This window comes from Nocardia sp. NPDC088792, assembly GCF_044750615.1.
Classification (GTDB): Bacteria; Actinomycetota; Actinomycetes; order Mycobacteriales; family Mycobacteriaceae; genus Nocardia.
Genome location: NZ_JBIVKC010000003.1, coordinates 284,994 through 743,158, shown reverse-complemented (window position 1 = coordinate 743,158; position 458,165 = coordinate 284,994). Strand labels below are relative to the sequence as shown.

General features: G+C 67.9%; 399 protein-coding genes, 2 tRNA genes, 1 pseudogene and 1 riboswitch (2 of these 403 cut by a window edge). Of the genes and pseudogenes, 183 read left to right on the top strand and 219 right to left on the bottom strand.

Going from position 1 to position 458,165, the window contains the following annotated elements; genetic code table 11:
- Together ACIP5Y_RS21105 and ACIP5Y_RS21100 are read left to right on the top strand one after the other, a co-directional pair.
- Positions 1-810, top strand: the 3' portion of a protein-coding gene (locus ACIP5Y_RS21105; protein WP_400351944.1) for an FAD-dependent monooxygenase. Its footprint begins 774 nt before the window's first position; 810 of the gene's 1,584 nt are visible here — the last part of the coding sequence; the start codon falls outside the window, past its left edge; it ends in the stop codon at positions 808-810.
- Positions 811-969: 159 nt separating this feature from the next.
- A complete protein-coding gene (locus tag ACIP5Y_RS21100; protein ID WP_400351943.1) occupies positions 970-2,166 on the top strand; it encodes a DUF418 domain-containing protein in 1,197 nt (398 codons plus the stop codon).
- Here ACIP5Y_RS21100 and ACIP5Y_RS21095 read toward each other — a convergent pair.
- The 4 genes from ACIP5Y_RS21095 to ACIP5Y_RS21080 all read right to left on the bottom strand — a co-directional run bounded on the left by ACIP5Y_RS21095 (position 2,127) and on the right by ACIP5Y_RS21080 (position 4,902).
- A complete protein-coding gene (locus ACIP5Y_RS21095) occupies positions 2,127-2,966 on the bottom strand; it encodes an NAD(P)H-binding protein (RefSeq protein ID WP_400351942.1) in 840 nt (279 codons plus the stop codon). The two genes, ACIP5Y_RS21100 and ACIP5Y_RS21095, sit on opposite strands and share 40 nt — an antisense overlap.
- Positions 2,967-3,098: 132 nt before the next feature.
- The gene (locus ACIP5Y_RS21090) at positions 3,099-3,458 is read right to left on the bottom strand and encodes a VOC family protein (RefSeq protein WP_400351941.1); all 360 of its coding nucleotides are present in this window, start codon (positions 3,456-3,458) and stop codon (positions 3,099-3,101) included.
- Entirely contained in the window at positions 3,455-4,321 is an 867-nt protein-coding gene (locus tag ACIP5Y_RS21085; protein ID WP_400351940.1) for an alpha/beta fold hydrolase, read from the bottom strand. The genes ACIP5Y_RS21090 and ACIP5Y_RS21085 overlap by 4 nt, the downstream gene beginning before the upstream one ends.
- Entirely contained in the window at positions 4,318-4,902 is a 585-nt protein-coding gene (locus ACIP5Y_RS21080) for a TetR/AcrR family transcriptional regulator (protein WP_400351939.1), read from the bottom strand. Before ACIP5Y_RS21080 ends, ACIP5Y_RS21085 begins: the two co-directional genes overlap by 4 nt.
- A 152-nt stretch (positions 4,903-5,054) precedes the next feature.
- Here ACIP5Y_RS21080 and ACIP5Y_RS21075 point away from each other — a divergent pair.
- The 3 genes and pseudogenes from ACIP5Y_RS21075 to ACIP5Y_RS21065 all read left to right on the top strand — a co-directional run bounded on the left by ACIP5Y_RS21075 (position 5,055) and on the right by ACIP5Y_RS21065 (position 7,160).
- Positions 5,055-5,602: pseudogene (locus ACIP5Y_RS21075) on the top strand (carboxymuconolactone decarboxylase family protein).
- Positions 5,603-5,688: 86 nt separating this feature from the next.
- On the top strand, positions 5,689-6,516 hold the full coding sequence (locus tag ACIP5Y_RS21070) for an alpha/beta fold hydrolase (RefSeq protein ID WP_400351938.1): 828 nt from the start codon (positions 5,689-5,691) through the stop codon (positions 6,514-6,516).
- 152 nt (positions 6,517-6,668) lie between these two features.
- The gene (locus tag ACIP5Y_RS21065; RefSeq protein WP_400351937.1) at positions 6,669-7,160 is read left to right on the top strand and encodes an FBP domain-containing protein; all 492 of its coding nucleotides are present in this window, start codon (positions 6,669-6,671) and stop codon (positions 7,158-7,160) included.
- 227 nt (positions 7,161-7,387) lie between these two features.
- Here the strand turns inward: ACIP5Y_RS21065 and ACIP5Y_RS21060 are convergent, their stop codons facing one another.
- Entirely contained in the window at positions 7,388-7,711 is a 324-nt protein-coding gene (locus tag ACIP5Y_RS21060; RefSeq protein ID WP_400351936.1) for a hypothetical protein, read from the bottom strand.
- Positions 7,712-8,140: 429 nt separating this feature from the next.
- Between ACIP5Y_RS21060 and ACIP5Y_RS21055 the strand changes: the two genes are divergently transcribed.
- The 3 genes from ACIP5Y_RS21055 (at position 8,141) to ACIP5Y_RS21045 (ending at position 10,939) form a co-directional block, all read left to right on the top strand.
- Positions 8,141-8,659 carry a DUF6879 family protein gene (locus ACIP5Y_RS21055; protein WP_400351935.1) on the top strand — a complete coding sequence of 173 codons (519 nt, stop codon included), beginning with the start codon at positions 8,141-8,143 and terminating at the stop codon, positions 8,657-8,659.
- Positions 8,640-9,494 (top strand): helix-turn-helix domain-containing protein, encoded by an 855-nt coding sequence (locus ACIP5Y_RS21050; RefSeq protein WP_400351934.1) that lies wholly within the window; start codon positions 8,640-8,642, stop codon positions 9,492-9,494. The genes ACIP5Y_RS21055 and ACIP5Y_RS21050 overlap by 20 nt, the downstream gene beginning before the upstream one ends.
- 551 nt (positions 9,495-10,045) lie before the next feature.
- A complete protein-coding gene (locus ACIP5Y_RS21045; protein ID WP_400351933.1) occupies positions 10,046-10,939 on the top strand; it encodes a TIGR03560 family F420-dependent LLM class oxidoreductase in 894 nt (297 codons plus the stop codon).
- Here ACIP5Y_RS21045 and ACIP5Y_RS21040 read toward each other — a convergent pair.
- The gene (locus tag ACIP5Y_RS21040; protein WP_400351932.1) at positions 10,936-11,652 is read right to left on the bottom strand and encodes a TetR/AcrR family transcriptional regulator; all 717 of its coding nucleotides are present in this window, start codon (positions 11,650-11,652) and stop codon (positions 10,936-10,938) included. The genes ACIP5Y_RS21045 and ACIP5Y_RS21040 overlap by 4 nt on opposite strands.
- Before the next feature lie 50 nt (positions 11,653-11,702).
- Between ACIP5Y_RS21040 and ACIP5Y_RS21035 the strand changes: the two genes are divergently transcribed.
- Positions 11,703-13,265 (top strand): FAD-dependent monooxygenase, encoded by a 1,563-nt coding sequence (locus ACIP5Y_RS21035; protein WP_400351931.1) that lies wholly within the window; start codon positions 11,703-11,705, stop codon positions 13,263-13,265.
- Between the two features lie 7 nt (positions 13,266-13,272).
- Here ACIP5Y_RS21035 and ACIP5Y_RS21030 read toward each other — a convergent pair whose 3' ends face one another.
- Together ACIP5Y_RS21030 and ACIP5Y_RS21025 are read right to left on the bottom strand one after the other, a co-directional pair.
- Complete coding sequence (locus tag ACIP5Y_RS21030; protein WP_400351930.1) at positions 13,273-14,103, bottom strand: SAM-dependent methyltransferase; 831 nt, start codon at positions 14,101-14,103, stop codon at positions 13,273-13,275.
- A gap of 27 nt (positions 14,104-14,130) precedes the next feature.
- The gene (locus tag ACIP5Y_RS21025) at positions 14,131-15,036 is read right to left on the bottom strand and encodes a helix-turn-helix domain-containing protein (RefSeq protein WP_400351929.1); all 906 of its coding nucleotides are present in this window, start codon (positions 15,034-15,036) and stop codon (positions 14,131-14,133) included.
- 153 nt (positions 15,037-15,189) lie between these two features.
- On the opposite strand from ACIP5Y_RS21025, the gene ACIP5Y_RS21020 reads away from it, so the two are divergent.
- The 3 genes from ACIP5Y_RS21020 (at position 15,190) to ACIP5Y_RS21010 (ending at position 17,272) form a co-directional block, all read left to right on the top strand.
- Positions 15,190-15,387 (top strand): hypothetical protein, encoded by a 198-nt coding sequence (locus ACIP5Y_RS21020; RefSeq protein ID WP_400351928.1) that lies wholly within the window; start codon positions 15,190-15,192, stop codon positions 15,385-15,387.
- A gap of 89 nt (positions 15,388-15,476) precedes the next feature.
- Entirely contained in the window at positions 15,477-15,977 is a 501-nt protein-coding gene (locus ACIP5Y_RS21015; protein ID WP_400351927.1) for a GtrA family protein, read from the top strand.
- Between the two features lie 122 nt (positions 15,978-16,099).
- Entirely contained in the window at positions 16,100-17,272 is a 1,173-nt protein-coding gene (locus tag ACIP5Y_RS21010; RefSeq protein ID WP_400351926.1) for a serine hydrolase domain-containing protein, read from the top strand.
- On the opposite strand, the gene sigJ (ACIP5Y_RS21005) is transcribed toward ACIP5Y_RS21010, so the two are convergent.
- On the bottom strand, positions 17,273-18,163 hold the full coding sequence (gene sigJ / locus ACIP5Y_RS21005) for an RNA polymerase sigma factor SigJ (RefSeq protein WP_400351925.1): 891 nt from the start codon (positions 18,161-18,163) through the stop codon (positions 17,273-17,275).
- A 129-nt stretch (positions 18,164-18,292) separates the two neighbouring features.
- On the opposite strand from sigJ (ACIP5Y_RS21005), the gene ACIP5Y_RS21000 reads away from it, so the two are divergent.
- The gene (locus ACIP5Y_RS21000) at positions 18,293-18,760 is read left to right on the top strand and encodes a YybH family protein (RefSeq protein ID WP_400351924.1); all 468 of its coding nucleotides are present in this window, start codon (positions 18,293-18,295) and stop codon (positions 18,758-18,760) included.
- Between the two features lie 10 nt (positions 18,761-18,770).
- On the opposite strand, the gene ACIP5Y_RS20995 is transcribed toward ACIP5Y_RS21000, so the two are convergent.
- From ACIP5Y_RS20995 to ACIP5Y_RS20925, 15 genes are all read right to left on the bottom strand, one after another.
- Positions 18,771-19,088: a hypothetical protein gene (locus tag ACIP5Y_RS20995; protein WP_400351923.1), complete on the bottom strand. Its 318-nt coding sequence runs from the start codon at positions 19,086-19,088 to the stop codon at positions 18,771-18,773.
- A 45-nt stretch (positions 19,089-19,133) separates the two neighbouring features.
- Positions 19,134-20,753, bottom strand: coding sequence for an NADH-quinone oxidoreductase subunit NuoN (gene nuoN / locus ACIP5Y_RS20990; protein ID WP_400353837.1), 1,620 nt, complete (start codon positions 20,751-20,753; stop codon positions 19,134-19,136).
- 14 nt (positions 20,754-20,767) lie between these two features.
- Entirely contained in the window at positions 20,768-22,384 is a 1,617-nt protein-coding gene (locus ACIP5Y_RS20985; protein WP_400351922.1) for an NADH-quinone oxidoreductase subunit M, read from the bottom strand.
- Positions 22,381-24,252, bottom strand: coding sequence for an NADH-quinone oxidoreductase subunit L (gene nuoL, locus ACIP5Y_RS20980; protein ID WP_400353835.1), 1,872 nt, complete (start codon positions 24,250-24,252; stop codon positions 22,381-22,383). The genes ACIP5Y_RS20985 and nuoL overlap by 4 nt, the downstream gene beginning before the upstream one ends.
- Positions 24,253-24,271: 19 nt before the next feature.
- Complete coding sequence (nuoK, locus tag ACIP5Y_RS20975; protein ID WP_400351921.1) at positions 24,272-24,571, bottom strand: NADH-quinone oxidoreductase subunit NuoK; 300 nt, start codon at positions 24,569-24,571, stop codon at positions 24,272-24,274.
- Positions 24,568-25,461, bottom strand: a complete 894-nt coding sequence (locus ACIP5Y_RS20970; protein ID WP_400351920.1) for an NADH-quinone oxidoreductase subunit J — start codon at positions 25,459-25,461, stop codon at positions 24,568-24,570. Before ACIP5Y_RS20970 ends, nuoK begins: the two co-directional genes overlap by 4 nt.
- Positions 25,458-27,218 carry an NADH-quinone oxidoreductase subunit NuoH gene (gene nuoH, locus ACIP5Y_RS20965; protein WP_400353833.1) on the bottom strand — a complete coding sequence of 587 codons (1,761 nt, stop codon included), beginning with the start codon at positions 27,216-27,218 and terminating at the stop codon, positions 25,458-25,460. Before nuoH ends, ACIP5Y_RS20970 begins: the two co-directional genes overlap by 4 nt.
- Before the next feature lie 11 nt (positions 27,219-27,229).
- Positions 27,230-29,698: an NADH-quinone oxidoreductase subunit G gene (locus tag ACIP5Y_RS20960; protein WP_400351919.1), complete on the bottom strand. Its 2,469-nt coding sequence runs from the start codon at positions 29,696-29,698 to the stop codon at positions 27,230-27,232.
- A complete protein-coding gene (gene nuoF / locus ACIP5Y_RS20955; protein WP_400351918.1) occupies positions 29,695-31,014 on the bottom strand; it encodes an NADH-quinone oxidoreductase subunit NuoF in 1,320 nt (439 codons plus the stop codon). The genes ACIP5Y_RS20960 and nuoF overlap by 4 nt, the downstream gene beginning before the upstream one ends.
- Positions 31,011-31,706 carry an NADH-quinone oxidoreductase subunit NuoE gene (gene nuoE, locus ACIP5Y_RS20950; RefSeq protein ID WP_400351917.1) on the bottom strand — a complete coding sequence of 232 codons (696 nt, stop codon included), beginning with the start codon at positions 31,704-31,706 and terminating at the stop codon, positions 31,011-31,013. The genes nuoF and nuoE overlap by 4 nt, the downstream gene beginning before the upstream one ends.
- The gene (gene nuoD, locus ACIP5Y_RS20945) at positions 31,703-33,034 is read right to left on the bottom strand and encodes an NADH dehydrogenase (quinone) subunit D (RefSeq protein WP_400351916.1); all 1,332 of its coding nucleotides are present in this window, start codon (positions 33,032-33,034) and stop codon (positions 31,703-31,705) included. Before nuoD ends, nuoE begins: the two co-directional genes overlap by 4 nt.
- Positions 33,034-33,789: an NADH-quinone oxidoreductase subunit C gene (locus ACIP5Y_RS20940; protein WP_400351915.1), complete on the bottom strand. Its 756-nt coding sequence runs from the start codon at positions 33,787-33,789 to the stop codon at positions 33,034-33,036. The genes nuoD and ACIP5Y_RS20940 overlap by 1 nt, the downstream gene beginning before the upstream one ends.
- On the bottom strand, positions 33,786-34,340 hold the full coding sequence (locus ACIP5Y_RS20935; RefSeq protein WP_397009809.1) for a NuoB/complex I 20 kDa subunit family protein: 555 nt from the start codon (positions 34,338-34,340) through the stop codon (positions 33,786-33,788). The genes ACIP5Y_RS20940 and ACIP5Y_RS20935 overlap by 4 nt, the downstream gene beginning before the upstream one ends.
- 74 nt (positions 34,341-34,414) lie before the next feature.
- Complete coding sequence (locus ACIP5Y_RS20930) at positions 34,415-34,795, bottom strand: NADH-quinone oxidoreductase subunit A (protein WP_400351914.1); 381 nt, start codon at positions 34,793-34,795, stop codon at positions 34,415-34,417.
- A 337-nt stretch (positions 34,796-35,132) separates the two neighbouring features.
- Positions 35,133-35,552 (bottom strand): hypothetical protein, encoded by a 420-nt coding sequence (locus tag ACIP5Y_RS20925; RefSeq protein ID WP_400351913.1) that lies wholly within the window; start codon positions 35,550-35,552, stop codon positions 35,133-35,135.
- Positions 35,553-35,690: 138 nt separating this feature from the next.
- Here ACIP5Y_RS20925 and ACIP5Y_RS20920 point away from each other — a divergent pair, with 138 nt between their 5' ends.
- The 3 genes from ACIP5Y_RS20920 (at position 35,691) to ACIP5Y_RS20910 (ending at position 38,842) form a co-directional block, all read left to right on the top strand.
- The gene (locus ACIP5Y_RS20920) at positions 35,691-36,866 is read left to right on the top strand and encodes an FHA domain-containing protein (RefSeq protein ID WP_400351912.1); all 1,176 of its coding nucleotides are present in this window, start codon (positions 35,691-35,693) and stop codon (positions 36,864-36,866) included.
- A gap of 75 nt (positions 36,867-36,941) precedes the next feature.
- The gene (locus ACIP5Y_RS20915) at positions 36,942-38,324 is read left to right on the top strand and encodes a dihydrolipoyl dehydrogenase family protein (RefSeq protein ID WP_400351911.1); all 1,383 of its coding nucleotides are present in this window, start codon (positions 36,942-36,944) and stop codon (positions 38,322-38,324) included.
- 89 nt (positions 38,325-38,413) lie between these two features.
- Complete coding sequence (locus ACIP5Y_RS20910; protein WP_400351910.1) at positions 38,414-38,842, top strand: CBS domain-containing protein; 429 nt, start codon at positions 38,414-38,416, stop codon at positions 38,840-38,842.
- Between the two features lie 113 nt (positions 38,843-38,955).
- Here the strand turns inward: ACIP5Y_RS20910 and ACIP5Y_RS20905 are convergent, their stop codons facing one another.
- The 4 genes from ACIP5Y_RS20905 to ACIP5Y_RS20890 form a co-directional block, all read right to left on the bottom strand.
- Positions 38,956-39,438, bottom strand: coding sequence for a MarR family winged helix-turn-helix transcriptional regulator (locus ACIP5Y_RS20905; protein WP_400351909.1), 483 nt, complete (start codon positions 39,436-39,438; stop codon positions 38,956-38,958).
- 3 nt (positions 39,439-39,441) lie between these two features.
- A complete protein-coding gene (locus ACIP5Y_RS20900) occupies positions 39,442-41,211 on the bottom strand; it encodes an MFS transporter (protein WP_400351908.1) in 1,770 nt (589 codons plus the stop codon).
- Positions 41,212-41,405: 194 nt separating this feature from the next.
- Positions 41,406-42,449, bottom strand: coding sequence for a fused (3R)-hydroxyacyl-ACP dehydratase subunits HadA/HadB (locus ACIP5Y_RS20895; RefSeq protein ID WP_400351907.1), 1,044 nt, complete (start codon positions 42,447-42,449; stop codon positions 41,406-41,408).
- Positions 42,450-42,530: 81 nt separating this feature from the next.
- Entirely contained in the window at positions 42,531-42,914 is a 384-nt protein-coding gene (locus tag ACIP5Y_RS20890) for a MerR family transcriptional regulator (protein WP_400351906.1), read from the bottom strand.
- Between the two features lie 130 nt (positions 42,915-43,044).
- On the opposite strand from ACIP5Y_RS20890, the gene ACIP5Y_RS20885 reads away from it, so the two are divergent.
- Together ACIP5Y_RS20885 and ACIP5Y_RS20880 are read left to right on the top strand one after the other, a co-directional pair.
- Complete coding sequence (locus ACIP5Y_RS20885; protein ID WP_400351905.1) at positions 43,045-43,710, top strand: class II aldolase/adducin family protein; 666 nt, start codon at positions 43,045-43,047, stop codon at positions 43,708-43,710.
- Positions 43,707-44,099, top strand: a complete 393-nt coding sequence (locus tag ACIP5Y_RS20880) for a carboxymuconolactone decarboxylase family protein (RefSeq protein ID WP_400351904.1) — start codon at positions 43,707-43,709, stop codon at positions 44,097-44,099. Before ACIP5Y_RS20885 ends, ACIP5Y_RS20880 begins: the two co-directional genes overlap by 4 nt.
- Here the strand turns inward: ACIP5Y_RS20880 and ACIP5Y_RS20875 are convergent.
- The gene (locus ACIP5Y_RS20875) at positions 44,094-45,062 is read right to left on the bottom strand and encodes a LysR family transcriptional regulator (protein WP_400351903.1); all 969 of its coding nucleotides are present in this window, start codon (positions 45,060-45,062) and stop codon (positions 44,094-44,096) included. The genes ACIP5Y_RS20880 and ACIP5Y_RS20875 overlap by 6 nt on opposite strands.
- A gap of 65 nt (positions 45,063-45,127) precedes the next feature.
- Between ACIP5Y_RS20875 and ACIP5Y_RS20870 the strand changes: the two genes are divergently transcribed.
- Entirely contained in the window at positions 45,128-45,754 is a 627-nt protein-coding gene (locus tag ACIP5Y_RS20870; RefSeq protein ID WP_400351902.1) for a TetR/AcrR family transcriptional regulator, read from the top strand.
- A gap of 70 nt (positions 45,755-45,824) precedes the next feature.
- Positions 45,825-47,291 (top strand): MDR family MFS transporter, encoded by a 1,467-nt coding sequence (locus ACIP5Y_RS20865; protein ID WP_400351901.1) that lies wholly within the window; start codon positions 45,825-45,827, stop codon positions 47,289-47,291.
- A gap of 8 nt (positions 47,292-47,299) precedes the next feature.
- Here ACIP5Y_RS20865 and ACIP5Y_RS20860 read toward each other — a convergent pair whose 3' ends face one another.
- Positions 47,300-49,291 carry an ArnT family glycosyltransferase gene (locus tag ACIP5Y_RS20860; RefSeq protein ID WP_400351900.1) on the bottom strand — a complete coding sequence of 664 codons (1,992 nt, stop codon included), beginning with the start codon at positions 49,289-49,291 and terminating at the stop codon, positions 47,300-47,302.
- Between the two features lie 171 nt (positions 49,292-49,462).
- Entirely contained in the window at positions 49,463-50,191 is a 729-nt protein-coding gene (locus ACIP5Y_RS20855) for an SDR family oxidoreductase (RefSeq protein WP_400351899.1), read from the bottom strand.
- A gap of 50 nt (positions 50,192-50,241) precedes the next feature.
- On the opposite strand from ACIP5Y_RS20855, the gene ACIP5Y_RS20850 reads away from it, so the two are divergent.
- Positions 50,242-50,697: a MarR family winged helix-turn-helix transcriptional regulator gene (locus ACIP5Y_RS20850; protein ID WP_400351898.1), complete on the top strand. Its 456-nt coding sequence runs from the start codon at positions 50,242-50,244 to the stop codon at positions 50,695-50,697.
- A 3-nt stretch (positions 50,698-50,700) separates the two neighbouring features.
- Here ACIP5Y_RS20850 and ACIP5Y_RS20845 read toward each other — a convergent pair whose 3' ends face one another.
- Positions 50,701-51,489: an alpha/beta fold hydrolase gene (locus tag ACIP5Y_RS20845; protein ID WP_400351897.1), complete on the bottom strand. Its 789-nt coding sequence runs from the start codon at positions 51,487-51,489 to the stop codon at positions 50,701-50,703.
- A 92-nt stretch (positions 51,490-51,581) separates the two neighbouring features.
- Between ACIP5Y_RS20845 and ACIP5Y_RS20840 the strand changes: the two genes are divergently transcribed.
- Complete coding sequence (locus ACIP5Y_RS20840; protein ID WP_400351896.1) at positions 51,582-52,442, top strand: helix-turn-helix domain-containing protein; 861 nt, start codon at positions 51,582-51,584, stop codon at positions 52,440-52,442.
- A gap of 2 nt (positions 52,443-52,444) precedes the next feature.
- Here ACIP5Y_RS20840 and ACIP5Y_RS20835 read toward each other — a convergent pair whose 3' ends face one another.
- From ACIP5Y_RS20835 to ACIP5Y_RS20820, 4 genes are all read right to left on the bottom strand, one after another.
- Complete coding sequence (locus ACIP5Y_RS20835) at positions 52,445-52,963, bottom strand: pyridoxamine 5'-phosphate oxidase family protein (RefSeq protein ID WP_400351895.1); 519 nt, start codon at positions 52,961-52,963, stop codon at positions 52,445-52,447.
- 309 nt (positions 52,964-53,272) lie between these two features.
- The gene (locus tag ACIP5Y_RS20830; protein WP_400351894.1) at positions 53,273-53,956 is read right to left on the bottom strand and encodes a VC0807 family protein; all 684 of its coding nucleotides are present in this window, start codon (positions 53,954-53,956) and stop codon (positions 53,273-53,275) included.
- A complete protein-coding gene (locus tag ACIP5Y_RS20825; protein WP_400351893.1) occupies positions 53,953-54,585 on the bottom strand; it encodes a TetR family transcriptional regulator in 633 nt (210 codons plus the stop codon). The genes ACIP5Y_RS20830 and ACIP5Y_RS20825 overlap by 4 nt, the downstream gene beginning before the upstream one ends.
- Positions 54,586-54,669: 84 nt before the next feature.
- Positions 54,670-55,545: a LysR family transcriptional regulator gene (locus tag ACIP5Y_RS20820; RefSeq protein WP_400351892.1), complete on the bottom strand. Its 876-nt coding sequence runs from the start codon at positions 55,543-55,545 to the stop codon at positions 54,670-54,672.
- A gap of 124 nt (positions 55,546-55,669) precedes the next feature.
- Here ACIP5Y_RS20820 and ACIP5Y_RS20815 point away from each other — a divergent pair, with 124 nt between their 5' ends.
- Genes ACIP5Y_RS20815 through ACIP5Y_RS20795 form a run of 5 tightly spaced genes read left to right on the top strand, consistent with a single transcriptional unit; the run spans position 55,670 to position 60,631 of the window.
- The gene (locus ACIP5Y_RS20815; RefSeq protein ID WP_400351891.1) at positions 55,670-57,118 is read left to right on the top strand and encodes a form I ribulose bisphosphate carboxylase large subunit; all 1,449 of its coding nucleotides are present in this window, start codon (positions 55,670-55,672) and stop codon (positions 57,116-57,118) included.
- 24 nt (positions 57,119-57,142) lie between these two features.
- Entirely contained in the window at positions 57,143-57,565 is a 423-nt protein-coding gene (locus ACIP5Y_RS20810) for a ribulose bisphosphate carboxylase small subunit (RefSeq protein ID WP_400351890.1), read from the top strand.
- Between the two features lie 25 nt (positions 57,566-57,590).
- A complete protein-coding gene (locus ACIP5Y_RS20805) occupies positions 57,591-58,643 on the top strand; it encodes an AAA family ATPase (RefSeq protein ID WP_400351889.1) in 1,053 nt (350 codons plus the stop codon).
- A gap of 16 nt (positions 58,644-58,659) precedes the next feature.
- Positions 58,660-59,736, top strand: a complete 1,077-nt coding sequence (locus tag ACIP5Y_RS20800; RefSeq protein WP_400351888.1) for a class 1 fructose-bisphosphatase — start codon at positions 58,660-58,662, stop codon at positions 59,734-59,736.
- A 16-nt stretch (positions 59,737-59,752) separates the two neighbouring features.
- A complete protein-coding gene (locus ACIP5Y_RS20795) occupies positions 59,753-60,631 on the top strand; it encodes a phosphoribulokinase (protein WP_400351887.1) in 879 nt (292 codons plus the stop codon).
- A gap of 75 nt (positions 60,632-60,706) precedes the next feature.
- Here ACIP5Y_RS20795 and ACIP5Y_RS20790 read toward each other — a convergent pair whose 3' ends face one another.
- Together ACIP5Y_RS20790 and ACIP5Y_RS20785 are read right to left on the bottom strand one after the other, a co-directional pair.
- Positions 60,707-61,297 (bottom strand): HdeD family acid-resistance protein, encoded by a 591-nt coding sequence (locus tag ACIP5Y_RS20790; RefSeq protein ID WP_400351886.1) that lies wholly within the window; start codon positions 61,295-61,297, stop codon positions 60,707-60,709.
- Between the two features lie 82 nt (positions 61,298-61,379).
- The gene (locus ACIP5Y_RS20785; protein ID WP_400353831.1) at positions 61,380-62,060 is read right to left on the bottom strand and encodes a YoaK family protein; all 681 of its coding nucleotides are present in this window, start codon (positions 62,058-62,060) and stop codon (positions 61,380-61,382) included.
- Between the two features lie 209 nt (positions 62,061-62,269).
- On the opposite strand from ACIP5Y_RS20785, the gene ACIP5Y_RS20780 reads away from it, so the two are divergent.
- The 3 genes from ACIP5Y_RS20780 (at position 62,270) to ACIP5Y_RS20770 (ending at position 65,853) form a co-directional block, all read left to right on the top strand.
- The gene (locus tag ACIP5Y_RS20780) at positions 62,270-63,436 is read left to right on the top strand and encodes a thiolase family protein (RefSeq protein ID WP_400351885.1); all 1,167 of its coding nucleotides are present in this window, start codon (positions 62,270-62,272) and stop codon (positions 63,434-63,436) included.
- A 63-nt stretch (positions 63,437-63,499) separates the two neighbouring features.
- On the top strand, positions 63,500-64,609 hold the full coding sequence (locus ACIP5Y_RS20775) for a winged helix DNA-binding domain-containing protein (RefSeq protein ID WP_400351884.1): 1,110 nt from the start codon (positions 63,500-63,502) through the stop codon (positions 64,607-64,609).
- Positions 64,610-64,713: 104 nt separating this feature from the next.
- On the top strand, positions 64,714-65,853 hold the full coding sequence (locus tag ACIP5Y_RS20770) for a serine hydrolase domain-containing protein (protein WP_400351883.1): 1,140 nt from the start codon (positions 64,714-64,716) through the stop codon (positions 65,851-65,853).
- A gap of 4 nt (positions 65,854-65,857) precedes the next feature.
- On the opposite strand, the gene ACIP5Y_RS20765 is transcribed toward ACIP5Y_RS20770, so the two are convergent.
- Positions 65,858-66,388 (bottom strand): NUDIX domain-containing protein, encoded by a 531-nt coding sequence (locus ACIP5Y_RS20765; RefSeq protein ID WP_400351882.1) that lies wholly within the window; start codon positions 66,386-66,388, stop codon positions 65,858-65,860.
- A 44-nt stretch (positions 66,389-66,432) separates the two neighbouring features.
- Between ACIP5Y_RS20765 and ACIP5Y_RS20760 the strand changes: the two genes are divergently transcribed.
- On the top strand, positions 66,433-66,885 hold the full coding sequence (locus ACIP5Y_RS20760) for an SRPBCC family protein (protein ID WP_400351881.1): 453 nt from the start codon (positions 66,433-66,435) through the stop codon (positions 66,883-66,885).
- 24 nt (positions 66,886-66,909) lie between these two features.
- Here the strand turns inward: ACIP5Y_RS20760 and ACIP5Y_RS20755 are convergent, their stop codons facing one another.
- Positions 66,910-67,548, bottom strand: a complete 639-nt coding sequence (locus ACIP5Y_RS20755) for a hypothetical protein (protein ID WP_400351880.1) — start codon at positions 67,546-67,548, stop codon at positions 66,910-66,912.
- 405 nt (positions 67,549-67,953) lie between these two features.
- Between ACIP5Y_RS20755 and ACIP5Y_RS20750 the strand changes: the two genes are divergently transcribed.
- Positions 67,954-69,396: an MFS transporter gene (locus ACIP5Y_RS20750; RefSeq protein WP_400351879.1), complete on the top strand. Its 1,443-nt coding sequence runs from the start codon at positions 67,954-67,956 to the stop codon at positions 69,394-69,396.
- 9 nt (positions 69,397-69,405) lie between these two features.
- Here the strand turns inward: ACIP5Y_RS20750 and ACIP5Y_RS20745 are convergent, their stop codons facing one another.
- Positions 69,406-69,858 carry an Lrp/AsnC family transcriptional regulator gene (locus ACIP5Y_RS20745; protein ID WP_400351878.1) on the bottom strand — a complete coding sequence of 151 codons (453 nt, stop codon included), beginning with the start codon at positions 69,856-69,858 and terminating at the stop codon, positions 69,406-69,408.
- Positions 69,859-69,966: 108 nt separating this feature from the next.
- Between ACIP5Y_RS20745 and ACIP5Y_RS20740 the strand changes: the two genes are divergently transcribed.
- Positions 69,967-70,587 carry a LysE family translocator gene (locus ACIP5Y_RS20740; RefSeq protein WP_400351877.1) on the top strand — a complete coding sequence of 207 codons (621 nt, stop codon included), beginning with the start codon at positions 69,967-69,969 and terminating at the stop codon, positions 70,585-70,587.
- On the opposite strand, the gene ACIP5Y_RS20735 is transcribed toward ACIP5Y_RS20740, so the two are convergent.
- The 4 genes from ACIP5Y_RS20735 to ACIP5Y_RS20720 form a co-directional block, all read right to left on the bottom strand.
- A complete protein-coding gene (locus ACIP5Y_RS20735) occupies positions 70,516-70,809 on the bottom strand; it encodes a hypothetical protein (protein ID WP_400351876.1) in 294 nt (97 codons plus the stop codon). The genes ACIP5Y_RS20740 and ACIP5Y_RS20735 overlap by 72 nt on opposite strands.
- A 35-nt stretch (positions 70,810-70,844) precedes the next feature.
- Positions 70,845-71,624 carry an HNH endonuclease family protein gene (locus ACIP5Y_RS20730; protein ID WP_400351875.1) on the bottom strand — a complete coding sequence of 260 codons (780 nt, stop codon included), beginning with the start codon at positions 71,622-71,624 and terminating at the stop codon, positions 70,845-70,847.
- A 78-nt stretch (positions 71,625-71,702) separates the two neighbouring features.
- Complete coding sequence (locus ACIP5Y_RS20725; RefSeq protein ID WP_400351874.1) at positions 71,703-72,200, bottom strand: hypothetical protein; 498 nt, start codon at positions 72,198-72,200, stop codon at positions 71,703-71,705.
- Between the two features lie 100 nt (positions 72,201-72,300).
- Positions 72,301-73,299 carry a sigma-70 family RNA polymerase sigma factor gene (locus ACIP5Y_RS20720; protein WP_400351873.1) on the bottom strand — a complete coding sequence of 333 codons (999 nt, stop codon included), beginning with the start codon at positions 73,297-73,299 and terminating at the stop codon, positions 72,301-72,303.
- 275 nt (positions 73,300-73,574) lie between these two features.
- On the opposite strand from ACIP5Y_RS20720, the gene ACIP5Y_RS20715 reads away from it, so the two are divergent.
- Positions 73,575-73,823 carry a dihydrofolate reductase family protein gene (locus ACIP5Y_RS20715; RefSeq protein WP_400351872.1) on the top strand — a complete coding sequence of 83 codons (249 nt, stop codon included), beginning with the start codon at positions 73,575-73,577 and terminating at the stop codon, positions 73,821-73,823.
- 60 nt (positions 73,824-73,883) lie between these two features.
- On the opposite strand, the gene ACIP5Y_RS20710 is transcribed toward ACIP5Y_RS20715, so the two are convergent.
- The 3 genes from ACIP5Y_RS20710 to ACIP5Y_RS20700 all read right to left on the bottom strand — a co-directional run bounded on the left by ACIP5Y_RS20710 (position 73,884) and on the right by ACIP5Y_RS20700 (position 76,138).
- Positions 73,884-75,005 carry an NAD(P)H-dependent flavin oxidoreductase gene (locus ACIP5Y_RS20710; protein WP_400351871.1) on the bottom strand — a complete coding sequence of 374 codons (1,122 nt, stop codon included), beginning with the start codon at positions 75,003-75,005 and terminating at the stop codon, positions 73,884-73,886.
- Positions 75,006-75,125: 120 nt separating this feature from the next.
- The gene (locus tag ACIP5Y_RS20705; protein ID WP_400351870.1) at positions 75,126-75,542 is read right to left on the bottom strand and encodes an NUDIX domain-containing protein; all 417 of its coding nucleotides are present in this window, start codon (positions 75,540-75,542) and stop codon (positions 75,126-75,128) included.
- 35 nt (positions 75,543-75,577) lie between these two features.
- On the bottom strand, positions 75,578-76,138 hold the full coding sequence (locus ACIP5Y_RS20700) for a TetR/AcrR family transcriptional regulator (RefSeq protein WP_400351869.1): 561 nt from the start codon (positions 76,136-76,138) through the stop codon (positions 75,578-75,580).
- 39 nt (positions 76,139-76,177) lie between these two features.
- On the opposite strand from ACIP5Y_RS20700, the gene ACIP5Y_RS20695 reads away from it, so the two are divergent.
- Positions 76,178-77,422 carry a KasA/KasB family beta-ketoacyl-ACP synthase gene (locus ACIP5Y_RS20695; protein ID WP_400351868.1) on the top strand — a complete coding sequence of 415 codons (1,245 nt, stop codon included), beginning with the start codon at positions 76,178-76,180 and terminating at the stop codon, positions 77,420-77,422.
- A 9-nt stretch (positions 77,423-77,431) separates the two neighbouring features.
- On the opposite strand, the gene ACIP5Y_RS20690 is transcribed toward ACIP5Y_RS20695, so the two are convergent.
- From ACIP5Y_RS20690 to ACIP5Y_RS20675, 4 genes are all read right to left on the bottom strand, one after another.
- Entirely contained in the window at positions 77,432-78,199 is a 768-nt protein-coding gene (locus tag ACIP5Y_RS20690; protein ID WP_400351867.1) for a MerR family transcriptional regulator, read from the bottom strand.
- On the bottom strand, positions 78,199-79,041 hold the full coding sequence (locus ACIP5Y_RS20685) for an alpha/beta fold hydrolase (protein WP_400351866.1): 843 nt from the start codon (positions 79,039-79,041) through the stop codon (positions 78,199-78,201). The genes ACIP5Y_RS20690 and ACIP5Y_RS20685 overlap by 1 nt, the downstream gene beginning before the upstream one ends.
- A 61-nt stretch (positions 79,042-79,102) precedes the next feature.
- Positions 79,103-79,516 (bottom strand): hypothetical protein, encoded by a 414-nt coding sequence (locus ACIP5Y_RS20680; protein WP_397009707.1) that lies wholly within the window; start codon positions 79,514-79,516, stop codon positions 79,103-79,105.
- The gene (locus ACIP5Y_RS20675) at positions 79,513-79,794 is read right to left on the bottom strand and encodes a hypothetical protein (protein ID WP_397009705.1); all 282 of its coding nucleotides are present in this window, start codon (positions 79,792-79,794) and stop codon (positions 79,513-79,515) included. Before ACIP5Y_RS20675 ends, ACIP5Y_RS20680 begins: the two co-directional genes overlap by 4 nt.
- A gap of 340 nt (positions 79,795-80,134) precedes the next feature.
- On the opposite strand from ACIP5Y_RS20675, the gene mtnA reads away from it, so the two are divergent.
- The 3 genes from mtnA to mtnC are packed head-to-tail and all read left to right on the top strand — an operon-like array spanning position 80,135 to position 83,078.
- Complete coding sequence (mtnA, locus tag ACIP5Y_RS20670) at positions 80,135-81,802, top strand: S-methyl-5-thioribose-1-phosphate isomerase (RefSeq protein ID WP_400351865.1); 1,668 nt, start codon at positions 80,135-80,137, stop codon at positions 81,800-81,802.
- Between the two features lie 20 nt (positions 81,803-81,822).
- Positions 81,823-82,398, top strand: coding sequence for a 1,2-dihydroxy-3-keto-5-methylthiopentene dioxygenase (locus tag ACIP5Y_RS20665; protein WP_400351864.1), 576 nt, complete (start codon positions 81,823-81,825; stop codon positions 82,396-82,398).
- Complete coding sequence (mtnC, locus tag ACIP5Y_RS20660) at positions 82,395-83,078, top strand: acireductone synthase (protein ID WP_400351863.1); 684 nt, start codon at positions 82,395-82,397, stop codon at positions 83,076-83,078. Before ACIP5Y_RS20665 ends, mtnC begins: the two co-directional genes overlap by 4 nt.
- A 150-nt stretch (positions 83,079-83,228) precedes the next feature.
- On the opposite strand, the gene ACIP5Y_RS20655 is transcribed toward mtnC, so the two are convergent.
- Together ACIP5Y_RS20655 and ACIP5Y_RS20650 are read right to left on the bottom strand one after the other, a co-directional pair.
- Positions 83,229-83,627: a hypothetical protein gene (locus ACIP5Y_RS20655; protein WP_400351862.1), complete on the bottom strand. Its 399-nt coding sequence runs from the start codon at positions 83,625-83,627 to the stop codon at positions 83,229-83,231.
- A complete protein-coding gene (locus ACIP5Y_RS20650; RefSeq protein ID WP_400351861.1) occupies positions 83,624-83,923 on the bottom strand; it encodes a hypothetical protein in 300 nt (99 codons plus the stop codon). Before ACIP5Y_RS20650 ends, ACIP5Y_RS20655 begins: the two co-directional genes overlap by 4 nt.
- Positions 83,924-84,091: 168 nt before the next feature.
- On the opposite strand from ACIP5Y_RS20650, the gene ACIP5Y_RS20645 reads away from it, so the two are divergent.
- Together ACIP5Y_RS20645 and ACIP5Y_RS20640 are read left to right on the top strand one after the other, a co-directional pair.
- Positions 84,092-84,679: a maleylpyruvate isomerase family mycothiol-dependent enzyme gene (locus tag ACIP5Y_RS20645; protein WP_400353829.1), complete on the top strand. Its 588-nt coding sequence runs from the start codon at positions 84,092-84,094 to the stop codon at positions 84,677-84,679.
- A gap of 59 nt (positions 84,680-84,738) precedes the next feature.
- Positions 84,739-85,563, top strand: coding sequence for a G1 family glutamic endopeptidase (locus ACIP5Y_RS20640; RefSeq protein ID WP_400351860.1), 825 nt, complete (start codon positions 84,739-84,741; stop codon positions 85,561-85,563).
- A 70-nt stretch (positions 85,564-85,633) separates the two neighbouring features.
- On the opposite strand, the gene ACIP5Y_RS20635 is transcribed toward ACIP5Y_RS20640, so the two are convergent.
- From ACIP5Y_RS20635 to ACIP5Y_RS20605, 7 genes are all read right to left on the bottom strand, one after another.
- Positions 85,634-86,224, bottom strand: coding sequence for a GTP-binding protein (locus ACIP5Y_RS20635; protein WP_400351859.1), 591 nt, complete (start codon positions 86,222-86,224; stop codon positions 85,634-85,636).
- Positions 86,205-86,582 carry a DUF742 domain-containing protein gene (locus ACIP5Y_RS20630; protein ID WP_400353827.1) on the bottom strand — a complete coding sequence of 126 codons (378 nt, stop codon included), beginning with the start codon at positions 86,580-86,582 and terminating at the stop codon, positions 86,205-86,207. Before ACIP5Y_RS20630 ends, ACIP5Y_RS20635 begins: the two co-directional genes overlap by 20 nt.
- The gene (locus tag ACIP5Y_RS20625) at positions 86,582-87,007 is read right to left on the bottom strand and encodes a roadblock/LC7 domain-containing protein (protein ID WP_397009675.1); all 426 of its coding nucleotides are present in this window, start codon (positions 87,005-87,007) and stop codon (positions 86,582-86,584) included. Before ACIP5Y_RS20625 ends, ACIP5Y_RS20630 begins: the two co-directional genes overlap by 1 nt.
- Positions 86,985-89,537, bottom strand: a complete 2,553-nt coding sequence (locus tag ACIP5Y_RS20620; protein ID WP_400351858.1) for a nitrate- and nitrite sensing domain-containing protein — start codon at positions 89,535-89,537, stop codon at positions 86,985-86,987. Before ACIP5Y_RS20620 ends, ACIP5Y_RS20625 begins: the two co-directional genes overlap by 23 nt.
- A 101-nt stretch (positions 89,538-89,638) precedes the next feature.
- Positions 89,639-90,223, bottom strand: a complete 585-nt coding sequence (locus tag ACIP5Y_RS20615) for a GTP-binding protein (RefSeq protein WP_400351857.1) — start codon at positions 90,221-90,223, stop codon at positions 89,639-89,641.
- An 8-nt stretch (positions 90,224-90,231) separates the two neighbouring features.
- Positions 90,232-90,639 (bottom strand): roadblock/LC7 domain-containing protein, encoded by a 408-nt coding sequence (locus tag ACIP5Y_RS20610; protein WP_400351856.1) that lies wholly within the window; start codon positions 90,637-90,639, stop codon positions 90,232-90,234.
- Between the two features lie 2 nt (positions 90,640-90,641).
- Positions 90,642-91,238: a hypothetical protein gene (locus ACIP5Y_RS20605; RefSeq protein WP_400351855.1), complete on the bottom strand. Its 597-nt coding sequence runs from the start codon at positions 91,236-91,238 to the stop codon at positions 90,642-90,644.
- Positions 91,239-91,493: 255 nt separating this feature from the next.
- On the opposite strand from ACIP5Y_RS20605, the gene ACIP5Y_RS20600 reads away from it, so the two are divergent.
- Together ACIP5Y_RS20600 and ACIP5Y_RS20595 are read left to right on the top strand one after the other, a co-directional pair.
- Entirely contained in the window at positions 91,494-92,996 is a 1,503-nt protein-coding gene (locus tag ACIP5Y_RS20600) for an alkaline phosphatase (RefSeq protein ID WP_400351854.1), read from the top strand.
- Complete coding sequence (locus ACIP5Y_RS20595; protein ID WP_400351853.1) at positions 92,993-93,499, top strand: hypothetical protein; 507 nt, start codon at positions 92,993-92,995, stop codon at positions 93,497-93,499. The genes ACIP5Y_RS20600 and ACIP5Y_RS20595 overlap by 4 nt, the downstream gene beginning before the upstream one ends.
- A 279-nt stretch (positions 93,500-93,778) precedes the next feature.
- On the opposite strand, the gene ACIP5Y_RS20590 is transcribed toward ACIP5Y_RS20595, so the two are convergent.
- Positions 93,779-94,744, bottom strand: a complete 966-nt coding sequence (locus ACIP5Y_RS20590) for an AEC family transporter (protein WP_400351852.1) — start codon at positions 94,742-94,744, stop codon at positions 93,779-93,781.
- A 266-nt stretch (positions 94,745-95,010) separates the two neighbouring features.
- On the opposite strand from ACIP5Y_RS20590, the gene ACIP5Y_RS20585 reads away from it, so the two are divergent.
- From ACIP5Y_RS20585 to ACIP5Y_RS20575, 3 genes are all read left to right on the top strand, one after another.
- Positions 95,011-95,904, top strand: a complete 894-nt coding sequence (locus ACIP5Y_RS20585; protein ID WP_400351851.1) for a patatin-like phospholipase family protein — start codon at positions 95,011-95,013, stop codon at positions 95,902-95,904.
- A gap of 203 nt (positions 95,905-96,107) precedes the next feature.
- Positions 96,108-97,661, top strand: a complete 1,554-nt coding sequence (locus ACIP5Y_RS20580; protein ID WP_400351850.1) for a succinic semialdehyde dehydrogenase — start codon at positions 96,108-96,110, stop codon at positions 97,659-97,661.
- A gap of 91 nt (positions 97,662-97,752) precedes the next feature.
- Positions 97,753-98,568: a class I SAM-dependent methyltransferase gene (locus tag ACIP5Y_RS20575; RefSeq protein WP_400351849.1), complete on the top strand. Its 816-nt coding sequence runs from the start codon at positions 97,753-97,755 to the stop codon at positions 98,566-98,568.
- 51 nt (positions 98,569-98,619) lie between these two features.
- On the opposite strand, the gene ACIP5Y_RS20570 is transcribed toward ACIP5Y_RS20575, so the two are convergent.
- The 3 genes from ACIP5Y_RS20570 to ACIP5Y_RS20560 all read right to left on the bottom strand — a co-directional run bounded on the left by ACIP5Y_RS20570 (position 98,620) and on the right by ACIP5Y_RS20560 (position 101,918).
- A complete protein-coding gene (locus ACIP5Y_RS20570) occupies positions 98,620-99,027 on the bottom strand; it encodes a DUF779 domain-containing protein (protein ID WP_400351848.1) in 408 nt (135 codons plus the stop codon).
- Positions 99,028-99,075: 48 nt separating this feature from the next.
- Complete coding sequence (gene adh, locus ACIP5Y_RS20565; protein ID WP_400351847.1) at positions 99,076-100,593, bottom strand: aldehyde dehydrogenase; 1,518 nt, start codon at positions 100,591-100,593, stop codon at positions 99,076-99,078.
- A 110-nt stretch (positions 100,594-100,703) separates the two neighbouring features.
- Positions 100,704-101,918: a transcriptional regulator gene (locus ACIP5Y_RS20560; protein ID WP_400351846.1), complete on the bottom strand. Its 1,215-nt coding sequence runs from the start codon at positions 101,916-101,918 to the stop codon at positions 100,704-100,706.
- Between the two features lie 181 nt (positions 101,919-102,099).
- On the opposite strand from ACIP5Y_RS20560, the gene ACIP5Y_RS20555 reads away from it, so the two are divergent.
- Genes ACIP5Y_RS20555 through ACIP5Y_RS20545 form a run of 3 tightly spaced genes read left to right on the top strand, consistent with a single transcriptional unit; the run spans position 102,100 to position 104,004 of the window.
- A complete protein-coding gene (locus tag ACIP5Y_RS20555) occupies positions 102,100-102,981 on the top strand; it encodes a TIGR03621 family F420-dependent LLM class oxidoreductase (RefSeq protein WP_400351845.1) in 882 nt (293 codons plus the stop codon).
- A gap of 57 nt (positions 102,982-103,038) precedes the next feature.
- Positions 103,039-103,605, top strand: coding sequence for a hypothetical protein (locus ACIP5Y_RS20550; RefSeq protein WP_400351844.1), 567 nt, complete (start codon positions 103,039-103,041; stop codon positions 103,603-103,605).
- Positions 103,606-103,614: 9 nt separating this feature from the next.
- Positions 103,615-104,004: a hypothetical protein gene (locus tag ACIP5Y_RS20545; RefSeq protein ID WP_400351843.1), complete on the top strand. Its 390-nt coding sequence runs from the start codon at positions 103,615-103,617 to the stop codon at positions 104,002-104,004.
- On the opposite strand, the gene ACIP5Y_RS20540 is transcribed toward ACIP5Y_RS20545, so the two are convergent.
- Positions 103,965-104,411, bottom strand: a complete 447-nt coding sequence (locus tag ACIP5Y_RS20540; protein WP_400353825.1) for a nuclear transport factor 2 family protein — start codon at positions 104,409-104,411, stop codon at positions 103,965-103,967. The two genes, ACIP5Y_RS20545 and ACIP5Y_RS20540, sit on opposite strands and share 40 nt — an antisense overlap.
- A gap of 140 nt (positions 104,412-104,551) precedes the next feature.
- Between ACIP5Y_RS20540 and ACIP5Y_RS20535 the strand changes: the two genes are divergently transcribed.
- Positions 104,552-105,106, top strand: coding sequence for a TetR/AcrR family transcriptional regulator (locus ACIP5Y_RS20535; protein WP_400351842.1), 555 nt, complete (start codon positions 104,552-104,554; stop codon positions 105,104-105,106).
- On the opposite strand, the gene ACIP5Y_RS20530 is transcribed toward ACIP5Y_RS20535, so the two are convergent.
- Positions 105,097-105,780, bottom strand: a complete 684-nt coding sequence (locus ACIP5Y_RS20530) for a hypothetical protein (protein ID WP_400351841.1) — start codon at positions 105,778-105,780, stop codon at positions 105,097-105,099. The genes ACIP5Y_RS20535 and ACIP5Y_RS20530 overlap by 10 nt on opposite strands.
- Before the next feature lie 115 nt (positions 105,781-105,895).
- Here ACIP5Y_RS20530 and ACIP5Y_RS20525 point away from each other — a divergent pair, with 115 nt between their 5' ends.
- The 4 genes from ACIP5Y_RS20525 to ACIP5Y_RS20510 all read left to right on the top strand — a co-directional run bounded on the left by ACIP5Y_RS20525 (position 105,896) and on the right by ACIP5Y_RS20510 (position 109,816).
- On the top strand, positions 105,896-106,549 hold the full coding sequence (locus ACIP5Y_RS20525) for an ATP-binding cassette domain-containing protein (protein ID WP_400351840.1): 654 nt from the start codon (positions 105,896-105,898) through the stop codon (positions 106,547-106,549).
- Positions 106,550-106,613: 64 nt separating this feature from the next.
- Positions 106,614-107,399: an ABC transporter permease gene (locus tag ACIP5Y_RS20520; RefSeq protein ID WP_400351839.1), complete on the top strand. Its 786-nt coding sequence runs from the start codon at positions 106,614-106,616 to the stop codon at positions 107,397-107,399.
- 120 nt (positions 107,400-107,519) lie between these two features.
- On the top strand, positions 107,520-108,500 hold the full coding sequence (locus ACIP5Y_RS20515) for a hypothetical protein (RefSeq protein WP_400351838.1): 981 nt from the start codon (positions 107,520-107,522) through the stop codon (positions 108,498-108,500).
- Between the two features lie 179 nt (positions 108,501-108,679).
- The gene (locus ACIP5Y_RS20510) at positions 108,680-109,816 is read left to right on the top strand and encodes a polyprenyl synthetase family protein (RefSeq protein ID WP_400351837.1); all 1,137 of its coding nucleotides are present in this window, start codon (positions 108,680-108,682) and stop codon (positions 109,814-109,816) included.
- A 67-nt stretch (positions 109,817-109,883) separates the two neighbouring features.
- Here ACIP5Y_RS20510 and ACIP5Y_RS20505 read toward each other — a convergent pair whose 3' ends face one another.
- Positions 109,884-110,375, bottom strand: coding sequence for a MarR family winged helix-turn-helix transcriptional regulator (locus ACIP5Y_RS20505; RefSeq protein WP_400351836.1), 492 nt, complete (start codon positions 110,373-110,375; stop codon positions 109,884-109,886).
- A 79-nt stretch (positions 110,376-110,454) separates the two neighbouring features.
- Here ACIP5Y_RS20505 and ACIP5Y_RS20500 point away from each other — a divergent pair, with 79 nt between their 5' ends.
- Positions 110,455-111,348: a VC0807 family protein gene (locus ACIP5Y_RS20500; protein ID WP_400351835.1), complete on the top strand. Its 894-nt coding sequence runs from the start codon at positions 110,455-110,457 to the stop codon at positions 111,346-111,348.
- Between the two features lie 33 nt (positions 111,349-111,381).
- Here the strand turns inward: ACIP5Y_RS20500 and ACIP5Y_RS20495 are convergent, their stop codons facing one another.
- The 4 genes from ACIP5Y_RS20495 to ACIP5Y_RS20480 all read right to left on the bottom strand — a co-directional run bounded on the left by ACIP5Y_RS20495 (position 111,382) and on the right by ACIP5Y_RS20480 (position 115,950).
- Positions 111,382-112,665 (bottom strand): MFS transporter, encoded by a 1,284-nt coding sequence (locus tag ACIP5Y_RS20495; protein ID WP_400351834.1) that lies wholly within the window; start codon positions 112,663-112,665, stop codon positions 111,382-111,384.
- A 148-nt stretch (positions 112,666-112,813) separates the two neighbouring features.
- Positions 112,814-113,716 carry an RNA polymerase sigma factor SigJ gene (gene sigJ / locus ACIP5Y_RS20490; protein ID WP_400351833.1) on the bottom strand — a complete coding sequence of 301 codons (903 nt, stop codon included), beginning with the start codon at positions 113,714-113,716 and terminating at the stop codon, positions 112,814-112,816.
- Entirely contained in the window at positions 113,716-114,495 is a 780-nt protein-coding gene (locus ACIP5Y_RS20485) for an SDR family oxidoreductase (protein WP_400351832.1), read from the bottom strand. Before ACIP5Y_RS20485 ends, sigJ (ACIP5Y_RS20490) begins: the two co-directional genes overlap by 1 nt.
- Before the next feature lie 9 nt (positions 114,496-114,504).
- A complete protein-coding gene (locus ACIP5Y_RS20480; RefSeq protein WP_400351831.1) occupies positions 114,505-115,950 on the bottom strand; it encodes an MFS transporter in 1,446 nt (481 codons plus the stop codon).
- 131 nt (positions 115,951-116,081) lie between these two features.
- Here ACIP5Y_RS20480 and ACIP5Y_RS20475 point away from each other — a divergent pair, with 131 nt between their 5' ends.
- Positions 116,082-117,692, top strand: a complete 1,611-nt coding sequence (locus ACIP5Y_RS20475; RefSeq protein ID WP_400351830.1) for an MFS transporter — start codon at positions 116,082-116,084, stop codon at positions 117,690-117,692.
- Between the two features lie 69 nt (positions 117,693-117,761).
- On the opposite strand, the gene ACIP5Y_RS20470 is transcribed toward ACIP5Y_RS20475, so the two are convergent.
- The 3 genes from ACIP5Y_RS20470 to ACIP5Y_RS20460 all read right to left on the bottom strand — a co-directional run bounded on the left by ACIP5Y_RS20470 (position 117,762) and on the right by ACIP5Y_RS20460 (position 122,655).
- Entirely contained in the window at positions 117,762-118,856 is a 1,095-nt protein-coding gene (locus ACIP5Y_RS20470; protein ID WP_400351829.1) for a DUF475 domain-containing protein, read from the bottom strand.
- A 200-nt stretch (positions 118,857-119,056) separates the two neighbouring features.
- The gene (locus ACIP5Y_RS20465) at positions 119,057-121,870 is read right to left on the bottom strand and encodes a molybdopterin-dependent oxidoreductase (RefSeq protein ID WP_400351828.1); all 2,814 of its coding nucleotides are present in this window, start codon (positions 121,868-121,870) and stop codon (positions 119,057-119,059) included.
- Positions 121,867-122,655 (bottom strand): FAD binding domain-containing protein, encoded by a 789-nt coding sequence (locus tag ACIP5Y_RS20460; protein WP_400351827.1) that lies wholly within the window; start codon positions 122,653-122,655, stop codon positions 121,867-121,869. Before ACIP5Y_RS20460 ends, ACIP5Y_RS20465 begins: the two co-directional genes overlap by 4 nt.
- 187 nt (positions 122,656-122,842) lie before the next feature.
- Between ACIP5Y_RS20460 and ACIP5Y_RS20455 the strand changes: the two genes are divergently transcribed.
- Together ACIP5Y_RS20455 and ACIP5Y_RS20450 are read left to right on the top strand one after the other, a co-directional pair.
- Complete coding sequence (locus tag ACIP5Y_RS20455; protein ID WP_400351826.1) at positions 122,843-124,357, top strand: PucR family transcriptional regulator; 1,515 nt, start codon at positions 122,843-122,845, stop codon at positions 124,355-124,357.
- A gap of 214 nt (positions 124,358-124,571) precedes the next feature.
- Positions 124,572-125,312, top strand: a complete 741-nt coding sequence (locus ACIP5Y_RS20450; RefSeq protein ID WP_400351825.1) for a glutamine amidotransferase — start codon at positions 124,572-124,574, stop codon at positions 125,310-125,312.
- A gap of 4 nt (positions 125,313-125,316) precedes the next feature.
- On the opposite strand, the gene ACIP5Y_RS20445 is transcribed toward ACIP5Y_RS20450, so the two are convergent.
- On the bottom strand, positions 125,317-126,210 hold the full coding sequence (locus ACIP5Y_RS20445; RefSeq protein ID WP_400351824.1) for a LysR family transcriptional regulator: 894 nt from the start codon (positions 126,208-126,210) through the stop codon (positions 125,317-125,319).
- A 117-nt stretch (positions 126,211-126,327) separates the two neighbouring features.
- Here ACIP5Y_RS20445 and ACIP5Y_RS20440 point away from each other — a divergent pair, with 117 nt between their 5' ends.
- A complete protein-coding gene (locus ACIP5Y_RS20440) occupies positions 126,328-129,513 on the top strand; it encodes a cytochrome P450 (protein WP_400351823.1) in 3,186 nt (1,061 codons plus the stop codon).
- Between the two features lie 9 nt (positions 129,514-129,522).
- Here the strand turns inward: ACIP5Y_RS20440 and ACIP5Y_RS20435 are convergent, their stop codons facing one another.
- Positions 129,523-130,704 (bottom strand): hypothetical protein, encoded by a 1,182-nt coding sequence (locus tag ACIP5Y_RS20435; protein WP_400351822.1) that lies wholly within the window; start codon positions 130,702-130,704, stop codon positions 129,523-129,525.
- Positions 130,705-130,786: 82 nt separating this feature from the next.
- Complete coding sequence (locus ACIP5Y_RS20430; RefSeq protein ID WP_400351821.1) at positions 130,787-131,215, bottom strand: DUF6636 domain-containing protein; 429 nt, start codon at positions 131,213-131,215, stop codon at positions 130,787-130,789.
- 54 nt (positions 131,216-131,269) lie between these two features.
- Between ACIP5Y_RS20430 and ACIP5Y_RS20425 the strand changes: the two genes are divergently transcribed.
- A complete protein-coding gene (locus ACIP5Y_RS20425) occupies positions 131,270-131,710 on the top strand; it encodes a PaaI family thioesterase (protein WP_400351820.1) in 441 nt (146 codons plus the stop codon).
- Positions 131,711-131,713: 3 nt separating this feature from the next.
- On the opposite strand, the gene ACIP5Y_RS20420 is transcribed toward ACIP5Y_RS20425, so the two are convergent.
- The 4 genes from ACIP5Y_RS20420 to ACIP5Y_RS20405 form a co-directional block, all read right to left on the bottom strand.
- Entirely contained in the window at positions 131,714-132,577 is an 864-nt protein-coding gene (locus ACIP5Y_RS20420) for an SDR family NAD(P)-dependent oxidoreductase (protein WP_400351819.1), read from the bottom strand.
- 125 nt (positions 132,578-132,702) lie between these two features.
- A complete protein-coding gene (locus ACIP5Y_RS20415; RefSeq protein WP_400351818.1) occupies positions 132,703-133,818 on the bottom strand; it encodes a HoxN/HupN/NixA family nickel/cobalt transporter in 1,116 nt (371 codons plus the stop codon).
- A gap of 168 nt (positions 133,819-133,986) precedes the next feature.
- Positions 133,987-135,267, bottom strand: a complete 1,281-nt coding sequence (locus ACIP5Y_RS20410) for a glycosyltransferase 87 family protein (protein ID WP_400351817.1) — start codon at positions 135,265-135,267, stop codon at positions 133,987-133,989.
- 78 nt (positions 135,268-135,345) lie between these two features.
- Positions 135,346-136,539 carry a PucR family transcriptional regulator gene (locus ACIP5Y_RS20405; protein ID WP_400351816.1) on the bottom strand — a complete coding sequence of 398 codons (1,194 nt, stop codon included), beginning with the start codon at positions 136,537-136,539 and terminating at the stop codon, positions 135,346-135,348.
- Positions 136,540-136,643: 104 nt separating this feature from the next.
- Between ACIP5Y_RS20405 and hpnC the strand changes: the two genes are divergently transcribed.
- The 9 genes from hpnC to ACIP5Y_RS20360 are packed head-to-tail and all read left to right on the top strand — an operon-like array spanning position 136,644 to position 147,545.
- Positions 136,644-137,492, top strand: a complete 849-nt coding sequence (gene hpnC, locus ACIP5Y_RS20400) for a squalene synthase HpnC (protein ID WP_400351815.1) — start codon at positions 136,644-136,646, stop codon at positions 137,490-137,492.
- On the top strand, positions 137,489-138,400 hold the full coding sequence (locus tag ACIP5Y_RS20395; RefSeq protein ID WP_400351814.1) for a phytoene/squalene synthase family protein: 912 nt from the start codon (positions 137,489-137,491) through the stop codon (positions 138,398-138,400). The genes hpnC and ACIP5Y_RS20395 overlap by 4 nt, the downstream gene beginning before the upstream one ends.
- Positions 138,397-139,413, top strand: a complete 1,017-nt coding sequence (locus ACIP5Y_RS20390; protein WP_400351813.1) for a polyprenyl synthetase family protein — start codon at positions 138,397-138,399, stop codon at positions 139,411-139,413. The genes ACIP5Y_RS20395 and ACIP5Y_RS20390 overlap by 4 nt, the downstream gene beginning before the upstream one ends.
- A gap of 2 nt (positions 139,414-139,415) precedes the next feature.
- Positions 139,416-141,332, top strand: coding sequence for a squalene--hopene cyclase (gene shc / locus ACIP5Y_RS20385; RefSeq protein WP_400351812.1), 1,917 nt, complete (start codon positions 139,416-139,418; stop codon positions 141,330-141,332).
- Positions 141,329-142,216 (top strand): hypothetical protein, encoded by an 888-nt coding sequence (locus ACIP5Y_RS20380; RefSeq protein WP_400351811.1) that lies wholly within the window; start codon positions 141,329-141,331, stop codon positions 142,214-142,216. The genes shc and ACIP5Y_RS20380 overlap by 4 nt, the downstream gene beginning before the upstream one ends.
- Positions 142,217-143,218: an adenosyl-hopene transferase HpnH gene (gene hpnH / locus ACIP5Y_RS20375; protein ID WP_400351810.1), complete on the top strand. Its 1,002-nt coding sequence runs from the start codon at positions 142,217-142,219 to the stop codon at positions 143,216-143,218.
- Between the two features lie 15 nt (positions 143,219-143,233).
- Positions 143,234-144,997 (top strand): 1-deoxy-D-xylulose-5-phosphate synthase, encoded by a 1,764-nt coding sequence (locus ACIP5Y_RS20370; protein ID WP_400351809.1) that lies wholly within the window; start codon positions 143,234-143,236, stop codon positions 144,995-144,997.
- Positions 144,998-145,015: 18 nt separating this feature from the next.
- Entirely contained in the window at positions 145,016-146,143 is a 1,128-nt protein-coding gene (ispG, locus tag ACIP5Y_RS20365; protein ID WP_400351808.1) for a flavodoxin-dependent (E)-4-hydroxy-3-methylbut-2-enyl-diphosphate synthase, read from the top strand.
- On the top strand, positions 146,133-147,545 hold the full coding sequence (locus tag ACIP5Y_RS20360; protein ID WP_400351807.1) for an aspartate aminotransferase family protein: 1,413 nt from the start codon (positions 146,133-146,135) through the stop codon (positions 147,543-147,545). The genes ispG and ACIP5Y_RS20360 overlap by 11 nt, the downstream gene beginning before the upstream one ends.
- Here ACIP5Y_RS20360 and ACIP5Y_RS20355 read toward each other — a convergent pair.
- Together ACIP5Y_RS20355 and ACIP5Y_RS20350 are read right to left on the bottom strand one after the other, a co-directional pair.
- Positions 147,542-149,152, bottom strand: a complete 1,611-nt coding sequence (locus tag ACIP5Y_RS20355; RefSeq protein WP_400353823.1) for a sulfatase-like hydrolase/transferase — start codon at positions 149,150-149,152, stop codon at positions 147,542-147,544. The two genes, ACIP5Y_RS20360 and ACIP5Y_RS20355, sit on opposite strands and share 4 nt — an antisense overlap.
- A 74-nt stretch (positions 149,153-149,226) precedes the next feature.
- Positions 149,227-150,150 (bottom strand): haloalkane dehalogenase, encoded by a 924-nt coding sequence (locus tag ACIP5Y_RS20350; RefSeq protein WP_400351806.1) that lies wholly within the window; start codon positions 150,148-150,150, stop codon positions 149,227-149,229.
- Positions 150,151-150,207: 57 nt separating this feature from the next.
- On the opposite strand from ACIP5Y_RS20350, the gene ACIP5Y_RS20345 reads away from it, so the two are divergent.
- Entirely contained in the window at positions 150,208-150,786 is a 579-nt protein-coding gene (locus tag ACIP5Y_RS20345; protein ID WP_400351805.1) for a hypothetical protein, read from the top strand.
- Here ACIP5Y_RS20345 and ACIP5Y_RS20340 read toward each other — a convergent pair.
- Entirely contained in the window at positions 150,771-151,274 is a 504-nt protein-coding gene (locus ACIP5Y_RS20340) for a hypothetical protein (RefSeq protein WP_400351804.1), read from the bottom strand. The genes ACIP5Y_RS20345 and ACIP5Y_RS20340 overlap by 16 nt on opposite strands.
- A 262-nt stretch (positions 151,275-151,536) precedes the next feature.
- On the opposite strand from ACIP5Y_RS20340, the gene ACIP5Y_RS20335 reads away from it, so the two are divergent.
- The 5 genes from ACIP5Y_RS20335 to ACIP5Y_RS20315 all read left to right on the top strand — a co-directional run bounded on the left by ACIP5Y_RS20335 (position 151,537) and on the right by ACIP5Y_RS20315 (position 159,640).
- Complete coding sequence (locus ACIP5Y_RS20335; protein WP_400351803.1) at positions 151,537-153,726, top strand: MMPL family transporter; 2,190 nt, start codon at positions 151,537-151,539, stop codon at positions 153,724-153,726.
- A gap of 53 nt (positions 153,727-153,779) precedes the next feature.
- Positions 153,780-155,009, top strand: coding sequence for a sensor histidine kinase (locus ACIP5Y_RS20330; protein ID WP_400351802.1), 1,230 nt, complete (start codon positions 153,780-153,782; stop codon positions 155,007-155,009).
- Positions 155,006-155,701, top strand: a complete 696-nt coding sequence (locus ACIP5Y_RS20325; RefSeq protein WP_400351801.1) for a response regulator — start codon at positions 155,006-155,008, stop codon at positions 155,699-155,701. The genes ACIP5Y_RS20330 and ACIP5Y_RS20325 overlap by 4 nt, the downstream gene beginning before the upstream one ends.
- A gap of 189 nt (positions 155,702-155,890) precedes the next feature.
- On the top strand, positions 155,891-157,297 hold the full coding sequence (locus ACIP5Y_RS20320) for a family 2B encapsulin nanocompartment shell protein (protein ID WP_400351800.1): 1,407 nt from the start codon (positions 155,891-155,893) through the stop codon (positions 157,295-157,297).
- 108 nt (positions 157,298-157,405) lie between these two features.
- Positions 157,406-159,640, top strand: a complete 2,235-nt coding sequence (locus ACIP5Y_RS20315) for a germacradienol/geosmin synthase (protein ID WP_400351799.1) — start codon at positions 157,406-157,408, stop codon at positions 159,638-159,640.
- 2 nt (positions 159,641-159,642) lie between these two features.
- On the opposite strand, the gene ACIP5Y_RS20310 is transcribed toward ACIP5Y_RS20315, so the two are convergent.
- Complete coding sequence (locus ACIP5Y_RS20310; RefSeq protein ID WP_400351798.1) at positions 159,643-160,056, bottom strand: nitroreductase/quinone reductase family protein; 414 nt, start codon at positions 160,054-160,056, stop codon at positions 159,643-159,645.
- Between the two features lie 79 nt (positions 160,057-160,135).
- On the bottom strand, positions 160,136-160,927 hold the full coding sequence (locus tag ACIP5Y_RS20305) for an SDR family NAD(P)-dependent oxidoreductase (RefSeq protein ID WP_400351797.1): 792 nt from the start codon (positions 160,925-160,927) through the stop codon (positions 160,136-160,138).
- Positions 160,928-161,027: 100 nt separating this feature from the next.
- Between ACIP5Y_RS20305 and ACIP5Y_RS20300 the strand changes: the two genes are divergently transcribed.
- Positions 161,028-161,975, top strand: coding sequence for an RNA polymerase subunit sigma-70 (locus tag ACIP5Y_RS20300; RefSeq protein WP_400351796.1), 948 nt, complete (start codon positions 161,028-161,030; stop codon positions 161,973-161,975).
- On the opposite strand, the gene ACIP5Y_RS20295 is transcribed toward ACIP5Y_RS20300, so the two are convergent.
- Complete coding sequence (locus ACIP5Y_RS20295; RefSeq protein ID WP_400351795.1) at positions 161,972-162,355, bottom strand: hypothetical protein; 384 nt, start codon at positions 162,353-162,355, stop codon at positions 161,972-161,974. The two genes, ACIP5Y_RS20300 and ACIP5Y_RS20295, sit on opposite strands and share 4 nt — an antisense overlap.
- A 140-nt stretch (positions 162,356-162,495) precedes the next feature.
- Between ACIP5Y_RS20295 and ACIP5Y_RS20290 the strand changes: the two genes are divergently transcribed.
- The 4 genes from ACIP5Y_RS20290 (at position 162,496) to ACIP5Y_RS20275 (ending at position 170,085) form a co-directional block, all read left to right on the top strand.
- Complete coding sequence (locus ACIP5Y_RS20290) at positions 162,496-165,387, top strand: CHAT domain-containing protein (RefSeq protein ID WP_400351794.1); 2,892 nt, start codon at positions 162,496-162,498, stop codon at positions 165,385-165,387.
- 51 nt (positions 165,388-165,438) lie between these two features.
- Entirely contained in the window at positions 165,439-166,656 is a 1,218-nt protein-coding gene (locus ACIP5Y_RS20285) for an SEFIR domain-containing protein (RefSeq protein WP_400351793.1), read from the top strand.
- A gap of 109 nt (positions 166,657-166,765) precedes the next feature.
- Entirely contained in the window at positions 166,766-169,039 is a 2,274-nt protein-coding gene (locus tag ACIP5Y_RS20280; RefSeq protein ID WP_400351792.1) for an NB-ARC domain-containing protein, read from the top strand.
- Positions 169,040-169,356: 317 nt separating this feature from the next.
- On the top strand, positions 169,357-170,085 hold the full coding sequence (locus tag ACIP5Y_RS20275; protein ID WP_400351791.1) for a hypothetical protein: 729 nt from the start codon (positions 169,357-169,359) through the stop codon (positions 170,083-170,085).
- An 11-nt stretch (positions 170,086-170,096) separates the two neighbouring features.
- On the opposite strand, the gene ACIP5Y_RS20270 is transcribed toward ACIP5Y_RS20275, so the two are convergent.
- Positions 170,097-170,888, bottom strand: a complete 792-nt coding sequence (locus ACIP5Y_RS20270) for an SAM-dependent methyltransferase (protein ID WP_400351790.1) — start codon at positions 170,886-170,888, stop codon at positions 170,097-170,099.
- A 433-nt stretch (positions 170,889-171,321) separates the two neighbouring features.
- Between ACIP5Y_RS20270 and ACIP5Y_RS20265 the strand changes: the two genes are divergently transcribed.
- Positions 171,322-172,146, top strand: a complete 825-nt coding sequence (locus tag ACIP5Y_RS20265; protein WP_400351789.1) for a hypothetical protein — start codon at positions 171,322-171,324, stop codon at positions 172,144-172,146.
- Positions 172,147-172,275: 129 nt separating this feature from the next.
- Here the strand turns inward: ACIP5Y_RS20265 and ACIP5Y_RS20260 are convergent, their stop codons facing one another.
- The 3 genes from ACIP5Y_RS20260 to ACIP5Y_RS20250 form a co-directional block, all read right to left on the bottom strand.
- Positions 172,276-173,679, bottom strand: a complete 1,404-nt coding sequence (locus ACIP5Y_RS20260; protein ID WP_400351788.1) for an MFS transporter — start codon at positions 173,677-173,679, stop codon at positions 172,276-172,278.
- A 426-nt stretch (positions 173,680-174,105) separates the two neighbouring features.
- Positions 174,106-174,193: transfer RNA gene (locus ACIP5Y_RS20255), tRNA-Leu, on the bottom strand.
- Between the two features lie 97 nt (positions 174,194-174,290).
- Entirely contained in the window at positions 174,291-174,605 is a 315-nt protein-coding gene (locus ACIP5Y_RS20250) for a hypothetical protein (protein ID WP_400351787.1), read from the bottom strand.
- Positions 174,606-174,763: 158 nt separating this feature from the next.
- Here ACIP5Y_RS20250 and ACIP5Y_RS20245 point away from each other — a divergent pair, with 158 nt between their 5' ends.
- A complete protein-coding gene (locus ACIP5Y_RS20245) occupies positions 174,764-177,052 on the top strand; it encodes an ATP-binding cassette domain-containing protein (RefSeq protein WP_400351786.1) in 2,289 nt (762 codons plus the stop codon).
- A gap of 67 nt (positions 177,053-177,119) precedes the next feature.
- On the opposite strand, the gene ACIP5Y_RS20240 is transcribed toward ACIP5Y_RS20245, so the two are convergent.
- Entirely contained in the window at positions 177,120-177,947 is an 828-nt protein-coding gene (locus ACIP5Y_RS20240; RefSeq protein ID WP_400351785.1) for a tetratricopeptide repeat protein, read from the bottom strand.
- A gap of 251 nt (positions 177,948-178,198) precedes the next feature.
- On the opposite strand from ACIP5Y_RS20240, the gene mihF reads away from it, so the two are divergent.
- Both mihF and ACIP5Y_RS20230 read left to right on the top strand, forming a co-directional pair.
- On the top strand, positions 178,199-178,513 hold the full coding sequence (gene mihF, locus ACIP5Y_RS20235) for an integration host factor, actinobacterial type (RefSeq protein WP_397009491.1): 315 nt from the start codon (positions 178,199-178,201) through the stop codon (positions 178,511-178,513).
- 137 nt (positions 178,514-178,650) lie between these two features.
- Positions 178,651-178,735: transfer RNA gene (locus ACIP5Y_RS20230), tRNA-Leu, on the top strand.
- Positions 178,736-178,807: 72 nt separating this feature from the next.
- On the opposite strand, the gene ACIP5Y_RS20225 is transcribed toward ACIP5Y_RS20230, so the two are convergent.
- Both ACIP5Y_RS20225 and ACIP5Y_RS20220 read right to left on the bottom strand, forming a co-directional pair.
- Positions 178,808-179,569 (bottom strand): ABC transporter permease, encoded by a 762-nt coding sequence (locus tag ACIP5Y_RS20225; protein ID WP_400351784.1) that lies wholly within the window; start codon positions 179,567-179,569, stop codon positions 178,808-178,810.
- Positions 179,566-180,330: an ABC transporter ATP-binding protein gene (locus ACIP5Y_RS20220; RefSeq protein ID WP_400353821.1), complete on the bottom strand. Its 765-nt coding sequence runs from the start codon at positions 180,328-180,330 to the stop codon at positions 179,566-179,568. The genes ACIP5Y_RS20225 and ACIP5Y_RS20220 overlap by 4 nt, the downstream gene beginning before the upstream one ends.
- A 156-nt stretch (positions 180,331-180,486) precedes the next feature.
- On the opposite strand from ACIP5Y_RS20220, the gene ACIP5Y_RS20215 reads away from it, so the two are divergent.
- Positions 180,487-180,915 (top strand): DUF4189 domain-containing protein, encoded by a 429-nt coding sequence (locus tag ACIP5Y_RS20215; protein ID WP_400351783.1) that lies wholly within the window; start codon positions 180,487-180,489, stop codon positions 180,913-180,915.
- On the opposite strand, the gene ACIP5Y_RS20210 is transcribed toward ACIP5Y_RS20215, so the two are convergent.
- Entirely contained in the window at positions 180,902-181,942 is a 1,041-nt protein-coding gene (locus ACIP5Y_RS20210; RefSeq protein ID WP_400353819.1) for an NAD-dependent epimerase/dehydratase family protein, read from the bottom strand. The two genes, ACIP5Y_RS20215 and ACIP5Y_RS20210, sit on opposite strands and share 14 nt — an antisense overlap.
- A 334-nt stretch (positions 181,943-182,276) precedes the next feature.
- Here ACIP5Y_RS20210 and ACIP5Y_RS20205 point away from each other — a divergent pair, with 334 nt between their 5' ends.
- From ACIP5Y_RS20205 to ACIP5Y_RS20150, 12 genes are all read left to right on the top strand, one after another.
- The gene (locus ACIP5Y_RS20205; RefSeq protein WP_400351782.1) at positions 182,277-183,590 is read left to right on the top strand and encodes a lysine N(6)-hydroxylase/L-ornithine N(5)-oxygenase family protein; all 1,314 of its coding nucleotides are present in this window, start codon (positions 182,277-182,279) and stop codon (positions 183,588-183,590) included.
- Positions 183,587-184,636, top strand: a complete 1,050-nt coding sequence (locus ACIP5Y_RS20200; protein ID WP_400351781.1) for an NAD(P)/FAD-dependent oxidoreductase — start codon at positions 183,587-183,589, stop codon at positions 184,634-184,636. Before ACIP5Y_RS20205 ends, ACIP5Y_RS20200 begins: the two co-directional genes overlap by 4 nt.
- Complete coding sequence (locus ACIP5Y_RS20195; RefSeq protein WP_400351780.1) at positions 184,633-186,615, top strand: class I tRNA ligase family protein; 1,983 nt, start codon at positions 184,633-184,635, stop codon at positions 186,613-186,615. The genes ACIP5Y_RS20200 and ACIP5Y_RS20195 overlap by 4 nt, the downstream gene beginning before the upstream one ends.
- Positions 186,612-188,171, top strand: a complete 1,560-nt coding sequence (locus tag ACIP5Y_RS20190) for an AMP-binding protein (RefSeq protein ID WP_400351779.1) — start codon at positions 186,612-186,614, stop codon at positions 188,169-188,171. Before ACIP5Y_RS20195 ends, ACIP5Y_RS20190 begins: the two co-directional genes overlap by 4 nt.
- Positions 188,168-188,761, top strand: coding sequence for a GNAT family N-acetyltransferase (locus ACIP5Y_RS20185; protein WP_400351778.1), 594 nt, complete (start codon positions 188,168-188,170; stop codon positions 188,759-188,761). Before ACIP5Y_RS20190 ends, ACIP5Y_RS20185 begins: the two co-directional genes overlap by 4 nt.
- Before the next feature lie 18 nt (positions 188,762-188,779).
- On the top strand, positions 188,780-189,511 hold the full coding sequence (locus ACIP5Y_RS20180) for an alpha/beta hydrolase (protein WP_400351777.1): 732 nt from the start codon (positions 188,780-188,782) through the stop codon (positions 189,509-189,511).
- Positions 189,505-190,461: a cupin-like domain-containing protein gene (locus ACIP5Y_RS20175; RefSeq protein ID WP_400351776.1), complete on the top strand. Its 957-nt coding sequence runs from the start codon at positions 189,505-189,507 to the stop codon at positions 190,459-190,461. The genes ACIP5Y_RS20180 and ACIP5Y_RS20175 overlap by 7 nt, the downstream gene beginning before the upstream one ends.
- The gene (locus ACIP5Y_RS20170) at positions 190,458-191,651 is read left to right on the top strand and encodes an ATP-grasp domain-containing protein (RefSeq protein ID WP_400351775.1); all 1,194 of its coding nucleotides are present in this window, start codon (positions 190,458-190,460) and stop codon (positions 191,649-191,651) included. The genes ACIP5Y_RS20175 and ACIP5Y_RS20170 overlap by 4 nt, the downstream gene beginning before the upstream one ends.
- A complete protein-coding gene (locus ACIP5Y_RS20165; RefSeq protein ID WP_400351774.1) occupies positions 191,648-192,895 on the top strand; it encodes an MFS transporter in 1,248 nt (415 codons plus the stop codon). Before ACIP5Y_RS20170 ends, ACIP5Y_RS20165 begins: the two co-directional genes overlap by 4 nt.
- 50 nt (positions 192,896-192,945) lie before the next feature.
- Positions 192,946-194,283 (top strand): S8 family peptidase, encoded by a 1,338-nt coding sequence (locus ACIP5Y_RS20160; protein ID WP_400351773.1) that lies wholly within the window; start codon positions 192,946-192,948, stop codon positions 194,281-194,283.
- A 10-nt stretch (positions 194,284-194,293) separates the two neighbouring features.
- Positions 194,294-194,542, top strand: a complete 249-nt coding sequence (locus ACIP5Y_RS20155; RefSeq protein WP_400351772.1) for a hypothetical protein — start codon at positions 194,294-194,296, stop codon at positions 194,540-194,542.
- 107 nt (positions 194,543-194,649) lie between these two features.
- Complete coding sequence (locus ACIP5Y_RS20150; RefSeq protein ID WP_400351771.1) at positions 194,650-195,276, top strand: acetate uptake transporter; 627 nt, start codon at positions 194,650-194,652, stop codon at positions 195,274-195,276.
- A gap of 40 nt (positions 195,277-195,316) precedes the next feature.
- Here the strand turns inward: ACIP5Y_RS20150 and ACIP5Y_RS20145 are convergent, their stop codons facing one another.
- On the bottom strand, positions 195,317-196,087 hold the full coding sequence (locus ACIP5Y_RS20145; protein WP_400351770.1) for an amino acid ABC transporter ATP-binding protein: 771 nt from the start codon (positions 196,085-196,087) through the stop codon (positions 195,317-195,319).
- Positions 196,084-197,880, bottom strand: a complete 1,797-nt coding sequence (locus tag ACIP5Y_RS20140; protein ID WP_400351769.1) for an ABC transporter substrate-binding protein/permease — start codon at positions 197,878-197,880, stop codon at positions 196,084-196,086. Before ACIP5Y_RS20140 ends, ACIP5Y_RS20145 begins: the two co-directional genes overlap by 4 nt.
- 118 nt (positions 197,881-197,998) lie before the next feature.
- On the opposite strand from ACIP5Y_RS20140, the gene ACIP5Y_RS20135 reads away from it, so the two are divergent.
- Positions 197,999-198,637 (top strand): DedA family protein, encoded by a 639-nt coding sequence (locus ACIP5Y_RS20135; RefSeq protein WP_400351768.1) that lies wholly within the window; start codon positions 197,999-198,001, stop codon positions 198,635-198,637.
- A 47-nt stretch (positions 198,638-198,684) separates the two neighbouring features.
- On the opposite strand, the gene ACIP5Y_RS20130 is transcribed toward ACIP5Y_RS20135, so the two are convergent.
- Both ACIP5Y_RS20130 and ACIP5Y_RS20125 read right to left on the bottom strand, forming a co-directional pair.
- Positions 198,685-199,647: an aldo/keto reductase gene (locus ACIP5Y_RS20130; RefSeq protein WP_400351767.1), complete on the bottom strand. Its 963-nt coding sequence runs from the start codon at positions 199,645-199,647 to the stop codon at positions 198,685-198,687.
- A gap of 5 nt (positions 199,648-199,652) precedes the next feature.
- A complete protein-coding gene (locus tag ACIP5Y_RS20125; protein ID WP_400351766.1) occupies positions 199,653-200,531 on the bottom strand; it encodes an aldo/keto reductase in 879 nt (292 codons plus the stop codon).
- A gap of 144 nt (positions 200,532-200,675) precedes the next feature.
- On the opposite strand from ACIP5Y_RS20125, the gene ACIP5Y_RS20120 reads away from it, so the two are divergent.
- Together ACIP5Y_RS20120 and ACIP5Y_RS20115 are read left to right on the top strand one after the other, a co-directional pair.
- Positions 200,676-201,878 (top strand): lipase family protein, encoded by a 1,203-nt coding sequence (locus ACIP5Y_RS20120; RefSeq protein ID WP_400351765.1) that lies wholly within the window; start codon positions 200,676-200,678, stop codon positions 201,876-201,878.
- A 40-nt stretch (positions 201,879-201,918) separates the two neighbouring features.
- Positions 201,919-202,389 (top strand): nitroreductase/quinone reductase family protein, encoded by a 471-nt coding sequence (locus ACIP5Y_RS20115; RefSeq protein ID WP_400351764.1) that lies wholly within the window; start codon positions 201,919-201,921, stop codon positions 202,387-202,389.
- Here the strand turns inward: ACIP5Y_RS20115 and ACIP5Y_RS20110 are convergent.
- Positions 202,386-204,053 carry a PucR family transcriptional regulator gene (locus tag ACIP5Y_RS20110; RefSeq protein ID WP_400351763.1) on the bottom strand — a complete coding sequence of 556 codons (1,668 nt, stop codon included), beginning with the start codon at positions 204,051-204,053 and terminating at the stop codon, positions 202,386-202,388. The genes ACIP5Y_RS20115 and ACIP5Y_RS20110 overlap by 4 nt on opposite strands.
- Before the next feature lie 188 nt (positions 204,054-204,241).
- Between ACIP5Y_RS20110 and pruA the strand changes: the two genes are divergently transcribed.
- The 3 genes from pruA (at position 204,242) to ACIP5Y_RS20095 (ending at position 208,505) form a co-directional block, all read left to right on the top strand.
- A complete protein-coding gene (pruA, locus tag ACIP5Y_RS20105) occupies positions 204,242-205,915 on the top strand; it encodes an L-glutamate gamma-semialdehyde dehydrogenase (RefSeq protein ID WP_400351762.1) in 1,674 nt (557 codons plus the stop codon).
- Positions 205,915-206,874, top strand: a complete 960-nt coding sequence (locus ACIP5Y_RS20100; RefSeq protein ID WP_400351761.1) for a proline dehydrogenase family protein — start codon at positions 205,915-205,917, stop codon at positions 206,872-206,874. The genes pruA and ACIP5Y_RS20100 overlap by 1 nt, the downstream gene beginning before the upstream one ends.
- 191 nt (positions 206,875-207,065) lie before the next feature.
- Complete coding sequence (locus ACIP5Y_RS20095; protein ID WP_400351760.1) at positions 207,066-208,505, top strand: amino acid permease; 1,440 nt, start codon at positions 207,066-207,068, stop codon at positions 208,503-208,505.
- A gap of 90 nt (positions 208,506-208,595) precedes the next feature.
- Here ACIP5Y_RS20095 and ACIP5Y_RS20090 read toward each other — a convergent pair whose 3' ends face one another.
- Positions 208,596-208,970 carry a VOC family protein gene (locus ACIP5Y_RS20090; protein ID WP_400351759.1) on the bottom strand — a complete coding sequence of 125 codons (375 nt, stop codon included), beginning with the start codon at positions 208,968-208,970 and terminating at the stop codon, positions 208,596-208,598.
- A 72-nt stretch (positions 208,971-209,042) separates the two neighbouring features.
- Positions 209,043-210,371: a winged helix-turn-helix transcriptional regulator gene (locus ACIP5Y_RS20085; RefSeq protein WP_400351758.1), complete on the bottom strand. Its 1,329-nt coding sequence runs from the start codon at positions 210,369-210,371 to the stop codon at positions 209,043-209,045.
- 275 nt (positions 210,372-210,646) lie between these two features.
- Here ACIP5Y_RS20085 and ACIP5Y_RS20080 point away from each other — a divergent pair, with 275 nt between their 5' ends.
- A complete protein-coding gene (locus ACIP5Y_RS20080; RefSeq protein ID WP_400351757.1) occupies positions 210,647-211,132 on the top strand; it encodes an Lrp/AsnC family transcriptional regulator in 486 nt (161 codons plus the stop codon).
- A 182-nt stretch (positions 211,133-211,314) separates the two neighbouring features.
- Here ACIP5Y_RS20080 and ald read toward each other — a convergent pair whose 3' ends face one another.
- The 6 genes from ald to ACIP5Y_RS20050 form a co-directional block, all read right to left on the bottom strand.
- Positions 211,315-212,421, bottom strand: a complete 1,107-nt coding sequence (gene ald / locus ACIP5Y_RS20075) for an alanine dehydrogenase (RefSeq protein ID WP_400351756.1) — start codon at positions 212,419-212,421, stop codon at positions 211,315-211,317.
- 189 nt (positions 212,422-212,610) lie between these two features.
- Complete coding sequence (locus ACIP5Y_RS20070) at positions 212,611-212,922, bottom strand: DUF3349 domain-containing protein (protein WP_400351755.1); 312 nt, start codon at positions 212,920-212,922, stop codon at positions 212,611-212,613.
- 32 nt (positions 212,923-212,954) lie between these two features.
- Entirely contained in the window at positions 212,955-213,257 is a 303-nt protein-coding gene (locus ACIP5Y_RS20065; protein WP_400351754.1) for a DUF3349 domain-containing protein, read from the bottom strand.
- Between the two features lie 4 nt (positions 213,258-213,261).
- Positions 213,262-213,552 carry a hypothetical protein gene (locus tag ACIP5Y_RS20060; RefSeq protein ID WP_400351753.1) on the bottom strand — a complete coding sequence of 97 codons (291 nt, stop codon included), beginning with the start codon at positions 213,550-213,552 and terminating at the stop codon, positions 213,262-213,264.
- 14 nt (positions 213,553-213,566) lie between these two features.
- The gene (locus tag ACIP5Y_RS20055; protein WP_400351752.1) at positions 213,567-214,754 is read right to left on the bottom strand and encodes an anion permease; all 1,188 of its coding nucleotides are present in this window, start codon (positions 214,752-214,754) and stop codon (positions 213,567-213,569) included.
- Between the two features lie 227 nt (positions 214,755-214,981).
- The gene (locus ACIP5Y_RS20050) at positions 214,982-216,112 is read right to left on the bottom strand and encodes a glycosyltransferase (RefSeq protein ID WP_400351751.1); all 1,131 of its coding nucleotides are present in this window, start codon (positions 216,110-216,112) and stop codon (positions 214,982-214,984) included.
- 228 nt (positions 216,113-216,340) lie between these two features.
- Here ACIP5Y_RS20050 and ACIP5Y_RS20045 point away from each other — a divergent pair, with 228 nt between their 5' ends.
- From ACIP5Y_RS20045 to ACIP5Y_RS20025, 5 genes are all read left to right on the top strand, one after another.
- Positions 216,341-217,066, top strand: a complete 726-nt coding sequence (locus tag ACIP5Y_RS20045; RefSeq protein ID WP_400351750.1) for a FadR/GntR family transcriptional regulator — start codon at positions 216,341-216,343, stop codon at positions 217,064-217,066.
- A 279-nt stretch (positions 217,067-217,345) separates the two neighbouring features.
- On the top strand, positions 217,346-218,380 hold the full coding sequence (locus tag ACIP5Y_RS20040) for a hypothetical protein (protein WP_400351749.1): 1,035 nt from the start codon (positions 217,346-217,348) through the stop codon (positions 218,378-218,380).
- Between the two features lie 10 nt (positions 218,381-218,390).
- Positions 218,391-220,757, top strand: a complete 2,367-nt coding sequence (locus ACIP5Y_RS20035) for a GMC family oxidoreductase N-terminal domain-containing protein (RefSeq protein WP_400351748.1) — start codon at positions 218,391-218,393, stop codon at positions 220,755-220,757.
- 121 nt (positions 220,758-220,878) lie between these two features.
- The gene (locus ACIP5Y_RS20030; protein WP_397009396.1) at positions 220,879-221,100 is read left to right on the top strand and encodes a hypothetical protein; all 222 of its coding nucleotides are present in this window, start codon (positions 220,879-220,881) and stop codon (positions 221,098-221,100) included.
- A gap of 3 nt (positions 221,101-221,103) precedes the next feature.
- A complete protein-coding gene (locus ACIP5Y_RS20025) occupies positions 221,104-222,327 on the top strand; it encodes a hypothetical protein (RefSeq protein ID WP_400351747.1) in 1,224 nt (407 codons plus the stop codon).
- 7 nt (positions 222,328-222,334) lie between these two features.
- Here the strand turns inward: ACIP5Y_RS20025 and ACIP5Y_RS20020 are convergent, their stop codons facing one another.
- Positions 222,335-223,219 (bottom strand): NAD(P)-dependent oxidoreductase, encoded by an 885-nt coding sequence (locus tag ACIP5Y_RS20020; protein ID WP_400351746.1) that lies wholly within the window; start codon positions 223,217-223,219, stop codon positions 222,335-222,337.
- Positions 223,220-223,362: 143 nt separating this feature from the next.
- Between ACIP5Y_RS20020 and ACIP5Y_RS20015 the strand changes: the two genes are divergently transcribed.
- Positions 223,363-223,719 carry a winged helix-turn-helix transcriptional regulator gene (locus tag ACIP5Y_RS20015; protein WP_400351745.1) on the top strand — a complete coding sequence of 119 codons (357 nt, stop codon included), beginning with the start codon at positions 223,363-223,365 and terminating at the stop codon, positions 223,717-223,719.
- A gap of 76 nt (positions 223,720-223,795) precedes the next feature.
- Here the strand turns inward: ACIP5Y_RS20015 and ACIP5Y_RS20010 are convergent, their stop codons facing one another.
- Positions 223,796-225,340, bottom strand: coding sequence for an FAD-dependent monooxygenase (locus ACIP5Y_RS20010; RefSeq protein ID WP_400351744.1), 1,545 nt, complete (start codon positions 225,338-225,340; stop codon positions 223,796-223,798).
- A 315-nt stretch (positions 225,341-225,655) separates the two neighbouring features.
- Between ACIP5Y_RS20010 and ACIP5Y_RS20005 the strand changes: the two genes are divergently transcribed.
- From ACIP5Y_RS20005 to ACIP5Y_RS19995, 3 genes are all read left to right on the top strand, one after another.
- Positions 225,656-226,873, top strand: a complete 1,218-nt coding sequence (locus ACIP5Y_RS20005) for a hypothetical protein (RefSeq protein WP_400351743.1) — start codon at positions 225,656-225,658, stop codon at positions 226,871-226,873.
- 149 nt (positions 226,874-227,022) lie between these two features.
- Positions 227,023-228,372, top strand: coding sequence for a M20/M25/M40 family metallo-hydrolase (locus ACIP5Y_RS20000; RefSeq protein ID WP_400351742.1), 1,350 nt, complete (start codon positions 227,023-227,025; stop codon positions 228,370-228,372).
- 16 nt (positions 228,373-228,388) lie between these two features.
- Positions 228,389-228,925, top strand: coding sequence for a YbhB/YbcL family Raf kinase inhibitor-like protein (locus ACIP5Y_RS19995; protein WP_400351741.1), 537 nt, complete (start codon positions 228,389-228,391; stop codon positions 228,923-228,925).
- A 136-nt stretch (positions 228,926-229,061) separates the two neighbouring features.
- On the opposite strand, the gene ACIP5Y_RS19990 is transcribed toward ACIP5Y_RS19995, so the two are convergent.
- Positions 229,062-229,613 (bottom strand): TetR/AcrR family transcriptional regulator, encoded by a 552-nt coding sequence (locus ACIP5Y_RS19990; RefSeq protein WP_400351740.1) that lies wholly within the window; start codon positions 229,611-229,613, stop codon positions 229,062-229,064.
- A 128-nt stretch (positions 229,614-229,741) separates the two neighbouring features.
- Here ACIP5Y_RS19990 and ACIP5Y_RS19985 point away from each other — a divergent pair, with 128 nt between their 5' ends.
- Positions 229,742-231,046, top strand: coding sequence for a hypothetical protein (locus ACIP5Y_RS19985; RefSeq protein ID WP_400351739.1), 1,305 nt, complete (start codon positions 229,742-229,744; stop codon positions 231,044-231,046).
- A 264-nt stretch (positions 231,047-231,310) separates the two neighbouring features.
- On the opposite strand, the gene ACIP5Y_RS19980 is transcribed toward ACIP5Y_RS19985, so the two are convergent.
- The 5 genes from ACIP5Y_RS19980 to ACIP5Y_RS19960 form a co-directional block, all read right to left on the bottom strand.
- Positions 231,311-233,140, bottom strand: a complete 1,830-nt coding sequence (locus ACIP5Y_RS19980; protein ID WP_400351738.1) for an AMP-dependent synthetase/ligase — start codon at positions 233,138-233,140, stop codon at positions 231,311-231,313.
- A gap of 169 nt (positions 233,141-233,309) precedes the next feature.
- Positions 233,310-233,858: a GTP cyclohydrolase II gene (locus ACIP5Y_RS19975; RefSeq protein WP_400353817.1), complete on the bottom strand. Its 549-nt coding sequence runs from the start codon at positions 233,856-233,858 to the stop codon at positions 233,310-233,312.
- 128 nt (positions 233,859-233,986) lie between these two features.
- Entirely contained in the window at positions 233,987-235,492 is a 1,506-nt protein-coding gene (locus ACIP5Y_RS19970; RefSeq protein WP_400351737.1) for a carbohydrate kinase family protein, read from the bottom strand.
- Positions 235,493-235,731: 239 nt separating this feature from the next.
- A complete protein-coding gene (locus ACIP5Y_RS19965; RefSeq protein ID WP_400351736.1) occupies positions 235,732-236,598 on the bottom strand; it encodes a GTP cyclohydrolase II in 867 nt (288 codons plus the stop codon).
- 129 nt (positions 236,599-236,727) lie between these two features.
- Positions 236,728-238,110 carry a carbohydrate kinase family protein gene (locus ACIP5Y_RS19960; RefSeq protein ID WP_400351735.1) on the bottom strand — a complete coding sequence of 461 codons (1,383 nt, stop codon included), beginning with the start codon at positions 238,108-238,110 and terminating at the stop codon, positions 236,728-236,730.
- Positions 238,111-238,672: 562 nt separating this feature from the next.
- Here ACIP5Y_RS19960 and ACIP5Y_RS19955 point away from each other — a divergent pair.
- Both ACIP5Y_RS19955 and ACIP5Y_RS19950 read left to right on the top strand, forming a co-directional pair.
- Positions 238,673-238,957 (top strand): hypothetical protein, encoded by a 285-nt coding sequence (locus ACIP5Y_RS19955; protein ID WP_400351734.1) that lies wholly within the window; start codon positions 238,673-238,675, stop codon positions 238,955-238,957.
- Positions 238,958-239,051: 94 nt separating this feature from the next.
- Entirely contained in the window at positions 239,052-239,567 is a 516-nt protein-coding gene (locus tag ACIP5Y_RS19950; RefSeq protein ID WP_400351733.1) for a hypothetical protein, read from the top strand.
- A gap of 257 nt (positions 239,568-239,824) precedes the next feature.
- Here ACIP5Y_RS19950 and ACIP5Y_RS19945 read toward each other — a convergent pair whose 3' ends face one another.
- The 3 genes from ACIP5Y_RS19945 to ACIP5Y_RS19935 are packed head-to-tail and all read right to left on the bottom strand — an operon-like array spanning position 239,825 to position 242,192.
- The gene (locus tag ACIP5Y_RS19945) at positions 239,825-240,904 is read right to left on the bottom strand and encodes a quinone-dependent dihydroorotate dehydrogenase (protein ID WP_400353816.1); all 1,080 of its coding nucleotides are present in this window, start codon (positions 240,902-240,904) and stop codon (positions 239,825-239,827) included.
- 17 nt (positions 240,905-240,921) lie between these two features.
- Positions 240,922-241,185: a DUF5703 family protein gene (locus ACIP5Y_RS19940; protein WP_400353814.1), complete on the bottom strand. Its 264-nt coding sequence runs from the start codon at positions 241,183-241,185 to the stop codon at positions 240,922-240,924.
- The gene (locus ACIP5Y_RS19935) at positions 241,185-242,192 is read right to left on the bottom strand and encodes a YncE family protein (protein ID WP_400351732.1); all 1,008 of its coding nucleotides are present in this window, start codon (positions 242,190-242,192) and stop codon (positions 241,185-241,187) included. Before ACIP5Y_RS19935 ends, ACIP5Y_RS19940 begins: the two co-directional genes overlap by 1 nt.
- A gap of 221 nt (positions 242,193-242,413) precedes the next feature.
- Here ACIP5Y_RS19935 and ACIP5Y_RS19930 point away from each other — a divergent pair, with 221 nt between their 5' ends.
- The 3 genes from ACIP5Y_RS19930 (at position 242,414) to ACIP5Y_RS19920 (ending at position 245,519) form a co-directional block, all read left to right on the top strand.
- A complete protein-coding gene (locus ACIP5Y_RS19930; protein WP_400351731.1) occupies positions 242,414-242,767 on the top strand; it encodes a hypothetical protein in 354 nt (117 codons plus the stop codon).
- Positions 242,768-242,886: 119 nt separating this feature from the next.
- Positions 242,887-243,417: a hypothetical protein gene (locus ACIP5Y_RS19925; protein ID WP_400351730.1), complete on the top strand. Its 531-nt coding sequence runs from the start codon at positions 242,887-242,889 to the stop codon at positions 243,415-243,417.
- The gene (locus ACIP5Y_RS19920) at positions 243,417-245,519 is read left to right on the top strand and encodes an MMPL family transporter (protein ID WP_400351729.1); all 2,103 of its coding nucleotides are present in this window, start codon (positions 243,417-243,419) and stop codon (positions 245,517-245,519) included. Before ACIP5Y_RS19925 ends, ACIP5Y_RS19920 begins: the two co-directional genes overlap by 1 nt.
- Before the next feature lie 35 nt (positions 245,520-245,554).
- Here the strand turns inward: ACIP5Y_RS19920 and ACIP5Y_RS19915 are convergent, their stop codons facing one another.
- The 4 genes from ACIP5Y_RS19915 to ACIP5Y_RS19900 form a co-directional block, all read right to left on the bottom strand.
- Positions 245,555-246,406, bottom strand: coding sequence for a heme ABC transporter ATP-binding protein (locus tag ACIP5Y_RS19915; RefSeq protein WP_400351728.1), 852 nt, complete (start codon positions 246,404-246,406; stop codon positions 245,555-245,557).
- On the bottom strand, positions 246,403-247,419 hold the full coding sequence (locus ACIP5Y_RS19910) for a FecCD family ABC transporter permease (protein WP_400353812.1): 1,017 nt from the start codon (positions 247,417-247,419) through the stop codon (positions 246,403-246,405). Before ACIP5Y_RS19910 ends, ACIP5Y_RS19915 begins: the two co-directional genes overlap by 4 nt.
- A 476-nt stretch (positions 247,420-247,895) precedes the next feature.
- Positions 247,896-248,933 carry a hemin ABC transporter substrate-binding protein gene (locus tag ACIP5Y_RS19905; protein ID WP_400351727.1) on the bottom strand — a complete coding sequence of 346 codons (1,038 nt, stop codon included), beginning with the start codon at positions 248,931-248,933 and terminating at the stop codon, positions 247,896-247,898.
- An 82-nt stretch (positions 248,934-249,015) separates the two neighbouring features.
- Entirely contained in the window at positions 249,016-249,975 is a 960-nt protein-coding gene (locus ACIP5Y_RS19900) for an aldo/keto reductase (protein ID WP_400351726.1), read from the bottom strand.
- A 351-nt stretch (positions 249,976-250,326) separates the two neighbouring features.
- Here ACIP5Y_RS19900 and ACIP5Y_RS19895 point away from each other — a divergent pair, with 351 nt between their 5' ends.
- The 5 genes from ACIP5Y_RS19895 (at position 250,327) to mshC (ending at position 254,831) form a co-directional block, all read left to right on the top strand.
- A complete protein-coding gene (locus tag ACIP5Y_RS19895; protein WP_400351725.1) occupies positions 250,327-251,262 on the top strand; it encodes an undecaprenyl-diphosphate phosphatase in 936 nt (311 codons plus the stop codon).
- A 16-nt stretch (positions 251,263-251,278) separates the two neighbouring features.
- On the top strand, positions 251,279-252,013 hold the full coding sequence (locus tag ACIP5Y_RS19890) for a histidine phosphatase family protein (protein ID WP_400351724.1): 735 nt from the start codon (positions 251,279-251,281) through the stop codon (positions 252,011-252,013).
- A gap of 25 nt (positions 252,014-252,038) precedes the next feature.
- Complete coding sequence (locus tag ACIP5Y_RS19885; protein ID WP_400351723.1) at positions 252,039-252,632, top strand: DUF3090 domain-containing protein; 594 nt, start codon at positions 252,039-252,041, stop codon at positions 252,630-252,632.
- Positions 252,633-252,634: 2 nt separating this feature from the next.
- Complete coding sequence (locus ACIP5Y_RS19880; RefSeq protein WP_400351722.1) at positions 252,635-253,417, top strand: SCO1664 family protein; 783 nt, start codon at positions 252,635-252,637, stop codon at positions 253,415-253,417.
- Positions 253,418-253,592: 175 nt separating this feature from the next.
- A complete protein-coding gene (gene mshC, locus ACIP5Y_RS19875) occupies positions 253,593-254,831 on the top strand; it encodes a cysteine--1-D-myo-inosityl 2-amino-2-deoxy-alpha-D-glucopyranoside ligase (RefSeq protein WP_400351721.1) in 1,239 nt (412 codons plus the stop codon).
- Positions 254,832-255,085: 254 nt separating this feature from the next.
- Here the strand turns inward: mshC and ACIP5Y_RS19870 are convergent, their stop codons facing one another.
- Together ACIP5Y_RS19870 and ACIP5Y_RS19865 are read right to left on the bottom strand one after the other, a co-directional pair.
- Complete coding sequence (locus ACIP5Y_RS19870; protein WP_400351720.1) at positions 255,086-255,568, bottom strand: SRPBCC family protein; 483 nt, start codon at positions 255,566-255,568, stop codon at positions 255,086-255,088.
- On the bottom strand, positions 255,565-255,933 hold the full coding sequence (locus ACIP5Y_RS19865) for an ArsR/SmtB family transcription factor (protein ID WP_400351719.1): 369 nt from the start codon (positions 255,931-255,933) through the stop codon (positions 255,565-255,567). The genes ACIP5Y_RS19870 and ACIP5Y_RS19865 overlap by 4 nt, the downstream gene beginning before the upstream one ends.
- Before the next feature lie 157 nt (positions 255,934-256,090).
- Between ACIP5Y_RS19865 and ACIP5Y_RS19860 the strand changes: the two genes are divergently transcribed.
- Both ACIP5Y_RS19860 and ACIP5Y_RS19855 read left to right on the top strand, forming a co-directional pair.
- Positions 256,091-259,087 carry a crotonase/enoyl-CoA hydratase family protein gene (locus tag ACIP5Y_RS19860; protein ID WP_400351718.1) on the top strand — a complete coding sequence of 999 codons (2,997 nt, stop codon included), beginning with the start codon at positions 256,091-256,093 and terminating at the stop codon, positions 259,085-259,087.
- A gap of 488 nt (positions 259,088-259,575) precedes the next feature.
- The gene (locus ACIP5Y_RS19855; protein WP_400351717.1) at positions 259,576-260,481 is read left to right on the top strand and encodes an alpha/beta fold hydrolase; all 906 of its coding nucleotides are present in this window, start codon (positions 259,576-259,578) and stop codon (positions 260,479-260,481) included.
- 78 nt (positions 260,482-260,559) lie between these two features.
- Here ACIP5Y_RS19855 and ACIP5Y_RS19850 read toward each other — a convergent pair whose 3' ends face one another.
- Positions 260,560-262,122, bottom strand: coding sequence for a multicopper oxidase family protein (locus tag ACIP5Y_RS19850; RefSeq protein WP_400351716.1), 1,563 nt, complete (start codon positions 262,120-262,122; stop codon positions 260,560-260,562).
- A 204-nt stretch (positions 262,123-262,326) separates the two neighbouring features.
- Between ACIP5Y_RS19850 and ACIP5Y_RS19845 the strand changes: the two genes are divergently transcribed.
- Both ACIP5Y_RS19845 and ACIP5Y_RS19840 read left to right on the top strand, forming a co-directional pair.
- A complete protein-coding gene (locus ACIP5Y_RS19845; RefSeq protein ID WP_400353810.1) occupies positions 262,327-263,502 on the top strand; it encodes a sensor histidine kinase in 1,176 nt (391 codons plus the stop codon).
- On the top strand, positions 263,499-264,134 hold the full coding sequence (locus ACIP5Y_RS19840) for a response regulator (RefSeq protein ID WP_400351715.1): 636 nt from the start codon (positions 263,499-263,501) through the stop codon (positions 264,132-264,134). The genes ACIP5Y_RS19845 and ACIP5Y_RS19840 overlap by 4 nt, the downstream gene beginning before the upstream one ends.
- A 134-nt stretch (positions 264,135-264,268) precedes the next feature.
- On the opposite strand, the gene ACIP5Y_RS19835 is transcribed toward ACIP5Y_RS19840, so the two are convergent.
- From ACIP5Y_RS19835 to ACIP5Y_RS19800, 8 genes are all read right to left on the bottom strand, one after another.
- Positions 264,269-264,922: an enoyl-CoA hydratase-related protein gene (locus ACIP5Y_RS19835; protein ID WP_400351714.1), complete on the bottom strand. Its 654-nt coding sequence runs from the start codon at positions 264,920-264,922 to the stop codon at positions 264,269-264,271.
- 22 nt (positions 264,923-264,944) lie between these two features.
- Positions 264,945-265,538 carry a TetR/AcrR family transcriptional regulator gene (locus ACIP5Y_RS19830; RefSeq protein WP_400351713.1) on the bottom strand — a complete coding sequence of 198 codons (594 nt, stop codon included), beginning with the start codon at positions 265,536-265,538 and terminating at the stop codon, positions 264,945-264,947.
- A gap of 72 nt (positions 265,539-265,610) precedes the next feature.
- Positions 265,611-267,059, bottom strand: coding sequence for an amidase (locus ACIP5Y_RS19825; RefSeq protein ID WP_400351712.1), 1,449 nt, complete (start codon positions 267,057-267,059; stop codon positions 265,611-265,613).
- 232 nt (positions 267,060-267,291) lie between these two features.
- Entirely contained in the window at positions 267,292-267,789 is a 498-nt protein-coding gene (locus ACIP5Y_RS19820; RefSeq protein WP_400351711.1) for a hypothetical protein, read from the bottom strand.
- 22 nt (positions 267,790-267,811) lie between these two features.
- Positions 267,812-268,432, bottom strand: a complete 621-nt coding sequence (locus ACIP5Y_RS19815; RefSeq protein ID WP_400351710.1) for a hypothetical protein — start codon at positions 268,430-268,432, stop codon at positions 267,812-267,814.
- Positions 268,429-269,172 carry a hypothetical protein gene (locus tag ACIP5Y_RS19810; protein WP_400351709.1) on the bottom strand — a complete coding sequence of 248 codons (744 nt, stop codon included), beginning with the start codon at positions 269,170-269,172 and terminating at the stop codon, positions 268,429-268,431. The genes ACIP5Y_RS19815 and ACIP5Y_RS19810 overlap by 4 nt, the downstream gene beginning before the upstream one ends.
- Positions 269,173-269,330: 158 nt before the next feature.
- Positions 269,331-271,136, bottom strand: a complete 1,806-nt coding sequence (gene fadD11, locus ACIP5Y_RS19805; RefSeq protein WP_400351708.1) for a fatty acid--CoA ligase FadD11 — start codon at positions 271,134-271,136, stop codon at positions 269,331-269,333.
- A 148-nt stretch (positions 271,137-271,284) separates the two neighbouring features.
- On the bottom strand, positions 271,285-272,667 hold the full coding sequence (locus ACIP5Y_RS19800; RefSeq protein WP_400351707.1) for a hypothetical protein: 1,383 nt from the start codon (positions 272,665-272,667) through the stop codon (positions 271,285-271,287).
- Positions 272,668-273,180: 513 nt separating this feature from the next.
- Here ACIP5Y_RS19800 and ACIP5Y_RS19795 point away from each other — a divergent pair.
- Complete coding sequence (locus ACIP5Y_RS19795) at positions 273,181-273,636, top strand: Fur family transcriptional regulator (RefSeq protein ID WP_400351706.1); 456 nt, start codon at positions 273,181-273,183, stop codon at positions 273,634-273,636.
- On the top strand, positions 273,629-275,854 hold the full coding sequence (katG, locus tag ACIP5Y_RS19790) for a catalase/peroxidase HPI (protein WP_400351705.1): 2,226 nt from the start codon (positions 273,629-273,631) through the stop codon (positions 275,852-275,854). Before ACIP5Y_RS19795 ends, katG begins: the two co-directional genes overlap by 8 nt.
- Positions 275,855-275,957: 103 nt before the next feature.
- Here the strand turns inward: katG and ACIP5Y_RS19785 are convergent, their stop codons facing one another.
- From ACIP5Y_RS19785 to ACIP5Y_RS19745, 9 genes are all read right to left on the bottom strand, one after another.
- On the bottom strand, positions 275,958-276,458 hold the full coding sequence (locus tag ACIP5Y_RS19785) for a hypothetical protein (protein WP_400351704.1): 501 nt from the start codon (positions 276,456-276,458) through the stop codon (positions 275,958-275,960).
- Between the two features lie 42 nt (positions 276,459-276,500).
- On the bottom strand, positions 276,501-276,716 hold the full coding sequence (locus ACIP5Y_RS19780; protein ID WP_400351703.1) for a ferredoxin: 216 nt from the start codon (positions 276,714-276,716) through the stop codon (positions 276,501-276,503).
- A complete protein-coding gene (locus tag ACIP5Y_RS19775; RefSeq protein WP_400351702.1) occupies positions 276,716-277,948 on the bottom strand; it encodes an NADH-ubiquinone oxidoreductase-F iron-sulfur binding region domain-containing protein in 1,233 nt (410 codons plus the stop codon). Before ACIP5Y_RS19775 ends, ACIP5Y_RS19780 begins: the two co-directional genes overlap by 1 nt.
- Positions 277,945-278,643 (bottom strand): ferric reductase-like transmembrane domain-containing protein, encoded by a 699-nt coding sequence (locus ACIP5Y_RS19770; protein ID WP_400351701.1) that lies wholly within the window; start codon positions 278,641-278,643, stop codon positions 277,945-277,947. The genes ACIP5Y_RS19775 and ACIP5Y_RS19770 overlap by 4 nt, the downstream gene beginning before the upstream one ends.
- On the bottom strand, positions 278,643-279,032 hold the full coding sequence (locus tag ACIP5Y_RS19765; protein ID WP_400351700.1) for an FAD:protein FMN transferase: 390 nt from the start codon (positions 279,030-279,032) through the stop codon (positions 278,643-278,645). The genes ACIP5Y_RS19770 and ACIP5Y_RS19765 overlap by 1 nt, the downstream gene beginning before the upstream one ends.
- The gene (locus tag ACIP5Y_RS19760) at positions 279,029-279,286 is read right to left on the bottom strand and encodes a hypothetical protein (protein ID WP_400351699.1); all 258 of its coding nucleotides are present in this window, start codon (positions 279,284-279,286) and stop codon (positions 279,029-279,031) included. The genes ACIP5Y_RS19765 and ACIP5Y_RS19760 overlap by 4 nt, the downstream gene beginning before the upstream one ends.
- Positions 279,287-279,429: 143 nt before the next feature.
- Positions 279,430-281,490, bottom strand: coding sequence for a heavy metal translocating P-type ATPase (locus ACIP5Y_RS19755; RefSeq protein WP_400351698.1), 2,061 nt, complete (start codon positions 281,488-281,490; stop codon positions 279,430-279,432).
- Positions 281,491-281,570: 80 nt separating this feature from the next.
- Complete coding sequence (gene mmuM / locus ACIP5Y_RS19750) at positions 281,571-282,461, bottom strand: homocysteine S-methyltransferase (RefSeq protein ID WP_400351697.1); 891 nt, start codon at positions 282,459-282,461, stop codon at positions 281,571-281,573.
- Positions 282,458-283,339: an endonuclease/exonuclease/phosphatase family protein gene (locus tag ACIP5Y_RS19745; RefSeq protein ID WP_400351696.1), complete on the bottom strand. Its 882-nt coding sequence runs from the start codon at positions 283,337-283,339 to the stop codon at positions 282,458-282,460. The genes mmuM and ACIP5Y_RS19745 overlap by 4 nt, the downstream gene beginning before the upstream one ends.
- A gap of 36 nt (positions 283,340-283,375) precedes the next feature.
- Here ACIP5Y_RS19745 and ACIP5Y_RS19740 point away from each other — a divergent pair, with 36 nt between their 5' ends.
- The gene (locus ACIP5Y_RS19740) at positions 283,376-284,227 is read left to right on the top strand and encodes an alpha/beta fold hydrolase (RefSeq protein WP_400351695.1); all 852 of its coding nucleotides are present in this window, start codon (positions 283,376-283,378) and stop codon (positions 284,225-284,227) included.
- A gap of 4 nt (positions 284,228-284,231) precedes the next feature.
- Here the strand turns inward: ACIP5Y_RS19740 and ACIP5Y_RS19735 are convergent, their stop codons facing one another.
- Positions 284,232-284,978: a hypothetical protein gene (locus ACIP5Y_RS19735; RefSeq protein ID WP_400351694.1), complete on the bottom strand. Its 747-nt coding sequence runs from the start codon at positions 284,976-284,978 to the stop codon at positions 284,232-284,234.
- A 182-nt stretch (positions 284,979-285,160) separates the two neighbouring features.
- Here ACIP5Y_RS19735 and ACIP5Y_RS19730 point away from each other — a divergent pair, with 182 nt between their 5' ends.
- Entirely contained in the window at positions 285,161-285,871 is a 711-nt protein-coding gene (locus tag ACIP5Y_RS19730) for a metal-dependent hydrolase (RefSeq protein ID WP_400351693.1), read from the top strand.
- 13 nt (positions 285,872-285,884) lie between these two features.
- Positions 285,885-286,379: a phosphoribosyltransferase gene (locus ACIP5Y_RS19725; RefSeq protein WP_400351692.1), complete on the top strand. Its 495-nt coding sequence runs from the start codon at positions 285,885-285,887 to the stop codon at positions 286,377-286,379.
- 83 nt (positions 286,380-286,462) lie between these two features.
- Here the strand turns inward: ACIP5Y_RS19725 and ACIP5Y_RS19720 are convergent, their stop codons facing one another.
- The 6 genes from ACIP5Y_RS19720 to ACIP5Y_RS19695 form a co-directional block, all read right to left on the bottom strand.
- The gene (locus ACIP5Y_RS19720) at positions 286,463-286,954 is read right to left on the bottom strand and encodes a peptidylprolyl isomerase (protein WP_400351691.1); all 492 of its coding nucleotides are present in this window, start codon (positions 286,952-286,954) and stop codon (positions 286,463-286,465) included.
- A gap of 223 nt (positions 286,955-287,177) precedes the next feature.
- Positions 287,178-287,564 carry a VOC family protein gene (locus ACIP5Y_RS19715; protein ID WP_400351690.1) on the bottom strand — a complete coding sequence of 129 codons (387 nt, stop codon included), beginning with the start codon at positions 287,562-287,564 and terminating at the stop codon, positions 287,178-287,180.
- A 133-nt stretch (positions 287,565-287,697) separates the two neighbouring features.
- Positions 287,698-288,591: a fructosamine kinase family protein gene (locus ACIP5Y_RS19710; protein ID WP_400351689.1), complete on the bottom strand. Its 894-nt coding sequence runs from the start codon at positions 288,589-288,591 to the stop codon at positions 287,698-287,700.
- A gap of 52 nt (positions 288,592-288,643) precedes the next feature.
- A complete protein-coding gene (locus tag ACIP5Y_RS19705) occupies positions 288,644-289,435 on the bottom strand; it encodes a helix-turn-helix domain-containing protein (protein ID WP_400351688.1) in 792 nt (263 codons plus the stop codon).
- Between the two features lie 186 nt (positions 289,436-289,621).
- Positions 289,622-290,488, bottom strand: a complete 867-nt coding sequence (locus ACIP5Y_RS19700; RefSeq protein ID WP_400351687.1) for an NAD(P)H-binding protein — start codon at positions 290,486-290,488, stop codon at positions 289,622-289,624.
- 126 nt (positions 290,489-290,614) lie between these two features.
- The gene (locus ACIP5Y_RS19695; RefSeq protein ID WP_400351686.1) at positions 290,615-292,567 is read right to left on the bottom strand and encodes a CocE/NonD family hydrolase; all 1,953 of its coding nucleotides are present in this window, start codon (positions 292,565-292,567) and stop codon (positions 290,615-290,617) included.
- 231 nt (positions 292,568-292,798) lie between these two features.
- Here ACIP5Y_RS19695 and ACIP5Y_RS19690 point away from each other — a divergent pair, with 231 nt between their 5' ends.
- The gene (locus ACIP5Y_RS19690; protein ID WP_400351685.1) at positions 292,799-293,635 is read left to right on the top strand and encodes an SDR family NAD(P)-dependent oxidoreductase; all 837 of its coding nucleotides are present in this window, start codon (positions 292,799-292,801) and stop codon (positions 293,633-293,635) included.
- Positions 293,636-293,695: 60 nt separating this feature from the next.
- Here the strand turns inward: ACIP5Y_RS19690 and ACIP5Y_RS19685 are convergent, their stop codons facing one another.
- On the bottom strand, positions 293,696-294,253 hold the full coding sequence (locus ACIP5Y_RS19685) for a sugar O-acetyltransferase (RefSeq protein ID WP_400351684.1): 558 nt from the start codon (positions 294,251-294,253) through the stop codon (positions 293,696-293,698).
- A 94-nt stretch (positions 294,254-294,347) separates the two neighbouring features.
- On the opposite strand from ACIP5Y_RS19685, the gene ACIP5Y_RS19680 reads away from it, so the two are divergent.
- The 3 genes from ACIP5Y_RS19680 to ACIP5Y_RS19670 all read left to right on the top strand — a co-directional run bounded on the left by ACIP5Y_RS19680 (position 294,348) and on the right by ACIP5Y_RS19670 (position 296,945).
- The gene (locus ACIP5Y_RS19680; protein ID WP_400351683.1) at positions 294,348-295,247 is read left to right on the top strand and encodes a TIGR03619 family F420-dependent LLM class oxidoreductase; all 900 of its coding nucleotides are present in this window, start codon (positions 294,348-294,350) and stop codon (positions 295,245-295,247) included.
- Between the two features lie 25 nt (positions 295,248-295,272).
- Positions 295,273-295,626, top strand: a complete 354-nt coding sequence (locus tag ACIP5Y_RS19675) for an iron chaperone (RefSeq protein WP_400351682.1) — start codon at positions 295,273-295,275, stop codon at positions 295,624-295,626.
- A gap of 146 nt (positions 295,627-295,772) precedes the next feature.
- Positions 295,773-296,945 (top strand): hypothetical protein, encoded by a 1,173-nt coding sequence (locus ACIP5Y_RS19670; protein ID WP_400351681.1) that lies wholly within the window; start codon positions 295,773-295,775, stop codon positions 296,943-296,945.
- Between the two features lie 5 nt (positions 296,946-296,950).
- On the opposite strand, the gene ACIP5Y_RS19665 is transcribed toward ACIP5Y_RS19670, so the two are convergent.
- The 3 genes from ACIP5Y_RS19665 to ACIP5Y_RS19655 form a co-directional block, all read right to left on the bottom strand.
- A complete protein-coding gene (locus tag ACIP5Y_RS19665) occupies positions 296,951-298,684 on the bottom strand; it encodes a DUF4153 domain-containing protein (RefSeq protein WP_400351680.1) in 1,734 nt (577 codons plus the stop codon).
- Positions 298,685-298,760: 76 nt separating this feature from the next.
- Positions 298,761-299,747 (bottom strand): ATP-binding protein, encoded by a 987-nt coding sequence (locus ACIP5Y_RS19660; protein WP_400353808.1) that lies wholly within the window; start codon positions 299,745-299,747, stop codon positions 298,761-298,763.
- Positions 299,748-299,947: 200 nt separating this feature from the next.
- The gene (locus tag ACIP5Y_RS19655) at positions 299,948-300,637 is read right to left on the bottom strand and encodes a response regulator (protein WP_400351679.1); all 690 of its coding nucleotides are present in this window, start codon (positions 300,635-300,637) and stop codon (positions 299,948-299,950) included.
- 120 nt (positions 300,638-300,757) lie between these two features.
- Here ACIP5Y_RS19655 and ACIP5Y_RS19650 point away from each other — a divergent pair, with 120 nt between their 5' ends.
- Both ACIP5Y_RS19650 and ACIP5Y_RS19645 read left to right on the top strand, forming a co-directional pair.
- A complete protein-coding gene (locus ACIP5Y_RS19650) occupies positions 300,758-300,913 on the top strand; it encodes a hypothetical protein (RefSeq protein ID WP_400351678.1) in 156 nt (51 codons plus the stop codon).
- Between the two features lie 61 nt (positions 300,914-300,974).
- Complete coding sequence (locus ACIP5Y_RS19645) at positions 300,975-301,310, top strand: YnfA family protein (RefSeq protein ID WP_400351677.1); 336 nt, start codon at positions 300,975-300,977, stop codon at positions 301,308-301,310.
- Positions 301,311-301,370: 60 nt separating this feature from the next.
- Here the strand turns inward: ACIP5Y_RS19645 and ACIP5Y_RS19640 are convergent, their stop codons facing one another.
- On the bottom strand, positions 301,371-302,024 hold the full coding sequence (locus ACIP5Y_RS19640; RefSeq protein ID WP_400351676.1) for a TetR/AcrR family transcriptional regulator: 654 nt from the start codon (positions 302,022-302,024) through the stop codon (positions 301,371-301,373).
- A 119-nt stretch (positions 302,025-302,143) separates the two neighbouring features.
- Here ACIP5Y_RS19640 and ACIP5Y_RS19635 point away from each other — a divergent pair, with 119 nt between their 5' ends.
- Positions 302,144-303,589, top strand: a complete 1,446-nt coding sequence (locus ACIP5Y_RS19635) for an MFS transporter (protein WP_400351675.1) — start codon at positions 302,144-302,146, stop codon at positions 303,587-303,589.
- Positions 303,586-304,362 (top strand): SGNH/GDSL hydrolase family protein, encoded by a 777-nt coding sequence (locus ACIP5Y_RS19630; RefSeq protein WP_400351674.1) that lies wholly within the window; start codon positions 303,586-303,588, stop codon positions 304,360-304,362. Before ACIP5Y_RS19635 ends, ACIP5Y_RS19630 begins: the two co-directional genes overlap by 4 nt.
- A gap of 93 nt (positions 304,363-304,455) precedes the next feature.
- Here ACIP5Y_RS19630 and ACIP5Y_RS19625 read toward each other — a convergent pair whose 3' ends face one another.
- Positions 304,456-304,806 carry a hypothetical protein gene (locus ACIP5Y_RS19625; RefSeq protein WP_400351673.1) on the bottom strand — a complete coding sequence of 117 codons (351 nt, stop codon included), beginning with the start codon at positions 304,804-304,806 and terminating at the stop codon, positions 304,456-304,458.
- A 210-nt stretch (positions 304,807-305,016) separates the two neighbouring features.
- Here ACIP5Y_RS19625 and ACIP5Y_RS19620 point away from each other — a divergent pair, with 210 nt between their 5' ends.
- On the top strand, positions 305,017-305,997 hold the full coding sequence (locus ACIP5Y_RS19620; protein ID WP_400351672.1) for a glycosyltransferase family 9 protein: 981 nt from the start codon (positions 305,017-305,019) through the stop codon (positions 305,995-305,997).
- Here the strand turns inward: ACIP5Y_RS19620 and ACIP5Y_RS19615 are convergent.
- Positions 305,979-306,305 carry an ArsR/SmtB family transcription factor gene (locus tag ACIP5Y_RS19615; RefSeq protein WP_400351671.1) on the bottom strand — a complete coding sequence of 109 codons (327 nt, stop codon included), beginning with the start codon at positions 306,303-306,305 and terminating at the stop codon, positions 305,979-305,981. The genes ACIP5Y_RS19620 and ACIP5Y_RS19615 overlap by 19 nt on opposite strands.
- Before the next feature lie 177 nt (positions 306,306-306,482).
- Between ACIP5Y_RS19615 and ACIP5Y_RS19610 the strand changes: the two genes are divergently transcribed.
- Positions 306,483-307,163, top strand: coding sequence for a M23 family metallopeptidase (locus ACIP5Y_RS19610; RefSeq protein ID WP_400351670.1), 681 nt, complete (start codon positions 306,483-306,485; stop codon positions 307,161-307,163).
- Positions 307,164-307,368: 205 nt separating this feature from the next.
- Complete coding sequence (locus tag ACIP5Y_RS19605; RefSeq protein ID WP_400351669.1) at positions 307,369-308,469, top strand: hypothetical protein; 1,101 nt, start codon at positions 307,369-307,371, stop codon at positions 308,467-308,469.
- Here ACIP5Y_RS19605 and ACIP5Y_RS19600 read toward each other — a convergent pair.
- Positions 308,441-308,767, bottom strand: a complete 327-nt coding sequence (locus ACIP5Y_RS19600) for a hypothetical protein (RefSeq protein WP_397009235.1) — start codon at positions 308,765-308,767, stop codon at positions 308,441-308,443. The two genes, ACIP5Y_RS19605 and ACIP5Y_RS19600, sit on opposite strands and share 29 nt — an antisense overlap.
- A gap of 196 nt (positions 308,768-308,963) precedes the next feature.
- Between ACIP5Y_RS19600 and ACIP5Y_RS19595 the strand changes: the two genes are divergently transcribed.
- Positions 308,964-309,299 carry an RNA polymerase-binding protein RbpA gene (locus ACIP5Y_RS19595; protein WP_400351668.1) on the top strand — a complete coding sequence of 112 codons (336 nt, stop codon included), beginning with the start codon at positions 308,964-308,966 and terminating at the stop codon, positions 309,297-309,299.
- Positions 309,300-309,355: 56 nt separating this feature from the next.
- Here ACIP5Y_RS19595 and ACIP5Y_RS19590 read toward each other — a convergent pair whose 3' ends face one another.
- The 11 genes from ACIP5Y_RS19590 to ACIP5Y_RS19540 all read right to left on the bottom strand — a co-directional run bounded on the left by ACIP5Y_RS19590 (position 309,356) and on the right by ACIP5Y_RS19540 (position 336,451).
- Positions 309,356-310,939, bottom strand: coding sequence for an MAC/perforin domain-containing protein (locus tag ACIP5Y_RS19590; protein WP_400351667.1), 1,584 nt, complete (start codon positions 310,937-310,939; stop codon positions 309,356-309,358).
- A 96-nt stretch (positions 310,940-311,035) separates the two neighbouring features.
- Positions 311,036-311,833 carry an ABC transporter permease gene (locus ACIP5Y_RS19585; protein WP_400353806.1) on the bottom strand — a complete coding sequence of 266 codons (798 nt, stop codon included), beginning with the start codon at positions 311,831-311,833 and terminating at the stop codon, positions 311,036-311,038.
- Positions 311,834-311,901: 68 nt separating this feature from the next.
- A complete protein-coding gene (locus ACIP5Y_RS19580; RefSeq protein ID WP_400351666.1) occupies positions 311,902-312,882 on the bottom strand; it encodes an ATP-binding cassette domain-containing protein in 981 nt (326 codons plus the stop codon).
- Positions 312,879-326,516, bottom strand: a complete 13,638-nt coding sequence (locus ACIP5Y_RS19575) for an amino acid adenylation domain-containing protein (protein WP_400351665.1) — start codon at positions 326,514-326,516, stop codon at positions 312,879-312,881. The genes ACIP5Y_RS19580 and ACIP5Y_RS19575 overlap by 4 nt, the downstream gene beginning before the upstream one ends.
- A 395-nt stretch (positions 326,517-326,911) precedes the next feature.
- On the bottom strand, positions 326,912-328,570 hold the full coding sequence (gene lnt / locus ACIP5Y_RS19570) for an apolipoprotein N-acyltransferase (protein WP_400353804.1): 1,659 nt from the start codon (positions 328,568-328,570) through the stop codon (positions 326,912-326,914).
- 238 nt (positions 328,571-328,808) lie between these two features.
- The gene (locus ACIP5Y_RS19565) at positions 328,809-330,404 is read right to left on the bottom strand and encodes an amidohydrolase (RefSeq protein ID WP_400351664.1); all 1,596 of its coding nucleotides are present in this window, start codon (positions 330,402-330,404) and stop codon (positions 328,809-328,811) included.
- 169 nt (positions 330,405-330,573) lie between these two features.
- The gene (locus ACIP5Y_RS19560) at positions 330,574-331,071 is read right to left on the bottom strand and encodes an FxsA family protein (protein WP_400351663.1); all 498 of its coding nucleotides are present in this window, start codon (positions 331,069-331,071) and stop codon (positions 330,574-330,576) included.
- 96 nt (positions 331,072-331,167) lie between these two features.
- Positions 331,168-331,830: a response regulator gene (locus ACIP5Y_RS19555; protein WP_397009222.1), complete on the bottom strand. Its 663-nt coding sequence runs from the start codon at positions 331,828-331,830 to the stop codon at positions 331,168-331,170.
- A 29-nt stretch (positions 331,831-331,859) separates the two neighbouring features.
- Positions 331,860-333,257 carry an MFS transporter gene (locus tag ACIP5Y_RS19550; protein WP_400351662.1) on the bottom strand — a complete coding sequence of 466 codons (1,398 nt, stop codon included), beginning with the start codon at positions 333,255-333,257 and terminating at the stop codon, positions 331,860-331,862.
- 46 nt (positions 333,258-333,303) lie between these two features.
- Positions 333,304-335,037: a thiamine pyrophosphate-dependent enzyme gene (locus ACIP5Y_RS19545; RefSeq protein ID WP_400351661.1), complete on the bottom strand. Its 1,734-nt coding sequence runs from the start codon at positions 335,035-335,037 to the stop codon at positions 333,304-333,306.
- 91 nt (positions 335,038-335,128) lie between these two features.
- The gene (locus tag ACIP5Y_RS19540; protein WP_400351660.1) at positions 335,129-336,451 is read right to left on the bottom strand and encodes a sensor histidine kinase; all 1,323 of its coding nucleotides are present in this window, start codon (positions 336,449-336,451) and stop codon (positions 335,129-335,131) included.
- Between the two features lie 71 nt (positions 336,452-336,522).
- On the opposite strand from ACIP5Y_RS19540, the gene ACIP5Y_RS19535 reads away from it, so the two are divergent.
- Positions 336,523-337,290 (top strand): TSUP family transporter, encoded by a 768-nt coding sequence (locus ACIP5Y_RS19535; RefSeq protein WP_400351659.1) that lies wholly within the window; start codon positions 336,523-336,525, stop codon positions 337,288-337,290.
- A 61-nt stretch (positions 337,291-337,351) separates the two neighbouring features.
- On the opposite strand, the gene ACIP5Y_RS19530 is transcribed toward ACIP5Y_RS19535, so the two are convergent.
- Entirely contained in the window at positions 337,352-338,494 is a 1,143-nt protein-coding gene (locus ACIP5Y_RS19530) for a TetR/AcrR family transcriptional regulator (RefSeq protein ID WP_400351658.1), read from the bottom strand.
- A 186-nt stretch (positions 338,495-338,680) separates the two neighbouring features.
- Here ACIP5Y_RS19530 and ACIP5Y_RS19525 point away from each other — a divergent pair, with 186 nt between their 5' ends.
- Together ACIP5Y_RS19525 and ACIP5Y_RS19520 are read left to right on the top strand one after the other, a co-directional pair.
- A complete protein-coding gene (locus ACIP5Y_RS19525; protein ID WP_400351657.1) occupies positions 338,681-340,207 on the top strand; it encodes a TldD/PmbA family protein in 1,527 nt (508 codons plus the stop codon).
- Between the two features lie 22 nt (positions 340,208-340,229).
- Complete coding sequence (locus ACIP5Y_RS19520; RefSeq protein WP_400353802.1) at positions 340,230-341,627, top strand: metallopeptidase TldD-related protein; 1,398 nt, start codon at positions 340,230-340,232, stop codon at positions 341,625-341,627.
- Positions 341,628-341,663: 36 nt separating this feature from the next.
- On the opposite strand, the gene ACIP5Y_RS19515 is transcribed toward ACIP5Y_RS19520, so the two are convergent.
- Entirely contained in the window at positions 341,664-342,224 is a 561-nt protein-coding gene (locus ACIP5Y_RS19515) for a TetR/AcrR family transcriptional regulator (protein ID WP_400351656.1), read from the bottom strand.
- Positions 342,225-342,427: 203 nt separating this feature from the next.
- Here ACIP5Y_RS19515 and ACIP5Y_RS19510 point away from each other — a divergent pair, with 203 nt between their 5' ends.
- Positions 342,428-343,744, top strand: coding sequence for a tetratricopeptide repeat protein (locus ACIP5Y_RS19510; RefSeq protein WP_400351655.1), 1,317 nt, complete (start codon positions 342,428-342,430; stop codon positions 343,742-343,744).
- A 137-nt stretch (positions 343,745-343,881) separates the two neighbouring features.
- Complete coding sequence (locus ACIP5Y_RS19505; protein WP_400351654.1) at positions 343,882-344,637, top strand: aspartate/glutamate racemase family protein; 756 nt, start codon at positions 343,882-343,884, stop codon at positions 344,635-344,637.
- Positions 344,638-344,651: 14 nt separating this feature from the next.
- Here the strand turns inward: ACIP5Y_RS19505 and ACIP5Y_RS19500 are convergent, their stop codons facing one another.
- Positions 344,652-345,359, bottom strand: coding sequence for a GntR family transcriptional regulator (locus ACIP5Y_RS19500; RefSeq protein WP_400351653.1), 708 nt, complete (start codon positions 345,357-345,359; stop codon positions 344,652-344,654).
- Between the two features lie 110 nt (positions 345,360-345,469).
- Here ACIP5Y_RS19500 and ACIP5Y_RS19495 point away from each other — a divergent pair, with 110 nt between their 5' ends.
- The 3 genes from ACIP5Y_RS19495 to ACIP5Y_RS19485 all read left to right on the top strand — a co-directional run bounded on the left by ACIP5Y_RS19495 (position 345,470) and on the right by ACIP5Y_RS19485 (position 347,522).
- Complete coding sequence (locus ACIP5Y_RS19495; protein ID WP_400351652.1) at positions 345,470-346,003, top strand: YbhB/YbcL family Raf kinase inhibitor-like protein; 534 nt, start codon at positions 345,470-345,472, stop codon at positions 346,001-346,003.
- Positions 346,004-346,131: 128 nt separating this feature from the next.
- A complete protein-coding gene (locus tag ACIP5Y_RS19490) occupies positions 346,132-346,932 on the top strand; it encodes an alpha/beta fold hydrolase (RefSeq protein WP_400351651.1) in 801 nt (266 codons plus the stop codon).
- A complete protein-coding gene (locus ACIP5Y_RS19485) occupies positions 346,929-347,522 on the top strand; it encodes a dihydrofolate reductase family protein (protein ID WP_400351650.1) in 594 nt (197 codons plus the stop codon). Before ACIP5Y_RS19490 ends, ACIP5Y_RS19485 begins: the two co-directional genes overlap by 4 nt.
- 216 nt (positions 347,523-347,738) lie before the next feature.
- Here ACIP5Y_RS19485 and ACIP5Y_RS19480 read toward each other — a convergent pair whose 3' ends face one another.
- The gene (locus ACIP5Y_RS19480) at positions 347,739-347,981 is read right to left on the bottom strand and encodes a hypothetical protein (RefSeq protein ID WP_400351649.1); all 243 of its coding nucleotides are present in this window, start codon (positions 347,979-347,981) and stop codon (positions 347,739-347,741) included.
- A 110-nt stretch (positions 347,982-348,091) separates the two neighbouring features.
- Here ACIP5Y_RS19480 and ACIP5Y_RS19475 point away from each other — a divergent pair, with 110 nt between their 5' ends.
- The 3 genes from ACIP5Y_RS19475 to ACIP5Y_RS19465 all read left to right on the top strand — a co-directional run bounded on the left by ACIP5Y_RS19475 (position 348,092) and on the right by ACIP5Y_RS19465 (position 351,469).
- On the top strand, positions 348,092-349,021 hold the full coding sequence (locus tag ACIP5Y_RS19475; protein WP_400351648.1) for an SGNH/GDSL hydrolase family protein: 930 nt from the start codon (positions 348,092-348,094) through the stop codon (positions 349,019-349,021).
- Positions 349,018-350,235 (top strand): acyltransferase family protein, encoded by a 1,218-nt coding sequence (locus ACIP5Y_RS19470; RefSeq protein ID WP_400351647.1) that lies wholly within the window; start codon positions 349,018-349,020, stop codon positions 350,233-350,235. Before ACIP5Y_RS19475 ends, ACIP5Y_RS19470 begins: the two co-directional genes overlap by 4 nt.
- A 331-nt stretch (positions 350,236-350,566) precedes the next feature.
- The gene (locus tag ACIP5Y_RS19465) at positions 350,567-351,469 is read left to right on the top strand and encodes a S1C family serine protease (protein ID WP_400353800.1); all 903 of its coding nucleotides are present in this window, start codon (positions 350,567-350,569) and stop codon (positions 351,467-351,469) included.
- Between the two features lie 15 nt (positions 351,470-351,484).
- On the opposite strand, the gene ACIP5Y_RS19460 is transcribed toward ACIP5Y_RS19465, so the two are convergent.
- Entirely contained in the window at positions 351,485-351,754 is a 270-nt protein-coding gene (locus ACIP5Y_RS19460) for a helix-turn-helix transcriptional regulator (RefSeq protein ID WP_400351646.1), read from the bottom strand.
- A gap of 78 nt (positions 351,755-351,832) precedes the next feature.
- On the opposite strand from ACIP5Y_RS19460, the gene map reads away from it, so the two are divergent.
- Entirely contained in the window at positions 351,833-352,597 is a 765-nt protein-coding gene (map, locus tag ACIP5Y_RS19455; RefSeq protein ID WP_400351645.1) for a type I methionyl aminopeptidase, read from the top strand.
- Here map and ACIP5Y_RS19450 read toward each other — a convergent pair whose 3' ends face one another.
- The 6 genes from ACIP5Y_RS19450 to ACIP5Y_RS19425 form a co-directional block, all read right to left on the bottom strand.
- Positions 352,598-353,845: an alpha/beta hydrolase gene (locus tag ACIP5Y_RS19450; protein WP_400351644.1), complete on the bottom strand. Its 1,248-nt coding sequence runs from the start codon at positions 353,843-353,845 to the stop codon at positions 352,598-352,600.
- Positions 353,846-353,929: 84 nt separating this feature from the next.
- Entirely contained in the window at positions 353,930-354,319 is a 390-nt protein-coding gene (rbsD, locus tag ACIP5Y_RS19445) for a D-ribose pyranase (RefSeq protein ID WP_400351643.1), read from the bottom strand.
- 134 nt (positions 354,320-354,453) lie between these two features.
- Positions 354,454-355,407, bottom strand: a complete 954-nt coding sequence (locus ACIP5Y_RS19440; protein WP_400351642.1) for a ribokinase — start codon at positions 355,405-355,407, stop codon at positions 354,454-354,456.
- Positions 355,404-356,171, bottom strand: a complete 768-nt coding sequence (locus ACIP5Y_RS19435; RefSeq protein ID WP_400351641.1) for an ATP-binding cassette domain-containing protein — start codon at positions 356,169-356,171, stop codon at positions 355,404-355,406. The genes ACIP5Y_RS19440 and ACIP5Y_RS19435 overlap by 4 nt, the downstream gene beginning before the upstream one ends.
- 9 nt (positions 356,172-356,180) lie before the next feature.
- A complete protein-coding gene (locus tag ACIP5Y_RS19430; RefSeq protein WP_400351640.1) occupies positions 356,181-357,155 on the bottom strand; it encodes an ABC transporter permease in 975 nt (324 codons plus the stop codon).
- Positions 357,152-358,171, bottom strand: a complete 1,020-nt coding sequence (locus ACIP5Y_RS19425; RefSeq protein WP_400351639.1) for a substrate-binding domain-containing protein — start codon at positions 358,169-358,171, stop codon at positions 357,152-357,154. The genes ACIP5Y_RS19430 and ACIP5Y_RS19425 overlap by 4 nt, the downstream gene beginning before the upstream one ends.
- A gap of 160 nt (positions 358,172-358,331) precedes the next feature.
- Between ACIP5Y_RS19425 and ACIP5Y_RS19420 the strand changes: the two genes are divergently transcribed.
- Both ACIP5Y_RS19420 and ACIP5Y_RS19415 read left to right on the top strand, forming a co-directional pair.
- Complete coding sequence (locus ACIP5Y_RS19420) at positions 358,332-359,336, top strand: LacI family DNA-binding transcriptional regulator (protein ID WP_400351638.1); 1,005 nt, start codon at positions 358,332-358,334, stop codon at positions 359,334-359,336.
- A gap of 74 nt (positions 359,337-359,410) precedes the next feature.
- Complete coding sequence (locus tag ACIP5Y_RS19415; protein WP_400351637.1) at positions 359,411-360,073, top strand: TetR/AcrR family transcriptional regulator; 663 nt, start codon at positions 359,411-359,413, stop codon at positions 360,071-360,073.
- 131 nt (positions 360,074-360,204) lie between these two features.
- Here the strand turns inward: ACIP5Y_RS19415 and ACIP5Y_RS19410 are convergent, their stop codons facing one another.
- Positions 360,205-360,915, bottom strand: a complete 711-nt coding sequence (locus ACIP5Y_RS19410) for a glyoxalase (protein WP_400351636.1) — start codon at positions 360,913-360,915, stop codon at positions 360,205-360,207.
- A 115-nt stretch (positions 360,916-361,030) separates the two neighbouring features.
- Here ACIP5Y_RS19410 and ACIP5Y_RS19405 point away from each other — a divergent pair, with 115 nt between their 5' ends.
- Positions 361,031-361,411 carry a PPOX class F420-dependent oxidoreductase gene (locus tag ACIP5Y_RS19405; RefSeq protein ID WP_400351635.1) on the top strand — a complete coding sequence of 127 codons (381 nt, stop codon included), beginning with the start codon at positions 361,031-361,033 and terminating at the stop codon, positions 361,409-361,411.
- 118 nt (positions 361,412-361,529) lie between these two features.
- Here ACIP5Y_RS19405 and ACIP5Y_RS19400 read toward each other — a convergent pair whose 3' ends face one another.
- Both ACIP5Y_RS19400 and cobN read right to left on the bottom strand, forming a co-directional pair.
- Entirely contained in the window at positions 361,530-362,069 is a 540-nt protein-coding gene (locus tag ACIP5Y_RS19400) for a hypothetical protein (protein WP_400351634.1), read from the bottom strand.
- A gap of 317 nt (positions 362,070-362,386) precedes the next feature.
- The gene (cobN, locus tag ACIP5Y_RS19395) at positions 362,387-366,241 is read right to left on the bottom strand and encodes a cobaltochelatase subunit CobN (protein ID WP_400351633.1); all 3,855 of its coding nucleotides are present in this window, start codon (positions 366,239-366,241) and stop codon (positions 362,387-362,389) included.
- A riboswitch (adenosylcobalamin-variant (AdoCbl-variant) riboswitch) is annotated at positions 366,231-366,362 on the bottom strand. Its footprint overlaps the gene before it by 11 nt.
- Positions 366,363-366,505: 143 nt before the next feature.
- Between cobN and ACIP5Y_RS19390 the strand changes: the two genes are divergently transcribed.
- The 4 genes from ACIP5Y_RS19390 (at position 366,506) to ACIP5Y_RS19375 (ending at position 369,283) form a co-directional block, all read left to right on the top strand.
- Positions 366,506-366,823 (top strand): hypothetical protein, encoded by a 318-nt coding sequence (locus ACIP5Y_RS19390; protein WP_400351632.1) that lies wholly within the window; start codon positions 366,506-366,508, stop codon positions 366,821-366,823.
- 256 nt (positions 366,824-367,079) lie between these two features.
- The gene (locus ACIP5Y_RS19385) at positions 367,080-367,310 is read left to right on the top strand and encodes a hypothetical protein (protein WP_397017421.1); all 231 of its coding nucleotides are present in this window, start codon (positions 367,080-367,082) and stop codon (positions 367,308-367,310) included.
- Between the two features lie 59 nt (positions 367,311-367,369).
- Entirely contained in the window at positions 367,370-368,566 is a 1,197-nt protein-coding gene (gene cobG / locus ACIP5Y_RS19380; protein WP_400351631.1) for a precorrin-3B synthase, read from the top strand.
- A 168-nt stretch (positions 368,567-368,734) separates the two neighbouring features.
- Entirely contained in the window at positions 368,735-369,283 is a 549-nt protein-coding gene (locus ACIP5Y_RS19375; RefSeq protein WP_400351630.1) for a hypothetical protein, read from the top strand.
- On the opposite strand, the gene ddaH is transcribed toward ACIP5Y_RS19375, so the two are convergent.
- A complete protein-coding gene (ddaH, locus tag ACIP5Y_RS19370; protein ID WP_400351629.1) occupies positions 369,252-370,124 on the bottom strand; it encodes a dimethylargininase in 873 nt (290 codons plus the stop codon). The two genes, ACIP5Y_RS19375 and ddaH, sit on opposite strands and share 32 nt — an antisense overlap.
- 135 nt (positions 370,125-370,259) lie before the next feature.
- Between ddaH and ACIP5Y_RS19365 the strand changes: the two genes are divergently transcribed.
- The 4 genes from ACIP5Y_RS19365 to ACIP5Y_RS19350 all read left to right on the top strand — a co-directional run bounded on the left by ACIP5Y_RS19365 (position 370,260) and on the right by ACIP5Y_RS19350 (position 373,692).
- Entirely contained in the window at positions 370,260-370,697 is a 438-nt protein-coding gene (locus ACIP5Y_RS19365; protein WP_400351628.1) for an Lrp/AsnC family transcriptional regulator, read from the top strand.
- An 85-nt stretch (positions 370,698-370,782) separates the two neighbouring features.
- Entirely contained in the window at positions 370,783-371,418 is a 636-nt protein-coding gene (locus ACIP5Y_RS19360) for a precorrin-8X methylmutase (RefSeq protein ID WP_400351627.1), read from the top strand.
- A complete protein-coding gene (gene cobJ / locus ACIP5Y_RS19355) occupies positions 371,415-373,109 on the top strand; it encodes a precorrin-3B C(17)-methyltransferase (protein ID WP_400351626.1) in 1,695 nt (564 codons plus the stop codon). The genes ACIP5Y_RS19360 and cobJ overlap by 4 nt, the downstream gene beginning before the upstream one ends.
- 37 nt (positions 373,110-373,146) lie before the next feature.
- Complete coding sequence (locus ACIP5Y_RS19350; protein ID WP_400351625.1) at positions 373,147-373,692, top strand: PadR family transcriptional regulator; 546 nt, start codon at positions 373,147-373,149, stop codon at positions 373,690-373,692.
- Between the two features lie 10 nt (positions 373,693-373,702).
- On the opposite strand, the gene ACIP5Y_RS19345 is transcribed toward ACIP5Y_RS19350, so the two are convergent.
- The 11 genes from ACIP5Y_RS19345 to ACIP5Y_RS19295 all read right to left on the bottom strand — a co-directional run bounded on the left by ACIP5Y_RS19345 (position 373,703) and on the right by ACIP5Y_RS19295 (position 387,270).
- Positions 373,703-374,545 (bottom strand): SAM-dependent methyltransferase, encoded by an 843-nt coding sequence (locus ACIP5Y_RS19345; RefSeq protein ID WP_400351624.1) that lies wholly within the window; start codon positions 374,543-374,545, stop codon positions 373,703-373,705.
- A 189-nt stretch (positions 374,546-374,734) separates the two neighbouring features.
- Positions 374,735-375,472 carry a cobalt-precorrin-6A reductase gene (locus ACIP5Y_RS19340; protein ID WP_400353798.1) on the bottom strand — a complete coding sequence of 246 codons (738 nt, stop codon included), beginning with the start codon at positions 375,470-375,472 and terminating at the stop codon, positions 374,735-374,737.
- On the bottom strand, positions 375,469-376,044 hold the full coding sequence (locus tag ACIP5Y_RS19335) for a hypothetical protein (protein WP_400351623.1): 576 nt from the start codon (positions 376,042-376,044) through the stop codon (positions 375,469-375,471). The genes ACIP5Y_RS19340 and ACIP5Y_RS19335 overlap by 4 nt, the downstream gene beginning before the upstream one ends.
- 234 nt (positions 376,045-376,278) lie before the next feature.
- Positions 376,279-377,805 (bottom strand): carboxylesterase/lipase family protein, encoded by a 1,527-nt coding sequence (locus tag ACIP5Y_RS19330; protein WP_400351622.1) that lies wholly within the window; start codon positions 377,803-377,805, stop codon positions 376,279-376,281.
- Between the two features lie 34 nt (positions 377,806-377,839).
- The gene (locus tag ACIP5Y_RS19325; RefSeq protein WP_400351621.1) at positions 377,840-379,021 is read right to left on the bottom strand and encodes a hypothetical protein; all 1,182 of its coding nucleotides are present in this window, start codon (positions 379,019-379,021) and stop codon (positions 377,840-377,842) included.
- Between the two features lie 107 nt (positions 379,022-379,128).
- Complete coding sequence (locus ACIP5Y_RS19320; RefSeq protein ID WP_400351620.1) at positions 379,129-380,952, bottom strand: FAD-dependent oxidoreductase; 1,824 nt, start codon at positions 380,950-380,952, stop codon at positions 379,129-379,131.
- Between the two features lie 3 nt (positions 380,953-380,955).
- A complete protein-coding gene (locus tag ACIP5Y_RS19315) occupies positions 380,956-382,557 on the bottom strand; it encodes a fatty acyl-CoA synthetase (RefSeq protein ID WP_400351619.1) in 1,602 nt (533 codons plus the stop codon).
- A gap of 28 nt (positions 382,558-382,585) precedes the next feature.
- Positions 382,586-384,082, bottom strand: coding sequence for an aldehyde dehydrogenase family protein (locus ACIP5Y_RS19310; protein ID WP_400351618.1), 1,497 nt, complete (start codon positions 384,080-384,082; stop codon positions 382,586-382,588).
- The gene (locus ACIP5Y_RS19305) at positions 384,079-384,393 is read right to left on the bottom strand and encodes an EthD family reductase (RefSeq protein WP_400351617.1); all 315 of its coding nucleotides are present in this window, start codon (positions 384,391-384,393) and stop codon (positions 384,079-384,081) included. Before ACIP5Y_RS19305 ends, ACIP5Y_RS19310 begins: the two co-directional genes overlap by 4 nt.
- Before the next feature lie 38 nt (positions 384,394-384,431).
- Positions 384,432-386,039, bottom strand: coding sequence for a sigma-54-dependent Fis family transcriptional regulator (locus ACIP5Y_RS19300; RefSeq protein WP_400351616.1), 1,608 nt, complete (start codon positions 386,037-386,039; stop codon positions 384,432-384,434).
- An 82-nt stretch (positions 386,040-386,121) separates the two neighbouring features.
- Positions 386,122-387,270, bottom strand: coding sequence for a dihydrodipicolinate reductase (locus ACIP5Y_RS19295; protein WP_400351615.1), 1,149 nt, complete (start codon positions 387,268-387,270; stop codon positions 386,122-386,124).
- A 136-nt stretch (positions 387,271-387,406) separates the two neighbouring features.
- On the opposite strand from ACIP5Y_RS19295, the gene ACIP5Y_RS19290 reads away from it, so the two are divergent.
- Complete coding sequence (locus tag ACIP5Y_RS19290) at positions 387,407-388,027, top strand: TetR/AcrR family transcriptional regulator (protein WP_400351614.1); 621 nt, start codon at positions 387,407-387,409, stop codon at positions 388,025-388,027.
- Positions 388,028-388,088: 61 nt separating this feature from the next.
- Here the strand turns inward: ACIP5Y_RS19290 and ACIP5Y_RS19285 are convergent, their stop codons facing one another.
- Positions 388,089-389,213, bottom strand: coding sequence for a hydroxyneurosporene dehydrogenase (locus ACIP5Y_RS19285; protein ID WP_400351613.1), 1,125 nt, complete (start codon positions 389,211-389,213; stop codon positions 388,089-388,091).
- A 178-nt stretch (positions 389,214-389,391) separates the two neighbouring features.
- On the opposite strand from ACIP5Y_RS19285, the gene ACIP5Y_RS19280 reads away from it, so the two are divergent.
- Positions 389,392-390,000, top strand: coding sequence for a TetR/AcrR family transcriptional regulator (locus tag ACIP5Y_RS19280; RefSeq protein WP_400351612.1), 609 nt, complete (start codon positions 389,392-389,394; stop codon positions 389,998-390,000).
- Between the two features lie 77 nt (positions 390,001-390,077).
- Here ACIP5Y_RS19280 and ACIP5Y_RS19275 read toward each other — a convergent pair whose 3' ends face one another.
- Positions 390,078-390,449, bottom strand: coding sequence for a MerR family transcriptional regulator (locus tag ACIP5Y_RS19275; protein ID WP_400351611.1), 372 nt, complete (start codon positions 390,447-390,449; stop codon positions 390,078-390,080).
- 162 nt (positions 390,450-390,611) lie between these two features.
- On the opposite strand from ACIP5Y_RS19275, the gene ACIP5Y_RS19270 reads away from it, so the two are divergent.
- From ACIP5Y_RS19270 to ACIP5Y_RS19260, 3 genes are all read left to right on the top strand, one after another.
- A complete protein-coding gene (locus ACIP5Y_RS19270) occupies positions 390,612-391,034 on the top strand; it encodes an Hsp20/alpha crystallin family protein (protein ID WP_400351610.1) in 423 nt (140 codons plus the stop codon).
- A 170-nt stretch (positions 391,035-391,204) separates the two neighbouring features.
- Positions 391,205-391,450 (top strand): hypothetical protein, encoded by a 246-nt coding sequence (locus tag ACIP5Y_RS19265; RefSeq protein WP_400351609.1) that lies wholly within the window; start codon positions 391,205-391,207, stop codon positions 391,448-391,450.
- 104 nt (positions 391,451-391,554) lie between these two features.
- A complete protein-coding gene (locus ACIP5Y_RS19260; RefSeq protein ID WP_400351608.1) occupies positions 391,555-392,211 on the top strand; it encodes a TetR/AcrR family transcriptional regulator in 657 nt (218 codons plus the stop codon).
- A gap of 16 nt (positions 392,212-392,227) precedes the next feature.
- Here ACIP5Y_RS19260 and ACIP5Y_RS19255 read toward each other — a convergent pair whose 3' ends face one another.
- Together ACIP5Y_RS19255 and ACIP5Y_RS19250 are read right to left on the bottom strand one after the other, a co-directional pair.
- Positions 392,228-393,007, bottom strand: coding sequence for an antibiotic biosynthesis monooxygenase (locus ACIP5Y_RS19255; RefSeq protein ID WP_400351607.1), 780 nt, complete (start codon positions 393,005-393,007; stop codon positions 392,228-392,230).
- Positions 393,008-393,052: 45 nt separating this feature from the next.
- A complete protein-coding gene (locus tag ACIP5Y_RS19250; protein WP_400351606.1) occupies positions 393,053-394,516 on the bottom strand; it encodes an FAD-dependent monooxygenase in 1,464 nt (487 codons plus the stop codon).
- A 212-nt stretch (positions 394,517-394,728) separates the two neighbouring features.
- Between ACIP5Y_RS19250 and ACIP5Y_RS19245 the strand changes: the two genes are divergently transcribed.
- Positions 394,729-396,276, top strand: a complete 1,548-nt coding sequence (locus tag ACIP5Y_RS19245) for an MBL fold metallo-hydrolase (RefSeq protein ID WP_400351605.1) — start codon at positions 394,729-394,731, stop codon at positions 396,274-396,276.
- Between the two features lie 26 nt (positions 396,277-396,302).
- Entirely contained in the window at positions 396,303-396,905 is a 603-nt protein-coding gene (locus tag ACIP5Y_RS19240) for a TetR/AcrR family transcriptional regulator (protein ID WP_400351604.1), read from the top strand.
- Between the two features lie 1,054 nt (positions 396,906-397,959).
- On the opposite strand, the gene ACIP5Y_RS19235 is transcribed toward ACIP5Y_RS19240, so the two are convergent.
- Together ACIP5Y_RS19235 and ACIP5Y_RS19230 are read right to left on the bottom strand one after the other, a co-directional pair.
- Entirely contained in the window at positions 397,960-398,481 is a 522-nt protein-coding gene (locus tag ACIP5Y_RS19235) for a DUF6232 family protein (RefSeq protein ID WP_400351603.1), read from the bottom strand.
- Entirely contained in the window at positions 398,468-398,902 is a 435-nt protein-coding gene (locus tag ACIP5Y_RS19230; protein WP_400351602.1) for a hypothetical protein, read from the bottom strand. The genes ACIP5Y_RS19235 and ACIP5Y_RS19230 overlap by 14 nt, the downstream gene beginning before the upstream one ends.
- 514 nt (positions 398,903-399,416) lie before the next feature.
- Here ACIP5Y_RS19230 and ACIP5Y_RS19225 point away from each other — a divergent pair.
- The gene (locus ACIP5Y_RS19225; RefSeq protein ID WP_400351601.1) at positions 399,417-399,983 is read left to right on the top strand and encodes a sigma factor-like helix-turn-helix DNA-binding protein; all 567 of its coding nucleotides are present in this window, start codon (positions 399,417-399,419) and stop codon (positions 399,981-399,983) included.
- A gap of 157 nt (positions 399,984-400,140) precedes the next feature.
- The gene (locus tag ACIP5Y_RS19220; RefSeq protein WP_400351600.1) at positions 400,141-401,100 is read left to right on the top strand and encodes an LLM class flavin-dependent oxidoreductase; all 960 of its coding nucleotides are present in this window, start codon (positions 400,141-400,143) and stop codon (positions 401,098-401,100) included.
- Between the two features lie 5 nt (positions 401,101-401,105).
- Here ACIP5Y_RS19220 and ACIP5Y_RS19215 read toward each other — a convergent pair whose 3' ends face one another.
- On the bottom strand, positions 401,106-401,966 hold the full coding sequence (locus ACIP5Y_RS19215; protein ID WP_400351599.1) for a hypothetical protein: 861 nt from the start codon (positions 401,964-401,966) through the stop codon (positions 401,106-401,108).
- 130 nt (positions 401,967-402,096) lie between these two features.
- Between ACIP5Y_RS19215 and ACIP5Y_RS19210 the strand changes: the two genes are divergently transcribed.
- Positions 402,097-403,116 (top strand): hypothetical protein, encoded by a 1,020-nt coding sequence (locus tag ACIP5Y_RS19210; RefSeq protein ID WP_400351598.1) that lies wholly within the window; start codon positions 402,097-402,099, stop codon positions 403,114-403,116.
- A 2-nt stretch (positions 403,117-403,118) separates the two neighbouring features.
- Here the strand turns inward: ACIP5Y_RS19210 and ACIP5Y_RS19205 are convergent, their stop codons facing one another.
- From ACIP5Y_RS19205 to ACIP5Y_RS19195, 3 genes are all read right to left on the bottom strand, one after another.
- Entirely contained in the window at positions 403,119-403,631 is a 513-nt protein-coding gene (locus ACIP5Y_RS19205; protein WP_400351597.1) for a hypothetical protein, read from the bottom strand.
- A gap of 106 nt (positions 403,632-403,737) precedes the next feature.
- Positions 403,738-404,538 (bottom strand): BTAD domain-containing putative transcriptional regulator, encoded by an 801-nt coding sequence (locus tag ACIP5Y_RS19200; RefSeq protein WP_400351596.1) that lies wholly within the window; start codon positions 404,536-404,538, stop codon positions 403,738-403,740.
- A gap of 60 nt (positions 404,539-404,598) precedes the next feature.
- A complete protein-coding gene (locus ACIP5Y_RS19195; RefSeq protein ID WP_400351595.1) occupies positions 404,599-407,328 on the bottom strand; it encodes an ATP-binding protein in 2,730 nt (909 codons plus the stop codon).
- 144 nt (positions 407,329-407,472) lie between these two features.
- Between ACIP5Y_RS19195 and ACIP5Y_RS19190 the strand changes: the two genes are divergently transcribed.
- Positions 407,473-409,080, top strand: a complete 1,608-nt coding sequence (locus ACIP5Y_RS19190; protein WP_400351594.1) for an FAD-dependent monooxygenase — start codon at positions 407,473-407,475, stop codon at positions 409,078-409,080.
- On the opposite strand, the gene ACIP5Y_RS19185 is transcribed toward ACIP5Y_RS19190, so the two are convergent.
- From ACIP5Y_RS19185 to ACIP5Y_RS19175, 3 genes are all read right to left on the bottom strand, one after another.
- Positions 409,049-409,402, bottom strand: a complete 354-nt coding sequence (locus ACIP5Y_RS19185; RefSeq protein WP_400351593.1) for a hypothetical protein — start codon at positions 409,400-409,402, stop codon at positions 409,049-409,051. The two genes, ACIP5Y_RS19190 and ACIP5Y_RS19185, sit on opposite strands and share 32 nt — an antisense overlap.
- 124 nt (positions 409,403-409,526) lie before the next feature.
- Positions 409,527-410,195 carry a permease prefix domain 1-containing protein gene (locus ACIP5Y_RS19180; protein WP_400351592.1) on the bottom strand — a complete coding sequence of 223 codons (669 nt, stop codon included), beginning with the start codon at positions 410,193-410,195 and terminating at the stop codon, positions 409,527-409,529.
- Positions 410,180-410,533, bottom strand: a complete 354-nt coding sequence (locus ACIP5Y_RS19175) for a PadR family transcriptional regulator (RefSeq protein ID WP_400351591.1) — start codon at positions 410,531-410,533, stop codon at positions 410,180-410,182. Before ACIP5Y_RS19175 ends, ACIP5Y_RS19180 begins: the two co-directional genes overlap by 16 nt.
- Before the next feature lie 74 nt (positions 410,534-410,607).
- On the opposite strand from ACIP5Y_RS19175, the gene ACIP5Y_RS19170 reads away from it, so the two are divergent.
- Genes ACIP5Y_RS19170 through ACIP5Y_RS19160 form a run of 3 tightly spaced genes read left to right on the top strand, consistent with a single transcriptional unit; the run spans position 410,608 to position 412,762 of the window.
- Entirely contained in the window at positions 410,608-411,270 is a 663-nt protein-coding gene (locus ACIP5Y_RS19170) for an LppX_LprAFG lipoprotein (protein ID WP_400351590.1), read from the top strand.
- Positions 411,271-411,281: 11 nt separating this feature from the next.
- A complete protein-coding gene (locus ACIP5Y_RS19165; protein ID WP_400351589.1) occupies positions 411,282-412,025 on the top strand; it encodes an ABC transporter ATP-binding protein in 744 nt (247 codons plus the stop codon).
- Positions 412,025-412,762 (top strand): ABC transporter permease, encoded by a 738-nt coding sequence (locus ACIP5Y_RS19160; protein WP_400351588.1) that lies wholly within the window; start codon positions 412,025-412,027, stop codon positions 412,760-412,762. Before ACIP5Y_RS19165 ends, ACIP5Y_RS19160 begins: the two co-directional genes overlap by 1 nt.
- Before the next feature lie 91 nt (positions 412,763-412,853).
- On the opposite strand, the gene ACIP5Y_RS19155 is transcribed toward ACIP5Y_RS19160, so the two are convergent.
- Positions 412,854-413,396, bottom strand: a complete 543-nt coding sequence (locus tag ACIP5Y_RS19155; RefSeq protein WP_400351587.1) for an ester cyclase — start codon at positions 413,394-413,396, stop codon at positions 412,854-412,856.
- Positions 413,397-414,585: 1,189 nt separating this feature from the next.
- Between ACIP5Y_RS19155 and ACIP5Y_RS19150 the strand changes: the two genes are divergently transcribed.
- A complete protein-coding gene (locus ACIP5Y_RS19150) occupies positions 414,586-416,451 on the top strand; it encodes a BTAD domain-containing putative transcriptional regulator (RefSeq protein ID WP_400351586.1) in 1,866 nt (621 codons plus the stop codon).
- Between the two features lie 56 nt (positions 416,452-416,507).
- On the opposite strand, the gene ACIP5Y_RS19145 is transcribed toward ACIP5Y_RS19150, so the two are convergent.
- A complete protein-coding gene (locus ACIP5Y_RS19145) occupies positions 416,508-417,284 on the bottom strand; it encodes a thioesterase II family protein (protein WP_400351585.1) in 777 nt (258 codons plus the stop codon).
- A 193-nt stretch (positions 417,285-417,477) separates the two neighbouring features.
- Here ACIP5Y_RS19145 and ACIP5Y_RS19140 point away from each other — a divergent pair, with 193 nt between their 5' ends.
- Positions 417,478-418,143: a class I SAM-dependent methyltransferase gene (locus ACIP5Y_RS19140; RefSeq protein ID WP_400351584.1), complete on the top strand. Its 666-nt coding sequence runs from the start codon at positions 417,478-417,480 to the stop codon at positions 418,141-418,143.
- Positions 418,144-418,222: 79 nt separating this feature from the next.
- On the opposite strand, the gene ACIP5Y_RS19135 is transcribed toward ACIP5Y_RS19140, so the two are convergent.
- The 8 genes in view from ACIP5Y_RS19135 to ACIP5Y_RS19100 are tightly spaced (at most 49 nt apart) and all read right to left on the bottom strand, a layout consistent with a single transcriptional unit that may run on beyond the window.
- Positions 418,223-419,347 carry an HAD-IIIC family phosphatase gene (locus ACIP5Y_RS19135; RefSeq protein ID WP_400351583.1) on the bottom strand — a complete coding sequence of 375 codons (1,125 nt, stop codon included), beginning with the start codon at positions 419,345-419,347 and terminating at the stop codon, positions 418,223-418,225.
- A gap of 14 nt (positions 419,348-419,361) precedes the next feature.
- Positions 419,362-420,471: an acyl-CoA dehydrogenase family protein gene (locus ACIP5Y_RS19130; protein WP_400351582.1), complete on the bottom strand. Its 1,110-nt coding sequence runs from the start codon at positions 420,469-420,471 to the stop codon at positions 419,362-419,364.
- Positions 420,468-420,743 (bottom strand): acyl carrier protein, encoded by a 276-nt coding sequence (locus ACIP5Y_RS19125; RefSeq protein WP_400351581.1) that lies wholly within the window; start codon positions 420,741-420,743, stop codon positions 420,468-420,470. The genes ACIP5Y_RS19130 and ACIP5Y_RS19125 overlap by 4 nt, the downstream gene beginning before the upstream one ends.
- 10 nt (positions 420,744-420,753) lie before the next feature.
- Positions 420,754-421,623, bottom strand: a complete 870-nt coding sequence (locus tag ACIP5Y_RS19120; protein ID WP_400351580.1) for a 3-hydroxyacyl-CoA dehydrogenase family protein — start codon at positions 421,621-421,623, stop codon at positions 420,754-420,756.
- 29 nt (positions 421,624-421,652) lie between these two features.
- Positions 421,653-427,814: a type I polyketide synthase gene (locus ACIP5Y_RS19115; protein ID WP_400351579.1), complete on the bottom strand. Its 6,162-nt coding sequence runs from the start codon at positions 427,812-427,814 to the stop codon at positions 421,653-421,655.
- Positions 427,815-427,839: 25 nt separating this feature from the next.
- Complete coding sequence (locus ACIP5Y_RS19110) at positions 427,840-438,105, bottom strand: type I polyketide synthase (RefSeq protein WP_400351578.1); 10,266 nt, start codon at positions 438,103-438,105, stop codon at positions 427,840-427,842.
- 49 nt (positions 438,106-438,154) lie between these two features.
- Complete coding sequence (locus tag ACIP5Y_RS19105; RefSeq protein WP_400351577.1) at positions 438,155-450,262, bottom strand: SDR family NAD(P)-dependent oxidoreductase; 12,108 nt, start codon at positions 450,260-450,262, stop codon at positions 438,155-438,157.
- A protein-coding gene (locus ACIP5Y_RS19100) for a type I polyketide synthase (RefSeq protein WP_400351576.1) crosses the window boundary here: on the bottom strand, positions 450,255-458,165 show its 3' portion. 7,059 nt of this gene lie beyond the right edge of the window; 7,911 of the gene's 14,970 nt are visible here — the last part of the coding sequence; its start codon lies off the right edge, out of view — the gene reads right to left on this strand; its stop codon occupies positions 450,255-450,257. The genes ACIP5Y_RS19105 and ACIP5Y_RS19100 overlap by 8 nt, the downstream gene beginning before the upstream one ends.

Genomic DNA, 458,165 nt, shown 5'->3' with positions numbered 1-458,165 from the left:
TTGATATGCGCCGCAGTCGGCGACGACCTTCACGACGTGGAGGTGGTCAGCCGGTTGCCCTGGCGGCCACGCGGATTGGTGGCGGACCGGTTCCACCAGGGCCGCGTGTTCCTGATCGGCGATGCCGCGCACGCCGTTCCGCCGCTCGGCGCCTTCGGGCTGAACACCGGCGTCGCGGACGCCGACAACCTCGCCTGGAAGATCGCCGCGGTGCACCACGGTCATGCGGCCGCCGGGCTGCTGGAAACGTATACGGCCGAGCGCCGTCCGGTGGCGCTCACCACCCTCGATCAGGCCATGAGGCGGCTGGCGGATCCGCGGCTGCATTGGGGCTCGGGGCCGGAGGCAGAGACGGCACGGGCCGCGGCCGGCGTCATGAACGCGCCCGTGGTGCACCTCGGGTACCGCTACGACTCGGCCGCGGTGATCGATCCGAATCCGGAACTGCCGTCGTTCGAGGATGTTTCGCTGGACCTGGATGGCACGCCGGGCTCACGATTGCCGCACTGCTGGCTACAACACGAGGGCCGGCAGGTGTCCATACTGGATCTGATCGGGCCCGGCTGCACGCTGCTCACCGCTGACGAGGAGTGGGAGCGGGCGGGACGACTCGTCGCGGAGCAGTCCGGCTACCTCACCGTGGTACGGATTCGCGTGGCAGACAGTGCGTGGACCGGCAGTGTCGGCATCGGTGCGGATGGCGCCGTTCTGGTGCGGCCGGATCGGTTCGTGGCCTGGCGGGTGCCGGGACTGCCGGGAGATCCTGCCGGTGAGCTACGGGACGCCCTGGGCCGTATCTTGGCGCACTGAACCCGATCCGGCAGTTGCTGCATGATTGCGGTACGTGCAGACCGCCTCTCGGCTCAGGGTTCGTACACCTCCGGGTGGGTGTCAATACCGCTGAGGTCGAATGCGAATCAGGGTCCTCGGCGGATGTGCCGGGTGGTCGGCCAACCGTACCGTGACGATATGTCCGATCAGCTGGAAGCGCCGGTATCCGCGGCGCCCGAGGGGCGGCGCATCGGCGAGGTCGACAGTCTGCGCGGATTCGCGCTTTTCGGGATCCTCGTCACCAATGCACTCATGGCGACCGCGCTGTTCTCGTTCAATGGCACGGGTACGCATGTGCATCCGACCTTCGACGGCACCCAGGACCACTTCGTGGCGGCGGTGCTCGAGGCGCTGTTCCTGGGCAAGTTCTATCTGTTGTTCGCGTTCCTGTTCGGGTATTCGTTCACCTTGCAGATCGCGGCGGCCCGGCGGGCGGACGCGCCGGCGGTGCCGCGGCTGGTGCGGCGCGGTGTGATGCTGTTCGCGATCGGGCTCGCACACGTGCTGTTCCTGTGGATCGGCGACATCTTCACGCTGTACGGCGGCTTGTGCCTGATTCTGGTGCTGCTGCGCAATATTCGGCCCAGGACTGCCCTGATCACCGGCCTGATCCTGTACTTCACCTTCGCGCTGCTCGCCTTCCTGCCGGGCGCCGGCGGGATGACCGGGCTTGGGGACCTTTTCGATTTCCAGGCCATGCATCGCGCCTACACCGGTAGCTTCGTCGATACCCTGCATATTCAGCAGCAGATCGGCCCGAAGTTCATGCTGCTCACCTGGTTCGCGCAGGGCATTCCGGCACTGAGCATGTTCCTGATCGGCATGGCGGCGGGTAAGTATCGCGTGTTCGAGGATCGGGAGCGATTGCAGCGGTGGGTGCCGCGCGCGCTGACGGTGGGTTTCGGAGTGGGCGTGCCGATATCGCTGATCAGCTACGCCTACCTGATGGTCCGCAAGGACATGCCCGCGCATTGGTACGGATTGCAGGAACTGGCCAATCCGTTCATGACCCTCGGCTATATCGGGGGCATCATCTGGCTGACCCGTACCCGTTGGGCGGCCGCGGTCGCCCGGCTGGCGCCGGCCGGGCGCATGGCGGCCTCCAACTACATCGGCCAATCGGTGGTGCTGATGGTCGTCTACACCGGATACGGGCTGGCCTTGGCCGACAAGGTCCCGCCCGCCGGGGTATTCGCCATCGCGGTCGTGACATTCGCCGCGCAACTGGGATTCAGCGCCTGGTGGCTGCGGCGCCACGCCTACGGCCCGGTCGAGTGGCTGCTGCGGGCCGCGACCTATCTGACGGTTCCGGCCTGGCGGAAATCGTCGGTGTGAATTCTGGCCCACTGGGCGAAGGTTCGCGGGGCGCGGCCCGTGACCTCCTCGACGGTCGGGCGCACGATCGATTCGTCGATGACGCCGTCGACATAGAACTCGAAGAAGGCGTCCACGTATTCGGCGGGAGTGTCGGCGAGCATGTCGGCGCGCGCCTCGTCATCACTGAGCTCGACGGAGTGCAGGTTGCGGCCGAGCAATCCGCCCAGCACCGTGACCTGTTCGGCCGGCAGCTGCGCCTCCGGTCCTGTCGGCCACAGTATTTCGCCGCGGTAGGCGGGATCGGCGAAGGCGCGGGCCGCGACCGCCGCCAGGTCGTAGGGATCGAGGCTGGCGGTGCGTACCTGCGGGAAGGTCACGCGCACCGTGTCGCCCGTGGCGAGCTGCGGCAGCCAGCGCAGGGCATTGGAGTCGAAGGCGCAGGGCCGCAGGATGGTCCAGGCCACGCCCGATTCGATGACCTCCTGTTCGGAGGCGGCCATGTACCGGGTGACCGCATTGCCGGTATTGCCGGTGCCCGCGGAGACGCCCGACAGTTGCACGATGTGCTCGACGCCGGCCTTCGCCGCCGCCTGCGCTACGCCGGGATAGCCGGGGAGCAGGAACAGTGCGCGGGCTTCCTCGAATACCGGGCCCAGGGAATCGGGCGAGGTCAGATCCGCCGCGATCGGTTCGACTCCCGGTGGCAGCGCGGCCTTTCCGGGGTCGCGCATCAAGGCCCGTACCGGTTCGCCGGCCCGGGCGAGGGCCCGCACCAATTCGGTTCCGACATTCCCTGTCGCACCGCTCACCACGATCATCGCTTACCCCTTGTCCACACACGGGATCCGCCTGCCGCGGATCCCACGTACCCAGGGGAACACGAATCGTGAAGGGTTAGAACGGGACCTGGTGGATCTTCATATTTCACTCAGGGAAGATCGAGGTAAAACTCAGGTAAGGTCATAGGCGGTCGGGTGTCGCGGCTCATACAGCCCGATTTCGCCTGCTCCCGGCACCTGTAGGTGGGTGATCAGCCCCCAGCGCGCCTCGGTCACCCCCGAGGTGAACTCGACGCCCTTGGCGCCCAGTTCGGCCATGGTGGCATCGAGATCGTCGCACATGAGATACAGCTCGGTGCGGCCGTTCTCGGCCGGTCCGGCCGGGTGCACCGCCAGTTCGGCGGGCGGGGATTCGAAGATCAGCCAGCCATTGTTCGCATCGACGTACGGCAGGCCCAGGACGTCACGGAAGAATGCCCGCGCCGCCTCTGCATCGGTGGCATGGACGATGGTGTGCGCGCCGGTAATCATGGCCCGACGCTAACACCTTCGACCGACGCATTCGGACGGCCGGTCGTGCCGGGCGCCCGCAGATTTTCGAGCAGTAGCTGCGAGAATGCCACGGGTGCATCGGTGAAGCTGTGCCCGCCCGGGAATCGGGTGAGCGTCAGGCCGAGCCGGTCGGCCAGTGCGGCGGCCGGACGAGCCGGCAACTGATCTCCGGTCTCCTCGCCCGCCGCGAGTACCAGCCGGTCGGACACAGTTTTCAAGGCTTCGAGATCGGGCATGTACGAAGTGAACTGGCGCAGTTCATGTTCGAGCATGATCGCAGCGTTCGCGGACAGGCGTTCGAGCATGGCCGCGGCGCGGGCGTCCGCCGGGGCGGGCATGGGCTTCAGGGTGCCGCCGATGCCGGCGAGGAAACGTGCACCGGCTGCGGCGAGGCCCTCGGTGCGGAACAGCGTGTACACCTCGTCGATGAATTCGCGTTGCCGTGCGGCATCGTCGAGCACCGCGAAACAGGGTGGTTCGTGCGCGACCAGGCCGCGGACCGATTCCGGGTGCCGTGCCAGCAGATCCAGGCCGACGATCGCCCCACTGCTACCGCCGAATACCTGGACCGGTTCGTCGGTCAGATGCGTGATCAGGCGGTAGGCGTCGTCGCTCTGCACCTCGACGCGCTGCTCACGCGGTGCATCCGGGTCGAGGGTGCTGCGCGAGTAGCCGCGCGGATCCAGTGTCGCCACGGTGAACTGCGCGGCCAGCGGTTCGATGATCGGGTCGAAGACGGCCGCGTCCCCGCCACCGCCGGGCAGCAGCAGAAGCAGCGGCCCGGCGCCGCGTAGCTCGTAGTAGAGGGTCGCGCCCGGTACCCGCAGGGTGGCGGCGGTCATCGTGTCGTCTCCTTGGTCGGCCACTGCGTCAGCGTGAGGTGCAGGGCATCGAGAATGTGTGCCCACGAGGCGTCGGTATCGCGCGCATGCCCGAATCCGCCGCTGGTCTCGAGGGTGGCGTAGCCGTGAAAAGTGCTGCGCAGCAGGCGCCCCGCATCGATGAGGTCGTCATCGGCGAGGTCGTAGGCGCGCAGCATGGCGGTGGTCAGTTCGACGCTGCGGAGGGATCCGGGCGCGTCGGCGATGGCAGCCGGGTCGAGGCGGCTCTGGGTGGCGGCATAGCGGCCCGGGTGCGCGCGTGCGTAGTCGCGGTAGGCGCCGGCGAAGGCGATCAGCGCGTCCTTGCCCGCGCGGCCGGCGACCGCGGCGGCGATCCGGTCGGTCATCTCCAGCGCGGCCTGCAGGGCGATGCGGGTGCGCAGATCCTGCAGGTTGCGCACGTGCGAGTAGAGGCTCGGGTCCTTCACGCCGAACTTCTTGGCGACGGCCGCGAGCGTGACGTTGTCGAAGCCGATGGCATCGGCGAGTTCGGCCGCCGCGGCGGTGATGCGCTCGGCGGTCAGCCCGGCTCTGGGCGACATCGATTCCCTCCTTCCTATGATGATTAGGTTAAATCCTAATATACATAGGTTCGTGTGGCCCGCAAATCCGCGGAAGCACCTACTACGCGTCGTCGTTGCGGCCTACGATCGAAGCAGGGAGAGCTCAGCGACACGCAAAGGGGAGTGAACGCATGCGTGCAATCACCCGAATCCGGAACTACATCAAGGCATTTCGCCGCGCGCGCCGGAATCAGGCCGACCTCGTCGGCTGGCTGATCCGCCGGCCGCAGGTGCTGATCGGCACCATGGTCGTCGAAACCATGCTCATGCTGTCGAACCGGCTCGATCCGCATCTGAAGGAATTGGCCGAGCTCAAGACGGCCGCGCTGATCAACTGCCAGTTCTGCCTGGATATCGGGTCGACCCTGGCCCACTACGGGGCATCACCGAACAGCAGGTGATCGAGCTGCCGAAGTACGAGACCAGCGACGCCTTCGACGAGCTGGAGAAGCTCGTCGTCGCTTTCGCGGAGGCGATGACGGTCACGCCCGCGGTGGATATCGAGCCGTTGCGCGAGCGATTGCTCGGCACGCTCACCAAGGGGCAGCTGACCGAACTGGCGGCCGCCATCGCCTGGGAGAACCAGCGCGCGCGGATCAACCAGGGGCTCGGCGTACGGGCCACGGGCATGGCCGAAGGCATGGCGTGCGCCCTGCCCGAGCCTCGAAAAGCGGTCTGATCGCGCGCGTTTCGGGGCGATGAGATCGGGGCGGTCGTACCGTCTGTAGTGCTGTCAGTGTCGTATCGAACCGCTGGGAGAAATACATGACCTCGCCCGCCCCAGTCACCTCCGGAACCCTCGCTGTGCCGGATGGCACGCTCTACTACGAAGTGCGCGGCAGCGGCCCGCTGCTCGCCCTGGTCGGCTCGCCGATGGACCATGTGCCGTTCGGCCCCCTCGCCGAACTGCTCGCCTCCGATTTCACCGTGCTGACGCCGGATCCGCGCGGCCACGGTGCGAGCAACGATGTCGACACCACCAAGGATTCGACTCCGGAACTGCGCGCCGACGATCTGGCCCGGCTCATCGGCAATCTCGATGCTGGACCGGCGATCGTGATCGGGTCCAGCGGTGGCGCGATCACCGCGCTCGCCCTGGTATTGACCCATCCCGAGGCGGTCACCACGATCCTCGCGCACGAGCCGCCGCTGCGCGAACTGCTGGACAACCGCGCCGAGTTGCGCGCTATCACAGACGATATCGCCGCCACCTACCTCGCCGGTGATGTGCTCGAAGCGATCCGCAAGTTCTTCGCCATGACCGGGCTGAACCTGCCCGAGGAGGCGATGCTGCAGATGTTCGGCGGCGAACGCGATGCCCGCACGCTGGCCGACGAGCGGTTCTTCTACGAGCACGAACTGCATGCCACCTCCGGTTGGGAGCCGGACCTGGACGGGCTGCGCAAGGCGTCCGGCAAGGTCGTGATCGGTATCGGCGAGGCGTCCGCGGGCCTGTTCTGCGATCGCACCTCCCGGGCGCTGTGCACGGCACTGGGAATCGAACCGGAGATGTTCGCCGGCGGGCACACCGGGTTCGCGGAGGACCCCGAATCGTTCGCCAAGCGGGTGCGGGAGATCCTGCAGGCCAGGTGAATTCACGGGTGGGGGAGGGCCGGGTGTCCTCCTCCGCTGCTGTTCACCTGCGGGGTTGGGTGCATCGATGAAAAATCCGTTGCCTAAGGTAACGGGTCGGTCGTAGCGTCGCTGCGGCTTGTCCACCATCGATGAAGGAGTACTGATCCACCATGCAGCCCATTACCGAGCGCGATATTCGATCGTCGTTCGTGAACTGTTCCAAGGGTGATACCAAGCGCCTGCCGGTGCCGCGGGACCTCGACGATCGCCCCTGGGATGATCTCGACTTCCTCGGCTGGACCGACTCGTCGTTCCCCGGGCGCGGTTACCTGGTCGTCCCGCGGGACGAGGAACTGGTCGGTATCGCATTGCGCTACGAGACCGGCGGATCGGGCAAATCGCAGATGTGCACGATCTGCATGACCACCCATACCGCGCACGGCGTTTCGCTCATGGCGGCGGCCAAGGCCGGGGAGTCCGGGCGGCGCGGCAATACGATCGGCACCCTCATGTGCACCGATCTGGCCTGCTCGTTGTACGCGCGCAACAAGCGACGTCCCGCCCTCGGGCAGCGCTATCGCGAGGACCTGATCACGCCCGAGGAGAAGATCGAGCGCGTGCGGCAGAACATCGCGACCTTCGTGCAGCGGCTCTACAGCTGAACGACTGAACGACTGACTGAATGACCCGCAGCCGCAGTGCTGCCGATGAGAAAGGAGGTAGATGCCATGAGCCGACACTCGACCGCCGTGCCGCACCGCACGCCGCCGCGCCCCGAGTTCCGCACACTCTGCCAAAGAGCCCGGGGCGCACGGGATTCCTCTCCGCTCGAGTAGGCCCGGTGACAAACCGGACCTGCTCATCCGGAGAGGAATCCGCGCCCGGTGGCTCAGTCCCCGGGCGCGACGACCCAGCGCGCGTAGGTGTTTTCCGGATGCACCGTGATGATGTCGGCGACCTGCACGACATCCTCGGGTACTTCGCCGTCGAAATGCGCGAGGCTGGGCGTGATCACGGCGTCGGCTTCCATTCGCGAGATGGCGGTGCGCACGCGCAGGATCGGCCGGTCCGTTTCCGGGCCGAATACCAGTGTTTTACAAAGGTCGTAGCCGAGTCTTCTTGCGAGCTGCTGGATTTGGGCCTCGTCCCACTGCCGTTGTGCTCCGGACACGTCGTGCCGGAGGAATCCGATCGCTGACGGTTGTGGCCGCATTCGCCGCTCTCCTGTGGTTATCGCTCGGGCTGATCACAACGCTATTGCCCGATGGCTCTGCAGCGGAAGCGTGTTGCGAAAAGTTGCGAGTGGCGGATCGGACTGGTCAGCATGGCGTGTCACCGGATCGGAGCAGGCACGATGTGCACTTGACGCCTGGTGCGGGCAGCGTGACGATAGGTGTCTCGCTGAGCAACAGTCCGCAACCACCAGTCAGGGGATCGCTCATGCGGCTTACCTTCATTGCGAAAGATCCTGGTTCGAATCCGTCCGGCTCTCCGACTCTATATCGCACGGACCGGGGCTCGTGGGTGGTTCAAGGGTGGATCGTCACCGATCCGGAAGCTTTGGATCGAATGGATATCCCCCTTGGAGAATCATGTGTCGAAATTCCCGATCGTCTGATTCCGTTCTTCGAACAGGGAGACAGTGGCCTCGATCGGCGATGACGAGTTCGACCGTCTGCTGATCGAATTCGGAACGGAAGCACTTCATCTCGAGATGCGCGATATCTACGGGACCGAAGTGGAATTGCCGCATATGCGGCAATGGTCCCATGGTGAATCCGACGACCTGGAGTGGCTGAGTGCGTGGTGCGCGACCGTGCGGCGGCATGTCGCGGCGGGTCGCACGGTGCGGCGGGTGCGGATCGTGTCCGAACCACTGAGTGAATACCAGCACTGGTCATACGGTATTGCGCATGTCATGGTGGAAGCGGGCGAGGACATTCGATGGGTGCCACGCCGACTGGTCTCCTCGATCGCGCTGCCCGGCAACGACTTCTACCTCGTGGACGGCGAACTGGTGATCTACCTCCACTATTCGGGCGCCGGTCGTGCGACCGGCAAGACCCTCTCGCGCGATCCGGACGATCTCCGCCTGTGCCGCACCGCATTCGAGGCGGTGTGGAAACTGGCGATTCCCCATCGTGACTACCGACCCGTCTAGCGCCGCGCACGACGCGCGCCGTGCACTCGGTGCACGTCTGCGCGAGCTGCGCACGGGCGCGGCACTCACCATCCGGGAGCTCGGCACGGCGACCGGGCAGCATTTCACCCGAGTGTCCAAGATAGAGAACGGCGTTCAGCCGCCCTCCGACCGCGACATCTGGGAATGGTGCAAGGCGTGCAACGCCGATGATCAGGTAGCGGACCTGCTCGCCACCCTGCACGCTGTGGACACGGCGTACCTGGAGTTCCGCCGCGAATCCCGGGCGGGCATGAAGCGGGTGCTCGGGGCGCACACCTTGCGCCGTTACGAGCAGACCACGGTGTTCCGCATCTACGAGCACAATGTGATTCCGGGGCTGTTTCAGACCTCCGACTACTCCGCCGCCATGCTCTCGTTCTGGATCCGATTCCTGGGCGCGCCCAATGATGTCGAGGAGGCGGTCGCGGTGCGGATCGAACGGCAGCGGGTGCTCACCCGCGCCGGTAAACGCTTCGCGGTGGTCCTCGAGGAGCAGGCGCTGCGGACCTGGTTCGGCACTCCGGAAGTCCAGGCCGGTCAGCTGGGCCGATTGCTCGAACTCATGACCCTGCCCAATGTTTCACTGGGCATCATCCCGCTGATGACCGAGCGGGAGGCGGTGGCCTCCGCCGGGTTCTGGATCTTCGACGACGACCTGGTGGCCCTCGAAACGCCCACGGCCAGCATTCAAGTCACGCGGCCGGCCGAACGGGTGCAGTACATCCGCATGTTCGATGTGCTCAAACATTCCGCCGTCTACGGTCGTGAGGCGCGGGCGCTCATTCTCGCCGTGCTGTCCGAACTGGACCGTTGACCGAACGCAGACCGGGGCCGGGTGACAAGCTTTCGTGTCACATCCGGCCCCGGTCGAGCAATCCGCAGCGAATTACCAGGGATCACAACGAGGATCGCGGCGACCATACGAGTCGTTGTCGTTGTCATGCCAGTAACCGTTGCGATCACAGTGCCGATCCCGATCGCCCGGACCACCGTCGCGCCAATCTCGGCCATCCCCTGGCGGGCCACCGGCCGATCCCGGCGGCTGCTGATGCATCGGTACGACCGCGGCACTCGCGGTGACCGCGAGCGGAGCGGAAATCAACATACTCACCGCTACGGCGGCGACGATGCGGCCGAAGATGGTGCGTTTCACCGTATGCCCCTTCCAGTCATTCGAACATTCGAAGGAACGTGCAGACTGCCGAAAAGCACAGACATCATAAGTCGTAGTCGATCTTCGAGGAGGGACTTCGCACCAGAGCCGCCATGCGTACCCGTTCGTTACGCGCCGCGACGGATGTGCGGTCGTAGCGGGCCGACCAGACTTACGAATGTCTCTCTTCGGTCTTCTCAGTGGAGCTCACCATGCGAATCAGCTCGAGTATCACCAACTTCTCGTGGCCCAGCGGCCCGGCCGAGCTACCCGGGGACTTGGAGCGGCTGGTGCGACGCGCCGACGAGGGCCGCATCGACACGGTGTGGGTCGCCGACCATCTGCTCCAGCTCGCCCCGGGAACCGAACCTGACCAGGAGATCCTGGAGTCCTACAGCACCCTCGGCTACCTCGCCGCGCTCACGAATCGGGTCCGGCTCGGCACCATGGTGACCGCGGCGACCTTCCGTGCGCCGGCACTCCTGGTGAAGGCGGTGACCACGGTCGACGTCCTCTCTCGCGGCCGGGCCTGGCTCGGCATCGGCGCGGGCTATCACCAATTCGAAGCGGAAGCGACCGGAATGTTCCTGCCGCCGACCGCGGAACGATTCGAACGCCTCGAGGAGACTCTGCAATTCGCCCTGCAAGCGTGGTCGGGCGACGTGAAACCGTTCCACGGCAAGTATTTTCATGCCGAACAACCGATCAATTCGCCGAATTCCGTAACCCGTCCCCACCCGCCGATTCTCATCGCCGGTTCCGGTGAGCAGAAGACGCTGCGATTGGTGGCCCGGTACGCCCAGGCCTGCAATCTCTACGACATTCCGGACAACGGCAAGACGATCACCCATAAACTCCGCGTCCTCGCCGACCACTGTGCCGCCGCCGATCGGCCGTTCGGGGCGATCGAGAAGACGGTCAACACCCATTTGCGCCCCGGTGAGACAGCAGCCGAACTCGTCTGCCGTGCAGCGGGATTCAATGATCTCGGCATCGATCACCTCGTGGTGATGAAGACCGCCGCGCCGTGGTCACTCGACGACCTCGACCGCCTCGACGAGGTTGCCGAGCAGGTGGACCACCTCCGGCACGCCACGGCCGGTTAGCGGCGGGTGCAGCCGTCGATCATCGCGGCGAGGGTGAAGTCGAAACGGTCGTGGCCTTCGCCGGCGGTGATCTCGGGCGCGTAGCGCGTCGTGTTGGGGAAGGTTTCGACCGGCAGGGCGGTGAAGCGGCGGATCAGTTCGTCGCGGTCCAGCACCCATGCGGCGTCGTCCTGTTCCGATCGCTGGCGGACGACCGCTGCCTCCAGGCAATAGGCGGCCACGTACAGCAACAGGGCGTCGACGGCCCAGGCGGCGGCTTGGGGAGCGATACCGCCCGCGAGCAGGATCGCGAGCATTCCTTCGCTGACGCGCACGATCTCGAGATCGGTGGGGAACATGGCGAGCGCGGCGCGGGAGATGCCCGGGTACTTCAGGTACTGATCGCGGATCTGGACGCAGACGTCGCGGATCTGGTCCCGCCAGGTCGCCGCATCGGGCTCGGGTAGTTCGAGCTCGGAGCACAGCCGGCCGATGAGCAACTCGTCGAGGTCGGCCTTGTTGACCACGTGGGCGTAGAGCGAGGCGGGTCCGGTGTCGAGTGCGGTCGCCAGTTTTCGCATGGTCAGGGCCTCGAAGCCCTCAGTGGCGACGACGTCCAGCGCGGTGTCGACGACCTGCTCGACGGTGATCAAGGCCTTGCGTCCGCGCGTCCTGGGGACGGTGTCGGGGCTCGGCGGCTGATAGCGCGCTGCACGTCGGTCTTTGGCGTTCACCCGGCCACTATACATTGACACGAACGATGTTCGTATGTAGAACAGTGTTCGTGAATACCGACATGAATCAAGACATGGACGTGACCGTGGTCGGCGCCGGACCGGTGGGCCTCGTGCTCGCCGCGGAGCTGGCACTTTCCGGCGCGAAGGTGCAGATCCTCGAGCGACTGACCGAGCCGACCGGAGCAATGAAGGCGGGGGCGATCAATACGCCCGCGGCCGAGGCGCTCGATCGCCGCGGACTGCGACCCGCCGCCGAGCAGGTGCAGCGCGAGATGCTCGAGCGGATGGGGTCCTTCGCTCGCGTGGCCGACGGCGAGCAGTCCGATGACCGACCCGCGCCCGATACCCGGTTCACCGGGCACTTCGCGGGCATGACGCTCGATCCCGGCCTCGTGGACTGGTCCGATCCCGACCTGGCCGCGCACGCCGCGGTCGACGGAGCGAAGTTGGTGCCGCAGCCGCAGTTCGAGGCGATATTGGCCGAACATGTTGCACGACTGGGAATTCCGGTACATCGCGGAGTCGAGGTCACCACGCTCGAGGACACCGGCGACGACGTGGTGGTCGGCACCACCGCAGGCACGCTGCGCAGCAAGTGGCTGGTCGGATGCGATGGCGGGCACAGTGCCGTGCGCAAGCTCGCGGGCATCGAATTCCCCGGCACCGACGCCGAACTCACCGGATACATGGCGGTCGTCGATATCGCCGATCCGGAGCAGCTCGCGAACGGGTGGACGTGGACGACCCAGGGGGTGTACCGGGTCGGCCCGCAGCCCGGGCGGCTGGTCACCGTGGAGTTCGACGGCAGTCCGGCCGACCGCTCGGCGCCGGTCACCCTCGAGGCGCTACAAACCAGTCTGCGCCGGGTCTCGGGCATCGATGTCACGCTGACCGCACTGCGCGGCAATGCTTCTCGCTGGAGTGACAATGCTCGCCAGGCCGCGACCTACCGGTCGGGCCGCGTGCTGCTGGCGGGCGATGCCGCGCATGTGCACTCGCCGTTCGGCGGTCAGGGGCTCAATCTCGGGGTCGGGGACGCGATGAATCTGGGATGGAAGCTCGGGGCCGTGGTCGCCGGGTGGGCTCCGGAAGGATTGCTCGACACCTATGAGGCCGAGCGGCACCCGCTCGGCGCCTGGGTACTGGACTGGACCCGGGCCCAGATCGGAGTGCTGCGCGGGGATTCCAAGTCCGCCGCGCTCCGCGACGTCATCGCTCAGCTGCTCGGCACCCGGGACGGCGCGACCTTCGCGGTCAAGCAGATCTCCGGCGTCACACAGCATTTCGACCTGCCCGGCGATCATCCGCTGGTCGGCCGGTTCGCACCCGATCTGGCTCTGCGGGACGGGTCACGCCTCGCAGATCACGGTCACGGCGGCGGATTCCTGCTGCTCGATCGCACCCCGGACGGCGCCTTCGCCCGGCTCGCCGCGGCCTGGGACGGGCGAGTGACCAGCGTGACCGACGACCATGCGACGCCGGCCGGGGTATTGGTACGCCCGGACGGGGTGGTCGCCTGGGCTTCCGATACAGCCGACAGCACCGGCCTGGACGAGGCCCTGAACCGATGGGCCGGCGCTGCTTCGTTCGTCTCCGATCCCGTGGGCTGAACGGAACTCAGGCCTTGCGGCCGATTCCGGACCAGTACCAGGCACTGTCGGCGTCCTCGACCGCGGCGGGACGGTCGGTGAGGTCGGTGCGCCAGGTGGCCACCGGGGAGATGCCCGGGTCGACGAGGGTGGTGCCTTCGAAGAGCGCGGCGGTTTCGGACTTGCTGCGCGGGTGGAAGTCGATTCCGGACGCCTGCGCCGAGGCGGCGACGCCGGCCATGGCTTCGGGGTCGAAATCGGCTGTGGGGTGGGTGATTACGAGGTAGCTGCCCGCGGGGACAGCGTCGAGGAGAGTCGCGATGATCTCCTCGGGATGATCGTTGTCGTGGAAGTACATCATGATCGCGACGAGCATGATGGCGACCGGCTGCGACAGATCGAGGGTCTCGGCGAGTGCCGGGTGGTCGAGGATCGAGCGCGGGTCGTGCAGGTCGGCATGCAGGAATCGGGTGCGGCCCTGCGGCGTGCTGTCCATGAGCGCGCGGGCGTGCGCGAGCACGATCGGGTCCTTGTCCACGTAGGCGATACGCGCGGCGGGGTCGAGCTGCTGTGCGACCTCGTGGGTGTTGCCGGCGGTGGGGATGCCCGTGCCGATATCGAGGAACTGGGTGATCCCGGCCTCGTTGACCAGGTAGCGGACCGCGCGGCCCAGGAAGGCGCGGTTGGCGCGGGCCATGGTCTTGATGGTGGGGATGTGCCCGGCGATGATGTCGCCCAGCGCCCGGTCGGCCGGATAGTTCTCCTTACCGCCGAGCCAATAGTCGTAGACGCGGGCCTCGTGAGCGATGGTGGTGTCGATCTCGGTGGGCAGCGGCGTGCCAATGCTGTTGTCAGGCATAAGGTTTGTTCTGGCTCCGGTCGTTGATCAGGCGTCGAGTGGGTGGCTGGATCTGATGGCGTCGATGACCCCGAGGGTCTGCTCCGGCGGGGTGGCGCATACGCACAGCCGCGACCAGATCGAGTTGTAGCGGTCGAGGTCGGCGCGCTTGTCGAGGAACTGCGTGCCGGTGGCGTGGTGCAGATGGACGAGGTCGCTGAGTTCCGGTGCGGCGAAACGCAGCACGGTGAAGGGGACGCTGCTGATGGCGGGCCCGCCCACGTAGTCGGGCAGCACCTGCACGGTGATATTGGGTCGCACCGCCAGCTCGGCGAGATGCTCCAATTGGGTTTGCCAGACCTCGTTTCCACCGATCGGGCGGCGCAACGCGGCTTCCTCGATCACGAACCACACCTTGGGTGCGCCCGGACGGGTGAGCAGGTGCTGGCGGCGCATGAGCAATTCGACACGCCGCTGGATGTCGGCGGCCGGTTCCCGGTGCGCGATGACGCTGACGGTGTGGGCGTAGGACGGGGTGCGGATCAGTTCGGGCACCAAACCCGGTGCGTAGCAGCGGATGATGGCTGCCGCGTCCTCCAGCGCGAGGTACGTGTCCTGGCGGAGCGGTATCAGGTCCGCGTCGTTCTCCCAGCGGCCGATGGCGTTCGCGCGGCTCGCGAGTTGCGCGTACTCGGCGCGCACGCCGGGATCGAGGACGCCGTAGAGGGTCAGCAGGTCGTCGATGTCCCTGGCGCGGAAGCCGACCCGGCCGGCCTCCAGGCGGCTGATCTTGGAATGCGAGGCGCGGATGGTCCGGCCGGCGGCGTCCCCGCTGATCCCGGCCGTTTCGCGCAATCGTCGCAGGCGGGCGCCGAGTACTCGCCGCAGGAGTGCCGGGTCCTCGTCCTGACCGGCTCCGTCGGTGAGCACCGCGGCGGCGGTCCGATCGTTCATCACTGCGACTCCCTGTCGGCGCTTGTTTCGCGTACCCGAGTGTGCCACAACCGATTACACCGCGCTCATTCGGCCTCCGCACGTGCCGATGCACGTGCGCTGCGCTATTCTGTCGGTGCGGGGCACGGGGCAATCTGTGGGAGAGCCGTGACTATGACAAGCACCATCGCAATATCGGTCGGAGTCGACCATGGCAGGCGGATCGGGATCGCCAATGTCGTTTCGGACTACGGTCTGGACGCGGTCTACCGCCGCATCGCCCAGTTGCGCGCGACCGGGATGCACTATGCGGCAGTGGCAATCGAACACGAACTCGCGGTCGTGAGCAAGGCCGAGCCGCAAGCGTCCTGACACTACGGGACCTCGACGAGCTTGCCGCGTCAGGTCCGTGACAGGTCCACGACAGGTCCGTGTCAGCGGTAGCGGCGACGGTATGTTCCATGAACAGCACCGCAATCGCCGCTCCCTGGCCGCAGAACACCTTCGGCGCCGGCGCCTTCCCGATGCTGCGCACCGCTCGACCGGCTGGTCTTGCCCGGGTAGGCGAGTACCTGCGCGGTGATCATGTTCTGGCCCAGCTGATCCGTTTCGCGCTGGTGGGCGGCGCCAGCAATATCAGTTACGTGCTGCTGTTCACGGCCTTGAGCGGACTCGATCCGCTGGTCGCCAATATCGCCGGATCGATTGTCAGCACGATCATCGCGAACGAGCTGCATCGTCGGCTCACGTTCAATGCGGCCGCCCAGGTCACCTGGTTCACCGCACAGTGGGAGGCCGGTGGCCTGGCCCTGATCGGCTTGGTCGTCACCACGGGCGCCCTGGCCGCGCTCGATTTCTGGGCTCCCGGCCTCGGCGATCTCGTCCAGGCAACCGCGATGATCGCGGTCATGGCGGCAGTCGGCGGGCTCCGCTTCCTGGCGCTGCGCAACTTCGTCTTCTAGTACGACTCCAGGTGTAGTGAAAGGTCAGGGTGAACTCCGGGGGTTACCGGATGGGCCCGGGCGCTCTACCTCCCTACGGTCGGATGCGAAGGATCTTGGTCGTGTGATGGAGAGGCAACAGTATGCGTGCGAGCACATTTCGGTGGCGTGGCCGGCACAGGGCGGCCCTCGCACTCGTCCTGGGCGCGACACTGCTGGCCACCGTCGGCTGCGGCAAGACCACGACGAATCCGAATCCGACCGCACCGCAACCCGCGGAGGTCTCCGACGCACTGACTGCTCTGGTCCGCTCCGGGATACCCGGGGCGCAGGCTGTCATCACCGGTTCCGATGGTCGGCACACTGTTACGGCGGGCGCCGGTGACCTCGCTACCGGAGCGCCTTACCCCGAGGGCGCGCATATCCGGATCGGTAGCGTTACCAAGACTTTCGTCGCAACGGTTGTGCTGCAACTCGTCGCCGAGGGTGCGGTCGATCTCGACGCCCCGATCGAGCGGTACCTGCCCGGCGTGGTGCAGGGCAATGGCAATGACGGCACCCGCGTCACAGTTCACGAACTGCTTCAGCACACCAGCGGGCTCCCGGACTTCGCTCCCGAAGACGTCTCTCAGAAGCTGCCTCAGCAGCTGGATCAGACATCGGACGGCAAGGCTTACCGCGACTTCACCCCCGCCGATCTGGTCCGCATTGCGATGACCATGCCCCCGCAATTCGAGCCGGGAGCCCAATTCCGCTACACCAACACCAATTACGTACTCCTCGACATGCTGATCGAACATGTCACCGGCCACCCGCTCGCGGCCGAGATCGGCACCCGCATCCTCGACCCGCTGGCGCTGCGCGACACCTACTTCCCCCTGCCCGGCGACACCGCCCTGCGCGATCCGCACCCGCTCGGCTACCACAAGGTCGACGGCAACTGGGTCGACGTGACCGGTATGGAAGCAGCCTGGGCGGGGGCCGCCGGCGCCATGATCTCCACGGGCGCCGACCTGAACCACTTCTTCACCGCGCTACTGTCCGGAAAGCTGCTTCCTCCAGCACAACTCACTCAAATGAAGCAAACCCTGCCCATGACGGCGGAAATGAACTATGGGCTGGGGCTGATCCGCTTCCAAATGTCCTGTGGCAAAGAGTCGAGGGACGTCTGGGGCCACGCCGGCGGGATCCCCGGCTTCAGCACCGTCACCTTCATCACGCCGCAGGGGGCCGCGGTGACCATGAGCGTCAACACCGAAGACCCCAATCCCGGCTTCTCCAACGCGATCCTCGCCATCAGCTGCGCAGTCGCCTGACTAACCGGCTGTCCAGGGCCGTAGTTTCTCCGGGTTCCGGATCGCCCAGATTCGAGTGATGCGGCCGTCCGAAACGTCGAATGCGTAGACGGAGACGATGACGCCGTCGAGTTGCGCCACCAGGCCGGGCTGGCCGTTCACCGTGCGCTCCAGCAGCGTGATCTCGGGGCTGCGCGCGGCGATCTCCATCCAGGCGCGGGCGACTTGCTCGCCACCGCTGATCGGGTCGAGGAAGGCCAGCGCCAGCCCGCCGCCATCGGCAGTGGCGATCGCCCGCGGATCGAGCAGCCCGATCAGCGCCTCGATATCCTTTGTCTCCCAAGCCCGTTTGAAATCCCGGACCACATCAGCACGCTCCTCACTCGACGGCTCCTGCGAGGACTGGATGCGGCGCCGGGCGCTGGACGCGAGCTGACGGCAGGCAGCCGGAGTGCGCCCGACGATCTCGGCAACCTCCGCGAAGGAGTACCGGAAAACGTCGTGCAGAACGAACGCCACCCGCTCGGCCGGCGTCATGGAATCCAGCACAACGAGAAACGCTATGCTGATCGATTCATCCAGGGTGACCCGGTCCGCAGGATCGGCAGCATAGGACCCATCGAGCCACTCGGACCGTCCAGGTATCGGCTCCGGAATCCATTCGCCCACATACTGTTCCCGCCGGGCCCGCGCCGACCCGAGCAGATCCAGACAGATCCGGCTGGCAACAGTGGTCAGCCAAGCCCCCGGCGCCACCACCTCCTGTCGCTGCTCCTCCGACAGCGAGTACCACCGCGTATAAGTCTCCTGCACCACATCTTCGGCCTCAGCCAGCGACCCCAGCAGCCGATACGCGAGATTGATCAACTTCCGCCGCTCACTGATCACAGCGGCCAACTGCGGGTCGGTCATATTCGTCTCCTCCGGTTCCCGTGTCCCTCACCGATTCGACGAATCAGCACCCTGATATGTGAGGCGCCCTGACATTCCCGCCCCTTGCGTCGTCGGAACTAATGACCCCGTCACACAGAGGAGCCGAACATGACCACCCCGAACAGCATTCAATCACCCGCCACCCCCGCCGAGGCGGACGAAGCCCAGCTCCGCCACCACATCGACAAGGTAATGGAAGCCCTCCACGCCAAAGACCTGAAAGCCCTCGAACACCTCTACACCCCCGACGTCGTCTCCTTCGACATCGAGCCCCCACTCCAGCACGTAGGCATCTCCGCGAAGCTCGAGAACTGGACCAACGTCTTCACCTTCTTCGACACCCTCACCTACGAAATCCGCGACCTGACCTTCACCATAGGCACCGACGTAGCCTTCGCCCACGCCTTCGCCCGCCTGACCGGCACTCTCGCCGACGGAACCCCAACCCCCGGCATGTGGGTCCGCGTAACCTACGGCCTCAAAAAGATCGACAACACCTGGCTGATCGCCCACGACCAGGTCTCCGTCCCCCTGGACATCCCAACCGGCAAAGGCGCAACAGACCTCGAACCCTGACAGCCCGCAGTCAGGTCAGGCGATCCGGTGCGGATCGAGGTGGTGCCTCACCCGGAGGCAGCACCTCATCCGCGTCGAGGGATTCGCCGAATATCAGCTCTCCCGCTGCCGCCGCCGACGCCAGTTGTTCAGCGGCGAGGCCCATGTCGATGAATTGGCGGATGGGCATCGAGGGGGTGATGCAGTGGGCGGCCGCTGCCTCTCGGAGACGGTCGCGCATTTCCTTCGGGAGTTTGAGGGAGGTGGTGACCATGCCTCGTTCGATCTGGTCGATCGTGGGGGGCAGTTGCGGCGGGTCGACGGTGTCGTCGTAGACGAGGGGGGACACACCGTGGAAATGGGGCGGCCCGCCGCGGGGGCGGCGGGCCGGGGGTTAGGAGGTGAAGGTTGCGGCGTGTTTGGCGAGGTCGAGGAGGGGTTGGGGGTAGATGCCGAGGGCCAGGGTGGTGGCGGCGGTCAGGGCTATGACTGTTGTTGTCATGGTGGGGGAGACGACTGTGGGGGTGGGGGTTGGGGGGTCGGTGAAGAACATGAGGACGATTACTCGGATGTAGAAGAAGGCGGCTATGGCGCTGCTGATTACGCCGATGATCACCAGGTAGGAGGAGTTGCTGGAGGAGGCTGCCTCGAAGACGGCGAATTTGGCTATGAAGCCGCTGGTGAGGGGGATGCCGGCGAAGGAGAGGAGGAAGAGGGAGAAGATTGTTGCGAGCCAGGGGGAGTGGCGGCCCATTCCGGCCCAGGAGGGGAGAGACGTTGCTTCGTCGCCGTTTTCGTCTCGGACCAGACTCACTACGGCGAACGCGCCCAAGGTGCCCAGGCCGTAGACGGCCAGGTAGAAGAGGACCGAGGAGACGCCGTTGGTGTTGGCCGCCACCAGGGCCGTGAGAATGAAACCGGCATGGGCCACAGAGGAATACGCGAGCATGCGCTTCATGTCGGTCTGGGTGATGGCGAGGATGGCGCCGATGACCATGGTGAGGATGGCTACCGCGGCGAAGATGGGGCGCCAGTCGTTGCGGAGGCCGGGGGCGGCCACGTACAGCACGCGCAACATGGCACCGACTGCGGCAATCTTGGTGGCAGCGGCCATGAATGCGGTCACCGCGGTGGGTGCGCCCTGGTAGACGTCCGGGATCCAGGACTGGAAGGGGACCGCGCCGATCTTGAAGAGCAGGCCCACGGCGAGCATGGCCACACCCAGCAAGGCGAGGGTGTGCGACTTGCTCGAATCACGAGTCACCGCATCGGCGATGCCCGAAAGGCGGACGGTGCCGGCGTAGCCGTACAGCAGGGCCATCCCGTACAGGAAGAAGGCGGACGAAAACGCCCCGAGCAGGAAGTATTTCAGCGCCGCTTCCTGCGAGAGCAACCGCCGGCGCCGCGCCAGCCCGCACAGCAGGTACAGCGGCAGGGACAGCACTTCCAGCGCGATGAACATGGTCAGCAGGTCGTTGGAGGCCGGGAAGAGCATGAGCCCGGCGACCGCGAACAGCGTGAGCGGGAAGACCTCGGTGGTCGCGATTCCCGCTCGGGTGGCGGCGATCTCGTCGGAGCTGCCGGGCATGGCCGAGGCCTGCGGGGCGAACGCGTCGACGCCGCGGGCGGCCGCCACACTCCAGGTGCCGGGTCCTTCGCGCAGGATCGGCTGCCGGTCCGCGCGCCGTTCGGCGATGAACAGCAGTCCGAGGATCGACACCACGAGGATGGTGCCCTGCAGGAACAGGCTCACCCCGTCGATGGCGACGGCCCCGACCATCGCGGTCTCACGGACATTGCGCAGGCCGATCACCGCACCGAGCGCGACGCCCATACCGCCGAGCCCGAGTATCAACTGCATCGGATAGCGGATTCGCCTGGGCGCGAACGCTTCCACGAGCACGCCCGCCACCGCGACACCGAACACGATGAGCATCGGCGACAGGTCGCGGTATTCGATGCTCGGTGCGGGCACCGAGGCGGCGAGCCGCACATTCGATACCGCGGCGAGGATCAGGGGTGTTCCGTTCACTTCTGAGCACCTCCGCTGGGCTGCTGGGCGGCTTCCGGCTGCACTGCCGGCGCCGGATTGTGCTGTCCGATGGTGGTCAGGGTGTTCGCCACTGCCGGATCGACCGCGTTCAGAATGGGTTTCGGGTATACCCCGAGGAACAGCAGTGCGGCGATGAGCGGCACCACCACGACCATTTCGCGCGGCAGCAGGTCGTAGAGCTTCTCATTGCCCTTCTTGACCGGCCCGGTCATCATCCGCTGGTACATCCACAGCACGTACAGCGCGGCGAGCACCAGCGCGCTGGCCGCGAAGATGGCCGCGACCGGGTAGCGCGTGAATGTGCCGATCAGCACCATGAATTCGCTGATGAACGGTGCGAGCCCCGGCAGGGAGAGCGTCGCCAGACCGGAGATGAAGAAGGTGCCCGCCAGGATCGGCGCGACCTTCTGTACTCCACCGAACTCGGCGATGAGCCGCGTCCCGCGCCGCGACACCAGGAAGCCAGCGATGAGGAACAGTGCCGCCGTGGAGATTCCGTGGTTGACCATGTACAGCGTCGCCCCGGTCCCGCCCTGCGTGGTGAGCGCGAAAATCCCGAGAATGATGAATCCGAAGTGCGAGATCGACGTGTAGGCGATGAGCCGCATGACATCGGTCTGCCCGATGGCCAGCAACGCTCCGTAGATGATCCCGATGACCGCCAGCACACTGATCAATGGCGCGTAAGTCGATGTGGCGTGCGGGAACAGCAGCAGGCAGTACCGCAGCATGCCGAAGGTCCCGACCTTGTCGACCACCGCCATCATGAGCACGCCACTCGCCGGTGTCGCGGCGACCGCGGCATCGGGCAGCCAGGTATGCAACGGCCACAGCGGCGCCTTCACCGCGAACGCGAACATGAACCCGAGGAACAGCGCGTTCAGCACCCCCGGCCCCGCCCCGAGGTGCCCGGAGTTGGCGGCCTCCATGACGGTGCGGAAGTCGAAGGTCCCGCCGCCGTCCGTGCCGAGCTTCTGTCGTGCGGTGAGCACGTACAGCCCGATGACGGCAGCCAGCATGATGAGCCCGCCGAACAGGTTGTACAGCAGGAACTTCACGGCCGCCCGCGACCGCTGCTGCCGGATGGTCACGTCCCCGGTCCGCGGTCCGAACCCGCCGATGAGGAAGTACATCGGAATGAGCATGACCTCGAAGAACACGTAGAACAGCAGAATGTCCAAGGAGGTGAACGAGATCAGCACCATGGCCTCGACCATCAAGGTCAGCGCCATATAGGTGTGCGATACCCGCCGCCCGGTCCCGACTTCGCGATCGTCCTGCCAGCCGGCCAGAATCAGCAGCGGCACCAGTCCCGCGGTGAGCAGTACCAGCACCAGCGCGATACCGTCGAGCCCGAGCGTGTAGCCCGCCCCGAATGCCGGTATCCATTCATGGTTTTCGACGAACTGATACTGATCCCCGCCGGGCACGAACCGGGTCGCCAGATAGATCCCGACCCCGAGCGTGCCCAGCGAGACCAGCAGCGCGAACGAGCGTGCCCCGGTCCGCCATTTGGCGGGGAACAGCAGTACCAGCGCGGCCCCGACCAGCGGCGTCACCCACAGCGTTGTCAGCCAAGGAAAGTCACTCAAAACAACCTCACCGCCAGCAGGGCGGCGACCACCAGGGCCGCGCCGGTGAACATGGACAGGGCGTAGGAGCGCACGAATCCGGTTTGCACGCGGCGGATCCGAGCGGACAGGCCGCCGATGATCGCGGCCGTCGAGTTGACCAGCCCGTCGATTCCGCGGGTGTCGACGAAGACCAGCGAGCGGGTCAGGTGCTGCCCGGGACGCATGAACGCGGCCTCGTTGAAGGCGTCGCCGTAGAGGTCGCGGCGTGCGGCCTCGGTGAGCGGTGTTCCCGCGGGCGCGGTTTCGGGGATGGGCTTCGAGGCGTATTGGTCGTAGGCCACCCAGATACCCGCGGCGACCACGGCGAGGGCGAAGAAGGTGATCGCCCAGGTCGGGATGATCGGTTCCGCGTGCTCGATCCCGACGACCGGCGCCAGCCAGTTCTGCAGCGCGGACCCGTACCAGAGCAGGAAGCCGGAGGCGACGGATCCGAAGGCGAGCAGGACCATCGGCCCGGTCATGGAGGCCGGAGCCTCGTGCGGATGGGTGTCTTCCTTCCAGCGCGGTTCGCCGAAGAAGGTGAAGATCATGACGCGGGTCATGTAGAAGGCGGTGATGCCGGCACCGGCCAGCGCCACCAATCCGGTGACGATGCCGCCGAATCCACCGTGCGCGAAGGCGGCCTCGATGATGCGGTCCTTGGAGAAGAAGCCCGCGAACGGCGGAACCCCGAGGATCGCAAGGTATCCCAGCCCGAAGGTCACGTAGGTGATGGGCAGCAGTTTCCGCAGCCCGCCGTAGCGGCGCATATCTGTCTCGTCGTTCATGGCATGCATGACCGAGCCCGCCCCGAGGAACAGTCCGGCCTTGAAGAATCCGTGGGTGAGCAGATGCATGATGGCCGCCGCGTACCCGATCGGCCCGAGACCCGCTGCCAGCACCATGTATCCGATCTGGCTCATGGTGGAGGCGGCGAGCGCCTTCTTGATGTCGTCCTTGGCGCAACCGACGATCGCACCGAAGAGCAGCGTGATCGCACCGACCGCCATGACGGCCGCTCGCGCGCCGGGGGAGAGATCGAAGATGGGGTTGGACCGCGCGATCAGGTACACGCCGGCGGTCACCATGGTGGCCGCGTGGATGAGCGCCGACACCGGGGTCGGACCCTCCATGGCGTCCCCGAGCCAGGACTGCAGCGGTACCTGCGCGGACTTACCGCACGCGCCGATCAGCAGCAGCAACCCGATGATGGTGACGGTCCCGCCGCCCGCATGCCCGACCGCCCCGAACACGGTCCGGTAGTCCACGCTGCCGAAGGTGGCGAACATGACCATCAATGCGATGGCGAGCCCCATGTCACCGACCCGGTTGACCACGAACGCCTTCTTGGCGGCCGCTGCCGCGGTGGGCTTTTCGTGCCAGAACCCGATGAGCAGATAGGAGGCCAGGCCGACACCTTCCCACCCGAGGTAGAGCATCAGGTAGTTGTCGGCGAGCACCAGCACCAGCATGGCGGCCAGGAACAGGTTGAGGTAGGCGAAGAATCGCCGCCGTCCCGGATCGTGGGCCATATAGCCGACCGAGTAGATGTGGATCAGTGATCCGACACCGGTGATCAGCAGCGCGAAGCACATCGACAGCTGATCGAGCTGGAAGGCGAAGTCCGCCTTGAATCCCGCGACCGGCACCCATTCGAACAGCGAATAGTGCACGGCCCGTTGCGCATTCGACCGGTCCAGCATGTCGGAGAACGCCCAGGCCGCGACCCCGAAGGAGGCCAGCGCCATGGCGCAGCCGAGCAGGTGACCCCACTTGTCGCTGAACTTGCCGACCAGCAGCAGGAAGGCGGCGCCGCCGAGGGGCAGCGCCGGCAGCAGCCAGAGCATCATCTGTGCGGTACTCATGTCAGTACCGGAGCAGGTTGGCGTCGTCGACCGAGGTCGAGCGACGGGCGCGGAAGATGGTCATGATGATCGCCAGTCCGACAACGACTTCGGCGGCGGCGACCACCATGGTGAAGAACGCGAACACTTGCCCGTCGAGATTCCCGTGCAGCCGGGCGAAGGTGACGAAGGCGAGATTCACCGCATTGAGCATGAGCTCGATGCACATGAAGACGATGATCGCATTGCGGCGCACCAGCACTCCGGCGGCGCCGATCGTGAAGAGCAGAGCCGAGAGATACAGATAGTTGTCCGGATTCACCGCTGGCCTTCCTCGGGGGAGTCGTTGCCGTTGCGCTCGCCATTGCCGTTGTGACCGTTGCCGTTGTGACCATTACCGTTGTGGCCGTTGCCATTCGCCGGAGCGGCGCCGCCGACGGTGAGCACCACGGCCTCGGTGTGGGCGCGATCGCGGCGGTGCCGCAGGATGGTGCTGACCGACTGTTCCTCGAAGGAGCCGTCGGGCAGCCGCGCCGGAGTGTCGACGGCATTGTGGCGGGCGTACACGCCGGGCGTCGGCAGCGGCGTGACCCGCTTACCTTCGCGGAAGCGCTGTTTGGACTGTTCACGCTGATCCATGCGGGGCCCGAACCGCTCCCGATGCGCGAGCACCATGGCGCCGATGGTGGCGGTGATGAGCAGCGCACCGGTCAGTTCGAACGCCCACACGTAGCGCATGAAGATGAGTTCGGCGAGGGCGCCGATGGTGTCGTTGCCACCCAGTCCCGGCCCGGTCTCGGCGACGCTGTTGGCGCCCATACCGCGGGCAATGCCCGAAATCAGCAGCATCCCGAACCCGAGTCCGACGAACACCACCGACAGCCGGTGCCCGCGCAGCGTCTCCTTCAGCGATTCCGTGGAGTCCACGCCGACGAGCATGAGCACGAACAGGAACAACATCATGACCGCGCCGGTGTAGACGACGATCTGCACGATGCCCAGAAACAACGCGCTCTGCGCAATGTAGAACGCGGACAACGTGATCATGGTGGCCGCCAGGCACAGCGCCGAGTGCACGGCCTTGCGGGCGCACACCATGCCGAGTGCGCCCAGCACCGCCACCACCGCGAGAATCCAGAACTGCACGGCCTCACCGGTGGAGGTGTGTGTGACGACCACATCGTGCGCGCCCTGCGCCAGGTAGCCGATCATCGCTTCGCCCCTTCGGTTCCGGCCAGTTCGCTCGGCGCTCCGGGAACCTCACCGCGGTAGTAGCTGCCCTCGTCGGTGCCGGGGTGCATGGCGTGCGGCGGGGCGATCATGCCGGGCTCCATCGGTGCGAGGAGATTCTGCTTCTCGTAGATGAGGTCGGCCCGGTTGTCGTCGGCCAGCTCGTACTCGTTGGTCATGGTGAGCGCCCGGGTGGGGCAGGCCTCGATGCACAGGCCGCAGCCGATGCAGCGCAGGTAGTTGATCTGGTAGACCCGCCCGTAACGCTCACCGGGAGAGAAGCGTTCGTTCTCGGTGTTGTCCGCGCCTTCGACATAGATGGCGTCGGCCGGGCAGGCCCACGCGCACAGCTCGCAGCCGATGCACTTCTCGAGGCCGTCCGGATGCCGGTTGAGCTGGTGCCGGCCGTGATAGCGCGGCGCGGTCGGCGTCTTGACCTCGGGGTACATCTCGGTGTTCGGCTTCTTGAACATGGTCGAGGCGGTGACGAAGAAGCCGCCGAGCGGTTCCATCAGGCCGGGTTTCGGCCCGGCCGCCGCCGGTTCGGCCGGCATGGGCGGCACCGGGAACTCCGAGTACATCCGGGTCGCGTCCGCGTCCGGTGCGGCCTTGGTGCGGTCGTCACCGGCGTGCCCGGCCCGCAACACCACGCCCAGCAGCAGCGCCGAGACGAGCAGCCCGCCGATCACCATGCCGGCGGTCTGGATGTGAATCCCGTTGTTCTGCAGCACCCGCAGCGTCGCCACGAACATGACCCACGCCAGCGACACCGGAATCAGCAGCTTCCAGCCGAGGTTCATGAACTGGTCGTAGCGCAGGCGGGGCAGCGTGCCGCGCAGCCAGATGAACACGAACAGGAACGTGCACACCTTGGCGACGAACCACAGCACGGGCCACCAGCCAGAGTTGGCGCCCGCCCACAGGCTGATCGGGAACGGTGCGTGCCAGCCACCGAAGAACAGCGTGGTGGCGAGCGCGGAAACCGTTCCCATATTGATGTACTCGGCCATCATGAACATGGCGAACTTCAGCGACGAGTACTCGGTGTGGAAGCCGCCGACCAGCTCACCTTCGGCCTCGGGGAGGTCGAAGGGCGCCCGGTTGGTCTCACCGACCATGGACACCGCGTAGATCAGGAACGACGGCAGCAGCAAGAAGACGTACCAGGTTCCGTACTGCGCCTTCACGATTCCGGAGGTGGACATGGTGCCCGACAGCAGGAACACCGCCGCGAAGCACAGCGCCATGGCGATCTCGTAGGAGATGACCTGCGCGGTGGACCGCAGTCCGCCCAGCAGCGGATAGGTGGATCCCGACGCCCAGCCCGCGAGCACGATGCCGTACACGCCGACCGAGGCCATGGCCAGGATGTAGAGCACCCCGACCGGCATATCGGTGAGCTGCAGCGGCGTGCGGTGCCCGAACATGGACACCGTCGGCCCGAACGGGATCACCGCGAAGGCCATGACCGCCGGAATCAGCGAGATCACCGGCGCCAGAATGAAGATCGGCTTGTCCACGATGGCCGGGATGATGTCCTCCTTGAGGAGCATCTTCACGCCGTCGGCAATGGACTGCAGCGAACCGCGCGGCCCGACCCGGTTGGGCCCGACGCGCATCTGCATGAACGCCACGACCTTTCGTTCCGCGTACACCGCCAGCATCGGGATGAGCAGCAGGAAGATGAAGATCGCGACCGATTTCACGAGGACCAGCCACCACGGATCGTGGCCGAACATACTGAGATCGCTCACAGGTGGTCCTCTCGTCGGATACGTACGAGGTGGCCGGGTGTGGTGCCGAGCTGCACCAGCACGTCCGAGCCGGGAGAATTCATCGGCAGCCACACCACGCGGTCCGGCATCTCGGTAATGACCAAGGGCAAGGTGATGTGGCCGTGGTCGGTGCCGACCGTCACCGGATCTCCTGTGGTGGCGCCGATTTCGGCGGCGGTGACCGGGGAGAGACGGACCACGGGCGTGCGGGCGGTACCCGCCAAGTTGGGTTCGCCGTCCTGCAGCTTGCCGCGGTCGATGAGCATGCGCCACGCCGACAGCACCGCCGCTCCCGAGGCGGGCTGCGCGATCGGATGCGGCCGGTGCACGGGTGTGGTGGCGGCCGGGCCGTCCCAGGCGCCGAGATCGGCCAATTCGGCTCGGGCACTGGCCGCGTCGGGCAGGCCGAGGCGGATGCCCATCTCCTGTGCGATGGCGTCGAGCACCCGGTACTCGGGCAGTGGCGCGGCCTCCCGGCGCACGGTGGCGTCGCGCAGGGCGGCGTCGAACTGGCGGTGACGGCCTTCCCAGGTGAGGAAGGTGCCCGTCTTCTCCATGGCGGAGGCGACGGGGAACACCACATCGGCGCGCTCGCTGATGTCGCTGTGCCGCAATTCGAGTGAGACCACGAACCCGGCGGCGTCGATCGCCGCCAGCGCCGCATGCGGGTCGGGCATATCGCCGACCTCGACACCGCCCACCAGGATGGCGCCCAGGCTGGGCGCCGCGGCGAGGATGGCATTGGTATCGCGGCCGGGCTCGCCGGGCAGTTCGCCGGAGTTCCACGCGGTCCGGACCTGCTGGCGCGCATTCATATCCGCGACCGGCCGGCCGCCGGGCAGCAGCACGGGCAGCGCGCCCGCCTCCAATGCCCCGCGTTCGCCGGCGCGACGCGGAATCCACGCCAGCGCGGCCCCGGTGTCGTCGGAGAGCCGTGCGACGGCCGACAGTCCACCCGGAATATCGCCGAGGCGTTCACCGGCCAGAATCAGCGCGCCGGGTTCCCGCAGCAGCGCGGCGATCTGCCGCATCCACCCGGAATCCACTGCGAGGGAGTCGCTTTCACCGGTCCGGATGGCTTCGAGCAGATGCGGTTCCGCACCCGGCGCCGCCGGGATCAGGGTGCCCGACATACGTTCCAGGCCACGCGACGGGAACGGCGCCATGGAGTAGATCGCGGTGCCGTTCTTGCGGGCCGCCTTGCGCAGCCGCAAGTACACCATCGGCGACTCCTCCTCGGCCTCGAAGCCGACGAGGAGCACGAAGGGCGCCTGCTCCAGTGCCGCGTAATCGACGGTGACGCCGCGGCCCGCGATGCGGGCGGCGAGGAAGTCCGCCTCCTCCGCCGAGTGCGCGCGGGCGCGGAAGTCGATGTCGTTGGTGTTCAACGCGACTCGCGCGAACTTGGCGTACGCGTACGCATCCTCCATGGTCACGCGGCCACCGACCAGCACGCCGGCATTACCGCGCGCGGAAGCCAGCCCGCGGGCCGCGACGAGGATCGCCTCGGACCAGGAGGCGGGCTGCAAGGTGCCGTCCTGCCAATTGCGCACCAGCGGGGTGGTGAGCCGGTCGCGTTCGGTGGCGTAGGCGAAGGCGAAGCGGCCCTTGTCGCAGTTCCATTCCTCGTTCACCTGCGGGTCGTCACCGGCCAAGCGGCGCATGACCTTTCCGCGCCGGTGATCGGTGCGCTGTGCGCAGCCGGAGGCACAGTGCTCACACACCGCGGGGCTGGATACGAGGTCGAAGGGCCGCGCCCGGAAGCGGTAGGTGCTGCCCGTGAGCGCACCCACCGGGCAGATCTGCACCGTATTGCCGGAGAAGTAGGAGTCCATGGGCTCCCCGGCGGCGATGCCGACCTGTTGCAGCGCACCACGATCCATCAGCTCGATGAACGGGTCACCAGCCACCTGCTGGGAGAATCGGGTGCAGCGGGCACAGAGCACGCAGCGTTCCCGGTCCAGCAGAATCGCCGAGGACAACGGAATCGGCTTCGGGTAGGTGCGCTTCTCCCCGTCGAAGCGGGATTCGGCGCGCCCGGTGGACATGGCCTGGTTCTGCAGCGGGCATTCCCCGCCCTTGTCGCATACCGGGCAGTCCAGGGGGTGATTGATCAGCAGCAGCTCCATCACTCCCTCCTGCGCCTTGGCGGCGACGGGGGAGGACAGCTGGGTGTGGATCACCATGCCTTCACTGACCGTCTGAGTGCAGGAGGCGACGGGCTTGCGCTGCCCCTCGATATCCACCAGGCACTGCCGGCAGGCGCCGACCGGGTCCAGCAGCGGGTGATCGCAGAACCGCGGGATCTGGATACCGACGAGTTCGGCGGCCCGGATCACCAGCGTCCCCACGGGCACGGAAACCGTTGCGCCGTCGATGATTACGTTCACCATATCGACGGGCACCGTGCCGCCGCCGGTATCGGGCTTCACTGTCTGTGTCATCGCGCTCCTTCAGCCCAGACGGTTGACCTGGCCGGGTCGAACGGGCAGGCGCCGAGGCGGATGTGCTCGGCGTACTCGTCGCGGAAGTACTTCAGGGAGGAGAAGATCGGGCTCGCCGCGCCGTCGCCGAGGGCGCAGAAGGACTTGCCGTTGATGTTGTCGGCGATGTCCAGGAGCTTGTCCAGGTCGGTCTCGTGGCCGGTGCCCTTTTCGAGGCGTTCCAGCAGCTGGACCAGCCAGTAGGTGCCCTCGCGACAGGGGGTGCACTTGCCGCAGGATTCGTGGGCGTAGAACTCGGTCCAGCGCAGGACGGCTCGTACGACACAGGTGGTGTCGTCGAAGATCTGCAGCGCCTTGGTGCCGAGCATGGAACCCGCGGCGGACACGCCCTCGTAGTCGAGCGGGACATCGAGGTGCTCGTCGGTGAATATCGGGGTGGACGAGCCGCCCGGGGTCCAGAACTTCAGGGCGTGACCCTTGCGGACGCCGCCGGCGTATGTCAGCAAGTCCCGCAAGGTGATTCCGAGGGGCGCTTCGTACTGGCCGGGCCGCGTCACGTGACCGGAGAGCGAGTAGAGGGTGAAGCCGGGGGACTTCTCGCTGCCGAACGACCGGAACCAGTCCACGCCATTGGCGATGATGGACGGCACGGACGCAATGGATTCCACATTGTTGACCACGGTCGGGCAGGCGTAGAGACCCGCGACGGCCGGGAACGGCGGACGCAGTCGCGGCTGACCGCGGCGGCCTTCCAGGGAATCCAGCAGCGCGGTCTCCTCACCGCAGATGTAGGCGCCCGCGCCGGCGTGCACCACGACCTCGAGGTCGAAGCCCGAGCCCTGGATATTGCGGCCGATATAGCCTGCGGCATACGCCTGCTGGACCGCGGCCTGCAATCGGCGCAGCACCGGCAGGACCTCGCCGCGCACGTAGATGAACGCGTGCGAGGCGCGAATGGCGTACGCGGCGATGATGACACCCTCGATGAGGGTGTGCGGGCTGGCCAACATGAGCGGAATGTCCTTGCAGGTACCCGGTTCCGACTCGTCGGCATTGACCACCAGGTAGTGCGGCTTGGTGGTGCCGTCGGGCCCCGGGCCCTGCGGGATGAAGCCCCATTTCATGCCGGTCGGGAAGCCCGCGCCGCCGCGACCGCGCAGCCCGGAGTCCTTGACGGTCGTGATGACTTCGTCCGGCTGCATCCGCAGGGCCTTGGGCAGGGCGCGATATCCGCCCTGCCGCCGGTACGCCGACAGCGTCCAGCCTTCCGGTTCGGCCCAGTGCTTGCTGAGGACGGGCGTGAGGGCAGTGGTCACTTGGTCCCTCCGTCGGTCGAATGCTGTTCGGCCACTTCCAGACCCGCCAGCGTCGCCGGCCCGGCCTCGCCGTCCGTCGCGCCCGGCCGCTGGTCCTCGAATCCGGCGAGAATGCGCGCGGTCTCGCGGAAGCTGCACAGCGGCAGCCCGCTGCGCGATCCGGTCACCTGTTCACCGCGCCGCAGCGAATCCACCATCGCCTTGGCCGATTCCGGGGTCTGGTTGTCGAAGAACTCCCAGTTCACCATCACCACGGGCGCGAAATCGCAGGCCGCATTGCACTCGATGTGCTCCAGGGTGACCGCGCCGTCCGCGGTGGTCTCGCCGTGTTTGATGCCCAAGTGCTGCTTCATCTCCGCGAAGATCTGATCTCCGCCCATAACGGCACACAGAGTGTTCGTGCACACGCCGACGTGAAAGTCGCCGGTGCGGTTGCGCCGGTACATGGAGTAGAAGGTCGCCACCGCGGTGACCTCGGCATCGGTCAATCCCAGCTGCTCGGCACAGAATTCGATACCGGTGCCGGAGACATAGCTCTCCACGGATTGCACGAGATGCAGAAGGGGAAGCAGTGCCGAACGCGAGTGCGGGTAGCGCTCGATGATCTCCTTGGCCTCCAGCGAGAGCCGGTCGTACACCTCTTGCGGGTACGGGATCGGCCGCGCGGTCAGGTTCAGCAGGATCTCCGTCATCGGTCCACACCGCCCATCACCGGGTCGATACTGGCCACGGCCGCGATCACGTCGGCGACCATGCCGCCCTCGCACATTGCCGCCACCGCTTGCAGATTCGTGAACGAGGGGTCGCGATAGTGGACCCGGTAGGGCCGGGTGCCGCCGTCACTGACCATGTGCACGCCCAGTTCGCCGCGCGGGGATTCCACCGCCACGTACACCTGGCCTGGCGGGACCCGCAGGCCCTCGGTCACCAGTTTGAAGTGGTGGATGAGGGATTCCATGGAGGTGCCCATGATCTTGGAGATGTGCTCGGGGGAGTTACCGAGACCGTCCGGCCCGAGCTGCAAGTCCGCAGGCCATGCAATCTTCTTGTCCTCCACCATGACCGGGCCCGGTCGCAGCTTGTCCAGGCATTGCTCGACGATCTTGAGCGATTCCTTCATCTCGTTCACGCGAATCAGGTAGCGCCCGTAGCAGTCGCAGCCGGTGTCGACCTGGACATCGAATTCGTAGTTCTCATAACCGCAGTACGGCTGGGACTTGCGCAGGTCGTGCGGCAGGCCGGTGGAGCGCAGCACCGGACCGGTGATGCCCAGCGCCATGCAACCGGTCAGGTCCAGGTAGCCGACATTGCGGGTGCGGGCCTTCCAGATGGGGTTCTCGTTGAGGAGCAACTCCATGTCCCGCAGCCGTTTCGGCATGAGCTGCAACAATTCCCGGACCTTCTCCACGCTGTCGTGAGCGAGATCCTGGGCGAGGCCGCCGGGGCGGATGAACGCGTGGTTCATGCGCAGGCCGGTGATGTTCTCGAACACGTCGAGAATCAGCTCGCGTTCGCGGAAGCCGAACAGCATCGGGGTGAGCGCGCCCAGCTCCATACCGCCGGTGGCGAGGGCCACCAGGTGCGAGGAGATGCGGTTGAGTTCCATGAGCAGGACGCGAATGACGCTGGCGCGTTCGGGCACGTCGTCGGTGATGTCGAGCAGCTTCTCTACCGCGAGGCAGTACGCCGTCTCGTTGAAGAACGGTGACAGGTAGTCCATGCGGGTCACGAAGGTGACGCCCTGCATCCAGTTCCGGTACTCGAGATTCTTCTCGATCCCGGTGTGCAGGTAGCCGATGCCGCAGCGGGCCTCGGTGACGGTCTCGCCCTCGATTTCGAGAATGAGCCGCAGCACCCCGTGGGTGGAGGGGTGCTGCGGGCCCATGTTCACGACGATGCGTTCCTCGGCGGCCCCGTCGAGGGCGGCGGAGATCTCGTCCCAGTCGTTGCCGACCAGGGTGACGGTGCGTTCCGGTCGCGGGTCGATCTCCGGATGGGACTTCGTATCGATGTCGTTCATTAGCTGTAAGTCCTCCGCTCGTCCGGTGGCGGGATGCGCGCGCCCTTGTACTCGACCGGGATTCCGCCGAGCGGGTAGTCCTTGCGCTGCGGATGCCCGCGCCAGTCGTCCGGCATGGCGATGCGGGTCAGCGAGGGGTGACCGTCGAACAGGATGCCGAAGAAGTCGTAGGTCTCCCGCTCGTGCCAGTCCGTCGTCGGGTAGACGGAGTAGAGCGAGGGGATGTGCGGATCACTGTCCGGTGCGGAGACTTCCAGCCGCACCCGGCGATTGTGGGTGATGGAGTTCAGCGGGTAGATCGCGTGCAGTTCCCGGTCCTTGTCGTCCAGGTAGTGCGCGCCGCTGACACCCAGGCACAGTTCGAAGCGCAGGGCCTCGTTGTCGCGCAAGGTCTTCGCCACCAGCACCAGGTGCTCCCGGTGCACGTGCAGGGTGAGCTCACCGCGGAAGACGATGATCTTCTCCAGCGCCTGGTGGAACGTTTCGCCGAGGGCCAGCCGGAGATTGGCGACGATCTCGTCGAAGTAGCCGCCGTAGGGCGCGGGCGTGCTGCCGGGCAGGCTGATGGTGCGCACCAGGCGTCCGTAGCCGGAGGTGTCGCCGGTGCCGGAGACGCCGAACATGCCCTGACGGACGCCGATGACCTCCTCCGCCGCAGCGGATTCGGTTGTCTCGGCGGCGGTTTCGTCGTTCGGTGGTTCCACGGCGGCGGCCTCCGGTGGGCTCTCCGTGCCGGCGGGGGAATCGAAGGTCATCGCAGCAGCCCCTTCATCTGGATGGTGGTGGGGCTGGCGAGCGCGGCGGCCTCGGCGGCACGCACGGCTTCCTCGCGATTGACGCCGAGCGGCATCTCCTGAATCTTCTCGTGCAGCTTCAGGATCGCGTTCAACAGCATCTCCGGCCGCGGTGGGCAGCCGGGCAGGTAGATGTCGACCGGCACGATGTGGTCGACGCCCTGCACGATGGCGTAGTTGTTGAACATGCCGCCCGAGGATGCGCAGACACCCATGGCCAGCACCCATTTGGGTTCGGTCATCTGGTCGTAGACCTGGCGCAGCACGGGGGCCATCTTCTGGCTCACCCGGCCCGCCACGATCATCAGATCGGCCTGGCGCGGGGAGGCGCGGAACGCCTCCATGCCGAAGCGGGCGATGTCGAATCGCCCGCCTCCGGTGGCCATCATCTCGATCGCGCAGCATGCCAGGCCGAACGTCGCCGGCCAGAGCGAACTCTTACGCAGATAGCCGGCCAAATCTTCCACGGTGCTCAGCAGGAACCCGCTGGGCAGTTTTTCTTCGAGACCCATGTCGGACTACATCTCCCGGATCGGACGACCCCGCTGGTGCGAGGCGTCTTGGTCGAATTTCCCCCTCGCGCCTGTCAATCCCAGCTGAGACCGCCGCGCCGCCACTCATAGGCGTAGGCGACCGAGACGTTGAAAATGAAGAGCGCCATGGCGGCAAGCCCGAACACCCCGAGCGCGTCGAAGTGCACGGCCCACGGGTACAGGAACACGATCTCGATGTCGAAGATGATGAACAGCATCGCGGTGAGGTAGTACTTCACCGGGAAACGTTGTCCCCCAGCATTTCCCGGCCCGCCCCCGACGGAGTGGGGGCTGGGTTCGATACCGCATTCGTAGGCTTCGAGCTTGGCCCGGTTGTTGCGTTTGGGGCCGATGAAGGCCGCCAGGAAAACGGAAAAGATCCCGAACGCGGCGGCTACTGCCCCGAGTACGAGAGTCGGCACCTCGATATTCACTTCAGCACTACCCCTCCTGCGAGCTGGACGACGCAATACGGACGGCAGCTGCCGAGGCGCGGGCTGACATCGTCGTCCGCCGGGCCAGACTCGCCCCTGGGCATCGCTCAGCAAGATGCGGTGGATCGGGGGAGTGAGGCGATGGCGTCATTGATACCGAGGCCCGCGCTCGTGTGAGCTACGGCACAGCCTACAACTCAGACGACAAGATACATGACGATTCGCGATGGTGTTTGATCGAATTCGGAACGGTCTTTTATGACCGAAAAGACGTAATCGCGCACGTCACGTGACAACAAATCGGCCTGCCACCGAGGCGCGGTGGCAGGCCGATTTATCAGGCAGCGATGCGGTTCCTGAGGACGCCGAGCACCGCTTCCGTCAATCGGATCGGGTCGATGGGATGGGAGACCGCGGCTTCCGCACGCGACCAATTCGCCAGCCACGCATCATCGGGACGACCCATCAGCACCACAATCGGTGGGCAGTCGGCAATCTCGTCCTTCAACTGCTTGGCCAGACCCATGCCGCCGGTGGGGGCGGACTCACCATCCAGGATCGCCAGATCGACCACGGCCGCATCCATCTTCTCGACGACGACCGGGCCGGTCGCCACCTCGAGGTATTCGATGGGCGGCAGATCAGGGTGCGGCCGTCTGCCCAGGGCCAGCATTACCTGGCTCCGGGTATCGGAATCGCTGCTGTAAACGAGCACCCGCACCACGGCGGGACGTTTCGCATCGGCCACGCTCCGCATGCTACGTCCCCGGGCCGGAACCGCGCGGCAGCTTCGGCCGAACTCGTGCGCGCGTCGCATGCGGCGGCCGAACGAAACCCCTTCGGCAGTCGATTCGTAAAACTCGAGCTGTAGCATCCGCCAATGAGGGGAGTCTCCATGACCGGACGGGTGGAAGTGGTGCCCGGTGGGCACCTGGTGGCCAGCGTGGACGGCGTGGTCGTGGTTGTCGCACACCGCGATCCGCAGCCGCTCACCGGCGACTCCGATATCGTCGGCGTGCTCGAGACGCTGCTAGGCATGGTGCAGGAGGCCGCCTCCCGCGAAACGCGGCGCACCGGGCGCACTTTCGCGCGGTTGGTGAGCACCTGGCTCATGAATCGAGAGGACGAGGAGCGCGTCGAGTTCGGTGTCCTCACCCCTGGAACACGCGGGCTCGCGATCTTTCTGCACGGCGGGCTCACCGCGGTGCTCGACGGCGCCGACCGGCACGAGGTATTGCACGGGCGCGACGCGGGATTCACGATCGACCGTGTCGTGAGCCCGGCACCGAGCCGTGCGGCCGGCGTCTTCGTCGACGAGGAATCTCCTCGCGAGGACATCCCCGAACCCGGAATCTGGTCCCTCGTCCATGGTCGGATGCCCGGTGGCGGCGCGGTCGTCTGGCTCAACGAACCCGTCGAAATTCCTTCCGGCCGAGGGCCTGTCGAGGCCGTCGTCGAGCCGACCGAGCCGGACAATGCCACCGATGTACTGGACGATGTTCCAGCAGTGGTCGCCGAACCACCTCCCGGCCAACGCGATTCGCAGGTCGCGCCCGCGACCTCCGGGCCGGGCGCGCCGCCGAACCGGGTGGCAGTCGGTGTAACTGTGCGCGGAGTGCTGTGTGCACGCCATCATCTCAACGATCCGCGGCTGCTGTTCTGCACGACCTGCGGGGCGCGCATCGATCAGATGAATGCGCTGTTCGGCGAGGGGATCAGGCCGTCGCTGGGCGTTTTGCGGCTCGATGACGGGACGGCGTATGCCGTCGATGCGGACATGGTGATCGGCCGCGAGCCCGAGCGGTCCGATGCGGTGCGACGCGGCGCGCGGTCCATTCGGATCGCGGATGCGTCCGGGGGAATGTCGCGGGTGCACGCCGAGATACGGTTGACGGAGTGGGATGTCACCGTGCTGGATCGCGGGTCGGCGAATGGCACGCACATCCGGCCGCCGGGGCGGCCGGATTGGATTCGCGCCGCGCCCGGGCATCCCGTCGTGCTGGAATCCGGGAGTCAGGTACTGCTCGGCGGACGGGTTTTCAGTTTCGACGCCCGGCGCGCGCCGGGGTGATGTCAGGGTCTGTTCAGACTCTGCGGGGTCGGCGCCGATTAGCCTGGCTGTGAACCGTTTGCCGAGGAGATTGGGGTGCTTGTGACCGCCGAAACCGTGGATATCGTGGTAGTCGGGATGGGACCGGGCGGGGAGTACGCCGCCACCCGATTGGCGCAGTCGGGGTTGCGGGTGGTGGGCCTCGACGGGCGGCTGCTCGGCGGGGAATGCCCGTACTTCGCGTGCGTGCCCACCAAGGCCATGGTCCGCGCCGCGAGCGCGCTGGCCGAGGCACGCCGCGTGCCGGAGCTCGCGGGAACGGCCGCGGTGCAGGCGGATTGGACCACCGTCGCGACGCGGATTCGCGACGAGATCACTCACAACTGGGACGACACCGCGGCGGTGGAGCGATTCGAGAAGGCCGGCGGGCAATTCGTGCGCGGCTGGGGCCGGATCTCCGCCGCCGGGGAGGTGACGGTTTCGACCGCGGACGGTGAGCGGGTGTTCCGCGCCGAACGCGGCATCGTCCTGAATCCGGGCACGGCTCCGGCGGTTCCGCCGCTGCCGGGTCTGGCGGGGACCCCGTACTGGACCAATCGGGAGGCCGTCGCGGCCACCGCGGTGCCGGAGTCGCTCATCGTGCTGGGCGGCGGTCCGGTCGGCGCCGAGTTCTCGCAGATCTTCGCCCGATTCGGCGCCACCGTGACCAATGTGGCGGGGCGGCGGCTGGTGCCGCGCGATGAGCCGGAGGCGAGTGAACTGCTCGCGAAAGTCTTCGAGTCCGAGGGAATTTCGGTCCGTGCAGGTGTGCGCGGTACGCAAGTAGCTTACGACGGCACCGATTTCACCCTCGAGCTCGACAATGGCGAGACGCTGCGAGCACGGCAGCTGCTGGTGGCGACCGGGCGGCGGATCGATCTCGCGGCCTTGGGAATCGGTGCACTCGGCCTGGACGAGACGGCGAAATCGATTCCGGTCGACGGTCGTATGCGGGCCGCGGACGGTCTCTGGGCCATCGGCGATGTGACCGGCGAGGGCGCGTTCACCCACATGTCGATGTATCAGGCGCGCATCGCGGTGGACGATATCCTCGGCGAACTTGCGGTCGAGGCACAGTATCGCGCGGTGCCGCGGGTCACCTTCACCGATCCGGAGATCGGAGCGGTGGGTCTCACCGAGGAGCAGGCACGTACAGCGGGATTGACAGTTCGGACCGGCTATTCGGACCTCACCCAGTCGACCCGCGGCTGGCTGCACAAGGTGGGCAATCAGGGTTTCATCAAGCTGGTCGAGGACGCGGATCGGGGCGTGCTCGTCGGTGCGACCTCCGTCGGCCCGGACGGCGGTGAGGTGCTCGCTGCCCTGGTCGTGGCAATCCACGCGCAAGTGCCGACCAGTACATTGCGCGAAATGATCTACGCCTACCCGACCTTCCATCGGGCCATCGAGCCCGCCATCGATGCGCTCACATCCGATTAGGCATCGCATCGCAATCGTTGCTGGTCACGCCGGGTGATTCGCGGGATGCTGGTACGCATCGATAGTCCCGAGCGTTGGGCGGTGGACATATGCGTATCTCCGAAATCCTGCGCCGGAAGGGCACCGGCGTCATCACGATTGCACCGAATGCAACGGTGCGCGAACTGCTGAGAGTCCTGTCGGCCCACAATGTCGGCGCCGTGATCGTCTCCCCGGACGGCGCCGATATGGCCGGCATAGTCTCCGAACGCGACATAGTCCGCCGCCTGCACCGCGACGGCGCCGCCATCCTGGACAGCCCGGTCTCCTCCATCATGACCGCCGCCGTGCACACCTGCTCCCCGGACGACCACGTCGAAACCCTCAACGCCACCATGACCGAACATCGAATCCGCCACCTCCCGGTCCTCCGCGACGGCCGCATGGTCGGCATAGTCAGCATCGGCGACGTGGTCAAGAGCCAGATCTCCGAACTCGAGACGGAACGCGAACACCTGGTCCGCTACCTCCACGGCTGACGGGGTTCACCATTCGGGCGCCGGGTCTCGATCGAGCGGAGGTTGTAGGTCATTTCACGGCCACCTTCGTCGGGTCGCGAAGTGCGCGACCGACTTCCAGGGTAGCGGCGAACCTACTGGTCGAGTGCCTCGATCAGGGAGGTCAGGCTCGAGAGCAGCGTCTCGCGCTGCGCCGGCTCCAGATGTTCCATGGCGGCGGCGAAGCGGTGGATGCGGGCGGAGGTGAGGCCGGTGACCAGGTCTTGGGCGCTGGGAGTGGCACTCAGGAGCTGGGCACGGCCATCCACCGGGTCCGCGTCGCGGACCACGTAGCCCGATTTCTCCAGGCTGGTGACGATGCGCGACATCGTTGGCGCGCTGACTCGTTCGATATTCGCGAGGTCGCCCAGCCGCATGGGGCCGGAGCGGGCGAGAGAGGCCAGCGCCGAGGCCGAGCCGGGGCTCAGCGATCCGATATCGCCGGTGTGCCGCAAGGAACGCAGCAGCCTGCTGATGGTGTGGTACAGCTCAGCTGCTTCGGTGAGCTGCTCTACCGCCGCCGCCTCACCGGGCGTATCGACGACACTCGTGGGCTCCAGCGTGGCCTCCTCGATCATCGGTCAGATTCCCTCGCGAGCGGCCTCACGCAGTTCCGCGGCCTCGTCGGGAGCTTTCCCACCGCCGGCGAACCACGACGCCACCGCGCCGATCAGCATCATAATCGCGGCGCCGAGGAACACCACGACCAGGCCCGAGTGGAACGGACCGGAGATCAGGTGCGGGAAGAACTGCTGACCGGTGAGCACGTCCTTGTGCACGCCCGGATGATCCAGCATGCCGGTCGGACCCAGCAGTGCCTGAATCGGATTCACGCCCAGGAACGCCGCGAAGAGGCTGCCCACCGGTGGCAGGCCCGCGACATTGTGGGCCACGTCCGCGGGCACACCCTGGGCCTGCAACCCGGAGTTCATGGCCCCGGGCAGCTTGCTGGACAGGCCGACGATCATGAGCGAGAAGAAGATTCCGATCGACAGCGCCATACCGCCATTGAGCAGCGTGCCACGCATACCGGATGCGACACCGCGCTGTGCGGCGGGCACCGCGGACATCACCTCGGCGGTATTGGGTGAGGCGAACATGCCCGAGCCGAGACCGTTGAGCGCGATGACGAGCGCGAAGACCCAGTAGGAGAAGTCAACTGGAAGGACGACCAGCAGCACGAAGGTGAGGCCGGTGATGAGCATTCCGAGGGTGGCGAACAACCGTGGACCGTAGCGGTCCGAGAGCTTTCCCGAAACCGGCCCGGCCGCAAGGAATCCCACGGTCAGCGGCAGCAGGTAGATGCCCGCCCACAGCGGTGTGGACTCGTAGTCGTAGCCGTGCAACGGCAACCAGATGCCCTGCAGCCAGATGATCAGCATGAACTGCAGGCCACCGCGCCCCAGCGAGGACATGAGCCCGGCCAGGTTGCCGAGGCCGAACGCGCGGTTCTTGAGCAAGGACAGGTGGAACATCGGCTGCGCCACCTTGGTCTCGATGTAGCAGAACAGGCCCAGCACCGCGATACCGCCGAACACCGCCGCCAGGACCCACGGGTTGGACCAGCCGGTATTCGAACCACCGTACGGCTGAATGCCGTACGTGATGCCGGTGAGCAGTGCGGTCAGGCCGACCGCGAAGGTGATGGTGCCGGGAATATCCAGCTTTCCCGGGCTGCGCTGACCGTTGTCGTGCAGCGACCGGTAGGACCATACGGTGCCGAGAATGCCGAACGGCACGCTGACCCAGAACACGGCCTTCCAGTCCCACTGCGCGAGCAGCCCGCCCAGCAGCAGGCCCAGGAACGAACCCGCCACGGCCGCAACCTGATTGATGCCCAGCGCGAAGCCACGTTGCTCGGCCGGGAAGGCGTCGGTGAGGATGGCGGCCGCATTGGCCATCAACATCGCACCGCCGATGCCCTGGATGACTCGCCATCCGATCAGCCATACAGCGCCGCTGCCGTGCGTGAACGGATCGAATGACAACGCCACGGCGGTCAGGGTGAAGACCACGAAGCCGTAGTTGTAGATCTTGACGCGCCCCACGATATCGCCGAGCCGCCCGAACATGACCACCAGCACGGCGGATGCGAGCAGGAAGCCCATCATCATCCACAGCAGGTAGCTGACATTGCCCGCGGCCAGCGGGTTCAGGTCGATGCCCCGGAAGATGTCCGGGAGCGAGATGATCACGATCGACGAGTTGATGGTGACCATGAGCATGCCCAGCGTGGTGTTGGACAACGCGACCCACTTGTAGCGCGGGTGATCGTGCTCGACGCGGAGGCGTCGGCGAATGGTTTGGACGTCACCGGCATCGAGCTCGTCGGTGGTGGGGGCCGCACTCAACTTTTGCCTCCCGAATCGGACATATGAACAGGAGTCCAATATAGTTGCATAAGGCTAACTAATGAAATTGTGTATCTGATCACCGCTGCGACCTGCGCGCTTCCACACAGAAACGCCGAAACGGCGGCATTCCCGGTCTCCACAGAGGGACCGGGAATGCCGCCGAATGCGTTTCGTCGCGTCCGAGCGGGGCGTCAGGCCAGGCGGATGTCCGCGGTGGCGAGGCCGAAGATCTTGCGGCCGGCCGATTTCGCGGTGATGACGAGGACTGCGGTCCTGGTCTCCGGGTCGAGTGATTTGACGCGGCCGGTGAATTCGAGGTCGCCGGCGGTTTTGGCTTCGACGATCGCGTAGTTGGAGAGGCGGACGCCGTAGCGGGTCAATGCGCCCGGGTCACCCAGCCAGTCGGTGATGAATCCCGCGCCCAGGCCCATGGTGAGCATGCCGTGGGCGATCACATCGGGAAGGCCGCTCAGCGCAGCGATCTCGTCGTGCCAGTGGATCGGGTTCGGGTCGCCGGACACGCCGGCGTAGTTCACCAGATCACCGCGGGTCAGGCGCGCTTCGCGGGTGGGGAGCTCGAAGCCGACCGCGAGATCCTCGAATCGGACTGCGGTTTGCGGCTTCCGGGTGCGGCTGAAGTCGGACACGGTTGTCGCGGCCCGAGGAGTCGAATCCGTGGCCTTGCCGTTGGATGCGGCGACCTCCGGGTTCGTGGCCGAGGCGAGGAGTTCGACGCCGTGCATGACGACGCGTGACATGGCGTCGCCGACTTCTGCGGCGACATCCTCGGTGGTGAGGCCGACGACAGTCGTGTGCATGACGTGCACGACCTCACCGTTCTGGTCGGTGAAGGTGTTCTTGACGGTCAGCAGATCCTTGCCCGCGACCTGGCGTACCGATTCGAGCTCGACATCGCTGACCAGCCGGTCCCCGGCGATCAGTGGCTTGTACAGCTCGAAGACCTGGTCGGTCTGCAGGTAGCCGTTGTATCCGGTGATGACGCTCTCGAAGAGCCTGCGATTCGCCAGCATTGCCGGAATCGACACGAAGGTGGTCGGCGCGACCAGACCGCTGTAACCCAGCTCCGCGGCGGCTTTCTCGGTCCAGTGCGCGGGATGGTCCTCCTGTACGGCCCGCGCGTATTCGCGGACCTTCTCCCGCCCCACCTCGTAGTAATCGTCGACCCGGTAGTGATGCCCCACCAGCGCGGTCACATCGTACGTCGCATCCACCAAAACACTCCTCGCTGTTGCTCTCGGACATCGTAAACAGTGCCCGCAGAACCGAATTCGCGAGAGGTGCGTGAACGTGGACGGTCACCGCCGGGCGGGCCGATGCCACGTTGCCATTTGCTCCTGGAATGTCGGGCAGGTCAGGATGTCCTTCTTACTGCACTGGACCGCGTGGGCCAAAAGCGCGTGCGCATGCTCGAGGTCGATCTTGCGCTGTTCGATCTCGGCGAGCTTGTCGCTGAGCATTGCCGCGCGGCGCGGCCGATCCTGCTGGACCTCGGCGATCTCGGCCAGCGTCAGGCCGGCCTGCTGGAATTTGCGCAGCACCATGATTCGCTCCGCGGCCTCCGGCGGATAGCGTCGCTGCCCGCTCTGACGTGCGGGTTGCGGTAGCAGGCCGTGGCGTTCCCAGTACCGGATGGCCGAGGCGGGCACCCCGGTGGTCTCGGCCAGCTGGCCGATCGTCATGGGCATAGGGGTCCTCTCGGGCCGGGTGCGAATTCGGCGCTTGACTTGAACCTTAGTTCAAGGTGGAGGGTCGTCCCTGTACGAAGAACAGCGGTTCACCAGCCGCTGACAAGCGAATTCGGAGGCAGAGATGTCCGATACCCAAGTCGAGAAGGAACTGGCGAACCAGCTGGTCGAGACGGCCGAGCAATTGTTCGCGGCGGGAGTCATGTCGCATTCGGGGCACGCCAATCTGAGCGCACGGCTCGGCGCCGACCGTTTCATGCTGACGCCGGGATTCGTGCGGGGACTGCGGCCCGAACAGGTGGCCGTCCTGGGGCTGGACGGTCAGGTGTCCGGGGGCCGGCTGCAGTCCGCCAGCAGCGAGATCGTGGCCATGCACGGCATCGTCTATCGCGCCCGGCCGCACGTGGGCGCTGTGCTGCACACGCACTCGCGCGCTGCGACAGCTTTTGCCGTGGCGAACCGGCCACTGCCGTGCCACACCGAGCCGATGCTGCGCTTCGGGCAGGCCGAAGAAGTTCCGGTGGTGCCATGGGGACCGCGCGGGTCGGACGTGTCGGTGCGCGGTATCGCGGCGATCCTCGAGGAGCGCCCGACAACCTCGGCGGTCCTGCTGGCCAATCACGGTCTGCTGGTCTTCGGACCGACCCTGACCGACGCCGCCCACCTGCTGATGGCGATCGAAGAGAGTGCCGAGGCCGAGCTCGACGCGGCGGCAATCGGTGGGGCCGTGGACTTTCCCGCGGGTGCCCTCGAGGCCCTGCGCGCCTCGATCGCACGGGCCGCGTCATGACCGGCGATGCAATCACGGAACGCGTTGAGGCCGTGCGGGATCGGTATCGCGCGACCTACGGCGCCGTTCCGCTCAGCGTAGAAGACCGCCTGCGCGTGGCCGGTACGTTCGACCGGCTCGATACCGAGGAGACGTTCGCGGCGCTGCGGCACCTCGTGCTCGCCGAGAATCACCTCGGCGGACGCATTCAGCAGCTCGTCCATTTCGGGCAACTGCTGGCCCTCGGCCACTCCGGTCCCGCGCGCCTGCACGCTCGCGGCGCGCTGCACGCGGGCGCGGATCTCGCCGATCTGGTCGGAGTCGCCGAGACCGCTCTCATCACGGCGGGCGCTCCCGCCTATGCCCTCGGCATCGAGATCATCGCCGAACTCCAGGCCGGCGAGTCATAGGAACAGGGCGCGATCGGCTTCCGGGAACCAGCAGTCCCGTGCGACATCACTGTTGTAGTTTCCGCGCACGTGGCTGATCAGGCCCGGAAGCCCGGGGTGCGTATTGGTGCTGTCCCACAGCAGCGCATGTGGATACGCCGGTGTCGGATCGACGATGGGCACCCGCCGCACATGCGGGTGCCAGGGATTGTGGAACCCTTCGCCGCTGAAGGTGGCCAGCGTGGGGGAGCCCGCGATCCGATCGAACATGGCCTCGACCCCCGAGGGCGCGTCATCGGCGCGGCGCTTGTCGGTATCGATGGTGATCCCGGTGTGCGCGTTGAGATCCCGGTAGAAGTCGGCCCACTCCGAGGGCACCCGTGCGCCCGGCACCCACACGGTGAACGCCCGCAGCTCACCGACGGAGACGGCCGAGCGTCCCGACAACGGATGATCCCTGCCCACCACCAGATGCAAGGGCTCCAAATAGGCTGGAACAGCGGCAATATGGCCGGGCAGCCTGCGAGGTCCGCCGTGATTCCGGGCGAAGGCCGCGTCGGCGCGCCCGCTCATCAGCGCATCCCGTGAGGTGTCGAACGCATTCGACAGCACGATGTCGATCTCGGCTCCGGGGCTCCGATCGAGGTAGAACCGCATCGACTGCATGGCCACGTCGCGCTCGCCGAGTACGGCAACCCGCAGTGGTCCGGCATCGCCTCGCACCGCGACCGCCGCCTCCTCGGCAATGGCCAGCAAGGACCGGGCATGCGGCAACAGTCGCCGCCCGGCGGCCGTCAGCGCGATCCCGCCGGGCAACCGCTCGAACAATGCTGTGCCCAAATGCGTTTCGAGCTTGGCGATCCGCTTGGAGACCGCCTGCTGACTGATCTCGAGCAGATCGCCCGCAAACCCGAACTGCCCTTCATCCACGGCAGCCACGAACGCCCGGACGGCCGCCAGATCGAGATCAGTTCTCACATCCACAGATACAACCACTGATTCCGATCCGGGGGTTGCGCGGGGACCCCGGATAAGTAAACATTTACTGCATGTCCGACAGCAGGGTTTCGCTACTGGCCGCGGCGACCGAGGAGTTCGCGGCGCGCGGCTTGCACGGCACGCGGATTCAGGCCATCGTGCAGCGCTCGGGAGTCAACGAGCGGATGATCTACCACCACTTCGGCGGCAAGGAAGGCCTTTACAAGGCCGTGCTGGGAGACGTCTTCGAGCAGCTGGCGCAGTTGTGGCTGCCGATCGTCGAGGCGGCCGGGCAGATGTCGCCGTATGAGGGAATGCGTTCGGCCCTGGCCGGTTACGCCGATCTGTTCATGGCCCGGCCGGCCTGGCTGGGGCTGTTCATGCACGAGTCGATGAACGGCTGGAAGGCGGCGCCGTTGCCGACCACGGAACAGGTAGCGCCCCTGCGTGACCTCTACGAACGCGGCCAGCAAGAGGGTGTCTTCCGCACCGACATACCCATCGAAATCGCCCATGCCACCGCCATTTCCGCGATCTTCGGCCTGACCGCCTTCGCGCCGCGCGGGGCCCAGCTCGGCTTTCCGGGCGCAGGTCTGCGCACCGAGGAGACCGAAGCGGCCGATTCCGGCTTCGCGGTGACGCGGGACCTCATCATCAGTCAACTTCTCGACGGCATGACCGGACCCCGGTCCAGCTGAAATCAATCCCGCTGCGCATCGAGGCGCAGCTCAGGGCAGTGCAGTAAATATTTACCGAGGAAGTAGAGCCATGCCATTTTCGGCCTCCGACACCCAGCGAACCGACCGGATTCCGCGTCCACTGCTACAGCTCGCGCTGGTCGTGCTGCTCGGGGCGGTGATGATGCAGCTGGACGCGACCATGACCAATATCGCGACGAATACCCTGCTGCGCCAATTCGATACGACCCTGAACACCATCCAGTGGGTGGGCACCGGCTACCTGCTCGCCACGGCCATGGTGATCCCGCTGTCCGGCTGGGCGATGGAACGGTTCGGCGCCCGCACCGTCTGGATGACCAGCCTCATCCTGTTCGTCGCCGGATCACTGCTGTGCGGGCTGGCCTGGTCGCCCGGCAGCCTCATCGCGTTCCGGATCGTGCAGGGACTCGGCGGCGGTATGGTGCTGCCGCTCATGATGGCGATCCTCGGGCAGGCAGCCGGGCCGTTGATGGGGCGGTTGATGGCGGTCATCGGGATCCCGACCATGCTCGGGCCGGTACTGGGCCCGGTCCTGGGCGGGATGATCGTCGACAACCTGTCGTGGCGGTGGATCTTCTACATCAACCTGCCCATCTGCCTGATCGCGCTGGTATTCGCGTGGCGAGTGATTCCGGTCGAGCGCGCCTCGGGAGCCGGCGGCCGGCTCGATCTGCTCGGGTTGCTGCTGCTGTCACCCGCGCTCGCGGCGTTGGTCTATGCATTGGCAGAAGCCGGTCAGCGGGGTGGAGTCGGCCACTGGCAGGTGCTGATCCCGCTGGTGGCCGGGGTGGCCATGCTGCTCGGGTTCGCCCTGCACGCATTGCGGAATTCGTTGCCGCTCATCGATATTCGGCTGTTCGCGACGCGTGCGTTCGGTTCGGCCGCGGCGGCGATCTTCGCCTGCGGGATCGTATTGTTCGGTGCGATGGCGCTGCTTCCGCTGTATTACCAGCAGGTTCATGGTGACAGCGCGGCTCGGGCCGGCTTGGCGATGGCGCCCATGGGGATCGGTATGGCGATCTCGTTCGTGCTCATCGGCAAGGTCTCCAGCCGGGTTTCGCCCCGGACCATCGCCTTGGTCGGGATCATCTGTGCCGCGGTGGGATCGGCGTTCTTCACCCGCCTGGGCTCGGATCCGAGTGCGTATCTGCTCGCGGCGGCGCAGGTGGTCAGTGGATTCGGGCTCGGCGGCACCTTGATGCCGATCATGACCGCGGCGCTGGGAGCGATCGACCGGGCGGCGATTCCGCGGGCCAGCACCGCGATCCGGATCGTGCAGCAACTCGGGTTCTCGGTCGGTAGCGCCGTGATGTTCATCGTGCTCCAGCACGAGATCGGGAATGCGACCGCCCACCCGGGGCACGCGATTCCGCACGAGCTGGCGACTGCCTACGGTCAAACCTTCTGGTGGGTACTGGGATTCGCGGTGCTGGCCATCGTGCCGACGCTGTTCCTGCCCGGCCGCGCCGCTACCGCAGCGGAGTCCGAGGTTGCGACCGAATCCGTCCTGGGCTGAGTCGAGACTCAGTTCTTCGGCTCGGTCAGGTCGTAGACCGCGACCGAGCCGATTCGGGTGGCCGCGAAATTCGCGGTCACCCAGTCGGCGATATCGCGGCGTTCGGCGGCGGTCCACGGCTCGGTACGGAGCGGGGCGTCACCGACTCGCCATGTCGGGGGTAGGTGTAGTTCCTGGGCGAGGTAGTAGGTGACGCGGCCGGTGTGCACCAGGTGCTGGAACTGTTCGAGGGTGGGTGCCGGGTCGGTATTGGCGAAGCCGCCGATGGAGATTACCGGAGTGCGGCTGGCCAGCTCGATGGCGGCGGCGACGGACGAACGTTCCACGGCCGCCGACCAATCGGTGGTGGTGCCGGTCAGCATGGTCAGGATGCGTTGATCGGTGAAGGCGCCGCCGTCGGCGAAACTACGCATCTGGGTTCGGATGATGGCGGCGAAGCCGGTCTCCGGGGGCGGGGGCGGGCCCACCACCGGGCTGCGGCCCGAATGCGCCTGGGGGAGTGTGGCGGCGGTGTAGGCGGCCGGACCGCTCAGTGCCGCGATGATTCCGACGATGAGGAGTATCGCGGTGGCGGGGCGGCGAACTATGGCCGGGATCGGCAGGGTGGTCGCCGCGAGGCCGAGCGCCGCGGCGACGGCTGCGATCACCAGTGTCCCGCGCAGTTCGGGGTGCCAGCTGGGATTGCGTTGCAGCACCAGGAAACCCCAGATGCCGGCCGTCGCGATGACAGCGGCGGCGCCCAACCGGCCGAACACCTCGTCGCGGCGGCGCCACAGTTCGTGGCCGCCGATGACGAGCGTCGCGGCGATCGCGGGCGCGATGGTCACCACGTAGTAGGCGTGTTCGAGTGAACCGGCCAGACTGAACGCGAGCCCGACCGTCAGCATCCAGAGACCGAAAATCAGTGCGCCACTGCGGATCGTGTCGGTACGGGGAGCATGCCGGCGCGATACCAGGGTGAGGCCGAAGGCCACCAGGGCGGCCGGGAGCAGCCAGGAGATCTGAAATCCGCTCTCGCCGTGGAACAGTCGCGCCGGGCCGGCGGGTCCGAAGTCATTGAAGCTCTGTACCAGTTGCGGCGGGATCCGATACCCGGGTGGGAGCGAGATGTGCCCGCCGGTATGTCCGCCCGCACCGCGGCCGAGCATCCGGTCGAAGCCGTTGAATCCGAAGACGACGTTCAGCAGTGAATTGTCGGTCGAGCCAGCCAGGTACGGCCGAGACGCGGCCGGCCACAGCATGGTCAGGACCACGTACCAACCCGCCGAGACGATCAGCGCCAGCGTCGCCCACACCAGATGCAGCAAGCGGCTTCGCAATACCACCGGTGCGGCGATCAGGTAGGCCAGCGCGAACGCGGGCAGCACCATGAGTCCTTCGAGCATCTTGGCCAGGAAGGCGAACCCCAGCGCGACGCCGGCAAACATCAGCCACCGCACATTCGCGGTCGGCACGGCACGCACGACGCAGTAGGCGGCGGCCGTCATCAGCAGGACCATGGCGGCATCGGGGTGGTTGTACCGGAACATCAACGCCACCACCGGCGTAACGGCCAGCACCGCACCCGCCAGCAGGCCCGCACCCCGGTTGCCGGCCACGCGCGTGACCGTCGCATACAGCAACGCCACCGCACCGACGGCCATGAGGGCCTGCGGGACCAGCATGCTCGCGCTCCCGAATCCGAAGACCCGGGCCGACATTCCCATCACCCACAGCGACAGTGGCGGCTTGTCGACGGTGATGAAGTTGCCGGGATCGATCGACCCGAACAGCAGCGCCTTCCAGTCCTGCGTACCGGACCAGACGGCGGCCGCATAGAAGTTGTCCGCCATATCGTTGACGCCGATCCGCCACAGGTAGGCGCCCGCGGTGCCCAGCAGCAGGACGGCGAGCGCGACTCGCTCCCGGACGCGGGCGGGGGCCGGGGCGCCGGTCCCGGGCGAATTCGATCGGATCGAATCGGCATCCGGCCCCGGCTTTGTCGCGAGCAATGCTTCCACCCGGCAGAGTCTCGCGAGGCGAGCCGGCCCTCGCAACAGCTACCTCGTGGCATTCACAGGGTCTTAATCGCCGGTTCAGCGCATCGAGGCGCTGTCTCCCGTCATTGAGCCGCAGGCGAGCGCGCGAAGACGGCCGTTTGCCTACTGGCCATGTGGGCGTTACCTATCGAGTCAGGCGACGCCGCCATTGACGCGCAGGACCTGGCCGTTGACCCAGGAGGCGCCGGGATGCAGCAGGTAGGCGACGGCGGCGGCGATCTCGGCATTGCTGCCGAGGCGGTGCAGCGGGGCCAGGGCCGTGAAGCGTTCGAGATCGGCCTCGGTCTTGCCGTCCCGGAACATGGGGGAGTCGATCAGGCCCGGCGCGATGGCATTGACGCGAATCTTCCTGTTGCCGAATTCTTTTGCGGCCACCCGGGTAAGAGTCTCCACGCCGCTCTTGGCGGCGAGGTAGACGCCCAGCCCGGGTGTGGCGGTCTGTACGGCGGTCGAGGAGATGTTCACGATGGCGCCGCCCTCGGCGAGGCGGGTGGCGGCCTCCTGCATGCCGTAGAGGGCGCCGAGCAGGTTCACGCCGAGCAGTTCCTGGATCAGGTGATCGTCGGTGTCGGCGATGGTTCGCACCTTCGAGACGCCCGCATTGCTGACCAGGGCGTAGGCGGGGCCGAATGTTCTTTCGGCGATGTCGAATACGGCTCTGACGTCGGCGCGGACAGTGACATCGGCTTGCACTACGACGGCCTGCCCGCCCGCGCGCTCGATCTCGGCGACCAGATCCAGCGTGGGTTCTTTCCGGGTGCGGTAAGTGAGTACGAGATCGTGGCCGGCGCGGCTCAGGTGACGTGCGATTGCCGCGCCGATGCCGGCGGATGCGCCGGTCACGATTACTGGAGTTGTCATAGCAACCACGCTACGACGAGTGGGTTGCTATAGCAACTAGAATGTTCCGCATGACAGAGCTCAGCGCCGAGGACATGGCGGTGTGGCATGCCTGCAAACTGCTCGGCGACCAGGTGACGCGGCGGGTTTCGGCGGACATCACGGCGGCATCGGGTCTATCCGGTGCGGACTACGGGGTGCTGTCGCGGCTGGCCGATCTGGGAGACGGACGGCTGCGGCAACAGGTATTGACCGATTCGATGCAGCTGCACAAGGGGGCGATGTCGCATCAACTGTCGCGAATGGAGACCAGAGGGCTGATCAGCCGCGAACGCCGTGGGGGCGGTGTCGAAGTGGCACTGACCGCGGCGGGGGTGCAGGCCCTGGCCGGGTTACGGCCGGTGCATGCCACGGCCGTACGCCGGCATCTGCTGGATCGGCTCGCCGCCGAGGATCGAATTGCCCTGCAGCGCATTGCCGTCACCCTGGAGGGGGAGGGACGCCCGAGCGGCGACCCTCCCGCATGAGCGTCATGCCACCGCGACCGTGCGGGCGAGGAATGCCGCCAAGGGGCCGTTGACCTGATCCGGATGGGTCAGCGAAGGGGTGTGGCCCACACCGGGAATCGTGATCAGATCCTGGGTTCCGGGCAGCGCCGCGGCCAGCGCGCGGCCGGCGGCCAACGGGACGGGCTGGTCTTCCTCGCCGTGAATGACGAGGGCGGGTGCGGTGATCTCGCCGATACGGGCCGAGAGGTCGTCCACATTCATGAGGACGTTCACGGCGCCGGACAGCCGCTCACGAGACTGTGTGCGCCACACCGCCTCCCACTGCGGGTGCAGATCCGCCCGGCCCAGCAGCATGGGCAGCAGGATCGGCGCGACGGCTTCCGGGCCTCCGGCGGTGAACAGATCCCGGATCTGGCCCATTTGCGCCATCGCCTCGGCGGGCCATGCGGTGTACGTGGTATCGATCAGCACCAGCGACGAAACCCGTTCCGGCGCAAGCAGGGCCGCGCGCTGGGCGACGAAGCCGCCCTGCGAGTGGCCGACCAGGGTGGCGCGCTCGATGCCCAGGTGATCCAGGAGTCCCAGCAGGTCCTGGGCGGAACGCCAGTAGGTGTACCGGCTACCGTCGTCCTCGGTGCGGCCTTGCAGGCGCGCGTCCCAGGCGATGGTCCGGTAGCCGGTCAGCTGGTCGAGCTGCGGGGCCCACATCTCGCCGTTCATGAGGTTGCCGTGGCTGAATATCACCGCGGGCGCATCCGCACCGGAGTCGAGGTAGTGGATGCGGGCTCCGTCGATTGTTGCGATAGCCATTGCTTTAGCCTTCTCGATATGGTTGGTTTTTCCTACGCGAACAACGATATCGGCGAAATGCCCGGTGGAATCAGGTCGATTCAGGTCTAGCAATGGTCAATAGTGGACAGCGGGAGATACGGGCGGCGCTGTACTCGAGCCCCGCCGACGCTCCCTACGGCGTCGAAGTGATGAGCTTCGCGCACCTGCGGAGCGCCTTCCCCGGGTCGTGGCGCACGAACCCGCAGCGCACGGATTTTCACGTGCTCGGCGTGGTCACCGGAGGCCGTGGCCGGTATACGGCCGACTTCGTCGGCCACCCGCTGACCGTACGCGCTGCGGTGTGGTTACGTCCCGGAGTTGTTCATCAGTGGGACGACCTCGAGGAAGTCGAGGGCGTGCTGGTGTTGTTCCGGCCCGACTTCCTCAGACCCGGTGCGGCCGCCCGCGCGGCCGCCGACGCTTTCGGTCCCGCAGCCTGGGAGGTATCCGACAAGTCGTGGCCGCGTGTGGAATTGGCCTTGAACCATCTGGCCGTCGAATATCGCGACAGCGACGCGGACCGGCCCGCACTGCGCGCCGAACTGCTCCAGCACCTGTTGCAGACAGCGATCCTGCGCACCCTGCCCGAGGCCGAGCCCCCGCACGCGGCCGATGACCTGTTCCCGCAGTTCCGCGCCGTCGTCGAACGCCACTACGCCGCGCATCGCGATGTCGCCTGGTATGCAAAACAACTCGGCTACGCACCCCGGACCCTGTCCCGGGCGAGTCAGGCCGCCACCGGGATCAGCGCCAAACAGTTCATCGACGAACGCGTGGTCCTGGAGGCGAAACGCCTACTCGCACACGCCGACCTGCCGGTGGCCACGATCGCCCACCGCCTCGGCTTCGACGACACCAACTTCACCAAGTTCTTCCGCCGCCACACCACCCTCACCCCCAAGGCATTCCGCGACCGCGTCCGCGCCGGATAGCGTCAGGAGAAGAGCCACCGTGTCGCCCCGTGCGGATCGGTGAGCGCGACACCGGTCGCGGCGCGCGGCGTGAACCGATACAGATTCCAGGGCCCCGGCCCGGCACTCTGCGCGCTGTACGGAGCCGTGACGGCATCCCCGGAACGCTCTGCCGGCCAACCCGATTCGCGATACTTAGCGGTCACCGCGTCGATCACCGCGGGATCGGTATTCCGGCGCGCGTCTCCTTCGAGCACCAGATCCACCTCGAGCAGCCGATACGAGAGCGTGCACCACGGATTCGCCTCCAGATCCCGTGACTTCCGCGTCCCCGGCCCACTCGTGAAGTAGATGGCCCCACCGACCAAAATGCTCCCGATCCCCGCCGAATGCGGCCGCCCATCCTTACCCACGGTGCTCAGAAACTGCGGCGTCTCGGGCAGCCCGATACTCGCTTCGGCAGCCCGGCTGACCCGGCTCCACGTCAGTACATCGGACCCGTAGATATTCAGATCAGTGGCCTTGATCGGCTCGGGAAGCATGAATCCTCCTCGCGTCATGCGCTGGAACCTGTTCGCCTCCGATCCAGCCTAGGCCCGTCCAGCCGCGGCTGGACCGGTTCCGGAGGCGGAAGCCCACCCGCTCTCGTGTTGCACTGCGCGGTGATCCGCGCCGACAGATCCGGCAGGAACGGCTCGAGATATCCGGGAGTCGGGGGGCTCCGGCCACGGACATGACTCGAGGCCCCGGTTTCAGGGCCTCGGAATGAATGTCCGCGCAGCGTGGTGGGCCCGTCAGTGGGGCATTCTCACCGGCTGGCATGCGGATTCGGTCATGGGACGCAGGGTATCTCAGGCTTTGAGGTCGTGGCGAGTGATATAGACGACGTGGAAGGTGATGAGGATGGCGAGGACGACGAGCCATTGGAGGGTGGTGACGAGGGGGATCGAGTCGAGGGGGAGGGTGTAGGCCAGGCTGACGCGGATGATGGTGTCGAGGAGGAAGCCTGCGCCCCAGACGCCGCTCAGCACGCGGAGGTGGTAGCGGAACCGGGAGTCGGTGTCCCAGCGGGCATCCCATTCCCGGTAGCCGGCTTCGCCGATCTTGGCGGTGACGACGGCGCGGGCGGTGATCCGCATGAAGGGCTGCTGGGTGAACACCGAGCCGAGGGCCCAGAGGCCCAGGAAGCCGAAGATCCAGCTGTCGCGGACCATGAGGGTGCGGGGGTCGCCGGTGATCATCGCCATCACAGTGGCGAGCACGATCATCGCCAGGGTGAAAGCGGCGGCCGTGTCGAGGCGGCGGTGGCGTACCGCGTCGTAGATGAGGAACGGGAGGGTGATCAGGGCGGGCGCGATCAGCGCGAGCCAGGGGCCGACGCCCATGCCGCGCAGGACGTAGTAGCCGCCGATCGGGAGGGCGATCTCCAGGATCACTTGGCGCGCAATGTGTCTGCGGAGGCCGGCGCGCTTCTGCTTGGCGGCGGCATCGAGGGTGAGGGTCTGTTCCGAGGTGGCGGCGTGGGTCACGGTCATGCTTCTTTCCGGGTGGCGCGGTCGAAGAGGTCGGCGAGCTCACGGGCGCAGGCCGCCGAGTCGAAGGAAGGGTCGGCGCCGGCGCGGCCGATGGCGGCATCCATGGCGCTGCGGATGGCCATCACCATGACGACAGGGTCGAAGTCGCGGAACACCCCGGCGCGCTGGCCGTCCCGTATACGCTCGACCTGGACATCGGCGCCGGCCTCGAGCTGGTCGATGAGGCCGTACAGATGCGGGTCGTCCTGGCCGGCATTGACACCGATATTCGAGATCGCTCGCATGTGCTTGGGATATTGCTCGGTCAGGGCGAGGTTGGCGGCGAAGTAGGCCCGCAGGCGTTCGCGGTGGCCCTGCACGGGCGCCAGCTCGGCGACGACGAAATCCATTGCGACGCCCATGACATGCTCGACCACCTCGCGCATGAGATCGCCCTTGCCACGGAAGTGGTAGGAGATCATGCCGGTGCTGCTGAGCCCGGCCTGCTTCGCGATCTTCGCGAAGGACGCATTGCGGTAGCCCTGATCGGCGATGACCTCGATGGCGGCATCCACGATCTGAGTCCGGCGCGCGGCTTCGGTGAAGGTCCGCCCCTCGGATTGCTTGCTCAGGCTGGTTCTTGCTTGCATGAGCAAAACTGTAGAGGCATTTGCTCGACTGAGCAAGAGATAGCTCGAACGAGCTGATTGCGGATAAGTAGCCGAATCGGTCGGCTACGCCGCGCGAAATGCCTTGCCGCCGACTCGATCCGGATCGGTGATGTGCGAGAGGAACAGTCGCGCCGTAGGCGTGGGCGTCCGGGTGGTGACGGCATGCCAGGGCCTATTCAATGGCGTGCCCTCGATGGCGAGTACTTCCAGGTGCCGGCTGCGGAGGTCGTGCTCGATGGCATCGCTGTGGATCAGGGTGATGCCCAGCCCCTCACGGGCCGCGGCCAGCGCCGCACCGTGCGTGCCGAGGGTCAGCGTGGGCGGCCGGATCTGCAGGCGATCGAACAACGCCAGTGTCGTATCGCGGGTGCCCGACCCGGTGCCCCGCAGTAGCCACGTCGCCTCGAACGGATCCGACCACACCCCCGGCGCGCCGACGACCACCAGCTGACTCGGACGCCGGGCCCGCGTCACGAGCCCGGCATCCCGCGGCGGCCGGCCCGCGACCACGAGATCCGTTTCGTGATGGGTCAATTCGAGAAACAGCACATCCCGCGGCTGGATGGACAGCCCCAGCTCGATATCCGGGTACCGCTTGCGGAACGAGGCCAGCAGCCGCAGCAGCACGTACTCGCCGGCGGTCGCCACCACGCCGATCCGCAACCGCCCGGTCTCCGCCTCACGCACCGCCGCATGCGCCTCCTTCATCAACCCGAGGATGCTGCGGCAGTAATCCGCGTATACCCGCCCCGCCTCGGTGAGCGCGATACCGCGCCCCGATTTGGCGATCAGCTTGGCGTCCAACTGTTTCTCGATGTGCGCGACCGCGGCGGAGGCGGCGGCCTCGGTGATGTGCAACTGCGCGGCCGCGCGGCGGATGCTGCTGTGCCGGGCCACGGCGAGAAAGGTTTCCATGCGAACCGCGCTCACCGTACCCATCTTCAGACGGTAGCAAACACGACGAAATGGTTGAGCGAGACCAGAAACAATCGAATTGTTTGTCGTTAACGTCTACCGCATCCTGGGAATCGCAAGTGGCCCAACCCGGTTCGCAGGAGGAATGATGGCCGGATCTGTCGATGATCAGCGTGGCCGGTGGGATCCGGGTGTGCAGACCTATGCGTCGATGGGATATTACGCGCCCGATTATCAACCCAAGGACACCGATGTGCTCGCGGTGTTCCGCGTGACGCCACAGCAGGGCGTCGATCCGATCGAGGCGTCCGCGGCGGTGGCGGGCGAATCCTCCACGGCCACTTGGACCGTGGTGTGGACCGATCGGCTCACCGCGCACAACCGCTACCAGGGCAAGTGCTATCGGATCGACGAGGTGCCGGGCCGGCCGGGTGAGTACTTCGCCTACGTCTCCTACGATCTCGATCTCTTCGAGGAGGGCTCGATCACCAATCTCACCTCCTCGGTGATCGGCAATGTATTCGGTTTCAAACCGCTCAAGGCATTGCGACTGGAGGACATGCGGATTCCCGTGGCGTATGTCAAGACCTTTCAGGGTCCGGCGCACGGAATCGTTATGGAACGGGAATACCTGAACAAATACGGTCGCCCGCTACTGGGTGCGACAGTGAAACCCAAACTCGGGTTGTCGGCCCGCAACTACGGCCGCGTGGTGTACGAAGCCTGCAAGGGCGGACTGGATTTCACCAAGGACGACGAGAACATCAACTCGCAGCCGTTCATGCGCTGGCGTGATCGCTACCTCTACGCGATGGAGGGCGTCAACCGCGCCATTGCCGAAACGGGAGAATTGAAGGGTCATTATCTCAATGTCACGGCCGCGGACATGGAAGACATGTACGAGCGCGCGGAGTTCGCGAAGTCACTGGGCAGCTGCATCATCATGATGGACCTGACGGTCGGCTACACCGCCATGCAGTCGATGGCGAAATGGGCGCGCCGCAATGGCATGCTGCTGCATCTGCACCGCGCCGGGCACTCGACCTATACCCGGCAGAAGACGCACGGGGTCAGTTTCCGGGTGCTGGCCAAGTGGTGCCGGCTCATCGGCGTGGATCACGTGCACGCGGGAACCGTCGTCGGCAAGCTGGAAGGCGATCCGCACACCGTCAAGGGCTTCTATGACACGTTGCGCGACAACCACATTCCGATGAATCCGCAGAACGGCATCTTCTTCGACCAGGACTGGGCAAGCCTGCCGGGCGTCATGCCGGTCGCTTCCGGCGGCATCCATGCCGGCCAGATGCACCAATTGCTGGACCTGTTCGGCGACGATGTCATTCTCCAGTTCGGCGGCGGCACCATCGGTCATCCCATGGGGATCGCCGCGGGTGCGGAAGCCAATCGGGTCGCGCTCGAAGCAGTCGTGAAGGCCCGCAACGAGGGTCGCGATCTGCTCAAGGAGGGCCCGGAGGTGCTGCGCAAGGCGGCCGAAGGCTGCCGGTCGCTGGAGTCGGCCCTCGCGGTCTGGGGAGACATCACCTTCGAATACACCTCGACCGATGCCCCCGACGCCATCCCGACCGCGTCGCGCTGAGCGCCCGGAAGACAGGAAACCGCAATGCATCTGCGCCAGGGCACCTTCTCGCACCTGCCGGATCTCACCGACGCCGAGATCGCGGCGCAGGTCCGGTACGCGCTGCTCAACAACTGGCCGGTGTCCATCGAGTACACCGACGATCCGCACCCGCGGAACTCCTACTGGGAGATGTGGGGTATCCCGCTGTTCGATCTCGACGAACCCGACGGCGTACTCGCCGAGATCAATGCCTGCCGGGCCACGTTCCCGCGGCACTACATTCGCGTCAACGCCTACGACGCCTCCTACACCCGGCAGACCACGGCGCTGAGCTTCATCGTGCAGCGCCCGCCGGTGGAGCCCGGCTTCCGCCTCGACCGCACCGAATCCGACGACCGCCGCCAGCACTACGGCTTCCACGCCTACGCGCTCGACGACCGGCCGGGCGAAAGGTACGGCGGCTGAACGGCTTTCGGAGCAGGAGGATATCGTGAGCGCGGAACGTCCCGCGGACGGCCGGGAGCCTGCAACCCGCCGGCCCGCGGGCGGATTCCAGATGCATCGGCCCGGGGCCACGAACTCCGCGCCGCTGCACGGTACGGCCGTCGACGATCCCCGATCGGAGGACGCGACGGCCGGCCAACTACCCGACGACGCGCTGCTGGATCTCTCCACCGATATCGCGGGCAAGGACGTCGAGGACACCCTGGCCCGGCTCGACGCCGAACTGGTCGGGCTGGCCAATGTCAAACGCCGCGTGCGGGAGATCGCCGCACTGCTGCTCATCGATCGCGCCCGGCAGCGCTTCGGGCTGCAGGCCACCCGCCCGACCATGCACATGAGCTTCACCGGCGGCCCCGGCACCGGCAAGACCACCGTCGCCCTGCGCATGGCCGAGATGCTGCACGCGCTCGGCTACATCCGCAAACCCAAGGTGCACGTCGTCACTCGCGACGATCTGGTCGGCCAGTTCATCGGCCACACCGCGCCCAAAACCAAAGAGGCGCTGGCCAAGGCGGCGGGCGGGGTGCTGTTCATCGACGAGGCCTATTACCTGTTCCGCCCGGAGAACGAACGCGACTACGGGCAGGAGGTCATCGAAATCCTGCTGCAGGAGATGGAGAACGAGCGCACCAGCCTGGTCGTCATCTTCGCCGGCTACCCGGACCGCATGGAGACGTTCTTCTCCGCCAATCCCGGCCTGTCCTCGCGCGTCGCGCATCACATCGAATTCCCCGACTACACCCACGCCGAACTCGTGGCCATTGCCGAACTCATGGTGCGCCAGGAGAACTTCCGCTTCGACGAGGACGCCGTGCACGCCTTCTCCGACTATCTGGAACTCCGTATGGCCCGCCCGCGCTTCGCCAATGCCCGCAGCGTCCGCAATGCCCTGGACCGCTGCCGGCTGCGGCAGGCCAAACGACTCGTGGAGCTGCACCGCCCGGTCAGCCGCACGGATCTGATCACGCTGACCGGCGCCGATGTCTACGGCAGCAGCGTGTTCGCGGACGCCCCCGCAGCGGAGGGGGCCTCCCCATGAGGAATTGAGCAGGAGTATGCCCGAAGGATTGAAGACCCTCACTCGCTACACCATCGAGCAGGAGCACCGGCATCCCGGATCGTCCGGCGAGTTCTCGGCGCTGCTCAATGTGCTCGCCACGGCCACCAAGATCATTGCCAATCAGGTCACCCGGGGAGCGATAGTCGGCTCCCTGGGCGCCGCCGATGCGGAGAACCTGCCGGTTACCGTGCACCGCAAGATGGATGCCATCGCCAATGACATCATGGTGGCCGAATCACAGTGGACCGGACCGCTGTCCGCGCTGGTCTCCGAGCAGATGCGCGGCTGCCATCCGGTGCCCAGCGAATACCGGCGCGGCAAGTATCTGCTGGTGTTCGATCCGCTGGACGGGTCCAGCAATATCGATGTGAACCTGCCTGTCGGAACGATTTTCAGCGTGCTGCGCGCGCCGGAGGACGGGCGCGAGGCGGTGAGCGCGGACTTCCTGCAGCCGGGCGTACAGCAGGTGTGCGCGGGGTTCACGCTGTACGGGCCGGCGACCATGCTGGTGCTCACGACCGGCAATGGGGTGGACGGGTTCACGCTGGATCGGGAGGTGGGGGCCTTCGTGCTCACCCATCCGCGCATGCGAATCCCCGAGGACACTTCGGGTTTCGCGATCAACGCGGCCAATGAGCGGTTCTGGGAGCGGCCCGTGCGGCGGTATGTGCAGGAATGCCTGCAGGGTCTGGACGGGCCGCGGGAGCGGGATTTCAATATGCGCTGGGTGGCGTCGCTGGTGGCCGACACCTTCCACATCCTCACGCGCGGCGGGCTTTACATGTATCCGCGCGATACCCGTCATCCGGCGCGGCCGGGGCGGGTGTCGCTGCTGTACGGAGCCAATCCGATCGCCTTCATCGTGGAACAGGCCGGGGGAGCGGCCACCACCGGGCACGAACGCGTCCTCCAAGTGCGGCCGGAGGAGCTGCATCAGCGCATTCCGCTGATCTTCGGCTCGCGCAACGAGGTCGCGCGGATCGAGCGGTATCACCGGGAACCCGAGGAGGGGCCCAGTTTCGATGCCTCGCTCTTCGGGTCGCGGTCACTGTTCCGTTCGGCCCGCGGCTGACAATCCAGGAGGTGCCATGTCGGTCAAACATCCCGTGGTCGCGATCACCGGGTCGTCCGGTGCGGGAACGACCAGCGTCACGCGAACCTTCCAGGAGATATTCCGCCGCGAGGGCATCAATGCGGCCATCGTGGAAGGGGATTCGTTCCATCGCTTCGACCGCAACGAGATGGCGCTGGCCATGGCCGAGGCCGAACAGAGCCGCAATCTGTTCTTCTCGCACTTCGGACCCGAGGCGAACCTGCTCACCGAACTCGAGGCCCTGTTCCGCGATTACGGGGAGACCGGCGTCGGCGCGGTGCGCCGGTACCTGCACGACGACTACGAGGCGAAACCCTATGGCCAGCCACCCGGCACCTTCACCGCCTGGGAAGAACTCGCACCGGGTAGCGACCTGCTCTTCTACGAGGGCCTGCACGGCGCGGCCGTCTCCGAAGGCGTCGACGTGGGCCAGTTCGCGGATCTGCTGGTGGGCGTGGTGCCGATCGTCAACCTGGAGTGGATACAGAAGGTCCACCGCGACAAGAACGAACGCGGCTACTCCAGCGAGGCCATCATCGACACCATCCTGCGCCGCATGCCGGATTACGTGAAGCACATCTGTCCACAGTTCTCCCGGACCTATGTGAACTTCCAGCGTGTACCAACGGTGGACACCTCCAATCCCTTCACCGCGCGCACCATTCCGACCGCCGATGAGAGTTTCGTGGTGATCCGTTTCGCGGATCCGAAGGTGATCGACTTCCCGTATCTGCTGTCGATGCTGCACGACTCGTTCATGTCGCGGCCCAACAGCATCGTGGTGCCCGGCGGAAAGATGGAACTGGCCATGCAACTCATCTTCACGCCGCTGATCCTGCGCCTGATGGACAAGCGGCCGAAGCGCCTCCGTTGAAAGGTAGTACAGGACAAAAGAAACCGGCGGCCGCCAGGGGAGGCGACCGCCGGTTTCGTTTCGTGAAGGTGCGGACTACAGGCCGGACGGCACATCCTTCGCGCGGCTCTTGACCTGGAAGGCGCTGACCACCTCGAAGATTCCGATGGCGATCAACCAGCAGCCGACCACGACCACCAGGGTGGTGATGGAGGCGAAGGGTTCGATGATCAGCAGGCCACCACCGACGATCAGCACGATGCCGAAGAGGATCGCCCAGCCGCGGCCCGAGCCGGGCATTGCGGGTTCCGACATGGCGGCGACCAGGGATGCGGTGCCACGGAAGATCCAGGTGATGCCGATCCACAGTGCCAGCAGGCCGATCGCCTGGAACTCGTTGCGGAAGCAGAAGAAGCCCAGGATGAACGACAGGATGGCGGTGATGAACGTCAGCACCCGCATCCAGGTACTGACGTGCAGACCGAAGGCAGCAATCAACTGGAAAACACCGGAGATGATCAGATAGATGCCGAACAGGACACCGGCGACAACCAGGGTGGGTCCGGGCCAGACCAGAATCAGAATGCCCAGCACCACCGAGAGGAGACCGGTGACCAGGATCGACTGCCATGCGCTTCGGGCCAGAGCATGAACCGGCCCTTCGAAAACCTCTTTGCTGGTAGTCATGTTTTGGAGGATATGCCCAGCTAGTCCGCTTTACGCGCTTATTCGTCCGGTGTGGTGCGCACTTGTGATGCTCGCCGGCTGGTTACGCGCCCGCTTCACCCCGGCGTTTCTCCGTCCAGCGCACATACCGGATATCGGCCCGCCAGGTGTACATGGCCACCAGCGCCGACCCGATCAAGGCGGCGTCGAGCATGAACCGGCCACTCACCGCCAGACTCACCAGACCACCGATCAGCGCACCCAGGGCAAACCCGCCGTACTGCACGGCGTAGCCCAGCCAGTCGTATACCGAGCCCTTGCCGACGAGATGGCGTTCGATGCCCTGTGTCAGCTTGACCAGGGTGCCGGTCACATAACTGACGGGGATGGACACCTCGCCGTTCTTGACGAAAGAGGTATTCAGCGAGCCCATTCCGAAGGCGACGAACTGAATCGGCAGCAGGCCGATACCGGTCTGGGTGCTCTCCTGGATGTAATCACTGACGCAGGCCGCCAGCAGGGCGAGGGTGGTCAGCATGGTCGCGCCGTGCGGGTGATTGCTCCACCAGAAGCGACGGCACACCGAAGCCACGAACACGCCCAGTACGAAGCTGCCGATGATGTAAGCGGCGCCGCGCGCGATCGTGGAGTCGCCGACGAAGGTGCCGATCACCGCGCGTTCGGTATTGCCGGTCATGAAGGTGACGAAGTAACCGGCGGAGTGGGCATAGGCGGCGGCGCCGACGAAGCCGGCGAGCGTGGACAGTACTACGGACAGGCGCATATCCAGATTCCAGAACGGTTCCCGGGCAGCGCTCTTGGGCGAAGTCACAAGGCAACACGCTAGCAACCATTCCTGAAGGAAACCGGGTGCGAATCCTGAGGGAAACCTGACCGGAAATCACCGGGCTGACCGGCGCGGGACGGTGCGGTACAGTGCGAATGTTAACCGGAATTCTCGTCTGGTCCGGTCCGCGTGAACAAGGAGAAGCCATGACCTCCGCCGTCATCGTCGACGTCGTCCGCACCCCGTCGGGTAAAGGCAAACCCGGTGGTGGACTGTCCGAAGTGCATCCGGCCACCCTGCTCTCCGGGGTCCTTGAAGCACTGGTCGAACGCACTGGAATCGACCCCGCACTGGTGGACGATGTGATCGGCGGTTGTGTCACGCAGAGCGGCGAGCAGGCCTTCAATATCTCGCGCACCGCGGTGCTGGCGGCCGGCTTCCCGGAAGCGGTGCCCGCCACCACGGTGGACCGGCAGTGCGGATCGTCTCAGCAGGCCGCGCATTTCGCCGCCCAGGGCGTCATCGCCGGGGCCTACGACATCGCCATCGCATGCGGCGTGGAATCCATGTCGCGGGTGCCGATGTTCTCGAATGCCCAGGGCAAGGACGCCAATCGGGGCCCGATCGCGCACCGCTACCCGAACGGTCTTGTGCAGCAGGGCATTGCCGCCGAGGTCATCGCGGCACGCTGGAAGTTCGACCGCGCCGCACTGGACGAATTCGCCGCCCGCTCGCACCGGCTCGCGGCCGAAACCGCTGCGGCCGGGGGATTCGAGGACGAAATCGTGGCCGCCGGAACCCTGGCCGCCGACGAGACCATCCGGCCCACCACGACGGTCGAAGGACTCGCGGGGCTGAAGCCCGCCTTCGCCGACGCGGAATTCAAGGCCCGCTTCCCGGAGATCGAATGGTCGATCACGCCCGGCAATTCCTCGCCGCTCACCGACGGCGCTTCGGCGGCGCTCATCATGAGTGCGGAGAAGGCCGCGCAACTGGGGCTGCGGCCGCGGGCGCGCTTTCATTCCTTCGCGGTCACCGGTGACGATCCGCTGCTCATGCTCACCGCGGTGATCCCCGCCACCCGCAAGGTGCTCGGCCGGGCCGGGCTGTCCATCAACGAGATCGACGCCTACGAGGTCAATGAAGCCTTCGCGCCGGTGCCGCTGGTGTGGGCGCACGAGGTGGGAGCCGATGTGGCCAAACTGAACCCGCGCGGCGGGGCGATCGCGCTCGGGCACCCGCTGGGCGCGTCGGGGACCCGCATCCTGACGACACTGGTGAACCACCTCGAACAGAGCGGCGGGCGCTACGGACTGATGACCATGTGCGAGGCCGGCGGACTCGCCAACGCCACGATCATCGAACGCCTCTGAACCGGCGCACGACACCGGCCGGGACGGAAGTGATTGTCGGTGCCGGCTCGTAGGGTGGTGCGGGTGCAGGTCAGCTGGGATCAGGTGTTCGCGTGGCGGATGCGACGGCAGTTCGTCGATCCGCGTGGTGAAATGGATGCCGCCGGGGTGGCGCGGCGCCTGTGCGGGGTGCAGGCGCAGGTGACCTCGTCGGCGGAAACCGCTGTCGCGCTACGGCGTTCGGCAGGGCTGCCGGGCGCACTGGTGGAGGCGCTGGCGGCACGGACGCTAATCAAGACCTGGGCCATGCGCGGGACCCTGCACGCTCTGACACCCGACCTCGCCCCGGCGGCGCTGTCTCTCATGGGTTCGACACGGACCTGGGAGAAAGCCATCTGGCAGCGCAACTTCGGGGCCTCGCCGCAGGACATCGCGGCAATGGTGGATGCCGTCGGGGATATCCTCTCCGATCGGATTCTCACCCGCGAGGAGCTGGTCACCGCGCTGCTCGCGCAGCAGCGTTTCCACCCGCTCGAGGAGCAGCTCCGATCCGGCTGGGGTGCGGTACTGAAGCCGCTGGCCTGGCAGGGTGCGCTCTGCCACGGGCCCGCCGACGGCAACACCGTCACCTTCACCAATCCTGCTCATCTGCTGCCCGATTGGCCGGGCATTCCGGACCCGGACACGGCGGCGCCCGTGCTCATCGACGCCTATCTCGGCGCATACGGGCCTGCCGCACCCGAGACCTTCGACGCCTGGCTCACCCGTGGACAGCTGCGCAAAACCACTGTGCGCAAATGGTTCTCGGAACTCGACGACAGCCTGACCGCGGTCGATGTCGAAGGCCGCACCGGATACATCCGCACCGAGGACGCCGATGACCTGGCCGCCACCGAGCCGTCGTCCTCGGTCCATCTGCTGGGCCCGTTCGATCAGTACGTGCTGGGTCCGGGGACCGCGGATACCGTCCTGCTGCCCGGTGACCATCGGGCCAAGGTCAGTCGCGCCGCCGGCTGGATCTCGCCGCTCGTCCTGGTGGACGGTCGGATTGCGGGCACCTGGGAAGCCACCGGCGATACCGTGGCCGTCTCCATGTTCGACAATGCGCCGGCGCCCCTCGCCGAGTTGAAAGCCGAAGCCGAGCACCTGGCGCGTGCGCTGGGCCGACCGGACCTGTCCATCACCGCCGCGTAGTACCCGCATCCGCCCTGAGAAGGGTTTCCGCCCAGGGTTTCTCAGGGCTGCGCTCAGGGATCGGCCCGGATGTCGGCGGCGGTGCCAGTGCCTACGGTCGGATCATGCGAATCCTGCCGACAGTGACCGTGCTCGCAGTACTGGCCGTCGCGGGGTGTTCCACCGTGCACGACAGCTCACCGAAGTCCGTGTCGAGCACCCCGGTCGCGGTGTCTTCCACAAGAGTTCAGCAGGTCCGGGACGATATCGACGGCCTCACCCGGTCCGGCATGACGGGCGTGATCGCGACGCTCACCGAGAACGGCCAGACGGTCACGCTCGCTTCGGGCCTCGCGGATTCGAGCAAGAACGTGCCGATGCCGATCACCCCGCCGGAGCAGGTGCGCATCGGCAGCATCTCGAAAACCTTTGCCGCCTCGATCATTCTGCAGCTGGTGAACGAGGGCAAGATCAAGCTCGACGACTCCGTCGACACCTATCTGCCCGGACTGTTGAACGGCAACGGCGTCGACGGCCGCGCCATCACCGTCCGCGAGATCCTCCAGCATCGCAGCGGACTGCCCGAACTGACCGACTTCCCCGAGATCGACGAGTACAAGGCCGCGGTCACCGGCCGCAGCTTCACTCCCGCCGAGGAGGTCGCGATAGCCCTGCGGCATCCGGCCCAGTTCCCGCCCGGCTCGCGGTTCAAGTACACCAACACCAACTACATCGTCGCGGGCATGATCGTCGAAAAGGTCACCGGCCGGCCCTATTCCGACGAACTCCAGGGCCGCATCATCACCCCCAACCAGCTGTCCGGCACGTACCTGCCCAATACCCGCGAACTCGACATCCGCGGTCCGCACCCCGAGGGCTATGCCGTCATCGACGGCACCCGCACCGATGTCACTCGCCAGGAACCCTCCGTGGCCTGGACCGCCGGCGCCATGGTCTCCACCGGCTCCGACCTCAACCGCTTCTTCCTCGCCCTGCTGGCCGGCCACATCGTGGCACAGGCACAACTGGACGAAATGCTCGCCACCCAGGACGCACCGGGCATTCCCATGCAGTACGGCCTGGGAATCGGGGCCATCGACCTGGGCTGCGGGGCAAAGTATTTCGGTCACACCGGCGGAATCGCGGGCTTCGTCACCATCTCCGGCGCCTCCGACCAGGGCCGGGCCGTCACCGTCGCCATGACGGGCCCCTTCGACAAGGAGCCCGACTACCTGACCCTGGTGAAGCACGCCTTGTGCCCGTAGCGGTTCAGCGGCCGTGGTGGAGTTCCATTGCCAGGGTCAGCAGTTCGGGCAGGTGCGGGCCGTCGCTGGCGGAGATGCGAACGGCCTCGGCAGCCGGAAAGGCCCGGACTTCCAGGATCTGTTCGGCATCATCGGGATTCGTGGGGGCGCCGGTCAGGACCACGTCGGCGGTGGACCAGAGCCATGCCTTGTGGGGATGCGGCTGCCAGGGGCGGTAGGGGAGCGGGCGGTCCGTGGTGGCGTAGTGGGCGCCGATCCAGTGGATCGGGCCCGCCAGTTCCGCACCGGCCTCTTCGTAGAGTTCACGAACAACGCAGTCGTGCACGGATTCCGCTTCCTCACGGGTGCCGCCGGGCAGCAGCCAGACGTCACGATCATCGCGGCACAAGACGATTCGGTCGCCGACGAAACAGATGACGTGGACGTTGGTGACCAGCTCGTCCGGCGGTAGGTCGGTGGAGAACCGAACGTCGAGGCCGCCCCACTCCCAGCGAGCGGGAGTGTGCAGGACGGGGTAGCGATCAGCGATTGTCATGAGCCGACCGTACGTTCTGGAACCCGTGTCAGTACTGTGCCCTCATGGCCATCGTCATCAACTACAGCGTTGAGATCGAGGCACCTGCCGAGCTGGTCTGGCAGGTGCTCACCGATGTGGACAACTACGGGGAGTGGAACCCCTTCGTTCCCGAGTGCAAGACCACCCTGGAGCCGGGTTCCCCGATCGATATGCAGGTGCGGCTGGGCGGGCCCAAGCCGCGGGCCCAGCAGGAATTCATCCGGACCCACACGCCCGGAAAGGAATTCAGCTACGCCATGAAGCCGATGCCGCTCGGACTGCTGCGCAGCGAGCGCTCGCACACCGTCACGCCGCTCGGCGACGGTCGCGCCCGCTACGACTCGCACTTCCAGCTCGAAGGTCCGTTGAGCCCGGTTGTCGGCGGCCTCATGGGCACGGCACTCCGCAAGGGCTTCCAGGGCATGACCGACGGGGTCAAGCAACGTTCCGAAAGCCTTGCGACCGTAGAGGATTAGGACCCGACGCCGCCTGCTCCGGCGTCAGGGCTTGGGCTGCGCAGCCGCCGGATCCTGGCAATAGGCCGTCGGCGTGGTGCACGGCGACAGAATGGTCGAAAAGTACTGGAACGCGGACCATGCCAGGACCGGTCCGCCCACCAGCATCAGACCGCCGATCGCACCGATCGGGCCGAGAGTTCCCATGCCCACCAGGCAGCCGATCGCGGCGCCGGGCAGCAACCCCGCCAGCAGTGTGGCGAAAGCGGCGGATGTGGCGCCGACAGCCGCACCGAGCAGACAACCCGCTCCGCCGCCGATGATCGCGCCCAGCACCGCGCTGGTGACGCTGCCGACGGTGTCGCGCTGCGAGAGCACCAGCAGCGCCTGCTGATCGCGCTGGTCGAAGGCTTCGGCGACCGAATTCAGCTGCGTGGCGGGCACCATATCCGATGGCCGCGCCGGGTCGGAGACCGCGACGCCGGCGCTGCGCCCGGGGGTGAGGGTGGCCGTATCACCGTCGATGTGCACTGCGATCGGGTAAGCGGTGGCATCCATTCGGTACGCGAGCGGAATGGCCGCGGCGATATTGCCGTCGGCGTCCTCGATGACCAGCTGATTACTCACGGTGGTCAAGTGCGCGCCGGGCGCGGTCAGCACCGCGGAGTCGCCGGACCGGCTCACTGTGTAGTGGATCGCCGCCTGATCGGGGGCTCAGGGGTAGCACCCGCCGATCCGGCGCCCAACCCGACAGCGGCGATGACCGGCAACGTGACCGCGGTGAGAGTCCGCATGCTCATGTGGTGACCTTCCGTGTATCCAACCGACCGCCAGGGAGCTGAGTCGGTGACACGTATGGTCCACATCACACCCGAATTGGATTGAAGCCTGCAGCAAAGACGAAATCCCCGCGCTTGATACGCAGGAATCGTTCACACTCTTGACGACGCTACGAGCCAACCGGCCGTGCCTCCGCGCCGCACTCGGTATCGACGCGACCCGCTGACCGATTCCTGCACGGGCAGAGGTGCTTTCATCGATTGTCTGCATATCGCGGGCAAGCCGAGGAGAGACCGGCATTCTGCTCACGTGTCTGCTTTGCCGCCCACCGCCGAGGAGAACTCCTCGGTAGCGCGCGTTCCCGCCACCGCCGTCATCGTGTCCCTGCTGGTGTTCGACTTCGTCAACGGCATCATGCAGGGTGAAGTCACGCCGCTGCTGCCCGATATCCGGGCGCAATTGCAAACCGGCACTGCCGATCTGAACTGGATCGTGTCCGTTGAGCTGCTGGCCGCGGCCATCAGTGTTCCGGTCTTCGGGCGGCTCGGCGATCTGTACGGGCATCGCCGGATGCTCCGGATTGCGATTGTGGGGCTGGCCGTCGGCTCGATCCTCGTCACGGTCGCACCGAGCATGCCGATCATGCTGGCCGGACGGGTCCTGCAGGGCACCGAGTCGGCCCTCGCGGTGCTGGTCATCGCCCTGTGCCGGGATCTGCTGCCGGTGGAGCGATCTCGGACGGCGATCGCGTGGATCGCGGGGGCGCTGCCGGCCGGAATCCTCGTGGGTGCACTGCTCGTGGGCGGGCTGTCGAAGTCGGTGCATTCGGTGCACTGGGTGCTGGCGGTGCCCACCGTGCTTGCGGTGCTGTGTATTCCGCTGTCGTACACGCGGGTCCTGCCGTGGTCACCGCCGCGCGGGTCCGGCCGGATGGACTGGGTGGGCGCGGCCGGGCTCGCGGTGTCGATGGCAGCGGTCCTGCTGGGCGTCTCGGCGGCCGAACGGCACGGGTGGGGCTCGGGTCGCACCATCGTCCCGATTGTCCTGGGACTGCTGGCGCTTGCCGGGTGGGCGCTGTTCGAACGCCGGGTCCGGCAGCCGCTGGTGGACCTGACAGAACTGCTCGATCGCCGCATGCTGCCGGTGCTGGGCTGCACCTTTATTTTCGGCGTGTTCTACTTCGGCAATCAGGCCGCAGACGCCACCTTCCTGTCGTCGCATGCGCGAATCACCGGATACGGCTTCGGTTTCGACGCGATGGGCATCTCGCTGCTGAGCATCCCGCTGGTCGGCGCCGCCGTGCTCGCCGCCCTGCTGACCACGCGGGTCGCGGCTCGGCTCGGCGGGTTCCAGCGTGCGACGACCCTCGGGTTCGTGCTGGTCGGGGTCGGCTATGTGCTGGTTGCCGGCTATCACGGCGCGGTGTGGATCTTCGTAGTGAGCCACCTGATCGCCGGATTCGGCGGTGGGCTCGCGGTGGCGGCCATGCCGGTGCTGGTCGCCGAGGCCACCCGGCCCGAGCGGATCGGTGTGGCGATCGGGCTCTACACGAACTCCCGCGCCATCGGCGGAGCAGTCGGTGCGGCGGCCGCGGCGTCGGTGCTCAGTGCCATTCAGCTGCCGGGCATCGCGACAGCCCATGCGCGTCAACCGGTGCCGAGCGAACACGCCTACGTGGTGCTGTGGTCGATCATCGCCGTCATCACGTTTCTCGGTGCGGGTATCGCGGCTTCGACTCGCCGGACGGATTGAGCGGCGACGTCAGGTCGGGATGGCGCGGTCCGTCACGACCTGCTTCATGACGAGGGTCGAGTTCAGTCGCTGTACGCCGGGCAGCGCCGAGAGGGTGTTGTCCTCGAGGTCGGCATAGGCGACCAGGTCGCGGGTGCGGACTCGGACGAGATAGTCCGGGTCTCCGAAGAGTCGTTGCGCCTGCAGCACATTGGGGATCGCGGCGAGCGCCTGTTCGAAGGCGAGCAGGGTGTCCCGGTCTTCCTGTCGCATTGTCACGAATACCAGTGCCTCGAAGCTCAGCCCGACCGCCTCGGGATCGATGAGCGCCCGGTAGCCGCGGATCACCCCGGACTGTTCGAGTTCGTGCAGGCGGCGGTGGGTCGGCGACACGCTCAGCCCGATGCGGGACGCCAGCTCGGTGATGGTCACCCGGCCGTTCCGCTGCACCTCGGCAAGAATCTTCCGGTCGACGGCGTCCATCGGGAAGATCCTTCCACGCCGCCGGGTGCGCCGGGCAAAACATGGGAACCTCTTCGGGCGCTTCGGCAATAGCGTCGACAGCATCGTGGCCGGCGTCGGGAGGCACCCGTGAATCCGAATCTGCTGCTGGCCTTCTGGGGCCTGGCGTTCCTGCTGATCGTCGTGCCGGGACCGGATTGGGCGTTCGTCCTCGCGACCGGGACACGGGACCGGACGGTCGCACCCGCGGTGCTGGGCTTGATGATCGGATATCTCGGTCTGACCCTGCTGGTCGCCGTGGGGGTCGGCGCGGTGATCGGCTCGTCGGCCTTGTTCCTGACCGTTCTCACCGTTTCGGGCGGCGCCTACCTGCTGTGGCTCGGTGTTTCGATCCTGCGGAAACCCGGTGCCCTGCATACCGGTTCATCGGGTGCCGCAGGTTCTGCGGCCCGCCGCGTTCTCAGCGGCATCGGCGTGAGCGGGCTGAATCCCAAGGGCCTGCTGGTCTTCCTTGCGATGCTGCCGCAGTTCAGCGACAAGCGTGGAGCGTGGCCGCTGCCGATCCAGCTTGCCGCGCTCGGGCTGGTCTTCGTCGCCACCTGCGGTCTCTTCTATACCGTCATCGGTTTCGGAGCGCGCTATATCCTGGCCGTCAAACCGAGCGTGTCGCGCTGGATCTCACGGGTTTCCGGGATCGCGATGGTCATTGTGGGTCTGCTCTTGCTGCTCGAACGGCTCATCCAGCGGTAATGCCTCGAAGGGCATGACATTGCCCGCGAAATCCCGCGCACCGATCTCCGCTTCGATCGCGGCCACCAGGTCGCCGACCGCAGCCCAGGTCCGGGGCGGCTCACCGTCGAGATTGCCTATGGTCAGCCAGGTGTCGGTGGCGCGATAGCGCACCAACCCCCGACCCAGATCGTCGACGGTGACATCGAGCGCGCCGGACACCGTCCCTTCCTCCTCGGTCATGACGGCAGCCGCGGCGGTGAGCTCGACGATCTCGGCTATTTGAATCCTCCTCGACGGGCGCAGTCGCCCACGGCGGTGCGCAGTGCGGCCTGTTCGGCGGAATCGACGGTCAACGCGTACTTTACTTTGACCTGGACATATCGAGAGATATAGGCGCACCGGAAGTTGCCGGGCGGCAGATAGTTCGCCGGATCCTGATCACCCTTCGACCGGTTGGCGGTCGGATCGGAGACGACCAGGTTGATCGCGTCGTTGGCGATGCGGCGGCGGGTCTCGTCATCGAGGGCGGCGGCGCCCGAGCGCCAGGCTTCGGCCAGCGGGACAATATGATCCGCGTCCATACCCGAGGGGTCGGTCACCCATTTGTACGGCTTCAGCTCGCCGGTCTTGCGGTCGGCGACGCCGTATTGATCGCGCCAGCCGCCGCCGGTGCCGACCGTGAACTCGCAGGTTTTCGGGTCCAGGCGAACCGATCCGACGGCATCGCGCAGCAGCATCACCACGCGGGTGGTGCAGCGACTGTACTGGGCGAACTGGTCACCGAACCCGTGCACGGGCCGGTTGACGTCCCAATGCGGGAACTTGTCGCGGCTGTATCCGGTCATCGAGCCTTCCGCTCCGACAACCAGTTTGGGTAGTAGGGCGGTGACGTCCTGGGCGGGCACCGGATCCTTCGAATCGGGCTTTGCGGCATCCGGCGTCTGGGTGGCGGGCTTGCCGACCACGACCAGCGCGAGGACCGTCAATACCAGTAGCCCGGCAATTGCTATGGGCAGGATCAGTTTCCGTAGGCCTGATGGCTTCTTCTGCAACATATTCCGAACACAGTCGCAATCCGCGGCACGAAACGGCAAGTCGCACGGGAGGATTGGAGACGCGCATCACACTGTCGCTCAGATTTGATGCAGCCAGGCTATGAAAACCGCAATGCTGCCCAGGAATAGCAGCACCGCCAATGGGATCGGCCACCACGGTCCGGTGCGGCCGAGCAGTCGCTGCGTCAGCCGCAATTGCAGCACGCCGAGGCCGGCCACGAGAAACCACCACAGCGGCAGCAGCCCGACCCCGAGAACCGCGTGCACCGCCCAGGCTCCGGCCAAAGTCGGCCCACCCCAGGAAGATTGGTACTCGTGCGCCGCGACGACCGGATACAGCACACCCCGAACTGCCGCCGAGGCCGCCAGAAACACCGCGAACCAGGCAATCAGCCCCACGGCCGCGGCCAGCGTCGAATGCGCCGCGGCACGCCCGGCACCCGGCTCCCGCAATTCGAAACGACTCCGGAACACCCGTCGGGTCACCCGGGCCCGAACCCCCGTCGGCGCGAGGGCATCCGGCAGCCCGAGCAAGGCGTAATACCCTGCTCGCGACACCTTCTGGCCCCAGCCCATGCCACACCGTAGCCCGGCGCCCCGTCCGCTCCCGGCAACCCCGCCGAGTGGGCGCGCAGGCGAACGACACGCCGTGATCGCTCTCCCGGGAAAGCCGCCGCTATCGGCTCGGGAGCGAGCGCGGGAGCCCGAACCACGGGAACGTGCTGCTTTCGAATCGGGTCATGGCGCTGATCCGGTCGCCGGTGAGGGTGATGACGAGGAAACCCGTGCCGTGGCGAACGCCGTCGGGGCCGTGCAGATACAGCCCGAACGCCGGCTGCCCGTTGGCGCGCGTCGGGACGAGATCCACCCGGCGGCCCGCGTCGAACAGCGTGCCGCAGAAGCGGGCGACGACCTCGCGGCCCTGGTATTCGAAGGGCATCGGCGGCATCGAGAGGAAGACGTCGTCGGTCAGCAGGGCCACCAGCGCGTCGATGTCCGCGGATTGGTATGCGCGGATGAACTTCTCGACGATCGCCTCCTCGGCGGGCGAGCCCGGCGCCGGAGCTTCGCCTGCGGCCGCCGGAAGCCGGCGTTGCAGCCCGGCGCGTGCTCGTTTGAGGACGCTGTTGACCGATTCGACGGTCGAATCCAGCATCTCGGCGACCTCGCGCGCGCGGAACCCGAGCACGTCGCGTAGCAGCAGGACGGCGATGTGGCGGGCGGGCAGGACCTGCAGGGCCGTCATGAACGCCAGGGACATGGCTTCGGTCTGCTCATAGCGGGCTTCGGGACCCAAAGGCGCGTCGGCGCCTTCGAGCAAGGCATCGGGAAACGGCTCGAGCCAGGTGATCTCGCCCAGCCGGGTCGGCTCGGGCGCTTCGACGTCGGACAAGGTCCACTCCTTGGCCGGGCGGCGGCTCGCGGCGCGACGCGCGTTGAGGCAACGGTTGGTGGCGACCCGGTAGAGCCAGGTGCGCAGTGAGGCGCGGCCGTCGAACCCGTCCAGGCCCTGCCACGCGGCCAGCAGCGCGTCCTGCAGTGCGTCCTCGCCGTCCTGAAACGAGCCGAGCATCCGGTAGCAGTGCACCTGCAGCTCCCACCGGTACGGCTCGGTCAGCGTGCGGAAGGCCTCGCCGTCCCCGCCGCGGGCTCGCGCCATCAGATCGCCGGTCATCACCGTCGCGTCACCTCTTCCGCATCGTGCGTACGTCCACCGTGTACGGACACCGGCCGGAGGCAGAACTGGGCGGCCCGCGCGCGCCCAGTTTCCCGGTGCCGCGGTTTCTACCTCAGTGATAGTCCGATATCAGTATCGAAGGAGAACCGACATGGGAAGAATCGTGGTCAGCGCGAACGTCTCGATCGACGGAGTCATCCAGGATCCGGCCGGGGACGAGGGATTGGTGCCCGGCGGCTGGTTCGATTTCGGCGAGGATCGTGAAAGATGATGTGGTCGAGGCGGTTTCGAAATTGAGGCAGAACCTGGATGGCGAGATCGTCGCCTACGCCAGTGCCGGGCTGGTACCCACCTTGCTGGCGAACGACCTCGTCGACGAGATTCGGCTGCTCGTCTTTCCGCTGGTGATCGGGGCGGGTACGCGGCTCTTCGGCGATACGGGCGGCCCGAAACCGCTTCGCCGCCATGCCATCCGCGCCGTCGGCGACGCCCTCACGCTGCTCACCTACCGGTTCGCCTGAAACGCCCGGACAGACAACAGCGCCCGCCGCAACCGCGGCGGGCGCCGAATCACGGTCCGGTCAGGCGTTGTTCAGCTTGTTGAGGCGGTCGCACGCCTCCAGGTATTCGGCGATGAGGCGCTGCACGACATCGGCGGAACGCTCGACCTTGTTCATTAGGCCGACGACCTGGCCGACCGGGTTGAAGTTCACGTCCTTGGCGGCCTCGGGGTAGCGGTGACCGCGCTTGACGCCGTCCAGGGCGACCATCATCTGCAGCGGCATGGGCAGCGGGTCGGGGGTATCGGTGCGCTCCCAGGCCTCGGTCCAGTCGTTCTTGAGCATGCGGCAGGGCTTGCCGGTCCAGGACCGCGAGCGCACGGTGTCGAGGCTGGAGGCGTCGATGTAGGTCTGCATCTGGGCGGGCGGCACATTCGCCTCCTCGACCGTCAGCCACAGCGAGCCGGTCCAGGCGCCGGCCGCGCCCATGGCCAGCGCGGCGGCCACCTGACGGCCATTGCCGATACCGCCCGCGGCGAGCGCCGGCATATCGCCGATCGCATCGATGACCTGCGGCCACAGCACGAGTGAGGAGATCTCGCCGCAGTGCCCGCCGCCTTCGGTGCCCTGCATGACCACGAAGTCCAGGCCCGCCCGCTTGTGGTTGAGGGCATGCTTGACCGAACCGCACAGCGCGCCGATGAGGCGGCCGGAATCCTGGATCTGCTTGATCACGTCATCGGGCGGGGTGCCCAGCGCATTGGCGACCAGCTTGGCCTTGGGGTGCTTCAGGATCACGTCGATCTGCGGGGCGACCGTGGTGGCGGTCCAGCCCAGCAGCTGGTTGTGGTGCTCCTCGGCGGGCAGGTGGGGGACACCGTGGTCGTTGAGGAGCTTTTCCGCGAAATCGCGGTGGCCCTGCGGAACCAGTTCCGCCAGTTTGGTTTCCAGCTCTTCGGGGGTGAGGCCGTCGACGCCCTTGCCCTCGTACTTGGAGGGGATGACCAGGTCCACGCCGTAGACGCCCTGCACATGCTCGTCCAGCCACTCCAGCTCCACCTCGAGCTGCTCGGGGGTGAACCCGACCGCGCCGAGCACGCCCAGCCCGCCGGCATTGCTGACCGCCGCGGCCACATCGCGGCAGTGGGTGAAGGCGAAGATGGGGACATCGATGCCCAGGCGATCGCAGATCTCGGTACGCATGGTGTGGTGGGCTCCTCTAACTTTCCGGCACTGGAATGTCGCTCTCACCACACTAGAACATGTTCTACATTCGGACTAGTCCGTCGACGACTACTGGCCGGTCAATGTCAACAACATGTTCTACTTATCGGACTCGGCCAGCAGACCGTCCGCGAGCAGGTCATCGAACAGCAGCTGATCCACCGGCGGTACGTGCGGGCGATCGGCGTAGGTGAACCAGGCGATCTCCTCGATCTCGCTGCTGGGGGCGAGCTCGCCGGAGTAGTCGGCGGTGTAGCAGGCCATGCGCACGATGGCGTCGGGGATCAGCGCCTCGTAGGTACCGACATGCGAAACCGTCTCCGGCAGTAGGGAAACCGTAAGTTCTTCCTCGATCTCCCGGACGAGCGTCTGCAGATCCGTCTCGGCGCCTTCGCGTTTGCCGCCCGGAATATAGAAGACATCCTTGCCGGCCGGGCGGGCGCAGAGGATCCGGCCGTCCTCGATCCGCACCCAGGCCACCGTGTCGATCAGCCGCTGCTCTCGTTCGGTCCGCATGCGCGCAGCCTAGCCGCAGGGGTCCGGCGCGATCCTCAGCCGACGGCGCGGGCCACCAGCATGGCCACGGCGCGATCGACTCGATCGGTGTCGCCGGTGATCCACCAATCCTGGATCAGGCCACGGACTCCGGAGACCATCAAGGTCGCCGACGCCTCGGGGTCGGGCAGCGTCGGATCGATGCGGGCCAGCGCCCGGGCCAGCGCCGTCACCACCACTTCCACCGCTTCCCGCGCGTATGCCTTGAACGGGCTCCCCGGGACCGTCGCGATACCCAGTACCTGAAACAGCACGCGCAGACTCGTTCCGGCCCGGCCGGAGGTGTTCAGCACGACCGAGTGACCGAGCCGCGAGCGGAGGGTTTCCGCATCGTCTATGCCCTCGAAAAGTGCCGCGATATCTGGTCGTTGGGTCTCGAGGGCGGCGATGAGCATGGCCTCCTTGGTGCCGAAGTAGTGGATGAGCATGCGCGAACTGGTGCCCAGATATTCGGCGAGTGGTCGCAGGGACAGTTCCATGAGGCCGTGCTCGGCGATGTAGGTGATGACACCGGCGAGCAGTTCGGCGCGGCGGGCGTGATCGAGAGGACGGGGCACGGGTTGACTGTAGCGGGTGGTACAGGTATCCATATCGGCATGGCTGTAACAACTGGTACAGAAACTCGGCGGTCCGTAGTGGTCACCGCCATGGCGGCCACCACCTGCCTGGGCGCCGACCTCGACACGACCTGGGATCGCCTGCTGGCCGGGGACAGTGGAATCGGGCCGCTCACCGACGATTTCGTGAGCGAGAACGACCTGCCGGTGCGCATCGGCGGGCGACTGGTGTCCCAGCCCGCCGAACAACTCACCCGGATCGAACAGCGGCGGATGTCCTTCGTGCAGCAGCTCGCACTCGTGCTCGGGCGCAAGGTCTGGCGGGACGCGGGAACCCCCGATGTGGAAGCCGAACGCCTGGCCGTGGCGGTGGGCACCGGACTCGGCGGCGCGGAAGCACTGATGCACGCGGTGGACGTGATGCGAGCGGGCGGGTACCGCAAGGTACCGCCGATGACCGTACCCATGGTGATGCCGAACGGCTCGGCAGCCACCATCGGACTCGACGTCGGCGCGAAAGGCGGCGTGTACGCACCGGTTTCGGCCTGCGCCTCCGGCTCCGAAGCCATCGCGCACGGCTGGCGGCTCATCGCTACCGGCGAGGCCGATATGGTCGTCGCGGGCGGCGTCGAAGGTCATATCGACGCGGTACCCATCGCCAGCTTCGCCATGATGCGCGCCATGAGCACCCGCAACGATGAACCCGAGCGCGCCTCACGGCCTTTCGACCGGGATCGCGACGGGTTCGTGTTCGGCGAGGCCGGCGCCATGCTGGTGCTCGAATCGGAAGAGCATGCGCGGGCGCGCGGCGCGCACATCTACGGCCGGGTGCTGGGCGCGGGCATCACCTCGGACGGATACCACATCACCGGCACCGCCCCCGATGGCGACGGCGCGGCGCGCGCCATGCGTAAAGCCATTGCCACCGCGGGTCTTTCGGGAGCGGACATCGAACATGTCAATGCGCACGCCACCGGAACGCAGATCGGCGACGCCTCCGAGGCGAAGGCGATCATGGCCGTCTGCCCGGATGCCTCTGTGTACGCACCGAAGTCGGCGCTCGGCCATTCCATCGGAGCCGTCGGCGCGCTGGAGGCGATCCTGACCCTGCGCACCCTCAGCGCGCAGATCGTGCCTCCCACCTTGAATTTCGAGCACGGCGACCCCGATACGGAACTGGATGTGGTGGCCGACAAGCCACGTCACCAGCATCCGGACTACGCGCTGAGCAACTCGTTCGGATTCGGCGGCCACAATGTGACCGTCGCCCTCGGCCGGGCCTAACCGCGGCGTTCATCGCACGCGTTCGAGCTTGCTCCAACCGGTCCATCCGCGCTGCCGCAACAGCTCGATCAGGCGTCGAGCGGGCGGCGCGGCGGCGAATACCAAGGCATCCAGCAACTCCACGAAGGGCGCCTCGATATCGGCGTCGTCGATGTAGTCCTCGCCCTGCTCGTCGGCGACCTGCGTGATGTAGTCGGCCAACCGGTCCGCCACCTCGAGCAGTCGCGGGTCGTCCTCCGTCCGGTCCAGAGCCTGGCCGAGGGTGAGATAGAAGTCGAGGAACCGGGGGTCGGCGATCTGTTCCCGCTTGCGTGCCATCCATTCGGAGACCCGCTCGGGTGAGTGCGCCGCCAGCGGAATCCACCCCTCGCCTTCGACGCGGACGATCCGCTCGTCGACCCCGAGGGCGCGCAGCCGGTCGAGGAACTCGACCACCTCCGGCGGCAAGGCCAGATTGTCGCCGGCGGCGAGTCGTGCGATCCGCTCGCGATGTCGCTGCCGCTCCCGGATTTCGGCCCGCAACCGCTGGTCGACCTCCGCGATCGCCGTGGCGAACTCCTGCTCGCCGGCCCGCAACAGTTCTCGCACGCGCACCAGCCGCACCCCGGCCTGGGCGAGGGTCCGGATCTTGATCAGCTCGACCACCGCGCCGGCGTCGTATCTCCGATAGCCCGACCGATCCCGTTCCGGTTCCGGCAGCAGCCCTTTCGCGTGATAGTGCCGCACCGCGCGCACCGTCACCCCGGCATACGCCGCCAGCTCGCCGATGGTCAGCATCAAGCCGGTCTTCCGGAACTCCGGTCCGTCAGCGAAACATGCTGAATCACTGGATGTTTCACGCTGCGGATGATGCGGGCGACTTCCGGTGCGTGGGTGGAGACCAGTCGATGGTCGGCATCGACCCAGGTGGTGACGATGTGCGGATGCTCGCGAACGAGCCGCTCGATCCCCGCACGCCAGTTCCGATCACGCCACTCTGCACGCTCATCACCACCTCCACTCGCCATCGCGGCAGACATGATCATGCTGATCGGACAGTCGATCTCGCGGTACCGATCGAGGATTCGGGACCGCACCGCATCCACTTCGATATTCAGGTCGAGGATCTGCTGCGCACCGAGCAGCACCTGACGTACGGTGCCTTCGGCCGCTTCGTTCCATACCGCGAGGGACTCCCACATCGCGCGGAACTCCGGCAGGTCTGCCTCGGTGAGAAACGGTTCCGGTACGGGATTCGCCCCGTCGATGAGCACCAGCTCGGCGACGCTGTCCGGATGTTCGGCCGCATAGTGCACGGCCAGGTCCGCGCCCAATGAGTAGCCCACGAGCACCGGCGGTGAAAGCAGTTCGAGGCGTGGCAGATCCGCCATCACGGCGATGAGATCGCCGAGAAACGCGTCGAAGGTGTAGCGCTCGGCGGCCGAGCTGAGCCCATGACCGCGCAGGTCGAAGGTCAGCACATCGTGGTCGCGGCGCAGCAGCACGATCAGTTCGTGCAGATCGGCCTGGCTCGAACTCAGTCCGGGGCACAAGATCAGCGGTCGCCCCCGGCCACCGCGGGACACCGGGATGGTGACACCGTCGTGGTGGACCTCGAACCGAGTCGTTGTCGTAGTCATGCCTGCCATGCTCCGAGGTTGACGCTGCGTCAGGTCAAGCCGGAACGAAACGCCGTGCGTATCAAGGGAGTTTGTCGGTCTGCACGCGGGGGTCGAGTTTGCGGAGGGTGTCGGGGCGGTCGGTGAGGCAGGGCCAGTCGCGGCTCACCGCCTCGATGGTGGCATGACCGGCGGGGATCAAAGCGTCCGCGTCGGGGCGGTCGGCCAGGGCCGCACCCAGCTGATCACTGGCGGGCCGATCCAGCGGCTGGATAACCGTATTCGGAAGATCCAGCAGCACCGAGAGGATGTCGAGGCGGCCCACCGGAATCAGGGCGCGGGCCGCGGCCAGGGCGGTGGCGGGGACGACGATGGTGTGGCCGGCATCCGCAGTCGCCCACACAACCGATTGCACGTATGCCACGCGGTGGGCCCAGGCGGTCAGCGCGGCTGTATCGAAGACGACGCCACCCAGCGTCGCGCCGGCGAGGGTCATGCCGCGCCGGCGTGGTCGCCGGGCGCCTCCTCATCGGATAAGGGTGGCAAGCCTTGCACGGCTCGGGCGCGGTTGATGAGGTCCAGTGGCGGGCGGCCACCGAACACGGTCTCGAGCCGGGCCAGCGATTCGGCTCTGTTCACGCGGACGCGCACGGATTCGGCGACGAACGCCGAGACGGACTCGATGCGGCCACTGTCGCGCCAATCATCGAGGGTGGCGGCGATCTCCTCCGGCATCGTCACGGTTATCTTGCGGGTGCGACGCTGTCGAGCCATACCGGGATACTAACCCGTACATACCCGAAACGCCGAGGTGACCGCGCGGCGATCTCCACCGGGCCGCTCACGACGCGGTATCGATCCTGGCACGCAGACCTTCCGCGAAGGTGTGCGCCGCCGCCAGATCCGCGGCATTCGGCCGGCCCGTCCGGACACCGCCGAAAATCGAGAACGGATCTCACCGGGCGCACTCGGACATCCCGGAGGTCACGTCGAGGATTCGGATTCGGGTGATCCGAAACCTGCCGGTCGCGGGGTTGGCGGGGTTCGATACCTTTGATTTGTGCCCGCCTGCGAGCGGGCCTGCCGTGTTTGCCGACCCAGAGGACAGTTGTAGATGGATCAGAGTTCGATCGCGTGGGCCGACGGTGTGCTGGTCACCATCGATCAGCGCGCGTTGCCGCACGAACTGCGGGAGCTGCGGATCACGACGGTCGACGAGGTCATCGATGCCATCAAGACATTGGCCGTACGGGGCGCGCCGGCGATCGGCGTGTCGGGAGCGTTCGGTGTGGTGATCGCGGCGCGGGCAGCGACCGTCGACGGTGTGCTGGATACCGCGCAGGTCGAGACCGAGGCCGCGCGGATCGCGGCGGCCCGGCCTACTGCGGTGAATCTGGCGTGGGGTGTGCAGCGGACGCTGGGGAAGCTGTCCGAGGGTGTGCAGGCCATGGAGGACGAGGCGCTGGAACTGCTGGCCGAGGACGGCCGCGTGAATCTGGCGGCCGCCACGCATACCGCGGATCTGCTGCAGCAGTTGTGCGGTGACCGGCCGCTGCGGCTGCTCACGCATTGCAATACCGGGCGGTTGGCGACTACCGCATGGGGGACCGCCATCGGCGCTATTCGGGTGTTGCATCAGCGTGGCAAGGTCGCCGAGGTGATCGTGGACGAGACCCGGCCGCTGCTGCAGGGCGCCCGGCTGACCGCGTGGGAGATGGCGGAAGCCGGTGTGCCGCACCGGCTCACCATCGATTCGGCCGCGGCCTGGGCGATGGGCACGGAGCAGGTGGACGCGGTCATCGTGGGCGCGGACCGCATCACCGCCGATGGTTCGGTCGCCAACAAGATCGGCACCTACATGCTGGCGATTGCGGCCAAGCATCATGGAATACCGTTCATCGTGGTCGCGCCCGAGTCGACCCGCGATATCACCACCGCGCGGGGCGGGGACATCGTCGTCGAACAGCGGGCCGCCGCCGAAGTCACCGGATTCGGTGGTGTGGCAACGGCTCCCGAGGGGACGCAGACCTTCAATCCGGCCTTCGATGTGACCCCGCCCGAGCTGGTCACCGCGGTCGTCACCGAGTTCGGTGTGCTGCGCGATCCGGCCGTGGCCCGGTCGGCGGCCGAGAGCACCGATGCGGTTGCCGCTGATACGGCATCGGCGGGTGCGGAGATCGCGGCCATTGCGCGCGGACTGTACGCGAACGGCTGGATGCCCGGCACTGCCGGCAATATCTCGGTGCGGCAGGGCGATGCGGCCGTGATCACAGCCAGCGGCCTGTCCAAGGGTGAGCTCGGCGCGCGGGACATGGTCACGGTGGCCGTGGCGGATTCCCGGCCCGTGCGCGAGGATTCGCGCCGGCCCTCGGCGGAGACCACGATCCACACCGCCGTGTACCGCACGCGGGGCGCGCAGGCCGTGGTGCACGTGCATCCGCCGCATTCCACCGCGCTGTCGATCCGTGAGTTCGAAGGCGGCGTGCACACCACGCGTTTCGCGGGCTACGAGCTGATCAAGGGCTTGGGCGGGGAGCGCCCGGATGTGATCGACATTCCGGTGTTCCCGAACCATGCCGACGTGCCGCAGATCGGCGTCGATATCGAGAAGTACCTGGTCGAGCATCCGGATGCGCCGCCCGTGCTGTTCATCGCGGGCCACGGGATCACCGCATGGGGTGCGAATCTGGCGCAGGCGCGGGATCGCGCCGAATGCCTCGAGGCCATGTGCGAATTGACGACTCTGACCGGGCGGCGTGAAATTCCGTTGGGCGACAACTAGATCCGAGGAGGATCCTTCCGATGACCTTGCTGCAGATCATGTCCGACCGCGACGCCGCCGACGTCAAGCTGCGCACCAGCGATGACGCGGTGATCGCCGCCGAACTGAACAAGCGCGGCATCACCTTCGAGCGGTGGCCGCTGCTGGCGGGCCTGTCCGGTGACACCAGCACCGAGGACCTGCTGGCCGAGTACCAGTCGCGCATCGGTGAACTCAATGGCGACGGCCGCTACAAGTTCATCGACGTGGCCCGTATCCACCCGTCCGACGACGATCCGGAGTGGCCCGCCAAGGCCGTGGCCGCGCGCACCAAGTTCCTCGACGAGCACCGCCACGCGGAGGACGAGGTCCGTTTCTTCGCGCACGGCCAGGGCTGCTTCTACCTGCACCTGGGTGATGAGGTGCTGGCCACGGTGTGCACCGCGGGCGATCTGGTGTCGGTGCCCGCGGGCACCCTGCACTGGTTCGACATGGGCACCCGCCCCGAATTCGTCGCCGTCCGCTTCTTCGAGGAGGAGGACGGCTGGATCGGCGACTTCACCGGCGACAAGATCTCCGGCGGCTTCCCGACCCTCGACGAGCTGACCGCGGCATGATCAAAGCTGTCGTCCTCGACATCGAGGGCACCACCAGCCCGACCAGTTCCGTCCGCGAGGACCTCTACGGCTACACCCGCGACCGCCTCCCCGGCTGGCTGACCGAAAACCAGGACGGCCCAGCCGATCCCATCATCGAGGCCACCCGCGCCCAGGCCGGCGAGCCCGAAGCCGACGCCGCCCGCGTAGCCGAGATCCTCATCAACTGGCTCAACACCGACGTGAAATCCGAACCCCTCAAGGCGGCCCAAGGCATCATCTGCGCCGAGGGCTTCCGCAACGGCGCCCTCCACGGCGAATTCTTCCCCGACGTCCCGCCGGTCCTCCGCGCCTGGCGAGACGCCGGCCTGGAGCTCTACATCTACTCCTCGGGTTCGGTCCGCAACCAAAAGGATTGGTTCGCCTTCGCCCGCGACGGCGACCTCTCCCCACTGATCAGCGGCCACTTCGACCTCTCCACGGCAGGCCCCAAACGCGAGCCCTCCTCCTACGAGAAGATCGCCGGCGCCATCGGCGTCCCCGCCGACAACATCCTCTTCCTCTCCGACCACCCCGACGAAGTAGACGCAGCCGTAGCCGCAGGCTGGCACGCCCTCGGCGTCACCCGCCCCGGCGAGCCCAACACCCCCCGCCCCCCACACCGCTGGATCAGCGACTTCGCAGACGCCGAACCGAACTAGCCCCTCCGCTACGGAAGGACTCGCGATGCCGCACAGCGCGGCCCTCCCGAGTCCTTCCGTGTCTCCCCGGCGTCGGCACGCTGCGCGCCGATTAGATTGCCATTCAACGCAATATTGCAGGCACCGCCACCGCTCCGGCATAGCCCGGGGTCAAGGCCGCATGTCGACCACATCAACTGGTTGCCCGTGATAAAGCTTCGGCTCGTACGTGAACACAATGGCACTCACCGCACGCGCTTCGTGCACGACGGCTGCGGTCTCCACACCGATGAGTGTCGGTTCGGTAGCGGCCGAACCGATGTCGAGCGCGCTCTCGCCCAACGTCAGCACAGTCAGCGGGCTTTCGGGGTCGTTGAGCAGGAATGACAGCTCCCGCGCATCGTGGCCGAGTTCGGCGGCGGCCGCGGTTACCGACAGAGCGGTGGTCAGCACCAGCCGGCCATCGAGCACGGCGTCGAGGACGATGGTCTGCGCGCGGCGGGTGAGGTCGCGTTCGTAGGCGGTGAGGGTAGTGCTGTCGAGAAGGATGATTCCGGCAGCAGCACTCACGCAGTCTCTCCTCTACGCAGCTGGTCGGCGCGCGCGAGCACAGCACGGGCTTCCACCTGGTTCTTGGCGAATTCGGGCGACTCAGGGTCGATACCTAGGCGGCGCATGGCGCGTTCAGCAAACTCGTCACGGTGTTCGTAGGCGTGGCGCGCACCCGGCAGGTCGGTGTCGAGGGCGGCGCGTAGACGGCTGAGCGCGTATTGGTTCTGTGACATCCCCGCCTGTGCGGCAGCGCGCTGCAGCAGGTACTTGTCCGTTTCGCTGAGCCCACGCAGCGGGAAGTTCGATGATGTCATGACGTCATCTTACGTGAGCTTCCGAGTCAGCGGCCAGATACCGATGCAACAGAGCCGGACAGCAATAGAACGGCACAGACCGAACCATGCGACCGCGTGGTGCGATTAGTTTGGCAAATACCTCACGTAATAAGGAGTGAAACGTTCCTGCGGCGAAGGGCGCTCTGGATGACTGTGGAAGAGCTTCGGGAACAGACCTTTGCTGAGCGGGCTCGGCTGGTGGAGGTGCTGGGTGGGCTGACGGGTGAGCAGTGGCATGCCGACTCGCTGTGTGCGGGGTGGCGGGTGGCTGAGGTCGTCGCGCACATTACGTTGCAGTACCGGACCGGGGCGGCGGCGTTTTTTGCCGGGTTTGCGCGGGCCGGGTTTTCGTTCGATCGGTATGCGGATCGGGCTGCTCGGCGGGATGCGGGGAGGTTCAGTGAAGGGGAGTTGCTGCAATCGCTTGCCGATAATGTTCGGACACCGTGGAATCCGCCGGGAGGTGGGCCTGCGGGTGCGTTGAGCCATGATGTGGTTCATGGGCTGGATATCACCGAGCCGCTCGGGCTCGCGTCGGCTCCGGCGGAGCGGATCGCGCTGGTGCTGGCCAATTCCACTCCTAAGAACCTGGCCTTCTTCGGCGCCGATTTCTCGGGGATCGAGTTCCGGGCGGAGGATGCGGATGTGCGGGTCGGGTCCGGGCGGGTGGTGACGTTGCCTGCGAAGGACATCCTGTTGATCGTCACGGGTCGTAAGCCGGTTCCGCGGGGGTGATCGGGACACGTGGAGCGGGAGTCGTTGGCGCTCAGGGGGAAAGCGCATAGTCTGCGATCGTGAATCGATTCGCGGGCCTCGGTCTTGCCCTGCTCACCTGCTCTATCGGCGGTCTCGCGGCGCCGGCGCATGCCGATGCGCCGGCGCCGTTGTTGTCGCCGGGGCCCAATGTCTACAGCGGTTACGGTGCTGTGGCACCGTCGTTCTCCGTGCTCAGCGCGCATTGGACGCAGCCTTCCGTCAACTGCCCGTCCTCGTTGGAGGGGGCCATCGGGGGACTGTCGAACACCGTGCAGACCGGGTCGTCGATCTTGAAGATTCCGGGGATGGCGGCGCAACCGGATGGGGTGATCGGGACGACGTTCGTTCCCCATGTGGCCACCTGGATCGGGATGGTCGGCATGAATGGCCCTACGGACCGCACCCTTATCCAGACCGGCACCGTCACGGTTTGCCAGGATGGCGTCGCGCATCCGATGGGGTTCTTCGAGACTCCGTCCTTCGATAATCAAGCGGGGGAACCGGATCTGGATGCGAATGTTCCGGACACGATGTGGGGCACCCCGGCCACCGACCCCGGTGACGCGATCGAGGCGACCGTGACCTGGGACGGCAGCTCGTCCTACCGGTTGATCGTCGCGAACACCACGAAGGGGTGGAAGTACGGTGCGACCTTCCACAGTTCGGTGGTCCCGACCGGTGCGCTGACCGTCCTGGAATCGATTCCGTACAACGTCCCCGGGTACAGCCCGGTGACTTTTACCGATGTGACCGCTGATGGAAAGCCGTTCGGCGCGTATGAGACCCACACGTTCAATATCGAGGGTCCGAACATCGCGCCGGGCGCGCTGAACGACAAGTCGTTCACTGTCCCGTCGCCCTGATCCCGCAAAGACGATTCGGGCCCGTTCCCTCGTGGGGAGCGGGCCCGAATTCGGCTGGGGGAGTGGGTGATCAGCCCACTGCGGCCGCGCCTGCCGCGCGCTCGATGAGGTATTCCACCAGGGTCATGAGCACGTTCTTGGATGATCCGCGATCTCGCGCATCGCAGAGCAGGACCGGAATGCGCTCGTCCAGGTCGAGTGCGTCGCGCACTTCGGACGGGGTGTAGAGGGGTGCGCCTTCGAAGCAGTTGACCGCCACCGTGAAGGCGACATTGCGGCGTTCGAAGAAGTCGATGGCCGCGAACGAGCCGTCGAGCCGCCGGGTATCGGCGAGTACGACCGCGCCCAGCGCACCACGCGCCAATTCGTCCCACAGGAACCAGAATCGGTCCTGTCCGGGTGTACCGAACAGGTAGAGGACCAGGTTCCGGTCGATGGTGATGCGTCCGAAGTCGAGGGCGACCGTGGTGGTGGTCTTGCCTTCCACGCCGCGTAGATCGTCCACGCCCGCGGAGAGTTCGGTGATGAGTTCTTCGGTGCGCAGCGGAGTGATCTCACTGATCGCCGACACCATGGTCGTCTTGCCGACACCGAAGCCGCCCGCGATGAGAATTTTCACCGAGGCGGCCATGTGCTGGGTATCAAAGTTTTCGGATGCCATCGAGTACCGCTCGCAAAATGTTGAGGTCACTGGGCGCCGCCTCGGGCGAGGCCGGTGCCCGGAACTTGAGGATATTGTCGGAGATCAGGTCGCCGACAAGGATTTTCGTGACGGCCAATGGCAGTCGCATGGCGGCCGAAACCTCCGCCACGGACAGCGGCAACCGGCACAACCGCACGATGTCGGCGTACTCCGGTTCGACACGTCGCAGCGGCGGGGCCATATTCGGCACCACCACCACTGTGAGCATGTCCAGATCGTGTCCCGCTCCCATGGTCCGGCCGCCGGTCCGTGCGTAGGGACGCACGAGCGGGCCTGCGGCATCGTCGAACCACTGCTGTTCCCCCGGCCGCGGCATCATGACAATCGGGGGTTGACCTGTCCGGCCAGGTGATGGCGCGGGGTGGTGGACAGGTAGGTGCCGACACGTTGCACGGTCAGGTTCATCTCGTAGGCGACCATGCCGAGATTGGCCTGTTCATTGGCTTGCAGGGCGAGGCAGGCGTGACTTCCGGCGGCGGTCACGAAGAGTACTGCGCGTTCGAGTTCGATGACCGCCTGGCGTACGCCGCCGCCGTCGAAACGGCTGCCCGCACTGCGCGCCAGCCCGTAGAGCGTGGAGGACATGGCGCCGAAGTGTTCGGCGTCCTCCCGGCTCATGCCCGAGGATCGACCCAGCAGCAGTCCGTCGGTGGAGTGCACCACCGCATGACGAACACCCGCGAGCCGGTCGACCAGATCGTCGAGTAGCCAGTTGAGATCACCAGCGTTTGAGGTGGTCACCGTCGCCTTCCTGTCTGTCCGAGAATGCCTGTGACTCAGGCGCGAACGAACCGGGTTCGGCTCGGCGGCCCTGCCTGGTTCCGTTTTCGATGGCGGAGAAAAGGTCTCGGGCCTGCTCGGCCGAGCGGGTGGGCTGGTCCGACGATTCGGTGACCGTCTGGTCCTGCGCCAATTCCGGTGCGAGACTTGCCTGCCGGCGCCTACGCGGGAGCGCGGGCCGGGCGTCGGAGCCAGTGTAATGGGCTCTCCCGAATTCGCGAGGCCGGAAGCCGTTTTCCGAGGCCGGCGGCGCCGGTGGTTCCTGGCGGGCGGGGAAAACCGGTTCCGGACGCGAGTGGCGCGGCTCGGTGGGCGGTTCGTAGGGCGGTAGCGGCTGCGACTGGAACGAGGGCAGCAGGGGCTGCGACTGGAAGGACGGCGGCAGCTGCTCGGCCGGTTGTTCGTTGTGGTGCACGGCAATCCCGGTCGAGGTGTCGAACCTGGAGGTCGGTGGATGGTAGGTGGGCAGGGGGGCTTGCAGTTCCGGCAGGGCGGGGCTCGGCTCGAGCTCCGGCATCCGGTCCAGTTGTCGTGTCACCACCGGCATTTCGCCGGTGCGGCCCGCGGGGACCATGAGGCCCGAGGGCACCAGGACGATGGCGCGCACGCCGCCGTAATCGGATTCGGCCAGTCGCACCGAGATGCCGTTCCGCACCGCCAGCTGGGCGACCACGAACATGCCCAGGCGGGAGTCCTCGGACAGCGTGCTGACGCCGAAGTCCGGTGGGTTGCGCAGCATGTCGTTGATGCGGGCGAGTTCGGCCTCGGGCATGCCCATGCCCTGGTCGATGATCTCGATGGCGACGCCCTTGCCGACCACATTGCCGCGCACCTCGACCTGCGACTGCGGGGGCGAGAAGTGGGCGGCATTGTCGACGAGTTCGGCGACGAGGTGCACGAGGTCGGCGACGGCGCTGCCGGCGACGGCCATCTCGGGTAGCCGGGCGATCTTGACGCGCGTGTAGTCCAGGGCCTCACCGACACCCGAGCGCACGACCTCGACCAGCTGCACGGGATTGCGCCACTGCCGGCCGGGCTGACCGCCGGCGAGAATGATCAGGTTCTCGGCGTTGCGGCGTTCGCGGGTGGCGAGGTGGTCGAGCCGGAAGAAGATCTCCAGCAGCGCCGGATCCTCCTGCTTGGACTCGGCCTCGTCGAGCACCTCGAGCTGGCGGTGCACCACGACCTGGCTGCGGTGGGCGATATTGAGGAAGACTGCCTTGACGCCTTCCCGAGTGCGGGCCTCGGTGATGGCGGCGGTCACGGCGGCGGCGTGGGCGTGCGTGAAAGCCTTTGCCACCTGGCCGATTTCGTCGGTGCCGAAGTCGAGCACGGCGGCCTCGGTCTCGGGGTCGACCGGCTGGCCCTCGCGCAGTTTCGTCATCATCGCGGGCAGACTCTCGTCGGCGAGGATGAGGGTCTGGTCACGGAGGCGCTTGAGGCGGCGGATGATCCGGTTCGCCAGTACCAGCGAGACCAGGAAGGCGCCGATGGCGACGACGAGCATGCCGCCGCCGGCGAGCGCGGAGTTGCGGGCATTGTCGTCGGCCACGTTACGGGCGGTGGCCAGCGAGTCCTTGCTCTTCGTGTCCCACAGGTCGAGGAGCGCGTCGTTGACCTTGGTGACCGTGTCGGTCCATTCCTGCGGCGTGAAGGTCAGTGGCGCAACGGTTGCCGTGGTTCCGGCTTTCGGCGGCGCCTGGGTGATCGGATCCAGCGCGCGGGCCATCAGCGTGTTCTCCATGCCGATGAGCTTCAGCCAGTCCGCGTTCTTGACCAGCGCCTGCGCCGCGGCGTCGCCATTGTCGGCGCCGGCCATATTGCCCATATTGACGCGGTAGGCGCCGATCACCCGGGTGAACTCGACCGCCAGGTCCGGCGGCAGGGTGCCGCCGTTGATCAGTACCTCGGCCAGAGCCGCGGCGCGGGAGAGCATTTCGGAGGCGGACACCAGCAGCAGGGTGTCGGCGGTCTGCATGGCGATGTCGGGGTTGGGCGCGGTGGTCTCCACGGCGCGGGTGCCGACGGAGATGAGGTCGAGCAGGTGACCGTAGAAGTTGTAGGCATCCGAGACGGGCAGCGCGTTGCCGTCGACCTGGGTGCGCACCGCGGCCAGCGACTTGCTCAGGGTGAGGAAGCCGCCGACGTCGCCGGTGACGCCCTGCGGGCCCAGATCGTTCATCTGCTGGGTGGTCGACGCCATGCCGCGCAGGGCGGCATCGAGGCGCAAACGGGCCTGCGCCAGGCCCTTCGGGTTCGGGTCGTCCCCGGCCAGCTGGTCCATGGTGAGCTGGCGTTCCTGCTGGGTCGCGCTCACCAACTCCTTGGAGAGCGGTGTGGCGGCGGTGAGCGCATTCGCCCAATCTCGTGCGTGTGTGCCCTCCACCACCAGGTATCCCGCGCCACCCACACCGATCACGAGCAGTGCGAGGCTCGGGACGAGTGCGATGGCAAGAACACGGGTCCGGACCCCGAGCCTCGCTCTGAACATCGGCACAATGTAACGGGTTCACAACCAATTTGCCGAACGGATCCCATTGGGCGGTCCCGGATTTGACGGATTCAGTTATGCATGTTTCGTAATGATGGTAGTCAGCCGCCCGCTCTGGCCAGCAGATATTCGACGAGCGTCAGCAGAACCTCTTTGCAGGAGCCGCGATCTCGTGCGTCACAAGTCATGATTGGGACATGCTCGTCCAGATCGAGAGCGTCCCGAACTTCGCCCGGTGTGTAGACGGGCGCGCCCTCGAAACAGTTGACGCCGATGCAGAATCCGATGCCGCGGCGTTCGAAGAAATCGATGGCCGCGAACGAGGCATCGAGGCGGCGGGTGTCGGCGAGGATGACCGCGCCGAGCGCGCCGCGTGACAGCTCGTCCCAGAGGAACCAGAAGCGGTCCTGTCCCGGCGTGCCGAACAGGTAGAGCACCAGCCCGGGATCGATGCTGATCCGGCCGAAATCGAGGGCGACCGTGGTGGTCTTCTTGCCTTCGATACCGGTGAGATCGTCGATCCCGCTGGAATTCTCGGTGATGACTTCCTCGGTGCGCAGCGGTGCGACCTCGCTGATGGCGCCGACCATGGTGGTCTTGCCGACGCCGAAGCCGCCCGCGATGAGGATCTTGACCGATTGCGCCAGTGGCTGCGCTGCCACCGGCTGGGTCGCGTTACCGAACATGCCGCGGCTCAGCCGAAATCGCCGGGGCGGCGCGGGGAGGTGGACAGGAAGGTGCCGACCCGCTGCACGGTCATGTTCATCTCGTAGGCGACCATGCCGAGATTGGCGTCCGCGCCGGTCTGCAAGGCCAGGCAGGCGTTCGCGCCTGCGGCGGTGACGAACAGGACCGCACGGTCTAGCTCAATGACCGCCTGGCGGACCGCGCCGCCGTCGAAACGGTGTCCGGCACTGCGGGACAGGCCGTACAGGGTGGAGGACATGGCGCAGAAGTGCTCGGCGTCCTCGCGGCTGAAGTTCGAGGAGCGGCCGAGCAGCAGGCCATCGGTGGAGTGCACCACCGCGTGGCGGACGCCCGCCAGTTTGTCGACGAGATCGTCGAGGAGCCAGTCGAGTTCACCAGCGTGGGAGGTGCTCACCGTCATCTTCCTGTCGGTTCGATATGGGTCGATCGAGTGCGCCGGGTTCGGCGCGGCGGCCCCTGACGGGTGCCGTTCTCGATGGCGGAGAACAGGTCTCGTGCCTGTTCGGGGCTGCGTTCCGGGGACTGTGGCGCGCTGCCTCGTGCAACGGCCGGATCATGATCATCAGCCGGAACCGGATCAACTAGCAAGTCCTGCGCAAGTTCCGGCGCGAGACCGGCCTGCCGCCGGCGACGGGGTAGCGGGGGCCGACCTGCAAGTTGTGAGGGCACCACGCGTCCGTTGGCGGGCGGGTCGCTTCGGGGCACCGACATGTCCGCGACGACCGGGCGATGTGCCGTCCGTTCGACAGGGGAGGGTGTGGGTTCGATGTCGATTCGGGCGGCCGGGCGCAGCGGCCGGGGCAGCGCGATGCTCGTGATGTTCGGTGCCAGCAGCGCTTTCGACGGGTGCAGGTATTGCGGTCGGCGCGCGCGCAGCGATCGCCGGGCAACCGGGCTGCCGGCCGAGATCTCACCGGCGATCGCGATGGTCGGCACCAGCACCAGCGCAATTGCGAGAATCCGGGTGCGGCCACTCAGCTTCGGTAAGCGCATTGCGGCGATGTTGCCGCGTTGCGTCCTGGAAATCAGTGTGAGTCCTTCTGTGCGGGAAGGTATTTGACATTCCGGCGGCCGCATGTCCTCGAGTAGCCACTTCCTCGATCATTCCGGATGGAAATAGTTCACCTCCGAGAAAGCTGGGAGACAGCTGGGAGTCGGTAGCGGGCAAACATCCAGCACTAACTTCGGCCGCGCCCGGCACACCGGGCCGCGCGCGCAGTTCCGCGCCGCGATGACGGAGGAGACGAAGTGCAGCACAGGAAACGCGCCTGGTTCGGCGCGGCCGCGACCGCCACGGCCACAGTCGTGGGCGCGACCCTGATCGCGGGATGCGGATCGGATACCAAGGCCGACAACGACGTGCGCAACATCATCTATCTGCTCGGCGACGGCATGGGACGCACCCACGTCACCGCCGCCCGGCAGCGCTTCGCCGGCGCCAACGGGCGCCTGGCCATGGAACAGCTGCCCTACCTCGGCGCCGTCGCCACCTACGCGGTGGAACCCAACAGCGCCAAGCCGTCCCTGGTCACCGACTCCGCCTCCGCGGCCACCGCCTGGGCCTCCGGCGTGAAGACCTACAACGCCGCCATCGGCGTGGACGCCTACGGCAAATCCGTGCCGACCCTCATGGAACAGGCCAAGTCCGCCGGCTTCGCGACCGGCAATGTCAGCACCGCCGAGATCACCGACGCCACCCCCGCCGCCATGTTCAGCCACACCCTGCTGCGCGGCTGCCAGGGGCCGGTCTACAGCGAATCGTCCTGCCTGCCCAAGAAATCCGATGGCAGCTACGAGGCGTCGCCCGCGGACAAGACGCTCATCACGCCGATCGCCGAGCAGATCGCCCGCAACAACACCGCCGATGTGATCTTCGGCGGGGGACTGGCGCGGTTCGAGCCCGATGACCAGAAGGCGCTGCAGGACAACGGGTATCAGGTGCTGGGCAGCATGGGCGATCCGGCCCTGAAGGCGCAGACCGCCGACAGCCAGAAGGTGGCCACCGCGGCGGATCTGAAGTCGGTTGCCGGGCAGAAGGTGGTCGGGCTGTTCAATCGCGGGAATCTGACCGTCACGAACGCCCGCAATGCGCTGCCGGACTCCGCGCCACAGAAGCAGGAGCCGACGCTGGCCGATATGACGACCAAAGCCATCGATCTGCTGTCGAGTCGCAAGGACGGCAAGGGTTTCCTGCTACAGGTGGAGGGCGCCCAGATCGACAAGCGCTCGCATGCCAATGACGCCGCGCAGACACTCGACGAGGTGAAGGCCTTCGACGACGCCATCGCCGCCGCCATGGACTTCGCCAAGAAGGACGGCCACACCATGGTCGTGGTGACCGCCGACCACGAGTGCGCGGGCTTCAACATCATCGAGAAGGGCAGCTTCACCAACGCCGAAGCCGTTGCGCCCCCGGCCAATGCGGACGCCGGTAACTCGGCCAACAACAGCAAGCCGGCGCGAGACGCCAAGGACAATGTGAAGGATCCGGTTCGCTCCGGCGGATTCGTCAATGGCGCGGGCTCCAATGACCCCCGCAACTTCGCCCCGGCCACCTTCCGGACGCCGGATGACCCGGCCGACGTCAAGGACGGCTCGCCCGAGGCGAGCCTGTGGCTGACCTATCTGTCCGGCAACCACACCGGCGCCGATGTGCAGATCTACGCCTACGGCCCGGGCGCGGACGTGTTCGCGACCAGCCAGGAGAACACCTCTCTGTACACCAAGATGCACAAGGCCCTGCTGCCGTGAGACGCACAGCAGCTGCGCGAGTAGCTGTTTCCGCCCCGTTCGTGATCGCGGCCGTCCTCGTGACGGCCGCGGTGCCGGGCTGCGCGCCGTCCACTATCGCCACCCCGACGGTGAGCTCCTACTCGGCGGCATCGCCCGCACCGGTCGCCGCTCCCGCCGCCGCCGTGGCGGCGGCTCCGGGCGAGATACGCCTGGCGCCAGGACCGTTCACTGATCGGGTCGCGGTCACCGCGACCCGGCTCGACGGGCCGACGGTGCGCGGCAAACTCGCGGTAACCACCGAGGTGAGTGAGATTCTGGCGCTGGAAGTGCACGCCGCGTTCTACGACAGCACCGGACACCTGCTGGGCACCGGCATCTTCCAGCATTCCGACGAGGGCCACGCCACCGGCGGCCCCCACGCACCGCACGACGACGGCCTGGACTTCGAGATCACCGCGCCCCCGGCGACCGCGGCCGTATCAGCCGCGGTCCTATCGATTCCGGTGCTGGTGAACGAGTAGTGGCTGACCGTGCGGCCCGACAGCTACCAGGATCCCCAACCGCCCCAATGCCGATGCCATCCCCAGCCCGGGTGCCATCCCCAGCCTGACCACGGCCACATGAACCAGCCGAACATCTCGTGCCTTCTTTCCTGATCTCAACCCTTCCAACCCCTCGCCCCACCGTCCCGTGTTCAGGCGCACGGTCCGATGAATCCAACGCTAACCCGCCTGGTCGGAATGTCCATGCCCCTTACTGCAACACCTCACTTCCCTCGTGGTGAGCGCACCGCTCCACTGTCATCCCCGCTGAACGCCGGGAACGAAGATTGCCCACAGCGGCAGCAGGATCAGGGCCGCGATCGTGGACTTCACCACGGCCGACGCGGCGAGATCGACTTCGGTGTCATAGGTCTGAGCGAAGATGAACAGGTTCTGCGGGCTCGGCATCGCGGCGAGGATCACCATGTACGCGAGCCACGGTCCGGTCAGGCGGAATCCCCAGTGCGCGATGGCGAAAGCCAGCAGTGGGAACGCGAGACATTTGAAGCCGATGAGCCAATATTCGTCGCGGCCGGCGCCGCGCAACCGCAGTCCAGCGCCCCCCAGATGCAGCCCGAGGGCGAACAGCGCCACCGGGGAGGCCGCGGATCCAGCCATGGACAGACTGTCCAGGATCCAGTGTGGAGCGGGTATTTCCGCCACGTTCGCGGCGATCCCCACCCAGCAAGCCAAGACGAGCGGCGTCGTCAAGGCTGCCCATACTCCGCCCGGCACCCCAGCTCTGGTCGATGGAGCGTCGTGGCTGCCGTCGCCGGGCACAGATTCCATGACCGCGATGACGATCGTGGTCAGCACACAAACCTGCAGCAGAATGACCGGAAAGATCGGGGTCACATCACCGAACAACAAGCCGAAGACGGGAACTGCCACATAGGCGGTATTCACCTGGCAAGCAGCCATGATCCGCAACGCCGTCTCCCGCCGGCCATGCCCCTGCAGCCGAGCAACACCCGCGACCACGCCCGCAGAAACGACAGCGGTCGCCGCATATGCTCCGAGCGCAGCCAGGTTGAACACCCGCCGCAGGTCTGCGGCATAGAGACTGCCCATCAGATAAGCGGGAATAGCAAACCGGAACGCGAACTCGCTGAACGCTTTCGACGCCTCCGCCGCGATGATCCCCCGACCCGCGAACACCGCACCCGCGCTGAAAACGAACGCAACAGGGACAAGCTTGCCAACCATCGAAAACAGTCCGGCCACCGCCCCGCCCCGGCCTATCTGTCAGCAGAAAGAGAGTCCTGACAACGATCATGCCTGGTGTACGGGCCTGTTGCCGCGGTATCCGGTGCCGCCCGAGCCGGGCCGGTGGGGGCGTGTTAGGGTTTCGGCGATCGTGAGCTATCGGTAGGAGGTGAGTCCCATGAATGCAGTATCCGTAATGGGTGCTCCCCTGCTGTCCACGATCGCGCGGCCGAGGTAGTCGCTACTGGGAGTGCCCGACAGGCAAATCGCGAAAGGCGACTCCCATGAATACGAACTCTTCTTCACCTCGCGTTGTCGGTGACCGCGCATTGGTCCTCGGTGGTGGCGGATCCGCTGGTAATGCGTGGTTGATCGGTGTTGTCGCCGGTCTCTTGGATGCCGGGGTGGATGTGACCGAGGCGGATCTGATCATCGGTACCTCGGCAGGATCGACGGCTGCGGCGCAGATAACCGGCGCCGGTCCGGCTCAACTGTTCGCCGATATCCTTGCCGCGGTACCTCCGCAGCGGACCGGTCCGGGGGGACCCGTGGCGAACCATATGGAGATAACGGGCGAAATCATTGCTGCGGCAGTGGATCCGGCTGATATGCGCCGCAGAATGGGGGCGGCTGCGCTCGAGATGGATGCGGCGTCGGACGGTTCCAGCCAAGCGCGGTGGCGGGCGACAGTCGCTACGCGGCTGCCCAGCCAGGGCTGGCCGGAACGAGACGTGCTGATCACAGCAGTTGATGCCGATACCGGTGAACCGGTGGCCTTCGGCCGGGACAGCGGGGTCGAGCTGGTGGATGCCGTGGCCGCGAGCACCTCCAATGGTTTCGGTGTCCCGCCCTTCGGTATCGGCGGCAACCGGTACATCGATGGCGGCTACCGGCGCAATGAGAATGCCGATCTGGCAGCCGGATACGAGCGGGTGCTGGTGCTGTCGCCACTCGGTGGCAGGACACGGCATCCGTCGGAGTGGGGTATGCAGCTTGCCGCGCAGGTCGACGAACTCCGCGCGGGCGGCAGCAGAGTCGAGACCATCTTGCCGAACACCGACTCGCTCAACGCATTCGGCACCGATCTGATGGATCTGTCGAGGCGTGCGCCGTCCGCTCGGGCCGGTTACGAGCAGGGTAAGGCCGTGGCCGAGCAGCTCGCCGAATTCTGGTGCTGACGCTCGAACCTCGTCACTGATGGTCAAGCAAGAAGCCGCCCCCGACCGAAAGGTCCGAGGCGGCTTCTTGGCTGCGGCCGCGAGCGACATTTCCGGTCACGAGGCCGGTGTGAGCGGCCGGAATCGGGCGGTCGGCGGCTGATGATCTTGGGGCGGGGTAGATTGTGTGTACCCGACAGTAACTTGTAAACCAGGAGGCGACGATGCCGGTGCCGGCAGCCGCAGTGTTCGAGCGTCTGAGGACGTTCTCGGCGGTGAACGCGAGTAAGGATCACGACGAGCGCGCGATCACCGAGGTGTTCACCGGTAACACGCTGGGGACCGTGCCCGTGGGGACCGCCGCGGATGTCGAGGCGGCCGTCGTCAGAGCTCGGGTGGCGCAGGCGGGGTGGGCCGCGCGGTCGGCCGAGGAGCGGGCCGAGGTGTTCGAGCGGTACCGGGCACTGGTGGTCGAGAATCGCGAATACCTCATGGATGTGGTGCAAGCCGAGACCGGTAAGGCTCGGTGGGCCGCTCAGGAAGAGATCATGGGGTTGATCTTCGCGGCTCGATACTTCGCGCGGGTCGCTCCCAAATTGCTTGCGCCGCACAGCGTTCCGGGGGCATTCCCGCTGCTCAACCGGGCTTCGGTGCGGACCGTGCCCAAGGGTGTGGTCGGGGTGATCGCGCCGTGGAACTATCCGATGCTGCTGTCGGTGGGCGATTCGATTCCCGCGATGCTGGCGGGTAATGCGGTGGTCGTGAAGCCGGACAGCCAGACGCCCTACTCGTCGCTGGCCAATGCCGAACTGTTCGCGCGGGCAGGGGTGCCGAAGGATCTGTTCCAGGTGGTGCCGGGGCCCGGCACGGTGGTGGGCACGGCGATCGTCGAGCAGGCCGACTACCTCATGTTCACCGGATCCTCGGCCACCGGGCGCACGCTCGCCGAACAGTGCGGCCGGCGGCTCATCGGGTTCTCGGCCGAGCTGGGCGGTAAGAATCCGATGATCGTCACGCGGGGCGCGGATCTCGACAAGGCCGCGAAAGCGGCTGTGCGGGCCTGCTTCTCGAATGCGGGGCAGTTGTGCATCTCCATCGAGCGCATGTATGTCGAGCAGTCGGTGGTCGCGGAGTTCACGCAGAAGTTCGTGGATGCGGTCAAGGCGGCGAAACTCGGTGCGGCCTACGACTTCTCGGCCGATATCGGCAGCCTCATCTCCGAGTCGCAGCTGGAGACCGTCGCCAAGCACGTCGCGGACGCGGTATCCAAGGGCGCGAAGGTGCTCGCGGGCGGGAATGCGCGGCCCGATCTCGGCCCGCTGTTCTTCGAGCCGACCGTGCTGTCCGATGTCACCGATGCCATGGAGTGCGGGCGCAACGAGACCTTCGGACCGCTGGTGTCGATCTACCCGGTCGCGGACGTGGAAGAGGCCATCACCCGCGCCAATGACACCGAATACGGTCTGAACGCCAGCGTGTGGGCGGGCAGCAAGGCCGAGGGCGAGCGCATCGCCGAGCGCCTGCACGCCGGAACGGTGAACGTGGACGAGGGTTATGCCCCGGCCTGGGGTACCACCGGCGCGCCCATGGGCGGTATGGGTATCTCCGGCGTGGGCCGCCGGCACGGGACGGACGGTCTGCTGAAGTTCACCGAACCGCAGACGGTCGTGGTCACCCGCTTCATGAATCTGGATGCGCCGGCGTTCCTGCCGCAGGACAAGTGGCAGCCGCTGCTCATGACGATCGCCCGCAGCATCCGTTTCCTGCCCGGTCGCTGATACGGTGCGGTGTGCGGCAATCCGTTGCCGCACACCGTCGTTGGTCCGCCGATCCGGCGTGCGTACACTGTACCCGTCGAAAGGGCGACCAATGCCGCAGAATCCACTGGCCACTCCCGGGCCCTGGGACGCCATCGCCGACGACTACGACGAGGTGACCGCCCGGACGCTGCGGCCGTTCGCCGCGCGAGCACTCGAACTCGCCGATCCCGCCCCGAGCGCGCGCGTGATCGACATCGCCACCGGACCCGGCACCCTCGCACTGCTCGCCGCGCCGAGAGTGCAGGAAGTCGTCGCGGTCGACTTCGCGGAAGCGATGATCCGGCGGCTACGGCACACGGTGATGCGTACGGGCGCCACCAATGTCCTCACCGGCATCGGCGACGGCCAGGACCTGCATTACCCGAGCAACCGCTTCGACGCCGCATTCTCGATGTTCGGCGTCATCTTCTTCCCCGACAAGACAAAGGGTTTCGCGGAGATCCTCCGGGTATTGCGCCCAGGCGGCGTCGCGGTGGTGTCCAGCTGGGCCCCGACCGCGCAGTCACCGCTGATGACCCTGCTGTCCGAGACCTATCGGGCCGGCATCCCCGGATACGTTCCCCGCACGCCGGACCCGAACGGCCTGGAGAACCCCGAAGTTCTCGAAAAGGAGCTCGCCGCAGCAGGTTTCACCGATATCAGCGTGGAACCGTTCAGCGGCTCGTATACCTTCGACTCCGTCGAACAGCTCTGGGACGCCGCCTCCCGGGGCAGCGCGCCGGTCAGCCTGCTGCGTGCCCGCGTCGACGAGGCCACCTGGAAAGAGCAGGAGCAGGCCATGATCGAGTATCTGACCGCGAATTTCACCCCGGGTACGGAGCTGTCCTCGACGGCCTTGCTGGCCAGAGCGCGCAAACCGCTCTGACCGCTGGTTCAGACGGCGCGGCCGGCCCGGAGAAACCGGCCGCGCCATCGCTCATCCGGCCAGGTCCGCGCCGCGCGGCGGAGCGGGAGCCGCTTCCAGCGCTGCCGCTTCGGCATCGGTGAAAAGTCTGGACCGGATGATGAATCGGACTCCCTCGGGTGCTTCGAGGGAGAAGCCGCTGCCGCGGCCGGGCACCACGTCGACGGTCAGATGGGTGTGGCGCCAGTATTCGAACTGGTCGGCACTCATCCAGAACGAGGTGTCCGGGAAGAGGCGGCCGAGCAGGACATCGGCCGCGCCCACCCGGAATTCGCCCAGTGGGTAGCACATGGGTGAGCTGCCGTCGCAGCAGCCGCCGGACTGGTGGAACATCACCGGCCCGTGGTGGGCGATGAGTCCGTTCAGCACCTCGGCCGCGGCATCGGTGATCGTCACCCGCGACACGGAACCTGATTTCATCTCGTCCCCTCGCTCAGGTGCGCACGCTCGGATGGAAGGGGTTGCGGCTCAGAAGAAACCGAGCTTCTTCGCCGAGTAGGAGACGAGCAGGTTCTTGGTCTGCTGGTAGTGGTCCAGCATCATCTTGTGGTTCTCCCGACCGATGCCCGACTTCTTGTAGCCGCCGAACGCGGCGTGCGCGGGGTAGGCGTGGAAGCAGTTGGTCCATACGCGACCGGCCTTGATGGCCCGGCCCATGCGGTAGGCCGTATTGCCGTCACGGCTCCACACGCCGGCGCCGAGGCCGTAGAGGGTGTCGTTGGCGAGAGCGATCGCCTCCGCCTCGCTGTCGAAGCGGGTCACCGACACCACCGGGCCGAAGATCTCTTCCTGGAAGATCCGCATGTCATTGCGGCCCTCGAAGATGGTCGGCTCGACGTAGAACCCGTTCGGGTAGCCCTCGACCTTGCGCATCTCGCCGCCGGTGAGGACCTTCGCGCCCTCTTTGCGGCCGATATCGATGTAGGACAGGATCTTCTCGTACTGGTCGTTACTGGCCTGCGCGCCGATCATGGTCGAATCGTCGAGCGGGCTACCGCCCTTGATGTCCTTGGTGCGCTGGATGCAGCGGGCAATGAAATCGTCGTAGATGGACGAATGGATCAGCGCCCGCGACGGACAGGTACATACCTCACCCTGGTTCAGCGCGAACATGACGAAACCTTCCACGGCCTTGTCCAGGAAGTCGTCATCGTGCGCCAGGACATCGGGGAAGAAGATGTTCGGGCTCTTGCCACCGAGTTCCAGGGTGACCGGGATGATGTTCTCGCTCGCGTACTGCATGATGAGCCGGCCCGTGGTGGTCTCACCGGTGAAGGCGACCTTCGCCACCCGCGGGCTCGATGCCAGCGGCTTGCCGGCTTCCACGCCGAAACCGTTGACCACGTTGACGACTCCGGGCGGCAACAGATCGGCAATGAGCTCGATGACCAGCAGCAGTGAGGCCGGGGTCTGCTCGGCGGGCTTTATCACGACGCAGTTGCCGGCCGCCAGTGCGGGCGCCAGCTTCCAGGCCGCCATGAGGATCGGGAAGTTCCACGGGATGATCTGACCGACCACACCGAGCGGTTCATGGAAGTGGTAGGCGACGGTGTCGGCGTCGATCTCGGAGATCGAACCCTCTTGTGCGCGCACCGCTCCGGCGAAGTAGCGGAAGTGGTCGACGGCCAAGGGAATATCGGCGGCGAGGGTTTCGCGGACCGGTTTGCCGTTCTCCCAGGTTTCGGCGACCGCGAGCTTCTCCAGATTCTGCTCGATGCGGTCGGCGATCTTGTTGAGGATATTGGCACGATCCGTCACAGCGGTGGCACCCCAGGACTCTGCCGCCCGATGCGCGGCCTCCAGGGCCAGGTCGATATCGGGCGCGGTCGATCGCGCCACCTCGCAGAAGATTTCGCCGTCGACGGGGGAGGGGTTGTCGAAATATCTACCCTCTATCGGGGCTTTCCACTCCCCGCCGATGAAGTTGTCATATCGGCGGTTGAAGCTGACAATGCTGCCCTCGGTGCCGGGTTTGGCGTAGATCATGGCGCGGCTCCTGATCGCATCTGCGGTGACGCCGGTCACTATGAACTGCGAAGGTTGGCGGAAGGTTGGCGTTCAGTTGGTGAAATGTTGGTGAGTCAACAGCGATTGGATCAAGATCGCAGCGCGGTGTGCAGACGGGCCGCCGCCAGCGCGCGACGGCTGTCACCGCGGGCCAGCAAATGCAAGGCGTGCTCGTGCACTTCGATATCGTCCGGGCAGCGTTGCCCGAACCGCAGGGCATGGTCCGGATTGCGGTCGGCGAGCACGGCGGTGCGCAGGCAGACATCCAGATGTTCACGCCATTGCACGATGCCGGGCACGTCCGAATCCGGTAGCAGCGGACCGCGATACAGCCGCACAGCAGTGGTGAGGTCGCCCGCTTCCAGCGAGTTCAGCAATTCGACGGCATCGCAGGCGAGGGGCTCGACCAGCATGTAGCGGCGATCCGCGATGCGGCCGTCGGTGGCGCGACGCAGGCGGGAGACATCGGCCTTCAACGTGCTCGAGGAAACCGAGCGGTCACCATATACGGCCTCGTGCAAGCGTTCCGGCGTAAAACCCTCCGGCTCCAGCGCCAGCAGCGCCAGGATCTCCAGTTGCCGTGGCCGCATGGGCAATTGCTTGCCCTCTTTATATAGCCTCGGTACGCCCAGGCACTCCAGCCGCGTGCGGTCGGTGGGCCGCGAAGACTCGCTGTGTAACCGGGATTCGATCGCGGTCACCAGGGCGCGCACAGTAGTAAGGATGAGCGGATGCGAGCGATCCCAATACGTGGATAGGTCCAGCACGCCCAACTGCCGCCCGTCCGCGGCGCGGATCGGCGCGCAATAGCAGACCCAGCCGTGCAGCGCCTCGACCAGATGTTCTGCCGCCCAGACAGTTGCGGGGCGACCGGTATGCAACGAGAGCGCGACGCCGCTGGTGCCCATATACGGTTCGTCCCAGCATCCGCCGGGTGCGAGATTGACCTGCTCGGCCCGCTGCCGTACCGACCGGTCGCCACAGCTGAACAGCACCGTGCCCTCGTCATCGGTCACCACCGCGACCATGCCGGCATCCTCGGTAATGGAGCGCAGTTCACCCGACAGCTCGGTCACCGGGGTGCGCAGGGGCGAATCCGCCCACCGCGCACCCAATTCGTCCCGATCGGTCGCCGGCGCCACCGCCCGCGCCGGATCCACCGTGCGCAGCGACCGCTCCCAGGACTCCACCACCTCATGGCGCAGGACCGGCTCGCCCTGCGCCCGCCCCATGGCCGTCGCCCACCGCGCCCACGCCTTCTCCAACTCCGCACGCTGGGGCGACGGGGCAGGCAGCTGTGTCATGGCGCAAACTCCTCGCAGCGCAGCCGGATCAGCGAATACCCCATGATGGCGCGCCCCTCCCGCCCCGCGTGCCGCATTCGCCACACTGGGTCCGTTAATTCCCCCGATGGCCCTTCGCAGCCTTCGCCCCGGTCCGCCACCGGATCGAATCCACGCCGGATTCGACTGGTAGACAAGAAGGATGGTGCTTCCCTTTCGCTTCGGTGTGAACATGATGCTTCCGCAGTCCCGCAGCGCCTGGATCGAGAAATGCCGCCGCGCCGAGCAACTCGGCTACGACGTCATCGGCGCGCCGGATCATCTCGGCCTGCCCGCCCCCTTCCCGGCCCTCATGCTCGCCGCCGACGTCACCGAACGCGTCCGGCTCAACACCTTCGTGCTGAACACGCCCTTTTACAACCCCGTCCTGCTGGCCCGCGATGTGGCCGGACTCGATCAGCTCACCGACGGCCGCGTCGAACTCGGCCTCGGCGCCGGCTACGTACAGGCCGAATTCGAAGCCGCCGGAATCCCGTTCCCCACCGCGGGCCAACGCCTCACCCACCTCGAGAACACCGTCACGACGCTCCGCCGCCTGTTCACCGACCCCGCGTACCAGCCGCAACCGGCCACCCCCGGCGGCCCGCCACTGCTGCTCGCCGGCTGGGGTGAACGCCTGCTCCGCCTGGCGGCCGAACACGCCGACATCATCGCCTTCAGCGGTGGCGGCACCGCGGACGACGGCCGCATCATCGTCGCCGACTCCGCCACCACCGCCAAGAAGACCGACTACGTCCGCGGCCTGCTCGGCTCCCGTTCCGGCACAGTGGAATTCAATATCCTCGTCCAGGTCGTCGCGACCCACGCCGAGCACGAGGAAATGCTGAATTCGATCAGTGCCCGCTTGCGCGCCGACTTCCCCGACGACCCCGACGGCCTGCCCATCGCCCTCCTCGGCACTCACCAGCAGATGGCCGAAACCCTCCTGGAACGCCGAGAACGCTTCGGCTTCAACTACATCACCGTCCTCGAACCCAACATGGACAAACTCGCCCCGGTCATCGAACTGCTGAAAGGCGTTTGAACCGAGCCGGGTGAGGCATTGCGGTGGGGAATGACGAACTCGGCCAGGAGGAAACGGATGTCGGGCGTAATGACGGTGATCGTTGTCGTGGTGGTGGTCGTGGTGCTGGCGGGGATCGGGCTGGCGCTGCGGCCGCGGCTGCGGAGTCGGCGGCTGCGGGAGAAGTTCGGGCCGGAATACGACCGGACGGTTCAGCAGGCGCCGAATCGGCGGGACGCGGAGCGGGAGCTGACCGAACGCGAAAAGCGGCATCAGCAGCTGGAATTGCACGACCTCTCCGAGGACGAGCGGCAGCGGTACGGGACGCAGTGGGCGATGACCCAGGAGCGGTTCGTCGATGATCCGGCCGCCGCCCTCAGCTCGGCCGACCAGCTCGTCACCCGAGTGATGAGCGAGCGCGGATATCCGACGGACAGTTACGACCAGCAGCTGGCCGACCTTTCGGTCGAGCACGCGCAGCCACTGGCGCGGTATCGGACCGCGCACGAGATCGCGGGACGTGCCGGACACGGGGAAGTGTCGACCGAGGATATGCGCTCGGCCCTGGTGAACTACCGCGCCTTGTTCGTCGATCTGCTCGAGGGAAACCAGAGCAACGGCCGCCACCGGACACAGCAGAACTGAGGACAAGCGATGAACATCGAATCCGGCAACGACACCGAAGCCATGCAGAACACCGTGGCCGCGGAGACCGAAAACGGACAGACCCCCGTCCGTGATATCCCACCGGCCGATGGTGGGGCACCGGGTGCGGGGGAGTTGCAGCGGCTGCGGGAACAGTGGCGAGAGGCGCAGGGCCACTTCGTCGATGATCCACGGGAGGCGGTGTCGCAGGCCGATGAACTCGTCGAGCAAGCGCTGCGGCAGTTGACGGCAAGCTATGCCCAGCGCCGCGAAACCATCGAGAATGGTTGGTCTCACGGCGAAAATACCGATACCGAAGCCCTGCGGCAGGCCCTGCGCGGCTACCGCGACCTTTTCGATCAGTTGGTGGGCACGGCGTCCGGCGCGACGAACATATAGGACTTCTCCTCGACCCGCTGCTCGATCCGCCATTCGCCGGCGACCCGCACGAACGTGTCGAGGTACCAGAGCCCGCAGAGCATGAGATTGCTCTTCCCGTCCGCACCGGTCACCAGCATGGGGTTGTGGCACATGGTGCGGGCGGTGGCGGTGTCGCCGTCCACGCGGATGGACGAATTGCTGATCAAGTGTTGGAAGGCAGCGAAATTCGGCATGACGGTGGCCAGGAACTTCTTGGTGGACGCCAGGTCACCGGCGGGCCCGCCCATCGCGGTGTAGTCGATGTGCGCGCCGGGGGTGAAGATCTCGTCGAGCAGTTCCCACTGCCGGGTGTCGACCGCGTGCGAGTAGCGGACCATGAGGTCCTCGATTTCCAAGCGGTCCGAAATCTCCTGCAGGGACAGCATGCGAGCCTCCGAGTAGTGCTTATTCACAATCTGGAACGGTGCTGAAGCGTACGACGCCGAAGGACTTCGCCGCCGCGGTTCGAGCATTGGTTCAAACGCGCAAGACATACGTCTAAGGCTTCTGCACTAGGGTTGCGGCCATGGGAAATCGCGAGGATCTGCTGGCCGGCGCGCGGGAGTGCCTCTTCGAGAAGGGCTATGCCCGGACCACCGTGCGGGACATCGCGACCGCCTCCGGGGTGAGCATGGCGGCCATCGGCTACCACTTCGGATCCAAGGAAGCGTTGCTCACCGCCGCGCTCGGCGATGCCACCCGGGAATGGGGTGCGGAACTCGAAAAGGCGCTCGAGGACTCCGCCGACGACGACGCGGCCGACCGGTTCGCTGCCCGGTGGGATGCGGTCCGGGAGTCCATTGCCACCAATCGCGGCTTGTGGGCCGCCACCTTCGATGCCCTGTCACATGAGGAGACCCGAGCCCAACTGGCCGGAGATACCCGGGAATCCCGTGCGGGCCTGGCCCGCCTCTTCGGGAGCGCCGAAGACGACACCACCGAGAACGGCGAGGATGCCCGCACGGTCGGGGCCCTCTATCAAGCGCTGCTGATCGGCGTGGCCGCCCAATACCTCATCGACCCCGAGACCGCCCCCACGGGAACCGAACTGGCCGAGGGCCTGCGCCGCGTTCAGCGCTGAAGCCGCCATTCTCCGAGGTAGGTGCTGTTGGTGCCGTCGTCGACGTGCACGCAGTACACCGGTTGCCCGGCGGCATCGACGCCGATCTTGTCCCGCTTGTAGTTGCACAGTTCCTTGGCTTCGTGCGTGCCGGGTGCAACCGGACCCGGGTTGTTCCACGTACCTCCCGAGCAGAGCAGTCGCGTGCCGTCGGGAGCAAAGGTGAAGGTGCCCTGCGCGTCCGCGTCACACGACACACCGACGGCCGGTACCGCGGGGGCATCGGTGGTGGTAGTTGTGGTCGTGGTGGTCGTCGTCGTGGTCGTGGTGGTCCTGGACGGGGTTGTGGTGGTGGTCTTCTGGACCGTCGTCGTCAGCGGCACGGTCGTGGTCGGCAGCAACGGCGCCGAGAGCGGCGCGGTCATGGTGACCGGCACCATGGGAGAGCTGATGATCGGCGCGGCCTTCTGGGTCCCCCGGCGCACCAGCAGGATTCCGGTCGCCGCGACCAGCACCATCAACGTCACCGATAGTCCGATGATCGCGTAGCGGCCCGCCCGCCCCGGTCTCCGCGCGGGCTGCACCCGCTGCACTTCCGCAGGCGACGCAGGAGGTACATAGTCGTCCGGGATCGCCTCGAACACATCGGTGTCCTGCGTCCATATGTCGTCCCACCGGCGATATCCGGGTGGCATCGGCGTCCCTTCTCAATTCACTAGCTCGCCCGCCATCGGTACACCTTCGGCTGCGTTCCGTGCAACATGTGGCCCCGGTGCTGCGCCGGGCCGCGGTGTGCGGCAAGGTGGGCTGGTGCCCAGCATTGCATTGCAGCGAGTGTGCGTCGGACACGGGGACACACGCTTGCTGGCCGATGTGGACGCGACGTTCGCGGCCGCGCGGTGTACCGCGGTGGTCGGGCCCAGTGGCGCCGGCAAGACGACGCTGCTGCGGCTGCTGAATCGGTTCGGCGAACCGGACAGCGGCCGGGTACTGCTGGACGGGCAACCGCTGGCCGAGCTCGATGTCCTGGATTTGCGCCGCCGGGTCGGTCTGGTGCAGCAGCGTCCGATCCTGCTGACCGACACGGTAACCGAGGAGGTCCAGGTCGGACAGCCCCTGGACGCCGAGCTCATCGGTGAACTGCTGGTCCGCGCCGGCTTGCCCGGGGAATTCGGGGCGCGCCGGTGTGCCGAGCTGTCCGGCGGCGAGGCGCAAAGGGTGTGTCTCGCACGGGCACTGGCCGTGCGGCCCGAGGTACTGCTGCTGGACGAGCCGACCTCTGCGCTGGACGGTGACTCCGCGGTCGCCATCGCGGCGCTGATTCGCACCCATGTATCCGATGGCGGCAGTGTGGTGCTGGTCAGTCACGATTCGGCTTTCGTCGCCGAGGTCGCGGACGAAGTGTGGACACTCGCGCAAGGACGCCTGACACGCGGCGCGACGGCGCGAGAGCAACAAGGATGACCACAGCGGCGATCAGCGGGGATGACAATTCAGCGGCCGCTGTGACATTGATGGGAGAGCGGCCGTGACCCAGCAGCTGGCGGTACCCGACTGGCCGGGAGTGGCCGCATCGCTCGTACTGGTGGTGGGTACGGCTGCAATCGCATACCGCGAGCAATTGCATCTGACACGCGATCTGCTGGTCGCTGCGGTACGTGCCGGTGTGCAGCTGGTGGCGGTCGGCGCGATCTTGCTGATCGTTTTCCGGCACACCGGATTACCGGGGGCGCTGGGCTGGGTGGTGCTCATGGTTGTCATTGCCGGTCAGGTGGCGGGACGCCGCGGGGCGGGTTTGCCGCATGCGAACCGGTCGGCCACCATCGGTGTCGCCTTCGGTTCCTCGATCACCCTGGTATCGCTGATTCTGTTGCATGTCATCTCGACTCAGGCGCGGGTGGTGGTGCCGGTGGGCGGCATGATCGTGTCCTCGGCCATGCAGTCGACCGGAATTGCGCTGCGCCGCTTGGTGGAAGACGTGCGCCGGGCGCGCGATGCGGTGGAAGCGCGGCTGGCACTGGGTCTTTCGGCGCACCGCTCGTTCCTGCCGAATCAGCGTTCGGCCTTGCGCACGGCCTTGATTCCCGCGATCGATTCGACGAAGGTGGTCGGGCTCATCAGTCTGCCGGGCGCCATGACGGGTCTGATTCTGGCGGGTGTGGATCCGCTCACTGCGATCCGCTATCAGATCGTGGTCATGTATATGCTCTTGGCGGCAACGACTCTGGCAGCCCTCGCAGCAACCCGGGTGGCGGAGCGCACCTTGTTCGATGGCGCGCAGCGGCTGGTCGTCCTGCCGGATTTGACTCGGTAACGGGTCAGGGGGCGCAACTTCTATCCCGGTCATCAGGTCGCAACCGTGTTGCGGGCGTGTCCGAAATGTCTAGTTGGTTACGATGGGATGGGTAAAATGGTTGAGGGATAGGTAGTTTCGATGGAAGCGATCGAATTCTTCATGCCGTTCGATCCGGAGGGGGTCAACCCGGCGGAGGCCGAGGCCGAAGCGGGTATGTGGGCCTGGCTCGAGGCCTATGACCTGGTCCCTTCCGAATTGACACGGCGTCGAATGGAGCGAACCCGGCCTGCCCGGATGTATGCATTGTGGTGCCCGCGGGCACAATCGGACGAGCTCACGCTGCTGACGCAGTACACCGCATGGGCTTTCATCGTTGATGACCAGTTCGATATCGAAATACCGGACCCGGAGCGCTGTTTGGATGCGGTGCGGTCGCTGGAAGCGGTCCTGGACGGCATCCGACCGGTCTCCGGAGTGCTGGCGGCAGCCTTCGAGGATCTCTGGGAAAGACTGTGCCGCGGAAGGTCTCCCGACTGGCGGGAGAGCGTGCGCAGCGAAATCCGGGCCTGGCTGTGGACCTACTACACCGAGGCCGTGGGGCGACTGTCCGGCAACCTGCCGGACCTGGAGACCTACCGCGCGCATCGCCGAGACGGTGTGGCGCTGTTCGTCTTTCTCGATATCAGCGAAATCGCCGAGGGGGTCGACATGTCCGCCGCCGCCCGGCACCTGCCGGCCATGCGCAGCCTGCGCGAGGCCGCGGTCGAGCACATGGGCCTGTTCAACGACGTGCTCTCGATCGCCTCCGACGAGGCCTCCGGATACCTCTACAATTCGGTACTGCTCGCGGAATACCACTTCGGGCACAACCGGACTCGAGCCCTGGAACTCGTCAACGGCATGCTCACCGAGTGTATCCAGCGCGTCACCGAGGCCTTGGACCGGCTACCGGCGGAGCTGAAGGACGCCGGTCTCACCGGTCGGGAGCGGGACGAGACCCTCGCCACCGCACGCAATTACACGCTTTACGTCAGAGCGAACCACGATTATCACTATCAGGCCGCACGCTATACCAGCGCCCCGCAAGAGGCGCTAGAACATGGACTGCCACTCACCTGAAGTGGCCGAAAACCCGGCGTTGCCGAACTGAAACCCCCACACAACCCCTAGCGTCAGGGTTGCAATGGGACCATGAGCTTCTTCTAAGCACGGTCGTCCGATCGCCGCCACGGGGTTGCGGGGCCGCGCCAGAGAGAGCGGGGCCGATTATGCGAGCATCGAAACCGACCATATCCACTGTGCGACAAGGACCGGACGGCAAACGGCGCTGGGGCCTCTCCCGCGCGGCCGAGGCCACCCTGGCCGGCCACACCGAAACCTGTCCGCGGGCACCGGAATCCACACCGCGCCCGCACGACGGGTCGGTCGAGCACCGGGCGCGCAAGCAGCTCATCGACGCGCGTCGCGCCATCGAACCCATACTGCGAGCCGCCGTCGCCTCCCTGTCCGACCCCCTGGATCGGCTGGCCGGATACCACTTCGGCTGGTGCGATCCGCAGGGTGTGCCGATCGCCGGCGGCACCCAGGGCAAGGCCCTGCGCCCCGCCCTCACCATCGCTGCCGCCACCGCCTGCGGCGGCAGCGCCGAGCAGGCCGTGCACGCCGCCGCCGCGGTGGAACTGCTGCACAACTTCTCACTGGTCCACGACGATGTCATGGACACCGACCCCATGCGGCACGGGCGGCCCACCGTCTGGCGGGTCTGGGGCGAAACCAATGCCACCCTGCTCGGGGACGCACTGCAAGCGCTGGCATTGGCCGTATTGTCCGACGGGGCGCCGGAAACCGTCACCTCCGAAGCCGTCATCCGGCTGGCCCGCGCCACGGTCACGCTGTGCCGCGGGCAGTACGAGGACTGCGCCTTCGAGGGCCGGCCGCTGGTGAGCGTGGACGAGTATCTGACGATGGCGGCGGGTAAGACCGGCGCGCTGCTGGGCTGTGCCTGTGCGCTCGGAGCGTTGTGCGCGGGTGCGGATCATCGGATGGTGTCGGCCATGCACACCTTCGGGATCGAGCTGGGGCTGGTCTTCCAGCTGGTCGACGATGCCATCGACATCTGGGGTGATCCGGCGGTCACCGGAAAACCCGCGCACAGCGACCTGATTCACCGCAAACAGTCGTTCCCGGTGGTCTGTGCCCTGACCTCCGATACCGGACCGGGCCGCGAGCTGGCCCGCATCTATCACGGCCGCCACCCGATGACACCGGCTCGCGCCGCGCGCGCGGCCGACCTCATCGAGGAGGCGGGTGGTCGCCAGCGCACCCTGCGCCGTGCGGCCACCGCGCTGGAGTCCGCGGTCGAAGCGCTGCCCGCCGACACCGCGGCGGACGATCTCATGGCGCTGGCGCACCTGGTGGCCTACCGGGACCGCTGAGCCATACGACCGCAGATCCGTTGCCGCGCAGAGGAATCGCTGCGGCAGCGGATCTGCGCCGGTCTGCTCACCGACGTGCGTCGGCGGTCGACTGCATCTCCGACAGGCGGTGGGTGTTGGCGATCAGCACGTCGGTGACCTTGCGCAACCAGCTCAGGATCGCCCGCAGCTCGTCTGCGCTGTAGCCGACGGCGGCTGCGCCCATGTCCGCGCCGAACGGTCCGAAGATCTCGCCCAGCAGGGCGTCGAGTCGTTCGTTGGGAACGAGTTCGACGATCACCTTGCGTCGATCCTGTGGGTCGCGGATGCGCCGGGCGTAGCCGGTCTTCTCGAGCCGGTCCACCAGACCGGTCACCGCACCGGTGGTCAGGCCGGTGTGCTCGGCGATCACGCCGGCGGGCACGGGCCCGAGCCGGCGCAGGGTGTCGACGCATTTGTGCTCGACCGCACTGAGCCCCATCAGTTTTCCCACCATGTCGTGGAAGTTCACTATCGCGCCGGCGAACTCGCGGCCGAGGTAGGTCGCGGCCTCGGCGTCGAGGGAATCGTCTTGCGTCATGCCCCCAATGTACCTTAGTCTCTGGTTATCTTAGTTACTAAGCCAATCAGGCACTGAGCTAAATCCTGGGGGACTTCCGATGTCCGATATCCGAGCACCCGGCAGAGCCAGAGCGCTCATCACGGCGATCGGCAACATTGCCGTCGACCTGCTGTTGCCGTACATCGCTTTGCTTCTGCTCGCACCGACCGGCTTGTCGGCCGCGCTGCGCTTGACCATCGGCGGCATTCTGCTGGCGGGCAAGGCCTTCGGCGGGCCGCTGGTCCGCGGTCAATTCCGCTGGCGGCTGGCACTGACCGCGACCGTGCTGCCGGTGGCGGTCCTGATCGGCGCGCACGCGGCCGGTCTCCGCGATACCGCCGTCATGCCCGCCGCCGCGGTGGCGAGCGGTGCGATCTGCCTCGGCGATCTGATTCGCACCCGGCTGCGCGACAAGGCGCATCGTGTCGACGGATTGGCCATGTTGATCCTGTCCGAGCTGACGGCCTCCATCATCCTCAGCTCGATCAGCGGCGATGCCCGGTTCGTACTGGCCAGGGCCTCGCTCTACACGGCGGTCGCCGGTGCCTTCTTCCTCGTGAGCGCGGTATCGGCCCGGCCCTTCATGCGGGAGGCATTGAAACCGGTTGCCACCCAGGGCGATCCGATCCGCAGCGCGGCCTTCGATCGATGCTGGTCGATCTCCCGCCCGTTCCGCCTCGTCTACCGGGGTGTCACCGCGGGCCTCGGGTGCGTGCTGCTCGCCGATGCCGTGCTACGGATCGTGATCATCTACAGCCACCCGGCCGGCTCCCTGATTACATCGGGGCTGACCGGGCAGCTGCCGGGCATCGTATTGCTGGTGGCCTGGTTCCTCATCGGCCGCAAGCTGGTGGTGCCGCGGGCGTTGCGCATCCTCGAGACCGAGGTCGCCGGGATGCAGACCGGCAAGGATCACGATCCGCTCGATGGCGATTCGATCATCGCCGCCTGAGGCGGAGATTCCCGCTCATTGAAGTCGATCCGGTTAGGTACCCCCGGCCGCTTGCGGACCGGGGGCCGCCGAGGTATCCGCGGATCCGAATCGAATCCCCTTGGCTTCCTTGCCGATAGCGGTCAGGAAGATGACCGCTACGAAGACCGGGACGGCGGTCACCGCCAAGGCGAAGGGGTAGCCGCGCGATTCGGCGAGCCGCTCCTGGATCGGAAGGTTCAGCGAGGCAAGCAGATTGCCGAGCTGGTAGGTCACGCCCGGATAGAAGCCGCGGATGGCGTCCGGGGACATCTCCGACAGGTGGGCCGGGATGACGCCCCAGGCGCCCTGCACCGCGACCTGGATCAGGAACGAGCCGAGGCACAGCATGGCCGCGGTCTTCGAATAAGCGAACAGCGGCACGATGGGCAAGCCGAGGACCGCGCAGAAGATGATGGTGTAGCGGCGGCCGTAGCGTTGCGAGAGGCTGCCGAAGATCAGGCCGCCGAGGATGGCGCCGATGTTGTAGATGACCGCGATCCACTTGGCCGCCACCGTCGAGAGTCCCGCGCCGCCATGGGAAGTGGCCGACAGGAAGGTCGGGTACACGTCCTGGGTGCCGTGGCTCATCCAGTTGAAGGCGGTCATGAGCAGCACCAGGTAGATGAACCGGCGGATGACGGCCGGGCTGGTGAGGATGTCGCGGACGCGGGTCTGGGTGACGCGCAGCTTCTCCTTGGACTGCTCCCACACTTCGGATTCGCGGACGCGGGCGCGCAGGATCAGGATGATGAGCGCGGGGATGATCGACAGTCCGAACAGCCAGCGCCACGACAGGCCCAGCCAGTTCGAGACCAGCAGCGAGGCCAGCGTGGCGAGCAGGTAGCCGAAGGAATAGCCTTCCTGCAATAGGCCGGAGAAGAAGCCGCGCCGTTCGGCGGGGATCTTCTCCATGGCCAGGGCCGCGCCGAGACCCCATTCACCGCCCATGCCGATGCCGTAGATCATGCGCAGGATGACCAGGACGGTGAAGTTCGGCGCGAAGGCGCACAGGAAACCGACGATCGAATACATGCCGACGTCCACCATCAGCGGTATTCGCCGGCCTATTCGGTCGGCCCACAGACCGAAGAGCAATGCCCCGACGGGTCGCATGATCAAGGTCGCGGTGGTGATGAATGCGACTTCGCCCTTGCCGATGTGGAAGGTTTTGGCGATATCGGCGTAGACGAGGATGACCAGGAAGTAGTCGAAGGCGTCCATCGTCCAGCCGAGTTGTGCGGCGATGAACGAGTTGCGCTGGTCTTTGGTCAGTTTCGTGCGCTGGATCGTCGACATGAGTTCGTGCCCCTCTCGGCGTCGACCACGCTGCGCCACCGAAAGTTCCAACCGGTCCGAACTCACACCGGCGCAGCAAACGCATTCATAGTGGACCTTCAGCGTGGACCCCTGGTGCAGTTTGCCGTAATTTCTGCGCGACCGCCGATCAGCCGAACCAATCCTCCTCACCAGGTGGCGGCACATTGCGAAGTTTGTCCGGATTTCGCACGGCGTGAATGGCGACTATGCGGCCGTCGTCGATGGTGAAGGAGAACACCGCCATCTCCGGACCATCGGCGATCACCAACCCCGGCCGGCCATTGACCGCCACGATCGCGCCGGAACCCCGCGTACCCGCGGGCCGGGCGTGCGCTGAAATCGCCCAGCCGGTGAGCATCTCGGCCACGGCCCGCGCACCCAGCACCGGGTGCAGCACCGCCACCGCCTTGCCACCGCCGTCACCGGTGAAGGTGACGTCCGGATCCAGCACACTCAGCAGCGCACCCAACTCACCCGCCCGCCAGGCGGCGCTGAAGGCCAGCACGACCCGGGCGTGCTCATCGGGGGTGGGCGGGAACCGGGGTGTGCGTTCCCGGACGTGACGGCGCGCACGAGAGATCAACTGCCGCACGGCCACCGGTGAACGGCCCACCACCTCGCCGACCTCCGCCGCGGGCATACCGAAGACCTCGTGCAGGACGAAGGCGGTGCGCTCGGCCGGGGTCAGCGCTTCCAGCACCACCAGCAGGGCGGTGGTCACCCGCTCGTCCTGGGTGACGCGGTCGGCCGGATCGTCCTGGCCCACCGCGGGTTCGGGCAGCCAGTTGCCGGTGTAGCGTTCGCGGCGGGCGCGAGCCGAGGTCAGCTGATCCAGCGCCAGCCGCCCGGTCACGCGCGCCAGCCACGCCTGCAGGTTCTCGATCGCGCCGACATCGCTGCGCTGCAACTTGATCCAGGCGTCCTGCACCACATCGTCGGCCTCGGTGAGACTGCCGAGTGTGCTGTAGGCCAGTCGTCGCAGGTAGGGGCGTTCGCGTTCGAACAGCTCGGCCAGCTCTGCCGCATCCATCAGCGCGCCACCCGATCCGATTCCGCCGCAAGCCATTCGGCGAAGCCGCCGCCCACCGGGCGGCCGGTGTCGTCCAGGCAACCCGCCCCGGCCCGCAAAGCGCGACCGGCCTTGCCCGGTAAGGGGATCCGCAGCGGGACGAGCGTGCCGTGATGCGCTTGCCGCCACTGGTTCGCCAGCTCGGTCAGGGTGCGGGCCTCCGGCCCGCCGATATCGGCCAGCCTGCCCGCCGGGCCGGACTCCACGGCGTGCACAAGTTCGTCGGCGACCGCGGCGATGTCGACGGGCTGGAACAGGGCGCCCGATCGCGGGGTGATGCGCGCCCTGGCGGCGGCCGACAACATCGTGGCCAGGTACCCGTGGAACTGGGTCGCGCGCAGCAAGGTCCACGGCACGGGACCGGCGGTCACGAGGCGCTCCTGCTCGACCTTGGCGGTGTTGTAGGCCATGGGAACAAGGTCGCATCCCACGAGAGAGATCGCCACATGGTGCCCGATTCCGGCCTCCTGCTCGGCGGTCAGAAGCCTGTTCACCCCGTCGACGAGGACCGCGCGGGTCTGCTTCTGCGAGTTCACCGCATCCACCACGACGTCCATGCCGTCGAGGGCCTCGGCCAGGCCCGCACCCGTGGCCAGATCCGCACCGCGATGCTCGATACCCGGCTCGACCCGCTCGGGCCGGGTACGGCTCACGATCCGCACGGGATGTCCGCGATCCACCAGCCGGGCCGCGACCGTCGCGCCCAGACCGCCGGTTCCACCGATCACTGCTACTCGCATGACAAGCTCCTATTCGTTCGTATTCTTCGGCAGTGCAAGGAAACTCACGCCTACTACCAGCAGCAGCGCTGCGGTGTATCCGAGGACCAGGGCGAAACTGCTCGACGAGGAGTGCCGGTGATCGAGCAGGGTGAAGAACACCACGCCCGAAACCGCCACGCCGATCGCCATACCGAGCTGCTGCGCCGTATTGAGCAGTCCGGAGGCCGATCCGGCCACGCCGGCCGGGACCTGACCGAGCAGCAGATCGATGACCGGTGCGACCACCAGACCCAGGCCCAGACCCGATAGCGCCAGCGGCGCGGCCATCTGCCAGGAACTGACGGCCGTCCCGTAATACCAAGCGATCCAGGCGTATACACCGAACCCGGCGGCATTGATCAGCGCACCGGCCACCAAGACGCGGCGACCGAAGCGGGGGACCAGCCGCTCCGCGGAGGTGGCCGCGCCGAGACCCGCGCCGACCGCCACGACGGCGGAGGTGAACCCGGCGTGCATCGGCGACCAGCCCAGCCCGGCCTGCATGTACAGCGTCCACGCCAGGAAGAAACCGCCCAGCGCCAGCCAGAACAGCAGCCACGCGAAAAGCCCGACGGCGAAGGCTCGGGACCGGAACAGGCTCAGTTCCACCAGCGGCACACCGCCGCGTGCCGGCAACCGCCGCTGATGGGCGAGAAAGACCGCGAACACCAGCACCGAACCGGCCAGCATGGCGAATATCCATGCGGGCCAGCCGAGTCGGCGCCCCTCGGTGAGCGGATAGATCAGCAGGAATACCGCCGTGATCGACAGCACCACACCCCACGGGTCGAGGCGCGTGGGGGCGGGCGAACGGGATTCGCGCAGCACGAACCAGGCGGCAATGGTCGCCGCGAGCCCGACGGGCAGGTTGACCAGGAAGATGGTCCGCCACTCCAGTCCGAACAGATTCCATTGCGTCAGCAGACCGCCGAGCAGCTGCCCGCAGACCGTGGCCGAGCCGCCGACCGCGCCGTACAGCCCGACCGCGCGGGCCCGCTCACCCGGTGGGAAGGCGGTCCGCACGATGGCCAGCAGTTGCGGCACCATGATTCCGGCCATGCCGCCCTGCAGGAATCGGGCGCCGATGAGCATGTCCGGATTCGTGCTCAGCCCGGACAGCGCGGAGGCGAGGGTGAAGCCCGCCAGGCCGATCAGCACCATCCTCCGCCGGCCGTGGATGTCGCCCAGCCTGCCCGCGGTGATGAGTACCGCGGCGAAGGCCAGCACGTAGCCCGAGATCATCCATTCGACCTGTGCGTAACCGGCTTTCAGGTCGCGCTGGATGCTGGGTACCGCCACATTGACGATGGTCGAGTCGAGCAGATCCATGAATCCCGCGACCAGCACCACGGCCAGGGCGGACCAGCGGCGCGGATCGGGCGGGGCCTGCTGGGGTGCATCGTGAGCGGGGGTGGTTCGCGTGTCGTATGCCATGGCCGTCCTCGTTCGTTCCGGATTCGGCGAACAGACGGCGCAGGCCCCGAAATCGTGACAGCGGCCGATTCCGCTTCGGCCGGGCGCGAACAAGCGCTCATGAAACTCGCACCGGCCGTACTCTTTCCGGAATGAGCACGACCGAGGGCGAGCAGACCTCCCCGTGGGCGCCCTTGCGCACCGGCACCTTCCGGGCATTGTGGATCGCGTCCATCGCCTCCAATATCGGTTCCTGGATGCATCTGGTCAGTGCATCCTGGCTGATGACCTCGCTGACCAGCAGCGCAGCCCTGGTGGCCTTGCTGTCCACGGCGAGTGCGATCCCGAGTTTCGCGCTGGCCCTGCCGGGCGGGGCACTGGCCGACATCCTCGATCGGCGGCGGCTGATCCTGTTCACCCAGGCCTGGCAATTGCTGGTGGCGGCGCTGCTCGGGGTGCTCACCCTCGCGCACACGGTGAACCCGGCCCTGTTGCTCACGGCCACGCTGCTCCTGGGTATCGGCGCCACGCTGGGTATGCCGGCGTTCACGGCGGTGACCCCCGAGCTCGTGCCGTCCGGGCAACTGCCCGCGGCAATCGGACTCAACTCGATGGGCGTAACCGCCTCGCAGGCCATCGGACCCGCCATCGGCGGTCTGTTGGTGGCGGCGGTCGGTTCCGGTGGAGTGTTCCTGCTGAACGCGCTCTCGTTCCTGGGAGTGCTTGCGGTGGTGTATCTCTGGCGCCGTCCGGTCGCACCGAGCACGCTGCCCCCGGAACATCTCACCACCGCGATCCGCACCGGCCTGCGCTACGTGGCGAACGCCCCCGAGCTGCGGGCGGTGTTGATCCGCACGGCCGCCTTCGTCCTCTGCTACGGCGCGATGCCTGCGCTGCTGGCCGTGGTCACCCGAGTTCGCTTGCACCAGAGCGCATCCATGTACGGCCTGCTACTGGCCGCGCTCGGGGTCGGGGGAGTCTGCGGCGCCCTCGTGCTCCCGCGGGTACGCGGCCGCTTCGATCCCGATGCCATCGCCGTGCTCTTCAGCCTGCTCTACGCGGCCTGCATGCTGACGATCGCGCAGCTCACCACCTTCCCCGTCGCGCTCCCGGTACTTTTCGTCGCCGGGGTAGCGGGCATGGGTGTGATGTCCACCCTCAATATCGCCGCACAATCGGTGCTCCCCAGCTGGATTCGCGGCCGCGGCCTGGCGGTCTTCCAGCTGGTCTTCCAAGCCGGCTACGCCCTGAGCGCAGCGGGCTGGGGTGTAACAGCCACCGCCGCAGGGCTTCCCACGGCCCTGACGCTGGCCGCTCTGGCGCTGGCCGCCCAAACAGTTCTCAGCCGCCGTTACCGCCTGACCGCATCCGAATCGGTGGACGTCCGAAGCGCCCATATCGCCGAGGCCTACACCCCGATCACCCTCGCCCCCGACGACGGCCCCATTCTCCTGACCGTCGAATACCGCATCCCCCAAGACCGCCGGCATGCCCTGAATGCCGCGATCCCCGACCTACGCCGAGCCCGCCGCCGAGACGGCGCCATGCACTGGGCCTGGTACGCCGATCCCACCGACCCCATCCGCCATGTAGAAGCCTTCCTTTCCCCGTCCTGGGTGGAACACCAGCGGTTGAGCCAACGCCTCACCGGCACGGATGCCGCTGCCCTACAAAGGATTCGGTCCCTGCACGACGGAGACGCCGAGCCCGCGATGACCGCGCTGGTGAACTACCGGGCGGGGGAGAAACGTAGTTATCTGTAACCGCCGGTTACGGATACTTTCAGGGATCCCCGGGAAATGGCCGAGCCATTGGAGGAGACATTACACCAGTCACGTCGAATGGAGTTGGTCTACCAGGTCGTCGCTTGGTACCGATCGCTCCCGGCGGTTGCGCAGGACACTGGTGAGGAAGGCCGCGCCGATGATGATTACGCCGATGAGGCCGGTGAAGAGCTGGTCGAGGTGGTGGCCGGTGGAATAGAGGAGCAACAGGGCCAGGGTGCCGATGGCCCAGTGGGCGCCGTGCTCGAGGTAGATGTATTGGGCGAGAGTGCCTTTGCGGACCAGGTAGACCGTGATCGACCGCACGAACATGGCGCCGATGAGGCCGAGGCCCAGGGCGATGATGATCGGATCGGCGGTGATGGCGAAGGAGCCGATGACTCCGTCGAAGGAGAAGGACGCGTCGAGGACTTCCAGGTAGAGGAACAGGAAGAAGGCGGCGCGGCCGGTGGCCAAGGTGGCGCGGGCGGGGCCGGGGGATTCGTCGGTGTCGAAGTAGTTGCCCAGGCCGTCCACGACGAAGTAGGTGATCATGCCGAGGGCGCCGGCGACCATGACCACGTCGGCCTTGTCGTCGGGGGCGATCACGCCGGCGGTGAGGATGAGCACGAACAGTGCCACCACCACGGCGAACATATCGAAGCGGCCGAGGCGGGCCAGTGGGCGTTCCAGCCAGGAGAGCCAGGTGATCTCGCGTTCGGCGCACACGAAGTTGAGGAAGAGCAGTAGCAGGAACATGCCGCCGAAGGCGGCGATCTTGGGATTGGCGTCATTGAGCAGGGTCACGTAGCTGGCCCGGCCGTCGGGGAAGTACGCGGCGCCGTTGGCCGGTGGATTCAAGGCGAGATCGAGCGCCTTGAGCGGATCGAGGTGGGCGCCGATCGAGACGACCGCCAGCGGGAACAGCAATCGCATACCGAAGACGGCGATCAGCACGCCGACCGTGATGAACATGCGCTGCCAGAGCGGGCTCATCCGTTGCAGCACAGTCGCATTCACGACGGCATTGTCGAAGGACAGCGACACTTCCAGTACACCCAGGATCGCGGCCAGCGCCATCGCGTGGGGTCCTCCATAGATCAGCGCTATCAGCAGCGCCACCGCACTGACCACAAACGACAGCCCGAAAACTCGCATGACCACGACGATGCCTTTCGTCCACCACCAGCCTCGGTGACCGCACAGGGACCTGCACCACAAGTGGTCGACGCCGGAGCCCTGCGCTGATTGTGACAGCCCGTCGCGCGCCCCGACAATCGTTCTGGTGTGTCGGGGCAACGTTCGGGCAGCGCTTCGGCGCCCGGGACGGACCGCGCGGTCGCCGGCGAGCGAGCGCGTCGAGGCTAGTCGCGCAGGTCGTCGGCGAGGCCGTCCACGAGTCTGGCCAGGTCCGAGCGGGTGAGGGTGGGATGCGCCGCGGCGAGCGCGGGAGTGGTGCGGCGAGTTTGCTTCTGGTGCAGGGCGAGCCAGATGCGGTCGCGAGTGACGGGAAGCTCTGTGAAACGGATTCCGGTCGCATCGCGGAGGGCATTGGCGAGGGCCGGGCCCACGGGATTGAAGGGGCTCTCACTCATGGATTTCGCGCCCAGCGGGCCGAGTTCGTCGCTGGTGTCGGTGAAGGTCACCTCGGTGCGGGGGACATCCGCGAAGGCGGGCAGGCGGTAGCGGCGGAAGGCGGCGGTGCTCACCGCTCCGGTCTCGTCGATGCGCACGTTCTCGAAGAGCGTCGCGCCCAGGGCTTGCGCGACACCGCCCTCCACTTGGCCGCGGCACTGCATGGGATTCATGACCTTGCCCGCGTCGGCGGAATGCACGCTGCGCAGGATGCGCAGCTCACCCGAGTCCGGATCGACGGCCACCTGGAACAGCTGGCCGTTGAACGCGACCGATCGGGGCGTACCGCCGAAATGCCCGTCCGCGGAGAGGGTTTCGCCCTCGATCGAGGCGATGGCGTGCAACACCGGCAGCCAGACGCGCCGCGTGCCCGCCACCACGGCATGCTCGGTCAGCTGACAGACCTCCGGCGCCACCCCGAGCTGCTTCGCACCCAGTGTCAGCAACCGCGCCGCGAGCGCGCGGCTCGCGAGCAGGGTCGCCTTGCCGGCCACCACGATTCCCGCCGATCCGAACGCGCCGGTGTCGTGACCCACCACATCGGTATCGGATTGGCGGACCTTGACCTGGTCGACGGTGGTGAACAACTCCTGCGCCACGATCTGCCGGTGCACGGTGGTGGTCCCATTGCCGAATTCGGCGGTGCCGACCGCGAGGTCGTAGGTGCCGTCGGCGAGCAGGGTGAGCCGGGCATCGGCGAAATGACCGTTGGGCGGGGTGGTGGCGATCATGGACAGCGCGAAACCGTTTCCGGTGAGCCAGCCTTCGGGCGCGGCGGGGAACGGGTCGGCCAGCGCGGCGCGGATGACATCCAGGCATTGGCCGAGCCCGTAGCTCGCGATGAACAGGTCGTCATCGTGGCCGCCGGGGCAGACCATGTGCTCGCCGTGGCCGATCATATTGCGCGCGCGGAATTCCAGGGGATCCATGCCGACGCGGCGGGCCAGTTCATCCATCACCGATTCCATCGCGAACACGACCTGACCGAGCCCGTAGCCGCGGAACGCCCCGGAGGGAACGGTATTGGTGTAGACGGCGTACCCGTCCACCTTCTTGTTCGGGCAGCGGTACATGCCGAAGGATTCACCGGCGGAGTGGAACATGACGCCGGGACCGTGGTTTCCGTACGCCCCGGTGTCGGAGACGATGCGCGCCTCCAGAGCGGTGAGGCTGCCGTCTCGTTTCGCGCCGGCCTTCACGCGGACGGTGAACGGGTGCCGGGTCGTGGCGCCGTAGAACTGTTCCGCGCGGGTGTATTCCAGTTTGACCGGCCGCTTCAGGTGCATGGCCGCGAGCACCACGATGTCCTCGCAGATCATCTCCTGCTTGCCGCCGAAACCACCGCCGACCCGGCCCGCCAGCACCCGCACGCGATCGTGCGGCAGATCGTAGAGATCGCACAGTGCGCGCCGGGTGAGGAACGGGGTCTGCGAACTGGTGCGCACCACCAGCCGGTCGTCCTCGTCGTAATAGGCCACCGCGCCGTGGGTTTCGAGACTGGCGTGCTGCACCCGCTGGGTGCGGAAGGTCTCCTCGTACACCACCGCCGCGGCGGCGAAACCGGCTTCCACATCGCCGACCTCGCCGTGCACCTCGCCGGCCACGTTGTTCTCGGGACGGGCGATGCGCGCCACGGCGGCGTCCTTGTCGTGGACGATCGGCGCGCCGGGGCGCATGGCCGCTTCGGGGTCCAGGACGTGCGGCAGCACTTCGTATTCGACCACGATCCGGCGGCAGCCCTCCTCGGCGGCGCCCTCGGTGTCGGCGACGACCGCGGCGACACGCTGCCCGATGTAGCGGACGACGTCGTCGAGGACACGGGTGTCGAACGGGTCCTCTTCCGGCCGTTCGTGGCGGGCGGTGGAGAAGAGCTTCTCCGGGGCGTCATGGTGGGTGAAGACCGCGTGCACGCCCGGCACTTCCAGCGCCGGCGTGGTGTCGATGCCGATGATCCGGGCGTGGGCATGCGGGGAACGCAGCAGCTTCAGATGCAGCAGGTCCGGGATGTCGATATCGAAGGTGTAGCGGGCCTTGCCGGTGACGACCAGCGGGCCGGCGGGGGCGCCGAGGTTGCGCCCGATCGCCGCGCCCGCCTCCGGATCCTCGGTGTGCCGGACACCGCGGATCGCGTCTTCGATGGCGCGATAACCCGTGCAGCGGCACAGGTTTCCCTTCAATGAGCGCGGCAGGTCCTGCTGCTGCTCAGCGGTCAGCGCCGAGGTGGTCATGAGGAAACCCGCTGTGCAGAAACCGCATTGGAAGCCCTGCGCGTCGAGGAACCGCTGCTGCATCGGATGCAGTTTGCCGTCCTTGGCCAGACCTTCGACCGTGGTGACGCTGCGCCCCTCGGCGCGGAAGGCCGGAAACAGGCAGCTGTGCACGGGTTTACCGTCGACCTGCACGGTGCAGGCGCCGCAGTCGCCGGCGTCGCAGCCCTTCTTCACGCCGAAGCAGCCGCGGTCCCGCAGGTAGGTGCGCAGGCATTGGCCCGGCCGCGGTTCCGCGTCGAAAGGCTGTTCGTTGACTCGGATTTCGAAGCTCATGCCAGTTCTCTCCTGATCTCCTCGGCCAGCAGCAGGGCCATATGCCTGCGCCATTCCGGGAGTCCGTGAATATCGTCGAACCACTCGCCGGGGCGGACCGCGCTGTCGATCGCCGTCCGGAGCTCGGCTGCGTTCGGCCAGTTGCGGAATCGCACGCGGATCGGGCGGGTGGTGGCCGCGGTGACGGTGATCTCCAGCTCGCCCGCGCGGTCGCGGGTGCCGATGATCAGCGCACCGGAGCGGCCGAGACCATACAGCGACGCTTGCCGGAAGGCGGTGCGCCGGTTCAGCGCCTCCGCGGGAATCGTGACCGAGCGCAACACCTCGCCCGGCCGCAGCACCTTTTTGCCTGCGCCGGTGATGAATTCGTGCACCGACACCCACCGCAGCACGCCGACCGGCGAGCGCAGCAGGATCTCGCCGTCCAAGGCGGCGGTCAGCGAGATCAAGGGCCCCGCGGGCAGACCGTTGCAGAGATTGCCGCCGACCGTGGCCATATGCCAGATCTTCCAGGAGGCCAGGAAGGCATGGCAGCACTGCTCGAACAGCGGGTGATCGGTGAACTCGAACAGTTCGGCCACCGTGCAGGTGCCGGCGATCTCCAGATTGCCGTTGGGCAGCCATCGGATGGGTGTCCAGCCGAGCCGACTCAGATCTATGAGCCGGTTCAGGTGCGGCTGCGGTTCGGAGAACAGATAGGTGCCGCCGCCGACATAGGCATCACCCGTCCGCCAACCCGTGAAATCCCGGGCATCGCACACCTCCAGCACCGTGTTCAGATCCACCGCAGCACTCCTCGAATCGCTGATCGTTTCGATTCAAGTCCGTCGTCACACGGCTGCCATCGGCGTCGGCACACGAAGATCCGGTCCGGCGGCGCGGAATTTCGGATGATCCACCAGCGCTTCGCTCATATCGGGCAAAGCATCTACCATGCGGTGTCGGTAGTCGGGCGTGCGAAAGGAGCAGATCATGCGGGTCGATGAGCTGCTTCGGCTGGAGACGCTCGGATTGCAGCTGGTGTGGGGCGAACCCGACCTGCTGCGGCAGGAGATCAGCGGGGTCACCGCCACCGACCTGCTCGACCCGAGCGAATACGTGCAATCGGGTGAAGTGGTGCTCAGCGGGCTGGTGTGGTGGACCGCCCGCGGCGGGAAGCAGCGGGCCGACCGGTTCGTGACGGCATTACGCCGGGCGGGCGCGGTGGCATTGCTGGCCGGCGTGGTGCGGCACAACGGGCTGCCCGAGGAGATCGTGGACGCCTGCCGGGAGAACGGGATCGTGCTCGCGGCGGTGTCCGCGGAGACCACCTTCCGCACCATCACCGACGAGATCTATCTGCGCCGCTGGGGTGCGCTGACCGCCTCACCGCATTCGTCGCTGCCCGAGCATGTGCGGCGCGCGCTGGATCGGCTGATCCGCGAGCAGGCTCCGCCCGGCGAGGTGCTCGACCGGATCGCGGCTCATCTGGGCGGGCTACCGTGCGCATTGGTCACCGCCAGCGGGCGCACCATCGCGCGGTCCTCGGGCACACCGGCGCAGCCGCCCGCCACGATAGTGCGCGGGTTGCGGCGGGAAGCGGCGAATCAACCGGTGGGATCGGCGGATTCGCCCTATGACACCTGGTATCTGCACCTGCCCGGACCGCAGGCGCCGCCGCGGCTGCTGCAGGAGGTCGCCGGGATGCTGCGGCATTATCGCGATGTCGCGGTGGAGGAACAGGATCGGCGCGATCAGGCCATGCGGGAGCTGGTGACGCAGCTCGATCGCGGCGAGGTCGAAAACTCTTCGGCCACCGTGGTTCTCCCGGATTTCGGCTGGGTGCCGCAGCGCGTCGTCACGGCGGTCACCACACCGCACCGGGCCGGGGCGGCCGCGGCCGCGCTGCGGGAGGTGCTGGCGCATCTCGGCACCGAACCGATCGCGGTCGGCGTGCACGGGCGGCAAGCGGTCGCGGTGGTGCCGGAGATCAAAGACATTGCCGCGCATCTGGTTTCGCTACAAGAACTCGTCCAGTCGTGTGATCCTGAGACGGAGTTGCATCTCGGGCTGGGTGATCCGGCCGATGCGCTGACCGGGTTGCGGGACAGCCTGGTGCGCAGTGCGCACGCGTGCCGGGCGGGAGCACACCTGGGTCGCGCGGTCACCACCGTCGCGGACCTCACCACGCTGGGCGGCCTGCTCGCGGGTGTGCCGCATCCGGTGCGGACCACCTTCAGCCGGCAGGTGCTCGGCGAGCTGCTCGATCCGGATCCGTCCCGCGCCGAACTGCGGGCGACGCTCGAGGCGTTCCTCGACCACAACGGGTCCTGGACCCGCACCGCCGAGGCGCTCTTCCTGCACGTCAATACCGTGCACTATCGGATCGAGCGCGTCGAGAAGCTCACCGGACGCGACCTGTCCCGCCTCGACGACCGCATCGACCTGTACGCCGCCCTGCAGGCCCTCGACGAGGATCAGAGCCGACGGAGCACACCATCCTGCTGACCGGCCTCGGCTACGACGTCCTCGGAACGCGCCGGACTTCTCCAGTTCGATGATCGCCGGCTGCGGTTCGCCGATCACCCAGGGCGCAGTGTCGTTGTCGTATACGGCATTCCGGAATTCGGCTCGAGTCATGCCTGCCGGCCTGCAACCTCGAGTCCACTCGAGGTCGACGATTTCCCACCCGGCAGGCCGCTCACCACTGAGAATGTGAGCCATGGTCAAGCCATGTCTACTGCTGCAGCTGCGACCCGAGCCGGCCGCCTCCGAGCAGGAGTACCACGCCATCCTCGCCGCGAGCGGGCTACGGGCGGACGAGGTGACGCGGGTGGAGATGAACCACGGCTTCCCCGATGTCGAGCTCGACGATTACGCGGCGGTGATCGTGGGCGGCGGGCCGAGCAATGTGAGCAGTCCGGAAGAGAAGAAGTACCCGTATCAGCGGGTGTTCGAGCCCAAGCTCAAGAAGCTGCTCATCGATGTCGTGCGCCGGGACTTCCCGTATCTGGGCGCCTGCTACGGGTTGAGCATGCTCGCCGACGTGCTCGGCGGACGGGTCAGCGGTGAGCGCTACAGCGAGACCCCGGGCGCGCAGACCATCGAATTGGCCGCGGCCGCCGACGCGGATCCGCTGCTGCACGGGCTGCCGCGCAGCTTCCGTGCGTTCGGCGGCCACAAGGAAGCCTGTCAGGATGTGCCGCCGGGCGCGGTGCTGCTCGCCCGGTCGGCGGGTTGTCCGGTGCAGGCCATCCGGGTCGGTGAGCATGTGTACGCGACCCAATTCCATCCGGAACTCGACGGCCACGGACTCGCGTTGCGGATCGAAATCTATCGGAACGACGGCTATTTCGATCCCGCGGAAGCCGATTATCTGACCGAGCTCGGCCACCGCGAGCACATCACCGTGCCGCAGGAGATACTGCGCCGCTTCGTGATTCGCTATCGCGACGGCGCCTGATCGATCAATCCCGCGCCGAGAACCCGGTGACGTAGTCGAGGAACATGGCCGCGGCCGGTGAGAGCGGTGTGGTGCGCAGTGCCACACCGTATTTCAGCTCGAGGCCGGGCTCGAACTGCCGGATCTCCGCGCCGAGCGCGGCCGCCGACTGCGCCGAGTGGCGGGCCAGCAGGGTGCAGCCCGCCCCGGCCAGCACCATCGGAGCGAGCGCGCCGGGGCTCTCGACCGTCACCATCGGCCGGGGCGCGAGGCCATTGCTGCGGGCCTGCGCCATCATCAGCGCCGCGCCCGGGCCGAGGTCCATCGGCATCACCAGCGGCAGGTCCTGGAGCAGGCCGTACGGGACCGTTTCCGGCAGATCCGAGCCCGGAGGCGCGACCAGCCACATCTGCTGCAGGCCCAGCGGCCGCACTTCGATGCCCGGGGTCTGGCCGACGACGCTGTAGTCGGTGAGATAGAGGAAGGCGAGTTCGGCGGCCGATTCGGTGAGCAGTTGCACCACCTGGGTGTCGTCCTGCACCTCGGTGATGACGCATTCGATGAGCGGATGCTCCGAGCGCAGCCTGCCCACCTGGCTCGCCAGCACCTCGAAGGTCAGACCGGCCGGGGCGGCGATATCCAAGCGGCCGCCCTCGAGGCCCAGCACCGCACGAACGCTCTCACCGGCCACCGTGAAGCCGCGCAGGATGCTGCGGGCGGGCTCGACCAGGGCGCGGCCCGCGGCCGTCGGTGCGGTGCCACGCGGGCCGCGCGTGAACAGCGAGCAGCCGAGCTCGCGTTCCAGCGTGCGCACGGTCTGGGAGAGCGACGGCTGCGCCATGTACAGCGCCTCGGCGGCCTTGGTGAACCCGCCGTGATCGACCACGGCCAGGAAAATCTCGAGATGACGTCGCTCCATGAGCACCGATTCTTCCAGCGCTGCGGGCATTTCCAGGTCAAGGCATAGTCCGGGACTATCGGGGTGATAGGAAACCGGACTTTGCGGGCTCTTCCGGGGTGCACGTTCCATGGAGGCATGACCCGTATGACGAGCGAACCCGGTACGGCCGCGCCCACCGACGAGGCACTGCCGAGCCTGGTGGAGGATCCACGGCCTTACGTTCCCGTCGTCGAACCCGATGCTTCGCTGCCCTCCAATCCGACCGAACAGGTACTGGAGTTGGGGCGGCGGCACGGGCCGTTGTTCGCGCGGCGGAATCCGCTCGGGGGCTGGACCGTCTTCGCGGGTTCGCTCGATCTGATCGACGATCTCAGTGACGAGACGCGGTTCTTCAAGCAGCCCGGGCCCGCACTGGTATTGCTGCGGCAGGGCACCGGCGATGGACTGTTCACCGCCTACAGCGACGAACCGAATTGGGCCAAGGCGCACAATATTCTGCTGCCCGCCTTCTCCCTGGGCTCCATGCGCACCTATCACCCGGCCATGCTCACCGTGGCGAAACGACTGGTACGCACCTGGGATACCGCGGCCGAGGACAGTCGCGCGGTGACGGTGACCGGTGATATGACCCGGACCACCCTGGACACCATCGGGCTGGCCGGGTTCGGGTTCGACTTCGAATCCTTCACGCGCACCGAACCACACCCGTTCGTGCAGGCCATGGACCGGAATCTGGCCTACACCCAGCGACTGGTGCAGCAACCCGAGGCAATGGGGGACACCGAGGCCTTCGAGACCTACCAGGCGAGTTCCGGTCAGCAGGCCGACATCGTGGACGACATCATCCGGGAGCGGCGGGCGGCCGGCGACACCTCGACCGACGACCTGCTCGGGCTCATGCTCAACGCGACCGATCCGGCCAGCGGAGAAGCGCTGTCCGACACCAATATTCGCTACCAGGTGATCACATTCCTGGTGGCCGGGCACGAAACCACCTCCGGTGCGCTGTCGTTCGCGCTCTACTATCTCGCCAAGAATCCGGCCGTGCTGCAGCGGGCGCAGGCCGAGGTCGACGCGCTGTGGGGCGCGGATCCCGATCCGGAACCGTCCTACACCGACGTGGGGAAACTGCACTACATCCATCAGGTGCTGGAAGAGTCGCTGCGGTTGTGGCCCACCGCGCCCGGATTCCGGCGCGTGGCCCGCGAGGACACACTGCTGGCGGGCCGGTATCCGCTGCGTGCGGGTGACGGGATCCAGGTCATGACGCCGCTGCTGCATCGGGATCCGGTGTGGGGCGACAATGTCGAGAGCTTCGATCCGGAGCGGTTCACGCCCGAGGCGGTCGCGGGGCGGCCCGGCAATGCGTTCAAGCCCTTCGGCACCGGTGAACGCGCCTGCATCGGACGGCAATTCGCCCTGCACGAGGCGGTGCTGGTGCTGGGTATGCTGGTGCATCGCTACCGGCTCCTCGATCACACCGACTACCGGTTGAGCGTGCGGCAGACGCTGACGGTGAAGCCGGAAGGGTTCACGCTGAAGCTGCGGCGGCGGACCGCCGACGAGCGGCGGCTGCCCGTCGTACCGCCGGAAGCCGCGGTACGGCAGCCGGATTCGGTGCGGCCGACGCGGGTGCGCGCGGGAGTGGCACTGACCGTGCTGCACGGCTCCAATCTGGGCACCTGCCGCGAATTCGCGCGCGATCTGGCCGGGCTGGGGGAGCGGCTGGGCTGCGCGACCACGGTCGCGCCGTTGGACAGCGTCGCCGCGCGGCTGCCCGCTGACGGTCCGGTGGTCATTGTCGCCGCCTCCTACAACGGCCAGCCCACCGATGATGCGGCCGAATTCGTTTCGTGGCTGTCCACCGATCCTGCGATCGCACCGGAGGTACGCTTCGCGGTACTCGGTGTGGGCGACCGCAATTGGGCCGACACCTATCAGCGGGTGCCCACGCTGCTGGACACCCGGCTCGGCGAACTCGGCGGCACGCGGCTGCTGGCGCGCGGACAGGTCGATGTCTCGGCCGATCCCGCCGGCGATCTGGAGGTCTTCCAGGCCGCGCTGACCGAACGGCTGCTCGCGGAGTACGGAGACCCGACCGCCACCGCGGGCACCGATCGGCGCGCCACCGGGCACGGCTATCGCGTGATCGAATTGCGCGGGAGCGCAACCGATACCCTCGCCGCGCACCATGACGTGCAGGCCATGACGGTCACCGAGGCCTTCGACCTGTCGGACCGGCAGCATCCGTTGCGCCGGATCAAGCGCGGCCTGAAGCTGCGGCTGCCCGATGGTGTCGAGTACCGCACCGGCGATCACGTCGCCGTGCTGCCGGTCAATGGTCCCGAAATGGTGGCGCGGGCCATCGCGGCATTCGGGGTTCAGCCGGACAGCCTGCTCGGCATCCAGGCGGAGGGGGCGGCCGGCCGTGCACTGCCGATCGATCGCCCCCTCACCGTGTCCGAATTGCTTTCCCGCTACGTGGAACTCGGCGACCGGCTGTCGCCCGCCCAGCTGCGCACCCTCGCCAGGCACAACCCCTGCCCGCCCGAGCAGGCACGGCTGCTCGCGCTGTCCGGGCAGGGCGGCGCCCTGCCCACCCTCGTCGAGGTCGCCGAGCAGTACCCGGCGTTCCATGGTCAATTGTCGTGGCCGGTCCTGCTGGGTCTGTTGCCGTCCATGCGAATTCGCCATTACTCGGTGTCCTCGACACCCGGCGTGGACGCCCGGCACCTCGAACTCATGGTCTCGGTGATCTCGGACGGCGTGGCCTCCCGCTACCTGGATCGCCTGCGCCCGGGAGACAGTGTCCTCGCGGCCGTCCAGCCCTGCCGCGAATCCTTCCGCATCGCACCGGACACCCACGCCCCGGTGATCATGATCGCGGCAGGTACCGGTCTCGCACCCTTCCGTGGCGCCATCGCCGACAGGTCCTTGTACGCCGCAGCGGCGAATGCCCTGGCTCCGGCGGTGTTCTACTTCGGTTGCGCCGCACCGGATGTCGACTTCATGCACCGCGAAGAGCTCACCGCGGCCGATGCCGCCGGCGTGATCAGCCTGCGCCCGGCCTTCTCGCGCGCCGACCGCGAGTACGTGCAGGACCGCATAACCGAGGACGCCGAGGAGATCTGGAAGCTGCTCCAGGACGGCGCCGCGGTCTATGTCTCCGGCGACGGCCGAGGTATGGCCCCGGCTGTCCGGGCCGCCGTGGAACAGCTCTGTACTCGTTTCACCGGTGCGAGCGCGCAGGAGGCCGCCGCCTGGCGGCAACGGCTGTGCGACAGCGGGCGCTACGTCGAGGACGTCTACGCCGGACGGTGAGCCGGAGCGCTACAGCGTCACGGCGCGCTCGCGCAAGCGGGCGAGGGCTGCGTCATCGGGCCACCGGCGTAGTTCGAAGCGCGGCGGGTGTAGTCCCGGGACGGGGACCAGTCCCAGGATCTCGACCACGGCGTCGAAGGGGACGGTGCAGATGAGGTCGATCTCGCCCTCGTCGTCACGGCGAACGAAGTAGACGTAATCGGTTTCCGGGAGCAGGTATTCGACGCCCGCACCGCACACTGTCGTCGTGGCCGGGCCGCTGGCGGTGTTCCGGAAGTCCACCGGGGCGACGTAGGCGGGTTCGATATCGCTGAACGGCAGCAGGTCCAGGTCGCTGTCGAGTTTCGCGGTGAGGAAACGGGTTTGGGCCACGTACTCGGTGGCGGCGAGGCCGGCTCGGGCGCGCAGAGCGCGGGTCCGGGCCGGGTGGGCAGGCAGTTCGTCGAGGGGGACAACCGTGCCGTGTTCGTCGACGGTGTAGCCCTGCGGAGAGATGTGGCGGGCGGACTCGCGGTATTGCTCCTCGACGGATTCGTAGACCTTCGCGAGCAGGTCCGGGTCATCGGGGACGATCAACAGGGTGTCGTCATCGGGGATGAAAGCCACCGGGCGGTGCCCGTCACCGGCGTAGCTCGCCAGCCAGCCCGGCACCAGCAGCCAGGACCCGAAATACGAGTCGCCGGTATCGATGAAGCGGACGAACTTCGAGGGGTCCGGTACGCCCGGGCGGGCGACCGTGGCCAGGTTCGCGCGGGCCACGGCGAATACCTCCGCCGGGTCGATGTTCCACTCGCGTACGCGGTCGAGTGAGACGTAGGCGCGGGTGCGCGGGAGGTCGAGTACCACGAACTCGCTGACGAAGGGCAGTGCGGGCCGGGACAGCAGGCTCAGGGCGGCGCCGTCGTCGATGCCGTAGGTCGCCGGTCGTAGCACCGGGCGCAGCAGCGGACGGGCCGCCGCCCAATCGTCCGGAGTGATCTCCGAGCCGGTCATGGCCTCGAGGAAACGGTCGATCATCCGTTCCCGGTCGGACTCGGGCGCACCCTCGCATTCGTGGAAGAGGTTGCCCAGGTAGATGTTCCGGCCATCGCCCTGACGTACCGAGAACTTGGCCGGGTCGTATTCCACATCGGCGATGCCGAGTGCGTCGAGCCGTCCCAGCACCACCTCCGCGAACAGTCCGCGTTCCATGCCCGCCCCTCCCGGATTCCTCCGCATCGATTGCCTGCAGAGAATTCTGGCGCAACCCACCGACAAGGAGGGGTGGATGCGGTCAGCTGAGGGTGTAGGAGTCCCGGCTGAGGCGGAAGCCGTGGCCGCCGGGCTGGTTGTCGCGGCATTCGACGTAGTCGACGGTCATGCGGCACAACATGTTTCCGATGGTTTGCTGGTGACCGTAGGCGAGGACCGGGGCGTTCGCCTCGACCGGGCGGTCGGTGTGGCAGTGCAGCTGGGTCGTCGCGCCGGCGTCCACCGAGAACTCGTCGCCCCAATTGCCATGGCAGTCGGCCGGTTTCACCGGGGGCGTGTAGCTGAAGTCGGCGATCTGGCACAGGGCCGACGAGCCGGTCATGAGGCAGGCGATATTGCCGGTCGGCGACTGGAACTCGATGGTTTGCGGGTCGGCGTGCGCTGTCGCGGCGCTCAGTGCGAGCGCCGTGGCCGACAGACACGTCAGGGCCGCCACCCTGGATTCGAACATGGCTACAGGCTGGCAGCAGAACCTTTCGAAACCCTTTCAAAGCACAATGACAGCGTGAACGACTCCTTGAACGCCGACCAGGAAGCGCGGCTGCGCGAGAGCATCGCCCGGCAGACCCTGCTCACCACCCTGGGCATCCGCGTCGCGAGCCTCGCTCCCGGCCGCGTCACCCTGGAACTGCCCTTCCGCGCAGACCTGTGCCAGCAGAACGGTTTCGTGCACGCGGGCGCGATCACCACCCTCGCCGACTCCGCCTGCGGCTACGCGGCCATGTCCCTGCAACCTCCGGGCCGCGACATCCTCACGGTCGAATTCAAGGCCAACCTCATGAGTCCCGCGGTCGGCGACCGCTTTCTCGCCACCGCCACCGTCGTCCGTTCCGGCCGCACCCTCACCATCTGCACCGCCGAGGTCACCGCGGACTCCGACCCCACCCGCCCGATAGCCCTCATGCAGGCCACCATGATGGCCGTCGGCGAACCGACGGCCACGTAGCGCTTACGCCCTTGCGGCCGATGCCGATCCACGTTGTGTGCGGGCGATGATGGCGTCCATCAGGTAGGCGGTTGCTCGTGGTGCGGCGCCGACGAGCCACTGGACCACACGACCAGCCATCGACGGCACGACCGTGACACGACCGCGGGCGGCGCCGATCAACAGTGCTCGCGCGACGGCCTCGGCCGTGATCGGCGCGGTGCCGCTGAGCGCGACCAGCTCGGCGGGTTTGGTGGCGGCTTCGGCGGCCAGTTGCGGGGTGTCCACATCCGGTGGGAGTACCACCGTGACACTCACTCCGCCGGGCTTCAGTTCCTGCCGCAGCACCTCGCACAGTGCACGGACTGCGAACTTGCTCGGACTGTAAGCGCCATAGCCGAAACAGGGCAGCACGCCCGCCATCGAGGAGATGACGGTGATGCTCGCGCGCTCGGCGCTCTGCAAATCGGGCAGGGCGTCTCGAATCACGTGCAACGCACCGAAGTAATTGACCGCCATGTGCTTTTCGAAATCACGGGTTTCGAGCCGCTGGAAGTAATCCGGTTTGGCGATCCCCGCGCACACGATCAATGCTGCGATGCGGCCGTGATGCGCACGCGCGAGTTCCAGTGCTGCCTGCGTCTCGTGCTGCCGCGTCACGTCGGCAGCGAAAACCGCCAGTCTTCCGGTCTCCGCCTCCGCGTGCGACGAGAGTCCTGCGAGCGCGGGATCGGCCAGCGCGACCACACTCACACGGGCTCCCGCCGCCAGTGCCAGCCGCGTCACTTCGAGCCCGATCCCGCTGCTCCCACCGGTGATCACCACATGCCGCCCGGCCCAATACCGCGTCACGTCGACCGGCAGACCATCGCGCCGAATGTTGTTCATCCCCAGCTCCTTTCGCCGTGCCACCCGGGATCCCCGGGCACACCGACCATCCTGGATGGCGCCCGGCAAAGCGGCGGTAGAGCCTTGACAAGATCCCGTAAGAATCCGCGGGCCGGTCGCTGATTTCAGGCGTCGGCGGGGGATTCGGCGATGGCCTCGGCGCTGGGCGTGGTCCAACGCTGTTCGACGCGGCCGAAGCGCCAGACGGCTACGGCGAGAATCCAGACGACGATGAAGGTGCCGGCGATGATGAAGCCGGCCTTGTTGGTGTCGAAGTTGTTCATGAAGTCCCAGAATCCGCCGTCGAGGTGGAGTTGCTGGGAGAGGACCTGGCAGAGTTCGATGGTGCCGATGATGAAGGCCACGAAGATGGACAGGCCGGTGACGATGAGGTTGTAGTAGACCTTGCGGACCGGTTCGGCGAAGGCCCAGCCGTAGGCGACGTTCATGAACATGCCGTCGATGGTGTCGAAGAGGGTCATGCCACCGGCGAACAGCAGGGGCAGGGCCAGCACCGCGTACCAGGGCAGGCCTTGGGTTGCCGCGGTGGCCGTAGCGGCGAGCAGCAGCACCTCGGTGGCGGTGTCGAAGCCGATGCCGAACAGCATGCCGACACCGAACATCTGCCAGGTCTTCGTGATCGATTTCATCAAGCGGCCGAAGAAGCGGTACATCAGGCCACGGGATTGCAGTTGGCGTTCGAGTTCGGCCTCGTCGTATTCGCCGCGGCGCATCGACCGGAAGACCTTGACGATGCCGGCGAGGACGATCAGGTTCAGCACCGCTATCAGGTACAGGAACAGTGCGGCACAACTGGTTCCGATGGTGCCGCCGATCGTCTCGTAGCTCGAATTCGGGTCGACCATCGCGCCGTAGACGGCCTTGGTCGCCACGACGATGCCCGCGCCTACCACGACCAGGATCGACGAATGCCCCAGCGCGAAGAAGAATCCGGTGGCCAGCGGTCGCCTGCCCTCCGACATGAGTTTGCGGGTGACATTGTCGATGGCCGAGATGTGGTCGGCGTCGAAGGCGTGCCGTGCGCCGAGCGTCCACGCGGTGAAGGCCACGCCGAGGCCGACTCCGAGGCCGTCGTACCGGAAGTGGTGGGGCATGATCGCCAGGACGAAGATCCCCCATCCGAGCACGTTCATGGCGAGGATCACCGCGGTCATCACGATCAGCCGGAGCCGTTCGCGCGGGTCCAAACTGCTTTTGAGCGCGGCCAACCGCGAGATCATGGTTGTCCTTCATCCGAGGAGCCTGTGCTGTCGATGGGATCAGGCGACCGGACTCGTCCCCTCGAGCAGGGGCTTCACCGTTGCGGGACAGTACCGGGCTTGCACCGGACTTCGCTGCACCTCATCGGCCGCGGGAATACCCCACGGCAGGGCAAAAGTTAGCAGACGTCAGCTATCGGCGCCGACCGGCACCGGTTCGGGCCGGACGGGGGTGCGGCGCAGGTAGATTGCTGCTGCCGCGAAGAGAGCCAGGGTGAGCCAGATGTAGGCATTGTGGGCGAGGAAGGCCAGGGGAGAGTTGCCCGGGATGTCGAAGACGCTGCCGTAGTGCAGGTCCAGGAGGTCGAAGACGCCGCCGGAGGTGATGAGGAAGACGACGAGCAGGCCGGCGGGGGCGAGGAGGCCGCGGCGGCGGAAGGCGAGGTCACCCAGGTAGATGAGCATGGGTGCGAGCCATACCCAGTGGTGGATCCAGCTGTAGGGGGAGACGACGGTGCTGGTGAGGCCGCACAGGACGATGGCGGGGAGTTCGCGGCCGGTGCGGGAGAGGCGGCGCGCGAGGATCAGGCAGGCGGCGGCGATCATGAGAGCGGCTGCGAACCAGAGCAGTTGGGAGCCGGTGCCCGAGCTCAGCGCGCGGGCGATCATGCCGCGCAGCGATTCGTTCTGCGGGTTCTGCGGCACGCCGACGCGGGCCGGATCGGCGAAGGCGCCGCTCCAGAAGGTCAGCGAATCCTTCGGCAGCACAGCCAGACCCACCACCATGGTGGCGAGGAGCGCGCCGAATGCGGTGGCGGCGGCCCGGAATCGGCGGGTCACCAGCAGGTAGAGGATGAAAAAGGCGGGGGTCAGCTTGATTCCGGCCGCAATACCCGTGAGTATGCCCTTCCACCTGGAAGAGTCGGGCAATGCCATGTCCACCGAAACGAGCAGCAGCAACAGGATATTGATCTGACCGAACGCCATGGTCTCGCGGATCGGCTCGCACAGCATGAGCAGCCCGGTGATGGGCAGCCCCAGCCACAGCAGTCGCCGATCGCGCCGATAGCCGAGGATCGCCAGTGCGGCCCAGACGGATCCGAGCAGCATGGTGGCATTCCCGAGCCCACCGACCCAGGTGAACGCGTCCCCGTGCAGTGACACCAGCGGCACGAACAGCAAGGCCGCGAAGGGCGTGTAGACGAATTCCCAGACGCCGCGGGTATGCCCGCGCAAAGGCGTGTCGTACACCGAGATTCCGGCGGTCACCCGGTGGCCGGCGATCTGATAGGTGCCCAGGTCGACCAGATGCAGCATCGTCCCGCGTGCGGCCAGTACCTGCCCGAGGTAGTACCAGCCCGCCAGCGCGCCCAGTATCGACACCACGCAGATCACCGGCAGCGGTATCGTGCGACGCTGCGGCGCAACCTGATTCGGGGCCGCGACCTGCTCGATCGTCGACAACGACATCCACACCCCCACGAGTCCGGGCTACCGATAACCCGCCCCACCGTAGTGAGGATGGCTGCCGATCGCCACCCGGGGAGGTCAGCTCGCGGGCCTGCTCCACGCGAGCACCAGGAACACCCGGGCACGTTCGCGAGGATCGTCGAGGCGGCCGCCGTAGAGTTCGTGCAGCCGTCCCATCCGGTAGCGGACGGTTTGCGGGTGGATGTGCAATTCCCTGGCCATGGCCTGCCGATCACCCATGTTCCACAGCCAGCTGCGCAGGGTTTCCACCAAGCGGTCACGCGTGCCCTGCGGCACCGCTTCCAGCGGTTGCAGCACCTGGTCCCGCAGCACCTGCAGCAGTCGCTGATCGCGATTGGCGATCACGGTGTCGAGATGCTCGCCCACCCGGACCGGACTGTCGAGCAGTACCCCGGCCTTGCGCAGATCCAGCGCGGTCTCCGCGATGGTGAGCGCGACCGGCAGCAGGTCCAGGGTCAGGAAGCCGCCGACCACGACCGCATGGCCCTTCAGCATGTCGGTGAGGTGGCGGGCCCGCTCATCGGTGACGGGACCGGGCACGATGACACCGGTCAGATCGGGCCGGCGGATGGGCAGCGTGTTCATGTCCAGTCGTTCGATGATCGTGCTCGCCGGGGCGTCGGCGGGATCGGCGAGGACGAGGGCCGCGGTACTGGGTAGCGGCCAGCCCGCGCGTTCGGCCGCCGCGCGCAGTCCGCTGCGGTCGGAGCGCCCGGAGAGCAGTAGTTCGGCCAGTTCGGCGCGGCGATGCTCGCGGGCCATGCTGGACGCGGACTGTTCGAGCACGAAGCCGTGCGCCGAAGCGGTGGAGAACTCGTCGACGAAGTCGAAGACGGCTTCGGCCAGTGCGGCCAGCTGTTCGGGGCCCAGGTCCAGCTTCAATGCGGTTTCGGCCACGTGCCGCCACGCGGCCTTCGCGCCCACCTGATAGGCGCTGAGCAGGTCGGAGAGTTCGCTGCCGTCCTGGAACTGCTGGCGGCCGATCTGCTCGAACATCAAGCGGGCCTGGGTGTGTTCGCGTCCGCGGCCGCGGGCGTGTTCGGCCATATCGAGCAGGCGGTGTACGAACAGCACGCCCGCATCGTCGACCTCGGGATGGTTCTCGTCGAGAAACTGGGCGAACTCGGGCCATTCGTGAACCAGCAGGTCGCGGACTTCGTCGAGGAGATGCGGCATGGTTGCGTCGAGTTCCCTGGCGAGTCGTGCCAGCGCCGCCAGGGTCTCCGGAGATTCGTTCTGTGCCTTGGTCATTCGAATTCCTCCGAACATCATTATCACCCGGTGACAAAATCGACCGACCAAAATCACTCGACTGCTTGAAGATTCGGTCCGGGCAAAACGCTCATCATCGAGTGATGAGCGCGACAGTCGGAACTCGCCGCCTGCGAGCCGCCGAACAAGACGAAAATTTTCCGGTCGCACTGCGCTGCCTGCCCAGGGAACCCCGCCGTCACCTGCACGCAATCTACGCCGCAGCACGCTGGATCGACGATGTCGGCGATCAGGCGGCCGGTGATCGAACCGCTCAACTTCTCACGCTGCGAGCCGATCTCGCGCGTATCTGGGCGGGCGCCCGGCCGCAGCAACCGGTGCTGGTGAACCTGGCTACCACGGTCGCCGACTGCCGGCTGACGCAGGAACCCTTCCAGCAACTGATCGAGGCGAACCTGATCGATCAGCGCGTACACCGCTATGCGACCTTCGAGGATCTCATGGGTTATTGCCGGCTCTCCGCCGATCCGGTGGGACATCTCGTACTGCAGGTGTTCGACCAGTCCACCCCCCAGAACACGGCGCTGTCGAATCGCGTGTGCTCGGCCCTGCAGGTGCTCGAGCATTGCCAGGACGTCGCCGAAGATCATGCCGCCGGGCGCATCTACCTGCCGCAGCACGACCTCGACGAATTCGGGGTCAGCGCGGAGCGACTGGGCACCGGCAAGGATCCCGGCGGTCCGGCGGTGGTGTCACGCCAGGTGGACCGGGCCACCGCATTGCTCGACGAGGGATCGGCATTGACGGGCCGGCTCACCGGCTGGGCCCGGCTCGCGGTCACCGGATACATCGCGGGCGGTTATGCGACGGCCCGGTCCCTGCGCGCCGCGGACGGCGATGTGTGGACCCGCCCGGTGCGGCCGCGCCGCACCGATGTGGTCCGGTCGATGCTGTCGCTGCTCACCAGAGGCAGAGCGGCGGCGATACAGTGAACTCGATCGACACCGCCTACGCCGCCTGCGAGCAGATCACCCGCACGGCGGCGAAGAACTTCTACTACGGCATCCGGCTGCTCCCGCCCGATAAGCGCTCCGCGCTCTGTTCGCTGTACGCGCTCGCCCGGCGCATCGACGATATCGGCGACGGTGACCTGGCGCCCGGCGCCAAGAACGAAGCGCTGGCCGCGGTCCGCAAATCCCTGCACGATCCGGAGACCACCCGCGATCCGGTGATCACCGCGGTCACTCATGCGGCGCAACGCTATCCGGTCCCGCTCGGCGCGTTCGACGAGCTGATCGACGGCGTGCAGATGGACGTGGACGGCGTCGACTACGCCGATTTCGGCGAACTCACCAGCTACTGCCGCTGCGTCGCGGGCTCGGTCGGGCGACTGTGCCTGTCGGTCTTCGGCACCGGCAGCGATCCGCGCGCGCCGCTGTTCGCCGATCAGCTCGGAATCGCCTTGCAGCAGACCAATATTCTGCGCGATATCCGCGAGGATCTACTCAACGGCCGGGTCTACCTGCCACAGGCCGAACTGGATCGATTCGGGGTCCGCCTGGAACTCGATGCCGGTGGCGCGCTGCGGGATCCGGACGGTCGCCTGGCCGCGCTCATCCGGCACGCCGCTGAGCGCGCCGAGGACTGGTACTGCCTGGGCCTGCGGTTACTGCCCGAACTCGATCCACGCAGCGCGGCCTGCTGCGCGGCCATGGCCGGCATCTACCGGCAGTTGAACGCCCGCATCCTGGCGAACCCGGTGGCGGTGTACGACCGCCGGCTCTCCCTGTCCGCCTGGGAGAAGGCCGGGGTGGCTTCGACTGCGCTGCTGCGCAGTTCGGTGCTGGGCGCCACCCGATCGACGAAGTCCCGTACACCCGTTCCGGAGGAGCTCCGATGACGGTCACCACCCTGACAGGAATCGATTCCGGCCACGACGCGGTGCGGACCGCACTGCGCAAGGCCGTGGACGAACTCGACGACGCCATCCGGCCCGTGGTCGCCTATCACCTCGGCTGGTCCGATGAGCACGGCGAACCCGTGATCGCCGACAGCGGCAAATCCATTCGCTCCCGCCTGGTCCTGCTGGCCGCCAATGCGGTCGGCGGCGACGATGCCTGCGCGGTACCGGGCGCGGTCGCGGTGGAGCTCATCCACAATTTCTCCCTCGTGCACGACGATCTGATGGACCGCGATGCCACCAGGCGGCACCGGCCCACCGTGTGGGCGGTGTGGGGCGATGCCATCGCGGTACTCGCCGGCGACGCGATGCTCTCCCTCGCCCACGAAGTACTGCTCGATTCCGGCTCCCCGCATACCGTTCCGGCCGCCCGCATTCTCGGCACCGCCACCCGCGATCTCATCCAGGGCCAGGCCGCCGATGTGGGTTTCGAACAACGCGACGATGTGAGCCTGGCCGAATGCATTCAGATGGCCCGCGGCAAGACCGGCGCACTGCTGGCGGCCAGTGCTCTCGTCGGGGGAGTACTGGCCGACGCGCCACCGGACGCCGTCAGCACCCTGGGTGACTACGGATACAACGTCGGGCTCGCCTTCCAGCTGGTGGACGATCTGCTCGGCATCTGGGGCGAACCCGAGGTGACCGGCAAACCGGTGTTCTCCGATCTGCGGTCGCGCAAGAAGTCGCTGCCGGTGACCTGGACCTTGCAGGCGGGCGGGGACGCGGGAAGGCAACTCGCGCACTGGCTCGCGCGCCCCGGCGAACCGACCGAACAGGAAGTGCAGGAGGCCGCCGATCTCGTCGAGACCGGCGGCGGAAGGCGCTGGGCGCAGGCCGAGGCCCGCCGCCGGGTACGCGCGGCCGCCTATGCGCTGGCCGGTGTGCCGCTGCGCGCCCACTACCGCCGCGAACTGATCGACCTGGCGAACTTCATCATCGAACGGAGTGCCTGACGATGACCGCTACAAGACCTGACCTCACTCCGGCGGATCCCGCCGCCTCCGCCTCGGAGGCGCTGTGGGCGGCCGTCGGCCACCTGCGCGCTCAGCAGCACGAAAAAGGTTGGTGGAAGGGCGAACTCGCCACCAATGTGACCATGGACGCGGAAGATCTGCTGCTGCGGGCTTTTCTGGGCATCTCGACCCCGGAAGTGACCGAACCGGCCGCGCGCTGGATCCGGTCCCAGCAGCGGGCCGACGGCACCTGGGCCACCTTCCACGATGGTCCCGGTGACCTGTCCACCACGGTCGAAGCCTGGGTCGCGCTGCGGCTCGCGGGCGACGCCGCAGAGGCCCCGCACATGCGGACCGCCGCCGATTTCGTGCAGGCCGAGGGCGGGGTGGAGAAGAGCCGGGTGTTCACCCGGATCTGGCTGGCGCTGTTCGGGTTGCAGGCGTGGGACGAGCTGCCCAATCTGCCACCGGAAATGATCTTCCTGCCGTCGTGGTTCCCGCTGAACATCTACGACTGGGGTTGCTGGGCGCGCCAGACCGTAGTACCGCTCACCGTGGTCGCCACCCTGCGGCCGGTGCGACCGCTGCCGTTCGGGATCGATGAATTGCGCAGTGGCGCGGCACGACCCGGACAAGCGCCTATTACCAGCATCGCCGGACTGTTCCAGCGGCTGGACGGCGTGCTGCACGGGTACGCGCGCCGCCCGATCGCGCCGGTGCGCAGTCTGGCCATGCGGCATGCCGCGGAGTGGATTCTCGCCCGGCAGGAGGCCGACGGCGGCTGGGGCGGCATTCAGCCGCCGTGGGTGTATTCGCTGCTGGCACTGCATCTCATGGGCTATTCGCTGGACCATCCCGCCATGCGGGCGGGGCTGGCCGGGTTGGACGGGTTCGTCATTCACGAGGACACCCCCGACGGTCCGATTCGACGGCTGGAGGCCTGCCAGTCACCGGTGTGGGATACCGCGCTGTCGATGGCGGCACTGCTCGAAGCCGGTGTGCCCGGCGATGATCCGGCAGTGCTGCGCGCCACCGAGTGGCTGTTGAGTGAGCAGATCAGCGGCGGCGGCGACTGGCAGGTGCGGCGGCCGAATCTCGAATCCGGCGGCTGGGCCTTCGAATTCGCCAATGACGTGTATCCGGACACCGATGACACGGCCGAGATCGTCATCGCGCTGCACCGGGTCACACCGCCCGACCCGCAACGGCTACGGACAGCGATCGATCGCGCCGCCGAGTGGACGGTGGGCATGCAGTCCCAGGACGGCGGCTGGGGTGCCTTCGACGCCGACAACACCTCGACTCTGCCGACCAAGCTGCCGTTCTGCGATTTCGGTGCGGTGATCGACCCGCCGTCGGCCGATGTCACCGCCCATGTGGTGGAGATGATGGCCGTGCTCGGCCGTGCCGGCGAGGAGTCGTGCCGGCGCGGGGTGCGCTGGTTGCTCGACAACCAGGAGACCGATGGTTCGTGGTTCGGTCGCTGGGGCGCCAACTATGTGTACGGCACCGGCGCCGCGGTCCCGGCGCTGGTCGCCGCGGGCGTGGATCCGCGCTCGAAGTCGATCCGCGCCGCCGCCGATTGGCTTGCGGCGCACCAGAATTCCGACGGCGGCTGGGGTGAGGATCTGCGGTCCTACCGTGATCCCGCCTGGATCGGCCGCGGGGTCTCCACCGCCTCCCAGACCGCCTGGGCACTGCTCGCTCTGCTGGCCGCCGCCCCCGAGGCCGAGGCCGTCGAGCGCGGCGTCGCCTGGCTGATCGAAACGCAGCGGCCCGACGGCGGCTGGGACGAGGACCATTTCACGGGCACCGGATTCCCCGGCGACTTCTACATCAACTACCACATGTACCGGCTCGTCTTCCCGATCTGGGCGCTCGGCCGCTACCTGTCCTTACGACAGGAGCCACGCCTATGAGCAGATCCGGAATCGTCTGCACCCCGCTGCGTTCCGAGCGGGCGACGCTGTGGGGCGCCGTCGCGGCGCCGGTGGTGCGGACCGGGCGCGGGCCGAAACACCGGCCGTCCTGGCCCGACTCGACACCCATCGCGGTCGTGGGCGTGGCGGGCGCACTGAATCACACGCTGCGACCCGGTGACCTGGTCGTCGCCCAGGAGATCCGCAGTGCCGCAACGGTATTGCCGAGCCCGGCCGGGCTCCTACTGCACAGCGCGCTGCGGAGGCGTGGGCTGCGCACCACACTCGGCCCGGTCTATTCCGCCGAGCACGTGATCGACGGCCCCGACCGGGCCCGGCTCGCCGAGACCGGCGCGATCGCGGTCGACACCGAATCGGCTTTCCTCGCCACCGATGCCCCCACCGGGCAGACCGCGGTGGTGCGGGCCATCGTCGATACCCCCGCGGCACCTTTGCTGCGTCCGGGTACGCCGTGGCGCGGGGTGCTCGCGCTCCGGGCGCTCCGTTCCGCGGCCGTCGTGCTCGACGAATGGTCGGCCGCGGTCGGGGAGCACGAGGTGATCTTCGGTGAGTCCGTGCCGGACCTGACGGGCCGCACCGATCTCGTCCTCGTGCTCGGCGCATCGGGCAACCCCGAACGACGACCGGCCGAAGTCGCTGCGGCCGAAGGCGTCCGGGTGCACGCGATCGACAGTGTCGCCGCACTCGAACTGCGCCTGCTGCGCGGCGTGCGCCGCATCGGGATCGTCACCGATGCCGCGGCCCCGCCATTGCTGGCGGAAGAACTGATGAACGCCCTGTCCGGGCTGGGCCCGGTACAGGTCAGCGCGGTCACCGTGACCGACGTGCACAATCGCATCGACCCGCCTCGGGAGGTGAGTTGAATGGCCATGCCATTCCGTCAATCCCTGCGCTTGGGAACCTATCTCGTCAAACAGAAAGTCCTGCGCCGCGAAAAGTACCCCATTCTCGTCGAATTGGAGCCACTCTTCGCGTGCAATCTGAAATGCGCGGGCTGCGGCAAGATCCAGCATCCGCACACCGTGCTCCGCCAGCGCATGCCGGTGGAACAGGCGGTGGGCGCGATCGAGGAGTGCGGGGCGCCGATGGTGTCCATCGCGGGCGGTGAACCGCTCATGCACCCGCAGATCGACGAGATCGTGCGGCAGCTGCTGGACCGCAACAAGATCGTGTTCCTGTGCACGAACGCGGTGCTGCTGCCCAAGCACATTCACAAGTTCGCGCCGCACCGCAATTTCGCGTGGATGATCCACCTCGACGGACTGCGGGAACGCCACGACGCCTCGGTCTGCAAGGACGGCGTCTTCGACGAGGCCGTGGCGGCCATCCGGCAGGCCAAGGCCGCCGGCTTCCGGGTGATGACGAATACCACGTTCTTCGACCTGGATTCGCCGCAGGACGTCATCGATGTGCTCGACTTCCTCAACGACGAGCTCGAAGTCGACCATATGCAGATCTCACCCGGCTACGCCTATGAGAAGGCGCCCGACCAGGAGCACTGGCTCGGGGTACAGGAGACGCACGAGCTGTTCGCGAAGGCGTTCGCCGAGGGCCGGCGGAAACGGTGGCGGCTCAACCACTCTCCGCTGTTCCTCGACTTCCTCGAGGGCAAGGTGGACTACCAGTGCACGGCCTGGGCGATCCCGTCCTATTCGCTCAAAGGCTGGCAGCGCCCGTGTTATCTGCTCGACGACGGGTATGCGGCAACCTATCGGGAACTCATCGACGACACCGACTGGAGCGCCTTCGGCCGCGGCAATGATCCGCGCTGCGAGAACTGCATGGCCCACTGCGGATACGAGCCCACGGCCGTGGTCGCCACCCTGTCCTCGCTGCGGGAAACCATTCGCGCCGCGGTCAGCTAGGCCGAGGAGGACACCATGACGATCGACATCACCGGACCCGAGGACCTCGCCGCCCTGCCCGAGGACCGGCTCCCCGCGCTGGCGGAACAACTGCGTGCACGACTGATCGAGACCGTCACCGCCACCGGCGGACATCTCGGCGCCTCCCTCGGGACGGTCGAACTGACCATTGCCGTGCACCGCGTGTTCCGCTCCCCGGACGACGTCGTGGTGTTCGACACCGGACATCAGGCCTACCCGCACAAGCTGCTCACCGGCCGCAGCGCGGACTTCGACACCATGCGGCAGGCCGGCGGGATCTCCGGTTACCCCAATCGGGCGGAGTCACCGCACGATTGGGTGGAGAACTCGCACGCCTCGGTCAGTCTGGCCTGGGCCGACGGGGTCGCCAAGGCGCTGGAACTGCGCGGCGAGCACGAGCGCACGGTGGTCGCCGTCATCGGTGACGGCGCCCTCACCGGCGGGGTGGCCTGGGAGGGGCTGAACAATATCGGGGCGGCCCGGCGGCCGGTCGTGGTGGTGCTCAATGACAATCAGCGCTCCTACGACCCCACCGTGGGAGCGCTGGCCGCCCATCTGGACCGGCTGCGCAACGGCACGTTCGACGGCGAGAATCTGTTCGAGGCAATGGGTTTCGGGTACCTCGGGCCGATCGATGGACACGATATCGCCGCCGTGTGCGACGCCCTTCGGGAAGCCGGGGCCCGGCGGCGGCCGGTGCTCGTGCATGCGCTCACCGTCAAAGGCCGCGGATACCCGCCCGCCGAGAACGACGAAGCCGATCGCATGCACTCCTGCGGCGTGATCGATCCGGTGACCGGGCGACCCTGCGCCGCCGCGGCGCTCAGCTGGACCGATATCGTCGAGCACGAACTCGCCGTGCTGGCCCGCGATCGCCCGGATGTGGTGGCGCTGACGGCGGCCATGCGGCTGCCGGTCGGGCTGGGGGAGTTCTCGCGTGACGAGGCCGATCGGGTCTTCGATTCCGGGATCGCCGAACAGCATCTGCTCGCCTCCGCCGCCGGACTCGCCTCGGCCGGAATGCATCCGGTCGTCGCGGTCTACTCGACCTTCCTGACGCGCGCCATCGATCAATTGCTGTTCGACATTGCGCTGCACGAACTTCCGGTCACGCTGTTACTCGATCGAGCGGGCATCACCGGTCCGGACGGCGCCAGCCATCACGGCATGTGGGATCTGGCGCTGGGGACCTCCGTGCCGAACCTGCGGATCGCGTGCCCGCGGGATGCGGCGCGGGTGCGTGAACTGCTGCACGAGTCAGTCGGCCACATCGGGCCGACCGCCGTGCGGTATCCCAAAGCCACCGCGGGCGAGGATATTCCGGCATTGTCGCGGATGGACGGCATGGATATCCTGCATCGCAGCCGGAATCTGCCCCTCGATGTGCTGCTGGTGGCTGTCGGCGCGATGGCCACACCCTGTCTGGAGGCGGCCCGGCTGCTCACCGATCGCGGGATCGGCGTGACCGTGGTGGATCCGCGCTGGGTGTGGCCGCTCGAGCCGGCCTTGTGCGCGCTCTCCGCCCGGCATCAGCTCACGGTCTGCGCCGAGGACGGCATCGCCGACAACGGGATCGGCGCGCACCTGATCACCGCGGTCGCGCAGGCCGGCGGGCAGCAGGTGTATGCGCTCGGGCTGCCGACCGCTTTCCTCTCGCACGGTTCCCGCACTCGCATCCTGGCCGATCACGGTCTGACCGGCGACGGCATTGCCGCATCTTGTCTGGAACGGCTGTCCGCCTCGGTGCGGGCCCGATGATCCCGCTGTGAGGACCCCATGACTGTCTTCCTGTCCGAACCCACCGCGCCGGTGGTCAAACGCCGGCGGCACAGCCGGCAGATACAGATCGGGTCGGTGCCGGTCGGCGGCGACGCACCCATCTCGGTGCAATCGATGACCACCACCGTCACCGCGGACGTGGACGCCACGCTGCAACAGATCGCCGAATTGACCGCTGCCGGTTGCGATATCGTGCGCGTCGCCGTCCCCTCGCAGGACGACTGCGATGTGCTGCCGATCATCGCGCGCCGCTCCGCGATTCCGGTGATCGCCGATATCCACTTCAATCCGCGCTACGTCTTCGCCGCGATCGATGCGGGGTGCGCCGGAGTGCGCGTCAACCCCGGCAATATTCGCAAGTTCGATGACAAGGTGAAGGAGATCGCCCGCGCGGCGCAGGCCGCCGGGACGCCGATCCGCATCGGCGTCAATGCCGGATCGCTCGACAAACGCATACTCGAGCGCCACGGCGGCCGGGCCACCGCGCCCGCGCTGGTCGAATCCGCGCTGGGCGAGGCGGCGCTGTTCGAGGAGCACGGGTTCACCGATCTGAAGATCTCGGTCAAACACAATGACCCGCTGGTCACCATCCAGGCCTACCGGCTGCTCGCCGCTCGCTGCGACTACCCGCTGCATCTGGGCGTCACCGAGGCCGGGCCGCTCGTGCAGGGCACCGCGAAAACGGCCGTCACCTTCGCGATCCTGCTCACCGACGGTATCGGGGACACGCTGCGGGTCTCGCTGTCGGCGCCGCCGGTCGAGGAGGTGAAGGCGGGCCATCACATGCTGGCCGGGCTCGGGTTGCGCGCCCGCACCCTCGATATCGTCTCCTGCCCCACCTGCGGGCGTTGCCAGGTCGATGTCTTCGGCCTCACCCAGCAGGTCGAGGCCGCCTTCAAGGGGTTCCCGCATCCCATCCGGGTGGCCGTGATGGGCTGTATCGTCAATGGTCCGGGCGAGGCCCGCGAAGCCGATATCGGGGTGTCGGCCGGCAATCACAAAGGTCAGATCTTCGTTCGCGGACAGGTCGTCCGGACCGTGCCCGAATCGCAGATCGTGGAGGCATTGGTCGAAGAAGCGCTCGCGCTCGCGGCAGAATCGGAACAACCCGGCCATGACATCTGACGAAACATTCACTCCGCCCGAGGGTTTCGACCTCGGAGCACTACTGAAGGCGCGGGGCGGCGAACGCTACGCACTCCAGAACCGCTACCTGAATCCGCAGTTGAACCGCATGCTGCACACCATCGGCTTCGACAAGGTGTACGAGCGCGGCAGCGGGCCCTACCTGTACGACTCCGAGGGCAACGAGTACCTCGACATGCTCGCCGGATTCGGGGTCATCGCGCTGGGGCGCAACCATCCGGTGGTGCGGCAGGCCCTGCACGATGTGCTCGACCTCGAACTGGCCGATCTGGTCCGCTTCACCTGCGAACCGCTGCCCGGCCTGCTCGCCGAGCAACTACTCTCCTACACGCCACACCTGGACCGCGTGTTCTTCGGCAACAGCGGCACCGAGGCGGTCGAGACCGCCCTCAAGTTCGCCCGGTTCGCGACCGGGAAACCACGAATCCTGTACTGCGAGCACGCCTTCCACGGGCTCACCACCGGATCGCTGTCGGTCAACGGCGAGTCCGGGTTCCGCGACGGCTTCGCCCCGCTGCTACCCGACACCGCCATACCGTTCGGCGACCTGGCGGCACTCGACCGCGAATTGCGCCGCGGCGATGTCGCCGCGCTGATCGTCGAACCGATTCAGGGCAAGACCGTCCATGCCACGCCACCCGGCTATCTGGGGGCCGCACAAGAGTTGCTGCACAAGCACAAGGCGCTGCTCATCGCCGATGAAGTGCAGACCGGGATCGGCCGCACCGGCGATTTCTTCGCCTATCAGAACGAGCCCGGCGTGGAACCGGACCTGGTCTGCGCCGCCAAAGCCCTGTCCGGCGGCTACATTCCGATCGGCGCCACCCTCGGCAAGGAGTGGATCTTCGCCAAGGTGTACTCGTCGATGGATCGAGTCCTGGTGCACTCGGCCAGCTTCGGCTCCAATGCCCAGGCCATGGCCGCCGGACTGGCCACCCTGCGGGTGATCGAGGACGAGGACATCGTGGCCAATGCCCGCCGGCTCGGCGATTCGCTGCGGGAACAGCTGGCCGCCCTCACCGACCGCTACGAACTGCTGTCCGACGTGCGCGGGCGCGGCCTCATGATCGGCATCGAGTTCGGCCGCCCTCGTTCGCTCCGGCTCCGAACCAGTTGGGCCGCACTGCAAGCCGCCCGCGTCGGCCTGTTCGCGCAGATGGTCGTGGTGGCCCTCATGCACCGCCACCGCATCCTGACCCAGGTCTCCGGCGACAATCTCGAAGTCATCAAGCTGATCCCGTCGCTGACCATCGGTGAACGCGAAGTCGACCTCTTCGTCTCCGCGTTCACCGATATCCTCGACGACGCGCATCGCGGCACCGGCCTCATGTCGGACTTCGGCCGCGTCCTGATCAAACAGGCCGTGGCCAACCGCGGTTAGTTCGCGCCGATACCATCGCGCAGGAAGTCGCCGAGCTGTTCACCGAACGGTTTGGCGGTCTCGGCGTTGTAGTTGGCCCAGCCTTCGTCCTGCGCCTGCTGCAGATAGCCGGGAAGCGGCTCGTGCAGCTCCGACTCGACCGCGTGGTCGTGCAGGCGGTTCATGGTGTCGCGCAGGGCGCCACCGGTGGCGGCGGTGTTGTCCAGTTCGAGTGCGCCGTCGCGGGTCGAGTAGTCGTAGAGTTCGTACTCCTCGTCCTGGGCGGCGTCGATCTGCGACGAACCCTGCACCCAATGCGAGTACCGGACGAATTTGGCGTCGGCGGTGCGGATTGCGACCAGGTGGCCGGGGGCGTCGTGGTTGAAGCGGACCGCGGCTTCCTCGATGGAGTGCTCGTCGGTGGTGTGGATGATCCAGGGGCGGCCGGGCGCGCCCGGATCACGACTGATCGCGGCGATATCGTGGCGGCCGGCCAGGTGGGTGTAGCGGGCGTCGTTGCGCCAGGCGTTGCCGCCGGAGCCGATCGTCAGCAGCAGGGCGGAAAGGTCGACGCTGGAGGTCAACTGGCTGCGAGTGCCGGGAGACGGCGTGTAGTAGCCGCGCGGGTCGTAGAGGAAGAGCGGGACGTGGATGGCCTCGTCATAGGCCGCGCCGCCCTTGCCGTGCAGGCCGTGGGAGCCCGCGTAATCGCCGTGGTCGGAGGTGAAGATCACCACGGTATTGGCCGCCACCTCCGGGCGGGTTTCCAATTCGGTGAGGACGCGGCCGATCTGGACGTCGACCTGCTGCTGGAACCACAGGTAGAGGTTGCGCAGGTCGATCCAGTCGCGGTCGGCGCCGGGCGTATTGTAGGGCGCCACACCGAAGGTCGCGGCCGAGACCTGCACCAGGGCCATCTGCAGCCGAGGCTTGCGCGAGAGTTGGTCGAGGGTCTCGTGATTGCCGGGTAGGTCGTCCATCCAGCGGGGAATGTTGTTGTCGGCCAGGGTGCGCCGGGTGAAGCGCGGCCACCATTGCACGTCGTGCGGGTTGACCAGGGACACCGTCGTGCACCAAGGGCCCTGTCCCGCATCGTTGTTGAACCAGTCGACGAACTGATCGACGATCCGGCCGTCCATCTGCAGGCCCTGCTCGGGCGCACCGTTCGGGGACGGGTAGGTGCCGCCGTCGAATCCGAAACGGTCCAGGCCGCCCGGGGTGGTGTCCGCGTAGTGGCCGAGATGCCATTTGCCCCACCATGTTGTCCGGTAATCCTGTTCACGCAGCATCGTGCCCCAGGTCGGGAAGCCCGCCGACAGGTCCGAGGTCGAGGTGGACAGGCAGCCGGTCTGGTGCGAGTACAGGCCGGTCAGCATGACGCCGCGGGACGGTGTGCAGTCGTTGGCGGCGGTGTAGTGCTGCTCGAAGGAGACCGACTTGTCGCGCAGCGCGGCGATATTCGGCAGGATGGTGTCGAGGATGGCCCGGTCCGGGAACCACATGGGCGTGCGCATCTCGTCGACGATCACCACCAGGATGTTCGGCTTGTCGGGGTGAGTGTCCATGCGCCGCTGGGCATTCGCCTTCGGGCTGCCGGCCGCCAGGGCGGCGGTCGCCGCGGTGGCCATGGCGCCGCTGCCGAGGAATCCACGTCTGCTGATCGACAAGGTCGTGCCGCCTTCCGGTCGGGTGATTCGGGTGGTCAGGGTGCCGGAGTGGCGGTGATGAAGTCGTTGACCACGGTCGCGAGCTCCGGGCCCTTGTCCTCCTGGAGGAAGTGGCCACCGCCTTCGATCACGGTGTGCGGCCGGTCGGCTGCGCCGGGAATCCGGTCCCGGAGAATGCGGTCGCCACCGGCGGTGATCGGGTCGCCGTCGGAGAAGGCGGTGAGGAACGGCTTGTCGAAACGGGCCAGTTGCTCCCAGGCTTTCGCGTTTGCCGCGGCGGCCGGATCGTCGAGGCCGGTCGGGACGAGCAGAGGGAAGGCGCGGGCGCCGGACTTGTAGGTCTCGTCGGGGAACGGGGCGTCATAGCCCGCCTGCACCTCGCCGGAAAGCGTTGTGCGGCAGCCTCCGCCGACGATCCTGCCGACCGCGAAGGTGGGTGTCTCCTGCGAGAACCGCTGCCAGGCGGCGAAGGCCTTGGTGAGCCGGCCGTCGCCGGTGGGGAGGCCCGTATTGGCCGCGACCACGCGGGCGAATCGGCCGGGATGTTCCCCGACCAGTCGCAATCCGATGAGACCACCCCAGTCCTGGCAGACCAGCGTGATCGCGGACAGATCCAGGTGGTCGAAGAGCGTTTCCCGCATCCATTCGACGTGGCGGGCATAGGTGTAGTCGGCGCGGTCGGCGGGCTTGTCGCTGCGGCCGAAACCGATCAGGTCGGGTGCGATGCAACGCCGCCCCGCCGCGACCAGCACCGGAATCATGGTGCGGTACAGGAAACTCCACGAGGGTTCCCCGTGCAGCAGCAGAACGACCTCACCTTCGGGCGGGCCTTCGTCGAGGTAGTGCACCCGCAGGGGAGTATCGCTGCCGTCTCCGGCGGCGACCTCGGCGTAGTGCGGTGAGAACGGGAAACCGGGCAGGTCCGAGAAGCGTTCCTCGGCGGTCCGCAATACGTGCATGGTGCCGACCCTAGAGTTTTTGCACTAAGCCTGCAAGTTGTTCTATCGTCTGACCTCATGGACGGACGCACCGCACGCTCGGCGAAGAACCGTCAGGCGGTGCTCGACGCCGTACTGACACTCATGGAAGAAGGCAATCTGCGGCCGACCGCACAGGTCGTGGCCGAGCGCGCCGGCGTCGCGACCCGATCGGTGTTCCACCACTTCGCCGATCTCGAATCACTCTATGCCGATGCCGCACAGACCCAGATGACACGGCACTGGGTACCCCTGCTGCGCCCCGTCACCGGCGCTATCGGCGCCCGAATCCACACCCTGGTCGAGCTGAGAGCCGAACTGTACGAACGGATTTCGGGCACCCGCCGGGCGGCCCTGCTACGCGAGCACGAATCCACCGTGCTCGCGGAGCGATTGGGGGAGAGCCGCGGCGCGCTGCGCGCCCACCTGCGCAACAGCCTCCCCGAACTCGACGGCCTCGCACCGGCCGCGCGCGAGGCCGCTTACGCGGCCGCCTCCTGGGAGAGCTGGGAAGTGCTGCGCCGCCACCAGGGCCTGTCCCCGGACGCCGCCCGCGCCGCCGTCGAAACGCTGCTCACCGCCCTGCTCGCCACGGTTGCGGCTCAGGGCAGTTGGTAGCAGGCAATGGGGTGGCGGGTTTCGCCGGTCGCGGATTCGGTGCAGAACGCGGCGTAGGCATTGGTCGGCTGATTGCCGATGACGACCCACGGAGCTATCGGCAGCAGGCAGTTCAACGGGCTGACCTCGTGCACCTCCTCGCCGCCGGCGCGTGGCTTGAAGATGACCCGGCCGGTATTGCACGGCGTGCCCGAGGTGGTGTTGGCGATGAAACCGGCGACCACCGGCGGCACGCCGGGGATGGCGGTCAGATCGCCGCCGAAGAAGTTGTCGAACGTGGGCGTGTTGAAGTGGACGATGCTCGCACCGGCCACACTCGAGCCCAACTGGGTGGGCAGGCTGTAGGCGGAGCCGCTGGTGGATCCACTGTCCGCGCTGCCGGAGTCGAATGCGCCGCCCGCGACGGGGGCGGGGTCCGCGGTCGCGGTCGCGGCGGCGAACACCGAGAGTCCGCAGCTCAGGGTGGCGGCGAAGATCGAACGCTTCATCGAGGCTGGTCCTTTGGTCTGACGGTTGCGAGGCGGGCCGTCCGCGTCGTGTACCGCACAGTACATAGCGATTTCCGGGCAATGAGCAGTCCGAAGGCAATCGGCCGGGGCCTGGCCGCGGATGACAACAAGGTGGCGGAAACCGCCGGACCGGCTACTGCAAATGCAGTAGGCGCACGGCCTGCGCAGAGCCGATGCCGATTACCCGATGAGCCACGAAGGATCGGAGAGTCCGTCCCCGACCCCGATGGGAGCTGCATTCGTGGCCACATTTCTGTACCGGCTCGGCCGGCTGGCCTTCCGGAAAAGACGGTATGTCGCCCTGCTGTGGATAGCGGCACTGGTCGGGCTGGGGCTCGCCGCCGGTGCGGCGCCCAAGGCCGCCGATGACGGTTTCTCGATGCCCGGCACCCAGTCCCAGCAGGCCTTCGACCTGTTGAACCAGCGGTTCCCCGGTTCGAAGGCCGACGGCGCCGGCGCGCGCCTGGTATTCGTCGCGCCGCAGGGTCATCAGGTCAGCGAGCCGCAGTACAAGGCTTTGATCGAGCAGGCGATCGGCGAGGTGTCGGCGGGACCGCAGTTCGGGTCCGCGGTCGATCCCTTTGTGGCGCATGCGGTCAGCCCGGACGGGTCGACGGCGTACGCCTCGATCAACTACAGCGCCAAGAACTCCGACATCACCTCCGCCACCACGACCGTGCTGAAGGATGCCGCGCAACACGCGCAGACCGACGGCATGTCCGTCGAGATCGCCGGTAACGCACTGCAGGCGAAGCCCGAAATGGGCGGCGCCACAGAGGTTATCGGCATCGCACTCGCCGCCGTGGTGCTGATCATCACCTTCGGCTCACTGGTCGCGGCCGGGCTGCCCTTGCTCACCGCCCTCATCGGCATCGGCGCGGGCATGGCCGCGATCATGGCGATCGGCATGTCGACCACGACCACCACGCTGGCCATGATGCTCGGCCTCGCCGTCGGCATCGATTACGCGGTGTTCATCGTGTCCCGCTACCGCACCGAACGCGCACAGGGACGTGACGCGCAGGAGGCCGTGGCACGAGCGACCGCGACCGCGGGGTCGGCGGTCGTGTTCGCGGGCCTGACCGTGGTGATCGCCTTGGCCGGGCTCGCGGTCATCGGCATCCCGGTATTGACCAAGATGGGCCTCGCGGCGGCCGGCACGGTAGCGGTCGCGGTGCTGGTCGCGCTCACCCTGGTGCCCGCGCTGCTGGGCTTCTGCCAGCGACTCGTACTGCCGCGTAAACTCCGCAGCCCCCAGCCGATGCCGGCGCCGGAATCCGTTGCGACGCCGATGGGTACGCGCTGGGCGCGATTCATCGTCCGCCGGCCGCTGCCGGTGCTGCTGCTGGGCGTCCTCGGCCTCGCGGTGCTCGCTGCGCCCCTGCTGGATCTGAAAATGGGTATGCCGGGCGATGAATCGCAGCCGACATCGACCACGCAGCGCCGCGCCTACGACGATCTGTCCCGCGCCTTCGGCCCCGGCTTCAACGGGCCGCTGACCGTTGTGGTCGATGTCCAGGGCGTCGCCGACCCGCAGGCGGCCGTACAGCGGGTCGCCGCAACGGTTTCCGGGACGCACGGCGTGGTGTCGGTCTCGCCCGCCCGGTTCAACCAGGCCGGTGACACCGCCATGTTCATCGCGACACCGTCCACCGGGCCGAGCGCCGACGCGACCAAGGATCTGGTCAACACCATCCGTGGTGAGGCGGGCGCACTGAAGTCCGATACCGGCGCGACCCTGCTGGTCAGTGGCACGACCGCGATGAATATCGATGTCTCGCAGAAGATGTCGGACGCGCTGATCCCGTACCTCGCGGTGGTGGTCGGTCTGGCGTTCCTGCTGCTGATGGTCGTGTTCCGGTCGCTGCTGGTGCCGTTGAAGGCCGCGCTGGGCTTCCTGCTGTCGGTATCGGCGGCGCTGGGCGTGATCGTGGCCGTGTTCCAGTGGGGCTGGCTGGCCGATGTCATCGGTGTGCACCAGACCGGTCCGGTGGTCAGCATGATGCCGATCTTCATGATCGGAGTCGTGTTCGGTCTCGCCATGGACTACGAGGTGTTCCTGGTCACCCGGATGCGGGAAGCCTACGTGCACGGCGAATCAGCGCACGAGTCGATCGTGACCGGATTCCGGCAGAACGCGCGGGTCGTCACGGCGGCCGCGGTGATCATGATCGCGGTGTTCAGCGGGTTCATCGGAACCAGCGAGGCCATGATCAAGATGATGGGCCTGGGCCTGGCCGCGGCGGTGTTCTTCGATGCCTTCGTGGTGCGCATGACGATCGTGCCGGCGGTGCTCGCACTGCTCGGTGACCGGGCCTGGTGGCTGCCGCGCCGGCTGGCGAAGATCCTGCCGGCGATCGATATCGAGGGCAGCGGACTCGCACAGGATGCTGTCGAAGAAGAACGCGAGGCGGTACCGGTCGCGCCGTGAGCCCGGACCGGCCGGGCATCATGGCTGGTAACCGGAGGAAGGGGTACGACCGCATGAGAGCCGAATGGAGAGAGCGCTGCCGGCGCAGTCCACATGCGATCGACGCCGCGCTCGTGGTGGTGACGTTCGGGCTCTCGGTCATCGGCAGCATGAGCACCCCGGTCCACGGCGGGGAGTTCCTGCTGAACCGCACACCGTCGGTCGCGGTCCTGGTGCTCGCCGCGGTGGCATGCCTGGCACTGATGTGGAATCGCGACCGGCCCCGGACGGTGGTCGTGGTGACCATGTCGTGCTGCGTCGTGATCGGTGCGCTCACCGCGCCCCTCACCCCACTGCTGCTGGGGTCGGTCACCGTCGCGTTGTACGCGCTGGCGACGCACACCGATCGCTATACGGCACGGACGTATTCGGTGGGCGCCGCGATCATCCTGGTCGTGGTGTCGGTGGCCTTCGGCAAGGACGTGCCGGTGGCCGGGCCGACGATCGGGCTCGGCGCCTGGGTGCTGCTGGCCGGGGCCATCGGCGATTCGGTCCGCAGTCGCCGCGACTATGTGGCGGCCGTGGAGGCGCGGGCCGAACTGGCCGAACGGACCCGTGAGGACGAGGCCCGGCACCGGGTCGACGAGGAGCGCATGCGGATTGCGCGGGAGCTGCACGATGTGGTCGCCCACCACATGGCCCTCGCCAATGCGCAGGCGGGAGTCGCCTCGTATGTGCTGAGCACTCGGCCCGATCAGGCGCAGCAGATGCTCACCCAGCTGGCGGAAACCACCTCGTCGGCCCTGCGGGAACTGAAGGCCACCGTCGGGCTGCTGCGGCAATCCGGCGATGCCGAGGCGCCGCTCGAGCCGGCGCCCGGCCTCGACACGCTGCCCGGGCTCGTCGAATCGTTTGCGGGCGTGGGCCTTTCGATATCGGTCACGATCGAAGGGGAACCGCGGCCGCTCTCGCCGGGCGTGGATCTGACCGCCTATCGGATCGTGCAGGAGGCGCTGACCAATGTCGCCAAGCACGCGCGGACCTCGTCGGCGTCGGTAGTGTTGACGTATTCGCGTCGCAGCCTGCGCATTCGGGTGATCGACGCGGGGCGCGGCGGTGTGCCCGGGGAGACCGGTTACGGACTGCTCGGCATGCGGGAGCGCGCATTGTCGATGGGCGGACGACTGTTCGCGGGCCGCAGACCGGAAGGCGGATTCGAAGTGAGCACCGAATTGCCGCTGCACACCGTGGAAACGCTGCGCGGCGCGGGAGAGATGCGCAACGCGGGGGAGCGGACCGCGTGACGATCCGAGTCCTGCTCGCCGACGATCAGACCCTGCTGGTGGCGGCCTTCCGGCTGCTCATCGAGGCCGCGCCGGATATGGAAGTGGTCGGTGTCGCCGCCGACGGCGCACAGGCCGTGGAACTCACCCGGGCCACCCGGCCCGACGTGGTGGTGATGGACATCCGGATGCCCGGTATGGACGGGCTCGCCGCGACCACCGAAATCTGTTGCGACAGTGCGCTGTCCGCCACCCGCATCCTCATTCTGACCACCTTCGACATCGACGACTATGTGGCCCGAGCGCTGCGGGCGGGTGCGAGCGGGTTCCTCGGCAAGGATGTCGGCCCGGACGAACTGCTGTCCGCGATCCGCACGGTGGCCCGCGGCGACGCCCTGCTGTCGGCGACCGCGACCCGGGCCCTCATCGCCCGCTTCCTCGCCCAGCCGGTGCAGGCCCCCGCCGGTTCCGGGCAGACCCTCGAGGCGCTCACCGTGCGCGAGCGCGAAGTGGTGGTGCAGGTGGCGGCCGGCAAGTCCAATGAGGAGATCGCCGAGCAGCTGTATCTGAGCCCGCTGACCGTGCGCACGCACGTCCATCGGGCGATGGCCAAACTCGGTACCCGGGACCGTGCGCAATTGGTGGTGCTCGCTTATCAATCGGGTCTGGTCCGGGTCGGCCACAGCGAAACTCGCGGCCGCCCCGAAAACTAGCCGACCCTCCGGTTTTCGGCGCGAGCGTGATATTCGACGAAATCCGCACGTCGCGGGTGATCGCGTCGTACCGTAATGCTTGCCAGAATGCACTGCCGCACAGAGCCTTTCGTCTGCGGCGAGTCCTCCGGTCGCGGCGTGCCCAAGGCGGTCGCGGTCGTGCGCATCGTGTGGGAAGAAGGATGACGCATGTCGATCGAAACGCCCGCTCAAATCGAAAATCAGGCACAGAAGAGTCTCGGTACGTCAGCGGCCCGTAATCTGGCGCACACCACCAAATCCGAACCGCAGATGCAGGGCATCACCTCGCGGTGGCTCACCCGCATGCTGCCCTGGGTCGAGGTGCACGGCGGCGTGTACCGGGTGAACCGGCGGCTCACCTACACCTTCGGCAACGGTGAACTGGAATTCCTCACCGACAATGGCAAGGCCCGGGTGATCCCGCAGGAATTGCGAGAATTGCCCGCTTTGCGCGCATTCGATGACGAGGAGGCACTGTCCACCCTGTCGAATCTGTTCGAACAATCCGATTACGAACCGGGTGAAGTGGTCGCCGAATTCGGCAACCCGGTGGATCAGCTGTACCTCGTGGTGCACGGCAAGCTGTCGAAGATCGGTGTGGGGGAATACGGGGAGCAGCAGGTCACCGGCATTCTGGCGGGCGGCGATTACTTCGGTGAGGACGTGCTCGTCGACGCCTCCGCCATCTGGCCGGTCACCGTCAAGACGCTCACCGCGGTCACGGTGCTGGTACTGCCGCGTAGCGAGCTGAACGAAATGTTCGACCGCACACCGGCACTGCGCCGGCATCTCGAGCAGTACACCGCCGCGGCGGCGCAGCCGCAGAACAAACAGGGCGAGGCCAGCATCGAGGTGCAATCCGGACACTCCGGCGAACCGCTGCTGCAGGGCACCTTCGTCGACTACGAGCTCAGCCCCCGCGAATACGAACTGAGCGTGGCGCAGAGCGTGCTGCGCATCCACACCCGGGTGGCCGATCTGTTCAACGATCCGATGGATCAGGTCCAGCAGCAGTTGCGGCTCACCATCGAAGCGCTACGGGAACGCCAGGAATCCGATCTGGTCAACAATCCCGAATTCGGATTACTGCACAACGCCGATCACAAGTACCGCATCGACACCTACTCCGGTCCGCCCACCCCGGACGACCTCGACGATCTGCTGGCCATGCGCCGCAGCACGAAACTGCTGCTGGCACACCCGAAGGCGATCGCCGCATTCGGCCGCGAGTGCAATGCGCGCGGGCTGTACCCGTCACCCGTCGAGATCGACGGGCATCGGGTGCCGTCCTGGCGGGGCGTACCGGTGTTCCCGTGCAGCAAGATTCCGATCAGCCACACCGGCACCACCTCGATCCTCGCCATGCGCACGGGCGAGAAGGATCAGGGTGTGGTCGGTCTGCATGCCACCAACATCCCGGACGAGTACGAGCCCGGACTCAATGTGCGCTTCAAAGGCATTGACGACCAATCGATTATCTCGTACCTGGTCAGTGCCTACTACTCGGCTGCGATACTGGTTCCCGACGCGCTGGGCGTACTCGACAACGTTCAGGTCGCGCGTCGGCAGGATTGAGCTCGACGGCATTTGCTCGACCGCTGGATGCGGGGACGCCGCTGGTGAGTGGCGTCCCCCACCGTTCGCCACCTTCCATCAGCGTTGCGTGCCTGTGAAGGAAGTGCCATGCAGCCCTTCGAACTCCCCGACTTCTACATGCCGTATCCGGCCAGGCTGAATCCGCATCTCGAGGCCGCCCGCGCGCACACGCGCGACTGGGCGGCGCAGATGGGGTTCTTCGAACCGCAAGAGGGCAGGCATATCTGGGACGAGACCGATCTCGAACGGCACGACTACGGGCTGTTGTGCGCGTATACCCATCCCGATTGCGACAGTGCCGAACTCAACCTCATAACCGACTGGTATGTCTGGGTTTTCTATTTCGACGACCACTTCCTCGAACTGTTCAAGAAGACGAAAGACTCGGCGGGAGCGCGGGAGTACCTGCGCCGGCTGCGCGATTTCATGCCTATCGACAGCATCGATATGCCGGAACCCACCAATCCGGTGGAACGCGGCCTGGTCGACCTGTGGCCGCGCACCGTGCCGGAGATGTCGGTCGACTGGCGGCGGCGATTCGCCGAGACCACCGCGGCGCTGCTGGAGGAATCCCGCTGGGAGCTGGCCAATATCACCGAGGACCGGGTCGCCAATCCGATCGAATACATCGAGATGCGGCGCAAGGTGGGCGGCGCGCCCTGGTCGGCCAACCTCGTCGAGCACGCCGTGCACGCCGAGGTGCCCGCGGATCTCGCCGGGACCCGGCCGCTGCGCGTACTGCGCGACACCTTCGCCGACGCGGTGCACCTGCGCAACGACATCTTCTCCTATGAGCGCGAGGTGCAGAACGAGGGCGAGAACGCCAACGGCATCCTGGTCATGGAACGCTTCCTCGGCTGCGACACCCAGACCGCCGCGAACCTGGTCAACGACACGCTGACCTCACGACTGCAGCAGTTCGAGAACACGGCGCTCGTCGAATTGCCGCTGCTGTTCACCGAATACGGCGCCGCACCGCAGGAACAGGCCGATGTCTCGCTGTACGCCAAGGGATTACAGGACTGGCAGGCCGGTGGGCACGAATGGCATCTGCGCTCCAGCCGGTACATGAACAAGGGCGGGCAGGCCGGAGCCGACGCGCCCGCCCGCCGGCTCGCCGAGCTGCTCGCGCCGAGTGGGCTGGGCACCTCCGCATTACGGATTCCACGCGGCGCCGAGGGGGCGGGGCTGAAGCGGGTCAAGAGCTTCCTGCACGCACCCCTCACCGCGGTCGGTCCCACGCCGCTGCCGGAGATCTACATGCCCTACACGCTCCGGCTGAATCCGCTGCTCGACACCGCACGCGAGCACGTGGTCTCGTGGGCACGGCAGATGGGGATGATCGATCCCCCCGAGCTCGCGGATCACAACCTGTGGAGTGAAAAGGATCTGCGGGACTTCGATTTCGCCCTGTGCGCGGCCGGCTTGGATCCCGATGCCGACCAGGACGAACTGGATCTGGCCAGCGAGTGGCTGACCTGGGGTACCTACGTCGACGACTACTATCCCGCCGTCGTATTCCCCACCAGGAACATCGCCGTATCCCGGCTGCTGGTCCGGCGACTCCACGAATTCATGCCCGACGATGTCGCCACCGCCGTCCCGGCCAATCCGCTCGAGCTGGGCCTGGCCGATCTGTGGTCGCGCACCACCCTGGCGATGGACCTCGACCAGAAGCACGAATTCCGCTCGGCCGTGGCGAAATTCCTCGAGGCGTGCGAATGGGAGACGGTCAACCACAACCTGCACCGGATCCCCGACCCGGTGGACTTCGTGGAGATGCGCCGCGACACCTTCGGCTCGGACCTCACCCAGGCGCTGTCCCGGATCTCGCACGGCAACCTGGTCCCGCCGCAGGTCTACCGGACCCAGACCCTGCGGAATCTGGAGAATACGGCCGCCGACTACGCGGTCATGCTCAACGATCTGTTCTCGTACCAGAAGGAGACGGAGTTCGAAGGCGAGTTCCACAATGCCGTCCGGGTCATGCAGAACTTCTTCGAATGCGATCGCGACCGGGCCGTCACCATCGTCAATGACCTGATGACCGCGCGCCTGCAGCAGTTCGAGCGGGTGGTCGCCCAGGAGCTGCCCATCCTCTACGAGGAATACGAGCTCGACGACGCCACCCGCCGGACCCTCGATCAGCGCGCGGCCGAACTGCAGGATTGGATGGCCGGAATCCTGCACTGGCACAGAGGAACCGGCAGATACCGCGAGCAGGAACTCATCGACCGGTATCGCCCGCCGGCGGCGCGGACGTTCCTGCGTCCGAGTGGTCTGGGCACCGGTGCGCTACGGCCGAGCGTCAATCGCGGCTGAGGTCAGGCCGATTGGCGGGTTACCGCGATCACGGGGATCTCACGGCCGGTGTTGGCACGGTATTCGGCGAACACCGGCATGAGCTCGATCATCCGCTCGTACAGTTCGTCATGTTCGGGGCCGGTGATGAATTCGGCCTTGCCCGTATAGGTCTCGGTCCCGAGCTCGACGGTGAGCTGCTGGTTGGCGCGCAGATTGTGGTACCACGCGGGATGCTTGTCGGCGCCGCCGTTGGAGGCGATGAGCACGATCCGCTCACCGTCGGGCACGAACACCAGCGGGTTGGTGATCCGCCGGCCCGATTTCGCGCCGGTGGTGGTGATCAGCACCAGGTTCTCCTGGCCTTCGAAGGTTCCGCCCACCCGGCCGCCATTGGCCCGGAACTCGGCGATCACGTTCTCGTTGAATGCGTTCATCTGACCCTCCTGGATTGATCTCTCCAGCGCCAACCAGAACAGCCGCGCGGTAATTCCGCGCGGCTGCGGGCAGTTCTGTCTAGTCCGAGACGCTGCCGGCGCTCAGGTTGACGATGGTGCCGGTGATCGCGGCGGCGGCGTCGGAGGCGAGAAATGTGGCGGTAGCGGCGACTTCGCGCAGGGTGGGCAGGCGGCGCAGGTGACTGGTCTGCTCGATGATGGCGTGGAAGTCCTGGACGCCGATGCCCAGCGCCTGGGCGTGCAAGCCGAAGACCGTTGCGATGGTTTCGGTTTCGGGGATGCCCTGGGAACGGATACCGACCGCTCGGACACCGCTGGAACCGAGTTCGGCCGACAGACCACGCGTGAGGGCTTCGATGGCCGACCAGGCCGCGGGCATGCCGCCCATGAGCGGCGTGCCATGGCGCGCCGGGTCGGCGGTGACGGTGAGGATGACGCCGGAACCCTGCTTCTGCATCTGGCGAGCCGCGGCCGTCGCGGTAATGAAGTTCGCCCGCGTGTAAGTGGTGACCGGGTCGGTGAAACCGGCGGCCGTAAGCTGGGTCAAGGGGATGCCCTGCACGCCGGGTTGCGGAACGCTGATGGCGTTGAAGGAGATATCGAGGTGACCAACGCCCGCCGCGATCGCCTCGACATTCTCGGCGACGGCCGTCTCGTCCAGCGCATCGATCACACCGCAGTGGACCTTGCCGCCGGCAGCGGCGATCTCGGCGGAGATCTTGTCCAGCGCCGCCTTGTCGCGGCCGGCGAGATGGACGGTGGCGCCCGCGGCCGCGAAGGCGTGGGCGACGGCGCCGCCGATGGCTCCGGCGCCGCCGTAGATGATGGCATGTTTGTCAGCGAGTGACACGGGTTGCTCCTTGCTCGATTCGGAACGGTCCTGAGTAATGACCCGGGCGGACCGCGGCACTCACCGATGACTTTCCGGTCGGCGCGGTGTCGTAACCCTTATGAGTGAGCCGGCGGTACACGAGGGCGTGGCCTTCGCCGAACTGGTCGACAGCTATCGGCCGGAATTGCACCTGCACTGCTACCGGATGCTCGGGTCGCTGCAGGATGCCGAGGACCTGGTACAGGAGACACTGCTGGCCGCGTGGCGCGGCCTCGACCGGTTCCGGGGTGAAGCGTCGATCCGGTCCTGGCTGTACCGGATCGCAACCAACAAGTGCCTCAACGCATTACGTGATGCCGGCCGCAGGCCGGTGACGACCGGCGAAATCGCTTGGGCAGAACCCTATCCCGATGATCTGCTCGGCACCCTGGCCGATGCGGCGCCCGGACCCGCAGCACAATACGAGGCGAAGGAGACCCTGGCCTTGGCCTTCGTGACGGCGCTCCAGCATCTTCCGGTGCAGCAGCGTGCCGCCGTGGTGCTGCGTGACGTGCTCGGATTTCCCGCCGCGGAGGTCGCGCACATGCTGGGTTCCAGCCCGGCCGCGGTCAACAGCGCCTTACAGCGGGCCCGGGCGGCTCTACCGCAGCGAGCCGGCTCAACCGCCTCGCGGCGCCTGCCACCGGCGGGGGAGCGGGATCTGGTCGATCGCTTCGCCACCGCGTTCGCCGATTCCGATGTCGCGGGCCTGATCGCCCTGCTGACTTCCGATGCGCGCCTTGCCATGCCGCCCGAACCGCTGGTGTGCATCGGCCCGGACGAGATCGCGGCCCTGTTCACCCGGCTGTGGCGGCAGCGACCCGCCGTGCGGCTGGTCCCGGTCCGCGCGAACGGTCAACCGGCTTTCGGCTATTACCAGCACATCGCGCACACATCCATTGCCCGCGCCAACGGGCTGCTCGTGCTCACACTCGCGGACACACAGGTCAGCGCGATCACTCGCTTCGGCGATACCGCGCTGTTCCCGTACTTCGGGCTGCCACGCAGCCTGCGCCGAGATCCCTAGGGTGTGTCGAGTGCGGTGGCGGGGACACCGTAGGGCAGGAACCGCACGCGACGACGCTCGTCGGTATTGTCGCGATGCGCGCGCAAGGCCTCGAGCTCGCTCGGGAAGACCTGTTCGACTCGCGCGCCGCCGTCCTCGTCGATGCTGTAGATGACCCACACGCCACTGCCGGTCTCACCGGCGGTCTCGCCCTCCGGTTTCGGCGGCCGCGTGCGCTCCGGCTGCACGAACTGACCGAGCAGCGAGGCCACCGTGCTCATGCTGGTGCGATCGATGTACTCGCTGGCCTTGCCCAGGAGGTCACGGATATCGATCCCGGCCTCCCGTAATGCGCGTTCGAAATCTTCCGGATCGATCCCGAAAGGCTTGTCGGGTGCCATAACATTTGCTCCTCGGGACGATTTCAGCAGTACGCCTACAGTCTCCTCGCCCGAATCCGCCTGCGCCACGTCGTGACGACCGGACGGTCGGCCGGCGCGTGCGACGAATCGTCGAATACTCCGCGGAGGGCGGCGGCAAAGTGCCTGCAGACGACGAACACACCCGCGATATGGATGCGGGTGCGCTGTCCAATTACCGCGCGTATACCTTGCGAACTCGGTTCGGGCAGACCGGGGAACCGGCCGATCTGGACGAGGCGGCGGTGATGGGGCGAAAAGCGCTGGACGCCAGCCCTATCGGCCATCCGGCGCGGGCAACGTATCTGTCCAACCTCGGGGACACATTGCGGGTCCGGTTCGAGCTGCGGGGGACCCTGACCGATCTCGACGAGGCGATCCGGGTGGGCCGGGAGGCCGTCGACCTCACCGCAGCCGGCAATCCCGATCGCGCGGCTTATCAAACCAATCTCGTCGGCGCGCTACAGCGCCGATTCGAGCGGGCGGGCGCATCGGAGGATCTGGACGAGGCGATTCGGGTGGGGCGGCAGGCGGTGGACGGCGCCGCCGCCGATGACCCGGACCTGGCATCCATCCTGTCCAACCTCGGCGGCGTGCTGCAGACCCGGTTCGGGCGGCTCGGGATGCGGACCGATCTGGACGAGGCGGTGACGATCGGACGAAAAGCCCTTTCCGCCGGCGATGTCGACCATCCGAACCGGGCACGGTACCAATCCAACCTGGCCGGTGCGCTGCAGCGCCGGTTCGATCGGACAGGGGCGCTGACCGATCTGAACGAGGCAGTGGAGCTGTACCGGCACGCGGCGACCGCGCCGAGCCTGCACGCACTCGACCGGGCCATGTTCCTGTCCAACCTGGGCAGTGCGCTGCGGATCAGGTTCGATCGGACGAGGTCGCAGGCCGATCTCGACGAAGCGGTGGACGCGGGGCGAAAAGCGGTGGACCTCGGCCCCATCGAGCACCCCAACCGGGCGATGTATCTGTCCAACCTCGGCAATGCGCTGGGCACCCGATTCGAAGCGGCCGGCGCGCCGGGTGATCTCGACGAAGCGGTGGACGTGGGCCGAAAAGCAGTGGAGGCCAGCCCTATCGGCTACCCGGACCGGGCGATGTACCTGTCCAATCTCGGCAGCACACTGCGGATCAGGTTCGATCGGATGGGGGTGCCGGCCGACCTGGATGAGGCCGTAGCGGTGGGGCGAAAGGCAGTGGATGCCGGTGCCATCGAACGGCCCGACCGAGCCGTATATCTGTCCAACCTCGGGGACGCGCTGCAGAGCCGGTTCGAGCAGAGCAAGATGCAGGCCGATCTGGACCAGGCCGTCAATGCTTTTCAGGAGGCGGTGGACACGGCGGGGGCTGCACCGTCGACTCGTATTCGAGCGGCTCGCGCTGCCGGGCGGCTGGTCGCGCAATCCGATCCGGCGCGGGCGGCGAGACTGTTCGAAGGCGCCGTCCGGCTGCTGCCGGAGGTGACGGCTCGTTCGCTGGAGCGGGCCGATCAGCAGTATGCGCTGGGCGGGTTCGCCGGACTCGCCGCCGACGCGGCGGCCCTGGCGCTGTGGAATCCCGACATCGCCGAGCGCGATCGACCGGAGATCGCCTTGCAACTGCTGGAAGCCGGGCGTGGCGTACTGCTCAGCCAGGCCCTGCACGTCCGCGGCGATCTCACCGACCTCGCAGTGCGGCACCAGGATCTGGCGGATCGCTTCACCGAACTCCGCGACCTGCTCGATCGCGACCGGAGCCTCGACGATGCGGTGTACGCCGCACCCGACCGCCATCAATTGGCTGGTGAGTTCGAGGACCTGCTCGGCCGGATTCGCGAACTGGACGGTTTCGCGTCCTTCGCGCTACCGCCTACCCGGGACGAGCTGCTCGCCGCGGCCGCGCACGGGCCGATCGTCGCGTTCAATATCAGCGAATATCGTTGCGACGCACTGCTACTGTCGGCCGACGGCATCACCGGCCTGCGGCTGCCCGACCTGTCCGCCGAACTGGTCACCGAGCAGGCCATCGCCTTCCATCGCGCCGTGGCCGTGGCCCAGCGGGGTACGACCATGCTCGAACGGCACACCGCGCGTGGACAGTTGAGTCAGATCCTGGAATGGCTGTGGAACGCTGCGGCGAGCCCCGTGCTCGATACGGTGCATCACGAGCCGGCCGCGCCCGGCTCAGCGGGCCCCCGTATCTGGTGGATGCCCGGCGGACTACTGAGTCTGCTGCCCATCCACGCCGCCGGCTACCACACCGACCCACCCGGACCGGCGGCCCGAACCGTGATCGACCGGGTCGTCTCGTCGTATACCCCGACCATCGCCGCCCTGCGGCATGCGCGCCGAGCGCCGCACGTCACCGCCGCGCTTTCACGCGCGCTGATCGTGATGATGCCGACCACTCCCGGTCGTGATGATCGGCTCGATTTCTTGTCCGAGGAGACACGCAAGCTCGCGATCCGGCTGCCGGAATCGGTGACTCTCGTCGAACCCGATCCCGCGGACCTCGCCGCCACGCCATCGGACACGGTGCCGACGAAATCCAATGTGCTGGCGCTGCTTCCCGCCTGCACGATCGCGCACTTCGCCTGCCACGGCGCCAGTGATCCCGCCGACCCCTCGCAAAGTCGCCTGCTGCTGCACGATCACCGTACCGACCGGTTCACGGTCGCGGCACTGGCTCCGATTCACCTCGAACACGCCCAGCTGGCATACCTTTCGGCGTGCGAAACCGCCCTCACCATCGATACCCGGCTCATCGACGAGGCGATCCACCTCTCCTCGGCATTCCAGCTGGCCGGGTACCCGCACGTCATCGGCACCCTGTGGGCGGTGAACCATCGGTTCGCGGTCCGGATCGCCGACGAGTTCTACGACGCTCTGACCACCGCGACGGAGCCCGGCACGCCGATCGACGCGAGCGGCGCCGCGGCGGCCCTGCACCGCGCGATTCACAAGGTACGCAAGAAATTTCCCGAACCGGCCTACTGGGCCGCACACCTTCATGCCGGGGCCTGACAGCACTATTCTGGTAGCCGGAATCACCGGCACGACAGGGGGCTCCGCGCGATGCCGATCGAGAGTCCGTTCGACGAGGAGATACCGATCGCGGTCCGGCTGCTGCTGGACGACGGTGGCCAGCGCGCTGTGCACACTTCATCCTGCCTGATCGCGTTCGGGGCCTTGCAGATGCGCGGCTGGCAGATCCATCGGGTGACGCCGCGACCGGAGAACTTCAGTGACCGGGACGCCTACCTGCTCAAGATCAACTACGACCTGCTGCTGGAGCCGGGCGCACCGGGCCCGTCCTGGTTCGAGGTCGGGTTCGCGATGTCGGCCGCGGTCGTCGTCGACGCGATACCGGGCTGCGTATTGGAGCCACAACAGCCGAAATCGTATGTGCCGGACCCTTTTCTGGTGTTCACGCCCGGCGTCGGCGTCAGTTTGCCGGTGACCTATCCGATGGTGGATCTGTTCGGCATCGGCGGGCCCGAGGTGCGCTGGCGGCATACGGCAGCGAGCGCCGGCGGAGTCCGGCCGGGGGCGTATACCGCGTGGGCGACCCTCGTGGTGCCGGCGGGCTGCGCGGAGTTGGCGGTCGATATCACCGCCCGATTCGATCTGAGCGCCGGTTCCGAGGCGGCCCAGCTCTACGAGCCCACCGCCGAACCGGCGAACGTGGTGCTGAAACTGCCGGATTCGATGTCCGTCCTCGAAAGAACCCTCCGGCCCGGCCGGGAACGCCCGGCCGCACGACCGCCGCAGACGCCCCGGGTGTTCATCTCCTACACCCATGACGATCAGGCGCACCTCGAGGCCGTTCTGCACTTCGCCGAATTCCTGTCCGCCCGTTGCGGACTCGACGTCCACGTGGACCGCTGGGATCTCGATCGCAGGCGGAACTGGTATCTATGGGCGATCGATCAGATCACCGCCGCGGATTTCGTGCTCGTCATCGCATCGGCGGACTGCAAACGCGTGGCGGACGGGAAGCTCGGCGGTCTCGCGAATCGCGGTATGCAGTCGGAACTGTCGGTGCTGATGGATCAGCTGCACAATGACCGCGACACCTGGCTGGGCAAGATTCTGCCGGTAGTGCTGCCCGGACATTCGGCCGCCGAGATCCCGCTGTTCCTGCAACCCGGCATCGCCGACTTCTACGTCGTTTCCGAATACACCGTCGACGGGGCGGAGGATTTGCTCCGGGTCATCACCAGACAGCCGATCCACGCACGGCCACAACCCAACTCCGAGGTCGTCCGATTGCCGAACAGACCGTGGACGTGATCGTGTCACTGCACCACACTCGGAGGGAGTCACCCGGAATCGGGTGAGCTTCGGGCCGGAGGTTGTGGTGGCTGGCAAGCGGGCGCACGGACGCACAGCGGAAACTGCGATGCGGCAGTTCGTTTCCGAACTGTCCGCCGCCATGCTGCGGGCGGAGAAACAGCACGGCAGGGTCAACCGGGCGCAATTGGCCAAGCGGCTCAATGTCGCTACCGGAAGCGTCTACGCCTATCTGAACGGCACCACCCTGCCGGCCACCGAGGTGCTCGACCGCCTGCTGCTCGACGTGCGGATCGGCCGGGAGGAGGCCAAACGCCTTGCCGCCCTGCGTGATGCCGTGCAACTGGCGCGTCTCCGCGAGCCGGGGCCTCGCCTCCCCGCCGGAACGGCCGATCTGCCGCGCGATACCCCGCACCTGTACGGCAGGGGAGCCGAGTTGCAGCGGATCCGGACCGCGTTGACCGGCGAGCGCGACGCCGTCACCTTGTGTGTCGTATCCGGTCTCGGCGGCGTCGGTAAGACCACGCTGGCCGTGCGCGCGGCACGCACGCTGCAGGCCGAGTTCCCTGATGGCTGCTTGTTCGTCAACCTGCTCGGTTATGCGGCAGAGCCCGTGCTCTCGCCGGGTGAGGCGGCCGACAAACTGCTGCGGCAGTTGAATATTGCCGCCGCGGCGGTGCCGGCGAATCAGGATCGGCGCACGGCGCTGTTGCGCGCGGAACTGCGCAGCCGATCGCTGCTGCTGGTGCTGGACAACGCCTTCGACGCCGCGCAGGTCGAGCCGCTGCTGCCCGCGGAAGGGGACTGTGCGGTATTGATCACCAGCCGGAGCAATCTCAACGGGCTCGAGGATGCCCGCCATATCCGGATCGCACCGCTGTCGGCGCGGGATTCGGTCGAACTGCTCGACGGACTGACCGCCGATCTGGCCCCGGAACAGATCCCGGACGCTGCGCAACGCCGGCTGATCTCCGCACAGTGCCACGGCCTGCCGGTGGCGATCAGGATCGCCGCCGCCGTCCTGCGCAGTGAGCCCTGGCCGGCCCCGGCCGATATCGCCGTCTTCCACGACGGCGATCGCGATCTCGAAAGCCTCTTCGAGCAGTCGGTCGTCCGGTTGCCCTCGGACCTGGCCGGCACCTTCACCCTCCTCGGTGTGCATCCGGGACCGGCCTTCGACCCCGACGCCGCCGCCGCGCTCGCCGCAGCCGACCATGGTCAGATTCGACGGCAGCTGCGTCGATTGGTCGAGGCCAACCTGCTCGACGTGGCGCTCTCCGGCAGATACGGCTATCACGACCTGCTGCGGGCCTTCGCCGAGCGGCGGGCGACGACGACCCTCGGGCCGGATGTCGTGCGGCAGGCCACGTCTCGCATCGTCGGTCACTATCTGGCGCGAGCCGATGCCGCCGATCGACTGCTGACCCCGGACCGGCACCGCGACGGAATGACTCCCGCGCCGAGCGGAAACCCCTACCGCTACAACGACTATCACAGCGCGGTGCATGATCTTACGGCGAACCGGGACAACCTCGCGGCCGCGGCGCATGCGGCCTTCGACGCCGGACTCGACGCCCAGTGCTGGCAACTCGCCTTCGCACTCAGGGAATTCGTGTTCATCACCAATGACATGGATCTCTGGATCGAAACCCATGAACTCGGGCTGGCCGCCGCGGTACGGGCCGGCAATGTCTACGCGGAGGCGATCACCTGCAACAACCTCGGCCTGGTCAGGTTGAGCACGGGCGACGATACCGCCGCGGCCCGGCTGTACGAGCGAGCCCGCGCCCTGTTCGCGGCCATCGGCGACGCACAGGGCGAACACACCACCATGGCCCATCAGGCGTGGATCCACGTCCATCGCGGCGAGTTCGAACAAGCCCTGCAACTGAGCACTACGGCGCTGGCGTACACCACCGAATTCGGCAATGTGCGCAATACCGCGATCCTGCTGCGCGATACCGCCAATATCGAGGTCTGCCTCGGGAGATGCACGACCGCGGTGCGCAGACTGCTCGCCGCCATCGAGCTGTTCCGGGCGATCGACCTGCACGTCGACGAGGCGATGGCATGCAATGTGCTGGGGGAGGCCTACGCCGGGCTGGAAATGCTGCCCGAGGCGTCCGAGGCCTTCGAGCGCGCCACCCGGCTCGGACGCGCCGCCGACAGCATCCTCGAGCAGGCGCGCGGACAGGAGGGCATGGGGCGAATCGCTGCCGCCCAATCGGATTGGCCGACCGCGCGACGGCACTGGCGGCACGCCCTCACCGAATACCTGCAGCTGGGTGACGCCCAGGCGGTCGATCGCATCAGACAGCGAATGACCGAGAGCCCGGGCGGTCGGTATGTCCAGACGGACCACGAGGTGCGCCGAACTTCGTGAGCAGACTCCCGCTGTCGTCCTTCGAAGAGCGTTCCCCATCGCAACCATCGGCGACGACTTCGGTTACGTAATACCCCTCGTGCCACGCATTGCCTGCCGCCGCCGATGGTTGCTCGCCCCCACGTACCGAGCACATCACAACCGGCGACACCGCCCGGCCCAGCCTGGAAAACGCTGGAATACACCGGATGGCTACGAGAACTCCAGCCGATCGGCTGCCGAGATCAGCACTTCCGGGCGACGTGGCAGGCCGGATGCGGGCCATACCTTGGTCGGGACGATCCCGCTGGGATCTCCCGATTCGAAGGGTGTAAACAATGACCGAGAAATCCATTGCTCGAAAACCTCACCGCCGCGGGCTGCGGGCCACGGCGGTCGCGACGGTCGTGATGGCGCCCGCCATCATGGCCGCGCCGGCCCTCGCCGATCCGGCGGACGGGTCGACCGGCACCTCTACGCTCAGCCAGGACGATTCCAGGGACTCGACGTCCAGTCGGCGGGATCACATCCGAGACCGGTTCGACGACAGGGGATTCGATCGCGACGGTTTCGACCGCACGGGGTTCAACCGGAGCGGTTTCGACAAGAACGGCTTCGACCGGAACGGGTTCGACAAGACCGGCTATGACCGGAACGGGTTCGACAAGACCGGTTTCGACAAGCGTGGCTACGATCGAAACGGCTTCGACAAGAAGGGCTTCGACAACTCCGGCCGGGACAAGAAGGGCTTCGACCGCGGAGGCTTCGACCGTTTCGGATACGACCGCGATGGCTTCGACAAGTCCGGCTTCAACAGTTTCGGCCGCGACCGCCACGGCTATGACCGCCACGGATTCGACCGCGCAGGCTATGACAAGCGCGGATTCGACCGCAAGGGCAACCCGCGTGGTTCGGCCGCACCGGTGCAGCCCGCGCCTCCCGCCGCGCCGGCCCCCGCGCGTCCGCTCCCGGAGCCGGTCGAGCAGTTCCTGCGGCAGCTGCCCCCGCCGGTCGAGCAGATGGTCCGCCCGCCGGTCGAGGCCGTATTCGCACTGCTGCCCCACTGAGCGGGACCCGCTCAGGGCTTGCGGGCCACACCGCAGTAGCAGGACACCGTGGCGTCGAAGGTCGGGGGAATCTCGACCGACTCGCCGAGCCGCCACCGGTGCGGGGGCACGACGCCCGGTTCCACCAGGTCGAGGCCGGCGAACCATCCGGTGACCTCGTCACGGGTCCGGACCTGTGCGGGGAGTTTGCGGACGCGGTAGACGTTCTGCGCGGCATTCACCTGCTCCGGCGCGAAATCGGCTGTGATGGTGCAGATTACGAGGTATGAGCCGGGCGCGAAGGCGTCGAGGAACGTCGACACGATCTGGTTGACATCGGCCTCGACGAAATGCAGCAGCGCGATCATGCTCAGTCCGACCGGCTCGGACAGGTCGAGAACATCGGTCAGTTCGGGGGCGTCCACGATCGCCTTCGGCTCGGTGACGTCACCGTAGATGTAGGTCGTCGCCCCTTGCGTATTGCCCGTCATATACGCGCGGGCGTGTGCCAGGACCACCGGATCGTTGTCGACGTAGACCACCCGGGAGTCCGGTGCGGTCTGCTGCGCGATCTGGTGCAGGTTGGGCTCGGTGGGGATCCCGGTGCCGACGTCAAGGAACTGCCGGATCCCGGACTCGGCCAGGAACCGGGTACTGCGGTGCATGAACTGCCGATTGACCCGGGCAGCGATACGGATGGACGGCCAGGCCGTCAGGATCTCCTCCGCCGCCTGCCGATCGACCTCGTAATTGTCCTTACCGCCGAGGAAGTAGTCGTATATACGAGACGTGTGCGGGTGATTCAGCGGGTTACCTCCATTCATCCGATCACCACTTCAATCGCCTGGCCGACCACAAACCTCTCCCGCACAGGCTAATCCGCCGACCGGCCGGAGCGAGGGGTTTCCTGCGGAAGGCTCGAACCGTGTCCGACCGTGTCCGACCGCCTGGGCCGCGCGCAGCCGGTCGGTTGCCGGCGCGCGGACACGGGACGCCGCCGCTCGCCAGAATCGTTCTGATCGTAAGGATTTCCGAAACGGTCTCCTATACCTCCACACAATATTGCGCACGCCGATTCGAATCGGCCGCCCGTTGTTTTACGGGTTTTTGAATTCCCGGTGATCGAAACCATGTTCCGGTTTATCCGACTTGGGATCGAATCATCCAGGCCACCAGCGGCTTTGACGGCGAGGGCGGCGGTCGATTCTGCGGCAGCCGGTGGCCATCAGGAATTCAGAGAGAAAGAGAATACGGTCGATGAGGAAATACACCGCGGGAGCGGTGCTGCTGGCGGGCACCCTGAGCATCGCGTGCGGCACCGCCGGTGCGGACCCTGACCCGAATCCGGCATTTCAGCCGCAGGTGGTCCCGTCCCATCAGACGGCGACACTGAACGGTGCCGGATTCACGGTGGACCGCGACGGAAATTCGGTGATCGTCGCCGGTGACGGCGATACCTTCAAGGCCGTCGACGGCAGCGTCATCGTCCAGGACGGCAGCGGCGCCACGGTCGCCTCGCTACCGCTGACCTACCGGAAGGACGATCTGGTCTTCCCGATCGCCGCCGAGTTCGGCGATCACTCGGTGCGCATGACCCCGGCCCTGTCCGGTGGCACGCCGGCCACAGCTACCGTCACCGCCGGCGCCATCGCCCAGAGCCAGGACATCCCGACGGATGTCGCGAACGCCAAGCCGATCACGGAGTCGTTCACCCCACGCGACCTGCAAGAACTGCAGAACTTCGGCACCCGGGCGTGGCTGGCCTCCTTCACCGGGACCGTCATCGGCGCGATCGTCGGCGGTGTGGTCGGCTGCGGCGCGGGCGCCCTGGTCGGATCCGTCAGCGCCGGCGTCACCACCCTGTTCGCCGGACTACTGCCCGGCGCGATCATCGGCTGCATCGCGGGTGTCGCCCTGATCGGCTCGGTCGGTGGCCTGCTGGGCGCCGCCCTCGTCGCCGGCCCGATCGGCCTGTGGTCGGCCTACCAGTACTTCTCCACGATCCTCGCACCCTGCACCGGCCCCGGTGTCTACTGCGTGAACCCCGCCGCCCCAGCCCCAGCGCCGGCTCCGGCCGCCTAGCCCAGCGACCGCGCCTGCCCCTGGCGGCAGGCGCGGCCCAGCGAATCCGCTACGGCGACCGAACAATCCGGCCACGCCGCATCCGGTGCGACCCGGATCCGCTCTTACACGGCGCTGATTCGGGCCCGGTTATGCCGCGACCGGCGGGCGCGATCGGGTGTGCACCGTTGTCGCGGAATCTGCCTCCGCCGGCCGAGGATCGCTATCGTGGTGCCGCGGTGCCGGATTCACCACTTCCCGCCACGCGGAGCGAAGGTGCAGTTCGCGGAGTCGCAGACCCGCGATGCGAGTGAGGATCAGGCCGATGACCAGCGCGGCGAGGGCGGAGATAGCGCCGCCGACGGCGAAGCCGACGCGCGCGCCGTAGGTGTCGGTGATCCAGCCGACCAGGGGTGCACCGATCGGGGTACCGCCGGTGAAAACCATCATGAACAGCGCCATGACACGGCCGCGCATGGCCGGGTCGGTGGTCATCTGGATCGCGGAGTTGGCGGTCACATTCACCGTCAGGCCGAACATGCCGATCGGTATCAGCAGCAGCGCGAACAGCCAGAAGGACGGGGTCATGGCGGCCACGATCTCGAGCAGGCCGAAGATCAGCGCTGCGGCGATCAGCATGCGCAGCCGGGAGGTGGCGCGCCGCGCCGCCAGCAGTGCACCGGCCAGTGAGCCTGCCGCCATCAGAGTGTTGAGCAGGCCGTATGTTTGTGCGCCCGAATGGAAGACATTGTGAGTGAAGGCCGTGAGCCAGATTGCGAAGTTGAATCCGAAGGTCCCGATGAAGCCGACCAGTACGATCGGCCAGATCAGTTCGGGACGGCCCGCGACGTAGTGCAGTCCTTCGCGTAGTTGGCCCTTACCGCGCGGAGCGCGTTCGCCCGCACGCAATTCGGCGGTGCGCATCAGCAGCAGCGCCGCGATCGGGGCCAGGAACGACAGGCCGTTGAACACGAACGCATAGCCGCTGCCGATCGCCCCGATCAGCACACCCGCGACCGCGGGGCCGACGAGCCGCGCGGATTGAAAGTTCGCGGAATTCAAGCTGACCGCGTTGGCCAGTTGTTCCGGGCCGACCAGCTCCGAGACGAAGGTCTGGCGGGCCGGGTTGTCGACGACGGTGACCAGACCGAGCACGAACGCGGTTGCGTAGACATGCCATACCTGCACGTGACCGGTGAGGGTGAGAATGCCCAGTGCGAGCCCGGTCGCGCCCATCGCGGATTGGGTGAACACCAGCAGCGGCCGTTTGGGCAGCCGGTCGACCAGCACGCCGCCGTAGAGCCCGAACAACAGCATGGGCAGGAACTGAAGTGCGGTCGTGATGCCGACCGCGGCCGCGGATCCGGTGAGGCTGAGCACCAACCAGTCCTGCGCGATCCGCTGCATCCAGGTACCGATATTGGAGATGACCTGGCCGGTGAAGAACAGGCGATAGTTGCGGATTCGCAGGGAACCGAAGGTGCTGCGCGGGGGAGCGTCGCCGGGAGTGTGTCGAATTTCGGACTGGGGCGGCGCTACTACTCCCGGCCTCACAGGTCTGCCTCCTAGGGTGCGACGGACTACAGGTGTGGGAGTCCATGCCCTGCACCGCTACCGCCCGAAGAGGTGAAAGCGGCCGCCGCCCTTGGGTGTTCGGCCTCGGATATCGCCTGCTCTGCGGGAGCGTCGACAGCGGCGCGCACACGGCCCGGCAGACTTCCGTCCGGCACCAGCGCCGCGGGAAGGAGCGGCGGTCGGATCAGTGTGCGAGAGCGCGGACGCTCCGGCTGCAGGACAAGCCTTACGACGTCGTCGGCGTGGCCGGGAAACCCAATACTTTCCTAGCCTAATCAATTGCCTGTACGGTTGCCACCGATTTTGGGGAGACTCACAGCACTGCAGGCTCACCCGGCACCGACGCAGGGCGACCGGCCGGAGAACGAATGAAGGCCGTTGCGTCGCAACGGCCTTCATTTTCGCTGGTGTCCGGAGGGGGACTTGAACCCCCACGCCCTAATACGGGCACTAGCACCTCAAGCTAGCGCGTCTGCCATTCCGCCACCCGGACCGGTGATGCTGGACAAGATTAGCCGAGGCTTCACCGAAAAATGAAATCGGGGCTTGACCAGCGTGAAAGGTGGTGCGCGGGTGGGGGAATGGGGCCGTCACTTCTTGATGAAGATGCCGGCTATGTCGGCGTTCTTGATAGGGGTGTCGCCGTTGGCCTGGACCTGGCAGAGGGTTTGGACGGCGGCCATGGAGAGGTCGACCTGAGTGCCGGGAGGCTCGTGGTCGTCACCGGTCTGCTGCTTGATGAATTTGGTGATGGTCATGCGCTGGGTGTCGGCGTCCTGTTTGACGTAGTCGCTGCACTTGGTGTCGCCGCCCTTGTTGAGCGCTGTCTTCACTTCGGTGCAGCCCGTCAGCAGGGTGACGGTGAGCAGGGCGGCTGCGACGGCCGTCCATCGCATGGTCTTCATGAGTTGTCCTCTGGTCGGGCCTCGATGATCGACCGCCACTGTAGAGGGCCGTCATCGTCCGGCAATCCTGGCTGGACCCTGATATTCACCGACAGAACTGTGATTTGTGTCACAATTCACCGCACGTTTCGGGGGGTACGAATGGCATGGTGGTCGTTATGCCCACTGCCTCTCCCGACACGATTCGGGTCCTCGGCGCCCGCGAGCACAACCTGCGCAACATCTCGATCGAGATCCCCAAGAACAAGATCACCGTATTCACCGGAGTGTCCGGTTCCGGCAAATCGTCCATCGTCTTCGACACCATCGCCCTGGAATCACAACGGCAGCTCTACGCCACCTTCCCGGCCTTCCTCCTCAACTTCCTGCCCCGCTACGAACGCCCGCACGCCGAGGCCATCGAGAACCTGACCGCGCCGGTCATCATCGACCAGAAGGCGGTCGGCGGCGGGCCACGCTCCACCGTCGGCACCATGACCGATATCTACGCGCTGATCAGAGCCCTGTTCGCGCGCTTCGGCACACCCTCCGGCGGGCTGGTCCACGAGTACTCCTTCAATACCCCGCAAGGCATGTGCACCGAATGCGACGGACTGGGAATGACCGTCGCCGCCGACCCGGACAAACTTGTGGACAAATCGAAATCGCTCAACGAGGGCGCAATTCTGTTGCCGGGCTACAACGCCGGCGGCGGCTCCTGGCAGATGTACGGCAGCTCCGGCCGATTCGACCCGGACAAGAAACTCCGCGACTACACCGACGCCGAATGGCATGAACTGCTACATGGCAGTGGCGGTAAAGTGGAATTGGCCTTCGACAAAGGCACCTGGAAAGCCAATTACGAAGGGCTGGCGGACAAGTTCACCCGATCCCAGCTCAAACGCGACACCTCCGCCCTGAGCGAGAAGACCCGCCGGCAGATTCAGAAATTCCTCACCGAGGGCGTGTGCCCGGCCTGCCACGGCGCCCGGCTGAACCCGAAGGCGCTGGCCACGAAGATCAACGGCCGCAATATCGCCGAATGGACCGCGCTGCAGATCACCGACCTGGTGGAGGTGCTCGGGCAGGTGACCGATCCGGCCGCACAGGCGCTCGCCGACACTACCCGCGTCGCACTGGGCCGGGTGGCCGATATCGGGCTCGGGTATCTGAGCCTGGACCGGGCGACCTCGACCCTCTCCGGCGGTGAGGGCCAGCGGCTCAAGATGATCAAGCACCTCGGCAGCACGCTGGTCGGAATGACCTATATCTTCGACGAACCCAGCGTCGGGCTGCACCCGCGCGATGTCGGACGGCTGAACCGGATGCTGGAGGCGCTGCGCGACAAGGGCAATACCGTGCTCGTGGTCGAGCACGATCCCGACGTCATCCAGATCGCCGACCACATCGTGGATGTCGGCCCGCGCGCCGGCGCACACGGCGGCGACGTGGTCTTCACCGGCAGTTTCGCCGAACTGCGGGACGCCGACACCCTCACCGGGCAGGGACTGCGACGCACGTTCCGGGTGAAGCAGCAATTCCGCACCGCCACCGGCGAACTGACCATCGCCGACGCCGATGCCCACAACCTGAAGAACGTCACGGTCACGATCCCGACCGGCATCCTCACCGCCATCACCGGGGTCGCCGGATCGGGCAAGAGCAGCCTGATCCGTGACGAATTCATGGCCCGCTACCCGGAATCGGTGTTCGTCGATCAGTCCGCCATCGCGGCGAGTTCGCGCTCCACACCCGCCACCTACCTCGGGCTGATGGATCCGATCCGCAAGTTGTTCGCCAAGGCCACCGGTGAGCCGGCGGGGCTGTTCAGCTTCAATTCCGATGGCGCGTGCCAGGAATGCGAAGGCCGCGGGGTGATCATCACCGAGATCGCCTACATGGATCCGGTCACCACGCACTGCGAATCCTGTGACGGACGGCGTTTCTCGGACAAGGTGCTCGCACTCACCTTGCGCGGCAGATCGATTGCCGACGTGCTGGAGATGGCGGCCGAGGACGCGGTCGAGTTCTTCCCGAAGAAGGCATTGAATGCCAAGTTGCGCACCATGAACGAGGTCGGGCTGAACTATCTGAGCCTCGGGCAGGCCATGAGCACGCTGTCCGGCGGTGAACGCCAGCGCATCAAACTGGCGACGCAACTACAGAACACGGGCAGTGTCTATGTGCTCGACGAACCCACCACGGGCCTGCACATGTCCGATGTCGATACGCTGCTCGCGCTCATGGACGGGCTGGTGGAGCGCGGCAATACGGTGGTGGTGATCGAGCACAATCTCGATGTGGTCGCGCACGCCGACTGGGTCATCGACCTCGGGCCCGATGGCGGAAAAGACGGCGGCGAGATCGTTTTCACCGGTACGCCGAGTGCGCTGCTCGCGCATCCGGGTTCGCTGACCGGGGAGTACCTGCGGCGCTACCGCAATGGCGGCGCGACCGTTCCGGCCTAGCCGGAAGAGCCTGCGCCGCCCCGGAATTGCACAGTCCGCGTAGTTGCCTCGACTGCACTTGTCGGGTCTACTGCGATTCGCCGGCGCAGGCGGCGCGCCAGACTCGCGCCTCGCTGACATTGCCGCGGCGCGCGAGGACTTCGGCGAGGCCCGCCATCGCGCGTAGGTCGCCGTTTTCGGCGGCCGTACGCCACCAGTGTTCGGCTTCGGCGTAATCGCCGCCGCGGTACCGGACCACACCGAGGTCGTAGGCCGCGCCGAGATGACCGAAACCGGCTGCCTGCGCCCAGAGTTGGCGGGCCTGGTCCTCTTCGCCACGGCCGTGCATGGCGACGGCCAGCTCGTAGAGGGCATCGCGATACCGGCCGGCCTCGGTGGGTGGTTCGGGCGGCGGCGGGGTGTCGGTGAGGGCGAGTTCGACGACGAGCTCCCCGAAATCGGGCGGGCCGACGCCGGTGCTGCAGTGCAGGATCGTGCCGGTGCGTTCGCGGGTGATGACCATGCCGTAGTTGCCGGACCAGGAGACGGTCGCGTCGGTGGCGTCCACCCAGACCGGGGTGAGGGTGATGCCCGCCTCGGGTCCGGTCGGGCAGACCTGCAGGCCGATGCCGCCTTCCATGGCGTCGCTCCAGACGTCGACGCCCCGCAACTGCCGGCCTTCGAGCAGCACGTGCCCGTGGTCCACGGAAAGGCCGATACCGAGACTCCGGACCCCGAACCGCAGCGACGCCGAGCGCAATGTCAGCGTCACGGTGGTGGGGGAGATGCCCACCGCTTCGGAGTAGAGCGGATAGACGTCGGCGCCGTTCCAGGTCACGGGTTCGGCGCTGTCGTATCGCTCTGCCAGGGGTGGTTCGGTAGTGACCGGCTCGGCGTACGAATACGACCCCGTCATCTGCCCCGCCTTTCACCGGTGCGCACGTGTGTCGCGGCCCACGGTAGTACCAGAAGCCCCCGGTGAACCCCCGATTTGCCAGGTGTCCACCCCAGCAAACTTTTGGTCGCCCGACCTGTATCGAATGGCCTCTTTTCGCCGGTCGCTGGACCGCTTCCCCTGGTCCGCGCGGTGTGTCGTTGCAGTACCAGGCCCGGTGTCATGTTTACTCGTGGCCGACGTACCAGCGAACGAGTGAAAGGTAAGGACATATGGCTCTGCCCACGATGACCCCCGAACAACGCTCCGAGGCGCTGGCCAAAGCGGCCGCGGTTCGCAAGGCTCGCTCGGAGCTGATCCAGCAGGTGAAGGGCGGGAAGGTCAGCCTGGCGGAGGTGCTCAAGCGCGCCGACAAGGAAGACCTGGTGAAGAAGACCAAGGTCGCCGCGGTCATCAAGGCACTGCCGGGCATCGGTCCCGTCAAGGCGGCCAAGCTGATGGACGAGGCCGAAATCCCCGCCGATCGCCGCATCGGTGGCCTGGGTTCCCGGCAGCGCGCCGCGCTGCTGGACGCATTGACCCACTGAGTTCGGGTGCCGCCGGCCGGGTCGGAATTCGGCCCGGCGGCAACCACTCTCACCGCACCCGGCCGAGAGTGAAACCGCCCGAAAACAGCGGATTTGGTCCAGACGGCCGCATCCGATAACCTTGCTGAGCACCACCGGTCCGGGTGGCGGAATGGCAGACGCGCTAGCTTGAGGTGCTAGTGCCCGTATTAGGGCGTGGGGGTTCAAGTCCCCCTCCGGACACAGAACAAAAGGGCGGTTCCGGCATCAGCCGGAACCGCCCTTTTGCTTTCCGATCGTGCGTGGCGGTAGATCTCAGGAGATCTTGCGGCGGTAGATGGCCATCGAGAAGTAATAGGCCACCACGAGAATGCCGACACACCAGGCGAGGGCGATCCAGAGATCGGAGCCGACCGGCTGCTGGGTGAACAGGTGACGGATCGCGTTGACGATGGAGGTCACGGGCTGATGGTCGGCGAAGGCGCGGACCGGGCCGGGCATCGACCCGGTGGGCACGAAGGCCGAGCTGAGGAACGGCAGGAAGATCAGCGGGTAGGAGAAGGCGCTCGCGCCGTCCGGGGTGGTTGCCGTGAGGCCGGGGATGACGGCCAGCCAGGTCAGCGCCAGGGTGAAGAGCATCAGGATGCCGGCGACCGCGAGCCAGGCCGGCACGCTCGCACCGCTGCGGAAGCCCATGAGCAGTGCGACGCCCACTACGACGACGAGCGAGACCAGATTGGCGACCAGCGAGGTCAGCACGTGCGCCCACAGCACGGACGACCGCGCGATCGGCATGGATTGGAAGCGTTCGAAGATGCCGTTCCGCATGTCCTGGAACAGCCGGTAGGCGGTGTAGGCGATGCCCGACGCGATCGTGATGAGCAGGATGCCGGGCAGCATGTAGTTCACGTACTTGCCCGACCCGGTCTGGATCGCGCCGCCGAACACGTAGACGAACATCAGCATCATGGCGATCGGCGTGACCGCGGTGGTGATGATGGTGTCGACGCTACGGGTGATGTGCCGCAGCGAACGGCCGAGCAGGATGGCGGTATCGCCGAAGAAATGGGTGGTCATCGGAGTTCCTTCGCGTCGCCGACGATGGCGAAGAAGACGTCTTCGAGGGTCGGCTGTTTCTCGACGTATTCGACCTTGGCGGGTGGCAGCAGTTGTTTGAGCTCGTCGAGGGTGCCGTTCACGATGATCCGGCCCTCGTGCAGGATCGCGATCCGGTCGGCGAGTTGTTCGGCCTCGTCCAGGTATTGGGTGGTGAGCAGCACCGTCGTGCCGTGGGCGGCGAGTTGCTCGATGGTCTGCCAGACCTCGATGCGGGCCTGCGGGTCGAGTCCGGTGGTCGGTTCGTCCAGGAAGATGACCGGCGGGCTGCCGATGAGGCTCATGGCGATATCGAGGCGACGGCGCATGCCACCGGAGTAGGTCGACACCTTCCGGGCGGCCGCATCGGTCAACGAAAAGCGTTCCAGCAGTTCATCCGCCACCATGCCCGGGTTCGTGACGCGTCTCAGCCGGGCGATCAGCACCAGATTCTCACGCCCGCTGAGGATTTCGTCGACGGCCGCGAATTGTCCGGTGAGACTGATGGATTCGCGCACCTGCGCCGCTTCGGCGGCGGTATCGAATCCATTGACGCTGGCCGTCCCCGCGTCGGCGGTGAGCAGCGTGGACAGGATGCGCACGATAGTGGTCTTGCCCGCCCCGTTCGATCCGAGCAGAGCGAAGATGCTGCCGCGCGCCACTTCGAAGTCCACGCCGCGTAGCACATTCAGTTGCTTGTACGACTTCTCCAGGCCCTGCACCTGGATCGCCGGTGCTTGCATTGTCGTCATAACCTGCCACCTCACACTACTCAGTACTACTGACTACCGCTAGATAGTAACACTGAGTAGTGGCGGTGCACAGACTTAGCTGACAATTAGCTACTCTAGGCCTGCGGCATCCGCACAGATCCGATCCCCAAGCGAGGAGCGACGGCAATGGTACTGGCGCACAAGGTTTTCGGTGTTGTCGCAATCGTTGCCGCTGCGGCCGGCGGATCCACGGCCGGCGTAGCAGGCGCCGAGCCGGGGCCGGACGGGCGGTTGTACGGATCGCTGGCGACCGAGACGCTCGGCGGCGTCTGGCGAGTCATGTGGGCGGTCGATCGCACCGGCTGGAGCGAATCCGATGATGCGGCATTGCAGCATTGCAGGTTCGGGCATTGTGTCGTGGTGGCCCGGTTCGTCGATGGATGCGGGTCTGTCGCCCGCCGCGGCAGTCAGTTACTCGGCGGGATCGGGAGTACACGCGAGGAAGCCGAGAGCGCCGCGGTGAATGCCTTCGCGGCGCCCGATGTGGCTTCGATCAGCGCCGGGAGTCCGAATGTGCTGATCGTGCACACCGAGTGCACCGCTAACGCGGGCTGACGTGGGGCGAGGCATCCTCGGCTGAATAGTCGAAGGAATCGGCGAAGAAGTCCTGGTCGATGCCGGCGGCGTGCCAGGTGCCGGCAGGGGAGGCCACCGCCGATTCGACGAGCCGATCGATTGCTTCGGTAACCGTGGTGGCGTAGTCGCCGACCGGGCGATAGCCGAGGTTCAGGGCTGCGGTGGTGTCGAGGACGATCGGCGGGCACGCGTTCCAAGGATGATTGCCCAGGGTGGGGTCGGCGGTTTCGTCGAGCAAGATTTCGGTCCAGGCGTGGTTCAGTCGGTCCGCGATGATTCCGGCTATCCGGCGGCCGGTGGGCGCGTCCGGGTCGGCGCTGTTGAGAATTCGGGAACCCGGATGGGCTGCAACGGTTTCCACCAACGCGGCGAGGTTGGCGGCCGCGGTGGGATGGTCGGCGCCGGCACCGTACCCGGCCAGCAGGATGTGGGGACGCCGGTCGAGGGCGCGTTTGACGAAATACCACTCGCGTGGCGGCCGAGCGCCGCGGCCGTGGACCTTCGATGCGCGCAGGACTGTGACCGGAGCGCCGCTGTCGAGGAGCACCTGTTCGGCGGCTACCTTGTTGGCGCCGTAGCCGTCCCGGGTGTTGTAGTCGCCGGTGCCGGGAGCGAGGGTCGGGTTCGTTTCCTGGATAGGGCCCGGAAATCGTGGCGCGACAGCCGAATTGACGTGCCGGCCCGCGTCGTCGACGTAGACGGCCTTGCTGGAGATGACCACCGTCGAGCTTGCGTCCTTCGCGAAGGGCAGGAGTTGGCGGGCGTGATCGGCGCTGAAGCAGAGACAATCGACGAGCAGGTCCGCACCTGGGCCGTAGGCGGCGGCCAATGCGGCCTCATTGTGGCGGTCGGCCGCTATGAACCGCGCTCCGGCCGCGGCGAGATCGAATGGGAGCCGGTTCGGGTCGCGGGCAACCAGATCCACGGCCCAACCGGCGGCGAGTAGTCGGCGGGCTATCGCGGAGCCGATCACCCCGGTCCCGCCCAGCACGAGCGCACGAGTCATCTTCACCCCCGCGAACCTTGGCGACTGTCGGCGACCATGCTACCGACGGCTCATCGCATGTTCCTGGCCCGCGCCACCGAGGCGGGGCAGCGCTGATCCGGCCTCCGAATTCATAACTCGTAGTGAGGTATTGACTCCTTCGTCACACCTCCCTAATCTTGCTGCGCCGTGACAAGGCACATCGTTCCATCTCACGGCACAGATTCGAATCTGTCGAATGGGGTGATGCCCGAGGCCGGCGGGGTATCGAACCGGAGGCGTGGCGCCCACGTGAATACGTTTGTGGCCGGGGATCGATCCCGCGGCGAATCCGAAAACCATGGAGGTCCGTTTGATGAGTGGCGATTCGCCGTGCGCGCATTACGACTGCATCGGAATCGGTGTGGGCCCGGCCAACCTGAGCCTGGCGTCATTGCTGCACGATCATCAGGACATCACGAACCTGTTCCTGGACCAGAAGACCGACTTCGACTGGCACGACGGGCAACTGGTACCCGGTGCGACACTGCAGGTTTCGATGTTGAAGGATCTGGTCAGCCTGACCGATCCGACCAACGGCTTCTCGTTCCTCTCCTATCTGCACGCGCAGGGGAAGATCTATCACTTCATCAATGCGCAATTCGAGGCCGTGCCCCGGCAGGAATTCCGTAACTACTTGAAATGGGCCGCGGATCGGAACCCCCATGTCGTATTCGGTGAACAGGTGCTCGCCGTCGACTTCGACGAGACCTTCACCATCCGGACCGACAAGCGGACGCTGACCGCGAACAATATCTCGGTAGGCGTCGGCAGCCGGGCCTGGGTGCCCGACATGGCGGAACTCGGGGATCGGCAGTTCCACGCCAGCGACATCATGACGATGGGCACGCAACTGGGCGGCCGGCGGGTCTGCGTGATCGGCGGCGGGCAATCCGGCGCGGAAGTGTTCCTGGACTTGATCAACCGGCCGGAGCGGGACCGGCCACGCCGGGTGTCCTGGGTGAGCCGGCGGCCCAACTACTTTCCGATCGATGACTCACCGTTCACCAACGACTTCTTCGGGCCCAGCTATTCGGAGTACTTCTTCACCCTCGATCGCGGTGTGCGGCAGGAGTTCAACGCCCGCCAGCTGCTCGCCAGCGACGGTATCTCCGAGTCCACGCTGCGCGAGATCTACCAGCGCGTCTATCTGCTGCGGTTCGTCGAGGGCGCCCACGATCTGGTCGCGCTGTACCCCAACCGGGAGGTGCGCACGGTCCGGACCGGCGGTGACGGCAAGTGGGAAGTCGAGGTGGCGAACAACAATCATCCCGGTGTCGTCCGCCGGCTCGACGCCGATGTCATCGTCTGGGCGACCGGTTTCCGCCCGGCGCGCATGGATTTCCTCGACCCCATCGCGCACCGGCTCGACCGTGAAGGCGACGAGTTCCGGATCGATCGGAACTTCGCCGCGCAGTGGGACGGTCCCGCGGATCGCCGGATCTTCGTGCAGAACGCCGCCGTGCGGCAGCGGGGTCTGGCCGACCGCAATCTCAGCCTGATCGCCTGGCGCAGTCAGCGGGTCGTGGACCAGTTGCGCGGTGAGCGCAGCGATGAACAGCGCGAATCGTTCATCGACTGGTCGACCAAGCTCGGTCCCGAGGACGCGGCGCAGGTGGTGTGCGGATGACCGACGTGGATATCGCGGTGCTCGGCGGTGGCATCATCGGCTGCCTCATCGCACGCGAACTGGCCTGCCGTGCAGGCGATCTCACAATCACCGTGATCGACCGCGAACTGGTGGGCGGCGGGGCGAGCAGGCGATCGGCCGGTGTCCACTTCCCGCGCGGGGCCACCGCGCGAGTCCGGGAGATGACCGAGTTCAGCCACCACTACTACGAGCAACTGCTGCGGGATACGCCGTCCCTGCCGATCTTCCCGCTGGCGATGTCGCTGGTGGCCCGCGAGGCGGAGGACTCGACCGGTAGCTATCTCCCGTCCGCACAGCTCACTCGTGCGACGGGGGTGCCCGGCCTGGATCTGCCCGCGGGAGTGGGTGTCTGGACCGGTAAAGGGTGTCAGTACGCCGACGTCCACGCGCTCACGGTCGCCCTGGCGGGCGAACTGCGGCCACGGGTGAAAATCCGGGAGGGCATCGCCGTCAGTGCGGTCCTGCCGGGTCCGAACGCGGTCGAGCTCCGGCTCAGCAATGGCGAGTCGCTCAGTGCCCGCCGGGTCGTGCTCGCGCCGGGGCCCTGGGTCGGCGCTCGCCCGTGGCGCGAACTCGTTGCACCGCTGGGCATTCGGGTCAAGCAGGTCGTCGCGCTGCATGTGGACCGAGTGCCGGTGACAGGCGACCGGCTGATCGTGTTCCAGGATGCCGACGCCTTCCTGCTACCGGTGCGGCACCGAGGCCATTGGCTGTTCAGCTACACCAGCCGGCGCTGGGACGTGAATCCCGAGGAGCCCGCGGTGCTCGACGAGGCGACGCTGGCCGAGGGCCGCGCGGAGCTCGCGCGGCTCGTCCCGCCGCTGGCCGAGCGCATCGTGGCGGGCCGGGTGTTCTGCGATGCCTACAGCCCGAACCGGGAGCCGCTGATACAGCGGCTCGATACGCACGGCCGGCTCGTCTTCGCCGGCGCCGCGAACGGTTCCGGCTACCGCCTCGCCCCGGCCATTGCCGCCAAGACAGCCGAGCTGCTCGGCATCGAATCGGAACAAAGGATCAGCGCGTGATCGTCACCCGCTACAACCCTGTCGAATTGTCCAGGGCCTTCGGAATAGACATGAGTGCGGACTCCGGCTTCGGGCCGGGCGCCGGGTGGGGCCGGGTATCACCCGGCGGCCGCAGCACCGCACACGGACACGACGAGATCGAGGTCGTGATCATCGTCGCGGGTACCGGCGAGATCGCCGTCGACGGCGTCGCCAACCCCGTATCACCCGGCACGGTACTGCGATTCGACCCGTTCGAAACCCACGTCATCGAGAACACCGGTGCGGACGACCTGATCTTCTACGACCTGTATTGGCGGGATCCGGTCGCCGCCGGGGTGGCGGCGAGCGTGCCGAACCGGCGCGGGTTCGGCGCACGCCCGGTGTTCGTGTTCTCCACCCCGCCCACCCCCAACGGTGACCTGCACCTGGGACATCTCTCCGGGCCGTATCTCGGCGCGGATGTGTTCGTGCGATTCCAGCGATTGCACGGCGTCGACGCCTGGCATCTCACCGGCAGCGACGACTTCCAGAGCTATGTCGCCGACCGCGCGCACCGCGACGGCACCTCGCCCGCCGACACGGCCGCGCATTTCTCCGCCGAGATCGCGGAGACGCTGCGGCTGTTGGACATCGACGTCGCGCAGTACACCGTCACCGGCACGGATACGGGTTATCGGCAGGGCTTGCGGCGGTTCTTCTCCCGCGTCGCCGCGGCCGATGCCACCGAATTCCGTGCGGCCCCTGCTCTTTTCGATGAGCTCTCCGGCGGGTACCTCTACGAGGCGGCCGTCGCGGGTGGCTGTCCCGGATGCGGGGAGACCACCAATGGGAACATCTGCGAGCAGTGCGGCGAACCGAACGTCTGCGCCGATCTGATCGATCCCCGAACGCGGCGCACCGGTCAACCGCCGAAACAGGGGAGTGCGGCCCGTTTCTCGCTGCCGCTGCACGAGTTCCGCAAGGAGGTCGCCGCCCATCACGGCCTGGGCCGCGTGCCCGCGCGGCTGCGGGAGCTGGCCCACCGGGTCCTCGCGCGGGAACGCCTCGACCTGCCGATCACACATCCGTCGTCGTGGGGTGTGCCGCCGGGCGAGCCCGGCGCCGAGGGGCAGGTCATCTGGGTCTGGCCGGAGATGGCGTACGGCTTCCTGCACGGCATCGAAGCGCTCGGCACGCGGCTCGGCACCGGATGGAAGGCCGATGCGCCGCAACCGGATTGGAAGATCGTCCATTTCTTCGGCTACGACAACAGCTTCTACCACTCGGTGCTGTATCCGGTGTTGTACCAGCTCGCCTTCCCGGAGTGGGAGCCCGATATCGACTACCACGTCAACGAGTTCTATCTGCTGCACAACCAGAAGTTCTCCACCAGCCGCGGGCACGCCGTCTGGGGCAAGGACGTGCTCACGCCGGACAGTGTCGATGCGATCCGGTTCTTCCTGTCGAGCACTCGCCCGGAGGGCAGGCGCACCAACTTCGACCCCGCCGAGTACGAGCGGGTCCGGCACGAGGTGCTCCTCGGTACCTGGCAGCGCTGGCTGCACGACCTGAACGATCGGATCCGCTATCTGTACGGCGGCCACGCGCCCGACGCGGGCGTCTGGACGCCGGAGCAGGTGGCCTTCCTCGATCGCCTCTCGACGCGGCGCGCGGCGATCACCGCCGCATTGGGGCAGGACGGGTTCTCCCTCACCCGAGCCGCATCCGAGTTGGCCGGGATCGTCGAGGACGCCGCCGGTTTCGCGGCCGCCGAACACCTGGTGGCCGGGATCGACGACTGGCGGGACCGGACCCGCACCGCGGTCGCGCTCGAGCTGGCCGCGGCCCGGCTGCTGGCGGCATGCGCGACACCGGTGATGCCGCGCTTCGCCGCCACCCTCACCGCGGCGCTGGGCCTGGGCGAGCAGACGGGCTGGCCCGCCACCGTCGAGCTGGTTGCGGCGGGCACCGTCATCACGCTGGACGCGGACTTCTTTCACGCGGCGGAGGCGAGATGATCGACATCGTCAATACTATTGCACTGCAACGCAATACCGACACCCATCATCACCTCCATTACTTCCGCGGCGGCGAGCTGCGTTCGATCACGCTGGCCGAACTCGACGCGCGGGCGATATCGGTCGCGCTCCGGTTGCGCGAGCTCGGCATCCGGCCGGGCGGGCGGGTCGGCATCCTCGCCCCCAACAGCCTCGAATGGGTGCTGCTCGATCTCGCCGTGCTCAAACTCGGCGCGGTCACCGCGGGTTTCGCGCCGGGAAGATTCGATCCAGAAGAGCTGGTGGACAGCTTCGGGCTCGCCGTCCTGTTCACCCCGGGCGCGGGCGCGGAGGGTCCCGTCCGCGATCTGTCGGTGATCGCGGACTGGGCCGGCGGCGGAACCGATCACGAGGCGCTCGAACACGATCCGCTGCACCGCGGTTACGATCCCGCCGATATCTGCGCGATCAAGTTCACCTCCGGCAGTACCGGTATGCCGAAGGGACTCGAGGCGACCGTCGCGAGCCTGAACAGTTCCATGCACGCGGTGCAGGAGATGTTCGCGCACGGTGACGGCGACAACCTGCTCACCTTCCTCGGTAATTGGCTTGTCCAGCAACGGTATTGGATCTATTCGGCGCTCGTCTTCGGTCACGATGTCACCATCGTGCCCCTCGCCCGGGCGGCCGAGGCGGCCCGGGTCGCGTCGCCGACGGTGATCATGGGCGTCCCCGGTTTCTACGAGGAGGTGCGCTCGCGCATCCAGGCGTCCGGTGTCGCGGTCGACCGCGACATCATCCAGCGGGAACTCGGCGGTCGGATCCGCTACCTGTGGACGGGTTCGGCGCCGGCCTCCTCGACGATGCTGGAGTTCTTCAATAACAATGGCGTGCCGCTGTACGAGGGCTACGGGCTCAGCGAGACGTGCATCGTGTCGAAGAACCATCCGGGGGAGTTCCGGCTGGGCAGTGTCGGAAAGGTATTGCCGGACAAGACGGTCCGATTCGACGCCGACGGCGTCCTCATCGTCGGCGGCAAGCATCCGATCAATACCCGCTACACCTGGTCGGCGCCGGGCGCGAACGAGAAGATGTTCCTGCCCACCGGCGAGGTCAAGACCTACGACCTCGGCTACGTCGACGAGGACGGATTCCTGTTCGTGCAGGGCCGGGTCGACGATGTCATCTCGGTCAGCTCCGGCTACGGGGTGCTGTCACCGCTGCTCGAGCACAAGCTCCGTGAGCATCCGGCCGTGCACCAGTGCGTGCTGTACGGCAACGGCCGGCCCTTCCTGTCCGCGGTGGTGTCACCCGCCTCACCCGGCCCGGACCGCGGCGACCTGTGGCGGTTCGTCACGGCCTTGAACGACACCCTGCTGCCCGAGCAGCGCATCCACGCGCTGGTATTGGCCGCCGAACCGTTCACCTTCGACAACGGGCTGCTCACCGACCAGTTCAAACCGAAACGCACCACCATCCACACCCGCTACGCGGCCGAACTCGAGGCGATCTACGCCGGGCGGCCGGAGGCGGCGAACACATTGCTGGTCATCGAACAGATCAAGGAGCGCGCATGAGCTGGGGCAAGTTGGCCGATCTGGTTCTCACCAACCGGAGGGTCGAACTGCGGCGGATACGGATCACCGATCGGGAAGCGTTCTCGCGCATCGTGTTCGACGAGTCCATCTGGGAGTACTTCGTCACGCGCATCACGACGGCGGACGATCTGGACCGGTTCATCGAGACCGCGGTGCGTGACACGCTGACCGGTACTCGCATCGTGTTCGCCATCATCGACCGCGAGACCGGCGAAGTCGTGGGCAGTTCGGCGTACGGGAATCTGGCCGAGGCCGATCGCCGCCTCGAGATCGGCTGGTCGTGGGTGGCCACCTCGGCGCGCCGCACCGGCGTCAATCGCGCGGCCAAGCTGGCGCTGCTCGATCACGCCTTCGACGAACTGGGTTGCGAGCGAGTCGAATTCAAGACCGATGTGCTCAATGCCGCGGCGAAGCAGGGCCTGGCCGGCATCGGCGCCACCGAGGAAGGGGTGCTGCGCAGCTTCAACTACATGCCGGGTGGACGCCGCCGCGATGTCGTCTACTACAGCATGCTGCGCGCCGAATGGCCGGCGGTGCGGGCCGAACGCCTGTCCGCCCTGGAATCGTGAGAACACCGGGACCGCATCATGATCACCGAGGAATTGTTCATCACGGCCGGTGCGCACACCCTCGCCGCCACCGAAGTGCTGACCGACAACAATCGGCCGCCGCGCATCGTGTACCTGCACGGGCTCGGCCCGACGGCGACCCGGCACGGCATCCGGTACCTGCTCGACGAGCTGGCCGAATCCGGCTACGGGTCACTGACATTCGAGTTCTCCGGCAATGGCGACAGCACCGGGATACTGGCGGAATCCACCCTGGCCGGGCGCCGGGCCGAGGCGCTCGCGGCGGTAGCGCACCTGGATGAGAGTGTGCCGCCGGTGCTGATCGCCACCAGCATGGGAGCGCACCTGGCCGCCTGCATCGTCCCCGAGGTCCGGCCGCGCGCCCTGATCCTGTTCGTGCCCGCCGCCTATCCCGCAGGCGCGGAACATCACCCGTTCGACGGGACACAGGCCCGGCCGGGTAATTACGCGGACTCCCCGGCCTTCGCCGGGCTGGCGGAATTCGACGGGGACCTGCTGATCGTCGCGGGCACGAACGATCAGGTCGCGCGGCCCGAGGTCGTCGACGGATATCTGGCCCATGCGGGACGCGCCCGCTCCGTTCAGGTCCTGTGGTTCGACTGCGATCACTTCATCCATCGCTGGCTGCCCGGCCACGACCTCGCCCGCGCCGAGGTCTGCCAGGCAATTCTCGCGGTTCTCGCCACCGCGCCCTCCGTTGCACTCCAGAAAGGCTCATCGTCATGGTGATCGAGGAAAACCTGCTGCGCCGGCCCGACCCGGACAGCCATGCACTCGTCGAGGCCGGGTTCACCTCCGGCCCGCTGGCGGCGGCATTCGAATCGATACCGGTGCTCGAGACCCGCGGCGGGCTGTCGAAGGAGGACTTCGACCGCGATTACCGCGCGGCCATGCGGCCCGTCGTCCTGGAGGGCTTCGTCAAGGACTGGCCGGCGGTGCAGACCTGGTCCTTCGAGCATCTCGCGCGATTGTGCCCGGATGTCGAGGTGGTGGTCGACAGCTACAACTCGCAGAAGGCCCGCCGCGTCACCTTTCCCGACTTCGTCCGGCAGCTCGAGGAGAACGAGGGCAATACCGAATCGCCACTGTATTTGCAGGAGTGGCTGTTCCAGGCGAACGCGCCGCAGCTCGCGGCCGATATGCCGGAACTCGAGGTCGCGCAGTACGACTTCCGCCGCAACCTCTACGGCGACGACGCCGCCACCAATCACCAGTTGTGGCTCGGGCAGACCGGGGGAGTCACTCGCCTGCACCAGGATTCGTATTCCGTCGACGTGATGCACGCACAGCTCGTGGGCACCAAACGCTGGCATGTGATGGGCCCGCAGGCCCAGTTGCGGCGCGGCGCGGACGGCGAGCCCGACTGGCAGGCGCTGCTGGAGGCGCCGGAGACGCAATTGCACCGCTTCGATCTGCGACCCGGTGATCTGCTCTATCTGCCCGCCGGGTGGTTCCATCGAATCGAGTTGCTGGAGAACTCGATCGGGCTCGGCCGCAAATGCCTCGACGAGGCGAATCTGCGGATCCACATCAAGCAGCGGATGAACGAGTTGCTGGCCCTGCTGCTCAACTACGACGAGGTCGCGCACACCCATCCCGATCTGGTGCCGGTCCTGATGTCGCGCAGCCGGGTGTTCGCCGATCGCCTCGGCCTCGATCTGTCGAGGTTGCGCCCATGAGCCACGTACTGGTGGTCGGTGGCCGCAGCACCGTGGTGGGCAAGCTGGAGAAGCTCGGCGTCCGGTTCTCCATGGTGCAGCTGCCCGAACTGTTCGAGGAGCGGCAACTGCGCGCCGCGCAGCGCTACGCCGTGCTCGACTATCTCGATCCGGCAGAGCTGCTGGCGATTTCGCGGGCCTGGCACCGTATCGACCCGTTCGACGCGGTGGTGTCCTACACCGAGTACGGACTCGAACCGGCCTCGCGGGTGGCGGCCGAACTCGGCGTCGCCGGGGACAATCTCACCGCCGTGCTCGCTACCCGCGACAAGACCAGGACCCGGGAACTGCTGGAACGCAATGGGTTGAGCCCAGTGCGCTACCGGGTCTGCGCCGGCCTCGACGAGGCGCGGGCCTTCCTCCACGACCTCGGCGGCGCGCCGATCGTGCTCAAACCCCGCGACGGTGGTTTGAGCGAGGGCGTTTTCATCGTCGAGTCGGCCGCGGAACTCGCGCAGCGGTGGGCCATGACCAGCGCCACCACCACGGGTCCGGTGCTGGCCGAGGAGTTCCTGCGCGGGCCGGAATTCAGCATCGAGACGATCTCGCACAACGGCGTGCACGAGATCGCCATGATCACCGAGAAGCTGACCACACCCGCACCGCGCTTCGTCGAACTGGGACATCAGGTTCCGGCCCGGCTCGACCCGGCACCGCGCCACTCGGTCGAGGGTCTGATCCAGGAATTCCTGGACCTCATCGGCCAGACCACCGGCCCCGCGCACACCGAGATCAAGCTGACGCCGACCGGTCCGAAACTGATCGAGTCGCAGACCCGCATCGGCGGCGACCAGGTGTGGGAACTGTGCGAAATGGTCAGTGGCGTCGATCTTTTCGCCGAAAGCATCGCCCTGCTCTGCGGGCTGCCGCGGCCGCCGCGCACGCCGGTGGCCGCGGCAGCCGCGATCCGGTTCTTCGGCCTCGAGCAGGTGCGCGTGCTGGATGTCGCCGATGTCGCGGTGGCCGAGCAGGCGCACGGGGTGGTGCGGGTGGTGTGCACGCTGCGCGCGGGCCAGGAGCTCGGATCGCTGGCGTCCTCGGACTCGCGACAGGGGTACGTGCTGTGCACGGGCGACGACGTCGAGGATGCGGTGGCCAATGCGGAAGCCGCGCGTGATCTGGTGCGCGTCAAGACGGAAGCCCTCGAATGACCGCGAGCGCCACCACCACGACGGCGTACGACGCCCGCGCCGCACGCCGGGCGACCGCGCATGTCGTCACCCTCTATCTGCTGATCTACCTCGGCTATTACGGCGTCATGTCGACACTGGTGGTGACGCTCACCGCGGCCTCGTTCGACGGCGGGCAGATCGCGGTGCTCGTCATGGTGTTCTCGCTGACCAACAAGATCGCCAATCTGCCGCTGGCGCCCTGGCTGGATCGGATCCCGGCCGCGCGGTCCTCGCTGCTGGGGTGCGTGCTGGCGGGCGCGGGGTTCATGCTGCTGCGGTTCTCGTCCGGAATGGCGATGACCGTGCTGTCCCTCGCCGTGGCCGGGGTGGGGATCTCCATCAATGCGCTCGCCGTCAAACAGCTCTCCGCCGCCGTCAGCGACCGCAGCACGGATCGGTCGAAACTGTTCTCGCTCATCAGCATCAGCGTGAACGGCGCTGCCGCGGCCGCCTCGCCGGTGGCGCTGTTCTTCGTGGGCAGGAATGAGCACGGGCTGGTGCTGCTCGGCGTCGCCGGACTCTATTGCGCCGCAGGCGTATTGTCCTTCGCCGGGCGCGGCACGGTCGATATGGGCGAGAAACCGCCTGCGCGTACCTCCTCGCTGCGCGCCTACCTCGATAATCTCGCGGCTCCCGGCGTGTGGCGGTTCCTGCTGATCAACTGGTTCTACTGGTTCCTCTACGGTCAGCTGTTCAATGTGCTGGCGGTGTACGTGTCCACAACACTGCATGCGGCCGGCAAGCTGGGCTGGCTCTACACGCTCAATGCGTTGCTGGTGGTGTCTCTTCAGCTGGGGATCACGCCGCTGGCCACCCGGCTGACCCGCGGCAGGCAGATCATCATCGTGGCCGTCTCGTATGGGGTGTTCGCCCTCGCGTTCCTCGCCCCGCATCTGGTTCCCGGCTATGTGGGCGCGATCGTCTTCGTCGCCTTGTTCACCCTCGCGGAAATGCTGTTCGTGCCAACCGGAAACGTGATGATCGTCGGCCTGATCAACCCGCGGAGCCGGGCGGTCGGCTACAGCCTGTTCGCCATCAGTACCGCGTTGGGCGAATCGCTCGGCTCGGGCGCGGGTGTGGCCGTGTACCGCTGGCTGACCGATATCGGGCACGGCAATCAATTCTGGCTCGGCGCAGCGGCGTTGGCCGTCGCGTTTGCCGGGATCACGCTGGTACTGCGGCGCTCGTTCCCCATGACCGCCGACCGCGCGCGTTCGACCTGATCTTCACGACCGGCACGCGGAAGTTCGCCATGCGCGGCAGGATGGCGGGTATGCGCCTTCTGATTCAACTTCGCCCGGCGGCCGACGTGGTTGCGGCAGTGGCAGATCCCGGGGTCACCGTTCGTTCCTCCGACATTCTCGACGCGGCGGGCGGGTTCGTGCTCGACGACGCGTACGCGCCGATCATGGTGCCCGCGGTCGGGCCCGTGGCCGCCGAGAACGACCGGCCCAGCTACTCCTCGGCGGCGGAAGACGCGTCGGTGCTGGTGCGCGGCGAGATTCCGGACGACGATATCGTGGCCGGAATCCGGGAGCTGCAGCGATCCCGCTCGGTCACCGGGGTTTTCGCGGATCCGGTCATCGAGACCACCCTCACCTGCGGCGGCGATCCGGCCGTGGGAACCTGGCAGGATATCGAATCCCGGTTGAACGTCGACCAGCTCACCGCGGCCGGGCTGACCGGGACGGGCGTGGCGCTCGCCATCGTCGATACCGGAATCAATGCCGCATTCGTCGGGAAGGTGCGCGGGACGGCGCCGATCATCGACGCCGAGCGCAGCTGGAATCCGGCGGGGGTCACCGGGACGGCCGGGCAGTTCCCGGTGGCGCACGGGTCGATGTGCGCGTTCGACACCATGATCGCCGCACCGCAGGCATCACTGCTCGACATACCGGTATTGCAGAGCACGCGGCAGGGGAGCACCGTCATGGACGGGCTGCTGTCCGATGCCGTCGCCGCCTACGCGCAGCTGCGGACCGTCCTGTCCGATCAGCCGGAAGCCACCCGCGCACTGGTCATCAGCAACAGCTGGGGGGCGTTCTCGCCGCAGTGGGACTTCCCGGTCGGGAATCCCGGTAACTACTCCGACAATCCGTCGCATCCGTTCAATGTCATCGTCGGCTCGCTGGAGGCCGCCGGGGCGGACATCGTCTTCGCGGCCGGCAACTGCGGGCGGGACTGCCCGGACGAGCGCTGCGCTTATACGAGTCAGCCCATCGGGGGCGCGAATTCGTCGCCGAGCGTGCTGTGCATCGGCGGCGTCGACGACACCGGCACCCGGGTCGGCTACTCCTCGCAGGGTCCGGGCCGGTTGAGCGCGAACAAACCCGATATCTGCTCCTACACACACTTTCTCGGCTCCACCGCCTTCGGCGCGGGCGAACCCGATACCGGCACCTCGGCGGCCTGCCCGGTCGCGGCCGGCGTGGTCGCGGCCATTCGCACCCGGTGGTCGGCCACCGCACTGCCGCCCGCCCAGTTGCGAGCCCTGCTGCGCAGCACCGCGACCCGTCGTGGCAGCGCGGACTTCGACAATGACTACGGCTACGGCGTGGTGAACACCGCGGCACTGCTCACGGCACTGCAGCAGACCGCCGACCGCGCGTAGCGTCGGAGGTATGCCGCTGCTGACGATTCGGCTCCCGCAGGACGCGACCCTCGCCGCCGCATTGCAGGCGTTGGGGCTCAGCGTGCGCGATATCGATACCGAGTTCGGTCTGGTCGCCCTCGATCCCGCGCAGCACCTCTACGCACTACGCGTCACGGATGCTGCCGCGGCGCGGCTGACCGTCGCGGACGATGCGGGGATCGGCCTGTTCGCCGACCCCCGCATCGAAACCAGCGAGGACCCGAATCACCCTGCGTAGCAGACGTATCGGCCGACCGAATCGGCGTATACGGATGTTTCCGGCGCGTTACGCTCGAAACGGACCTTTCGGATCCGCTGCGCATTCGATGTCGGGAGAACCCGCTCATGACTGTCACCGAAGACAAACCCATCATCGCCACTCCGGCCGCCGACGCCGCCCCACTCGGCCTCGCGGCCTTCGGGCTCACCACCTTCCTGCTCTCCGCCAAGAACGCCAACTGGACACAGGGCACCGACGCCTGGCTCGGCTACGCCTACGCCTACGGCGGCCTCGGCCAGCTCCTGGCAGGCATGTGGGAGTTCCGCAACCGCAATGTTTTCGCCGCCACCGCCTTCTCCACCTACGGCTGCTTCTGGATCGGCCTCGGCCTCTATATCCAGCTGGCGGCGCCGCACGCGACCTCGGTCGCGCAGACGCACAACGACCTGGCGTGGATCCTGCTCGCCTTCGCCATCTTCAACACCTACATGATGCTCTTCGCCACCCAGGTCAATGCCGCGGTCTTCGCGGTGTTCCTGACCCTGGAGGCCACCGAGATCCTGCTGTTCGCAGGCAATTTCGCCGCGGGCAACGCGGCGACGCCCACCACGCTGATCAAGATCGGCGGGTATGTCGGCGTGGTCACCGCCGCCGCGGCCTTCTACGCCTCCGCGGCCGGTGTGATCAACGGCCAGCGCGGACGTCAGGTCCTGCCCGTCGGCGGACCGCTCTTCCAGCGGGCACTGGCGTAGGCCGAGGTGGTGACCGGTCGTCCGCCCTGCGGGCGGCCGGTCACAGCACCTGGGACAGGAACTGCCGCAGGCGCGGCGTCTCCGCATTGTCGAAAAGCTGGTCCGGCGCACCCGATTCCACGACCTGACCGCGATCCATGAAGACGAGGCGGTCGGAAACCGAACGGGCGAACGCCATCTCGTGGGTGACCACGATCATCGTCATACCGGCCGAGGCCAGCTCGGCCATCAATGCCAGCACGCCCTTGACCAGCTCGGGGTCCAGCGCCGAGGTGACCTCGTCGAACAGCATGAGTTTCGGCTTCATCGCCAGCGCACGCGCGATCGCGACGCGCTGCTGCTGGCCACCGGACAGATTCGCCGGGCGCGCGTCGGCCCGGCCCGCCAGGCCGACGATCTCCAACTGCTCGGCCGCCAGGGCGCGCGCGGCATCCTTCGACAGGCCCTGCAACTTGCGCGGGCCCAGGGCGACATTGTCGGCAATGGTCATGTGCGGGAACAGGTTGAACTGCTGGAACACCATGCCGATGCGCTGCCGCAGGCGATCCGCATTCTCGCCGAGCACCGACTTGCCGTCGATCAGGACATCGCCGGAATCCGGCTCGTACAGGCGATTGAGCACGCGCAGCAAGGTCGACTTGCCCGAACCGGACGGGCCGATCACGGTGGTGGTCTTGCCCGCGTCGACGTGGATGTCGACACCCTGCAGAACGTGATTGTGGCCGAGGGTCAGGTGCAGGGCGGTGCCGGTGAGGGATGCGCTGTCCGGCCGGTCCGCGGGACCGGCCGGCTGCGGGGTTGGCTCGGTCATGCTCCGCGACCTTCCGTGATGGCGGCCTGTTCGACCGGTGCGGTGGGATCCTCGGCGCGCCCGGTCCGCAACCGGCGGTCGATGTAGTTCACCAGGTGGGTGAGCGGGACGGTGAGCAGCAGATACACCAGTCCGGCGGCGACCAGCGGGGACAGGTTGCCGGTCTCCGCATTGAGATCGCGTCCGACGGCGAACAGTTCACGCTGCGTCGCCAGCAGGCCGAGGAAGTAGATCAGCGACGAGTCCTTGATGAGCGCGATGAACTGATTCATCAACGCGGGCAGCACCCTTCGCACGCCTTGCGGGATCACCACCAGCGTCATGGACTGGCGGTAGCCGAAACCGATCGCCCGCGCGGCCTCCATCTGACCGGACTCGACCGACTGGATACCGGACCGGAAGATCTCGCCGATATAGGCCGCGGCCAGCAAGGCGAGCGCCACCGCGCCGAGCCAGTAGGGATTGTTGCCGGTGACGCCCTTGACCACGGGACCGAAGCCCAGACCGATGATCAGGATCGTCACCACCGCGGGCAGGCCGCGGAAGATATCGGTGTAAACCCGTGCGGGCCAGCGCAACCAGCGCGTGCGCGAGATCCCGGCGACCGCGAGCAGCATGCCCAGGACGGTGCCGAGCACACCCGAGACCGCCGCCAGGATCAAGGTATTCGGCAGACCGGTCTCGAACAGGTCCGGGAACGCCTTGCGATACAGCGACCAGTCGAGGAAGGTGTCCTTCAACTGCGCCAGCGTCGATTTCGGCGGTGGCGGAGCGGTTTTGGCGGCCGCGTGTTCGGCGGCGATCTTCGCGAAATCGGGCACCACCGGCATGGGTGCGGCCTTCGAACCCGGCTTCCAGCCCGGCGGGAAGGGCCGCGGCTCCCACTGGGCGTAGATGCGGGCGTAGGTGCCGTCGGCGATGATCGCGTCCAGCCCGGAATTGAGCGCGTCGGTCAACGGCTGATTGCCCTTGCGCACCGCGAACCCGACATAGTTCTGCAGGCTGAAGGTGTTCTGCACGACCTGCGCCGGATCACCGGGCTTGATCGCGCCCGCCGCCTGCCCCGACGGCGCCACCCACGCGTCGAGCTGCCCGGTCTTCAGATTCGCGTAGGCGGTATTGAAGTCGGGGAAGGTCACCGGATCCAGGTGCAGCGTGCCGACCACGTACTCCTCCTGCACGGTGCCCTGCACGACACCGATACGCAGGCCCTTGTGCAGATCGGTGAACGCCTTCAACGCGCTGCCGCTCGGGACGACCAGGGAGAAGTAGCCGAAGTCGTAGCCGTTGGTGAAGTCGACCAGTTGCCGGCGCGCATCGGTGGAGGTGATGCTGGCCGCGCCGACATCGAAGCGCCGGTTCGCCACCTGCGCCAGCAGGCCCGCGAACTCGGTCCCCGAGAACTGCACCCGCAGACCCAGTTTCGCCGCGATCGCCTTCAGCAGCTCATTGTCGATACCGGTGTAGGTGCCCTGCGAATTCACGCACACGCTCGGCGGCGCATCCGACAGCGTGCCCACGCTCAGCGTGCCCGGCGTGATCAGATCGAGCTTCTTCACATCGATCTGACTCAACGGCAGCGTGGTCGCCGTCGTATACCGGTCCACCCCCGCGGTCGGCCCCGCCGCCAGGTTCGGTGGCGCCGCCGATGCGAAACTCACCCCGGGCGGCGAACACAGATCCCGATTGGCGGACGAATTACTACTGCTGGAACAGCCGGTCGCGAGCAGTATCGCGGCGATCGACAATACCGCGAACACCGCACGCGATCGCGATCCGGGCAAACGAGCCATACTCGAAAACCATAGCGGCGCAATGCCCCCGCCGATGCCGATCAGCGCTCTATCTTCCAGGGAACCCGGTGGGATCGGCCACGGGCATGCGGCTACGACGCGACGTAGTGTCGGCAGGGTGGACGTACTGAACGCCCGGTCGGTTATCGATGTGGCCGGGGTGGTGGGGGTGTGGGCCATCGTGCTCGCGGAGACCGGGCTGCTGGTGGGGTTCTTTCTGCCCGGCGATACCGTGCTGCTGCTGGCCGGGGTGGCGTCCTCACAATCGGCGCTGACGGTGTTCGGGTATCGGCTGTGGCTGCCGGCATTGCTGGTGGGGACACCGGTGTGCGCGATCGCGGGGGCGCAGATCGGGTATGTGCTGGGGGCGCGGGTGGGGCCGCGACTGCTGGCGCGACCCGGATCACGCTGGCTCACGGCGGCGAGAGTGCAACGTGCGCAACGGTTTCTGGCGCGGTTCGGGCACGGCAAGGCGATCGTGATGGCCAGGTTCGTGCCGGTGGTGCGCACCATGCTCAACCCGGTCGCGGGCGCGCTGGGGGTGCCGGCGCGCCGCTTCCTGCTCTGGAACACGCTCGGCGGGCTGCTGTGGGCCGACGGGGTGATCATGCTGGGGTATCTACTGGGGAACTGGCGACCCCACGACATCAACTCCTATCTGGTCCCGGCCCTGGCGGTGTGGACGGTGGTATCCCTGATACCGATCGGCATCGAGGTACTACGCACCCGCGCCAAGCCCGACACCGGCGAGAACTGAAGGCACGCCAGGCCCAGGGCAATCACGTCAGGCCCAGGGCAATCACGTCAGGCCCAGGGCAATTCGGCGCGGGTCCGCCAATAGGCGGCGGGCGGCTCGGCGAGCACGGCGAGTTCGGACAGCGCATCGGGGGACAGGTCGATATCGGCGGCAGCGAGATTCGAGGTCAGCTGATCCAGGGTCGCCGCACCCGAGAGCACCACATCCGCCCAGGGCTGGGCGGCGGCCGCGGCCAGCGCGAGCGCATCACAGGACACCCCGATATCGTCCGCCAGCGACCGCAGGGCGGCGGTGTCCGGCCCGGTCGCATTGCGGTCGGCCAGACGGCCGTTCGCCATCCCTTCCTTCACCACCACCAGCCAGCCCGCCGCATGCGCCGCGGCCAGCGCCGGACCCGCGGACGGCTCGAGCGGGTTCCAGGTGGACTGGACGGCCGAGAACAGCGGCCGCCCCGCCACTTCCACCCCCAGCGCCGCGTGCAGCACCTGAGCCTGCCCGGGACCACTGGTCGACAGGCCGACCCGCACGCCCTCCCAGGCGAGCACCGCCAGCCGCTCGAGCAGTTCGGGGTCGGTGAGCGCCGGGCTGTCCGGGGTCACCGAATGCACCAGGTACACATCGGGATTGCGATCCAGCGCGGCCCGGGTCTCCTTGATCTGGCGCTCGAACACCGCCGCCGCATGCTCCTTGACCTCGTGCACGGGCACGCCCGAGGCCTGCCAGTCCGCCGTGTAGGTGTAGCCCCATTTGCTGCCCAGCCGCACCTCGGTGAGCACCTCGGGCGGCGCTCCCGCCAGCCAGTCACCGACGAATTCCTCGGCGCGGCCATAGGACCGGGCCGTATCGAGATACCGCACCCCCGCCGACCACGCCGCATCGAGCAAGGCATGGGTGCGGGCGCGCATGGCCTCGACGCTGCGGTCGGCCGGCAGGTCCAGGTCACGGCCCAGCGTGATGTAGCCGGGCCGCCCGACCGCGGCCGTGCCCAGCCCGAACTTCGTGATCGGCACGACGCTCACTTCGGATCGAAGGTGTCCGGGTTCGGGCCCACCCGGGTACCGACGTCCAGCCCGGCGATCAGCGTGCGGTCCTGATCGTCGAGGGTGAAGTCGAAGACGTCGAGGTTCTCGCGGATGCGCGAGGGCGTCACCGACTTGGGAATCACGATATTGCCCAGTTGCAGATGCCAGTTCAGCACCACCTGCGCCGCGGTCCGGCCGTGCTTGGCCGCGATCTTGCCGATCACCGGGTCGGTGAGCAGACTGCCCTGCCCGAGCGGGGACCACGCCTCGGTCGCGATGCCCAGGGAGGTATGCAGGGCCCGCAGTTCGGCCTGCTGCAGGCGCGGATGCAGTTCGATCTGGTTGACGGCGGGCACGAGCTCGGTCTCGGCGATCAGCCGCCGCAGCTGCGGGGGCTGGAAGTTGCTGACGCCGACGGCCTTTGCCCGGCCGCTGCGCGCGATGTCCTCGAAGGCCCGCCAGATGGTGAGATAGTCCTCGCGCATCGGATGCGGCCAGTGGATCAGGTAGAGATCGATGTAGTCCAGGCCCAGACGGTTCAGTGAGGCGTCGAATTCCCGGTCGACGGCCGCGGCGGTCCACTTGGTGGAGGCGCCGTTCCAGAGCTTGGTGGTGACGAACAGGTCCGCGCGGGCGATGCCCGAGGCGGCCAGGGCGGCGCCGGTGCCTTGCTCATTGCCATAGATGGCGGCGGTGTCGATGCTGCGGTAGCCGGCCGCCAGGGCGGTCGACACGGCCGCTTCGGCTTCCGCGTCGGGCACCTGGAAGACGCCGAAGCCCAGCTGCGGCATGGTGAGGCCGTTGTTCAAGGTGACGGTCGGGATCTTTGCCACGTTTGACTCCTTGTCGAAGGGGCGGTTCACCCCTGCCATCCTATTTGTCGCCGATTTCGGCGTGTCTTGGCGGCAGATGACCTGTCCGGACTCCGATGATGCAAAGGGCAAGCATTCGGCAACCCAGTGTCGTCCGGAGGTGCGCACAACGTGTTGACAGCCGTGATCCGTCGCGGAGCCAGAATGTCCCGTCCGCTGCTTCTCACCGTGTTCGGCGCCCTGCCCCTGCTCATGGCGCTCGGCGCGGGGCCCGCCGATGCCGCACCCCTCTACCCGGCGCCCGATCCGGACCCGTTCTTCTCGGCGCCGGCCGATATCGCGGCGCACGCACCGGGCGAGGTGCTGGCCACCCGGCCGATGCCGCCCATCTTCGGTTTCCCCGGCATCAGTGTGACGCTGGTGAAGTTCCGGTCCACCAACTCCACCGGTGGTCCCATCGCGGCCACCACCACGGTGCTGCGCCCGCCCAATGCCGCCCCCGGCGGACCGCTGCTGTCCTATCAGCACATCATCAACGGCCTGGGCACCAAATGCGCTGTCTCGCACATCCTCTACACCAAGGACCCGAGCCTGGTGGTGCGCGAGGCGCCGGTTCTCAATGTGCTGCTGTGGCGCGGATGGACCGTCTCGCTGCCCGATCACCTCGGCCCCAACTTCGCTTACGGCGCAGCCAAACTGGGCGGATTGATCACCCTCGATTCCATTCGCGCCGCACAGCACGTGCCCGAACTGAAGCTGGCCACGAGTCCTGTTGCCATGATGGGCTATTCGGGCGGCGGCATGGCCACCTCGTGGGCGGCGGCACTGCAATCGCGGTATGCACCCGATCTGCATATGGTCGGCGCCGCCGTCGGCGGCGTGCCGATGAACCTGGTCAAGATGATCGAAGGCCTCGGCTATCAGCACCATCCGGCCTTCGGGCTCGCCATGGCCGCGGCCATCGGGCTCGAACGCGAATACCCCAGCAAACTCCCGGTCAGCAACAGCATGAACGCGGCCGGGCTGGCCATGCGCAACTCGATCGCCAACGGGTGCACCAATGACATCCTGCTCGCCGGCGCCGGGCACGCCGTGACGGACGTGGCCCGGTCCTTCTCCCTGCTCAATGACCGGGGCGCGCGCGAAGTGGTGGAGGAGAACAGCCTCGAACTGTTCGACGGCATCCCGACCATCCCCCTCTTCGAATGGCATTCCCCGAAGGACGCTCTGATCCCGGTGGACTCCATCACCAACACGATGGACCACTACTGCGCGGCCGGCGTGCCGGTGCAGACCCAGTTGTTCCCGACACCGGACCATCTGACGACAGCGGTGCTCGGCGCACCGTTCGCGGTCGGCTGGATCGATGCGCGTTTCCGCGGCGAACCATCACCGTCCACCTGCTGAATCATGAACCGGCCGCCGCGAACCCGACGAAAGGAGTGATGTGGTCATCCATCTCGGTGCCCTCCCCGACAGTGACTACCATCAGTTCCAGCGCCGGGTCATCGCGGCCTTCCGCGCCAATGGCGGGCGAGTGGGCGGACGGTTCGAGGGCCAGACCCTCATCCTGCTGACCACCGTCGGCGCGCGCACCGGGCTGCGCCGCACCAGCCCACTGCAGTTCTTCGATATCGACGGGCGGGCCGCCGTCATCGCCACCGGGCTCGGCGGCGCCCGGAAACCGGACTGGTATCACAATATTCGCCACAATCCCCGAGTCATCGTGGAGATCGGCACCGACGTCTACGATGCCACCGCCGCCATTGCCGAAGAACCCGAACACGACCGGCTGCTCACCCGGATCCTGGCCCTGGAACCGGACTTCGCGCGTGACCGCACGCCCGCGAACCTGCATCCGCCGGTCATCACCCTGCGCCCGCTCGTACGCCCGCACCGTCCACGTGACCTGCGTTAGCCCCCGGTCTGCGGCGCGCGACCCGGCCGATGATGCAGGGCCAGTTGCAGTTCCAGCAGCAGGCGGTCGGCCGGATCGTCGAGGTCGATGCCGGTGATGTCGGCGGTGCGGCGCAGCCGGTAGCGCAGGGTGTTGGGATGGATGCGCAGGGTGTCGGCGGCGGCGCGCACATCACCGTGTTCGCGCAGATAGGCTTCGGCGCTCTCGCGCAGGCTCGCTGCATGTTTCGCGTCATAGTCGAGGAGCGTGTCCAGGCGCGGATCGTGCAGTTCGGGACGGGCGGCGAGCAGGTCGAGGATCTCACCGAGCAGCACCGCGGTGCGGGATTCCTCCAGTGTGGTGATGCGGTCGCGCGGGAAGGTGGCAGCGGTGCTGTCCAGCACTCGGTCGACCTCGAGGCGGGCGCGGGCCACCTGGGTCAGGTCGGGGACGGGAATCGCGATGGCGGCGCGCAGGATCAGGGCGCGCGCCGATTCCAGCTGGTCCACCAGTTGCCGCGTCCATGCGGTCACCGACCGCGCCGACTGGTAGCGCGGCAGCAGCACGTAGGCGCGGTCACCGATGACGGTGGCCAGCGAATCGCGGCGGAAGGCGCTGGCGTGCAGGCGCATGGTGCTGCCCAGGGCCGAAAGATCCTGTTCCGCAGGTGAATCCGCGGACAGCGCGAACCCGATCACCGCCGATGGGCCGGTCACCGGAATGTTCAGCGCACTCGCCACCGACGGCACATCCACGCCGCTGCCGCGCGCCCCGAACAGCCGCTGGATGAGCAGCGCCTCGGTGGACGGCGCATCCAGGCTGCGCGAGATGATGCGGGCGGCAATGGCCGAGGCGCCCCGGAGCACCTCCGCCGCACCGGGTTTGAACGGCCGCTCACCCTCCTGCAGCCAGATGGCGCCCAGCACACCCGAACCCGTCGCACCACCGGCGCCGGGCCGCCGGATGCCCACCACCAGGCGGTGTTTCAGGCCCAGCTCGTCATGCGGCGGCAGGTCGATGACCTCGTCGGTCTGCCGCAGCCGGTCGAACACGCCCCACTGCTGCAGCACCCGCAGGTATTCGCGCGGCCCCTCGCGACCGAGGATGGACTGGATGCGCATCTGGTCGGCGGCCTCGTTGGAGGCGGAGTAGGCGAGCACATGGGAGTGCGCATCCTCGATGCTGACCATCCCGCCGGCATTCTGGGCCACGATCTGCGCGAGCCCGAACAGGTCGGTATCGGTGGCCAGCAGATCGCGATCCTCCGCGCCCGGCGTGCTGCGCGAGCGGTCCAGCATGCTGCGGATCAGCGGAAACACCTGATCCCAGCGGGCCTGCGGATGCACCGCCACCACGGCCACGCCCGCGCGGTCGGCGGCGCGGCGCAGGGCGGGGGAGTCGGGCGCGGTCTTGGACAGCAGGGCGCGCGGGCGCTGCCCGGACGGGCGGGCGACCATATCGCGCAGCCAGGCCACCGCGTCCGCTTCGGCGATGCCGACGTGCAGGTACATGTCCAGGGTGGGTGCGCGGGAATCGGTCTCCAGGGCCAGGTCGGAGGCGTCGACCAGGGCGACGGAACGGATGACCACGGTGTCGCCCGCGGGGGCGCCGAGCAGGTCGACGAGGGTGCCGCCCAGTGCGCCCAGCAGTTCGCGCAGTGTGATGCCCGGATCGTCCGCGGCCATGATCACACCTCCGTTCCGTTCCTCGGGCCCGGCTTTCCCCGAGCCCGCTCACGCCGGTGACCCGTTCAGCCGACCGTACAACAGGAATATCACTTCTTTGGCCGATCGGCTCAATCCCGTGACGGCTGAGCCGAGTTGAATTCCGCGTAATCACCGTGTGGTCCGAACCACAGTTCGCAGGAGGAAGCATGGACGCCGTCACCACCCCGCCCACGCCGGTCAACGAACCGGTGGGCACCTTCGCGCCGGGCACCCCCGAACGCGCCCGGCTACAGGCCAAGCTCACCGAACTCGCGGCGACACCCACCGAAATCCACCACGTGATCGGCGGCGCGCACCGGCGCGGATCCGGCGCCACGGTGAATGTGGTGCAGCCGCACCGGCATTCGGCCGTGCTCGGCACCCTCACCATCGCCGAGCCGCAGGATGTGCGTGATGCGGTGGAGGCCGCGGCGACCGCCGCACCCGGCTGGCGGTCGATGCCGTTCGAGGATCGCGCGGCGATCTTCCTGCGCGCGGCCGATCTGCTGTCGGGCCCGTGGCGCGAGACCATTGCCGCCGCCACCATGCTCGGCCAGTCGAAAACCGCCTACCAGGCCGAGATCGACGCCCCCTGCGAGCTGGTCGATTTCTGGCGATTCAATGTGCATTTCGCGCGCCAGATCCTGGCCGAGCAGCCGATCTCCGCGCCGGGCGTGTGGAACCGCGTCGAGTACCGGCCCCTGGAGGGCTTCGTCTACGCCATCACCCCGTTCAACTTCACCGCCATCGCCGGGAATCTGCCGACCGCCCCGGCGCTCATGGGCAATACCGTGCTGTGGAAGCCGTCGCCGACCCAGGCCGTGGCCGCCTACTGGACCATGAAACTGCTGGAAGCGGCCGGACTGCCGCCCGGCGTGATCAACCTGGTGCACGGTCACGGGCCCGAGGTCTCGGAGATCGCGCTGGCCGACCGGCGGCTGGCGGGTATCCATTTCACGGGGTCCACCAAGACCTTTCAGCACCTGTGGCAGTCGGTGGCCACGAATATCGCCGGCTACGACACCTATCCGCGGCTGGTCGGGGAGACCGGCGGTAAGGACTTCGTGCTCGCGCACAGCTCGGCCGATCCGGATGTGCTGACCACGGCCCTGATTCGCGGCGCCTTCGACTATCAGGGGCAGAAGTGCTCGGCCGCCTCGCGGGCCTTCGTCGCGAAGTCGGTGTGGGAGAAGATGTCCGGCGACTTCGTCGACAAGGTGTCGGCGCTGAACTACGGCGATGTCACCGACCTCACCAATTTCGGTGGGGCGCTGATCGATCGGCGCGCCTTCGACCGCAATGCGGCCGCCCTCGACCGGGCCAAGGCCACGTCCGGCCTGACCGTGCTCACCGGCGGGCGCGCCGACGACAGCGTCGGATACTTCGTCGAACCGACCGTGCTGCTCGGCGATGATCCCGGCGACGAGGCGTTCCGCACCGAGTACTTCGGGCCGATCCTGGCCGTGCACGTCTACGACGACAGCACCGCGAGCGGCTTCGAATCGGCCCTGGACCTGGTGGATCGTGGTGCGCCGTACGGGCTCACGGGCGCGGTCATCGCCGATGACCGGGTCGCGGTCGGGCGGGCGACCGAGCGGTTGCGCTTCGCGGCGGGCAATTTCTATATCAATGACAAGCCCACGGGCGCGGTGGTGGGCCAGCAGCCGTTCGGCGGTTCGCGGGCCTCGGGCACCAATGACAAGGCCGGATCGCCGCAGAATCTGCTGCGCTGGACCTCGGCGCGGACCATCAAGGAGACCTTCGTCCCGCCGACCGACCACCGGTACCCACATCAGGCCGTCGCCGCGGGCGAGGCCGTGAACGCCGCGGAGGAGCGCTGATGTTCACCAATGTGCTGCGTCCCGCGCTGCTGGCCGCCTCGCGTTCACCGCGGGTGGAGCGGTCGGTGAGCGGTATGTCCGCGACCCGGAAGCTGGTGGATCGCTTCGTCGCCGGGTCGTCGGAGGAGCAGGCGGCGGCCGCGATCCGGAACCTGCGCGGTAGCGACCGGTTCGTCACCATCGACTATCTGGGCGAGGACACCACCGATATCCGCCAGGCCCGCGCGACGGTCTCGCACTATCTGGAGATGCTGCGCATGCTCGCGGAGCTCCCCGAGTCGGCGGAATCGGTTCGGCCGCTGGAGGTTTCGCTGAAGCTCTCCGCCCTGGGCCAATCCCTTTCGCACGACGGGCATGCCATCGCCCGCGACCACGCCCACCAGATCTGTACCGCCGCCATGGCGGCGGGCGTGTGGGTGACCGTCGATGCCGAGGACCACACCACCACCGATTCCACCCTGGCCATCGTGCGTGAACTGCGCGTGGACTTCCCGTGGCTGGGCACCGTGCTGCAGGCCTACCTGCGGCGCACCGAATCGGACTGCCGCGACTTCGCCGGCCCGGGTTCACGGATCCGGCTGTGCAAGGGCGCCTATCGCGAACCGGCGACGGTGGCCTTCCAGGATCGGGCCGAGGTGGACGGTTCCTACCTGCGCTGCCTCGAGGTGCTCATGCACGGTGACGGCTACCCGATGGTGGCCACCCACGATCCGATCATGATCGAGGCGGCCTATCGCGCCGCCGCGGCCGCCGAGCGCAAGCCCGACGAGTTCGAGTTCCAGATGCTCTACGGCATCCGCGACGAGGAACAGCGCCGGCTGGTGGCCGATGGGCAGCAGCTGCGTGTCTATGTCCCTTACGGCGACGAGTGGTACGGGTACTTCATGCGCCGGCTCGCCGAACGCCCGGCCAATCTGGCGTTCTTCCTGCGGTCGCTGCGGCCGGGCGCGCGGCGCTGAGCGGGCGGGGCGTCCCGTCGGAGTGCGGACTGGACGCCCGGTCGTTGGCCGTTCGGACAACACTGCTGAACTTTATTTAACTAATCGGCCGATCACACCCTCGCACATGGTCGTATTAGCTGAGCTGGCTCTTGTGTGACCTGCGTTACTGCATCGAGGCAGGGCGCGGAGGAAGAACGAAAGGATGCCGCATGTCGATTGCGGAGTTGCGCGGTCAGATCCTGCGCCGCAAACCCCTCATAGAGGTAGAGGACGACACCGCCGAGGACCAGAAGCTCTCGAAACACCTCGGACTGTGGCAGCTCACCGCCATCGGCGTCGGCGGCATCATCGGTGCGGGCATCTTCGCGCTCGCCGGTTCGGTGGCCAACAAGACCACCGGGCCCGCGGTACTCGTCTCCTTCCTCATCGCCGGTGTGGCCAGCGCCTGCGCGGCGCTGTGCTACGCGGAATTCACCGGCATGGTCCCCAAGGCCGGCTCGGCCTACACCTACGGCTATGTCTCCCTGGGTGAGCTGGCCGGCTGGTTCATCGGCTGGGATCTGCTGCTCGAGTACGTGGCGGTGGCCGCGGTGGTGGCCATCGGCGTCTCCGGCTACTTCAACTTCCTGCTCGACCAGATCGGAATCACGTTGCCGCACTGGATGCTCGGCGCATCCGGGACCGGCGACGGGCATGTGGTCGACGTGTTCGCCATGCTGTTCTGTCTGGGCACCGCGTGGGTGCTCTCGCGCGGTATCCGCAGCGTGGGCCGGTTCGAGACGTTCTTCGTGGCCATCAAGGTCGCGATCGTGCTGCTCATCATCGCGCTGGGCGTGTTCCACATCAACAGCGCCAACTACTCGCCCTACTTCCCGTACGGCACGGGCGCGGTGTGGACCGGTGCGGCGACGGTGTTCTTCGCGGTATTCGGCTACGACGCCATGAGCACCGCGGCCGAGGAATCCACCGAGGCGAGAAAGCATCTGCCCAAGGCGATCCTGTACTCGCTGGCCATCGCCATGGTGCTCTACGTGCTGGCGACGCTGGTGCTGACCGGTATGCAGAAGTACACCGAGATCAGCCCGACCAGCGGATTCTCCACGGCCTTCAAGTCGGTCGGCCTGCCTGGCGTCGCGAACATCATCGCGATCGGCGCGATCGTCGGCATCGCCACCGTGGTGCTCACCTTCATGCTCGGCGTGACCCGCGTCTGGTATGCCATGAGCCGCGACGGTCTGCTGCCGGCCTGGTTCGCCAAGACCCATCCCGTGCGCAAGGTGCCCACCCGGGTGACCTGGATCGTGGGCATCGGCTCGGCTGTCCTGGCGGGCCTGCTGCCCATCAATACCGTTGCGGAGCTGACGAATATCGGCATCCTGATGGCATTCATCGTGGTCAGCATCTCGGTGATCGTGCTGCGCTATCGCCGCCCCGACGAGCATCGCGAATTCCGGCTGCCGCTCATGCCGGTGGTGCCGATCGTCGGCATCGGGTTCTCGATCTACCTGATCTGGTCGCTGCCGTGGGAGACCTGGGTGCGGTTCGTGTCCTGGCTGGTGGTCGGCCTGGTCATCTACTTCGGCTACTCGCGCACCCATTCCAAACTGGCGCAGACGGCACCGCCGCCGGCCGTCGCCGAAACTGCTTGACCCCCAAAGACTCCGGGGAGTAACCGACGCCAATATTCCCCGGATGGCCGGGTGGGTATGCCTCCGCAACCCACCCGGCCGCTTGCCATATCAGCGCAGGATCCGGTTTTCGAGTTCGGGCTTCCACTGGACGTACTCGGCTTCGGAACCATCGGCGTGGCGCGCGAACAGATACGACCCGGTCGGCCCCACGGCCGGGCCGAAGGTGATTTCCGCACCGTGAGAGGACAGTGTCCGATGGACCTGCTCGAGGTCGCTGACGATCACGGTGGTGGTCGCCGGGGGCAGCGTGGCCGCGGCCGCCGCGGGACCGGCGATGACCAGGAAGTCACCGATGGCGGCCAGTTCCACCGGGCCGAACTCGAGGCGCAGATCCGGTGCGGCGCCGACGAGTTCGGTCAGCAGTGGCAGGGCCTCGTCCAGGTTCCCGGTCCACAGTCGCGCGTAGGTCTTGAGAATGGTCATCCTCGAACCGTAGGAAAGATGCGGCTGACCAGCAATAACGCACTATTTTGTGAGTAAGGAACCCGAAGGTGACTACGAGCCGGCCGAATCGAAACGCGCCCGGGCAGTGGAGATGTGGTCGAGATGGCTGCGCGTCCAGTGGCAGAGGCCGTGGACGGTCCGTTGCAGTTCGTGCCCGGCCTCGGTCAGGTGATAGTCGACCCGCGGCGGCACGGTCGCGTACGGGGTGCGCTCGATGATGCCGTCGCGCTCCAGGTTTCGCAGGGTCTGGGTGAGCATCTTGTGACTCACTCCCTCCACGCGCGCCTTGATCTGGCCGAACCGCAGGGTTTCGGCGCCCAGCACGTCGATGACCAGCAGGGCCCACTTGTTGGCGATATTGCCGAAAACCTGGTTCGCGATCGCGCTGACCTCCGGGGTCGGCGCGATCGGGTCACTGTCTGCGTCCACCTGTCGCACGCTACCCGCACACAACACCACCAATCCCGCCGCGAGAATCGCCATCCCGCACCAGGACACCAGCGGGAGTCGTTCGCCGACCACGCTCACCCCGAGCACGGCCGCGACGGCCGGTTCGGCCAGCGTCAGGGTGGTGGCGACGGCAACGGTGGTGTGGCGCAGGCCGTACCCGAACAGGCGGTAGGCCAGGAACGTGGTGAGCAGGGCCAGGTGTGCGGCGACGGCCGCGCCGCGGGGGGTCGCGAGCCAGGCGAATCCGGCGTGGAGTATCACCGGGAGCACCGGCAGGGCGGCCGGTCCGAACATGGCGCCCATGACCCGGGACGAATCGTGGCCGCGGGCAATGAGCTTGCCGCCGATCAGGGAGTAGACCGCGTAAGTGAGGCCACCGCAGGCCGCCAGGCCGATACCGAGCACGTCGATGCTGCCGCTGCGGCCCGCACCGTGTTCGAGCAGGACGGGGCCGAGAACCAGTACGGCGCAACCGGTTACGGCCAGCAGCGTGGCGGCCGTCCAGCGGGGGCTCGGGCGGCCCTGGCCGGTGGCCCAGGTCAGCAATCCAGCGAAGACCGGGGCGCTGCCCAGCGCCACCACCGTGGCGACCGCGACGCCGGTGCGGGCGACCGCCGGGTAGAAGGTGACGGGATATCCGGCCACCGCGCACGCGCCGAGGACCAGCAGCAGGCGTTCGGGTCGCCGGTAGCGCAGGCGCGCGGACCCGTTGCCGCGCAGGCGATCTCCGTGGGCGGTCAGGAACAGCAGCAGTCCGCCGAGGGCGAGCCCGGCCGAGCCGATGGCGGCCGCGGGGGTTCCGGCCGGGGCGAGCGAGGCGGCGGTTCCGGTGCTGCCCCACAGGACAGCGGCGGCCAGGATGGCCGCCGGGCCGCGGCGCGGGGTGGTGTGTGATGTCGAAAGTGTGGTCGTGGCAAGGTGATTCGGCACAGTCGGGTACTCCGTCGTCGAATTCCGGTGGGGAAGGGAATCGAAACGGGCGCACGACGGTATCCGGGCTGCCGCGAACGGATCAGCCGGAGTGCGAAGCGGAGATCAGCCGGTGCGCCCGATCAGGCGACCGGGGGCGGCGTGACCGCATGCCAGTAGGTACCCACGCAGCGAGCCTAACCGGCGATTGTTCGAGACCGTCCGCGACCCGGACGATCTCGAAGTTTTGATGAGAGAGAGGAAAGTGCGTGAATAATCTTCGATACAGTGCACCTGTGAAGAAGGTTCCTTCGACACCGGCGGCGATCGACGATATCGACCGGGTACTGCTCGACGAACTCGCCCGCGACGGGCGGATGACCAACAATGCCCTGGCCGACAAGGCCGGTATCGCACCGTCCACCTGCCTGGGGCGGGTGCGCGCGCTGGTGGAGCGCGGCGTCATCCGCGGTTTCCACGCCGATATCGATCCCGCCGCGCTGGGCCGGGATCTGCAGGCCATGATCGCGGTGCGGGTGCATGCCGAGGCGCGCAGCCACCTCGCCCAGTTCGGCGACCAGATGGCCGCGCTGCCGGAGGTGGAGAACGTGTACTTCATCGCGGGCGCGGACGACTACCTCATCCATGTCGCCACCGCGAACTCCGGTGAGCTGCGCCGATTCGTGCTGGAGAATCTCAGTGCGCATCCGGCGGTCGCCTCGACCGAGACGATCCTCATCTTCGAGCATGTGCGCCAGGGCGGCCCTAGCACCGTCTCCTGACACAGCGCTCTCCTGACACCGGAGCGCCGGCGTCGCCCTCGGGTTCCGAGGCCGGCGCCGGCGCTCCGGGTCCTCGCGCAACGCACGCGGATTCGAGTCTGCGAGCGAATCCGACTGCGGCGCAAGGTGGTACGGATCCGGTGCACCCAACCCGGGCACCGGATCCGCGGGGTCGGGACCGGTCAGGCCGCCGAGCTCTGCGCGACGTAGCCGTGCGCCTCGGCCACCGACTCCGACAGCAGCACGCCGTCGTGGGTGCTCAGGCCCGCGGCCAGGCCCGCATCGGCGGCGGTCGCGGTGCGCCAGCCCTTGTCGGCCAGCGCCACCACGTACGGGAGCGTGGCATTGGTGAGCGCCACGGTCGAGGTGTGCGGGACCGCGCCGGGCATATTGGCCACGCAGTAGAAGATCGAATCGTGCACCCGGTAGGTGGGGTCGGCGTGCGTGGTCGGGTGCGAATCCTCGAAGCAGCCGCCCTGATCGATGGCGATGTCCACCAGCACCGAGCCCGGCTTCATCTGCGCGACCAGATCATTGGAGACCAGCTTGGGCGCCTTCGCGCCGGGCACCAGCACCGCGCCGATGACCATATCGGCCGCGCGCACCAGGTTCTCCACCTCGAGCCGGTTGGACATGACGGTGCGGACCTTGCCATGGTACATGTCGTCGATCTCGCGCAGGCGGGTGATGTTCAGGTCCAGCACGGTCACATTCGCGCCCATGCCCTGCGCGATGGCGATGGCATTGCGGCCGGACACGCCCGCGCCGAGCACCACGACATTCGCGGGCCGCACGCCGGGCACGCCGCCGATGAGCACGCCACGGCCGCCGCCGTTGCGCATCAGGTGGTAGGAGCCGGCCTGCGGGGCCAGCCGGCCGGCGACCTCGCTCATGGGGGCCAGCAGCGGCAGCGAACCGTCACGGCCGGTGACGGTTTCGTAGGCGATGGAGGTGATGCCCGAGTTCAGCAGGGCGTCGGTGCACTCCTTGGAGGCGGCCAGGTGCAGGTAGGTGAACAGCACCTGATCGCGGCGCAGGCGCGAATACTCCTCGGCGACGGGCTCTTTCACCTTCAGGACCAGGTCGGCGATGTTCCAGACCTCGTCGGCGGTGTCGAGCACGCGGGCGCCGGCGTAGGTGTAGGCCGCGTCGTCGAAGGTGGAACCGATGCCGGCGCCGGTCTCGATGTAGACCTCGTGGCCGCGGGTGACCAGCTCGTGCACCCCGGCGGGGGTACAGGCAACCCGGTACTCGTGGTTCTTCACCTCGCGGGGGATACCGATCTTCATTCTTCACTCCTGTGCGTCGTCTCGGGCGTCGGGGCGACTGCCGCCGTTGGAGTGAAGTATGAAGATTCTGCGAGATCAATGCCAGAACGCTGAAGATGATTCTTCAGCGTTCTGTTTCATCATTCGAATGATCGGATTTTCGGCCGGTGTGGCGGGTCTCACCGAATCATCTTCGACGCCCCGAGTCTCTCAGTTCGAAGACTCGGACCACCCGTCGCCGACCGGCCAGCCACCCTTCTGCAAATGCGTGCGCACCCGTTCCACATCGGTTTCCAGGGGCATCTCGTCGGTGAGTTTGGTGATGAGCACGCCGACATCCACCTTGTCGGCGGGCAGCGCACCACGCTGCACCAGCGCGCTCACCACCTCACGCACCTCGTCCTCGGACAGCCGCCGCGAGAGCAGGGCGAACAGTGGCACGTAATCCGTCTCCGGCACCCCCTGCGGATAGCCGGCACGCAGCCAATCCACAATGCGTGCGAGCAGGTCGGACCAGGCCATGAATCTCCGCTTCCTCTGTGCGAGAACGCAACTCAGGCGTCGAACGGATCGGCGAGCGGCCAGCCACCGGCGGCCAGCCGGGCGGCCACTCGGTTCACATCGTCCTCGCCCGGCTTCTCCAGAGCAAGCTGCGAGATGGCGTGTTCGATCTGAGCCCGGTCGATTTCGTGATCGGAGGTCACCAGCTGTTCGATGATCTCCTCCACCTCCTGGTCGGTCAGTTTGCGGTGCAGCACCGCGAACAGCGCGACATAGTCCTCCCGCGGAATGCCGTGCGGGTAGCCGGCCCGCAGCCAGTCCAGGATGGTGGCGAGCAGGGAGCGGTTCGTCGTCATGTAGTCACTTCTTCTTTGCGCCGAACAGCTGGACATCGAAGGTCTGGCTGATGAAATCCTTGGCGATGTACAGGATTCCGGCCACGACCACGATCAGTGCGATCGCGAACAGGACGTAGGCGAGGATCTGGGTGAGCTGATTGCGCTGCGTCGCGGGCGCGCCGTTGACCGTCACGGGTTCGGCGGCCCAGAAGCGCACCCCGAGCCCGAAGATCACCGGGACCCCGACCCCGAGCGCGAGCGCGATGAGCGTGACCTCGCCCAGCGACTTGGCGATGGCGTTGAAGGTATGCATGTTTCGCGGACTCCTCAGGCCGCCACGGACGTCTTGGCCGGCGGGGCGGGCGGCGTGAGCCCCTCGTCCCAATCGGCGTTGACATTGGAAGTGTCGACCGGATTGCGCCGCGACCGCAGGTACATATAGCCCGCGAGCACGATCAGGATGACCAGATCCACGCCCACACCGGCCAGTCCGCCGATCGCGTCGGCGATCCACCAGCACAGCGCACCGACCAGACCGGCCAGCGGCAGCGTCAGCAGCCAGGCCACCGTCATGCGACCCATCACGCCCCAGCGCACCTCCGCACCCGGCTTGCCCAGCCCGGTGCCCAGGATGGAACCGGTCGCCGTCTGCGTGGTGGACAGCGGCAGGCCGAACTGCGCCGAGGTGAGAATGATTGCCGCGGAAGAGGTTTCCGCCGCGAAGCCCTGCGGCGAGTCGATCTCCACCAGGCCCTTGCCGAGCGTGCGGATGATCCGCCAGCCGCCCAGATAGGTACCGGCCGCGATCGCCAGTGCGCAGCAGACCTTCACCCAGACCGGGATGGAGGCGCTGTTGGTGTAGGTGCCGTGCGCGACCAGCGCCATGAAGATGACGCCCATGGTCTTCTGCGCGTCATTGGTGCCGTGCGCCAGCGAGACCAGCGCGGCGGAGCCGATCTGGCCCCAGCGGAAGCCCTTGGACACCTTGGCCTGATTCGACGTGCGGGTCAGGCGGTAGATCACGAAGGTGCCCAGGCCCGCCACCAGCACGGCGACGAAGGGCGCCAGCACCGCCGGGACGATGATCTTGTTGATCAGACCGGTGCTCTGATTACCGGTCCAGATGACGCCGCTGGCGCCGAGCGCGGCCACGGCCGCACCGATCAATCCGCCGAAGAGAGCATGCGAGGAACTCGACGGTATTCCCAGCAACCAGGTGATCAGATTCCATAGAATTCCGCCCACCAGGCCCGCGAACACAACGTGCAGCAGGGCCATGTGATGGACGTTTCCGATATTGAGCAGCCCGCCCGAGACCGTTTTGGCGACCTCCACGGACAGAAACGCACCGACCAGATTCAGGACTGCCGACATGGCGACCGCCACCTTCGGGCTCAATGCACCGGTCGCGATGGAGGTGGCCATCGCATTCGCCGTGTCATGGAAACCATTGGTGAAGTCGAAGCCCAGGGCAGTGATTATCACGATCAAAAGGACAATGAACTCAGCGCTCACGAGGGATAGTCTCGGGCCTCGGCAGCCGTGCGGCGGCTTCCACAGGATCTGTTCATTCGATATTCAACCGCCCGCTTTCCCGCGTGCAGGATGGGTGTCCGGGCCGTAACCGGGGCGGCCCGTATTGCGGTACCTACCACAGATTTTCGTAACACAATGCATACCTTCACCGGCCGGGATCGCGGGAAATCGAGCCAATGTGCGAGCAATTTCCCCGCGGATCGGGTTCAGGCCGAACCGAGCAGGCCCAGCATGCTGGAAACCGCTGCGGGCCAGGTGAACTGCTCGGCGCGGCTGCGGGCGGCCTGGCGACGCTGCGCGGCCGGGCGCGACAGCACATCGGTGACGGCGGCGGCGAAGGCGCGCGGATCGTCCGCGGCCACCGCTCCGCAATCGGCGGTGACGATATCGGCCAGGGCCGAGGAGCGGCTGGCCACCACGGGGGTGCCGGCGGCCAGGGCCTCCAGGGCCGCGAGACCGAAGGTTTCGTGCGGGCCGGGCGCCAGGGAAACATCGGCGGTGGCGAGCAGGGTGGCCACCGCCATGCGGTCGTCGATGAATCCGGTGAAATGGACCGAGGACAGGCCGTCGCGCAGCGGCGGCAGGGTGCGGGCACGGCGTTCCAGGGCGTCGCGGCGCGGGCCGTCGCCGGCGACGATGAGCCGCGCGTCCAGGCCCGTGCGGCGCAGTGCGGCAACCGCTTCGATGCTGCGATCCACCCGCTTCTCCACCGACAGGCGACCGCAGTGCACCAGCAGCGGATAGTCCGCGGCGCCCAGATCGATGCGCAGGCGATCGTCGTGGCGGTCGGGGCGGAACATGTCCAGGTCCACGCCGAGCGGGACCAGTTCGACATTGGGGACGTCGATGCGCTGGAACTCCTCGCGCGCGAATTCGGTTGTGCAGACCACGATGTCGTAGCTCTGGGCGGTGCGGCGATTGGCGGCGTCGGCGGCGCGGCGGGCGGCCGGGCCCGGCAGTACCTGCCCGAGCAGGCGATCCAGGCGTTCGTGGGAGATCATCACGCTCGCGATATCGCGGCGACCGGCCCAGCGGCCGAAACCGCGCAGCGTCAGGCGATCCGATACCTCGAGCACATCGGGCCGCAGCCCGGACAGCACATCCGCCACCCGGCGCGGATGCGCCGCGCGATAGCCGCCCGTCCACGGAATCGCGGGCGCGGGCACCGTGATTCGCACGACCCCCGAGGCGAGCGCCTCCTCGGCGCGGCGCGGTCCCGGCACGATCAACACGACCTCATGACCCGCCGCCACATACCCGGCACCGAGGTGATGCAGTGCGGTGCGCAGCCCCCCGGAACGCGGACCGTAGAAATTAGCCAGCTGCACGATGCGCACGCGCCGATCGTGGCAGTTCAACGGTCCACCCGTGCAGCCCCTGCGACCAACATCGCGTGAACTCCAGCAGAAGAACCGGCCAACCCTGCCGAATACCGGATTACGCAGCCTGCGGCCCGGTGGAACGCAGGCTGCGGGGTGCCGGAATGCGATCCTCGCAGCGAGCATCCGGCGCACCACTGGTCAGACCGCTTGACCTGTTGCGTGGCGCGGACCTAGCGTTCCGGCATGGCATTCAAGCGGATCGATCGGCGCACGGTCCCGGACACCGTGTTCGACCAGCTCGCGGGCGAGGTCCTGGCCGGTGAACTCGGCCCCGGCGCCACGCTCCCCGCCGAACGGCAACTCGCCGAGACGCTGGGGGTTTCGCGGCCGACCGTGCGCGAAGCACTGCAGCGGCTGGCCCACAGTGGGCTGGTCGAGGTACGGCAGGGCGGGTCCACCACGGTCCGCGACTTCCGCCGGCACGCGGGCATGGACATGCTGCCCCGGTTGCTGCTGCGCCGGGGTGAACCCGATCCCGCTGTCATCGGATCGATCCTCGAAACCCGCCGTGCGCTGGGACGCGAGGTGGCGGCGCTGGCCGCGCAGCGCGCTGGGGAGGCGTTGGCCGGCGACCTCGGCGTGACATTGGATCTACTTGCCGCAGAACATGATCCGGTCGCCCAGCAGCTGCACGCCCTCACCTTCTGGGATCACCTGGTCGACGGCGCGGACTCCATCGTCTATCGGTTGCTCTACAACGATCTGCGTGCGGTCTACGAACCCGCCGTCACTGCTCTGGCCACTGTCATGGCGCCCGAGGTCGGCAGCATCGGCCACTATCGCGCCCTGACCGCGGCCGTCGTCGCCGGGGATGATGCGGCCGCCCGCACCGCCGCCGACGAGCTGCTCGCCCTGGCCGCCACCGGCTTCGAGAGCCTCCTGCGCGAGACGCGGCGGCAGGACGCCTGACTCCCTTCGGCTCCGCGTCCCGTCGCACACAGCCGGGTCGCCGGCGCCTCGGCCGCTCGAACAGCCAGGTCAGGCGCTCGGCGTACATGCGTGCCGTTTGATGCGGCGCCTGGGCGGAGAATTCGACCGCCCGTGCCGCGCTCTGCGGATTCGCCCGAATCCGGCCCGGTGCGGGGCGCCTGGGCGGAGGATTCGGGGTCATCGCCCTGTTGACGTCGCGGTGCGGATGGCTATATTGGTCTGACCACTTGGCCACCTGGCCAAGATTACGTTCGAAGGATGCCGATGAACGCCATCGCGCAGAATGCTTCCCGGCTGCGGCCGGCAGCCGATCACGTCGAATCGTGGTTCGTGCGGGCCAACGATCCGGCCGCACCGCGGGCCGTGTGGATCAAGGCGACAGTGCTCACCGGGCGCGACGGGACCGCAGTGGCGCAGGCTTGGTGCAGCGTGTTCGACGGGAAGCGGGTGCACGCATGGTGCCGGGACGTCCCGCTGGCCGATGCCGCGTTCGATCTCGGCGCGGTCGCGCCCGATACGGTCGAACAGGAGCTGTCGATCGGGCCGCTGCGGATGATGCTGCACGGATCCGGCGGTCGGACGCGGGGGACATTGCGGGACGAAACATCCATCGTGGACTGGGATCTCGCGTTCGAGAAGGTGCCGGGTTCAGGTGAGCCTTTGTGCATGCTGCCCACCGCGCGGCTACTGGACGCGCCGGTACCGAACAACAAGCTGGTCAGTCCCTTTCCGGTCGCGGCCTTTTCCGGCCGGCTCGAATGGGACGGTGAAAGCTGGGATCTCGACGGCTGGCACGGCATGCAGGGGCACAACTGGGGCAGTGAGCACAGCCCCGAATACGCCTGGGGGCAGGCCATTTTCACCGATACGGGCGACGGGGCGCCGTTCGCGGTGATGGAGGGCGCGTCGGGGCGGACCCGGATCGGCGGGCGGGTGTCGCCGCTGATCTCCATGCTGGTGGTGCGGCGCGGGGACGACGAATACCGATTCGATCGGATCGTGGATCTGTGGCGGCAGCGACCGCGGCTGGCCTTCCCGGAGTGGACGTTGCGCATGCGCGGGCGCGACGGCAGCGCCACGGTGCACATGGTGGCCGATCCCGCCCAGATGGTGTGCCTGGCCTACCGAAATCCCGCACGGGCCACCAGTTATTGCCTCAATTCCAAGACCGCCGCGGTGTCGGTGCATGTCGCACCCGTCAACGGCAATGCCTTCGAATTGCGCAGCGCGCATGGGGGCGCGCTGGAATTCCTTGTTCCACAGCCGGTTCCGGCCGTGCGCCCCGTCGTCTGAGAGAACAGTCATGCCTCTGACCTTCTTCGAGACCATGAGCGGTGAGCTCTACGACGCCGCGGGACACGCCCATCCCGTGGTCATGGAGTTGCGCAGCGAATCCGGGCGGGCGCTCGGATTCGTCACCAATGGGCGGGCCCGGCTGACGGGCACTGTCCGTGCCGCACCGTGGGTGGATGGGGTCGCCGTCACCGGGACGCTGGTGGCGCTGCCGGTGACGAAACGGCTCATGACCTACGACCTGGATTTCCGCGATGACGACGGGCGCGCCTGGCGGCTGACCGGGCACAAGGATGTGCGCTGGCTGCGTCGCCCGTACGCGAGCCTCACGAATCTGGACACCACGCTGTGGTGTGCGGGCCGGGAGATCGCGCACGGGCGCATGCGGTTCGAGTCGAAGGATCTCCCTCGGTTCCTGGGCTCGTTCCGGCCGTGGGCGTCACTGCGTTCGGACCTGCCCGACGGCACCCGGCCGGTGCAGGCGTTCACCACCCGCCAGCTGACGACCCTGCACGCGTTGGGTGAGGCACTCATCGTGCCCGGCGGGATGGTGCCGCCGGTGGGTACGGACTCCGTTGCCCGGCTCGATTCCTATGTCGGCAATATGACCCCGCTCATGCAGTCCGGAATCCGGTGGGCCCTGCGGAGTCTGGATACCGCCGCACGGGTACGGCACGGCAAGGGCCTGGCCCGGTTGCCGCAGACGTCGCGGCAGGCCGTGCTCGCGGCCGCGCGGCGCAATCCAGCGCTCGAGCCCGCAGTGGAAGCGGTCGAATCCTCGCTGCGGGTGGCGCATTTCGCCGACCGGCGCTACCTCGATGCGCTCGGGGCGCCGCGGTATCTCGACACCGTGCTCGAACAGACGCCGGGCTGGATGGCGAACGTGACCACCCCGGACGGTCTTTCGCGCCGGGAGGTCGTCGACTGCGATGTGGTGGTGGTCGGCACCGGCGCGGGCGGTGCGGCTGTTGCCGCGCGGCTCACCGAACGGGGCTTGGGCGTGGTGCTGGTCGAGGAGGGCGAGTACGCGGGGCGGGCGCAGTTCCGCGGCGATCTCGGCGAGCGCACGCAGAAGTATTGGCGTGACGGCGGTTTCAATGTGGCCCTGGGCAATACGGTACTGGGCATCGCGACAGGGCGGCTGGTGGGCGGGACCACGGTCATCAACTCCGGCACCGCCTTCCTCACGCCCGACGCCGTGCTGAACGAGTGGCTGGCGCTGGGCTTTCCATCGGACTTCACGCCCGAGGCGTTCCGGCCGTATCTGGACGAGGTGGCGACCGAACTCGGCATCGCCGAGGCGGATCCGAAGTATCTGGGGCGGATCGCGGACATCATCGGGGCGGGTGCGGAGACGCTGGGCGCGGCGCACGGGCCGCTGCCGCGCAATGCGACCGGCTGTGATGGGCAGGGGCAGTGCGTGTACGGATGCCCGACCGATGCCAAGCGCAGCAGCAATGTCAGCTGGGTGCCGCGGGCGTTGCAGGGTGGCGCGCAGCTGTACACCAACCTCACGGTGACACGGGTGCTGATGTCGGATTCGCGGGCGGTCGGAGTGCTGGCGGAGGGCCAGGATTCCCACGGTGCGCCGCGGACCCTCGAAATCCGGTCGCGGGCAGTCGTGGTCGCGGCGGGCACGCTGCTGACGCCACTGTTGTTGCGCCGCAATGGGATCAGGCTGCCGGTGCTGGGACGGAACCTGTCGGTGCATCCATCGCTCAGCGCGGTCGCGTTGATGGGGGATGCGGGCACGCCGTGGCAGGGGATTCCGCAGGGGTATCACGTGACGGGACTCGGGGATCCGCTGGTCACCTTCGAAGGCGTCGTGGTGCCGCCGCAATTCGCCGCGGCGGCACTGCCTTTCCACGGCGCGCTGCTGACCGAGTGGATGAATGCCTGGGCGCGGACCGAACAGTTCGGGGCCATGGTGCGCGATACCGGGACCGGCAGCGTCTCGCACGGGCCCGGCGGGCGGACGCTGGTGCGCTACAGCGTGACACCACGCGTGCGCGAGGCGCTGCGACATGCGTGCGCGAAGCTGGCCGAGCTGTTCCTGCTGGGCGGGGCGCAGCAGGTCGCGCTGCCGATCGCGGGTTCGGCGCCGGTGCGCACCCTGGCCCAGGCACGAGCCGTGGCCGAGACCCCGATCGGGCCACGCAGTTTCCGGTTGCTGGGCCCGCATCCGCTGGGCACCGCACGCATGGGCGCCGGGGCGCGGACGGCCGTGGTCGATTTCGAGCATCGCGTGTTCGGCACGCGCGGCTTGTATATCGCCGACGGGTCGGTGGTGCCGACCTCGCTGGGGGTCAATCCGCAGGTCACCATTATGGCTTTCGCCTTGCGGGCGGCCGACGCGATCGCCGCCGAATTGGGGTGATCGACCCGAATTCCCGCTTCGACTCGAATGTCCATTGCTGATCCCTTGTCGCGTAAGCGAAATCTGTGATCAAGTGGGGGCACCCGCTGTCACAACGGGGCGGGGGACAAGGGGAGACGTCATGGGTGCGAGAGCCGAACTGGAGCAGGCGCTGGGTGGGCCGGTGGCCGCGCTGGATCTGCTGACCGATCAGGAGACAGCCGATCTGCTCGGCATGTTCCGCGACGCACAGCAGGCCGAGACCACCGCCATGGTGGAGGCGGTCGACAAGACCGTCGGCGCCCTGCCGTGGCCGTTGCGAACGGCCGCGAAGAAGATCATGTTCGGGAACAAGCTGGGATAGGCGATGAGCGATCTGGTAACCCGGGCGCAGCTCGAACTGCTGTCCCGCACCCTGCACGTGCCCGCCGACCGCCTCGCCTACCTGGAGAAGCTCGGCGCCGCGAACCTGCACGACCTGCAGGAACGCCTGGCGAAAGTCATTTTCGCCCAGCACAATCAGACCTTCTCCCGGCTCACCCTGCTGGTGCCGATCATCCCGCTGAGCATCTCGCTGCCACTGGTGCAGCGCATGGTGCCACCGGTGATGGCGGGCCGCGCGGCCGGCGCGATCGGCGTCGACCATCCCCGGAAGGCCGCCGAGGCCGTCGGCATGCTCGACCCCGGTTACGCCGCCGAGGCCGCACCCTTCATGGACCCGCACAGTGTCGGGCAGCTCGCCGATATCGCACCGACCGAACCGGTCATGCGCATCATCAACGAACTGCTGCGCCGCGGCGACTACATCACCGCCGGCCCCTTCCTGGCCTATGCCACACCGGAATTGGTGCGCGCCGTCGAAGAGGACGTGCACGACGACGAGGGACTCATCCGCTCGGCGTCGTTCTCCTATTCCGGGGAGAACATCAGCATCATCATCCGCCACCTGCTCGCGGGTGAGGCCCGGCGCATCCCGAAACTCGTGCAGACCATCCTGCACGGGTCCAAGGAACTGCGCCTGGCGGCACTGTCGGTGTTCGCGCGCTGCGATGCCGATGTCATCGCCGCCATCGGCGACATCCTCTTCGACGTCGGCACCGCCGAGGAGATCGCGGACCTCACCGAGACCTTCATCGCCGCGGGCGCGATCCCCGAAACCCTGCGCTTCATCGGCCGATTGAGCCCCGCGGCCCTGGACCTGCTGGCCGCCAACCCCATCGTCGCCGACCCGCAGGCCATCGACGCGGTCACCACCGTCCTCGACGGCGACACCGAACCCGCCGTCTGGCGCGGACTCCTGGAACTGGCCGAACGCACCCCGACACCGACTGCCCGCCGCATCGCCGGCCAGGTCTCACATTTCGACACCGCCACCCTGGCCCAGCTGCCGACCATCCTCACCACCGAACACCTGTGGCCCCCGGCCCTGAAGGTGATCGCCGCCGCCGAACCCGACGCGCAATCCCGCATCGGCGAACTGTGGTCGGCCCTGCCGGCCTTGGAGCGCAACGAAATCGAACTGCGCATCGCCGACCTCGGACTCACCGACCAGCTCACGACACTCGCCGCAACCTTGCAGATCACGCAATAACGCCGGATCAGCGTGCGGCGGGGCGTAGTTCCTCGACGGTGCGCTCGAATGCGGCCGCGCCATGACCGTTCCCGATCTGACGATCGACCAGGCCGGTGAGGCCGTCCAGGGGTTCGGTGGTGACCCCGGCGTCACGGGCCGCGGTCGTGAGCGCCTCGAGGGCGGCCTTGGTGAAGACCAGATCCTGGAACACTTCCGCGGTGTAGTCACCCGAATCGATGATGCGCGCATAGGCGGGCAGCGTATGCGTCATGGCACTCACCCACGGGACCGCACGGGCCGCGAAGTCCGTGGCACTGATCCCGGCGGCGCCGGCCAACGCGGCACCCTGGAAGAACCCGCCGAACATGGCGTACATGTTCGCCAGCAGCGCGAAATCCCATACCGCCGCCGCACCGGCGTCCTCGCCGAAATAATCGGCGGCACCGAACAATTCCAGCAGCCCTCGATATGCCTCGAACACGCTGCGCGAGCCGCTGTAGAGCACGGCCGCCCCGTCGGCGCCGATCATGGCCGGCACCGCCATGATTCCGCCGTCGAGGAACTCGATTCCGTGCGCCGCCGCCCACAGCGCCAGCTCCCGCGACTGCTCCGGTGAGGTCGTCGTCAGGTTGAGCCACTGCCTCCCGCGCAATTCGGCCGCGATCGGATCCAGCATCTCGTGCACCGAGGCGTGATCGAACAGCACGGTGATCACCAACTCACCCGCCCGCACCGCCGCAGCCGCCGAGTCACCCGATCCCGCGCCCGCGGCAACCACTTCCGCATCCCGGCCCGGCGTGCGATTCCACACCGTGGTCGCCACGCCCGCCTTCCGCAGCACGAGCACCAGTGCTCGCCCCATGGCGCCGAGCCCGAGCACCGTCACCGTGCCGTACTGGGTCTTCGTCATAACCGGTCAACTCCTCGTCGAATCCGTGGTCGATGGTGGCGCGCGCTGGAATCGAGACTCCCGGTTACGGTGTTGCCCCACAAGTACGCACTTTCCCCGCAGCTACTGACCGGAAGGTGTGTATCCAGCTAGGAGAGGCGACCATGGGCGAAAAGAGATCAGGGCCATACTTCTGCGGCATCGACGCCGCCATGGACGTCCTCGGCGGCAAATGGAAGTCGCTGATCCTGTGGGAACTGCACGCCCACGGCACCCGCCGCTTCGGCGAGCTGCACCGCAACCTCCCCGGCGTCTCGGAGAAGATGCTCAACCAGCACCTGCGCGAACTCGCCGAGGACGGCATCGTCGACCGCGAAGTGTTCGCGGAAATCCCTCCGCGCGTGCAGTATTCGCTGACCGCGGAGGGCCGCGCCCTCAACGCCGCCCTCGCCGCGCTGGGCGAGTGGGGTAAACGCCGCATCGACCGCATCGGCGCCCAGCGCGTGCACGGGGTCGCCTAGCGGCGCGATCCGATCGGCGGCCTCGAGCACGGCAAGGACCCGGGTCCCGCACGTCCAGGGTCGCCGCCGGGCCGGGTTACCGTGCGGGGCGGCCGAACCAGCGCTCGAGGGCGGCCTCCAGGCCGTCGGTGCGGCCGTCCGGCGACACCCAGGCCACGATGCCGTCCGGGCGGACCAGCAGGGACGAGAGTTCGCGTGCCTCAACGGATTTGACGGTGACCACGCGGACGTGATCCGACCAGGGTGCGGCTGCGGCGCGCAGCGCCGGGCTGTCGGCGAGATCGAACAGAACGGCGTTGCCGGCGGCGAAATGATCGGAGACGTAGGTGCCGTCGGCCAGCGTGAAATCGGGGGTGGCCTTGCCGACCGCGGGATGGTCATCGCCCAGGTCGTAGCGCTGCAGGACACCGAGTAGCTTCTTCGCGATCGCCGTGGTGGCGGACCGCGAATCGAGCAACTCGGTGAGCACGCCGCGCATGGCGCGACTGCGTTCGTCGGTGCGCATCACCGCGATCTGCGCACGGGTCCACTCGAGCACCCACTGCCCGATCGGGTGACGTTCGCGAGTGTAGGTGTCGAGCAGGTCTTCCGGGGCCCGACCGCGCACCACCGCGGCCAGCTTCCAGCCCAGGTTCACCGCATCCCCGATGCCGAGGTTCAATCCCTGTCCGCCGAACGGTGAATGCACGTGCGCGGCATCCCCGGCCAGCAGGACGCGGCCCTTGCGGTACTCGGTGACCTGGCGGGTGTTGTCGGTGAAACGGGTCGCCGAATGCACCGCGCTGACCCGGATGTCGGCGCCGGTGACCGCGCGCAGGCTGTTCTCGAGTTCGATTGCGGTGATCGGGGTGTCGCGGTCGGCGGGCGGGCCGTCGAATTCCACGGTGAGGAACCGGCCCGGCATGGGGCCGAGAACATAGACACCCGTGGGGGTGTCGTGCCAGCCGACGGGGACGTTCTCGTGCCCGGTCATCTCGACCACGGCCTGGTGGCCGGTGATCTCGGGGCCCAGGCCCGGGAAGTCGAAGCCGGCCAGTTTGCGCACGGTGCTGCGGCCGCCGTCGCAGCCGACCAGCCAGCTCGCGCGGATGGCGCCCGCGCCGGTGTCGATCGTGACACCGACACCGTCATCGGTGAATCCGCGCACCTCGACGCCGCGGCGCACCGGCACCCCGAGCTCGCCGACCCAGCGGGCGAGGATGGCTTCGATGTCCTGCTGGGACAGCACGCGATTGTCGGCGGCCGGCCCGAGATCGGCGAAGGCCGGCTCCTCGGGGTCGAGATTGTCGGCCCAGAGCATGATCCCGGCGAAATGCGCGCCCACGCCCTGCCGCTTCGGCATCGTCGGCGCCGCGGCCCCGGAGCGCGGAGCGGCGCCGGCGAAGAACTTCGCCATCTGCCGGCGGCCTTCCTCTTGCGCGGCGGCCAGTTCCGGGCTCAGTCCGCGCCGCCCGAGCGCCTGCGCGGTGGGCACATTGATCGACCCCGCCTTGATCGTCAGGTCCGGTTCCGCAAGTCGTTCCAGCACGATCACATCCACGCCCGCCAGCCGCAATTCGCCCGCCAGCATGAGTCCGACCGGCCCGGCTCCGGCAATCACCACATCGTGTGTCTCGTTCATGACTCCGACTGTGCCCACCCCCGATTGCTGCGCCCTTGCACTGTGCTGGCATCGCGCTTGCATCGGCGAGTGGCACCTGAGCGCGCGGATCCGCGGCGTGTCATGACGCTCAGGTGCCACTCGGCGGGGAAGCCGCACGGCCGGCAGCACCGTGGGCAGGGAGTATGGACCTTTTTGGATTTTTCGGCCGGATTACCGCCCTATGATGGGCGGTCAATACCGGGGCATCTGACCCAGACGGCCGGGAAACGGGGAAAACATGTCTGCCACAGCCGAATTCGAGGGTTGCCGAGCCAGAACGACCCGGCCCGGCCTATGACGGATCTGGTCACCCGAGCCCAGCTCGTGCTGCTCGCCCGCACCCTGCACGTCCCCGTCGACCGCATCGCGCACCTGGAGAAACTCGGGCCGCGACGACTGCACGAACTCCAGCAGCGCAGCGCCGCCACCCTCTTCGACCAGCACACACCGGTTTTCGAGCGGATCGCGAAACTGGTGCCGATCATTCCGCTGAGTATCTCGCTGCCGATCGTGCAGCGGCTCGTGCCGCCCACCATGACCGGGCGGGCCGCCGGCGCCATCGGCGTGCAATATCCGCACAAGGCCGTGGAGGCGCTGCTGCGGATGGAGGTCGAGTATGCCGCGGACTGCGCGCCTTTTCTGGACCCGCGCACCGTCGGCCAGCTCGCCGACGACGCGCCCGCTCCACCGGTCGTCGCCATCGTCAACGAACTGCTGCAGCGGCGCGACTACATCACCGCCGGGCCGTTTCTCGCTTATGCGACACCGGAATTGATCCGGGCGGTCGAAGAGGGTGTGCCCGATGACGAGGGCCTGATCCGTTCGGCGGCTTATGCCTATTCGGGGGAGAGCATCAGTGCCGTCGTGCGCTGCCTGCTCGCCGGGCCCGGGCAGCGATTACCGGCGATGCTGGGCACGATCATCAACGGCTCCAAGGAATTACGGCTCGCCGCGCTGTCGGTGTTCGCGCGCTGCGAACCCGATGTGATCGCAGCGGTCGGTGACATCCTCTTCGACGTCGCCCCGCCCTCGGCCATCGCCGACCTGCTCACCACCTATATCGGCGCCGACGCCACCCCCGAGATGCTGCGCTTCCTCGGCCATCTCAGCCAGAACGCACTCACCCGCCTGGCCCTCAACCCGGTCATCGCCGATATCGCCGAACCCATGGTCACCGCCGTCGACGGCACCAGCGATCTCGCCGTCTGGCGCGGCGTCCTCGAACCACTGGCCCGCACCCCCGAGGAAGTCCGCCGACGCGCCGGGCTGCGCCTCACCCAGCTCGACACCCCCACCCTGCTAATGCTCCCCGCCATCGCCCAGGCCGCCCGCCTGTGGGCGCCGCTGCTGTGGCTGCTCGCCGCCACCGACGTCGACGTCCAGGCCCGCCTGGGCGAACTCTGGGCCACCAGCACCCGCCTGGACTCCGACCTCCTCGAACGCCGCGTCACCGACCAGCGCCTCGACCCCCTGCTCGCCACCCTCACCACCACCATCCGCCTGCTCCGCTGACCCGAGCGCCCGACCTGCGGGCTCACAGGGTGGGAAGGCTTGTGCGACGGGTGATTTCAACTCGGTGCGCGGCTGCTCACCTGCGGCGGGGGAGGAGTATGCGGACGGCGGCCGGGCACGGCTCGTCCGCCAAGTGGTAGGAAAGGGACGTGTCCGAAACCGCCGAAACCCGCACCTCCCGCGCCGTCTCGGAAGTGGTGGACCTGGTCAGCGCGCTGATCCGGTTCGACACCTCCAATACCGGCGAACTGGAAACCACCAAGGGCGAGCGCGAATGCGCGCAATGGGTGGCCGATCAGCTGCACCAAGCCGGCTACACCACCGAATACGTCGAATCCGGGGCGCCCGGGCGCGGCAATGTGTTCGCGCGGTTGAAGGGCGCGGACTCCAGCCGCGGCGCGCTCATGATGCACGGGCACCTCGACGTCGTGCCCGCCCAAGCCTCCGACTGGAGCGTGCACCCGTTCTCCGGCGCGGTCCGCGACGGTTACGTGTGGGGACGCGGCGCCATCGATATGAAGGACATGGTCGGCATGATGCTGGCCGTCGCCCGCCAGTTCAAACTCGAGGGCACGGTGCCGCCGCGCGATATCGTGTGGGCCTTCCTCGCCGATGAGGAGAACGGCGGGCGTTGGGGCGCACAGTGGCTCGTCGACAACCGGCCCGACCTGTTCGACGGCGTCACCGAGGCGGTCGGCGAGGTCGGCGGCTTCTCGCTCACCGTGCCGCGCCCGGACGGCAGCGAACGCCGCCTGTACCTGGTGGAGACCGCCGAGAAGGGCCTGGGCTGGATGCGCCTGCGCGCCAAGGCCCGCGCCGGGCACGGCTCGTTCCTGCACGAGGACAATGCCGTCACCATCCTCGCGCAGGCCGTCGCACGCCTGGGCACGCACACCTTCCCGCTGGTCGTCTCCGACTCGGTCGCCGAATTCCTGGCCGCCGTCACCGAGGAGTCCGGGCTGTCCTTCGATCCGCAGAGCCCGGATATCGAAGGCCAGCTGGCCAAGCTGGGCACCATCTCCCGCATCATCGGCGCCACCCTGCGCGACACCGCCAACCCGACCATGCTGCAGGCCGGCTACAAGGCCAATGTCATTCCGCAGACCGCGGAGGCCGTCGTCGACTGCCGGGTGGTGCCGGGCCGGCAGGCCGAATTCGAGCGTGAGGTCGACGCCCTCATCGGGCCCGATGTGGAACGCGAGTGGATCACCAAACTCGACTCCTACGAAACCACTTTCGACGGCCACCTCGTCGACGCCATGAACGATGCGGTGCTCGCCCACGATCCGCACGGGCGTACCGTGCCCTACATGCTCTCCGGCGGCACCGATGCGAAAGCGTTCGCGCGCCTGGGCATTCGCTGCTTCGGCTTCGCACCGCTGAAACTGCCGCCGGACCTGGACTTCTCGGCGCTCTTCCACGGGGTCGACGAGCGGGTTCCGGTGGAATCGCTCGAATTCGGCACCCGCGTGCTGGAACACTTCCTGCTGCACAGCTGACTCGAAAGGACCGTTCGTGCCCGACTATTCGTACAACCCGTACGCGCCGCTGCCCCGGCTGCCCGAGTTCACCCTCACCTCCACCGACATCAGCGAGGGCAAGCCGCTGCACCTCGACCAGGTCAGCGCCCTCGGCGGCGCCGGCGGCAAGGATGTCTCCCCACAGCTGAGCTGGTCCGGATTCCCCGCCGAGACCAAGAGTTTCGCCGTCACCGTGTACGACCCGGACGCACCCACCGCCTCCGGCTTCTGGCACTGGGTGGTCGCCAATATCCCGGCCACCACCACCAGCCTGGAGACCGGGCAGGGCAGCAAGGGCGGCAGCCTGCCCGCCGGCACGGTCGTGCTGCCCAATGATGTGGGCCTGCGCGAATACACCGGCGCCTTCCCGCCTGCCGGGCACGGCGCGCACCGCTACTTCGTGGTGGTGCACGCGGTCGGTGTGGAGGCCCTCGAGGTCGACGCGCACTCCTCCCCGGCCTACCTGGGGTTCAACCTGTTCATGAACGCCATCGGCCGCGCCGTCCTGATCGGCACGCACGAACAGAAGTAACACCGCACCACGTCCGTGTGGCCCCGAGCGAATCGCTCGGGGCCACACGCGCTTCCAGCCCGGCCTTTCACCGAGCGGGAAGCTGTTGCGGCATTTCGCGAGTGGCTTACTCCATGAGTTCCCACTCGCGAAGCGGTCAGTGGGGGGTGGAGAGGTCGGCCAGGGCGCGTATGCCCGAGGCGATGGATTCGGCGGTCGGGGCGTGGTCGGGGTTCACGAGCGATTGCACCAGCAGGCCGACGATGAGGCTCTGCAGCAACATGCCGACCTCGGGGTTGTCGTTGCCGAGGTCGCGGGACAGGCCGTCGCGGGCGAGTTGTTGCGCCGCACCGATTTCCGCGCGCACCTCGGGGGAGTGCAGTGCGTGGGCGAGGGATTCGACATTGGCCGACCAGATGGCGCGGTCGCTCACGAACGAGGCCAGCAGTTTGGTCCAGAAGCTGCTCAGCCGGCCTGCCGAATCGAGTTCGGTGTCCGCGGGCAGGGTGTCGAGCAGGTGGCTCACGGCCTCGGCGGTCGACTCGAGCATGGCCTGGTTCAGCAGTTTGTCGCGGGTGCCGAAGTGATAGTTGATGGCGGCCAGGTTGGTGCCGGAGGCGGCGACGATATCGCGCACGGTGGTACGGGCCAGGCCGCGTTCGGCCAGGCACTGTTTGGCGCCGGCCAGTAGATCTTCTCGGGTTCCCACGCGCCCAGGGTAGCAGCGCTGTGGAACGCATGTTTGTGACATTGGTTTCAAACATACGTTTGTGACAGTTGTTTGAAACGTGTGTATGGTTCGAGGAGTCAGCGCATCACCACACGGGAGTTCGAACCATGACCGAGCGACGCCCCTTGTCCCCCTTCGAAATCGGCTATTTCGGCCACGACACTCGCCTGGGCAGCGTGCCCATCGGCGGCATGCCGCTATTCATCGGCAGCACCGTGCGCGGCCGCATCGACCCGGAACTGCTGCGGCGAGTGCTCGGCGAACTCGCCGCCGGGCATGTGCTGCTGCGCAGCCGCGTGATCGAGAACGCCGACGGCACCAAGGTTTTCGAGACCGACGACACCTATGTGCCCGCGCTGGAGGTGCGCGCGGGCGGCGGAGACGAATACCGGGAGCTGGTGAACACCCGCCAGGACTGGGGCGCCGGCCTGTTCCGGGCGGTGCTGTTGCACGGCGCGGACTGCACCCGCATCGTGCTGATCCTGCACCACGGCATCAGCGACGGCCGCTCGGCCTTCGCACTGCTCGATGAGATGTGGCGGCGCTACACCGCGCAGCTGGCCGGATCGCCACTGCCGGTGGGTGATTCCGATCGTGAGCTGGTGCCGGGCGTGGACATCCAACTGGCGCAGGTCATCACCGAGGACGAGATCGACGGCTTCCTCGGCCAGGTGCTGCGGCTGGCCGCGAGCCTGGGACCCGAGGCCGCCCCGCGCACCCTGCCGCTCGACGGTGTCGAGGATCCCGACGGGCGACTCGCCCTGCGGCGCATCAGTCTGGACGCGGCGCAGACCACGGCGCTGGTGGACATCGCACGCGAGCAAGGGGTTTCGGTGAACAGCCTGCTCGGCGGGGCCGCGCTGGCGGCCGTGCGCGCCGAACTCGACGCGAATCCGGGCGCGCTGCCGATGATCTGCGGGCACGCGGCCGACCTGCGCGGCGTGCTCGCACCGCCCTTGCCGGACGCCACGATTCTCAACTGCGCGTCCGGGGCCGGGACGCCCGCGCTGGTGGATCGCGACGCCGATCCGCTCGAGCTCGCGCACGCCGTCGAGGCGGGCATGCGGCAGGTGCTGGACACTCGCTTCCCGGCGCTGTTCATGCGCGCATCGCACCGGCCGCTCGACCCGGCGACCACGGCCATCCTGACCGGTGGCCCGAGCATCGCCTTGTCGAATATCGGCCGGCTGCCCGCGCATTCGATCCCGGCGGGCGTGGAATGGGTCCGCGACGACGTGTTCGCGATGGCCGCGAGCATGCCGCCGAAGATGACCATCTTCACCGTCGGCGATCGGATGACCATTCAGGTCGAATACGACACCGCCGAACACAGTCACGCGCAGCTGGACCGGGTGGGGGCGGCGATGCGTGCGCAGCTGGATCGGGTATCAGCGGCCGCGCTGCGTGGGTGAGGCGCTCATCCGTTATCACCGCGCCAGTGCGATCCGGTGGGGCCTTGCCTGTGATTACGTCGGCCGTGGCGGCGATCGGCTGTGGCCGTGGCGGCGATCGGCTGTGGCCGTGGCGGCGATCGGCTGTGGCCGTGGCGGCGATCGGCTGTGGCCGTGGCGGCGATCGGCTGTGGCCCTGCACGAGGGGTGCAGGGCCACAGCCGGATTCACTTCGAGCCGGGCGGTATCACCGCAGGCCGGCGCTATCGCTTCGTGCCGGGCGGTTCAGCCCATGTTGATGATGTTCTCCGGCGCCGGCGTCGTGTACAGGGCGGCGATCTCGGCGCCGTACTTGCCGGCGATCGGGTTGCGCTTGAGCTTGAGCGTCGGGGTGAGTTCGTCACCGCCGGGCTCCCAGCCCTGATCCAGGATCACGAATCGCTTGATCTGTTCCACCCGCGACAGTTTCGTGTTCGCGACCGCGACCGCGGAGCGGATCTCCGCGACGATCTCCGGGCGCACCGACAGCGCCTTCAGGTCGGCGTCGGGGATGCCGAGCGTCTTGGCGCGCACCACCGCGGTGTCCGTATCGAGCACGATGAGCGCGGCGATGTAGGGCTTGGCGTCACCGATCGCCACCACCTGACCGACCAGTGAGGACTCGACCTTCACCGTGTTCTCGATATTGGTGGGAGACAGGTTCTTTCCCGCCTCGTTGATGATCAGTTCCTTCTTGCGGTCCACGATGGTGACGTACCCGTCGGCATCGATGGTGGCCACGTCGCCGGTGTGCAGCCAGCCGTCGGCGTCGATGGCCTCGGCGGTCTTCTCCGGCATCTTGCGGTAGCCGTGCGTGACGATCGGGCCGCGTACCAGCAGCTCACCGTCCTCGGCGAGGCGAAGTTCGGTGTCCTGCAAGGCGATTCCAACGGTTCCCGGCTTGGGGCGGGCCAGCGGCGTGTAGGTGCCGACGCCGCTGGTCTCCGACATGCCCCACACCTCGGTGACGGTGAAACCCAGACCCAGCAGGTATTCCAGGGTGTCGGGCGGGATGGCGGCCGCACCCGAGGCGGCCACCTTCAACTCGTCGAAACCCAGCGCGTGCCGCAACTTCGACAGCACCAGCGCGTCGGCCAGCTTGTGCTGCACATCCAGCAGCACGCCGCGGCCGTTGCCGGCCAGATCGGCGCGCGCGGCCTGCACACCCACGCCGAGCGCCCAGTGGGCAAGCGCCTTCTTCACCGGGCTGGGCTCGACGGCCAGCTTGGCATCGATACCGGCCTTGATCTTCTGCCATACCCGAGGCACGCCGAAGAACGCGGTCGGGCGGGCATCGGGCAGGGCAGCGGCGATCTCACGGGCATCCGGGACACAGGTCATCTGCACACCGGTGAACAGGTTGGCGCAGTGACCCGAAATCCGGTCGGCCACATGGGCGGCCGGCAGATACGACACCGACCGGTCATCGAGGCCGACGGTGAGTGGGCCCGCGACCAGGCCCACGATCTGAGCGACCACATTGCTGTGGGTGAGCTCGACCCCTTTGGACGGTCCGGTGGTGCCGGAGGTGTAGATGAGGGTGGCCACATCCCCGGGCTGCACCGCCCGCCACGCGGCCTCGAAATCGAAATCGGCGGCGGGCGCCGCCACCACCTCGGCGAGGGTGATCGTGCCCTCGGCCGACCCCTCCACCAGCACAATATGTTCCAGCTCGACACCCGCACCGCGCACCGCGTCGAGGAAGGCCGGTTCGGTGATAACGACCTTGTTCTCGGCATTGGTGAACAGATGCGCGATCTGCTCGGCCGAACTGGTGTTGTAGATCGAGAACGGCGTCGCCCCCACATGCAGCGCCGCCGTATCCACCAGATTGAACTCCGGCCGATTGGTGAGCATGAGCCCCACCGTGTCCCCGCGCCCCACCCCCAACCCCGCGAGCCCGGCCGCGATCCCGCGCACCTGCTCCCCGTACTCCCGCCACGTGATGGTCCTGGTACCCCCCACCGTCCGCAACGCCACCTGCCCGGGCCGCAACGTCAGCGTCTGCTGAAACGCCTCCGGAATCGTGTAAACCGTCTTGCCCGACTGGTGCGCATAGCCGATGTTCGTCGTCATAAGCCCTTTTCCCGATCGCCTCTCACTTCCCCCGCCACACACCACGCACCCATAACCCCAGCGCAAACCCCGCCGTCCACCAGAACGACCAACCCGACTCACACCGTGGGCACGCACCATGTGGCGCGGCTCACTCAGCGTAGCCAGAAAATCGCGAACGTGTCGCCCGCTACACCCTCCACACCGGCCCCGGCCCGTGTACCTGCGACCGCTGGCCCGCGATGCGGCGTTTGGACTCCATATACAAACGAGCGCGCTCACTGCGCGGCTTCGTGGGCAACGGAACCTCCTGCACGATCAGCCCGACATCCCGCAACGCCTGGACCTTGTCCGGATTGTTGGTCATCAACCGCACCGACCGGAAACCCAACTTCGACAACGCCGCAGCGGCATGCGTGTACGACCGGGAATCCACCGGATGCCCCAACATTCGATAGCTGTCGAAGGTGTCGGCCCCGGTCTGCTCACCGGTCCGCAACCCCATAGCCTTCACCACCAGCCCCGCCCCCCGCCCCTCCTGTTCCAGATAGATCAGCACCCCACACCCGCCCTCGTCCTGAATCATGTCCATTGCCATGTCGAGTTCGGGCCCGCAATCACAGTCATCGGACTGCAAGGTATCCCCGTAGAGGCACCGCGAATGGATACGTACCAGACACCCATCGGCAGGGGCCCCGAACACCAGCACATGCCCATCGCTCAATTCCATGACGCGCACACGCAACTCGCGCCCCTTACGAGACAACGAATGTGCAGTTGCCTGAAGCTCTTTCACGGCTGCTCCGCCCTGGCATGTGACCTCTGGCCATTATCGCCGCGTATACGGAGATGACACGGCCGCTTTCCTCATGCCTCCTCGACGGCCAGGTGGAGGACACTGTCGATCTCGTCCACTGTCGGCATCACCCCCGGGGATTCGATGTAGTTCTGTGTGGCGATCATCGAGGCTGTCGCCCAGCGCAGGTCCTCGATATCGGCTGCACGGCGCGACAGGACGAATCGGTAGGCCAGCGCAGCCGCGAATGCCGAGCGGGCGCCAGGGGAGTCCTTCAGCGAGGCAGCCTGCGCAGCAGAAATGGTGGTGTGCACCGAATCGGAGCGGACGGTGCACCGATAGTTCTCCAGCAGGCAGACAGTCCCGACTCGCAGGCCGCGCAGCCGCTGAGCGATCACGTCGGGATTCGTCAGCCCTTCGGAGTCGGGCAGCATCGTGCGCAATTCCCATGTCGTGCCGATGACGTAGTCGACCGCGTCGATCACTCCGAGCAGTCCCCGCAGTTGGTCGGCCGAATTCACCGGCGGCGACGGGTGCAGTATCACCTGCGGGCCCCGACCGCCGGTTCGCCGCACGGCTTTCACGGTCCGAAGCGTCTCCACGGTGACCTCGGCCGGCTGTTCGAAGGTCACGAGAACGACATCGGCTGTGGTGAGCGCCTGCTGACGCGCCGGGACCCGCAGGTCTGCTCCGTCCAGGCGCACGCGTTGCGCGATCGGAATGTAGGTCATGCTGCCGTCGTCGGCCACCGTGACATCGGTTTCGGGCGCGGACGCATTGGCCACGACCTTCACCAGGCCGGTGCCGACATTCTGCTCGCCGAGGAAATCGAGGATTCTGTAGCTGTCGGCATCGGATCCGACCACGGCGATCAATTGCACGTCCAGCCCAAGGTGGGCGGCACAGATAGCCCGATAGAAGCCTTTTCCACCGGGATGCCGCATGAGGTGACCCGTTTCGGCGGTTCCAGCACTGGGTAGTCGGCGCACCCGCAGAATCCGGTCGATCACGGCCTCGCCCACTACGACCACCGAACCGATGCCTCCAGGGCGGATATCACGCTGCGCCGCACTGATCTTCAACGGTGCAGTGCCCGAGGACGCTGCTATCAACAACGCTGCCAGCGCGGTAAAGGCTTCGTCCTCCGGTCGGGCACGCAATGATCGCGTAGTGGGGGCGCGCGGGATCCGTTCCGTGCCTGAGCTCTTGTGCAGCGCATGCCAGTGGGTGACCAGGAAATCCCGGCGGGCACCCAGGTTCGGAGCGTAGAGCAGGTGCGGGTCGATGCCGCGGACGGGACTCTTCCGTAGTAGTCCCAGCGCCAGTTCGGCGTCGGCGATGATACGAGGTGTGACCGGCAGACGCTCGACGAGCTCGCGGATGATTTCGACCGCGGCGTAACGAGGCTCGGTACCCGTTCGCGCGGATTCCTCTCGGACGATTCGCAGCGCCAGTAGTGCGTTCGCATCGATCGCGGACTCGGTGAGCCGGTCGGGCGTCAATCCCGACCATGTACACAATCGCCGCAGCAGGTCCCGCATGGCGAGCACCTCCGGACCGGACTCGGTGTCGGTCATTCCCTCGCACCTCCACCGTTGCGGAACGATCACCGGCGGTGCCGGTCAGACAAGTATTGCTGCTTCAGGTTATGTCAATTGACATATCAGACAGCGAAATTGGCATATCAATTTGACAAGAGTCAAACTGGCCTCAGCGCTTTGATTCGCATGATCTCCAGAAGTGCTGCTGCGAAACGAGATTCGACGATGACAATTGACATCGAGCGCACGGTCAGCGGTGGAACAGCGACGTCGCTCTACGCGTCACGCGTGCGGATGAACCGTCCGATCTGGAGTCGAATACGGGCTCGCAGCAAGCCCATCCGCTGCCAGGCCCACCGGCCGACGATCAACCCGATCGCGGTCGGCAGCACTCGATCCACTCCGTGCATCGCCTCACGGGTGAACATTTCGGTCACCGCGACGATGGCCACACTCGCCAGGGCGAGGACGGCAGCCGTCGACGCTCCGTACAGGACGCGGTATGCCCACCAGTGCTCGGGCAGGCGGTGACCGCGATGGTCACGCTTAGCCTGCAGATACAGCTCGACCGATTTGTTGGGAGGAAGAATGTGCAGCGGGACACGGTGTGTGCGAAGACCCGCAAGGGTCAACTGGCCGACTTTGTCGGGGTTATTCGTCAACAGGCGAATCGACTGCAGCCCCAATCCTTTCAGCGTATCGGCGGCATCGGCGTAGGACCGGTGGTCGGCGGGATAGCCGAGCCGTGCATAACTGGCGAAGGTATCCAGGTGTTCCTGCTGGCTCAGCCGGTACCCTCTCGCCTTACCCATCAGCCCTGCACCACGACCCTCCTGTTCGAGGTAGAGCAGGACCCCGCGCCCTTCAGCTTGGATCAGATCCAACGCCATCTCAAGTTCCGGGCCGCAGTCGCAGTCGTCGGACTGCAAGGCTTCCCCGTACAAGCACCGCGAATGCACTCGCACCAGACAGCCGTCGGAAACGTCACCGAAGATGAGGGCGTGGCCGGCGCCCACGCCGACCTCCTCCACCCGCACGCGTATCTGCCGACCACGCCGGGTAAACATGTGCGCCGTGTCGGTGTGTTCATCGTGGGGCACGGGAATCCCTGCTTGGAGCACGGGCACCGCTTCTGTCGTCACACAAGCCTCCGGGTCGGGACGGAGAAGAGCATCGCACCCCATCGGCCGCAGTGCACGACGGGCGGCGTCATGCTAACCCTCGCTACGGCGTTGCTGTGGCAAACCCACGCTGACTGTCGTCGTCCGCCGTCATTTCTCGCGGTGGTCGACCGTCACCTGCTCGATCAACTGCGCCGACGGCATCTTTTCCGGAATGCTCGTCGTCGCCGGCCGGCGAGCGGCGGTCCGCGTCAACGCCGCCATGGCTGCGGTTGCCCAGTCGAAATCGGCGGTGTCGGCGGCACGGTCACCGGTGACGAGCCGGTAGGTCAGTGCCGACGAGAACGCCGAGACCGCACCGGCGACGCTCGGGAGATTGGTCGCGTATCGGGTGACGTCCACCTGTGTCGCACCTTGCCGATGGACAGTGCATCGAGACTTCTCGACGACGCAAACGGCGCCGACACCCATGCCCAGCAGTGCATGTGCGACATCATCGCGCGGCAGGTCAGGACACAGCATCGCCAATTCGTCCGAGGAGCCGACGAGATAGTCGATCGCACTCAGGCATCGCAATACCCTGGCCGTCAGTTCACGGGACGGGCAGACATTCACGATCAGCCACGGACATTCGTCCGGCGGTGTCGATTTCTGCAGTCCGTCGAGCAGTTCGAGGACCTTCTCGATGACGGGATCGGTCTGTTCGAAGGTCAGCAGGACTGCCTTGGCATCGATGATCGCCTGTCGATTCGACGCAGCATCGAGGTCCCAGGGCATCAAATGCGTGCGGCCCTCTCTGGCAGCAATAGATGCGTACTCACCATCCCCGGGCGAGATGACGGTGGTGACTGGCGTGCTCGTGCCGGATTTGACTTTGATCAGGCTGGTGTCGACACGTTTCTCCTTCAGATAATCGAGAATCGTCTGCCCGTCGGCGTCCTCCCCGACGACCGTGAGCAGGCGCGCGTCCAGTCCCAGTTCTCTCAGGGCGACAGCCCGATTCAAGCCCTTGCCTCCGGGCCGACGAGCGGACTCGCCCCACATCGACGATCCGGGTGCCGGGAAATGATCGACCTTCAGAATCTGGTCCATCACGGCGTCGCCGATAATCGTGACCGTGTTTCGTTCGGCGGCATCGGGATCCGATTCGGAGATCAGCAGCACTGCCAGAGCGGTGAAGGCTCTGGTCTCCGGCCCCCCACGCACCGTCCGCAGGCTCGGAGGCCGCGAGATCTCTGTGGCACCCAGGATTTCGTGCAGCAGCCGCCAGTGCAGGGTGAGGTAGCGGCGCCGGTCGGTCAGCTCCCCCGAGTACAACTTCTCGAGGTCGATCCCCGGAGGCGGATCATCTCGGAGAAGCTCCAGGCACAGTTCGGCATCGACTATCAACTGATCGGTGGTCGTGAGCTTGCGCGCGACGTGCCGGATCGCCTCCCGGAGCGCCTTTTCCGGTGTGGTGCGGCCCAGGAATGCGTATCGGCGGACCACGCTGAGTTGCAGGATGACCGAGGCGTCGATCTCGGTGGTATCCATGCGGTCCGCACTGAGGCCGTAGCGCTTGCGGAGGCTCCGGAGCACACCACGCACGGCGACGACAGCCGGATCCGCTGCCGCCGTGGCAGGTTCGGCTCTGCGAGAGATGTCGTTCCGTGTCATTCATCCCAACGATACCGCAGTTACATGTTTATCGACCTGGTAAAACGTCAATCCCCTTGGCGGAAAGGCAAATGCCACTTCGGGTCGGCATTTGTCATACTGGGGGTGGCGATGTACCCCACACCCCATCTGAGGGTTTCGGGAGGTCCGGTGTTCGGAATGGTTCTCCTGGTTCGGCACCGTCGGCGGAGGCGACCGGCGGGCAACGAGACCGAGGCGGAGCAGGAAATCGCGGCCGCCGTCGACTAGGTGGACGGTCTTGTCCGCCTGGATATCCGACAACCCCAATCCGACTCCTCGCCATTCGCTCGGGCCGCGCATATCGCGCGCCGACCACGGCGGCACCGGCTGATCACGCTTCGAGATCAGCCGGTGTCAGGCATCCCCGGAGAACCCGCACACGATGCGATGGCGACACCCTCACCACAGGGAGACCGTCGTGATCTACGAGAGCACCCGATCCATCACCAGCAGCGTCGTCCAGGAATGGGCGCGGCGATTCTCCGCGCACGACGACGGCGCCACCTGGGAGCTGAGCTGGCGGCAGGAGCCGTTGCTCACCCGCGAACAAGCCAGGGCCGCAATGGAGCTCACCGAGTTGTGCAGCACCGGCGAGGAGCCCGGCGGGCGCGCCGCCGATCTCGCGGCGGAGCTCGGAACGACCGTGCAGCAGGTGATGACGGTGCTGCAGCGGCGCAGGAGAGAAAGGGGGACGGGGTCGTGACCACCTATGACGAGGATCAGCAGACTATCGGCGAACTCACCACGCGGCGGCACGGCTCGGAGGGGGCCGTGAAATACCAACCGATCGGCTTTCGATGAAAGAGCAATCCCCGTTCCGGGCGACCGCCCGGGCGGGAGCACAACGAGGCGAGGCGGCGGTCACCCCGGCGCTCGCCGGAACGGCTCAGGAGGACCCAGCGGTGACGATCCAGATCAGCACGCGGGCGATGACCAGTGACGTCAGTCCCGAATACGCGATTCGCGTGGCCGGGAAATCGGGGGCGTGGCGGTTGAGCTGGCTGCCGGAGCTCCGGCTGACAGGCGAACAGGCACGGGCCGGAATGGAATTGGACGAGATCCTCTCCGATCCGGACATGGTGTACGAGGAGACCGCGCACCTGCGCGCGGCCGTGCGGGCGCGACGACTGGGGATCCCGGTCGAGCACGCGGTGATCGTGCTCGTGCAGCGGATGAACGAACGCATGGAGCGGGCCGACGCGGTGGAGTGGGACGCGGAACCCGAACCGGCCGGGCCGCACCCGAGGACAGGCGGCCGGCAGGACTGGGTACCCGCCACCTCGGGCGCCCGGTCCCGTCACCGATGGGGGTGACAGCGCCCGCCGTGGCGCCCCCATCGGTGTAGGCGCAGTGGCAAACTCCGCGCCGCACAAAGGTCGGCACTGTACGACCGCGCGCACCGCACCACCCGTCGCCGCACCATCCGTCGCCGCATCGGTCAGCGCCGGCCGGATGTCCCGGAGGCGCCACGCCCGAGGTAGCGTGCGCCGATCACACGCTGGCACACCCCGTTTCGCGCATTCGATGCAACATCGCACGGAATGCGCCACCGCACAGGGAAGGCGGAGAACTACGCGCGGGCCTTGTGTTCCGCGCCCACCGCGTCGGACAGGCTCGCGTAGCCGTGCGCGCGCAGTTTGTCCGCGAGGCCGCGGTGGATGCGCCGCGCCCACCGCGGGCCGCCGTAGATGAAACCGGTGAAGCCCTGCAGGAGGGAGGCGCCCGCGAGGATGCGTTCCCAGGCCTGGTCGGCGGTTTCGATGCCGCCGACCGAGATGAGGACGAGTTGGTCGCCGACTCGGGCGTAGAGGCGGCGCAGGACCTCGAGGGAGCGGTCGGCGACCGGGGGGCCGGACAGGCCGCCGGCGCCGCAGTCTGCGACGTCGGACGCGGGGGTGGCGAGGCCGTCGCGGCGGATGGTGGTGTTGGTGGCCACGATTCCGGCCAGGCCGAGTTCGACGGCGAGGTCGGCGACGGCGTCGATGTCCTCGTCGGAGAGGTCGGGGGCGATCTTCACCAGCACGGGGACGGTCACCGCGTCGAGTACCGCCTGCAGGATGGGGCGCAGGGAGGTGACGGCCTGCAGGTCGCGCAGGCCGGGGGTGTTGGGGGAGCTGACGTTGACGACCATGAAATCAGCCAGCGGGCCCAGCAGTTTGGCGCTGATGGCGTAATCGCTTGCGGCGTCCTCGGGTTCGATGACCTTCGTCTTGCCGATATTGGCGCCGATCGGCACACCGCCGGGAAGGCGGTGTGCCAGATGATCGGCCGCCGCGGCCGCGCCGAAGTTGTTGAAGCCCATGCGATTGATGAGCGCCCGATCGGCGGGCAGGCGGAACAAGCGGGGCGCCGGATTGCCCGGCTGTGCCTGTGCGGTCACGGTGCCGATCTCGGCGTAGCCGAAACCGAGCGGACCCCAGGCGTCGGCGCCTTCGGCGTTCTTGTCGAAACCGGCGGCCAGGCCGAGCGGCGCGGGGAAATCCACGCCGAACACCCGGGTGCGCAGGATCGGATCGCCGGAGACCAGCAGGCTGCCGGTCAGCCGGCGACCCGGCGCGAACCGGGTGGCCAGTTTCATTGCACCGAATGCCAGATGATGGATGCGTTCCGGCGGGAGCAGGAACATCACCTTCAACAGCAGGGCGTACAAGCGCTCAGACATGCGGGTTACATCACCGCCTCGGGTGTCGGGGATAGCAGGGAACTCTTGCGGCGGCGCAGTAACACCCGACGCGAACCGTCGGTGTAGGCACGCACCCGCGACAGCTCCCAGCCACTGAATTCAGCGTGAATGGTCAATCGCATGGACGCGGTGACCCGATTGACGCCGGGAGGCAACCGGAGCGGCAAATACTCCCACTCGTCGCTGCTTTCCTCCCAGCCTTCCGGTAATTGGCGCGAACCGCGCCCAGATCGTGAGGCCTGCGCCATCACTGCCCTCTCTTCCGCTGGTCCGCAGGAATCCGCTGCAGACCGTCACCGGTCCCGGATCCCACGAACATGTCACCGGTGCGGCTGTCGATGGTCACCGTGTTCGGCTGGCGCACCGTCGGGTAGCGCCCTACCTCTACCGGTATACCCGTCGACAAGTCGTAGCCGACGACTTCGTTCCTGCCTGTCAGCGTCACCCACACGGTCTCGGACCGCTGATCGTAGGCGAGTGCGTAGGGCGAAGAGCCTACCGGGAAACGCTGGTGCAGGACCAAAGGATCGGCCGTGTAGACCAGCAGTTCGCCACCTTTGGTGTCGGTGACGAGGCGCCGGCCGAAGTGATCGCCGATCATGTGGGTGGCGCCGTCACCGGCGCGCAGGCTCAAACCGAGCTGGTGCGCGGGCAGATCGAGCTGGGTGATGGTGGTCTGGCGCTGGTCCAGCACCACCACCTGATTGTCGCTCGCGTCCACCGCATCCGCGGAGACCAGACCCGAAATCGTGTGCTGCACAGCGCCGTTGGCGTCCAGCAGCAGCACCTTGCCATCGGCCAGGCCTGCCACCAGCGTGCCGTCGGCGCGCAGGGCCGCCGACAGCACGTCACCGTCGACGCCGACCTCACTGGTCTTGCCGGAGGCGACGTCCACGCGGATCACCTTGCCGGGCACGGCAACCAGGACCTCACCGGGCTTGCCGAGGGCGAGGGAAGCGGGCTTGGCGGGCAGATTCACCGTGCGGGTGGCGCCATCGGCGCTCAGCCGCAGCGCATTCGCGCCGTCGGTGACCTCGACCAGGGTGCCGGTCGCCGGTTCCGAGAGCAGCTGGGTGATCGCGGCGCTGGGGGTCACCGACCCGGCGGGGGTGACGGTGACCGCGGGCGCCGCGGCCGCGGGCACCCGGTCGATGGTCGGATGATCACTGTCACCACCGTTGGACGAACATCCGGCGAGCAAGCCCACCACTGCCGCGCCCGCGAGGGCCGACCGGATCCAGCCGCGACGGCGCATGCAGCGAACTCCTTAACTGACCGAACTGACCGACGTAATCATGCGTGCTCCCTAATCTGACCATGGTCCACGACCACGCCCGGTGGAGGGGGTGCCCGGTTCGGCGCGCCGTCACACTTCGGACTCCGGTCGCATGACGTGACATGGGGGTTCGATGCCGTTGTCGGTGCCTGCGGTTACCGTGGAACGTAATAGTGGGAAGTGTCAGGGAGTTTCTGGTGATGAGCGACCACACCTCGGGCTTCGCCGTCGAAGACGTGACCGTGGGCCGGTACGCGCACGGTTTCGGGGTCACCGCGGACGGACGATCCTTCGCATTCCGCACCAATCGGGCCACCCTCACGCTGGAGATCTATCGGGTCGATCTGGACACCGCGGTGCCCGCACCCGAAGACGTGCAGGCCATCGCCGTCGCCCGCGTCACCGATATCGACCTGGACGACGAACGCAGCATCGTGGCCCTGGTCCGCGACCTGATCCCGCAGGCCATCCCGGTGCCCGCGGCCCGGCCGCGTGAGACCACCACCGTGCGCGCCCTGCTCGGCCGGCTGGCCGCGGTCCTCGACGGCATCTGAACCGGCCCGACCCGCGCGCCGGGCCACAACGGCGGGGCCGATGAGGTGCGAATCACCGTCGCGGCGTGCGCGTGACAAACTAACGGCACACAACCGCAGTTCGAGCACCCGAGGAATCGATGCGACTTCGACGAACGGCCGCCGCCGCCCTGACTCTCGCCGTGATCGGCGCCGCCGTGACCGCGTGCAGCAGCGACGACAGCGAGGCCTCGGTGGCCGCGGCCCGCTCCTCGGCGTACGCCGCCTTGAGCTCGTCCTCGGCGGTGGCCGCCACCAGCGCCGCGAACCGGCCGATTCCCACCGCGCAGCAGCTCGACGCGCAGATCAAGGCCGCGCTCGATCCCAACCTGCCCGACAGTGACCGCACCGACCTCATCCAGGACGGGGCAGCGTTCAAGGACGCCATTCCGGACATGTACAAGGCGCTGCAGGACCATCCGCGGGCGGTGTACGGCGTGAAGGACCCCGTTTTCGACAATCACGACGGCACCCTCACCGCCACGCTGAGCCTGGACAAGGACGGCTCCGGCACCGATGTGCGCACCACGGTCGTGCACTTCGTCTACCTCGACAACCGGTGGAAGATCTCCAAGAACGATCTCTGCGGCATTCTGCGCTCGGCCGATTACAAGACCACGGCCTGCGGGTAATGGCCGAGGCCGGATCCCTACGGTGGGGGCGTCTGATCCACCGCTACCGGTTCGTGGTGTTCGCGATCTTCGTGCTCGCTGTGCTGGGATCCGGACTGTACGGCCGTGACCTGGGTAGACACCTCACGCAAGAGGGCTGGTTCGACGATTCCAGCGAATCGGTGGCCGCCTCGAAACTCGCCGATTCCACCTTCGGCCGCGACACCGACGGCGATCTCATCGCCCTCTACACCGCCCCTCGCGGGCACACCCTCGACGAGGAACCGATCCGCGATGCCGTTGCGGGGGAACTGAATCGGCTGCTCGCCGAGCATCCCGACCGGATCCTCAAGATCGACTCGTACTGGGACGGCGCCATGATGAGCCGCTTCGCTGACGACTCGCGCACCCACGCCTTCGCCGCTATCGGATTGCGCGGCGACGGCGGCACCGCCACCGTCGACAACTACCTGGCCATCAAGAGCGAATTCCAGGCCGGGACACCGGGTTCCGGACCCGGCGGCACCACCGTGCAGCTGGCGGGCATGCAACCGGTGGTGGAGGGCATCAACACCGGCATGCAGAACGACATCCACCGCGCGGAGCTGATCGCACTGCCGCTGGTGGCGATCCTGCTGTACTTCGTGTTCGGCGGGGTGATCGCCGCACTGCTGCCGGTGCTCATCGGCGGCATGACGATCCTGGGCAGTCAGGGCATCATGCGGCTGCTCACCGGCTACATCCACGTCAACGTGTTCGCTTCCGCGGTGGTCACTTTGGTGAGCCTGGGCCTGGCCATCGACTACGGGCTGTTCGCGGTCACCCGCTTCCGCGAGGAACTGGCGGCCGGGCGCAGCGTGGAGGAAGCCACCGCGCGCACGGTCGCCACGGCGGGTCGCACGGTGTTGTTCTCGGCGGCCATCATCGCGGTGAGCCTGGGCGCGTTGTTCATCTTCCCCAACGGGGTGTTGCGGTCGGTGCCGCTGGGGGGCATCTCCTCGGTGGTGCTCGCCTCGGTGTTGTCGGTGACGGCGCTACCGGCGGCGCTGTCCATCGTGGGGCGGCGCATCGATCTGTGGGGCTGGCATCGGCTGGCGAGCATCCGTACCGCCGAGCAGATCGACGCCGGATTCTTCTCGCGGCTGGCACAATTCGCCATGCGCCGGCCGTGGCTGGTGATCGTGCCGATCGTGCTGGGATTGCTGGTGCTGATCCTGCCCATGCGCAGTATCGAATTCGGCGGGCTCAGCGAACGGTATCTGTCCGCGTCCAATCCGGCGCGCGTCGCCCAGCAGGACTTCGATCGGATGTTCCCACAGTTCCGTACCGACCCGCTGAAACTGGTTGTGGTGGGCGGAAATCAGCAGCAGCTCTCCGATATCCGGTACGAGGCCAATCAGCGGACCGCCGCCGAAACGACCGGGCCGTTCGATCCGGCCGCGCCGACCAAGGATGCGGTCACGGTGCTGGCCAGCGGGCTGAAGGACAAGCAGGACGCGGATTCGGTGATCGCGACACTGCGCGGTATCCACGCGCCGCCAGGGGTGAAGGTGATGGTCGGCGGGGTGCCCGCACTGGAACGCGACAGCATCCAGAGCCTGATCCACGGACTGCCACTGCTGGCGTTGATCCTGGTCGTGGCGGCGATCGCGTTGATGTACGCGGCGTTCCGGTCGCTGGTGCTGGCGCTCAAGGCGGTGGTCATGAGCGCGCTGAGCTTGGGCTCGACGCTCGGCATCTTGACGTGGGTGTTCGTGGAGGGGCACGGGTCGGGGCTGTTCGATTTCACGGCCGGGCCGCTCATGTTCGCGGTGCTGGTGCTGATCGTGACCGTGCTATTCGGGCTGTCCACCGATTACGAGGTGTTCCTGCAGTCGCGCATGGCCGAGGCGCGCGCCGCGGGAGCGGCGCCGGCGGAGGCGATCCGCTACGGCATCGCCCACACCGGCGGTGTGATCACTTCGGCGGCAGCGATTCTCATCGTGGTGACCGGCGCGTTCGGTTTCTCGGATCTGGTGCTGATGAAGTACATCGCCTACGGCATGATCGCGGCATTGGTCCTGGACGCCACCGTGATTCGCATGCTGCTGACGCCGGCGGTACTGAAGCTGGTCTGGCGCTGAAGCGCGGGTAAGTGCCGGGATGATCGCGGGCGCGCTCACTCACCGCCGCGCACGGGCAGCACCAGCTGCGCACCGGTGACCGGGTGATCGAACACGTCGACCGGATGCTTGTAGACGCGGGTCAGCAGTTCGGTGGTGAGCACCTCGCGCGGCGGGCCGTCGGCCGCGATGCGGCCCGACTCCAGGACCGCGACCCGATCGGCGTAGGCGGCGGCGACACCGAGGTCGTGCAGCACGACGACCACGGCCGCACCCGCGGCGGCTCGCGCGCGGGCCAATTGCAGGACCTGTTCCTGGTGGCCGAGGTCGAGTGCGGCGGTGGGTTCGTCCAGCAGCAGGGTCGCGGTGTCCTGGGCGAGGACGCGGGCCAGGGCGACGCGGGCGCGTTCACCGCCGGACAGGGCCGGGAAGTGGCGTCCGGCAAGGTGTTCCACATCGGTGGCGGCCAGTGCGGCGGCGATGCGGGCCTCGTCGTCGTCCTGGCGGTCGGTGCGGGCCCACGGGGCGCGGCCCATGGCCACGACTTCGCGTGCGGTGAAGGGGAATCCGACGGTGTGGTTCTGTGGCAGCACGGCCCGGCGGCGGGCCTGGTCGACCGGTGCCCACTCGGCCAGGGACCGCCCGTCGAGTTCTACGGTGCCGGCACCGGGTTCGAGTTCGCCTGCGAGGGCGGCGAGCAGGGTGGATTTGCCCGCGCCATTGGGGCCGACGAGGGCCACGATGCGCCCGGCGACGACATCGAAGTCGACGCCGTCGAGGACGCGCCGCCCGGCACCGCGTTCGAGCCCGACCCCGCGTGCCCGCAAGGTGACCGCGCCCGGTTCCGGGGTGGCGGGCAGCTCGTGGCGGCGGGTGAACGCCGACAGTCCGCGCAGCATGGTGCTCATGCCCAGCCTCCCGACCGGGCGCGGGTGCGCCGCAGCAGCCAGAAGAAGAACGGCCCGCCGACCAGCGAGGTCAGCATGCCCAGCGGCAGGTCGGCATTGTGCACCAGGGCGCGCGCGCCGATATCGGCGGCCAGCAGCACCACCGCGCCGACAATGGCGCTGAGCGGGATCAGCACCCGATGCGCGGGCCCGACCATCATGCGCACCAGGTGCGGCACGATCAGCCCGACGAACAATACGATCCCGGTGAACGCCACACCCGCGGTGGCCAGCACGGCGACCACGACGATCACATTGCGCCGCAACCGTTCCACGTCCACGCCCAGATGCCGGGCCGCGGATTCCCCCAGCGCCAGCAGATCCAGTTTGGGCGCCATGAATATCGCCGCCACCACCCCGATGAACGTCAGCGGCGCAACCACATACACCGACTGCCAGGTAGCCCCGTTCAGACTGCCCAACTGCCAGAACACGATCTGATCCCGCGCCGCCGGTGAGGCGGTGAACAGCAGGAACGACATGAGCCCGCCCGCGAACGCATTGATGGCCACACCGGTCAGCACCAGCGTCACCACCTCGGTGCGCCCACCCGAGCGCGCCAGCAGATACACCAGCAGCGTCGTGCCGAGCCCGGCCACGAACGCCCCCGCCGCGACCGACCAGGCCGCCACGAACGCACCCCCGACCACGATCACGGCCCCCGCACCGACCGCCGCACCCGCCGAGACACCGATAACCCCGGGCTCGGCAAGCGGATTGGCGAACACGCCCTGCAACAGTGCACCCGCTGTCGCCAGCGCCGCACCCACCAGAATCGCGAGCACGACCCGCGGGAAACGCACTTCCCACAACGTCACATAGCCGGCCGGGTGATGAGGCATGGGCCCCCAGTCCAACCCGATCCGATGGAAGAACGCCCCCGCGACTTCACCCGGCGTGGTCGGCACCTGCCCGACCGCCGCCGAGATCAGTGCCAGCACAATCAGTCCGGCGAGGGCGGCGGCGAAGAACACCGCGGTCCGCGACCACCGCCGCCCGCCGCCGATCTCACCCGAGGCCGCCGCGACCGACGATGCACGCTCGCCCGCGACCGACGATGTGTGGTCGCCCGCGACCGACGATGTGTGGTCGCCCGCAACCGACAATGTGTGGTCGCCCGCGACCGAGGACGCGCTGTCGCCCGGGACGCTACGCGGTTGTTCACTGCTACCGGCAGCCGTGGATTGCACGTCGTGCGAGTTGGCATGCGCCGCAGTGCCATCCGGGGCCGTGGCAGCGGGTTCGGTGCGCTGCGCGGTGGTGTCCGGGCCCGCGGCTCCGGGGCGGGTTCGCTGCGTGGCGACCTGCCCCGCTGCGGGCACCTGGTCGACGCGCGCTTCCCGCCCCGCCGCCGATGAATCGGGGGCAGCGGCAATCGGATTCGAGGGTAGATCCGAGTCCTGGTCTGGCGGTGCGGGGTGCTGCTGATCCGAGCCGGGGTGGGTGGGGCTCATGCGGTGTGGTCGCCGTAGACGGCCTTGGCGAGGGCGCCGACGACGCGGCCGGTGTTGGGGCCGAAGCTGAGCACGACATTGTCGGCCATGTCGACGACGCGCTTGTTCTTACCGGCCGGGGTCTGGGCGATACCGGGGATCTTGGTCAGCCCGTCCACGCCCCCGACCGAGGCCAGACCGTCGGTCATGACGAGGATGACGTCGGGGGCGGCGGCGATGAGGGCTTCACTGGTGATGGGGACGAACGGTTCGTTGATACCCGAGGCGGTGCCCGCGTCGACGCCACCGATGGCCCCGATCAGCGCGTCCGCGCCCGAGCCCTTACCGGCGATCATGGTGATGGCGGTGGAGCGCAGGTAGAGGAACGCGATGCGCAGCGGCTTGTCCTGCTTTGGCACCGAGGCGGTGGCGGCGGAGATCTCGTCGCGGGTGCGCTGGGCCAGTTTCTGTCCGGCCTCGGGCACGCCGAGCGCGGCCGCGACGGCCTGGATCTGCGGGCCGACACCGTCCATCGTGCGATTCGGATCCATGTAGACCACGGTGATGCCCAGCGCCTCGAGCTGATCACGCATGACCGGGGTGGCGCTGGTGGTATCGGTGAGGAACACCGAGGGCCGCAGCGCCGCAATGGCTTCCACGCTCAGCTGGCCGGATCCGGAGCTGACGACGGGCAGGCCGCTGACGGTCGACGGCGCATTCGTGGAGCGGCCCACCAGTTTCGAGCCCATGCCGAGCGCGATGACGGTCTGCACGAGCGTCCCGTCCCGGTCGGCCGCGATGATGCGGCTCGCGTCGGTGACGGTGACATCGCTGCCGTCGTAGTTCTTCACCGTGACCGGCAGCACCGGGGTCGGATCCGGTCCGATGGGCACCGGGTTGGGGTCGCCGATGGACGCGGTCGCGGGCCCCTGCTGACCGGGCGCGCTCGAGGTGGTGGTGCCGCACGCGGTGGTGCCGGCGACCAGCGCGATTCCCAGCAGGACGAGCAGGGCGCGGAACAGCACGGCCGATCGGGCACTCACGGAACACCTCATGCAGGTAAGGCTAGCCTCCGGCCTGTCGACCGGAGCAAGCGGTGCGGACACCCCGATCATGCCTTCCGGCCGGATGCGGCCCTCATTCGGTGCGGGCACTGACGTCGCCGAGGGCGGCGGCGATGGCGCGGGGCAGTTCCAGGGTTTCGGCGGCGAGGATGCCGGTGAGCTGGCCGATATCGCGGGCCCCGACCAGCATGCTGGCCACGCCGGGCTGATCGCGGATCCAGGCCAGGGCCACCGCGAGCGGTGAGGTGCCCAGCCCGTCGGCGGCGGTGACCACGGCATCGACGACGCGGACCGCGCGGTCGTCGAGGCGGGCGGTGATCTCGGCGGCGGTGGCCTCGTCGGCGCCGCGCGAGTCGGCGGGGACGCCGTCACGGTATTTGCCGGTGAGGATGCCCCCGGCCAGGGGTGCGGTGGCGATGATGCCGATGCCGTGATGCTGTGCGGCGGGCACGAATTCATGTTCCACACCGCGCGCGAGCAGCGAGTACTGGGTTTGCGCGGCGGTCAGGGGTGCGGCGGCGGCGAGGGTGGCCAGCTGCCAGCCGTCGTAGCCGCGAGCGCCGGCGTAGCGGACGCGCCCGGTGCGCACGGCCCACTGCAGAGTGTCGGTGATCTCTTCCAGAGGGGTGTGCGGGTCCCAGGCGGACACGGTCCACAGATCGAGGTGGTCGGTGCCGAGCAGGGCGAGGGTCTGGTCGAGCTGGCGCATCATGGTGCGCCGCGACGCGTCGACGATCCAGCGGGTGGGCACCGGGTGCGGGGTGGCGGCGTCGACACGGACCGGGGTGTGCCCGGCGCTGCCGCTGAGCACGAGGTCCTCGCGTCCGAGTTCACGGACCAGGTCGCCGAGGATGCGTTGCGCGGCACCGTCTCCGTAGGCGGGGGAGGTGTCGACGAGGGTTCCACCGGCCTCGGCGAAGGCCATCAGCTGGGCGGCCGCGTCCTCGGCGTCGGTTTCCCTGCCCCAGGTGTGGGTGGCCAGGCCGAGTCTCGAGACGCGCAGCCCACTACGTCCCACGGTTCGCTGTTCCATCACCGCGCTTGCACTTTCGTCACACGCGTCAGCCTAAGCGCACGGGTCGCATCTGCTCGGCTACGCCACCGGCGACACACGCGACCGCCCCGCGGAACGAACCGTGCTGGCGCGCACGGGGACCGGCGGGCCGGTCCTGCGGCGCGCCGGAGTGTGGGCCGCGGCCTGCGCAGAGGCGTCTGCGGGTCGCGGATCCCGGCCGTGCATGTCCGAATTCGGACATGGGCCGGGTAGGGTCGCTGCCGTGTTGCGGCGCTGCGCGGGCGAGTGGGCGCGCCGCCGATCGCGGGCGTGTGCGGATCACGCTCGGGCAGTGGACGATTCGGGACCGGAGGGCGTGTGGGCGAGGCGATGACGTGGGGGCAGGCCCTGATTCTGGGTCTGGTGCAGGGCTTGACGGAGTTTCTGCCGATTTCGTCGTCGGCGCATATGCGCATCGTGTCGGCGGTGTTCTTCGGCGACGATGCGGGCGCGTCGTTCACCGCGGTGACCCAGCTGGGCACCGAGGCGGCGGTGCTCGTCTACTTCGCGAGGGATATCCGGCGCATCCTCGTGGCCTGGTGCACGACGATGTGGCACAAGGTGAGCGCGCCCGCGCGCCAACCGGTCCCGGTGCACGAGATGGCGACCACGCAACTGCCGGTCTACACCGGCGACGGCGGCATCGAGTACGGCCCGAACCCGGACACGCAGCGCGAGTTGGACTATCGTATCGGCTGGTATGTGATCATTGCCACCGTCCCGATCGGGGTGATCGGATTCCTGTTGAAGGACCAGATCCGTACGGGCGCACGGAATCTGTGGCTGGTGTCGACGATGTTGATCGTGTTCGCGTTGGTGATCGCGGCCGCGGAGTACTTCGGCGCCAAGCGCCGCCCCATCGAAGAGTTGACCACCCGCGACGGGCTGCTGATGGGTCTGGCGCAGTGCCTGGCACTCATCCCGGGCGTGTCGCGTTCGGGGGCGACGAGTTCGGCGGGCCTGTTCTGCGGGCTGACTCGTGCGGCGGCCGTGCGGTTTTCGTTCCTGCTCGCGATTCCGGCGGTGGTCGCCTCGGGCCTGTTCTCGCTCCCGGATGCGTTCGAACCCGCTGGTGAGGGCCTGAATGCGTCGGGTGCGCAGATCGCGGTGGCGACCCTGGTGTCGTTCGCGGTGGGGTATGCGTCGGTGGCGTGGCTGCTGAAGTTCGTGACCCGGCATTCGCTGGACTGGTTCGTCGGCTATCGCATCGTGCTCGGGGTGCTGGTGATGGCTCTGCTGGCGACCGGCGTCGTCTCCGCGACCTAGCCAGTAGGCTGTTCCGGTGACGGTGATCCTGTTGCGGCACGGCGTCTCGACGTCGAACACTGCCCACACCCTGGCCGGCCGCAGCGCGGGCGTCGATCTGACCGACCGCGGTCGCGAACAGGCGCAGGCCATTGCGCGGCGACTCGGCTCGCTGCCCATCGAGCGCATCGTGTGCTCGCCACTGCTGCGCTGCCAGCGCACCGTCGCCCCGCTCGCGGACGCCTTGAACCTGGAAGCCGAACCCGACGAACGCCTGCTCGAGGTCGATTACGGCGACTGGACGGGCAAGGCGCTGGCGGACCTGGTGACCGAGCCGCTGTGGAAGGTGGTGCAACGCCACGCCTCGGGTGCGGTGTTCCCTTCCGGAGAAGGCTTGGCGCAGGTACAGTTTCGCGCGGTTTCAGCTATCCGCGAACACGACCGCGAGTTCGCCATGAAACACGGCGGGGATGTGTTGTGGGTGGCGTGCACGCACGGGGATGTCATCAAGTCGATTCTGGCCGACGCGTTCGGCATCCACCTCGACGGCTTCCAGCGCATCGTGGTGGAGCCGGCCTCGATCAGCGTGGTCCGCTACACCGCGACGGCCCCCTACGTGTGGCGGGTGAACGACACGGGCACCGATCTGTCCGGGTTGGCGGCGATTTCGCCGCGCACCGGCGGCGAATCCAGATCCGGGCCGGTCCCCGGCGGCGAAACGGGTATGACCGCAAGTACGGATAATGGGGTAACGGAACACCCCGATTCTTAGTGTGAACGAACTTTCAGGAGGTGCCATGGGCCGAGCAATCCATATTTTCCGCACCCCCGATCGTTTCATCGCCGGCACCGTCGGCGAGCCGGGCGACCGCTCCTTCTACCTGCAGGCCGTGCAGGAGCCGCGGGTGATCAGCGTGCTGCTGGAGAAGCAGCAGGTCAAGGTGCTGGCCGATCGGATGGGTCTGCTGCTGGACGAGGTCTCGCGGCGTTTCGGCACACCGGTGCCGCCGCAACCGTCGGATGTGGCCGACACCGCGCCGCTGATGACGCCGATCGACGCCGAATTCCGGGTCGGGACCATGGGTTTGGGCTGGGATGCCGACGCGAATGCGGTGGTGGTGGAATTACTGGCCATCACCGAGACCGAGGTGGACGAATCGGTGGTACTCGACGACACCGAGGAGGGGCCCGACGCGGTCCGGGTGTTCCTGACCCCGGTGCAGGCGCGCGAGTTCGCCTTACGCTCGGCACGGGTGATCGCGGCGGGCCGTCCGCCGTGCCCGTTGTGCGGGGAACCGCTGTCGGCCAAGGGCCACATGTGTGTTCGCACCAACGGTTACAAGCGCGGCGATATCTTCGGCGCCACGAGTATCGAAGACGACGAGGAATAGCAGTGAACGACTTGCTACGCACCGCCGAGCTGACGGTGATCGGGCAGGTCACCACCGCATCGAATGTGACGCTGGTGTGCGAGGCCCCGCTCGAGGACGGCACAGAGCTGCGGGTGGTGTATAAGCCGGTCCGCGGGGAGCGGCCGCTGTGGGATTTCCCCGACGGCACGCTCGCCGGGCGTGAGGTGGCCTCGTATCTGGTGTCGGATGCGTTGGGCTGGGGCGTGATTCCGGAGACGATCCTGCGTGAGGGCCCGCTGGGTGCGGGCATGGTGCAACGCTGGATCGACGTCGTGGAGGACGGTGAGGGCCCGGATCCGGTGGATCTGTGCCCGGCCGGGCAGGTGCCCGACGGGTTCCGGGAGGTGCTGCGGGCGCTGGATCCGGCGGGTCATCCGGTGTCGCTGATCCATTCCGAGGATCCGCAGCTGTATCGCATGGCGGTGCTGGATGTGCTGATCAACAATGCCGACCGTAAGGGCGGGCACGCCCTGGCCGGACAGGACGGGCGGGTGTACGGGGTGGATCACGGGATCTGCCTGCACACCGAACCGAAACTGCGCACGGTGTTGTGGGGGTGGGCCGGTGAAGCCGTCGACGGTGAATTGCTCACCGACATCACGGCTTTGGTGAAGGCACTGCCCGGTGAACTGGGTGAGCGGCTGGCCGAACACCTCACCGACGCGGAGATCGACGCCCTGGAGGCGCGCGGGCGGGCGCTGCTGGAGAATCCGGTGTTGCCGCTGCCCGGTTCGCAGCGGCCGATCCCCTGGCCGGCGTTCTGACGCCATCGCTGCCCGCGGTCGTGCCGAAGTCGTTGCCAGCATCATGATTTCAACCATTGACCGTCGCCGGTGAGGTACTAAAGTGCAGGTCGGCACCGGGGTGGAGAGTGTCGCATCGCACAAGCGCACCGGGGTGAACAATGCGCGCATTCCTCATCCGATTACCCTCATAACCATGCAGTCCTGGTCCGATATCGCTGTCCCGACCGTCCCCGGATCCGGACCAGCGTTGCGCTTGTTCGACACCGCCGACAAGCAGGTGCGCCCGGTGACCCCGGGGAAGAACGCCACCATGTACGTCTGCGGCATCACGCCCTATGACGCGACCCATCTCGGTCATGCCGCCACCTACCTGGCCTTCGATCTGGTGAACCGGATCTGGCGCGACGGCGGGCACGAGGTGCACTACGTGCAGAACACCACCGATGTCGACGACCCGCTGTTCGCGCGGGCAGCGCGTGACGGCATCGACTGGCGCGATCTGGGCACCCGTGAGATCGAGCTGTTCCGCGAGGATATGGCGGCGCTGCGGGTGATTCCGCCGCGCGACTACATCGGCGCCATCGAGTCGGTGCAGGAAGTGGTGGATCTGGTCGACAAGCTGCTGGCCTCCGGCGCGGCGTATGTGGTGGACGATCCGCAGTACCCGGACATCTACTTCCGGCACGACGCCACCGAGCAGTTCGGCTACGAGTCCGGTTATGACCGGGCCACCATGGATCGGCTCTTCGCCGAGCGCGGCGGCGATCCGGACCGTCCGGGCAAGCGCGATCCGATCGATGCGCTGCTGTGGCGGGCCGAGCGCCCGGATGAGCCGTCGTGGCCGGCGCCGTTCGGTGCGGGCCGGCCCGGCTGGCATGTCGAGTGTGCCGCAATCGCTTTGAACCGCATCGGCACCGAATTCGATGTGCAGGGCGGCGGCAGCGACCTGATCTACCCGCATCACGAGTACTCCGCGGCGCACGCCGAAGCCTTGGTGAAGGGGCGTCGTTTCGCCCGCCACTATGTGCACGCCGGGCTGATCGGCCTGGACGGTGAGAAGATGTCCAAGTCGCGCGGCAATCTGGTGTTCGTCTCCACGCTGCGCCGGTCCGGCACCGATCCGGCCGCGATCCGGCTGGGCCTGTTCGCGGGGCATTACCGCGCCGACCGCGAATGGTCGGATCAGGTACTGGCCGAGGCGCTCTCGCGGCTGGACCGCTGGCGCGCCGCGGTGGCGCTGTCGTCCGCACCGGCGGCCGAGGACACCGTGGCCCGCCTGCGCCAGCATCTGGCCGATGACCTGGACACCCCGAAAGCCATTGCCGCCGTGGACAGCTGGGCCGAGCAGTCCCTGGCCTACGGCGGCCCGGACGGCAGTGCCCCGGGCCTGATCAAGGACGCCGTGGACGCCTTGCTGGGCATCCGGCTGTAGTCCACGCTCGACGCCGACGCCGCGGATCCCTCATGGGTCCGCGGCGTCGGCGTTGTGCTGCCGCGAGCGCGAGGTGATCCTCGACGGGGCCACGGACCTGCTCCGCGGCGCGCCCGGGCACCGCGTCGCGGCTACCGGGTGCCATTGGCGCGCGCCCCTCTCTGCGTGTTCCGTCGCGGCGGAGCATGCCGGTCTGTGGGTCGGGCCCGGATGCTGTGGGGCCCGGATGTCTTGGGGCGCAGTGGAGCTCGGGGTCAGGCGACGGCGACGGCCTTGGCGTAGGTGTCGGCGAGGGAGGGCCAGCCGTCGGGGGATGCGACGGCGTCGAGCATGGATTGCCAGCCGGGGCCGTGGTTTTCGAGGCCGGAGTGCACGAGGGTGACGGTGGTGTGGGTGGCGTCGACAGGGGTGAAGGTGACGTCGACGCGGCTGGAGCGGGTGGTGTCGGTTTCGGGTTGCCATTGCAGGGTGATGTCCCAGGTGAAGGCGAAATGGGCCGGGGGCGACCAGACCAGGACGGTGCCCCAGGCGCATTCGGTGCCGTCGGCTTCGCGGCCGAGCAGGCGGCCGCCGACGCGGGGTTCGACGACGGCTTCGGCGAGCGGGCCGGCGCCGATGTGGTGGTCACGCGGCCACCAGCTGTCCATGCCGGTGGTGAAGACGCGGTAGGCGGTGTCGGCGTCCGCGTCGACGGTGAGTTCGACGCGGACGGTGTTCTTGTCGAGTTGCTGGGTCATGGCTGCTGCTCTGCCTTTCCGGCGGGTTCGGGTGCTGGTTCCTCGGTGTGGCCCGTGCGGGCCTGTCGGTTCACTTCCTCGCGAAACGCCGACAGCGCGGTCGACCAGAAGTGGGTGAAGTACATGCGCAGTGCGTCGATGCCGGCCGGGTCGAGGCGGTAGACGCGGCGGGTGCCGACGGCCTCGTCGCGGACCAGTCCGGCCTGTTTGAGCACCTTCAGATGCTGGGAGACGGCCGGTCGGGAGACGGGTAGTTCGCCGGCGAGTTGCCCGACGGCGGCGGGTCCGCGGCCGAGACGTTCGAAGATGGCTCGCCGGGTCGGATCCCCGAGGGCATCCAGCGCGGTGCTTTGGTAAGTCTCCACGAACCGTAAGCCTACGCTTACGCAATGTCGGGCGGAAGAGAGGCGTGGTTGCTGTATTCGGCCGAATTGCCGGGGGTGCGAAGTCCGTTCGGCCATTCCGGCGAGCGGCAGCCGCGCGCTACGGTGGGCCTCGAACGCTCGACGAGGAGGTGTGACGGTGACCGAGGTACCCGGATCCGATAGGTTCCGTGCGGTTTTCGATCAGGGCCGCGCGCTGCGCAAGCAGGTGCGGGCCGGCGGCGAGCTGCTCGGCGCGATACGGCGCGACCCGCGGATCGCCCGTGAGCTGGTGGCCGGCTTGACCGGCCGCGCACCGCACCCCGAACCGCCCGCCGACCTGGGCGAACATCAGCCTCCGGCCGGGCTCGCCGAGTTCACCCGCACCGCGCACGCCCAGCAGCCCGTCGCGGCCGATCCGGCCGCCACGCTGGCATATCTGACTGCGCTGCACCACATCCCGGAGTGGGTCACCTTCCACGGCGGCTGGCGCGGCGACCCGCCCGCCCAGGCCGAACCCGGCCTGCAATACGTGCAGGTGGCCAAGTTCATGGGTATCCCCGCGGATCTGGCCTGGACGGTCGCCGCGGTGACCGGCACCGGCCTCGAACTGCATGGCGCGGGCCCGCAGGGCCTGTCGCTGGGTCTGTGGATCTCGGTAGCCCCGAGCGGTTCCGGATCCACGGTGTATCTGGATGCGGGCCTGGCCGGCCAGCCGATCGAAGGCCCCCTCGGCGCGACGGTGGCCCGCAGCCTCGGTGAGGCCCTGCGCGATTCCCTGTCCGCCCTCCCGGCCGCCCTGTCCACCGCCGCCTCCGGTCCCGCCGGCCGCGCACCTCGTAAGGCGGTGCGGCACAAGGCTTCCGGCGTCGTCATTGCACCCAATACCCCGGTCCTGGTGGGGGTGGGCCAAGTTGTCGATCGCACACCCGATCCGGCCTACGTGGATCCGTCGACACTGGCGGTGCGTGCCCTGCGCCGGGCCGCGGCCGATGCGAGTGAATCCGGGGCGGGTACGCGGTTGCTCGCGGCGGCGGATGCCGTGTTCGCGGTGGCGCCGACGTCGTGGCAGTACCGCGATCTCGGGGCGCTGGTGGCGGGGGCGGTCGGGGCGCTGAGTGCGGAGACGGTGCAGTCGAGTCCCTTCGGTGGGGACGGCGGGCAATTGGTGGTGAACGAGGCGGCGGCGGCGATCGCGGCGGGCGAGTACGACGTGGTGCTGGTGACCGGGGCCGAAGCGGGTGCGACGCAGGCGGCGGCGCAGCGGGCGGGGATCGAATTGTCGTGGCCGGTGCAGGATCCGGCGGTGCACCCGACGCGCACGGTGGGGATCGACAAGCCGGCGAACAATGCGGCGGAGACCACGGCCGGGTTGCTGGCGCCGATCAATATGTATGCGCTGCTGGAGTCCGCGAATCGGCAGCGGCTCGGGCGCACGCCGGCCGAGCATGCGCAGGCGGTGGCCGAGTTGTGGTCGCGGTTCTCGGCGGTGGCGGCGGGGAATCCGTATGCCTGGCAGCCGCAGGAGTTCACGCCCGCCGAGATCGCCACGCCCAGTGCGGCCAATCGCCTGATCTCGGCGCCCTACACCAAGCTCGAATGCGCCAACCTGACCGTGGATATGGCCAGTGGCCTCATCCTCTGCAGTGCGGCGGCCGCGGAGGCGGCGGGTATCCCGCAGGACAAGTGGGTGTTCATCCATTCCGGTGCTTCGGGGACCGATGAGTGGTTCGTCAGTGAGCGCACCGAATTGGCGGCTTCCCCGGCCATCCGCACGCTCGGTGCGGCGGTGCTCGGCCATGCCGGGGTCACTGCCGAGGAGCTCACCCATGTGGATCTGTATGCCTGTTTCCCCGTGGCGGTGCAGATCGCGGCACGCGAACTGGGCCTGCCCTCCGACGACCCCAAGCGGCCGTTGACGGTGACGGGCGGGCTGACCTTCGGTGGCGGGCCGGGCAACAACTACGGCGGGCATGCGGTGGCGAGCCTGGTGCCGCGTTTGCGCGCCGAGCCCGAATCCTTCGGCCTGGCTTCGTCGCTGGGCTGGTATCTGACCAAGCATGCCCTCGGCGTGTATTCGGCGACCCCGCCCAAACAGGCGTTCCGGCACCTGACCCCGGTGATCGAGCATCCACCGGCGCGCCCGGCCCGCACCGAGTACACCGGCGAGGCGGTAGTGGAGGCCTACACCCTGCCCTATGACCGCCACGGTGACCCCGAGGCCGCCATCGTGAGCCTGCTGACACCCAAGGGTGAGCGAGTCCTGTTGCGCAGCACCGATTCCGCGCTACTGGCACGCCTGGGTGAAGACGACCTGCTGGGCCTGCCGGTGACGGTGTCGGAGGAGGGCCTGACCGTATCGTCGGCCGACCGGGTCGAATTGCCCGCGCCGCCACCGGCTCCGGTGCTGATCGAGCGCCGCGGCCACGTCATGATCATCACGATCAACCGTCCGCAGGCCCGCAATGCGATCAACCTGGCCACCGCTCTGGGCCTGGAACGCGCCATCGACGCCTACGAGGCGGACCCGAATGCCCGCATCGCCATCCTCACCGGTGCGGGCGGATACTTCAGCGCCGGAATGGATCTCAAGGCCGCGGCCCGCGGCGAGGTCCCCATCACCGAGAAACGCGGCATCCTCGGCATCGTCTCCCGCCCACCGGCCAAACCCCTCATCGCCGCTGTCGAGGGCCCGGCGCTGGCGGGCGGCTGCGAACTGGCCCTGGCCGCGGACCTGATCGTCGCGGCCAGTGATTCGACATTCGGCATTCCGGAGGTCAAACGCGGCCTGGTCGCCGTCGGCGGCGGCGTGCTACGCCTCTCCCAGCGACTACCCCGCGCCCTGGCCATGGAACTGGCGTTGACCGGAGACCCGATCACCGCCGCCCGCGCCGCCGAGATCGGCCTCATCAACCAGGTGACCGAACCCGGCAAGGCCCTCGAAGCCGCCCTCGCCCTGGCCGAACGCGTCGCCGTGAACGCCCCGCTGAGCATCGACGCCAGCAAGCAGATCATCGACCGATCCCCGGACTGGTCCACCACCGAAGCCTTCGACCTGCAGGGCCGCGCGGCCGCGGCCGCCCTGTCCTCCCAGGACGCGGCGGAAGGTATGCGCGCCTTCGTGGAGAAGCGCCCACCGGTGTGGCGCGGGGTGTAGCGGGCACACATGCCGACCAGCCATGGCTCGAATCTGCCCGCGGCAGTCCGGCATGCAGCTCCGCCGGCCGCGGCGATCGTCTGCACTACCCAGGTGCATCATCAGTGGCGCCGGTAGACGGAACGGACTCCGGTGCACCGGGATTCGCCCGCCCGCACCGCCCTGTGGCTCTGCACGACCTCGGCGCGGCAGTACTCGTTGCGGCGGTGCTCGTTGCCGCCAGGCTCTGCGCCCCGACCATGGAATCCGCTTGCGGCCGCCGCATACGCAGGCGTGGGGGGTGATCCCGGGTGATCGCGAGCGACGGTTTCGGGGATCGGAAGATGCTCGGCGGCCGGGGTTTCGGTGCTCGGGGTGGGGCCCGGTCTGAGGTGTCGATCTCGGTACCGGGGGTGGAGGGGGTGGATCGGGGCGGAGGGGGTGCCGGAAATAGGAACATGTTCTAGCGTGGCGGGGCGGGTTGTTCGATCGCCGGAGAGGGTTGGGTCATGGGGTTCAGCGAGTCGACATTGACGTTGCGCCGTGAGGGGCTGGAGTTGACGGCGCGGGGGTTCGGGCCGGCGGATGCGCCGCTGGTGATGCTGTTGCACGGGTTTCCCGATACGCCGCACGGGTGGGACGGGGTGATTCCGGCGCTGGTGGATGCGGGGTATCAGGTGCTGGCGCCGTGGTTGCGCGGGTATACGCGGGGGTCGGCGGATCGGCGAGCCCGGTATGACCTGATGGCGGTGGCCGCGGATGTGGCGGCCTGGCATGCGGAGTTGGGGGCGCCGCCGACGCATCTGGTCGGGCATGATTGGGGTGCGTTCGCGGCGATGGTGGCGGCCAAACAGCAGCCGCGGCAGTGGCTTTCGCTGTCGCTGCTGGCGATTCCGTCGTTCGGGGGCGGGTTCGAGCCGGGGATTTTGCGGTATCTGCCGCGGCAGCTGCTGTTGTCGGCGTATATCCCGGTCATGCAGGCGCGGGCGTCGGCGCGGTTGCTGGCACGTCATGATGCGGCGTTCGTGCGGTGGCTGTGGCGGCGGTGGTCGCCGGGCTGGGAGTTCACCGATCTCGAATTCGCGCCCACAGCAGCGGTTTTCACCGATACCGAGCTGGGGTGGGCGGCGACGCGCTACTACCGTTCGCTGTTCACCGTCGCGCGGGCGCCCTCGCGCGAGTTCCAGCAGCTGCTCATGGCCCCGGCCGCGGATCTGCCGACCCTGGCGCTGGCGGGTGCGCGCGACGGTTGTCTGTCGGTGGACATGGGCCGGCTGCTGTCGCATCGTGCGGGGGCCACGCACGCGGTACTCGCGGACTGCGGGCATTTCCTGCAGGCCGAGCGGCCGGACGCGGTGGCCGCACATCTGCTACCGCACCTGCGCGCCCACGAGGGGACCGATCACACCGGTTAGACCGGTCCGGGCTCGATACCTGCTGTGGCCGTTACCTTTTCCCACGGCTGCCGACCGGAAGCCGGGCCGCGCTCGATCTCAGTGGCCGTGCGTGCCGTGTCCCATGCCATCCATGCCGTTCATCGGCGCGTCTCCCATGGGCATGTCGCTCATCGGGGGCATGTCCGCGGCGGGGAGGGCGGCGAGGTCGGGTTGCCGGCCGGGGTCGAGGATGAGGAATTGGCCCATCATGCCCTTGTCCTCGTGGTGCAGCAGGTGGCAGTGGTACATGTACGGGTAGGTGGGGTTGGCGGGGCCGGCGAAGTGCATGGCGAGTTCGTAGGTGCGGCCGGGTTCGGTGTAGACGGTGTCCTTCCAGCCGGCCAGCTGTGGCGGCGGGGCTTGGCCGTCGATGCCGCGGATGAGGAATTGGACGTCGTGGACGTGGAAGTTGTGCGGCCAGTCCTCGAGGTTGCGGACCTGCCAGACCTCGGTGGCGCCGATGGTGATGGTCAGGTCGACGCGGTTCATGTCCATCTTCTTGCCGTTGATCATGAACCATTTCAGGTCGAAGGTGCGGTCCACGGCGGCATCGGGTGCGGCCGGTGACGTGATGGCGGTGAGGGTGGCGGGCAGGGCCGGGGCCGCGGCCGGGCGGGCGGGTCCGCGCACGGCGAGCACGTCGAAGGTGTCGTCGAAGCCGAAGCGGGCGGGCCGGTCGATGCCGGCGCGCAGCTCGACCGGGAAGGCGCGCAGGGTGACGGTGTCCGCGCCGCGCAGCTCGACGACGATCTCGGCCCGTTCCCCCGGGCTGAGCTGAATCCTGGTGAGCGGCACCGGTTGTGCGAGCAGTCCGCCGTCGGTGGCGAGGAGGCCGAACGGGCGGTTGTCGTCGAAGCCGAGGTTGAACAGCCGGCTGGCCGAGCCGTTGAGCATGCGCAACCGCACGCGTCCGGTGGTGGCGTCGAAGTGGGCGCCGCTGATGCCGTTGACGGTGAGGGTGTCGCCGAGCAGCCCGAAATCGCCGGTGATGGTTTCGTCGAGTTTCCCGTCGGCGGTGAGCCGCCGGTCCTGGATGACCAGCGGGATGTCGTCGACGCCGTAGTCGCGGGGCAGGTCGAGCCGGTCGGTGCCGGCGTCGTCGAGCAGGAACAGCCCGGCGAGGCCGCGGTAGACGTGTTTCTCGGTGGTGCCGTGCGGGTGTGGGTGGTACCAGAGGGTGGCGGCGGGCTGGTCGATACGCCATTGCGGATGCCAGTCTCCGCCGGGCGCGACGGTCTGATGCGGTCCGCCGTCGCAGTCGGCGGGCACGTGCATGCCGTGCCAGTGCACGCTGGTCGGTTCGGGCAGCGTGTTGTGCACCTGCACCGCGACGGTCTCGCCGCGGTGCGCGCGCAGGGTCGGCCCGAGCATGGCGCCGTCGTATCCCCAAGTGGGCGTGGACTTTCCGGGCACGATCTCACTGACCCCGGCCTGTGCGGTGAGGCTGAAGCGCCGCACCCCGTCGGCGCCGACGGTGGCGGGCGCCAGCGGCGGCACGGGCAGCGGCCGGGTGGTCGCGGCGCCGGCGGCGGTGCGGGCAGGGGTGCGCCCGCAGCCGGCGGCGGCCGTGACCAGCGGCAGTGTGGCGGCGGCGACGAGCAGTCGTCGTCTCGAGATCACTGAGGCTCCTCGGAAATGGCTGGCGGTCCCCGGATTGCGGGGGTCGTGACCAGCCTTCGCGAACACGCAGGCCCGCGGTTCCTCCGTGCGGCCGCATTCGCGCGCCGGTTTCGCGGCCTCGGGCATCTTGCGGGTGAGCAAACGATCTGCTAACGCGACCCGTCTGCGGCGCACGAGTCTCGGGTTCTCTACGGTGGATTCGTGATGGACCTCCGTACGCCGCGAGAGCTGTGGCGGGCCGGGCGCTTTCTGCCGCTGCTGCTGACGCCCGCTCTGCTCGCGGTGAGCACCTTCCCTGGCAAGTACCGGGTCCCGATCGTTTACTGGGTGCTTGCCCTGGCCGCGTGCGCGCTGTTCGCGTGGTGTGATCGGTGGCCGCTGCCGATCTCGCTGGCGATCTCGGCGCTGGCGTTGCCGATGTTCGTGATTCCGGCGTGGGGTCCCTCGGGCCTGGTCCCGTATGTGGGGGCGGCGGCGCTGGTCGTGGTGGTGATGCGCGGGGATCGCCGGGCGACGGTATTCGCGACGGCCGTGTGGGCGGTGGCGGTGGTGGCCGGGCAGTGGGGCGGGCACGAGCCGAGCATGTGGCGGGGCGCCACGGTGGTGCAGGCGGTCGCCTATGTGGGTTTGCCGCTGCTGCTGGGTCTGTATCTGCGCGGGCAACGCGAGCTGACGGCGAGCCTGCGCCTGCGTGCCGCGGATGCCGAGAACCGTACGCGCGCCGAAGAACGCACCGCCCTGGCCCGCGAGCTGCACGATATGGTCGCCCACCATATGGCCTCGATCGTGTTGCGGGTCAAGGTGGCTCGCACGGTGCTGGCCGATCCGGACCCGCGCGTGCGGGAGGTCCTCGACGATGTGGCCGCCACCGCCGCGGGCGCGCTCGCCGATATCCGCCGCCTGCTGGCCGCGCTGCGTGATCCGATGCTGGGCGAGGTGGCGTTGCTGGATACCGGTTCGGTGCGTGAGGAGATCGAGGCTGCGGTGTCCCGGGTGCGGCAGGCCGGGTTCACGGTGGAGGCACACATCGGCGAGATCCCGGCCGGGCTGGATGCGATCGGGCGCCTGACCCTGTTGCGGCTGGTGCAGGAGTCGCTCACCAATGCGATGAAGCATGCCGATCGCGGCGAACCGGTACACATCACCGTGGCCGGCTCTACCGGCGGGATCGATCTGGAGGTGCGCAACGCCTGCACCGACCAGCCCGCCCTGACCACCCATCCCGCACATGCCACCTCTCCGGCCGGGCAGGCGCTGCTCACCGGTCAGGGCATCATCGGTATGCGTGAGCGTGCCGAACTCGCCAGCGGCACAGTCGATGTGGTGCCGCTACCGCAGGGCTGGCGGTTGCAGGCGTGGCTGCCGGTGGTGGCGCGATGACCCGGGTGTTGCTGGTCGACGATCAGCGTCTGGTGCGTGCGGGACTGCGCATGCTGATCGAATCCGCGCCGGGTCTGGAAGTTGTGGGGGAGGCTCCCGATGGTGTCGCGGCGGTGCGTGCGGCCGCGGAGTTGCGCCCGGATCTGATCCTGATGGATCTGCGCATGCCCGGTATGGACGGTGTGGAGGCGACGCGGCAGATCACGGCGGCGCACCCGTCGTCGAAGGTGCTGGTGCTGACCACCTTCGACGACGACGAGCACCTGTTCCCCGCACTGGCGGCGGGCGCGTGCGGATATCTGGTGAAGGACACCGAGCCCGCGGATCTCCTGGACGCGATCCACCGCAGCGTGGACGGGCAGTTGCTGTTCTCCCCGGCCCTCCTGCGCCGCTTGGTCGATCGCGCCGTCACGGCCCCGCGGCGGCAAGACCATACTGCCGCAATCGATCTCACCGCGCGCGAGCGTGAGGTGCTGGCGCTGGTGGCCGACGGCTGGGGCAATCAGGAGATCGCCGAGCACTTGCACCTGGGTGTGACGACGGTCAAGAAACACATCGCCACATTGATGGACAAGACCGGCTGCGACAACCGCGTCCGGCTGGCGGTGTACGCCGCCGGCTCGGCGCGCTGAACGACCGCCACCTGCGCGCCGCACGGGCGGCCCGGGCCGAAACGGCGTGGGCCGCAGGCGGTTACCAGCGTGACCGCTCGGCCGGAGCCGTTGCGGTGTATCGGTGTGGCCCGCCCGCCAACCGCTCCGGCCGCTCAGACCGTGGCGAGAGCGGTGACGGCGGCGCCGAACATGGTGTTCTTGATCGCGCCGAGGGTGTCGGAGTCCTTGGCGCCCAGCGGGGTGAGCAGTGCGGCGGCGGTGTCGGTGACCGCGTCGGCGGCCGCGATCGCGTCGACGATGTCGTGGGCGAGGGCGTCGGGTCCGCCGAAGCGCCGTCCGGTGGTCATGGAGGCGACCGCCGACTTCGGGCTGAGCTTGGCCTGGATGAGCGCGGCCATGCCCGCGCTGAAGGGGATGTGGATGTCGACCTCGGGGAAGCAGAAGTATCCGCGGTCCTCGCGCATGACCCGGAAGTCGTGTGCGATGGCGAGCATGGCCCCCGCGCCGAAGGCGTGCCCGGGCAGCGCGGCCGCGGTCGGCATCGGCAGGGTGAGGACCCGCGCGAACAGCGACTGCACCTGCCCGACATACGATCCGAATTGGTCCGCATTGGCGCCCAGCCAGTCCAGGTCCAGGCCGTTGGAGTAGAACTTGCCGCTCGCGGTGGTGATCAGTGCCTGCGCGCCGTCGGCGACGACGGTGTCGAGGTGCGCGCCGACCTGTTCGAGAAATTCGGGGCTGAACCGGTTCTCATTGTCACCGAGGTCGAGGACGGCGATCTTGTCGAGGTAGCTGAGCGAGGGCATGGCGGTTTCCTTCGGGGAGAGGTTATTTCGGTGCGGGTCCGACCGTGAGCACGGCGCGCACGGCGGCGCGCAGTTGTTCGCGGGCGGTGGGGTCGGCGAGCCGGTCGCGGTCGAGCAGGATCGCGGTCGGCAAGTCGACCAGGCAGATGGTGAGGGTGTCGACGGCCGCGGCATCGCGTCGCCCCCACAGGTCGAGGGCGAGCCGTTTCATCAGGCCCACCAGTTCACGTTGCGGCGCTTCGACTTCGGCGCACACGGAGTCCGGCAGTTCGGCGGTGGTCAGGTCGGTGCTGTGCACGGCGAAGAACAGCCGGGTGGATTGCGGGTAGCGCCGCGCGAATTCGACCGGTGCGTCGGCGGCGGCGATGACGGCGTCCACGCCGGTGTGTGCACCGCTCAGTTCGTCCTGGACCGCGAGGAATCGTTGTGCGGCGCGAATCCAGGTGCGCGCCAGCAGTTCCGCGCGGGAGGCGAAGGTGTGGTAGATGGCGCCGTTGGACATGCCGGTGGCCGCGGCGACCGCGCGAATGGTCACCGCGGCCGGTCCGCCGGCCACGGCCAGTGATTCCGCGGCGTCGAGCACCGTTTCGGGATCGTACTGGCGTGGCCTCGGCATGCCTTCACCATAACAGAGCAACTGCTCTGTTATAAGGGGCGGTTGTCACACCACCCGGATCCGGTGACCGTCCTACGGTGCCCGGAAGCCGCCCAGCTTCTCTTCGAGCAGTTCGGCCAGCCGCAGCGGCGTGCGGTCCTCGAACATCGGGCCGATGAGCTGCACCCCCACCGGCAGGCCCTCGGGGGACAGGCCCGTGGGGATGGCGGTGGCGGGCAGGCCCGGCATGGTGGCCGCACCGGCCCACACCAGCTGATCGAAGTACGGGTAGGCGACACCGTCGACGTCGATGCGGCGCGTGAGTGGATCGGGATGGTGGTCGTGCGGGAACGCGGGAGTCGGCGTGATCGGGCAGACCACGGCATCGAATTCGGTGAACAGTTGCCGCCAGCCGTGGCGGTGCAGTTCGCGGCGATTGTTCGCCTCGAGCCAGTCGCGGTGGGTGAACACCATGGCGCGCAGTCGTGCAGCGTCGAGACTGCGGTCCTCGGCGCTCAGGGCGGCGGCTCGGGTCTGCAGCACTTCGTAGGAGTCGATGGGAAAACGTGCCACGGAGTTCGAGATCAGCAACTCCATATAGAGCGTGGCGGCCTCGGCCAGATCCGGCAGTAGCGGACTGTGCCGGGTGACGCGGGCGCCGCCGTCGATGAGCGCATCGGCCACCCGGTTCACTCCGGCCCGCACCGCGGCCCCGCTCGGAATGAGCGGATGGTCCTCGATAACGAGCACGCTGAACTCGGAGAGCCGATCGTGGCGCGCGGCAGGCAATTTCAGGTCGTAGCCGACACCGTGCGTCAACGGGTCCGGTCCGGCCATCACGTCCAGCAGCAGCGTGAGATCGCGCGCGGTACGCGCCATCGGGCCGACCACGGCGAGATCGAGATCGACCGGCAGGGCCGGCCCGGGCGGCGGAACCATGCCACGCGGCGCGGCCAGCCCGAGCGACGGCTTGTGCGCGTAGACGCCGCAGAAATGCGCGGGAGTGCGCAACGAGCCCGCGATATCGGAGCCGAGGGACAGAGCACCGAATCCGGCCGCCAGCGCCGCCGCCGACCCGCCGGAGGATCCACCCGAGGTGCGCGCGTGATTCCACGGATTGTTGGTGGTGCCGTAGATGTCGTTGAAGCTCTGGATATCCTGCAACCCCAGCGGCACATTGGTCTTGCCGAGCACCACCGCACCGGCCGCCTTGATCCGCGACACCTGCACCGCGTCCTCGGCGGGCACGTAGTCCCGATGCGGCGGCATACCCCAGGTGGTGGGCAGTCCGGCCATGTTGTAGGACTCCTTGACCGTCACCGGAATCCCCAGCAACGGCCGGTCCTCGCCGCGCGCACGCGCCTGATCCGCCGCCCGCGCGGCCTCGCGTGCCCGATCGAAGTCGCGCACACAGATCGCGTTGATCGCCTTGTCCTCGCGTTCGATTCGATCGATCGCCTCCTCGGTCAGTTCCACCGACGTCACTTCACCGGCATGCAAGGCGGCCGTAAGTTCTTCGGCCGAGCGAAAGTTCCAATCCATGAATGCGACGCTATTGGCATGCCGGAGGGGGCATAAAATACAAATGCGCACAACGCCAACGACGTGCACCGGCGAAATCGCCCGCTCGTTCCGCCGTCGAGGACTGTTCACCCCAGGTCACAGCGTCGGCAGCGGGCAAATCCCGGAGTTTTGGACATGAAATGCCGCTGCGCACAACGGGATAGATGTCTCAACGTTTCCCTCGAATCCCCGAACTACCCGAAGCCCCGTACTACCTGTTGCGTCCATCCAGCAGGGTGAGCAGCGCCCGCACGATGCGGCGCGTGGTGCTGCTGGCCCGTCCCGGCACTACGCAGGTGATGATGCCCGACACCAGCAGCAACGTCGCCGCGGCGGCGGCCAAGGGTGCGGTGCCACGGCAATCGACCAATCCGAACGCGAACCCGTAACTCATGGCCACCAATCCCGCCACCAGCACGATGGTCTGCCAGGTCCAGGAATGCTCGCCCGAATCGCTGGTGCGCGGCTGGTGAGGAGGTTCGTCGACCGGCCGCGACGGGCAGGACGTATCGCCTGCACCGGAGCAGTTCCCGATGCCGCGACAGGGCTCGTTCGCGGTCGAGACGGTCTCGAGCGCCGCAAGGTCCGGCTGTACGACGACACGCTGCACTACGACACACGGTGGTGCCGGGAGACCGACAGGGTCAGCGACGGCCGGTGAGAGTGTGGTGGCGACCGGTTCACCCGACCGGAAAGCGTTCTCGGACATGATGTTTCCCCCCTGCTGTCACTCATCGTTCGATGCTCGCACCGCGACAGTCGGCAAGCTCGCGGTGAGTCAGTCTGCCGCGCCGGAGCAGTACTCCTTCGGTGATCGCGAGGGAGGCTTCGGCCAGCGTCAGGTCGAGGTCGGCCGCCGCCGCCGAAGCGAAGTCGATGGCCTCAGGGTCCGCGGACAGGTCCGGATCGCAGATGATGTTGTCGAGGACCATGCCGTGCAAGGCCTGAGCGCGGGTCAGGCGACGGCCGGGCAACCAACTCAGTTGCCATTCGCGCACGTCACCGTGGCCGGGGGTACGGAAGGCGAATTCGGGTGTGCGCGAGCCGCTGATGTCCTGGTCGGTGATCTCCAGCGACTCGAGGTAGCGGGCGTGGTCGCGGACGTCGATACCGGCGTCGCGGTAGTGAGCACGCCGCGAGGGCCGTGCCGCGGCGGTGGATGGGACGCTGGCGCGGACCGCCCGAGCGCCTTCGGTGCCGAAGGAGGAGCGCTCGAACAATGCGGCGATGCGCGGGGGTGCGGGGCAGCGCTGCGGGTTCGCCCGATCACCGCCCGGTACTGCACGGTCACTGTCGTGGCAACCACTGTCGTTCACGGTCATTCCTCGTTCGTTGTCGTGGGTGTTCGTCATCGTGCGTCCTCGTCGAGGCGGCGAATCCAGTCGTGCTGGTTTCGGAGCAGGGCCCAGCGGCGTTCGACGGTTCGCGCCGAGGGTTCACCGAACAATTCGGCGATTTCGTGGAATGTCTTGCGCGCGGCCCTGCCCCACACAATGTGGCGGTCGCGTGGCTCGAGCTTGCGTAGTTCGTGCCGCAGCAGGTCGTGGCCGGTGATGCGGCGGACCGAGTCGTCGAGGCTGTAGCGGTCCTCGTCGGGGCGGGCGGATTCGTGGTGTGCCACTGCTGCCACGGCCCGGTTGTAGCGTTCTTCACTGCGGCGCTGAGTCCTGATCTCGTCGTACAACGCGTACAGGCACCCTCTGATGAGGTAGGTCTTGAGATTGGCCTCACCATCGGGCCGCCAGCCACGGTCTTCGAGGCAGCGAGACCGGAAGGTGTGCAGTGCCAGGGCGACCGTGGTATCCACCACGCCGTGACGGAACTCGTCCTCGAGGGCGAAGCGCCGCAATTCGCTGGGATACAGCGTAAGCCGCACCTTGTGCGCTCGCAGCTGCATCGTGATATGCCCGGTGCTCAACCAGGCGTGCAGTACCGCGACGGCATAGCGCGCCACTTCGGCCTGGAACCATTCCCACTCCGGTCCCGTGAAGCCTTGCGTATGCAGCAGTTTGAACAGCTCGGCATCAGCGGCTCGGCGTTCGAGAGCAGGGTTGGGGCTGTCCTCGGGGAGGGCAGAGTATTCCTCGGTCATCAGGTCTCGCTTTCACCTGCGCGCCGCGCTGCAGCGCCTGTGCTGATAACCAGTTATACGCACGCGGCATCGACCGATCACCGGACTTTTCCGGGATCGCGAGCAGGCGGGTGAATCCGATTCCGCGAGCAGGTGCCTCGCGACCGACCGCGAGTGGGTCAGGCCGGGCCGGCGGCGGGTTCGTGTACGCCGTCCTCGACCTCGGCGCTGTACATGCGGTCGATTTCCTTGGCGTACTTCTCCGCGATGGGCTTGCGCCGCAGTTTCATGGTCAGCGTGATCTCGTCGCCACCGGGCTCCCAGAAGGCGGGCAGGATGGTGAATCGTTTGATCTGTTCCACGCGTGAGAGTTTCGCGTTCCCCACGGCGACTCCGCGCGCGATCTCGGCGATCAGTTCCGGATGTGCGGCCAGCGCGGCGACCGAGTCGTCGCCGAGGCTGTGGGCGGCGGCGTAGGGTGCGGCGGATTCGGCGTCGATGACGATGAGGGCGGTGTTGTAGGGGCGGCGGTCACCGATGGTGGCGAGCGCGCCGATGAGCGGAGTGGCGGCCTTGATGGTGTTCTCGATATTGGCCGGGGACATGTTCTTGCCGCCGGAGTTGATGATGAGTTCCTTTTTGCGGTCGACCACTCGCAGGTAGCCGTCGGCGTCCTCGGTGATGATGTCGCCGGTGTAGAGCCAGCCGTCGGCGTCCAGCGCGTCACCGGTCTTGCCCGGTTCCTGGCGGTATTCGCGCATGACCAGTGGCCCGCGCACCAGGTATTCGCCGTCGTCGGCGATCTTGGCTTCCAGCCCGGGCAAAAGTTTGCCGACCGTGCCCAGGCGGGCTTCCGCGGGCGGGCTGACGCTGGCCACACAGGTCAGTTCGGACATGCCCCAGACTTCGGAGATGGGGATGCCGAGGCCGAAGAAGAACCCGAGGGTTTCCGGCGGGATCGGCGCAGCCCCCGACAGCGCCCATTTCAGTTGATCCAGGCCGAGTTTCGCGCGCAGCTTCGACAGCACCAGGTCATCGGCGCGCGCCCATTCGGCGGCTTGGGTGTCGTCGAGCGGGGCGCCCGCCAGTTGTGCGGCGGCCTTGCGGCCGGCGGCTTCGAGCGCCCAGGTCAATGCGGCCTTGCGGGCCGGATCGGTTTCGGTGGCGACGGAGAATTCCACGGCCGCTTTGAGTTTCTCCCAGACGCGCGGGACGGCACCCCAGATGGTCGGGTGGACGTCGGCCAGTGCGGCGGGCAGGTCGGCGCGGTCGGGTACCACGGTGATCTGGGTGCCGTAGTAGAGCTGCAGGTACAGGTTCATGACCCGGTCGGCCATGTGCGCGGTGGGCAGGTAGGAGACATTGCGGTCACCGAATTCGACCGGCATGACCGAGGCATAGGTGCGGCATTCGAATCCCAGGTTGGCGTGGCTGATTTCGACGCCCTTGGGATTGCCGGTGGTGCCGGAGGTGTAGCAGAGGGTGACGATATCGTCGGGGGTGATGGCCTGCCAGGTGGCGTCGAAGTCGAAGTCCGAGCGCCCGAGCGAGACCAGCTGCGCCACCGACAGCGTGCCCGGTACCGGATTGTCCACGCACACAATGGTTTCCATCGGCACACCGGAGGCCCGGATGCGGTCCACATACTGGGCTTCGCAGATCACGACCCGATTGCCGGCATTGGTGAACACGTAATGGAGTTGTTCGGGGGAGAGGGTGTTGTACACGGTGAAGGAGGTGGCGCCGGTGTGCTGGGCGCCCACTTCGAGGGGATAGAACTCGACCCGGTTGGCCATCATGGAGGCGACGGTGTCGCCGCGGCCGATGCCAAGGGCGGCCAGTCCGGCGGCCACGTCGCGGACCTGTGCCGCGTACTGGCTCCAGGTCAGTTGCCGGGTTCCGCCGATCGATCGCACCGCGACGGCGCCGGGGTCGATGGCCGCCACGCGCTGGAAGGCCGCACAGGACGTATTCTGTTCGCTCATCGCAGATCTCGATCCACTCACCGCTCGCTTTTCCAGACAGTAAGTCCCGCAGTGTGGGGTGCGCGGGTTTTTGCGTAGACCAGCAGGCACACCGAGATACGTCACCGTGACGTATTCATGGGGTGATCCGGAGGCGGCAGGGGAGCGGTCAGCTGGACGGGTGGATGTTCCACTGCACGATCGACGGACCCCGCACCACGTAGTACCCGTCGAAATGCTGCACACTGCCGTCGAGTTGATACGCATCCAGATGCGCGTACACCGTCGGCCCACCGGTCGGAAACACGGTGACGGCATCGCGGGACAGGGTGTCGAACTCGTGCGGGAAATGCGCCCGATTGCCGCCCTCGATGACATCGCCACCCAGATTCCAGGCCGAGTCGTAATCGTGGCGGTTGATCGCATCGAAGTAGGCCAGCACCACCGCCGCATACCGATCCTGCGCCGGGGGAGCAGCCGCGACCGCCGAGGTCGTCACCACGGGAGTGGAAGTGACCAGCACCGTGGACGTCACGGCGGTGGACGTCACCACCGTGGCGGCCGCGGTGTTCAACCGGACCGAGGTCGTGGCTCCCGGATCACCGGCCGCGGGCTGATGCCCGGATCGCTTGGCCAGCACCGCCGCACCCATCCCGAGCCCCACCGCCACGGCCAGCAACAGCATGATCCCCGCCGCCACCGCCGCGATCCGGCCCACCGACCACCCGCGCCGCCGCCTCGGCCGCGGCGCGACATACGGCGGCACCGCCGCCACCTGCCCGATGATCGTGCCCCGGAAGTACTCACCGAACTCATCGAGCACGCTGAGTGGTTGCGCCAGAAATGAACTCCCGTCCGGCGTGAGATACACCGCCGCGAGCCCGTCGCGCCATTCCACCGGTCCGGGCCGGTTCTCCCCGGTGAACGCCCGATCGAACAGCACCCACAACCGCATATCCAGCCCCGCCGGCAGCCCGCCCGGCACCTGCCACGCCTCGTACACGCCCTGCCGGTCCGCGGGCCCCAGGAACAGTCCCTGATAGATCAGCACCGCCAGCGTGAGCCGATCCCCGTCGCCGTCACATCCCGCGCCGTAGGGCCGCAATCGGTCCGCGCGCAGCAGATAGGCGTCCAATGGTTCGTCACGCCAGGCGATCTCGTCGAGCTCGACATGCCCGTGCCCGAACTGCGCGGCCTCGAGCAGGACGAACAGATCGCACACCCGGATGAGCACGCCGACCCGCCGCGCCGCATCGGGCGGATTGCGTGCGGGTGCACAAAGATCCTCGAGGGTCCGGAAGCGCCCGTCGCGCAGCCGGAATCCGGCGGGCACCACCGGTGCGATCATTCCGGCCACCGAATTGCCCAGTGCCACCACATCGATGGGCCAGCCGATCGCCGATTCCGCGACGGGCCCGTGCAATTCCTCGGCCCAGACCGCGGCGCGCCCGTGCACGGTGGTGCCGCGTATCCAGCGGCCGTGCCCGACGGGTTCGGTGTAGCGGCGGTATACCCGTTCGCGTCCTCGGCTGTCCCAGCACCGGTAGGTCACCGATCGTCCGTCAATGTCCCGAAACGGTGTTTCGTCGACCTCGTAGCGTTCACCTGATTCGCCGATGACGCTTCCCACCCTTACATTATTCCGTCACTGTGACGTATTGACGGCGGGTATGCGGAGACTCAGGGGAGTGCCGGGGGAAAGTACCGGGAGCCCCGATCGGGCCGAATGCTCCATTCGGAAATTTTCCGGTCAACCAGGGGGTGCACGGAAAATATATTCCGGTAGGGGTGCACGTGATTGCCGCCCGAAGACAGCAGCAGCGCAGCGCGGCGACCCGAGGCCGGCGGGGCATCGAACCGGAGGCGCGGCGCACACGTGAATACGTTTGTGGCACAGCACTTTTTGATCTTCCCACCCAGGCCGTAAAAGCGCCGATAATCTACATTATGTCAACTAGTGGAGAACAAGATCGTGGCATCCTCCAAGCCGGATCCTTCCCCGCCGCCCCGTACCTGTTCATTGAAACGTCTCCCCCCAAGACTGGAATCAGTCATACTTCGGAACATGTCCACCAGTACGGACTTCGAGCGGAAGCTGCGCGAGGCCGCTCTGCGTGTGACGGCGCCGCGAGTCGCGGTGCTCAGCACGGTCCATGACAACCCGCACGCCGATACGGACACCATCCTCGCCAAGGTCCGGTCCTCCCTCGGCACGGTCTCGCATCAGGCCGTGTACGACGTACTGCGGGTGCTCACCGCCGCCGGTCTGCTGCGGCGTATTCAGCCCATGGGTTCGGTCGCCCGCTACGAGACCCGCGTCGGCGACAACCACCACCACATCGTGTGCCGCACCTGCGGCGCCATCGCCGACGTCGATTGCGCCGTCGGCGACGCACCGTGCCTGACCGCGTCGAATTCCAACGGATTCAACTATGACGAGGCCGAGGTCATCTATTGGGGCCTGTGCCCCGACTGCACGACAGCCCAATCCCCCACTCCCGAAAGGAATCACAGTGCCTGAGGAACACCCGCCCATCGGAGAGGCCCAGACCGAGCCCGAAGCCGGTTGCCCCGCTGGATTCGGTCGCCTCAAGCCCCCGGTCGAGGGCGGCAACGCCAACCGCGAATGGTGGCCCAACCAGATCAACCTGAAGCTGCTGCAGAAGAACCCGGCCGAGATCAACCCCTTCGGCGGCGACTTCGACTACGCCGCCGCGTTCAAGACCCTCGATCTGGCCGCGGTCAAGGCCGACATCGTCGAGGTCATGCACGACTCGCAGGAGTGGTGGCCCGCCGACTTCGGTCACTACGGCCCCTTCTTCATCCGGATGGCCTGGCATGCCGCCGGTACCTACCGCATCAACGACGGCCGCGGTGGAGCCGGCGCGGGCATGCAGCGCTTCGCTCCCCTGAACTCCTGGCCCGACAATGCCAGCCTGGACAAGGCGCGGCGGCTGCTGTGGCCGGTCAAGGCCAAGTACGGCAACAAGCTGTCCTGGGCCGACCTCATCGTCTACGCCGGCAATGTCGCGCTCGAGGACATGGGTTTCCAGACCTTCGGCTTCGGCGGCGGCCGCGTCGACCAGTGGGAGCCCGAAGAGGACGTGTACTGGGGTCCCGAGCACGAGTGGCTCGGCGGCGACGCCCGCTACACCGGCAAGCGTGATCTCGAAAACCCGCTCGCCGCTGTGCAGATGGGTCTGATCTACGTCAATCCCGAAGGCCCCAACGGCAACCCGGATCCGCTGCTCGCCGCGGTCGACATCCGGGAGACCTTCCGCCGCATGGCCATGAACGATGTGGAGACCGCCGCGCTGATCGTCGGCGGCCACACCTTCGGCAAGACCCACGGCGCCGGCCCGGCCGACCACGTGGGCCCCGAGCCCGAGGCCGCCCCGCTCGAAGAGCAGGGCCTGGGCTGGCGCTCCAGCTTCGGCACCGGTGTCGGCAAGGACGCGATCACCTCCGGCATCGAGGTCACCTGGACCCCGACCCCGACCCAGTGGGACAACTCCTTCCTGGAGACCCTCTACGGCTACGAGTGGGAGCTGACCCAGTCCCCCGCCGGCGCCAACCAGTGGGTCGCCAAGAACGCCGAGGCGATCATCCCCGACGCGTTCGACTCGGCGAAGAAGCAGCTGCCGACCATGCTCACCACCGACCTGTCGATGCGGATCGATCCGATCTACGAGCAGATCACCCGCCGCTGGCTCGAGCACCCCGAAGAGCTGGCCGCGGAATTCTCCAAGGCCTGGTACAAGCTCACCCACCGCGACATGGGCCCCAAGGTCCGCTACCTCGGACCCGAGGTGCCGGCCGAGACCCTGCTGTGGCAGGACCCGATCCCCGCCGTCGACCACGAGCTGGTCGGCGCCGCCGAGATCGCGGACCTGAAGGAGCGCCTGCTCAACTCGAACCTGTCTGTCGCGCAGCTGGTTTCGACCGCGTGGGCGGCCGCGTCCTCGCACCGCGGCTCGGACAAGCGCGGTGGCGCCAACGGCGGCCGCATCCGCCTGCAGCCGCAGGCCGGCTGGGAGGTCAACCAGCCCGATGAGCTCGCGCAGGTCATCCGGGTGCTGGAAGGCATCCAGGAGTCCTTCAACGCCGCGCAGTCCGGCGGCAAGAAGATCTCCTTCGCCGACCTGGTGGTGCTGGCCGGTGGCTTCGCCGTCGAGCAGGCCGCCAAGAACGCCGGTGTCGAGGTCGAGGTGCCGTTCACCCCGGGCCGCACCGACGCCACCCAGGAGCAGACCGACGTGGAGTCCTTCTCCGCGCTCGAGCCGACCGCCGACGGCTTCCGCAACTACGTGGGCAAGGGCCAGCGCCTGCCCGCCGAGTTCGCGCTCGTCGACAAGGCCAACCTGCTCACCCTGACCGCGCCGGAAATGACCGTCCTGATCGGTGGCCTGCGCGTGCTGGGCATCAACCACGGCGGCACCCAGCACGGCGTGTTCACCGAGACCCCGGGCTCGTTGACGCCTGATTTCTTCGTCAACCTGCTCGATATGGGCATCAAGTGGGCGCCGACCTCGGACGAGAACGTCTACGAGGGCACCGACCGCGCCACCGGCAAGGTCGTGCGCACCGGCACCCGCGTCGACCTGGTCTTCGGCTCCAACTCGCAGCTGCGGGCCATCGCCGAGGTGTACGCGCAGGACGACAACAAGGCCAAGTTCGTGCAGGACTTCGTGAAGGCCTGGACGAAGGTCGCCAACCTGGACCGGTTCGACCTGGTCTGAGACATTCTCACCGGGCAGTGACAGCCTGAGAATGGCATATGGCATGCGGCGCCCCGCGAACCGGATTCGGTTCGCGGGGCGTTCGCGTATCCGGTAGCGGGCGCTACTCCCCTGCGGTGTGCACCCGCACCGTGCCGAAGAAACGTTTGCCGGTGTCGGTGCCGTCATGGTTGTAGGCATCCATGAGCGCGGTGAGTTCGGCGACGAGATCGTCTATCCCGGCCCACTCCCCGGGCACTCCGTCGACGGTGATGACGATGCTCATATCGAACGGCGACTCGACACGGTAGGTGATTCCCGCGGGCGCGTCGCGAATCATATTGCGCCGGTCCAGTTCTCCCGGTTCACCGGGCAGGGTGAAGATCCGTGCGAGCGCGATGTCCTCGCCGATCATGTCCGCGATCCGCGACAGCCCCGCATGCCGGCCGGGCCGGTCGTGGCGGTCACCGTAGCTGCGATCCCCCACGACGCGCGTCTCGGCGGCGGCGCGGGCCAGGATCCGGTCCAGCATGCGCTGCGCGGCAGCACGTTCGGCGGCGCCGGTGCGTGGATGGTCGATGAGTGTGCGGAGCCGGCGGATTCGCTCGGATGTCGCGGTCGGCATGTCCTCCCCGTCCTGAGTGCTCCCCGCCGATCATGCCAGGTGTCAGTTCGGTGGCGCGAGGGTCAGGGCCAGGCGCGGGCACAACGAGACAGCGTCACGAGCCACGGGTAATTGGCCTGTATCGAGCACCGGGTCACGGTGGTCGCTGCTCAGCGGGAAACCCCAGTCGTCGCGGGTGAGCAGCTCGGGCAGCAGTTCACTGCACAGGCCGCGGCCGTCACAGCGGGTCCAATCGATGTGCAGGCGTGCCGTGGTCATCACAGGGCTCCGATTCGCTTGGCGTGCATGGCTGTCTCGCAGGTACCGCGGCGGTGCAACTGAATGTCGGAGGCGAACACGGTCAGCGCCGAGCGCACCAGCCGGGCGGTGCCGTCGGGGTGATGGCAGGCGCCGCGACCCTCCACCAGCTCCGCCACATGCTCGAGTTCCCCGGCATTGCCGTCGCCGTGCACGAGATCGGCGAAACCGGCGGCCAGGCGCGGTAATCCATTACGGCACGGACCGCACTGGCGGGTGCTCTGCTCGGCGAGATATCCGGTGATGGCGGCCGTCAGGTACAGCCCGCACTGCCCGCGCGGCAATACGCGCAGCACGCCCGCCCCGGGGCTGGCGTGCACGTGCCGCAGCCCGGCCTCCGAGAGGGTGGTGTGCGCGAGTGCGCCGCCGGAGACCCAGGTGCCGTGGCGGCCACCTATCAGCACCGCTCGCAGCCCGGTGGGTTCGGTGCCGCCCAAGCCGCAGATCACCTCGGGTAAGGCGATCCCGGCGGGTACTTCGAACACACCCTCGCGGGCGGTGCCGGTCAAAGTGATGAGCATGGTGCCCGGTTCGTCGTCCGTCCCGGCGGTACGGAACCAGTGTGGCCCGAACCGTGCGATCAACCCCAGGTGCGCAAGGGTTTCCACATTCTGTACCAGCGTCGGCCGGCCTTCGAGCCCCGACTTCGAGGTGCTGAACAGCAGGTCACCCGGTACCGCGGCCCGCCCGGCGAGCCGGTTCAGTACGGCCGTCTTCTCCCCCGCCAGAAACGTCTCGGCCGCGGCGGTCAGCTCGACCTCCGGTTCGTCGAATCCCGCGGCCCGCCGCTCGGCCAGCGCCCGCCGGACCGACTCGAGCACCGCCGCAGGGGCATATAAGCGGCAGCTGCGACTCCCGACGGCCGCAGCTGCCGCAAACAATCCATCCAGCACCAGATGTGGTGCGCGCGTTAGTAATACGGCATCCTTGCGGCTCTCCGGTTCTCCTTCCGCGCCATTGGCGACGATGATCGGTTTGCGTCCGGAGGCCACCGCCGCCAGCTTGCGCGCCATCGGGAACCCGGCCCCGCCTCTGCCCCGTAAGCCCGCTTCGGCGACGGCGTCGATCAGTGCCGGCGTCACAGCGGGTAGCGGGCCGTAGCAGTCCATGTGCGCATTCAGCTGTGGGGTATCCGCCGCCAGCAGCCGAATTCCACTGTCCACGCCCAGCACCCGAGGTGCATGCCCGATCATTCCCACACCTTTCGCTCGACCCGCTGATTGACCTGTGTACGAGAGAGGTACTGCCCGGCCCCGAGCGGCCGGGCAGGTTCTGCGGTCACGCCCGGCAACTCGAACGCCGGGACGGACAGTCGATACCCGGCAGCGGAGGTCTCCGGCTGCCGGTACTCGGTGAAATGCTTTCCGGCGCGCCAGCTCACCGCACACATCAGAACGACTGCGCAGCCCGCGAGCGCTGCCAGCAGCCACAGCCGGCGACCATCGGTTCCGGCCCCGACCGCGTGGACCGCCGCGATCGGCCACAGCACATACGTCGCCCAGTGCACGACCCGGAACACACGCGGCCCGATCCGATGCCGCAACAGCCCCGAGATGACCACGGCGGCGAGCAGATCCACCGCCACCGTCCCGAACCCCACCCACTGCGGCCGATAGGTACCACCGAACGGCACCACCAGATCGACCAGCCGCAACTGAGCATGCGGATCGACGAGCAGCGAAAGCACGTGCAGCGCCACCAGAACCGTCGCGGTCAGCGCCGCTCCCCGATGGAACACCGCCATCCCCGCGCGCGGCAGCAGCAGCACCGCCCGCCCGGAACGAGCGACGATCCCGCTCGCGATCGCCACCGTCAGCAACACCAGTGCGGTGATCCCGCTGCCGCGCCCGAAGGCCCACAGCGCATGGTCGATTCCGGCCTGCCCCATCAGCTTTGATCCTCGCCGTGCGCGTTGTCCGGACCGGCCGGCGATCCTCCGTCATATGCCGCACACTGGCCGTCCGAGCCGGAGCCATTCCCGATGGGTACCAGTACCTGCCAGCCGCCGGCCGGAGCGGGGCCGGCGGTCGCGATGTCGCCGCCCAGGTTGACGAGCACCCCGCAGCCGCAGTGCTCGTCAACCAGGGCCGCGCATCGATCGGCGGCGAGCGCCTTCGCAGTGGCTCCCAGGTCGAGTACCACCCGCGCGGGCACGGCAACCACGCGCTCCCGCATCAGGATCGAGGTCCAGTCCGGGCGCAGCCATTCGGCGGCCGCTACGTGGTCGGGTCCGGCCTCGGCGCGGACTGCACGGCCGGAGCGAGTGGTAGCGGTCATGAACCGTGCGATCGGGTGTGGGCGGTGCCGGATCCGGTGCCGAGGTTCACGCTGCCGGTGCCGGTGGATGTGCTGGTGCCGGTCGACGTACCGGTGGTGGACTGGGAAGTGCCGACCGTGCCATCACCGGAGTCGCTGCCCGGGGTGTAGGCGTAGGCGACGGCGCTGGCGGTGAGCGTGCCAGCGACGGCGAGAGCGGCCAGGGCGGCCGTCGCGGTGCGGCCGGCGCGCAGGCTGGGATGCGATGACGCCATGAGGTTCCTGTCCTTCGGCTCGTCAGCGGGAGGGAGTTTCCCTCCCGTGACGAGCGACCGGACCTCAGAATGCGCGCCAACTCTGTGAACTCACTGGGTGCACACTGTGCGCCAGCGTCGTGAATGCTGCGGGCTTGCCGTGACTAGCTCGGCCGGGCCTCGTGCTCGATGCCCGCATGCTCCGCACCACGACGGAAACGCAACAGCCGCAACGCATTCGCCACCACCAGCAGCGTCGAGCCCTCGTGGATGAACACCGCCGGGCCGATCGGCAGGCCGATCAAGGTCGCGGGCACCAGGCCCGCCACGATCACCAGCGCCACCGTCAGGTTCTGGCGGATGATGGCCGCCGTCCGGCGGCTCAAGGCCACCGCGAAGGGCAGGCGGCCGATGTCATCGGTCATGAGCGCCACATCCGCGGTCTCCAGGGCGACCGCCGAACCGCTCGCCCCCATGGCGATGCCGACCGAGGAATTCACCATGGCGGGAGCATCGTTCACACCATCCCCGACCATGGCCGCGCCGCCGCGCTCGCGTAGCTCGGCCATCTTGGTGACCTTATCCTCGGGCAGCAGCCCACCGTGCGCGGCATCCAGGCCCAGGCCCTGCGCGACCGAATCGGCGACCCGCTGATTGTCACCGGAGATGACGACCATATCGGCGATGCCCATGGCCCGCAGCTGCTCGATCACCGGTTTGGCTTCCGCACGAGGCGTATCCATCACCCCGACCACCCCGAGGTAGACGCCGGTGCGACGCACGATCATCGTGGTGCGGCCCGCCGCGTGCAGGCGATCGACCATGGCACGCACATCCGCGGGCACGCCATCGGGGTCGAGCTCGGCGAACATGGTGAGGTTGCCGATCTCCGTGGCCTGACCCTCGACCAGCGCGGTCACACCGCGTCCGGTCACCGAATTCACCTCGGTAGCAGTCTCTTCCACCCCGACCGGGACCTGCGGTGCGAGGTCGCGGGTGATCGCGGCGGCCAGCGGGTGATCACTGAAGGATTCGACCGCCACCAGCGTGGTCACCAGCCGCTCTCGCAGCTCCGTGGTCGCGGGCTCGATATCGGTGACCCGGGGACGACCCCAGGTGAGGGTCCCGGTCTTGTCGAAGGCGATGGACCGCACCCGGCCCAGCGACTCGAGGGGCCCGCCACCCTTGGCCAGCACCCCGGCCTGTGCGGCACGAGCGACACCGGCGAGCACGGCACTGGGTGTGGCAATGGCCAGTGCGCAGGGGCTCGCGGCCACGAGCACCACCATGGCCCGGTAGAAGCTGACCGCGAACGGCTCGCTCAACGCGAGCACGCCATAACCGATGACGGCGAGCACACCGAGAATCACCGCAGGCACATAGAACATCTGGAAGCGGTCGATGAACCGCTGCGTCGGCGACTTCTGCGAGTCGGCCGAGCGCACCATCTCGATGACCCGGGCCAGCATGCTGTCGGAGGCCCGGCTCGTCACCATCACCTCCAGCACGCCGGAGCCGTTCAGCGTCCCGGCGAATACGCGCTGCGATTCCGGCAGCGGCCCACGGGCTTTCAGCGCCGCCCGCGGATCCTCCGCGGCCTGCTTCTCGACGGGAATGCTCTCGCCGGTGACCGAGGATTCGTCGACCGCGCTGGTCCCGGCGATCACGATCCCATCCGCGCTCAGCCGCGAATTCGGCCGCACCACAATCACATCCCCGACCTCGAGGGAGTCGACGTCGACCTCCTCGACCCGATCGGGCGCGCGGCGTACCAGGGCGGTGCGCGGCGCGAGTTCGGCGAGCGCGGCAATGGAGCGCTGGGCGCGGCTCATGGCGTACTCCTCTAGCGCGTGGCCGAGGCTGAACAGGAACAGCAGCACCGAGCCTTCGGCCCATTTGCCGACGGCGGCCGCGCCGGCCGCGGCGATCAGCATGAGGAAGTCGACCTCGAACCGGCCGCGGCGCACGGTCTCGTAGGCGGTGCGAACGGTGAAGAAACCGCCCAGCACGTAAGTGGCGAGGAACAGCGTGGCCGGTATCCAGGATGGACTGTCGATCAGGTACTTGGTCGCCATCCCCGCCGTGTAGGTGATGCCCGAGCCGATGGCGAAGATCATCTCGGCGCGTGGCCCGAACAGGCTGTTGCCGTGCCCGTGGTCGGCGCCCTGATCGCGGCGGTCTTCTGTGCGATCTTTTGATAACCGAGGGTTCGCTGCTCTCGTCATACCGACGACGATAACAGTAATACATGCGCATGTCTGCATGTAATTATTTCTCAGTTGTCATCCCGCTCCGACCAGCAGGTCTAGCGTTTCGACACGATCGCGGCCAGCCGCTCGATCTCGGCAGGCCCGACACGGCAGCAGCCACCGACCACCGCTGCTCCCCCACCGATCCACTCCAGGGCCTGCTCCGGCGAATATGCTGCTACTCCGGTCCAGCAGCGCTCCCCCGCATCCCAGCTCTCACCGCTGTTCGGATAGGCGATCACCGGCTTACCGGTCACCTCCCGCGCCAGCGCGACCGCCGCCGCGACATCTCCGGGCGCGCAGCAGTTCACGCCGACCGCGAGGATTTCCGGCACCTCGGCGGCCACGGCGAACGCTTCGGCCAGGGGTTGACCGGCGCGGGTGCGCAGCCCGTCGATGCTGTAGCTGAGCCAGGCGCACACCCCACTACCGTCGAGCAGTCCCGCCAGCGCCTCCGCCTCATCTATGTCCGGAATCGTCTCCAGCGCAAGCACATCGGCCCCGCTCGCGGCGAGCACCTCCAGTCGTGGCAGATGCCAGGACTTCAGTTCGGCCACCGAAAGCCCGTAGCGCCCGCGATATTCGGAACCATCGGCGAGCGCCGCCCCGTACGGCCCGATCGAGGCCGCCACCCACCGGGTCCGGCCGTCGTCGAATTCGTCGCGCGCCGCCTGCGCCAGTTCGACACTGCGCCGCAGCAATACCTCGGCGCCGGCCCGGTCGATGCCGCGTGCGGCGAACCCGTCGAACGAGGCCTGATAGCTGGCCGTGGTCGCGATCGTCGCGCCCGCCCGGAAGTAGGCCGCGTGCACGGCCTGGATCTCACCCGGCGCATCGAGGAGCAACCGTGCCGACCACAGCGGGTCGGACAGGTCGTGCCCACGCGCCTCGAGCTCGCTCGCCAGGCCCCCGTCGGAGACCAGCACCCGATCCGGCACGGTGGTCACGGCGCGGGTTTCTGCGGCCAGTTCACGTCCACCACCAGACCATAATGGTCGCTGGCCAGGATTCCGGTGAGCGGCTCGTGGAAACCCAAGTCGGCGCGCAGGATCCGGCCGGCGCCGCCGGGCCGCATGAACGGGTCGCCCACGTACACGTAATCGATGCGCTGCGGCGGGACGTTCAGCGACCGCGCTGCCGGGTTGGTGAGCGGGTCGAGGGTGTGCCCGGGTTCGGTGGGGTGCATGACGTGCCAGGCGTCCTGGTAGTGGGTGCTGTGCCCGTCGAGGACGGCGTTCGCGCACAGGAACCGCATCTCGTCCGAGGGCGGTTTGGCATTGAAGTCGCCGCACAGGACCGCGGGCAGCGGTCCGTCGGCGCGATGCCGGGCGCGGATCGCTTCGTCGATGGCCTGCACCTGCCGCACCCGCAGGTAGGCCTGGGCCGGCGGCGGTGCGAGATGCGTACTGAAGGCGTCCATTCCGCCGGTGTGCGCGTGCAGCAGTTCCGCGCGCATCCGCCAGGAGGGGTGCGGGTCGGGCGGTGCGGAATCCACGGGTAGCAGCACCAGTTCGTGCCGGTCGATGGGCCAGCGGCTGAGGATGGCGGAGCCGAACAGCAGATCCCGGTCCCCGCGGATCAGTTCCCGGATCGGGAATCCGCCGAAGCACCAGTGCCAGCGGCCCGGTGCGGCGTGCTCGGCCAGCCAGCCCGCGGTATTGCTGCCCGGTTCGGCGCGGTCCTCCCACACTTCCTGCAGGCAGACGAGGTCCGGGTCGAGCCGGTCGAGCCAGGCCAGGATCTCGAATCGTCGTTCGTCCCAGTTCGGTTCGAGCAGTGATCCCATATTGAGCTGTACGACCCGCAGTACTCCGGCCTCGGACATAACCCTCCTGACTGTAACGTGTTCTACCCTGACGGAGTGGATGTGACATATGAGAGCACCAAACGGGAAATCGCCACCGACAAGGGCATCCTCCGCTACCACGAGGCCGGTGACGGGCCTCCCCTGCTCCTGCTGCACGGCTCCGGCATCGGCGTGAACGGCTGGCGCAATTATCGTGGCAACCTCGGGTTCTATGCGAACCATTTCCATTGCTACGTGCTGGAATTCCCCGGCTTCGGCGTGAGCGACCCGGTCCCCGGCCACCCCGTACTCACCGCGGTCGACGCGGTCACCCGGTTCATGGACGCCCTCGGAATCGACTCCGCCCATATGATCGGCAATTCGATGGGCGGCGTGGTCGCGGTCAATGTGGCCATGCGCCACCCGGACCGGGTACACAAGCTGGTCTCGATCGGCGGCGTCGGCGCGGGCGTGTTCAGCGCCGACCCCAGCGAGGGCACCCGCCTGCTGCAGCACTTCGCCGACGAGCCCAGCCGCGAACGCCTGCAGCAATGGCTGGAATGCATGATCTACGACCCGAAACTCATCACCGACGACCTCATCGAGGAACGCTGGACCGCAGCGATCCGGCCCGAGGCCCAGCAGGCGCTGAAGGCCATGTACGGCTCGGAAGCCCTTGCCCTGCAACAGCAGTTCCTGGCCGGCTCCCCCAACCCGCCCTACTGGTCCATGCTGCACAAGGTACAGGCGCCGACCCTGCTCACCTGGGGCGCCAACGACCGCCAGTGCCCGCCGGATATGGCGCTGATCCCGCTACGACTCATCCCCGAAGCCGAGATGCACGTGTTCCCGCACTGCGGGCACTGGGTCATGTACGAGGCCAAGACCGCCTTCGAACGCATCACCCTCGAATTCCTGCAGCGCTGACGAATCAGCCGCGGCTGAAAACCGTGGCCTGGCAGTCGTTCAGCAGCGAAACCAGCTCCTGGCCCTCCGCCTCGGACAGCACCGCGAAGGCGGGCGCGATGAGGTCGTCGGTGATGTTCTCCGCCGCGACCCAGCGGCCCTTGAGTTCGGGAGTGATCTCCTCGAAAGGTTCCGGCCAGCCGAAGTTGCGGGCCTGATCCGGGCCCGCGGTCAGCGCCGAGCCCGCGATGAGGACCGCCTGCAGCGGAGCCAGGCCGCTGCCCAGCACACCAACCAGGTGCAGGCCGCCGCGCAGCTCCCGCAGCGTGTGGATCAGCTGCAAGGTGAGACCGGGTGCGTCCTCGGCCCGCGGCAGGGCCCGCCAGCCGGCGAACAGCGGCACACCGACCGGAGTCGCGGCGTCCACCACCCGGCCGAGCAGCTCCGCCAAACGCGCTACGCCGTCGAAATCCGCCAGCTTGCGGCGGCCGAAGTCCTGACACGCCTTCAGATACCCGGCAGCGCCTGCCGCGGCGGGCATGGCCGAGGTGGCTTCCCATGCGGCACGGACGGTATCGGGGCGGAAGAAGCCGAAGGCGGCGGTCACCACATCGGCGTCGACCTCGCCGAGCACGCCACCGCGGCCGCGGGTGTAGCCGGGCAGGAAGCCGTCCACGCCGGTGCTCGCGGCGAAGGCCCGCGCTTCCCGGGAGAACATGAATCCTCCACCGATCTGCTGGATTTGGTCCTTGACTGCGGACGCTACCGGCATTGCCCGTTCCTCTCTGAGCGGAAAGCGTGTTCCACCCGAGACTATTTCACTCACCTCGAGTCCAATCCGGCGGGCCCGGTCTTACCATGTGATAGTCAAACAAGTGTGGCCGCAAGCACTTTCGAAGGCGTCCCCGCCGGACATCGGCGATCGGCCCAGTTAGATGGGCTAACGTTTCCGCGGTGCTAGGACATTCTCACGCGACCAGCGGCGCGCTCGCCTGGTCGGCAGCGGCAGCGGCGCTACCGCTCACACTCTTGACCTATCCGGTGATGGAAGCCGGGCCCATCCGTGCGGTCGACCTGCTCATGGGCACCTTCCTCACCGCCGGCGCCGCGCTGCTCCCCGACGCAGATCACCCCAACGGGACCATTTCCCATGTGCTGGGGCCGATCTCGCATTACGCCTGCCGCTTCATCTCGTGGATCTCCGGCGGACACCGCCACGGCACCCACTCCTTCGCCTTCGTCGCCCTCGTCACCTACGGGACCTGGGCGGGCGAGCACTGGCTGGGCCGCTACTTCACCCTCGCGCTGTCGTTCTTCCTGCTGGCGCTCGCCATCCGCGCGCTCAACTTCGCACCCACCGGGGACCGACCCCAGGCCTGGGGCACCGTCGTGATACTCGCCGCCTGCGGCACCTTCGCCATCGACCACTGGATCAGCGACAAACCCGCCTGGCTGCCGTTCTCCGTCGGTTTGGGCGCGCTCGCCCACCTCGTCGGCGACTGCCTCACCGACCGCGGCTGCCGGCTGTTGTGGCCCTTGAAGATTCGCACGCGCTTCCCGATCATCGAACGCACCGGCAACAAGATGGAGACCCTCATCCTGGTCCCGATCTTCGCACTGGGCACACTGGCATTGCTCTGGTACACGATCAGCCACCACCCGTAAGAGAGGACCGCGCATGAGCGATCGGGAAGAACTCACCTGGGATCTATTCGGCACGGCCGGCCGCGAGCTGGCCCAGCAGATCGCCGACGACGGGTTCGAACCCGACCTCATTCTCTCCATCGCCCGCGGCGGACTCTTCGTCGCCGGCTCCCTCGGGTACGCCCTCGACGTGAAGAACCTCCACGTCATGAACGTGGAGTTCTACACCGGCGTGGATCAACGCCTGGACATGCCGGTCATGCTGCCGCCCGTGCCCAGCGCCGTCGACCTCACCGGCGCCACCGTCCTCGTCGCCGACGACGTCGCCGACACCGGCGCGACCCTGAAACTGGTGCGCGACTTCTGCATCAAGCATGTCCGCGAGGTCCGCTGCGCGGTCATCTACGAGAAGCCGCGCACCGAAGTGCACTGCGAATACGTGTGGAAGCACACCGACCGCTGGATCAACTTCCCGTGGTCCGTGCTGCCGCCCGTCGTGAACCGCGAGCCACGCGTCCTCGACGCCTGACCCGCACACCCCTGTAAAACGCAACGCGCCGGGTTCGACTCTCGAACCCGGCGCGTATTACGTTCGCGTAGTGGCGGACTGCGTCAGACCAGCTCGGCCGACAGAATGGTGACGGCCTCGGCCGGCACGTCCTGGTGGCCGGCCTTGCTGCCGGTGCGCACACCCTCGATGGCATCGACCACGGCGGCGCCGTCGACGACCTTGCCGAACACGGTGTAGCCGAAGCCGTCCTGGCCCGGGTAGTTCAGGAAATCATTGTTGCTGGTGTTGACGAAGAACTGCGCGCTGGCCGAATGCGGGGCCGAGGTACGCGCCATCGCGACGGTGTACTTGTCGTTCTTCAGGCCGTTGGAGGCCTCGTTCTCGACAGTGTTCGGGGCGGGCTTCTGCTGCATGTTCGCGGTCAGCCCACCGCCCTGGATCATGAAGCCCCGGATCACCCGATGGAACACGGTGTCCGAGTAGTGGCCCGCCTTGACGTAGTCGACGAAGTTCGCGACGGTCTTCGGTGCCTTCGCCTCGTCCAGTTCCAGGGTGATATCCCCGGCAGAGGTCTTCAGGAGCACTTTGGTCATGCCGCCCATCGTATGGGAGCCCGAAACCACCCGGCCGCGCGGCATCGAAAGCCCAGTGGCCCAACCCCTCCCCGCTTCTGTGCGGATAGGTGATGAGTGAGGTCAGGAGGCTGCGGGTGGACTGGTGTACTGAAGTGTCTTTGATACGCAAACACATAGTTAGATGCGCATATTTCCATCTCCTAATTGACTTGATGAACCTCCCGGAGGAGGTGGCCGGCGATCACGCCTCGTACAGCTCCAGCGGCAGGCCGTCCGGGTCGGCGAAGAAGGAGAAACGCTTGCCGGTGTACTCGTCGACGCGGATCTCCTCCCCCACTACTCCGCGGGATGCCAGCTCGGCCAGGGCCTCCCCCACATCCGACACCAGGAAGGCCAGATGGCGCAGGCCGGCGGCCTCGGGGCGGGACGGCCGCGGCGGTGGCGACGGGAACGAGAACAGCTCGATCTGCCCGCCATCGGGCAGCGCGAGATCCAGCTTGTACGAATCCCTTTCGGCCCGATAATGCTCGGCGATCACCTTCAAGCCGAGGATCTCGACATAGAACGCCTTCGACTTTTCGTAGTCCGACGCGATGATCGCGACGTGATGGATGCGCTGCAGTTCCATCCGGCCGACGCTATCCCACTCCACTCCCCTACTCCGAGCCCTGCGGTACGGCATCGACCTTCCGAGCAAACATGCGTAGATGCGCATATTTCCATGTACATATCCGATCGATGTTTTTCCTGCACGCCGACAGCTAGCCCGCCAGGGCCGAGGCTGCTGCGGCCAGCAGCATTCCGCGATACGACCCACCGAACAGGACCACGTGCACCAGCAGCGGATGCAGTTGATGCAGTGGAATCCGCTGCCGCCAGCCCGAACTCAGGGGTGCGGCTTCCTGGTAGACGGCCAGGATGCGATCGAGGTAGGGCACACCGAACAGGGCGAGCATCGCCAGATCCGTCTCCCGATGGCCGCCGTGGGCTGCGGGATCGATGAGGACAGCGCGGCCGGAACCCCACAGGACGTTCCCGGACCACAGGTCGCCGTGGATGCGGCTGGGCGGTTCCGCCGGACCGGCGAGATCGCCGATGCGGTCGATGACGCGCTCGATCAGGCGGACGCCGTCGCGGCCGAGTACCTCGGCGGCGGCGGGCAGGTAGGGGGCGAGGCGGTGTTCGGCGTACCAGGTCCCCCACTCCCCCGGGCTCGGCGAATTGTCCAGCGGCAGTGTGGCTATGAAGCCGGGCCAGGTCGCGCCATAGCCGGCGGGGGCGGCGGCATGCAACCGCGCCAGGCCGCGACCGAGGTATTCCGCGGCAGTCGCGGAGGCGGCTTCCGTTGGCAGCCAGGGCAATACGAGTACATGGCTGTCGGAGGCCAGGACCGGGGCTATCAGATCGGGGTTGCCGGCGGCGAGCCAGCGCAGCCCGGCGGCCTCGGCGGTGAAGACTCCGTCCAAGGTGGTTCCGCCTACGCCTGCACCGACTCCGACGGCATCCGGGCCCGTATCGGTGCGGGCTTTCACGAAGAGTGCGCGACCGTCGGGTAGGTGTGCGCGGTGCAGGGTCCAGGCGTGGCTGTGACCGAGGGGTTCCAGGTGGTCGATGGGTTCACCCAGGAGCCGGCGCAGGTGTGCGGGCAGGTCCATGGAGTCTCATTGTGCGGCATGGTGTCCCGGACAGCCGGGGAATACGGACCGGTTAGTCGGCCTGGATGGCGAGTCGCTCGCGCAGCAGGGTGGCGGTCGCGGCATCGGCGGGGAAGAAGGCTTCGATGGCCAACTCGGCGACGGTGACGTTCATGGGGGTGCCGAAAACCGTGGTGACGCTGATGAACGCGAGGTCGTACCCGTCGAGGTGCAGGCGTAGCGGCACTACGGCCTGGTCGGGGGCGGGCAGTCCCGGGGCTTCCTCTCCGCCCGGATAGCCGCGCAGTTCCGCGAGCAGTGCGATCAGGTCGGGTGCGCCGCTGGCGTCGATCTGATGCTGCAGCCGTTCGAACAAGTGGCCTCGCCATTCCGCGAGGTTGGTGATGCGCCCGGCGAGGCCGTCGGGGTGCAGGCTCAGGCGCAGGACATTCACCGGCGGCGCGAGCAGGCGCGGATCGATGCCTTCGAGGAACAGGGCGATCCCGGCATTGGCATCGAGCATGTTCCAGCCCGCGTCCACGGCCAGCGCCGGATGCGGTTCGTGCCCGGTGAGTATCTGGCGCACGGCATTGCGGACCGGTTCCATGGCGGGGGTGTCCAATGCTGATTCGGAGTAGACGGGCGCGTATCCGGCGGCCAGCAGCATCCGATTGCGTTCGCGCAGTGGGATTTCCAGCTCATCGGACAGGTGCAGGATCATCTGCCGGCTGGGGGTGGCGCGCCCGGTCTCGATGAAACTCAGGTGCCGGGTGGAGGTTTCCGCGCGCCCGGCCAGTTCGAGCTGACTGAGCCGCCGCGCCACCCGCCAGTGCCGCAGCAGATCCCCTGCCGTCTGTGTATGCATGCCCCGATCGTACGAACCAGCGACGCCCCGGACTATTACTCCCGAGGTAATGAATCACGCCCGCCCCCGCCGTCACCCACGACGATTGCGCCGCGAGAAGCACACCACCGAGGCGGAATCAGGCAAATCCCCTCGCTGGTGTACTTCTCGCGGACGAACGAGGGTGGCGGCGCCGGGTATACCTCGTCAGTGGCCGGGGCGGTGGATGGTGAAGTCGGCGAGGGTGATCGGGGGGTGGCCGCCGTATTGCTCGATATCGGGGGTTACCTGGTAGAGGCCGGTGCCTTCGCCGAGGAGGCGGAAGATCTCCCAGAGTTTGGTGAGGTGTTCGGCGGCGTGGCGGCTGCCGTAGAACTCGAGGGCCCAGCGGTGCCAGTCGTCCGGATCGGTGTCACGGTAGGTGCGGCCGAGGGCGTGGGCCGCGGCCTCGATGGTGAGGACGTCGCCGGCGAGCAGGATGACCGGGTCGGCCGCGAGTTGCGGGTCGGCGAGCAGGGCGGCGGCCACGCGGGCCACGTCGGAGGCGGCGACGAGCGGGAGTTCGGTGTGCGGCGGGCCCATCGGCATGGTGAGGGTGTTGCCGTCGCCGGTATCGGCGATGCGGGCAAGGTTCTCGTGGAAGACGGCGGCGCGCAGGTGGATCGCGCCGATGCCGGCCCAGTCCAGGAGCTGTTCGGCTACCCAGTGCTGGCGCATGCGCGGGGTGAGCGCCTGCGGGCCGGCGGCGAGCTGGGATATCGAGACGACGCGTTCGACGCCGGCTTCGCGGGCCGCGACCGCGAAGGCGCCCGCGGCGTCGAGCAGCCCGTCGGTGACCGGGTAGGTGAAGTACGCGCAGCGCACCCCGTCGAGCGCGCCGCGAATGGTGGCGTAGTCGCGGATATCGCCGACCACGACCTTGGCACCGAGTGCGCGCAGCACGCTGGCGCGGACGTCGTCGGTATGGACGAGTGCGCGGACCGGGATGCCGCGTCCGAGCAATTGCGCTGTGAGATGCCGTCCGGTGGATCCCTGCCTACCCCCGGCGGCACCGGTGACGAGTACCGGCTCCATGCGCCCACGGTACGGGCCGCATCATTGCCGCACAGCGAGTTCCGAGCATCCGGCCCGGGGCGGTCACCGGCCGTTCCGGGCCCTCGATCCGGGCGTGTGAACGGTTCTGTGCTGCGGCAATCGTTTTCAGGCCGGTCGGCGCTCGATTCCGGTGTGCGCGGGGGTGGCCAGGAAGGTGAGGCGGCTGGGGTGTCGTGGATCGAGCAGGATGGACTGCTTCTTGATGGTGCGGGCGACCACCGGGGTGAGGAAGTAGCGCGGCCAGCTGGTGCGGGCGACGGCCACTCGCAGGCGATGCCCGGCCCGCAGTACGGCTTCGGTGGGGGTGAGGTCGATGTCGAGTTCGTGTGGGACGCCGGGTTTCACCGGGAGCACGGTGTCGGCGGAGAGCGGATGTTCGGGCGTGACCAGTTCGCCGTCGAGGTAGCCGCTTCCGGTCTCGTCGAGCGCGCGCCGGGTGGAGCGCAGCGCACCCCGGGTGATGACGGCGGATTTCCCGTCGGGCGCGACGTCGCAGACGGTGACGGCCCAGAAGGCGTCGGCGCCCTCGGCGAGTACGCGCAGGTGCAGGCTGACGGGCCCGGAGATGAGCAGGTCGCCGTCGAAGGCGTCGCTGGTGAAGGTGACGGCCGATTCCTCATGGGTGCGGTCGTCGAGGAACCAGTTCTCCCCGAGGAAGGTCGGTAGCCCCATGAGCATCCAGGTGCTGGTCTGGGACACGATGCTGGGCCGCTTGCGCGGCAGCCGGATTCGATGCGGGTAGCGGTCGGGCTGTTCGCGCAGTGACCCGTCGGTGGCGGCGTGTGGGGCGGCGCCGCTGCTCTGACCGGACAGGTACCAGCGGTGCACGCGGGCGGCGGGATGCGGGAATCGGTCGCGGCTCACCCAGTCGCCGCCGATCTGGTGCAGGGTGACGGGACCGTAGCGGTCGATGCCGTTGTCTATGCCTTTGACCCAGCGGTCGAAGAAGGCGCATTGCAGTTCGTCGAGCCGCTGCGGGTTCTCGTCGGAGCCGAATCCGCTGCCGGGGTTGATGTGATAGCCGTCCTCGACGACGAGTTGTGCTGCGCCCTCGGGCAATTGCAGGCGGTTGTGCAGGGCGGATGCCGAGCGTGCGAAGACATCGTGCCAGCCGGCGTGGATCCAGGTGGCGGCGGTGAAGTTCTCCAATTGCGGCCGTCGCACGCGGGCGTCGGCGTTGTAGAAGTGTTCGGGATGCCGATCGTCGATCATGGCGCCGGCGATATCGGTGAACCGGGTGAACGGGCTGGCCACGCGGTCGCGCAGATAGCGCACGGCGGCACCGGATTTCATCAGGCCGGGCACCGAGGGCAGCCATTTGCCGCCGTTGACGGCGGCGAACCAGGCCAGGGTGAACATGGATTGGGTGCCGCCGGTGAGGATGAGATCGCGGGTGGGGTCCTCGGAGCCGACGAGCGCGAACACGGCCTTGAGTCCCGCGGGTCGATGCCCGGCGGTCTGCAGGGCGGTGAGCGCGAGATAGGAGATGCCGGTCATGGCGAGGTCGCCATTGCACCACGGCTGGTCACGCACCCAGTCGAGGACTTCGAGGTGATCCTGCTGTTCGCGCGCGGACATGATCTCCATGCGGCCGGTGGAGGTGCCGGTGCCGCGCACGTCGACGGCGACGTGGATGTATCCGCGGGAGACGAGTGTGCGGTTGGCGCGGATGGATTCGAGGGCGCCGCCGCCGAGGGCGCGCACCATCTCGCGGCCGCCGGCGCGGCCGTGTGGTGAGGGCGGCACCGCCCGGTAGACCAGCGGGCCCAGTGCCGAGACCGCGTTGATGAGCGGGTTGGCGCGGGTCATGAGGGTCTTGTTGTAGGGGGTGATGGTAATGACCGCCGGGAGCGGTGCCGCGACGACGGTGCCGTGCCGGTCGGCGGGGCGGGTGATGTCGGCGGAGAGAATCGTGCCGTCGCTCATGCGGATTCCGAGCCCGCGGTCGATGCGGATGCGCGGGTGGATGACGGGCCCGATGGGGAAGCGGGTGTCCGGTGGCAGTGGCGCGCCATGCGCGGGGAGGGCGGAGGCGGGGAGGTCTTGCGGATGCGCCATGGTCGGCTCCTTTGCCGATTCTGCCCGCCACCATGCGGACACGTTGTCTCAGACAGTATCGGGTTTTTCGCGCTCGCTGTCGAGACGGCAGAATGCACGAATTCGACGCACCGGATCGTGCGCCCGCACAAGTCGCTATTCCGTTGCACGCCAGAGACTTTCGTTATCACCCGGTGACGGCCCGGTGCCGTGGCGCGACAGCGTGCCGCCGGTGTGGCATGCTCGCCGGGCATGAAGACCATGCTGATCACGGGGGCCAGTTCCGGAATCGGTTTGGCCGCAGCACGTCAGCTCGCCGCCGACGGGCATCGGCTGGTGATGGTGGCACGCGATCCCGAGAAGCTTTCCGCCGCCGCCGATCTGGTGCGCCGCACCGCTGCGGGACCGGTCGACACCCTGCAGTGCGATCTCGGATCCCTCACCGCCGTGCGCGAACTCGCCGGCACCGTACGGGACAGCTACGACCGCCTCGACGTGCTCGCCAATAATGCGGGCGCCTTCCACATGCACCGCGTCGAAACCGGCGACGGGGTGGAGGCCACCTTCGCGGTCAATCATCTGGCCGGCTTCCTGCTCACCGAACTGCTGCTGGATCTGCTGCGCCGCGACTCCCCCGCCCGCGTCCTGTTCACCGCCTCGACCATGCATTACGGGGCGACCCTGGACTTCGACGATCTCGGCTTCCGGCACGGCTACAGCCCCAATGGCGCCTACGGCCGCGCCAAACTGGCGAACATCCTCTACGTGCGCGAACTCTCGCGCCGGCTGGCCGGAACGGGCGTCACCGCCAATGCCTTCCACCCGGGTGTGGTCGCCACCGACATCTGGAACGCCGCACCCTGGTTCGCCCGCCCCGCGCTGGCCCTCGGCAAACGCGCGTTCATGATCTCGGCCGAGGAGGGCGGCCGCACGCTCACCTACCTGGCCACCGACCCCGACGTGGCCGCCGTCTCCGGTTGCTACTTCCAGCGCGACCGGGTCAAAGCACCCTCCCGCGCCGCCCAGGACGACGCCACCGCCACCCGATTGCGCCGGGTCTGCACCGAACTGGCCGGACTCCCCGGATAGCGGCACCGACGAGGCCGGACACGAATCGAGGCGCCCGCCGCCGGCACCGGGCAGGTGGTGTCAGAGGCCGCGGATGACGCGGGCCGGATTGCCTGCGGCGAAAACCTTCTCGGGCAGGCTGCGGGTGACGACGCTGCCCGCACCGACCACCGTGTTCGAGCCGATCGTCACGCCCGGGCAGACGATGACACCACCGCCGAGCCAGACATTGTCGCCGATGGTGATGGGGGCCGCGGTCTCCCAGCGCTGCCTGCGCAGTTCGTGATCCTCCATCGGATGCAGGGCGGTGAGCAGTTGGGCGCGCGGGCCGATGGAGACGTCGTCGCCGATGGTGACCGGGGCGCAGTCCAGCACGATGGCGTCGTAGTTGAGGAAGCTGTTGCTGCCCATCCGGATCAGATAGCCGTAGTCGCATTGGAAGCGCGGCATGATCCAGGAGCCCTCGCCGATGTCGCCGAGCAGGTCCTCGAGGATGGCGCGGCGTGCCGAATCCTGCCCTGCCGCAGTCGAATTGAAGGTGTCCAGCAGTCCCTGGCAGCGGCGGCGCTCGGCGACGAGTTCGACGTCGGAGTCGCGGTAGAGCTCGCCGCGCAGCATGCGATTCTTGTCTTCTCCCACCCGCCCATCCTGGCCAGCACGCCCGGAAATCACATAAACACCCTGGCCACGCCGTCATGACCGGAAAATTATGCGCATTTGGTAGGACGGAAATATGAAGATCGGTTTCTCACTCCCCCAGCACGGTTCGCAGGCCTCGGACGGCGCGCAGGTCGCCTACTACGCCACCGAGGTCGAGAAGGCCGGCGCGCAGAGCCTCTGGGTCGGGGAACGACTCCTCGCCGCGACGAACCCGAAGGTCGGGTACGCGGGCAAGAACACCATTCCGGACGAATTCAATTCGGTGCTCGACCCGTTCGTGCTGCTGGGCATTGCCGCCGCCGCGACCGAACGGGTCCGGCTCGGCACCAATGTGCTCATCGCGCCCCTGCACCGCCCGGTGCACCTGGCCCGGTCCCTCACCACCATCGACGTGGTGAGCGGAGGGCGCTTGCTGCCCGGCTTCGGCATCGGCTGGTCGCCCGAGGAGTACGAGGCCGCGGACGTGCCGTTCACGCACCGCGGCGCCCGCCTCGACGAGACTCTCGATGCGCTGGAAGCCATCTGGACCACCGACCCGGCCGGCTATCGGGGCCGGTTCGTCACCGTCCCCGAACACCGCAGCGAACTGAAGCCGGTGCAGCGCCCGCGCCCGCCCATCCATCTCGGCGCCTTCAACCCCGCCGGGCTCGAACGCATCGGCCGGCGCGCGGACGGCTGGCTGCCGGTGGTCCCCGTACCCGGTCCGCCCGGCTGGGGTCGGCAGTTGCTGAAGCTGCGCACGGTCATCGATCGGGCCGCCGAACAGGCCGGGCGGGATCCGGGAGCCATCGGCACCGTGCTGCGCGTCAATGTCGCGGCGGGCACCGATCCGTCGCTCATCGACGAAACCATCGAAACCGTGCACGCCGAGACCGGATACGACGATTTCTTCGTCGATCTCATGTACATCACCGATACGGTGGACGAGATGCTGGAGACCGCTATCGGTCTGCTCGACCGATTGCGCGACTGAACCTATCGCGAGAGGGTGGCCGGGCATGGCGACAGCGACATCCGTGGCGGAGTACGTCACCGGCTTTCCCGCCGAAACGCAGGCGGTGCTCGAACACGTGCGCTCGGCCGTGCGCACCGCGGTTCCCGGCAGCACCGAAACCATCAGCTACGACATCCCGGCCGTGCAGGTCAACGGGAAGGCGGTCATGTACTTCGCGGGCTGGAAGAAGCACATCTCCGTCTACCCGGTCCCGGTCGGGGACAGTGCGTACGCGCAGGCCATCGCCCCCTATGTGGCGGGCAAGGGCACGCTGAAGTTTCCGCTGAAGGATCCGATCCCCTTCGACCTCATCGGCCGCACCGCCGCCCTGCTCGCGAGCGAACGCGCACAGGGCTGACACCGCGCCACCGGCCGGCGCCGCACGACGGCCCGCGAGTAGGTGAATCCCGGGGTCAGCGGGCATACTCGAACCCGTTGTGCCGCAGGGCCCGCCGAGCATGCTCGGACCATCGGCCCGAACATCTGTGAAGGGGGTCCGGCCCGGTGGGGTTCTGGACGAAGCCGGTCTTCCTGGCCGGTGTCGTGGGTATCGGTGTCCCGGTTGCCGCCGCCGCGGTGGTGGCGTCCCTGACCATCCGGCCCGACGAACCGTCACCGGTCGCGGCGCCGGGGACCACGACGGCGGCGCCGGCGGGGGAATCCCCCGCACCCGGCTCGGCGGTGATGGCGAATCCTGTTGGCTTCCAACCGGAATCGCTCTACTTCAGCACGGCCATGGAAGGCTGGGTGACCGGCCACGACCTCCCCTGCGCGACCGCCGTGTGCGCGACGGTGCAGCACACCAGCGACGGCGGGCGCACCTGGCAGCGGGTCGACAACCCGGCAACGCTGCTCGGTGGCGAGGACGCTCATCGGCGCCTCGTCTACGCCGAGGGACCGAACCGCTGGGTCGCGTCCGAACAGGGATTGTTCACCACCCATGACGACGGTGCGACCTGGCGCAATGCCACGCCGCCCGATCTCGTCGGCAGCCATTGGTCGGCGTCCGCCGGCGACGACACCATCCGCGTCGTCGACGTGACCGAAGGCCGGATGCGGCTGCACACCACCTCCGCGGAGGACGAGTCCTGGACCGAAACGAACATCCCCTCCGATATCGGCGGCGGACCCGACCCGTCCCCGGCCCTGCAGGTCATGGGCAATCGGGCCTGGGTGGTCGTGGACAACCGCGGGGAGAGCGGCGCCCGCCTCACCGACGGCGTCTGGAAGATCTGGAAGCTGCCCTGCGGAGGCAACGGGCCCGCCGACTGGCACGCCGCCTCCCCCACCCGGATGATCGCCCTGTGCGGCCGGCTCGGACCCTACAGCGATGATGCCCCCACCCTGCGACTGCTCACCTCCGCCGACGGTGGCGCCGACTTCACCGAGACGGCACAGCTGTGGCCGACGATTCCCCGCAGCAGTGTCCTGATTCCGGCCGACAGCGAGCACCTGGTGGCCGGCGTCGAGAATCACGTGTTGACCTCCTCCGACGGCGGCGAAACGTGGAACACGACCTATTCCGGGGATGACGCCGAGCGGGTCGACAACGGCTGGTTCCCCGCCACGACAACCGGTTTCGCACTGCTCACCCGCCCCGGCGCGGACAGAGCGCCCACGCGGATGCTGGTCACCCACGACGCAGGGAGCACCTGGACCCCGGTCACCTTCGGCTGAAACGCTCATCGGCGCGCCCGTTCTCGCGCGAGATTCCAGCCCTGCCACGAATCATCCGCGGCGTGCGCGCGAATGGACTGCTCGATCGGGTCGCGCTGGGCAGGCGGCAGCCGGTCGAGCGCGGGCAGGATGTCGGGTGACAGGCCGCTCAGGTAGTCGGAGTCGAAGTTCTTGCCGTCCTGCCACCGGGTGACATTGCGATCCGCCACCAGCCCTTCGGGATTCATCAGGGCCAGTACCAGCAGCGTCGCCGCGGCCAGGCCGACTGCCGCCCGCGGCACCCACTCCCGGGGCAAGGTCACCAGGCTCGCGAGCACGAGCAGATAAACCAACCCAATCCACAGCTCGAACACCTCCACCAGCAACCGCATGACCGTGAACCCGTACGCCTGCTGATAGGTCCACATCCGGTGCAGGGCCGAGGCCACGATCACCAGCGTCAGCACACTCACCGCCGCCAGACCGGCCCGCAGCCACGCCCTTTCCGACGGTGACTGCTGTGCCGCCACCCGCTGCACCACCGAGATCACCACCAGCGCCAACATGCTCACCACCGACAGCTGCCAGAACCCACTCCGGGCATACTCCGCATAGGTGAGCTCCGCGGTCCGCTGTACGTACCCGTCCCCGCCGAACAACACCGCCAGCTGCGTCGCCACGAATACCGCGAACACGACGGTCAACGCCACCACCGGGATCCCCCACTCGATTCGCGACAGCCGCCGGCGACCCAGCCACGCAACAGCATTCATGTCCCCGGCGTCCGTCCCCTGCGCGAAATCGGCGGCCGCGGGCAACGGCCCGGCCAGCAGATACAACGCCCCCGCGGTCCCCAGCGCACCGAGCCCGAATACCATTCCCCACCGCGCCAGCGACGCCACATCCACTCGCGGCAGTATCCCCGCCACCAGGTGCTCGAACACCGGGTCGGCGCCCGCCAGCAACGGCACGAACACCAGCAGCAGGCCGGCGGTCACCAGCACCGACATCCACACCCGCTGAGCGATAACCGCTCTCCGCCCCCGCACCTGCACGGCGGCCCGATACACCCACGGCACCGACACCACCGCCGCACACGTGACCGCCACCGCATCGGCCAATACCCCGTACACCGACCGCCGGCCCACCACCGCCATGGATCCGGCCACCATTGCCGCGAGCACGCACAGCACGAAAAGCCAGGGTGCGGCCCGCAACGTGCCGATCCCCAACAGGCCCAAGGCCAGTACGCTCCACCACCACCGCCCCCAGCGCCGCGCCGGGCGCTCCTCGGGCCACTCGTCCTCGTCGCAATCCATCGATTCGGCAGTCCCGGAACGCCTTTCATTGCCCGGCTCGGACCCGGCGCCCGGACCCACGAGCTCCGACTCCTCCTCGACCCCCTCCGCTTCACCAGGCTCGGCGTCCACAACGAGCTCGGCTTTGCGACCCGCGACGAATGCGCGGCGAGCAGCACGATCCGCGGCCCAGACCACCGCCACGAAGACGAGACCGGTGAGCAACCAGCCGATACCGGGCCGATCCAAAGGAATCAGCACCGCCGCGGCCAGACCCGCGACAGCGATCGCCGGGACGATGCCCCGGTGCACGGGCACGACCACGTGACGCGGAGGCGGACGCCGGAATTGCGGGACCGGCCGCATCGGCGGCCCGCCCACCACCGCGGGGGTCGAGGCGTCGAGGGAGGCCGGATCGTGTGATGGCGGATTGCCTGTTGCGAGGGACGGGTTTTCGGGCATGGCGGACCTCCAGAGGGTGTGCGGCAGCGGCCCGGGAGCGCGCGGGGCGCCGGGCTGCGGGGATGGGAGGGGTCGGTTAGGGGGCCGGGAGGGTGATGCGGATGCGGGAACCCGGATCGGCGACGGCGATGGTGCCGCCGTGCAGGTCGACGATCCAGCGGGCAATGGCCAGGCCCAGGCCGGTGCCGCCGGTGGTGGCGCGGCCGCCGCGGGTGAAGCGTTCGAAGACGCGGGCGCGTTCGGCGGGCGGGATGCCGGGGCCGTCGTCCTCGACATCGAGGACGAGGCGATTGTGCGAGGCGTGCGCGTGGATTCGGACCTCGCCGTGGGCGGGGCCGTGGCGGGTGGCGTTGTCCAGGAGGTTGAGCAGGACCTGGTGCAGGCGGGCGCGGTCGGCGTGCACCTGCAGGCCGGGGGTGTCGAGGTGGATGGTGAAGCGGATGGGGCGGTCGACGGCGGCGGCCATCACCTCGGCCTCGGCGACGACCTCTTTCAGGAGTGGTTCCAGGGCAAGGGGTTCCACGTCGAGGGCGACCGCGCCGGCTTCGACGCTGGACAGGGCCAGCAGTTCGGAGACCAGCAGACTCAGCCGTTCGGTCTGGGCGAGGGCGGTGCGCAGGGTGACCGGATCCGGTTGGGCGACACCGTCGACCAGGTTCTCCAGGACCACACCCAGCGCCGTGATGGGGGTGCGCAGTTCGTGCGAGACATTGGCGATGAAGTCGCGCCGCTGCTGATCGGCCGCGGCGAGATCGGCGGCCATCTGATTGAAGGCCGCGGCCAGCTGCCCCACCTCGTCGCGGGAGGTGGCGCGCACCCGATGCGAATAATCGCCCTGCGCCATGCGTTTGGCGGCCGCCGTCATCTCGCGCAGCGGCATCGTCATACCGTGCGCCAGCACCTGCGAGGTGACCAGCGCGATCAGCATGGCGGCGATCGTGGTCTTCGGCGGCAGCCAGCCGATGCGGGAGGCGAAGAATCCGAACGCCACCGCGCCCGACCCCACCATGAGCACGCCCAGCTTCACCTTGATCGACGGCACCCGATCCAGTGGCCGCGGCATCCGCCCCGCGAACCGATTCCCGCCCGTGTGTAACGCGTTCCCCGCGCCGCGGTTCCCGGGGCGCAGCGCGCTTCCGGTCGCCGCGGGCGACCCGCCCGGCTCACCCGCACCGTGCGCACGCACACCGCCGGTGGTCGTCGTGCGATCCGCGCCCGCCGGGCCTTCGTAGCGCGGACTATCCGGGTCTCGGTCGCCGACGCTCATCGGGCCTCCAGGGCGTAGCCGACGCCGTGGACCGTGCGGATGAGGTCGGCGCCGAGTTTGCGGCGTAGCGCCTTGATGTGGCTGTCGACGGCGCGGGTGCCGGAGGCGTCGGCCCAGCCCCACACTTCCGAGAGCAGGCGATCGCGGGCCAGTACGGTGCGCGGGCGGCGCGCCAGGTTCACCAGGAGCTCGAATTCGAGTGGGGTGAGCTGGGTTTCGGTGTCGGCGCGCCAGACGCGGCGCTGGTCGGTATCGATGCGCAGGTCGCCGACGATGATGGTCGCGCCCGGTGCGGCGTGGCGTTCCACCCGGCGCAGCAGGGCGTGGATGCGGGCGGTGAGCACGCGTAGCGAGAACGGCTTGGTCAGATAGTCGTCCGCGCCGACGCCGAGGCCGACCAGGACATCGGTCTCGTCGGTGCGGGCGGTGAGCATGAGTACCGGGACCGGGCGTCGTGCCTGGATGCGCCGGCATACCTCCAGCCCGTCGAAGCCGGGCAGCATCACGTCCAGTACCACCAGGTCGGGCTCACCGGCCTCGGCGCCGGCGACCCCGGCGGGCCCGTCGTGGGCGATGTCCACGGTGAAGCCCTCGGCACGCAGCCGCGCGGCAATCGATTCGGCGATGGTCGGTTCGTCCTCGACGACGAGGATGCGCCGGGCGCCGCGCTGCTGGCTGGATTCCATGCTGGTGACACTAGGAGGTGGCCGTGGAGATGGTTCGCGCCGATTGTGAAGATCCTGTGGAGACCCCGGTCACACCACCGGAATCCGGCACCCACGACGGTGCGTCATAGCATGTTTGCCGTGCGTGAACCGACCCTGCGTAAGCTCGGCGCGGCCGTAGCCATTTCGACCCTGGCAGCGTTCCCACTGCGCACCGGTTCGGATACGCCGATCACGCTGACCTTCTCCGACGGGTCGACCAATTCCGTGACCGCGCCCGTCCGCGACCAGAACTGAGATACCGACCGGCCGGACCGTGGGACGCGGGTGGTCCGGCCGCCGCTTAGGGTTGCCGACTATGACAGTCCTGCGATCGATCCTGTTGTTCGGGCTGGCCGCCGTGTTCGAGATCGGCGGCGCCTGGCTGATCTGGCAAGGGGTGCGCGAACATCGCGGGTGGGCCTGGATGGGCGCGGGCGTGATCGCACTCGGCCTCTACGGGTTCGTCGCCACTCTGCAGCCCGATGCCAGTTTCGGGCGCATCCTCGCCGCCTACGGTGGTGTGTTCGTGGCGGGCTCGCTGGCGTGGGGCATGGCCTTCGACGGATTCCGCCCGGACCGTTGGGATATCACCGGCGCGCTCGTCTGCCTGGTGGGTGTCGCACTGATCATGTACGTGCCTCGCTCCACGTGAAACCAGCTGTGACCTCGATGCATTCCTGCATCGCGCGCAATCTTGCGCTGCGCGAAGCGATTACGCTGACCGGCCGAGCAGTCCGTCGACGATCGCGCGGGCGGTCGGAATGGCGGTCGTGTCATCCATGCGCGCAGCGCTGTTCGCCGCCGCGATGACCGCCTCCAACTGGAAGGCCAGGGTGTGCGGATCGTGCGCGGCCAGGAAACCCTGCTCCTGCGCGCGCCGAATCTCCTTCTCCAGCACCGCGAACCAGTCGTCGCGATCGGCGGCCAGCGCATCGCGCACCGGGCCGGGACGGCTGTCGAATTCCGTCACGCACTGACCGCGGAAGCAGCCGCCCGGCATGACGGGCTCGCCGATGTAGTCGAACCAGTGCTCGACGATCGCGCGCAGCCGCGGCATGCCCTTGGGTTCGCTCAGCGCCGGGCGCACGACATGGTCGATGAACACCTCGCGCGCGGACTGCACCGCGGCCAGTTGCAGGTTCTCCTTGGTGCCGAACAGGGTCGCCACCCCGGATTTGCTCACACCCAGATCGACCGCCAGCCGGCCCAGGCTCAGTCCGTTCAGCCCTTCGACGGAGGCGACGTCGGCCGCGTGGCGGGCGATGGCGGCTCGCGCGCGGGCGCCCTTCAGCAGGCGCTGGTCGGAAATCTGCTGCTCGGCGGAGTCTGCTGCGAGCTGTTCGGGAGCCTGCACGGATTCGGTCACCTCTCCATCTTGGCACCGACCTCTTGCATAAACGCACGATCGGTCGTACTTTTCAACAATACGAACGATCGTGCGTACAGTTTCACTTCCCGAGATACTCTCCCGCGAAAGTCGCTCTCATGACCGACGTCTCCGCGCGGCACAACGCCGCGCATCCCGAAGCCCCTCTCCCTTCCCCGCCGCCCGCGGCCACCGCACCCGGTTCCCGGGCCGCGCGCCTCGCCCTGCTGGTCGCCTCCGGTGCGGCCTTCATGTCCTTCCTCGACCTGTCGGTGGTGAACATCGCCTTCCCCGCCATCACCCGCGACTACCCCGGCACCGCCGCCACCACCCTCACCTGGGTGGTCAGCGGTTACGCCGTCGCCTTCGCCGCACTGCTCACCCCGGCCGGGCAACTCGCCGACGCGCTCGGCCGCGGCCGCGTATTCCTCGGCGCGCTGGCCGGATTCGCGCTCACCTCACTGCTGTGCGCCTGCGCGCCCGGACCGGAATGGCTCATCGCGGGCCGGTTCCTGCAAGGCGGGACCGCGGCCTTCCTGATCCCCGCCGGGCTCGGACTGGTCCTGAGTGTCACCCCGCCGCAACGCATCGGCGTGTCCATGGCGGCCTGGACGGCGGCGGGCGGATTCGCCGCCACCGTCGGTCCCGCGGTCGGCGGCGCGCTCGTGGACTGGTTCGGCTGGCGGTCGGTCTTCGTCATCAACGTGCCGATCGCCGTGCTGCTCATCGCCTTCGGACTGCGGCTGGCCCGGGGTGATCAGCGGCAGCCGCACGGATTGCCCGATCCGGCCGGCACTCTCGCCACCGGACTGGGGATCGGCACGGTGGTCGCGGCCGTCACCCAGGGGCAGCAGTGGGGCTGGGCCGACTGGCGCACCCTGGCCTGCGGACTCGGCGGTCTCGTCCTGCTGGCGGTGGCGCTGTGGCGCTCACGCACGCATCCGCGTCCGGCCATTGCCGTCGGATTGTGGCGCAGTCACCGCTATGCGCTGGTGAACGCGACCGCATTCGTGTTCGGCGCCACCATGTTCGCGTGGCTGCTGGCCGGGCCGCTGTGGCTGGCCACCATATGGCACTACTCGGTGCTGAAATCGGCGGCGGCCATGACGATCGGTGCGGTCGCCTCGATGGTGACCGCCGTACTCGCCGGGCGCGCCCCCATCCCGTGGCAGCGCCGGCTCGGGGTGCTGGGCGCGCTCATGTTCGCGGCCTCGACGCTCTATATGACCACCGGCGCCTGGGATGCCACACCCGCCCTCTGGAAGGCCTGGGTGCCCGCGGGCATCCTGGGCGGCGGCGGGATCGGCCTGCTGATCACCGTGCTCGGTACCGCCGCGGCGAGATCGCTCCCGCCGCAACGTTTCGCGGCCGGCGTGGGCATGAACCTGACCGCCCGCCAGTCCGGCGGCGCGCTCGGGGTCGCGGTGTTGGCCGCGGTGTTCGCGGCCCATCCCGGGGCGCCGCTGTCCGCCTTCCACACCTTGTTCGCCGTGTGCGCCGGAATCGCCGTCGCCGCAGCCGTTCTCGCCGCCCTGCCGGCCCGAGCCGAGGAGACCCCCGCATGACCGCCGAAACATCGGCCCGCACCGGCATTTCCGAGCCCGCCGGGACCGGTATCGCCGCACACGCCGAGACTGTCGGGCGCACCGGCATTTCCGGCCGCACCGAGGCGAACGATCCGTTCACCCTCACCGATTCGGCAGCGCATGCCATGTTGCGCGCGGTGCCGTGGCGGCGGTTCGCCGTCATCGGCGACTCCACCGCGGCGGGGACGGGTGATCCGTGGCCCGGCTACGACACCGTGCCCTGGGCGGATCGGGTGGCCCGCTGGCTGATCGGCGCCCACCCGCGCGCCGACTACCTCAATACCGGGCGCAAAGGCGCGGTCATCGCCGACGTGCACGCGCGGCAGCTCGCCGACCTGATCGCCTTCCGCCCGGATCTGGTGCACATCAGCTGCGGCGGCAATGATCTGTTCCTGCGCGGCACCGACCTCGCCACGGTCGAATCCGAGCTGGACGGGCTGTGCGATGCGGTCGCGGCGACGGGCGCGCGGCTGTCGCTGTTCACTCTCGCCGACAGCTTCACCGGGCAAATGGCCCCGCTGCGGCCGCTGTTCGCCGATTTCGCCGAGGCCGTACGGCGCGTGGCCCTCCGGCACGAGGCGATCCTCACCGAGTTCTGGGATCACCCGGCCCGGTTGCGCGCGGACTGGCTCAGTGCCGACCGTATCCACCTGACCATGGCCGGGCATGCGGTGGTCGCGGCCGAGGTCGCGAAAACCCTTGCCCGTCACGCCGCCCGGCAGTTGCCGCCGGAACCGGCCGGGGAGCACTGAGGCCGGATACGACAGAAGCCGCACCGCATGCCGTCATGCATGCTGTGCGGCTTCGCCTTTCGCGCTACCTCACCGGACTGCCGTTCGCGGAGCTCAGTGCCACACGGCGGCGATGAACACGTTCAGGATGGCCAGCCCGCCCGCGGCGTGGGTCATCCACGGCACCGCCTTGCCGCGCTTGGCGTCGGCGCGGCCCATTTCGGCGAAGGCCGCGACGAGTACGGCCACAACCAGTTTGGTGATGACCTTCGGCATATTGGTTTCCTTGCCGAGGGAGTGGATGGACTCGGCCATGCCGACCAGCACGATGCCGGTCAGGATCTGCGCGCGAGCGCCCCACACCATCAGCTCCGATACCCGCGGCTGCGCGGCGACGTAGCCGCCGACCACCGCCGCCATACCGAGCAGATGGGTCACGACCACGAGGTTGTAGACGAAGGTCATGACTGCACACCGTAGTGGATCCCCCGCCTGCAACGACAGTCGGTAGTACCGGAGAACGCCGCTGGTGAAACAGGCCGAAAGGTTTCCGATAGCTGCCGTCACCGAGTTTCATCCGAGAGCAGGCCGGGTAGTCCAGTCGAAATGGCTCTGCGTCCCCGTCTGCGGAGGGCCGTCGCGTCGTGGGCAGTGTGGCCGGCTAGGAGAGTTCAGGTGGCGGTTGTACTCGTGCTGCGTGCACGCGGGCTGGGTGATCTACTCACCGCGGTGCCCGCCTTGCGCGCGCTGCGGCGGGCCCGGCCCGACGACCACATCACCCTGGCTGCGTCTCCCCGGCTGAAACCGATCGTCGATCTCATCGTCTCCGTGGACGAGATGGTGCCCATCACCGAACCCCTGGGCCTGCGCTGGGACGGGGAAGTGCCGGCGCTCGCGGTGAATCTGGACGGTACCGAGGGTTTGGTGGAACTGCTCAAGACCCGGCCCGAACGCATTCTCACCTACCGTAATCCGGCCTTCCCGGAACTGCCGGGCCCGGAGTGGCAGCCCGATATGCACGATGTCGACCGCTGGTGCCATCTGCTCGAATCCGACGGGATCGCCGCGGACCGCCGCAATCTGGGGCTGGTGCCGCCGGTCGCGGTCACCAGTCACCGCGACTGCGTGGTGGTACACATCGGCGCGGGCGCACCCGCCCGACGCTGGCCGCCCGACCGGTTCGCCGCGGTGGTCCGGCATCTCCTGGTACAGGGGCGCGAAGTCGTGCTGACCGGCGACGAGACCGAACGCGAGATCGCACTCGGTGTCGCCGCCCGCGCAGGACTCTCATCGGCGCGAGTCCTCGCGGGTCAGCAGAACCTCATCGAACTGGCCGCCACGGTGGCCGAGGCGGCCCTGGTGGTGTCGGGCGATACCGGAGTCGCCCATCTGGCAACGGCTTTCGGCACCCGCACGGTCCTGTTGTTCGGGCCCACCGCGCCCAGTCTCGGTGGGCCGCCGCCGCATCTGCTCGGCCGGCATGCCGTGTTGTGGGCCGGGCAGATCGGTGATCCCGACGCCGCGACCCCGGATCCTGGACTGTTGAAAATCGGTGTGCCCGAAGTGCTCAATGCCATCGACAAGCAGCTGCGTAAGCGGCCGTTGCCGGGGACCGGGATGGATCGCCGCACCCAGACCTATCGGCGGGTGGGATAGGCGCTCGACAGGGCGGCCGAATAGGCGGCGAGGGCGCTGGGCCAGAACTGTTCGAGGTAGTCGCGGGCGTCGGCCAGTCCGCGGGGATCGAGGGAGTAGAGGCGGCGATTGCCGTCCGGGCGGACCATCACCAGGCGGGCCTCGCGCAGCACCTTGAGGTGCTGCGAGACGGCCGAGCTGGTGACGCCAACGGTTGCGGCGAGTTCGCCGACGGACCGCGGTCCTTGCGGGAGGGCCTCGAAGACCGCGCGGCGAGTGTCGTCGGCGAGGGCGCTCAGCACCCTCACTCCATTAGCGGGCACTAACATAGACTGCCCGGGACGGCGCGGCGGGGTCAAGCCGGCACAGGTGCGACTCCGCCGACGTCATCCGGAAATCACAGGCGTGTCGTTACCTGGCCGTAACCTGCGAACTGGGCTTTCGTCGCCCTGTGACGGCCACAACAGGGTTTTGAGCCCGCTCCGGCCACACCGTACGTTCGATCCATGCCCGTAACCGTTCCGTTATCTCGAACCTTCCGGGCCGTCCGGGGCCGGACGGCCGCCGGCCGTGCAGCCGCCGTCTCCGCTCTCGTCGGGGCTTCCCTGTGCGCCCTGGCCGCCGCGGACCAGCAAGCAGATGGCGAACTCACCGGCCTGGCCGCCACCTCCGCGGCGCAGCCCGCGACCTTCACCGCCTTCACCCCGCGGGAGGCGCAGATGCCGCAGTTCGTGCCGCCGCAGGTGCTGGACTTCCTGAACAATCTGCACATCGAGCAGGCGCGGCCCAAGACCGTGCGCCCGGTGGCGGGCCCGCTCACCTCCGGATTCGGGGTGCGCTGGGGCGCCATGCACGCGGGGATCGACTTCGGCGACGGGTTCGGCACGCCGATCCGCGCGGTCACCGACGGCACCGTGCTCGAGGCCGGGCCCGCGTCCGGTTTCGGGTTGTGGGTACGTATTCAGCAGGATGACGGCACGGTCGGCGTCTACGGGCACATGCAGGACATCCTGGTGCGGCCCGGCCAGCAGGTGCGCGCGGGCGACGAGATCGCCACCGTCGGCAGCCGCGGCTACTCCACCGGACCGCACCTGCACTACGAGGTGCACACCCCCGACAACGGTCCCGTCGATCCGCTGCCGTGGCTCGCGGGCCGCGGCATGGACGCCGGCATCCCCGCCGACTAGCCCCGAAGCCTTCCGTGCGCCGATGAGGGGCGTGTGGGATGCGGTGTGCCGCAGACGTATACAACGCCGTGTGCCGCGAGCGCAGACACCGATGACAGGACAGCCCCGGCCCCTACCGCCGGGGCTGTCCCCATACCCGGGTACTACGTGCGGACCGCACCCGTGAGGGACGTGTGATCCGGGGCCGCGTTCCTAGCGTCGGGGTATGACCACGCTCCAAGCACCCACCCTCGAGCGTCGAGTCCCCGACGCCCGCAAAGCATTACACCGCCCCCTGCTGGCCACCAGTGTCATCATGGCGGCGCTGGCCGTATTCAGCCTGTGCGCCATGGTCTTCGACGACCGCATGCTGCTGCACGAGTCGGTGTGGCTGAAAACGTTCAAGTTCGGGTTCGCGTTCGCCCTCTACACCATCACGCTGGCCTGGCTGCTGTCGTTCCCGCATCGCGGGCAGCGGTTCACCTGGTGGATGGGCTCCCTCTTCGCGCTCACCGCCCTCGCGGACGTCGGATTCATCGCCGTGCAGGCCGCACGCGGCACCTTCAGCCACTTCAACGAGCAGACCGATGCCTGGAACCATTACGGCCAGATGATCTTCATGAGCGGCGTGCCGGGTCTGTTCGCCGCGAATCTGGTTATCGCCCTGGTGCTTTCCTGGCAGAAGATCACCGACCGCCCCACCACCCGGGCCATCCACGCCGGACTGGGCATCGCGGTGATCGGTATGGCGCTCGGCTACGCCATGGGGTTCACCGGTGCGCAGCAGACCACCGACGCGTACGGGCATCCGGTAACCCTCGGCGCCGGGCATACGGTCATGCACGGGCAGCCGAGCGTCCGCGACGGCGGCGCGGGCCTGCCCGTCACGCATTGGAGCACCACCGGCGGCGATCTGCGCGTGCCGCATTTCGTGGGCCTGCACGGCATACAGATACTCATCCTGGCGTCGTTCGCCTTGCTGTGGCTGTCACGGCGGGTGCCGTGGCTGCGTGACGAGCGGGCCCGGGCCCGGCTCATCGGGGTGCTCGCCCTCGGCTACGCCGGACTGGTGGGCGTCCTCCTGTGGCAGGCCCTGCGCGCCCAGCCGCTGACCCACCCCGACGGCGCCACCCTCGCCGCCTTCGGCGCATTGCTCGCCGTGACAGCGGCGGGCGCCGGCCTGGTCTACGCCGTGCACGGCAGCAGCCGCGCACGGTCGCAGACGGCACAGCCGTCGGGAGAGTCGCTGGGCGGCAAAGCAATCGGCGGGCGCGGGCCCGGGCGTCCTGCGCAGGCGGTCAGCGCAGGCGTTCGGCGTCGCGGGTGAGTTTCACCAATATGGCGGTGAGTTCGGCGAGTTCGATGTGATCGGCGCCCTCCGACACCGCGGTCGCCACGTCCTCGGCGGCGCAGCGCGCGGAGAACCAGCGGTCCGACAGGTCGGCGACCTCCTGGGCACTGAGTATGACCGAGTCCTCGGGAATACCGGTGCCCTTCACGCTGTTTCGATGCTCGTAGGCACGCTGGCGGCACGATTGCCGGCAGTAGCGGCGGCGGCGTCCCACCTCGGATTCGGCGATCTCCCTCCCACACCATTGGCAGGCCGAGAGCACACGTCGCGACATGGTCCGACACGTTAGCGGTTTGCGCCCGGTTGCGGGCGCAAGGGCACGCCGAACGCAGGGCAACCCGGCGAACGAGTAGAATGGTCGGGTTCTCCCACGGGAACCGAAGCGTGCGCATACACGTTGAACACTTGATCGACGGTATGCATCGACACTGATGTAGAACGTTGCCGAATGGCGAGAAGGGACCGCACCCATGGCAGATCGCGTACTCCGGGGCAGTCGGCTCGGAGCGGTGAGCTACGAGACCGACCGTGACCATGACCTGGCGCCGCGTCGGATGGCACGGTACCGCACCGACAATGGCGAGGAATTCGATGTTCCGTTCGCCGACGACGCCGAGATTCCCCCGACCTGGCTGTGCCGCAACGGCCAGGAGGGTGTACTGCTCGAGGGCACCACACAGGAGCCCAAGAAGGTGAAGCCGCCGCGCACCCACTGGGACATGCTGCTCGAGCGCCGCAGCAAGGAAGAGTTGGAGGAGCTCCTGCAGGAGCGGATGGAGTTGATCAAGAGCCGCCGCCGCGGTTAGCAAGATCGACAGGGTCCCCCCACACCGACATGTGGGGGGACCCTTCGCGTTCGGTGCTATTTCTTCGATTCCTTCGGCGGTTCGGGGAGGGCGCCGCGGGCCTCGTGGTCGGTGAGGACGTTGGCGCCGCGGCCGTAGGTGAGGCCGATCGCGGAGGAGTCGATGGTGAAGTAGTAGGGCTGATCCACCCACGAGACCTCGTAGACGGCTTTCAGGAGCTCGAGGGCCTGGCCCGGGGCGGCGCCCTGGCGGCCGAGCACCACGTAGCAGCCGGAGCCGCCCTTGTTGTTGTAGCCGACGAACTTCTTCCAGGCCTGCCCGGTGCAGCCGACGCTGATGAGCCAGTTGTTGAAGTCGTTGGTGGGGGTGTTCATCAGGTCCACGGCGAAGCCGCTCAACGCGGCCAGATAACCCTTCTTGGTGACGGCCTTCAGGTCCTTCAGCATGACCTCGTAGATGCCGCGATCCGGTTGCAGCGAATTGGCCAGGTACGTCTGGTAATACAGGTGCACCAGGAACGGTTCGAGGGTCAGCGGGTCGTACAGCGCGATCTGATAGCCGCCCACCGGCGCCACCACGCCGGGCGAGACGACGGTCGGGGGCGGCGGGGTCACCGCCGGATCCGGTACGGCCACATTGCCATTGGTGACGATGCCCCAGGAGGTGCTGACCTGCCCGCCGCCGGGCGCCGAGTTGGGTGTGTAGTCGGTGTCGGCGTAGGTGAGGATGGCGCCGTTGGTGTACGCCTCGAGTGCGGCGGAGACGGCGAAGGCCTGGTCGCCGGAGAAGAGCACATTCAGTGGCCGCAGCGTGAATTCGACGACCGAGGGGTTCTTCAGCACCGCCGACGACCACAGGTCCATCACGCCGACATCGGAGTCCATGTAGCCGGGCTGCAGCGAGTTGAGCAGCGAGGTGTCACCGCCGGTCGCGTTCACGGTCACTTCGCGGTGGTCGGCCCAGGATTTGCCGAGTTGTTCCCATTCGGTCTGGGATTCGGCCTTGCCGGAGGTGAACACGGCCTTGTATTCCAGCTTGACGTTGGCGTTGACCTGCGTCTCGTCGCTGTAGTACGCCGATTGGACGGCCTCGTAGTAATCCATGCTGCCGCCCACGATGACCTGGGCGACCAGATGGGTCCCCCACTTGCGGAATACGGCGAAGAATTGTTCTTGGTTCTGCGGTGTGAAGGTGGTGGGGAGGTTCTTGATATCCGGATCGTCCTTGAAATCCGCGTTCTGCCATTGCGTGGAGCTGTGGTTGAGGTTCAGTTCCCAGGCGGTGAAGTCGGCTTCGTAACCGCAGTAATAATAAGACTGGTCGGTGTTTACCGTATTCGAGTAGGCGAGGTTGAACTGTCCACTGAAGGCGCCGTACGTCGCCGATACCTGCGCCTTCTGCGAGAAGTGCCCCTGGAATTGCTCCACGGTCTTGTAGACATAGGATGATCCGGTGGTATTTGTGTACTCCACCGGACTCGTATTTTCCGGCACCGCATAGCTGTAACCGGTCGGCGGATATTCGAAAGTGCTGGTCTCCGCGCCGAGATTGACGATCTGCGGCATGAGCGAACGCGTGCTGTAGGTGCCGAGAATATTGAAACCGCGCCCGATTGCGCTGGCGCCGGGTATAACCTGCATGAGATTTCCTTCTATTACCGTCCCCACAGCAATAGTACAAAGGCAGCAACCCGAAAGGGCTGCTGCCGGAATACTTTTCCAATTCTTACCGGTCCGTCAGTGACTGGCCACCTTACGATATTGCAGCAGCGCCAACGGGACCGCGATGGCGAGAATACCCATCGAGCAGTAGATCGAGTACTCCACACAGTGCACGGCCGGCCACCCCTTCGCGGCGGTGAAGCCCGGCGGCGAACCGTTGTCGAACAGCTTGCGGCCCGCGGCGGCGACGGCGGTGATCGGATTCCATTCCGCGACGGTGCGCAACGGACCGGGCAGCGTCTCCCCCGAGATGAACGCCGAGGAGATGAACGTCAGCGGGAAAAGCCAAATGAGACCGGCACTCTGGGCCACCTCGACGCTCGGCGACAACAACCCGGTGATGGCGCCCACCCAGGACATGGCGAAGGCGAACAGCAGGATCACCGCGAAACCCAGCACGGCATCGAGGATTCCGCCGTTGATGCGCCAGCCCACGATATAGCCGCAGACCGCCATGACGGTCAGCGCGAGCACGTTCACCACCGTGTCGGACAGCGTGCGGCCCATGAGCACGGCCAGCCGCGACATGGGCAGGGTCCGCATCCGGTCGATGATGCCCTTGTGCAGATCGTTCGCCAGGCCGACGGTGGTGAACGCCGCGTTGAAAGCGACTGTCTGCGCGAAGATCCCGGCGAGCAGGAATTCCCGGTACTGGCTGCCGCCCAGCGAGGCCCCGAAGATGTAGGCGAACAGGAATACGAACATGAGCGGCTGGATGGTGGCGGTGACCAGCAGGGTCGGTACCCGCAGGATGGTCAGCAGATTCCGGTAGGCGACGATGGCGCTGTCGCGAACGACCCTGGGCAACAGCAGGAACGGTCCCGGAACCTGAGGTCTCGGGGGTGCGGCCGCCGGCTCTGTCGCCTGGGCGGGTGCGGTGCTCACGACAGGATCTCCTCTTTCACACTATCTGCGGCGGGCGCCCTGCGCTCCGCGGGTTTGCCGGTGAGGGACAGGAATACGTCGTCGAGGCTGGGCCGGTGCACGCGCGCGTCGACCACGCAGACGCCCGCGTCGTCGAGCCGGCGCAGCGCCTCGACCATGGTGCGGGTGCCGTCGCCGACCACGATGGTGAGTTCGTCGCCGTCCGAAGCCGGTTCGCCGATACCGATCTGGGCGAGGACGCTGCGCGCGGGCGCCGGGTCCTGCCCGGGAGCCAGGACCACGGTGAGCTTGTCGCCGCCGATGGCGGTCTTGAGCTCGTCGGCCGAGCCCCGTGCGATGACGCGCCCGCGATCGATGACGGTGATGCGGTCGGCCAGCAGATCGGCCTCTTCCAGATACTGCGTGGTGAGCAGCACGGTGGTGCCGTCGTCGACGAGTTCGCCGATGACACGCCACATATCGAGGCGCCCGCGCGGATCGAGGCCGGTGGTCGGCTCGTCGAGGACCACCACGGGCGGGCGGCACACCAGCGCGCCCGCGAGGTCCAATCGCCTTGCCATACCACCGGAATAGGTGCCCGCCCGGCGTCCGGCCGCATGCTCGAGCCCGAGCACGGACAGCAGTTCCTCGGCGCGGTCGCCCGCCTGTTTGTGGTCCATCCCGTACAGGCGCGCCACCATGCGCAGGTTCTCGAAGCCGGACAGGTTGGCGTCGATGGCCGCGTACTGCCCGGACAGTCCGATGCGGGTCCGGGCGCGCCCCGGATTCTTGATGACGTCGACCCCGGCAATGCGGACCGTGCCCGAGCTCGGGCGTAGCAGGGTGGTGACGATGCGCACGGTGGTGGTCTTGCCCGCGCCGTTGGGCCCGAGCAGTCCCATCACTGTGCCGCACGGGATCGCGAGGTCGATCCCGTCCAGCACCCGCACTTTTCCGTAGTACTTGACCAGTCCCTTGACTTCGACGGCGAGACTCACTGGTGCTCCCCCTCCACTCGATCTGCGAGGGCCGCGAGATGCTCGCGCAGGACCGGCCCGATGGCGGACAGTGCTTCCGGTGTGGTCATGCCGGCGTGCGTGCAGCGCACCAGCTGGTCGTGCACGACGCCGGTGACGTACGGCCGCCAGGCCGCCGCGCAGCGGTCCGGGTCGGTGCGATTGATGTCGTCCTCGGCGGCGGTGAAGAAGAGCAGATCGCCGTCGAAGACGCGGGGCCGGAACCCGTGCGCCTGTGCGGCGCCGTTGGTGTAGCCGGTGTAGAGCCGTTCCATGTGTTCGACGGTCAGCGCCGCGAACGGCCCGGACCGGCTGCGCAGCAGTTCCGCGGCGTCGTGCAGGTTCATGGTGGGATCGATATCGGCATCGCCCCCGAGCAGGTCGCTGCCGAATTCCGCGATGATGGCCGCGACGCTCGGAATGGCGTGTTCCAGCCACTGATCGGACAGCTGGTAGCTGTCCATCAGCGCCAGCAACGCCACCTCGTCGCCGCCGTCCTGCAGCTGTACCGCGACCTCGTGCGCGATGAGCCCGCCCAGCGACCAGCCGAGCACATGGTAGGGACCGTGCGGCTGCACGGATTTCAGGTGTGCCACATAGTATTTCGCGGCCGCGGAGATGGTGGCGTGACTCTCCTCGCCTACGACGTGCGGGGCCTGCAGGCCGTACACCGGCCGCTCGTGCGGCAGCTGCGACAGCAGTCCGGCGAAGCACCAGGCCAAACCGATGGCCGGGTGGATGCAGAACAGCGGCGGCACAGCGGAATCCGTGCTCGGACGCAGCGGCAGCAAGGGTTGCAGGGCGGCGGCGAGCGCCGCCCCGGCGTCACCGTTCGCGTCGACGAGCCGGCGTGCGATGCCGGCCGGGGTGGATTCCCCGAACATGGCCTGCACCGGCAGGTCGATTCCGGCCGCCCGCACATGCGCCACCACCTTGGTGGCGAGCAGCGAATTGCCGCCGAGTTCGAAGAAGCCGTCGTCCGCGCCGACCTGTTCGATGCCCAATACCTCGGCGAAGGCCGCGCACAGCGCTTCCTCCCACGAGTTCCCCGGCGCCCGGTAACCCTCGCGGGCGGCGAACACCGGTTCGGGCAGCGCCCGCCGGTCCAGCTTGCCGACCGGCGACAGCGGCACCCGGTCCAGCAGCATGATCGACTGCGGGACCATGTAATTGGGCACCAGCTCGGCGACATGCGCGGTCAGCTCGGCCGCGCTGGGCGCGGTGCCGTTGCGCGGCTTCACATACGACACCAGCGCGGTGGACCCGGCCGGGGTGCGGTGGCCGATGGTGGTGGCGAACTCCACCGCCGAGTGCCGGGACAGGGCCGCGTCGATCTCGCCCAGTTCGATGCGGAAGCCGCGGATCTTGACCTGATGGTCGGTGCGGCCGACGTATTCGAGATCCCGTGCGCGCCCACTCTTTTCGAGCCAGCGCACCAGATCGCCGGTGCGGTACATGCGCTCGCCCGGCTTGCCGAACGGGTTGGCCACGAACCGCTGTGCCGTCAGCCCGGGCCGGCGCAGGTAGCCGCGGGCCAGGGCCGCACCGGCGAGGTGCAGTTCACCGGTGACTCCGGCCGGAGCCGGATGCAGGCGCGCGTCGAGCACGGTCGCGCCGACACCGCGGATGGGCCCGCCGATGGTGATCTGCCCGCCCGGGGTCATGGGCTGCGAGATCACCGTCACGATGGTGGTTTCCGTGGGGCCGTACACGTTGTAGAGGCGGCGGCCCGGCGCCCAGCGGGCGACCAGGTCGGGCGGCAGCGCCTCACCACCGACGAGCACGTGCCGCAGCGCGGTGACCCCGGTCGGGTCGACGGTGCCCAGCGCGGAGGTGGTGATGAACGCGTGCGTGATGCCCTCGTCGATGAACACCCGCCCCAGCTCGTGCCCGCCGACCACCCCGGCCGGGGTGATGACCAGGGTGGCCGCACCGCCCAGGGCCAGCAGCAGATCCAGCATGGCCGCGTCGAAACTCGGTGTGGCGAAGTGCAGGACGCGGCAGCCGGGACCCACGTCGAAACGCTGCGCCGTCTCGGCCGCGAAGTTGGACAGGCCGCCGTGGGTGACCACCACACCCTTCGGGATGCCGGTGGATCCCGAGGTGTAGATGACGTAGGCCGGGTTGTCCATGCGCAGCGAGCTCACCCGCTCGCTGTCCGAGATCGGCGCATCGGTGGTCGCGAGCACCCGCCGCCGGAACGAGGGCGCGTCCAGCACGGTCCAGTTCGCGCCGTCGGGCATGCGCTCCCGGTAGGCCGAGAGCGTGATGCCCACGGCCGCACCGGAATCCAGCAGCATATGACTGATGCGCTGTTCCGGATAGTTGGGGTCGACGGGCACGAACGCCGCGCCCGCCTTGGCGATGGCCAGCATGACCGCCACCGATTCCGCCGAGCGCGGAATGCCCATGGCCACCAGGGTTTCCGGGCCGACACCGTAGCCGATGAGCACCCGGGCGAGCCGGTTGGTCCAGCGGTCGAGGGCGTCGTAGGTGATCTGGGTGCCGGCCGAGCGCACCGCGATGGCCTGCCGGTTGAGGTTGGCCGCCGCCTCGAACACCTCGGAGAAGGTGATGGGCAGGCCCGGTTCGGCCCCGCGGACCGGGGCCAGCACCGACCATTCACCGGAGTCGAGCAGTTCCAGATCGCCCACGGCGGTGGCCGGATTCGCGGCGGCCGCGCCGAGCAGTCGCACGAAGCGCTGTGCGAGCCGTTCGGCGGTGCGGGCCTCGAACAGGTCGGCGGCGTAGTTGACCGACACGGTGATGCCGTCGGGTTCGCGTGCCGCCGTCCAGGATTCGGTGAGGGTGAACTGCAGATCGAATTTGGCGATGCCCGGATCGGCGTCGTCGGCTTCGATGCGCAGGCCCGGCAGTTCCAGCACCCGCACCGGGGCGTTCTGTACCGAGAGCATGACCTGGAACATCGGGTGATGGGCCTGCGAGCGCACCGGATTGAGCACCTCGACGAGCCGCTCGAACGGCACGTCGGCGTGCGCGAAGGCCTCCAGGTCGGTGTCGCGTACCGCCCGCAGCAGGTCACCGAAGGCGGCGCCGCTGTCGAGCCGGGTGCGCAACACCAGGGTGCCGACGAACATGCCGATCAGGCGGTCCAGCGCCGGATGCCCGCGCCCGGCGATCGGGGTGCCCACGGCGATGTCATCGCCCGCGGTGAGCCGGTGCAGCAATGCCACCAGCGCGGCATGCAACACCATGAACATGGTGACGCCGTGTTCGGCTGCCAGCACCTGCAATTCGCGGTGGGTGAAGGCGTCGAGCCGGCATTCCACCGTGCCGCCGCGATAGGTCGGCACCGGGGGCCGCGGCCGGTCGGCGGGTACGGAGAGGAGTTCCGGCAGGCCGTCGAGGGCGCGCCGCCAGTAGTCGAGCTGGCGGCTGCTGACGGATTCCGGATCGTCCTCGCGGCCCAGCACATCCTGTTGCCACAGCGTGTAATCGGCGTACTGGATGGGCAGTTCGGGCCATTCGGGGTCTCCACCGCCGGCATGGGCGCGGTAGGCCGCGGCCACGTCGGCGGCGAGCGGCTGCAGCGACCAGCCGTCCATGGCGATGTGGTGCACGACCAGCACGAGAATGTGCTCGTCGTCCGCCGCATCGGTCAGCTGCAGCAACGCCGCGCGCAGCGGAACCATGGTCCCGAGGTCGAAGCCGGCGGCGGTGACGCGCCGGATCTCGGCCGCTACCTCGCTGCCGCGGCAGGTGCGCAGCGGCAGCGGGACGGCGGCCTCGTCGGGATCGAGGATCTGCTGGCAGGGTTCGCCGTCCACCTCGGGGAAGACGGTACGCAGGGTTTCGTGCCGGTGCTGCACGTCGAACAGGGCGCCGCGCAGGGCCTGGACGTCCAGATCGCCGCGCAGCCGCAGCGCGACCGGGACGTTGTAGGCGCCCAGGGCCTCACCGTTTTCGCCGGAGGCGTTGAACTGCTCCAGGAACCACAGTCGCCGCTGCGCCGCGGACAGGGGAATCCGTTGCGGGCGAGTGCGTTTGCGCGGCTCCGGGCGCAGGTCCGCCGAGGCGGAGCCGGTGTCCAGCGCCGCGGCCAGTCCGGCGACCGTGGGCGCGGCGAAGACGGCGCGCACCTCGAGCCGGACTCCGGTGGCGGTGGCCAGCCGGGCCACCAATTGGGTGGCGAGCAGCGAGTTTCCGCCGATCTCGAAGAAACTGTCGTCGGCGCCGAGCTGGTCCAGCCCGACCAGATCGCCCATGACCTCGGCGACCAGCCGCTCGGTATCGGTCTCCGGATCACGGGAGACCACCACCGCGAGGGCCGTCGGCTGCGGCAGGGCCTCGCGGTCGAACTTGCCGACCGGGGTGAGCGGAATGCGGTCCAGCAGGGTCAGACTGCTCGGCACCATGTGCGCGGGCAGGCGCTCGGCGCAGTGCCCGCGCAGCTCCTCGGTGTCGATGGCCGCGTCCAGGTCGGTGGGCAGCACATACGAGACGATGCGGCGGGTGCCCGCGATCTCGCGGACCTCGGTGTGCGCGAAGCGGATTCCCGCATGCGCGGTGAGCACGGCGTCGATCTCACCGAGTTCGATGCGGAATCCGCGCACCTTGACCTGGTGATCACTGCGGCCGAGATAGAACAGCTCACCGTTCGCGGTCCAGCGCACCACATCGCCGGTGCGGTACATGCGCGAGCCCTCCGGCCCGTACGGGTCGGCCACGAAACGGGCGGCGCTCAGGCCGTGCCGATCGAAATAGCCACGCGCGCTGCCCTGTCCGCCGACATACAGCTCACCGGGAACCCCGACCGGCACCGGCCGCAGCCGTTCGTCCAGGACCAGCGCCCGCGCACCCCGCACCAGCGTGCCGATGGTGACCGGCTCACCCGGATTCATGGGTCCGGCGATGGTGACGACCACGGTGGTCTCGGTGGGCCCGTACCCGTTGTACATGAGCCGGCCCGGCGCCCAGCGGGTCACCAGTTCCGGCCCGCACGCCTCGCCGCCGACCATGACGGCCCGCAGATGCGGCAGCGCCCAATGCTCGCGGTCGATGGTGGCCAGCGCGGCCGGGGTCATGAAGGTGTGGCTGACCTCCTCGCGATCCATGAGCGCCGCGAGTTCGTCGCCGCCGTAGATGTCCGGCGGGACCACGACCATGGTCGCGCCCGACCCGACCGCGAGCAGCAGGTCGAAGATGGCCGCGTCGAAGCTCGGCGACGAGAAGTGCATGGTGCGCGAATCCCGGTCCACGCGCATGCGATCACGGATCTCGTCGGCGAAGTTGGACAGGCCGCCGTGGGTGACGGCCACGCCCTTGGGTTTTCCGGTGGACCCGGAGGTGTAGATGACATAGGCCAGGTCGGCGGTCCACAGGGTGGTGATGCGGTCGGCGTCGGTGACCGGCGCGTCGTCGAGCACCTCGAGTTCGTCGAGCAGGGTGGCGTCGTCGAGCATGAGCCATTCCACGGTGTGCTCGCCGGCGGCCGCGTACAGCCGATCGGCGTCGGCGGTCATGGTGATGCCGACGGTGCACCCGGAGTCGACGAACATGTGCCGCACCCGATCCGCCGGATAGCCGGGATCCACGGGCACGAACGCCGCCCCCGATTTGGCCACCGCCAGTACGGCCAGCACCGATTCCACCGACCGGGTCAGGCCCAGCGCCACCCGGTCGCCCGGGCCGAGGCCGCGCCGGATGAGGGCGCGCGCCAAGCGGTTCGAGTAGACGTCGGACTGCAGGTAGGTGAGTTCGGTCTCGTCGAAGCGCAGGAAGGCGCGATCGGCATTGAGATGCGCGGTCGCCGCGAAGTACGCGGCCAGGCTGCACTGCGGTTCCGGGACCGGACCCCAGGCGGGCGTGAACAGTTCGCGTTCGGTGTCGGTACGCGCGTCGATATCGCGGACCCGCACCCGCGGATCGGCGGCGACGGCCTCGAATACGCGCAGCAGCCGACCGGCCAGTGTCTCGATGGTGGACTGGTCGAAAAGCTCGGCCGCGTAGACGAATTCGAACACCCGGTCCTCGGCGTGCACACCGGGCAGCACGCGCAGTTCCAGATCGAACTTGGCCAGCGCGATATCGAGTTCCTCGGCGCGCAGGCCGAGTCCGGGCAGTTGCAGCGCCGGCAAGGGCGTGTCCTGCACGGTCAAGGCCACCTGCAGCAGTGGGCGGGTGCCGCCCGCGCTGCCGCCGAGTTCCTCCACCACGCGCTCGAACGGGACCTCGGCGTGTGCCATGGCGGCCAGTTCGGTATCGCGGTCGGCCTGCAGCAGTTCCGCGAAGTGCCGGTCCGGGTCCACGTCCGAGCGCAGGATCAGCGTGTTCACGAACATGCCGACCAGCTCGTCGAGCCGGGTATCGGTGCGGCCAGCCACCGGGGTGCCGATGACGATATCGCGACCGCCGGTCACCACCCGCAACAGCACCGCCAGGGTCGACCTCAGCACCATGAACAGGCTGACCCCGTGCGCCCGGGACAATTCGGCGAGTCTGCGCTGCAAGGCTTCCGGCACCTCGAAACGCACCGCCCCGGAACGCTGGGTGGGCTCCCCCGGCCGCGGCCGGTCGTAGGGCAGCGGCAGTTCGTCGGGCAGATCCGCCAGCGCGGCCCGCCAGTAGGCGAGCTGGCCGGCGGCGGCGCTGTCCTCGTCGACCTCCACGCCCAGGCATTCCCGTTGCCACAGGCTGAAATCGGCGTACTGCACCGGCAGCGGCGTCCACGCCGGGGCCACACCGCCGGTGCGGGCGGTGTAGGCGACCGCCAGATCACGGGTCAGCGGGCCCAGCGACCAGCCGTCGGCCGCAATGTGATGCAGCACGATACCGAGCAGGTGACGGCGTTTCCCGGTGCGCAGCAAGGCCATTCGCAACGGGATCTCGCGGGGCAGGTCGAAACCGCGGCGGGCCAGCGAACGCAGGGTGGCCTGCGCGGCCAGTTCGTCGGATTCGACGGGCTCCAGCATGGGCAGGCAACGGGCGGTGTCGAGGACCACCTGGTGGGCGCCCTGCTCATCCTCCGGGAAGACGGTGCGCAGCACCTCGTGCCGGTCCACGATATCGGCCAGTGCCGCCCGCAGCGCCGCGATGTCCGGATCGCCGTCGATCCGCAGCACGAATGCGATGTTGTAGGCACTGGATTCGGGGGAATATCGATTGAGGAACCAGAGCCGCTGCTGGGGCAGCGAGAGGGGGATGCGTTCCGGACGCGGGGTGTGCACCGCCAGCGCCGCACGCTGCGTCCGGGGCGCTTCCTCCAACCGCACGGCCACGCCGGCCACGGTCGGCACCTCGAAGATGGCGCGCACCGGCAGCTCGACCCCGAATTCGGCATGCAGGGCCGCGGTGAGCCGGGTGGCCAGCAGCGAATTGCCGCCGATCTCGAAGAAGTTGTCCTCCGCCCCGTGCACCGGGGTGCCCAGGACCGCGCCGAACACCTGCGCGACCTGCTGCTCCAGCTCCGTCTCCGGCGCCCGCGAGGGCGCTGCGGCCACGAATTCCGGTGCGGGCAGCGCCTTCCGGTCCAGCTTGCCGGACGGACTGACCGGCATGTGCGCCAGCACGGTCAGCGCCGAGGGCACCATATAGCCGGGCAGCCGGCCGCGCGCGGTCTCCAATACCGCGGCCACGTCCAGCTCGGATTCCGGCTCGGACGTGAGATACGAGACCAGGCGCGGAATCCCGCGCTCGTCGTCGTGCACCACGGTGAGCGCGTTCCCGACGCCCGGATGCGAGCGCAGCACGTGGTCGATCTCGCGCAGTTCGATGCGGAAGCCGCGGATCTTGATCTGATCGTCGGCCCGCCCCAGGAACCGCAACTGGCCCACACCGTCGGCGACCACCAGGTCACCGGTGCGGTACATGCGCTCACCCTTGCGGCCGTGCGGGTTGGCCGGGAAACGTTGCGCCGTCAGGCCATTGCGGCCCAGATAGCCGCGGGCCAGGCCGGGACCCGACAGGTACAGCTCACCCGCGACGCCCGGCGGTACCGGGTGCAGGCGGCCGTCGAGCACGAACAACCGCATACCGCGCACCGGCAGGCCGATCGGTACCGGCTGCCCGGCCACCATGGGTCCGGTGGCGGTGGCGGCGACCGTCGCCTCGGAGGGGCCGTACATATTGTGCATGTGGCGAGCCGGCCGATCCCCGTGCGGCTCGGTCCACACGCGCACCAGCTCTTCGGGGCAGGCTTCACCGCCGACGATGACGGCTTCCAGGTCCGGCAGATCCTCGGTGGGCACGGTGCCCAGCGCGGCCGGGGTGACGAAGGCGTGCGTCACCCGCTCCGCGCGCAGCACGGCCGCCAGTTCCGCACCGCCGTAGATGCCCGCGGGCACCACCACGATGGTGGCCCCGGCCGCGAACCCGAGCAGCAGCTCCAGCACCGAGGCGTCGAAACTCGGCGATGAGAAGTGCAGGGTGCGAGCCGAATCCGTGACCTTGAACAGATGCATCTGCTCGTGCGCCAGCGACGCCAGGCCCGCATTGGTGACCACCACGGCCTTGGGCTTGCCGGTGGATCCGGAGGTGTAGATCAGGTAGGCCGGGCCGCCGGTGCGCAGCGGATGGTGCCGTTCCCGATCGGTGACCGGGGTATCCGGGAACTGCGCGCTCTCCTTCGCGAGCGCCTCGGAGCCGAGCAGCAGCCAGTCGACGTAGGTCTTGCGGTGCCGGCCGCGATTGCGCGGCCAGTCCGGCATATCGGCGTGGCATTCGGCATTGGTGATGCCGAGCATGGCGCCCGAGTCACCCAGCATGTGCGCGATGCGGTCGGCCGGGTAGTCGGGATCGATGGGCACATACGCCGCACCGGTTTTCGCCACCGACCACACCGCGAGAATGCTCTCCAGGCCGCGCGGCAGGGCGACGGCGACCACCACTTCGGGGCCGGCGCCGTGGTCGATGAGCACCCGCGCCAGGCGGTTGGAGCGCTCGTCGAGCTCCCGATAGGTGGTGTCGATACCCAGGTAGCGCACGGCGATCGCGTCCGGGACGCGCTCGGCGGTATCGGTCAGCAGGCGGGCCAGCGTGGTGGAGGGCTCGGCGGGAGAACCCATGATGGGCACCAGCTTCGCGGTCTCCCGCTGATCCAGGATGGGCAGGTCACCCACCGGGACGGACGGATCCGCCACCGCGGCGGCCAGTATCGCCCCGAAGCGACGGGCGATGGCCTCCACCGTGGTGTGGTCGAAGACGTCACCGGCATAACCGAATTCGGCGGTCAGCCCCGCGTTCTCGGCGCCGGGACCGGACGGCTCGTGCACGGTCAGCTGCAGGTCGAACTTGGCCACGTCGGCGGCCAGCGGCAGAATCGCACTGCGCACGCCGGGCAGTTCGATGCGCAGTTCCGGGCTGTTGTCGTAGGACAGCATGACCTGGAACAGCGGGTGCCGGGCGGCGGATCGCTCCGGATTCACCACCTCGACCAGTCGCTCGAACGGCACGTCCGCATTGGCGAAGGCGTTCAGGTCGATATCGCGGACCTCGGCGAGCATCCGATCGAATCCGGCGGCCGGATCCACCCGGGTGCGCAGTACCAGGGTGTTGACGAACATGCCGACCAGATCGTCGAGCGCGGGATCGCTGCGCCCGGCGATCGGGGTGCCGATGGCGATATCGGCCGTATTGCACAGGCGCGCAAGCAATGCCGCCAGCGCCGCGTGCAGCACCATGAAGGCGCTCACCCCGCGTTCGGCCGCCACCGCGGCGAGCCGGCGGCGGGTCTCGGGGGCGATGGTGAATTCCACCCGGCCGCCCTCGGTGGAGCGCTGCCGCGGGCGCGGGCGGTCCAGCGGCAGATCCAGCTGATCGGGCAGGTCCGCCAGGGCGGCCCGCCAGTAGGCCAGCTGCCGGGACAGCGCGCCGGCGGGATCGGCCTCGTCGCCGAGCAATTCGCGCTGCCACAGCGCGAAGTCCGCGTACTGCACGGGAAGTGGCGCCCAGGCAGGCGGCTCCCCCGTGCCGCGGGCCGCGACGGCGACCATGATGTCGCGGATCAGCGGCGCGATGGACCAGCCGTCGCCGCTGATGTGGTGCAGCACCATGAGGAAGACGTGACTGTCCGGCCCGGTGGCGTACAGCGCCACCCGCACCGGCGACTGACTGCGCAGATCGAAGCCGTATCCCGCGAATTCGCCCGCCAGCTCGAGCACATCGGCCTCGGTGGCGTCGATGGGTTCGAGGGTGAGCGGGATCTGCGCGGCCGGATGCACCACCTGGCACGGGCCGTCCGGCGTATCCGGGAAGGTGGTGCGCAGGCTCTCGTGCCGTTCCAGCACATCGACCAGCCCGGCCCGCAGGGCCGCGATGTCCAGCGGCCCGGTCAGTTCCACCGCCAGCGACATGTTGTAAGCGGCGGCGTGTTCGGCGAACCGGTTGAGGATCCACAGTCGCTGTTGTGCCAGCGACAGCGGAATGTGCTGCGGCCGTGGGCCTGCGACCAGCTTGGGCGAGGCCTGCTCGGTCTTGGGTTCGGCCAGGCGCACGGCCAGTTCGGCCACCGAGGCGGATTCGAACAGGTCGCGGATGGTCAGGGCGGCGCCGAGGCCCGCATTGACGCGGGCGATCGCCCGGGCGGCGGTGAGCGAATTGCCGCCCAGGTCGAAGAAGCTGTCCTGTACGCCGATCTCGTCGGTGCCCAGGACTTCGGCGAAGATGGCGGTGAGCGCCTGCTCCACCTCGGTGCTGGGCGCGGCGACCGGTTTGGCCGGGCGGCGCGCGGCGGCGCCGGGTTCGGGCAGGGCCTTGCGGTCGACCTTGCCATTGGCGCTGAGTGGTAGTTCGTCGAGCACCATGAGCACCGACGGCACCATGTAGCCGGGCAGTACGCGCCGCAGTCCGGCGGTCAGGTCGGCGGGATCCGGTGCGCTGGCGCCGGGTACGGCCACCACATAGCCGATCAGTTCGTCGCCGCCGCGACCGCGCCGGGCCACGCACACCGCGCGCGCCACCCGGTCGTCGGCGAGCAGGGCGTTCTCGATCTCCCCGAGTTCGATGCGCAGCCCGCGCACCTTCACCTGGAAGTCGCTGCGGCCCAGGTACTCCAGCACGCCGGAGCGGCCCGCGCGCCAGCGCACCAGGTCACCGGTGCGGTACATGCGGGTGCCGGGAGTGAACGGGTTGGCCACGAACCGATCCCCGGTCAGGGCCGGGCGGCCCAGGTAACCGCGGGCCAGCTGCACGCCGGCCAGATACAGTTCGCCGACCACGCCGGGCGCGACCGGCCGCAGCCGCCCGTCCAGCACATAGGTGCGGGTATTCCAGATGGGCGCCCCGATGGGCACATCCGCGGCGCCGGGCCGGCAGTGCCAGGCGGTGACGTCCACGGCGGCCTCGGTGGGGCCGTAGAGATTGTGCAGTTGCGGTGCGTCCGGGCCGGCGCCGAGGGCGGCGTGGAATTCGGTGACGGTGGCGGCGGGCAGTGCCTCACCGCTGCAGAACACCTTCCGCAGGCCGGTGCAGCCGCGCACATCGGTGTCGGTGAGGAACACCGACAGCATGGACGGCACGAAATGCGCCGTGGTGACGCCCTTCTCGGCGATGATCCGGGCCAGGTAGCCCGGATCACGGTGCCCGTCGGGCGCCGCGATGACCAGCCGGGCGCCGATCTGCAAGGGCCAGAAGAACTCCCACACCGAGACGTCGAAGGTGGCGGGGGTCTTCTGCAGCACCACATCGGCGCCGTCGAGGGGGTAGGCGTGCTGCATCCAGCGCAGCCGGTTGACGATGGCGGCGTGGGTGACGCCGACGCCCTTGGGCTTCCCGGTGGAGCCGGAGGTGAAGATGACGTAGGCGAGGTGATCGGCGCGCAGCGGGGCCCGCCGATCGGCGTCGCCGAGGGGGCGGCCGCGATGCCGCGACAGGTCGGCGGTATCGATATCGAATCTGCTTGCCGTGCGCGGCAGTTCGAGCCCGTCACGGGCGGTGGTCAGCACGCACAGCGGTGCGGCCTGCTCGAGGATGGCCTCGATGCGGTCGGCCGGGTGATCGGGATCGATGGGCAGGTAGGCGGCGCCCGCCTTCACGATGGCGTACATGCCGATCAGGAGATCCAGGCTGCGCCGCATGGCCAGGCCCACGAGGCTGTCCGGGCCCGCGCCGCGGGCGATGAGTTCGCGCGCCAGCCGATTGGCGCGGTCGTCGAAGGCGGCGTAGGTGAGCGTCTGCCCTTCGAAGTCGAGCGCGATGCGGGTCGGGCACATGGCGGCGCGGTCGGCGAACAGGCCGGCCAGGGTGCCTTCCTGCCGGGCCACCTGGGTCGAATTCCATTCGAACAGGACGCGTTCGCGCTCGAAGTCGGTGAGCACGGGCAGATCGGCGACCACCGTCTCCGGGGCACTGGTGACGAACCGTTCCAGGTGATCCAGGAAACGCCCGTGATGCATGGACAATTCGGCATCGCTGTAGAGGCGCGGGTTGGCCTCGAAGTCGATGTGGGTGCGATTGCCGGCGCCGTTGTAGAGGTTGATGGACAGGTCCTCCACCGGACCGGTGGACAGCACGTTCAGCGAGCCGACCAGGCTGCCGAACTTCAATTCGCTGTGGAACAGCATGAGATTGACCATCGGCCCGAAGAAGCCGCGCGCATCACGCGAATAACCGCAGTCGCGGCGGATATCGTCGCTGCGGTAGCGCTGATGCCGCAGCGCGCCGGTGATCTGCAGTTCGATGGCGCGCACCGTATCGGCGACGGTATCGGTGGCCTCGAACTGCACCCGGATGGGCACCACATTCGACACCACGCCCGCCGAACGGCGCAGCGCCACGGTGGTGCGCGCGGAGACCGGAAGGCTCAGCACCACATCCTGATTGCCGGTGACCGCCCGCACGTAGGCGGCCAGCGCGGCCACGAACAGGGCGGAGGGGTTGGAGCCGAAGGCGTTGGACGCCTCCTGGATGGCGGCGTCGGTCTGCCGGCTCAGGACCGCGGTGGCGCAGCGGCGGCTCGCGTCGGTGCCGGCGGCGGCGCCGTTGACCGACAGTGTGATCGGCTCGCCGACCCCGGCGAGTTGTTCCTTCCAATAGTCGCTGTCGCCGACGAAGCGGGTGGTCCCGCGGTAGCGGTTCTCCTCGGCGTAGATGGTGGCCAGCGGTGTCGCGCGGGAGACGACCGGTTCGAGCCGGTCCTCGAGCGCGGTGTAGATCTCCGCGGTGCGCGTGACCGCGTTCATGGCGCCGTACCCGTCGATGACGATGTGATGGGCGCGCGAATACCAGATGTAGTCCGAATCCCCCGTCCGCAGCACCACATTGATGGTGAGCGGATCGTGCTCGATATCGATGGGCGAGCTGGCGTGGTCGTTCATCCAGGCCAGTGCCGCCGCGCGCGGGTCGGCTTCGTCCCGCAGGTCTATCCGTGCCCAGCCGGGCCGCCAGGTGGGGTCCACCACCTGGTGCGGAACGCCGTCGATCTCGAGCAGGCGGACGTGGCCGACCTGACTTTCCGAGCCGAAGCGTTCGATGGCGTACAACAACCGGCCGGCATCCAGATCGCCGCGCACATCCACGTATTGGGCGATGGTGAGGGGGATGTCGGGCCGGATGCGCTGGGCATACCAGAGGGCCGTTTGCGCGGCAGAGAGCACGAAAGGTTGAGCCGAGAATTCACCCGAAGAACATTGGTCGACACGGTCGGTGGCCAATGAACTCATCAATGCACTCCGTTCTGACGCTGTTGACGCAACTCCCCGAGCCCCGAAAGCGATCACCACATGTCCTTGGTGTCGGGCTTTCGCGCGCACGCGCGAGCCGTAGGACGTGATCCACGCCCTATGATTCGGAGCATCACGCCGAGCGGATCGGTGGTGATCTCGAGTTGCCCGCAACGAACAGCGTTGGCGGAGCATGTTTTTAGGTCAGCTACTTCAAAGCAAACCTCGCGACGGTCGCGTAACTCGCAAAAAGGAACCGCACGATCTCGGACATATCGGGGCGAACCATCAAGCTGTAGCTACGAACTGGCGAACTTCGGTCGCCGAAGCGGGACGGCCCTCGTCACACGTGCCCGCCGCACCTGCCGGTGCGCTATCGCTGCGAATCGCTGAACTTACGGCTGTGCGGGTCTCCGGCGCTTGATCAGCGCCACCACTGCGGCAGCCGCGGCAAGAATACACAAGAATGCCTCCGGCGCGGGACCTAACCGCGTCGCGAGTGTCGTGTTGTCCCGCAATGGAAGTTTCGCCACCAGCGCCGCCGGAACAAACTGCTGGGTCTGTTGCTGGATGGCGCCGTCCGGGGTGATCATGGCGCTCACGCCCGTGGTCACCGACACCACCACCGCGCGACCGTGCTCCACTGCGCGCACCCGCGACATGGCCAGCTGCTGATAGGTCATCTCACTCTTGCCGAAGGTGGCATTGTTCGACGGCACCGCCAGCAACTGCGCGCCCGCCCGCATGGACTGCTCGAAGGCGCGGTCGAAAGCTACCTCGTAGCATGTCGCCACGCCGATCGCGACCCGCGGACCGCCGTCGGCCGGCTGCACGTGCACCACGCCGTCGCCCTTGCCCGGCACGAAATATCCTGCGCGGTCGGCATATTCGGAGAAGTGACGGAAGAAGCTGCGATAGGGCAGATACTCACCGAAGGGCTGGATGATCTTCTTGTCGTGCCGCTCGCCCGGACCGTCCGCACCGTTCCACACGATGACCGAATTCGTGGTGGTGCCATCATCGTTCACGAGCACCGCGCCGACCAGGATGGGCGCCTTGATGTCCCGCGACGCCTGTGTGATCTCGTCGTAGGCGTCGGTATTGCGGATCGGGTCGATATCGGAGGAATTCTCCGGCCAGACAACCACATCCGGCTGCGGGAACTGCCCGGCCGCGACGGCCTTGACCAATTCCTCGGTTTCCCTGACGTGATTGTCGAGCACCGCGCGCCGCTGGGCATTGAAGTCCAGTCCCAGGCGCGGCACGCTGCCCTGGATGGCGGCGACCGTGATCGGCCGGTTGCCGTCCTCCGGGCCGGGCAGCGCGGTCCGGAGGATCACTCCGGTAATGGGAACTATAGCCACAAGCATTGTCGCAGCAACAATCCGGTACCACGATGTGGGACGCCACGCCGTCCATCTGGGACTATTCGCAGCACCTTCCCCCGCCTGCGACACCCGCTCCCCCGCAACCGGATTCCGCAGCTGCCCCAGCAACCGCACCGCGAGCCACGCCAGCCCCGTCCCCGTCACGGCCACCGCGAAACTCACCAACGGCGCCCCGCCCACCATCGCGAACGGCAGATACCACCCGTCCGCCTGCCCGAAAGCCAGCTTCCCCCAGGGAAATCCCCCGAACGGAAAACTCGCCCGCCCCCACTCGGTCAACGACCAGGCAGCACCCACCCACAACGGCCACCAAGCCAACCGCCCGATCAGCCGGGTGAGCACCCCGAACAACCCGACATACACCGCACACGCCGTCGACAAGGCAATCCACGGCACCGGCCCCACATAGATCCCGGTCCACGGCAGCAACGGCAGAAAGAACGCCATCCCACCCACGAACCCGACCCCGAAAGCCCCACGCAGCCGCCGCGTTCCACGCACCGCGAGAGTCAGCACCGCAATCCCGACCGGCGCCAGAAACCACAACGTCCGCGGCGGGAAACTCGCATACAACAACAACCCGGCCACCACGGCAGCCAGCAACCGAACAAGCCCCGGCCGCTCAGCCACCCACGCGGTAACTCGTGCGACCGGCCCGCCCGGCACCGCAGCATCGGGTTCTGTTGCCGAAGCGGCCGATTCGACGTCGCTCACGGGCGAACCGCTCCCGTTTTCGGCGGTTACGCCGGCCGAGGGGGCGCTGGAAGCCTCGCTGCGGGATTCGGGGGACTGTGCCGCCGCAGACTTACCCGAGTCGGTAGAGGACCGTGACCCGGACTCGCCGAACAGATCGGAGTCCAGAGCGCCGGAAGGGGTTGCGGGGGTGGGGTTCTGGGTGTCGGGCTCAGGCTTCATGGATGGTGGCCCCACGGTGGATGGTGCGCAGGCAGCGGGGCAGGGTGGCGGCCGGGGTCAGGGGCGGCAGGCCCGGGACGCGGGAGCGGGGGTCGGTGGACCAGCGCTGGACGGTGTCGGAGGCGGCCGCGACGACCAGGGCGTCGGCTTCCCACACCGCGTAGGAGGCGGGGGCGCCGGGGACGAGAGTGCCTGCGACGCCGTCGCGTACGCCGCCGGCGCGCCACGCGCCGCGGGTGGCGGCGGCGAAGGCTGCGCGCGGGGAGATCTGGTGGCCGGGAGTGCGGTGGTGGGCGGCGGCGCGGATGGCCTCCCACGGATTCAGGGCGGTGACCGGGGCATCGGAGCCGATCGCCAGGGAGACACCGGCGGAGGCCATGGCCGCGAACGGGTTCAAGGTGGCGGCGCGGTCCGGGCCGAGGCGGGTGGCGTACATGCCGCCGGGGCCGCCCCAGGCGGCGTCGAAACCCGGTTGGATGCTGGCGATCACGCCCCACTGGGCAAGCTTGGCGATCTGGTCGGCGTCGATCATTTCGGCGTGTTCGAGGCGATGGCCCCGCGAGGCGATGGCGGGACCGCCCAATTCGGTGACGGCGCGCTCGAATCCAGTGATGACCGCGTCCATGGCGGCATCGCCGATGACGTGGAAGCCGGTCTGGATGCCGGCCTCGGTGCAGGCGAGTACGTGGGCCGCAATGGCATCCGCGTCGAGGTAGGAGGTGCCGGTGGTGTCGCGGTCGACGTAAGGAGCGCGCAGCAGGGCGGTGTGCGAGCCGATCGCGCCGTCGACGAACAGGTCGCCGCCGAGGGCGTGCACGCCGAGTTCCTTCATCAGGGTGCGGGCCTCGTCGGCGGTGCGCACGGCCTGTCCCCAGTAGGCACGCACCTCCACACCGTGCGAGAAGGCCAGCAGCTCAGCGAGATCGGTGGTACCGGAGATGTCGGGGCCCGCGCATTCGTGCACGGCCGCAATGCCCTGCGCGGCGGCCGAATCCAGCGCGGCCTGCCGCGCGCGGTCCCGCTGCGCGCGATCCAGCGCGCCCAGCGCTGCGCGGCGGGCGCGGTGATGGGCGTCGCCGCGCAGCGGTTCGCCGCGGCTGAAGCCGCCGGCCTCGGTGATGCCGGGCACCGAATCCAGCAGTGCGGTGGAGGCGACGGCCGAATGTACGTCCACGCGAGTCAGATACACGATCCGGCCGGGCGCGGCGGCATCGATCTCTTCGAGGGTCGGCGGCCGGCCTTCGGGCCAGGCGGTCTCGTCCCAGCCGTCGCCGAGGATCGCGCCGTCAGGGTGCGCGGCGGCGAACGCGCGCACCGACTCCAGGCAATCCGCGAGCGAACGCGCCTGCGCCAGATCCAATCCCGTGAGCTTCAATCCCAGTGCGGTCACGTGCACGTGCGGGTCGACGAAGGCGGGCGCCACGAATGCCCCGTCCAGTTCCACGATCTCCGCATCCGGGTGCAGTGCCCGTCCCGCCCGGTCGGCGCCGACCCACACCACGGTTCCGTCGCTCACGGCCATGGCCGTCGCGTCGGGATTACTCGAACTGTAGATACGGCCGCCGACAAGCAACTGGGTACTCACGGCTGCCCAGTCTGCCGCACACCCGCACCCGGCCTCCAATCGCATGGACCCCGCACCGCGCTGATGTGACGGATCCCGCGCCCGCGGCACGCGCGAGGCCGGACACCCGCTGGTGTCCGGCCTCGCGATCGGTTCGGTTCGTGCGTGAAGTTGTGTTCCGGGCCGGTGCTCAGCGCGGTTCGATGATGCGATGCGCGTCGCCCTGCTGGCCGTCGTCGTAGTACTCGCTGACGACAGTGGCGTCGATGACCTCACCATCGGGGTCGATGACCACATTGCGGTAGCCGAAGGGCCCGACCGCGGTGGCCACCCGGCCCATCCGGCGTGCCGCGAACGCGGCCACGACCGGGCGCAACAGGAATCGAGTGGGCGGAGTCAGCGCCAGCAGGCCGACCAGCGAGGTCAGCAGGCCCGGCACGAACATGAGCACCGCACCCGCGGCGACCAGCGCGCCATCGGCGACGGCCTTCCCGGGTTCGAGCTCACCGCGCGAGGCCTTGCGGAAGCCCTCGAACACGCGCCGGCCCTGCGAACGCACCAGCATCAGGCCCGCGGCGGAACCCACGAGGAGCAGCAGAATCGTCGGGAACACTCCGATGAAGTGGCCGACGATCACCAGAGTGGCGATCTCGGCGACGAAGTAGGCGACGAACAACAGGGCAGCCATCTCGGATCCTTTCGGCGATCTACCTTCCCTAACGCACGATGGGCCGATTTTTCTCCCATTGCGCCGTGGGTCACACCGTGGAATCCGCCGAGAAGATCAGGCGCTGCCGGGCCGCACCAGCCCGGTCTCGTAGGCCAGCACCACCGCCTGCACCCGGTCGCGCAGCCCGAGCTTGGTCAGCACCCGTCCGACATGGGTTTTCACGGTGGCCTCGGAGAGAAAGAGGACACCCGCGATCTCCGCATTGGATCGTCCCGCCGCAATATGCTCGAGCACCTCCCGCTCGCGCGCGGTGAGCACTTCCAGGATCGCCGGATCCCGGCCCGCCGCCGGATCTTCCACGATGAGCCGGTCCAGCAGCCGTTTGGTCACCTTCGGCGACACCACCGCATCCCCGGCGGCGACACTGCGAATCGCGGAGATCAGATCCTCCGGCGGCGTGTCCTTGAGCAGGAACCCACTGGCCCCCGCCCGCAGCGCACCCAGCGCGTGTTCATCCAGGTCGAAGGTGGTCATGACGAGAACCCGGCTACCGCAACCGGATTCGATGATCCGCGCGGTAGCGGTCACCCCGTCCGTGATCGGCATCCGCACATCCATGAGCACCACATCGGGCTTCAACTCCACGGCCCGGGTAATAGCGGTGGCCCCATTGTCGGCCTCCCCCACCACATCGATATCGGGGTGGGCGCCGAGCACCATCTTCAACCCCGCACGCATGAGCTCTTGATCGTCGACTACGAGAACGGTGATCGGCACCCGTCCAACCTATCGGTCGCGCAATCGATTCAGTGCACCCGCACCTGCGGACGTGCGGTCGCCACCACCGTGACGACCAGAATCGCGACCACCGCGGCGAAAACGGTGCCTGCGGTGCGCAACCCGAGCGGGCCGATCAGGGCGCCCACACCGATGGCCGGTAGGGCCAGCATGATGTAGAGCACCGCGAAGAAGGCCGAGACGGTTCCGCCGCGGCCGGCGGCGGGTGTGCGGGTGTTGATCAGTGTGATGCCGTGGCCGATGGCGATGCCGGTCGCCAGGCCGGTCGACACGGCCGCGCAGAGCAGTGGCGGATAGGTCGCGGTCGCCATCGCCATGGCGATCAGGCCCGCGCCGACCAGCAGTCCCGCGCCGGAGACTAGGGACGCCACGCGTTCGACCCGCTTCTCCAGCAGTTGGCCCAGCCCGATACAGACGAAGGCCACGGTCACGATCGATGCCGTCGCCAGCAGGCTGTGGATGTGCGCGACTTCCGCCAGGAACAGGCCGGTCACCGCGGTGAGCACACCCAGCACCGCGAATCCCGACCCCGCGAGCAGCGCCGCCCGCCAGAACGGTCCCCGGATCTCCGCGGGCACACTCGGCCGGCGTCCCGAGCCGGGGTTCCGCGGTACGACGGCGCGATCGGCAGACCCCGTCTCCGCGGGCACGCGCGGCCGGGTCATCGGCCCGGGATTCCGCGTTGCGACCGTCCCACCGGCAGGTCCCATCGCGACGGCCGCAGATCCCGCTTGCTCGGCCGTGCCGACCGGCTCCGACGACTCGGGCAGGCGGATCGGGACCGCGCGCCGGGCGTGCAGCGTCTCCGGCACGACGGCGAGTGCGGCCAGCGCGAGCAGCAGCAGCGCGCCGATCACCCACCAACTCGATCGCAATGGCCAGGGAGCGTATTCGCCGAGGAGGCCCGCGAGCAGCGGCCCGGAGGCCAGGCCACCCATGTTCGCGCCCAATGCCAGCCGCCCGGCGCGCGTGTGGCCGCCGGGTGCGGCCAGTTCGGCCAGCTGGGCGGTGGCGGCGCCGGTCATGAGAGCGGCGGCCAGACCGGACAGCACGCGGCCGACCAGCAGTTCCGCCAGATTTCCGGCCAGTAGGAACACGACGGTGGCGAGTACGGCCAGTGCCAGGGCGACGGCGACTATCGGGCGACGTCCGAGGCGATCGGAGAGGCCGCCGAGGGACAGCAGTCCGGCGACGACGGCCAGTGCGTACACCCCGAAGATCACGGTCACGGCCAGGGCGCCGAACCCGAACGCGCGTTCGTAGAGGGGGTACAGCGGGGTGGGTATGGTCGTGCCGGCCATCGTCGCCCAGAACGCCCCCATGATCACGATCGTGCTTATCAGGCGCCGCTCGACGGGAGCTGCACCGAGCATGGCGAGCCCCGCGGAACCCTTCCGGAAAGCCATGGCATGCACTACCTTTCACGCCCGATCGGACCGTCTGCCACTGCGACTACAGCAGGCGCACGTTGCGTCCCACATTGTCGGCGACCTCGTCGGCTTCCCCGTCCAGGATCATCTTGAGCTGGGCGAGCCCGAATCCCGTTGCGGTGTGCAGGGGTACATGCGAGGGCAGGGCCAGGGCGTTCGGTTCGACGACGACGTCGAGTACCACCGGGCCGTCCTGGTGCCGCAGGGCCGTGCGGACCGCGTCCTGCAGGTCTTCGGGGTCCTCGACGCGAATTCCGGTGGCGCCCATGGCTTCCGCCACCTTGGCGAAGTCGGGATTGCGGAAGTCGGTGCCGTACGGGACGAAACCGGCCTCCTGCTGTTCGAGGTGCACGAAGTCCAGGGCGGAGTTGTTCAGCACCACTTGGACCACGGGGGTGCGGCGCTGCACCTGGGTGAGGATGTCGCCGAGGCCGAGCATGGTGAAGCCGCCGTCGCCGCACAGGGCGATGGTCTGGCGGCCCGGGAAGGCGAGTTGCGCGCCGAAGGCGTTGGGTGCGGCATTGGCCATGGACGCCCAGGAGAAGGAGCCCATGAGCCGGCGTCGGGGTCCCAGTTGCAGGTAGTGCGCGGCCCAGATCACCGCGGTGCCGGTGTCGGCGAAGAACAGGGCGTCGTCGGCCGCTTCCTCGTTCAGGACGGAGGCCAGGAATTCGGGCCGGATCGGTTTCGTCTTCGGGCCGATGTTCACGTAATGCTGTAGCCGTTTCAGTGAGCGCGCGGTCTCCTTGACGTGCTTGTCGAGGAAATGGCTGTCGCTCTGCTCCGCGACCAGCGGCAGCAGCGCGTCGACGGTCGCGGCCACATCGCCGAGTACGGCCAGTTCGAGCGGTATGCGCCGGCCCAGGTGGCTCGGATTGCGGTCGACCTGGATCACTTTCACCTTGTGTTTGGGCATGAATTCCGGGAACGGGAAGTCGGTGCCCAGCAGGAGCAGGACATCGCATTTGTTGGCCGCGTTCCAGCAGCCGCCGTAGCCGAGCAGGCCGTTCATGCCGACCGCATTGGGGTTGTCGTGTTCGAGCCACTGTTTGCCCTTGAGCGAATAGCCCACCGGCGCTTTCAGTTTCCGCGCGAGGGCGCGCACCTGGTCTCCGGCCTCCGCGCAGCCGTCGCCGCCGAAGAGGGTGACCGTGCCCGCGGAGTTGATCAGCTCGGCCATGGCGGCCAGATCCGCGGCATTCGCGGCGCCGGGTTTGGTGGCCGGAACGGCTACGCGCAGCGCCTCTTTCGGCGCGTCCTGGACGGCGATATCGCCGGGCACGGAGATGACGGTCGGTCCGCGTTCGGCGAGCGCGATGGTGACGGCGCTCGAGACCACGTGGTGCAGCTGTTTCGGATTGACGATGCGGCCGATGTAGTGGGCCGGGATCTCGAAGAATCGGTAGGGGTTCAGTTCCTCGATGGTGTGACTGTCCATCTCCGTGGTGTTGGTGTCACCGGCGATGGCGATGATCGGCGCGCCCTCCTTGCGGGCGTCCATCAGTCCGTTGATGAGGTGCATCGTGCCTGGTCCGGCCGTGCCGCAGACGGCCACCGGCCGCCCGGTCAGGGTGGCTTCGGCGACGGCGGCGAAGACGCCGTACTCCTCGTGGCGGACGTGCACGAAATCGATGGAGCCATTGCGCCGCAGCGCGTCGATCACCGGATTGAGGGCGTCTCCGACAATGCCGTAGCACCGTCGCACGCCTGCCGAGACCAGCATTTCCCACATACCGTCGGCGACATTCTTGGCCATAGCACTCCTTTGGTAAGGAACCGCGATGAAACCTGCCATTTCACATTGTCGGCCACCGGGCGGGGCCGCCACGCCTACTTATGAAACACGGCTAGTCGACGGCATCGCGCTCGAGCGGGATGGTGGCGCGTACGGCCCAGCCGCCTTCGGGGCGGCGACCCGCGACCAGGGTGCCGCCGAGGACCGCGATGCGTTCGCGCATACCGACCAGGCCGAGACCACTGCCGACGATCCGGGTGGCCGGCGCCTGGGCCGAGCCGATGGGTACCGCCTGGGCCAGGCTGATAGGCACCGCCTGGGCCAGGCCGATAGGTGACGTCTGAGCCAGCGCGATCGGCGCGGGCTGAATGTCCTTGTCCGGGCAGCCCGATGATCCGGACCCATTGGTGGCGGGCCTTCCCACGCGGACGCTGCCGGAGTCGACCACCTCGATCAGGACATCGGTGTCGCGGCGGGTCACGCGCACGTCGGCGCAGGGGTCGGGACCGGCGTGCCGCAGGGTGTTGGTGAGGGATTCCTGCACGATGCGGTGAATACCGAGACTGACTTCCGGTGTGACGCTGTCGATTTCACCGGTGAGTTCGAGCGTGACATCGAGGCCGGTATTGCGCATCATGTCCACGACCTTGGCGATACCGGCGGTGCCGTGTTGCGGAAGCTGTTCGGGCGCATGTTCGGTGCGCAGCAGCTCGACCGTGCGCCGCAATTCGCGCAGGGCATCGCGGCCGGTGCCCGCGATGGTGGTGAGGGCCTGCTCGGCGGTCGCCGGATCGTGGCGCAACGCGAAGCGAGCGCCGTCCGCCTGCACGATGATGACGCTCACCGCGTGCGCGACCACATCGTGCAGTTCCCGGGCGATGCGAGTGCGTTCCGCGGCCACCGCGTCGTGGGCGCGACGCTCGCGGTCGTAGTCGGCGACGGCGAGGCGCGCGGCGACCTCGGCGTCATAGGCGTGGCGGGCGCCGACGAATTCGGCGAGCGCCCAGCAGAGCGCGTAGTAGAGCGCGGTGAAGGCGATATCGCTGTGCGCGGGTTTCCCGATCAGCAGCGCCGACAACCCGCTGTCGAATATCAGCAGTCCCAGATACCAGAGTCCCTGGCGGCGGCCCACATACGCGACCAGCGTGTAGAGCATGATGCCCAGGCCGAGCAGCGCGGGATGCACCGAATGGTCGCCGCCCGCGCCGTGCACCACGCTGGTGACCATCGAGCAGCCGACCATGGCCAGCGCGGCCGCCACCGGGTGGGTGCGCCGGAACACCACCGGAATGGGCAGCAGCACACTGAGAACGAGGTAGGGCACTTTGTTGGTGCTGTCCCCGACCCCGAGGATGTCGATGCCGAGCAGCATCAGCGCCAGCACGGAATCGGTGATGAGCGGCTTGCCACGCAGCCACAGACTGAACCTGCGCACATGCCCACCCTACGGGTTCGCCGGGAGTCATCCGGTTTGCCCGGTGTTTATCGGTCTGGTTGGGTTCATCCGTGAGTGTGGCGGACTGGGCAGTTCTCTTGACAGCGGCGGCGGCAGCGGGCTGGGTCGACGCGGTGGTCGGCGGTGGCGGCCTGATCACGCTGCCCGCCCTGTTCCTGGTGCTGCCGGGCCTGCCGCCGCAGACCGCGCTGGGCACCAACAAGATCTCCGCCTTCTGCGGGACCAGCGCGGCCGCGGTCACCTTCGCCCGCAAGGTGCCGATGCGCTGGAAGGTGCTGATTCCCGGGGCGGTCATCGCGGCCGTGGCGGCGGGGTGCGGGTCCGCGGCGGTGGCGCTCATCGACAAGAAGTACTTCATCCCCGTCGTGATGGTGGTGCTGATCGGCGTGGCGATCTTCGTGACCCTGCGGCCGTCGATCGGCGTCACCATGGCCACCCATCCCCCTACCCGGCGCAAGACCATCCTGGTGGTGGCCTTGGCGGCCGGCCTCATCGGCTGCTACGACGGCATCCTCGGCCCCGGCACCGGGACGTTCCTCATCATCACCTTCGCCACCCTGCTCGGCACCGAGTTCGTGCGCGCCGCGGCCATGGCGAAGGTCATCAACTGCGGCTCCAACTTCGGCTCACTGGTGTTCCTCGCGAGCACCGGCCACGTCATGTGGACGCTCGGCCTGTCCATGGCGGTGCTGAATGTGGCCGGATCCGTGGTGGGTTCGCGCATGGCACTCGCGCATGGCGCGGGTTTCGTCCGCGCCGTCCTGCTGATCGTGGTCGTGGCCATGGTGATTCGCCTGGGCTGGCAGCAGTTCGCCTGAAACACCGCCGCGCCCGGAGTGAATCCGGGCGCGGCGCAATGGTTTCGCTGGTCGGCAGTGACTAGACCAGGGTGTCCTCGGACTGGCGGCAGCCGTGGTCGTCCAGCGAGCGCGGGCCGCTCTCGGAGCCCATGCGCCGCAGCACTTCCGGCCCGAGCCGATGCACCGTCGACATGTGACGCGCGGGCTCGGACTCGCCGCGTAGCGGGCCTTCGGCAGCGGCCTCGCGTGCTCGCTCGGAGATGAGCTCGCGTCCGGGCTCCGAGACATGCTCACCCGCCGACCCGGAGACCGGCTCACGTACGGAGTCGGACACAGCCTCACGCGCCGATTCGAACACGATCTCGCGCTCGACATCCGGCGCGAGTTCGTGAGCCGGTTCCACCGCGAGTTCCTGCGCATGTTCCGGGTTCGATCGGTGCGCTTGTTCCGGGGCCGATACCTGCGTGGGTTCGGACCCGAATCCGTCGGGTAGCGGGATGTAGTCGAGCTCGGGTTCGGCGGCGAGCGCGGAGTATTCGGGCGTGGCTTGCGCCGCGAGTTCGCGGTGTGGTTCGTGGGCGAGTTCGCGGGCCGGGTCGGCGGGTGCGGTCAGCCACGGAGCCAGGACTTTCGAGGTGGTCTCCTGGATCTGGCGTTGCAACTTGTCGGGATCCTCGATGGCGCCGCGCTGGAAGAGCACGGTGAGGGCGCCCGAGACCGCGCCGACGACCGCGCCGACGAGAGCGGCCGCGCCGACATCGTCGAGTTCGTCGGGGAAGGCGGCGCGCAGGTGCCGGGCGATCTCCTGCTGGGAGGCCAGCTGGGCGTAGGCGGCGCGTCCGCTCACCGCCGGGACGGTGCGCGAAACCTGCGCGCGCAGTACGGCTATGCGCGCGGCGAGGGTGTCGCCGAGGTGGTCGCCCGGGTTGTCGCCGGCCGCGCGCAGGGCGCGCAGCAGCACTTCGACCGGCCGCTCCCCGGCGCGGCGGGTGGCGATGGCCTGGGCGGCCGCCTGTACCCGTTCGTCGGGTTCGGGGAAGAGCAGTTCCTCTTTGGACGCGAAGTAGTTGAAGAACGTCCGGGTGCCGACTTCGGCGGCAGCGGCGATATCGGCGACGGTGGTCGCGTCATAGCCTCTGGACTCGAACTGGTCGACGGCGGCTTCGAGGATGGCTCGGCGGGTGCGTTCCCGTTTACGATCGCGGAGTGCGGATGGCGGCACGCGGACGGACAGTACGGCATCCGGACAGCAAAACGTGGCATGTCCAGGGCTTGTCGCGCGCGTTTCATGGTGTGCGTCTTCACACTTCGTGCATTGTTGCAGCGTGTGCACGTTTGCATACTGCGAATTTCTTTGCGGGCGTGAATGTAGTTGAAGCCCGGTGTGCCGGCCTCTAGCGTGGTGCGGGTGAGCATCGCAACCAAGGTCGTCGACGAGGAGTTCCGCGCCCTGCCCCTGACGGCGCTCGCCGACGCGGCATTGTCCGCGGCCCGAGCGGCCGGGGCCGAGTACGCCGATCTGCGCGTGCACCGATTGCTGCAGCAGTCCATCCGCTTACGGGACGGGCGCGTCGAATCGGTGCGCGACAGCACCGATCTGGGCTTCGCGGTGCGCGTGATCGTCGACGGCACCTGGGGTTTCGCCTCGCACGCCGACCTCACCGCGGATTCGGCCGCGGAGGTCGCCCGGCGCGCCGTCACCGTCGCCACCACCTTGCGCGCGCTCAATCGCGAACGCGTGGAGCTGGCGCCCGAGCCGCGCTACGACGGCGCCGAATACGTCTCGCCGTATGCGCTCGATCCCTTCGCGGTGCCGACGCCGGAGAAAGTGGCGCTGCTGCTGGACTATTCGGAACGCCTGAAGGCCGCCGACGGCGTCGACCATGTCACCGCCTCGGTACTGCAGGTCAAGGAACAGACCTTCTACGCCGACAGCTTCGGTTCCCGCATCACCCAGCAGCGGGTGCGCCTGCACCCGGAACTGGAAGCCATCACCGTCGACCCGTCCGCGGGCGTGTTCGAGACCATGCGCACCGTCGCAGCTCCGGCGGGCCGCGGCTGGGAGTACGTGACGGGTGCGGACGGAACCTGGGACTGGACGGGCGAACTCGCGCAGATCCCGGAATGGCTGGCCGAGAAGGTGAAGGCGCCCACCGTGCAGGCGGGGCCGGCCGATCTGGTGATCGACCCGACCAACCTGTGGCTGACCATTCACGAATCCATCGGCCACGCCACCGAGTACGACCGGGCGATCGGCTACGAATCCGCCTACGCCGGGACCTCTTTCGCCACCCCCGACAAGCTGGGCACCCTGAAGTACGGCACCCCGATCATGCACGTGACCGGCGACCGCACCGAACCCTACGGGCTGGCCTCGGTCGGCTGGGACGATGAGGGCGTGGCCGGGCAGCGCTGGGATCTGGTGCGCGACGGCATGCTGGTCGGCTACCAGCTCGATCGCTCCTTCGCGCCGCGGCTGGGCCTGGAACGCTCGAACGGCTGCTCCTACGCCGACTCCGCGCATCACGTGCCGATCCAGCGCATGGCCAATGTGTCCCTGCAACCGGATCCGGACCGCGACACCACGACCGCCGAGCTGATCTCCCGCGTGGAGAACGGCATTTATATCGTGGGCGACAAGTCGTGGTCGATCGATATGCAGCGCTACAACTTCCAGTTCACGGGCCAGCGTTTCTTCCGGATCCGCAACGGCGAGCTGGCCGGTCAGCTCCGCGATGTCGCCTACCAGGCCACCACCACCGATTTCTGGGGATCCATGGAAGCCGTCGGCGGACCGTCCAGCTGGGTGCTGGGCGGCGCGTTCAACTGCGGTAAGGCCCAGCCCGGTCAGGTGGCGGCGGTCTCGCACGGCTGCCCGTCGGTGCTGGTGCGCGGCATCAATATTCTCAATACCCGTGCCGAAGCCGGCCAGTGAGGAAGGGACTCGAATCGTGAGTGTGCTCCCCGCCCCCGAGGTCGTCGACCGCGCCCTGCGCGCCTCGCGCGCCGATGAGGCCATGGTGATCGTCACCGACGCGCACGAGGCATCGCTGCGCTGGGCCGGAAACTCCATGACCACCAACGGTTCCTCGGTCGCACGCGACTGGGCCGTGGTGTCGGTGTTCCGGGACGGCCCGAACGCTGCCCGCGTCGGCAGCGTCAGTTCCACCAGTGTGGATCCCGCCGATATCGACGCCGTGGTGCGTGCCAGCGAGGAGGCCGCGCGCACGGCCGAACCCGCCCGCGATGCCATGCCGCTGCTGTTCGCCGATGCCGTCGACGCCGACACCCTCGACCGCCTGCTGGAGTGGGACGGCGAACCGGGCGCCACCGACATCACCGTATTCGAGACGCTGGCAACCGATCTCGCGACCGGTTTCGACGGCGCGGACCGGCTCTACGGTTTCGCCCATCATCAGATGCACTCCACCTGGCTGGGCACCTCCACGGGCCTGCGCCGACGCTGGGTACAACCGACCGGTTCGGTGGAGATCAACGGTAAGCGCGGCGAGGGCGCGGACCTGGCCAGCGCCTGGGTCGGCACCGGCACCACCGATTTCGCCGATGTCGACACCCCGGCCCTGCTGGCCGAACTCGCCCGCCGCCTGGACTGGTCCAAGCGCCGCGTCGACCTGCCCGCCGGGCGCTACGAAACCCTGCTGCCGCCGTCCGCGGTCGCCGATCTCATGATCTACATGAACTGGACCATGGAAGGCCGCGGCGCCCACGAGGGCCACACCGCCTTCTCCCGGGCCGGCGGCACCCGAATCGGCGAGCAGCTCAACACCATTCCGCTCACCCTCTACTCGGATCCGAGCGCCGCGGGCCTGGAGTACCGCCCCTTCGTCGCCACCCCGTCCTCCTCGGAGTCCCTGTCGGTCTTCGACAACGGCCTCACCGCCCAGCGCACCGACTGGATCCGCGACGGCGTGATCGAATCCCTGGTCTACCCCCGCGCCACCGCCGCCGAGTTCGACGCCCCCACCACGGTGCCGGGTGAAAACCTGCTCATGACAGGCGGTTCCGAGGCCACCCTCCCCGATCTGATCGCGAATACCGAACGCGGCCTGCTGCTGACCTGCCTCTGGTACATCCGCGAGGTCGATCCGGCGACGCTGCTGCTCACGGGCCTCACCCGAGACGGCGTCTACCTGGTCGAGAACGGCGAAGTCACCGCCGCCGTCAACAACTTCCGCTTCAACGAGAGCCCCCTCGACCTGCTGCGCCGCGTCGCCGAGGCAGGCCGCACCGAGATCACCCTCCCCCGCGAGTGGAAGGACTGGTTCACCCGAACGGCCATGCCGCCCTTGCGAATCCCCGACTTCCACATGTCCTCGGTGAGCCAGGCGACCTGAGGTAGCCCCGGGGCAGCAGGGCCCGGGCCGATCCGTTCAGGGCCGCAGACCGTCGAGGGCGGTCCGCAGGATCGCCTCGACGTAGTCTCTGTCGCCGTGGATCGTCGCGATGGCCTTGATCATGTCGAGGATCTGCTCGAGCACGAGATCCTCGCGGACCTCGTGGGCCTGCTGCGCGGCCGCGAGCAGAGGCCGGCCCGCGGCGATCACCCGGGCGCGGCTGTCATCGAAGACCGGGTCGCCGGGGTCGTGGTGTTTCAACAGCTCAGCGGCGATACCGCGTTTGTTCGCGAAGAAGGTGAAGAGCCGGTGCAGCCATCCCCGCAGCGCCGCAGCGGGAGTCAGGCCGTCGATCTCCGCGGCGGCCCGGATGACGGTGTCGACCTCGTCCGCGAAGAGGGCCTCCAGCAGCTCGCACCGACCGGCGAAGTGGCGGTACAGGGTCGGCATGCCGACACCGGCGCGGCGCGAAATCTCGGCCATCGACGCGGTGGCCGCGGGATCGGCGAACACGGCGCGGGCGGCCGCGAGGATCTTGTCACGGTTGCGCTCGGCATCGGCACGCCGCGCGGGCGATGAGCCTGGGTTCGAAGTCATCCGCGATCCAAAGTGAGGGTGGCGATTACGGCATCGCCCGGGGTGTACAGGCTATACGGTTACTGCTACCGTGAAACGTATAGCCTATACGGTTCCCGGGATGGGCAGGCGCACAATCTCTTTCGCATCGAGTCCGGGCGAGCATGACAGCGCGTTCCACACCGGTGTTCGAATTCGTTTGCGGCTCAACCGAGGAGTTGCCGATGTCACGCTGGACGCTACCGGTCGAAACATTCGATCCATTCCGGCTGTGGTTGCACAGGCCATTGATCGACCTCGGTCCCGCGCCTGCCGCACCGTCATTCCTGGTCCGAGCCATCGAGCTCGACTACAGATCGATGATCGAGCAGGTGTCCGGACCGCGCATTCAGATTTCCATCAGCCCGTCGTTCCGGGACGCGCTGGCTGCCGCCGTCGGCCGTCCGGAGTTCGCCGTGCGGACCTGCGGCGCGCTACCGGAGGCGCTGCGCACGGAACGCTGGTCGACCCTGTGCGATCTCGTGGAATCGTGGAGCGCACTCCCCCGCGAGCAGCGCGTACGAGTGTGCTGGACGCTGGCGAAACTCGGTCTCTACGACGACATTCTCACGCTGGTACCCGAAATCCCGATCGCGGCAATCGAACACGACGAACCCGGAGCCGCCCTTGCCTATCTGCGGGCCTGGGCACGGTCCAAGAAGTGGCTCGACAACGAGGAAGACGGCTTCTCGATCGGCGAGTTCGCGGCCATAGCGCTCAATGCGCCGCCGGGAATAACCCGTATCGACGCGGCGTACGAAATGGTCCGGCAGCACGCCAAGCACAGCGGTGCTGTGGCGGAATGCGTGCGCTGGCAAACCGTGCACCTGGCGGCCATCGAGTCCGCGACCGATCTCGACGACCACACCCGGGCATTGATGCTCAGCCGATATCACCGGGTCGGCGCATTCATCCCGCAGTTCCGCGGCGATGCCGCCGCCGTCGACGCCGATATGACACGGGCCGAGGAACTGGCACGCTCGGCTCACCGAAACGATCCCGGCCAGGCGATCGCGGCGGACGAAATGCTGTATGCGGCACTGGAAAGCCGGATAAAGGAAGCGCTCTGGATTCGCGATACGACGCTCGCTCTGGATCGCGCGGACGAATACATAGCCCTTTCACCCAGCAGCGCACGGGGTTACATGCACCGTGCCGAGGTGCTCTTCCGCGCCGGGCAATGGACCCGCTGCCGCACGGATTGTATGGAGGCCGCGCGGCTCGCCCCACCGCACGCCGACGAGGCACTGTTCCTGCTCGGTCAGTGCTATGAGAAGGAAGACTCACCGGATGAGGCGATCGGCGCGTATCTGAATGTCCTGCGGACCGATCCGCTGGCGATCTCCGCGGCAGAACGCCTGGTCGAACTCGCGCAGCGGCATGCCCGGCCCGCACTGCGCGACTGGGTCACGGGATACACCGGCCATCTGCTGTCCCTCGAGCCGGTGGAGTCGTGGCCGGCCCCGTATCGGGACCTGCCGGCGCCACAACCGACCGCATGAGACGAGGAGGTGATCGCGTGAAGATCCGGACTTTGAGCAAGAAGCGTCCCAATTACACCCCGCACTGATCGGCCTGAGATCGGGCGGCAACGTTACGGCGTTGCCGCCCAACCACTTCGCGATCGGATCTGAACTATATGGGAACCATCTGGTGGATCAACCCGGTCGGCACGGCGGCGTTCGACGAGGAGACGCTGCGCGCGATCGAGGCCGTACGCGCGCCACACCACCGCCCGGTCGTACGGCATCTCGAGGATGGCCCGCAGCATCTCGAATACCGGTCGGATGGCCAGCGGGTTATCGGGCCGACGCTGCAGCTCGCCCGAGCAGCCGAGGCCGACGCCGCACAGGCCGTGGTGATCGGATGTTTCTTCGATGGCGGCCTGCGCGAACTCCGGGAGTGCCTGGGGTTACCCGTCATCGGCATGGGTGAAGCGAGCATGCTGTTGGCTTCGACACTGGGCCACCGATTTTCGGTGATCGCCGGCCGGCGCAAGTGGACAGCGCAGATCGAGCAGAACGCCCTGCTGTCCGGAATGGACCGGCACCTGGCCTCGGTTCGCGCGGTGAACATGACGGTGCCCGAAGCGCTCGCCGAACCCGGCATGTTCTTCGACCGGGTGCGCGACGCGGCGCGAAGCGCGGTCGACCACGATGGCGCCGAAGTCATCGTCCTCTCCGAGATCGCCCCACCCGGCTTCGCCAGGACCCTCAGATCCGAGCTGGGCGTCGCCTTCGTCGACCCGGGCATGGCGGCCTGGAAGTGGGCGGAGATGATGGCCGACCTGTACGAGCGGGAAGAAGTTTCACACGCGGAGGTCGGCGGCTACGAGCGACCGCCGCCGGTCGGCGACTCCCCCGCACCCGTAAATCCCCCCATCCGGGCCACCTGAGCGATCTCGCCCGGTCACGTGATGTCCTGCCCTGATTCCGGATGCACGGAATCGGTCAGACCGGTCACGGTCAGGCCGACGTGGCGGACCAGAATCGCGGCGGCGGTGTCGACGTCACGGGCCAGTGCGGCCGCTTCCAGGCGGCGGTGTTCGTCGGCGCCGTCGCGGTCGGGGTTGCGGTGGGCCGACCAGCGGCGCGCCAATTCGCTTGCGGTCCACAGGCGGTCGAAGGTTTCGAGTAGGACGGGGTTTTCGCAGCCCTCGAGCAGGGTGCGGTGGAAGCGCCGGTGGGCCTCGGACCAGGCTTCGCTGTAGTACTTTCGCTCGTCGGGTTCGTAGGCCGGGGTGCGGACCAGGCGGTGGTGGGCGGCCCGGACACGGGCCTCCCAGTCGACATCGCCGCGTTCGATGGACATGCGCAGGATGACCGGTTCGATCGTGCGCCGCGCCTCGGCGATCTCCTGCCAGCGTTGATCCGAGTACGCGGGGACGGCGAACCCGCGGTTGTGCAGCCGGTCGGCCAGGCCGTCGCCGACCACCCGCACCAGCGCTTCGCGCACGACGGCCAGGCTGACGCCTTGTTCCCGGGCCAAATCCTGCGGCTTGAGCGCGGTCCCGGGTGCGTAGTCCCCGCGCATGATGGCATCCCGCAGGCGGGCATAGACCTGCTCGGAAAGCATCTGTTTCCCCGGTGAGGCGGAAGATTCGGCCGTCTGCGTCATGTCGCCAGCATAGACTATTTGACAGATAATCGATTATTAAGTCTATGATCGATCCTGTACGGCGCCGCAGCCGTCCGCACGATTCCGATAACTCCGAAAGGCATCACGCGATGAGCGCGAACAACCCCTTCGCCCGCCTCCCCGAGGCCGCCACCTTCACCGTCACCAGCGCCACCGTGGCCGACGGCGGCCCCTGGCCCGCCGAGCAGTTCGCCGCCGGTATGCCCGGCGGTAAGGACGTCTCCCCGCAGCTGTCCTGGCGCGACGCCCCGGCCGGCACCAAGAGCTACGCCGTCACCGTGTACGACCCCGACGCCCCGACCGGCTCCGGCTTCTGGCACTGGGCCGTGGCCGATATCCCCGCCACCGTCACCGAACTCCCCGAGGGCGCGGGCGATCTCACCGGCGCGACCCTGCCCGAGGGCGCCTTCCAACTGCCCAACGACACCCGCGATGCCCGCTTCATCGGCGCCGCCCCGCCCGCCGGGCACGGTCCGCACCGCTACTTCGTCGTGGTGCACGCCCTCGATGTCGAATCCATCGGCGTCCCACCCGAAGCCACCCCGGCCGTCCTCGGCTTCACCATGGCCGGCCATATCCTCGGCCGAGCGGTCCTGACCGCCACCGCCGAAACCGCCGCCTGATCGCGCCGGTCATGGCGAGCAATCGAATTCCGGCACACCCTTCTCGCCGGAGCGCGATGATTTCTCCGGGTCCGTGCCGTCTCGACAGGTGAGACGGTATCCATCGTTCGGACATGAGGAATCACGCCATGACCACAGCAACAGTTGTCTCCAAGGACGGCACCACCATCGCCTACGAGAAGATCGGCAGCGGCCCCGCGGTCGTGCTGGTCGACGGGGCGTTCTGCTACCGCGATATGGGCCCGAGCCGGCCGGTCGCCGAACAGCTTTCGGATCGGTTCACGGTCTATATCTATGACCGCCGGGCGCGTGGGGAGAGCGGCGATACGCTCCCCTACGACCCGCAGCGTGAGGTCGAGGATCTGCAGGCGGTGGCGGCCGAGGCCGGGGAGCCGGTCGATCTGGTGGCCTTTTCGTCCGGATGCCCGGTGGTACTGGCCGCCGTCCGGCAGGGGCTGGCGGTGCGGCGGATCGCGCTGTATGAGTTCCCGCTGGTCGTGGATGATTCGCGGCCGCCGGCGCCGGAGGACTACCAGCAGCACATCCGGGATCTGATCGCGGCCGGTAAGAATGGCGCGGCGGTCAAGTACTTCATGCACAGCGGGGTGCGGCTGCCGCGGCTGCTGGTCGAACTGTTCCCGGTGTTCCCGGGTTGGTCGAAACTGAAGAAGACCGCTCCCACCTTGACCTATGACGGTAGGTTCATGGGTGATGCCCTGGACGGCAGGCCGATTCCGGCCGGGCGCTACGACTATGTGAGCGCGCCGACCACCGTCTACGCGGGCACCAAGAGTCCGGCGTGGATGCGCAATGGCAATTCCGCTCTGGCACAGGCCATTCCGGGTGCGAAGTTCGTGGACCTGCCGGGTCAGACCCACCAGGTCAAGGCGGCGAAGTTCGTTCCGGCCCTGAAGGAGTTCCTGCAATGACGAAAGTGATCGCGGGGGCCACGACCTCCGTGGACGGATTCATCGCCGGCCCGGAGGAGACGGGGTTCGAGCACCTGTTCGCCTGGTACACCGCGGGTGACGTGGAGTACCAGAGCACGCATCCGGAGGTGCCGTTCCACCTGACCCCCGCCGATCACGCCTACTTCTCCGAATTCCTGCATCGCGTGGGTGTCTTCGTGGTCGGGCGCCGCCTGTTCGACCTGACCGACGGGTGGGGCGGCAGCCATCCGTGCAACAAGCCGATCGTGGTGCTCACGCACCACATTCCGCACGAATGGATCGATACGCACCGCGGCGCCCCGTTCACCTTCGTCACCGGCGGCATCAAGGCCGCGATCGATACCGCCGCCACCATCGCCGGGGACCACTGGGTCGGCGTGAACGGTGGCGAGATGGCTCGTCAGGCGCTGGAAGCCGGTCTGCTGCACGAACTGTGGGTCGATATCGCCCCGGTGCTCCTCGGCGGCGGGGTGCCGCTCATCGGACGCACGGACGGCCCGGTCCTGCTCGAGGATCCGGAGATCTTCCCCGGCACGCGCGTCACCCACCTGCGCTATCGAATCCTCTGACCACACCGGCATTCCTCGCCGACGATCTTCGCGTCGTATTGCAAGACCCGTAATATAATGGCGCACAGCGTGTCTGACCGCTCGTATATCCATGTGATCATGAATCGTCCTGTTGTCACGGCGTTTTAGGATCCGAATGAGCACATTCAATTCGAAGTCGGCGGTCATCCGCAGTCCCGAGATCATCTCGACCGGCACAGCTGTGCGCCGTTTGTCCTATGCGGGGTCCGCGATGTGCGCATTGGCCGTGCTCGCCACAGCTGGATGTGGAAGCTCGAACACGGGGTCCTCGGTCCCGAGCAGCTCGACGACGGTGACATCGGTGACGGTGCCGGCCTCCAGCCCCGTCGTGGCCGCGGCCTCGCCGAGCGAGGTTGTTCCCGCGCCGCCGACCGATTCGCCCGCCGCGCCCACCAGTGAGATCGCGATACCCGAACCCGCCACCAAGCCCCGGCCCACGGAGGCCCCGACCCGGCAGGCCGAGCCGCCGAAAGAAGCTCCCCCGACCCTGCCCGACCCGGGGTTCGCACCGCGGGCCGGGTACTGAGTCGGGGAAGCAGGCTCTGTCGATGGTCACCAGTTATTCGCTGAGCGCACGGATGAGCCGGATCGTGTGCACTGCTCTGATCGCCCTCGGGTTGGAGGGCTCGGCCGCTATCGCCGCGGCCGATGACAACCCTCCGCGCCCCGGCCACACACTGGTCGTACTCGGGGATTCGTATTCGGCCAACGGACTTCGCCTCGACGGCAACTCCATGCAATGCGACCACGGCGCCACCGCCTGGCCGATCCAGCTGAGCAAACTCATCCACGTGGACGCGACACCGGACTTCGTCGACGTCTCCTGCTCGGGCGCCTCACTACAAAGCTCCACCGCCTACACCCTGGCCCACGAGGCCCGCCTCGCCGATCAGGCCGGCGGATTCGGTCCCGCGACCAAGCTCGTCACCCTGCAGTTCGGCATGAACGACACCTGGGGCTCGAGCGACGTCATGCTCTGGAATGTCATCCTCACCTGCGTGTTCAACCTCCAAGAAGGCTGCGACACCGACGCCCTCGACCAGAACCGCATCCCTGATTACCGCGCATTGACCCCGGAGGCCTACGCCGATCGCATCCGCCAGGTCATCACCTTCGTCAAGTACTACGCGCCGCAGGCGAAGATCGTCCTGGTCGGCTATCCGGAACTGAACGCACCGAACTCGGACGCGTTCTGCGCCAACGTCCTCGGCGTCGGCGCGATCGTGCAAGGCAGGGGCCGCGCACTCGCCGAATACCTCGACCGGCTCGACGACGCCCAGCGCAAGGCCGCCGGCCTCCTCGGCATCGACTTCTACGACAACCGCGCCGCCACCACCGGCCACGGCCTGTGCTCACCGGAGCCCTGGGTGAACGGATTCTTCGACCCGCGAGCCGATTTCCTCGGACTGCCCTTCCACCCCGACACCCGCGGCGACGAAGCCACAGCCACCGGACTGCAACACTGGATCACCGGATGACCGCACCCGCCGACGTCGCGGCCCCGGCCGCGACATCGACTTCGGTGCGCCCGCGGCTACCGAGTTTGACCGGTGCGCGCTGGTGGGCCGCGCTGGCGGTGTTCGTACTGCACGCGCTGGTGTTGTTGCCCGCCTACCCGTTCCAGAAGTCCGAGCTGTTCCGGCGGATCCACCAGGATTTCCTGCCGATGCAGCTCGGTGCGGCCGGGGTGACGTTCTTCTTCGTGCTGTCCGGATTCATCATCTATTGGTCATTCCGGCCGGGCTCCTCGACACGGGCGTTCTACCGCCGGCGCATCCTGAAGATCTATCCGACACACCTGGTCGCGGCCGCGGCCTTCATCGTGGTCGCGGCCGTGCCGGTCGGCCGGATCGTGCTGTGGTTGCCGAACGTACTACTGATCCACACCTGGTGGCCGAAGTGGACCACGGTCGGCGGACTGAATGTGCCTTCCTGGTCGCTGGTCTCGGAAATGCTGTTCTACCTGAGCTTTCCACTGGCACTGCCGCTGGTGCGGCGAATCCCGTCACGATGGCTGCTGGCCTGGATAGCGGGTTTGGGACTGTTCATCCTCGCATTGCACCTGGTGTACTTCCTCGGTTTCGACGGCCCGCGCGGCATCGCGAATGCCTTCGCCCCCAGGCTCGTTCCCGGCGACACCTCGCCGCCGGCCGAGCTGCACGCCTCACCGGCATGGTTCGCCCAGCCCGATATTCCCGTGCTGCGCTCCTACTGGTTCAGCTACGACTTCCCGCTCTCGCGACTGCCGGAGTTCTATGTCGGGGTGCTGGCGGCGCGCGCCGTACTCGAAGGCCGTTGGCGCAGTACCCGATTGGTTCCCGCGCTGGTGGCCGCATTCCTCGGATATGCGGCGAGCTGGGTGGTACCGATCGACTTCAAGATGTCGGCCCTGGAGGTACTGCCGATGGCGGCGCTGATCGCCACCCTCGCCGCCCGCGACATCCACGGGCTCGGTGCCATCAACTCCTCACGCGTGATGGTGTGGTTCGGTGAGGTGTCCTTCGCCTTCTACCTCATCCAATTCCCCGTCATGGTACTGATCACCCGCTACATCATCGCCGGGCGACAATTCGGCTTCCTCGGCTGGCTCGGTTGCGCGGCACTGTGCTTCGCACTCGCCCTCGCAGCCTCGGCGGTCATCTACCACGGCGTGGACAAACCCCTCATGCGCCGATTCGCGCGGGCGCGGTAGATCGCACCATCCGTCCGGCGAATGCTGCGGGCACATCGAGACCATGTGGTTGCGCTGTCGGCGAACCGGTTGTCGAGGTGGGGATCGCGCGCGCATCCTGGGATGAAGGCAACGTAATCATGTAATCGGGATGGTGATCGTCGTGGACGACGAATCTGTCTTCTCGGCGACGGCACAGCCCGATCCCGCCGCCGACGGCTCGACCTCACATGGCTCCGGCAACTCGGCCACACCCGGCACCGCCGATTCGGCCACGCACGGCCCCAACGGCTCGGCCGCGCCGGGCACCGAATCCCTGCCGCCCGGGTTCGGTGACCCGGAGGCCGCGGCAATGGACGCATACTCGCGCACGGTCATCGCGGTGGCGAAATCGGTGACGCCGCATGTGGCCAGCGTGCAGACCAAGCGGGGCAGCGGGTCGGCGGTGGTTTTCACCGATGACGGTTTCCTGCTCACGAATGCGCATGTGGTCGGGTCCGCGGAGAACGGTGTGATCGTGTTCGCCGACGGGGTCGAGTCCCGGTTCGATGTGGTGGGCGTGGACCCGCTCTCGGATCTGGCGGTCTTGCGGGCGCGGAGCGGGGCGCCGCGGGCGGTGGCGCTCGGGGATGCCGACAATCTGGTGGTGGGTCAGCTGGTGGTGGCCGTGGGCAGTCCGCTGGGGCTGGCCGGGTCGGTCACGGCGGGCGTGGTGAGCGCGCTGGGCCGGTCGGTGCCGGTGGGTAATCGCCGGGCCGCGAGGGTGATCGAGGATGTCATCCAGACCGATGCCGCGCTCAATCCGGGCAATTCCGGTGGTGCGCTGGCGAATTCCGCGGGCCGGGTGGTCGGTATCAATACCGCGGTCGCGGGTATCGGCCTGGGCCTGGCCATTCCGATCAATATCACCACCCGCCGCATCATCACCACCCTGCTGCACGAGGGCCGGGTGCGGCGCGCCTATCTCGGCGTGGTCGGAGTGCCGGCTCCGCTACCGGCCGCCGTGGCAGCCCGGACCGGGCAGGATGCGGGGCTGCGCATTGTGGAGATCGTGCGCGGCGGTCCGGCCGAGCGCGCCGGACTGCGGCGCGGCGATCTGGTGCTGAGCATCGCACGCACGGAAATCCGTGACGCGCAGGGCATTCAGAGTCAGCTGTTCGCCGAGGCGATCGGCCGTTCACTGCCGGTGACGGTGCTGCGCAATGGCGCGATGGTGGACGTGATCGCCGTACCGGTGGAATTGAGCCTGGACTGAACGGCGCTCGCCGTGTCAGGAGGCCGGGCGCTGCGCCTCGGCGCCCGGCTGCCAGATATCGGCGAGTTCCTCGAGCGAGAGGCCCAGCGTGCGGCTGAGCGCGACGACGGTACCGAAGGCCGGGGTCGGCAGCCGCCCGGATTCGATCTTGCGCAGCGTCTCCGGCGAGATGCCGGCGGCCACGGCGACCGCGCCGAGATCACGCTCACCGCGCGCCGCGCGCAAAGCGCATCCCAGTCGGCGACCGGCCTCGACCTGGGCGGGAGTCAACGGAAGGCGAACCATGCCTGCCACCCTACGGTTGGTATAAAAATACCGCAACCGCTAGGGTCGGTATTAAAATACCGAGAATCGGAGGTTGTCATGGTGGAGCTCAAGACTCCCGCGGAGATCGAGCGCATGCGCGTCACGGGACGGTTCGTGGCCGGCGTCCTCGCCGAACTACGCGACCGCGCCCGGATCGGCGTGAACCTGCTCGAACTGGAAGCCATAGTGCGCGAACGCATCCGGGAACGCGGCGCGGTGTCCTGCTACTGGGACTACGCACCGTCCTTCGGCCGCGGTCCGTTCCGCAATACCGTCTGCCTGTCGGTGAACGACGCCGTCCTGCACGGACTCCCGTTCGACTACGCCCTGCGCGACGGTGACGTGCTGACCATGGATCTGGCCGTGAGCATCGACGGCTGGGTCGCCGACTCGGCCACCACCGTCATTGTCGGCACCCCCGATCCCGAGGACGCCCGCCTCGTCCGCACCACCGAGGACGCCCTCGCGGCCGCCATCGCGGTGGCCCGGCCGGGCAATACGGTCGGCGATATCTCCGCCGCCATCAGCACCGTGGCCCGCGCCGCCGGCTACGGCGTGAACACCGAATTCGGCGGCCACGGCCTGGGCCGCAGCATGCACGAGGACCCGCATATCTCCAATGTCGGCCGCCCCGGCCGCGGTTTCCGCCTGCGCCCCGGCCTCACCATCGCCATCGAACCCTGGTTCGCCCGCACCACCGACCGCATCGTCACCGACCCCGACGGCTGGACCCTGCGCTCCGCCGACGGCTCCCGCACCGCCCACTCCGAACACACCATCGCCATCACCCAGGACGGCCCGCAGGTGCTGACCAGCGTCTGATCACGGAGCGGCAGTGGCGGTGTGGAGGTGGTCGAACAGCCAGGGCAGGGCCGAGCCGAAGGCGCCGGAGGCGGCTTGCCAGGTGTGATTGCCGCGAGAGCTGTACAGGGTGGCTGCGATGCCGGCCTTGGTCGCGGTGGTGTAGAGCGCCGCGGCCGAGTCGAGTTTGATTGTGTTGCTGGACTTTCCGCTCAGGAAGGTGTGTTCGTCGGTGGCGCCGCCGGGGGTTCGGCCACCGGTCCATTTTCCGTAGGGGCCGGCCGGGGTGAAGGCGTAGAGCAGGCCGGTCATTCCGGTGTAGGGGCCGTGGGCGGTCATGACGGTGCGGGGGTCGAAGGCGGCCCGCTGCTGGGCATTACCGCCGTAGAGGCGCTGGATGGTCTGGTCCTTGTTGCCGGTGTTCGGGCCGATGTCACCGGCGATATCGATGAAGGTGCCGAACTGCTCGGGGTGCATGACTGCGAGGTCGATGGCGCAGGTGCCGCCCATCGACCACCCTGTCACCGCCCATTGATCGGCGGATGTGGCTGTGCCGAAGGTCTTTTCGACGTACGGGGGCACATCCTGGGTGAGGTGGGTCGCGACATTGTCGCGTGGGCCGTTGACGCATTCGGTGTCATTGGTGAATGTCCCGCCGGTGTCGACGAATACGAGGATCGGCGCCCAGCCGTCATGCTTCGTCGCGTAGGTGTCGAGGGCGGGCAGGATATTGCCGATGCGGATCCAGTCGTCGGGGGTGGCGAATTCGCCGCCGATCATCATGACGACGGGCAGCTTCGGTGGTGTCGCGCCGGTGAACCAGGCCGGGGGCAGGTAGACGTATTCGGTGCGGTGGAACATACCGCTGGCAGTGTCGGGCGTCTGGATCGGCACCACCTTGCCGGTCTCCGGTGATTTCCCGCGCAACGACGACAGACTGGCGAGCGAGGTCTGCTGCGGGAGTGGTGCGGCATTGATCGCCTTCCACGCGATCTGCACCGTCGGGAAGTAGCCGACCCATTGATTGAGCACGATCAGCGAGCTGACCAGTACCAAGGCCATGGCGGGCAGGACAAGCAGTCGCCGCCGTGTCCGCCAGCCGATCACCACCAGCACCAGCACCAATGCGGCGATCTCGACCGTGGGCGGCAACCACCCGTGCAACAGCGAAATCCCGTGCCCGCGACTCCCCGTCGCTACCTTGTCGAAATTCGGTGGAGGCGGAGGCGGAGAGGCGTCCGCCGTCGAGGCCACGAGTCGCAGGGGCATCCCCCGATTGTTGCCGAGCAGTCACTGCCACGGTCTGAAGATCCACTGAAGATCGATCAACCCCGCAATCGGGTCATCGGCCTGTCACAGCCACGGAACACCCGCGCGCAGCAGCACATTCGCATACGGCCGATCCTCCCCGGTCCGAACCACGAACCGGCACTCCGCAATACGGGCCTTGAACTCCTCGTGATGGAGCCACTGCGCCCCCACCTTCTTCGCCAGCAATGCGGCCGCCTCCGGATTGTGCTCGCTGACCTCACGGCTACCCCAGGCAGCCTCGACCGTCACCTCACCCAGAATCAACTCCAGCACCGGCGCGAACCGCGGCAACCCATAGGCGATACCGAGGTCGATCACCGGCACCCCGGCCGGCACCGGCAACCCCGAATCCGCCACCGCGAACAAGTCGGTATGCCGCAACGAAACCAATGCCGACATCAACCCGGCATGCACTATTCCGGCAGTGCGCACAGTATTCCTCCATAAGAAAGTAATGAAACTTGCCGGGCGGCAACACATCCGGCCGCCCGTCGATCCGCTCCCCTACCGCGGCGATGCGCGAGCCCGAGGGATATCGCGGCCGGATCGGACCGACTCCGGCCGGATCAGACCGACTCCCGCGCTCCGAGCAGCTCGGCCGCAGCCGCCGCGATACGCTCCCGCCCCGGATACGCCGAATGCGTCCCGGTCCGCTGCACGGCGAGCGCAGCCGCCGCGGTCGCGAACACCACTGCCGCCTCCAATGACTGCCCCTCCGCAAGTGCGGTGGCGAGCGCTCCCACATAACAGTCACCCGCCCCGGTGGAATCCACCGAATCCACCTGCGGCGCAGCCTGATACCCGCCGTCGACCGCACCGTCCGCGGTACGCCGGGCCCACACGGACCCGGCCGCCCCGAGGGTGACCACCACCGCCGGTACCCCGCCGAGGCACAATTCCCGCGCCCGGCGAAGCCCCTCATCCGGCGTGGCGACCCCGCCACCGTCGATCGCCGCCAACTCGAACTCATTGACCACCAGCGGATCCGCCCGCTCCAGCACCTCCCGCGGCATGCCCACCGCGGGCGCCACATTGAGCACCAGCCGCCGCGCCCGCCCGGCGGCCCACGCCACCACCTCCACCGGAATCTCCAACTGCGCCACCACGACATCCGCCGCCGCCAGCAACTCGGCCTCGATCCCAGCACCCGTCGCCGATCCGCCGGGGTCCCAGCAGGAGTTGGCGGCGGGGTCGACCACGATCTGGTTCTCCCCCGCGGCCACGGTGATGTAGGCCGTGCCGGTGTGCAGGCCCGGCACGCCTTGCACGGCCTCGGCCGCTACGCCGAGGTCCCGCAGCTCGGCTCGCAGGCGTGCTTCGTCCGCCGCACCGACGCGGGCGATCATCTGCACCCTGGCGCCGGCGCGGGCGGCGGCGACGGCCTGGTTGGAGCCCTTGCCGCCGAGGTTGTTCCGGCTGGCGTGGGCGAGGACGGTTTCGCCGGGGGCGGGGAGGCGGTCCACTTCGGAGACGATGTCCTGGTTGATCGAGCCGATCACGACTACTCGGCCACGGCTCACGATGCGCGCTCCTCTGCGGGTTCGAGGTTGCCGGGTGCGGCGCCGGTGATCAGGGCGACGAGGCGATCGCCGTCGACCTCGTCGATACGGTGGGTGGCCACGGAGCGGCCGCGGCGCAGCACGACGACGTTGTCGCAGATGCGCATGACCTGGGCCAGGTCGTGGCTGATGATCAGGACGGTGATGCCGCGATCGCGCAGGCCGCGAACGAGTTTCTCGACGGCGGCGGTTTCGCGGACACCGAGGGCGGCGGTGGGTTCGTCCATGATGACCATGGCCTTGCCCCACGCCACGGCGCGGGCGATGGCGATGCTCTGGCGCTGGCCGCCGCTCATGCGGCGCACCGTGGTGCGGACCGACGGCACGTCGATATCGAGATCGCGCAGGATGGTGGCGCTTTCGGCGATCATGGCGCGGCGGTTGACCAGGCCGAAGGGGTGGACCAGTTCCCGGTTGAGGAACAGGTTCTGCCAGACCGCGAGATCGTCGATGAGGGCGAGGTCCTGATACACGGTTTCGATGCCGAGCTTGCGTGCATCCTCCGGTGTGCGGAGTCGAACCTGCTCGCCGCGGAACAGGATTCGCCCGGTATCGGGTGATTGCACGCCGGTCAGGCACCGGACCAGGGTGGATTTGCCCGCCCCGTTGTCGCCGACCAGTGCGGTCACCTCACCCTCGGGGATGGTGAGGGTGACGCCGCCGAGCGCGCGCACGGAGTCGAAGGATTTGGTGAGGTCGTATGCCTCGAGCAGGGGTTTCGTCATGGCGGCGGCCTACTTTCGGAATCGGGCGATGGCCGCGGCCAGCAGCAGTACCGCGCCGACGGCGATCGGCTGGTAGTACTGCGAGATGCCGAGGATGGTGAACCCGTTGATCAGCGACGTGAAAAGGATTGCCCCGCACACGGTTCCCAGCACCGACGCCTTGCCGCCGCTGAGCGAGGACCCGCCCAGCACCACGGCCGCGATGGAACTCAGCAGATAGGTGGTCTGCAACGACGGATCCGCGCCGCCGTTGCGCGCCACCAGCATGACTCCGGCGATACCGCACAGCAGACCCGAGGCACTGTAGGCCAGCAACCGGATCCGATTCACCGGAATACCGGTGTCGCGCGCCGATTCGATCCGCCCGCCGGTCGCGAGCAGATGCGTGCCGACCCGCGTCCGGAACAGCACCACCGCCACCACCAGCGCCGCGCACAGCGCGAGCAGCCAGTACCAGCGCACCGGCCCGATCCCGTCGAGCGCCAGTTTCTGCAGGAACCCCGAATTCACCGCGACGGTATTGCCGTGAGTGAGCAGCAGGGTCAATCCGCTGAGCACGCTGAGCATGCCGAGGGTGACCACGAAGTCGGTCATGTGCAGCCGCCCCACGAGCACCCCGTTGAGCATGCCGACCACCGTCCCGCCCAGGACCGCGGCCAGGATGGCGAGCGCGAGCGGGTGGCCGTGGCTGGTCAGATATCCGAGCAACGCCGCCGACCAGGGCAGGTTGGCGCCGACCGAAAGGTCGATGCCGCCCACCACGACCGCGAACTGCTGCCCGAGCGCCAGCACCGCCAGGATCGAAGAGGCCACCAGCAGGTCGCCGATATTGTCCAGGGTCAGGAAGTTCGGGGTGGCGATGAAGAAACCCACCCACACCGCCGCCAGCGCGATGGGTGCGGCGTATTCCGCGCCCTTGGACAGGATTTCGCGGCGGCCCCCGCGACTTTCGGTGGCGGGAGCGAGTTCAGCGGCGGCCGTCATTTGTTCAGCAGTCCTTCCACCGGATTGTCGAAGGTGACGATCGGCTTCGGGAACGACCCGATCTGCTGATCGACATTGGCGGTGTTGATGAAGGCGATCGGCGACACCACGCGCGGCGGCAACTGCTTGCCCTGATGCAATGCCAGGCAGCCCTGTACCGCGAGTTGTCCTTCGGCGTACGGGTATTGGGTGACGGTGCCGTACAGCGTGCCCGCCTTGACCGCGTCGAGGGCGGCCTTGATGCCGTCCACCGAGATGACCTTGATCTGCCCGGTCCGCCCGGCGTTCTTGATGGCTTGCGCCGCACCGAGTCCCATGGTGTCGTTGGCGGCGAAGATGCCGGTGATGTCCGGGTGCGCCTTCAGGATCGCCTCGGTGACCTGCAGGCCCTTGTCCTGTTCGTAGTCGGCGGGCGCGCGCTGCACGATGTCGAGTTTGCCGTTGACGGTGTCGCTGAAGCCCTGATCGCGGTTGATACCGTTCTGCTCGCCCGCGATGCCTTGCAGCACAGCGACTTTCCCGGTGCCGCCGAGCGCGGCGAGCATCTGCTGCCCGGCGGTCTTGCCGGCCTCGAGGTTGTCGGAGCCGATGAAGCTCGCATACGACACCCCGGCCTGCTGGGAGGCGTTCGCGTCGATCTGGGTGTCCAGGTTGAGGATCGGCGTGTGCTTGCGCGCGACCGTGGTGAGCGGGGTGATCACATTGGTGCCGTTGACGGGCACCACGCCGAAGCAGTCGTAGCCCTGCGCGGCCATGGTGGAGATCTGCGCGTTCTCGCCGTCGGCATCGGTTTCGGACTGCCCGGCCTGCACCGACACCTTCACCCCTAGGTGGCTGGCTTCGGCGATGGCGCCGTCCCGTAGGGCCGCCCAGTACGGGTTGGTGAAATTGCGGGTCACGATGGCGATCTTGTAGTCGCCGGAGCCGTGATCGCCGCCGCGGCCGCAGCCGGTGGCCACCAGCAGAACGCCGATGAGCAGGAGAGGCGCTGCAGTGCGCCACAGTCGAGCATGCATGGTGTTGGACCTATCCGTGTGGTATCAACTCGTGTTGACAATACGAGTTGATTGGTAGTCTGTGACCTGAGTCACCGACCTGTCAAGTGACCGTGTGCGCCAAGCCGATTCGGCCCGGCAACGGGCAAGCTTGCGCGGAGCCGTGAACAAGGAGATCGCAATGGCAGTCACACGCGCCGACGTCGCCCGCCTGGCAGGCACCTCACCCGCCCTGGTGAGCTACGTCCTCAATGGCGGGCCGCGCAGCGTCGCACCCGCCACCAGGGCCCGCATCGAAGCCGCCATCGCCGAACTCGGCTACCGCCCGAACATGTCCGCGCGCAGCCTGCGCATGAACCGCGGGCACGCCCTCGGCATGGTCATCCCCGACGGCGCCAACCCGTTCTTCGCCGAACTGTCCGCGGTCATCGAGGCCGCCGCCTTCGCCCGCGGCTATCCGCTGTTCGTCGGCAATGCCGACGGCGACGAGGAACGCGAACGCGCCTATGTGCAAACGTTCATCGACCGTCGCGTCGAGGGCCTGCTGGCCATCTCGTCGTCGTGGGGCACCGGTATCGCCGAGGCGTGCGAGGCCGCCGATATGGTGCTGGTCGCCCTGGACCGGGTCATCGACCCGGCCCGCTGCGCGCATGTGCTGTGCGATTCGGTGGCCGGCGCCGAGGTGGCGGTCCGGCATCTCATCGAGCACGGGCATCGCGAGATCGCTTGCCTCGCAGGCCCGCACGTGTCGACGGCCGATGATCGGGTGCAGGGCTACCGCAATGCCCTGACCCAGGCCGGGCTGCCCGAAAGTACCGTCGTGCGAACCGATTTCGGTGGCGCGGCCGGCTATCGGGCCTTCGCCGACCTCATGGGCGGCCCGCGCCGGCCGACCGCGGTCTTCGTCACCAGCGACCTGCAGGCAATGGGCATGCTGCGCGCCGCCTACGACGCCGGCGTCCGCGTGCCCGAGGATCTCGCGGTGGTCGCCTTCGACGGCATCGAATACGCGCGCTACACCCGTCCCGGCCTGACCACCATGGTCCAGCCCACCCGCCGCATCGGTGAGCTCGCCGTGGACCTGCTGCTGGAGCAGATCGACGATGGCACAGCGCGTCCCGGCGTGACACGCCTGGACGCCCGGCTGACCACCCGTGGTTCCTGCGGATGCCCGGACGAATTCTGAACCGGCAAACATCCGGCATCCGTTTTGGTCCGGCCGACGTGCGAGCGAAAATACTTCCAGGCGATACTGATTCGATGGGCAACGACGACGACCGGCCGCGAGCCGGCGCAGACGGGGCATTGGCCACCGCCATGGCAAGCCTGGAACGCAATCAGCGCCGCTTCCCCGAGGGACAGCGGCGCATCTTCCTCGCCGCCATCGACGCCTTCAGCGAACGCGGCTTCCACGCCACCACCACCCGCGATATCGCCGCCCGGGCCGGCCTCAGCCCCGCCGGGCTATACGTCCATTTCGGCTCGAAAGAGGAAGTGCTACACCGCATTTCCATCGCCGCCCTGCGCCTCACCCTACAAGTGGCGGAGGCGACCGCGGCGACGCCCGGCTCCCCCGCGCAACGCCTGGCCGCCACCATCCGCGACCTCACCGTCTGGCACGCCGACCACGCCCCCTCCGTCCGCGTGGTGCTGCACCATCTCACCGACCTCACCGACGAGCACCGGCTCGAGGTCGGCGAGATCCAGCAGCGCATCCACGGCCTGATCCGCGGCCTCGTCGCGGCGGGCAGCGCCGACGGCACCTTCGATGTCCCCGATCCGGGCGCCACCACGGTGGCACTGCTGTCGCTCTGCGTGGATACCGCGCGCTGGTATGCACCCGGCTACCGCCGCACCCCGGATCACATCGGCGCCGACAATGCCGCTCTCGCACTACGTATGGTGGCCGCTCGCACGCGCTGACCACGATCCTGCCCCAGCCGCACCCGCTGACCACGGTCCGGCGCCAGCCGCAGCCGCTGACCGCGATCCGGTTCCACCGCACTCGCCGACCACGGTCCGGCCCCTGTAGGGGCCGGACCTCAACGGGATGGTCAGTCGCTCAGCCAGTGCTGTAACTCGGTGACCACATCGAGTTCGGCGGCAACGGCCGCGCGGTCCGCGGCGTTCAGGTCGAGCTGTTCGATGGCGGCGACCGATTCGGCCACCTTCGCCGAATCACCTACGGCCGCGGCGATTTCGGCGAGCATCGCCAAGGCGCGGCCACGTTGCACCGCGGTCGCGGTGGCGGCATGGCGGCGCAGGCCGGTTTCGATGACGCGGGCCGCCGCCTTGTCGTCGAGCTTGGCGTCGCGGAAGACGCGGGCATTGTCGAGAACCCGGTCCAGCCCTTCGAGCGAGGTCGAACCGCCGTATTCCGGGTCGGGTTCGCCGCGCTCGATGTAGATGACCGTGTTACCGACCGGGTCGACCACCGTGAACCGGGTCTGCCCGGGGCGGAAGCGAGTAATGCGCGGTGTGCCGCGCGCGGGTATACGCCCGTACCGGGCGCGCAGGGCCGCCGTGAATTCCGCGTGCCAGGGCGCGACCTCGTCGACGAAGACCAGGCAGCCGATATGGGCCTGCTCGGCGCTGATGTCCTTCGGTGTCGGACCGAAGTTCAGCGCGAAACCATTGCGCTGCACGGCCCCGAAGGGGTATGGCCGGGTCATCTCGTAGGTGACCTCGTAGCCGAGCGTGCGATAGAAGTCGAGGGTCGCCGGAAGGTCGCCGGCCCAGAGAACCGGGACCGAGGTCGCCGTCATGTACTGCCTCCTCGCTGTGGTGGGTCGCAATCCACGCTACGGAGCGACCCGCCCATCGCGCCTATGACTTTCCGGGTGACCTGCCTCTCCCCCGGTGACCGGTTAGGCTGCGGAGGTGGACAATCCGTTCGGCCCCGTGGGCACGGCAAAGTACGTTTCGCTGACGACTTTCAAGAAGGACGGCACACCGGTCTCGACCCCCGTGTGGGCCGCGCTCGACAACGGCAAGCTCTACGTCTGGACCGAGACCAACACCTGGAAGGTCAAGCGGATCCGGCGTAATCCGCAGGTCACCCTGCAGCCGTGCGATTTCCGCGGCAAGACGCACGGGGAGATCGTCAAGGGCAGCGCGCTCGTGCTCGGCGATGCCGGGAGCGAGAACACCCGCCAGTTGATCAAGCGCAAGTACGGCATCATCGGCCAGGTCATCGTGCTCGGTAGCACGCTGCGCCGCGGCCGCACCGGCACCATCGGCGTCGAAATCGCCCCGGCCTGAGTAGATTTCACCGCTCCGGGCCGATTCCGCTGCGCCGAGCCGGTTCCGCCGCGCGGCGGAACCGCCGGACCGGGCAGCGGTCCGACGGTTCCGGTGAGATGTGCCGCGGCCTATCGGTTCACGGTTGATCACCGGCGATGATGGCGCCCAGCAGGCCGCCCACACCGCAGCCGATGATGGCTCCGACCAGGAAGAACCAGATCCCGATCACCACGCCGACAACGCAGCCGATGAGCGCGCCGGCCACGATCGATCCGGCGGCGGCCACGTTCTGCAAGGCGACCGTATGCACATCGGGCGCCGCCACCTGGGTGGCATCGGCCGGGTGCATGGTCAAAGTGGTTCCGGCGGCGTCGATATCCGGGACCACGGACAGGGTGCGATCGGCCGCCTGATAACTCAGCGGCACGGTGGCGAGGACGTCGCCACCGGGTCCGATCACCTCGACGCCGCCGTTCTCCATGGCGAAGTGCCCGGCGGTGAGGGTGGTGGTGACGGCGCTGCGGTCGGGTGCGAGGGCGATGGAGTAGCCGACCCCTCGATCGACTCCACTGATGCCCGGTTGTGCGATGGCGGGTTCACCACTGGCGGTGACGCTGGTGATACCGACGGCGGCGACGGAAAGTAAAGTGGTAGCGGCTAATTTGGCGATTCTCATGATAATTCCCTGCAATCGACGGCCGAATCACCGCATGCCGGGTAGACGTTTTCGAGGTGAAAACGCTGTGGCTACGACTCGATTGCGCGTACTTGTTGCACGCGGCGAATCGGGGAATCCCAATCCAATTGTCCGACCCAATAGGAGCATTGGGTTGTCCGGTCGTCTCCCCGAGCCGGCTCCGAACGATTCTTATGATCCCCTCAGAATCATTCGGAGGGAAGAGCAGGTGCCGGGATTGTCCGCAGGTGTCCTGCGCGCCAATCCCGACACGCCGTGTGCCGCGAGTTACTTATCGCTTCCGATCCGGAATTCGCCTATTCCAGTTCGCCTTCGGTTTCCAGGTAGACCTGCCGCAGTCGGTCCAGGGTAGCGGCCTCCGGCTGCTCCCACAGCTTCCGCTCCGCCGCCTCCAGCAAACGCTCCGCAATGCCGTGCAGTGCCCACGGATTCGACTGCTCCATGAACTTCCGATTCGTCTCGTCGAATACGTAACTCTCGGCGAGCTTCTCGTACATCCAGTCCGCCACCACATTCGTGGTCGCGTCGTAGCCGAACAGATAATCGACCGTCGCCGCCATTTCGAAGGCGCCCTTGTAACCGTGCCGGCGCATCGCCTCGAGCCAGCGCGGATTCACCACGCGCGCACGGAACACCCGCGCCGTCTCCTCCGACAGCGTGCGGGTGCGCACCGCGTCCGGGCGAGTGCTGTCACCGATGTACGCCTCCGGGTTCTTGCCGGTCAGCGCGCGCACCGCGGCGACCATACCGCCGTGATACTGGAAATAGTCATCGGAGTCGGCGATATCGTGTTCGCGGGTATCGGTATTCTTGGCGGCCACCGCAATTCGCTTGTACGCGGTCCGCATATCGTCGGCCGCGGGCGCGCCGTCCAGATCGCGGCCGTAGGCGAAACCGCCCCACGCGGTGTACACCTGCGCCAGATCGTCATCGGTACGCCAGCTCTTGGAATCGATGAGCTGCAGCAGACCGGCGCCGTAGGTGCCCGGCTTGGAGCCGAAAATGCGTGTGGTGGCCCGCCTTTCGTCGCCGTGCTCGGCGAGATCGGCCCGGCTGTGCGCGCGCACGAAGTTCTGCTCGTCCGGCTCGTCGAGCTCGGCGACCAACCGCACCGCGTCATCCAGCAGCGCCAGCACATGCGGGAACGCATCCCGGAAGAATCCGCTGATGCGCACCGTCACATCGACACGCGGCCGCCCCAACTCCTCCGGCGAGATCGCCTCGAGCGTCGTCACCCGCCGGCTCGCCTCATCCCACACCGGCCGGACACCCAGCAGCGCAAGCACTTCCGCAATATCGTCACCCGAGGTCCGCATGGCCGAGGTGCCCCACACCGACAGCCCCACCGACCGCGGGTACTCCCCATGATCGGCCAGATACCGCTCCAGCAGCGAATCCGCCATGGCCTGACCGGTTTCCCACGCCAGCCGCGACGGCACCGCCTTCGGATCCACCGAATAGAAGTTCCGACCGGTCGGCAGCACATTGATCAGCCCACGCAACGGCGACCCACTCGGCCCCGCCGGAATGAACCCACCGTTCAACGCATGCAGAATCCGCGAAATCTCCACCCCGGTCTGCCGCAACCGCGGCACCACCTCGGTGGCCGCAAACCCCAGCACCCGCCGCACCGCATCCAACCGCGAATCCGCATCCGACACCGGACCGCCGGGCACGTCGATCACCCGCGCCGCCGAGGACGAATCGGCCCCAGGTACCTCCGACGCGCCGGGCGGCACAGCGGAATCCGCCCCACGTGCCCGTACCGCGAGCGCCGAATCACCTTCGACCACAACCGCACTCCGCTCACCCGCCGTGCGAGCGACCTCGGAGCGTGCCGCAGCGCCGGCCGAACTCGCGTCGGGCGCCGAAGCCGTGGCAGCGGCCCCGGGCGTGTCGAAGTCGGCGAGCAGTTCTTCGGTGAGGGCGTCGATGGCGTCGACGTCCCAGTCGACTTCCTGCATGGCGGAGACGAGTTCGCGGGCGCGGGTTTCGAAGGTGTCGACGCGCTCGCGGGATTCGCTGCCGTCTTCGGTGAGGCCGAGGGCTTCTCGCAGGCCCGGGACGTTGACCTCGCCGCCCCAGAGCTGGCGGGCGCGGAGCATGGCGAGGACCAGGTCGACCTCGGCTTCGCCGGCGGGGGCCTGGCCGAGAATGTGCAGGCCGTCGCGGATCTGGACGTCCTTGATCTCGCAGAGCCAGCCGTCGACGTGCAGCAGCATATCGTCGAAGACCTCTTCGTCCGGGCGCTCGGACAGGCCCAGGTCGTGGTCCATCTTGGCGGCGCGCATGAGGGTCCAGATCTGCTGGCGGATCGCGGGCAGCTTCGCCGGATCCAGCGCGGAGATATTGGCGTGTTCGTCGAGCAGTTGCTCCAGACGCGAGATGTCGCCGTAGGTTTCGGCGCGCGCCATGGGCGGGATGAGGTGATCGACCAGGGTGGCGTGGGCGCGGCGCTTGGCCTGGGTGCCCTCACCCGGATCGTTCACCAGGAACGGGTAGATGAGCGGCAGATCGCCCAGCGCGGCGTCGGTGCCGCACGAGGCGGACATGCCCAGGGTCTTGCCGGGCAGCCACTCCAGATTGCCGTGCTTACCCAGATGCACCATGGCGTCGGCGGCGAAACCGTCCGGCGCGGCCAGCCAGCGGTAGGCGGCCAGGTAGTGATGGCTCGGTGCCAGATCCGGATCGTGGTAGATGGCGACCGGGTTCGCACCGAAACCGCGCGGCGGCTGCACGATCAGCACCACATGGCCGAAACGCAGTGCGGCGATGACGATCTCACCCTTGGGGTCGGCGGAGCGGTCGACGTACATCTCCCCCGGCGGCGGACCCCACGCCTCGACGACCGCCGCACGCAGATCCTCGGGCAGGGTCTCGAACCAGGCGGTGTAGGCGTCGGCGCCGATGCGGATCGGGTTGCCCTCCAGCTGTTCCGCGGTCAGCCAGTCGGGATCCTGCCCGCCCGCCGCGATGAGGGCGTGGATGAGCGCATCACCGTCGGCCTGCTCCAGGCCGGGGATCTCGCCCTCCGCGCCGAGATCGTAACCGGCCGAACGCATCTCGGTCAGCAGCTTGATGGCGCTGGCCGGGGTGTCCAGTCCGACCGCATTGCCGATGCGGGCATGCTTGGTCGGGTATGCCGACAGCACGATCGCGATCTTCTTGTCCGCGGCCGGAATATGACGCAGCCGGGCATAGCGGGTCGCGATACCCGCCACCCGTGCGGCCCGCTCGGGATCGGGTACGTAGGTGGACAGGCCGTCGGCGTCGAACTCCTTGAACGAGAACGGGACCGTGATGATGCGGCCGTCGAACTCCGGCACCGCCACCTGCGTGGCCACATCCAGCGGAGACAGACCATCGTCATTGGCCGCCCACTGCTCGCGACCACTGGTGAGGCAGAGGCCCTGCAGGATCGGCACATCCAGGTCGGCGAGCGCGCCCACGTCCCAGGCCTCGTCGTCGCCGCCGGCGGAGGCGGTGGCCGGCTTGGTGCCGCCCGCCGCCAGTACGGTCACCACGAGCGCGTCGGCGTCGCGGAGGCGGGCCAGCAGTTCGGGTTCGGCGGTGCGCAGGGAGGCGCAGTACACGGGCAGCGCCCGCGCGCCCTTGTCCTCGATGGCCGCGCACAGTGCATCGATGTAGCCGGTGTTGCCGGCCAGATGCTGGGCGCGGTAGTAGACGACCGCCACGGTCGGCGCGCCCGCCGGGACCGGACGCGAATCCCGCTCCAGCTCACCCCAGCTCGGCATCTCCACCGGCGGCTCGAAGCCGTGCCCGGTGAGCAGCACCGTATCGGACAGGAAGTTGTGCAGCTGCAGCAGGTTTCCGGGTCCGCCCGCGGCCAGGTAGTTGTGCGCGTCGGCGGCGACGCCGCCGGGCACGGTCGAGCATTCCATCAGCTCGGCGTCCGGCGCGATCTCGCCGCCCAGCGCCACCACGGGAATCCCGCTGCCGCGCAGCGTCTCCAGTCCCTCCTCCCAGGCGCGCTTACCGCCGAGGATGCGCACGACGATGAGGTCGGCGCCTACCAGCAGGCCCGGCAGATCGTCCGGCAGCAAACGCGCCGGATTGCCGAGCCGATAATCGGCCCCGCTGGCGCGTGCGCTCAGCAGATCGGTGTCGGAGGTGGACAGCAGCAGGATCACAGGGTCTCGGCCTTCCTCGGGTGACGCGCCCAGCACGGTTCGGCGCTCGACGGGAAGGTCTGACTGTCACAGTGGCGCGACCGCACCGGAATTCCACCGGTTTCTTCCGTTCGACGAGCGCGCCGATGCTATCGCGTGGGCTGCCCGGTCCTTGCGGTGCGCCCCGCGGAGTGGCCACGACGGGTCGTGCTCAGCGGATCACAGTGCGGCAAAGGCTGGTCCGCGTCGCTGTGCGACCGACCGGTCCGGGCGTACGCTGCCCGTATGCCTAGCACTCCGGGATGGGTCAGGCGGAATCGCTTCGCCGCCTGGTCAGGGTACTTCTGCATACTGGTTGCCTTCGCGACGCTGGCAATGACATTGACAGCAGCAGGCAGCGGCCACACCCAGTGGGCCATGATCGCGGGCATCATCTGCGCCGCTACCGTCCTCTTGGGCCTCACCATCATGACGACGACCGTCCGCCGCGACCATGTGGAGCACCACCTGGTCCCCAACCTCCTCAACGACTGCTGGGAAAAGACCCCGCCCTACGCCCGGCTCCGCGGCGCACCCAAATACATCGAGCCCCGCCACACCTGAGCGGGCCGCACTCGACCGAACAAGATCCGAACAGGGCCCCACGCAGACGCGTGGGGCCCTGTCCCATTCCGGTCACCGAGCGCTGCGGACCATATCCCCTGCCACGGGAGCGAAAGCGCAGTTCAGAAGCCTGTGACGCCGGTCACCCCAGGCGTACGCTCGGGGTATGCCGAATACTCCTTCATGGGTCCGGCGGAACCGATTTGCCGCCTGGTCAGTGTACTTTTGCGCTCTGGTTGCCTTCGCGATGCTGGCAATGACTTTGACGGCCGCGGGTAGCGGCCACGCCCGATACGCCCTCATCGCGGGCATCATCTGTGCGGCCGCCGTGCTGTTCGGCTTCGCGTCGATGGGCAGCACCGTGCACCGCGATCATGTCGACCATCACCGCACCCCGAATCTGCTGCAGGACAGCTGGCAGCTCGCACCGCCGTATGCGCGGGTGCGCGGCGCTTCGCGCCCGGTCGAACCGCGTCGCTCCGCCTGAGCTCCCGCGGGCAGGCGTCGGCGCAGGGGCACCGACGCTCGTCGTAGGCTGGGCTGGTCATGGAGCGAAACGAAGCCGATTCCTGCCCGGGTGTACTGCGCCTGCACCAAGCCGCCGACGGGCCCCTGGCCCGCATCCGCGTACCCGGCGGGCGACTCGCACCGGGACAGTTACAGGCGCTGGCCGACGCCACCGTCGAATTGGCCGACGGCAGTATCGAACTGACCTCGCGCGGTAACGTGCAATTGCGGCAGGTGCGTGACGCCGCCGCCCTCGAGGAAAAGCTCACCGCCGCCGGGCTGCTGCCCAGCGCCACCCACGAACGGGTGCGCAATATCATCGCCTCGCCACTGTCCGGACGCGTCGGTGGCTGGGCCGACGTGCACGCCCTGGTACCCGCCCTCGACGCCGGACTTCGCGACCATCCCGGCCTCGCCGAACTGCCCGGCAGGGTGCTGTTCACCCTCGACGACGGGCGCGGCGATGTCAGCGGCCTCGGCGGCGATATCGGCATCCACGCCGTGGACGACGGCACCTTCTCGCTCCTGCTGGCGGGCAAGGACACCGGGCTGCGAGTGCCCGCCGCCGAGGCCGTCGACCTCATGCTCGCCGCCGCCCACGCCTTCCTCGCCCTGCGCGACGGCCAATGGCGAGTGCACGAAATCCCCGACGGCCGAGCCGTACTTACCGAACAACTGGCCACCCACCCGGGACTGACGAGCAGCCCCGACACGGTGGAAGTCGCTGCACGCCACGACATTCCGATCGGCTGGCTCACCCAGGCCGACGGCAAGGTCGCATTGGGCGCGGGCGTGCGCCTGGGCTCACTGCCCGCCCGCACCGCCGAATTCATCGCGGCCATCGAACATCCCGTCTACCTCACCCCGTGGCGCAGCATCGTCATCACCGACCTCGACGAATGGACCGCCGAACAGGTGGTCCGCGTACTGGCCCCGATGGGTCTCCTCTTCGACGCCGCCTCCCCCTGGCTGCAGGTCAGCGCCTGCGCGGGCCTGCCCGGCTGCGCGAAATCCCACACCGACATCCGCGCCGACGCCGCCGAAGCGGTCGAGTCCGGCCGGGTAATCCCCGGCGGCACAGCACAATCCCCCCGCGAGGGCCTCGATGCGGACGAGATCGTCGCCGCCGGCCGCCAGCACTGGTCGGGCTGCGACCGCCGCTGCGGCCGCCCACGTGGCGCAGTCACCGACATCATCGCCACCACCGACGGCTACCGGATCGTCCCCGCCGAATAAGGTTTCAAGATCACCGGGAACTGATGGTGGCGGCTACTCGCACGATGCCGCAACCATTTCCCGCTCGCGAACTCGGCGCGGGGGACGCGCCGAGGGCGGGGTGATCGGGTGCGGCGTGGCGGGGATCCGGCACAGTGGATTTCGGTGACCGTGGCGAAGGAGGCAGGGGTGGCCGTTCCAGAGTTGAGCGATGACGAGATCGCGGCCATGTCCGAGGATGAGCGGCGGGCCTTGATCCAGCGCCTGCACACGCCACGATTGCGGCTGCCCCGGCCCGAAGTGGTGAACTTGATCCGCCGTGCGCGTTTGGCGCTCATGGTCGGCGGCTGTCTCGCGCTCATCCCGTGGATGGTGTACCTCGGGCTCACACTCCCGGACGACTATCAGGCCCGCAATTGGTCCGCGGCCTGGATCGGCTTCGATATCGCGCTCGTGCTCATGATGGCGACCTGCGCCTACCTCGGCTGGCGAAGGCGGGTGGTGCTGATCCTGCCCGCCTTCGGCACCGGGATGCTGCTGCTCGTGGACGCCTGGTTCGACATCATCACCGCCGAACCCGACGACATCTGGACCTCCATCGGCACCGCCGTGCTCGGGGAGATACCCCTCGCCCTGCTGCAGATCAGCGGGTCCATCATGATGCTGCGCTATCTGATCATGGCGCACCCGCTGAAGGACCCCGTGGTCAGCCCGCTGCGGGCGCGTCTCCCCTTCTGACCCGGTGCAATTCGAGCGTGCAGCACTTCACGCTGCCGCCGGCCTTGAGCAGTTCCGACAGGTCGATGCCCACCGGCTGGTAGCCGCGCGCGGCCAGGGCCTCGGCCAGGTCGGTCACCCGGTTGCTGAGGAAGACGTGGTAGCCGTCGCAGACCCCGTTCAGGCCCAGCACATTCGCATCGTCCTCGGTGGCGATGACGGCGTCCGGATACAGCTCGGCGAGCAGCCGGGCGCTCTCGGCGGAGAAGGCGGGCGGGTAGTAGACGATGGTGTCGTCGAGCACCATGAGCGCGGTGTCCAGGTGGTAGAAGCGCGGGTCCACCAATTCCAGTGATACGACCGGCATTCCGAAGAATTCCTCGACCTCGCGGTGCGCGCTCACCGCGGTGCGGAAGCCGGTGCCGGCCAGGATCCGGTCCCGGGAGACCGCGAAATCGCCTTCGCCCTCATTGGTTTCGCTTGCCGCGGCCACCTTGCCGAATCGGCGGTCCAGCCAGCGGTGATAGGCCGGACCCTCGTCCGCGCGTTCGGGATTCGCGAAGCGGGCCGACAGCGCCCGATCCTCTATGGCGAGGCCGCCATTGGCGGCGAACACCATGTCGGGCAGTCCGGGCACACCGTCGATGACCTCGACCTGGTGCCCGTGCGATTCGTAGGCGACGCGCAGTGCGTCCCACTGGGCCAGGGCCTTGGCGCGGTCGACCGGGGTCGCGGTGTCCATCCACGGATTGATGGCGTAGGTGACTTCGAAATGCTCGGGCCGGCACATGAGGTACCGGCGCGGAACGGGGCGGCGGGCCCCGATGGGATCGGGCGCTTGGAGGGTGGCTACAGAGGTCAACGAGGCTCCTCGAAATCGGCGCGGACCGGGCTTTCCACGAAGTTATGTGGCGTACCGTTGCGTCAGAAACAACGATTTGTTGCGTAGATCGAGCTCTGAGCAATGAATCGTTGCGTAGTCGCGAAAGGATGTTTCATGGACGAAATCGACCGGCGCATCCTCGCGCACCTCCTCAAGCACGCGCGCGCCTCGTTCCAGGAGATCGGTGCGCAGGTCGGGCTGTCCGCGCCCGCGGTGAAGCGGCGCGTGGACAAGATGGTGGCGGGGGGTCAGATCACCAGCTTCACCGCGGTCGTCAACCCGGCCTCGCTGGGCTGGCGGACCGAGGCGTACGTCGAGGTCTTCTACCGCGACAACATCTCTCCGTCCGAATTGCGGCGCAGTCTGGAACCCATCCCGCAAGTGGTGGGGATCTGGACCATCGCCGGGGAGGCCGATGCGCTCGTGCACGTCATGGCCAAGGACATGGCCGAGATCGAGGCCACCGTCGAACGTATCCGCGCCAATGCCCGCGTCGGGCGCACGCGCAGCAACATCGTCATGTCGCGGCTGCTCGAACGGCCTCGCACCTGATCCGGCCGCCCTCGTTCCGACATCCGTGGCCCGGCGCACTACCCGCTCCACGGTCGCGCCCAGGCGGAACATTAGGGTGGAACCCATGTCCGACGTGCGCACCAGCTACCTCACCGACGGGGCCGAGATCTATCGGCGCTCGTTCGCGACAATCCGGGCCGAGGCGGATCTCGCGCGATTCCCGGCGGATGTGTCGCAGGTGGTGGTGCGCATGATCCACGCGTGCGGACAGGTCGATCTGGCCGCGGATGTGGACTTCAGCGCCGAGGTGGTGACGCGGGCGCGGGCCGCGCTGCGGGCCGGTGCGCCGATTCTGTGCGATGCCAAGATGGTCGCCTCGGGCGTCACCCGCAAGCGGCTGCCCGCCGGCAACGAGGTGCTCTGCCTGCTCGACGATCCACGCGTGCCCGGCCTGGCCGCCGGGCTCGGCAACACCAGATCGGCTGCGGCGCTGGAACTCTGGCGTGATCGCCTGGCAGGCGCGGTCGTCGCCATCGGCAATGCGCCCACCGCCCTGTTCCATCTGCTCGACCTGATCGATGCCGGCGCCCCGCGGCCCGCTGCCGTGCTGGGCATCCCGGTCGGATTCATCGGCGCGGCCGAATCGAAGCAGGCGCTCGCCGAACACGGCGGCCTCGAATACCTGACCGTGCGTGGCCGCCGAGGTGGCAGCGCCATCACCGCCGCCGCCCTGAATGCGATTGCGAGCGAACAGGAATGAGCGGCAAACTGTGGGGCGTCGGGCTCGGGCCCGGCGATCCGGAACTGGTCACGGTCAAGGCGGCGCGCATCATCGGCGCGGCCGACGTCATCGCCTTCCACAGCGCACGACACGGGCGCAGCATCTCGCGCGCCATCGCCGAGCCGTACCTGCGGGCGGGACAGCTGGAGGAACACCTGGTCTACCCGGTGACCACCGAGACCACCGACCACCCCGGCGGCTATCAGGGCGCAATCGACGAGTTCTACGAGCAGGCGGCCGCCGTACTGGCAGCACACCTTTCGGCGGGCCGCTCGGTGGCGCTGCTGGCCGCGGGTGATCCGCTGTTCTACAGCTCCTTCATGCACATGCACCGCCGTCTGGCCGACCGCTTCGACACCGAGATCATTCCCGGCGTCACCTCGGTCAGCGCCGCATCGGCCGCCCTGGGCACTCCGCTGGTGGAGGGCGAGCAGGTACTCACCATCCTGCCCGGGACCCTGCCCGCCGAGGAGCTCACCCGGCGGCTGCGCGACACCGGCGCGGCCGCCATCATGAAGCTCGGCCGCACCTATCCGGGTGTGCGGCAGGCGCTTTCGGATTCGGGACGGCTCGCCGACACCTATTACGTGGAGCGGGCGAGCAGCACGAAGCAGCGGGTCCTGCGCGCGGCCGACGTGGACGAGGCGAGCGTGCCGTACTTCGCGATCGCCGTCGTGCCGGGACCCGCACCCGCGACGCGAATCCCGCTGACGGGCAGCGTTTCTGAACAATGCGGAGCCGAAACCGTCGCAGCCCGAGCGCAGATCGCAACCGAGGCCGACACGCGCGCGCGGCAACTCGCGGGCGAAGTGCCGTCGGACGGGACCACCCAGACCGATGGCGACATCCAGCCGGTCAGTGCAGCCCAACCGGTCGGCGAGACCCAGCCGGTCAGTGGGACCCAGCCGGTCGGCGAGGCTCAGTCGGTCGGTGAAGTGGTCGTGGTGGGGCTCGGGCCGGGGGCCGAGGAGTGGACCACGCCGGAGGTGTCGCGGGCGCTGGCCGAGGCCACCGATATCGTCGGGTATTCGACCTATGTGAACCGGGTGCCGGTGCTTCCCGGTCAGCGGCGGCATGCCAGTGACAACCGGGTCGAATCCGAGCGTGCCGCAATGGCTTTGGATCTGGCCAGGCAGGGCGGCCGGGTGGTCGTGGTGTCGTCCGGGGATCCCGGGGTGTTCGCCATGGCGGCGGCGGTGGTCGAAGAATCGGCGGATCCGCAGTGGCGCGATGTTCCGGTGCGGGTGTTGCCGGGTGTGACCGCGGCCAGTGCGGTGGCGAGCCGGATGGGCGCGCCGCTCGGGCATGATTTCGCGATGATCTCGCTGTCGGATCGGTTGAAGCCGTGGGAGGTGGTGGCGCAGCGGATTTCCGCGGTGGCCTCCGCCGATATGGCCTTCGCCGTCTACAACCCGGCCTCGTCGCAGCGGACCTGGCAGGTCGCGAAGATGCGGGATCTCGTTCTGGAGCATCGCAAACCGGATACGCCGGTGGTGATCGGCCGCGATGTGGGTGGCCCGGCCGAGTCGGTGCGGGTCATCACGCTGGCGGAGCTGGATCCGGCCGAGGTGGATATGCGCACCCTGCTCATCGTGGGTGCGTCGACCACCACGGTGTTCGACGCGCCGGGCGGACCGCGGGTGTTCACCTCACGTCGTTACGGCGACTAATATTCCACTTTGGAACGTAGCGTGGAAGGAGTGGTTAGTGGCAGAAGACAATGCACGACGCCCGCTCAACTCGACGGCCGCGTCCCTGCTCGGATTCCTACACCGGGGCGAAATGTCCGGATGGGACCTGGTCGCCCAGGCCCAGGACCACATCGGCGACTTCTGGACCATCACCCAGAGCCAGGTCTACCGCGAACTCGCCACCATGCACCAGAACGGACTGGTCGACAAGGGCCGCTCCGGCGCCCGCGACCGCACCCCGTACCGCATCACCGAGAGCGGCCGTGACGCGTTCGCCGAATGGATCGCGCGCGACCCGGGCGCGGAAACCATCCGCGTCCCGCTGCTGCTCAGCATCTCCTTCGGCGAATACGTGGACACCGAACGCCTCGACCGCATCATCGCCGCCAACCGCACCGTGCACGAACAACGCCTGGCCCGCTACCTCTCCGGCCACGACGAACAGCAGATGTCCCCCTTCGAACGCGCCACCCTCGACTTCGGCATCCGCTACGAACGCGCCGTCCTCGAATGGTTCGATCGGCTGCCCGACCTACTCGACCGCGCCAGCCGACTGTCCTGACTCGGCCCCGTCAGAGCTTGCGTCCCACACCGGCGTAGGCCCAGGCGGGTCCGGAGTACGGTTCGGGCTCGAACAAGGGGGCCTCGGCGAGTTCGGGGTGCCAATCCTCCAGATGAACAACCCCCGGCACCACGAGTTCGGTTCCCGCGAAAAGGGTTTCGACCTCGGCGCGGGACCGCAGGGCCATGGTGATACCCGCGCGCTCGCAGGCGTCCGCGGCCAGTGTCGCGCCCTTCGGGTCGACGTCGGCGGTGGGGTAGGTGACGGCCAGACAACTGCCCGAAGGGACGGCGCTGAGCAGTCGCGCGATGATGTTCTGTGGATCGTCCGCGTCGCGGAAGTACATCAGAACGGCGATCAGCATGATCGCGACGGGACGATCCAGGTCGAGCGTGTCCGCGAGGATCGGGTCGTTCAAGATCGACTCGGGCTTGCGCAGGTCCGCGAAGGTGAAGGCGGTTCTGCCTTGCGGGGTACTGGACATGAGTGCACGGGCATGCGCGAGGACGATCGGATCGTTGTCCACGTAGACGATTCTCGCGGCGGGATCCACATCCTGAGCCACCTCGTGGACATTGCGCGCGGTCGGCAGGCCGGTGCCGATATCCAGGAACTGGGTGATGCCCAGCTCGGTCATCGCATAACGCACCGCGCGTCCGAGAAAGGCGCGGTTGGCGCGTGCCATCGCGCGGATGCCGGGAATGTGCGCCGCGATCTCGTCACCCAGTTGACGGTCGGGTAGGTAGTTGTCCCGGCCACCCAGCCAATAGTCGTAGAAGCGGGCCGGGTGTGGCCGCCCGGAGTTGATGTCGGACGGTAAGCCCGAAACGATCCGGCCGCGGTTCTTCGACATGGCGTAGGCCCCTCCCTGCGACTCGCAGCATGATGGCGACGACACCGCGCTACCCGCTGACCGAGCACAACGCTGCTCAGTTACAGCGACGCGACAAGCGTATTGGGTGAGGACTGCGCTCACCCCGGGAATCGGCATCAAATACCAAGCGTTCGTTAACTGCGCCGGAGACTCGGCGCGCGTCCGGATTCAGCGCAGACGTTGCAGCCAATCCCACGCGGCCGCGGCCGTTTCCACCTGACGAGCACCCACCGGTAGCGGCGGCCGCTCGATCACCACTACCGGCAGCCCCAGCCCGCGAGCGGCTTCCAGCTTGGCTTCGGTCAGCGCTCCCCCGCTGTCCTTGGTCACCAGCGCGTCGATACGCCGATCGGCCAGCAGCTCCGACTCGTCGGACACACTGAAAGGCCCACGCGCCAAGAGCAGTTCATGCCGGGCCGGCACCGCGTCTTCGGGCGGATCGATCGCGCGGATCAGGAACCACCGTTCCGACTCCGCGAACGCGGCCACTCCCTGCCGGCCGATGGTCAGGAATATCCGCTCGCTCGCGGCAGTCTCGATTGCGGCCGCGGCGGCGGTCAGGTCAGGCACCCGAATCCAGTCGTCCCCCGACTGCTCGGTCCAGCCCGGACGGCGCAGATGCAGCACCGGCAGCCCCAGACCCGCTGCCGCAGCGGCAGCATTGGCGGTCATACCGCCCGCAAAGGGGTGAGTGGCATCGATGACGGCCTGAATACCATTGTCGGCCAGCCATTCCCGCAGCCCCGCCACGCCCCCGAATCCCCCCACGCGCACCTCTCCTACGGGAAGGACAGGTTCGCGTACGCGCCCGGCGAGCGAGGAAACGATCTCGAATCCCCGCTCACCGGAAGCGATGCCGGCCAGTTCCCGGGCTTCCCGGGTCCCGCCGAGTATCAGCGTTTTCAGGGCTGACCGCTGAAGTAGGCCGAGCCCGAATCGATCAGCGGCTGACCGCCGGCGATCAGCAGACCGATGATCGCGCCCGGAATGGCGCCGATGCCGAACAGGAACGCGCCCAGGATGCCACCGATCACGCCACCCAGCGCGGCATGCTGCAGCTCGCTGAAGAACCAGCCCTGCGAGTCGATGTCCTGTGCGGAGGACAGCGGCGCCGACACCGAGGTCAGCGTGAGCTTGCTGCCGTCATTGTCGATAGCGGCGATGAGCCCGTACTGCTTACCCGCCAGCGCACCGACCAGCGGCACCTGGGTGACGACATCCCCGGCCTGGTTCTTCAGCAGCACGGTCTTACCCGTCGCATCCAGGCTGAACTGCCCACCGGTCACCTGAGTGACAATGTCGTTCGCATTGCTCACGGCGACGGTGTAATCGACGCCGTGATCGGTGCCCTGCACCGTCGGAGCAGCCTGCTGCACGGCCGGAGCCGGATCGGCCGGCGCCGCATACCCGGTGCCCGCCGCAATACCGGTCGCGGCAGCAGCAACGAATGCGGTGGCCACGAACTTGGTGTACTTCATAGAACTCCCAATTCAGTTAGAACCGGACCCGACAACAGTCAGGTCACCGCCGGTCACCCTACCGTTGACCTACAGACGTTTCATTCTGAATCCCCCGCTCCCGCATCAGATCGCAGCTTTGTCGTAAGTTTCAACGGCCGCATGGCCCAATTGCGCACTGGCACGCCGCTTGTCGCCTGTCTTCCCTGCGACATAGGTGCCGGGCAGCTGAACGTCGGACCTGCGAACTCTGGGTTATGAGCCGACAAGGGGTGGTCCCGCGTGAACCGAACCTCCATGTGCCGAGGCATCGTCGGCCGGCGGCTCGGTGATCATCCGGGCGGTGCCGCCGAACTGGCGGGTGTTCGGGCTCGCGCCGGGGTCGTAGGGTGGCCAGCCGGGGTCGCCGGTGGCGGCGAAGCGGGCCCAGGCTCCGGTGAGATCGTCACGGACCGCGACGAGTTCAGGGGTGGCCGAGCCGGTGAGGTCGAGGTTGTCGAACACCATAGCGAGATCGGCGCCGTGGCAGGCGCCGAGGGCAGGGCCGAAAGGTTCGGCCGCGAACAGGTATGTGTGTGCCCGGCCCCCGGCGGCGACCTGGGCGGCGGCCAATCTGCTTGCGGGCAAGCGGTATACGACATCGGTCAGGAACTGCGTGCGCAGGTCGGCGAGCCCGGCCTCCGGTGAGCGGTGACGATAGGCGGTGAGCAACCGTTCGGGGTCGGCGACTCCCGCCGTGGCTATCTCGGCGAGCAGCGTGTTCGCGTCGGCGGGGAGGTAGGCGGCGCCGTGCATGACCTGGAACAGTCGCATCTCGTCCCGGTTCGCTCCGATCAGCAGGCCGATCCCGGCGGCGGCGCCGTCCGCGACCGCTTCCTGCGGATGCCGCGGCACGACGGTACCGTCCAGCACGACACCCCAGGAGCGGCCGCCGGGCAGGTTGCGGCGGCCGATGTCGGTGTCGATGACCGAGTTCTGCACGTCGAGAATCCGTTCGACCGGCACGTCGAGCAGGTCCTCGACCTTGTCCAGCCGCAGAGCGGTCAGCAGATCGGCGGCGATGGCGGTGCCGGTGGCGGCGTCGAAGATCCGGGTGGTGCTGCCGCTGCTGAGGATCGCGCGATGAAAAGTGCCCGTGGCAGCCGGGCCGGCAAGGTGCGCGCCGATGGAGAATGCGCCCGCGGACTCGCCGGCGACGGTGATGTTGCCCGGATCGCCGCCGAAGCTCGCGATGTTGTCCCGCACCCAGTGCAGCGCCGCGGCCTGATCCTGCAGGCCCAGATTGCTGCAACCGGCCCAGTCGGGGCCGCCGAGTTCGGCCAGGTGCAGGAAGCCCAGTGCGCCGACGCGATAGTTGATCGCGACCACCACGGTGCTGGTGAGTCTGGACAGGGCGGCGCCGTCGGTCATCGGAGGTGACGCCGAGCCGCTGTCGAATCCCCCGCCGTAGATCCAGACCAGGACCGGGCGGCGGCCGGTGAGCTCCGGAGTCCAGACGTTGAGATACAGGCAGTCCTCGGCGGAACCCTGCGCCTCGGGCAGGGCGGCGCCGTCCGAGTCCGCTCCGGGCACGAGGGCGGAGAGGCGTTGCGCCGGGGCGGGGGGAAAGCGGGTGGCGTCCCGGACGCCCTGCCACCGCCGGGGCGGCTGTGGTGGGTGCAGCCGCAAGGAACCGAGCGGTGGGGCGGCGAACGGGATTCCGGCGAACAGCGCACCGCCACCGGGCAGGGGCCCGCCGCGCAGCATCCCATCGGGCGTGCTGACCTGACAGGAATCGGTCATCGTCGATCCTCCTCCGGGCCGGATGAAGGCGAGGCTACTTGATGCCCGGACTCGGCAGGTATTGCTGCAGCCGGAAGGTCGTATAGCGCTCGTGCTCGTAACTTCCGAACGAGCCCGGCACCGTCTTGATCGGCATCTCGGTGAAGTCCAGCAGGCCGAAATCGGCATAGTCCACACTGTCCGGATAGAACGTCTTCTCCATCTGAACATCTTCTCCGGGAGCACATTTCACCTTGATCCAGCCGGGAATCGTATAGCGCTGAAACGGCGGGGTGACGTCCCCGTACAGGGGAGTGCCGTGGTAATAGTTCCCGAACTCCAGGGTCGTCTTCGAGCACATCCGGGTACCGCCGGGGCGGGCGTCGACGAGGATCCCGCTGTAGCGGCCCGCCGGGTTGATGATCCCGTAGTACTGACTGGATCCGCCGTCCGGCTCCATCACGTCGTTCCATTCCCAGCCACGCCAGGATGTGGACGGATTGAGCTGACTGTCGACGATGCTGGGGAACATGTTCATGCGCCAGTACTCGCCCCGCCAGCCGTCGACATCGATGGTGTGGCCGTTGTAGGTGACGCTGCCCGTCACCCTGCTGTTGATGACGGCGTCGACATTCGTGGGCTCGGTGCCCTCCCCTGCCACGGGGATCTTGTAGAAGGATCCCGGGACGACGTCGGTGGCGGTGAAATCTGCTGCCGCGGTTGATGATCGGGCCGTGACGTGCCAATTGTTGACGTCGGGCAGGTAGTCGATGGAGAAGCTGTCCGAGCGGAGTCCCGGTTTGCCGTCGGATAGAGTCCGAGCCGATACGGGTATTCCCGGTAGGCCGCCCTGCAGCGAGAACATCCCGTTCATGAACGGGAATTGCGGTGCGTCGGAATTCGTTTCGTCCGCGACGGACCAGACGAAGTCTCCGCTCTGCCCGACCTGGCGCGGTGCGGGCCAGAACGGCTCCGCCTCGATGACAAGCAGGGAGTGCCGAGAGTCGGCGGGGTTCTTGAGCATCCACCAGCCGATGGCGATCTCCCCGTCCAGCCGATCGAGCGCCGTGTCCTGCGGCGTCGCGACCCGGGCCGCCCGGTCGGGCGGGGTCGGGGAGGTGTCGTAGGAGGTCGGCTCGTACTCCTGCGACCCGGGGATCGCCGGGTCGGCCTGCGTGATCGCCGGTTCGAAGGCGGCCGCCAGAATGATCGATGCCGCCGCGCAGAGGACGGTCATCAGCCGGGTCGATATCCGCGAGTGCCGCCGCGGCGGTCTTATCATGTTGTGTGACACTGTAAATCCTCATTCGAAACCGATCCGCCGCGTGCCGGCGGTGAATTGCGCTATTGCGCCTTCGGCATCAGCGCGGGCGCTATCGTGTCGAAGACATTGGGGAGACCGGCGCTGAAGCGGCGGTCATCCTCCGCGCGCAGTGCGGCCAATTCCGGTGGCGGGCTGTAGTCGGGTACGAATACCGCGTGCTCGTTCACCCCGGATGCGCCCAGAATCGCTTGCGCCGCACGCTTTCCGGACTCGGCGGCCGATTCCATGGAGTCCCCGCCGGTCGAGTTCTTCGTATAGCCGCCGGCCAGAAACAGATTGGGGATCGCACGAACCTGATCCGGATAGAATTGCGCGGTGCCGGGCGCGGCGGCGGTACGCAGGTCGGGCACGGTCCAGCCCGATCCGTGCGCATAGGTCAAGGTCGGATGTGGCCGCCAGCCGGCGAGATTTCCGTCGGAGAACATCGCTGGTCCATCGGGAAGGTGCCGCACGATGTGTTCGCGGATCTCGTCGAAGGCCTGGTCGTAGCCCAGCTCCCGGATCGGCTTGCCGTAGAGCAGGCCCGGCTGGTCGTAGTAGGGGTGATTGTTGAATTCGACCGACATCATGCCGCGCATGCCGCCGTCGCCGTAGTCCTGCAGGTTCAGGTTCCAGATGGTCGACAACCCCACCAGGGTCAGGCCCCAATCGTTCCAATCGATCGCGATCCGGCCGAACGGGAGAGGATCGCGAAAATACACCTCGAACCCGGATTCGGCGGCCGATTCGAGCCGGTTGATATCGCCCAGGCCCGCGTCGGCGGCGAGCAACTCGGCGCTCAACAAGGGCAGCAGCTGGTTGGGAGTCAAGGTGACCACGTACCAGTCGGCGTCGACGGATTCGGTGCCGCCCTGGGGATCTCGCACCGTAGCGCCCGCGATGCGGCCCGCCTCGACGCCGATATCGGTCAGTGTTCGCTGGGTGTGGAAGGTGACTCCGAGGCCTCGCAGATAGCGGGCCCAGGGATCGAACCAGATCTCCGTCTCGGGACCGTCGAGCATCGCGTTGAGCCCGAGCAGCTGGGTGTTCATCTGATCGAAGCCCGGCCAGGAGCGCCGCCCGAATATCATGTGCACGACCGGGTCGATCCAGAATTTGGTGTACGCGCTCGGACTCACGCCGTGCGCGTTCGAATCCCAGGAGATCGTGTCGGAGAATGCCCGGATCATGTTCATTGCCGGTGGGGAGAGCAGCTCGCTGCGGAAGAATCCGTACCGCAGGTCGATGTTCTCCAGTTGCGCGGCCTGTCGCTGCGGGCCGCTGCTCACCAGTGCCGCGATCTTCCCTGCCAGCAACGGCGCATCCGAGGGCCACATATCCCCCACCAGTTCCGCGGCCTGACCGACCGATCGCAGCAGGTCGTCGAACGAAAAGTGTTGCAGCTGTGTGGGTGTGATCGGCAGGCTGAATCCGACCTTGCGGCCGTCGAGGCCGATCTCGACGCCGTCCGCACCGGCCGCGGAGGTGAGATGGTTCATGACCTTGCGGCCGTTGCCGTCGGGGATGCGCATCAGCATGTCGGGCAGGCTCGCGTAGCCCGGGATCAGATAGTGCCCGCCACAGGTGGTCGGCATCGATGGACGCCCGCCGGTACCGCCGCCGGGCGTGACGTAGGACCGGACCATGCCGCCGAGGCGTTCCTGCCGTTCGTACACGTGGACCTGAAATCCCCGTTCCGCCAGCTCATGTGCGGCCGTCATGCCCGCGGGGCCCGCCCCGAACACCGCGACCCGCCGGCCTTTCGCCGGGTCCGCGGCCGACACCGAGCGTGTCAGGGACGTGGCCAGCGCCACGCCGCCGGCGGTGAGTCCCCCCTTCAGTACCGCGCGTCGGGAGAATTCCACAGATCATTTCCTTTTGCTTTCATCGGCTTGCGCCGCCAGTCCGGCATAGGTCTGCCGGAGTTGCCGTTTGATGATTTTGCCGCTGGGGTTCTTCGGCAGTTCGTCGACGAAGACCACGTATTTCGGCCGCTTGTACCCGGCGAGCCGGACGGCGAGGTGCGCGTCGAAAGCCCGGCGATCCACCGGCTGTCCGGGCTTCATGACCACCGCGGCCACCACCGACTCGATCCATTTCGGATGCGGGACACCGAAGACGGCCGCCTCGGCCACCCCGTCGATCTCGTAGATGGCTTCCTCGACCTCGCGGCTCGCGACGTTCTCGCCGCCGGTCTTGATCATGTCCTTCTTCCGGTCGACGACGCTGAGATAGCCTGCGGTGTCCAGGATTCCGAGGTCGCCGGAGTGGAACCAGCCGTCTCGGAACGCTTCGGCGGTCTTGTCCGGCTTGTTGAAGTAGCCGAGACAGGCATGCGGTGTGCGGTGCACGATCTCACCGATCTCGCCGGGCGGCACCGCATTTCCGTCCTCGTCGACGACCCGGGTCTCGACATTGAGCGCCGGACGGCCGGCGCTGCCTGCACGGGATTCCTGTTCCTCGGGCCGCAGGATGGTGGCCATCGGCGACAGTTCGGTCTGCCCGTAGAAGTTCCACAGTCGCACACCGGGCAGTTCACGGCGCAGGTCGCGCAGGATCTCCACCGGCATGGGTGAGGCGCCGTAATAGCCTTTCCGCAGCGAAGACAGGTCCGTCGTCGCGAACTCCGGAGCCGCGAGCAGATCGATCCACACCGTGGGCGGGGCGAACAGCTTTGTCGCACGGTGTTTCTCGATGGCGCCCAGCACCTGCGCGGGCGTCGGCGCGGGCAGGATGACGCTGGTCGCACCCAGATAGACGTCCACCCCGAAGAAGCAGTCCAGCTGCGCGCAGTGATACATGGGCAAGCTGTGGATCTCGATGTCGGACGCGCTCATCTCACCGTCGACGAGGCAGCTGACGTATTGGGTGATGAGCCCGCGGGCGGTGTTGATCACGCCCTTGGGACGGGATTCCGTGCCGGAGGTGTACATCAACCGGATCGGATCGTCGTCGGCGACCTCGATGTCGATCGGTTCGATGGCCGCGATGGTCCAGGCAGCGAACGGTTCCCAGTCCGACGTCGCGGGTGCGCCACCGATCACCGCCCGCACACATCCCGCGAGGCCCGCCTCGCGCAGGGCCGCGGCAGCGGTCTGCCGCAGCGGCTCCTGCGTCACCAGCGCCCGGATCTGTGCATCGGCGAGGATGTAGGCGACCTCGCGGGCGGTGAGTGCGAAGTTCACGGGCACGAGCACCACGCCGAGCCGCGCCGTCGCGAACGCCAGCGCGCCGAACTCCCAGCAGTTGCGGGCCAACAGCGCGAGCCGATCGCCCTTGCCGAGCCCGCGGGCCGTGAGCGCGCCCGCGATGCGGTCGACCACGGCATCGAACTCGGCGAAGGTGAAGCGCACCTCACCGTCGATCACCGCAGCCTTGTCCGGATATCGGCGGGCCGACCGGTGCAGGAGTTCCCCGAGGCCGTGCCGGCGAGCCCGTACGACATCGGCGGTGGATTCCACGAATCCCATGACAGCGTGATCCTTTCGCGGGGATCCGTCAGCGGAGCTTGATGTTGACGGCCTTGGTCTGCAGATACAGGTCGAGCGCTCCGCCCAGCTCCCGGCCCCAGCCCGACTGCTTGTAGCCGCCGAACGGCAGCGCCGAGTCGAACCCGTTGTACTGGTTCACCCAGACCGAACCGGCCCGCAACGCCCGCGCCGTCAGATGGGCCTTCGACAGGTCTCCGGTCCAAATCCCCGCGGCGAGACCGTAGATGGAGTCGTTCGCGTCCGCGATCACACCGGTTTCCGCATCGAACGGTGACGCGACCACTACGGGGCCGAAGATCTCCTCCCGCACGACGCTCATCTCCGGCCGCACGTCCACCAGCACGGTCGGTTCGACGAAGTAGCCGGTGTCGCCGTGGCGGCGGCCACCGGTCAGCGCACGGCTGCCGTCGGAAAGCCCCTGTGCCAGATAGCCGGTGACCCGGTCGAGTTGGTCCTGCGAGATGAGCGGCCCCAGTTGGGTGGCCGGGTCCAGGCCGGGACCGATCTGTACCTGCGCGGCCGCCTCGGCGACCGCGGCGGTGAAATCGTCGAAGATGGTGTCCTCCACGAACAACCGCGTCCCCGCCACGCACGATTGGCCGTGGTTGAACAGCACCGCGTCGACCGACCCGGGTACCGCGATCTCCCAATCCGCGTCCGCGAAGACGATATTCGGGCTCTTGCCGCCGAGTTCCAGCGACACCTTCTTGAGATTGCCGCCGGCGGCCGCGAGGACTTTCTTGCCTACTTCGGTCGATCCGGTGAAGGCGATCTTGTCGACATCGGGATGCGCGGCCAGCACCGCCCCGGCATCGCCGAATCCCGGCACGATATTCACCACGCCGGGTGGAAAACCGGCCTCCGCGAACAACTCTCCGAGCAGCAGCGTGGTCAGCGGCGTCTCTTCGGCCGGTTTCAGGATCACCGTATTGCCCGCGGCGAGTGCGGGCGCGATTTTCATCGCAGCCATGAGCAGCGGGAAATTCCACGGGGTGATCTGCCCGACGACGCCGAGCGGCTCTCGCAGCGTATAGGCATGGAAATCGGCGCCGGGCGCGAACGGCATGGCCGGCTGCACGGTGGTTCCGGTGATTTTGGTCGCCCACCCCGCGCTGTACCGGAAGATGTCCCCCGCCCAGCCGGCGTCGACGATTTGCGCGATCACCGCCGATTTCCCGTTGTCGAGGGATTCCAATTGCCCGAACACCTCGGCGCGCTCGGTGATGAGATCACCGACCCGCCACAGCAGCTGCTCGCGCTGATTGGGTTTGAGCCGACCCCACGGCCCGGACTCGAAGGCCCGGCGCGCGGCGCGCACCGCCCGGGCGATATCCTCGGCCTCCCCGTGCGCGACCTGTACCAGCACCTCGCCGGAGGCGGGGTCGAAGGTCGGGAAGGTCTTGCCCGAGGCGGCCGGTACCCACTCGCCGTCGATCAGCAGCGGCCGCGGCCCGGCGAGGAATTTCCGTACCTCCGGGTGCAATTGGTGCTCAATGGTTGTCATTTGTCGTCTCCGCCGTTCAGCGCGTAGTGGACGATGATCGCGCCGCCGGTCGCGTAGTTGGGAACGTCATCGATAAGTTGTTGCCCGATAGCCGATTCGAGGGCCTCCCCCATCGCTTCCGGCGAATCGAAGTCGGCTTCCCAGAGCGCGTAATAGGGGCTCTCCCCCGACACTCCGGCGATATCGAGACTGTAGGTCGCATTGCGCACATTCGGCAGTTGCCGAGCGAGTGGCAGATGCTTGGATTCGTAATAGGTCCGGAAATGCTCGGTGTCGGTGGGGTGCGGGTAAAATACGGTCAGTCGGTACACATTTCGAAGGATGTCATGAATTCCAGGACTGCCGGTGTTCAGTTTGTGGACACCGGCGGCACAATGCCGTAGCGGCGGATCGCGCGATACAACGTGGTACGGCTGATACCGAGACGTTGCGCCGCGGCCAGCTTGTTTCCCGCTGTGGCACGCAGCGTTTCGACGATGGCGTCGTATTCCGCGCGCTCGATGGGCGTCAGGCTGCGGGGCCGCAGGGCATGGCGGTATCGCTCCGGCAGATCGTGCACGGTGACATCGCCGACACGACGGGTCCGGGTCACCTGCCGCAGCACCGACCGCAACTCGGTCAGATTGCCCGGCCAGTCGTGTCCCGCGAGGGCGGCCAATGCGGCAGGCGTCCAGCGCAATTCGGGGGGCGCGGAGAGCTCGGCCAGCATCGACAACACCAGGGCCGGAATGTCTTCGCGCCGTGATCGTAGCGGCACCAGGTCGGTGCGGTGCACGCACTGGGCCAGTAGCCCGTGATGCTCGGAGTCCAGCTGATCGGCGGGGGCGCTGGTGAGAATCACCCGCGCGGTGGACTCTCGCACGATCGCGGCGATCAGGTGCGCGAGCGGGCGGGACAGCAGATGCACCGCTTCGACGACCACCACGTCCTGGGACGCGAGTGCGCCGGCCAGTCGCGCCGGCCAATCCGCGTACTCGGGCAGCACCGTGTCGGCGGCGTCGAACCACGCCACCCGCTGGCCCGCGCCCACCAGGTCGTGTGCTGCGCGGGTGCGTCCGGTGCCGATCTCGCCGCAGATCGCGATGTGTCCGTGCGCGAGTCGGTCGCCCGCCGTCGGCGCTTCGTCCTCCCCGCGGAAAATCAGCAGTGCGCCGTCGGCGACCCGTCGCACCGAAATCCGCACCGCGCGTCCGGAACTCAGGGTGAGGCGTAACCAGGAACGATCCAGCGGCAGGTCGGCCGCGATCCCGCGCAGGACGGCGTGATCGGCGGCGTCGAGCAGGTCCACGGCGGCGTCGTTGGCGAGGAACACGTCCCGGCCGATGGCCGCCACGGGCGCGGCGCGGTCCCTCAGCACCGTCGCGTGAAACGCGCCGAGCAACTGCTGCTCGTTCCACCGGCTGCCGGCCAGCAGCCGTTCCTCGATCCGGCGCACCGCGGAGACCACGAAGGGTACCAGCAGCGCACCGGAATCGGCTGTGGTGCAGGTGATGTCGAGGACGCCCTCGAGCCGGTGGGTCGTGGGGTGAAAGATCGGATGGCCGTAGCAGCTGAACTGTTTGAGTTCGTCGATGAAGTGCTCGGCGCCCTGTACCAGCACGCCGGCGCCGACCTCGGCCGCGGTCGCGAGGGAATTGGTGCCGATCGCGTCCTCGTGCAGATGACGGCCCGCCACCAGCCCCAGCCGTTCGAGCCGGGTGCGCGTCGAGGGCGTACCGCTGCGCAGTCCCAGCAGCCTGGAATCACGATCGGCGAGCACGGTGACGAAATCGGTGCCTTCCAGCGCCGCACCGATCTCGTCGAGGATCGGGACCGCGGCCCACATCAGCCTCGAATCGGGGTCCACCGTGTCCAGGCACGCAGTGCTCAATTGTGTTCCCGGATCCAGGCCCGCGAGCTCGGCCCGTCGCCAGGACGCGGCGATCACCGGACGCAGTGCGGGCTGCCCATCCCCCATCGGATGCTCCTCACCGTCGGAGAGTGTTCTCATCGTCGCCGAGATCCGCTACCCCACCGTGTCCAGTTCTGGAACACGGGTGTCAGCGCGCGGCGGCGAAGTTCACGCGGCTGTCCGGCGCCGGACCATAGGCCGGGCGAAGCATTCCCGCGCCCGTCACCAGCGGGAGATCGAGTGCCGAGAGCAGACCGGGCGCGGCGCGGCGCACCGCCGGGATCGCATTGACCATCCGCACCGATCCCGCCACGCGGGCGCCGAGGTCGTGGTCGTGGTTCTCGGCGAGTTCGAGTTCGCAGCGCATCGCCGGCGAACCCTCGATCTCGACCCGGTAGCTCCCACGGCCGGTGACGCCGGGGCAGCCGAAATCGTCTGGGGCGATGGCGATGTGCGGTTGCGGCCAGTCCGGGGCGATATCGTCGCGCATTCTGCTGACATGGTCGACAACCAGTTTCGGGGCGCCGTCGACGTAGGCGGTCAGCGTCGAGCGCATGGCCGCGATGGTGCCCGCGCCGACATGTCCGGTGGGAGTGTCGAAGGCGGTATCGGCCGGTACCCGTTCCACGCTCTCGGCGAGGCGCTCGATCTCGACGCCGAGGCCCGCGGCCAGCTGGTGCAGCACCGGACCCCAGCCGAAGCTGAAAACCCCTGGCGCGGCGGCGAACGCCGGGAACTCCGGCGGCTTGCCGAAACCGAGAATGTCGTAGACGGCGCTCGCGTCCGGATAGGTGCCGTAGTTGAACATCTCGGTGACACGGACGGATTCGATATTGCGGGACATGCCGGTCAGCACCAGCGGCAACACGTCGTTGGCGAAACCCGGATCGATCCCGGTGGTGAAGAACGACGCGCCGCCCGCGGCGCACGCCGCGCGCAGTTCCTCGGTCAGTGCGGTGTCGACCGCGGCCGGAAATACCAGGGGGACAACCGAACACGAGACCACGTCCTTGCCTGCGCGCAAAGCCGCGGACATATCGGCGATCGCGTCACCCGGGCGCAGGTTCGCCGCCGCGGCGTAGACGACGACCTCGGCGTCACCGTCCAGGATCGTCGCCGGATCGCTGGTGGCCCGCACGCCGGTATCCGGAATTCCGCACAGGGCACCGGCATCCACGCCGACCTTCGTGGTGCTGTGCACGACCAGGCCGGTCAACGTGAGCTCGGGGTGGTCGATCACTGCCCGCAAAGCGATCAACCCCATCGACCCTGGGCCCCATACCGCTACCTTGATCATCACGCCTCCATACAGCCTGGCAATATTTGTTAGATTGATGAGACATACTGCCGTTATGTGTATCAAGCTAGAATCGTGATCGACGTATTGTCAATAGCGTGGTGCGGCCGCCCCCGGCCGCCGAAAGGGAGTGGGCGTGGCACAAGATTGGCTGGCCAACCGCAGATCCGAGATCGCGGGCGATGCGATCCTCGACGCGGCCGCCGAACTGTTCGCCGCCCGCGGTGTGGATTCCGTCGCCATGAGCGATATCGCGCAAGCGGCCGGTTGCTCACGGCCGACCCTGTACCGGTACTTCGAGAACCGCCGGACCCTCCTGCTCGCCTTCGTGCAGCGCGAGACCCTCCGCATCGCCGAGCGCATCCGCGAACGCACCTCCCGATTGCCCGAGCGCCGCGACCGCATCGCGACGGCGATCAGCACCGCCATCGAATCCGTGCGCGAAACCCCCACACTGACAGCGTGGTTCGCGGGCGGAGAGGGAGCGCTCGCCACCGAACTGGCCCAATCGTCCAGTGCCATGCGAGCATTCGCCGCCGCAGTCCTCACCGATGATCCCGATTCCGACGCCGACCTGGACCTGAAGGTGCAGTGGGCGATTCGCGTGATCATCTCACTGCTCACCGTCCCCGCCGGCAGTCCGGCGGCCGAACACGAGCTCATCACCAAATTCGTCGTCCCCGTCCTGCTCGACAGCCCCGTCGACGCCGCCGGGAGCGGATCAGGGCGCGACAGGCAACGCCGCGAGCACCGCTGATCGGCTATCGGTTCCAGGAATGCGCCCGCGACGCCGGACGACCACCACGCCGGACGAGCGCTCACTTGCCGAAGAACATCAGTTCCCAGACCGCGGTCGGGCTCGCATACTCCTCGACTACGTTGCCGCCCCGGAAGACACGCACCGTGGCCTCACCCGTGAAACGGTGGTAAGCGCCGTCGAAGCCGGTCAGCCGGGACACGATCCCGCGCGCCAGCGTATTCGGGATGATCTTGTCGAGGAACTTGGCGACCAGCAGATTCTTCTTGCGCCACAAGGTGATCTCGTAGCGCACATCCGAGTCGGGCACCTCGTACTCGAACAAGAGCCGGTCGCTGATCGGTTTGGGACTGTCGGGCCCGACCCGTGGATAAGTGCGATAGACGGTGACGTTGCGTTCGTCGTCGGCCACGGTGTGACCGTCACGGGCGAGGTTGAACACGACGATGGGCACATTGTCGAACTCGGCTTCGGCGATGATCTCCGCGACGATGAAGGTGAACGGGCCGATTTCGGCGCGACCCCAGTACCAGTGGTTGATGACCTTGGGCATCAAGACGGTGCCCCAGTTGTGGTCGTGATAGCACGAACCGGACTCGGTGAACGTCACCTCTGGACTCTTCACACTGACCGTCGTCCTGCCTTGCGGTACAGCGACAATCCACCCGAAGAACTTGTCGTCCTCGCCGAAGGTGATGATCCCGGTCTTGGGGCGCCAACTGTTGCTGGTGCGGTCGATGCTGACCTCGATGTCGAGATCGCCCTCGACAACCCGGATCTCGTAATGCTCGAGATCACCGCGGAAGTAGTTCTCGCCGACCCGCACATCGCACGAAGTCTCGCTCGCCGACCACTTCGCGGCATCGAACTTGAACTCCCGCTCGACATGGGTGCCGTCGGGCCGGTCGATCTCGACGGTGATCATCGGGCCCATGCCCTTGAACGGGGTGTTGAAATCCTTGGTGTAGAAGACGATCACCACCGTGGAACCGTCCGCGAGGTGACTGTCGAAATACCACCATTCCCAGGTTCCGGGAGCGCCGCTGGTGCGCATCCCGTCCTCGGCTACCGCCGGCGCACGGCCGTCGGCCCCGATTCCGAGAGCCAGATAATCCTCGGCGTCCGATAACAAACCCGCCGGCAGGTCCCTGCGGGGCCGATGGAGCGGAAACGCGGATGCGGGCATGACTTCCTCCTCGGTCGAGAGACACAGACCATCCCCAAAAACGGTACATCTGTGTTCAATTTAGGTCAATCATGTACCATACATATATAGCGCATATGCATGAATCATCGTCTCCCGACCGACTACAGTGAGACATTGTTGATCTTTTTTGAACATCTACGTTCCGATCCGGAGTCGAATGCGCGCAACGAACAAGCGAATCACCACCGCGGCGATCAAGCTCTTCGCCGAACGCGGCACCCAGGAACTGACCATGAGCGAGCTCGCCGAGGCGGCCCAGGTGTCGCGCGGCACGCTCTATCGCAATGTCGAATCGATCGAGGGACTCTTCGATCAGGTGATCGAGGACCTCGCCACGGAGTGGCTGCCGCGGATCGGGGTGGCGATAGATCGGCACGGAGATACCGATCCCGCCGCCCGGATGGCCACCGGGCTGCGCCTGGTGGTCCGGCTCGCACACGAGAACCAGGCGCTGGGCCGGTTCATTGTCCGATTCGGTATGACCGACAAGGCTTTACGCAGCATCCTCTCCGGGCCGCCGATGCACGACGTCGAACAAGGCGTCGCCAGCGGACGCTACAACCTCGGCGGCGCAACGGAATTCGGCGTCGCCTCACTGATCATCGGCACCGTGGTCAGCACCGCATGGGTCGTTCTCGAGGGGCATCAGGGCTGGCGTGAAGCCGGGTCCGGGGCCGCCGAACTGCTGCTGCGATCGCTGGGCATCGAGTCCGGCGAGGCCCGCCGGATCGCGGCCGCCGAACTACCCGAGCTACCTCTCGGCTGACACTCATAGCACACCTCCCCTGCCGGCGCCGCCGGTCTGGAGTCGAATCCGGTTGCTGCACAACACTTCTCACGTCACTACCCACGGGGGCGAAGTCGGTCGCGTTCGGCGGTGAGTGCGGTGTTCGACCGGTGCAGGACGGCGTTCGAGTCGGTGAGGGTGGCGTTGGTTTCACGCAGGGCGGTGTTGGCGTCCTCGAGGTCGAGGATGCGGCCGATCCCGACAAGGTTGATCCCCTGGGCCGCCAGTTCGATGATGCGGGCCAGGCGGGCGAGGTCTTCGCCGCTGTAGCGGCGGGTGCCACCCCCGCTGCGGAGCGGAGCGATCAGCCCGTGTTGCTCGTACAGACGCAGCGTCTGCACGCCGACGCCTGCGAGTTCGGCAGCCACCGAGATCGCATACACCGCCTGCCCCGGCGACGGCAGATGGCCTTGTTCGCGTCCCGGCATCGTGTCGGTCTCCCTGCCCTTTGAGTGATCGTCTGCCTTCAGATTACCTTCCGAGCCCTCTTGCACTCTCCTCTCGAGAGTGCTAAAAATTATCTCTGTCAGATGACAGAGATAATCTGAATCCTCTTCGATCGAGAATGGAGTGAGTTGGAGGTGGCGACCATGCTGATGCGTACCGATCCCTTCCGTGACCTGGATCGTTTGACGCAGCAGGTCTTCGGCACACCGGCGCGTCCGGTAGTCATGCCGATGGATGCCTGGCGCGAGGGAGACGAGTTCTTCGTCGAGTTCGATCTGCCCGGTATCGACCCCGATTCCCTGGACCTGGACGTCGAACGCAATGTGGTCACCGTGAAGGCCGCACGCCCGGAGCTGGATCAGGGGCGGTCGATGATCGCCGCGGAACGCACCCGCGGCGTGTTCTCCCGCCAGCTGTTCCTGGGCGAGAACCTCGACACCGACGCGATCCGCGCCGACTACCGCGACGGCGTCTTACGGCTGAGCATCCCCATCGCGGAGAAGGCCAAGCCCCGCAAGATCGAGGTCACCCGCACCGAACCGGACCGCCAGGCCATCAACGCCTGAACGCGCCCGCTAACCCGGGAGGCCCCGCGATGGGGTTTGCCCGACAACACATTTCGCAATCTCTTCCGTCGACGGGTGAGTCCGTTCAGTCCCAGACTTGCGGGCTCACCCGGCCCTTCCGCCCCCACGAGACAGCACCAAATGTGCCAGGTTCGAGAGAGGAGACCGCTATGAGTGTCATCGTTCCGGCCGGTAGTGACCTCGACCGCGCCGAACAGCACACCCCTGTCTACGACCGCGACCGCGACAGCGGCCTGGACGGCGCGGCGCTGCGGCCGCCGGCCGAGCAACTGCGCGCGGCACTCGACACCGCCGAGCTCGCCGACCGGATCGAGCAAGCCTGGATCGTCCCGTACGACGACGACCGGGACGACACCCTCCACGACGACCACCTTCATGACGACCTGACCCGCTGAACATCCCCGTCCAGACGGTATGAGGACCCACCGAGATTGGGGCCGTATGCCTCGTTCTGCCAAGCCTCGTGGGTGAAACGGTCGTTTTTGTTTAGGCTGGGGGTATGCCGCGCCTCGGTGATGAACTCTGGGCCCAACGTCGTCGCCATGTGCTCACGAGTGCGTGGACGTCTTTCGCGCGCGACGGCTTCCATGCGACGTCGATGGATCAGATCATCGCTGCGACCGGCATGTCCTCGAGTGCTGTGTACCGCTACTTCCGTAGCAAGGACGATCTCATCGACGCCACGGCGCAGGAAGCACTCGAGCTAATCGGTGGTTTGTTCGCGCGGCTGATGGCCGCTGATCCTCCGCCGACGCCCGATGAAACGCTGAGGATGCTCGTCACCGATTTGCGCGGCAGGTCCGAGCAGGAGGGCTACGACCTTTCACAGTTGGCGATGCAGGCGTGGACCGAGGCCCTGCGGCGGCCACACCTGCACGAGATGGTCACTGCCTACTACCGTTCCACCCAGGCGAACTTCACCGAACTCGCACGACGATGGCAGGCCGCCGCATACCTCGGCCCAACTGCCGATGTCGATGCTGTCGCAGCGTTGCTGACCACCATGATGCCCGGCTTGATCGTGCTCGAGCATCTCGGTGACGGCACTTCCGCGGCTCAGCTGATCGCGGGCATCAGCGGGCTCGCTTCGGCGGCAACACCTGTGGAGAATGTCCGTGCCGCGGCTCCGGAACGGCCCGCGCGACGCCGTTCCTGAGCACTGCACCCGGTCGTCAGCGCATCGGCGTGAGCAGTTCCTGCCGTGGCGGCCAATCCGCCAGGGAGATAATGGATTCGGCGAAGCTCCGCAGGTGGATGCTGCGGTGGTGTGCGTCCATCGCGGCCTGGTCGATCCACGATTCGTAGACGACGATCGCGTTCGGATCATCGATCGCCGTGTGAACGAGATAGGCCAGGCATCCGTTCTCTTGCCGGACGACGGGTTGCAGCGACCGCATTCTGGCCGACACCTCGTCTCGGTGGCCCGGCAGCGCCGTGAGCCGGGAGACCGCGCACACGGTGGAATCACTTGTCAGGGCGGCAATTCCGGTGACACCTGCGCCCAGCCAGGGCGAGTCGAACTCCACAGCGCCGGCACCGAGCCCGTGAGGTTGGGCGCTGTAGAAGCGCAGGCGAAGTCCATCGGGGTCGCCGACCACCAGCAGCCAGCCGACCAGCGCGACGATCGGCGGCGAGTGCGGGATACCGAGGGCGTCGAGTCGTGCGGCCCAGTCATCGATGGCGGCTCGATCCGCGACGGACAAGGTAAGTAGGTCATAGCCTTTGAGGGCCTGGGCCATCGGCGGATCGAGCCGCAGTTCCAGGCGGCCGGGCAGGCCGGGAACGTCGAGAATCACGGCGAACAGCGTGCCGTCGCCACGGCGGTGATCCAACTCGGGCAGCCGCCGCGCGCCCAGAACCGCGCGATACCAGTCGGTACTGCGCTCGAGATCGGTGACCGGCAACTTGATGTGATGGATTCCGCCGTGCGCCGGGTTCGCGAGGCTGCTCATGGTCGACTCCAGGTGGTTTGCTTGATTCGGTTGTGGCGCAGGGGGTTACCGCGCGGAGAGAAACCCGTTGGACAGATCCTCGAGAGTGCCGTCGACAGTGGGTGATGCGTTGGCTGCGGCCAGGTATCCGTCGGGGCGTACCAGCAGCGGTCCGTCGAGACCGGGCAGACGCCGAACGACCAGCGCCGACTGCGGGGCAGGCCGCTCGGGCTGCGGCGTGCCGGCGTCCGGTAAGGCCAGCGTCCAGTTCAGGCCGGCGGAGGGAACGATTCGCGGCGAGACACGTCCACCCACGCGGGGCGCCCCCTGGTCGGGTTCCTCGGTGTACGCGATGTCGAGCTGGGCGAGCTTGCGGGCGATCCGCGCGGTGACCCCGGGTACGGCTGCGGCTGCGGCGAGGACGCGGTTGCGTATATCCCCCGCCGCCGGGTCTCGCATATTCGCCAGTGCGGCGAATTGGCTGGTGAACGAGACCATCCCGGCGGCGATCGGGTGCCGCTCGCGGTGATAGCTGTCCAGCAGTTCTTCGGGTGCGAGCCCGCACAGCACGGCATGCAGTTTCCAGGCCAGGTTTCCGGCGTCCTGGATGCCGGTATTCATCCCCTGCGCTCCGGCCGGGCTGTGCGTGTGAGCGGCGTCGCCGACCAGGAACACATTCCCCGCACGGAACCGCGCCGCCACCCTCTCCTGTACGTGGTAGGTCGACGCGGCGACCACTTCCAGCACCCGAGGCGTATTCGAGCGCGAACCGCGTTCGGCGAGAAGCTGTTCGAGGTCTGAGAGCGTCGGGGGTTCCGGGCTCGGAGTCGAGGCGACGATGCGATGCAGACCGCCTGCCAGGGGCGAGAGCAGCAGCATCCCGGCGGAGAGATAGAAGGTGGCGTCCTGCCCGGCGGTATTCCCGAGGTCGAGCCGGACGTCGGCGACAGCGAATCGCTGCTCGTGCGTATCGCCCGGGAAGGCGATATCCGCTGTTGTGCGGACAGCACTGTGGACGCCGTCGCAACCGACGATGTAGCGGGCCGAAACCGCATGCAGCACACCGTCCGGACCCGCAACCGTGCCGATCGAGCCGGGGAAGCCGGCGCTCGCGCCGAGGAACCGGTGATCGCGATATACCGTGCCGCCCAACTCGTTCAACCGCCGCAGCAGGTGTTCTTCGGTGACCTGCTGGGAGATCAGCAGAACATACGGGTACGGCGTGTCGAGGTCGTCGTAACAAGCGCGCAGCAATGTCTTCTCACGATCGTGCACGCGAAACCCGCGACCGCGAGCACCTTCCTGAATCAGCCACTCGCTGACGCCGATCCGTTCCAGGTACTCCAGGGTCCGCGGTTGAACGGCCGCCGCCTTGCTGCCCGGCCGGATCCCGGTAGCACGGTCGATGACCAGGTGGTCCACGCCCAATTGGCGCAGACTCGCCGCGAGTGTCAGGCCCGCGGGACCGGCGCCGACGATCAGCACATCGGTCCGAACGGGCAACAACGGAGCAGATGATGTCGGCGCCATCGCGCCCTCCTCAACCTATGAACGGCGTGTGCGAGAAGAAATCCCAAAACCTTAAGCGAAACGATCGTTTCCGTATGAGTAAAGCGTAGTACTCGACGAGCCCATAACGCAAACGTTCGTTGCCCTTTGCTGCCAGAAGGAGAGGGGAGCGAAGGCTCCGCACAGTTGCACCCAAGTGCCAGTTAGCACTACAGTGCCAACAAGGAGGCATCATGAGTACCGTGCGTGGGGCAGGACAGATTTCCTTCAGCCGTGGCTGGCATCGGATCGGTGAGCACACCTGGACCTGGCTGGAACCGGATGGCGGCTGGGGCAAGGCGAACGCGGGTCTGGTGCGCGACCAGGGCCACGCGCTCCAGGTGGACACGCTGTTCGACCTGCGTCACGCCCAGCACATGCGCGATTCGCTTGCTGACGCCGTACCTGACACCGTGATCGAGACCGTCGTCAACACGCACGCCGACCCCGATCACTGCTGGGGAAACCAGCTGTTCCCAGAGGCAGCCATCGTCGTCTCGGAGCACACCGCACGGGAGATGAGACACGGACACCGGCCCGGACCGTACCGGCAACTGCTGGCCGATGACCGGGATCCTGGTCTGCAGCACTATCTCCGCGAGCTGAACACCGGCTTCGGTTTCGAGGACATCGAGCTCCCGCCACCGAGCCGAACGTTCAGCGGGACCCTCGACATCGCCGTCGGCCGTATCACCGCCAGGCTCGTCGACATCGGAGCCGCGCACACCGAGGGCGACACCGTGGTATGGGTCCCCGAGGATGAGGTGCTCTACTCGGGTGATCTGCTGTTCTCCGGCGTCCACCCCGTCATGTGGGGCGGCCCCATCGAGAACTGGATCGCGGCCTGCCGCACCATGGAGGAACTGCGCCCCCGAGTGGTCGTCCCCGGGCACGGACCCGTCATGGACAGCCGCGGGATCAGCGAGTTCCGTGGCTACCTGGACTACCTCGCGACCGAGACGACCCGCCGTTTCGAGGCCGGTATGCCCTGGCAGGAAGCAGCCGTCGACATCCCGCTGGACCGGTGGAACTGGGGATACCCGGAGCGAATCGCCGTCACGGTCGCCACCGTGTACACGCAGCTGGCCAAGGAACCGAGAATTCCGTTCGAATCTATCCTCGCCGCACAGGCGGCCATCGCGAGCGGCTCCCAGCGCCGATCGCGAATCGCCCCCTTGCGTACCGCGGAGCTGGACGAGCGCGCGGCCAATCTCGTTCGGCTGCCGCCCTCCGGCGGTGACCTTGCACAACGGCTCGGACAGCATCCACCGCTGAATCTCTTCTCGGTACTTGTACGGCAACCGGATCTGTTCGAAGCCTGGCTGCCGCTCGCCATGCGGATCTCGGACGGATCGCTGCCCGCGGCTGACCGTGAGCTCGTCGTGCTGCGGACGGCGCTGCGGTGCGGATCCCGCTACGAATGGCAACAGCACGCGCCGGTAGCACTCGCGGTGGGTCTCGGTGAAGCCGATCTCCGGAGGATCGTGAATGGGCCCGACGCTTCGGGTTGGACCGCACAGCACAAGGCGCTGCTGCGGTGCGTCGACGAACTGCACGCGATGTCCACCATCAGCGAAGCCACGTGGCAGGAGCTGGCCGAACACTACGACGAACCCCAGCTCGTCGAACTCGTCATGCTGGTGGGCCACTACCATCAAGTGGCATTCGTACTGAACGCCCTGCATGTTCCGCTCGATCCTTGGACCGGTCCCAGCACGTTCCCCGCAGTCCCGACCGCCTGACTCGACTTCGATAGAGGTACTGCGTGATGACTCACCCCGCGCGGGAAGACCGGCGAGATCGTCGGCGGCGCGAGCTGCGTGCACGCATCGAGTCGGCGGCGCTGGACCTGTTCGTCGCCCAGGGCTACCGGGCGACGACCATGGACCAGATCGCCGAACAGGCGGACACACCGAGGCGAACTCTGTTCAACCATTTCCCGCGCAAACGGGACATCGTCGATATCTGGACCGATCGCCGCCGCGACCTGCTGTCCTCGATGTTCGATGAGCAGTCGCTGGCTCACCTTTCAGCCCGGCAACGCCTGACCCGTCAGTTCGAGACCCTGGCCAGGATCAACACCGACGATCCCGCCCTGGCTCGGGTGATCGTCACGGGCCGGCTCGCCGAGATGGAGACCCTGGAGGAGGCCGTCCCGGTTTTCGACGCACTGCGCAGCTCGGTTCTGCTCGGTCAGGAAGCCGGCGAGTTCAGCGATCACGTGCCTGCCGAGACCGTCGCCGAGGTGCTCACCGGTTGCTACACCGACACCCTGGAACGCTGGATCTTCGGCTCGCAGCAGTCCGCCCCGACGCTGGATGATCGGCTGCGGGTCAAGCTGGAGCTGATACTCGATGGACTCAGGCGTTGAGGAAGCGATCGCGGTGGGTCTCGCACGATTCTGCAGGTTCGATGTCGAGCACCGTCGAGCGGATAGGGCCGTAGGCGGTGGAGTAGAACTTTGCGAGGGCGGCGGTGGGGTCCGCGCGACAACGGCACCCGCACCGAAGTCGCCCCCGGCTCCTGCCATCCGCACCGGCCCCGTGATCGCACTGCCCGGAGCGCTCCCCACTGCACTTGAAAACGACTGCGGCCCACACCCACTCGCGGCCGGGCAGTCCATCGAGATTCTGGCTACCGACTATGCCCAGCCCGCGGTGTAGTAGTTCCCGAATCGCTGACGGACAACGTTCTTCTGGCTCTTGCCGGTCGACCTCCTGGGCAGCTCGTCCACGATGATCATCGCTTTCGGCACCTTGAAGGGGTCGAGGCGCTCCGCCGAAAACCGGCTCTCGCACCCGGTGGGCCGAAACACGGGGTCCCGTCACCGGCAAGGCGTAAAACGCTGCCACACAAGGCAAGACACGGCCCCCGTGACCATGGTCACGGGGGCCGTGCGCTGTTCAAGGAGCAAGTGTGCCGACCCCGGAGTTGTAGATCACCCATCGTTCCGGTGACTGCAACTTGTACTCGCGCCAAGTCTCGAAGTGGTAGTAAAACTCTCCTGTAGTGATACCGAGGTTGGTTCCGACCGATCAGCGTTTCGCCAACAACAGATAAGAGGCGTTCTGCTGCGACAGCCCTGACAACGCAACAGTTCTGAACTGGGTGTAGTGATCAGGGGGCAACGTCACGCAACCTTCTCAGCAGCAGTTACGGCAGGCGCCTCCTACCCACACAGCTAACATTCGCTGACCGGAACTCCCGGGAACCGGACTCCACGATTCGGTGTCAGATTCCGATTCGGAACCCGGGAATCCCCAGAAAGCGACGGGCAGCCGCGGGAGCCCTTCGGATAACCAAACCTACTGTGCCGCTGGTGATCAGGCCGAAACAGGCTGGTCGATCCGACCGCCCTCGCTTGTCCTGTGTGCGACATGGGGTGCCCGGTGCCTCGACGGTGGCGGTGCGCCGGTGCGGGCAGTTCACGGATGGGTGGGCGGCAGACCGAAGGAGTTGTGCTGCCGGGCGTGATCACCGATATTGCCGATGTTCGCGCCTCGCGCGTCCACAGTGATGCTTCGCGCAAACTCGAACTGCGGGTCATCGATCGCCTTCATGATGTTCTCCGCGATTTCGTACACGGCTGCGATATCACTACTCACCAGAACCGTATTCGACGCGCCCGCGGTCTCGATGATGAGTGCGAACAACTTGTTCTTCGTATTCGTCAAGGCGCGGATCAGTCGGAAGGTGCCTGCGGCGAACACGATGAGAAAGACCAACCAGCCGACGCCGGAGCCCAACACGAGGCCCGCGATAATTGCCGGGATCACTCCGGTCAACACGATCTTCAGGTAATCCCTGACGGGCGTCGTGCGGGGTGGCACGACCTCGCGCGGGCCTACCCGGGCGATATTCTGCAGCGGATACGCATCGTCGCCGATCCAGAGCACCCGCCGACTGATTCTGACCCCGATGGTCCTGTACTCGTCACCACTGGACACCGAGATCCCCCCGCCCCTTCATGTCGGACGCGGGCCCGGGCACCGCGCCGAAAGTATTGTTCTGACGCGCATGATCACCGATATTGGCGATGTTCGCACCCCCCGCGTTCACCACATAGGTTCCCGCGCGGCTTCCCGACGAATCGGACAGTTCGAGCAATTTCCTTGCCGCAGTGAGTATTTGCTCGTCGCGGTCGGCGCCGGTCTCGGTCACGAGCTTGGTCAGCGGCCCTTGCCATGCATCCGGATCCGTCCCGTGCTGGGCCAACACCAACTCCGCCGGGGCATTTCCGCCGAATACGCGCGCCAGCCCCGCTTTCAGCGCGCGGTACGCGTCCGTCACCGCCGTCGAGGCGCTCTCTCCCGCCCCTTTCGCCGCGCCCGCGGCCAACGCCGTCACAATCATGGTCACCGGATCCATCCCGCCGAACCTCTCCCGCCTGCAACACCCCCGCCGTATCGCGGGTCGCCGATCACTGAACCAAGCCGCAATCGTCCAGACAAGAGCGCACGGAAACAATAACCATCGGTCTCGAACTACACGTCCCAACAACGCCAAATCGCTTCCATCTGAACGCATTACGCGACACTCGTCATCGTGTCGCCTGGTTCGATCGCTCGGTTACATTGCCAGACAACAGCTCTCGCAACCATTAGCGTCTCGACGAGTGCGCGAGTAAGCGATATGCCGGAGGTCAGGTAGGTGCTGTGCAGTGCCGAATTGTCTCGACCTGGTCACATTTCCCGCTCTCATCGTGACTCGGACAACCGATCGACGGGCATCGACCGGCCGTCTAGAGACCTGGATATCCCATCACCCCGACGCCCGTTACCTTCCGCAGCCGCCGCTCGTCATATGAGCGACGGCCGGACGACCCGGTCGCGGATCCGAATTACTGGTCACCGCCGACGACGCGCCCACCACCGAACAAACGGTGGCGCGTGCCGACGCGGTGGGCATCGCGTTGCTCGTTGTGCTGGACTCGCTCACGCCGAACGAGCGTCTGGCCTTCGTCCTGCACGACGTCTTCGCCTTGCCCTTCACCGAAATCGGCCAGATTCTCGGCAAGTCCGCCGACGCCACCAAGATGATCGCCAGCCGCGCCCGCCGGAAGGTGCAGGCCGGCGAACCGGCGCCGGGTGATGGGCGCGCACGGCGCGTGGTTGCCGAAGCATTCAGCGCAGCCGCGCTGGGCGGTGACTTCGAAGCATTGCTCCGAGTGCTCGACCCGGAGGTGCGGCTTCAGGTCGAGACGCCCTCCGGCGTCTTCGTCACGCTCGGCGCGACCGCGGTCGCCGCCGCGGCCCGCGCGTTCGCGGGCGAAGTCGCACTGCACCAAGCTGTTCTGGTCAACGGCCGCGCCGGCTACATCTCCCGCCGCGGAGACGGCACGCCGCTATCGGTCACCACGTTCACGATCGCGAACGACCGGATCATCGGCATCGACATCGTGGCGGACACGGTCCGGCTCACGGCGATTCGGCTACCCGACGCGGTCTGAGGGCACCCGGCTAACTCGTCGGCGGTGGTGCGGGTGAGGCGGTGGGGCCGGGTGCGCGTGGTTACGAAGTGTTTGCCGGCGTAGTCTCATACCGCTTGGTTTGTCTTTACCTGCAAGGTAATTGCCGACTGAGCGGTCGAGGCCGAGGATCGTCGGCATGGTTCGAATCGGCGTAATGCTGCCCAGCCGGGAGACCGCCATGACCGGCGCTCACGATGCCGCGGGCCTGATCAAGTTCGCGATAGCGGCCGAAGCCGCGGGATTCGACTCGGTATGGATCGGAGACTCGCCCTTGGCTCGGACGCGCGTCGATCCGCTGCCGCTGCTGGCCGCCGTCGCGGCGACCACCTCCCGGGTGCAGCTGGGCACGGCCGCGTGGACCGCGACCCTGCGCCACCCGCTGCTCGGCGCGCACACCGCCGCGACCGTGGATCAGCTCAGCGCAGGCAGGCTCGTACTCGGTGTGGGCGCCGGATTCCCGCTGCCGGAGAGCCGGGAGGAGTTCGCGGCGCTCGGGGTCTCGTTCGGCGAACGGGTGGGGAGATTGGATGAGACGGTCGCGATCTGGCACGCAAGCTGGTCCGGCGCCACGGGTTTCGACGGCCGCTACTGGAAGCTCGACGATCTGTCGGCCACGCTGCCCGCCGCGAGCCCCGCCGGGCCGCCGGTGTGGTTGGCCGGCAGCGACACCCCTCGCGTATTGCAGCGAGTCGCCCGGCACTACGACGGCTGGCTGCCGTTCCTGCCCAGCGTGGACGCCTACGCCCGGGCCTGGACGGCCATCGGTGAGCTGACGGACCGCCCGATCACCGCCGCCATGTACGCGACGATCAACCTCGATCCGGACGCCGCCAAGGCGCGCGCCGAACTCGACGGGTACGTCCACCACTACTATCGCCGCTCACTCGACGTAATGGCCACGGTCCAAGCCTATTTCGGCGGTTCGGGCGAGGAATGCGCCGACTGGCTGAGCCGCTACCTCGACGCAGGCGCCGAGCATCTGGTCCTGCGCATCGGCTCACTCGGCGCCCAGCGTCAACTCGAGGCGCTGGCCGAGATACTGCCCGCATTGCGGCAAGGTAGCTCGGCGCCGATTCGGAAGATCAACGCGCCGTGATCGTCTCAGGGATGTGCGCGGGGGTAAGGGGCGGTCATCATCACTTCGTTGTCCGTCAAGGACGCCACGGTCAGGTCGACCTCGGGGATCAGCTGCGCCAGATTGTCCCGGCGCGCCCAGCCATTGCCTTCGGCCAGGAAGAGAATGGCGTGCTCGCCGTGCACACCGGATTGTTCCTCGAGAGAGACATTGAGGACCAGCTCTGAGCCGGACTTCTCGACACTGCTCTGCATTCGGCCGAGCGCGATTTCCCTTGCCGTGTACCAGCTTTCCGTGAACACCGGAATCTCGACATTCTGGAAGGTCTGCGTCATCGACTGCCGCATCGTGCGATGGGGAATGTGATAGACGCAGGCGCCGTAGCCGATAGTCGACGGGAGCCAGCCGCGCTTCATCATCTGATAGAGCGCGGTCACGGCCGCCGTATTGACGAACGGGCCGCCGTCCCGGGCGCGCAGTGCTCCCGGCTGCGGCCGGAAGCGCAATGCGGTGCCACTGACCTGGTATTCGTGTTCCTCGCCGCCGAGGTTCGAGCGTTGGACCATTGTTTTGAGATGGATGCCATCGGCTCCCAGCATGGCGGCTTCATCCCGGAGTCGGTGCAGGGCATTGTCGATGCCGAGCATGATCGCGCCGCTGTAGGTGTCCAGCTCCCGCGGCGTCTTCCAGCCGGTCACCTGGAGACCGCCGATATGCACCACGGACATTCCGATGACCGCGCCGACCGGTTCGAAACCCATTTGGTCCCAGAGCAAGAACGAGGAATGCCCGAGGAAGGACGTCGCGGCAGCACCCTGCTGTAGCGAGTGATGCAGACGCCACTGCCCGGCTTGCGGGATGGCGGAACCCTGCGATGGAACGGTCACCACCCGAACGATAACAGCGCACCGCGCGCAAGACCCGGACATCGCCGACACCGGCGGCAGCTGTAAGCCCGGTGAAATGGCCGGCTGCGATCGTCGTCGCGACAGCTATCGAGGGGACTGGAGATTCCGCATGAACACCATACGGTTCGGCCATCACTGGGCGGCGACAACGGGTGGCATCATGGCCCTGGTCGCCCTCACCGCGAGCGGGTGCGGTCATGACACCGCGGGGACACCGACGGGGGTGGCGAATGTTCCGGCGGCCACCGCCACACCGGCGCTCACAGCCAGTGGCGCACCGACAGGATCCACCGTCACCTGCGGGTCCGGGACGAGTGCCCCCGACGCCGCGCACACCGCCTCCGATTCGCCTACGCCCGAGGGCATTTCGCGATCACTGCATCAGATCGGCTGGTGGGGCGGCATGTCGATCACCGTGCGCCGCGCAACCGTGAACCGCGGCGGCGCCCTCACCCTCGATGTCACCTACGCCAATCTCGGCGACCAGGCCGCGTCGCCCAGCGCGACGGCGACGATCCGGACCGCGAGCAAGAGTATCGAGACGACCAGCACCGTGCCGGAGATCCCCGGCGGCGGCAATGCCCCGGGAACCATCACGGCCGACCTGGCCGACACCTCGTGCGATCTCTCGGCCGTATTGGACAACGTCGCACTGATCTACGGCGGTCCCGCCGACAACCAGACCACCATCCCGCTGAACCCCGCGACCTCCGTGGACAGCGTCGCCCCGCGGACAGTGCCGCTGACGACCCATATGGCCCAGGACCAGATACAGATCGATCCGAGTGGAGCCACGATCACGCCGAGCTACGTGGCGGGTGAACGCAACAAGACGACGGTCGCGGTGAAGATCAAGGTCACTTGCGGATCCAGTTGCGCCGCAGGCGGTTACAACGTCGACCGGGAAGAATTCTCGCTGCGGGCACCGGACGGCAGCACCGTGACCGCCGATACCCGCAGCCCCTACTGCTGCGACGCACTGTATCCGGAAACCGTCAGCGACAGCGCGCGGAACATCCTGGTCTTCGTGGTCGCCTCGCCGGTCAGCGGCAAATACACCCTCTCCTACAACAACAAACAGCTCACCGACGCCGGCACCCTGCCCGCCGTCGCGGACCTGGCCCTCTGATGTCAGGCCAGGCGTTCGGCGGCGGCGGTGGCCAGGCTGGTCAGGGTGTCGTCGGAGAGCGGGTGCTGGGAATAGCCGGTCAGGCGGAATACCGAATTGCCGACCAGCACATCGATTATCGAATTGTCGGTCTTCAGGACCGCGCCGTCACCGATGGCGAGCTGTCGCTCATCGGCGGCGGGCGGGAGGTGCTGGTGGATGGCATCGGCGAAGGCCTTCGAGGTGGCCGCCGAGAAGTACGAGAGGCTCAGGTCCGGGATGCCCTCCGGGAGATTCTCATCCGGCCGGGTCCAGTCGCATTTGTGCAGTCCGAGGGCATTCACACCGGGCGCCGGAGTGGCAGCGCCGCCCAGGGCCGGCGTCAGCTCGGCGCTGGTCAGCAGCGAACACGGGTCCTTGCTGAAACCGGCCGCCGTCACCGTGGGGACGGTCGGACCGGTGGTGGCCGGCTGTTTGTCGCTCTGCCCGCAGGCGGTGAGCGAGAGCAGCACTCCCGTGGCAGCCGCTAGGGTCACGCAGGTTCTCCAGCTCGACATCGGTCGGTCCTTTCGCAGGGGTGGATCGGGTGCGGCCCCGAATGCTCGCAGGCGGCGATTTCAAAGCCATTTCAATGCGGGACGGTCAGGCGTACAGGCGCTCGCGGACGCTCGGCGCGAGCAGCCCGGGGTCGTGGGCGAGGATTCGGCGTTCCAGGCTGCGCAGCGCCGGCCCGGGTTCGACGCCGATATCGCGGACCAGCAGCTGCCGTGCGCGCCGCAGCTCCGCCAGCGCCTCCGCTTGGCGTCCGCCGCGATAGAGCGCGAGTGCCAAGAGCTCCCAGCGGCGTTCCCGATATGGTCCGGCGGCGACTGCGGTGCGCGCCGCGGCGATCACCGTGGCCGTGTCGCCGTCGGCGAGCCGCGCCGCGAGGAGTTCTTCGCTTGCCGCTTCGAACAATTCGGCCAGGGCGTGCCGCGGGCCCATCAGCTGCAGCGAGCCGCCCAGATCGGCCCAGGGCTCCCCGCGCCACAGGGCAAGCGCCGCTTCGAAGGTGGTGGCGGCTGCCGCCGGGTCACCATTGTGCAGTTGCGCGATGCCGCGTGCCACCCGCTCACCGAAAAGGTCACCGTCGGTCATGCCGGGCCGCAGCAACAGCGCATAACCGGATTCCGTGCGCGGCAGCAGCATTCGGCCGTCGGGTCCGAGGGCTTCGCGGAGCCGCCAGGCGATCACCCGCAGCGTTTCGACGACCCGCGCGGGCGGGTGCTCCCAAATGTGTTCCGCCATGGCATCATCGGAGACCGGTTGCCCGGCGGCGGCGATCAGGCCGGCCAGCATGCGCCGGGACACCCGCCCGCCGATGCCGAGGGTGGCGCCATCGCGTTCGACCTGTGTCGGCCCCAATATCCGGAAGAACAGTGCGGGTGGACGTTCCGTCGTCATGACCCGATCGTTGCCGTCGGCACGTGGATTCACGTCCGCGGGACTACTCAGCCGCGGTACTCAGTTCCGGCGATTGGTGGCCGTCCATGCCGCGATCCGGGCGCGGCTCGCGAAACCCAGCTTGGCCAGAATGTGCTGTACGTGGTTCTCGGCGGTGCGTTCGGCGATATGCAGCGCGGCCGCGATCTGCTTGTTGGTCAGTCCACGCGAGACCAGTTCCGCGATCTCACGTTCCCGGCGGGTCAGCGGGCCCGGCGCGCCATCGGCCAGGGATTCGGCGAGTTCCCGGCAGCGTTCCGCCAGCGGGATCATGCCGATCTCCGCCGCGCCGGCGGCGGTCGCCGTCGCTATCGCGGCCGCTTCGTCCTGGTCGCCGGGCCGGCGGCGGCGCGCCAGCACTCGGGCCAATTCGAATCGGGCCTCGAACTCGGCCGGCCGCAATCCGGTCTGCTCATTGCGTTCGATTGCCTTGCGCAGATGCCGTGCCGCGTCGTCGAGCCTGCCGAGCGTCGCCGCGCAACGGCCGAGCGGCAGTTGGACGCTGCCGCGCACGGCGGTGATTCCCGCACCGTTGCACGCGAACAGGTCGCCGTGCGGTGCGAGCCTGCGATAGAGGTCGGCCGCCATCCCCCGATCGTCGAATTCGGCTGCCAGCGCCGCGGTGTCGGCCAGGACGGTCAGCAGGATGAAGATCGGCAGCGAATCGAACGGCAGCAGGGTCCGGTAGAGCTGTTCCGCCTCGGCCCGGCGGCCGACACCCAGCACCATCACCGCACCGAAGGCGCGCAGCGGCGGGAAGGCCGCGGCCGCACCCCGGCAGTAGTCGTCCGCGTGTTCCCGGCCGCGGCCGGTCGGCACATCGACCATCGCGAGGAAACCCTCCGAGGGCCGGATCGCACCGATATGCGAGGCCAGCCGGGCCAGCGCCAGCGCCCGTTCGGCGAGATCCCGGGCCTCGTCGAAGCGTCCGCGCGCGAGGGCCAGCGCGGCGGCGCTGCGGGTGGCGTGCCAGCGCGCCAGCGGTGAACGCAAGATCTCGGCGCGACTGCCGGCCGCGACCAATTCGGTCTCCGCGTGGTCGATCCGGCCGAGCTGAACGAAGGCGTCGAAGCGCCAGATATGGCCCCAGAAGGCGGCGAAGTCATCGTCATCGGCCACGGCGATGGCGGTCATCCGGTCACCGAGCGTGACCCGCTCGTGCACGCCGTCGGGCCCACTGCGGGCGATCTGCCTGGCGCGCAACACTTCCCGCAGCGCCCGGCGATCACCTACCCGTTCCACCATCTCGAGGGCCGCGGCCGATCGCGCCTCGGCCTCGCCGGGCGAGCTGTAGGAGGCTTGGATCGCCCACAGCGCCAGCAGCCGGGCCCGCTGCGCGCTGTCGCCGTCCGGCAAGCGTTCGAAGGCCTCCTCGTGCAACGGTTTCCACGCTTGGATCCAGTGGTCGGTGATCCCTTCCAGGGCGAGTGCCGCATCGGCCAGGGCGGGCACATCGTCGACCGCGCGGGCGAGTTCGGCGGCCGCGAGCGCGGAACGGCGGGCGCCGTCGGTATCGGAGCCACGCGCCTGGGCCCGCGCCTTGCCGGTCAGCAGGCGGGCACGATCGCCCTCACCGAGTCCCGCATCGGCGGATACATCGGCGGCGCGGCCGAACAGCATCGCCGCTTCCTCCCAGGCGAGTTGCTTCATCGCCCGGTTCGCCGCCCGTTCGGCCCACCGCGCCGTCTCGGCCGGATCGCCCGCCGGCAGCGAGCCGAGCAGGTGGAACGCGATCTCGGCGACCCGATCGTTGGCGTCGACCCGCTGCATGAGGTAATCGGCCATGCGCCTGTGCAATTCGAGGCGCCGCGCGGTCGGGATCTCCAAGCGCGCGGTCTCGCGCACCAGATCGTGCTCGAATCCGCCTGTGCTGGAAAGGATTCCCCGCGCGCTCGCCTCGTCGAGCGCGGCCAGGACCGCCGGCACCCCGTATTCGGTGATCGCGGCCAGTGCTCCGGTGCCCGCTCCCGAACCGACCGTGGCCGCGGCGGCCACGATCTCGCGGCAGGCCGGGCCGAGCCGATCCAGCCGGCCCCGCACCGCATCCCGGACCCGTTCCGGCAGTACGGCATTCGCGTCCTTCGAGAGCAGCCGGGCCAGTTCCGTGACGAAGAAGGGATTGCCGCGGGTGCGGGCGCAGACCTCCGCGGCGGCCTGACCGTCGCCGATCAGATCGGTGAGCAGCTGCCCGACCTCCGATTCGCTGAGCCCCGCCAGCTCCAGCCGGCTCACCGCGGGCTCGTCCGCGAGCGCCGACAAGGTCTTCCGCAGCTCCTCCCGGCCGACGATCTCGGTATCGCGGTAGGTGGCGACGACCAGGATCCGCTCGTGACCGATGCTGCGCGCCAAGTAGGTCAGGTAGGCGAGGGATCCGGGATCGAGCCACTGCAGATCGTCCAGCAGCACGACCAAACCGGTATCCGAGGCGGCCCGCGCCAGATATTCGGTGACCGATTCGAAGACCGCGTACCGCTCGGCCGAGGACTCGGGTGCGACGAGCAGCTGTTCGGCGCCGTCATGCCAGGATTTCAGGATCTCGCGGAACGCCCAGTACGGCGGACTGCCCTCGTCGTCGAGTCCACGCCCCCGCACGTAGCGGATACCCCGCCCCCGCGCATCCTCCGCCAGCACATCGACGAGCCGGGTCTTTCCCACCCCGGGCTCGCCCGCGATCAGCGCAACCCGGCCCGCACCGGCGTCCACCGCGTCCAGCAGCTCGACGAGCGTGGCCAGCTCGCGTTCCCGCCCCACGAAAGGTGACCTACTGTGCCGCGTGGCTCCCTCCCTCCCTCGCCCGAACCCTAACAGTCCCTGCCCGCCATGGGATTCTGAAATGTCGATGCAAGGCCATTCTCGCAAACTGGGCGCCAGCAGAGCGCTGCAACGAGTTGGGAGATGGACATGTCCCTGGCGGATGCCGAGGTAGAGGTACTCATAGTCGGCGGCGGACCGGTCGGCCTGACCGCCCGCGCACTCCTGGAACGGTGGGGTGTGCGCACTCTGCTGGTCGAGAAACACCGTGAGCTGTCGCCATTTCCCCGATCCCGGCTGGTCAATGTGCGCACCATGGAGATCTTCCGGCGACTGGGAATCGCCGACGCGGTCACGGCCACGGCGTTCGCCCCCGAGTACGGGCGGGTGCGATTCCGCGACACCCTCCGCGCCCCGGACTTCGCCAGCGCGGCCATGATCGGGATCGATGGCCCGATTCCGGAGAGTCCCGTGGTCGGTGTCGTCACCTCGCAGGATCGGCTCGAACCACTGCTGCTGGCCGCTGCGGATGCGCCGATCGGGTTCGGCGTCGAATTGCTCGACCTGATCGATGAGCCCGACGGAGTGCAGGCTCGCCTGGTCGATCATCGCCGCGGGATGCGGGCCCGCGTACGCGCGCAGTATGTCCTGGCCGCCGACGGCGCGAATTCCACTGTCCGCCAACAGCTCGGGATCGGGACCACCGGGCCCGGCGCCATCGGGAGCAACAGCACCGTCGTGTTCGACGCCGATTTGAACGAGTGGCGCGGTGAACAGCCCGCGGGCGTCTACATGACGGCGCACGGCTTCTTCGGCCCGATGTATCCCGAGGGCGGTTGGGCCTGGGTGGGTAACGTCTCCGGCGAACAGGCGCTCGCCGATTGGGCCGAACTCGTCGCCCAGGCCATCGGTCCGGGCGAGGACATTCACATCGAGGTGATCCGGGTCCAGCCCTGGGTTGTGAATGCCTTTGTCGCGGAACGCTTCCGGCACGGCCGGGTGCTGCTGGCCGGGGACGCGGCACATGCCGTACCGCCCGCCGGTGGTCTCGGCATGAACACGGGTATCGGCGATGTGCACAACCTGTGCTGGAAGCTGGCCGGAGTCCTGTCCGGCTGGGCGGCACCGGGTCTGCTGGAAACCTATGCGGCCGAACGGCTTCCGGTCGCGCATCGGACCCTGGATCAGGCGGTGGCCAACTCCCGGCTGATGGCGCAGGCGCAACAGCGGCGGCACGCCCAGCTACAGGAGGGCACGACGCCCTCCGGGGAAGTCGAATTGCCTTGGTCGGAGCAGTATTTCGCCCAGCTCGGCCTGGTGCTCGGCGTCACGTATCGCTCGGCCGCCGTCCTCGCCGCCGAGGATGCCGCGGCCGACTCCGGCACCGACTACATCCCCACCGCCGAGCCCGGGCATCGAATGCCGCACCTGTGGCTCACCGGCGACCGTTCCACCCTCGACGCGATGGGCGAATGGTTCACCGTCTTCACCCCCGACCGGTGGCTGTGGAAGCAGCAACGATCCGGGGCTTATCCGGTGCGCTTCGAATCCCTCACCGCCGAACAGGCGGACGAATGCCGCCTCGGCCGGCACGGGGCATTGCTGGTCCGTCCCGATGGCCATATCGCCGCCGCCTGGTCCGACCGCCCATCCCGTGCCGACCTCCTTCACGACACCCTCACCACCGTCAACAGTCCCGGTAGTGCGGCGCCGGAAGGGATTACAGGCAATGATCGGTATGCCAGTCCATAACGTCACCCCAGGCCTGGATCGCCGGATCCAGGCTGTACACGAACGAGACGGGCACGCCATCCAGGACGGCGGTTTCGGCATAGCCCTCGATGACGGCATCGGTCTTGATCTCGGCCGGAGCATTCGCGCCGAACAGTTGCGCCCGCGCCGCCGCGGCCTGCGGGTCCGCCGGCGGCTGGCCGTGATACAGCGAGACTTCCAGGTCGGTCACGTACTCCGCCTCACCACACACGTCGTAAGCGGGTGCGGCCGAGACGGATCCGGCGGTCGCGATACTCCCGGCGATAATGCCCGCGGCACCGATAACAGCAGCTCGAAACATGGAATGCTCCTTGGTAGGTCGAAGATCTCGACGCCACTATCGGCAACCGGAGTTTCAATCCCGTTTCAACCCTGCCGGGCGGAACATTCGATCATCCGAGCGTGAAAAGCACGCTGCCGCAGCTCTACGCGGTCGCCGTCAGGGCGCGGGCGGGGCCGAGGCGGGGCACGCTCGTGACCGCGATGGTGATGCGGGCAATGCTTACCAGGGCGCCCAGGGTCACCGGGAGCACCACGAGATCGCGGGGGGCTTCGGCGATCAGGGTCAGGAGGGTGATCAGGAGGGTGCCGTCGATGAAGACCGCCATCGTGGCTGTGACCAGGAGCGCCTTGGCGGCCAATCGGGTGGGGATGCGGACGAAACGGCTGGCGCGGCCGGTCGAGGCGATGGCGGCGACCGCGGACGGCACACCGGCGAGTACGGCACACCCCATCAAGACGAGACCGAGGATGGTCAGCGAGCGCGGGACCGCGCTGAACGATCCCAGCAGGGCCGCGGTCCCCCACAGCAGGCCGATCACCGGGCCCAGGCTGGTGAGGGTGCAGCCGTAGCGGTGAATCCGCTTGCCCGACAGCACCGGTGCGAATTCCGCGGCGACGTCTCTCGGCCCGCCGAACTCCTCGACGGCGGCCGACCGCGCGTTCTCCGGCGAAAGTCCCTGTGCGCGATAATGTTCCGCGGCCTCGAGCAAGCCGTCGCCGATCTCGGCGAGGATCGCCTGGCGCTCCCACCAGGTGCCCGTCAGCCGCGGGCCCAGCTCGTCGAGATAGTCGTCGATCACAGTGCGGGACATGGCTCCTCCCCCATTCCGGCGGTCCCCTCCATCAAACCACCGACCGCCGCCACGAAGTCCCGCCAGGACGCCCGCTCCACTCCGAGCCGCCGATGCCCGGCGGCGCTGAGCGTGTAGGTGCGCCGCTGCCGGCCGCCCTCACGAGACCACGCGCCGTCGATCAGCCCGTCCTGTTCGAGCCGGTGCAGTGCGGGATAGATGGTGCCCTTGGGGAGGTCGAATCGGCCGCCGGTACGAGTGCGGAGCGCATCGATGACGCCGTAGCCGTGGCGCGGGCCGTCGGCGAGCACGGCCAGGATCATGCCGTCGAGGTGTCCTTTCAACACTTCAGCACTCATGGGTAGCAACCCTACCCTTCGACGGAAAAGTCGCCTAGCCTTTGGGTAGCGTCCCTACCCATAGGAGGTTCCCGGTGCGCTACTGGATCACGAGCGCGGTGGTCGCGCTCACCACCGCCGGTCTGCTGACCGGCTGCGCCGACGGATCGGGCGGACTGCCCGATGCCGGGCTGATGATGCGCGATGCCGCGATCTCCGCCGGCGCAATAGGTTCCGCGCATGTGGTCCTGCAGGCCGCGGGCGCGGTACCGGGCTTCCCGCTGCGCAAGCTCGACGCCGACGTCTCGAAGAACAATGGCGGCAGCGCTGCCGGTGCGGCGACGCTGCCCAGCGGATCGGTGACACGGTTCGTGGCCGCGCAGGGCAAGGTCTTCAGCAAGTCCGACAAGGGCGCTCTCGTCCCGATGCCGGCCGGCTTCCCCAGTCCGAGCGCGCTGATCGGGCGCGACGGCGGGCTGACACAGCTACTGCGCTCGCTGCGTAACCCGGAAACCGTTGGGCGCGAACAGTTCACCGGCGTCGACGCGTTCAAGATCGAGGCGGTGGTGCCCGCCCGGTCGCTCGCCTCGATACTGCCGGGCACGACCCGGGACGCGACCCTGACGGTCTGGGTGCGGGTGCGCGGAGCCCACCTTCCGCTGCAGACCGTGCTCGGTTTTCCGGAACACCCCGACGCTCAGCTGACCGTCACGGTGTCCAAATCACAGTCGGCCTCGGTGCCGGGCATCGAATCGTGAAGGAACCCGAAATGCCGGACAACACCATCGAAGTGCGCGATCTGAACGTCAGCCGCGGTAAGCAGGAGGTGCTGCGCGAGATCAGTTTCGCATTGCCGCCGGGCAGCGTGACCGGCCTGCTCGGACCCAGCGGATCGGGCAAGACCACCCTGTTGCGCGCCATCGTCGGCGTGCAGCGCATCCGATCGGGCAGTGTCACCGTCCTGGGCCGGCCGGCGGGGGCGGCCGAGCTACGCAGGCAGGTCGGCTATGTGACACAACAACCGTCGGTCTACGGCGATCTGACCATTCGCCAGAACGCCCGCTACTTCGCCAAGATCCAAGGCACCGGAACGGCTTCCGCCGATGCCGCGATTCGCGAGGTGGGACTGGGCGATATCGCGGATCGCATGGTGGACGCACTGTCGGGCGGACAACGCGCCCGCGTCTCCCTGGCGTGCGCACTGCTCGCGCATCCCGCCGTACTGGTCCTCGACGAACCGACGGTCGGTCTGGATCCGGTGCTGCGCCGCGATATCTGGGCCCGCTTCCATGAACTCGCCGACGCCGGCACCACATTGCTCGTCTCGAGTCATGTGATGGACGAGGCGGATCGCTGCGAACGCCTGCTCCTGCTGCGCGACGGCCGGCTGCTCGCCGACGAGACACCCGCCGGCCTGCGCGCATCCACCGGTGCACCGGACCTCGAAGAGGCCTTCCTGCGCCTGATCCTGCGCCGGACCGACACCTCCGACAACCGAAAAGTGCCCGCCTGATGTCTGTTTCACTCACCTTCGCCACCACGCTGCGGGTACTCACCCAGGTCCGGCACGACCGCCGCACCATCGCACTGGTCCTCACCGTCCCGAGCCTGCTGCTGGCATTGCTGCGCTTCATCTTCGACGACCGGCTCGACATCTTCGACCAGATCGGGCTGATGCTGCTGGGCATCTTCCCCTTCACCTCGATGTTCCTGATCACCAGCGTCGCCATGCTCCGCGAACGAGTCAGCGGCACCCTCGAACGCCTGCTCAGCACTCCCCTGCACAAACTCGATCTACTGTTCGGCTACGCCCTCGCCTTCGCCCTGCTCGCCGCCGTCCAGGCCGGTATCGCGTGCGCCGTCGCCTACGGCCTGCTGGATCTGCGCACGCAGGGCAATATCGCGACGGTCCTGCTCATCGCCGTCAGCACCGCCATTCTCGGCTGCTGCACCGGCCTGCTCACCAGCGCCTTCGCCCGCACCGAATTCCAGGCGCTGCAATTCATGCCCGCCATCGTGTTTCCGCAGATCCTGCTGTGCGGCCTGATCTGGCCACGCGACGAGATGTCGACGGTGCTGCAGATCGCCAGCGATGTCATGCCCTTGCGCTACGCCGCCGAAGCCATGAGCGAGGTCGGCACTTTCCCACTGCCCACCACCCGGCTCTGGCTCGATCTGCTCGTCATCGCGGCCTTCGCCGTCGCGACGCTCTTCGCCGGGGCGGCCACCCTCCGCCGCCGAAGTAACTGATCACCCTCTTACAGCTCCGACCCGCAACTCCTGGATCGCACCAGGACGTTGCGGGTCGAAGGCCGACGCGGTTTTCTATGCCCCGAGGCCGTCAGCGGTTGGCGCGGAACAGCTTTGCTCCCGGATTGGGTGTGGCGAGGCGTGACGACAGCGCGTCAGGTAGTGAATTGAGGGCTTTGAGGGCGCCCGTGAGGTCGGGGCGCGAGACGAGCGAGGTGATCTTGCCGTTCTGGACGGTGAAGAAATCGATGCTCGACATCGGCACGTTCTGACCATTGCCGCTGATTCCGGTGAAGTGATTGCTGGTCTCCGTCCAGCGGACCACGACCGTATCTCCCTCGGCGACCATGAGGTCGATCTGGACCCGCATATTGGGGAAGGCCTCCAGGGCCTGCTCGGTCATCGTGTGGATGGCCTGCGCCGACTGTGCGGGCATGGCCGCCGCGGCGGCCGCGCTCGGCTTCGCCACGGCCTCGAATGCGGTACTGCCGCCGGCTTCGAGCGTGCCCCGGGAATCGGGTGCGAAGAGATCGGCAATGGCGGTCATATCGCGCTTGTTGACTACCTGATCGAAGAAGCTCTGGACTACCGCTTTGTTGGCTTCGAGCATGCCGGACTTCGAGGGTGTTGACATTATGATTCTCCTCTTTTCATCGTAAGAACCGTATTCACAGTGTGCACCTCCGACCGGAGTCGAACGGGCTTTTCGCACGGATAATGCCAATAACAAAACAACTGCGCGGTTCGAATTTCGAATGCCACTGGGACGGCTGTTGCATGACCTCGCACCGAGTCCTCGGCATGCGATCCAGCAGATTCGCCTCATGATAGCTGCGGCAAAGTCGGTGATCGATTTGCGGTGATCAGATTTCCGATTGCCGATTATCTGCGCCGAGCAGCCGGGCTATACCCTACCGACGAGTTGGTCGGGTTCGGGAATAACACGCTGTCCGAATAATTAACGGCAGAAACAATCCGGCCGAACAATGGCGCCGGCGGATATTGCCGAACCCTTTCTATCGCCCCGGCCGGAGGTGACGCCCGGCCGGAATACAGCATGCTGCGGCGGTGCGGGCACACCCGGGGGACGACGTTCGGCACCGGCCGGCGGAAGGCCGGTCGGCTGCGGCCACCGCCGCAACGCGGACATCGGTACCGAAGGTCGCGTGCCGCAATCAATTCCAGAGCGGACCGCTATCACCGCCCCGCGGCGACGATCACACAGAGGGGTGGGCGCGCACGCAAACGGCCGGACCAGCAAAGAAGCTCGCTTTTCGCCCAATACGGACCGGTCGGTCGCCTATCCGAAACAAGGACGACGCGGCCCCGAAAGGCGCATGAAAGCGATCTGAGGAATACTGGAGACCGGAGATTACTGTTATCGACGGTAGTGTACATCCTCTGGTAGCGTCAGCCGAGTTCACGATGAGTTCGATAGTTGGTTCAGGAGGTGTTGTCCCGGTCCGCACTCTGCGGAGTGTCCGCGTTCATTGTCGCTCAGAATTCGCCAGTATTACTTTCGCAATTCGCTCCACATATATTTACCGACAAGAAGTTCACGAAATAATCGAAGCGCCCATCGATGTGCGCGTCATGCATTTACTCCGTCTTATCTGATTCAACTCGTGTTGAACCTGCAATAACTCGGGAGCCGGAGGGGGAATCGGTGGCGAATCACCGGGCGGCTGCCGGGCGGCAGTGGATGGACAGGTTCATGTAAGCAGTTCAGGCACAGGGGGGCCTGTCCCGTACTGCTCCCAGAAGGAGAGGTAGTGGAGTTCCTGATTCTCGGCCCGTTGGTTGTCCGCTCGGGGGAACGTGAAGTGGCTATCTCGGCACCACGGCAGCGCATCGTATTGACGACGCTGCTGCTCAATCCAAACAAGATCGTTTCCGTGGACCGCATCGCACAATTCGTCTGGGATGATCCACTCCCGCCGAGCGCGGCGGCCACGGTCCGCACCTACGTCATGCGGTTGCGGCGGGCACTCGGCCCGTTCGGAGTGGAACGAATCCAGACCCGCGCGCCCGGCTATCGAATCCAGATCCAGGACAACGACACCGATCTCGGCAGGTTCCTGTCCCATCGGCGCGCAGCCAAGACACTCGCCGAGACCGGGGAACTCGCGGGCGCGGTAGAAGAACTCGACCGCGGGCTGAGCCTGTGGCGCAGTGACCCCTTCACCGACGTACCGTGCTCCCGACTGCACGAGTCCGAAAGCGGCCACCTGCGCGAACTACGGCTGCAGACCCTCGGCTGGCGGGTGGACATGCAGCTCGAACTACACCGCCACGCCGAGATCCTGCCCGAACTCCGCAAAGTCGTGCGCGAACAGCCGCTCAACGAAGCCTTCGTCGGCCGGCTCATGCTCGCGCTCTTCCGTGCCGGGCAGCAACCCGAAGCGCTCGAACTCTTCCAGCGGGTCCGAGACGACCTGATCGGGCAGTTCGGCATGGAACCCGGCGTGGAACTGCGCGAGATGCAACGCCGCATCCTGCGCGGCGAAGACCAACCGGCCATCACCATCGCCTCCACACCGCACAGCGATCCCCCACCCCTGGTGGAAAGCGCGGAAATGCCCATGCCCGCACAGCTTCCGCCCGAGGTACGGGACTTCACCGGCCGCAGCACCGAAACCCATGCGCTGTACGAGCTGCTCACCGCCCGATCGGACAGCGGGCAGGCGGTGGCGGCCGGCATCGTCACCGGCGCCGCCGGCATCGGGAAGACGAGCCTGCTGCTGCGGGTCGCCCACGCCGCCAGCGGCGACTTCCCCGACGGGCAGCTCTACGCGAGCCTCGCGGGACCGGACGGCTCATCGGTCGATCCCGGCTCGCTGGCCACGCGATTCCTGATCAGCCTGGGGTTGCCCGGAGCCGCCATCCCGGACAGCGACATCAACCGGCTGGCCCTCTACCGATCCGTCCTCGCCCGGCGCCGCGTACTGATAGTGCTCGACGATGTGTGCGACGCGGCCCAGGTGCGTCCGCTGCTGCCCGGCAGCGGCGACAGCCGGGTCCTGGTCGGCAGCCGCAGGCGTCTCGCCGACCTCGACGGGTCCAGCACCATCGCATTGGCGCCGCTGGACGAGCACATCGCGATGGACCTGCTGGCCGGGATCATCGGCAAGAAACGGATCGACAATGAAATCCAGTCGGCCCGATCCGTCGTACAGGTCTGTTCCGGCCTGCCCTTGGCCTTGCGCGTCATCGGCCTGCGCCTGCTCAACCGGCCGAACCGCAGCCTCGACGAAACCGCCCGCAGGCTCGCCGATCCGCAGCGCATCCTGAACGAACTGCAGGTCGGGGACCTCTCGATGCGCACCGCCCTGGACCGCTGGTACGAAGCACTGGGCCATCGGCCCCGGGACGGGGACGAGCTACGCAAGGCCTTCCGCTGGCTCGGCATGATCTCCAGCCGCCACATCCGGCCGCACACCATCGCCGTGCTGCTGGAATGTTCGGAGAATCGGGCCGAGGATCTGCTGGAGGATCTGGCCGAGGTGCACCTGTTGCGCGGGCCGAATCGAGACCGCTACACCATCGATCGCCTGAGCTGGGCCTTCGCTCGCGAACGCCTGTACCAGGAGGAGTTGTCGGGGTACTACATCGCCGCGCTGCGCCGCCTCAGCCAGCACGGCTACCCGACGGACGTGTCCTTCGGGTCCGCCGAACCACTCCCGTCCTGACCGAATGCGGTGCGGGACGCGGATATTCGCGCGCCACGCCCTGCACCGCGAGCCGATCACTCCACCCGCAGACCGGTCACCCGGCTCGACCCGGTGGCGGCGATATGATCCGAGAGGAGAGCCAGTACCTCGGTGGCGCTACTGCTCAGAAAGAAGTGGCCACCGGGAAAAACGCTGACGGCGAACGGGTCTCCCGAATGCCGGGCCCACTCCCGGGCCTCCTCGACGGTGGTGTGCGGATCCCGGTCGCCGGTGAGGACCGTGATCGGGCACGGCGGCGGACCGTCCGGGACGAATCGGTACGTCTCGACCGCGCGATAGTCGCTGCGCAGGGCGGGCAGGATCATCGCCAGCACCTCCGGGTCCTCGAGCAGCGGGGATTCGGTGCCGCCGAGCCCACGCACCTCGGCGGCGATTCCGGCATCATCGCGCAGATGCACCATTTCCCCGCGCTGCAGGTGCGGTGCGCGGCGCCCGGAGGCGAACAGGTGCAAGGGCCCGCCGGGACCGTCCCGCCGCAGCCGCCGGGCCACCTCGAACGCGATGACGGCGCCCATGCTGTGCCCGAACAGGGTGAGCGGCACGGGGTTCCACGTCCGCATGATCTCGTGGATGCGGTCCGCGAGCTCACCGATATCCCCGATGCCGGGCTCGTGGCGGCGGTCCTGACGACCGGGGTACTGCACCCCGACGACCTCGACCTCCGGCGCCAGCGCCCGCGCCACCGGCAGGAAGTAGCTCGCGGCGCCACCCGCGTGCGGGAAGCAGACGAGCCGGTGCCCGGCCCGATCCGCGGGCGCCAGCCGCCTGAACCAGTTCTTCTCGTCGTCCATGTTCTCGCAGCGTATTCGCGCGCCGTGGCTCGCACGTTCCGCCGCGATAGCGCGCGGGCCGCCGCACCGGACACCCGCGCGCCACGCAAACGATATCGGCCCCTGCCAGCATCGAATTCGCCCGCGGTGCACACGCCGGACGAGGGTCGCGCCGGTGAGCACCGTCCTGACCGCTCCCCTACGAAGGATCATCGTGGCTGATCAGATTGCCGTCACCGCACAACTCACCGACTACATCCGGGACGTCTCCCTGCGCGAGGACGAGATCCTGCGCGAATTGCGGACGGAGACAGCCGATCTGCCGGGCGGCACGGCCATGCAGGTGCTCGCCGAGGAAGGGCAACTGCTCGCCCTGCTCGCCGGACTCGTGAACGCCCGCGCGATCCTGGAGATCGGCACCTTCACCGGGTACAGCACACTGTGCCTCGCGCGGTCGCTACCCGCGGCGGGGCGCCTGATCACCTGCGATATCACCGACCGGTGGCCCTCGATCGGCGTCCCGTATTGGGAACGTGCGGGGGTGCGCGACCGCATCGAACTGCGGGTCGGCGACGCCGGCGCGACGCTGGAGCAGTTGCTGGCCCAGGACGGCCCGGCACTGTTCGATCTGGTGTTCATCGACGCGGACAAGGCCAATTACCCGCGGTACTACGAACTTTCACTCGAACTCGTGCGGCCCGGCGGCCTGATCGTGGTGGACAACACCCTGTTCTTCGGGCGGGTGGCCGATCCCGCCGCACAAGATGCCGACACCCAGGGTGTGCGCGAGCTCAATAACCGGCTGCAGTCGGACGACCGGGTAGAGATCAGCATGCTGACCATGGCGGACGGCATCACCCTGGCCCGCCGGCTCGCCTGAGCCCTCGCAGAACATGGCGTGTACCAACGCCTGAGCCCCGGCGAGACGCGGTTATCGCTGTCTCGCCGGGGCTTTCGGTTCAGGAGCGGCGCGCGGCCTCGAGACCGGTTGCCGGCGCGCCGATGAAGTCGGGCGCATCCAGCCGCGTGGTGGCCGACCCGCTCCATTCGGCGGGCAGCAGGTGCAATCGCTCGACACCCTCGACCTCGGGGGCCGGCAGGGCAGCGCGGCAGTCGCACGACTCGTCGTCGAAACCGGCGAACCGGTAGGCGATCTCCATCATGCGATTACGGTCGGTGGCGCGGAAGTCGGCCACGAAATGCACGCCCGCGCGATACGCCTGGTCCCCGAGCCAGGCGAGCAGGGTAGATCCCGCACCGAACGAGACGACCCGGCACGAGGTGGCCAGCAACTTGAGATGCCATACGGTGGCGTGCTTTTCGATCAATATGACACCCACCGCGCCGTGCGGGCCGAAGCGGTCGGACATGGCCGCGACCAGGACCTCGTGCTTCGGATCCCGTAGGAGTGCGCGCAGTGTCGCATCCGAGTAGTGCACACCGGTGGCGTTCATCTGACTGGTGCGCAGTGTCAGCTCCTCGACCCGGGACAGCTCCTCCTCGGTGGCGCGCCCGATGCGCAGAACGAGCTCGAGCGAGCGCAGGAAATCCTCGTCCGCACCGTCGAATTCGGTGCGCTCGGCGTCCCGCCGGAATCCGGCCTGGTACATCTCGCGGCGACGACGCGAGTCCACGGTGCTCACCGCCGGCGAGAATTCGGACAGTCCGGTGAGTGTCGCGGCCACCTCCGCCGGGTAGCAGCGCACCTCGGGCAGGTGATAGTTCACCTCGGCGCGTTCGGCGGGCTGATCGTCGATGAACGCGATGGTCCCCTGCGCGAAGTTCAGCTGCTCCGCAATGCGGCGCACCGCGTCCGACTTACGGCCCCAGCCGATCTCGGGCAGCACGAAGTACTCGGCGAGCCCGAGGGCCTGCAGTCGCGCCCAGGCCGGGTCGTGGTCGTTGCGGCTGCAGATCGACTGCAGGATGCCGCGCGAGTCCAGTTCGACGATCACGTCGCGGATGGTCTCGGCGAGCACCACCTCACCGTCTTCGAGCAGCGTGCCCTGCCACAGGGTGTTGTCGAGGTCCCAGACCAGGCACTTCACCGTGACAGGCTGCGCGGGTACCGATTTCGTGGTCATGGTCGCCTCTCCGGTCAGGCATTGGCCAGCACGTGATCGGCCAGCAGCAGCTGGCACATCTCGTTGCTGCCCTCGATGATTTCCATGCATTTGGCGTCGCGGTACGCACGCGCCACCGCGTGCCCGTCCCGGGTCCCGGCCGAGGCCAGGACCTGCACGGCGACCGCGGCGCCGCGCGCCGCCTGGGTGGCGCCGACATGCTTGGCGAGCACGGTGGCGAACACCTGATCCGGCGAGCCCTCGTCCCAGCAGCGGCTGGCGTACTCGCAGACGCGGGCGGCGGTCTGCTCGGCGACCAGCAGGTCGGCGAGGTGCCGGGCGACGAGCTGATGGCCGCCCAGCGTCCGCCCGAACTGCGCACGCGACCTGGCGTGCGCTCCCGCGGCCGCCAGGCACGCGCGCAGGATGCCGACGCACCCCCAGGCGACGGACATCCGGCCGTAGGCGAGCGCCGTCGTCACCACCAGCGGCAGGAACTGGCCGCCGTCGCCGAGCAGGTGCGCGGCGGGCACCCGCACCCGGGTCAGGTACAGGTCGGCATGACCGGCCGCACGACAACCCAGCGGATCGTCGATGCGGTCCACCCGCACACCCGGCGCACGTGTGGGGACCACCACCGCGCCGGCGCCGCCGTCGTCCATAATGCCCACGACGACAACGAAATCGGCGTATGCCGCGGCCGTCGACCAGGTCTTGTGACCGTCGACGACGACCGAGTCCCCGTCCCGGACTATGCGCGTCCCGATGGCCGACAGGTCGCTGCCGGCGCCGGGTTCGCTGAAAGCGACCGCGGCCAGTTCCCCGCCGGTGAGGCGGGGCAGGAATTCGGCCTGCTGCTGCTCGGTGCCGAGCCGCGCGATGGTCCAGGCCGCCATGCCCTGCGAGGTCATGATGCTGCGCAGCGAGGAACACAGGCTGCCGACATGCGCGGTGAACTCGCCGTCGAGGGCGCTGTCCCAGCCGAGGCCGCCGTGGCCCGCCGGGACCTGCGGGCACAGGTATCCGGCAGCGCCGAGCTTGGTCAGCAGGTCCCGGGGCAGCAGTCCGCTGCGGTCCCAGTGCTCGGCCTGGTCGCCCACCAGGTCGGTGGCCGCCTCGCGGGCGGCGGTGAGTCCGCCGCTCACCGGTCGCCCCGGAGCCGCTCCACCAGTGCCACCATGTTCACCACGGTGCGAAAGTTGTCCAGGCGCAGGTCTTTTCCGCGGATGGCGATGCCGTAGGTCTGCTCCAGGAACACCACGAGCTGCATGGCGAACAGGGAGGACAGGCCGCCGGCCGCGAACAGATCGGCCTCCGGGCCCCAGGATCGCTTGGTCTGGTTGTCCAGGAAGGTCAGCACATCCTGCTGGATGTCCGTGCTTTCCGCCTGCTCGGTCCGGATATTCGTTGCGTCCATTGCCTTCTCCTCAGTTCGTGTACTCGTAGAAACCGCGGCCGGACTTGCGGCCGTGGTGGCCCAGCCGGACCTTCTCCAGCAGCAGGTCACAGGGGCGGCAGCCCTCGTCACCGGTGCGGTCGTAGAGCACCTGCAGCGAATCGACGAGGTTGTCGATGCCGATCAGGTCGGCGGTGCGCAGCGGCCCGGTGCGGTGGCCGAGGCAGTTCTCCATCAGTGCGTCGACGTCCTCGGCGGTGGCGGTGCCCTGCTCGACGACGCGGGCCGCGCCGTTGATCATCGGGTGCAGGACACGGCTGGTGACGAAGCCCGGGGTGTCCCGGACGACGACGGGATCCTGGCCCAGTGCGGTGAGCGCACCCGAGAGCGCGGCCATGGTGTGCCCGCCGGTGCGGACGCCGCGAATGACCTCGACCGTGCGAATCAGGTACGGCGGGTTCATGAAATGGGTGCCCACCACGTCCTCGGGCCGCTGTGCGAAAGCGGCGAGCTCGTCGATCGGGATGGACGAGGTGTTCGAGACCAGCGGGGTGCCGGGGGCCACCACCGCGGAGATCTCGGCGAATACCTTCGCCTTGACCGCGAGGTCCTCGGTCGTCGCCTCGATGACCACGGTGGCGGGCGCGAGGTCGGCGATCGCGGTGGTGGTCGTCAGCGCGCCGGCGGCCTCGTCGTCGGCGAGCTGGCCCATCAGCTGGGCCATCCGCAGTTCCGCCGCGATCTTGGTGTGGGCCTCGCTCAGGCGGGTGTCGTCGACATCGACCAGGATGACCGGCAGCCCGCGAACCAGTGCGAGGGTGGCGATACCGACACCCATGACACCGGCGCCCACCACTGCGATGAGCTGCCCGCCGGCGCCGGACTCGGGTTCCGTTTTCATCAATGAGCCTTCCTCTCAATATATTTCGGTCAGGACAGGATCTCTTCGAGCCAGTCGGAGACGGCGCCGGCGGTGGTCGCCGAATGCTGCTCCAGGATCGAGAAGTGATCGCCGGGCACATCGACGACCGTGTGCGCGCCCGGCCAGCTCGAACGCCAATCACCCACTGCGGGCGCCGATTCGCCGAGCGGGCTCGAGGCCCGCACCAGCAGGGTGGGCGCCGCGGCCAGCGGCGGGCGGTAGTCGTCGAGGAGGCGGAAGTACTTGCCCATCGCGGTGAGGCGGGCATCGTCCATCGGGACGGCCTGTTCCTCGCGATCGAACATGCCTTGCAGGAGCACGTTGTTGAACTGGGTCATCGCCTTGTCCGAGGACAGATAGGTGTCGAGCAGGACGACGGCGGCCGGGCGGACACCGCGCTGCTCGAGCTGCGCGGCCACGCCGTGCGCGACGATGCCGCCCGAGGAGGAACCGAGCAGGACCAGCGGACGGTCACCGCCGACCTGTTCCAGAATCTCCTCGGCCTGGTAGTCGAAGAGCGCTTCCATGCTCGACGGAAGGCGCTCGGCGGCAACGAAACCCGGAGCCGACAGGGCGCTGGCGCCGTAGGTGCCGCGGAACTGTGCGACGAATCGGGCGTACTGGTGGCCGCCGCCGAGTGCTACCAGGGAACCGAGACATACCAGCTCGGGGGCAGCGTCATGGGTGGTGATCCGGATCAGCCGCGGCGGTTCGTCGGTGCCGCGTAGTTCGGCGGCGGAGTGGAATTCGGCACGCAGGGCGGAGGCGTTCTTGAGCAGATCGATGGCCTCGTCGGCCTTGCCTCGTCGGCCCAGCCGGCGGAACAGGGTACCGACCGGGTCGGCGTCGGTCACGCTCGGTGCCTGTGGCGCCGCGGCCTGTGGATCTGTCGGCGCCGACTTCCATTCCGCGGCTACCAGTTCGGCGAGTTTGGCCGGGGTGCCGCTGCTGAAGACGACCGTCGGGAGCAGGGCGACGCCGAGGGCCGCGGCCAGGCGGTTGCGTAGCTCCAGTGCGGTCAGTGAGTCGAATCCGACCGATAGGAACTGGTCGTCGGCGCCGATCGCGGTGGCGTCGTCGTGCCCGAGGATTCGGGCGGCGTACTGCCGCACCGTTTCCAGCAGGATGGCCGGTTGTTCCTCGGTGCTCGCGGTGGCGAGGCGGTCGCGCAGCCGGTCGTCGGTGGTGGGCTGCGACCGGCGCGGGGAGCGCACGAGCGTGCGCAGCAGCGGCGGTACCGGGCCGCCGCGCAGGGCGGCGAGGTCGAGGTCGGCGGGGACCAGCAGCGGATCGGGCACGGCGTGTGCCGCATCGAAGAGAGCAGCCCCGGTTTCGGCGGACAGGCCTCGAATACCACTGCGGGACATACGATTCAGATCAACCTCGGAGAGTGTCGTGGTGAGATCACTGCGCTGCTCCCACAGACCCCAGGCCAGCGACTTGGCCGGGAGGCCCGCGCGGTGGCGGGTGGCCATCAAGGCGTCCATGGCGACATTGGCGGCCGCGTACGCCGACTGCCCGGGTCCGCCGAGGACACCGGCGATCGACGAATACACCACGAACGCACGCAATGGCAGGCCGAGCGTGGCCTCGTGCAGATTCCAGGCGCCGTCGATCTTGGGTCGCAGTACCGCGCTCAGGCGTTCGGGGGTGACATCGCCCAGTACGGCATCGTCGATGACGCCGGCCGTGTGCACGACCGCGGTCAGTGGATGCTCGTCCAGGATGCCCGCAAGCAGCGCATCGACGGCGGCACGATCGGTGACATCGCAGGATTCGACGGTCACCCGCGCGCCCAATTCGGTCAGCTCGGTGACCAATTCCTCCGAGGCCGCCGGGCCGCGACGGCCGATCAGCAGGAGATGACGCACGCCGTGTGCCGTTACCAGGTGCCGGGCGAGGATGCCGGCGAGCGTGCCCGTGCCTCCGGTCAGCAGGACGGTGCCGGTGCCGTCGAAGGATTCGCCCGGTTCGGTCGCTGCGCGCACGCGGGTCAGCCGCGGGACGTGGATCGCTCCGGCTCGGAGCGCGACCTGCGGTTCGCCACTGGCCAGCACGGCGGCGAGCAGTTCTGTTGTGGCAGTGGCATCGTCGGTGTCCAAGAGGACGAACCGGTCCGGATTCTCTTGCTGGGCAGAGCGAACCAGACCCCAGACGGCAGCACCCGCGATATCGATGGGCGGCTCGCCCAGATCCACGGCGCCACGGGTCACGATGACCAGTTGCGGGCACTCTGCGGCGGGCCGGGCCAGCCAGGTCTGGAGGTGGTTCAGCACCTTCGCGGTGACAGCGTGCACCGTCTCTACATCGAAGTCCGCCGGCGGACAAGGCAGTAGCACTGCATCGAGACCCACTGGTTCATCACCTGCACCGAGCTGGGCCACGGATGACAGCCACTCGTCTCCGCCGTCGATGACGGCACAGCGAGCCGCCGGCAGCGGCGTCCCGGTGGTGACGGAAGGGTCGAGCAGGGGCCATTCGACACGGAACAGCGAATCGGTCGGGGCGCGCAGGGAATCGAAGGACGCGGTGCGCATGGCCAGCGTGCCGACGGTCACGACCGGTCGCCCGTCCGCATCGGTGACCTCGAGCGAGACCGCGTCCGCACCTTGCGGGCGCAGCACGACACGCAACACACCGCCTGCCGGAACATCGGACCGGATCCGCACGTCCTGCCACGAAAAGGGCAGGGGCACACCGGAGGCCGCGGGCTGCGCGTCCGGATCCGTATCGGCGGCGGCGTTGCGCAGCGTGATGGTGTGCAGGAAGGCATCGAGCAGTGCGGGGTGCACACCGAACCCGTCGGCCACGGTGTCGGGCAGTGCGACCTCGGCGAAGATCTCCGCACCGGACGACCACGCGGCGCGCAGACCACGGAAAGCGGGCCCGTACTCCACACCTCGCGCCTCCAGCACGCTGTAGAGCCGCTCGACTCCCAGCTGCCGTGCGCCCGCCGGCGGCCACGACATCGGCTGGGTCGAGAGTGCGGACGATGCCGATGATTCCGGCACCGATTCCGTTTCTGCGGGTGTAATCGACTCGGGCAGAACCTCGGCCAACACACCGCTGCCGTGGGCGGTCCATTCCGTCTCGGAGTCGGAGTCTTCTGGCTGCGAATGGATTTCGACCGTGCGTCGGCCCGTCGGCTCCGGGGCGCCGACCGTGAGCCGCAGCCGGACGGCGCGGCCGTCGGGTTCACCGGCGAGTACCAGGGGTGCGGAGAGGGTGAGTTCCTCGATCAGTTCGCAGCCGAGGTGGCGGCCCGCGTGGGCGGCCATCTCGAGGTAGGCGACGCCGGGGAGCAGGATCGTGCCGCGTACGGCGTGGTCGGCCAGCCAAGGCTGCGCCGATACCGAGAGGCGGCCGGTGAAAACCGTTCCGGCGGAATCGGGTAGATCGACCGCGGCGCGGAGTAGCGGATGGTGCGGGTCGTCCTGGCCGATGGCGGCAGGATCGCCGCCCGCCGGGGCCGGGTCGAGCCAGTAGCGGGTGCGCTGGAAGGCGTAGGTCGGCAGGTCCGCACGCCGCGCGCCGGCCTGCTCGAATACCGGACGCCAGTCGATCGGCAGGCCGGACACGTGTGCTTGACCGAAAGCCGTGAGCAGGCGGTGCATGTCGCCCTCGCCGCGACGCAGGGTTTCGAGGACGGTGAGGCCGTCGAGACCGGCTTCGGCGGCGGCGTCCTGGATATTGAAGGTCAGGGTGGGGTGCGGGCCGACTTCGACGAAGGTCCGGTAGCCCGCATCGAAGAGGATCCGGAGACCGTCGTGGAAACGCACTGTCTGGCGCAGGTTCCGGAACCAGTACTCCGGTCCCAGCTCGGCGGGGCGCGCCCAGTCGGCGTCGGTGGTGGACAGCATCGGGACGGTGCCCGGGCCCGGCGTCACGGTTGCGAGCGCGGCGAGCAGGGGGTCACGCACCGAATCCACGACAGCGGAATGCGGGGCGTAGTCGATCGGGGCGCGGAAGGCCATCACATCGTCGGAGTCGGCGAGGAATTCATCGAGGGCGGCCGCTTCGCCGGCGAGCACCACCACGCGCGGGCCGTTGACCGCGGCGATCGAGAGGCGGCAGTCGTATCCGTCGATCAGTTTCTCCGCCTCGTCGGCGGTGAGCAGCACGGTGGCCATGGCGCCGCCGCCGGTGACGGCGGACAGGGCGCGGCTGCGGGCGACCGCGATCGCGGCGGCGTCCTCCAGGGACAGGATCCCCGCGACGCAGGCCGCGGCGACTTCGCCTTGGCTGTGCCCGATTACGGCGGCGGGTTCGATGCCGTGGGCCTGCCATACGGCCGCGAGGGACACCAGCACCGAGAACAGCACCGGCTGAAGGGCTTCGACCTGGTCGATCGAGGGTGCGCCGGGCTCCTGCCGCAGCACCGCGACGGGTGACCAGTCGAGGTGGTTCGCGAGCACGCGGGCGCAGTCGGCCATACGGGCGGCGAAAACCGGTGAGCTGTCCAGCAATTCGGCGGCCATGCCCGGCCACTCCGCACCGAGTCCCGGGAAGACGAAGACGACCTTGCCGGGCTTTCCGGCGGTGGCGCCGGGGTGATCGCTGTCCGCGTGCGCGACTTCGGCCAGGGCGTCCAGCAGTTCGGTGCGGTCGGCGCCGACCACGACCGCGCGCTCACCGAATCGGGATCGGCCGAGTGCCAGCGACCTTCCGATATCCGCGGGCCGCAGAGCAGGGTCGGCGCTCACATGGGCGTGCAGTCGTTCGGCCTGTGCGCGCAGGGCGGCCGGTGTCCGGGCGGACAAGAGCCACGCCGTCGGGCCCTCGGCGCCGGCCGGTGGCACGGTATCCGCGTCGCCGGCCGCGGATTCGAGGACGAGATGCGCATTGGTGCCGCTGGCCCCGAAGGAGGACACCGCGGCCCGTCGTGGCTGCCCGGTGAGTGGCCACGGTCTGGCTGTCGTCAGTAGCGCGACATCGCCTTGGCTCCAGTCGATTTGCGCGCTCGGCTGCTCGATGTGCAGCGACCGCGGCAGCAGGCCGTGGCGCATGGCGAGCACCATCTTGATGACTCCGCCGACTCCGGCCGCGGCCTGGGTGTGCGTCAGATTGGATTTCAGTGAGCCCAGCAGCAGTGCGCGCCCCATCGGACGATCCCGGCCGTACACCTCGAGCACGGCCTGCGCCTCGATCGGATCACCGAGCACGGTGCCGGTGCCGTGCGCCTCGAGCGCATCGACCTCCGCGGGTGACAAACCCGCGTTGTGCAAGGCTTTTCGGATGACGCGGACCTGTGCCGGGCCGTTGGGGGCGGTCAGGCCGTTGCTCGCGCCGTCCTGGTTGACGGCCGAGCCGCGAATGACCGCCAGGACCGGACGACCGTTGCGTCGCGCGTCGCCGAGCCGCTCGAGCAGGATCATGCCCGCGCCTTCACCGAAGGCGGCGCCATCGGCGCTGTCGGAGAACGATTTACAACGGCCGTCGCGGGCCAGCCCGCCCTGCCGCGCGGCACCGCTGAGCACGCCGGGCGCGGACATCACGGTGACGCCGCCGGCGAGAGCGAGCGAGGTGTCACCCGCCCGCAGGGCCTGACAGGCCAGGTGAATCGCCACCAGGGACGACGAGCAGGCGGTGTCGAGGCTGACCGCGGGTCCCTGCAGCCCGAGCAGGTAGGCGACGCGGCCGGAGACGACGCTGGGAATGGTTCCGGTGCCGAGGAATCCGGCCAGGTCCTCGGGAGTGTGGCCGAGGCGGCTGCCGTAATCGCTGTTGATGACGCCCGCGAAGACGGCGGTGTCGCCGCCGCGCAGGCGCTGCGGATCGATGCCCGCGCGCTCGATGCTCTCCCAGCAGACCTCGAGCAGCAGTCGCTGTTGCGGGTCCATCGCCAAGGCTTCGCGGGGCGAGATTCCGAAGAATCCGGCGTCGAATTCCATTGCGTCGTGCAGAAATCCGCCTGCGAGGGCGGGGGCGCCGGGTTGCTGCGGCAGGTCCCAGCCGCGATCGGCGGGGACGGGCGTGACGCCGTCGCGCTCGTCGATCAGCAACTGCCACAGGTCTTCCGGTGTCCGTACGCCGCCGGGGAATCGGCAGCTCATGCCGACGATCGCTATCGGCTCCCGCGTCTGCTCGGCGAGTTTGCGGTTCTCCTGGCGCAGTTGCTGGTTGTCCAGCAGGGAGGCGCGGAGCGCCTCGACCACCTGGTCCGTTGTCATAGCAGTCCTTTCGCTGTCGATCCGGTCAGGCACGGCCGTCACCGAGGGCCATGCGGACCAGACCGTCCACATCCATGTCCGCGATCGATTCAGCCGCGATCGATTCCGGCTCGTCCGATGTCGGTCGCTGTGACGGCGGCTCCCCCAGTCGCAGCAGCGCGTCGAGCAGGCCGGCCGAGCGCAGGCGCTGCGGCGAGATCGCCGCGAGCATGCGGCGCACCGATTCGTCGTCGATGGCGCCGGACCCGTTGCCGGGATCGGCTGCCGGTGCTGTTGTCGCAGGGGCCAGGCGTTCGGCGATGTAGGCCGCCACGGCCTCGGGTGTCGGATGGTCGAAGACGAGTGTCGCGGGCAATCGCAATCCGGTCACCGCGGTGAGCTGGTTGCGCAGTTCGACCGCGGTCAGCGAGTCGAATCCGAGCTCTTGGAAGGCGAGTTCCGGATCGACCTCGGCCACACCGGGATACCGGAGCACGCGGGCGACCTTCTCCCGGACGAGGTCTTCCAGCAACGTCTTCCGCTCCCGCGCATTCACCTCGGTGAGGCGGCGGCGCAGGGTGTTCGCTTCGGCGGCAACGGCGGTGGCTGCCATCGGCCGGACCACACCGCGGATCAGGCCACGCAGCAAGGCGGGCACTTCGGCGGCTGTGGCCGGACGCTGCCGGCCCAGGTCCAGGCGCACGGGCACCAGCAAGGCCGAGTCCTGGCGCAGTACCGCATCGAACAGTGCGAGACCCTCGGCGTCGGAGAAGGCCGCGACACCGCCGCGGGTCATCCGCTCACGTCCGGCGTCGCCGAGACCGCCGGTCATGGCGCTGCGTTGCTCCCACAGCCCCCACGCGATGGATTGCGCGGGCAGGCCCTGTGCGCGCCGGCTGCTCGCCAGGGCGTCCAGGAACGCGTTGGCGGCGGCGTAATTGGCCTGTCCCGCATTGCCGATGACACCGGCGGCTGAGGAGAACAAAAGGAACGCGGACAGCGGTAGATCGCGCGTCAGCTCGTGCAGGTGCAGGGCGCCGTCGACCTTGGGCCGCAAGACCGTGGCGAGGCGCTCGGGGGTCATGGACGGCACGATCCCGTCGTCCAGCACGCCCGCCGCGTGCACGACAGCGGTCAGCGGATGCGCCGGGGAAACCTGCGCCAGAGCCGCCGCGAGCTGCCCGCGGTCCGCGACATCGCAGGCGACGAACTCCGCTCGGGCACCGAGCGCGCCGAGATCGGCGGCCAGCGCGGCGGCCTCCGGTGTGTCCGCACCCCGGCGGCCGAGCAGAAGCAGTCTGCGAATCCCGTACTCGCGCACCAGATGCCGCGCCACCAGTCCACCGAGCACACCGCTCGCGCCGGTGATCAGGACCGTGCCCGACGGATCGAACGGTGCGGCGTCCGCGGCGGGCGCGGGGGCCCGCATCAGCCTGGCGGCGCGCAAACCGCCTGCGCGGACGGCGATCTGCGGCTCGCCGGCAGCCAGCCCCGCGGGCAGCAGCGCGAGCAATTCCACCGGGTCCGCGGCGTCGGCCAGCACGAAGCGATCCGGATATTCGGATTGTGCCGAGCGGACGAGTCCACGCAATGCCGCGCTCGCCAGGTCGGGTGTGCCCTCGCCGGGAGACACCTCGACGGCACCGCTGGTCACCAAGACCAGGCGGCTGTCCGCGTACCGATCGTCGGCCAGCCACTGCTGGATCAACGCCAGCCCGTTCGCCGTCACTGCCCGCACGGATGCGGAATCGACACCGGTGCAGCGGCATTCGATGAGGACCGCGTCCGGTACCGGCGCACCTCGGTCGATCGCGGCGCCGAGGGCACCGAGGTCGGCATAGGTATCCGGCAGCACCGACAGCGCCCCGAATTCGGGTGCCTGCCGGTCGGATCCGGCTTCGAGATCGGCGCGGGTGTGCAGCGGCGCGAGGGCCGCCCACCGCCCGGCGGCGGGTAGCTCGTTGCCGAGGCCGGGCAATGGCGTCCAGTCCACACGGAACAAGGCGTCGGGTGCCCCGGTGACGCGCAGGGCGTCGGTGCGGATCGGGCGGACCGCCAAGGCTTCGACCGAAGCAACCGCGTGGCCGTGGAAGTCGGTGGCGTGGATGGTCACATCGCCGTCAGGGGCGAAGGACAGGCGGATCCGGAGCTGTGTCGCTCCGGCCGCGTACAGGGTCACCTGGTTCCAGGAGAACGGGACTCGCGCCGTGCCGGCCTCGGGCTCGGTTCCGTCGGTGGCGCCCAGCCAGATGCCGTGGAGCGCGGCATCGAGCAGGGCGGGGTGGATGCCATAGGAGATGGCGGCCAGGTCGTCGTCTTCCGGCAGGCGGATTTCGGTGAAGACCTCGTTGTCGCGGCGCCAGGCGGCGCGGACGCTGCGGAAGGCGGGGCCGTAGTGGTAGCCGGATTCTCCGAAACGGTCGTAGAGGTCCTCGACCGGGATCGGTGTGGCTCCCGGCGGCGGCCAGGCCTCCGACTCGGCGGCGGGCGGGGTGGCGTGCTCGGTCACGGTGCCGGCGGCATGGCGGATCCAGCGGGGATCCGGTCCGTCGTCCGGCCGGGAGTGGATGGTGAGGGTGCGTTCGCCTGCCTCGTCAGGCGCGCCGACTCGCACTTGAATGCGCACCGCCGCAGTGGCGGGCAGGACGAGCGGCGCTTCCAGGGTCAGTTCGCCGAGTACGGCGCAGCCTGCTTCGGCGGCGGCGTGCAGTGCCAGTTCGACGAAGGCGGCACCGGGCAGCAGCACCACATCGGAGATGGCGTGGTCGGCCAGCCACGGGTGGGTGCGGATGGAAAGCCTTCCACTGCAGAGGATCTCACCGGTGTCGGCGACCTCCGCGGTGACACTCAGTAGCGGATGTCCGGCCGTGTCCAGGCCTGCGGCAGCCACGTCGGCACCGCCTGCTCCGGCGGTGGGCAGCGCCCAGTAGTGGCGATGCTGGAAGGGATAGGTCGGCAGGTCGGTGCGCTGGGTGTTCGGGAAGAACGCCTGCCAGTTCACCGGTCGGCCGCAGGACCATGCCTCGCCGAGGGAGAGCAGCAGCCTGCGCAGGTCGCCCTCGTCCCGGCGCAGGGTGCCGAGTACGGAACCGTCGCGCTCGGCGGCGTCGAGGGTTTCCTCGATCGGGATGGTCAGTACCGGGTGGGGACTGACTTCGAGGAAGGTGCTGTAGCCCTGTTCCGCCAGGGCGCGCACGGCAGGTTCGAAACCGACTGTGCGACGAAGGTTTTCATACCAGTAGGCAGCACCCATGACACTGGTGTCGAGCCACTCCCCCGTCACCGTGGAGTACAGCGGGATATCGGCGGCGATCGGCGTGATCGTGTCCAGAGCGCGGAGCAGCCCCGATTCGATCCGTTCCACCTGCGCCGAGTGCGAGGCATAGTCCACATCGATGCGCCGGGCCCGGATACCGTCGCTGTCACAGGCTTTCAGCAGTTCCGTGATCGCGGCGGTCTCACCCGAGACGACCACGGCCGCAGGCCCGTTCACCGCGGCGACCGACAGTCGTTCTGCCCAGGAGGCGAGCAGCTGTTCCACTTGCGGTAGCGGCAGCGCGATCGACACCATCCCGCCGGATCCGGCGAGTTCGCCGATCGCGCGCGAGCGCAACGCCACTACCTTGGCGCCGTCGGCCAGTGTCAAGCCGCCGGCGACGACGGCCGCGGCGATCTCACCTTGGGAGTGGCCGATCACCGCGTCGGGCTCGACACCGTGGGAGCGCCAGACGGCGGCCAGCGACACCATGACCGCGAACAGCACCGGCTGCACCACGTCCACCCGGTCCAGCGGCGCGGCCGAGCGGATCATCTCGAGCAGTGACCAGTCGACATGAGCGGACAGGGCGGCATCGCATTCGGCCATCCGATCGGCGAACACCGGTGACTCGGCGAGGAGATCCCGCGCCATGCCCGCCCATTGAGAGCCCTGCCCCGGAAAGACGAATACCGTCCGCCCCTCGGTGTCTTGTACGCCGGATACCGTTGCGGGCGTGTCGGTTCCGTCGGCCACGGCCTGCAGGGCGGCGGTAAGTTCGCTGCCGCCGCCGACCAGTACGCGGCGATGCGCGAACGCGGTGCGCCCAGCAAGCGTCAGCCCGATCGCGGCGGCGTCCGCACTGCCGGCCGAATCCACGTGCTCCCGCAGCCGCATCGCCTGGTCCGCGAGCGCCTCGGGGGTTCGGGCGGACAGCACCCACGCCATTGGCCCGCGCGCCGAATTCTCCTGCGCGGCTTCCGATTCCGGCGCCTGCTCCAGGACGACGTGCGCGTTCGTGCCGCTGAGTCCGAAGGAGGATACGGCCGCCCGCCGTACCCGTCCGGTCTCCGGCCACGGCAGCTGTTCGGTCGCGAGAGCGACCGCACCCGTGTCCCAGTCGACGTGGCTGGTCGCGCGGTCGATGTGCAGCGTGCGCGGAACCTGCGCGGTGCGCAGTGCCAGCACCATTTTCATGACCCCGGCAACGCCGGAGGCAGCCTGGGTGTGGCCGATGTTCGACTTGAGCGACCCGATCAGCACCGGTCGCTCAGTGGGTCGATCCTGACCGTAAGTGGCCAATAGCGCTTGCGCTTCGATCGGGTCACCGAGGGTGGTGCCGGTGCCGTGCGCCTCCACCACATCGACGTCCGCGGCAGACAGCCCCGCATCAGCCAGCGCAGCCCGGATAACGCGCTGCTGCGAAGGACCATTGGGTGCGGACAGCCCGTTGCTGGCGCCATCGGAGTTCACGGCCGAACCGCGCAGTACAGCCAGCACCGGATGCCCGTTGCGTCGAGCATCGGAGAGGCGCTCGACGAGCAGAACGCCGACCCCTTCGCCCATACCCATACCGTCGGCCGCCTCAGCGAAAGCCTTGCACCGCCCATCGGCCGCGAGTCCGCGCTGCCGGGAGAAGCTCAGAATCGCACCCGGCGTGGACATCACCGCGACACCGCCGACCAGCGCCAGCGTGCAGTCGCCGCCACGCAGTGCACGCATCGCGGTATGCAGCGCCACCAGCGAGGACGAGCACGCGGTATCGACCGTGATGGCGGGGCCCTCGAGACCGAAGGTGTAAGCGATGCGGCCGGACACGATGCTCGGCGCGCTGCCGGTGAGCAGATGCCCCTCGCCCTCCCCGGACCTGGCGACAGCGGCGCCGTAGTCACCGTAGTTGACGCCGACGTAGACGCCGGTCCGGGAACCGCGCAAGGCGTCGGGGTCCAGGCCCGCGCGTTCCATTGCCTCCCAGGAGGTTTCGAGCAGCAGCCGCTGCTGCGGATCCATCGCGACCGCCTCGCGCGGCGAGATGCCGAAGAAGCCCGCGTCGAATTCTCCCGCGCCGGAGAGGAATCCACCGTGCCGTGTGGTCGTGGTGCCGGGGTTGTCCGGGTCCGGATCGTAGAGTTCTTCCTCCCCCGGCCAGCCTCGATCGGAGGGGAAGCCGCAGACTGTGTCGCCGCCCTCGCGCAGCAGTTGCCACAGTTTGTCCGGGGTGTCGATGCCACCGGGCAGGCGGCAGCTCATGGCGACAATCGCGATCGGATCATCGTCGTCCGTGGCATCGGACGTCACGGGCGTGGAATCGGCTGCCTGCGAGCCGAACAGTTCGGTTTCGAGGTATGCCGCGAGCGCGGTCGACGACGGGTGATCGAAGACCAGCGAGGAGGGCAGCCGCAGTCCGGTCACAGCATTGAGCCGGTTGCGCAGCTCGACCGCGGTCAACGAGGCGAAGCCCAATTCCTGGAATGCCTTGCCCGGCGGCACTTGTCGCGGCGAATCATGGCCGAGGACCGCGGCCGCTTGGGCTCGGACCAGGTCGAGCAGGCCTCGTGCCCGCTCGGGCGCGGACTGCCGCTCCAGCCGCCGGCGCAGCTGTGCCGCAACCGGATCCGACGTTTCGGCGGTCGAGCCCCGCAGTGCGCCGCGGGCCTCGGGAATGCTGCGCAGTAGCGCGCTGGGACGATGCGATGCGAAGACAGGAGCGAACCTCTCCCAGTCCACATCGGCGATCGCGACAACCGTCTCGTCGTCGTCGAGGATCTGCTGCAGAGCGGCGACGGCCGTCCCCGGGTCCATGCGGCGCAGGCCGTGCTCGTCCAGCTTGAACAGGTCAGTGTCCTGCGCGATTCCGGGATCGCCGGTCCGCCAGACACCCCAGTCCACGGTGGTCGCGGTCAGTCCGCGGGCTCGGCGATGCTGAGCCAGTGCATGCAGGTAGGCGTTTCCCGCGGCATAGGCGCCGTGATCACCACTGCCCCACAGGCCTGCGATCGAGGAGATCAGCACGAAGGCGTCGAGGTCCCTGTCGAGCAAGGCGTCCAGATGGGCGGCACCGGCAGCCTTGGCCGCCACCACATCAGCGAACGCTCCGATCGGGGCGGTCGCGAGCGGCGCGAGGGCGATGAACGCGGCCGCGTGCACCACCGCGGTGACCGGCGTGCCCTGCGCATCGAGTTCCGCGAGCAGCCGCTCGACCTGCTCGCGATCGGCGATATCGCACACAGGCATGCTCAGCCGCGCGCCCAGTGCGGTGACATCGGCACGCAGCTGCCCGGCGGTCGGCGTGTCCGCGCCACGACGGCCAGGCAGCACCACATGCTCGGCGCCACCGCGCGCCAGCCAGCGAGCGAGATGCCCACCCACGGCACCGGTCCCACCGGTCAGCAGCACGGTGCCACGCGGACGCCACGGCTGACGGTCCCGACTGTCGGGCCCGGCCGGCGCAGTGTCACCCGATCCCGCGACGGGGCGAACTGCCGCTGGACGGGGGGCGCGCACCAACCTCCGGGCGAACAATCCGCCCGGCCGCAGCGCAAGCTGATCTTCACCCGCGACATCGCCCGCCCCGCTCAAGGCAGCGCCGAAGCGCAGCCGCGCGAGATCATCCGGTTCCGCCGGCAGATCCAGCAGCCCACCCCACCGCTGAGGGTGTTCGAGGGCGGCAACCAAGCCGGTACCCCAAACCATCGCCTGCCGAGGAGCGTTGAGCGGATCGGCAGCGCCGGTGGTGACCGCGCCGGCGGTCACACACCACAGCGGAGCCGTCCAGCCGGCATCCGAAAGCGCTTGCAGCAGAGCGACAGTCAATGCCAGGCCCGCAGGCAGAGCCGGATACTGCGGGTGCGGATGCTCGGCGACGGCCAGCAGCGAGATGATGCCGGTCGGCGCGGGACGGTCAGCGAAGCGCGCGGCAGTCCCCTCACAGTCGACGAGCCGCGCGGCGATCCGTTTGCGGTCGGCGTCGGTGTCGGCGAGTTCGATGTGGTCGACCTCGGCGCCGAGGTCGGTCAGGGTGCGCGTGATCCATCGGGCGTGAGTGGATTCGCCCTCCCCTGCGGGCAGCACGAGTAACCACCGACCGGTGAGAACCGCCGCGGACGGGTCGGCGAGGCGGCGCCATGCGATGCGATAGCGCAGTGGGTCAACGGGTTCGGTGCGGCCTCGACGCCAGGCGTCGAGCGCGGGCAGCACCTTCGCGAGCGGTTCGGCATCGACGGCGAGCACCCTGGCCATTTCGTCCGGGTCGCCACGGTCGACGAGATCCCAGAAGCCGTTGTCGGCGGGGACGCCGCGGTCGCTGGTCGGCTCGGCGGGTTCCGGCCAGTAGCGCCGCTCCTGGAATGGGTAGGTGGGCAGGGCGACCGTGTGGGCGCCGGCGAAAGCTGTTGTCCAGTCGATGGTTACGCCGCGCACCCAGAGTTCGGCTGCGGCGGCCAGTACCTGCCGCAGATCACCTTCGTCGCGCCGGAGAGTGCCTGTCACCGCTGCGGCGTGCAGGCCCGCGGCCTCGATGGTGTCCTGGATCGGCATGGTCAGGACAGGGTGCGGAGAGGCCTCGACGAATACGTCGTGTCCCTGTCGCGCCAGGGTCTCGATTGCGGTGTCGAATCGAACGGTGTTGCGCAGGTTGCGATACCAGTAGCCGGCGTCCATCTCGGCGGTGTCCAGCCAGTCGCCGGTGAGGGTCGAGAACAATGGGATGCGGCCGGTCTGCGGTGCGATATCGGCGAGCACCGTCAGCAGCTCATCGCGGATCGCTTCGACGTGGGCCGAGTGCGAGGCGTAGTCGACGGGCACCGTTGTGGCGCGCACGCCGCGTTCGGTGCAGTGGGCGACCAGTTCGGCGAGGGCGTCCGGATCACCGGAGACGACGACCGCGGCGGGCCCGTTGACGGCCGCCACCGAGAGACGACCACTCCAGGCGGCGATCGCTGTCTCGGCGGCGTCGCGCCCGAGTGCCAGGGCCACCATTCCGCCGCGTCCGGCCAACGCACCGATCGCGCGACTGCGCAGCGCGACCACCTTCGCGCCGTCTGCGAGGGAGAGCCCGCCCGCCACCACTGCGGCCGCGATCTCGCCCTGGCTGTGCCCGACGACCGCGGCGGGCTCGATGCCCCACGAACGCCACAGCGCCGCAAGGGAAACCATCATCGCGAACAAAGCGGGCTGCACGACATCGACGCGCTCGAGCGACGGCGCATCGGGCACACCACGCAGAATGTCGGTCAGCGACCAGTCCACCAGCCCGGTCAGGGCCTGCTCGCATTCGGCGATCGAGGCGGCGAAAACCGGTGACTCCGTGAGGAGAGCGCGGGCCATGCCCTCCCACTGGGCACCTTGCCCGGGGAACACCAGGGCAGTCCGGCCGACGTTCGAGTCGGCCTCGCCGACAACGATATTCGACGCACTCGATCGACCCACCGCGTCAGCGTCGCGAGCGATCGCACCCAGACCGGCGAGCAGCTCGGCGCGATCCGACGCGATCACAGTGGCACGATGTTCGAAGGCCGTCCGAGTGGTGGCCAACGAGAACCCGATATCAGCCAGCTCCGGGCACGATTCGGCGGACAGTAAGCCGGACAGTCGCACTGCCTGATCGCGCAGTGCGGCGGGAGTGCGACCAGCCAGCAGGTACGGAGCGGCGGGTACATGCGGCCGGTGATCGCCGGCTTCAGAGGCCGGTTCGAGGGCGGGTGCCTGTTCGAGGATCACGTGGGCGTTGGTACCGCTCATGCCGAAAGCTGAAACGCCCGCGCGCCTGGGTCTTCCGGTCTGCGGCCACGGGCGGCTCGCGGTGAGAAGCCGGACATTGCCGGCCGACCAATCGACGTGCGTGGTGGGTTCGGTGATGTGCAGCGAGCCCGGCAGGATGCCGTGTTCGAGGGACAGCACGGTTTTGATGACGCCCGCCACTCCGGCCGCGGCCTGGGTGTGGCCGATGTTCGATTTCAGGGAGCCCAGCCACAGCGGCCGGTCCGCAGGCCGGTCCTGGCCGTAGGTGGCCAACAGCGCGTCCGCTTCGATGGGGTCGCCCAATGTGGTTCCGGTGCCGTGGGCTTCGACGGCGTCCACATCCGCGGCGGTGAGTCCGGCATCGGCCAGCGCGGCCCGCAGCAGGCGCTGCTGGGAGGGTCCGTTCGGGGCGGTCAGGCCGTTGCTGGCGCCGTCCTGGTTGAGGGCCGATCCGCGGATCACGGCCAGCACCGGATGCCCGTTGCGTTGTGCGTCCGAAAGCCGTTCCAGCAGCAGGACTCCGACGCCTTCACCCCAGCCGGTGCCGTCCGCGGTGGCCGAGAACGCCTTGCAGCGGCCGTCGGCGGACATCGCGCCCTGCCTGCCGAATTCGGCGTAGACCAGCGGCAGCGACATCACCGTGACGCCGGTGGCCAGGGCCAGCGTGCATTCGCGCCGGCGCAGGGCCTGGGTGGCCAGGTGCACGCTGACGAGTGAGGACGAGCATGCGGTGTCCACCGTCAGCGCCGGTCCTTCGAGCCCGAGCGCATAGGACACGCGACCCGCCAGCACGCTCATCGAGTTGCCGGTGACGATGAAGTTCCGTACGGCCTCAGGGGCGGCCAGGGCCACCTGGGCGTATCCCTGGTCGACGGCAGCGGCGTAGATGCCGGTGGCGCTGCCGCGCAGGGCCGCCGGATCGATGCCGGCGCGCTCGATGGCCTCCCAGACGGCGGTCAGCAGGAGTCTTTGCTGCGGATCCATCGCGGTCGCCTCGTGCGGGGAGACCGCGAAGAACGCGGCATCGAAGTCGGCGACCCCGTCGATGAAAGCGCCACGGCACGACACATTTCCGGCGCTGAGTTGTGCGAGATCCCAGCCGCGGTCCTCCGGCACCGCAGTGGTCGTGTCACGCCCCTCGGTCAGCAGCTCCCACAGTTGTTCGGGAGTGCGTACGCCGCCGGGGAAGCGGCAGCTCATGGCGACGATCGCGATCGGTTCGTGTCCGGCGCCCTCGGCGTCGGCGAGTTGCCGGCGGGTGCGCTGCAGGTCGATCGTGACCCGATTCAGGTATTCACGAAGCTTCTGCTCGGTCACCGTGCTCCTACGATTCGTCGGGGACCACGCCGGTCCACTGTCACGGGCCTCACGAGATGCCCAGTTCCTTGTCGATGAGGTCGAAGAGTTCGTCATTGCTGGCGGACTCGATGGCCTGTTCCGGTGGTGCGCCAACGGATTCCGTGCCGAGCGCTTCGACCCGTGCGAGGGCGCGGCGCAATCGAGTGGCCAGTTCGGCGGGCAGGGCCGACTCGCCTTGCGGGAGCAGGGCGTCGAGCTGGGCCTCGAGCCGGCCCAGCTCGGTGAGCAGCGGCGGGACCGGTGGCGCTGCCGGGGCGGACGCGGCGACCTTGCCGAGCAGGAACCGAGTCAGCGCCTCCGGGGTGGGATGGTCGAACACGAGGGCCGCCGGCAGCCGTACCCCGACCGCATTCGCCAGTCGATTGCGCAGTTCGACGCCGGTCAGTGAGTCGAAGCCGAGGTCCTTGAACGGGCGCGCCGGGTGGATCTCCGCGGCCGAGGCGTGGGCCAGCACGGCCGCGGCATTGCCGCGCACGACGTCGAGGAGGATCCGGTGTGCCTCGGCCGGGACGAGACTCGCCAGTCGATCGGCCAGGCCCGCGGCCGTGGTCCCGGCATCGTCCCGGACCCGGCGCAGGGTCTCCCGGGGTGCGCGGGCCAGGCCACTGAGCAGGGGCGGGACTCCGGTTCCGGCGGTAAGGCGGGAGCGATCGAGCCGGGCGGCGAACACGTACGGATGCACCGAACCGCAGGCCGCGTCGAACAGTGCGAGTCCCTCGGCCGAGGTCAGCGCGCCGATTCCCGAGCGGGACATGCGCTTTTCTTCGGCACGGGCCACGGTGGCGGTCAGCTCGCTGCGTTCTTCCCACAGACCCCAGCCGATCGAAACGCCCGGCAGGCCCTGCGCACGCCGCTCGGCCGCGAGGGCGTCCAGTGCGGCGTTGGCGGCGGCATAGTTCGCCTGGCCCGCACCGCCGAGTAGTGCGGCCCCGGAGGAGAACAGGACGAACGCCGCGAGTTCGCGGTTCCGGGTCAGCTCGTGCAGGGCGAAGGCGGCATCCACCTTCGGGCGCCATACCCGTTCCATCTGTTCCGGAGTGAGCGCGCCGACGACGCCGTCGTCGAGGGCGCCCGCGGCGTGCACGACGGCAGTGAGCGGATGGTCCGCCGGAATGGCGTCCAGTACGGCCGCGAGGGCACGCCGATCAGTGACATCGCAGGCGAGAATCGTGGCTTCGGTGCCGAGTTCGGCTAGGTCCGTAATGAGTTCGATCGCACCCGGCGCCTCCGCGCCGCGGCGGCTGAGCAGGATCTGGTGCCGCACACCATATTCGGATGCCAGGTGCCGGGCGACGAGCCGGCCGAGCGTACCGGTTCCGCCGGTGATCAGCACGGTGCCGGACGGATCGATCGGTGTGGGCACCACCAGTACGTTCTTGCCGATGTGCCGCGCCTTGCTCAGATGCCGGAAGGCCGCCGGCGCCCGGCGGACGTCCCAGCAGGTGATGGGCAAGGGCGTGAGCACGCCCTGCTCGAACAGCGCCAGCACCTCGGCGAGCATCTCGCCGATGCGCCGCGGACCCGCCTGCACCAGGTCGAAGGCCTGGTATCGCACGCCCGGGTATCGGCTCGCGACCTCCTCGGCGTCACGTACGTCGGTCTTGCCCATCTCCACGAAGGCGCCACCGCGCGGCAGCAGTCCGAGTGAGGCGTCGACGAATTCCCGTGCCAGGCAGTCGAGTACGACATCCATGCCGCGGCCGTCGGTGGCATCCAGGAAATGTTCCGCGAATTCCAGCGTCCGGGTGGACGCCAGGTGTGAGTCGTCGAATCCATTGGCGCGCAGTACGTCCCATTTCCCTGGGCCGGCCGTGCCGAAGACCTCCGCACCGGCATGTCGGGCGAGCTGCACCGCAGCCATACCGACACCGCCGGTGGCGGCGTGCACCAGCACAGACTGTCCGCGCCGGAGGCCACCCAGGTCGAACAGGCCGTAGTAGGCGGTGAGGAACGCAATCGGCGCGGACGCCGCCTGCGCGAACGACCAGCCTGCCGGAATTCGAGCGACGGTCGCGCGCTCGGCAACGACGACCGGGCCGAACGCCCCACCGAAGACACCCAGCACGCGGTCACCGGGCGCCAAATCGGTCACCCCGGGCCCGATTTCGAGGACTGTGCCCGCACCTTCACTGCCGACGGTGGGCTGGTCGGGGTCGAGGCCCAAGGAGACGACGACATCGTGGAAGTTGAGCCCGGCGGCACGCACGGCAATGCGTACCTGCCCCGGCCGCAGCGGAACCAGCGCATCGGGTGCGGGCAGCAGCGCCAACCCGTCGACCGCGGTATCGCCCGCTATCCCCAATCGCCAGGCTGGTTCGTCGGGCGGAGTGAGTACGTCGCGGGCATCGGCGGTCAGCCGCGGCACGAACAATTCGCCGGCGCGAACCGCGTATTGACTCTCCGCGGCCCCCGCGGCGGACAGCGCTGTCACCAGTACGTTCAGCGATACGGGCTGCGCGTCGAGGTCCGCGAGCACGAATCGTCCGGGATGTTCGATCTGCGCGGTACGCAGCAGGCCCCACACACCGGATTCCGTCCAGTTCGCGTCGCGGTCCCCCGGCCCGATCCGAATCGCGCCCCGCGTGATGACCACCAAGGTCGACTCCGCGAACCGTTCGTCGGCCAGCCAGCCTTGCACCAGCGCAAGCGCACGAACAGTGTTGGCCTGCAGCGCATCCTGCGGCTGCTCGTCACTGCCGCCCGAAACGTTCGCCAGCACGAACGCAGGAATCGTCTCCCCGCCCGCGCTCAACGCCGCGAGGTCCGGCCACCCCCTCGCCGCGGGCAGCATCGCCTGCATAGCGTCGCCGAGCACCGCACAATCACTCACGCCCTCCGGACCACCGAACTCTGCCGTGGATCCGCCGGGTGTAAGCGCGGATTCGCCCACGCCGAACGCTGATTCACCCGGCAGAGGGGCGGATTCGCCAGGGCCTGATGCGAACTCGACAGCGCCGAGCGCTGACCGACTCGGCACCGATGCGGATTCGCCGGAGCGAGATGCGAATTCATCCGCGCCGAAGACCGATTCGCCGGAGCCGGGGGCAGGTGTCCACTCCACGTGGAGCAATCCCCTTGCGGCCGGGGTGGCAGGGCGGAGACCGCCGGCGGGCAACGGGCGCAGCGCCAAGGAGTCGGCGGTCAGGACCGTACGGCCGGTCAGATCGCGGGCCTCCAGCGATACTTCCTCTGCGCCGTGGGCGGTGATCCGCACCCGGAGTGTGGATGCACCGGCGGCGCGCACAGTCACCCCGGTCCATGAGAACGGGAGGCGGGCAACGTCATCGCGGCCGGGCAGCAGCGCGGAGGCTTGCAGGGCCGCGTCCAGCAGCGCCGGGTGCAGGAGGTAGCCGTCGCCGTCGCGCTGCCGGGGCAGGGCGATCTCGGCGAAGATCTCGCCGTGGTGGCGCCAGGCTGCGCGCACGCCGCGGAAGGTCGGTCCGTAATGATATCCGACGGTGGCGAACCGGTCGTAAAGCTCGGAGGTGTCGAGCGGTTCGGCATCGGCGGGTGGCCAGGCCACAATGCTGTCGTCCGGATCATGGTCGTGCGGGGCGAGTGTGCCCGTGGCGTGGGCCGTCCACTCTCGCTCGGCATCCCAGCCGTCCGTGGCGGTGCCCTGGTCGGGTCGGCCATGCACGCTCAACGGCCGATGCCCGTCCGGTCCGGCCGGGCCGACTCGTACCTGCAGGCGCAGTGCGCCGTGCTCGGGCACAGTGAGCGGGGTCTGCAGGGTGAGCTCGTCGATCAGGCCGCATCCCACCTCGTCCGCGGCGCGGAGCGCGAGTTCGAGGAACGCGGTGCCGGGCAGCAGAGTGACGCCCGATACCGCGTGTTCGGCCAGCCAGGGCGTGGTCGAGCGAGACAGCAGGCCGGTGAACAGTTGTTCGTCGGAGTCGGCGAGGTCCACGGCGGCGCCGAGCAGAGGATGGCCGGTGGCGGCAAGTCCTGCGGCAGCCACATCGGCCGGGCCGGTGGCGGCGTCGAGCCAGTATCGGGTGCGCTCGAACGGATAAGTGGGCAGATCAACCCGGCGGGCCTTGGGGTACAGGGCGTTCCAGTCGAGGTCGACACCGCCCGCATGCGCTTCGCCGAGTGAGAGCAGCAACCGATCGAGGCCGCCCTCCCCGCGCCGCAGCGTGCCCGTCACCACGGCGGAGGGTGCGGAATCCGCCAGCGTCTCACCGATTCCGGTCGTGAGCACCGGATGCGGGCTGATCTCCAGGAAGGTGGTGTGGCCGGTGCCCGCGAGCGCACGGACGGCCGGTTCGAAGCCGACCGTGCCGCGCAGATTGCGGAACCAGTATTCGGCGGAGAGTTCGGTGCCGGTCAGCCAGGTGGCGTCGAGTGTGGAATACATCGGCACCCGGCAGGTTCCGGGCCGGAGGCCGTCGAGTGCCGTGATCAGCTCGTCTCGGATCGCGTCGACGTGCACGGAATGCGAGGCGTAGTCGACCTCGATGCGGCGTGCACGGACCCCGTCTCGTTCGCAGGCAGCCAGCAGCTCGTCCACCGCGCCCGGATCACCGGCCACCACAGTGGCGGCGGGACCGTTGACAGCGGCGACGGAGAGGCCATCACCGTTAACCTCCAACAGGATTCGCACCTCATCCGCGGGCAGGGATACCGACGCCATAGCGCCCTTGCCGGCGATCGCGCGCAGCAGCCGGCTGCGCAGTGCGACAACCTTCGCGCCGTCCTCGAGCGACAGTGCGCCCGCCACCACGGCGGCAGCGATCTCACCCTGGGAATGACCGAGGACGGCATCCGGCTCCACGCCGTATCCGCGCCAGGTCGCCGCGAGCGAGACCATGACGGCGAACAGCGCGGGCTGGACCAGGTCCACCTGTTCCAGCGCGACCGGATCCCGAAGAATCTCCACGAGCGCACAGTCGATGTATTGCGCGAGGGCGCGTTCACACGCCGCCATCGACTCCGCGAAGATCGCACTGGCGTCGAGCAATTCGAGCGCCATACCCGCCCATTGCGCGCCTTGACCGGGGAAGACGAAGACCGTGCGGCCGACCTCTCCACCGGCGCCCTCCACAACGGCGGCGGCGGGGGTGTCCGCGGCGAGTGCCCGCAGTCCGGTAGTCAATTGCGCGCGGTCGCCGACAAATACCGCGCGGTGCGGATGCCGGGTGCGCGCGACGGCGAGGGACAGTCCGACATCGGCGCACGGCAATTCGGGCCGCGCGTCGATGTGTTGCAGCAGCTGCTCGGCCTGTGCCCGCAGTGCCCCCGCAGACCGGGCGGACAACACCCAAGCGACCGGCGGCTCACCGGGTGATGCGGGGTGAGTTGCGGGCTCGACGTTTCCGTCGGCCCGCGCCGGTTCGGCGGGTCCGGGCGCCTGCTCGAGTACCACGTGCGCGTTCGTTCCACTCACACCGAACGCCGAGACGGCACCACGGCGCGGGCGTCCGGTCACCGGCCAATCCTGCGACTCCGACAGCAGCCGCACCGCGCCGGTGGACCAATCCACTTGGGAGGACGGCTGATCCACGTGCAAGGTCGCCGGCAGTACACCGTGTCGCAGCGCCTGCACCATCTTGATGACGCCGCCGACGCCGGCTGCCGCGGAGGTGTGCCCGATATTGGACTTCAAGGATCCCAGCCACAGCGGCGCACGATCGCCGCGATCCTGGCCGTAGGTCGCCAATAGGGCCTGCGCCTCGATCGGATCGCCGAGTTTGGTGCCCGTGCCGTGGCCTTCGACCACGTCCACGTCCGCGGTGGTCAGGCGGGCGTCCGCGAGCGCCGCCTGGATCACCCGCTGTTGCGCGGGCCCGTTCGGGGCGGTCAGGCCGTTGGATGCGCCGTCCTGGTTGACGGCCGAGCCGCGTACCACGGCCAGTACCCGGTGCCCGGCGGCCATCGCGTCCGAAAGGCGTTCCAGCAGCAGCACACCCACGCCTTCACCGAAGCCGGTGCCGTCGGCCGCGTCGGCGAAGGCCTTGCAGCGACCGTCAGGGGCCAGCCCGCGCTGCCGACTGAACACCACGAACAGTTCCGGGCTGTTCATCACCGTGACGCCGCCGGCCAACGCCATATCGCACTCCCCTGCTCGCAGGGACCGCACCGCGAGATGCAGCGACACCAGCGACGACGAGCAGGCGGTATCCACGGTCACCGCGGGCCCTTCGAGCCCGAGGACGTAGGAGACGCGGCCGGAGGCGACGCTCGCGGAGTTGCCGGAGCCGAGGAATCCTTCCACCTCCTCCGGCACGTTCCCGATCAAGCGCACGGCGTAGTCGTGGTGCATGACGCCGGTGAACACGCCGGTTCGGCTGCCCTGCAAGGTCGCCGGATCGATGCCGGCGCGTTCGAGCACCTCCCACGAGGTCTCCAGCAGCAACCGCTGCTGGGGATCCATGGCGAGCGCCTCACGCGGTGAGATCCCGAAGAACCCGGCATCGAATTCCGCTGCGTCGTAGAGGAATCCGCCTTCCTTCACATACGAGGTGCCGTGCCGCTCGGTCTCGGTGTCGGGATCGTAGAGGTTGTCGACGTCCCAGCCGCGGTCGGCGGGGAAGTCGGAGATGGCGTCGGTGGCGGAGGCGACCAAGTCCCACAGGGCTTCCGGGGAATTCGCGCCGCCGGGGAATCGGCAACCCATGGCGACGATCGCGATCGGTTCGTCGGCGACACCGCCGCGTACGGCGGGCGCGGGCGGCGTCGGGCGGGTCTCGCCGGCCAGCCGGGTGTCGAGGTGGTCGGCCAGGGCGGCCGGGTTGGGATGGTCGAAGACCAGGGTGGCGGGCAGTCGCAGTCCGGTCGCGAGGTTCAGCCGGTTGCGCAGATCCACTGCCGCAAGGGAGTCGAAGCCCAGATCCCGGAACGCACGGCCGGGTTCCACGGCCTCCGCGGCGGCATGCCCGAGCACGGCGGCGACCTGAGCGCGGACCAATTCGCGCAGTTCCCTGCGACGCTCGGCCGCGGGCAGGGCGGTCAGGCGACTCGACTGCATGCCGGCGCTGTCACCGCCGGGTGACGCCGCCGCGGCCCGTCGAGCGGCCGGACGGACAAGGCCGTGTAGTAGTCGGGGTACCGGATCGGTAGCGGCGCGAGCCCGCAGCGCCGCGAGGTCGAGCGGCATGGCGACCAGGTGCGGATCCCCTGCGGCGGTGGCGGCGTCGAAGAGCTCGAGCCCCTGGCGATCGGTCAGTGCGGGCATGCCGGACCGCGCGATGCGGCGCGCGTCGGCCTCGTCGAGATGACCGGTCATCGCACTGCGCTGTTCCCATAGCGTCCAGGCAATCGACTGCCCGGCCGAGCCGTTGGCGCGGCGATGCTGGGCCAGCGCGTCCAGGAAGGCATTCGCGGCCGCGTAGTTGCCCTGCCCCGGACCGCCGAAAACGCCTGCGGCAGAGGAGAAGAGCACGAACGCCCGCAGATCCGTACCGGCCGTGAGGCGGTGCAGATGCAGCGCGGCATCCACCTTGGGACGCAACACCGCATCGATGCGATCGGGAGTCAGCGCGGCGAGCACGCCATCATCGAGGACGCCCGCGGCATGCACCACCGCGGTCAGCGGATGCTCGGCGGGGATGTCGCCGAGCAGCCGCCGCAGCGCCTCACCATCGGCGACATCGCAAGCGACAACGGCGCATTCGGCGCCGAGCGCGGCAAGCTCCTCGACGAGTTCGGCCGCACCGGCCGCCGCGGGACCGCCGCGCCCCGCCAAGACGAGCCGTCGCGTCCCGGAAGCAGCCAGGTGACGGGCAATCCGCGAGCCGATCAGACCGGTGCCACCGGTGATGAGGACCGTGCCGTCCGAATCAGCCAAGGGCGCGAGCTGCTCCGCGGCGGCGACCGGCTCGGAGTTCTCCGCAACGGCGGCTCGCACCAGCCGCGGGATCCGAAGTTCGCCATCGCGCGCCGCCACCTGATCCTCCTCGGTTGCGGCGAGAAGCGCTGCGAGAGAGGTGATGTCGCTGGAGTCGTCGACATCGGCGAGGATGAAGCGCCCCGGATGTTCCGACTGCGCCGTGCGGATCAGCCCCCAGACCGCGGCCTGCGGGAGATCGCTGATGTCCTCGCCCGCCGTTACCGCGACCGCCCCGCGGGTGAGGATTATCAGGCGCGCATCGGTGAACCGCTCCTCGGCGAGCCAGTCCTGTACGAGCGCGGTGGCAGAGTGCACGGCACGGTGGGTGGCAGCAGCGGTGGCACGGGAGATTTCGACCGCGTCGGCAGCGACGGCGGCAGGAGTATCCGAATCCGCTACGGCGGCCATCGGATCGAGGTTTGCGGCATCCGGATCCGCAGACGTGGAACTGAGCTTCGCAGGCGCGGCGGCGGTCATCGGCGCGACGACCAGCCCGGGCGCGGCGTCCCCTGCGAGGACAGCGGCACGCAGTGCGGCGAAGTCCGGGTAGCGGTCGGTGCCGAGCACGATCGGATCGGCGATGCCGGTCGGGCGGTCGGTGATCCGAGCGGGGATCCAGTCCAGGTAGAAGAGCGATTCGTGATGGATTCTCGGTTGCGGTGCTTCGGATACCGGGCGTAGGAGCAGGGCGTCGATGGAGATCACGGGCTGTCCGGCGGTATCCCAGGCCTGTAGCGAGACGGCGTTCTCGCCCGCCGGCGCTACTTTGGCCCGCAGGGCGGTGGCGCCGTGGGCGTGCAGGGCGGACCCGGTCCAGGCGAAGGGCATACGGCCCGTTTCGTCGCCGGACAATCCGGTCACGTGCAGTACGGCATCGAGCAAGGCCGGGTGCAGTCCGAAAAGCGCTGCTTCGGAGTGTGTTTCGGATGGCAGGACGGCCTCGGCGTAGATGTCCTCGCCCAGACGCCAGGCGGCGCGCAGCCCTTGGAACACGGGCCCGTAGACGAATCGGCCTGCCGCGAAACGTTCGTAGAGTCCGGTCAGATCGATCGGCGTCGCGCCTGCCGGCGGCCAGGCAGCCGACGGCGGCAACGTGGACAACTCGTCGGACAGGGCGCCGCGCGCGTGGCGGGTCCACGGGTCCTCCGGTGCGGCGTCGGCAGAGCGGGCGTAGACGCTGATCGGGCGCAGACCGTCGGTTTCAGATGCGCCGACGGCCACCTGCACATCGATGGGGTTCGCGGACAAGGGAAGTGGCGCTTCCAGAGTCAGCTCTTCCACGCGGCGCAGGCCCAGTTGGTCGGCGGCGCGGGCGGCGAGCTCGAGGAAGGCGGTGCCCGGTAGGAGTGCGGTGCCGAGCACCGAATGCTCGGCGAGCCACGGATGGGTGCGGGTGGACAGGCGGCCGGTGAGCACGAGCGCGTCGCCGTCGGCGAGAGTGACGACGGCACCGAGCAGTGGATGTCCGGCGGCGGCGAGGCCCGCGGCGGTGACGTCACCGGTTGCGGGGCCGGTGTCCTCGAGCCAATACCGCTGTCGTTGAAAGGGGTAGGTGGGCAGGTCGGTGTGGGTGGCGGGCAGGTGGGCAAAGGTGGGTCGCCAGTCCACAGGGATGCCGGCGGTCCACAGTTCGGCCGCCGACGCGCGGAAACGGGCGATGCCGCCTTCGTCGCGACGAAGTGTGCCGGAGACCAGGGCGTCCCGCTCGGTGGCACGTGCGGTTTCTTCGACCGCGATGGTGAGCACCGGATGTGGGCTGACCTCGACGAAGGCGCGTAGTCCCGCGTCCAGTGCGGCGGTGACGGCCTGGCCCAGTTCGACGGTCTGTCGCAGATTGCGGTACCAGTAGCCGGCGTCCAGGGTTCGGGTGTCGAGGGTCGCGCCGGTCACCGTGGAGTAGAACGGCACTTCGGCTGGGCGCGGGGTGATCTCGGCCAGCAGGGTCAGTAGTTCGTCACGGAGCCGCTCGATGTGGGCGCTGTGTGAGGCGTAGTCGACCTCGATGCGTCGAGCGCGCAGCTCCTGGGCCTCTGCGTGAGTGAGGAATTCGTCGATGGCCGCGATCTCGCCGGAGATCACCACCGAGGCCGGGCCGTTGATGGCGGCGATCGAGAGCCGCTCGCCCCACGGGGCCAGTTCCGCCCGCGCTCGCTCGGCCGGGAGTTGTACGGAGGCCATTCCGCCCACACCGGCGACCGCGCGCAGCGCGCGGCTGCGCAATGCCACCACTTTCGCGCCGTCTTCCAACGACAGCCCGCCCGCCACCACCGCGGCGGCGATCTCGCCCTGCGAATGTCCCACGACCGCAGCGGGTTCCACCCCGGACGAGCGCCACAACGCGGCCAGCGACACCATCACCGAGAACAGCACCGGTTGAACGACATCCACGCGGTCCCACACCGCACCCGAGCGCACGAGCTCGAGCAGTGACCAATCCGTGTACGGCGCCAGCGCGGCCTCGCACTCGGCCATCCGCTCGGCGAATACCGGTGATTCCTCCAGCAGTTCCCGAGCCATCCCGGTCCACTGCGAACCCTGTCCGGGGAACAGGAAAACAACACGGCTGGTGCGGATTTCACCGCCGCGAACCACGGTGAGCGATGGCAGTCCGTCTGCCAGCGCCGTCAGGTCCGCGGTCAGTCCCGCTCGATCTCCGGCCGTCAGCACGGCCCGATGATCGAAGACGGTCCGGCCGGCCAGTGCCCGGCCGATCCCGTCGAGGTCGAGATCCGAGTGTTCGGCGAGGTGCTTGCGCAGCCGCTCGGCCTGGGCGCGCAGACCCGCTCGATCGCGAGCGGAGAGCAGCCACGGCACGACGGCCGAGGTGGAGTCCGGCGCGGCCGGATTCGATTCGGCCCGGTCGGCGGTGTTCGGCTCGGCCCGGTCGGCGGTGTTCGGCTCGGCCTCCGCCTGTTCGAGGATGACGTGCCCGTTGGTGCCGCTGATTCCGAAGGAGGACACCGCGGCTCGCCGCGGATGGTCCGTCTCGGGCCACGGTGTCGGCTCGGTGACCAGCCGAACGGTGCCTGCGGACCAGTCCACCTGGGTGGTGGGACGGGCGGCGTGCAGGGTGGGCGGCACGGTGCCGTGGCGCATGGCCATGACCATCTTGATGACACCGCCGACGCCCGCGGCGGCCTGGGTGTGGCCGATATTGGACTTCAGCGAGCCGAGCAGCAGGGGCTGGTTGCGGTCGCGGTCCTTGCCGTAGGTGGCCAGCAGGGCCTGTGCTTCGATGGGGTCGCCGAGTGCGGTGCCGGTGCCGTGCGCCTCGACGACGTCCACCGCGTCGGTGCGCAATTGGGCGTCGGCCAGCGCGCGGCGGATGACACGCTGCTGCGCGGGCCCGTTGGGGGCGGTGAGCCGGCTGCTGGCGCCGTCCTGGTTGACGGCGCTGCCGCGAACCACGGCGAGGATCGGGTGCCCGTTGCGGCGCGCATCCGAAAGGCGTTCCAGCAGGAGCATTCCCACGCCTTCGCCCCAGCCGGTGCCGTCGGCCTCGTCGGCGAAGGACTTGCAGCGTCCGTCGCCGGCGAGGCCGCCTTGGCGGCTCATTTCGGTGAAGGGCACCGGTGTCGACATCACCATGGCGCCACCGGCAAGGGCCAGCCCGCATTCACGGCGACGCAGTGCGTGCGCAGCGAGGTGGATGGCGATCAGCGAGGAGGAGCAGGCGGTGTCGACGGTGATCGCCGGGCCTTCGAGACCGAAGGTGTAGGAGATGCGGCCGGAGGCGACGCTGTCGGATTGACCGTTGCCGAGGTAGCCCTGCACATCCTCGGGCACGCGGTTCAGCCGCAACGCGTAGTCCTGGTACATGACGCCGGCGAAGACTCCGGTGTCGCTGCCGCGCACCGTGTTCGGGTCGATGCCGGCGCGCTCGAATGCCTCCCAGGTCGTTTCCAGCAGCAGTCGCTGCTGCGGATCCATGGCCAGCGCTTCGCGCGGGGAGATATTGAAGAACTCCGGTTCGAAGTCGGCCGCCTTGTCGAGGAAGCCGCCTTCCGCGGCGTAGGTGCTGCCGGGCCGCCGGCGGGTGGGGTCGTACAGGGTTGCCAGGTCCCAGCCGCGGTCGCCCGGGAATCCCGTGATGGCGTCGGTTCCGGATTCGACCATCCGCCAGAGCTTTTCGGGTGTGTCGACGCCACCGGGGTAGCGGCAGCTCATGCCGATGATGGCGATGGGTTCGCGGCCTCGGGCCTCGACCTCGGTGAGGCGATTCCGGGTGTGGTGCAGGTCTGCCGCCACCCGCTTGAGGTAGTCGCGGAGCTTGTCATCAGTCACGGATATCGTCACCTTCGTAGATCGAGGACGGGAGCTGGGCGCTCTCCCCCATCCCGAGTTCGTTGTCGATGAAGTCGAAGAGTTCGTCGTCGGTCGCGCGGTCCATGCGTGCCCCGAGTCCCGGATCGGCATTGGCGCGCAAGGTGTTCAGCAGGACCTGCAAGCGGTCCAGCAGCTGCGGATCGGCGGCGCCGCCCTGGAACGCCTGCTCGAGTTGTTCGAGTTCGGCCAGGCCGCCGGTGACCGGTTCGGTGTCGTCCGGCGCCAGTTCGGCGGCGAGGTGTTTCGCGACGCCCGCCGAGGTGGGGTAGTCGAACAGCAGCGTGGCGGGCAGGCGCAGGCCGGTCGCGGCATTGAGCCGGTTGCGCAGTTCCACGGCGGTGAGCGAGTCGAACCCGATCTCCAGCAGGCCGCGATCGTCGTCCACCGCATCGGGGTCGCCGAAGCCGAGGACGGTGGCCGCCTGCAGTCGGACCAGGTCCAGCAGGATGCGTTCACGCTCGGCCGTATTCCGGCCTTGCAGTCGCTGCACGATGGATTCGGTGGCGGCGGCGCCGGCCACCCGTCGCGTCCGCGGGCCGATCAGGCCGCGCAGCATGGGCGGGTAGCCGGCCGTCGCGGTCGCTTCCAGGTCGAGACGCAGTGGCAGCGCGGCGGGTTCATCGGCGGCGACCGCCAGGTCGAACAGAGCGACGCCGTCCTCGGGGGTGAAGGCCAGGATGCCGCCGCGGGCGATGCGGCGCAGGTCCGCTTCGTCGAGCGAGCCGCTCATGCCGCCGTCGGTGGTCCACAGTCCCCAATCGAGGGCGGCCGCGGGCAGGCCCTGCGCCCGCCTGCGATGTGCGAGTGCGTCGAGGAAGGCATTGGCCGCGGCATAGTTGGCCTGGCCCATCCCGCCGAAGACACCGGCGATGGACGAGAACATCACGAACGCCGACAGTTCCATCCCGGCGGTCAGCTCGTGCAGATGCAGGGCCGCATCCGCCTTGGGACGCAATACTTCTCGCAGCCGCTGCGGAGTCAGTGCGCCGATCACACCGTCGGCGAGTACACCGGCGGCATGCACCACCGCGGTGAGCGGATGCGCCGCGGGAATCCCCGCGAGCAACTCCGCGACCCGATCCCGCTCGGCGACATCGCAAGCGACGATCTGGATATCCGCACCGAGCGCACTCAACTCGTCCCGCAGCTCGGCCGCGCCGTCCGCGGCGAGTCCACGCCGGCCGGTCAATACCAGCCGGCGCACACCATGCTCGGACACGAGGTGGCGCGCAATGTGCCGCCCGATCGCACCGGTACCACCGGTGATCAAGACAGTGCCGCCACGCGCCCACACCGGCGCCGCGGGCGCATCGGCACGCGGGACCCGGGCAAGCCGAGCCTGATGCGCCACACCGGAACGCAGGGCCAACTGCGGCTCGCCGGACCCGACCGCCGCCGGAAGCGCGGCCACCGAGGCGGTCTCGCCGTCCAGATCCGCGATCACGAACTGGCCGGGATGCTCGGTCTGCGCGGTGCGCACCAGCCCCCAGACCGCGGCATGCGCCAGGTCCGGCACATCGGCATCCGGACGCACGGCCACCCCACCGCGCGTCACCAACAGCAGGGTCGCACCCCGGAACCGCTCGTCCGCGAGCCAGCCCTGGACCAGTTCGAGCGCGTACTCGGTAGCGGATCGAACCGCCGCCACCTCATCCCGCGGCGCCGGCTCCGACGGGATCGGAGCGACCACTACTGCGGGCCGGTCACCGGTCAGGAGCTCGGCGAGTTCGGTCGCGCCGCGGGTGACGCCCGCCGTGGTCCAGTGTGCGGCGTCCTCGCCGAGAACGACCCAGTTGGCGGCCGCGGCAGGCGTTTTCGTCGGCAGAGCGGGCCATTCGACACGGAAGAGTTCTTCGTGTCCGGCGGCCGGTCGGGCGGCGCCGACCTGGTCGGCGGACACCGGGCGCAGTACCAGGGAGCGCATCGAGGCGACGGGGTCGCCGGCGGCGTCCGTTGCCAGTACCTCGACGGCGTCGCGGCCGGCGGGGCGCAATCGGATGCGCAGTGTGGCGGCGCCGGAGGCGTGCAGGCGGACGCCGTTCCAGGAGAACGGCAACCAGCTCTGTGTCGAGCCCTCGAGGATGCCGAAGGTCAGTGCGTGCAGGGAGCTGTCGAGCAGGGCGGGGTGCAGGCCGTAGGCGGTCGCGTCGCCGCGGTGTTGTTGCGGCAGGCTCGCTTCGGCGTATACCTCGTCGCCGAGTCGCCAGGCGGCGCGCAGGCCTTGGAAGGCCGGTCCGTAGGCGAAGCCGCCCTGTTCGAAACGTTCGTAGAGGCCGGTCACGTCGATCGGTTCGGCGTCTCGGGGCGGCCATTCGCCCGCGGCCGCGGGCTCGTTCGGGTCGGCGTCGGTGAGCAGGCCGCTGGCGTGGCGGGTCCACGACTGTCCGGGAGCCGACGATTCGGGGCGGGAGTACACGGCGATCGACCGGCTGCCGTCCACATCGGGAGCGCCTACTGAAACCTGCAGGAGCACAGCGCTGTTCGGTGCGATGACCAGGGGCGCTTCCAGCAGCAGTTCGTCGACCTCGGTGCACCCGGCTTCGTCGCCGGCCCGGATGGCCAGTTCGAGGAAGGCGGTGGCCGGGAACAGCGCCGAGCCCAGCACGGCGTGGTCGGCCAGCCACGGGTGGCTGCGGAGGGAAAGCCTGGTGGTGCACAGGAATCCGCCGGTGTCCGGGAGTTCGACCATCCCGCCCAGCAGCGGATGCCCGGCCGGACGCAGGCCCGCCGACCCGACATCGCCGGTGGCAGCGTCGGCCTCCAGCCAGTAGCGCTCGCGCTGGAAGGCGTAGGTGGGCAGGTCCACATGCGCACTCGCCGAGCCGCCGAGGAACCGTGCCCAATCGACCGGCAGGCCGCGGGTGTGCAATTGCGCCAGCGCGGTTGTCGCCGAGGCGATCTCGGTGCGGTCGCGCCGCAGCAGCGAGACCAGGGCGTCCGGATCGACGTCGTGGTCGGCGAGGCTGTCGCGGCCCATGGCGGTCAGTGACTGGTCGGGGCCCAGCTCCAGGAATCGAGTGGCACCCTGTGCGTGCAGGCACGCCATGCCGTCATGGAAGCGAACGGCGCTGCGCACGTGGGTGACCCAGTAGTCGGCGGTGCGGATTTCCTCGGCACTCGCGATCCGGCCGGTCAGATTCGAGACGATCGGGATCAGCGGTGCGCGGAAGTCGACGGTTTCGGCGACCTGCCGGAAGTCGTCGAGCATCGCGTCCATGTGCGGGGAGTGGAAGGCGTGACCGACAGTGAGCCGCCGCGCCTTACCGCCCACGGACTGCCAGCGGGCCGCGATATCGAGCGCGGCGTCGGCGTCACCGGAAACGACCGTCGAGGCCGGACCGTTCACCGCCGCGATCGACACCCGATCCTCGAGCCCCGCCAACAGCGGCAGCACCTCCGCTTCCGAGGCGGTCAGCGCGATCATGGCGCCGCCCTCGGGCAGGGCCTGCATGAGCCGTCCACGGGCCGCGACCAGCCGGACCGCGTCCGGCAGCGACAGCACACCCGCCACATGCGCCGCGGCGAGCTCGCCCACCGAATGCCCCAGCAGCAGTGCGGGAGTCACATCCCAGTGCTCCAGCAGCCGGAACAAGGCCGTCTCCAGCGCGAACAACGCCGGCTGAGTGAAGGCGGTCGTATCGAGCAGGGCCGCCTCGGGCGACCCCGCCGATGCGAACATCACCGCACGCAACGGCCGATCGAGGACCGTGTCGAACTCGGCGCACACCGCGTCGAGCGCATCGGCGAAGACAGGCCGGGCGTGATAGAGCTCCGCCCCCATCCCTGCGCGCTGACTGCCCTGCCCAGCGAACAGGAAGGCCGTTTTCCCCGCCCCGGACCGGCCACGCAGTACACCGGGCGCGATACCGTCGTCCGCCAGCGCGCGCAAGCCCGCCAGCAGTGTCTCGCGGCTGTCGGCGACGACCGCGCCACGATGCTCGAAAGCACTGCGGTGCAACGCAAGAGCCCTGCCGATCTCGGCGGAGCCGAGCGCGGGACGCGCCTCCGCGTACGCCGCCAGCCGCCGTGCCTGCGCCCGCAGGGCCGCCGCGCTCCGGCCGGAGACGAGCCACAGCCCGCCGCCGGCGGCCCGCGCGTCGGCGTCCGCCGCCGAGTCGGAACGTGCCGAGGTCGACAGCGAAGCCGACACCGAGACCCCTGCCGACCGCGCCGAATCATCCTCTGCGGGAACGTGTTCCAGTATGGTGTGGGCATTCGTGCCGCTGACGCCGAAGGAGGACACGCCGGCCCGGCGTGGGCGGCCGGTCTCGGGCCAGGCGGTGTTCTCGGTCAGTACGTTCACCGCGCCCGCGGACCAGTCGACCAGCGGGGTCGGCCGGTCCACATGCAGGGTGCCGGGTAGCACGCCGTGCCGCATGGCTTGCACCATCTTGATGACTCCGGCGATACCGGCGGCCGCCTGGGTGTGCCCGATATTGGATTTCAGTGAGCCGAGCAGCAGTGGCCGATCCGCCGGCCGGTCCTGCCCGTAGGTGGCCAGCAGCGCTTGGGCTTCGATGGGATCGCCGAGTCGGGTGCCGGTCCCGTGCGCCTCGACGGCGTCGATTTCGGCGGCGGTGATTCCGGCGCCGGCCAGCGCCTGTGCGATGACCCGTTGCTGGGCGGGGCCGTTCGGGGCGGTGAGGCCGTTGCTGGCGCCGTCCTGGTTGACGGCCGAGCCTCGGACCAGTGCCAGTACCGGGTGTCCGTTCCGTCGTGCGTCCGAGAGGCGTTCCAAGACAACGACGCCTGCGCCCTCGGCCCAGGCGGTGCCATCGGCCGCCGCGGCGAATGGCTTGCAGCGGCCGTCCTCGGCGAGCCCGCGCTGCCGGCTGAATTCGACGAACGACGTCGGAGTAGCCATGACCGCGACACCGCCTGCCAGGGCGAGCGTGCATTCACCGCCGCGCAGTGCCTGTGCGGCAAGGTGAATGGCCACCAGCGATGAGGAGCACGCCGTGTCCACGGTTACCGCGGGCCCCTCGATCCCGAAGGTGTAGGCGATGCGGCCGGAGGCGACGCTGCCGGCGCTGCCGAGGCCCAGATAGCCTTCGAGCTCTTCGGATGGTTGGCGTACGCGGGCGCCGTAGTCGTGGTAGCTGGAGCCGACGAAGACACCGGCCCGGCTGCCCTTCAGTGACAGCGGATCGATCCCGGCCCGTTCGAATGCCTCCCAGGCGATTTCGAGCAGCAGCCGCTGCTGCGGATCGATCGCCAACGCCTCGCGTGGGGAGATGCCGAAGAAGGCAGGGTCGAATTCGTCTGCGCGGTGCAGGAATCCGCCGTGCCGGGTGTAGGAGGTGCCGAGTCGGCCCGGATCGTCGGAGTAGAGCTCGTCGAGGTCCCAGCCGCGGCCGACGGGGAACGGTGAGATGGCGTCGACGCCGTCGTGGACGAGCTGCCACAGGTCCTCGGGGGTTTCCACATCGCCGGGAAAGCGGCAGCTCATCGCCACGATCGCGATGGGATCGTCGACTGCGGCCGACCCGGTGGATGTCGAGGATGTCCGGCTCGCGGCAGCCGCGGTCCCGGTGGTTGTCCCGGTCGCGGTGTCGGCGGGTGCCGTGGTCTCGACGCCGAGCAGTTCGCCGAGGTGGCGCACGAGTGCGGTGATCGTGGGGTGGTCGAAGACGAGAGTCACCGACAGTCGCAACCCGGTGGTCGCCGCCAGCCGGTTGCGCAGGTCGACGGCGGTCAGGGAGTCGAAGCCGAGGTCACGGAAGACCCGGCCGGGCTCGATGCCGTCGGCATCGGCGTAGCCGAGTGTCTCGGCGACTTCCGCGCGGACCAGCGCGATCAGTTCTTCCTCACGCTCGGCCGCGGACAGTCCGGCCAGCCGTGCCGCGAGTGAATCTCCCTCGCTGTCCGCGGTGTCCGAGCCGAGGAACGGAACAGCCTCGGGCAGCTCACGCAGTACGGTGTTGGGCCGCAGGGTGACCGACGTGCGAGTGAACCGCTCCCACTCGAAACCGGAGACGATGAGCCGTGTTTCACCGTGTGCCAGCGCCGCGCCCAGTGCGGCGAGGGCCAGGTCCGGTGCCATCGGCTGCAGGCCCGCACGGACGAGCCGATCCCCCACCGCGGCGGCCGCGCTGTTCCCCGCCCACAGACCCCAAGCCACCGAGGTGGCCGGAAGACCGCGGGACCGGCGCTGTTCCGCGAGGGCATCCAAGTAGGCGTTGGCCGCCGCATAGCTGCCTTGACCGGTGCCCGGCAGTGTGGCGGCGAGTGAGGAGTAGAGGACGAACCCGTCCAGCTCCAGGTCGCGGGTGAGTTCGTCGAGGTGCGCGGCCGCCTCGGCCTTGGGACGCAGCACGGCGGCAGCACGTTCCGGGGTGAGGGCGTCGAGTACGCCGTCGTCCAGCACACCCGCCGCGTGCACCACCGTGCGCAGCGGCCGATCCGCCGGAATCGAATCGAGCAGGGCGGCAAGCGCGTCACGGTCGGTGACATCGCAGGCGACGCCCTCGGCGTCCACGCCCAGTTCCGCCAGCTCGGCCACCAGTGCGGCGACACCGGGCGCGGCAGGTCCCTGCCGGCCGGCGAGCAGGATATGCCGTGCACCCGCACCTGCCAGCCACCGAGCGGCATGCGCACCGAGCGCGCCGGTACCGCCGGTGATCAGCGCGGTCCCCGAAGTGGCCCAAGTGGCGTCCGGCGCCACCGGTTCGGACCGCACGAGGCGGCGAGCGAAAACACCGGAAGCGCGCAAGGCGAGCTGGTCTTCACCATCGAGACCCGCGAGTACGCGGACCAGCCGTTCGAGCACCCGCTCGTCCCACCGCTCCGGAAGATCGATCAGACCGGCCCAGCGCTGCGGGTACTCCATGCCCGCAACCGAACCCAGCCCCCAGGTCATCGCCTGGTCCGCGGCGGGCGCCGCATCGGAGCGGCCCACCCGGACCGCGCCGACGGTCGCGGCCCACATCGGTGCGCTGACACCGGCATCGCCCAGCGCCTGAACCAGCGTCACCGTCATAGCCAGACCGGACGGCACTACCGGCGCGGACGCATGCCCGCCGGACGCGAGTCCCAGTATCGACAGCACCCCGGCGGGTGCGCCGGTACGCAGGCGGTCGCTCAAATCGTCAGCGACAGCAGCCCGATCGGCCGAGTCGTCATGGCCGAACGGCACGGTCACGACGCTGGCGCCGTGCCTTTCGAGTGCGCTCGCGCAGGCGGCGACGGCCGGGTCGGTCATCGCCGAAGCGGGGACGAACAACCACCAGATGCCTTGCAGCACCGGCTTTTCCGCGCCGAGCTGCAGCGGCTTCCAGATCACCCGGTACCGCCAGGTATCCAGCACGGAGCGGTCGCGGCGGTCGCGATGCCACGAGGACAGGGCGGGCAGCACCGCGCTCAGTGAAGCCTGCGCCTCCTCGCCGGTCATCCGCAGTGTGCTTGCCACAGTGGTGACGTCACCGGACTCGACCGCCGTCCAGAACCCGGCGGCGACCGGATCGGCGCCGACCATCCCTACCTCGGCACGGTCGATCACCGGCGCCTGCAGCCAGTAGCGAGAACGCTGGAAGGCGTAGGTCGGTAGTTCGACGCGGCGGCCACCGGTACCGGAAAGCACGGCATCCCAGTCGATGTCGGCGCCACAGGTGTGCAGTACGCCGAGCGAGAGCAGGAAGCGGCGCAGGCCGCCGTCACCGTCGGCGAGGGTGCCGGTGACGCATCCGGCCGCCTCGGCCGTGTCGATGGCTTGCCGCAGCCATACCGACAGCACCGGATTCGGGCTGATCTCGACGAATACCGTGTGCTCGTCCCGTAGTAGCGCGTCGACGGCCCTCGAGAACAGGACCGGCTCCCGCAGGTTCCGGTACCAGTAGGCGGGGTCGAGCGCGGTGGTGTCGAG

Excerpts from the sequence above, each read along its gene's own strand:
- ACIP5Y_RS21095 (WP_400351942.1), bottom strand. The coding sequence starts at position 2,966 with ATGATCGTGGTGAGCGGTGCGACAGGGAATGTCGGAACCGAATTGGTG.
- ACIP5Y_RS20535 (WP_400351842.1), top strand. The coding sequence starts at position 104,552 with ATGGGAAATCGCGAGGATCTGCTGGCCGGCGCGCGGGAGTGCCTCTTC.
- ACIP5Y_RS19495 (WP_400351652.1), top strand. The coding sequence starts at position 345,470 with ATGAGCGCGAACAACCCCTTCGCCCGCCTCCCCGAGGCCGCCACCTTC.
- ACIP5Y_RS20575 (WP_400351849.1), top strand. The coding sequence starts at position 97,753 with ATGCCGCAGAATCCACTGGCCACTCCCGGGCCCTGGGACGCCATCGCC.
- ACIP5Y_RS19280 (WP_400351612.1), top strand. The coding sequence starts at position 389,392 with ATGCGCGCAACGAACAAGCGAATCACCACCGCGGCGATCAAGCTCTTC.
- ACIP5Y_RS19175 (WP_400351591.1), bottom strand. The coding sequence starts at position 410,533 with ATGAGTGCTGAAGTGTTGAAAGGACACCTCGACGGCATGATCCTGGCC.
- ACIP5Y_RS20570 (WP_400351848.1), bottom strand. The coding sequence starts at position 99,027 with ATGAAATCAGGTTCCGTGTCGCGGGTGACGATCACCGATGCCGCGGCC.
- sigJ (WP_400351833.1), bottom strand. The coding sequence starts at position 113,716 with ATGGATGCGGCAGAGCTGGCCGAGCTGTTCGAACGCGAACGCCCCTAC.
- ACIP5Y_RS19775 (WP_400351702.1), bottom strand. The coding sequence starts at position 277,948 with ATGATCGGGCATGCACCTCGGGTGCTGGGCGTGGACAGTGGAATTCGG.
- ACIP5Y_RS20705 (WP_400351870.1), bottom strand. The coding sequence starts at position 75,542 with ATGCGGACCGAACGAGAGCAGCGGCTGATCGACACGGTGGCCTGGGTG.
- nuoL (WP_400353835.1), bottom strand. The coding sequence starts at position 24,252 with ATGCTCTGGCTGCTGCCGGCGCTGCCCCTCGGCGGCGCCGCCTTCCTG.
- hpnC (WP_400351815.1), top strand. The coding sequence starts at position 136,644 with ATGAGCGCGACAGTCGGAACTCGCCGCCTGCGAGCCGCCGAACAAGAC.
- ACIP5Y_RS21030 (WP_400351930.1), bottom strand. The coding sequence starts at position 14,103 with ATGCCTGACAACAGCATTGGCACGCCGCTGCCCACCGAGATCGACACC.
- ACIP5Y_RS20850 (WP_400351898.1), top strand. The coding sequence starts at position 50,242 with ATGACAGAGCTCAGCGCCGAGGACATGGCGGTGTGGCATGCCTGCAAA.
- ACIP5Y_RS20970 (WP_400351920.1), bottom strand. The coding sequence starts at position 25,461 with ATGATCGGCTACCTGGCGCAGGGCGCGCACGATGTGGTCGTCACACAC.
- ACIP5Y_RS19265 (WP_400351609.1), top strand. The coding sequence starts at position 391,205 with ATGAGTGTCATCGTTCCGGCCGGTAGTGACCTCGACCGCGCCGAACAG.
- ACIP5Y_RS20150 (WP_400351771.1), top strand. The coding sequence starts at position 194,650 with ATGACTGTCACCGAAGACAAACCCATCATCGCCACTCCGGCCGCCGAC.
- ACIP5Y_RS19725 (WP_400351692.1), top strand. The coding sequence starts at position 285,885 with ATGAGCGATCGGGAAGAACTCACCTGGGATCTATTCGGCACGGCCGGC.
- ACIP5Y_RS20430 (WP_400351821.1), bottom strand. The coding sequence starts at position 131,215 with ATGTTCGAATCCAGGGTGGCGGCCCTGACGTGTCTGTCGGCCACGGCG.
- ACIP5Y_RS20355 (WP_400353823.1), bottom strand. The coding sequence starts at position 149,152 with ATGGCCACCGCGGCGACCGCCGCCCTGGCGGCCGGCAGCCCGAAGGCG.
- ACIP5Y_RS19745 (WP_400351696.1), bottom strand. The coding sequence starts at position 283,339 with ATGTCCGAGGCCGGAGTACTGCGGGTCGTACAGCTCAATATGGGATCA.
- ACIP5Y_RS19470 (WP_400351647.1), top strand. The coding sequence starts at position 349,018 with ATGACCGCACCCGCCGACGTCGCGGCCCCGGCCGCGACATCGACTTCG.
- ACIP5Y_RS20405 (WP_400351816.1), bottom strand. The coding sequence starts at position 136,539 with ATGACCAAGGCACAGAACGAATCTCCGGAGACCCTGGCGGCGCTGGCA.
- ACIP5Y_RS19920 (WP_400351729.1), top strand. The coding sequence starts at position 243,417 with ATGGCCGAGGCCGGATCCCTACGGTGGGGGCGTCTGATCCACCGCTAC.
- ACIP5Y_RS19135 (WP_400351583.1), bottom strand. The coding sequence starts at position 419,347 with ATGACCACGAAATCGGTACCCGCGCAGCCTGTCACGGTGAAGTGCCTG.
- ACIP5Y_RS19705 (WP_400351688.1), bottom strand. The coding sequence starts at position 289,435 with ATGCATACACAGACGGCAGGGGATCTGCTGCGGCACTGGCGGGTGGCG.
- mshC (WP_400351721.1), top strand. The coding sequence starts at position 253,593 with ATGCAGTCCTGGTCCGATATCGCTGTCCCGACCGTCCCCGGATCCGGA.
- ACIP5Y_RS20380 (WP_400351811.1), top strand. The coding sequence starts at position 141,329 with ATGAGCAGATCCGGAATCGTCTGCACCCCGCTGCGTTCCGAGCGGGCG.
- ACIP5Y_RS20905 (WP_400351909.1), bottom strand. The coding sequence starts at position 39,438 with ATGATCGAGGAGGCCACGCTGGAGCCCACGAGTGTCGTCGATACGCCC.
- ACIP5Y_RS21015 (WP_400351927.1), top strand. The coding sequence starts at position 15,477 with ATGAACAGCACCGCAATCGCCGCTCCCTGGCCGCAGAACACCTTCGGC.
- nuoH (WP_400353833.1), bottom strand. The coding sequence starts at position 27,218 with ATGTTCGGCCACGATCCGTGGTGGCTGGTCCTCGTGAAATCGGTCGCG.
- ACIP5Y_RS20690 (WP_400351867.1), bottom strand. The coding sequence starts at position 78,199 with ATGCTGACCATCGGCGAGCTGGCGGCGTATGCCGGGGTGACGGTGCGC.
- ACIP5Y_RS20550 (WP_400351844.1), top strand. The coding sequence starts at position 103,039 with ATGTCGGGCGTAATGACGGTGATCGTTGTCGTGGTGGTGGTCGTGGTG.
- ACIP5Y_RS19505 (WP_400351654.1), top strand. The coding sequence starts at position 343,882 with ATGGGAACCATCTGGTGGATCAACCCGGTCGGCACGGCGGCGTTCGAC.
- ACIP5Y_RS19590 (WP_400351667.1), bottom strand. The coding sequence starts at position 310,939 with ATGCAGGTTATACCCGGCGCCAGCGCAATCGGGCGCGGTTTCAATATT.
- ACIP5Y_RS20845 (WP_400351897.1), bottom strand. The coding sequence starts at position 51,489 with ATGGCTATCGCAACAATCGACGGAGCCCGCATCCACTACCTCGACTCC.
- ACIP5Y_RS20390 (WP_400351813.1), top strand. The coding sequence starts at position 138,397 with ATGACGGTCACCACCCTGACAGGAATCGATTCCGGCCACGACGCGGTG.
- ACIP5Y_RS19240 (WP_400351604.1), top strand. The coding sequence starts at position 396,303 with ATGACTCACCCCGCGCGGGAAGACCGGCGAGATCGTCGGCGGCGCGAG.
- ACIP5Y_RS20825 (WP_400351893.1), bottom strand. The coding sequence starts at position 54,585 with ATGCAAGCAAGAACCAGCCTGAGCAAGCAATCCGAGGGGCGGACCTTC.
- ACIP5Y_RS19935 (WP_400351732.1), bottom strand. The coding sequence starts at position 242,192 with ATGCGCCGTCGCGGCTGGATCCGGTCGGCCCTCGCGGGCGCGGCAGTG.
- ACIP5Y_RS20205 (WP_400351782.1), top strand. The coding sequence starts at position 182,277 with ATGAGTGGCGATTCGCCGTGCGCGCATTACGACTGCATCGGAATCGGT.
- ACIP5Y_RS19260 (WP_400351608.1), top strand. The coding sequence starts at position 391,555 with ATGCCGCGCCTCGGTGATGAACTCTGGGCCCAACGTCGTCGCCATGTG.
- ACIP5Y_RS20210 (WP_400353819.1), bottom strand. The coding sequence starts at position 181,942 with ATGACTCGTGCGCTCGTGCTGGGCGGGACCGGGGTGATCGGCTCCGCG.
- ACIP5Y_RS19365 (WP_400351628.1), top strand. The coding sequence starts at position 370,260 with ATGGACGAAATCGACCGGCGCATCCTCGCGCACCTCCTCAAGCACGCG.
- ACIP5Y_RS20475 (WP_400351830.1), top strand. The coding sequence starts at position 116,082 with ATGAGCACGACCGAGGGCGAGCAGACCTCCCCGTGGGCGCCCTTGCGC.
- ACIP5Y_RS20790 (WP_400351886.1), bottom strand. The coding sequence starts at position 61,297 with ATGACTACCAGCAAAGAGGTTTTCGAAGGGCCGGTTCATGCTCTGGCC.
- ACIP5Y_RS20665 (WP_400351864.1), top strand. The coding sequence starts at position 81,823 with ATGACCTTGCTGCAGATCATGTCCGACCGCGACGCCGCCGACGTCAAG.
- ACIP5Y_RS19675 (WP_400351682.1), top strand. The coding sequence starts at position 295,273 with ATGGCGACAGCGACATCCGTGGCGGAGTACGTCACCGGCTTTCCCGCC.
- ACIP5Y_RS20800 (WP_400351888.1), top strand. The coding sequence starts at position 58,660 with ATGCCCGAAGGATTGAAGACCCTCACTCGCTACACCATCGAGCAGGAG.
- ACIP5Y_RS20585 (WP_400351851.1), top strand. The coding sequence starts at position 95,011 with ATGAATACGAACTCTTCTTCACCTCGCGTTGTCGGTGACCGCGCATTG.
- ACIP5Y_RS20015 (WP_400351745.1), top strand. The coding sequence starts at position 223,363 with ATGGGCGAAAAGAGATCAGGGCCATACTTCTGCGGCATCGACGCCGCC.
- ACIP5Y_RS20555 (WP_400351845.1), top strand. The coding sequence starts at position 102,100 with ATGGTGCTTCCCTTTCGCTTCGGTGTGAACATGATGCTTCCGCAGTCC.
- ACIP5Y_RS19870 (WP_400351720.1), bottom strand. The coding sequence starts at position 255,568 with ATGACCCAGCAACTCGACAAGAACACCGTCCGCGTCGAACTCACCGTC.
- ACIP5Y_RS19295 (WP_400351615.1), bottom strand. The coding sequence starts at position 387,270 with ATGATCAAGGTAGCGGTATGGGGCCCAGGGTCGATGGGGTTGATCGCT.
- ACIP5Y_RS20795 (WP_400351887.1), top strand. The coding sequence starts at position 59,753 with ATGTCGGTCAAACATCCCGTGGTCGCGATCACCGGGTCGTCCGGTGCG.
- ACIP5Y_RS20620 (WP_400351858.1), bottom strand. The coding sequence starts at position 89,537 with ATGTTCAGAGCGAGGCTCGGGGTCCGGACCCGTGTTCTTGCCATCGCA.
- ACIP5Y_RS19710 (WP_400351689.1), bottom strand. The coding sequence starts at position 288,591 with ATGGACCTGCCCGCACACCTGCGCCGGCTCCTGGGTGAACCCATCGAC.
- ACIP5Y_RS20245 (WP_400351786.1), top strand. The coding sequence starts at position 174,764 with ATGCCCACTGCCTCTCCCGACACGATTCGGGTCCTCGGCGCCCGCGAG.
- ACIP5Y_RS19815 (WP_400351710.1), bottom strand. The coding sequence starts at position 268,432 with ATGACGAACACCCACGACAACGAACGAGGAATGACCGTGAACGACAGT.
- ACIP5Y_RS20940 (WP_400351915.1), bottom strand. The coding sequence starts at position 33,789 with ATGACCTTCGATTCCCCCGCCGGCACGGAGAGCCCACCGGAGGCCGCC.
- ACIP5Y_RS20485 (WP_400351832.1), bottom strand. The coding sequence starts at position 114,495 with ATGCGAGTAGCAGTGATCGGTGGAACCGGCGGTCTGGGCGCGACGGTC.
- sigJ (WP_400351925.1), bottom strand. The coding sequence starts at position 18,163 with ATGACCGACCCGCAGTTGGCCGCTGTGATCAGTGAGCGGCGGAAGTTG.
- ACIP5Y_RS19325 (WP_400351621.1), bottom strand. The coding sequence starts at position 379,021 with ATGACCGTCCTCTGCGCGGCGGCATCGATCATTCTGGCGGCCGCCTTC.
- ACIP5Y_RS19220 (WP_400351600.1), top strand. The coding sequence starts at position 400,141 with ATGGTTCGAATCGGCGTAATGCTGCCCAGCCGGGAGACCGCCATGACC.
- ald (WP_400351756.1), bottom strand. The coding sequence starts at position 212,421 with ATGAAGATCGGTATCCCCCGCGAGGTGAAGAACCACGAGTACCGGGTT.
- ACIP5Y_RS20680 (WP_397009707.1), bottom strand. The coding sequence starts at position 79,516 with ATGACCCTCGCCGGCGCGACGCTGGGTGGCGTCGTCTTCGATACAGCC.
- ACIP5Y_RS20270 (WP_400351790.1), bottom strand. The coding sequence starts at position 170,888 with ATGAATGGAGGTAACCCGCTGAATCACCCGCACACGTCTCGTATATAC.
- ACIP5Y_RS19925 (WP_400351730.1), top strand. The coding sequence starts at position 242,887 with ATGCGACTTCGACGAACGGCCGCCGCCGCCCTGACTCTCGCCGTGATC.
- ACIP5Y_RS20250 (WP_400351787.1), bottom strand. The coding sequence starts at position 174,605 with ATGAAGACCATGCGATGGACGGCCGTCGCAGCCGCCCTGCTCACCGTC.
- ACIP5Y_RS19180 (WP_400351592.1), bottom strand. The coding sequence starts at position 410,195 with ATGTCCCGCACTGTGATCGACGACTATCTCGACGAGCTGGGCCCGCGG.
- ACIP5Y_RS20745 (WP_400351878.1), bottom strand. The coding sequence starts at position 69,858 with ATGGACGCCGTCGACCGGAAGATTCTTGCCGAGGTGCAGCGGAACGGC.
- ACIP5Y_RS20505 (WP_400351836.1), bottom strand. The coding sequence starts at position 110,375 with ATGACGCAAGACGATTCCCTCGACGCCGAGGCCGCGACCTACCTCGGC.
- ACIP5Y_RS20185 (WP_400351778.1), top strand. The coding sequence starts at position 188,168 with ATGAGCTGGGGCAAGTTGGCCGATCTGGTTCTCACCAACCGGAGGGTC.
- ACIP5Y_RS20095 (WP_400351760.1), top strand. The coding sequence starts at position 207,066 with ATGTCGATTGCGGAGTTGCGCGGTCAGATCCTGCGCCGCAAACCCCTC.
- ACIP5Y_RS19905 (WP_400351727.1), bottom strand. The coding sequence starts at position 248,933 with ATGAGGTGTTCCGTGAGTGCCCGATCGGCCGTGCTGTTCCGCGCCCTG.
- ACIP5Y_RS20125 (WP_400351766.1), bottom strand. The coding sequence starts at position 200,531 with ATGGCAGGGGTGAACCGCCCCTTCGACAAGGAGTCAAACGTGGCAAAG.
- ACIP5Y_RS19275 (WP_400351611.1), bottom strand. The coding sequence starts at position 390,449 with ATGCCGGGACGCGAACAAGGCCATCTGCCGTCGCCGGGGCAGGCGGTG.
- map (WP_400351645.1), top strand. The coding sequence starts at position 351,833 with ATGGTGGAGCTCAAGACTCCCGCGGAGATCGAGCGCATGCGCGTCACG.
- ACIP5Y_RS19765 (WP_400351700.1), bottom strand. The coding sequence starts at position 279,032 with ATGACCGCTACCACTCGCTCCGGCCGTGCAGTCCGCGCCGAGGCCGGA.
- ACIP5Y_RS20370 (WP_400351809.1), top strand. The coding sequence starts at position 143,234 with ATGACGATCGACATCACCGGACCCGAGGACCTCGCCGCCCTGCCCGAG.
- ACIP5Y_RS20035 (WP_400351748.1), top strand. The coding sequence starts at position 218,391 with ATGCCTCTGACCTTCTTCGAGACCATGAGCGGTGAGCTCTACGACGCC.
- ACIP5Y_RS20155 (WP_400351772.1), top strand. The coding sequence starts at position 194,294 with ATGCCGCTGCTGACGATTCGGCTCCCGCAGGACGCGACCCTCGCCGCC.
- ACIP5Y_RS20455 (WP_400351826.1), top strand. The coding sequence starts at position 122,843 with ATGCGGGTCGATGAGCTGCTTCGGCTGGAGACGCTCGGATTGCAGCTG.
- cobJ (WP_400351626.1), top strand. The coding sequence starts at position 371,415 with ATGAGCGGCAAACTGTGGGGCGTCGGGCTCGGGCCCGGCGATCCGGAA.
- ACIP5Y_RS20830 (WP_400351894.1), bottom strand. The coding sequence starts at position 53,956 with ATGACCGTGACCCACGCCGCCACCTCGGAACAGACCCTCACCCTCGAT.
- ACIP5Y_RS20920 (WP_400351912.1), top strand. The coding sequence starts at position 35,691 with ATGACCGGACGGGTGGAAGTGGTGCCCGGTGGGCACCTGGTGGCCAGC.
- mihF (WP_397009491.1), top strand. The coding sequence starts at position 178,199 with ATGGCTCTGCCCACGATGACCCCCGAACAACGCTCCGAGGCGCTGGCC.
- pruA (WP_400351762.1), top strand. The coding sequence starts at position 204,242 with ATGGACGCCGTCACCACCCCGCCCACGCCGGTCAACGAACCGGTGGGC.
- ACIP5Y_RS19125 (WP_400351581.1), bottom strand. The coding sequence starts at position 420,743 with ATGGACGCAACGAATATCCGGACCGAGCAGGCGGAAAGCACGGACATC.
- ACIP5Y_RS20695 (WP_400351868.1), top strand. The coding sequence starts at position 76,178 with ATGGCTGTAACAACTGGTACAGAAACTCGGCGGTCCGTAGTGGTCACC.
- ACIP5Y_RS19795 (WP_400351706.1), top strand. The coding sequence starts at position 273,181 with ATGTCCACCAGTACGGACTTCGAGCGGAAGCTGCGCGAGGCCGCTCTG.
- ACIP5Y_RS19930 (WP_400351731.1), top strand. The coding sequence starts at position 242,414 with ATGAGCGACCACACCTCGGGCTTCGCCGTCGAAGACGTGACCGTGGGC.
- ACIP5Y_RS20885 (WP_400351905.1), top strand. The coding sequence starts at position 43,045 with ATGTCCGATACCCAAGTCGAGAAGGAACTGGCGAACCAGCTGGTCGAG.
- ACIP5Y_RS19780 (WP_400351703.1), bottom strand. The coding sequence starts at position 276,716 with ATGACCACGGCACGCCTGCACATCGATTGGACCCGCTGTGACGGCCGC.
- ACIP5Y_RS20675 (WP_397009705.1), bottom strand. The coding sequence starts at position 79,794 with ATGGCTCGACAGCGTCGCACCCGCAAGATAACCGTGACGATGCCGGAG.
- ACIP5Y_RS19410 (WP_400351636.1), bottom strand. The coding sequence starts at position 360,915 with ATGACGGCGACCTCGGTCCCGGTTCTCTGGGCCGGCGACCTTCCGGCG.
- ACIP5Y_RS20685 (WP_400351866.1), bottom strand. The coding sequence starts at position 79,041 with ATGACTACGACAACGACTCGGTTCGAGGTCCACCACGACGGTGTCACC.
- ACIP5Y_RS20040 (WP_400351749.1), top strand. The coding sequence starts at position 217,346 with ATGCCGATGAACGCCATCGCGCAGAATGCTTCCCGGCTGCGGCCGGCA.
- ACIP5Y_RS20360 (WP_400351807.1), top strand. The coding sequence starts at position 146,133 with ATGACATCTGACGAAACATTCACTCCGCCCGAGGGTTTCGACCTCGGA.
- ACIP5Y_RS20300 (WP_400351796.1), top strand. The coding sequence starts at position 161,028 with ATGAGTGAGCCGGCGGTACACGAGGGCGTGGCCTTCGCCGAACTGGTC.
- ACIP5Y_RS20025 (WP_400351747.1), top strand. The coding sequence starts at position 221,104 with ATGAGCGATCTGGTAACCCGGGCGCAGCTCGAACTGCTGTCCCGCACC.
- ACIP5Y_RS20710 (WP_400351871.1), bottom strand. The coding sequence starts at position 75,005 with ATGCGTACCGAGATCTGCGATCGCCTGGGCATCGATGTCCCCATCTTC.
- ACIP5Y_RS20820 (WP_400351892.1), bottom strand. The coding sequence starts at position 55,545 with ATGGGTACGGTGAGCGCGGTTCGCATGGAAACCTTTCTCGCCGTGGCC.
- ACIP5Y_RS19720 (WP_400351691.1), bottom strand. The coding sequence starts at position 286,954 with ATGACCAAAGTGCTCCTGAAGACCTCTGCCGGGGATATCACCCTGGAA.
- ACIP5Y_RS21100 (WP_400351943.1), top strand. The coding sequence starts at position 970 with ATGTCCGATCAGCTGGAAGCGCCGGTATCCGCGGCGCCCGAGGGGCGG.
- hpnH (WP_400351810.1), top strand. The coding sequence starts at position 142,217 with ATGGCCATGCCATTCCGTCAATCCCTGCGCTTGGGAACCTATCTCGTC.
- ACIP5Y_RS20350 (WP_400351806.1), bottom strand. The coding sequence starts at position 150,150 with ATGCACGTATTGCGGACCGCCGAGGAACGCTTCTCGGACCTGCCCGGT.
- ACIP5Y_RS19155 (WP_400351587.1), bottom strand. The coding sequence starts at position 413,396 with ATGTCAACACCCTCGAAGTCCGGCATGCTCGAAGCCAACAAAGCGGTA.
- ACIP5Y_RS20345 (WP_400351805.1), top strand. The coding sequence starts at position 150,208 with ATGGACGGACGCACCGCACGCTCGGCGAAGAACCGTCAGGCGGTGCTC.
- ACIP5Y_RS19160 (WP_400351588.1), top strand. The coding sequence starts at position 412,025 with ATGTCTGTTTCACTCACCTTCGCCACCACGCTGCGGGTACTCACCCAG.
- ACIP5Y_RS19450 (WP_400351644.1), bottom strand. The coding sequence starts at position 353,845 with ATGCCCCTGCGACTCGTGGCCTCGACGGCGGACGCCTCTCCGCCTCCG.
- ACIP5Y_RS20275 (WP_400351791.1), top strand. The coding sequence starts at position 169,357 with ATGACCGAGAAATCCATTGCTCGAAAACCTCACCGCCGCGGGCTGCGG.
- ACIP5Y_RS19655 (WP_400351679.1), bottom strand. The coding sequence starts at position 300,637 with ATGGAATCCAGCCAGCAGCGCGGCGCCCGGCGCATCCTCGTCGTCGAG.
- ACIP5Y_RS19200 (WP_400351596.1), bottom strand. The coding sequence starts at position 404,538 with ATGACGACGGAACGTCCACCCGCACTGTTCTTCCGGATATTGGGGCCG.
- ACIP5Y_RS19680 (WP_400351683.1), top strand. The coding sequence starts at position 294,348 with ATGAAGATCGGTTTCTCACTCCCCCAGCACGGTTCGCAGGCCTCGGAC.
- ACIP5Y_RS20140 (WP_400351769.1), bottom strand. The coding sequence starts at position 197,880 with ATGGCTCGTTTGCCCGGATCGCGATCGCGTGCGGTGTTCGCGGTATTG.
- ACIP5Y_RS20935 (WP_397009809.1), bottom strand. The coding sequence starts at position 34,340 with ATGGGTCTCGAAGAAAAACTGCCCAGCGGGTTCCTGCTGAGCACCGTG.
- ACIP5Y_RS19190 (WP_400351594.1), top strand. The coding sequence starts at position 407,473 with ATGGACATGTCCCTGGCGGATGCCGAGGTAGAGGTACTCATAGTCGGC.
- ACIP5Y_RS19490 (WP_400351651.1), top strand. The coding sequence starts at position 346,132 with ATGACCACAGCAACAGTTGTCTCCAAGGACGGCACCACCATCGCCTAC.
- ACIP5Y_RS20840 (WP_400351896.1), top strand. The coding sequence starts at position 51,582 with ATGGTCAATAGTGGACAGCGGGAGATACGGGCGGCGCTGTACTCGAGC.
- ACIP5Y_RS19825 (WP_400351712.1), bottom strand. The coding sequence starts at position 267,059 with ATGGATTGGAACTTTCGCTCGGCCGAAGAACTTACGGCCGCCTTGCAT.
- ACIP5Y_RS19315 (WP_400351619.1), bottom strand. The coding sequence starts at position 382,557 with ATGGGATTCGTGGAATCCACCGCCGATGTCGTACGGGCTCGCCGGCAC.
- ACIP5Y_RS19255 (WP_400351607.1), bottom strand. The coding sequence starts at position 393,007 with ATGAGCAGCCTCGCGAACCCGGCGCACGGCGGAATCCATCACATCAAG.
- ACIP5Y_RS19285 (WP_400351613.1), bottom strand. The coding sequence starts at position 389,213 with ATGCCCGCATCCGCGTTTCCGCTCCATCGGCCCCGCAGGGACCTGCCG.
- ACIP5Y_RS19270 (WP_400351610.1), top strand. The coding sequence starts at position 390,612 with ATGCTGATGCGTACCGATCCCTTCCGTGACCTGGATCGTTTGACGCAG.
- ACIP5Y_RS20645 (WP_400353829.1), top strand. The coding sequence starts at position 84,092 with ATGACTGTGGAAGAGCTTCGGGAACAGACCTTTGCTGAGCGGGCTCGG.
- ACIP5Y_RS20615 (WP_400351857.1), bottom strand. The coding sequence starts at position 90,223 with ATGTTCGGTAACGCGACCCAGCCGGTGGCAGCGCAGCCACTGGCGCAA.
- ACIP5Y_RS19630 (WP_400351674.1), top strand. The coding sequence starts at position 303,586 with ATGACCGCCGAAACATCGGCCCGCACCGGCATTTCCGAGCCCGCCGGG.
- ACIP5Y_RS20045 (WP_400351750.1), top strand. The coding sequence starts at position 216,341 with ATGGCATTCAAGCGGATCGATCGGCGCACGGTCCCGGACACCGTGTTC.
- ACIP5Y_RS21020 (WP_400351928.1), top strand. The coding sequence starts at position 15,190 with ATGACAAGCACCATCGCAATATCGGTCGGAGTCGACCATGGCAGGCGG.
- ACIP5Y_RS20910 (WP_400351910.1), top strand. The coding sequence starts at position 38,414 with ATGCGTATCTCCGAAATCCTGCGCCGGAAGGGCACCGGCGTCATCACG.
- nuoD (WP_400351916.1), bottom strand. The coding sequence starts at position 33,034 with ATGAACGACATCGATACGAAGTCCCATCCGGAGATCGACCCGCGACCG.
- ACIP5Y_RS19310 (WP_400351618.1), bottom strand. The coding sequence starts at position 384,082 with ATGACAACCATTGAGCACCAATTGCACCCGGAGGTACGGAAATTCCTC.
- ACIP5Y_RS20770 (WP_400351883.1), top strand. The coding sequence starts at position 64,714 with ATGCGAATCCTGCCGACAGTGACCGTGCTCGCAGTACTGGCCGTCGCG.
- ACIP5Y_RS20170 (WP_400351775.1), top strand. The coding sequence starts at position 190,458 with ATGAGCCACGTACTGGTGGTCGGTGGCCGCAGCACCGTGGTGGGCAAG.
- ACIP5Y_RS20465 (WP_400351828.1), bottom strand. The coding sequence starts at position 121,870 with ATGAGCTTCGAAATCCGAGTCAACGAACAGCCTTTCGACGCGGAACCG.
- ACIP5Y_RS21085 (WP_400351940.1), bottom strand. The coding sequence starts at position 4,321 with ATGACCGCCGCCACCCTGCGGGTACCGGGCGCGACCCTCTACTACGAG.
- ACIP5Y_RS20500 (WP_400351835.1), top strand. The coding sequence starts at position 110,455 with ATGTCCGATATCCGAGCACCCGGCAGAGCCAGAGCGCTCATCACGGCG.
- adh (WP_400351847.1), bottom strand. The coding sequence starts at position 100,593 with ATGATCTACGCCAAACCCGGCACCGAGGGCAGCATTGTCAGCTTCAAC.
- ACIP5Y_RS19700 (WP_400351687.1), bottom strand. The coding sequence starts at position 290,488 with ATGGAGCCGGTACTCGTCACCGGTGCCGCCGGGGGTAGGCAGGGATCC.
- ACIP5Y_RS19840 (WP_400351715.1), top strand. The coding sequence starts at position 263,499 with ATGACCCGGGTGTTGCTGGTCGACGATCAGCGTCTGGTGCGTGCGGGA.
- ACIP5Y_RS19330 (WP_400351622.1), bottom strand. The coding sequence starts at position 377,805 with ATGACCGATTCCTGTCAGGTCAGCACGCCCGATGGGATGCTGCGCGGC.
- ACIP5Y_RS19300 (WP_400351616.1), bottom strand. The coding sequence starts at position 386,039 with ATGGGGGATGGGCAGCCCGCACTGCGTCCGGTGATCGCCGCGTCCTGG.
- mtnC (WP_400351863.1), top strand. The coding sequence starts at position 82,395 with ATGATCAAAGCTGTCGTCCTCGACATCGAGGGCACCACCAGCCCGACC.
- ACIP5Y_RS20110 (WP_400351763.1), bottom strand. The coding sequence starts at position 204,053 with ATGGCCGCGGACGATCCGGGCATCACACTGCGCGAACTGCTGGGCGCA.
- ACIP5Y_RS19400 (WP_400351634.1), bottom strand. The coding sequence starts at position 362,069 with ATGAGAATCGCCAAATTAGCCGCTACCACTTTACTTTCCGTCGCCGCC.
- ACIP5Y_RS21070 (WP_400351938.1), top strand. The coding sequence starts at position 5,689 with ATGACCTCGCCCGCCCCAGTCACCTCCGGAACCCTCGCTGTGCCGGAT.
- ACIP5Y_RS19615 (WP_400351671.1), bottom strand. The coding sequence starts at position 306,305 with ATGTTAGTGCCCGCTAATGGAGTGAGGGTGCTGAGCGCCCTCGCCGAC.
- ACIP5Y_RS19335 (WP_400351623.1), bottom strand. The coding sequence starts at position 376,044 with ATGAAGTACACCAAGTTCGTGGCCACCGCATTCGTTGCTGCTGCCGCG.
- ACIP5Y_RS19755 (WP_400351698.1), bottom strand. The coding sequence starts at position 281,490 with ATGACGAGAGCAGCGAACCCTCGGTTATCAAAAGATCGCACAGAAGAC.
- ACIP5Y_RS21060 (WP_400351936.1), bottom strand. The coding sequence starts at position 7,711 with ATGCGGCCACAACCGTCAGCGATCGGATTCCTCCGGCACGACGTGTCC.
- ACIP5Y_RS20280 (WP_400351792.1), top strand. The coding sequence starts at position 166,766 with ATGCGGCAGTTCGTTTCCGAACTGTCCGCCGCCATGCTGCGGGCGGAG.
- ACIP5Y_RS20810 (WP_400351890.1), top strand. The coding sequence starts at position 57,143 with ATGCATCTGCGCCAGGGCACCTTCTCGCACCTGCCGGATCTCACCGAC.
- ACIP5Y_RS19625 (WP_400351673.1), bottom strand. The coding sequence starts at position 304,806 with ATGACCTTCGTCTACAACCTCGTGGTCGTGACCCATCTGCTCGGTATG.
- ACIP5Y_RS20285 (WP_400351793.1), top strand. The coding sequence starts at position 165,439 with ATGCCGATCGAGAGTCCGTTCGACGAGGAGATACCGATCGCGGTCCGG.
- ACIP5Y_RS19575 (WP_400351665.1), bottom strand. The coding sequence starts at position 326,516 with ATGAGTTCATTGGCCACCGACCGTGTCGACCAATGTTCTTCGGGTGAA.
- ACIP5Y_RS19735 (WP_400351694.1), bottom strand. The coding sequence starts at position 284,978 with ATGCCGGTAGCGTCCGCAGTCAAGGACCAAATCCAGCAGATCGGTGGA.
- ACIP5Y_RS21080 (WP_400351939.1), bottom strand. The coding sequence starts at position 4,902 with ATGTCGCCCAGAGCCGGGCTGACCGCCGAGCGCATCACCGCCGCGGCG.
- ACIP5Y_RS20190 (WP_400351779.1), top strand. The coding sequence starts at position 186,612 with ATGATCGACATCGTCAATACTATTGCACTGCAACGCAATACCGACACC.
- ACIP5Y_RS20880 (WP_400351904.1), top strand. The coding sequence starts at position 43,707 with ATGACCGGCGATGCAATCACGGAACGCGTTGAGGCCGTGCGGGATCGG.
- ACIP5Y_RS19435 (WP_400351641.1), bottom strand. The coding sequence starts at position 356,171 with ATGACGAAACCCCTGCTCGAGGCATACGACCTCACCAAATCCTTCGAC.
- ACIP5Y_RS20340 (WP_400351804.1), bottom strand. The coding sequence starts at position 151,274 with ATGAAGCGTTCGATCTTCGCCGCCACCCTGAGCTGCGGACTCTCGGTG.
- ACIP5Y_RS19900 (WP_400351726.1), bottom strand. The coding sequence starts at position 249,975 with ATGGAACAGCGAACCGTGGGACGTAGTGGGCTGCGCGTCTCGAGACTC.
- ACIP5Y_RS19390 (WP_400351632.1), top strand. The coding sequence starts at position 366,506 with ATGCCTAGCACTCCGGGATGGGTCAGGCGGAATCGCTTCGCCGCCTGG.
- ACIP5Y_RS19760 (WP_400351699.1), bottom strand. The coding sequence starts at position 279,286 with ATGGCGTCATCGCATCCCAGCCTGCGCGCCGGCCGCACCGCGACGGCC.
- ACIP5Y_RS20650 (WP_400351861.1), bottom strand. The coding sequence starts at position 83,923 with ATGACATCATCGAACTTCCCGCTGCGTGGGCTCAGCGAAACGGACAAG.
- ACIP5Y_RS20100 (WP_400351761.1), top strand. The coding sequence starts at position 205,915 with ATGTTCACCAATGTGCTGCGTCCCGCGCTGCTGGCCGCCTCGCGTTCA.
- ACIP5Y_RS20330 (WP_400351802.1), top strand. The coding sequence starts at position 153,780 with ATGAGAGCCGAATGGAGAGAGCGCTGCCGGCGCAGTCCACATGCGATC.
- ACIP5Y_RS21000 (WP_400351924.1), top strand. The coding sequence starts at position 18,293 with ATGACCACCCCGAACAGCATTCAATCACCCGCCACCCCCGCCGAGGCG.
- ACIP5Y_RS19970 (WP_400351737.1), bottom strand. The coding sequence starts at position 235,492 with ATGACCGACACCGAGTCCGGTCCGGAGGTGCTCGCCATGCGGGACCTG.
- ACIP5Y_RS20065 (WP_400351754.1), bottom strand. The coding sequence starts at position 213,257 with ATGACGACGAACCGCTCCCTGCTCGCCACCATCCTGGACTGGCTGCGG.
- ACIP5Y_RS20870 (WP_400351902.1), top strand. The coding sequence starts at position 45,128 with ATGTCCGACAGCAGGGTTTCGCTACTGGCCGCGGCGACCGAGGAGTTC.
- ACIP5Y_RS19385 (WP_397017421.1), top strand. The coding sequence starts at position 367,080 with ATGACTTTGACGGCCGCGGGTAGCGGCCACGCCCGATACGCCCTCATC.
- ACIP5Y_RS19425 (WP_400351639.1), bottom strand. The coding sequence starts at position 358,171 with ATGCATGCTCGACTGTGGCGCACTGCAGCGCCTCTCCTGCTCATCGGC.
- ACIP5Y_RS20295 (WP_400351795.1), bottom strand. The coding sequence starts at position 162,355 with ATGGCACCCGACAAGCCTTTCGGGATCGATCCGGAAGATTTCGAACGC.
- ACIP5Y_RS21045 (WP_400351933.1), top strand. The coding sequence starts at position 10,046 with ATGCGAATCAGCTCGAGTATCACCAACTTCTCGTGGCCCAGCGGCCCG.
- ACIP5Y_RS20540 (WP_400353825.1), bottom strand. The coding sequence starts at position 104,411 with ATGCTGTCCCTGCAGGAGATTTCGGACCGCTTGGAAATCGAGGACCTC.
- ACIP5Y_RS20225 (WP_400351784.1), bottom strand. The coding sequence starts at position 179,569 with ATGACCACCCATTTCTTCGGCGATACCGCCATCCTGCTCGGCCGTTCG.
- ACIP5Y_RS19345 (WP_400351624.1), bottom strand. The coding sequence starts at position 374,545 with ATGTCGAAGAACCGCGGCCGGATCGTTTCGGGCTTACCGTCCGACATC.
- ACIP5Y_RS19810 (WP_400351709.1), bottom strand. The coding sequence starts at position 269,172 with ATGACCGAGGAATACTCTGCCCTCCCCGAGGACAGCCCCAACCCTGCT.
- fadD11 (WP_400351708.1), bottom strand. The coding sequence starts at position 271,136 with ATGAGCGAACAGAATACGTCCTGTGCGGCCTTCCAGCGCGTGGCGGCC.
- ACIP5Y_RS19690 (WP_400351685.1), top strand. The coding sequence starts at position 292,799 with ATGAAGACCATGCTGATCACGGGGGCCAGTTCCGGAATCGGTTTGGCC.
- ACIP5Y_RS19660 (WP_400353808.1), bottom strand. The coding sequence starts at position 299,747 with ATGCCGCGGCCACTGGATCGGGTGCCGTCGATCAAGGTGAAGCTGGGC.
- ACIP5Y_RS19465 (WP_400353800.1), top strand. The coding sequence starts at position 350,567 with ATGGACGCATACTCGCGCACGGTCATCGCGGTGGCGAAATCGGTGACG.
- ACIP5Y_RS19845 (WP_400353810.1), top strand. The coding sequence starts at position 262,327 with ATGGACCTCCGTACGCCGCGAGAGCTGTGGCGGGCCGGGCGCTTTCTG.
- ACIP5Y_RS20815 (WP_400351891.1), top strand. The coding sequence starts at position 55,670 with ATGGCCGGATCTGTCGATGATCAGCGTGGCCGGTGGGATCCGGGTGTG.
- ACIP5Y_RS19420 (WP_400351638.1), top strand. The coding sequence starts at position 358,332 with ATGGCAGTCACACGCGCCGACGTCGCCCGCCTGGCAGGCACCTCACCC.
- ACIP5Y_RS20785 (WP_400353831.1), bottom strand. The coding sequence starts at position 62,060 with ATGCGCCTGTCCGTAGTACTGTCCACGCTCGCCGGCTTCGTCGGCGCC.
- ACIP5Y_RS20215 (WP_400351783.1), top strand. The coding sequence starts at position 180,487 with ATGGTACTGGCGCACAAGGTTTTCGGTGTTGTCGCAATCGTTGCCGCT.
- ACIP5Y_RS20440 (WP_400351823.1), top strand. The coding sequence starts at position 126,328 with ATGACCCGTATGACGAGCGAACCCGGTACGGCCGCGCCCACCGACGAG.
- ACIP5Y_RS20855 (WP_400351899.1), bottom strand. The coding sequence starts at position 50,191 with ATGACAACTCCAGTAATCGTGACCGGCGCATCCGCCGGCATCGGCGCG.
- nuoE (WP_400351917.1), bottom strand. The coding sequence starts at position 31,706 with ATGACGGAGATCCTGCTGAACCTGACCGCGCGGCCGATCCCGTACCCG.
- ACIP5Y_RS19250 (WP_400351606.1), bottom strand. The coding sequence starts at position 394,516 with ATGGCGCCGACATCATCTGCTCCGTTGTTGCCCGTTCGGACCGATGTG.
- ACIP5Y_RS19120 (WP_400351580.1), bottom strand. The coding sequence starts at position 421,623 with ATGAAAACGGAACCCGAGTCCGGCGCCGGCGGGCAGCTCATCGCAGTG.
- ACIP5Y_RS20760 (WP_400351881.1), top strand. The coding sequence starts at position 66,433 with ATGGCCATCGTCATCAACTACAGCGTTGAGATCGAGGCACCTGCCGAG.
- ACIP5Y_RS21090 (WP_400351941.1), bottom strand. The coding sequence starts at position 3,458 with ATGATTACCGGCGCGCACACCATCGTCCATGCCACCGATGCAGAGGCG.
- ACIP5Y_RS20145 (WP_400351770.1), bottom strand. The coding sequence starts at position 196,087 with ATGACCGAGCCAACCCCGCAGCCGGCCGGTCCCGCGGACCGGCCGGAC.
- ACIP5Y_RS20515 (WP_400351838.1), top strand. The coding sequence starts at position 107,520 with ATGGAAGCGATCGAATTCTTCATGCCGTTCGATCCGGAGGGGGTCAAC.
- ispG (WP_400351808.1), top strand. The coding sequence starts at position 145,016 with ATGACTGTCTTCCTGTCCGAACCCACCGCGCCGGTGGTCAAACGCCGG.
- ACIP5Y_RS20560 (WP_400351846.1), bottom strand. The coding sequence starts at position 101,918 with ATGACACAGCTGCCTGCCCCGTCGCCCCAGCGTGCGGAGTTGGAGAAG.
- ACIP5Y_RS20120 (WP_400351765.1), top strand. The coding sequence starts at position 200,676 with ATGTCCCGTCCGCTGCTTCTCACCGTGTTCGGCGCCCTGCCCCTGCTC.
- ACIP5Y_RS19415 (WP_400351637.1), top strand. The coding sequence starts at position 359,411 with ATGGGCAACGACGACGACCGGCCGCGAGCCGGCGCAGACGGGGCATTG.
- ACIP5Y_RS19785 (WP_400351704.1), bottom strand. The coding sequence starts at position 276,458 with ATGCCGACCGCGACATCCGAGCGAATCCGCCGGCTCCGCACACTCATC.
- ACIP5Y_RS19515 (WP_400351656.1), bottom strand. The coding sequence starts at position 342,224 with ATGACTTCGAACCCAGGCTCATCGCCCGCGCGGCGTGCCGATGCCGAG.
- ACIP5Y_RS20415 (WP_400351818.1), bottom strand. The coding sequence starts at position 133,818 with ATGATCTCGCGGTTGGCCGCGCTCAAAAGCAGTTTGGACCCGCGCGAA.
- ACIP5Y_RS20220 (WP_400353821.1), bottom strand. The coding sequence starts at position 180,330 with ATGCAAGCACCGGCGATCCAGGTGCAGGGCCTGGAGAAGTCGTACAAG.
- ACIP5Y_RS20730 (WP_400351875.1), bottom strand. The coding sequence starts at position 71,624 with ATGTTGCAGAAGAAGCCATCAGGCCTACGGAAACTGATCCTGCCCATA.
- cobG (WP_400351631.1), top strand. The coding sequence starts at position 367,370 with ATGGAGCGAAACGAAGCCGATTCCTGCCCGGGTGTACTGCGCCTGCAC.
- ACIP5Y_RS20580 (WP_400351850.1), top strand. The coding sequence starts at position 96,108 with ATGCCGGTGCCGGCAGCCGCAGTGTTCGAGCGTCTGAGGACGTTCTCG.
- ACIP5Y_RS19885 (WP_400351723.1), top strand. The coding sequence starts at position 252,039 with ATGGGCCGAGCAATCCATATTTTCCGCACCCCCGATCGTTTCATCGCC.
- ACIP5Y_RS19950 (WP_400351733.1), top strand. The coding sequence starts at position 239,052 with ATGAAAGAGCAATCCCCGTTCCGGGCGACCGCCCGGGCGGGAGCACAA.
- ACIP5Y_RS19510 (WP_400351655.1), top strand. The coding sequence starts at position 342,428 with ATGTCACGCTGGACGCTACCGGTCGAAACATTCGATCCATTCCGGCTG.
- ACIP5Y_RS20200 (WP_400351781.1), top strand. The coding sequence starts at position 183,587 with ATGACCGACGTGGATATCGCGGTGCTCGGCGGTGGCATCATCGGCTGC.
- ACIP5Y_RS20005 (WP_400351743.1), top strand. The coding sequence starts at position 225,656 with ATGACGGATCTGGTCACCCGAGCCCAGCTCGTGCTGCTCGCCCGCACC.
- ACIP5Y_RS20780 (WP_400351885.1), top strand. The coding sequence starts at position 62,270 with ATGACCTCCGCCGTCATCGTCGACGTCGTCCGCACCCCGTCGGGTAAA.
- ACIP5Y_RS20315 (WP_400351799.1), top strand. The coding sequence starts at position 157,406 with ATGCAGCCCTTCGAACTCCCCGACTTCTACATGCCGTATCCGGCCAGG.
- ACIP5Y_RS19985 (WP_400351739.1), top strand. The coding sequence starts at position 229,742 with ATGACCGAGCGACGCCCCTTGTCCCCCTTCGAAATCGGCTATTTCGGC.
- ACIP5Y_RS20545 (WP_400351843.1), top strand. The coding sequence starts at position 103,615 with ATGAACATCGAATCCGGCAACGACACCGAAGCCATGCAGAACACCGTG.
- ACIP5Y_RS20070 (WP_400351755.1), bottom strand. The coding sequence starts at position 212,922 with ATGGCCTGGTCCGACCTGCTCGCACGCATTGTGGATTGGCTGCGTGCC.
- ACIP5Y_RS20030 (WP_397009396.1), top strand. The coding sequence starts at position 220,879 with ATGGGTGCGAGAGCCGAACTGGAGCAGGCGCTGGGTGGGCCGGTGGCC.
- ACIP5Y_RS20320 (WP_400351800.1), top strand. The coding sequence starts at position 155,891 with ATGTCGATCGAAACGCCCGCTCAAATCGAAAATCAGGCACAGAAGAGT.
- ACIP5Y_RS19980 (WP_400351738.1), bottom strand. The coding sequence starts at position 233,140 with ATGACGACGAACATCGGCTATGCGCACCAGTCGGGCAAGACGGTTTAC.
- ACIP5Y_RS19835 (WP_400351714.1), bottom strand. The coding sequence starts at position 264,922 with ATGCCCTCGCTCAGCTACCTCGACAAGATCGCCGTCCTCGACCTCGGT.
- ACIP5Y_RS21065 (WP_400351937.1), top strand. The coding sequence starts at position 6,669 with ATGCAGCCCATTACCGAGCGCGATATTCGATCGTCGTTCGTGAACTGT.
- ACIP5Y_RS19600 (WP_397009235.1), bottom strand. The coding sequence starts at position 308,767 with ATGTCGCGACGTGTGCTCTCGGCCTGCCAATGGTGTGGGAGGGAGATC.
- ACIP5Y_RS20530 (WP_400351841.1), bottom strand. The coding sequence starts at position 105,780 with ATGCCACCCGGATATCGCCGGTGGGACGACATATGGACGCAGGACACC.
- ACIP5Y_RS19830 (WP_400351713.1), bottom strand. The coding sequence starts at position 265,538 with ATGCCGAGGCCACGCCAGTACGATCCCGAAACGGTGCTCGACGCCGCG.
- ACIP5Y_RS19245 (WP_400351605.1), top strand. The coding sequence starts at position 394,729 with ATGAGTACCGTGCGTGGGGCAGGACAGATTTCCTTCAGCCGTGGCTGG.
- ACIP5Y_RS19475 (WP_400351648.1), top strand. The coding sequence starts at position 348,092 with ATGGTCACCAGTTATTCGCTGAGCGCACGGATGAGCCGGATCGTGTGC.
- ACIP5Y_RS20180 (WP_400351777.1), top strand. The coding sequence starts at position 188,780 with ATGATCACCGAGGAATTGTTCATCACGGCCGGTGCGCACACCCTCGCC.
- ACIP5Y_RS20445 (WP_400351824.1), bottom strand. The coding sequence starts at position 126,210 with ATGGAGCGACGTCATCTCGAGATTTTCCTGGCCGTGGTCGATCACGGC.
- ACIP5Y_RS20480 (WP_400351831.1), bottom strand. The coding sequence starts at position 115,950 with ATGGCATACGACACGCGAACCACCCCCGCTCACGATGCACCCCAGCAG.
- ACIP5Y_RS20240 (WP_400351785.1), bottom strand. The coding sequence starts at position 177,947 with ATGACGGGGTCGTATTCGTACGCCGAGCCGGTCACTACCGAACCACCC.
- ACIP5Y_RS20175 (WP_400351776.1), top strand. The coding sequence starts at position 189,505 with ATGGTGATCGAGGAAAACCTGCTGCGCCGGCCCGACCCGGACAGCCAT.
- ACIP5Y_RS19695 (WP_400351686.1), bottom strand. The coding sequence starts at position 292,567 with ATGGCGCATCCGCAAGACCTCCCCGCCTCCGCCCTCCCCGCGCATGGC.
- ACIP5Y_RS19645 (WP_400351677.1), top strand. The coding sequence starts at position 300,975 with ATGACAGTCCTGCGATCGATCCTGTTGTTCGGGCTGGCCGCCGTGTTC.
- ACIP5Y_RS20835 (WP_400351895.1), bottom strand. The coding sequence starts at position 52,963 with ATGCTTCCCGAGCCGATCAAGGCCACTGATCTGAATATCTACGGGTCC.
- mtnA (WP_400351865.1), top strand. The coding sequence starts at position 80,135 with ATGGATCAGAGTTCGATCGCGTGGGCCGACGGTGTGCTGGTCACCATC.
- ACIP5Y_RS20450 (WP_400351825.1), top strand. The coding sequence starts at position 124,572 with ATGGTCAAGCCATGTCTACTGCTGCAGCTGCGACCCGAGCCGGCCGCC.
- ACIP5Y_RS20865 (WP_400351901.1), top strand. The coding sequence starts at position 45,825 with ATGCCATTTTCGGCCTCCGACACCCAGCGAACCGACCGGATTCCGCGT.
- ACIP5Y_RS19165 (WP_400351589.1), top strand. The coding sequence starts at position 411,282 with ATGCCGGACAACACCATCGAAGTGCGCGATCTGAACGTCAGCCGCGGT.
- ACIP5Y_RS19770 (WP_400351701.1), bottom strand. The coding sequence starts at position 278,643 with ATGGGGCAGGCCGGAATCGACCATGCGCTGTGGGCCTTCGGGCGCGGC.
- shc (WP_400351812.1), top strand. The coding sequence starts at position 139,416 with ATGACCGCTACAAGACCTGACCTCACTCCGGCGGATCCCGCCGCCTCC.
- ACIP5Y_RS19560 (WP_400351663.1), bottom strand. The coding sequence starts at position 331,071 with ATGGCTGCCCTGTTGTTCGTCGCCTACTTCGTCGCCGAGATCGCCACT.
- ACIP5Y_RS20925 (WP_400351913.1), bottom strand. The coding sequence starts at position 35,552 with ATGCGGAGCGTGGCCGATGCGAAACGTCCCGCCGTGGTGCGGGTGCTC.
- ACIP5Y_RS19915 (WP_400351728.1), bottom strand. The coding sequence starts at position 246,406 with ATGAGCACCATGCTGCGCGGACTGTCGGCGTTCACCCGCCGCCACGAG.
- ACIP5Y_RS20020 (WP_400351746.1), bottom strand. The coding sequence starts at position 223,219 with ATGACGAAGACCCAGTACGGCACGGTGACGGTGCTCGGGCTCGGCGCC.
- ACIP5Y_RS19940 (WP_400353814.1), bottom strand. The coding sequence starts at position 241,185 with ATGGCGCAGGCCTCACGATCTGGGCGCGGTTCGCGCCAATTACCGGAA.
- ACIP5Y_RS20060 (WP_400351753.1), bottom strand. The coding sequence starts at position 213,552 with ATGCATACCTTCAACGCCATCGCCAAGTCGCTGGGCGAGGTCACGCTC.
- ACIP5Y_RS20605 (WP_400351855.1), bottom strand. The coding sequence starts at position 91,238 with ATGCGCTTACCGAAGCTGAGTGGCCGCACCCGGATTCTCGCAATTGCG.
- ACIP5Y_RS20090 (WP_400351759.1), bottom strand. The coding sequence starts at position 208,970 with ATGACCATTCTCAAGACCTACGCGCGACTGTGGACCGGGAACCTGGAC.
- ACIP5Y_RS19145 (WP_400351585.1), bottom strand. The coding sequence starts at position 417,284 with ATGGACGACGAGAAGAACTGGTTCAGGCGGCTGGCGCCCGCGGATCGG.
- ACIP5Y_RS20495 (WP_400351834.1), bottom strand. The coding sequence starts at position 112,665 with ATGTCGACGATCCAGCGCACGAAACTGACCAAAGACCAGCGCAACTCG.
- ACIP5Y_RS21010 (WP_400351926.1), top strand. The coding sequence starts at position 16,100 with ATGCGTGCGAGCACATTTCGGTGGCGTGGCCGGCACAGGGCGGCCCTC.
- ACIP5Y_RS20420 (WP_400351819.1), bottom strand. The coding sequence starts at position 132,577 with ATGAACAACATTCGGCGCGATGGTCTGCCGGTCGACGTGACGCGGTAT.
- ACIP5Y_RS20765 (WP_400351882.1), bottom strand. The coding sequence starts at position 66,388 with ATGACAATCGCTGATCGCTACCCCGTCCTGCACACTCCCGCTCGCTGG.
- ACIP5Y_RS19360 (WP_400351627.1), top strand. The coding sequence starts at position 370,783 with ATGTCCGACGTGCGCACCAGCTACCTCACCGACGGGGCCGAGATCTAT.
- ACIP5Y_RS19595 (WP_400351668.1), top strand. The coding sequence starts at position 308,964 with ATGGCAGATCGCGTACTCCGGGGCAGTCGGCTCGGAGCGGTGAGCTAC.
- ACIP5Y_RS19605 (WP_400351669.1), top strand. The coding sequence starts at position 307,369 with ATGACCACGCTCCAAGCACCCACCCTCGAGCGTCGAGTCCCCGACGCC.
- ACIP5Y_RS21025 (WP_400351929.1), bottom strand. The coding sequence starts at position 15,036 with ATGAACGATCGGACCGCCGCCGCGGTGCTCACCGACGGAGCCGGTCAG.
- ACIP5Y_RS19635 (WP_400351675.1), top strand. The coding sequence starts at position 302,144 with ATGACCGACGTCTCCGCGCGGCACAACGCCGCGCATCCCGAAGCCCCT.
- ACIP5Y_RS20890 (WP_400351906.1), bottom strand. The coding sequence starts at position 42,914 with ATGACGATCGGCCAGCTGGCCGAGACCACCGGGGTGCCCGCCTCGGCC.
- ACIP5Y_RS19820 (WP_400351711.1), bottom strand. The coding sequence starts at position 267,789 with ATGTCCGAGAACGCTTTCCGGTCGGGTGAACCGGTCGCCACCACACTC.
- ACIP5Y_RS19485 (WP_400351650.1), top strand. The coding sequence starts at position 346,929 with ATGACGAAAGTGATCGCGGGGGCCACGACCTCCGTGGACGGATTCATC.
- ACIP5Y_RS20635 (WP_400351859.1), bottom strand. The coding sequence starts at position 86,224 with ATGGCATCCGAAAACTTTGATACCCAGCACATGGCCGCCTCGGTGAAA.
- ACIP5Y_RS19430 (WP_400351640.1), bottom strand. The coding sequence starts at position 357,155 with ATGACGGCCGCCGCTGAACTCGCTCCCGCCACCGAAAGTCGCGGGGGC.
- ACIP5Y_RS19230 (WP_400351602.1), bottom strand. The coding sequence starts at position 398,902 with ATGGATCCGGTGACCATGATTGTGACGGCGTTGGCCGCGGGCGCGGCG.
- ACIP5Y_RS20960 (WP_400351919.1), bottom strand. The coding sequence starts at position 29,698 with ATGACACAGACAGTGAAGCCCGATACCGGCGGCGGCACGGTGCCCGTC.
- ACIP5Y_RS19545 (WP_400351661.1), bottom strand. The coding sequence starts at position 335,037 with ATGGCCAAGAATGTCGCCGACGGTATGTGGGAAATGCTGGTCTCGGCA.
- ACIP5Y_RS20165 (WP_400351774.1), top strand. The coding sequence starts at position 191,648 with ATGACCGCGAGCGCCACCACCACGACGGCGTACGACGCCCGCGCCGCA.
- ACIP5Y_RS19610 (WP_400351670.1), top strand. The coding sequence starts at position 306,483 with ATGCCCGTAACCGTTCCGTTATCTCGAACCTTCCGGGCCGTCCGGGGC.
- ACIP5Y_RS20410 (WP_400351817.1), bottom strand. The coding sequence starts at position 135,267 with ATGTCGTTGTCGACGATCGAGCAGGTCGCGGCCCCGAATCAGGTTGCG.
- ACIP5Y_RS19855 (WP_400351717.1), top strand. The coding sequence starts at position 259,576 with ATGGGGTTCAGCGAGTCGACATTGACGTTGCGCCGTGAGGGGCTGGAG.
- ACIP5Y_RS19115 (WP_400351579.1), bottom strand. The coding sequence starts at position 427,814 with ATGACAACGGACCAGGTGGTCGAGGCGCTCCGCGCCTCCCTGCTGGAC.
- ACIP5Y_RS20265 (WP_400351789.1), top strand. The coding sequence starts at position 171,322 with ATGAGGAAATACACCGCGGGAGCGGTGCTGCTGGCGGGCACCCTGAGC.
- ACIP5Y_RS20630 (WP_400353827.1), bottom strand. The coding sequence starts at position 86,582 with ATGCCGCGGCCGGGGGAACAGCAGTGGTTCGACGATGCCGCAGGCCCG.
- ACIP5Y_RS20735 (WP_400351876.1), bottom strand. The coding sequence starts at position 70,809 with ATGACCGAGGAGGAAGGGACGGTGTCCGGCGCGCTCGATGTCACCGTC.
- ACIP5Y_RS19895 (WP_400351725.1), top strand. The coding sequence starts at position 250,327 with ATGACGTGGGGGCAGGCCCTGATTCTGGGTCTGGTGCAGGGCTTGACG.
- ACIP5Y_RS20160 (WP_400351773.1), top strand. The coding sequence starts at position 192,946 with ATGCGCCTTCTGATTCAACTTCGCCCGGCGGCCGACGTGGTTGCGGCA.
- ACIP5Y_RS20010 (WP_400351744.1), bottom strand. The coding sequence starts at position 225,340 with ATGAACGAGACACACGATGTGGTGATTGCCGGAGCCGGGCCGGTCGGA.
- ACIP5Y_RS19665 (WP_400351680.1), bottom strand. The coding sequence starts at position 298,684 with ATGCCCGAAAACCCGTCCCTCGCAACAGGCAATCCGCCATCACACGAT.
- ACIP5Y_RS19210 (WP_400351598.1), top strand. The coding sequence starts at position 402,097 with ATGAACACCATACGGTTCGGCCATCACTGGGCGGCGACAACGGGTGGC.
- ACIP5Y_RS19960 (WP_400351735.1), bottom strand. The coding sequence starts at position 238,110 with ATGGATACCACCGAGATCGACGCCTCGGTCATCCTGCAACTCAGCGTG.
- ACIP5Y_RS20720 (WP_400351873.1), bottom strand. The coding sequence starts at position 73,299 with ATGACCGGCGATCTGATGGCGCGAGCCCGCGGCGGGGACGGCGAGGCC.
- ACIP5Y_RS19500 (WP_400351653.1), bottom strand. The coding sequence starts at position 345,359 with ATGACGCAGACGGCCGAATCTTCCGCCTCACCGGGGAAACAGATGCTT.
- ACIP5Y_RS20435 (WP_400351822.1), bottom strand. The coding sequence starts at position 130,704 with ATGGAACGCGGACTGTTCGCGGAGGTGGTGCTGGGACGGCTCGACGCA.
- ACIP5Y_RS20725 (WP_400351874.1), bottom strand. The coding sequence starts at position 72,200 with ATGGGCTGGGGCCAGAAGGTGTCGCGAGCAGGGTATTACGCCTTGCTC.
- ACIP5Y_RS20310 (WP_400351798.1), bottom strand. The coding sequence starts at position 160,056 with ATGAACGCATTCAACGAGAACGTGATCGCCGAGTTCCGGGCCAATGGC.
- ACIP5Y_RS19185 (WP_400351593.1), bottom strand. The coding sequence starts at position 409,402 with ATGTTTCGAGCTGCTGTTATCGGTGCCGCGGGCATTATCGCCGGGAGT.
- ACIP5Y_RS19460 (WP_400351646.1), bottom strand. The coding sequence starts at position 351,754 with ATGGTTCGCCTTCCGTTGACTCCCGCCCAGGTCGAGGCCGGTCGCCGA.
- ACIP5Y_RS19715 (WP_400351690.1), bottom strand. The coding sequence starts at position 287,564 with ATGGAACTGCAGCGCATCCATCACGTCGCGATCATCGCGTCGGACTAC.
- ACIP5Y_RS19550 (WP_400351662.1), bottom strand. The coding sequence starts at position 333,257 with ATGGCTTTCCGGAAGGGTTCCGCGGGGCTCGCCATGCTCGGTGCAGCT.